The following is a 461373-nucleotide window of genomic DNA, read 5'->3' as shown; positions in this document are numbered from 1 at the left end:
TCTTAATCTCGGGCTATCGACAGAGCAGATCGCCGGCTTTCTCCACTGCGTCATGAAGAATAAAGAAGCGTTCTGTAAGGAGGTCGTCCCGGTGTACCGTGAAAAGCTGGCCGAGATCGAGGAACAAATCGCTCTGTTGTCGGCGGTGAAGTCCAACCTGGAGGAACGCATCCGGTCCATTATGGAAGAAGATCCGCCAAATCAACCGCTGGGAGGAGAATGAGCAATGAGCCTGCAAACCGTCAGTACATCAGCATTTCGCAGCGCGGTGCGCCAGAAGGATGTAGTTTTGGTTAGTTTTAGTACGAAATGGTGCCCGCCCTGCAAAGTGCTTCGCCCGATCCTTGAGGAGCTGGGGAATGAAAAGGGGAATCGCCTGTCGGTGCTGCAAGTCGACTGTGATGCGTCGCCGGAGCTTGCTGCACGTTATGGAATCATGTCCACGCCGACCGTCATCGTGTTCCATCAAGGCGAACCGGTCAATAAACTCGTCGGCTTGAGACCGAAGAAGGCCTATGAGGCGGCGCTTGCGCGCTATGCCTAACGGCGGCGAAAAGACGGGGAACAAGGGCGTGTGCCGGAACGTACAAATGGATTTTGCGCGATGAGGTATAACTGTGGTTAAGGGGAGCTGAATGCTCCTCTTTTTTTATCCAGCGACGGGAACTAAGGGATATAGCCGCTTTGGTAAAGAATGATTTACACTGAAAATCCCCTGGGGGTCGCCCGGGTACCTATGCTATACTATGGGTGTTTTTGATTTCGTTAAAGGAGGCTTGTCCTTAGCATGTGTTGCATCGCATACATTCGGATTCGGTAATGAGGGTACAGAGCATTTAGATCCTGCCGTTTTTTGATCAATGACGGCAAGGTTTATTTGAGCTGTGCCTTTTTCATTACTAAACGAATGAATGAGGTGCATATTTGTGTCTAAAAACAATCGACATTGTCATCATAAATCGAAGAACAATCCTAACAATTTCTCCGCGCAGCATCGGTTGATCAACAAACGGCTCGTGCTTGATATGATTGACCTCGCGCGCATCCAACGCCACGAAACCGTTCTGGATCTCGGTGCCGGGACAGGAGCGATCACCTTTCCGCTCGCGGAAAGAGCGGCTAACGTCATCGCCGTCGAGACCGATCCGGAGTACGTCAGCAAGCTGAGGAGCCGCGCAGAGGCTGGGCACATGCAGAATGTCCGCGTGGTGCCGGCAGATATATTACAGATTCAGCTTCCGCGCCGGGAGTTTGTCGTGGTCGCGAATATTCCCTACTCGATCACAACACCGATTCTGGGAAGGCTGCTGGATCATCCGGCCGTCCCCCTTCAAAGAGCCGTGCTGCTGGTGGAGCTTGGGGCGGCCAAACGTTTTACCGGACGGCTCGCGCGGAATCCGCGGATGTTAGGCTGGAGAATGAGCTATGAGTTCCAGCTTGTCCGAGCGGTCGCGCCCTCGAATTTTTCACCGCCGCCGAAGGTGGATTCAGGCATCCTTACCATTCGCAGAAGGAAAGATCCTCTGGTTCCTCCAAAGCATCATGCCAGGTTTATGGCGCTGGCAGCTTATACCTTGCGATATCCGGATCTCCCACTGCCAGAGGCATTGTCCGGGGTATTCACCCCGCCGCAAATGACTCGGTTGATCCGGCAGCTTGGGGTCGATCGAGGATTTCCGGTCAGCCGGTTGGACGAAGCGGGGTGGGGACAGCTATTCTCCGCGATGCTGAAGCATGTTCCGCCGGAGCGGTGGCCGAGAACGCCGCTGCCTGGATTCGGTAAACCGAAAAAGCGGAGGTAGTCCAAGAAAGCGTATGAATCGATCAAGCTGGCAAATAACCAAGAGAGGCGAAAGAGAGGCGACACGCCTCTCTTTTTTGCTTTTTGCTTATGTTCTCCTCATTAATATAGGTAGTCCGCCTCTTCACCAGCTGCCGGTATGTTATGATAGAAGAAGTTTGAACCTTTTATTGGAAATGATGCTAAAGGAGTTTCATATCTATGAAATCCAGAACGAAAGCCTGGTCCTTAATCGCGATCATTCTCGTAAGCTGTATCGTGATGGCCTATGTGGATGCTGTCATAAGGCCGAATTATGCGGTCAAATCGGTCATCAAAATGCTGCTGTTCCTTACGCTGCCGATCGGCTATGCGCTGATGGGCGGAGGGGTTCCGTTTCGGAAGCTGTTCAACTTCGAGAAAAAAGGTCTGCTGGCCTCGCTCCTGCTCGGAGCCGGCGTATTTGCATTCATCCTTGCCAGTTATGCTCTCATCGGGCCGCTCTTTGATTTTTCACGGGTGACCGGAGCCCTTCAGCAGCATATCGGCGTCAACGCCGGCAACTTCGTGTTCGTCGCGATTTACATATCGTTTGTGAACTCGCTGCTGGAGGAATTCTTCTTCCGGGGCTTTGCCTTCTTCACCTTGAAGGATCAAGTCGGCCGCACATTCGCTTATCTGTTCAGTGCGGGAGCATTTGCCGTCTATCATATTGCGATGATGACCAGCTGGTTTACGCTGCCGCTGTTCCTGCTCCTGATCGCGAGCCTGTTCATCGCGGGCCTGCTGTTTAACTGGCTGAACGAGCGAAACGGCAACATTTACGCTTCCTGGATGGTTCATTTGTGTGCGAATCTCGCTATTAATACAATTGGATTTATATTGTTTGACATCATATAGAGACAGGTCTAGAGACAGGCCGAAGACACAGCTGGTCAAGATTGCTCTTGGCCGGCTTTTTTGGCATTGACCTTCACATGATGTGATGGTTTACAATGCGAATACATCGAAACGAAAAAGGAGCTGCTGCATGTGCATATCAGCGAATTATCGGATAAAACCGGGGTGAGTCTCCGATCGCTTCGTTATTATGAGGAAAAGGAGCTGCTGCGCCCTGATCGATCGGCCAATGGCTACCGTCAATATGCGGAATCCGATATCGAGCGGGTCCGCCTGATTCAAATGTATTTCGGCTTAGGCTTAACGGTAAAGGAGATTGTGAGCTTTTTTGAATGCGCCTTTGACGACAGCCCCAAACAGGAGTGCCTGCCGAGCGCTATCGAAGTGGGCAGAAAGAAGCTGGATGAAATCACGCGCCGGATGGAGCAGCTGCAGCAGGCAAAGACTCATTTGGAGCAGAGCATTGCGAGATGGGAACGCATTTTACGTAAAGGAGATGGGAGCCGTGAGTAGAAACTTTGATCCGTCCAGGGATCGGGTAGCCGTCGTTACCGGAGGGAATCGGGGCATTGGCAAGGAAATCGCCCGCCAGCTGGGGGCCCAAGGAATCGTTGTTATCATGACATCGCGGGATGAGGAGAAAGGGCGCCAGGCAGTGCAAGACCTGCATGCAGAGGGGCACCGGGCGGCACTGCATGTGCTGGATATCGATCAAGCGGATGAGGCAGAACGGCTGATGGCGTTTGTTCGGACGGAATATGGACGGCTGGATGTGCTTGTGAACAATGCGGGGGTCATTTTGGATCAAGGAATCTCGATCCTGGATGTCGAAGAACGTCTGATACGGGCTACTTTCGAAACGAACTTCTTCGGCGCGCTGCGGATGACCCAGGCTGCAATTCCTTTGATGAAGCTGCATGACTATGGTCGAATCGTCAACATATCTTCAGGCCTCGGTGCATTCGAAATCATGGATGGCAGCTTGGATCCGGGCTTCAAGCTAGGGGGAGCATCGTCCGCCTACCGGATGTCCAAGACGATGCTGAATGCGATGACCTGTCTTGTTTCCCAAGAGGTGGCAGGTACCGGAATCAAGGTAAATGCGGTATGCCCGGGACGGGTTCGGACTGATATGGGAGGAGCGGATGCCCCGCTCTCCGTCGCGGAGGGTGCGGATACGGCCGTATGGCTCGCTACCCTTGATGATGCCGGCCCAAGCGGAGGATACTTTCGAGAGCGGAGAAGGATTGCCTGGTGAACCACTATAAAGCAATTGGAGGGTATCGCATTGAATGATAGGGGAGATTACGGTAAGTATGCCGTTCCTGAGACGATTAAGGAGCTGCTGAAGTTTGAAGAGGAACTGAAAGACAACGGCTTGTCACTGGATTTTCATTTGGGGCTGATTATGGAAGGCCGTCGTTTCAGATATATCTCAACGCCGCCGGATGTCATTCCATTTGCCTCAGCGGGCGTTGACGGCATTCACTATGGGTTTCTAACGGACTTCGGGACGGTATCCGATTTGGAGCAGGCCTATATTGTTTGCGTATCCCCGATGGATATTGGTGATGAAGTATGGCTAGTTGCCCCAAGCATCCGTGACTTTTTACGTGTGGTATATACAGACAACATCATCCTGTACAACCATTTTCGGGCTGCGGATGATTTACGCGAGCATATGCAGCAGCGGGAGACCGAATACGACAGTGAGGAGAGATTGCAGGCTAAGCGGATGCTGCGGGAGCGATTTGCGATAGAGCCGATCCCCGACATGCCCCGGTATATTGCGGAGCTGAGTCGAAAGCGGGCGGAGGAGATTGCCTTATCGACCAAATCCCCCTTGGGAGTTGTGCGATGGTCTCCGGATGATTCCGTGGAGGGAGTCCGGCTGCTACCGGATGAAACTACGGATTTGGAATCGGTTCGCCTTTTTTTTCTGAAAGCACCGAGGCTGCCGAAACTGGCGTTTATCCGTGACGCTCAAACCTCTCAGCTGCTGTACGATGACCCGGAGATACGGAAACTGGTGACAAATGAGCTTATCGATATGGGGCTGGAAGAGGAGGCTGTTCAGCTCAACATTCCCTTTGAGGAAGTGGAGTCATATAGTGAACAGATGGCGCCGCAGTACGGGGAGAGTACCCTTTTGAACTTAACGTGGATTGATGAAGAAACTTTTGAATGAGATTCATAGAAAAAAACCTCCAAATTAAAAGACTTATTCTTTGTCTGCTGATGTATAATATTCGGTATTAGGAGGTGCCGAGTATGAGTGAAGCTAACATTTTTGGTCATCAAGCGTTGTTTGAGCATGTATACAAGAGTGCTCCGATTGGCATTGCCCTAGTTACGATCGAAGGAAATTGGATCAGTGTTAACCCGGCAGCATGCAAAATGTTCGGATTTACCGAGAAAGAATTGATGCAGCAGCCGGCTACGGATTATATATATTCCGATAACGTCGATAGTCCGGAGAAGCTGGTTCAGTCCTTAAGCGAGAAGGTCCCGACGGTCGCCTTGGAAAAACAATTTATGCATAAAGACGGCAGACGGATTTGGACTTCTGTTCACGTATCCCTCGTGCGCGATGAGAAGGACAAGACCCCGCTGTTTTTTATTTCGCAAATGGTCGATATTACCGACAGCAAGGTGGCCGAACAGAAGCTTCAGGAAAGTATCGAACGATATACCTCATTAAAAAAATATAATCACGACGCCATCATTTCCTTTAATCTCCAAGGGGAAATTATGAACGGGAATCAGATGGCCGAGCAGCTTACGGGATATACGATTCCCGAATTGGCCGGAAAGCGTATATCTCTTCTGATGGGAGAACACAACTTGAGACGGGTGCTCTCCGATTCAGCCGACTATACCTCCGCCGAGAAATCGATCAACGGGATCAGGCACAAGGACGGGCATATGGTCGAGGTGCTCGCCACCTTGGCGCCGATCGTTATTCATAACAAGAATGTCGGTTTCTACATTATCGCGAAGGACATGACCGAGCAGAAGAAGCTTATCATCGAGAAGGAGGCTGCCGAGAAAACCAACAAGGCCAAGAGTGAGTTCCTGGCCATGATGAGCCATGAAATCAGAACCCCGATGAATGGCGTAATCGGCATGACGGATTTGATATTGGATACCGATCTGGATGAGGAGCAGCGGGAATATGTCCAGATCATCAAGAAGAGCGGCACCACACTGCTGAATATTATTAACGATATTCTGGACTTCTCTAAGATCGAGTCCGGCCGAACCGAGCTGTCCGAAGAAACCTTCAGTCTTCGAAACACGCTGTCGGAAACCATGAACCTGATGCTCCCGAAGGCGCTTGAGAAAAATATTGAGGTGACCACCTCGGTAGCTCCCGATGTTCAGGATCAAGTGTACGGTGACATGACAAAGCTGCGGCAGGTGCTGATGAATCTGCTTAGCAATGCCGTGAAATTTACGCCGACCGGCTCTGTCTCCGTCTCGGTGTCATGTATTCAGAGCATCCATGGATCGGGGCTGATCCAATTCTCCGTAACCGATACGGGGATTGGGGTACCAAGCGAGAAGGTCCCCCAATTGTTCGAGCCGTTCTATCAGGTGGATCATTACATGACCCGCCAAGTGGAAGGTACCGGTCTCGGTCTGGCGATCTGCAAGAAGCTTGTGGAGCTGATGGGCGGCGAAATCTGGTATGAACCGAATCCGAAGCAGACCGGATCCGTCTTTACGTTTACCGTTCAATTGAAGTACCCTTTGGTTGCGGTGAATGAAGGAGAGGAGAATCCGGTTCAGGAGCTCGATGATGCAGACGGCAATTCCTTCAAAATTTTGATTGTGGAAGACAATGAAGTGAATCAGCTGGTGCTAAAGAAAATCATCGAGAAGCTCGGTTATTCATCGGAGACTGTCCCCAATGGGCTGGAAGCGGTTGAGGCTTATAAGAAGTATCCGTATGACTTGATATTCATGGATATTCAGATGCCGTTCATGGACGGGATGGAAGCTGCTAGAATCATTAAGCAAAGTGCTCCTGCGGATAAGCGCCCTTATGTTGTCGCCGTCACGGCTCACGCGATCAAGGGCGATCGCGAGAAGTATTTGGCGATGGGCATGGATGAATATGTGAGCAAGCCTGTCAGTATGCAGGCGGTATCGGATGTTATCGACATTTTCCGTAGTATCCGAGTGAACAGTTCCACGGACGGCTCGACGGCTTAACCGATGCAACGAGCCTTTTGGCCATGAGGATAAAACGTCCGGTATTTTGGCGAGCTTATAAGATCATTAAAGGAGCTGTCTCCTGCGGTTTTTCAACCGCGGGGGACAGCTCCTTCTTGCTTACGATATTAATCGCATAAGCCTCATGTGGAGGCTTAAGGTGTTGTAGTTGTTTTCTTGATAACAAAGGCTTTGGACGGTGCCGACAATGCCGGAGCCTGGGTAGCCGTAGCCGAGAGCGGCTTCTTCGTGTCCTTTGCTGCTGACAGAACGAATACAACGTATTCGGTGTCCGGCTTGATGGCTTCTCCCTTGGCATCTTTGAGATCATCGATCTTGGTTGTCAATTCTTCAGCGATGTCTTTGCCGGTTACGGCAATGCTTCCGGAGACGTGATTCTTCGCATCGTCAGCTTTGAATTTATTCACTTCGCTTTTGGCTACGATGAAGACGCGGTACTCGCCAATATTGCGCTCATCCGCTGCCTTCTTAAAGCTCACCTTCACTTTATCTCCCGTGCCGTTCAGCTCGGCCTTTACATCGGTCACCTGAGTCGGGGAGGGAATCGTAAAGGGCTGTGAAGATGACGACAGCTTATTCTTGGTCGAGACGGTTCCGTCAGCGACAACAAGGATGAAGACTCTGTAAGTGCTGCCGGCTTTGACTGGGTTGCCGTCGACATCCTTCGTTTCAGCAGGCAAAAGGCTGTCGTATTGTCCTTGCGGCGGCGCGACTGGTGTGTAGTTTCCTTGTTTAACCAGGCTGGCCTCAGCTTCCCCGAACGCTTTCGCATCAGGTACGACCATGATGCGGTATTCACTTATAGTGCCCGCATTATTTGCTGGGGTAAATCTCACTTTGATATCGCTGGCGTTGCCGTTGTTGCCCTCAATTCCTGCATACACGTCGGCAGGAACGGCGACTTCGGTTCCCTCAAGCACGATCGGACCGTATGGCTGGGACAGTGCATTGGTGCTTCCGCCATCGTTACTAACGGATAAGACGAACACATGGTAAGGCACCTTGTTGCGGATGTCTTTGCCGTTTACGTCCTTCGTCCCTGGTCTTAAAGTGTTATCAAAAGAATTACCTACAGGCACGAAATCGTATCGATCTTGATTTTGTACCGCGTTAGCTTGCTCTAATTTGAAATTTTGGGCATCCCCAGCCTCAACGATCAAGATGCGATATCCGTAAATATTGGTTTCGTTGGTTGCTTTGTCGAATTTGACCTTGATGTCGCTGGCGTCGCCTTTATTCCCAACATCCTCAACGGATCTGATGGTTGCCGTGCCGACCTGCGTTTTGCCCTGAAGCTTGATCTCGTTCGATCTCGGGGAAATGGCGTTGACGCCATAGGTGCCGACCGACAGCACGTATACGCGGTAGCCCGTGCCGTTCTTAATCAATTCTCCATCTGTATCTCGAGCGTTCGAATCCAGACGGACGGAATAGCCCGAATTTTTGTTCACTCTTGTGAAATATTGATTATACGTAGCATCGTTTAATGACAGTGACTTGGAAGACTTCACGACAAATACTCTGTAGTGGTCGATGTAATACTCGTCGGAAGGACGATTGAACGAAATTCTCAAGTCGCTGCCGTTGCCATTGTCGCCGATGTCTTCCACTACAGGCGTCGAAACCGGGCTGACATTTTGATTGTTACCGCTGAGCGTAATCGCCGATGAAGCAGAGGACAGGGCGTGATTGCTGCCCGAATATGCGTAGGACATAACATATACGCGGTAGCTTACGCCGTTGCGAATCAATGCGCCGTCAGCATCGCGGCTGTCGGATGACAGATTGAGCCTGTAATTGTTGTAGCCGGTTTTGTTTACTTGCGTGTAATAAGAGTTGTTTTCCGCTCTGCTTAAATCAAAATAGTTATAATCCGAGGATTTTACGACAAACACCCGGTAATGGCTAATATTGCTTTCGTCCGAAGCCCGATTAAATGAAATTTCCAGATCCCGGCCGTTTCCGTAATTGCCTACATCACTGACGTACAGGCTGGAGATCGTTCCTACACGATAGCTGTTGTTCGTCAGGATGATGGAACTCGAAGCGGAGGAAAGAACATTGTTGCTCTGACTATGATTATCGAGGGCCATTACGAACACCCGGTAATATACGCCGTTACGAATCAAGGCGCCGTCTACGTCCCGAGCTCCCGAGCCGAGCGTGAGAGTATTGTTGCTTGATTTGCTGACATTCGTGTAGTAGGAGCTCGAATTGATGGCATTCGCCCGGCTCACGCTGAAGTTATGATAGTCGCTCTCCTTGACCACGAAGATCCGGTAGCCGCTGATGGAAGACTCATTGGATACCCGGTTGAAGCTGACGCGAAGGTCGCGCCCGTCGCCGTAATCGCTCACGTCGGTCACCTGCGAGATGCTTGGAACCGTCGTGGTGCCTGTGCTGAGCGTAATCGAAGACGAACCGGAAGACAGCTTGCTTGCGATTGCGCTCTCGTTGCTGCTGACGGACAGAACAAATACCGTATAAGCGACGCCGCTGCGGATATATTCGCCCGACGTGTCTCTTGACGTGGAGCTGAAGCCCGTTGTCAGGGTCGTATTGCTTGAACTGGACTTATTGACGGTTGTGTAGTTCGTGCTAGCTACCGCCTTCGCTGCTGCCAGGTCGAATTTTGCTGCGTCTTTGGATTTCACGACAAACACCTGGTAATTCGAAATGTTGCTTTCACTCTGAGCGCGGGTAAAGCTAACCGACAGATCGCGGCCATCGCCGTAATTGCTGACGTCGCTGGCCTTCACATTTGTCGCCGCAGCGACTGCATTCGAATTCGTCAGCGTCAGTGACGGGGAAGCAGGGGACAACGCATAGTTGCCGCTAGTATTCCCTACGGTCAGCACATACGCCTTATACGGCTGATTATTTCGGATCAAATCTCCATTCGTATCCGTCGTACTGGCTGAGAGGGTTCGGGTGAGATCCGAGCCGGTCGGAAGCACTGACGTGTAGGCCGTCGAAGGCAGGCGCTGTGCTTCGGCAAGGCTGAGTGACTGGGATTGCTTCACGATAAACACGCGATAATGCGAAACCTGCGACTCCGTAGAGGATTTGGAGAAGCTGACCGACAGATCGCGTCCGTCTCCGGCGTTGCCGATATCCCGGAGGGTTACGTGGTTAACTCCCGTAAATCCGATATCCGGTTCCGAAGACGTGGTAATGGTAACCGTTTTGGTTCTGGAGTTCCAGCCGATCTTCTCGCCGAGCGATTCACTGACGAAGCGGACCGGAACCATCGTGTTGCCCTTCAGGTTTTTCGCCGGAACGTCTAAAGATACGGTCTTGCCATTAATCGTAGCCGTTTTGGAGTTGATCTTCAGCACGATGGTGGTGCCGTCTTTCACGGCCGTGACCGTTTTCGTCTTCTGATTCCATTTCACGGATGCATCCAGCGCTTCGAAGATCACCCGCATCGGCAGCATGACCCGCCCTTGAATCATGACCGGCGCTTGCGGCGTTTTCAAGCGGACGCCGTCGATCACGACGCTGATATTAACTGCCGCCTGTGCCTGTGACTGGAATAGGAATGGAACAATGAGTATAGCTGCTAGCAAGGCAGTCCATATTCTTTTCACACACTCAACCTCCTGAATTCAATCTTGTTATTATTTTCCTCTACAATATGACGCATTCGCCCGGAATAAAGTTTCATGGTTAACGTCGGCAGCGTAAATATTTTTTTGCACCTGGCAGCGCTCAAAGGGGGAAAGCCCTTGTATCGTAAGGCATCTCCCTTCCTGAAGCATGGTTCAGCAGGCCGTCACTTGCTTACTCCACGGTGTATCATTTTCGCCCGCGGCTCGTCCAGACCGTTCATGGACTCCCGGAATAACCGGATCCGAATGACCGTGCCTTCCGCGTCCGGATCCAGCCATATCCTTCCGCCATGCCGCTCAACCACGCTCTTCGCGATGGATAATCCGAGTCCGCTGCCTCCGTCGCTTTTCCGGGCACGATCTCCGCGAACGAACGGCTCGAACACCGAGTGTCTCACGTTCTCGGAAATTCCCGGGCCATTGTCGCCTACGGTCAGCAGCGCGCCGTCAGGCATCGCCTCGAGCTCCAGCCAGACGCTCGCGCCTGGCGGATTGTATTTCAGAGCATTCGCCAATGTATTCGTGAGCGCCCGGCGCATGAGATCATCCTGATAGGACAGTTTGACCGGCTTATCGGCAATGCGGATGTCGAAGCCGATTCCCTTCCGCTCGAACGAATCGTACAGATCGGCGGCCGTCGTGCGGCACAGCTCGGCAAAATCCCCTGGCTGAGGCTCAAAAGGCATATCCGCGCTCTCCAGCTTCGTCAGTTCAAACAGGTCGTTCACGAGGGAGGCGATCAGTTTCGACTTGGCATGAATCCGGCCGGCATATTTCCGGCGCTGCTCCGGATCCTCTTCCATGCCGAGTTGCAGCACCTCCGCATATCCCTGGATCGTGGATATCGGCGTTTTCAAGTCATGCGAAATGTCCATCATCAGCCGCATCCGTTCTTGTTCCAGCTTTCGCTTATCCGACTCCGCCTGCTCAAGCCTGTCCGCCATCCGGTTGAAATGATGCCGAAGCTGCATCAGCTCCTTGCTGGCGTTATAACGGAGCCGCTCCCCGCCCCCTCCTTCGGCGATCCGTTCAAGACCCCGGGACACGTCCGCTAACGGATTCGTAAACTTCCGCGCGGTCAACCGTCCGTACAGCCATAAACTAAACAGAAATGCAGCGGCGAACCACAGCAGGCCGCGCAGCAATATTCCCGTAAACGCATCGGTGATGTCCGCGGTCGTCTTCACCAGGCGGCTTTCCTTCTTGACCGCCCCGTCCGGTATCGTTACAAGCAGCCGATATTCTTCGCCCGATGATTGGAAAGGGGCGAGGGAATGGTAGTCCGACCGGTTTCCTTCGTAGAACAAGGCGTAGAGTTCTTCCTCCGAATAGGAGGTTTGGGCTTCCCCGGCCCCTTTGCCCCTCGCAAAAACGACATTCAAGCGCTGATCCAGCACCTGGATGTACCCTCCGAAAGACTCCACGGTCTCGTAAGGGATGCTCTCCCAATCCTCCCGGACCAGACGGTCCGCTTCCACCATGGGCAGCGTTCGGTTTACATAGGCGTCGCGGGCATCATACATGCCGTCATACACCAGAAATCCGATAATCCCGAGGATGACGGAGAACAGCGCATAATTGATCATCAGGCTCGCATGTACGCTTCGGCGCTTCGTCATCATAGAGCATCCTCTGCGCTCAGCTTATAGCCGAGCCCTTTAACCGTGATCAAAAACTGCGGCTCCCGCGGATCGTCCTCCAGCTTATCCCTCAGCCTGCTGATCTGGACCATGACCGTATTGCTGTCTTCCAGATACGGCTCGTTCCATACGCTCTCATATATTTGACGCTTCGTGAATATCCGGCCCGGCGCCTCCATCAACAGCTTGAGCAGCTTGTACTCCAGCGGCCCGAGCGTAATCGTCACGCCTCGTTTGTACAACACGCAGGCTTCATGGTCCAGAACCAGCGGTCCGTTCAGGGTCCGAAGCGGTTCAGCCGCCCGAAGCGGCTCCGCCCCCTTAAGATCGTAAAACCGCCTTAGCTGCGCCTTGATTCTCGCCACGACTTCGATCGGGCTGAACGGCTTGGAGATGAAATCGTCCGCCCCGAGCCCAAGCCCGGTAACTTTATCGACATCTCCGCTCCTGGCCGACAAAATAATGACGGGCAGCCTGAGCTTCTCGCGGATGCGCGCGATCAACTGATAACCGTCCAGCTCCGGCATCATGATGTCGATCACTGCAAGGTCGATCCGCTCTCGCTGCAGCAGATTCCACGCTTCCCGGCCGCTGGATGCTTCCAGTACGCGATAGTGCTCGCGCTCAAGGAACAGCCGCAGCAGCTCGGTGATGTCCGCTTCGTCATCGGCGATTAAGATTGTACGTTCTTCGCTTGGTTTCGCATAAGGTTCCACTTGGTTTCTTCCTTTCAATCATCGACGGCCTGGCCGCTTGCTCTATATAGAACTATACACCGTAACGATCGGTTCAGGCATCGGCTTGGAGGAAATGTAAGGATAATGTAAGGTTCCCGACAGTCAGGCTACAGGCCGGAATGATACGCTGAGGACATGACAACGATTGGAGGATGTTTATGCGTACACTCGAAACGGCACTGTGGATCACGAATCTCGCTATCGTCATCGGATGCGTCATGCTATCGCGAAAACGCCGCCGCCCGGTTAGCTTCTGCTCCTGGGCGGCGGCCTTGAGCGCAGCATTAAGCATCGCGCAAATATTCACGGAAGGATACCGCTGGCAGATGCTGCCGGTTTATGCCGCCAGCCTGGCTGCAGGGGGAATGGCGTTGTATCATGCCGGGACTTCGCGCAAGAAGACAAGGAACGCCGCCTCGGACATGAGCGATAATCCGCGCCCACGGCTTCGCGGATTCAAGCGTTTGATGATCGCTTTGGTATTATGCCTGTATGCCATCCTGTCGGCTGCCCTGCCGTCGCTTCTGCCGGTGTTCACGTTTGCCGAACCGCAAGGAACGTACAAGGTCGGAACAACGACATTGATGCTGGAGGATAAACGAAGGGAAGAGCCGGCTACGGAGGATCGGGCGGATCGGCGCAGGCTCATGATTCAAATCTGGTATCCGGCGGAAGCCGGCACAGGCAGCGGCAAGGCGCCATACATCGAGCATCTGCCGATTGTTCTGGAAGGCCTGCGCCAGTCGATTTCAATGCCTCCGTTCCTGCTGAGCCAGCTAAAGTATGTGCAGCCTTATGCCATGCAGGATGCGGAAGTATCCCGGGATCAGGAGCGATATCCCGTGCTGCTCTTCTCTCACGGGCTTTCCGGCTTTCGGAACCAGAACACGTTTCAGGTAACGGAGCTTGCCAGCCGGGGATATATCGTGGTCGGCATCGACCATGCCTATGACGCCGCCGCCGTCGTGTTCCCGGACCGGACCGCCATGCTCAAGCTTGGCAATTTATCGGGCTTTGATGCCTACGAGGAGAAGAGCCGGCTCTGGGTGGAGGATGCGAAATTTGTCCTGGACGAGCTGGAGCGGATGAGCGGGCCTGCCGCTTCAGGGTTCTTGTCCGGGCGGCTCGACATGGACAAGATCGGCATGTTCGGCCACTCGTTCGGCGGGGCGACCGCGGCGCAAATGCTGCTGGCGGACAGCCGGGTGAAGGCCGCACTGAATATGGACGGAACCCTATACGGACAGCCGGTGCCGGAAGGCGGCTTTGGCAAGCCGTATATGCAGATGAATGCTGAGCTAAGCATCGACCGTGCCGTATTTGAACAATCGCTGGACCGGGCGATGGCGTCTTCCGGCCGCAGCCGGGAGGATTACGAGCAGTTCTGGGCCGAGTCGGTCGAACGCCGAAGCCGCGCGGAGTCGGGTGAAGCGCATACGATCATATTTGCCCATGCGAACCATATGAGCTTTACGGATTTTTACCTGTTCTCCCCGCTGCTTCCGCCCAAGGGTGCGGAGCCAAGGCAGATGCACAGCTCGATCAACGCGCTGTCCGCGGCCTTTTTCGATCAATATGTGAAAGGCGATCCGGGCGCCTCGGTTGAAAAGACCGCGCTCAGCCTGCCGGGACTGATCCGACCGTAAATTTTCAACTCCAGCCAAGCATGGTGACATGCCGGGCTGGAGTTTTTGATAGTAAGAATGAACCCCATTCATCTATAATGGGATTAGGATTTTATTTCCAAATGGAATGTGACAAGGGGGATTGAAATGTCGGAGTATCACGTCCGCATTTTGCAGCTTCGGGAGGATGCCCGTGCCAACGGATACAGCTTGGGCCGCAGCCTGCAAGGACATTCGATTGTGCAAGCGTTCGAAGCGATGACCAAGCCGGAGATTGATACAGACCGGATGCGCGGCATTTACCGCACGTTTGCTCCGGTGCTGCTGGAAGAGCTTGAGGGGCTGGCGGAGGGGCTGAAGCTTCCGTTCGGCAGGGCAGCCGCTTTATTCAGCGGATACGATGTGCCGAAGATTGCTGCGATGGGCTGCTCTGCCCTGATGACCCGCGGGTTTTACGCCAGAAATTATGATTTTGCCCCTGAGTTCTATGACGGACTGTTTACGCTGTCCCAAACAGGCCAAGGCTATGCGACGGCCGGCTACAATTTGCAAGGGATCGGCAGGCATGACGGCGTCAATGAGAAGGGACTCGCCGCCGGCTTGCATTTTGTCAGCTTCGAAGGATACCGGACGGGCGTGTCCCCTTGGATCAGCGTGCGGATGGTTCTCGAGTCCTGCGCGACCGTAGAGGAGGCCGCCGACATGCTGCGGAGCATTCCGCATGTGGCGTGTTACAACTTTTCGATCGGGGATGCGCATGGCAGCATGGCGGTTGCCGAAGCAAGCCCGGATCAAGTGCTCATCCGTACCGGCGAGGAGGCGATGGCTTGCGTGAACCATTATGAAACGCTAACGGGCCGTAACCGCCCGTCCATTGAGCATTCCCTTCGCCGGAAACGCTACCTTGAAAGTTTGGATCCGGAGCGGTTAACTGCCGCGGAAGCCTTCGACATATTTAAGAACCGGCAATCCCCGCTATTCTTCACGGATTACGACCAGCTCTTCGGAACGCTTCACACCTTCGCGTATTCGTATGAGGACTGCGTCGTATTAACTTCCCTGGCGCAAGGCCGTCCGCTCGAGTTTTCCTTCCGGGAATGGGTTCAGGGTAAAGATATCGAGGCTCGGGAGCTTACGGGGCGTATCGACGGTCAAAAGGAATAAAGCGATGCGAGAGAGGTCAAGCTCATGGATCCTTACTTTACGGTATTGTCAGGCAGTGACCCGGATAAGGGGACCAGTGAGCATCGTCACCGGGATGAAGGCCTGCTACGGCCGCATACGCGATGGTGGAGGGACGGTGGATCGTTCAATCGGTCAGCTATACGGAACGGGCCCCGTCGGCATTAGTCTCGAAACTGACGCCGGAGGATAGAGCGGCTTTCATGGAACCATGAAGGGAAGCGGGAACCATGCGGTAACCGGCGGTTATCATAGTGAAATTAAAGCGCTTCTTTTCTATAAAGAGAAGAGCGCTTTTTTTCGTTGTTCGTCTCATGATTTGACTGCTGGCTCCTGTCGCCAAAGAAATGAATGCCATATTTTTTCGTTCAGCGGGCTAGTTCCGGGTGAAATTATATTATAATGTACATATTCGAGCTCTGATACGAAACAAAATTTGCGACTACAGGAAGACCCTGGTGGGAACATCATCATGAATCGAACATCCCGGTCTTCGGCTTCGGAGGAATTGCTTATGGGTATGGTCTTCTCGATTTTGAAAAAATACCGCGTTGCCGCGATTGCCGCACTCGTCATGATGCTGATCGAGCTCACCGTCGAGCTGATCCAGCCGCTGCTCATCTCCAAAATTATCGACGACGGCATTCAGAAAGGGGATCTCCCGGTCGTATGGATGTGGGGAGGCGTTCTGCTGGGCAGTGCTGGCATCGCTTTCATTGCCGGCATAGCGAGCTCCTTCTTTGCCGCGCATACGAGCCAGGGGCTGGGCTATGATCTTCGGGACAAGCTGTATGACAAGGTTCAATCTTTCTCCTATTCGTTGTTTAACCGGTTCGCCACCTCCTCGCTTATAACCAGGCTGACAGGAGATGTTACCCAAATCCAGGAGACCGTGTTCATGGCGCTGCGGTTCATGAGCCGCGTGCCGCTTCTGGTGACGGGAAGCATCATCATGGCGCTGGTCGTCAATGTAAAGCTGGGTGTGCTGCTGGTGCTGACGGTCCCGGCATTGTTCATCTTTATCGCCTGGATGATGAGACGGGCAGCCGATGCGTTCCGCAGCGTGCAGCAGAAGCTGGACGCCGTCAACGGCGTCATCCAGGAGAATCTGACCGGCATCCGCCTGATTCGCGTGTTCGTTCGCATGGGGCACGAGATTCATCGCTTTGCCCGGACGTCGGGTGAGCTGATGAGCACCACCGTGTCCACACTCCGGCTTACGGAGATCACGATGCCCTTCATCCTGCTTGTGATGAACGCCGGAATTATGGCCGTGCTGTGGTTCGGACGCAGCGATATCGCGGCCGGAAGCGCAAGCGTCGGCGAAGTGGTTGCCGTCATCAACTACTCTCTTCGCTGCATCGGAGCGATGTCGGCGCTGTCCTGGATCGTGGTCGCGTTCTCCCGCGGACGAGCCTCCGCGCAGCGGGCGCAGGAGGTTCTGCAGACGGAAGACCGGGAAGCCGATCAGAAGAACGGCCAACGATCCGCAAAGAAGCGGATCGAAGGGAGCGTAGAGTTTGAGCAAGTCAGCTTCAGCTATCCCGGGAGCGATATCGATGTGCTGACGGATATATCCTTCCGGGCCCGGGCAGGTGAGCGCATTGCGATCATGGGGGCGACCGGCTCCGGTAAATCCTCCCTCGTTCAGCTCATTCCGCGGCTGTATGAGCCGGATAAGGGCACGGTTAAGGTGGACGGCATGGATGTCGGCTCGATCTTGGCCGATCATCTTCGCGGCAGCATCGGTTATGTTCCGCAGGAGGTCCTGCTCTTCTCGGGCACGGTACGGGAGAATATCGCCTGGGGCCGTGAAGGCGCCACACTGGAGGAGATTCAGGAGGCGGCCCGGCGCGCGCAAATTCACGATACGATCGAACGCCTGCCGAGCGGATATGACACGATGCTCGGCCAGCGCGGGGTCAATCTGTCGGGCGGCCAGAAGCAGCGGCTGTCCATTGCCAGGGCGCTTGTCCGCAAGCCGGCAATTCTCATCCTGGACGATAGCACGAGCGCGCTGGATGTGCGTACCGAAGCGGCGCTGCTGGATGCGTTGAAGGATCTATCCTGCACGACGTTTATCATTACGCAGAAGATCAGCTCCACGACTTCGGCCGATCTCATTCTGCTGCTCGACGATGGGCGCCTAATCGGAAAAGGGAACCATGAAGCCTTGATGGAAAGCTCTCCGCTGTATCGTCGCATCTATGAATCCCAATATGGAGAGGAGGCCGGGAAGCATGCTCAAGGCATTCATTGAACCGTTCCGCCATCCGAGACCTGAGCTGGATTTGGGGAAAGGAACGGACGGCGCGTCAGGCCGCAAACCGAAGGCAAAGGCCAAAAACATGTCGGGCACGCTGGCCAGAATCTGGTCCTATCTTGCCAGGCGCAAGGGCAAGCTGGCTTTGGTGCTGCTGATGGTCATGCTGAGCTCGGGACTGTCCCTCCTGGGCCCTTATCTGCTTGGGATCGGCGTGGATGAGTTCTTGGTCAGTCTGAAAGGGCCGGAGGAGGCCCCCTACGATTCGGGCTGGATTTACTTCCTGATCGGCTTGGCAGCCGTCTATATTTTGCAGGCCCTGACGACCTGGCTTCATAACGTCTGGATGATCGGGATCGCCCAGGAGACCGTATACCGGATGCGCATGGAATTGTTCACGCATCTGCACCGGCTGCCGATTCCGTTCTACGGCAAAAGGCAGCAGGGCGAAATTATGAGCCGTCTGACCAATGATATCGAGAATGTCAGCTCGACGCTGAACAGCTCGGCCATTCAAATCTTCTCGAGCGTGCTGACGCTGGTCGGAACGCTGACCGTCATGCTGTGGCTCAGTCCTCTGCTGACGCTGCTGACATTCCTGGTCGTTCCGCTCATGGTGCTGGGGATGCGCTGGATCACCCGGCGGACGGGGCCGCTGTTCAAGGAGCGCCAGCGCAATCTCGGCGATCTGAACGGCTATATCGAGGAAACGCTGTCCGGCCAGCGGGTGATCAAGGCGTTCTCCCAGGAAGAGCGGGTAATCCGGGAGTTTAATGAGCGGAACAAGCGGATTCGTTTATCCGGCTTCTGGGCGCAGAGCATCTCCGGCTTCATTCCGAAGCTGATGAACGGATTGAACAACCTCAGCTTTGCGATCGTAGCGGGAATCGGCGGCATTATGGCCATCAAGGGCTATATTTCGATCGGCACGATCATTATCTTCGAAAGCTATGCCAGACAGTTCACAAGGCCGCTGAATGATTTGGCAAACCAGTGGAATACGCTGCTGTCGGCGATTGCAGGTGCAGAGCGGGTATTCGAAGTGCTGGACGAGGAGGTCGAGGCGAAGGATGAAGGGGCGGCCGTTACGTTAACGCATGTCGACGGGGCCGTAGCCTTCGAGAATGTTTCGTTCTCTTATGAAAAAGGGGGGGACACGCTGGAAGGCATCAGCTTCGAGGCCAAGCCCGGCGAGATGATCGCCCTTGTCGGCCCGACAGGCGCCGGCAAGACGACCCTGATCCAGCTGCTGTCCCGCTTCTATGATCCGGACAGCGGCCGGATCACGCTGGACGGCCGGGACCTGTCCACCATACGCAGGGAGAGTCTGCGTTCGCAAATGGCCTTCGTGCTTCAGGATTCGTTCCTTTTCCAGGGAACCATCCGGGAGAATATCCGCTTCGGGCGGCTGGATGCGACCGACGAAGAGGTCGAAGAGGCGGCCAAGCTGGCGAATGCGCATTCCTTTATTATGCGGATGAAGGACGGCTACGACAAAATGCTTAAGCCGGACGGAAGCGGAATCAGCCAGGGGCAGAAGCAGCTGCTTGCGATCGCGCGTGCGATCTTGGCCAACCCCTCGATGCTGGTGCTGGATGAAGCGACGAGCAGCATCGATACCGTCACGGAGATCAAAATCCAGGAGGGCTTGCAGCGCTTGATGAAGGGGAGAACAAGCTTTGTCATTGCGCACCGTCTTAACACGATCCGCTCGGCAGACCGGATTCTCGTGCTGAAGGACGGGCGCCTGCTGGAGCAGGGCTCCCATGACGAGCTGCTGAAGCAGGGCGGCTTCTACAGCGAGCTGTATCACAGCCAATTGAAGCGGGCGGCAATGTAAAGGCTCTGCGTTCAGTCTGCGAACGATGCGAATACAGGTTCGAAAAGCACACAGCAACAGCAACAGCAACAGCAACAGCAACAGCAAAAGCAAAAGCAAAAGCAAAAGCAAAAGCAAAAGCAGTACCACCGGACGTTAAAGGGCGAAGTAGTATATTCGCTCTAAGCATCCGGTGGTATTTTTTAATGCTTATTGACGGTTACATTAGCCCTATCCTGCGCTGTCCGTTTGCAATCGAAGGAACAATCCGAGCAGCGTATTTGGCGTGGCCGGCTGCCCCAGAGCTTCGCCGTTATCCCTTGGATCCTGTTGCCTGAAGCTCCGGAGTACGCCGGGCGTTCCGTCCGAACTGTACGGCGTACAGCAGCAGGATGCCGAGCTGCACAGCCGCCAGAATGACATAGATGTTACTGTAGGTGGAAGCGCCTTGGTCTGTATTGAGCGGATTCCAGGCATGCGTGGCTCCTACATCAACAGCTTTCCCATAGATCCCCGTGGCGATCGCTCCCGATAAAAAGTTCAGCAGGGAGAACAGTCCCATGCCGACCCCGGTCTGCTCTTTCGGCAAGGACAGTGAGATCGTCTTCGACAGCGAAATTTGCATGAACATTTGTCCGACATTGCCGAGAATCAGAATCAGCGAGATCCCAATCGGGGACACCCAGGCGAAGGAGGACAGCAGCACAAACCCGGCGATAAGCAGCGATGAAGCGGCATAGAACAGGTAAGAGGTCCCTTTCGTATCCGCCAGCTTGCCTCCGGTTCGCCCAAGAATTGCCGTAACGACGGCACCGGGTACCATAATGAATCCGATCCAGCCGGGCTCAAGCCGATGAACGTCGGCGAGCAGCTGAGGCGTCAAAAACGGAAGGGCGTAGCCGATGCTCACAATGAATACGCCGAGCGTTAAGCCGACGGAGTAGCCGGCGTTGCGGAACAGGCGGGGCTGGACGAATGGCGCCTTAGCCGCTTTGATGCGAATCATGAATAGAATGAACAGGATGAGGCTGCCTGTGGCATAGATCCAGCCGCCTTGGGTAACGGCCAGCAGCAGCAGGGCAACCGTTCCGGCGAGCAGACCGCCGCCAAGCCAGTCAATCTTGCCGCCCTGCCCCTGTTCATCGCCCAAATATTTACGGTACAACGGGAGCGTAAACAAGATGACTAGCGGGATGAAGAACAGCCAACGCCAATGGAACACGCTTACCATGAGCGCCGATACGATCGGGCCGATGGCACTGCCGATTGCGAGTCCCGTAGCCGTAATCCCGAGCGCCCGCCCGCGGGTCTCCGCCGGAAAGTAACGGACCGGAATAATCATCGCGGTGGCGGGGATGACCGCAGCGCCGGAGGCTTGCAGGATGCGGCCGAGCAGCACCATCCAGTAAGCCTGCGATGCCAAACCGACCATGGAGCCGACGAAGAACAGCAGCAAGCCGAACGTAAGCAGATTTTTCAATTTATACGTATCGGCAAGCTTGCCGTATATGACGGAGCCGATGGCATAGATGAGCATATAAATCGAAGACACCCAGCTTACCTGCGCAAAGGATAACTGAAAGTCCTTGCTCATTTCAGGCAGCACGATGTTAAACATCGTTGCGCTCATGGATGAGAGAACCATCGTAAACGCCAAAATGCGTATCAATTGATTAGCATGGGGTCTTACGGGATCGACGTGCATATCGATTCCCCCTTTCCTTTGATTACGATTTATTTTACAATCGATAGTTAATAAATAAAAATATATGTTAAGTTATGCATTCATATACTTTAGGTTATGGAAAGAGGGGTTGACTCATCATGGAACTGCTTCAGCTTCAATATTTTCAGACCGTGGCCCGGATGGAGCATATGACCAACGCCGCCAAGGAGCTGCGAATCGCCCAGCCTGCGCTGAGTAAGACGATTGCCCGCCTGGAAGAGGATCTGGGCGTTCCGCTCTTCGACCGGCAGAATCGGCAGATTAAGCTTAATTCGTTCGGTAAAGCATTTCTGAAAAGCGTGGATACCGCCTTGTCGGCGCTGGAGGAGGGGCGGCGCGAGGTGACGGACCTTGCGGGAATGGAGCGCGGGAGCATTCGCTTGGCGACAACGGCCTTAAACCGGCTTTCGAAGGCGCTGGGCGCGTTCCGTACCGCTTATCCGGAGGTGAACTTTCGAGTCGTCCAAATTCCCCCGAATGCCATGTTGGATATGGCCCTGATGCTGGAGAACGGCGAGGTGGATTTATGCTTTATAGCAGCATCGCTGGAGGAAGCTAAAATCCGGGAAATGCCTGTCCTGCAAGCAGAGGTGTATCTGGCTGTACCGGCAGGACACCGGCTGGAAGGACGCGAGTGCATCTCGCTCCAGGAGCTCTCGGGCGAAGCCTTCATCGAGTACAAGGAGGGACATCCGTTCCGTAAAATGAATGACGAGTTTTGCGAGTCGGCGGGGATCCGCCGAGAGGTCGTCTGCGAAGTGGATGAACCGGCAGCCCTGAACAGCCTGGTGTCAGCCGGCCTGGGGCTCGCATTTGTGCCCGGATGCAAAGGGGATGACAAGCCGCCGTATTCCATGCTGCGCATCGAATCTCCCTCCTGCCACCGAACCTTCTCCATAGCTTGGCTGGAACAGCGGTATTTGTCCAAGGCCGCGCTGCGGTTTCGGCAATTTCTGGTCGACTATTTTAATGAGCTGCAGGAGCCGGTGGAGCAAGAGCGGATGGAGCAAACGCAGGCGTTCGGGCAGCTGCAATAAATGGAGCAGCCCCAGCCGTGCCGGCAACTGCAATATTTGATTAATCCCAATATAAGCAGCGAGGCAGAGGCAGGATTGGGCCCAGGCGCTGAAAAAACGGAGCCGCAATCGGAACGCAAAGCGAAAGATGATTAGGCCTAGAGCGGATGTGGATGCATTTCCCGGCTGCTGCGCAAGCCGCAAGATTTGAAGCGACAGCATAAAATGATAGACCCCCTATCTCTTGTTCCGGCTGCAAACCGGTAAGAGGGACGGGGGCTTTTTTGTCGTGTTTACGTAGTTTGTGAAATAGAAGATTCATAGAGGGAGGCGGCAGCCGGAAGCTGCCATAGGACCAGGCTTAAAACCGCAGAAGCCGTTAAACAAAGAGATGCTGTGCGCTTAGAAGCATGGTAAGGATACTGATTCCGATCAAGGTAATGCCGGCAAGCTTCATGAGCCAGATTCTGGGTTCGATATCTTCGCCATCTTCCCCGCGTCGTTTGAACCATCGGGATTCGGGGCGAAGCAGCGCATACAGGCCGCTTGCAATACCCGCACCGCCAAGAACAAGGGAAGCGATGAATGCTTGGAGAGGTGATTTTTCTGAGTAATAGGATAGCCCGGATAAGATCATAATCACGCCCATAAAGATAGCGATTATACCGACGATTTGCGATTTAAATAAATCGACATCGTCTTGTTCCACGTCCTCCGGAATGCGTGCGAGCATCCTCATCCAATCGGAATCCGGATTGCGGAACGCATACCATCCGAATGCGATTTGCATGATACCAAGCAGTATCAAAAACATAAGATTAGCCCCCTTCACTTACTTATTTATTACGCACCCTCTCCTAACTTGTTCCAAGATATGTATGGCTAAATCCACTTTCTCTGCAGCGCTTACATCCTTTACGCTTCTAACCCAAATTAACGGTTGCCATCTATGGAATGATCTGGTATGATGGTGTCCTTCTCTCATTTTCGCCTTGTCTGAAGTGGACGGATCCGCCGTCTAATATGCTTATCGGAGGTGCTGCATGCTTTATTTCACTTTGGCTTCCAAAGCCTATGCCCGCAATTTGCAATACCGCGGGGCCCACATGGTGCACAATATCGCAAGCGCGATGTTCGGCTTCATGTACGCGTGTATCTGGATCGGTCTCGGTGCGGATCATGCGCTTGGAGAGTACGGAACGCAAGGGATGGTCGGCTATATCGCCTTTACCCAAGCCGCACTCTGGATCTCCAGCTTCATCACCAATGGCCTCGGCATTCCCCAAGCCGTTAGAACCGGCCATATTTCCCTGGATTTGATGCGTCCCGTCCATTTGTTCAGCCACCTGATGGCCAAGGAATGGGGCCAAATCGCTTATCAATTCATTTACAAATCGATTCCGATCTACCTGGTGTACTATTTCGCATTTTCCTTGGAGCTTCCCGGAAAAGCATCGGATCTTCTATTTGTAGCCCTTGCGCTGGCTGGTGCAGCTTATTTATCGATCTGCATCAATTATCTCATCGGCGCATCCGCGTTGTGGACGACGGAATCCTCTTGGTTGTATTGGGGCAACCATGCGATGATCAACCTCCTCGCAGGCTTCTTTATTCCTATCGAATGGCTGCCTGGCTGGCTGCAAACGGCAGCTTGGTGGTCTCCGTACCCTTATCTGCTGTATGTTCCGACTCGACTGTATTTAGGTTTTGGCAACGTCTCTAATTTGTGGGGAACGTTATTTTGGTGCGTGCTGCTTACGCTGGCTTGCTTGCTGGCGACCGGCTTCTTGAGGCGCAAGGTGGAGGTGCAGGGAGGATGACCGCAAAATCCTGGTTGTCGCTGTATGCGCTGCTGATACGTACAAGCATCAAAAGCCGCATGCAATACAAATTCAATTTTGTGCTGGCTTCCATCCTGGCCGCATTGATTCAGATCTCCGAATTTCTGATGGTCGCGATCGTGCTCTATAAATTCGGCGCCATTCAGGGGTGGTCGATGCACGAAATCGGCTATCTGTTCGCAGTGATGACCTTATCGAAGACGCTGTACCGGACGTTCGCTGACGAGGTCCACCATCTGGAAAAGTATTTGGTGAACGGCGAGCTGGACCAGCTGCTCACGCGGCCGATGCCGGTGCTGCTTGCGCTGATGCCGCAGAAATTCCGCATCATGCTTGGTGAAGTGCTGCAAGGAGGCTTTCTGCTCTGGTGGTCGCTGGGCGGCATGATGGGGAGCGGGCAGGTGGGATGGAGCGCTGTACCGCAGACGTTATACATCATCCTGACCGGGGCTGTCATCCTGTTCTCGATCGGACTTGCTACCGCGACCTTCGGCTTCTGGACGACCCGAATCACGGAGCTGCAGAATCTGACGGAGGACGCCGCAAGGACCGCAGCCCAATACCCGCTGACGCTGTACCCGAAATGGATGTCGTCCATTCTTCTGATCCTCGTTCCGGTCGGACTCGTTAATTATGTCCCGTCCCTATACATACTTCGCGGCGAGCTGGGATGGTGGGTGCTGCCGGCTTTGGCGGGAGCCGCGCTGCTCTGTCTCGCGCTCAGCTTGAAATTCTGGCAGTTCGGTTTGACCAAATACCAAAGCACGGGCAGTTAAGGAAGGAGGCAAACAGCATGATCGAAGTTCAAGATATTCGCAAGTCATTCAAAACCCCCGTTGTCAAGGAAGGGCGCTTCTCTGGAATCCGGACCCTGTTCTCGAGGGAATACCGGATCAAGGAGGCGGTTCGGGGGATCAGCTTCAAGGTGGACCGGGGCGAGTTCGTCGGATACATCGGACCGAACGGAGCCGGTAAATCAACGACCATCAAGATGCTGTCCGGCATTCTGCACCCCACTTCCGGGGAGGTGATCATCGGGGGGATGAATCCGCATCGGGAGCGGCGAGCCGTCGTCAAGCGCCTGGGCGTGGTGTTCGGCCAGCGGAGTCAGCTGTGGTGGGATCTGCCGGTTCGGGATTCATTTGATATCTTGGCCAAAATGTATGCCGTCGATGAGGCGGACAAAGTGCGGAGACTCGAACAGTTTACGGAGCTGCTCGATCTGCAGGCGTTCTGGGAAACGCCCGTGCGCAAGCTGTCGCTCGGACAGCGCATGCGCGCCGATCTGGCCGCTGCCATGCTGCACGATCCGGATGTGCTTTTCCTAGACGAGCCGACCATCGGCCTCGACGTTAATGCCAAGCGCAATATTCGCCATTTTCTGAAGCTGATCAACGAGAAATTCGGGAAGACGATTCTGCTTACGACCCATGACATGGATGATATCGAGCAGCTGTGCAGCCGGGTGATGGTGATTAACGAAGGAAGGCTGTCTTATGACGGAACGGTTCGCTCGCTTCGCGATTCCATCGGGTTGCCTACCCTCATTACGGTCACCTTCCGGGGACCGTTCCAAATCCCGGAGTCATTTATGGCGACTGGCGATAGCTCGACCCAGGCCCGAATCCGAGTGACCCGCGTTCTGGACCAGAGCGTAACGATCGAGGCGAACCGGCGCGAAATGAATACGCTGGAAATTGTCAAGGAGCTGGGGAAATGGGGGGAGCTGGATGACATCGATATGCAGGATCCGGATTTCGAGGATGTCATTCACAAGGTTTACTAGCTGTCTTTCATATCGCTTTTCATTTTAACCCAATCTTAAACTTGAGGTCGCTTTACTTTTCATAACGGCATGTAGACTGTTAGTTGAACGAAAGGCTGGACTACGATTGCCGGGATGGAGAGTATGATTATACCGCCGATCACCTACGCCTGTTCAAACAACTAATAGAGGTGATAGAGATGATGGAGAAGAATCGTTCACGAGCGAGAATGGCCGGGTACATCGCCGGTATGGCTGCGCTCATGTATGCACTCCCCCATTTTTGGTGGGGATTAGGGATTGGGCTGGCTTTCCCAGGCGACTTCGAGGGGGCGCCGGGTGAATTTTGGAGCGTCTTGATCGGATATTGGGGAATGGGAGTTTTAGCGGTTTTTGGCGCTTTGTTCGCGCTTGCCTTTGCCATGCCATGGGGAGAGAGGCTGCCGAAGCTGCTGCTTCTCATCCCGGCCTGGATCGGTTCAGCAGGTCTAACGTTATGGGGATTCTCATACTTTGTCCTGAAATTTCAGCTTGCGATTGGCCGCGTGCAATCGGCTCCCGCCTTTGCGGTCCAGGATGCAAGCCCGATGGCGGTGTGGGGCTACTTCTGGTATGGACTCTTTCTCGTATGGGGAATATCGCTGGGGACGGCTGCATTGTATACCGCAAAGATCCGCAAGGAGAAGACCGAGCCGTTGCGGGTCACCGGCTGAGGGATCCCGTCGACCGGCCGGATACGACCGGAATCGAAGGTTGCAAAATTCTAATGGATGAAAGAGTGGACATTTCCGGAAACATTGTACAATATAATAGATATCATATCGGGGGACCTCCGGGGTCCTCTTTGCATTTTATTGCAAACCGTCATACAGTAGGAGTAAGATCAGAGATTTGAACTTGTATTTACATATATAGAGGGTGAACCGGCATGAAGTTAATGAAGCGGATCTGGCTGCGCATCGGAAACTATTATCGCAAGAAACAGGATTTTGAACAGGCATTGAAGTATATGAGAAAAGGCGAGGGAGGGATTACGAGCTTTAATGATAAGCTCCTCTACGCCGAGCTGCTGCATAACGGTGGCTATTCGGATGAGGCTGTCGACTATTTGGGCCGCGTGATCGAGACCACCGGCAGCCATCGTGCTTATGAACGGCGGGCTCATATTTTGCGTGAGATGGACCGGGAGCTGGAGGCTATCGCGGACCTGGACCAGGCGATTGCATTAAATGCGGACAACTATATGAATTGGTATACCCGCGGGATCGCCTATAAAGACCTTAACCGGTACGAGGAGGCCATCCGCGATCTTAAGGAATCGATCAAGCGGGAAGATCCGAGCACGGTCATTTCCACGTATTATGAGCTTGGGATGACGTATTATGAGAGCCGGAATCCGGCGGAGGCCGCGAACTGCTTCCGTGTCAGCATCAAGGAGCCTTCCCGAGCCATTCCGATGTATTATTACATGCTGTCGGTTTGCCTGGACCTGATGGATGAACTGAAGGAAGCGGTGAGCGTCCTGCAGGAAGGGATCCAGCTAGCAGACCGGTATGAAGCGGAAGCCGACCAGGGTTATGCCCTGTTTGCTTCCAGCACGAATTACAGCTACGGCGCGTTTCTGTCGTTTCAGCGGCAGATGCGGGAAGCGTATTCGTTCCGGAAACATATGGCGGATCTGCACCTGCAGCTTGGGGCCTTCGATCAGGCGCTGGCGTATATATCGGAAGCGATCGAGCGTTACCCGGAAGCCTATGAGCTGTACTTGAAGCGGGCGGATATCCACAAAAAATCCGGCAGCATGCAATCCGCCAAGGCTGATCTGGAGCGTGCGATCGAAGCGGCTCCCGATGATTACCGCGGCTACTTCGAGCTGGCGCGGCTCTATCGCGAGGACGGGCTGGAGGAGCCGGCCTTCGAGCTGATCTCGAAGCTGTATGCCAGAATGCCCGAGTCGCCGCTCGTCTGCTACTGGATGGCGGACAGCTATTACCGGCTCGGACGCAACGAGGAGGCGCTGAAGCTGAACGATAAGCTGCTCCGGCTGGAGCCGGACGATGCGCCGAATTTCGTACAGCGCGCCGATATTCATATGGAGATGCATGATTTGCCCGCTGCCGAGAAGGCGCTGAAGAGCGCGATCGAAATTCAGGATGCCTCCGAGATCAGAAACAAGCTCAGTTATGCGTTGTACCTGCAGGGGCGCAATGAGGAAGCGCTGCTGGAGCTGCAGGAGGCGGTCAAGCTGGACGAGGACTTTTCCACCCATCCGACCTATCTGGCGGCCAGCGGGCATATCTACAAGGAGATGGGCTTGTGGGATCTTGCGATCGATGCTTATTCCAACGCGATACAGGCGGTTCCGGGCAATCCGCGATTCTATGAATTCCGGGCAATCTGCTTCGTGGAGACCGGCCAGCTGGAGCGGGGGCTTGCCGATTGCTCGCAGGGTCTGGAGCTCGATCCGGAGTTCGGTAATCTGTACAGTTTGAGAAGCGGAATCTATTATTCCATGCTGGATTACAGCCGCGCCAAGGAAGATACGATGAAATTTCTGGAGCTTGTGCCGGGGCATCCGGGCGCTTATTTCCGGCTGGGTCAGATTCACTACAAGGACCATGACGAGGATGCCGCCTTGTATGCATTTGATCAGGTGCTCGAAGCCGTCCCGAATCATGCGGACAGCTATCTGTATAAAGCGCATATTTATTACGGCCAATTTGAGACGGAGGAGGCTGTTAACGCCATCGTCAATTGGAGCCTTCACCTGGATAAGGAGATGTCTCCGGGAGACAAGATCCAGGCGATCCAAGGTTTGGAGGGCTTCGAGGAGGATGTCTTGGAGCGGGCGGTTGAACGATTGACGGGGATGTACGGTCACCAGCTGTACTTGTCTTAGTTTCCAGGTAAAAAATGCCTGGCCTAAAAGCACCGCAAGATGGCTCACACTTTATCCGAACTTATGGTATGATTCTAATGTTATTGTTGCAGCTCGTTGCTCGCAGGCTGATCCAGCCGCGCGGGCTTTCTTCATGTGAGGGAGCAAGACAGGCAAGGGGGGATGTATTCTGATCTCGCTGCAGAAGGTGAATAAGAGCTTTGTTGATGGTAATGACCATTATCAAGTGATAAACAATGTATCCCTCGACATCGCTGAGGGAACGATTCATGGAATCATCGGTCCAAGCGGAGCCGGAAAGTCGACGCTGCTGCGTTTGATGAATGTGCTGGAGAGCCCCGATTCGGGCAGCGTGCAGGTGAACGGCCTCGAGCTTACCGCGCTCGGAAGCCGGGCTCTTAGGGAAGCGAGAAGGTCGATCGGCATGATCTTTCAGCATTTTCAGCTGGTCGGCAACCGGACGGCTTATGGAAATGTGGCTTTGCCGCTCGAGCTGGCAAAGACTCCGAGGGCAATCAGGGAGCAGCGCGTACTTGAAGTGATGAGATACGTCGGGCTGGAGGACAAGATGAGGCAGTATCCGGCGCAGCTCAGCGGGGGCAGAAGCAGCGTGTCGCCATTGCGCGAGCGCTGGCGAATTCCCCTTCCGTTCTGCTCTGTGATGAGCCGACCTCATCGCTTGACCCGAAGACGACATCCGGCATCCTGGATGTGCTGCGGAAAATTAACCGGGAGCTTGGCGTTACCATCGTCATCGTGTCTCATGAGATGGATGCGGTGCACGCGATTTGCGATCGGGTGTCCGTCATGGAGAAGGGGCGGTTAACGAGAACTTACGACGTAAAATCATCGTCCGGGCTCTCTCAAACCGGGCTGGCGGCAGAAGCATCAAGGGAAGCGGAGGAACCGGACCATGGACGCGCCTAGCATTATTCAATATTTGAACGATTACTTCACATATGTGCAGCAGTATGACACGGAAATATGGCGCGCCATCGGCGAAACCTTCGTCATGGTCGGCATTTCGATTGCTGCGGCCGTATTTCTGGGTCTTCCGGTCGGAACAGTGTTATTTCTATGCCGAAAGGGACAGCTGTACGAGAACCGCCCGCTGTTCTCCGTCATGAACGGCTTGGTCAATATCATCCGTTCCTTCCCCCTCCTGCTGCTGGTGGTCATCATGATCCCGCTCACCCGTCTCATTGTCGGAACATCCATCGGTACGCTGGCGGCTGCCGTTCCGCTGTCGGTTGTCGCCATCGCATCCTACTCGAGACTGGTTGAGCAGTCGCTGCTGGAGGTGCCCAAGGAAGTGCTGGAGGCGGCCTCTTCGATGGGTGCGTCGACGCTGCAGATCATCTTCAAGTTTCTGTATGTCGAAGCCAGATCTGGCCTTACGCTCGGCCTTACGACATCGACCATCAGCTTCATTTCCTACTCGACGGTCATGGGGATCGTCGGCGGTGGCGGGGTCGGCGATTTTGCCATCCGTTACGGGTACCAGCGCTTTGAGACCGAAATCATGGTGTTTACCATCATCATTATGGTGATCTTGGTGCAATCGATTCAATTTGCGGGCAGTCTGGCTGCAAGATTGCTCGACAAACGGAAAGTCTGAGCGTCCGCGGGCATTTGCACTACACATGCAGCACATTTTACACAAATTATTTTACATGGGGGTAACAAAGACGATGAATAAAAAAATGGCGTTAATGATGCTGGCTCTGATCCTTCTTCTTGCCGGCTGCGGACAGAATCAGAATGGTAAAGAAGATCAAGAGAGCGGCCAATCCGGAGCTGGCGAGGAGGTTACCCTAAAGGTGGCTGCGCTTATCCCGCCGATGACGGATGTGCTCGAAATGGCGAAGCCCAAGCTGAAAGAGGAAGGCATCAACCTGGAAATCGTCATCCTGTCCGACAATGTGCAGCCGAACAATGCGCTGGCGAATAAGGAAGTGGATGCGAACTTCTTCCAGCACGTGCCGTACATGGAAGAATACAATGCCAATAACGGCTCGGAGCTCGTACCGGTGGTGCCGATCTATAACGCGGTGTTCGGGGCTTACTCCAAGCGTTACGACAAGATCGAGGACCTTCCCGAAGGTGCGACGATTGCGATTCCGAATGATCCTTCCAACATCGGACGTTCCTTGGTCATGTTCGAGAAGAACGGCTTGATTAAGCTGAAGGAAGGCGTCGGCATTAAAGCGACGCAGGCGGATATTATCGACAATCCGAAAAACTACAAGTTCAAGGAAGTCGATCTGCTCATGCTGGCGCGTACGCTGGATGATGTGGACATGGTTGCGATGACTCCGGCTTATGCCAAGCCGCTTGGCCTGACGCCGAAGAACGATGCGTTGATTACGGAAGGCAAAGATTCCGAGTTCACGATTACGCTGATTGCGCGCAAAGACAATGTCGATTCCGAGCCGATCCAGAAGCTGGCGAAGGCGATGACGAGCCAGGAAGTGAAGAAGTTTTTCGAGGATAACTACTCCGAGATCGCACTGCCTGCATTCTAAATTAAGCTATAGGTATAGCTGAATTTTTCATACTTGTTCTTTGAAGCCGCTCCGAGAGGGGCGGTTTTTTACGATTAGGAAGTCATTTAAGGTTCAGATTGATGGATCATTTCAAGGGTTGAAAAAAGCTGAATCACGCGTTAGTATTATTTATCAAAATTTTTTGGCTATTGTGGGGGAGCAATCATGAATGACATCCTGACGTTTCTCGTATTGATTATCTTTCTAATCATGTCACCGGGGGTCGATTTCGCATTAATCACGAAACGGACGCTCTCGGACGGCAGGAAAGAGGGGCTAAAAATTGCGCTGGGTATTTCATCCGGCGTGTTGGTTCACACAACAGCAGCCGCACTCGGTCTATCCTTGATCTTAATGAAATCTGCGCTCGCTTTCGAGGTCATTAAATATGTCGGTGCCATCTATTTAATTTACATAGGGGTATCATCCTTGGTCAGCCGGAAGCAGGCGCAAACTCATGCTCAACCTGTCGCATCCAAGCAATCGGCGTTTATGCAAGGGCTAATAACCAACACCTTGAATCCGAAAGTTGCGATTTTTTTCCTGACGTTTCTACCGCAATTCGTATCGCCGGACTACAATTCTAGCATGCAGTTTGCAATGATGGGACTCTGTTATGTCGTGCTTTCCATGGTTTGGTTTACGGCCATCGTTCTTATGTTAAGTTATATTCGACAATGGCTCATGTCCCCGAGAATTCAGAGCCTGATCGATAAAGCCACAGGGGTTGTTTTAATCGGATTCGGACTGAATATGATCTTTAGGGTCCAAAGAACAGGGCAATAAATATTTTAAAGGATAGGTACGCATAGGCCTGTCCTTATTTTCGTTTAGGGAGGTGGAGAGCTGAATGTGAGCTCATTGTTATCTCTGTATTAAGTTTGGCCCCAAATAATATGCAAAAAATTTACGGTCAATTTACAAAAAACTCTTTGACACCAACCGAAAACGGCTGTTATCATGACGTTAGCGGCAGTTCGCGTTTGGGCCAAAGTGCCAAAATAATTCATTGTTTTGGGTACATAGTTTTGGGTACATATATTGTCTTGAATTGCTTTTTTGATCGCGGATTGAGAGAAAGGAGAGTTCCATTATTGCTACTTTAAAGGATATAGCAAACCATGTTGGAGTATCGATCTCCACCGTATCACGAGTCATCAATAACGATACGAGCCGGCACATCAGCCAGGCCACCCGCACCAAAATTGTCGAGGCGGCCAAAGAGCTTGGCTATGCCCTCAACGAATCCGCCCGGCCGTCTCTAAAGAAGAATCATCCTCCGCAGACAACGGGGTATCGCCAGATTGGGTGCATCGTATCCGTTACGCAAAACAAGTATAATCATCCTTATTTCTCGCCGATTTTGCAGGGGATTGAGAAAAAGCTGTCCGAGCTGAACAGCGTGCTCACTTATGTGCTCACGATGGATGAAATCAAGGGTGAAGGGGCGATGAACAAGCTAGCACAGGATGCCCAGCTCGACGGCATGATTATCATCGAGGGAATTGACCCGAATGTGTATGAATTTATCAAACAATCTGTTCCTGCGGTTGTAGGCATCGATATATCGGATTCGACCGTGCCCGTGATTCTTTATGACCGCGTGGCTGCGGCGAAATCGGCCGTACAGCATTTGATCGAACGGGGGCATCGCCGGATCGGCTTTATCGGCGGGGCGGGACTGACCGGGGATCTCGAGCGGGAGAAGCGGTATCGCGGTTACCGTTATGCGATGGAGGAAGCCGGGCTGGATATGGATCCGCGGCTGGTCCTGAACACAGGCTGGGATGTGAATAACAGCTATACCCTTATGTACGAGCTCTTAAGCCTCCCGGACAATGAACGGCCGACCGCCATGTTCGCTGCGAGCGATATGATGGCGATATCCGCGATGCGGGCGGCGGCGGAGCATGGGCTTCAGGTTCCTCAGGATGTCGCCTTTGTGGGCCTGGATAATATCGAGGTATCGCAGTATACTTCTCCTCCGCTATCCACCGTTCATATTCCCAAGGAGGAGATCGGCATGATGGCCGCCAAGGTGCTGATCGATCAAATTGAAGGCAAGAATCCTTTGCCATTCAAGCTGTTTGTGCCTTATCAGCTGATGCTGCGGCAGTCTTCGGATTATTTTCGGGAGTAGAAAGAGTGTACACATAAATCATCGAGGTGCTAGTACGGTACCTCCTCTCTTTCTATACCCTTATTGGAAAATTGGATAGGAGTTTGGGGCCAAAAAAAATTGGCGGAGGAAGAAGGAAATGAATCAAATTCGACTAGGTATCATTGGACTCGGCTGGAGATCGGGTTTTACGAAGTATTGGCATCAGCCAAACGGGAGATCTGTGGTCGTTGCAGGTGCGGATATCGATCCCCTCAGACTAACCAAATTTCAACAAAATATAAACCCCGAAGCGGAGGTTACCCTGGATTACAGAGAGCTGCTGCAGCGGGAAGATATTGATGCGATTGTGATTACAACCCCTGATGACAGCCATGATGAAATCGCGGTTGCAGCGCTGCAGGCCGGAAAGCATGTGTACTGCGAGAAACCGTTATCCATTACGGTAGAAGGCTGTGACCGGATATTGACGGCTTGGGCTCAGTCAGGGAAACATTTCATGATCGGTTTTAATATGCGCTATATGAACATGTACCGCACGATGAAGGAGATTATCGCCAGCGGGGAGATCGGGGAGGTGAAATCGGTATGGGTCAGACACTTCGTAGGCTTGGGAAGCGATTACTACTATCACAGCTGGCACGGAAGCTCAAGGAATACAACCTCACTTCTGCTGCAGAAGGCTTCCCACGATATGGACCTGATTCACTGGCTGACCGGGCGATATACGAAGAAAGTGGCCGCTTTTGGCGGAGTTGATTACTTTGGTGGAACGAAGCCGAATGAGCTCACGTGCCCGGAATGCAGCGAGAAAGCGACATGTCCCGAATATCGTTCCGGCCCGCTTGTGCGATGTGCTTTCCGCGAGGAAATCGACGTGGAGGACAACAGCATGGTGTTAATGGAGCTGGACGGGGGGATCAAAGCCTCGTATATGCAGTGTCATTTCACGCCTGACTATCAGCGGAACTACACCATTATCGGCACCGAGGGCCGCATCGAGAATGATGAGATCGCACAGCGGGTTTACGTCAAAACGCGCAAGTCCCAAACCTGGCGTGATCTATCGGATAAGATTTACGAGATTAAGAAAGCCGAGGGTTCGCATAACGGAGCCGATCCGATCATTTGCGAGGATTTTCTGGATATGATTCTGCAAAATAAGGAGCCCATCGCCGAACCGATCGCAGGCCGCATGAGCGTAGCGGTCGGCGTAGCCGCAACGGAATCGATGAGAAAGGGGGGGCAGTTAGTTTATGTAAAGGAGCCGGAGCCCTGGATGCTTGGACAGAAGAGCAGCCTATCCGGGACTTGATCGACATGCCGATAGAACCACACGCTCCAACGATGCGAAGGAGGGGGATTCTTAGTGAATACAGCACCTGCCAGGCGAACGGAAGCCCGAGAAGCCGTGCCCGCGAAGTGGAGGGCGTTTCGCCGAACATTCCGTAAAAATTGGGAATTATATTTGCTCATTACTCCCGTTGTTCTTTATTTCTTTATCTTTGATTACCTGCCGATGTACGGCATACAAATCGCGTTCAAAAACTTTGTAGCGGCCAAGGGGATATGGGCCAGCGAATGGATCGGGTTTGATCATTTCGAGCGTTTTTTTAACAGCTTTTATTTCGACCGATTGATTCTGAATACGCTCGGGATCAGCTTGTATCAGCTGGCCATCGGATTTCCGATTCCGCTTATCCTGGCACTCTTGCTCAATGAAGTAGGCAACCGGCATTTCAAGCGTTTTGTCCAAACGGTTACATACGCTCCCCATTTCCTATCAACGGTCGTCATGGTAGGACTCATCATCATTTTTCTCTCACCTCAGAACGGCATCATTAACCACCTTATCGCCTTTTTTGGCGGTGAACGCATCTCATTCATGACGGAGCCTGAATGGTTCAAATCGATTTATGTATTTTCGGGTGTATGGCAGGGCATGGGATGGAGCTCCATCATTTATCTTGCGGCGCTCGCCGGAATCGACCCGACGCTGCACGAAGCGGCCAAAGTGGATGGAGCGAGCAGGCTCCAGCGGATATGGAAGATCAACCTGCCGGGCATTATGCCAACCGTCGTCATTCTGCTTATTTTAAATGTCGGGCAGATCATGGGCATCGGCTTTGAAAAAATTTATCTGATGCAGAACGATCTGAATATCGAGAGCTCCGAAGTGATCTCCACCTATGTGTATACACAGGGGATTCTGGGAGCACAGTACAGCTTCTCCGCCGCGGTCGGCTTGTTTAACTCCTTGGTTAATCTGGTGCTGCTCGTGCTTGTGAACCGAATCGCCAAAAAAGTCAATGAAACCAGCTTATGGTAAGGAGGGGATCAGGGTGAAAGAATCCATCCAGGATCGTATGACACTCATCGTAATTTATATCTTGCTGTCCATTATCCTGCTGCTTGTCCTGTATCCGCTGATTTTTGTCGTCAGCGCCTCGATCAGCGACCCGCTCACCGTATCGAGAGGAGAAATGTGGCTGTTTCCGAAGGATTTGTCCTTTATCGGCTACGAGCTGGTTTTTGCGAATAAGGAAATATGGACCGGCTATGCGAACACGCTGCTGTACACATTGGTGGGCACCGCAATCAATCTGGTTATGACCATATTTGCAGCCTATCCGTTATCGCGCAAAGATTTCGCGGGTCGGAATGTCATCACGGCTTACATCGTATTCACGATGTTTTTCAGCGGCGGCCTCATCCCAACGTATTTGCTCGTAAAAAACCTCGGGATGATCAACACGATGTGGGCGCTGATCATTCCGGGCGCGGTATCGGTGTGGAACATCATCATCATGCGCACCTTCTTCCAGACCTCCATTCCGAATGAGATTCAGGAATCGGCCTCGATCGACGGCTGCTCCAATATGCAGACGCTGTGGAGAATCGTGCTCCCGCTCTCCATGCCGATCATCGCGGTTATGATTTTGTTTTACAGCGTGGGGCACTGGAATTCCTACTTCAACGCACTCATCTATCTGAATGATCGGGATAAATACCCGCTGCAGCTGTTCTTAAGGGAAATCCTGATCAAATCCCAAGTGGACCAGATGGCCGGAAGCATGGATTTATCGGTGCAGAAGCATCTGATGGAGGCCGAGGCGATTAAATACGCCATCGTCATAGTGGCCAATTTACCTGTACTGCTGCTGTACCCGTTCCTTCAGAAGTATTTTGTCAAGGGTATGATGATCGGCGCTCTCAAGGGTTAGAAAACGGCTCTTGTTTCGCAATATATTTCGAAAAGTGGAGGTCTGAGAAAAGATGGGGAATCATTTCAAGCGGTTCACTAAAGTCCTGCTCACAGGCGTGTTGACCGCAAGTCTGGCAACCGCCTGCGGCAGCGGAGGAAAGCCGGCGGCGGAGGAGGAGCCTAAGGAGCAAACGGCTGTAAATCCTACAGGGTTTCCGATCGTGGAGGAGCCTATCAAGCTTACGTTCTTCGCAGGGAAAGCCGCTTCGGCTCCAGCGGACTGGAACTCGCTCCCGGTATGGAAGGAATATGCCAAGCAGACGAACATCGAAGTCGATTTTCAATTGACGCCTGCAGAGAGTCTGGCGGAGAAGCGGAATCTGGTGCTCTCCGGCGGCGATTATCCGGATGCCTTCCACACGGCGCGGCTGTCTGCGAATGATTTGATGAATTATGGAGGCCAGGGCATTTTTATTCCGCTTAATGATTTGATCGACCAGTATGCGCCGAATTTCAAGAAGCTCCTGGAGGAGCATCCGGAGGTCAAGAAAGGAATGACGATGCCTGACGGCAACATCTATTCCTTCCCGACGTTTTATGACCCGAACTTTAAATCGGTGCTTATTGGAACCAAGCTGTGGTACAACCAAGCGTTTCTGGACGCGCTCGGCATGAAGGAGCCCGAAACGACGGACGAATATTACGAATACTTGAAGGCGGTCAAGACCCAGGACCCGAACAAGAACGGCAAGGCGGACGAAATTCCGTATGCCGCAAGCGGCATTGGATCCTTGCTCGATGAACTGAAGGGAGCGTGGGGGCTCGGCAACCGGGGGAATATTCATGGACGGGTGGATATGGATCCGCAGTCCGGTAAACTTCGGTTCATCCCTACCGATCCGAGATACAAAGAAGTGCTGGAATACTTGAATAAGCTGTACAAGGAAGGCCTCATGGTTCAGGATATCATGACCATCGAAGGTCCACAGGTGAACGCTCTGATGGATGAAGGGCTTGTCGGCTCCGCGGAAACCAACAGTCCGCATGCGATTGGCGGGGTAACGATCGAGCATTTTGTAGGGGCTCCGACGCTTAAGGGACCTTACGGCGACCAGATTTTCTCAAGAGCGCGTTCTCCGCTGATCGATGTCGGGGCTTTTGTCATCACCGATAAAAATCAGCATCCGGAAGCGACGGTCCGCTGGATTGACCACTTCTACAGCGAGGAGGGCAGCAAGCTGTTCTTCATGGGCGTGAAGGATGTCAGTTATGTAGAGAACCCTGACGGTTCGATTGAATATACCGAGGAAGCGCTGAAGGAGCAGTCAAAATTCGTCTCATGGGCAGGCGGGTTCTACCCGGCGATGCTGACGGACAAAACCTTCAAGGCCGGTGAAGCGACAGAGCCAAGCCTCGCAGCCGCGGCGAAAGTTGAAGGCCAGTGGCCGGAGGAGGTATGGCCGCAGTTTACGTATACCCAGGAGGAGCTTACCCAGTTCACGCCGCTTCATACGGACATCAATAAGTATGTTGATGAAATGACGGCCAAATTTGTTGTAGGCGATGTACCGTTCAGCGAATGGGATAAATATGTAAGCACCATTGAGAGAATGGGATTGTCGCAGTATCTCGAAATCTATACAGCTGCATATAATCGGTACAAGGCCGAGTAGGAGGGCGATAGGATGTGGAAAAAGGCTTGCTTGTCTCTGCTGTCGGTGATGCTGCTGTTGACGTCTTTCCTGCCCGGTTCGGCCGCGGCTAGCCAGGGCGACCTGTTCGATGTTTGGGTGCCGACCAATACGGAGAAGGTGATGCGGGATCAGGCTTTTCCGGGCGAAACCAATTCCAGCATTCGGATCGGAGCCGCACGCAATGAATATGAGAGCGGCCAGGTCATCGTGAAAGCCAATCAACCACTACGCAAGCTGCAGGTATCCATGAGCGATCTGAAGCTTACGGACGGAAGCGCCAAAATCGGCCGAGAGCATATTCAATTGTTCAAACAGCATTACATTGAAGTAAAGACTTCCACAACGCCGGCTTATCCGAAAGGCTGGTATCCGGATGCCTTGATCCCGTTGAATCAGCAATTGGAAGTAGCCGAAGGACATAATCAAGGGATCTGGTTCAAAGTCTATGTGCCCAAAGGGCAGCATCCCGGTACGTATACTGGAGAAATGACACTGCACGAAACAGGAAATCCGGTCCGAATCCCAATCGAACTCACCGTATGGGATTTCGAGCTTACCGATGAGAGCCACGCCAAAACCAATTTCGGGGTCTGGGGCGGACCGGTTCAGGAAGCGCACGGCAATGTCGTGGGCGAGGAGGCATGGAAGTACATCGAGAAGTACTACTACGCATCCGTTGAGCACCGCCTGACGCCGGGATACTTGCCGATTCCGGACTCCGACATCGACAGCTACGTTGAACGGGCGCCAAAGTATGTAAACGATCCGAGAATATCCGCCTACCGCTTGCCGTATTATCGGACGGCTGACGGGCAGCCGGATATACAGCGGAACAAGCAGCTGGTGGATCGTTTAAGGGAGGCAGGCCTGCTGTCTAAAGCGTATTATTATGTGTCCGAGATCGATGAACCGACACGCGATAAATATGCCCGTGTGAAGCAGATCAACGATGCTCTCGAACAGGCGGCTCCCGATGTTCCGCATCTCGTTACGATTCAGCCGGTCGATGAATTAGTCGGGGATGTGGATATTTGGGTAGCGGATATTGAAAAGTTCGACGAGGCTTTCGCCAAGGAGCGGCAGGCCGCCGGCGATTCGGTCTGGTGGTACACCTATGTGAAGCCGAAGCATCCGTTCCCTTCCTATCATCTGGATGATGACTTGGTCGGAACGCGGCTGTTAACCTGGATGCAGCGCGATTACGGCGTGGAGGGCACGTTATATTGGGCGACGACCCAGTTCCAGAAGTATGATGCCGCCCAGAAGAAATACGTCAGCCGTGATGTATGGACCGATCCGCTGGCATTCCCCGGGGCGAACGGCGATGGATATTTGTTTTATCCCGGAACGGAAGTAGGCGTCGACGGCCCGATTGGCACGATCCGTCTGGAAGTGCTCCGCGAGAGCATGGAGGATTACGAGTATCTGTGGCTGTATGAGCAGAAGCTGCGTGAAGCTGCCTCGAAGCTGGGCATAGCGGACGCCTTCCCGTATCGGGATGCGATGCGCCCATTCTATGACCGATTGTATGAGAACATCAAAACTTTCGAAGAGAACCCCGAGAAGGTGATGCAGGTACGAAGCGAGATTGCACAGGAGATCGTTACCGCTTCGGAGGGTGCGCCGGTATTGGTTACGGTCGGCAGCCCAGCGGACGGAAGCCGCGAGGTTTCGATCTATGCGGAGAAAGGCTCGGAGGTAACGGTGAACGGACAGCAAGCGCCGATAACCGCTGAGGGAGCAGAGCACGATCAATTTTCGCTGGTGCTAAGCCTGGATCCCGGAGCCCAAGAGCTGGATATCGTCGTGAGCAAGGACGGATCGTCCAAAACCGTGAATCGGACCCTTGTCGTTTATGAAACCCATGCTCCGTATACGGTCGCTTTAAACGATGCCGAAACCGATGAAGCGATCAACCGCTTCACATCCCAGACGGTGGATACCGATCTCGCCAAGGTGAATGTCACCGAGGGGACCTACTCCATGAAGGCTGTGTTTTCGGCAAACGTGAATTTTCCGAATTTGCGGTTGTTTGATGCAGGGAAAGGATTCCGCAGCAGCGACTGGTCGGCATTCGAGACGCTGGAGTTCGACGTGTTCAATCCTGGCGAGACGGTACAATTCTACGTCAAGTTCCATCAGCTGGACGGGAAAAGCGATGATACCTTCATGCAGTATATTCGCGCAGGCAGCGGCGAAACCGTTAGCATTCCGCTTCGGCAGGTGAATTTGGACCTCAGCCGGATCAAGGGCATTGAGATCTGGATGTGGCGCCAGTCGGCTCCGCAGACCCTGTATTTCGACAACTTCCGGTTTACTTCTGCCGCGCCTCAGGATCCGATGACACCGTGAGGCAGGTGTGGCGGAGCAGCTTATCAATCGGGTACCTAGCAACTCCATTTTGATAAAAAGAGGGGAACGCATGAAGCTGACTTTTCTGGGAACGGGGGCTGTGGAAGGAATTCCTTCCCCGTTCTGTGACTGCCTGACGTGCGAGCATGCCAGAGAAAACGGCGGACATAACAACCGGCGGCGGCAGAGCGTCTTAATCAATGATAATCTGCTCATCGATTTTGGGCCGGATATTTTCGCCTCCTGTGCCGGGCTGGGCATTGCCCTGCGCGACCTGGACTGCTTATTGATCACCCATAGCCACCTCGATCATTTCGATTCCGTTAATCTGATGCTCCGGGGCAAAGCGTTTCGTTTGGCAACCGAGCTGCCGGAGCTGACGATGCTTGCGGGACCTTCGGTTTGGACGAAATGGGAGGACACCGGCGGGAATGACCAGGGGGCCGGGATTCTAAGGCGTATCATTCATCCGGGGCAAACGGTTCGGCTGAAGGAATATTCGGTTACGGCCATTGCAGCCTGCCATCACTTGCGGATCGGCGATGCGATGAATTACCTGATCGACGATGGGAAGGCTTCGCTCCTATATGCATCGGATAGCGGGTATTACGAGGAAGACGTATGGGAATCGCTGCAGGGGCGCCGATTTGACGCCGTTGTGCTGGAGGGGACGATCTGGAACCGTCCTCCCGGAAAAGAGCACCTCAATCGATCGGACTTTGGCCGGATGGTGGAACGGCTGAAGCGCATCGGGGCCATTACCGATCAGACACAGCTCATTGCGACTCATTTCTCCCACCAATCCGTCGGTCCGCACCATGAATTGGCGGAAGAGGTCGGTCAATTCGGCGCCCAGTGCGCCTTCGATGGACTGACGGTTCATATCCTCCCTGAATCATAAGGGGGCAGGAGTTCTATTGTATTCGAGGGAGCTGATGCAATAGTAGGTTTATTCACTCGACAGATTGTTTTTTAGATCAAAAACGTATCAAATGAAGAAATGGCGGTGCTAAGGATGTGATCCTTGCACCGCCATTTCGCATCTTCTTTCATCCGCATGAACGAGGCGCCATGGTCCGATTTGCTGTAGCTGTTCCGGTCTCCGAGTCTTTCTTGGTGCTGTTCGTAAGTTTGAGGCCGAAATTTGGGGGCAGCAGCGATGGAAGGAACGATTCGTAAACGGAGCGCCTCCTAACAGAAAAAGAAGGCATCCCACCAGATCTAAGATCTTTTGGGTCATCCCCTCTCCTCTGGTGAAATTGACCTGAGCGGCGGCAACTGGATATAATGATGGATGATTAAGGAAGGGATGGCTGGCTAGCCTGACACTTTATAGTGAAGAATATCGATATAGATACAAAGAGCCGGGTATCCAATCCACAGCAAGTCCAATTGCTACGATATGACAGTACAAAATCGAAATACGTATGACGGGAGTTGAGAATGATGAAAAAAGAAGTGATCGACAGACTGATTCGATATGCGCAAATCGATACCCAGTCGGATGAAACCAGCAACACCTGCCCCTCGACCCCGGGCCAGCTGACACTGGGCCGTCTGCTTGTAGACGAGCTGAAGGAGATCGGCATGGAGGACGTGACGATGGATGAGAACGGTTATGTCATGGCTACCCTGCCGGCGAATACGGACAAGGATATCCCGACGATTGGCTTCCTGGCGCATGTGGATACGGCAACGGATTTCACGGGCGCAGGCGTAAAGCCGCAGATCGTTGAAGACTATGACGGAGGAGATATCGTACTTAACGCGAATCAGAACGTGGTGCTCTCTCCGCGAGATTTTCCGGAACTGGCTAACTACAAGGGCCACACGCTCATTACGACGGATGGGACAACGCTGCTTGGCGCCGACGATAAAGCCGGGATTGCCGAAATTATGACTGCCATGTCGTATCTGATTCAGCATCCGGAGCTGAAGCACGGGAAGATCCGGGTTGCGTTCACGCCGGATGAGGAGATCGGCCGGGGACCGCATAAATTCGATGTCGAGGCTTTCGGAGCGAAATATGCGTATACGATGGATGGCGGACCGGTCGGAGAGCTTCAATATGAAAGCTTCAATGCGGCAGCGGCGCTGGTGACATGCAAAGGAAAGAATGTACACCCCGGAACGGCCAAAGCTAAAATGGTGAATGCTGCCAAAATTGCGATGGAAGTGCACGGCATGCTGCCGGCGGAGGAAGCGCCGGAGTTCACGGAGGGCTACGAGGGCTTCTTTCATCTCACCTCCATTGAGGGCGATGTCGAGCTGACCGAGCTCCGATATATTATTCGCGATCATGACCGGGAGCGCTTCGAGGAAAGAAAAGCGAAGCTGGCTTCCATTGTGGAGGAGCTTCAGCAGAAGTACGGAGCCGAACGGATCGTGCTGCAAATGCGGGATCAATATTACAATATGCGCGAGAAAATCGAGCCGGTGATCGAAGTGGTGGAGATTGTGAAGGCTGCGATGGAGAACCTGGGCATTCGGCCGATCATCGAGCCGATTCGCGGCGGTACCGACGGCTCCCAGCTGTCCTACATGGGACTGCCGACGCCGAATATATTTACGGGCGGGGAGAACTATCACGGGCGGTACGAATACGTGTCCGCAGACACGATGATGCAGGCGGTCCAAACGATCGTCGAGATTGTCCAGCTCTATGAGGCAAGAGCATAGGCCAGGTTTGCAATCACAGGCTGACAATGACAACAAAGCCGGAAGCTGCAGAGCTGACAATGACAACAAGGTGGAAGTTTCAGTGCTGACCAATGACAACAAGCTGGAAGTTTCAGTGCTGACAAATGACAGCAAAGCGGCAAAGCTGAACATGACAAGGCTATCAAAGGCCAAAGCTGCCGGGAGCAACGTCCCGGCGGCTTTTTTGCGTTTGCCGGGGACCCAGGGCTGGACAGGCCATTGCCGGTCCTCCTGCCACTCCCGCCCCCGCTCCGCTTATCCAGACAATCCTTTACCCGGGCCGCTGCGGTATTCGCTGGGAGTCATGCCCGTCCATTTGCGGAACAGCTTGGAGAAGTAGAGGGCATCATTGAAGCCGACCGAAGAGGCGATCTCTTGAATCGAAAAGGATGTCCTCAGCAGGGATTTCGCCTTCTCCATTCGCACCTTCATCAGATACTGCATCGGGGATAACCCGGTATGCTGCTTGAAGGCCTTCGAGAGATGGGCGCGGTGGTAACCGAGCGTGCTCGCCAGCTGCCCGATCGACAGCTGCTGGTGATATTGCGTCGAGATGAGGCGCTCCGCCTGCCTTACACCGCGTTCAATATCAGCTACATCCCGCTCCCTTGAAGGCAGATGCTGCTGATTCAGCATGGCAAGCTTGTATAGCAGCAATCGGAGCCAGGCCGAGCCCTGCAGATCCTCAAGCCGCGGATAATCCGACTGATTGAAGCCGAGGCGAATGCGGCTGTACATGGATTTAAGCTCCTTCAGCTCCTCCGGGTCTTTGCAGCGGATGACCGGTCTTGCGGCGGTAATCCCCATATCCGCAAGCAGCAAGGGAGCCCCTTTCTCCTGAAAGGCGACCCAATGATAGTGCCATGGATTCCGGTCGTCCGCCTGATAACTGAACAGAACGCCCGGAAGAATGATGAACGTATCACCCGCCTTGCAGGGATATACCTTGCCGGCGCATTCGAATATGCCTTCGCCGTCGGTCACCGTATGAATTAAGCAGTAGTCGTGGATGGCCGGTCCGATTTTGTGCCTTGGTACCGGAATGCCTTCTCCGCTGAACAGCATGGTTAGGTCATGGGCGCCCGGGGAAGGGTTCATGCCGATCGCGTACAGGGAGTGGTCAGGCAGGATGGACATCGTGTATCAGCCCCCTTTGGAGGATTCCTTGTTCAATAATCTTAAGCCCTGAATGCATCTTTAAGAGTCACCCATAGATTAATGGATGAAACGACAAATGTCCATATCGCCCTTGTTTTGCTCCATATTCAAGGATGCAGGAATCACATATAGTTATTCATGTGAAAGCGCATGAATACATTGGGTTTAAGGAGGGCGTTATTATGTCCAAGATTACATTTATCGGAGCGGGAAGCAGTGTTTTTGCCAAAAACGTACTGGGAGACTGCATGCAGACTCCGGCGCTGCAGGGGTTCGAGCTTGCCTTGTTTGACATTGATCCCGTAAGACTGAAAGACTCCGAGAACATGCTGAATAATATAAAGAAGACGAGCGGCAGCACCTGCGTCATCAAATCCTACAGCGACCGCAAGGAAGCGCTCCGGGGCGCGAAGTACGTGATCAATGCGATTCAGGTCGGCGGTTATGACCCATGCACGATTACCGATTTTGAGGTTCCGAAGAAATACGGGCTGAGACAGACGATTGCCGACACCGTCGGGATCGGGGGGATATTCCGCAACCTGCGCACGATTCCGGTCATGCTGGATTTTGCGGCCGACATCCGGGAGGTATGTCCGAATGCCCTGTTCCTGAACTATACGAACCCGATGGCGGTATTGACCAATGCGATGAACACGCTCGGCGGTGTTCAGACGGTAGGTCTGTGCCACAGCGTGCAGGCATGCATTCCGCATCTGTTCGATAATCTCGGGATGGACAAGGAAGGCGTGCAGGCCAAGATTGCAGGCATCAACCATATGGCCTGGCTGCTCGAGGTTACGAAGGACGGCGTTGACCTCTATCCGGAAATCAAGCGGCGGGCTGCCGAGAAGCAGAAGGAGAAGCATCACGATATGGTACGCCTGGAGATGATGCTGAACTTCGGCTACTATATTACCGAGTCCTCGGAGCATAACGCCGAGTATCATCCGTATTTCATTAAGCGGAATTATCCGGAGCTGATCGAGCGCTTCAACATTCCGCTGGACGAGTACCCGCGCCGCTGCGTGAATCAGATCGAGGGCTGGAAGCAGATGCGCGAAGAGCTGGTGAACAATAAAGATTTGACGCACAAGCGCTCCCATGAGTATGCGTCTTATATTTTGGAAGCGATGGAGACGAATGTTCCTTTCAAAATCGGGGGGAATGTGATGAACACCGGCTTGATCACAAATCTGCCGAAGGAAGCGTGCGTCGAGGTGCCGTGCCTGGTGGATGCGAGCGGCGTGACGCCTACCTACGTGGGCGATCTTCCACCGCAGTGCGCTGCGCTGAATCGCACGAATATCAACACCCAGCTGCTTACGCTGGAAGCGGCTGCGACCGGCAAGAAGGAGCATATCTATCATGCGGCGATGCTGGATCCGCATACGGCGGCAGAGCTGTCCATGGACGACATCAAGAGCCTGTGCGACGATCTGATCGAGGCGCACGGCGATTGGCTGCCGAAATTCCACTAAACGAAATCACAGGCTTCTTGAATAGAAATAGCAAGCGAGGCGGGAGGTATTCCCGCCTTTTTTGCGTGGGCAGACGGGAGTTTGGCTGCTCATTCTATATTGACGGGGCGGGCTCGGAATAGAAGGCGGTATCTTTTTTACTGATGGAGTATAGCACCGGCATTGTAGTACCAAATATTGGATCAACAGCATTGCAGCACCAGCACAGCAGCACCGAAAGGTGCACCGGCCTCCATCAGCCTTTCACCCCCTCTGCAATCGGCAGCCGGATTAGAAATGTCGTACCGGACAGCGGCTCGCTGCTGACGGATACGCTTCCGTTCATCGCGCGGATGGCCTGGTAGGAGAAGGTTAATCCGAGTCCGGTTCCGTTCATTTTGGTGGAATAGTAAATGGAGCCCAGCCGGTTTAACTGCTCCTCGGTCATGCCGATTCCGTTGTCCTCGATTTGGATGACGACATGAGGCGGCTCCTCCCGAATCGAAATCTCCACCGTACCTTTGGTGACGTCCTTGCTGGCTTCGATGGCATTCTTAATGAAATTGACCAGCAGCTGCTTCAGCTCCGCTGTGCTGCCGGATATGAAGATCGGCGTCTGGGGGCAGCGGACGTGAAGTGCGACATTATTCATATTCGCATAAGAGGTCATAACCTCGACAACGGCCTGCATTTGGGAAATAAGCTCAAGTCGCTGCTGGAGCGAAGCGGCCGGCTTGCTGATGGACAAATATTCGGACAAAATCTGCTCGGTTCGCCGGATTTCCTCCATGCTGATTTCGAGAAACCGGTTCATTTTTTCGGGAGAGAAGGTTCCGCTCTTCATTAATTGCAGGAAGCCCAGGACGGTGGTTAACGGGTTGCGGACTTCATGGGCGAGCGAGGCGGCGACATGATTGACGGCCTCCGCTTTCTCGTTCTGGATATATTTCAAGGACAGCTCTTTGTCGGTTACCGATTTGTTGAACAGTGTGATCAGCAGCCAGATGCCAAGGGAATTTTGAACAGGGATGGCCAGAATGTTAAATACCAATTGGTTCATAATGTAATCAGGCTTCGTGATGTAGAGTACGGTAAGCGGGATGAAGGAGAAGCTGATTCCGGCCGTAAAAACGATCCATAGCCGATGCCGCGTTCTCTGATACACCGATGCGAGCATGACCGATAGCGGAAACGTAATCACAAGAATAATGATGGCGTCGATCACCCCGGTGCCGCCGATGTATAGCCGGTAGATCATAAATTCGACGAGTAATATCCAGCCCGTTGTCAGCCCTCCGAACAGGATGCCGAAGAACATAATGACATAGCGGATATCGAAGATCAGCCCAGCCTGCACCGATGAAGCGAAGGTCATGGACAGGATCAGGCAAAGCGAACAGATCATGATGATGAAGCTGCGGGAATAGTTGACGGTCAGATTCCTGTAATAGATGTTGTAGACAACGGAAGGCATTAACGCAAATAAGAGCTGCAGTAGAGTATCCTTAATCACAGTCAGCAGACAACACTCCTTTACTTGCTTCGCTAGGATAATTAGATTCCATTCCTCCACGTTTGCTCATGATCAACGCCCTCCAAAAATTCGACGCCTACCTTTCAAAATCCTTGGGGTTCATATTTCGGATTCAAAATTTATCTGTACTAAAGAAGAAATGAAGGGACATATAAATTCATCGAGAAAACGCTTCCGGCGAAGCGGCAGCACAATTCCGGCATTTTTGCCGGAGGAACGAGCACGATGAGCACATTATTTGTGAATGGAGGGTTCACGAGTGAAGCTGAAAATCGTTATGAGACCCGTCTTCATTCTGTTGTTAGCCATTTCCTTCTTTATTGCCGGATGCCAGGGCGTTACGCCGCCATCGGCAACCGAGCCTCCGCCGTCCGGGGGAGAAACGCCGCCGTCCGGAGGAGAGACACCGGCCCCGGGGGGCAAGGATGAGCCGGCACCGCAAGGAGATCCGAAGGCGACGCCTAGAAACGAAACGCTGTATGTGAACGGCCTGCAGTGGGGGGCACCGACGAATTTCAACCTGCTCAGCGGGAACGCCGCGTTTCCGATCAACTATGGGAACTCCCGGGAATTGGTCTACGAAACGCTGTTCATGGTCAACCAGCTGACAGGGGAGCTGGAGCCGCTCCTCGGCACCAAGTACGAATGGACGGACGATCTGAACATGAAGGTTGAGCTTCATCCGGAGGCCAAGTGGAGCGACGGAAAGCCGTTCACTTCGGAGGACGTTGTTTATACGTATCAGCTCGGCAAAAAATACGACATCAATTGGAGCAGCTTCTGGACGTATATTGCGGACGTAAAGGCCGATGGCCCCCATGCCGTAATTATTACGTTGAATGAAAAAAATCCCAACAAGCTGACCGTGCTGGACAGCATTGAGCTGATTCCGATGCTGCCGAAGCATGTCTGGGAAGAAATCGAGAAGAAGGCGGGCAATGATCTTGCGACGATCCGTAAGGAAGTGAACGCCGACCCGATCGGAACGGGACCGTATAAGATGTATTTTTACAATGACCAGAAGATCACGATCGTCCGGGACGACAACTACTGGGGGCAGGTGCTGTTCGGCAAGCTGCCGGCACCGAAATACATTACCCACGTCATCTACAAGGATAACGCCGCGGGCGACTTGGCATTCAAGAGCGGTCAGGTCGACGTATCCCAGCAGTTCATTCCGCAGGTATGGAAAATGTGGGAGGACGGCGCCCCTGTCCGAACATACCTGAAGGATGCGCCGTACTATTTGCCGGGCTCCATGCCGTCCATCTTCTTCAATATGTCGAAGCCGGGGCTTGATAACCCTGATGTCCGGAGGGCGATCGCCATGGCGATTGATTACGGGAAAATCTCGGAGCTTGCCATCAGCGGCTACTCTGCGCCAATGGAGCCTTCCTTAACGCTGAACACCGATGCCGAGTCGAAATACGTGGATCAGGAGGCCATCAAGCCGCTGCAATGGACGACCGACGTGGAGGGCGCAAACGCCTTGCTGGATTCGATCGGAGCCAAGAAGGGCAAGGACGGCATCCGCGTTTTGAACGGCACGCGGCTGGGTCCGTTTGAAATCGAATGCCCGTACGGATGGTCGGACTGGAACGCAGCGCTGGAGATCGTTGCCCAGAACGCCAAGGCCATCGGCATCGAGATCCGCACGAAATTCCCGGAGGCGCCGGTATGGACCAACGATCTGCAGACCGGCAAATTCGACATCATCATGAACACGCCGGCCGGCGGCGTCAACCCAAGCCAGCCTTGGGACCGCGCCAGAACGATCATGTATTCCAAGGGCGTTGCTCCGATCGGCGAGATGGCGTTCTGGAACTGGGGCCGTTACAAGAATGACCAGGCGGATGCCATCATCGAGAAAATTCCGGCGACGACGGACGAGGCGGAATTGAAAGCGCTATATACCGAGCTCACCCAAATCTGGCTGAAGGACATTCCGTCCATTCCGCTCATGTACCGCCCTTGGGTGTTCGATACCGTCAATGAATCGGTTTGGAAGGGCTTCCCGAGAGAAGGCGACGGCAGCAATATCCCGCCTCAAATCTCGATGGATGGAGCAGGCATCAAGGCGCTGTATCAGATTCATAACTGATTGTTAAATCAAACGCGCGTGAAAGACCTATATTAGCGGACGAATGAGGCCCTGATATAGGTCTCTTTTCCAGCGAAACATGTCGCGACAACTTACAGGCCATGGGGGTGAGCTGCTTGAGCGTTTACGGAAAATACATCGTCAAGAAGTTCTTCTGGTATTTCCTTACGCTGGTCATTGCGGTCGGGCTTAATTTCCTGCTGCCGCGCATGATCGAAGGCAATCCGGTGAGCATGATCGTCTCGGAGATGACGCAGGGCATGACGGACAGCGACACCATTAAGCGGGTGTACGAGACGTTCCTTATTGAGTTTGGCATCGACAAGCCCTTGGGCGAACAGTTTTTGATCTATGTGAAAAATCTGCTCAGCGGCAATCTGGGCACGTCCTTCGGGCTGTATCCGAAGCCCGTCACGGAAATTCTGGCCTCCGCCGTCCCGTGGACGATCGGCCTTCAGCTGCCGGCCATCCTGGTCGGATGGCTGCTTGGCAATATCCTCGGCGCCGTTGCCGCATACCGCAAAGGCGTGTTCGATAAAGTGATTTTTCCGGTCGCCTTGTTCGTGAATTCCATCCCGTTCTTTACGCTGGCGATCATTATGCTGTACGTGTTCGCCCTGTCCCTGAATTGGTTCCCGCTGCACGGCGGCTATGACTACCAGCTGGTGCCTTCCTTAAGCTGGGAATTTTTCGCTTCGGTCATCCGCCATCACACGCTGCCCTTCCTGTCGATCGTACTCGTCACGATCGGGGGCCAAGCGATCGGCATGCGGGAAATGTCCATCTACGAGCTGAACTCGGATTATGTGCTCTACAGCAAGCTGCTCGGCATCCGGGATTCCCGGATTGCAAGATATGTGTTCCGCAACGCCATGCTGCCGCAGATTACAGGGCTTGCCCTGTCCATCGGCACCATGGTCGGCGGCTCCCTGATCTGCGAGATCGTATTCAGCTATCCGGGCATCGGCACCTGGATGTTCACCGCCATCCGGCAGCTGGATTATCCGCTGATTTCGGGCTGCACGCTGCTCATCGCGATTGCCGTGCTGCTCGCCAACTTCACGATCGATATCATATACGGCTGGATCGATCCGAGAATCAAGGCCGCGCAGATGGAGGATCAGTGATATGAACAGTTCATTCCGCATCTTGATCAAGTCGCCGAAGTTCATGTTCGGGGCGTGCACGCTGCTGGCCATGATCGGTCTTGTGCTGATCTATCCGCTGTTTAACCGCAGCGACCCGCTGGAGATGATCGCGCTTGCGTACCAGCCGCCCGATGCCAAGCTGCTGCTGGGCTCCGACAACTTCGGCAGGGATTTGTTTCTGGAATTGATCTACGGTATCCGCACATCGCTCCAGGTGGGGCTTATTGCCGGCGTGTTCGCTACCGCGATCGGGCTCGTGATCGGACTGACCTCGGGATATATCGGCGGCATGATCGATAACCTGCTGACCGCGGTCACGAATATTTTCATCGTCATTCCGTCCTTTGTCATTCTCATTCTGATCTCGGTCAGCATCGATTCACGGAGCTCCTTCGTGACGGCGGTCATCATCGGGGTGACCAGCTGGCCGTGGACGGCGCGGGCCGTGCGGGCCCAGACCTCCTCGCTTCGGAACCGGGATCACGTGAATATCGCCAAAATATCCGGATACAGCACGCCGCGGATCATCGTGTCTGAAATTCTTCCGTATATTGCTTCCTATGTCGTCATGGCCTTCGTGCTGCAGACCGCGTCGGGAATCCTGTCTGAGGCTTCCATCTCCATGCTTGGACTCGGCCCGTACAATACGATTTCGCTCGGCATCATCATGAACTGGGCGCTCGTGTTTGAAGCCCCGGTAGCCGGCGCATGGTGGGCGTTCATTCCGGCGGCGATTTCGATCGCCATGATCACGTTCTCCTTGTACATGATGAATACGGGCATGGACGAAATATTCAATCCGAAGATTAGGAGCTGATGGATGACGTGAGTACGCATATTCTGGAAGTCAACGAATTGAAGACGTATTACCGGACCCGGCTCAAGGAGCATGTCTATGCGGTGGATGGCGTCACGTTCGCGCTAGAGGAGGGAAAGACGCTCGGCATCGCCGGCGAATCGGGCTGCGGCAAATCGACGCTGGCCTTAAGCCTGATGGGATTTTACTTTCCCCCGCTTCATTTCGGAGGCGGCTCCATTATCGTCGGCGGAAGGGATATCATGAAGCTCGGGAAGGAGCAGCTGCGCTCCCAAGTGTCGGGCAGGGAGATCTCCTACATTCCGCAGGCGGCAATGAATGCGTTGAATCCGACGCTGCGGATCATTCGTTTCATCGAGGACATCATGAAGGAGCATCGGCCCGAGCTGACCAAGAAGCAGGTATGGGATATGGCCGCCGAGCGGTTCGAGACGCTGAACCTGTCGCCGAGGGTGCTGAATGCGTATCCGAATGAGCTGTCGGGCGGCATGAAGCAGCGGACCGTCATTGCGATCTCCACCATTTTGAACCCGAAAGTGCTGATCGCGGACGAACCGACCTCCGCCCTGGACGTTACGTCGCAAAAGGCGGTGATCAAGCTGCTGAAGAGCTTGCTGGACAAAGGCTTTATCCGGTCGCTCGTCTTCATAACGCACGAGCTGCCGCTCTTGTACCATGTCACGGATGACATTATGGTCATGTACGCGGGCGAGATCGTGGAGCGGGGAACCGCCGAGCAGATGATCTTTGATCCGATCCATCCATATACGAAGAAGCTGATGGGCTCCATCATCGTGCCGGAGGAAGGCATGAAGGGCCATAAGCTGGCGGCCATTCCGGGAACGCCGCCGAACCTGAAGAACGTCCCGGAGGGCTGCCGGTTCGCGGATCGCTGCAAGTATGCCCAGGAAGCGTGCCGCCAGGGAAAGATTGCGAACAAAACCTTGGGGGACCGGACGTACCGATGCATCGTCGAGCCTGAAACGCTTAGGGAGTGGTATGCGAATGAAGGGGAATAACGTGCTGATCGAAGGAAAGAATCTGACGAAGGTATTCGGCTTCGGCGGCAACAAGACGACCGCGGTTGACAATGTCAGCTTCGCTTTTCATGAAGGCGAGATTATATCGATCGTCGGAGAGAGCGGAAGCGGCAAGACGACGCTGGCCAAACTGATTATGGGATTGCTGAAGGAAAGCGCCGGAACGATCGAATATATGGGCAAGCCGAGGCGACTGAAGCGGCATTCGGACCGGAGAAAATATTGGAAGCATATTCAGGCGATCTTTCAGGACCCGTTCTCTTCCTTCAATCAGTTCTATAGAGTCGAGAAGCTTCTCCTCGATTGCATCAAGCTGCAGGGGGAGAAGCTGACGAAGGAGGAGCAGCTGCGCCGCATGAAGGAGGCCTGCTCCTTCGTCAATCTGAAATACGAGGAGCTGCACAATAAGTACCCGTTCGAGCTGTCCGGCGGACAGATGCAGCGGCTTATGATCGCGAGAATTTTTATTCTCCATCCGAAGCTGCTTATCGCCGATGAACCGACCTCCATGGTCGACGCCTGCTCCAGATCGACCATCCTGGATATGCTCCTTAAGCTGCGGGAGGAGAACAATATGACGATTATTTTCATTACCCATGACGTCGGCCTGGCCTATTATGTGAGCGATACGCTTTACATCATGGAGCAGGGGAAAGTGGTTGAGAAGGGGCCGGCCGAGGAAGTCATCCTGAATCCGAAGCACCCGTATACCCGCCAGCTGATTTCCGATGTTCCGAAAATCCATTCGGAGTGGGATCTCGCCTGATTGCTTATCACGCCGGCTGTTGCATGTCAGCACAGAGCTGCCCGTAAACGGAAACGAACCGTTTACGGGCATTTGTTTTTTCGGAGGTGAGAAGCAGCAGGCGGTCAAGGACGTCCCGCTTATTCTATTGGGGCAGATGCAATACTGCAGTCTGTGTGCAAAGATTTTTTTCGTTCGATATTCGCATTTGTGCAAAATTTGCCGATATATCATTTGGCTGCCCTTCGATTCATTCCATGGAGGTAGTGAGACTGGATCGGGCATGGCATCGACAGAATGGATGACGAAGAAGGGATGAACCGCTTATTGAGACACGAAAACTTCTGGACGGCGTTTGCTATCCTCGCCATATACGCGTTGATGATCGGCATGATCATGGTGAGGAGACATAAGCAACGAAATTCGATAAAAGACGACAAAAAAAGACTCGCGGAGGCGGAAAGCAGATTTCGAATGCTGGACGATCTGCTGCATACGCTCGATGTCGGCATCTGGTCTTATGACTGCGGAGCGGGGCGGATTGTTAACGCCTCCCTGGCCTTTCATGAAATGAGCGGCTATTTGGCGGAGCATTTCGAGAACGGCATCTCATGGAGAGCCCTGATTCACCCGGAGGATCTGCCATTGCTTGAATCATGCGTTCTACAGCTGCGGCAGGGAGAAGCTGTCCATACGCAATATCGGATCGTCCATGCCGCGGGCGATGTGCGTTGGGTCCAGGTGAAGATGATCCCGACCATGGATCAGCTGAAGCGGATGGTCCGGGTGGATGGAATCGCGATCGACGTTACTTCCCGCTATAAGATGGAAGAGGCGCTTCATGACATTACGGAGGGCAAAAAGATGGAGCAGGCGCTAAAAGAAAGCATGGAGCGATACCGCAGGCTCGTCGAATCTTCGCCGGTGGCCATTGCCGTATGCAGGCAGCACAAGCTGGTCTATGTCAATCCCGCCGGACTGCGGATTGTGGGTGCCGGCGGCCCGGAGGATTTCCTCGGGACCGATCCTTGGGACTGGCTGTACGAGCCCTGGGAACAGAGCAAGCAGGGCAGGGTCATCGAGCGCATTCGCAAGGGGAATGTCGTCCCTGAAGAGCTGTCGATCCGGAGAATGGACGGGGCCAAGGTGGACGTCATCGTTACGGCATTGCCCGACGACGAAACGGATGCGGTCCGAATTTTCTTCGAGGATGTGACGGCCCGCAAAGCGGCCGAGCGGGCCCTGATCGACAGCGAACGGATCAACCGCCATATTTTGGATATCGCTCCGGTCGCGATGGTGCTTCATTCGAATTTTGAATGTATTTATATGAATCCGGCAGGCATGCGCCTGCTTGGCGTCTCGGATCTCGCTCAGCTTGAAGGGAGGGGGTATGAGCAATTCGTTCCCCCTGATCAGATTGATCTGGTTCGAAGGGAGGTCAAGGGAGTCTATGAGCAAGGGGCCACTGCAACGCTGGTGGAGAGCCAGATTATCCAAATCGACGGCACGGTCATCGATATCGAGGTCGTTACCGCTCCAATCCCTTATATCGGGGACAATACAGCACTGACGATTATCCGGGATATTACGGAGGAGAAGAGGGCGGAGCGGGAGCGGAATGCGGCGGAGAAGCTGATCCGGGAGAGCGAGGAGCGATATTTCCAGCTGCAGATGAGCCTTGACCGGTTCTCCTCGGACCTGTTCGGGATGGTGAAGATCAGTGAACTGAATACAAGGATCGTCGAGGAAATCCAAAAAGTGCTTAAAACCGAGAAGGTCAGCCTCGTCACCTTGAACTGCGGCAGCTCAGAGTTCTGCGTCTCAGGAGGTGTCGGGGAATTCTCCAAAGACGCTCTGTATGCGATTTGCGATCGCCATCCCGAGCAGCTTCCGCTCTGCAAGCTGCACGAGACGTCAGGCGGATATTTCGTGAAGATCGGCGAGATCAACGGGGATCACAGCATGATTTACATCAGCGAGAAAGTGGCGTTGCTTCAGTACGAAGCGATAAAAATATGGCTGGAGACAATCTCGCGTTATGGGAGCGTGCTGTATGATAATTTCCGCGTGATCGAGGATTTGACCGCAGAGCTGGAGAAGCTGGGGCCCTCCCGGCAGCCCGTATGGCTGCTGCGCCTTATGCTTCACCTCTCGGAGAACGAGCGGAAGCGCCTCTCCCAGGATCTCCATGATGCGGCTCTTCAAGAGCAGATTATATGGTACAGAAAGCTGAACCAGATCGTCACGGATACGGAGCTGCCTCCAAAGCTTCTGGGTCAGCTTGAGGAGATTGAGCAGGGACTGCTCGACGTCATCTATCAAATCCGGATTACGTGCAATGAGCTCCGGCCGCCGCTTCTGAAGGAAGAGGGACTTGAACGGTCGCTGGAGGCGCTGTTTGAATTCACGCAGCTGCGTACCAATTATTCCATTTCGTTCGATTGCTCGGCATTCGAAGATGATCTCAGCGACGACAGACTTATCGGACTTTACCGGATCGTGCAGGAGCTTCTTGCAAACGCGACCAAGCATTCCAATGCAACGGAGGTAAAGCTGGGCTTGTCCACCCGATCAGGCCAGGTCATTCTGAATTACGAGGACAACGGCATCGGCATGGAGCTGGAAGATCTGGAGAAGCAGAGGGATCAATTCAGCAGCATGGGCATACACGGGATGAAGGAGCGCGTGCGCTGCATGAACGGGACCATCGCGTTCGCTTCAGCCGCAGGCGGCGGACTGGCTGTATATATTTCGGTAACGGCAAGATAAGCCTGGACCTGGGATGCAGGCTGTAGATCGAGGGGGTTAAGGGATGATTGAAATTTTATTGGTGGACGACCATCCCTCCGTAATGGAGGGAACGAAGATGCTGCTTGAGCAGGAGGAGGATATGAGGGTCATGCTTGCATACACGCCGGAGCAGGCGCTCCAGCTCGTTACATCGCGGCATTTCGATGTGATGCTGATCGATATGCATATGCCGGGCATGAACGGCATTGATTTGGCGAAGAAGATTCTTGGGCTGATGCCGGATGCGATCATGCTTATCTATACCGGCTTTGAAGTGAGCTATCACTTCAATCTGATCATGGATGCCGGGTTGTCAGGCTTTGTACTGAAGACGGCGGGAAAGGAGCAGCTTGTCACGGCAGTCCGGTGCGCCCTTCGGGGGGAGGTCGTTCTTCCGCTCGGGCTGGTGAAGCAGCTTCGCCGGACAACGGGTACCATGCTGGAACGCGCCCCGGGCAACCAAGCCCAGTCGATCACGAACAAGGAATACGACATTCTAAAGGAAATAGCGCGGGGGAAGAGCAATAAAGAAATTGCGGGAACGATCATGATGAGCCAGCGTTCGCTTGAGTACTGTCTAACGAGCCTGTTCCAGAAGCTGAGTGTCAAATCCCGAATCGAGGCTGCCATCAAGGCGAAACAGCTCGGAATCCTGTCTGATACCGATTTTGTGCAAATGCAATAATAATGTAGCGAAGAATCGCATGGCTTTATTCTATCGATCTTCGTTTCTCTCTGATTGAGCTTTTAAAGGCTCATACCAAGGCAATTTACGATAAAGCAGCATTGTGAATAGGTACCCCGCAAAAAAAATGCGTGATCACGCAATAAAATTTCGGTTACGAACCGTAAGCGAGTGTATATGCTTAAGTTACTAGATGAATATAGTCTTAACGTAGGAAGGGAAGGGGCTCGTGGCATGACAAAAGACCTAGAGTTTGCTTCGGACGATCTCTTGTCGCCCGAAGAGATTGATGTCATCCTAGCTCAGCTAGAAGAGGAAATCATGAAGGCTGCAACCAGAAGAGGCGGGGGGAACGATTGATGGGATTACGGGAGAGGTTGAGATCATTATTTGCCATGAAGCTTCGGACGCGAATGATGTGGGTCATTCTAGGGTCGATTACGATTTTGCTGGGAGGAATGATTACATATATCAGCTTTACGACGAAACATGAAGCGCTGGATTCCGCCAGAACACTGGCATTTACGCAAAGCGAGAAGATTGGCGCCCTTGTACAGCGGGAGCTTGATGATGTGATGAACAGCGCAAGAACCTTGTCCGCCAGCTTTATCGGGATGAAACAGACCGGCTCGGCTGACCGTGAGGTGGTAAGTGAAATGCTGCGGATGAATTTGGAGGGCAATCCGTCCTGGGAAGGAATTTGGACCATTTGGGAGCCTAATGCCTTCGACAGCCGGGATGCGGAATTCCGGAACAAGCTGGGGAGCGATGCTTCCGGACGGATGATCTCTTATTGGGCCAGAACGAAATCCGGTCTTGAGCACACGCCGATTACGGATGATTACACCGCGGAAGGAGAAGGAGATTTCTACCTGCTTGCGAAGAACAGCGGCAAAGAGGTTATTATGGATCCTTACCTCTTCAAAGTCGGCGGTGAAGAGATGATGATGACATCGCTTGTCGTGCCGATTATCGAGAACGGAAAGACGATCGGAGTCGTTGGCGTGGATGTTTCGCTGGAGGCGCTGCAAACCGTGATGGAGCAATTCAAATTGTTCGAAACCGGGTTTGCCCATATCTACTCCAATACCGGGGTGATCGTGACCTCTCCGGAGGATGGAAGGATGGGACAGCGGCTTGAAGATGCCTATCCGGGCGAGACGGCCGGCGATATTTTGAGTGCTATTGCAAAGGGCGAGGCATATTCGGAACAGGATGACGAGCTGTTCAAGCTCTACACCCCGGTCCGGACAGGGCATACGGAGACGCCGTGGTCTGTCGCAATCATTGTTCCGACCGATGAGATTACGGCCCAGTCGGACAGGTTGCTGCAGTTGATTATCATCGCTGGCGTTGTGACGCTGCTTGAAATGGCGATTGTCGTTACGCTTCTGACAAGGTCCATCGTGAAGCCGCTTGGTCAAGCGGTTGCGATCGGCGAATCCATGTCGCGCGGAGACTTTACGCAAGAAATCCCGGAAGCCTATTTGGCCAAAGCCGATGAGATCGGAACGCTGTCCCGGGTATTTAAGCAGCTGGGCGAGAGCATGCGGACGATGATCGGGCGGGTGAACGGCAATGCCCTCTCGGTTGCGGAGGCTTCCCAGCAGCTGTCGGCAGGGGCAGAGGAGCTGGCGGTTGGCAGCAGCACGCAAGCCGAGTCCGTACAGACGATGAGCGAGCTGTTCCAGGAGTGGTCGACGGCCATTACATCGGTGGCAAGCAGCGCTTCGTCGGCATCCGAGCTCGTCAATCAGACAGCCGAGGTGGCGTCCGAAGGCGGAGCGGTGGTCCACCAATCGGTTGAAGGGATGAATCGCGTTCGCGAGCATATGGCGAGATTGGAGCAGGATTCGCAGCGGATCGGTGAGATTACGCTGGTGATCGATGACATTGCGAGACAGACGAATCTGCTTGCCCTGAACGCGGCGATTGAAGCCGCACGTGCCGGAGATCACGGCAGAGGCTTCGCGGTTGTGGCTCATGAAGTGCGCCAGCTGGCCGTGCGAAGCGGAGAAGCGACGAAGCAGATCGCCGACATTATAAAGGGCATGCAGCAAAATACAACCGACAGCGCGGAGGCGGTGCACGAAGGGGTCAGGTACACCGAGCAGGCCGGTGAAGCCTTTGAGCGCATCGTCAGCATGGTGAATGAGTCTGCCGCGAAAGTGATGGATATCGCTGCTGCGAGTGAGGAGCAGGCGGCTCAGGCCGTATCCGTGGGATCCGCGATTGAGAATATCTCATCCTCAACGCAGGAAACCGCTGCGACGAGCGAAGAAACTGCGGCTACCGCGCAATCTCTCGCCGAGCTGGCCGATGAGCTGAACCATACCGTTTCGGCGTTTAAAATCTGATGGCAAGTCCTTGAAAATGGTGATAAGCTTGGCCCTAAGGCCAGGCTTTTTTGCTTGGGAAGAGATTGGAGGATAGCGGCATGTTTGGCAGCCTGTTTCAGCGGCAGTTGTTGAGCGGCAATTTTATTCCCCGGTTTTATGCGTATTACTATAAGCAGTGGACGGATTATACGATGCCGTTTCATCACCATGATTCAACGGAAATTATGTACATGATTTCAGGGACCTGCCGCATCGAAGTGAAGGACGGAAATGAGGAGAAGGGGATCAAGCTGAGAAAAGGGGAGTTCATTATTTTGGATGCCAAGGTTCCCCACCGGCTGATCGTAGACAAGGCGGCTTCATGCCGCATGCTTAACGTGGAATTCGGTTTTGCGGAACGTGAGAGCAGTTCACCCTCCTTGCGCCATATCGCAGATGAGGAAGCGGCGGTGTACTCCTTGATCGGACAGACCTCTCCTTTTGTGGTGTTAGCTGATCGGGAAGAGGTATATCCGGTGCTGAAGAGCCTGGTGCTGGAGCTTGACCAGCGGGGAACGGAAGGAACGCTCATGACGCATCTGATGTTTATCCAGCTGCTTGTGTGTGTTGCCCGGCTGTATAAGGAGCGTGAGAGCAGCGACGTTCCTTCCAGCGAATTCTATATCAAACGGTGCGTTGATTTTCTGCATCATAATTATGACCGGAACATCCAGGTGAAGGATGTTGCGGCTGAAGTCAATCTGCACCCGGGGTACCTTCACCGCGTGTTCAAGAAGGGGACCGGGAGAACAATCACGGATTATTTGACGATGATCCGCATGGAAAAAGCCAAGCTGCTGCTGGAGCAGACCGATATCCCCATCCATGAAATTTCCGATTACGTCGGCGTTTCCAGCAGGCAGTATTTCCACCTGCTGTTTAAGAAATATACGGGGAGCACGCCGGTGGAATACCGGCATTCGAAGGACCGGAATTCCTGGAAACAGGACGAGATCAGCAATCACTCCTAGAGCAGGTTAGAATATTTGACTCGGATGAAAGCAAAGAAGTCATGATATTGATAACGCTTACCGCGGGTTCGTTGCTACAATAGCTTCAACCGATATTGAAGCTGGGAGTGAAGAACGAATGTCGTTTAAGGTAACGTTTATCGGAGCTGGAAGCATAGGGTTTACCCGCGGACTGCTGCGGGATCTCTTGATTGTACCGGAATTCCGGAATATTCAGATTGCCTTCACGGATATCAGCGAGCGCAATCTCTCGATGGTCACCGAACTCTGCCAGAGGGACATCAACGAGAACGGATTGCCGATCACCATCCAATCGACGACGGACCGGCGAGAAGCGCTGGCGGGTGCCAAGTACGTATTTTGCACGATTCGCGTTGGAGGGCTTGAAGCTTTTCAGACGGATGTGGATATACCGCTTAAATATGGCATTGATCAGTGCGTAGGCGATACGCTATGCGCGGGCGGCATTATGTACGGTCAGCGCGGAATCCCCGAAATGCTTCGCATATGCAAGGATATTCGGGAGGTTTGCCTGCCGGATGTGCTGCTTCTCAACTATTCCAACCCGATGGCGATGCTGACATGGGCTTGCAATAAGTACGGCGGCGTTCGCACGATCGGCTTGTGTCACGGGGTTCAACACGGCCATCATCAGATTGCCGAGGTCTACGGGCTGGACAAGAAGGACGTGGACATTGTCTGCGCGGGCATCAATCATCAGACTTGGTATATAAAAGCATCGCATCAGGGAAGGGATTTGACCGAGGGGCTGCTGGAGGCGTTCGAGCGCCATCCGGAATACAGCCGTACCGAGAAGGTCCGGATCGATATGCTTCGGCGCTTCGGCTATTACAGCACGGAGTCCAACGGCCATTTGAGCGAATACGTGCCGTGGTACCGCAAGCGTCCGGAGGAGATCCCGGATTGGATCGACCTGGGCAGCTGGATCAACGGAGAAACCGGCGGCTATCTTCGTGTCTGCACGGAGGGAAGGAATTGGTTCGAGACGGATTTCCCGAACTGGATGAAGGATCCGGCTGTCAGCTACACCCAAGAGAACCGTGGGGAAGAGCACGGCTCCTATATCATTGAAGGCTTGGAGACCGGGCGGGTCTATCGAGGGCATTTCAACGTCGTCAACCAGGGAGTTATCTCTAATCTGCCGGACGATGCCGTCATCGAAGCGCCGGGATATGTCGACCGGAACGGGATCTCCATGCCGCTCGTAGGAGAGCTGCCGCTTGGTCCCGCAGCCGTATGCAATGCGAGCATTTCGGTACAGCGGTTAGCGGTGGAAGCGGCCGTACATGGCGACGATCAGCTGCTTCGGCAAGCATTCATGATGGATCCGCTCGTCGGGGCGGTGTGCAATCCGAAGGAAATCTGGCAGCTGGTTGACGAGATGCTTGTAGCCGGGGAAGCTTGGCTGCCCCAATACAAGGACGCCATAGCCGAAGCGAAGCAGCGGCTGGCCGCTGGCAGCCTTCTTCCGACCCGAAGCTATGAAGGCGCCGCCCGGCTGAAGGTGAAGACGATCGAGGAGATGCGTCAGGACCGGGATCAGGCTAATCGGAATGCGGGTGAATCCGACAAGGGGAAAGACCGCGAGAAAATATCGCCCGGTCTGGAGTGAATGGAAGAAAATGGAGTCCATGAGTTAATGGAGTTAATAGAGTTAACGGAGTTAATGGAATCGTTGGAAGCAATGAGTCAATGGAAGCGATCGATGTAATGAAAGCCATAAAAGTCGATGAATCATTGAATCTAAGCAGCATTAATCATGAATCATGGATCAAGGGTGCTCGAGATCGCCGCAATGGTAGACCTCCGGCCGTTTTATGCGGCCGGAGGTCTTTTTTGGCCGCACTTGCCCAAGCAAAAGCGCGTATCTTGCGAAAAGTTGTACTAAAGGGGAGCAAAGGCCCCATTTCACAAATTTGACGAATATTTCAAAAAATGAGACTGCTAAATCCATGCCCTCAGAAATTTTGTACAAAAAGTCGTGCAAAAGCCATTGCGAAAGCGTCAACCCTCATGCATTTATACGAAAAATCATACAAACGCGAACACGTAGCGTCCCGTTGCAAACATCTTCTCTTTCAAAATTATGAATGGATAAACTTGACTTTAAAACAGGTAAGCGTGCACAATGGAAATGGTTTACAATGCATGCAAGTGGAGAGTCAAGTTTTAATGAAGAAGGAGGCCATAGGATGATCATTGGGGTTCCTAAGGAAATTAAAAATAATGAGCATCGTGTCGGCATGACGCCGGGCACTGTCGTCAGCTATGCAAAGGCCGGGCACGAAGTGCTGGTGCAATCCGGTGCCGGTCTCGGCGTCGGCTTCACCGACGAGGATTACATCGCGGCAGGGGCGAAAGTGGTAGGAACTGCCGCAGATGCATGGAAGGCCGAAATGGTCGTCAAAGTAAAGGAACCCCTGCAGGAGGAATACGATTACTTCCAAGAAGATATGATTCTCTACACCTACCTGCATTTGGCTCCCGAGCCGGAGCTGACAAAAGCATTGGTAGACCGCAAGGTATGCGCGGTGGCATATGAGACGATTCAGCTTCCGGATGGCAGTTTGCCGCTCTTGACGCCGATGAGCGAAGTGGCCGGCAGAATGTCCATTCAGATCGGCGCCCATTTCCTGGAGAAGGCGCACGGCGGCAAAGGAGTGCTGCTCAGCGGCGTTCCCGGCGTAGCTCCGGGCAAGGTGGCAGTCATCGGAGGAGGCATCGTCGGTACGAATGCCGCCAGGGTTGCCCTCGGTCTTGGCGCGGATGTCAGCATTCTGGATATCAATCCGGTCCGACTTCGTCAGCTGGACGATTTATTCCAGGGGAGAGTTAAAACCATTATGTCGGACCCGTATCATATTGCGGAAACGGTGAAAACGGCAGACCTCGTCGTTGGAGCCGTCCTTATCCCGGGTGCCCGAGCCCCTCGGCTCGTTACCGAGGAGATGGTCAAGGAGATGAGCCCCGGATCCGTCATCGTGGATGTGGCGATTGACCAAGGCGGCTCTATCGAGACGATTGACCGGATTACCACCCACGATCATCCGACCTACGAGAAGCACGGCGTCATCCATTACGCCGTTGCTAACATGCCGGGTGCCGTAGCGCGCACCTCGACGCTGGCGTTGACAAACGTTACGGCTCCGTATGGACTGAAGATCGCGAACAAAGGCATACGATCCGCCGCCCGGCAGGATCAGGCGCTGGCCAAGGGCATTAACGTGATCGGCGGCAAAGTAACGTATGAAGCGGTCGCAGCTGCACACGGATATGCTTATACCAGCATAGACGATTACTTGCTGTCTTAAGGCTGCAGCAGATGTGTTTTACATATAAAAAAAGCTCTTTTTCGAAATTACGAAAAAAAGAGCTCTTTTATAACGGTCATCGCCTTGGCACAAGCGGCGAATCAGAAGTCACGGTTCATGCTCTCTTCATCGGCAACCGATTGAATTTCTTCCGATCCGATGCTGAGGACCTGGTATCCGTCCTTCGCTTGCTTGTTTAATGCGCGTTCCTTTATGAATTTCGGGCTCGCTTCGCCTGCGTCTTCATCATAAACGAGGAGGATGCCGTCGGTTTTGCGAAGAAGGAGATCATCCCTGGCCGTGAATTGCCATGGGCCACGATAGGGCTCCTTGCTGACAGCGGCATAAAAGTCGACCCCCTTCATGAGCTGCTGGAAATAGGACTTCTTGTCATCGTTCCACTGCTCCTCAGGATTCAAGTAGGCGGTAAGAATGGAGCACCTCAGCTGGGGATACGTTGTCTTCAGCTCGATGGCGGCCTCGATCGCCCATAAGTCGACTCCGTATTGTCCGGGGGTGATGACCCATTGCAATCCTTCCTCAAGCAGCGGAATGAGCCGGTTCGCTATCGCTTTGCGGATATAGGGGATGCCTTGATGCTTGTTGCTGTAGATACCGAGCTCATGGGCCCGATATCCGGTGACCAGAATGTTTTCCATCTGCGTACACTCCTTGATGGGATGTAGGATCAGTGTATAGTTTTCAGAAACATCTAGCAACATCGTTTCACAAAGTTTCGGTTTGGGTAAGTAAGCGAGAATACATATTTTAGGAGGACATTCTTTTGAAGAAATGGACAGCGGTACTACTTGGAACAATTTTGGTTATGGGATTGGCTGCATGCGGCAATGACAAAGAGGCTAAAGAAGAGCCGGTAACCCCGGCTGCCGGACAGGAAGCGACGACGCCGGAAACGCCGCCGGCTGAGGACGCTAAAGAGGAGCCGAAGGAGGAAGCTGCACCGACGGCTGACGAGCTTCTGGAAAAATCGGTGGAAGCTTCCCAAAGCATGAAGAGCTTTGCCATGCAAGCCGATATTAAACAAAATATCGTTGTGGAAGGCACGGAGAATGCCGAGCAGAACATCGACATGGTGCTGGATTCGGAAGTAACGCTTGAGCCGATGGAAATGATGCAGAACATGACGATGGAATCGCCGGAAGGCAAAGTCGAGATGAAGCAATATATTACAGAGGAAGGCATCTATATGTTGATGGATGGACAATGGATGAAAATTCCTCAAGAATCGGAGCAGGAAATCCGCAGCAGCTTGGATATGGCCGCAGCCGGCCCTAAGCAGCAGATTGAGCAGTTCAAGTCGATCGCCAAGGATATGAAGGTAGCCGATGAAGGTGACAAGTACGTCTTGACGGCGGAGGTTTCCGGCGATAATTTGAAAGAGCTCGCAACGTCCATGATGAATCAGGCAGGCGGTGACCCGCAAACGGCTGCAATGATGGAGCAGATGGACATCAAGAGCATCAACATCGTGTACGGCATACAGAAGGATACCTACTTGCCAACCGCGACCGATCTGGACATGGTGATGGAAATGGAAGCCGAAGGTCAGAAAGTGACGCTCGACATGAAGATGAAGAGCACGTATTCCAAGCATAATGAGGTAAGCAAGATCGAAGTACCGAAGGAAGCGTTGAGTGCGGAATAATCGGATATTATATATTAATTAAGGAAACAGCTGTCCCGCCGGATGCGGGACAGCTGTTTTTTTAGATGTGTGTGCTCGTCGGGCCGTATATCAGCGGGCATTGTCGAAATCATGGATCAGCTCGGGCAGGCCTATCGAACCTCTACAACCACGCTGCCAAACAGCTGTCCGTCAATCGAAGCCATAATCCGCCATAATCCCGGTGAAGGCAGCATCATCATAGACGGGAGCATCGCATCTGCGCCGTACATCGGGGAGGGGCGGATTTCCGTCTGAAATACATCGATCAGCTCATTGGAATGCTGTTTAACGGCGGTAAACGTCAAGTCGCCGGTCAGCTCCTCGTCCTTTCCCCAGAAATGCCACATATACTTATTGGGTTTGCCTGCAGCAAAATCCATGCCGAGGAAAGCGAGCCGCCCCTCCACGCCCGTTACGCTTCTCGGAGGGGCGCCCTTGGAAGCGGCGATCTTCGCTTCTTCTTCTGAACGATCGGTAACGAAGGAGGGGCTCGGCACCCAGCTTCCGTCAGGCACATCGAAGACGATATCGCCGTATTTTTTTCCGTCGATCAGCAGATCGAACTTCCATAGCCCTGCGAGCGGCAGTCCAAAGCGGGAAACAATACGCGTCGCGTCCTTGAAGGACGAATCCGGTCCGCCTTCGTATGCCATGTCCGCCGTAATTTCCGTCTCGGCCAGCTCCTCCAGGATCGTGCCGGAATCCCGATGAACGGCCGTAATGCGGACATGCTTGCCCTCAAGCTCCTCGATCGGCGACATAAGGAACCATGCCGCTCCCGCAGGAGCGCCAGCAGCGTAGTCTCCACCGGCAAACACTTGAAGCTTTGGCTCCCCGTTCTCCGTATACAGCGTATGCGGTGTCCATTCGGAGGCCGAGCCGGGGCCCTTAAGAGGCACAAGCTGTCGAAGGGCGGGAAACGCTTGCCATCCCCATACTGCGGTTAGCAGAAGGAGCGCACATATTCCGGCCGTCAGGACAGGGACGCGGCGCCTCCAAGAAGACGCCAAGCCTTGCGAATGCTGCAAGTCAGCGGATTTCCGGCGATTCAGAATATCGGCCTTCATCTCCTCCGTGAACATTGGCTCCCGGAACGGGGAAGCTGCAAGCTCCCGGGCCCATTCCGGCCGATCCGGCTTCGATTCCTTATTCATTAGGCATCCTCTCCTCTCAGCAAATTTTCCATTCTTACGCGGGCGCGGTGGAGCCTGGATTTGATCGTCCCCTCCGAGATGCCTAGCAGCTCGGCCATTTCCTTGCGGGTCAGCTGAAAATGAAATTCCAGCAGGAGCACCTCCCGGTATGCCTGGGGCAGCTGCATGACATGCTTCCAGATCTGCGATACCGCTTCCGTATCCAAAAACTCCATTTCGGCGGAAGGGCCGGCCTGTCTGGTTGTGAGCCATCCCACAAGCGAGACTTTGGATATGAAGGAGGATTTGAGATAATTCAGGGACAGATTGCGGGTGATGGTCAGAAGCCAGGTCTTGACGGAGCTGCGGCCTTGGAAATCCTTCAAATGCCGGAAGGCTCTTAGGAAGACGTCCTGGCTGATATCATCGGCAGCATCGCGGCGCTTCGTAAGGAAATAGGCATAATTCCATACATCCTGGCCAAAAGACTCCATAAGCTCTTTCAGGACTGAGCCGGCATCGTCTGCGGCTACCATCGTCTTTAGGTACTCCAATATTCGTCACCTCATGAATTAGACAAATGAAGACATCATCGGTTCCCGGCTTGTTGTCATTTATGCGAAACGAAATCAGGCGGTTAAACGTTATATAATTATCGGCATCCGAACAAGGCGCGAGGGGAGGAAAGGGTATGGATCTGTATTTTAAGGATAACTTTTTTAGCGCGGGCTGGACAGATATTATGAATGTGAATGGGGAAAGCATCGGCACACTGGATTTGAAAAGCGCCTTCAGCTCTTCACTGGATGTATACGATGCCTCAAGGACCAAGGTATGCAGCGGCTCCTTCCGTTTCTTCTCGAACAAATGGAATGTCGTTGACGCGGAGGACAGGGAGCTTGGCGTGCTGCGTATGCGAATGAGCTTTGTAACCAAGAAATTCGAATATGATGCGGGAGATCGGGGCATTTATGAAATTGTATCTCCGGCTTTTTCCAATGAATATGAGATAAGCGATGGCAGGGGAAGCCTTGTCGCACGGTTTTCGAGGATCAGCGGATGGCTGCAGCCAGGCGCTTACCGGCTGCACAACAGCAGCGGGGTTCTCGGCGATTATGAGCTGATTGCCGTCGTGATGGGAATCCATGAAATCCGCAAGCGCAATAACAGTGCGGCGGCAAGCGCATCCCATTAACGCCGTCTTACGGGCAGGAGGGAATAGGGCAGCATGAATACAGTCAGCGATCATTTGGATTATGGCTTGACGATTATTTTTATCGGATTTAATCCGAGCTTGCGATCCGGGGAGGTTGGGCATCATTATGCGAATCCTCGCAACAATTTTTGGAGGATCTTGCATCAATCGGGCTTGACGCCCCGGCTTTATGACGCTTCCGAGGACGGGGAGCTACTTAAATTGGGCTACGGCTTCACCAATATCGTGGCAAGGCCGACCAGGGGGGCGGAGGATATTACGCGCGAGGAATACCGGGCAGGACGGGAGACGCTTAGGGAAAAGCTGCAGAAATACAGACCTCAAGTCGCCTGCTATGTCGGCAAAGGCGTATACACCGAATTCAGCGGCAGGACGAAGGCGCAATGGGGCTTGCAGTCCGATTCCGTTGTTGACGGGGTCCGCGATTTTGTGGCTCCCTCTTCCAGCGGACTGGTCCGCATGCCCATGGGGGAGATTGTGTCAATATACCGGGAGCTGTACGAGCTGGTTTCCGAAAGCCCGGAGATGTAAGCCAGCTTTACGCTTTACATGTCCTTTAAATGAGTGATAGATTTCCCTAAAAAAGAGGAACGCCTCATAAGACACCGATATCCGGTTCTTGAGCGTTCCTCTTGTTGTGCTGCAATTTTTATGGGCTGTGCCGGCTTACAGCCGCAGCAGCGAAGGGTCGATCCGCGGGACAAGCCCTTCGTCAGCCGCGCGATCCAGCAGGGACGTAATAGCATTGTAACCGTCCGAACCAAGATCGGCCGTGAACGGGTTGACGTACAGGTTAATGTGAGCCTCCGCTACCTTCGGATCCATCTCCTGCGCATGCTCCAGTACATAGGATCGGGATTCCTCCGGATGCTTCCACGCATATTCGACCGAGGCGCGGGTCCATTCGGCAATGCGGCCAAGGTCAAGCGAACGGCGGGCAACGATGGCGCCGAGCGGGATCGGCAGGCCCGTATCCTCTTCCCACCAGCTTCCGAGATCCGTCATTAGCTTGAGGCCGTAGGAAGGATAGGTGAACCGCGCTTCATGAATGACAAGACCGGCGTCGATTTCGCCGTCCCGTACGGCAGGCATGATCCGGTCAAACGGCATGACGACAATTTCGCCAAGCCCGCCGGGTACATGCTTTGCGGCCCATAAACGGAACAGCAGGTAGGCTGTGGACCGATCGCTCGGAACAGCCACGCGGCGACCGGACAGAGATGCAGGGCTGGCCGGGGTTTGGCCGTCCGTGAGCTTGTCCGCCGTCAGCACGAGCGGGCCGCAGCCGCGGCCAAGTGCGCCGCCGCACGGAAGCAGGGCATACTCATCGAGTACCCACGGCAAGGCTGCATAAGATATTTTCAGAATGTCATGTGTCCGGTCCTCCGCAGCCCAGCGGTTCGTAATATCGATATCGGCATAGGATACATCAAGCTCTGGGGCACCCGGTATCCGTCCGTGCACCCAGGCGTGGAATACAAAGGTATCGTTCGGACAAGGGGAAAACGCAATTTTCATGACAGCACCTCCGGAAGTAGTGAACTGGCGGTCTCAAGCTGGCGCAGCGCTTCGGGAATCCGCCATGCGCTGCGATCCCTCGGACCGACCTTATTGGATATTGCGCGGATTTCCATGACCGGTACGCAGGCCATAGCGGCAGCCGTCGCCACGCCGAAGCCCTCCATTCCTTCAGCGGCAGCGCCGGGCACCTGCCCGGCTAACCCTGCCGCGCGTTCTGCACTGCCCGTTGTCGTGGAGACGGTCAGGATCGGACCAAGACTTACGGGCAAGCCGGCGCGCTTCAGCGCTTCGACAAGCCGAATGGATGCGTTAGTCTCGGCTTCAATCCGGTCGGTTCCGAAACCGAGCTCCCGAACGCTGGCAAAGCCGTCCGCCGTTTCCGATCCCAAATCCGCGGCGACGATCGAATCGGCGATAACAACGCCGCCCACTTCCGCTCTTCCGTCGAAACCGCCGGCGATGCCGGCGCTGATGACGAGGCGATATGCCGAACGGACCAGACGGGTTGCGGCAGCAGCAGCCGCGGCAGCAGGGCCAACGCCCGCTGCAATGACATCGAAGCCGTCCGCATTCCTTAATCCCCGCATGACGGCATCCCGTTCCGCCTCTACCGCGGTAACGATCAGCACGCGACGGGCGGACGGATCCTGCGTGTTATGATTCCCGGCTCTTGCCGGGTCTGATTGAGAATGATCTTGCATGTTCTGCTCTCCTTCATGGCTGAATTCCAGCGACCTACCCTTTAACGTTATCTCGTTACGGCTCTTGTGTAAAGTCTTAGGGCTTTCGTCTTGCCTCAGTTTTTGTAGCAGGAGCTTCCCTGCATAGAGTATAATGGACAAAAACTACGTACATCGGGATGAGATTCGGAGGTTGGATATCTTTGCGCAAGAAGGGTGCGAACGGACAAGAGAGCAGGGCGAAACTGCTGATGATCGCTGCTAATGAATTCGCGAGATCAGGGTATCATCATACGAAGATCAGCACCATCGTATCCCGGGCAGGGTTAACCCAGCCGTCGTTTTACCTGTATTTTGAGAGTAAAGAAGCGATCTTTCGGGAATTGGTCGGGAATTTCCGGTCCGGGCTGAAGGAGCTGATCGAAGGCAGCAGGCTGGAGGGCGGCATAAGGGAGGATGATGTTCCCGATCGGCTGCTGACTGTCTTAACAAGCTTATTTGAGTATTTGGGCAAGGATCCTGATTCAACCCAGATCGGATTTTACATAAGCGAGGAATCTGCAGCCATCAAGTCGGAAATGGCCGCAATGATCGCGAATAATTTAAGGGCCGAGCAGCAGGAAGGTTATTTCCGGGCCGAAGCGGATATGGCGGTCATTTCGGAAAGTCTGGTCGGGGTCATCGAAAGGCTGACGCTGCAGGAGCTACTTAACGGCAAGCGGCCTTCCGGGGATTTGGCGCGTCATGTCGTGAATCTCTTCATGCACGGCATCTGCGAACACCCGTATGGCCGAGTGTCAGGCGATAAGTTCCAGGGAGTATGACATCGATAATCTGCATTATGGATACGAATACGACTGCATCCTTCGCTTCATGCGCCGATTGCAGTCTGTTTTTGCTGTCTTTCGCGCTGCAGCATCGTTTGAAATATGGCGGGAAAGTGGAGTATATTCGTAATACACATGTATGTAACCGATTCCATCAGGAGAGTCAGAGGAGAATGATCGGAGGATCCGCTAATGAAGAAGATGATGCTGGTTTACGGTGCGCTGATTGTCGCATTTCTCCTTTATGTATTCATGTACCGTCTTGAGGACAAGCGGACATCCAGCTGGGAGGAAGGCGGGCTTCACGGCAGCATCGGCGAGAGCTACGTTATGGTCACCTTTCAATCAGGCATGGAATATTGGAAAAATATTTTGAAGGGCTTCGAGGACGGCGGAGACGCGCTTGGCGTTACCGTCGATTACCGCGGCGCTACGCAATATGACGTCAAGGAGCAGATTACCGTCCTGGAGCAGGTTATCGCCAAGCGGCCGGCAGGGATTGCTTTATCGGCCATCGATTCGAAGGCGCTCACGCCAACGATCAATAAAGCCGTTGATGCGGGAATTCCGGTCGTCCTGTTTGATGCGGACGCTCCTGACAGCAAAGCCTACTCCTTCCTGGCGACCAACAATTACAATGCCGGGGCGGCAGCTGCAGATAAGATGGCTGAGCTTCTTGGACGGGAAGGGGAGGTCGGCATCATTACCCAAACCGGCCAGCAGAACCACGATGACCGGACGGCGGGCTTCCGGGAAACGTTAGAGAAAAGCTATCCGGCCATGTCGGTGGTGGAGATTAGGGAAGGCAAAGGAGATATTATCGCCTCCAAGGAAGCTGCCGCCCGCATGATGGAGAAGTTCCCCGAGCTGAAGGGCATCTTTGCGACGGAGGCGAACGGGGGAGCCGGCGCCGCCGATGCCGCCATTGCCGCGGGCAGGGCCGAAGACGTCCGAATTATCGGGTTCGATACGAATAAAGTGACGCTCGACCGGATATCGGACGGATCGATTTCGGCCACGATCGCGCAGGGAACCTGGAATATGGGGTATTGGTCGCTGCAATATTTGTTCCATCTCCATCATGGCCTTACCGTTCCTGCGCCGACGCTCGGCAATGATGTCGCTCCTCTGCCGCCCCGGGTCGATACCGGCATTACGATCGTGACCCAAGAGAATGTGAAGGATTACTATGCGAAGTAACGGATTGGGCGCATGGCGGCAGGGGCTGAAGCGGTGGCTGCATTTTGGGGATCTGCCGCTTCGTTACAAGCTGGTCATTCTGTTTCTGATGATCGGCATTCTCCCCTCGATCGGGCTCGGGGTGCTGGTGAACTGGACGGTTAATCGGATTGTGGATCAGCAGGTGACAAGTCATACCATACAATTGATCGGGAAGGTTAATCAGACGCTCGACAACGAGATGGAGAACCTTCAGAACATCACCTATCTTATCGGCTTCGATCCCCGCACGGAGCGGTTTATGAAAGGACATATCCAGGGGGATATGCCTCCGGCCCAGGCGGGGAACAGCGTACAGGCAAATGCCGGATACGCCTCGGACCGCCGCCTGATGCAGCAGGATGATGCGGACAATTACGAGATCCACCAGTATCTTCAAGGCTTTACGACGCTGTATCCGGAGATTGCCGCTATTCTGGTGGTCAATCGTGAAGGGGCCTATATCAGCAACGAAATGTATGCCCGAGGCAGCGGGAAGCTGACGGATGAGGCTTGGTACCGGGAAGCCATTAAGAATGAAGGAATCTTTACCGTGCTCGGGCATCCGTCGGATCGCAATGTGACAACGCACGTGCATTATGCCGATGAGGAGCTGGTTTCGGTTGTCCGTTCCTTTGTCGATCCGGATACCCGAGAGGTCACCGGGGCGGTCCTTATTGATTTGAAGCTTCGGACCGTAGCACGTGCGGCCCGGGATGTGACGCTGGGCAAGAACGGGTACCTGATGGTGACGGAGGCTGGGGGATCCAGCATCTATAAGCCGGACGACTCCCTGCTTCCAAGCATACCGCCGTCATGGTTTCCGGAGCAGGACAGCGGCACGTTCATACGCGAGGTGAACGGCGAGCGGGTGCAGCTGATTTACGGTACGTCATCCTTCACCGGATGGCGGACCATCGGCGTGTTCCCAACGAACGAAACGGTTTACGAAGTGAAGGAAATCCGATTCTATTTAATCTGCTTCCTGTTTATGGTCTGCCTCTTCGGCGTTACTGCCTCGTATACATTGTCGCAATCGATTTCGCGGCCGATCTGGCAGCTGATGTCGTTCATGCAAAAGGCGGAGTCCGGCGATCTTGCGATCCGCTACTGGGGGAACCGGCAGGATGAAGTCGGCATGCTTGGCCGGAGCTTCAACCGCATGCTGCTTCAGATTCGCAAGCTGATGAAGCTGAGCGAGCTGCGCGAGCGGCAGAAGCGGGAAGCGGAGCTGCGCAGCCTTCAGGCGCATATTAAGCCGCATTTTCTGTACAACACGCTCGATACGATTCATTGGATGGCCCGCAAAAAAGGGGCGGATGAGGTGTCCGAGCTGGTGGAATCCTTGTCGACCCTGTTCAGGATCGGTCTCAGCAAGGGGGATGACATCATTCCGATGCAGGATGAATGGACGCATATCAGCAGCTACTTGCAAATTCAGAAGACCCGGTACCGGGACAGGCTGCAGACGCAGCTGGAGCTTGCGCCCGAGGCCGAAAGGCTGTATGTCCTTAAGCTGCTTCTGCAGCCGATCGTGGAAAATGCGATTTACCACGGCATCAAAGCGCGCCGGGGACCCGGGCGAATATCGATCAGGGCGTATACCGAGAATCATGCCCTGGTTCTGAACGTTCAAGACAATGGCGCGGGCATGCCGCAAGACAGGCTCGACGAGCTTCGCCGAAAGCTTCGGGACCCGATCTCCGCCATGGATGAGGATGCGGGCGGGACATCTGCGGGTAGCCGCAGCTACGGCATGCTGAATGTTCAAGCCCGGATACAGCTAACGTTCGGCGAGGCTTACGGAATCACCATAGAAAGTACGGAAGGCGAAGGAACTTCGGTGACGATCCGTCACCCGCTGCTCGCTGCGATTCCTCCGCCGCCGGATAACGATAGGGGAGATAGGCTATGAATAAGGCTAACCAGGTGCTTTACCAAGTGCTGATCGCCGATGATGAGCCGATCATCCGCGAGGGGATTCGGGATGCGGTGGATTGGGCTGCGCTCGGCATGGAAGTGGCAGCCGAAGCGGAAGACGGCGAAGAGGCGCTTGAGCTTGCGCTCAGCCGCGTTATCGATATCGCGCTTGTGGATATGAACATGCCGTTCATGGACGGCATCGCGCTGATGAAGAGGCTGAGAGAAGAACGCCCTGATTGCCGTTTCGTGATCATCACGGGCCATGACGAATTCGCATATGCGCAGGAAGCGATCCGGCTTGGCGTAAAGGATTATATTTTGAAGCCGGTGAATGCGGAGCATCTCGTATCGGTGCTGCGCAGCGTAAGGGAAGAGCTGGATGAGCGCCATATTCAGAGCAACTATTTGAAGAAGGCATCGGAACAGATCGAGAAGAATATCCCGCTCCTTCGCGAGCGCTTCTGCCAAGAATGGATTGACGGACAGCTTGAAGAGTCTGAAGCCGTGGAGCAGCTGGAATTCCTCGGCCTGCCGCCAAAGCTGCCCCTTCAGGCAGGCATCGCGAGATGGCCCGAGCTGACCGTCCCCCAGCCGCTCATGAAGGAGAGCGACCGGCAGCTGTATCTGTTCGCTATGGAGAACATGATTGGCGAGCTGCTGCAGCCGGCTGCCCATGTGCTGTTCCGCGACCGAACGGGCCATATCGGCATGCTGCTGTGGGATGAAATCCCTGCGAAGACGTGTGCGGATGCCGAGCAGGCGGTTCAGAAATACTTGAAGCTTTCGATCCAAATGCATGTCGAGCCGGTACGGGACGACAGTGGAGGAATATCGGCCGCGTACGAAGCCTGCCGGGAGGCGGTGCTCCGTGACGCCCAGCTGTCTCCGCTGGTTCGCCGGGCCAGGCAGCTGATTCAGGAGCAGTATGCCGATCCGGAGCTGACGCTGGAGTCTTTGGCTGCGGAGCTTCAGGTGTCGCCGGTTTACCTCAGCCGTACCCTCAAGAAGGAGCTGGGCACGTCGTTTGTCGTTTTCATCACCCAGACCCGCATCCGGAAGGCGATCCAGCTTCTGAATGGCACCGATCTGTCTATTCTTGAAATCGCGGAGCGGACCGGCTATGACAGCCAGCACTACTTCAGCACAGCATTCAAGAAGGTGATGGGCGTATCGCCGAACGGCTATCGCAAGGGCCTCGCTTTTCAGGAAGAGAAGGGCGGTTGACGTATATTAACAAGCAGTCCCTGTTTGGTTGGAGCTCCCAACGAAGCAGGGACTTTTTCTTTTCGGGATTCATCGCTGGGATCGATTCCGGGAAGCCGGTGAAGGTTTACCATTCACACTCCTCCATTCATCCACTCACTCGTTCATCCATTCATCCATCCATTCATTTAACCATCCAATCAGGCCACAAAAGTATGAAAATTATAAAAAAGGTTGTATCTGTCGAAAGACCCTTTCCATCCGCGGGTGTATGCTGATTCATACAGAGAGGCTTTTACGGATGGTAAGGATGTAAGCGCTCTCGATCCAACTTTTCGGAAAGGGGAACAACCGATGAAGAGAGGAATGCTGGGTGTTCTTATTGCGGTCATGCTGGTTGCCCTGACGGCCTGTAACCTGGCCGAAACGGATGCCGGCGATGCGAATAAAGGCTATGTCGGGCTTGCGATGCCAACCAAGTCATCGGAGCGCTGGGTGGCCGACGGTAAAAACATGGAGCGGCTGTTTCAGGAAAAAGGCTATAAGACCGATCTTCAGTTTGCGGAGGACGTGATTGAGAACCAGATCGCCCAGATCGAGAACATGATCACCAAGGGCGTGGATGTCATCGTGATTGCATCGATCGACGGCAATACGCTGACGGATGTTATCAAGAAGGCCCATGATCAAGGGATCAAGGTCATCGCGTATGACCGTCTGATCCGCAATACCGAGCATTTGAGCTACTACGCGACCTTCGACAACTTCAAGGTCGGGGTGCTGCAGGCTTCCTATATCGAAGAAAAGCTCGGCTTGAAGGAAGGAAAGGGGCCGTTCAATATCGAGCTGTTCGGCGGCTCGCCGGACGATAACAATGCGTACTTCTTCTATGACGGGGCGATGTCGGTGCTGAAGCCGTATATCGATTCCGGCAAGCTCGTGGTGCGCAGCAAGCAGACGACCATGGCGCAGATCGCGACACTCCGTTGGGACGGCGCGCTGGCCCAGTCCCGGATGGATAATCTGATCAGTGCGAATTATTCGAACGCTCATTTGGATGCGGTCCTTTCCCCTTATGACGGCATCAGCATCGGGATCATCTCCTCGCTTAAGGGTGTAGGGTACGGTACGCCGGATAAGCCGCTGCCGATTATTACGGGGCAGGACGGGGAGCTTGCTTCGATCAAATCGATCGTGGCCGGCGAGCAGACGCAGACGGTGTTCAAGGATACGCGCCAGCTGGCGGAACAGGCAGTAAAGATGGCCGAAAGCGTAATAAAAGGTGAAGAGGCCGAGGTGAACGATACCGAGTCCTACGATAACGGAGTCAAGGTCGTGCCGGCATACCTCCTTCCACCGGTGTCAGTGGACGCTAGCAATGTCGAGAAGGAGCTTGTGGATACGGGCTACTACACGAAGGAAGAAATCGGTTTGAAGTAAATAACGGCCTTATGGATACGAAACAGAAGGGAAGGTGCAGCCCGAATGTCGGAATACATTCTTGAAATGCGGAACATAACGAAAGCGTTCCCAGGCGTGAAGGCGCTGGATAGCGTGAATCTGAAGATTCGCGAAGGCGAAATCCATTCCTTGTGCGGGGAGAACGGCGCCGGCAAATCTACGCTGATGAAGGTGCTGAGCGGCGTGTATCCGCACGGTACTTATGATGGTGATATTTTGTTCAAGGGGAAGGTATGCGAATTCAAAAGCATTAAGGACAGCGAGGACCTCGGCATCGTCATCATCCACCAGGAGCTGGCGCTGATTCCTTACTTGTCGATTGCGGAGAATATTTATCTCGGCAATGAGCGCGCCCACAAAGGCATCGTGGACTGGAACGAGACGATCCGCGGAGCGAAGGAGCTGCTGGGCAAGGTCGGGCTTACGGAAAATCCGAACACGCCAGTGGGCACCATCGGGGTCGGCAAGCAGCAGCTGGTCGAAATTGCGAAAGCGCTCTCGAAGAAGGTAAAGCTGTTGATTTTGGATGAACCGACGGCAGCCTTGAACGAGGATGACAGCGAGAACCTGCTGCAGCTGATGCTGGAATTCAAGAAGCAGGGCATCTCATGCATTCTGATCTCCCATAAGCTGAACGAGGTTTCCAAGGTGTCGGATTCCATTACGATTTTGCGGGACGGCAAAACCATCGAAACGCTGGATATGCACGGCAAAGAGGTCAATGAGGACCGCATCATCCGCGGGATGGTCGGACGGGACTTGACGAGCCGTTATCCGGAGCGTACTCCGAAGGTCGGTGAAGTCATCCTGGAGATCAAGGATTGGACGGTATATCACGAGCTGCAGGCGGACCGCAAGGTGATTGATGGCGCGAACCTCCATATTCGGCGCGGGGAAATCGTCGGCATTGCCGGACTGATGGGATCGGGCCGGACCGAGCTTGCGATGAGCGTGTTCGGCAGGGCATATGGCCGGAATATCAGCGGCGAGCTGTATAAGAACGGGCAGGTCATTCAGAACCGGACGGTGACCGAGGCGATTGCGAACGGCTTTGCCTATGTGACGGAGGACCGGAAGGATTACGGCCTGATTCTGATCGATGACATTAAGCGGAATATCTCCCTTACGGGGCTGCCGAAGCTGGCGAGGAACATGGTGATCGATGAAAGGGAGGAAATCCTCGTTGCCGAGGAGATGCGCAGGAAGCTGAAGATCAAGACGCCGAACATCTTGCAAAAGACCGGCAATCTGAGCGGAGGCAACCAGCAGAAAGTAGTCTTGAGCAAATGGATCTATTCCGAGCCGGACATCCTCATCCTCGATGAGCCGACCCGCGGCATCGATGTGGGAGCCAAGTTCGAGATTTACTCGATTATCAATCAGCTTGCGGACGAAGGCAAAGGGGTGCTGGTCATTTCCTCCGAGCTGCCGGAAATCCTCGGCATTTGCGACCGGATCTATGTCATGAATGCCGGCCGGATCACCGGTGAAGTGAGCAAGGAAGAGGCTTCGCAGGAAACGCTGATGAGATATATGACCAAGAACGGAGGGGCTTAAGCATGGAAACGCTCATGAAATTATTCAAAAACAATATTCGGCAGTACGGAATGATCATCGCCTTGGTCCTGATTATGATCTTCTTCCAGATCATTACGGGCGGGCTGCTGCTTGAGCCGATCAATATTACGAACCTGATCCTGCAAAACAGCTACATTCTCATCCTGGCCATTGGGATGGTGCTGGTCATCATTACGGGACATATTGACTTGTCCGTCGGCTCGGTGGCGGCTTTCGTTGGTGCTGTCGCAGCCGTGATGATGGTCGATATGCAGCTGCATCCGGTGATCGCCGTCATCGCCTCCTTGATCGTCGGGGGATTGATCGGCGCCTGGCAGGGCTTCTGGGTGGCGTATGTGAGAATCCCGGCCTTTATCGTAACCCTTGCCGGTATGCTGCTGTTCCGGGGCCTTACCATGATCGTCCTGGATGGGCAATCGATCTCGCCGTTTCCGGGCGGATTTCAGAAGCTCAGCTCGGGCTTCGTTCCGGATTTCGGCAACACCGGCACCAATCTGGTTGCGATTCTCGTCGGCATCGCGTTTACGGTGATTTATGTCATCAATGAGCTAAGAGACCGTAAATCCCAGAAAAAGTATAACTTCGACGTGCTTCCAGGCGGCCTGTTCCTGCTTAAGCTCGTTCTGATGGCTGCCGTTATAAATGCCTTTACGTTTATGCTGGCAAGCTATGCAGGCCTGCCGAATATTCTGATTTTGCTGCTTGTACTGATCATCATCTATTCCTTTGTCATGAACAAAACCGTGATGGGACGGCATATTTATGCCCTTGGCGGCAATGAGAAGGCCGCTGCGTTGTCCGGCGTGAAGACGAAAAAGGTAACATTCTGGGTATTTGTCAACATGGGCGTCATGGCGGCAATTTCCGGCCTGATGTTTGCCGCCCGTCTGAACGCGGCAACGCCTCGTGCGGGTACGAACTTCGAGCTGGACGCCATTGCGGCAAGCTTTATCGGCGGTGCATCCGCCACAGGCGGTATCGGTACGGTGTTCGGCGCAATCATCGGCGGCCTCGTCATGGGTGTCCTGAATAACGGCATGTCCCTCGTCGGACTCGGCATCGACTGGCAGCAGGGCATCAAGGGCCTTGTCCTTCTGGCAGCCGTCGCTTTCGATATTTATAACAAGAAGAAGAGCAGCGCCTCGTAATTGCATTTTGGCGAATATACAAAAAGCACGGCCGGCTCCGCGCAGATATTTAATGTCTGCGGGAGCCGGCCGTGCTTTTTTGCGATAAACGACTAAGCTCTTAGGTGGGGTTCAATACTAGCTTATCTCAGCTTAATCGTCACTTTGCGTGTCAACAAGCGGATCAACACCAGCCCAAGAAGCATGATGACGGCCGACCCGGCAAGCGAAACGTACAGCGGCACGTCAAGGGTGAAGGCAGGCATCCAGCGATCCCATAGCGAGGCCAGTTCGAATTGCCACAGCGCATCCATGAAGCCGACAAGGACGATCGCTATGGCGATGAAGCCTAAACCTCGAATCCAGTCGTGACGGTAGAAGCCGGAGCCGATCATCCATCCCATCAGGTAGTAAACGAAGATTTGGATGCCAAAGGACGCCAGGGCAAGGAACCAGTTGTGCTCGAATGCCTGCAGTACCGGAGAGTTCCCGGTGTCCGAGAAGTTCATCGCTGAGAGCAGCAGGCTGACGGGGCCGACGACGAGCGGAAAGGCAATGGACAGCAGCAGGGCGGCCAAGGCGGCTCCTTTAAAAAAGTCCCTTCTGGTGAAGCCGTGGCGCACATAGAAGCTCAGGAAGCCGAAGGAGGATATAATGCCGATGACCAGCATGAAGCCCTTGGTCGAGCGGTAGATGATGGAGAAGAAATCGTCCTGGGCGATGTTGCTGCTGCTGCCGGTAATCCCAAGCGCGAGGTTAAGGAGGAACACGATAACCAGATATCCTATGGCCCATGAGCCTTGGTGCCAAAACATCTCCATCATTATTCTCGAAGCGGCTGACGTTGGTTGTTTCATGTTCCCTGCTCCTCCCCTGTGATATGGATAAACAAGTCCTGCAGCGAGATCGGACCCAGCTCAAGCCCCGCACGTCTAGCTGCATGCTTGGATTCCTCTCTCAGCTCTCCGTAGACGATGGCCGATTTGGTGGAGCCCAGCTGTTGAACATTCAGCACCTTCAGTCCCGGCGTGAATTCGTCCACCTTCTGCGCTGGTCCCGTAATCGAAACGCCGCGGGAGGTTAACGATTCGTAATCGTCTTGGAGGACGAACCGGCCTTTATGGATGATAATGACCTCCTCGAACAAATAATCCATCTCCGACACGAGATGCGTGGACAGGATGAACGTCCTTGGGTGCCGCTCCTGATCCTCGAGGAGCTCCCGGTAGAAAATTTCCCGGGTGGGTGCATCCATGCCCAGGTACACCTCGTCCAGAATCGTAACGGGCGAGCGGCTGGCAAGCCCGATAGTCACGTTGAAAGCCGACTGCATGCCTTTCGAGAGCTCCTTAAGCGGTTTATCCAGCGGCAGGTTGAAATTACGGGCAAGCCTAAGGGCATATTCCCTATCGAATCGGGGCCGATATCCGGCTACCGTCTCAATCGCCGTTTTGACTTTGTCCGACTCGTCCTTGTAGTCGATGTCATAGAGGAAGGAGACCTCCCGCATGATTTTTGCATTTTCAAACGGCTGCTCCCCGCCTACCTTCACCGTGCCTGATGACGGCTCGCGAAACGAAGCCAGCGCGGACAGCAGCGAGGTTTTGCCTGCGCCGTTCCGTCCGAGAAGGCCGTAAATCTTCCCGCCGTCCAATCGGAAGGACATATCCTTCACGGCCTCAACGTCCCCGTAGCGAATGGAGACCCGGTCGAATTCGATATCAAGATTCATGGGCGTCACGCTCCTTTACTTGGGTGATGATCTCAAACAAATCTTCCGTGGACAGGCCGAGCTTGTCGGCCTCCTGCACCATAGGCACCACATAATCATCTGCAAATGCATTTTTCCGGGTCCGAAGCAGCTGCTCCTTCGCCCCTTCCGCAACAAACATGCCGACACCCCGCTTTTTAAAAATGAGGCCGGATTCAACGAGCAGGTTGATCCCCTTCAAGACCGTAATGTGATTGATTTTGTAAAAGCTTGACAGCTGCGTCGTGGAAGGCACCTGCTCCCCTTCGAGCAGCTGGTCGTTCACGATCTGATCTTCGATCTTCTCCTTGATCTGGAGGAACAAGGGCTTGTTATCCGGATATACCGAGCTGCTAATTCGAATCACCGCCTTGCCGTTGATGTTTCTGTAAAGGTTATATGCTTATATATATGACTATATAACCAAAACGTGCCGAGCATGTCAAGGTCATTTTGGGAAAATTTGCACCAAAGGCTGCTAACCGATTAATCTTAAAGTGAGTAGACGTAATAAAGGGAAGGCTCCAGTCATTGATTGTAGGCTAGCAAGCTGCTGATCTGCTTTCCGACGAATGCTTTACGTTTGTATGTTTGGGCTGGAATGAAGAGGACGTTGCCGAGAGCACGACGCTCATAAAGCTAGCGAAATATTTTGAGAGAATTTATGTGGTCTCAACTCAGAATAGATTCCGTTCCCAACTTCTTGCTATTTATAAAAAATAATCGTCAAGCGTCGTCGTATAACTGCATGAATCTCCCAAAACTCTGTACTTCCTAAACTGCAAAAAGACACATGCGCACACAAGCGCATGTGTCTTTTTGCAGTTCAAAACCTTGAGAAAACAGGCCGGTCCGTGCGTTCACGGCAAATCGTTATTTCGATTTCGCTCCCTCCGAATACTCATGGATATCCGCATCCGGCAGCTTGCCGCGCTGAAGTTCGCGGATCGTCAGCCCGAAATCCATCTGCAAATGCGGATAGTCAGGGAATTTGTCCCAATCGCCGCCCCATTCGAACCCGAGCTCTTTGGCGATGGCCACCACTTCCATCCAGTCGGATTTGCCATTGCTGTTACCGTCGTATTCCATGTCCCAGATGACGCTTCCATCTTCGAGCCTCAAAGCAAAATCGATAGCGAGCCCGTAGTTGTGGAGAGATTGGCCGGCTTTGGCGTTCGTAACGATATCCCCCTCGGTTGTCCGGCCCTGATTGTAGATCCGGGTCTGTTCTTCATGGCTCCGGTATCCGTCGGTGATGACGATCGTGATGCCCCGCTGCTTGGTGAGGCGGACCAGCTCGTTTTTTTGCTTCAACACATAAGGGTGTAGGCCGGTGATCGCCGGCGTTTCTTTTTTACCAAGATCAAAATCCATGTCGTTGATGATGCCGGGAATTGCGGTTTGCATCTGCATATAAAATATGGCGAGCAGCAAGGCGGCCAGGAGGACAAGGGTCTTTCTTCTACGTTTAATCATCGGAGTTTCGTTTCTACCTACTTTCACAAGAATCACTTACGATCAATCTTCTCTCAATCTATTATATCGGCAACCGGGCCCAGGTTCCAACAGCGCCGGACTCCTGACCATAAGCAGGAATGAATAGCAATCCCTGGTTCTTCGCATGCTAAGCAACAAGATGGAAAATGCTTGTCCCAAAACGATGGCGGCGAAATCGTCGCCGGGAAAGCCGGGGCAGGGAAAGGAGAATCGTAATGAGCAGCATTCAACAGTTGCAAGGTACACTGAGTCAGCTGTCCGGCCAATTGGCGGCAGCGGAGCAGAGCGGCAGTATGGAGGAGGTCGGGGCGATAGCGGGCCAGCTGGGGCAGCTTCAGACTGCGCTTCAAAGCGCACAAGCGGGGCTTACGTCGGAAGCCTCCGAGTCAGCTAGGCAGGAGCTTGTCAATTGCCGCATGCTTCTGCATGGCATGATGAACGCCGTGGAGGCCATTCAAGCCCGGGCGGCCGAGCAGTACCGCCAGGTTCTTGGCGAGAACAAGGCCGCATTTGAACAGCTGGCTGATGCAGCCAAGCAAAGCGGTTACCCGGAAGCCTACCAGTACAGGCAAATATTCCAGCAAATGGCGGAGGTCAGCCAGCAGCTGCGTCAATTGGACGGCTCCATGCTGGATATGGGTTATCAAATGGAGCGGGGGGCGCAGACCGGGGGCAGCTTGAACGGAGCGATCCCGATTGAAGAGACGACCATGGATACTCATGACGGCTGGACGATTTAACCGGGAGCATGCTTAAAAGGCCAATGAGGGCGGACCCTGCCTTTGTAGCAGGAGGTAAGCTGCTGCGCGGACCATCCATCCCTGTTATACCGAAGCTTCAGACCCATTTTAGCGAGGGTTCTGCAGGCTTCTTTTTTGTGATTGAAAGAAATATCTTTTTTAATATATAATCAAGGAGAAAATATCCATAAATCAATAGGGAAATGGACTAGATAAAAGCCATTTGGAAAAGAGGGAGTTGCGATGGCGAGAGTAGGACCCAAACTGAATCAATCCAATACGCTGCTGATGATATCCAGCATCTATTCGTCACTGACCAAGACGGAGAAGAAGGTGGCCGATTACGTCAAGAGTTATCCGGAGGAGACGGTGCTGGCCACCGTTACGGACCTATCGGAAAAGGCGGGTGTCGGCGAAACCTCCGTCATCCGTTTCTGCAGAAAGCTGGGGTTTCGCGGGTTTCATGAGTTCAAGCTGTCCGTAGCTCAGGATTTGGTGGATCGTCCCCAGTCTGTGGTCGATACGGCCATCGATGAGCAGGATGACCTCATGACGGTAGCCCGCAAGCTTACGATGCAGCATGAAATTTTACTGAAAAACACGCTGGATCTCGTAAATGCCGATCATCTGAAAATGGCGGTCGATAAGCTGCTAGCCGCGAGTAAAGTGTATGTTTATGGGGTCGGATCTTCGGGCATTACGGCGCTGGACCTGCATTACCAGCTGATGCGTCTTGGCCTGAACGTCGAAGCGCACCGGGATGCTCATATCATCGCGATGTCGGCAGCTCTGTTGAAGAAGGGGGATCTGGTATTTGCCATCTCCACCTCCGGCAGCACACGCGATCTCGTGGATCCGGTGAAGGAAGCGAAGAAGAACGGGGCGGACGTCATTTGCCTGACAGGACACCTGAGATCGCCGATCGCAACCTATGCGGACACGGTGCTGCTTGTCTCTTCGCGGGAGATGCCGACTGAAGGCGGGGCGCTGGCAACCAAATTCATGCAGACGTATATGCTCAACCTCCTTACGACACTGCTGTCAATGAAGAAGGAGGACGCAATCGAATCACTCGAGAAAACGGCGAGATCGGTAGCCGATAAGCTGTACTAACATCTATCTGTACTAACGTTACTGTACTAACGGTCGTTCCCTTATTCCTAGACAGCAGGCAGCGAGGCGAATCGATTTTTGGATTATGAAAAGGGAGGTCTTTGCATCATGGAGTATGCAATTGGCGTTGATATCGGAGGAACTAAGGTGCAATTTGCGGTAGTCAACCGGCAGGGGGAAATCGTCAGCCGGTATCTTGTGCCTACCGAAGCGGATAAGGGAGCCGGGCAGCTGATGGATAAACTGCTGTCCGGCATCGACCGTATGATGAATGCTGCGCAGCAGCATGGGGAAGTCTGCGGCATCGGCATTGGCAGTGCAGGTCAGATCGATTACCAGGAAGGCGTTGTTTTGTATGCCGGCGATACCTTGCCCGGATGGACCGGTGTTCCGATTAAGCAGCTCGTGTCGAACCGGTTCGGCCATAAGGTGTATGTTGATAATGACGTGAATGTGATCGCTTTTGCCGAGAAGAGGTATGGTGCCGGCATCGGCTACAGCAATTTTGTTTGTTTGGCGCTGGGGACGGGAATCGGGGGAGCGGTTATGGAATCCGGCCGTCTTCTTCGAGGCGTCTTCGGAGGCGCAGGAGAGCTGGGGCATGTCTGCGTCGATGTGAACGGTCCACGCTGCAGCTGCGGCAATAACGGATGCATTGAGCTGTATGCCTCCGGCAGCGGAATTGCGAGGATAGGTCGGGAGATGCAGGAAAATGGAAGCGCTTTATATTCGTGGAAGCCTCAGTCGAGGGAAATTATTCATGCCTGGCTGCACAACGATGAGGGAGCTGCGCTCGTCATGACGAAGGTGATCCGCGCCCTTGGCGCAGCGATTGCGGGATATATCCATACCTTTAATCCTGAGGCAATTCTTATTGGCGGGTGGGTTGCGGAAGCGGGACCGCGCTTTTTCGCGGAGCTGGAACAGGAAGTGGACGTTCGGACTTCTTCGTATATGCGCAAGTGCTGCCGGATTATTCCTGCGGGTCTGGGAGTTGATGCAGGCGTGATAGGGGCAGCGGCTCTGGTATGGAATCATAACGATGAAGGGGAATTAATTTACGTAATTTAGGAGAATAATTCCTCCATTATTAAAATAATTTAAGGAATACATTTTATTTCTATTACATCAAAAGATACGAAAAACCATTGGATACACAAGGATTTTCTCCGAAATCTTGCTGGGTCAATGAGTTAAAGCGCATACAATGCTCAGAAAATAAGGATTGACTAAAGAAAATATATCCATTATTTTTCTTTTAGGAGGATATTTCCTCCAAAAATTATTTTTCTGGAATCCAGAACATGTTGGAGGGTGAGTCATTTGAAGAAGAACTATAGAAAGAGGTTGTTTCACGCCACGCTGCTGCTGGTACTGGCCTTTTCGGTTGTGCTATGCGCTTGTTCCGGTTCGAAGGAAGGTGGTCCGGGCAAGGGCGGAAAGGTTGAAATCCAGCTGTGGAGCTCGGCAACCGGAGACGGTGCGAAGCCGATTGAAGCGGCTATAGCCAAATTCAATGAAAGCCAGGACGACATCGTTGTAAAGACACTCAGCAATCAGGATCACCAGAAGCAGTTGACCGCGATTTCAGGCGGCAATGCCCCCGACATCATCATTACGCAGTGGAACAACATCGGCCCGTGGTCGGAAGCCGGAGCCGTTAAATCATTGGAGGAATTCATTAAACGGGACGGTTACGACACCGGCCAGATTATCCCGGCTGCGCTGGAGCGCATGAAGGTTGACGATGAAATTTATGGGCTTCCGATCTCCATGAGTATGGCGAATAAATTGTTCTATAACAAAGAAGTGTTTGAGGAGGCAGGCCTTACCTCGCCGCCTGAAACGCTGGAGGAATTGTTCGAATACTCGAAGCGGCTGACCAAGAAGGACGACAAAGGCAATATTACGCAAATGGGCTTTATTCCGGATTATCCTTGGATCGATAACGTGTTCTGGCCCATCATATTTAATGGCTCCTGGGTGGACGAAAGCGGGAAGCTGACCGCTAACCAGGAAGCAAACGTTAATGCGATCGACTACCAGATGAGTTACTACAAGGAATTTGGGCAGGAAAGCATCGATAAATTCAAATCGGGCATGGGCGGACTCCAAACCCCGCAGGATCCGATTCTGACCGGCAAGCTGGCCATGATCATCGGCTGGGAGAACTGGTATGTGGACGACCGGGGTGAAGGCAAGGATGTCGGTGTCGCACCGTTCCCTTATCCGGCGGCCAACCCTGAGCTTAAAGGCTCCGGAATGGTAAGCCCGATTGCGATGTTCATTCCTTCCAAAGCGAAGCATCAGGAGGAAGCGTGGAAGGTGCTGCAGTATTTGCTCAGCGAGGACGTGCAGATTCAATACAGCATCGATTTCGGCTCGATCCCGGTTTTGACCAAGGCGCTGGATAATCCGAAGCTGACGCAGAATGAAGAGACGAAGGTGCTGTGGGAATATTATGAAAGCGCTAAAAGTCCGAATTTGAAAGGCTTCCCGAACAGCATTTACATTAATGAATACCTGCAAACCTTGAATGAAGAGACGGAGAAGGCGCTGAAGGGCCAACTTACCGCCCAGGAAGCCATGGATAATGTTGTGAACAAGATGCAGCCGATTGCGGACAAATACAAAAAATAACATGGCAATTTGCCTGCAGGATACCGGGGGAGAAGGATGGTAGATGGAACCTTAGCTCCCGGCATTCCCGGCATGCTTTGCAAGGGTTATTAGGAGGTGAACCCCCGCATGGATCGTTTAAAGCTCCATAGCGGTATCAAGAGCAGGGAGAGAAAGCGGCTGTTCATCGGCCTCATGTTTCTGAGTCCATGGATTTTCGGCTTCCTGGTATTCCAGCTCTATCCCATCATCATGTCGCTATATTACAGCTTTACGGAATATAACATGTTTAACCCGCCGCAATGGATCGGTCTGGACAATTACAACGAGATGTTCCGGGACGATAAAATGTTCTCTTCGCTGTACAATACGGTATTCATGGCATTGTTCGGTTTTTTTTCCGCAGCTGGTGTACGCGCTTGTAATCGCACTGCTGCTGAACCAAAGCGTAAAAGGGCTGTCTTTATACCGCACCGTTTATTTTCTCCCGACACTGGTTCCGGCCGTCGCAGGTTCTCTTCTGTGGATATGGCTGCTGAACGCGCAGTACGGTCTGGTGAATCAAATGCTCGGCGCCATTGGGCTGCCTGAACCGAACTGGCTCATGGACGAGAATTGGACGAAGCCTTCCCTGATATTAATGGGCTTCTGGGGAACGGGGACGATTACGATCATGTATCTGGCCGCCCTTCAAGAGGTGCCGAAAATGTACTATGAAGCCGCTTCGATCGACGGAGCGAACAAGTGGCACAAGTTTTGGCACATTACGCTGCCGGCAATATCTCCGATGACCTTTTTCCAGCTCATTATGGGACTTATCGGCTCATTTCAATATTTTTCACAAGGATATGTGTTCGCGGATTCCAGCAGCCAAGCCATCGGCGGCCCGGGGAATTCGATTCTGTTCTATGCGATTTATCTGTTCCAGAATGCGTTCATGTACCTGAAAATGGGCTATGCCTCCGCAATGGCGTGGATTCTGTTCATCATCGTGCTGCTGCTGACCCTGCTGATCTTCAAATCATCGAGCAAATGGGTCTTCTATGGAGGTGAAAAATAATGAATGCGTCGATCCTGGGCAGAAGGCTTCTCACCCATCTGATCCTGATTTTGGTCGGCTTGATGTTCCTGGCGCCATTCGCCTGGCTGCTGCTGACAACGTTCAAGACGGAGGATGAGATCTTTGTCATCCCTGTGCAATGGTTCCCTTCGGAATGGATCTGGGATAACTACCGCAATGCGGTTCAGATGATCCCGTTCATTAAATACACCTGGAACACTATCGTTATTGCCCTGTTGAGCGTTGCGGGCGTGGTCATCCTTTCGCCGCTCGTCGCTTACGGCTTCTCGAGAATCGATTTCAAGGGACGGAACGTACTGTTCATCATTATGCTCAGTACGCTGATGCTTCCGATGCAGGTGACGATGATTCCGCTGTATGTCGTGTTTAACAAGGCGAACCTGCTGAATTCCAACTGGCCGCTCGTCCTTAGCGCATGGTTTGGAACGGGGATGGCATTTAACGTGTTTTTGATTCGGCAGTTTTTTAACGGGATTCCGATCGAGCTGACGGAATCGGCCAAGATCGATGGCGCATCGGAATTTCGCATCTATTCCCAAATTATTCTGCCGCTGGCGAAGCCGGCGCTGCTCACGATTGGTTTGTTTACGTTTTTGGGAGCATGGGGCGATTTTCAAGGCGCGCTGATTTATTTGAACGACCAGGAGACATGGACGCTCTCCATCGGACTGAAGCAGTTCATCCGGGAAAATTCAGTGGCATGGGGGCCTCTGATGGCGGCAGCAACGCTGTTCACGGTCCCGATCATCATCCTCTACTTCTTCGTGCAGAAGAAATTCATCGAGGGGATTACGATTACAGGCATGAAATAACCGAAAAATAGGCTGCGGAGGGCTGTCATACTAAAACAGATTTAGGAGCTAACTTATGAGGCGGATGATTACAGAAAGAGGATTAGTCGTATCTTGTCAGGCTTATGAAGGTGAGCCGCTCTTCGGTCCCCATCATATGGCGGAGATGGCCAAAGCGGCCGTGCTGGGAGGGGCCATCGGCATTCGGGCGAACGGAACGGCCGACATCGCGGCGATCAAGGCTGTCGTGAATGTGCCGGTGATCGGTTTGTTGAAACGGCGGGTGGGAGACTGCCCCGTATATATTACGCCGACATTGGAGGATGCATGCGCCGTCCATGCCGCGGGTGCGGACATTGTGGCCATTGACGGGACGCGCAGGCTGCGGCCGGACGGGACAACGATTCGGCAGGTCGTAGAGGAACTGACTCGCCTTGGGGTGTGCGTCATGGCGGATGTATCTACCTTGGAGGAGGGGCTGCATGCGGCAGAGCTTGGTGTTCAATATATTTCGACGACGCTGTCGGGTTATACCCCGTACAGCCCCGGAACGAATAAACCGGACATCGAGCTTGTTCGGTGTCTCGCACAGGAAACCAGGCTGCCGGTCGTTGCCGAAGGAAGGTTCACGAGCTCGGAGCAGATGATTCAGGCATTGAACGCAGGAGCTCAATTCGTGGTGGTGGGCAGCGCGATCACCCGCCCGCAGGATATTACCGAGCGCTATCGGAAAGCGATTGAGGACAAGGTTGTATTGAATAGCTAGAAGGGGGTGATCAACGAAGAGGGGATGTGCATTTATTCCGGAAGAACAATACATGTTGAAGGGGTGAGATCATGAAACGGCTCGGATACGGGAGCAGCGAGTTCTGAGCAAGCTGGCGATCCTAGAGCAGGTTCCACCAAGAAATGGGTGGATAGGCAGCAGCTGCAGTATCTTATGAAGTTGGTCGCAAGCTTAGAAGGAAGAAAGATGACTAATAAGGAGGATGATGATATGAAATCGTCTAGAAAACGGATATCCTTGGTTCTGGCACTCCTGATGATGTTTTCGCTCGTCCCGGCCGCCTATGCGGATGAAGCGAAAGCGGAGGCGCGGAATTTGGCCAGGGATGCGGTCTACATGTGGTCGGAAGCGCCGGAGAGCGCTTATCCCGACCCAGGGAACAAGCTGAATGACGGCGTCTTCGGGACGCGTAACGTGCTGGATCCGGCCTGGGTCGGGCATTTACGGAAGAAGACGCGGGAGGTCGTATTTGATCTCGGCGAGCCGAAATCCATCTCCGGCATTAAAGCGCATTTTCTGCAGGATTGGCCCGGGTCTGCCGTCCTGTTCCCGCTGACCGTTTCGATGTACGTATCGGATGATAATGTTCATTGGGCAACCTTGACCCATAAAGCGACCCAAACGCTATGGATCGACGGACCTCCGGTCGACGAAACCTATGCCTGGGATGCAGGCGCGGACGGCGTGCCTGGCGCGGAGGATGCAAGTCACGCCTACGCACGTTATGTTAAGGTAACGTTCACGATGCATACGAGAGCATGGACCTTCATCGACGAGATCGAAATTACAGGCACCGACGGCCAGTCGAAAGGCGCGGTCCGGGTTCCGCCGGAGGAATTCAAGATGCTGGCGCCGGGCGAAGCCACGGCGGGCATACGGGATTTGTCCCTGCTGTATAACGGGCATTACGCCAATGGAGACGGAGACTGGAGCAAAGAGGACATCATTCCGCAGATCAGTTATGTGAATCAGGATGGCGAGCCGGTCGACTGGTTCTTCGACGGCGTTCTGGTTCTCGGATTGCTGTCGCCGGACGGCAGAGATTTCGGAGGCGGCTCGAATCTGAAGGATTGGAACTGGTATCTTGATAAAACATTTGCTGCGGACGGCGATATGTTCCAGCTCAATGAGGCTACCAAGGAAGCGGGCACCAAGCTCGGCGATCCGGACCACAAAACGAAGGTCGTCGTCATGATTCCCGACCCGGGCGAATACGTAACGGACTTCGGCGATGTGGACGGGGACGGCAAATCCGAGAATTTCAATGCCGGCAGCGTGGGCGAGCAGCAGGCCATGGCCAACAGGCAGAAGGCTGTCCGGTGGTGGATGGATGAAGTGCTTAAGCGTTGGGAGAGCAGCGGATATAGCCACCTGGAGCTTGCCGGGTTGTATTGGCTGTCCGAACAGGTAAGCACGAGCGCTTCGGGACCGGATATGCTGAAATACGTTAACGGCGAAATCCATGCCGAAGGCTTGAAGTCGTTCTGGATTCCTCACTTTCTGGCTTACAAAAGCTATATGTGGAAAGAAGTCGGGTTTGATGCGGTGGCATTCCAGCCGAACTACTTCTTCGAAGAGATGAGCAGCGAACGTCTGGACGATGCGGCCTATACGGCCGAACGGTTCGGAATGGGCGTCGAGATCGAATTCGATGGGCGGATGCTCACGGATCCGGTATTCCGCCAGCGTTACAAGGAGTATCTGGATGGCGGCGTGAAATACGGGTACATGACGGATACGTTCAAAGCCTACTACAAAGGCTCCGGACCGGTGTTGGGCACAGCCGCGGCCAGCGAGGATCCTGAGATCCGGATTATGTACGATTGGTTGTATCAATTCGTGAAGGGAACATATCAGTTGGATAATACCGGCACCGTTCATATGAAAGAGCTGGTGAATCAGCTGGAAAAGGGCGGACAATTCAAAAGCCACGGGGCGGCCCGCTCTCTGACGGCGCATTGGGATTCGGTCGTTCGTTTTGAGGAGCAAGGGAACAAGGAACAGGCCTCCGGCCATTTGGACCGTTTCCTTGAGCTGCTGGAGCAGCATAAGCAGAATGGGCTGGTATCCGGCAAAGCCTATCCGTTGTTGAAAGCAAACGCCGATTATGTGGCTAAACGGCTGCGGTAAGCGCATATAAGGATACTGACAGGGGAACCCGAGGGATTTCAAATTCCAAGGGTTCCTTTTTTTGTTCAATGGAAATGATTTATTTAAAAAAGCACCGTTGGATTTAGCGGACGAACCGGCGGGACCAATACTTCTAATTCTGAAGCAGGCTCGTTTGCAGCAGGTCGAGATACTTCTCGACAGCCTCGCGGTTCATTCGATAGTAGATGCGGTTCGCTTGCTTCTCGATTTGCACGAAGCCTTGCTGGATTAAGGCGTTCATATGGTGGGAGATCGTTGCGGTCGACAGGCCCAACTGCTCGGCAAGCTCCGAGCCGTAAGCCGGCTGACGCCGAATGTACTTTAGAATGGCGAATTTGCTCGGGTCGCTGAGCATTTTCAGCGTTCGGCAAATCTCCTCGTCGGATACCGACTGCCGGACGATCTCCTCCAGCGTTTCAAACAGGACGCCGATGTACAGCGTTTCGGCCTCTGCTGTACCGGTATGGCTGAGGTATGTAACCATATTAAAGCCGATGACTTGCGGAACGATATGGACCTGTTTATCATCCAGCAGTTTGATTTGAAGCTTGCTGTTCAAGCGCTCGATGGGCTTCGAGGCGACCAGTTCCCGGTAACGGGCCTCAAAGCCTTCAAGCAGCGGCGAAACGATGTCCAGCTTTTCGCGGTATAACGAAGCCGCCCGATTCAAGATGGGAAGCAGCTCTTGCATGTACGCGTCGTAATTTTGGTAGAGCAGGCTCAGGAGCCATTTCTCCTGCACGTCCACATCGAATGAATCGATCCAATTGATAAGGTCGGCATCGTTTTGCACAACGAGGTCGGTGGAGCCGTCCAACTCGCCCGCAAACCAATGCTTGAGGTGTTGGGTATATTGCTGGAGCCGTTGTTCCTTCGGCATGGGTACGAGCGGCTTGAAGTCCGCGTCGGGGGCCTCGGGATGAGGCATATACGCATGCAGCGAGGAATGCAGGAGCATTCGGGCGCAGCACCACTTCTCATGACCCTGGCTCCTGAAGAAGAAGGCCAGACGTTCCTCATCGGCGTTAACGCCGTTATACACGTATTCGCCAAGCTCAATGATAGGTTCGAAGGCTTGCAGCAGTTCAGGGGTATCCAGGCGGTATTTATCCTGAAGCCCGCACAAGACCGCTCTCGTGTCTTCGTTATTCGCATATCGGCAGAGCAATTCTAAGCATTCGAAGAGAATATTCGGCTGTGAATATACCGCGACTTTCATAGGGAAATACTCCTTTACAGCTGTCGTAATGTCTTTATGAAGAGCATACCAACAAACAGCAGGATTGTAAAAATCCCTGTAATCCCGAAGAGCTGTAGCAGGTTCAATTCCGTCATGACGGCCGCAATCAGCATGGATCCGAGCGGGATCGTTACGCTTGCGATCGCGTTGAAAATCGCGCCGACGCGCGATAAATACGCCTCTTCGATATGCTCCATAAAGGATACGCCGATCACCGTTTCGACGAAGGAAGCGAAAAAGCCGAATACAAGCATGGTAATGATGAGTAAGGTATAGACGAACACGCGCTGGTCCGCATATGCAGCGATCCAGACCCAAATGAGATAACAGGCCCCGATTACGACTCCACCCGAGATGAACAGGATGCGGGACGACAATGTTTTACGCAGATAAGGGAACAGAATCGCGCCCAAACCAAGGCCGATCGTCGAAGAGATGCCGGCTGTGGACATTCCGTTCGCGGATAAACCGAGGGAGTCGGTCGTATAGGGAGCCATCATGGAATTGATCGGGATCAAGAAAATGCCGATGGCGCCTCCCAGCAGGCATATCGTAAATACGGTGCGGGTCTTGCTCAGGTAATCGAAGCCTTCTTTGAGCGTATGCATATAACCTATCATATCCAGCTTGAGCCTGCCGCTAATCGATGTTTCTTTACTGTCGATTCCCAGGATGAGAGCAGCCGAAATGATGAAGGTGGCAGCGTCGATCAGAATGGCGGTCCCAAGGCCGAACATTCCGATGATCGCGGCAGCGGAGCCGAGGCCGATCAGCTCCATCATTTTTTTGAGCGTCGTATTGAAGGCGATGCCGTGCGGGTACATGGATTTCTGAAGCAGCCGGGGGATGATGGCGAGCCCTGCCGGGATGCGCAGGGATTCCAGAGTCGAATTCATGAAGGTGAGCAGGAGGAGAAGCCAGGGCTGCAGCAGACCAAGCATGAACAGGATGGCCGTCGCTGCCACTGCAAGGCCGCGCCCGATGTCGGCAGCCGCCATGACATACCGCTTGTTCATTCCCTCGACGATCGCACCGGCAAAGGGCTGGAACAGAATGGACGGCAGTGCGTTGACTCCGAAGATGACAGCAACCCAGGAAGCGGAGCCCGTAAGCTGATAGACCATGAGGGAAAATGCGATCATGTCGATGGAGTCGCCGTAACGGTTGACGGCATTGGCGGCCATTAGCTTCATGTACTCTCTTTGGGTTAGTAAATCCCGGTACCGATGTGCTTTTGCTCTTCTTTGCTCTTGTAAGACCATGATCTAACCTCCTTTATAGATATAAATAAAACATAATGGTTAGATGATCGTCAATATAAATGTTAGACAAAAATAAAACCTTCGACTTCGATGCATATAAAAAAGAGAAGCCGTGCACATGGGCACGGCTCCTCTTATATAGGGACGATCTCTCGCCTATTTCCGCATTTCCCGCCATTGTCGTATCGCATTATGCAAACGTGACATGGCTTCCTCAACCGTAGCCCGGGTGCAGGCTACATTCATACGCATGAAGCCCTCGCCATCCTTGCCGAAGGTCGCCCCGCTGTTTAATCCCAGCTTCGCCTCTTCGACGAGGAAGCGGTTCAGCTTGTCATGCTCTATCCCGAGCGAACGGAAGTCGATCCACAGGAGGTATGTAGCTTCGGGCAGGGTCACACTCAGCTCCGGCAGATGCTCGCGGATATAATTCGCAACGAGCTCCATGTTCCCGCGAATATAAACCAGCAGCTCGTCCAGCCATGGCCCTCCTTCGCGGTATGCAGCTTCCGTGGCCACTGCTCCGAGCGGCGTAATGGAGCCGATGTGATACCGGTTCAGCACTTTCCGGAAGGTCCGGCGAAGCTGCTCATTAGGAATGATCATGTTGGCTGTGTTCATCCCTGCGATATTGAAGGTTTTGCTCGGCGCAGTACAAATGATCGAGCGAGATGCCGCGTCGTCGGACAAGGCGGCGAACGGCGTATGGCTGCCCTGCTCAAAGATGAGGTCGGCGTGAATTTCGTCGGATACGACAAGCACGTCGTACTGCCGGCACAGATCGGCCAGACGCTCAAGCTCTTCGCGTCTCCACACCCGTCCGACCGGGTTGTGCGGACTGCACAGAATCAGCATTTTTACACGGCCGCCGGCAAGGCTCTTCTCCAGATCCTCGAAATCCATTGCATAGTCCCCGTCCTCCCCGCGAATAAGCGGGTTAAGCACAAGCTCCCGCTCTTGGTCCTTGACCACGCTATGAAACGGAGGATATACCGGCGTCTGAATGACAACCTGATCTCCCGGCTCCGTAAATGCGTCCACGATCAGGCTCAGCGCGGGCACCACGCCGGGGCAGAACTGGATCCAATCCTTTTGAATGCTCCAGCCGTGACGGCTTTGCATCCATTCCGCAATAGCCTCCTGGTACGACTCCGTCGGGAAGGTGTAACCGAACACCCCATGCTCTACCCGGCGGTGAAGAGCCTCCAGCACGGCAGGCGGGGCTGCAAAATCCATATCCGCAACCCACATCGGAAGAGCGTCAGGCACGCCGAATACAGCGGGAACGTTATCCCACTTGTGACAAGCGGTGCAGCTTCGGTCAATGGTCAAATCAAAATTCATATGTCATTTCCTCCTAAGCAAAAATGGAATTAGGCTATCGTTTTGGCCAGGGATATCAAGCCAGTAATGGTAATTACATTTAGTATGGTCGAGATGAGCACCGTTTGTGCAGCAAAGTCCGGCTCGTTCTGATATTCTTCCGCGAGAATGGACGAATTGACGCCGACCGGCATCCCCGAGGCGATGATGAGCGCCTGGGCCGGAATTCCCTTAAGTCCGAGCAGGAGGACAAGCGCAATCCCGATGGCGGGTGCAACGAGCAGGCGAAGCAGGACGCTCAAATAGACGTCGAGCCGGCGCAGCCGGAGCGGATATTTGATAATTTGCGCACCGAGCGTCAGCAGGGCGATGGCGACCATCGATTGGTCGGCATAGATCAGCGGCTGCGAGATAAATACGGGCAGCGGCAGGTCCAGCGCATGCAGCGCAATCCCGAGAACAAGCGCGTAAGGGACGGGCATTTTCAGAAATCCGATAATGGCTTGCTTATAGAGGCCGTTCGTCTTGGCGCCCTGAATGGAAATGACGCCGTAGGTGAACGTCAGCAGACTCTGAAAGGACATGATCAGCGCCTGGACCGAGGTTGCCATCGGATCGCCCTTGAAGGCCAAGTTGTTGATCGGAAGGCCATAGTTGCCGGAGTTGTCGAGAATTAGGCTGTTGGTGAACGCGGCCTTCATGCCGCGGTTGAACTTCCGCTGCCGAGCAACCAGCATGCTGATCCCATACAGGACGGCGATATAGAGGGCGTAGAACAAGGCGACCGTCCCCAGGAGCTGGGGCGACATCTCGGACTCGTACATGCTCATGAACACGGCAGCGGGCGTGATGTAATAAAAATTGATTTTGGCGAGTGTGTACAAATCCAGCTTGAATGCATACTGCATCGTTACGCCGAAGCCGATCAGCACGAAGATCGGGAGTACCACTTCCAATAAAATGTCGGCGATCATGCTGTTGTCATCTTCTTTCCCCGTAAATGTAGCTGAAGGTGAATGCCCTCATTGAATGATAAATGCCTTGTCATTATATCATGGCATCGCGAGGTTGACACGAGAGAACCGCGAAGAGGGCTGCATAACCGGGCGTACTTCGGGAAAAGGCCCGTCCTGGTATGTATCGGTATCGAGGGAAACTTGGATCAGGGCAATACTGGATGCTTCATTTATCGTCGTTGTGTCGCGGTAGAACACGCAACGGATGGTACCGTTGCCATGCCCAGGCATGGTCCGACAAAAAAACCTCGGTGTGGATCACAGACGCGAGCTGATCGTCCAAGACGAGATGAAGGAAAGGCCGACTGACCGAAGCCAGGGCAGCTGCGTTTGAGCGCAAACAAAGGGTACCGCTGGTTAGTGCATTCGCGCGGTTAAAGCACAACAAAACGGGTGCCCCGCTGCAGGCGGGCACCCGTTTGGATGAGCTTCGTGAGAGAAGCGGCTTTTTACTGCGGATTCGTTGTCCAGATGCCGGCGGTTTTGACAAACACGCGCTGCGGCAGCTTCAATGCGGCCAGTACAAGCTCGGCCACATCCTCCGGCTGCAGCATACGGTCCTCATCGCCGATCTTCAGCCCGGCATTGACCGCAAGCTCCGTGTTGACGGTGCTTGGCGTCAGGGCGGTGACGCGGATGTTATGCTTTCGTACCTCCTGCAGTACGGCCTCCGTCAGGCCCATGACGGCGAATTTGGAGGCGTTATAGGCCGAGCCGGTCGCAAAGCCCCGCTCTCCGGCCGTGGAAGAGATGTTGATTACGTCTCCCTGACTGCGCTCGATCATGCCTGGAAGCGCGGCGCGGAGCATATGGTAGGTTCCCATCAGATTGACGTCCACGATCCGCTTCCATGCCTCCGGCTCCATCTCCAGCAGGTTGCCGAACTGGGCAATGCCCGCGTTGTTAATCAGAATGTCGACGGAGCCAAGCTCCATGCTTACCGCTGCAAACGCCGCTTCCGCTTCCTCTTGCACCGAAATGTCGGCGACGGCAGCGACAGCTTTTACGCCATACTGCTCTGCGATCAGCGCGCTCAGCGATTCCAGATCCGAGGCGGTGCGGGCTACAAGTCCGACATGTACGCCTTCCTTCGCGAGGGCGATGGCCAGCGCGCGGCCGATGCCTTTGCCTGCGCCGGTAATCAAGGCTGTTTTATTTTTCAGGGTCATGAAACACTCACTCCTTTATTTTGAATAACTTCATATGGTTTCGTTGATCAGTATACCTCGTCAGGCCCTCCTGCGCCAAATGCCGGCAGGTCCATTTGTCCGCACAAGTCCCTTTTAGGGACGTGCACGGCTGCCGGCAGCTCCATATCGCCCGCACAAGTCCCTTTTGGGGACTTGCTCGGGCACTGGAGCTCCATATCGCCGGCACAAGTCCCTTTTAGGGACTTGCTTGGCGCTCGGAGCTCCATATCGCCGGCATAAGTCCCTTTTAGGGACGTGCACGGCTGCCGGAGCTCCATATCGCCGGCACAAGTCCCTTTTAGGGACGTGCACGGCTGCCGGAGCTCCATTTCACCGGCACAAGTCCCTTTTGGGGACTTGCTCGGGCACTGGGGCTCCATATCGCCGGCACAAGTCCCTTTTAGGGACGTGCACGGCTGCCGGAGCTCCATATCGCCGGCACAAGTCCCTTTTAGGGACGTGCACGGCTGCCGGAGCTCCATATCGCCCGCACAAGTCCCTTTTAGGGACGTGCACGGCCCCCGGAGCTCCAATTCACCCGCACAAGTCCCTTTTAGAGACTTGCACGGCTGCCGGAGCTCCATATCGCCCGCACAAGTCCCTTTTGGGGACGTGCACGGCTGCCGGAGCTCCATATCGCCCGCACAAGTCCCTTTTGGGGACTTGCTCGGGCACTGGAGCTCCATTTCACCGGCACAAGTCCTTTTTAGGGACTTGCTTGGCGCTCGGAGCTCCAATTCGCCGGCACAAGTCCCTTTTAGGGACGTGCACGGCCCCCGGAGCTCCATTTCACTCGCACAAGTCCCTTTTAGAGACTTGCTGCGATCGCTTAAAGAAGGATCTGATATAATCATAACCAGACTACGGGAGGGATAACTCCATCCTGTCCATAACCTAGGAAAGCGGAGGATGAATTTATGCTGGAATCGCTGGAGATGATCAAGGCCTTTCGCGGCGGGGACGAGTCGGTATGCAGGACGCCTCCCTGGCTGTTCATGCTGGTTTCGGCTGAAGAGCGAATCGTGAACCTGGAGCGGATCTCGTCCATCGGGGAATTAGCCCATGCCAATCCTGTATTGGATTATGTAGAAAGGACGTTAACGATCCTCGACAGCTTGCCGCTGTCCTACTGGATCAAGGAGCTGCTGGAGGAGGTGCTGGCATGGGCCGAAACCGCCAAGGGCGGGACGTTACGGGAGCGGCTCCATTGGACCCAATCCGGCGTCAATCTGTTCCTCCACCATATCGGATCGGCCCAGTTGTACGAACGGCATGTCCTGGAGCGCCGGGGGAGCATGACGCCGCATGAACAAATGGTACATACGCTGATCCGGACCCACGGGCTCATCGGCCAGCATATTCGGGGTGAGGTCGCCCTTGAGGAGAACGCCCCGCTGTCCGAACTGGTTCAAGGCGGGCAGCTGACGGCAGAGGAGCTAAGCCGGCTGCTGGTTCCGCTAAACCAATGCATCATCGGCGCGGTGTCCGAGCCATTGTGGCATGCCGTCAAAGAGGAGACCGCCCAGCTGGTGGTCCGCATAGCCGAAGGCGCCTTTGATGAGGAATGGAGCCTGCATGACCGGCTGCGCCGTCTCCGCGCGGGCTCGATCCAAAGCGGCGAAGATTTCGAATCGGAGCTTAAGCGAATCGGGGAGCGGGTCGATCTGACGATTGCCTTAAACGATTTGCGGAACATGACGCTATGGTATGTGGAAGCCGCGCTGCAGGATTTTTCGCTCGAGGAATTCGTGAAGGTGATGCTCTTGTCTCTTCGGGCCGAGGGCGAAGGTTCAGCGGAAGGCAGGAAGGGGACCGAGGATACGAGCGGGCTTGCCATACATCCGGAGATGCCGAAGCCGATCCGTCATTTAAGCTTCGAGACGCTGATGAATGACATGTATTACGACTACAAAGGGGCCAAGAAGCTGAATGTCTATAAAAAGCGCATGATCGAGCAGTATTTGCGCCAAGCGGACTGGGAAGCCTGCCTTCAAGGAGCTGTCAGCGCAAACCCGCATCTCCGTCACCGCATCGTGCGAAAGCCGGGTCTTCCGGACACCGTGTTCTTCACGTTCGAATTTTCCAAGGCGGCGGAAAAATTGATCGAATTCTGCATCGAGGCCGAGAAGTCTCCGCTATATGAGAAAGCCGTACTGCTGCTGTTCGATCTGTTCGGCCTCCGCCGGGACGCTTACGACCGGTTTCATAACGAGGAGAGCTATCTGGAGGATATGAACAGCACGGGGGACTACAAGCAAGTCATCCTTGAGTACGTAACGGGAACGGTGGTGCTGGACATCGGGCCCGGCGGCGGCGTGCTGCTTGATCTCATGGAGGAGCGGCTGCCGCATGTTCGCCCCATCGGCATCGATATTTCATCGAACGTGATCGAAGCGCTGGAGAAGCGGAAGCGACTTGAGCAAAGGTCATGGGAGGTAATGAAGGGGGATGCGCTGCGGCTCAAACAGTATGTTGAGCCGGGCAAGGTCGATACCGTCATCTTCTCATCCATATTGCATGAGCTGTACTCTTACATCGAAACGGACGGGAGACGGTTCAATACCGCGACCGTCGAAGCCGCACTCAGGAGCGCGTACGAGGTGCTTTCACCCGGTGGACGTATCATTATCCGGGACGGCATCATGACCGAAGGGGACGCATGGCGGCGAATTCGTTTTCTCGAGGAGGACGGGATGACGTGGCTGGCCCGTTATGCCGCGGACTTTCAAGGAAGAGCAATCCGGTATGAGCCCTTGTCTGCAAATGAGGTGCGCATGCCGGTCAATGATGCGATGGAATTTTTGTACACCTATACCTGGGGGGCGGAAGCGTACGTACACGAAGTCCAGGAGCAGTTCGGCGTCTTTACGCCTTCCGGGTATGCCGCATGCATACGGAAGACGCTTGGCCCCGAGGCCCGTATTCTTGTACAGCGGCATTATTTGCAGGAGGGGTATGCCGAAGCGCTGGCAGGCCGGATTGAACTGACCGATGATGCAGGCCGGGTGACGGCCCTGCCGGACAGTACATGCCTGTTCGTTATCGAAAAACCGGCCGAGCCGGTGAAATAAAATACAAAAGGCGGTGCAGCATTCATGGCTGCACCGCCTTTTGTTGAAAATATCAGGAAGCAGAATCTCAGGGGATCCGGTCCTGATATCGCAAGGAAATTATGATTGCTTCTCAGGCTCCGGATAATCCTTGCCGAGGGTGTCGACCGTCACTTTTTTCATGATTGGCATTTTGACAGGCGTTTCGCCATTCGTTTCTACATTCACGATCCCCATTGCCACGTCCATGCCTTCAATCACCTTGCCGAACGACGCATACAGCTGATCCAGATGAGGCGCATCCGCCACCATAATGAAGAATTGGGAGCCCGCGCTGTTCGGATCCTCCCCCCGGGCCATGGATAAGACGCCCGTCGTATGCTTCAGGTCGTTCTGGAACCCGTTGGCGGTAAATTCGCCGGGAATGCTGTAGCCGGGTCCGCCGGTACCGTTCCCGTCCGGGTCGCCGCCCTGGATCATGAAGCCGGGAATAACGCGATGAAAGCCGGTTCCGTCATAGAAGCCCTGCTTGATCAGGGAAATAAAATTGTTGACGGTATTCGGCGCCACCTCCGGATACAGCTCGGCCTTGATCACGCCTCCGTCTTCCATTTCAATCGTCACGATCGGATGGCTTGCATCCGGATCGGGTACATTAGCCTCCGTTTCGGTTGTTTCAGGGGTTTTCTCCTCAGGTGCGGCCCCGTTCTCAGATCCGCTTGAGGACCCGGTCGTGGAATCGCCTGTCGAGCCTGTAGAGCCGCTTGCGGATTCACTGGCAGTTCCGCTGCCGTTTGCGCTGCCGGTTCCTTTGTCATTGTTGCCGCATGCGGAGAGGACCAGCAGCACGGCAAAGACGATACCGAGAACAGGCATCCAGCGCATTCTCTGTTTCAGCATTTCATTCTCCTCCTGTAACTAGCTATTCAGGTTAGATCGTATACCGTAACCCATTTTAACACAGGTAGGACAAGTACTGAAAACAACATTCGCAGCGTAAACATAAGTAATAGCCCCCGGAGCTTGGCGGCAAGTCCGGAGGCTACAGGCTGCAGGATGTACGTTGATAAGGCCAAAGAAAGCTTCGAGTCTTTATTTCACTTGATAGATGCCCTCCACTTTGTTCAGCGGGAGCAGGATCCGGGAGTGGTTCTTATCCTTGGCGAGCAGCTCAATGAAATCCGTGCCGATCCGGACAAGCCGGATCCGGCTAAAGGCGCCGCCCGTGGAAAAGGTGGTACGCACGCCGACATGAATCGTCCGTTTCGGCGGCTTAACATCAAATACCCGGATCGACTCGAGGCTAGCGGGCACGAACAGCTCACCCTTCACCACGATAAACTGGCTCTTCAGCACCCGCTGCAGCCGGCCGGGTTCGAGCCCCATATTCGGGCCGTTAATTTCTGCAAGATGCCCGACTAAAGAGGCCAGCCGCTGCTGCAGGGAGATATTTTGCATCAAGCGGGTCAATCGAGGTCCGCTCATCTTCACATCATCCTTCCGAATTCATATGGTGTAGTGTATGTGGGAAGGCATCCTATGGGTGAAAGATGTGAAGGACTCAGCACAGCTTTTGTATCTATATCTTTGTAGTGGATGCAAGGCTTCAGCCGTTTGAAGACTCGTTTCCACGATGGCTGGTATCGCTGCCATCCGGCTTTTCTCGCTTGACGCTGTCGGGAATGGGAACGCTGTCTGGATAGGACCCTTCTACGAAAAGACCAAATTTCTCGTCAATGTCACGCTCGGTGACAAGAGGGGTGTCACGGTCGGAAGGTTGTTTCATGGCGAATCCTCCTACTCCTAGGTTATGGTACATCGTAGATTACAAGATAAAGAGCTTGGCCGGTATAAGAAATAGTGGCTTGACCCATACTGAATTACTATAAAAGACAGAATATGGGAGGCTCGGTATGGAACGAAAGGGCAATATACTAACAGCACTCATATGGGGAACCCTGATCGGTATCCTGCTATGGATGTCATTGCTTGGCTGGCTGGACATATTGTTCGGAAAATAGATTCATATAACAGGACCCGCTTTCACTGTGACGAAGAGAAAGCGGGTCTTGATCATTCATAGGCTCAAAACGAGCAGCTGGAATCCGGATTAATCCTCTTCACCGTTGCTGCCGTTCAAAAGATCCGTTCCATGCATTAGATCGGTCTGCGGGGCAGCGGGGTCAACCGGGCTGTCCGCTGCAATGGCGTCGGCATCCGGGACGTCCTGAAGCGGCGTGTAATCCTCATCATCACCGGCTGAATCGGTGATGAATAGATCCTGTCCCTGTCCCAGAAAAGCCGTGCCGCTTCCGGAAAAGGCAGCATCCGCTGTCACGCGGCGTTCAGCATCGCCTGCGTATTCCGCGATCACCTCATCTCCTGGCCGCGTCGGCGGCTCACCTTCCATATCCAACCATTCTCTTGCCTCACGCTCATCCCCATGGACGAAGGCGGCATTTGCCGATGCCTGGTCCAGTGGGAGCCGGCCCTCCGCTTTGAGCTCCTGCCCATCGATGGCATCTGCCGAGGACCCGGATGCCGGCTCCCCGGCGATCGTCCGGTTATCAGGCTCAGCGCCTGCCGCTTCCCAAGCATCAAGAGCGCTATGGTCCGGATTTATCACTGCTGCGGGCGGCTTCGCGTCCGCGGGGGCGGACTCATTCTGGTCGTATCCGCTGTGGTCGGCCTCCTCACTGCTAAGGCTCTGGGTTGTGTAGGTGTTTACATCCCGAATGTCATCCTCCGGAATCATATCCGTCTCGTCGATCTTCCGCTTGGTCTCATATTCCAGGTATATCAACTCAGGCAGCGTATTCCGATTGTTCTCGTCGCGCATCGGTTGATAACTCCTTTCCATACCATCCCACTTCGGGATGTTTTATATATTCCGACTTTACCCGCTGGATCAGGAATGAATCGCTTTTCAAAGGCCGTGAGGGAAGTCGTAAGTCTTTTGGTAGCATTCCCGGCCGCAAGAATCATTATGAAATTCTTGAAAATGGGATATCGATGCGTGATCATTTGAATTTAAGAGGAATTGAGAGATAAACCGAAATGAATGCGCTTTATTAATATCTGAAAACAGGGACCGGCTTGATATATAATCGGAAAAGTGATTATCGGACCCGGGCAAACCTGAGAGTGGGGCGCCAACCATAAGATACGAACAGGATGTGATTTTCTCTTTGTTTGCATGGATTAAACAAGGCTTCTTTGGCAATACGCGCAAAGATATTTTGTCGGGACTTACCGTAGCATTTGCACTAATCCCCGAGGCGATCGCCTTCTCGATCATGGCCGGCGTCGACCCGATGGTCGGCTTATATGCTTCCTTTGTCATCGCGGTCAGCATTTCATTCTTCGGCGGCCGGCCGGGCATGATATCCGCGGCGACCGGGGCGATGGCTTCCCTGATGGGACCGCTCGTAGCCAAGCACGGCATTGAGTATTTATACGCAGCGACGGTTCTCACGGGACTTCTGCAATGGCTGATGGGGGCATTGAAATTCGGACGGTTTATTTCTTTCGTGCCGCAGCCGGTCATTACCGGCTTTGTGAACTCGCTTGCCATCATTATCTTTTTGGCCCAGCTTCCGAACTTTGTCGGGGAGTCATGGCCGATGTTTCTGATGGTGGCCGGGACGCTCGTGATCATCTATGTTCTGCCGCTGCTCACGAAAGCTGTTCCTTCAGCGCTTGTGGCGATCATTGTCATGACGATCATTGCGGTATGGACAGGGGCTCCCGTGCGCACGGTCGGAGATATGGGCAACATAACGCAGACGCTTCCGTTCTTCCATATTCCCGATGTGTATATCAGTCTGGAGATGATCATGACCATACTTCCAATCTCCTTGGCGCTTGCGGTCGTGGGGATGACCGAATCGCTGCTGACGGCTTCGCTCGTGGATGAATTGACCGAGACCGACAGTGACAAGAACCGAGAGATCCGGGGACAGGGAATCGCGAATATCATTACCGGATTTTTCGGGGGGATGGCCGGCTGCGCGATGATCGGACAGACGGTCATCAACGTTAAATCCGGCGGCCGCACGCGGCTCTCTACGCTCGTTGCCGGCGTGTTCCTGCTGTTTCTGATCATCGTCCTTGGTGATGTCGTCAAGCAGATTCCGATGGCTGCCCTGGTCGGCGTCATGTTCATGGTGTCCATAGGCACCTTTGAATGGAACTCGCTTCGGACGCTCCACCGGATTCCGCTCGGAGATACGGTGGTTATGCTCACGACGGTCATCATCGTTGTTGCAACCCATAACCTGGCCATCGGCGTCATGATCGGCATCGTGCTCAGCGCGCTGAATTTCGGTTGGAAGATGGCGAGAATTTATGCCAATCCGCATATCGAGGCCAATGGAGTCAAGGTATATGAAATTCGGGGACAGTTGTTTTTCGGGACCGCGATGTATTTCATCAAACTGTTCGATGCTCATAACGATCCGGACCATGTCACGATTGATTTCTCCAAGTCGCATGTGTGGGATCAGTCCGGAACGGACGCAATTTCCAAAATATTTAATAAGTACAAGGAGGCAGGCAAGCATATGACCATCGTCGGCTTGAATGAGGAAAGCAAGCGGATGGTTGAAAGAATGGGGCTTGCTTCCAGTTCTTCACACTAACCTTAAGGGATTGCTGCTTGCCACTGTGATGGCAGACCAGCAGTCCCTTTTCATTTTCTTAACAACTAAAATTTTTCTGACAACGGGTGTTGCTTTTCATGGTATATTGGTTGTAAATCAAGACGAAGTTTGTCGAATCGACATGACGCATAAACGCAGTAAAACCCTACATTATGAACGAAGGACGGTTAGAGGTGCGCACAAAATGAAGGATGTACCTAAATACTTACTCCTGCTGCTGATGATGCTGCCGCTCATGTCATTCTGGGGCGCGCCCGCTCATGCGCAAGCTGCTCCCGCCGTAATCTCCGATTGGCAGGTGTTGTGGGAGTTCGAGGATCGGGAAGGGGACGTGAATCCTGCAAGCATCAGGAGCCGCAGTCAATGGATCGATGCAAAGAAGGGGATGGCATCCCCCCCTCGGCCGGATGGGGCTGTTTCGTCATGGAACCGGTTCACGCTGCCGAAGCTGCCGCCGGGACAATCGGCTGTACTGATCGAGCGGGTCAAGGGGCAGGATGTGTCGGCTTTTCTGGAAGAGCTGCCATTATACGAAGTAAAGCGGAATTTTGTATATATGAACCATACGCTGCTGCTGCCCGTTACCGGGGAGGATGCCGGCAAAACCGTCTATATATGGTCGAAGGGAACGGATACTGCACTAGGAATCCAAGGGGACATCGTGCTCGGAGAGTATGAACATATGCGGGGCGTATTCATCAAGAAGGATCTGGAGGATTTCATACTTGGCGGCTCCTTATTGTTCATCGCGGCGGTCATGACGGTATGCTGCCTGTTTCTTCCGCGGCATACGGTACCCAGCTGGCTTGCCCTGTGCGTCGTTATTTTTGCGTTCGGTGCGCTGCTGATTGCCTATTCGCCTTTCCTCTACACGTTCTATGGCGATCTGGGAAGCGTATGGGTAACCTTGTTTGATACGGCTTTGTTCGCAATCATGCCTGCCATGTTTTTTTATTTTGAAAAAATATACGGTCCGGGTCCTTACCGGATCATCCGCTATGGCCGAAGATTCCAGATGGGCTATTCCGGGCTGTGCCTGATTTTGCTTATCGTTCAGCTGGTCGGCACGCATCCGTTTCCTCAGCTCTACTATTTATTTACAGTGAAGATCCTCGGTATTCTGATTATTCTGGAGCTGTCGCTGCTTATCGGAATTACGATCCTGTATGCATCCAAACGTAATAAAGACGCTTATATTTTCTCGTTCGGATTCGGCATAATGGCCCTGCTGACGCTGGGTGACCTGATAAGCTTCTATATGAAAGACAGCAACTATGAATTCTATTTATGGAAATGGGGCGTTATTGCGCTCGTCGTATCGCTGATCGTCATGCTGGGGCGAAAATTCGTCCGGAGTCATCAGCAGGTGCTCGAGTACTCCCGGGAGCTGGAGCTGTTCAATAATGAACTGCAGCGCTCCGAGAAGATGGAGATTATTAGCGAATTGGCCGCTTCGGTTGCGCATGAGGTCCGAAATCCGTTGCAGGTGACGCGCGGCTTTATGCAGCTGCTCTCGCAGAGCGCCAAGCCGGAGGAGAAGGAATATTTCGCTTTGGCCTTAAAGGAGATGGACCGGGCGTCGGGGATCATTACGGATTTTCTGACGTTTGCCAAGCCGCAAGTCGAACAGATTGTGCCTCTGAACGTGTACGAGGAGCTAAAGCATGTTACCGGCATTCTGCTTCCGCTAGCCAACCTTGCAGGCGGCACGATTGAGCTGGAAGAAGCGGAGGATTTATGTATTACCGGTAATTCCTCCAAGCTGAAGCAGGCGATGATTAATATCGTGAAGAACGGTATTGAAGCTCTCGACGGGGAAGGCACTGTCCGCATTTGGGCTTATGCTCAATCGAACGAGGTCATTATCCATATCCAAGACAATGGGGTCGGGATGGATGCTCTTGAGCTGTCCAGGCTCGGAGAGCCGTATTTCTCGAATAAATCCAAGGGAACGGGCCTCGGTCTGATGGTTACCTACCGGATCATCAAGTCGATGAACGGCACCATACACTTCAACAGCAGGAAAGGGGTCGGCACCGAAGCGATTATCCGCTTCCCTGCCTGTGCATCGAACCATCAAGGAAACCCAACTTAAACGCGTTTTTAGGAGATACCGGATCGGTATCTCCTGTTATTTTAGCAAAAGAATAGAAAAATTTTTCATAATTATGAATTTTAGAAGGGGGAATGTTTTAACGCATCGAATACTTTTAGGAGATATTCATTATAATGTTTGAGGTGCGTGCATGAGATCTGGATGGAGAATCGGTATGTCCCTGATCATCACAATTGGTATTACCCTCGGCATTCCGGGGTTATCCTCCGGCGCTGCCAGTGCGCCAGCGTCAGCTGTGATTAAGGAGTGGCGAATTCTATGGTCGGATGCAGGGGAAGTGCCGGATCGTGCGCCGCCAGAGGGAGAGATTTGGGTGGAAGGCTCCGCCCGGATTTCCGAACACCCGAAGCCGCAGAGCAAGACGTCGGCATGGATTCATATGAAACTTCCGGATATCTCCTCCTCCTCGCAAGGCATACTAATAGACAAGCTTCACGGACAGCAGGTAGCGGTGTTTGCCGGCGAACGGAAAATCTATGAATCCGCGAGAACCTACAATTATGAGCTGAACCATATCTTGCTCCCGCTGCATGAGGATTTATCCGGCCAGGACCTGTATGTATGGCTGGAAACGGCAAGAGATCATATTATGGTCGACGGAAAAATCGTGATCGGCCCATACCACGAGCTTCTGAACCGGTTTGTCCGATCGAATCTGGGCGATATCATTTTAGGCAGCGCCTTCTTATTCATTGCCTTCGTGATGCTCATATGTGCTGTCTTTTTGAACAATAAATATCTGGTCGCCGTCCTTTCTTTGGCCTTTACCATCCTATCTGTCGGCATCCTGGTGTTTACTTACTCCCCTTTCCTTTACACCGTTTTTGAAGAATACGGAAACATCTTTACACACATGTATGATATTTCATTACTCGTCCTTCTGCCTTCGTTCAGCCTGTTTTTCGAAAAAATATTCGGTGATGGCTGGAAGGGCATGCTTCACAAACTGCGCAATTTCCAAGTGTTTTACTCCTTGTTTTGTATTCTGTTCCTGATCGCCAATCAACTGGCCGCAAACCAGTGGTTTGGGCTGTACTACTTCTTTTCCGTGCAGGTGCTCGGCGTTGTTATGATCCTGCAATTCACGCTGCTGATCGGAAGCTCGATGTATTTTGCCATCAAAGGAAACAGGGATGCCGTCATTTTCAATGCAGGCTTTGCCGCGTTTGCCGTTATCGGATTGGGCGAGCTGCTGCAGTTTTTCCTCAGCCGGGGAAGCTATAATCTGTTTTTATGGAAATGGGGCGTTGTCGTCTTTATCGTATCGCTCATTGTCATTCTGGGGCGCCATTTTGCCAAAAATCATGAACGGATTCTCCAATACTCCAAGGAGCTGGAGATGTTCAACAATGAGCTGCAGCGCTCCGAGAAGATGGAGATCATCAGCGAGCTTGCAGCCTCGGTAGCCCATGAAGTCCGCAACCCGCTTCAAGTAACACGAGGATTTCTACAGCTGCTCATGGGCAAGGCCAAGGCGGCTGAACGCGAGTATCTGGATTTGGCGCTGGTGGAGCTGGATCGGGCGTCGGGCATTATTACGGACTTCCTGACCTTTGCCAAGCCGGAGTTCGGCAAGGACACCGTGCTTCAGATCTCCGACGAATTCAAGCATATCGAGGGGATTCTTGCGCCGCTTGCGCATCTGCATGGCGGAAAGATCACCGTGGACATTCCAGAGGACCTTGCCGTACGCGGCAATTCCTCCAAGTTCAAGCAGGCGTTCATTAACATTATCAAGAACAGCATTGAAGCTTTGCAAGAGGAGGGGGTCATCCAGATCCGCTGCTATCAGAAGCAGGGGCGGGTATACATACACGTCGTGGATAACGGCGAAGGAATGGGGGAGGATGTGCTGGCCCGGTTAGGCGAGCCGTACTTCTCCAACAAGACGAAAGGGACGGGACTCGGGCTTATGGTCACGTTTCGAATTATCGAGGCCATGGATGGCAGCATTCAATTTACAAGTAAAAAAGGAGTGGGGACGGATGCCGTTATCACGCTGCCCGCAGCTTACGAATAAAATCGTAGGCTGCGGACTTGGCGGAAGGCTTCCAGTCCCCACTCTTTGCTTCGTGTTCTTCCATGTATGAGTAAATCCCGGGCTGTTATGTAGTCTTTACCAGATGGCTCTTTCTTTGGCTTCGGACTTGATCACGCCTGCCGGATTCGGAGGGATGACCAGGTACAGCTCATTGGGCTGCTCTTCGAGCGTTCTTACTTCAATGTGGTCGGGGATTCGCACGCCAAGTACTTCCTTGATCGCTGATTTCGGATCGCTGACCAGCTTTGCTTTAAAGCTAGGATCCTCCCATGCTTTTTGAATCAGTTGCGTTTGAAAGATGGCTTCTGTTGTCATTAGAATCACCCTTTCAAATAAATGGTTATAATTTACTCTTTAAGGATACCATGGAATAAATTTAAAATCTATTATTTTTTGGTTGATATAGACAAATAATAATTCAAACCGCCTAAAGCCAGAGTTTGCTTGCTGTTTTCGATATGATTTGCATCCGAAATGAGCTCGTCCACCATCGTATAATGGAAGGATATCAGATTCGGCGAGTCAAGCCCGGTCTCTGTCAGGCGGGTATGCGTCTCGGCTGCAATCGCTGCATAAGGCTTCAAGAGGTTGCGGATATAAATCGCCTCTTGAGCTTCCGCTTCGGTTAGCGCTGCATCCCAGGGACGCCCTAGCCTTGCTTTAATCATAGCGAGCAGGCAGTTGTAGCTGCCGTCTGCAAGATCCTGCTTCCAGTCCATCCAATCGTCCATCATCTGCAAGGTCAGCAGCACGTGGTTCATCATGTCATTCGCGGCAGGAATCAGCTCAGGGCGTTCCGCCAGAAGGAGGACGGCAGTGCTGCCGAGTTTAACCGGAGCGGCCTTCTTGGCGACTCCAATCGGCACGTTCACGAAATAATCAGCGCTGCTCTCGTGAATGACGCCATCCGACCATTCTTGATTATAAACTTTGAAAAATTGCCAGAATGCGGAGTCAGGCGGGAAGTAAGCTTGGTACATCGCAAGGAATTCCGAATATAAAAGGGTCGCGAGTGCAAGATGCTGTTTCACATGGAGCGGGGATGGACTCTCCCGAACAGAGTCCATGATGTCGTCTTGAATGAAATAGTAGAGCATGCCGATGATGTTGGCTGCTGCCAGGTGGCGGTAACTTTCTGCTGGGAGTGTGGTAAGTTCTTTCATCCAGAAGGGAAGTAGATAACAGATGTAGTTTTTGGAGCTGTCTTGCTCGAAGACGTCGAAAGCGCGCAAATACGAAATTCCGAGTTCATTCAACGGAGGGGGCAGGTCCGACAATCGAGCTTCGCATTGCGCAAATACGGCAGCAAGATCGTCCTCGAATGGCTTAAACCAATTCATCGAATCACCAGCCTATTTCTATTTTATTGGGAATTACTTACTTTTAATTCTAGCATGAATAACTTAATAGTTAAATATTACCATTCAAATTCAGGGGAGATTCTTCCGCTCGGTATGGAAATCGATGGAACGATGCCTTTTGGCCGGGATCTGTTGTTTGATCAAGTCCTCAGACGTTTAAGAATGAAGTGTACACCGATAACTGAAATGACCATAAGGAGGTAACTCATATGACTCAGAAGATTGTTGGTGCTTTTCGTTCGGAAGAGGAAGCAACTCGCGCTATAGAGGAACTGAAGTCGCAAGGGTTCAGAGCAGATGAAATCTCTGTCATTGCAAAGGATCGCGGTGAAACGTCGGCGATTGAGGAAGAGACAGGGACGAAGGCGCCGGAAGGCCTGGCGTCCGGGGCAGCAACAGGCGGCGTCCTGGGCGGCGTAACCGGACTGCTTGCCGGGCTCGGCGCGCTTGCTATACCGGGCATCGGCCCGATTGTCGCTGCAGGTCCCATCGCTGCCACTCTTACGGGAGCTGCCGTCGGAGCAGGCGCAGGCGGGCTGGTTGGAGGATTGATCGGACTCGGCATACCGGAAGATCAGGCGAAGGAATACGGAAGCTATGTGGATGAAGGGCATATTCTCGTCATGGTGGATGCGGATGAGAGCCGCGGCGGAAAGGTATATGATATCTTCCGCAGCAACAGCGCGCTTAATGAGCATCATTACCGTCAAGGAACAACGTACAACGGCACGGGCTCCCCAATCGATTCCCGCACGGAAGCGGCGGCGGCTACCGAGGATGCCGTTCCGGATCCGAATTTGTATCACGGCTATGGCAACGGGGACGGAGGCGCGGTGAGACCTGATGGTGTAAGCACGGGCCGCGAAGGGTCATCTAAGAGACTTTAAGATACTATATATTACTCTATAAAATGAGGGGCTGTCCCACAAGATCATCGATCTGGGGCAGCCCCTCTTCCTGCTGTCAAGCCACTTCAGTAACCGTTATGGATTTCCTTTCGCAGTTACGGTTTGCCATCAATCACTTTATGCCTATTAAATCTGGAAAAGCGGCTCATCTCTAGGATAAAAAATTTACTATCAGGCCAAACCTCGGTGAACCTTCGGTTCGATGAGTATTCGGTATCCGTTGGCTTATTTAAATATACTGCAGCCCGGAGGTATATGGCAGCGGAATCGGGTCGAACGCTGCTGTCCCTTGAATCCGGTACGGAGACAAAGGGTCGAACAGGAGCGACAGCAGTCCTTCGTCATCCAGGACAACAGTCTCCCCCGAGAGCGTAATGCGATAAGGTCCATGCTCCCCATCGGCTTGGATGGCGCCTTCCGGCAGCAGCGGAGCCAGCTGATCCAGAAGCCGGATTCCGTTCACCAGGTAAACCGTCCCGTCATTCTGGATCGATTCCGGCATGGCACCGGCGGATTGAAGCAGCGCGGCGAGCTCTCGGTCCTGCCAGGCCAGTGGAATGATCAGCTCCGGCAGGTTAAAACCGGCGATTGCTTCAGCAATGACCAGCGCGGCGGCTTCCGGGCTGCCGCCCCATTCCACAAGCGTGGATGCGCGGGAAGGCGTCATCACGGTTCCGGGCACGGCAATGATTGCGAATGCCGACAATTCCCCGTTCTGCTCGGCGACAAGCACTTGCTGCTCAAGCCGGATCACGTTGGAATAGGCGCTTGCGTCAAGCAGCTTGCCAAGCTCGGTAGGCGTCGACATATACCCAGCTTCCCGATCTTCCATAAGCGCGTGCACTTGCAACAGATCCTCCGGCTTCATGGCCCGGATCTGAACCTGCTTTGCGGTGGAGGACCGAAGGGGCTCGACCATGGAAGGGGTCACCTGAAAGCGCTGGGCCCGGCCGAACAAACGGCTGCCGGCACGGGTGTACAGGGATCTCCCTCCGGAGATGAAGATCAGGGATGCGCCTGAAGCTTCGCCATGCTTGATGCATGCTTGAAGCAGCGAACCGGCAAGCCGCTGTCCCCGATAGTCTGGGTCCGTACATACGGATCCGATCGAGAATACGTTCAGCCTTGCTCCGTGGATCTTCATCATAAACGGGACAAATCCCATGAACGAGACAAGCTTCTCTTGATCCCATGCTCCGTATGAATGGCTGATACCCGGAGAGAAGATAAGCGGGAAGGATACGCCCATGGAGGGCTGCTCGGGCTGCTTAAGAAAAATACGATCGGATAATTCAATCGCTTGGGTCAGTTGATCGGAATTCATGATAGAAATATGCACTGGGGTATTTCACCTCCCTATGATTGTCACTTAACACCAGTATAAGGTGACAGACCTCGGGATTTCCAGTAAACGTTTACAAATTAATAGATTTTTATGGATAAAACGCTCTCAGCACCCATCACCTGAAGAACAACATGATTCAATTCACAGCCGGCTCGGCAAAGAGCACTTATGATAGGGTATAAAAACAGAGAAAAATCTTCATCCTAACTTCATCTAAGAAATCGTGAATTGCTTTGCAAATAAGATGAAAATCTGATATTATAAAGACAAGGATTTAGAATAAGTCTAAATACAATATCAACTAAAGGAGACGATATAGATGATGAATACAAATACGAACGCGAATGTAAATTTGACTCAAAACCTGCAGGGTGAAAACGAGCTCCACAGCATCCTTAATCTCCAAGTTGCGAACTGGAGCCTGCTGGGCGTAAAGCTGCACCATTACCACTGGTATGTGAAAGGGCCACAGTTTTACGTGCTGCATGAGAAGTTTGAGGAGCTGTATAACGTGGCAGCCGATTACGTGGACGAGCTGGCTGAGCGGCTGCTGGCCATCGGTGGCAAACCGGCAGCAAGCATGGCCCAGTATCTGCAGCTGACGACGCTTCAAGAAGCGAACGGTGAGAACAGCGCTGAAGAGATGGTGAGCCAGCTTATCGCTGATTATGAAACGATCGCAGCCGAGCTTAAGCAGGGGATCGCGGCAGCCGATGCAGCAGGTGACGATGCGACAGCCGACTTGTTCACGGGCATGATGACCGATATTCAGAAGCATGCCTGGATGTTGAACGCATTTTTGGGCAAATAAGCGGCGTATACAGGTTGCTTGATGTTCATTACATTTCGAAAAACATCGTAAAATGGCCATCCCAGATGGGATGGCTTTTTCGTATGATTAGCTGGCTATAATGGGGCTGCTCGATTTGGGCGATATCGTGCTGAGGCATCAGTTTTGAAAAATACTGCGCCGTTTTTACGTTTGATGCGTATATACTCCATAGTTAACGCTGAATTGAAGAGGAGATTGTGAACATGGCAGAAATGGAATCACGGCAAGTGTTGGAGTCACAGCTTCAAGAGATATTGGTCTGGGAAAAAGAACAGAAAGACGTGATGTTCTGGGAAAAGCTCGGCAGAATCCCCTTCATGCTTCTGGATCGGCTGACACCGAAGGCCGTGCGGAATAAAATCGGCGAGGCGCTTAACGATGTTGGCAGCTTTATCCAGACCGGAGGCCAGTATCTGGTGCGCGAGCAGTCCGTAATGAATCTGTTGGCCAAAACGGCGGGAGCTGAGGGGACCGCTTCCAAGGAAGCCGAAGCGTGGGAGATCGAAGAAGAAACCGATCCTTCCCGTACAGGTGGCAACGCGGCGGATGGCTCAGGCGATCAGAAGCTGACCTTGACCGAGGCTTCTCGTTTGCCGCTGCAGGTGATGGATGCCGCGGCGGATATTTTGACAGCTAAACGTGTCAAATTTGCCGCCGCCCAAGGGGCAGCCACCGGGATCGGCGGCGTCTTTACGATTGCAGTCGATATTCCGATGGTGCTCGGACAGTCACTAAAGGTGCTTCAAGAGATGGCGCTATGCTACGGCTATGATCCGAACGATACCAGGGAGCGGGTGTTTATCGTGAAGTGCCTGCAGTTCGCTTCCGCCGATATAGTGGGCAAGAAGGCGGTGCTGGAGGAGCTCGCCAGCTTTGATGACGAGAAGGGGACGGATCAGGTATTCTCCCAGCTGCAGGGCTGGAGGGAAGTGATCCAGTCGTACACGGACAGCTTCGGAATGAAGAAGCTGTTCCAGCTTATTCCGATTGCCGGGATTGTATTCGGCTCGATCAACAACAAGGGCACCATCGGGGACGTGGCGGAAGCCGGAAAGATGCTCTACAAAAAACGTCGCCTGAACCACCGACTGCGCAATATGGAATATCCGCTGTAAGTTTTCAGCTAAGCCAGAAGAATGGGTGCAGATTGAGACTAAAAAGAGGGCCGCTCCGTAAATGGAGCGGCCCTTATGGATATGAATGCCTAGAGGAAAGCATCGTATAAGAAGTGATAGATTGCTTGTAAATCTAACTTGTACCTGTACTTGTTACCAGTACAGGTAACTTGTATTTAACGGTTATCCACTTTTTCCGGATACAGATCATGATTCATGAGACGCTGTGCAGCCATTTCCTCGTATTTGGTTCCGGGACGGCCGTAGTTGCAGTACGGATCGATGGATATCCCGCCGCGCGGAGTGAATTTGCCCCACACTTCAATATATCTCGGATCCATCAGCTTAATCAAATCGTTCATGATGATGTTGACGCAGTCTTCATGGAAATCGCCATGATTGCGGAAGCTGAACAGATACAGCTTCAGGGACTTGCTCTCCACCATTTTAATATCCGGAATGTAGCTGATGTAAATGGTGGCAAAGTCCGGTTGGCCCGTAATCGGACACAGGCTTGTAAACTCGGGGCAGTTGAATTTTACGAAGTAATCCCGATATGGATGCTTATTGTCGAAGCTTTCCAGGATGCCGGGATCATACTCGAAGGTATATTTCGTGCCTTGGTTGCCCAGCAGGGTAACCTCTTGCATTTCCTCTCTTTGTCTTCCAGCCATGAATGCATAACTCCTCTATATTATAATCGTTTTCTGTTCAGGTTCATTAGGCCATCAAGCGGTATGCCGGACAGCTGTCTAGACGCCGCGCTTATTGCCCCATACGAGCGTATGCAGCTGGGGAAGGACGCGCACATCGTTGAGCCGATCGGATTGCATAACCGCATTCACCAGCCACTCGTATCGCTCCAGCAGGTAGCTGACATGGGAGGACGTATCACTTGTGCTGACATCCGGGTTGCCGGTTTGCAGGTAAAACGGGACATTCGGATATCGCTCATGCACCGTTTCGGCGTAAGCCAGATCGGCATCGTCGAATACGACCACCTTCAAGCTGAAGGAGCGGCCGGGCTGGCGCGCGGACAAGCGGGAGATCATGATGTCAAGCTTCTCCCAATCCGTCTCCATACCGGAGCTCGGCGGCTTCGGCGATATGGTGACTTCATCGATGTCGTTCAGCCAATCCTGCCAGCGGGAGCCTTGCGTCTCTACCGCAACGGTAATGCCGTGCCGGTGCAGCTCATCCACAAGGGAGCCTAATTGGGACAGCAGGGCGGGGTTGCCGCCCGAAAGGGTGACGTGGTCGAACCGTTCTCCCCCAAGACGATACAGCTCCTGCCATATTTCATCAGTGCTCATCTTGCGGATCGAATCTGCCGCCGATCCGTCCCACGTAAACGCGGAATCGCACCAGGCGCAGCGGTAATCACAGCCCGCCGTGCGGACGAACATCGTTTTTCGGCCAACGACCATCCCTTCGCCTTGTACGGTAGGGCCGAAAATTTCCATTACCGGAATGGGGCGGTCGACGGTTGCCGCAGCGAATGCGCCTCCGCTTGTGCCGGTCTCTGCCTTACTATGCTGATTATTCACCTAGCATCCACTCCCGTCTGACCTCGGCATAGCTGGTCGGTGTTTCGAACAAACGCACGAATTCGGTGCGCGTTCCCTGCTGCTCATGGGATGGCTTGGCGCTGAGGGCGGCTTCCATTTTCTCAAACAGCCATACGACCATATTCTCCGCCGTGGTGTTCATCGGAGGCAGCGTTTCGTTCAGATATCGATGGTCGAGATAAGGCTCGATCTCCGATTTCCATATGTCCTTAATTTCACCGAAATCAACGGTAATTCCGACTTCATCCGGAATGCCGCTGATGCCGAATACGACTTTATAGGTATGCCCGTGGAGGTTCTTGCATTTTCCTTCATAAGCATGCAGATGATGTGCTGCATCGAACGTAAATTCCTTGGAGACGAGCACGCGCTTCCGGTGGTAGCGCAGGCTGCCGGCATCGATATCCTCGCCGAGCTTCTGCAGCCGTTCAACGATCCGAAATGCTCCAGGCTCTCGGCTCATACCGTGCGCCCCCCTTCAACGCTCGCGTTCCTGCGGCTCAAATATTTATCCAATCCGGCTTTTCTCAGCTTGCAGGCAGGGCATTCCCCGCAGCCGTCGCCTTTAATGCCGTTATAGCAGGTCAGCGTATGATCACGGATATATTCCAGGGCGTTCATCTGGTCTGCGAGCTCCCATGTTTCCGCTTTGTCCAGCCACATGAGCGGGGTATGAATGACAAAAGGATAGTCCATGGCCAGATTCAGCGTCACATTGAGCGATTTGATAAAGCTGTCGCGGCAATCGGGATAGCCGCTGAAGTCCGTCTCGCATACGCCGGTTACGAGATGCTTGGCTCCGATTCCTTTCGCAAGGACGGCAGCGAAGCTAAGAAAGAGGAGGTTCCGACCCTCCACGAACGTGGTTGGCAAGCCTTGGTCGCCTTCCTTGATTTCAATATCGGTGCGTGTCAACGCATTGGGAGCCAGCTGGTTCAACAGGCTCATATCGAGCACGGTTTGCTTCACGCCTTGTTCTTTGGCGATCTGGGCGGCGCATTCGATCTCAAGCTTGTGGCGCTGGCCGTAATCGAAGGTGACCGTCTCCACCTGGGCAAAGCGTTCCTTCGCCCAGAACAGACAGGTGGTGCTGTCTTGGCCGCCGCTGAACACGACGACCGCTTTTTCATGTTTAAGCATAAAAAAACCTCTCATTCTTCATAGTTTTAGGGGAGCCCGAAGGCCGATCCCGTAGAAGAATAGAGAAGTTCTTGAACTGAATCCGCAAAAAAACAAGCCTTATTTTCACGGCAGCTTAAAAAAGATAATTCGATGCCGAATAAGACAATGTAGTTTTTTATAGAGGGAGTTCGCGAACCTCTCCCATACGCTTTGCAGCGTATGGACTTGTCTTCTGTTGTCACTAGCGGCCGCTAGCGGCTCTTGCGCTGCAGCCGGGTACTTATGCCCTACATTATAACACGGGGACATTATTTGATAAACACTCCGCCAAAGGGAATTGCTTCCCGTAAGAAGCGCTTGATAATCCCTTCATCGTTGAATTCGTCGACCAGCCGCTGGTTCTGCCGCCCGGCCTGAAACAGGACATATCCTTCTCCGGTAAGCTTCCAATGGTAATTCATATGCTGGCTTGCCAGGTGGTTACCGTATACGGTCAAATCCAGTTTGGCTCCTTCCGGATAGGCAATGATGCTGCCTGCATCGACGTATAGCGGCTCCGTAGGGTGCAGCTTCACCTTGCAGACCGGACCTTGGGTCAGGATGCCGATGCTGCCGCTGCCGGAAAACTTCATTTTAATGGCGTCCCGCGTAACGAGCATATTTTTAAATTTCAAAATACGGGTCTGCATTGTTACATTACTGGTATAGAAGAATACATGCCTGAAATCGTAGAGCATGTCCTCCCCGCCTTCCAGCCGGATCTCATGCATGTTGAAGCCCGGAGGGAGGGCCGCCGTAAACTGGCTGGGACCGCTGATGTCGGCGCGGATCAGCTTCTTCTTCCGGTATATCCCTTTCACGTTCATCAGACGGTCGCTTCGCCCGGTCGAGGGACCCCGGTACGCTACAATCTGATCGGGATGCAGCACATGTGCAATGTCGCCGTCGGCCAAGGAAAAGGTAACCGCTTGTCCAGCCCCGCCGCCGGACGTATCTTCCATTCGGATAATCACACGCCCACCTCCTTTATCAGTCTGACTGGCTGCTTATTTAAAAGCGGTTCGTTCGGCGCATGCCGAATCGAAGGGCGCGTATCAGCAAAAAATATCCTGCAGCTAGCGCGGCCGCCGTAATCGCCAGGTTCTTCAGCCGTTCCGCTCCCCGCTTTCGGGCGGCTTCCGCTTCCTGCAGCTGGTTCACCATTTGCGTCAATTGCCGATTTTGCTCCGCTAGCTCCGCATTTTGCTGCTGGAGCTTTTCCGTATTCATCCGAGCCCGATCCAGCTCTTGCAAGGTTTGATTATAGCTGTCCTTCAGCTCGGTAACCTCTTGCGGCAATTCACGAAATTGCTGTATATTGTCGTACAAATTACTGATGTAGCCGGCGCTGGCCGTGCGGCCTCCGAGGGGAAGCGCGATCCCTGTCGCCAGTAATATCAAAGAAAGTCGGATCAGCTTAGATCGTGCAGACTTGTCCATGAGGGATCACCGTCCTTTGATATATAATAGTACATACGAAATGATAGAGGAACAAGTTTCCATAGTATCATTTACCCACTGGAGAGGCGGCGTTTCATCTCGGGCCGCCAGGATGTTTAATAGGCGGTTGAATCGGGTAAATAGATGTTGGCAAGCAGCGGCCAAGCATGCTCAGGCATGAAAGGCAGAATCCGACAAGGAATAATAGACACGCTTTTGAACAAGATGACAAACTAATAGAATTTTCGAAATAAGGAGATTATGCATATGAATAACAATAACGTGAAAAAAATCATGATTACCGTAAACGGCAAACCGGTTGGAAACGGCCTGGTTATTGATAAAGTCACCTACGCGCCCGGCGGGCGTGCAGAGGAGGCCCGCAGTGAAGCGAGCAGGGCTGCGAGCACGGTGATTGGTTAAGCAGGTCATACAGCGACTACTTTTTTTAGAAGGAGCTTTGGGTTCCCTGGGAGGAATGACAAGGCGGTTGCCGGTTATCTAATCGGCTCTGACAGAATCCATGACAAAGACTGCAGCGATAGAGGCTGCGGTCTTTTTTTGTCGAAAACATTTATCGAACATATGTTCCATGACAGTAAGATGTCCATCTCTATTGGTACATTATTAGAAGAAGAGGAAAGAGGTGGATGTATTGCAGTCAGGGTTGTATTCGGATTTTTTATGGAGCCATAACCAGGTAGCAGCTAGCGGCTGTAATCAAGTCTTTCTGCTGATCGAGTGGAGGGGTGGAGTCTTAGGGCCGAAATTGCCGGCAAAAGGTTCCAAACAGCTGCTCGCGGATCAAGTTCAACTGCATCTCCAATTGGGTGAGCGCGTGCAGCTTGGTGGTATGTACGGATGCGAAGGCGAAATGCTGAATGACCGGAATCTCTCATTATCGCTGGGCACATTGTCCGAAGGAAAGGTAAGGCGGCTGGTGCTCGATCTGTCGGTCGGCCCCCGGCCGTCAGGTGTTTACCCCATTGTCACGATGCTGTGGACTTATCTGGATGTGATCAAACAAAAGATGGTGCTGCAGCCGTCTCGAACAATCCCCCTCCAGTTCAGCAACAGTACGGCATTAATAAAGCGGGGCGCCGATCATCGTGTGGAAAAGGCACTCAAATTGCTGCAGAATCCGATGATCGTGGAGCAAGCCAGACAGGAAATGCAGCGTGGAAAACTGGCCGAAGGGGAAGCGATTATTCTTAGACGGGCCGATGAAATGCTGCTGTACGCCGCACGTTTAGAGGATGCCGATTATTTAAAAGAAGCGGAGGCTTTGTATAGGTTAAGCACTTTGTATATGGATACATACCGTAAGTTCCGTTCCCGCATTGCGAAAAGACAAGGACTTAAGGCTTATTCTGATGCTAGTTATTAAGAATCTTTGTCCAAAAAAGGAAAAATGATATCAGGGTCGAATGTACTATTTTATAGTCATAAAATATACGTCTAATTTACTAGAGAGATAGGGAGAATGCATATGACAGACAGACTGATCCGACTAATGAGAATCATTACCCTTGTACAAGCAAGACCCGGAATTTTGGCGAGAGAGCTTGCGGAACGCTGCGGAACGAGTGAAAGAACCATCTATCGTGATATGGATGCGCTCAGCGCGATGCATATCCCCATCACCCACCAGGGGCGCGGGCGCGGATATACGTTTATCGGCCATTTTGCCATGTATCCGCTTGGTTTGACGGAAGAAGAGGTGCAGGCACTATTCAAGCTGATGCCCGTAATGGACAAAATCAAACCGCTGCTGCCCATAGAATTTGAAAGCGCTTATGAAAAAGTGCTGGCTGCCGTATATAAACAAAGTGCGGAAAAGGCCGAAATCCAGGCGGGGGACCGTGATGATTCCTCTGTCCAAGCCTAATTTTCGCAGACGAAATCGCACATCGTAAATGTGAAGCCCCGAATGAAGCACATGGAATTGGCATGTGACAGTCATTCGGGGTTTTTGTTGTTTAGGACTATAAACTCATTCTTCTTCAATGCGAATAGTGTCTTAAAGACTATGAAAATATAGGGATAATATACCAAATTATATGAATATATGATAAAATGACTACAATTTATCTCTAGGGATCAGAATCTGTCAATTGCTGATCCGGATGGGGGTATAGCGGCACAACGTCCCTAAGCAAGGGCGTAGAAAGGAGATCCGTGCAAGGGATGCACGACATGCATAACTAGTTTATGAGAAATGGAGAGGGGAGCATGAAGATCGATGAAAAAAATCATTCTGACGATGTTGTTGAGTATGGTGGCATTATCCGTAGTGGGGACCTATGGAGCAGAGGCCTCGAGCCCAAGTCAGGTTGAAGTCCTATTGAACGCTAACAAGCTGAGCTTTCCGGATGCCAAGCCGTTCCAAGATAGCCAAGGCAGCGTCATGGTACCGATCCGGTTCGTCTCCGAAGCGCTCGGCGGGAAGATCAGCTACAGCAAGTCTGGCGGCAAGACGATCGTTGAAATTCGAAAGGGCGATGACCTTGTAAAAATGACCGTGGGCCAAACGAGCGCCCAGGTGAACGAGAAAGCGAAAGACTACGGGACGAAGGTGATCTTGAAACAAAACCGTACCTTTGTGCCGCTGCGGCTTGTCAGTGAAGGGCTGGGCGAAAAGGTGGAGTGGGATAAGGTTGGCCGGTGGGTCTGGATTGGTGAGAAAACATTCCGGAATACCGATGATGCGGAGTTTAAGCTGCGGCCGTTGAGTGATTTTAAGGCGTATATGAAAAATCCGTATTTATTTGAAAAGACTACTGATGTTGGTCAATTATTCAAAGGGATAAAGGTTATTACGACGAAACAGTTGCCAATCAAGCTAGGTAATGGTGAGATTATTTATGACATCAAGTTAGTGAAAAGAAAAGGTTATGAATACATTGCCATACGCAGTTCAGAGAGGGGAACACCAATTTTCTTTATGGTTAAAAATGATTATGCAAAATATCGTACCGGGGTAGATAATGCATTCGAGAATAACAGGGATGGTACTGCAACAAATTATTATCCGGTCGTAAACGGTACGGATAAATTCCAAACAGGAAAATACATTCAGACCCATGACTACACCAAATTTAAATTAAATAAAGCTGATTACATTGCCTTCAGCACGTACAAAGTTGATGACTATATCGTGGCACTCATTAATCCATTTAAATAAGGGAGTCACGGTATGTTGAGTGCGAAATTAAAAAAGTTTGCTCAGATTACGTTTTCCTTCCTAGTGCTAGTCACTACTGTACTTATTATAAATCCCGGTAAAGCAGAAGCCATCGGAGTCAATCGGATGTTTCAAGATCCCAACAACCATGATAAATTTTATTTTGTTGGAATGGTATACTATGAAACTTGGAGCAATGCTGCTGGGCAATGGGTTAATACACCACCTGGCGGTAAGACAGATGTAGATGGCTTTGATTACATGTTTGAATTTAACTCCTCTCGTAAAATAAAGGATATTCGGGTAAGCAAATTTGATTATAATCGGCAGTATGGAGATAAAATCTTTGAAGCTTCACGTTCCGTTGAAATGGCTCAGAATCCTAGAGATTATTACATACGAGCTACGTCACCTTCATATTTTTTTTCTGGAAGACAATGGACAGGGAAAGGTACTAACATTGCCAACGTTCCTGTGTATGTTACTGATGCTCTCCTAGTAGCTCCAATGGCTATTGACCGGAGACAAGAGGAGATGGATAAAAACGGAAAACACTTTGAACCGCTCGTCGAAGGCTGGCGCTACTACTTCCCTACCTTATTCGAAATCGAGCTTGAACCGGCGGAAGGAAATGCGATTATTAAACACTACACCACTACAGGGAAACCGCTACATGGAGTCCCCGGTTTTTCAGACCGGGAGGAGAAGCTGGAGAAGGATAAGCCCTATGCTTTTACGCACACACCGGGCAATGCGGATTATACATACAAGGGGCATAAGAAGAGCACAATAGCTGCTCCGAGCGGCGGCCCAATTACGCCGGGGGATCCGTATCCGTTTACCTATGACGGGTCTTTCCCTACCTATTACCTGTACTTTTACTACGAACCAACCAGGGACACACCGCCCCCGCCTGACCCGTCAACCGGAGCCTGTACGGAGCCCGCTCCAGGGCAGACGATCAACGGACGGTATATGGACCCGGTGGTGACGGCGAAGATCCTGGCCGATCAGCGTGGCAGCGAACGCTTTGACGTGCTGCAGGGAATTCCGACCTCCGAGAGCTTATACGGCAACATTCTGGCTCGCAGCTATCTTGTTCAGAACACGTTTGTCAAAATGACCGGGGTATGCACATTTGAAGTGAATGTGGAGAAGAGCTGGACACTGCACTGGGATCCCGGCAAGCCCGGACCAAAAGGACCGGACGGTAAGCCGACCACGGTACCGGATCCCCAGCAAGCGGAAGAGAAAGTGACGGAGCGATATACGGTTAAGCGTCCCTACTCCTATTGGGTGATCGACAACCTGGAAGTATACAGAATCAACCAAGGCCTGCTCCGAAATTATGCGCTCCCCGGCAATGAAATCCGCCTTGATCCGCAAGGCTATCAGCCGCCGCAGTATTCAACCAGCCAAACGGGTGCTTTCTATCCGCCTTCCCCGCCGGATCCGATCATAGCGCCGTCCGGCTCCTACGGAGGCAGCTCTTACAAGAGCAAGCCATCCCCGCCTAGCGAAAATCTGCAAAGCATCGCAGAGGCCGGCGTGGATCAAGTGGAGGTCGCCAATGACTCCCTCATTTTTAACGGAGCAACGATTATGGACAGCCGCCGGACTGTGGAGAGCGGTCCCACGCCGGGAAGCATTCCCGAGCCGCCTCAGATCCGCGAGAACGTGCTGTACAAGCCCGGCAACATGATTAGCAGCGATAAGGCCAATCGGGCGAATACAACAAGCGCCGGTACAATCGCGTATGGCCTGCTGCCGGGGAGCATAAATGGAGGCAGCGACAAGGAGTTCCCGATTTACGGTATCAATACGGTCACCGTTCATACTCCCGTGGTCAACTATTCCTCCGTAACGGATGATCGGGCTCATAATCAAAAGACGGTGCCGAATCCGGACCGGTCTGCCTTTATTTTGGACAGACCGTTTACGGTACGCATCCCGACGTCCGGACAGCATCGCAATATTCCGGGTTACGGAAATCGGGATTATGCCAAGTATGTAAGAGCGAAGCAGGTCTATTTTCCGTTTGATGTGTACAGCGGTGATAAGCGGACGTTCTACCCGAAAAATACGTGGATCACGATCCCGACAGCCCAGCTCGATACGGAATTTTTCCTGCCGGTCTGGGTTGATGAAGGGGATTATCAGGTGTATTTCCGTACGATTGCTGAGAATGCGCCGCCCGATTATACGACGCAGTCGGGCGCAAATGTGGATTTGATCCACCATGCAGCCACAGACATCGAGCCTGTAGAGGTGATCGGGCGGATGTATGATTTTCATATTACCGATATCGCGGATTATAACTGGGAGGGGGTCTTCCGCAAACAGAAGGGGAGCGCCGTTCCAAGCGGTGTCTCCTATTGGACGGGACTTCGGGATATCGATGGGGGAGTCCGGGGGAATACCGCTCCATACATGCTCCCAATCGCGCCAGGGAAGCATCCGGCTAAAGGGTATAACAATGCCGCCGTGAAGACGGGCTACCATTTCAAATTCGATTTGAAGACCAAGGGCAATATGTTCGGTGCCGCAGACGGGATCGCGATCACGCCTAGCTTTTATTTTGTGGGCAAGGATGGAACGGGACGGCAGGAGGTGGATCTGTACTACCACAGCGGAGACCGAAAGTTTATACGAATCGGCTCCCCTGAGGACACGGAGAAGCGATATGTCATTCTGAACGAGCGGCTTCGAAATGTTCCGATAGCAGAGCTTCGGGATACAGCCGACTATCTGTACCGTCAAGGCGGGGCCTCAGCCGGCATGCCTGCTGAAGCGTTCACCAAGCAGTATATCGAGAAGCTTAGCAAATCCAAGACCTGGGTTGGCCGGTATGACTGGCTTATGCTTCCGTCAGGGGTGCGTACGTTGATCGGGCCGAAAGCAGGACTGCCGGCAACGGTGGATGCCGGGCGAGCCAACGCAGCAATCCAGCGATGGTATGGGGAGTACAGCATTCCCTCTGATGTATATGTCGTCAAGAAAGGAACGAATATTGCAGAGCACGGTCGAACCCGGCGATTGGACGAAAAGTCCGATATTTTTCTGAAAAAAGGATATATCATCGTTCGGTTTAACCTCGAATCGATCCGGGATGGCAACACGGCAAGGCCGCATCTGCAGTATATTCATGCTCCGCTGATGAACCAATGGAGGCTGGAGGGGTACGCAAGTTCTTATACCGATCCCTACGGGCACCGATTCAGCCTGCTCGATGGCGATGTCGTATTCTATCATGGCGACAAATCCAGTAAGGGGGACTTCCTTTCCAGGGTACCGCATTAATGTCTTTACGGCTGTTTTGCTGCAACCTGGCTTGGAGCGTCATTCAAAGACGGGCCAATCAAGCTTCGAAATGCTTGATTGGCCCGTTTTTTCCTTTGTGCCTGCGGTCCATCTAATCGCAGCAGACTTGATCTCAAAAGTGTTCGACTAGTAATCGGGCCATGCCTGGTGATCATATAGATAACGGGCGAAGGCCATCGGATTGCGGTAAGCGGTTCTCCACGCTTCCTCCATCCCTGCCTCCAAAAATCCGTAGCGCTGATCACATCCGTTGCATTCGATGAAATATAGCTTCCCATCCGCAGTAATTCCGATGTCGAGACCGAAGTCCGCTGCATACGGTATAAACAGGGACAGCACGCGGGCGATATGAAGGGAAAATTCCGTGATTCGTTTCATCATGAGCGGAACCGGCAGGTCTGGCAGGCTGTTCTGCAGGATATACGGGACCTGGTAAGCCGATCCGCCCTGGGCGATGTTCGAGACAAATGTGCGCGGCGGCGAGGTCTTGGCGAACATGCCCGCTACCTCCCAGGCTCCGCTGCCTCCCCGCTGAACGGTGACGCGGATGTCGAAAGGGCGTCCCTTATACTCGGCCAGCGGAATGCGTTCCTGGGCAAGAAAGGGAGCCCGCCGGATTCGCTGAAAGATCAGCGGATGCAGATTTCCGGCTGCAAGCTTCACGGTTCGCCAGCCCTTCGCTGAAGGAGAGGAGCGGGAGTAGGTGAGCAAGCTGCCCCCCGGCGGACTGCTTCGCAACCGCATGATCCCTACGCCTACGCTGCCGCTGCAGGGCTTCAGGACCAGGTCGCCATACTCGTGAAGCATCGTTCGAATGGAGGCAGCGGTAGCTTTTACCGTATGCGGCAGGGCAGGTGTGACCTCTGGGTCCTGCTCCAGCATACGATGTATAGCATCCTTGCCGTACCGGGTGCGGCCGTTGTATACGAAGAATCCGCGCTGGATAAGATCTTCGATCTGGGATCGTTCCCGCCGATGGGAATAAATGGCCCGCATATGAATCGCCCGTGGAATCGGAATACGCACGCGTGTATATCCGTACGGCCGCTTCGGCATAAATCCGGTGACCTCTCCGGTTTCAAGCGAAATATGGCGGATGGTAAAAAAACAAGGAACCAGTCCGTATATGGCAGCTGCTTCTTCATAGTTGCTCAGTGATTCGGTACCGATTCTCCCGCTGGAAATTCTGCGATACGTGCTGTTGTTAAGCAGAATGCCGACAAATTCCGGATGCATGGTCATCCTCCTTGCTGCCACAAATCTTTGTAGTTTTTTCGTATCTCATCGTATGCATAGGAAAGTTTGTCCCGGATGGACGGGTGTCGTGCATGGTTGGCCTATTCTTTCAGGTGAGCATGTTCGCTTCCCTATGGGACGGGGGAGACGGCACATCGGATACGGTGAAAATCAGGCACCGGAGGAGAGCATGGCCGGAATATTGATTTATGAATCGTATCAAATTCTATACACCGAACGGGTTGCCGCGAAATTATGAATTTCGGGAATCCAATGGGGTGGATATGGAAATTTTTAATAGATATGCTGCGAGAAGGATGTGAAGATATGAGTTTACGGAAGGTGGCGGTCGTGACGCCGGGGTCTTTTGTCATTCCATCAGGAAGGAGCAGTTCCGTGGAGCGGGTCGTCGAACAGATCATTCCTTTAGCTCAAGAGGCGATGGACGTCCGAATCTATGGTGTGGTGGGCAAAGGACTGCCTGTTAAAGACACGATTGGAGGAGTGCCGTGCTACCGCCTGCCGGCCGGTGCCAGCTACTATTCCTCCCTGCTGCGAAGACTTCAGAAGTGGAGACCCGACATCATTGAAGTGCACAATCGTCCGCTTCTGGCCCAGCGTCTGAAGATGCATCTTCCGGATATCAAAATCGTGCTGAATCTTCATTCGAATACCTTCATCTCCCCGCCTTATATAAGCCGGCAGCGATTTGGGAGCATCGCCCGCTGGATGGACGGAATTGTCGTCAACAGCCGGTTTTTGCTGGAGGAAATAACCTCGCTATACCCATGGCTCCATGAGAAAATGACGATCAATCATCTCGGTGTCCGCCTCGAGCATTTCACTCCGCCGTTCAGTCCGGCGGCCAAAGCGCTGAAAGAAGGGAGGCTGGCGCACTTTGGCTGGAGCGGACGTCGTATTGTTATGTTTGCCGGACGGCTCATTCCGGACAAAGGCGTTCACCATCTCATCGCAGCATTGCCCCAATTGGTCGAAAGACATCCGAATGTCCTGCTTCTTATTGTCGGAAGCGCGGCTTATGGATCCGACCGGGAAACCGCTTATGTCCGGGAGCTGAAGCAAGCGGCAAGGCCATATCAGAAGTGGGTGCATTTTCGCCCCTTTGTTCCGTATCCGGCTATCGCGGACTGGTACTCGCTGGCGGATGTCGTTGTCGTCCCGTCCGCTCCAAGGGAGGCGTTCGGACTCGTGAACGTAGAAGCGATGGCAGCCGGTGTGCCGGTCATTGCCGCAAGTGCAGGAGGTATACCGGAAATCGTTGAAAACGGCGTTACGGGATATTTGGTCAAAGGGGATGAGCTGCAGACCGGACTCGTTGAACAGATTGACCGTCTGCTGAAGAACGAGGAGCTGCGCATTCGGCTCGGGATGGCTGGCCGTGAAGCGGTCCGCCAGCGCTTTAGATGGGACCATACCGCGGAGCGCTGGGTGCGGCTGATGCAGACGATCTGAGTCCGACCATCTGAAACAAACGGGACAAAAGAAATACGCAATCTTAACGGTTTATATTTATACGATCTACAATCGATCATGGATGCCTGCCCTTTTTACGGAATCCTCATAATCGGGCCGGCTCGGAATGGATACTAGTACACCGGCTGCAAGTAAGCCGGGGTGCTCTAGCTTATAGCCCGGGAAATAACATGTCTGCATGCAAAACCCGGGTGCAGTGGCAGGAGCCCTCCTTCCCGAATAGGATGAATGTAACGATTAGAGCAGAGGAGAGAGCCGACAGTGAACAAAGCCAGAAGGATTACGAGAGGGAGAGGGATACGCCCTTGCCGGCGATATTCCGGACGTCTCCGGACATCCGCCTTCAGGGGAAAAACAACGGCCGGAGCCGATCGGGAAGACGGCGACTCGGAGTATGCTTTGGCCGAGGATACGATCAGCGCTTCCCATCTTAAGCATCGGAGTGTGCGAAGCGAAGCCATCGAAGATTATTCCGTGTACAGCATTCATCTGTCTCCTGAATCGATTACATCCTCCAAGATCGCGTTAAACTCCGTGGAATTAGAGCATCTGAATTTTAATCCTGTGCAGGGAGCGGCGGAACGGCCGGTGATGCAGCAGTTCGGTCAAATACCGTTCATATTCCCGGAAGGCGCCACGGAAATGGATGTATCCGTAACACTGCAGGCCTTTTACCCGGATGGAAATTATGTGATGGTCGTTTCATGCAATGACCCGGCATTCCAGGCGGGCGTTCGCGCAAAAAATGAACTGCAGGCGGTTGTAGGAATTACAAGACCCCAAGACAGCCTCGCAGGTGAAGGGTGGCTGTCCTGGATTGCCATCGGCTTGAAGTAGGCAGAGCATAACGGTCAGCAGGGCTGGAGGCGACTCCAGCCCTTTTGTATGCATCCAGGATTCACGAGGTAAGTCAAGCAGAGATGACTGTACATATGCCGTTACGGTGCCGGATGTCTTACATACAATAGCATAGATTGCCGAGGAGAAAAGAGACCCCTTTGCGGAGGAGGAATACGATCATGCGTCACGTGCAGCGGTTAAGACCAAGAAGATCAAGGGTCCGGCGCCCTTCCGCGCCGCAGGTCCCGGAGACGGCGCCGATAGGGCTGACCTACCGTTTCTTTGAACCGCTGATCCCCAAGCAGAACCATCCGGAACCGTTGGTATCGGTCATTATCCCGGCTATGAATGAAGCCGGCAAGATTGCCGCCGTGATCGCCGAAGCGAGGGCCGTCCATCCGGCAACGGAGGTTATCGTTGTCGCGAATGGTTGCAGGGACCATACGGAAATGGCAGCGGAGCGTATGGGAGCGAAGGTTTTGGCTTTTGCCGACCCGCTGGGCAACGATGTGGGAAGAAGCGTGGGCGCACAGGCGGCCAAGGGCCAAATCTTACTGTTTACGGATAGCGATATGGTGATTCCTTCTAGCGAATTGAAGCCATTTGTGCATGCGGTGCAATCCGGAGTCGATGTGGCGTTAAACGATTATACGGGTCCTACTGACCGATCGCTGGTGCACCGGGTCATTCTTGCGAAGTATACATTAAATTCCATGCTGGGCAGGCCCGATCTGCGGGGAGCATCCATGACCGCTGTTCCGCATGCCATAAGCCGACGTGCCCTGCAGACGATCGGAGCCGAGATCCTGTCCGTGCCGCCGAAGGCCCAGGCTGCGGCGGTGTGCAGGGAATTGCGCGTCGAGGCAGTGCATCGGGTAGAGGTCGGCCGATTGAACCCGGGTCGGGCTGCCGGAGGAGATCCGCTCGAGAAGCTTGTGCTGGGCGATCATCTGGAGGCATTGGCTGCATTGGTGGCGGAGCGCGGTGTGCGCGGAGGATTTCATGATGGAGAACGAAGACGGAGCATGGTGAGGTGACGAGTGTGAAAAGGCACGGCCCCAAAGCATCAGCGCTAATCCGCCGGCGCAGCCGGAGGCGTCCGGGAAGAAGCTTAGTACGGAACGCAGGCTTACGTTTCCTGCGGAACGGCAGGTGGGGGAGGATGGCAGTGACGGCCGGCCGCTTGGCGGGAAGAAGGGGAGGCGCCGCAGCCGCCGCGTTCGGGCAGTGGCTGGCATCGGCCGCATTGCCTGCCGGACAGCTGTTTCGCCTGCTGCCCGGCGTTGCGGAATCCTTCCGCCGCGGCTTCGTCCGAAGCTCCGGCAGCCAGATTCCCTCCCCTCTAATGCCGCCTCTGGCAGGACGTCCTTCGGTGGTTGTATCCGCCTGCAACGAGGCGAGTTCGCTGCCGGCGGTATTGCGGGAGCTCAAGCGGCTTCCCTTCCATGAAATCATTGTGGTGGTGAACGGAAGCCAAGACGGCAGCTTTGCTGCAGCGCGTTCCTTCGACGGTGTGATCGTCGTTCATATCGCCGAGCGGCTTGGGCATGATGTGGCGCGTGGAATCGGAGCGAAGCTGAGTACGGGAGATTTCGTTTTGTTTATAGATGGAGATATGCCGGTGTCCGCTCATTTACTCTCCGCCTTTTTGGTGGCGGCAGATCGGGGCGTGGACGTGGCACTCAATGATATTATGCCTCTCTTGCCTGCGTTTGACCGGCAGGATGAGGTCACCCGCTGCAAGACCTTTCTTAACCGGATGATGGGACGTGATGATCTGGAGGCGAATTCGATGACCGCTGTCCCCCATGCCCTGTCAAGAAGGGCGATCGAGATGATCGGATACGATAATCTTGCCGTACCGCCGAAAGCGCAGACGCTTGCCATCCGGGCAGGGCTTCGAATCCAGGCGGTTCAAACGGTAGATGTGCTCAGCGTCAACCGTAGACGAACGATGAACCGAGGCAGGGATAATCCGGTAGCCCGGCTGATCATTGGGGATCATATCGAGGCCCTGATGGAAGCCATGAAGAGTGCCGGCACCCGCCTGCAATGGGGACAGGTGTCCCGGGACGAATTCGCAATACGGAGGAACGGCATATGAGCGGACTGACGAGCATTATTATTCCAACGTATAACGGGCTTCATCTTCTTCGGACATGTGTGGAGCATATCCGCGCTTATACCAACGTGCCCTACGAAATAATCGTGGTGGATAACGGTTCCCGTGACGGCACAGCTGCATATTGTATTCGTGAGAAGCTGCTGCTTGTATCCCTGCCGGATAACGCCGGGTTTCCCATCGCCTGCAATCGCGGTTTGCGGATCGCCTCCGGCGACAATTTGCTCTTGCTGAATAACGATTGCTTTGCCTCGCCGCGCTGGCTGTCCTATATGCTGGATGCGCTGTACAGCAGGGAGGACATCGGGATTGTGGGACCAGTAACGAATTACGCCAGCGGCATCCAACAGGTGAAGGTCGGATACAGCGATTTAGCGGGCTTTATTCGTGAGGCCGAGTCCTGGAATGTGCCGGACCCCGCAAAGTGGAAGGAAGTCCACCGCATCGTCGGGTTATGTTACTTGTTTAAACGTACGGTGATGGAGCGTATCGGCCTGTTGGATGAGATGTATTCCCCGGGACATTACGAGGATGATGATTACTGCTACCGTGCTCGCCTGGCTGGCTTCAAGCTGCTGGTAGCCGGTAATGTGCTGGTCCATCATGAAGGAAGCGCGAGCTTCCGAAACCGGTACCCCGGAGGGTTCCAAGAGTTGGTGGAGCGGAACCGCAAGCGGTTTGTAGATAAATGGAAAGTGGATCCGTTACAGTTCATCGAGGAGAGAGGTGACGCATCATGAAGGGGGTATTGCTGGCGGGAGGAAACGGAACCCGTCTTCTTCCGTTAACGAAATATATGAATAAGCACCTGCTTCCGGTAGGCAGGCATCCGATGATCGCATACGGCATTCACAAGCTCCATCAAGCCGGTATCGAGGATATCATGCTGATTACCGGCTCCAAATCGGTTGGATTATATGCAGAGTATTTGGAGAACGGCCGGGATTTTGGCGTGAACCTGACCTACCGAGTCCAGGAGCAGGCTGGCGGGATTGCGGAAGCACTGGAGCTGGCGCGAGGTTATATCCTGCCTGGGGAAAAGTTTGTCGTTCTGCTGGGCGATAATCTGTTTCAAGATGAGTTGAAGCCGTTCATCCAGAAATATATGGGGCAGCCGCCGGGCACGGCGATGGTGCTGCTTAGCCCGACGGATCGCCCGCATAGATATGGCGTGCCCGTATTTGCCGAGGACGGGAGCGGAAAGCTGCTCTTCATCGAGGAGAAACCGATTAATCCCCGCAGCCGCCAAGCGGTGACCGGAATCTATATGTATGATGATGCGGTGTTTGACATCATTCGCCGGATCCATCCTTCGGAGAGAGGCGAATTGGAGATCACGGATGTCAACAACCTGTACGCAGCAGACGGCAAGCTGATGTATGACATCCTGCAGCAGTGGTGGTGTGATGCCGGCACCTTTGAGTCATTACAGGAGGCGGCGGCTCATATGAAGGATGTTCTGCCATGAACAGACGCCGAACTGCACGCATAGCATTCCACCCTGTGGAGGAGAGAGGGGCGGCTTCCGGCGATTACCGCGCCGGTTATCAGGCGGGATATGCACTAGGGTATCAGCTCGGCCGGGAAGACAGCGGAACGGTATTCGAGGGACCGAGCATCATTATTCCCGCCCGTCCCCACGACGATGCGGTGATCCGCATCATCCAGCAAATCGAGGCGGCAACGCCCCACCCTTACGAGGTGCTTATTGCAGATGCCGGTGCGTCGGTTGCCAGCAGGCGGTATTTTCACGACCGAAGCGGAGCGCTCCGGCATATTAAAGGCAGTCAGGGGGAGAACCTGGTTCAAGTGGTCAATCGGGCGATGAAGGTATCGCTCGGCGAGTACATTGCCGTGTTGACCGATTCTGCCCCCGTCTGCGACAACTGGATCGGTGAAATGCTCTTTGAGCTTGAGCATCATCCGGAAGCGAAGGTCGTATGTGCTGCATCCCGAGCCTTGAGTCCCCCGTTTGACCAGGCTCAAGAGCAGTCCGCATTTCTAGAGGAACAGACGGTTAGGGACAGGATCGGCTGCGTGCTGTTCCGGAGGAAGCTGCCGGCCGAAATCGGATGGTGGGACGCGGGCACAATGACGGTGGAGGAGCATCTGCAGAAGTGGCTTGATCGGCTAGAAAAGACGCAGCGCATCTTCCGATCCGATATTTTCAATGAGAACAAAACGGCCGCTACGTGATTCCGGCGGCTTTTTTGTGTTCCGGCAAGCTGTAGCACGTGCCCGAAAAGGATGAGGGGGATGAAGGGGTCTGGCACAGGGAATCTCTTCTCCGCATATGCTGGAGGGTAGATGAGAGTGAAGGAGTGTACTGACATGGAAAGCCGGATCGATGATATGCTTGCGCATCTCTCGCATTCTCAGCAGCAGTTGGCTCGGATTCTGGAGGCGCAGCGCCATTCTGCTGTTCGCATGGCTCAAATTATACATGCATTGCCTGAATATGAATTTCGAGTGGCCGATGGAGCGCGGTCTTCCGGCGGTCAGGCGGAGCAAATCAACCGCAGCATCGTAGCCTACCTGAACGCGATGGCTGATTTGCAGCAGACTGCAGCGGATAACCTGGAGATCGTGCTGAAAGAGCTTCGTGAGCAAGAGGAAGAATAACCGGTCCTATACCGGATGACAAGGGCGGGAAAATAAAGTGAGCAAAGAAGAGTCTTTGATGCGTATGCTGGATGCAGCTGTCGCTATTCAGCGGGAGACCTCTTTGATACTGGAGGGGAAGGCCGTTGAAGCGGAAAAAGTCCGTGAATGGGTCGTTTCGCAGGAGCCCTCTGCCATGAATGGCTTGAAGGAAACCCTGACCATTCACGAGCAAATCGTGGAGCAGATTGAGGGGCTGACACGGATCGGATCCGGACTATGCCGGAATTTGCGGATCGCCATCGGTACGGAGGAGCGGAGTGCCGGCGGAGGGTTTGATGAATTTGAATTTGGAGATTCCGATTAATGAATACGCGCACTCACCGTGAACATGCGGCGAGGGTTGCGATTGTCTCGTCGATTGCGAGAAGCCAGGAGGCCCTTGCCGGTATATTGGAGAGCATTGCCGATATTTCTGCCCATTCCGATCTGACTGCGCGAACGCTAGCGGAGAATATCAGGCTTCTGACCGCCTACCAATCGGTGATGACAGAGATGCTGACCGGCATATCGCTGAACCGGACGAAGACGGGAAATCCGACGTCGCCCTGGCTTGCGGACGGATGCTCGGCAAGCCCGAATGAGAACATCGCAAGAATGAATTGAAGCGGGACAGGAGGCTATTGAAATGAAAATAAAGATTTCCGCCGTGCGAAAGAGAGGGAGAATTCGGCCGGCCGGCAGCAGAAGGTCATTTCCCGGCATGCATCGTCTGAAGGTGGTTCAAGGCCCAAGGCGCCGTCGCCGGGCCAAATCCGGACTATCCAGACGCCGGGGAGCTCGTGGAGGCTACCGTTTGAGAAGGGTAGGACGTGTATTTCCGGCTTCTTCCCAAGCCTATAATCAAGGCTACAGCCAAGCCTATGATGAAGGCTTCAAAGCCGGATTCGCGAAAGGCTATGAAGACGGTCTGGCAGCCCCTCCTCCAATCTCATGAAGGAGCTGCTCCAAGCGGTTCTCATGGAACATACCCATCCATGAGAACCGCTTTTTGGTTGGGACAAGCTTGATGCATTACGGGCATGCGCCAATTTCTTGGCATTAGTGGACAATCGTCCATGATGCATCCGTCCTCCCGGCATATAGTTATATGAACCTGAGCAAATCTCACAAAAGACAGGGTGAAAAGCCGTGAGTTTAGCGATGCGTAAAGGTCAGAAGGAAGGCTATCAGGCCGGCTATAACGAAGGCTACCGCGTTGGAGGATATCGCGCGCTTATAGAGCGCATTCCGCCTGCGGCGCCGCCATTTTTCGATGCAAGAATTTTGTATATTCCCCAAGGGTTTGAATCGATTGACGAAGGGATCACGAAGGCGCTTGGCGGCATGGTCCGTGAATGCATCGTCGGGCGCCCCGAAACCTTGCTGGAGACGACGCTGTCGGTAAAACCGGACTTGATTCTGGTCATGAACGGCCTGCATGTATTTCCGGAGCATTTCCGTGAATCGTTGGACCAAGTGCGTCAGCAGGGCTTTCGAACAGCGATCTGGTTCGTGGATGACCCCTACTTCACGGATGAAACGCCCGAACTGTCCCGGCACTTTGACGTCGTGTTCACGCATGAGCTCAGCTGCGTTCAACTGTATCAAAGCGTTGGAGCGCAGGAGGTGCATTATATGCCGCTCGCCGTTCACCCGGAGCTGTTTGCCCCGACCATGGCAGGACCCGCCTATCAGTCGGATATTTGCTTTATCGGCAACGCCTTCCGCAACCGCGCCGCCTTATTCGATGAGCTGGCTCCGTTTTTGGCCGGTAAGCGTGTGCGCATTATCGGCGGTTTTTGGGAGAGGCTGGCCCGTTACAAGGAGCTGTCGCCTTTTGTGTACAGCGGATTCATTCCGGCAGCCGAAACCGTTAAATTCTACAACGGGGCGAAGATCGTGATCAATCTGCACCGCCCAAGCGAAAGAGGGAGCGACAATCGCAACATTATGAATCTGCAAGGACGTTCGATCAACCCGCGGACGTTTGAAATCAATGCTTGCGGAACACTGCAGCTGACGGACATCCGCGAGGATTTAACCATGTACTATACACCCGGCGTCGACATTGAAACCTTCGGTTCTGTCGAGGAGCTGAAGCAGAAGATTTCCTATTATCTTGCCAACGAGGATCACCGCCGGAGCATAGCCATGCGTGCGGTTGCCTCTACGATGTCTAAGCATACCTATGCGCACAGGCTTCCCGAGCTGCTGGGAAAAATCCCGTTATGAACGGTCGCGTGTGTCGGAAAACACAAAAACGTTAGGAGTGAAGCGGATGCCCAGAATGTTTGCCGCAGGCCCGAAACGGGCTGCTGCCGATGCCTACGAGCAAGGGCGCAGCTCCGGCTTGCAACAGGGTTATATGGATGGATATTTCCGTGGAAAGTCGCAAGGAATCGTGAATCGGGTGTTGTACGCCCCTACGCTGCGGAATCTGCATGTATTATTTGTCAGCTCGGGTAAAGGCTTCCCGTACTCTCCGATCGATGAGGCGATTATTGCAACTCTGCATACGATGGTTTCGCAAGTGACCGTATCGGATGCGAAGCAGGATGTGGCGGCCGAGGCTAGCCGGACCCGACCGGACCTCGTGCTGGTGCTGGACGGGATGTATATGCCTGTGGAGCAGATGGACGCCATCCGGTCGATGGGGCTGCGGACCGCCGTTTGGATGACGGATGATCCGTACTACACGGATATATCGGTCGGCTGGATTCATCACTATGATTATATATTTACGCTGGAGCTGAACTGCGTAGCACATTATCAGAATTTGGGGTGTGCACAGGTTCACTATTTGCCGTTCGGCGCCTTCCCGCTCCATTACCGCCCCATCGCCATGCCGGCGGCAGCGAGCCGGGACATCGGATTCGTCGGCACGGCTTATCCGAAGCGGATCCGTTTTTTCGAGCCGATCATGGATCAGCTGATGCGGCATCGTACCTTCATCAGCGGCAACTGGTGGGAACGGCTCCCGGGTTACGCCAGATTCAGCAACCGGATCGAGGTCAATAAATGGATGGGCCCTGCGGAGACCGCAGACGTCTACAACAGCGCCAAAATCATCATTAACCTGCACCGGGCTGTCGATGACGATGATATCAATCAGAACAGTGGCCGAATTCCTGCCGCATCGCCGAATCCGCGCACGTTCGAGATCAACGCTTGCGGAACGCTGCAGCTAGTCGACGAGCGAGAGGACTTGGCGCGTTTTTATACGCCGGGCATCGAGATTGAGACGTACCGTTCGCAAAGTGAGCTGCTGGAGAAGATCGAATATTATCTTGCGAACGATCAGCATCGAAAAGACATTGCGCACCGCGCGTTGGAGAGAACGTATGGGGAGCATACCTATGCGCACCGTCTGAATACGCTGCTCTCGGTCATCTTTCCTTAAGGGCATGAAGCCATAAATAGTTGAATGCTGGAGGAACAAGTGTCGTTACGGTATCTTTGTCTCTCTAATATATTGTACCAACTGGGTGAAAAGGAGGTGGATCGCATCCGGTACTGCGCTCAAACCACGGTTACTGGAGATGCGGACAATGCCGATGGTCCTTAAACCGAAGATGTTGATATTCTCGCACGTTTGTAATCCGACAAGCATAACGGGAGCGGAAAAACTGCTCCTGTTCTTCTGCCAGCAAATCTCCCCTTATTTCGAATGCGTTCTGGTTGCCCCAAATGAAGGCAGGCTGACAACACTCGCCAGAGCGTCGGGGCATGATGTCAGAATCTACAAGGTCCCTCTGCTGCACAGTATATACACCCCTGGTCCGGGTCTGCTTGCCGAGGCTGACAGGCTGGTATCCACTTCGGTATTCCGCTCCTTCGTCCAGTGGATCGCTGGCGAGTCGCCGAGCGTCATCGTTACCAACACCTGCGTGCATTTGCTTCCGGCTGTTGCAGGGAAGAAGCTTGGTATCCCGGTTCTATGGCAGCTGACCGAGATGATTACGAATAACGGGTACGCCCACCTGTCGGCTAGTCTGATACACCAATACAGCAGCTGGATCATCAGTATCTCCGAATCCGTGGCCCAGTATTTTCCTGTGGATGTCAGGCAGTCCAAGATGACGATTCTTCCTCCGTCCTGGAACGATCTCGACATTCATCCCGAAATATGGCCCGCACTTAGGGAATCCTTTCGGAGCAGACTCGGCATCGGCCCGGACATTCCGGTTATCGGCATGATCTCCTCGTTTCTCATCGAAACGAAGGGCGTGCACCATTTTATTGACATGGCCCTCTCCCTTAAGGACACATTCGCTAAAGCGCTGTTTCTAATCGTAGGCAGTGTGATGGATCCAGGCTATGAGAAGCAATGCAGGGAACGCATCGAAGCTGCCGGCGCGCAAAGCCGGTTCATATTTTCCGGATCCAAGGAGGATATGGAGCAAGTGTACCCTGCACTGGATATTGTGGTAGTGCCGAGTTTGGTTCCGGAAGGATTTGGCCTTACGGCCCTTGAGGGACTGCTCTATGGGAAACCGGTCGTTGCCTATGCTGCCGGCGGGCTTGCGGAAATGCTTACGGCTGTAGGATGCCCGCAGATGCTGGCAGAACCTTCGAGCCCGGCCTCTTTAGCGGAAAAAGTGGCGGCCGTTTTGGAGCAATCCGATCACGGGGAGGCATTGGGGCAGCAAAACAGGGCACAGGTGGTGTCCGTCTATGGTCCTGAACTCTACAGAGCACGCGTCAACGGCATGGTTACTCGCTGGATGACGGAGCAGCCTTCATGGTTCCAAATTAATAAGGCGATCAACTTCCGGCATTTGCTGCCTTCATCACGTCATAAAAGCCGGGGACGGAACCGGAAGAAGAGAGGCTTCTCGTTTCCGCATCTACGCACTGCCCGAAAGAGCAGAAGATTTGAGCTTAGAAAAGCAAGACGCCGGGCGACAAAAATAAGAATACGCAGAACGTCCGTGAGGCGAAGAAAGGCATAGCACAACGAACTAGCAGAGCAAAGGACCAGACCAGACAGCTGCTGTCTCCGCTTAAAGCAGAAGAATGATCGTGCTGCGTCAATGATCGCCCTCGGATCTGTGATTAAGTTGGCAAGGGAGAATCCAATATGAAAGTCATGACGATCTTGGGTACAAGGCCTGAAATTATTCGGCTAAGCTTGATCATTCCTCTTCTGGATCGGTATGCGAAGCGGCATGTGCTTGTTCATACGGGGCAAAACTTCACGGAAACGCTAAGCGGAATATTTTTTTCGGAGATGGGTCTCCGTGCCCCGGATTATGTGCTTCAGGATCGGCAGGCCACTTTGGGTGGACAGCTATCCGTCATGTTTAGCCGCATCGAGGAAATTTTGCAGAAGGAGCAGCCGGACACTGTACTGCTCCTTGGCGATACGAACAGTGCGTTATGCGCCATACTGGCCGAGCGGTTGGGATATCCCGTCGTGCATATGGAGGCGGGGAATCGCTGTTTTGACCTGGAGGTGCCCGAGGAGAAGAACCGCCGAATCATCGACGCGGTTTCCACCATCAATATGCCATATACAAGCTACAGCAAAAATCATCTGCTCCGGGAAGGATTTCCCAGTCAGCGCATTGTCCTAACCGGTAATCCGATCTATGAAGTTTTGAAGCATTATGATGCCAAGGTCAGTGAAAGCATGATTATGGAAAAGCTGTCCTTAACCAGCCGGCAGTACTTTCTGGTAACGATTCACCGGTCGGAAAATGTCGATCGGCCTGAGCATTTGAGAGAAATCTTCAGAGGGCTGAATGCCGTCGCGGAAAGCTTCGGCCACCGTTTGATCACCAGCCTGCATCCTCGGACGGCTTCGCGTTTGCAAGAGGTGGCGGACGTTCCGCTTCATCCGCTAATCGAATTTCATGAGCCGTTCGGCTTTTTTGATTTTGTAAGGCTGGAGAAAGAGGCACTATGCGCTATTACGGACAGCGGTACCGTACAAGAAGAATGCTGCATTATGCATGTGCCCACGGTAACGGTTCGACGGACGACGGAGCGGCCCGAAACGGTGGACTGCGGCAGCAATATCGTTTCCGGCCTTGATGCCGAGCGAATTCACGGGGCGGTTAAGCTCATGACGCAGCTGAGCCGTGACTGGAAGTGCCCGAAGGGCTATCTGGCGGACAATGTGTCGCATACCGTCGTAAAATTTGTGCTTGGGGGGAAAATGAATGTTCACTAATCAACGGATTTTGGTGACCGGCGGCACAGGCTCTTGGGGACATGAATTGATCAGCCAGCTGCTGCCGATGGATCCGAAGCAGGTTATCGTTTATTCCAGAAGCGAGGCGACGCAGGTAGCGATGGACCGTGAGTTCGAGGATCCGCGGTTGACGTTCCGGATCGGAGATATTCGCGATAAGGAGGCGCTTACCGCGGCTTGTCAGGGCGTCGATTACGTATTTCATCTGGCGGCGCTGAAGCATGTTCCCGTGTGCGAGGAGCATCCCTACGAGGCGCTGAAGACCAATGTGGTCGGCACGCAGCATGTGATCGAGGCCGCCATTGAGAACAATGTGAAAAAGGTCATTTATATATCGACCGACAAGGCGGCCAACCCGTCCAATTTCTACGGCATGACCAAAGCGATCGGCGAGAAGCTGATCGTCTACGCGAACCTGCTGAGCCCGACGACGAAGTTCGTCTGTGTCCGGGGCGGCAACGTGCTGGGAACCAACGGAAGCGTCGTGCATGTATTCAACAGCCAAATTAGGCAGAAGGGTCAGATCAGTATCACCGATAAAAATATGACGCGCTTTTTCCTTACGCTGAAGGATGCCATCTCCCTGCTGTTCAAAGCATCCGTTGAAAGCGTAGGCGGCGAAATCTTCGTGATGATGATGCCGACCTGCCGGATCGTCGATTTGGCGGACGTGCTGATCGAGGCATCCGGAAGAAGCGAGGTCAGCCTGGTTGAAACCGGCACACGGCCCGGCGAGAAAATCCATGAAATTCTGATGAGTGATTTCGAAAGCTTGACGACCGTCGTCTATGACGACGAGTACCTGGTTATTCTTCCGACCCTCGACATTCCGAATCTGAAAGAGCGGTATCAAGGCCTGCCGAAGGTATCGTTCAGCAGTTTCAGCTCCGAGCATAATTTAATGAATAAAGACGAAATTCGCGAGATCCTGCGGCGCGGAGGCTTCTTGTCATGAAAATGCTCATTCTCGGGGGAAACGGAATGGCTGGGCATATCCTTGTTCAGTACTTTCAGCAATCAGGCAAGCACCATGTCTTTTATACCACCCGAGACAGTTGCGATTCCAAAAGCCTGGTGCTGGATGTTACCGATATGAGCGCAGTGGAGCATGTCGTTCGGGCGGTAAGGCCGGATATTATCATTAACGCCGTCGGGGTCTTGAATCAACGGGCTGAGGATGACAAAATAAATGCATATCATATCAACGGCTTCCTGCCGCACCGTCTGCGTTATTTGGCGGACGCCATCTCGGCACGTCTTATCCACATCAGCACGGATTGTGTGTTTCTTGGGAACAAAGGAGGCTATCGGGAAGATGATCTTCCCGATGGAATCTCCGCCTACGCGCTTACGAAGGCGCTGGGTGAGGTGCGTGAGCCCGATCATTTAACGATACGGACTTCTATTATCGGTCCGGAGATCCGCCCGAGCGGAATCGGCTTGTTCAACTGGTTCATGAAGCAGCGGGGGGAGGTTACGGGATACCGTGCCGTCAAATGGAATGGAGTCACGACCCTGGAACTGGCGAAAGCCATCGATTTCTTCATGAATAAGGATGTCGGAGGATTGATACATCTCGGTCATCCCAATCCGGTTAGCAAATACGATTTGCTGCTGTTGTTCAAGGACATATGGGGAAAGCAAGACGTCGATGTTGTGCCGTCCGATGAGTTCGTTCAGGACCGTACGCTCCGGAATACACGGCTGGATGCCGTGTATCCGTTCCCCGACTATGTTCGCATGTTAAAGGAGATGTATGAATGGCAGCAGGCACATTAAATAAGAAAAAGCTTCTCATTACAGGAGCCTCCGGGTTTACCGGCCTTCATGCCTGTGCGTATTTTATCCGCCAGGGCTGTACGGTTATCGCTGCTGGACGGGATTTGACACGGCTTAAGGCCATCCCGGAAGTGCTTCCGCGGGAATGCCATTTGGAGGATCGGGAGCAAACCGAACGATTGGTGAAGGAGAGTCTTCCTGATTATGTTCTGCATTTGGCCGGAAAAAATTCAGCTTCCGAGTCGTGGGAGCATCCTGATCAATATATGGAGAGCAATGCGATGGCTCCCGTCTATTTGTTTGAGGCGCTGCGCCGCCATCGTCCGGATAGCGTCATCCTCATGGTGGGCTCGCGTCTCAGCATCGATCCGGCCAAAGGGCCGGCCGCCGTGCCGCATCCATATAGTCTCAGCAAAACCTTTGGCACATGGGCCGCTGCCGCCTGGCACAGTCTGTATAACCAGCCGATTATTTTAGCGGAGCCATCCAATCTAATCGGCCCGGGAGAATCCAGAGGCTTTTGCACGCTGCTGGCTCGCTATATCGCCGACTTCGAAGCCGGAAGACCGCGTCCGGTATTTAAAATAAGCTCGCGTCACGAATCCAGGGATTTCCTGGACGTGCGGGATGCGGTGTGTGCATACGGATATCTCTTAAGCCACGGTACGCCAGGCGTAACCTACCCGATCGAATCCGGAGAAAATCATACGCTCGAAGAGCTGACCCAGGCGCTGCTTGGTTTGACGCAGGAAGCGGTGCCTATCGATTGGGGCCCTGAATCGAGTCCTTTGTCGGCCGATTCACTTAATAAAGGAAGTGGTGATGGGCAAGGAGCCGCTCTTCTGAAGTCGCTAGGCTGGATGCCAAGGTATAGGCTGGCGGAATCGGTCGCCGATATTATGGAGTATGCGCGAAGCCGAGCCCGCTAAGTACGTAAGCTGATCCATATCAAATGCCGATGGAATTCCATCGGCATTTTTTATATGGCAGCGGACCGAAAAGCGGGTGTTTCGCATACAGGAGTGCCGTTGAACCGAGGATACACTTATATTCCATGTTAAAACCTTTCAGCATACCGCTACTGCCGCAAAGCCATCCTAACGGTGTTACTACACTTATTATAGAGATGGAGGATGAACATGATTAAATCGAAAGCCCTCAACCTGACCGTCTCCGCGGCCCTGCTTCTCAGCATGACCGCAGTTGCAGGATGCGGCAATGCGAACAACGGCAAAGCGAACAACGGCAATACGACGCGCACGAATAATGTCGACGGCGGCCGTGTCGGGGTAAATTCCATTCGGAACAACCAAACTCCAACAGGCACGCAGCACGACCTTACAAATCTGAAATACAGCCGGGAGCTTTCCGCTAAAGTGTCCCGCATCAGCGGCGTAGGCTCTGCGCATGTGTTTGTAACCAACCGTAACGCTTATGTCTCGCTGGCTCTGGACAACCAGAACGGCGGAGCACAAACCAACAGCATCAACGGACGTACGACGGGAATTAGTCCCGGTACCGGCAGAACGATGACGACTAGAACCCGCAGCAATGCGATGGACGGCACGTATAACACAAGCACCGGCAGTGTCGGTCTTCTTCGCGATATGACCGACAATACCAGACGTACCGTAGATAACAATACCGGATTTGGTACAGGCCTTGGCGGCAATGCGGATACGCGCGGTTTCGGGGTTCGCGGTACGACGCGGAACAACGGCTTCGCTGACGGCGGCTTCAATACGATGAACACCCCGCGTACCAACACGATGACAGGTACGAGAGGCACTGACGGCAACATGAACGACACCCGAATCGGAACAGGCATTAACGGCGTGCCTTATGGAACTTATAACGGTAACAATATGGGAATGATGAACACAAATAATAACGCTAATGATGTTCCGCAGCATATCCGTATGGAAATCAGCAGCAAAATTCGCAAGACGGCTCCGCATATCCAGCAGGTTTATGTTTCCTCGGATCAGGATTTTTATCAACAAGCAAACGGATTTGCTACCAACGGCAATGCCGGCAACACGTTCGGTACGCTTTCCCGTGATTTCGGTTCATGGATCAACCGCATCTTCCCGCTTAACCTTGGCGGACGTGACGGCATGAATGATACCCGCGGCAATCTCATGAGAAACGATACGGATGATGGATGGTTCGGCGGGAACCGGAACAGCCGGTAAAACCGAAACATTCGCTGTAGCTAAAGGAGCTGCCCGTTAGGATGAGTACATCCTTAACATGGCAGCTCCTTTGCATGTTCCTTCATACTTCAATCGCTGTTACAGCTTAATGTTTGCGCGTTCCTTGAATCCATACGCCCTGCAGCTCAAGCTTATGATCAAGCAGCAGCGCATCGGCGAGCTTGCCGGCTTCAAGCGAACCGGTGCGGTCGTCGATGCCGATCTTCCTGGCCGGGTTCGTGCTGGCGGCAAGCGAAGCCTGCTCCAGGCTTAACCCAACCTCGCGAACGAGAAGCTGGAAGCCCTTGATCATGGTCAAGGTACTGCCTGCCAGACTGTTGCGGTTGCTCTTGAGCGTAGCGATGCCATCCTCTACGACGACAGGCAAATCGCCTATGGTGTATTCGCCGTCAGGCATCCCTGCTGCGGACATCGCATCCGTAATAAGGATGAGCTTATCTTGAGGCTTCACGCGAGCCAGAATTCGCATCGCTGCCGGATGAACATGGATGCCGTCGGCAATGATCTCGCAGCTCAGACGGTCATCGCTCAGCATGGCTCCGACGACGCCGGGTTTGCGGTGATGCAGACCCGTCATGGCATTGAATGTATGCACGCCATGGCTCAGACCGGCCTCAACGGCCGCCTCGACTTCTTCATAGGTTGCATCGGTATGACCCAGCGCAGCGACAATACCATGGCTGCTAAGCCATTTCACGGCTTCCAGTGCGCCTTCGCGCTCAGGGGCAAGGGTGACCTGCCGAACAAGGCCAGGATACGTCGATACCCATTCCTCGAGCCACTCGATGTTCGCCAGGACGATATGCTCGGGGTTTTGAGCTCCAGGCCATTTTGGGCTGATGAATGGCCCCTCGAGATGTACGCCTTCAAGCCGGGTATAAGGCATCTCTTGATTACGGTAATTCTGTACCTCATTCAGAACCCGGTCGATATCTGCCTTCGGCGCGGTCATCGTCGTCGCCAGCATTGCCGTCGTGCCTTGGGAGCTGTGGAACGATGTGATTTTATCCAAAACTTCCTTGCTCGAATCCATGAAGTCTTCGCGGTTGCCGCCATGGACATGAATATCGATGAAGCCGGGAATGATGTAACCATCCGGGTGCTTGAGCACTTGAGCATTATTTTGCTGAAGCTCGGCCGGCAATCCGGCAGCTTCACCGGCATAAACAATCTTCTCTCCTGCGATGGCGAGCACGCCTTCCTGGATCAGACCTGTTGGTGTCAGCACGTTTCCATACAGCAGTTGCATTTGAGCTAAGGTGTCGTTTTTCATACGAACAGTCTCCCTGCGCCTTGGTCGAGAAGAACGACCACATTGGAGTGGCACTGAAGAAGGGATGCAGGACATTCCGTTGTAATTGGCCCCTTCAGTGCGCGATGCACGATTTCGGCTTTATCCTCGCCCCGAACGAGAAGAAGGATCTGACGGGCCTTTAGAATGCTGGCCACTCCCATCGTGATGGCATGGGTAGGGACATCGTCCAAGGAAGGGAAGAATCTTGCATTCGCCGTGCGAGTCTTCTCCTGAAGCTCAACCAAATGGGTTCCCCCGGTAAGGGATTCGCCAGGCTCGTTGAAGCCGATGTGACCGTTATGGCCGATGCCGAGAAGCTGAAGGTCGACCGGGCCGTGCTCTTCGAGCATCCGGTCGTAATTCAGGCACTCTTCTTCGAGATTTGCTGCATTGCCGTTTGGCACATGCGTCCGCTCGATCTGAATATCGATATGGTTGAAGAACTTTTCGTTCATGAAGGTCCGGTAGCTTTCCGGATGGTTCTCAGGCAGACCGACATACTCGTCCAGATTGTAAGTCGTAGCCTGCGCGAAGCTGACCAGCCCTTGCTTGTTCATTTCAATCAGCTTGGCGTACAAACCGATCGGCGTGCTGCCCGTAGCCAGACCCAGGGTTGCCCGTGGATTCGTGTGCAGCAGTCCCGAGATCAGGCTGGCGCCTGTTTGTACAAATTGTTCTTCGTCACGCAGTATGAAAATATTCATCTTCAATGTCCTCCTCGGCTTTTGCGGTAGTTTTTAACATTCAGATAGGACTGTTCCAGCCTCGGTACATACGTGGAAAAGTCACGGCTGGCCATTCCCATGAACAGGATGTCGATAATGTGAAGCTGCGCGATCCGGGAAGCCATATCGCCCCGGCGCATGCCTTCCTCCAGCGAGGAAGAATACAGTGTGATATCCGCCAAGGCAGATATCGCGCTGCTTCGATAAGAAGTGATGCTGATCGTAAATGCGCCGGCATCCTTTGCGCAAGCAAGCGCATCAATCGTTTCGGGCGTTTCGCCCGAGTAGGAGACCGCTACGGCCACATCGCTTGACGTCAAGGTCGAAGCCGATGTGATCTGCATATGGGAGTCTGCGAAGGCCGTGCAGTTCTTGCCGATCCGGATCAGCTTCTGATAGAAGTCCTGGGCCACGATCGATGAAGTAGCAACGCCGTACAGATCGATCCGCTTGGCGCGGCACAGGGCATCCACTGCCCGTTCCAGCTGCCCGAGATCAAGGAGCTCCGTGGTGTCCCGAATCGAGGTCAGATGATTGGATTCGATCGCCTCGACAATGCCTGCGAGCGGATTCCCGGCCACGATATCCTGATAGCGGGTGTTGCCGGTCCGCGCTGCCATCTCGGCATGCGCAATCTCAGAGGCAAGCTTGAGCTTAAAATCAGGATACCCTTTGCATTGAAAATTTTTGCAAAAGCGGGTTACCGTCGCGGCGCTGACTTCGCACTGATCGGCAAGATCCTTAATGCCCATGTGCACGATCTCGGACGGGGCCGCCAAAATGAACTCTGCGAGCCGTCTTTCCTGCCGGGGCAGGCGGTCCTTTTCGACAGAGATAATATGCAGGATCGGTGTCATCGCAAGCCTCCTTTTTTCACTGATTCCCGGTAAGCTTATCGTGCGGCATCAGGTGCGAATTCATGAAAATAATTTTATTGAAAATGAAAATGAAAAGAAAATAATTTTTAACAACATCATCATAGAACAACGTGTGCGGATAAGCAAGGATAAAAATCACTAATCGTCGATAATACGCCCAAATGGCGGCAGCACGCGCACCATCCCCCCATTTTCAACATAATATGAGTTGACTGTATCCCTAAACCTTGTTAGACCACACATACCCGGGCAAGGAGGGGTGACACCATTGAAGGGGACCGACCATAACAGCAAGTTCTTGTTAACCCACCGTGAACGCGAAGTGTTTGAATTGCTCGTTCAAGACAAAACGACTCGCGACATCGCCGGGCAGTTGTTTATTAGCGAAAAGACGGTGCGTAACCACATTTCCAACGTCATGCAGAAGCTAAACGTCAAGGGCCGTTCGCAAGCTGTCGTTGAGTTGATAAAACTCGGTGAGTTAAAGATCTGACATCATGCCGGTTGTATGAACGAGAGCACAGCGAAAGCCTTCTTCCCCTGTAAGGGGAGCAAGAAGGCTTTTTTGTGTTGGAGGAAGGTGACTTCTCCCTGTATCCTTGCTGCTATGTTAGCGAAACAATACAAACCGAAGGCACACATGAAAACATGGCATATGATGAAGTAACGACCGGCGAGGTCCAAACCAGTCAAAAAAGGAGCGAACCATGTATGAGCAGTGCGTATGATGCTGCACCATTGCTTAACAAGCAATACAACAACGCTGGCGAAGCGATCAACCTGGCCGACAGCGATGACGGAGGTATGAAGGTAAAGATCAAAGCAGAATCGGCTGATGATACGCTGGGGGATGGGACGGCGTTTGCTCCTGCTAATGGCAATGCTGCAATGGCCATCAAAGAGAAGGCGGTGGCATCCGATGGACAAGCAAATCCGTGATCAACAATTCGATTTTGGAGTGAGCATTTCTCAATTTGGTGCGGCTGGTGATGGCTCCGATGATACTCAAGCTTTTTTGGACGCGATCGATAAATTGGGGGGCAAGGCTGGGACTATCATTCTTAATGGGACTAAAACTTACGGCATTAAGAATACAGTCAAAATCCCACATAATGTGAGCATTGAAGGGAATCTGGCCAAGATAATCCCTTTGAGCGGCGGGACGTTGACAGGTGGATTTTTGTTTTACGTGAACTCAACCCTCCAAAACTCGACCATCGTGAAATGGGGTGGGGAACAGGTTCCTACCATCCAAAACCTCAAATTCGAAAATCCTCATCAATTGTCGGACGCTAAGGCGTTCTACACCAGAGGGAAAACAAATTTTCGTAACATCACATTTAGAGGTGTGTACAAAGGGATTTTGAAAGAGGGGTTCAGTGACGGCGATTACTCCGATATGATGCATCTTGAGAAACTTTATTTTGTGAACTGTATGGGCACAGACCCGCTTATTGACATTAAATACAACGGCGACGGGCTCTTTATCGATCGGTGCCATACAGCAGGTGCCGCGGACAGCAATTTTAATCTGCTGAACCTGGAATATTGCAATGGCGGAAAAATCGCTGGATGCATAAATGGGGATATACGGATCAATAAATCCATGGGCGTTTCCATCGAGAATTTCCATTGCGAACACGGAAAGATTCATATCATCTCCAGCCAGGTAACGCTGAGGGACATATATCACTGGTACCACAAGGATTATCAGCCGATCCCATTAACGATAACCGGTGCAGCCAACGACAAACCGTCCATGCCGTGCATCATCGAAAACTATGCAGTTATACACTTAAGGGGCAGAACCGATCAGTCGAAGAATTACACGGATCCCGATTATTTTGATGCTTACTTCAAGAATACGAATGTCAAAATCACAAACTTCTTCCGGCGTCCGCAGTTCGCATTGGATCCTTCATTCGGAATGGCTACGGCGGCAAAAATAAGCTTTGACGGTACCAAAATTTCGGAACAGTGGGAGAACGCCAGCCCGCTCTACTCGAAAGACAGTTACATTTCGGATAATCGAATATTCACGAGTATCAATGAGGCAGAGTTCACAAGGAATTTCGTGCTGTTCGGGGTGCCCGTCACAAACCATACGAGCTTTGATGAAGCTGCTGGGACGTATTACTATCAGGCAGTGTACTACTTCGGCCCTGTAGATCGGGAGGTTGGAAGATGGGGCGGAGGGGAACAAAGTGCTCACGTGACCAATCCGGCAGCTCAAGTTCCATATCTCAATGTGTCGTATCGGCCTGAAATGCAATTGTCAAAAATCAGACTCTACCGAGGCAAAATGGCCGGGCAGTATACGCATTGGGTTGATATCCCTGTAGGCAATGGCGTGCACGTCTATGATCTCGGATATTTCCTCTCGACGGGCGAACGATGGAAAACGCGATCAGCAGGCCCTGTGGGTTCATTTAATTCAACGTATACCAAGATTAGAATGGAAGGCGACAACGTTGCTGTTACAGGCCCGGCCATCCCAACACAGGGTAGCTGGAAAAAGGGTGATCGTGTTGTGAACGAAAATAGGGCGGAGCTGGGCACGGTAGGAACCAAATATATTGTTGATGGTTGGGAGTGTATTACTGCGGGGGCACCGGGAGTTTGGGTCGAGAGGCGTTTTTTAACAGGAAATTAAGCTTTAGCCAGAAGCAAGGCGCACAAGGCGTATTCCGATCTTTCGCTTGTATTGCGGTCATTTATGGGCACCTCCATCGGAATGGGAATAGGGTTTAATAGGCTGCTTTCCGAACGGGCACCTCATTTGTTAGACTGTAAGAGACAGAAGGGAATCCGGAAGAGGGCATAGAAGCCGGAATCCAGACAGGGCCAAAAAGCGGGTTCTGGCGCCCTAAAGAGCGAGGAGGTGGGCCGGCGTGGAGGTGGCGGTCGGAATTGCGGTCATAATCATCGCAGTTTTCGTTCCCGTATTTTTCGCTCGATTAAGACGTACACGGCAAGCTGCGAAGGGCGGTAACGTGATCGATCTGAAATCGAGAAGCCGAAGAAGCGGAGGTGCGGGCAGAGGACAGATCTGCAGCCGATGCAAGCAGCGGCGCAAGCTGACGTTTTATGCCGATGCTTCGGGGGCTGTCAGAGGATTGTGCAAGGCGTGCCGAAGAGAATTGGAGCGGCATCAGGAGCTGTATCCCGTGTAGAGCTGAGCATGTGCGAATGAGGAAGGGCGAGAGAGTCATATTCTGCGCCCTTCCTCTTTTTTGCCTAACAGCGATTGAAGGAATACTCTACATACTTGCCCTAACTACATTCATTTGTTCAACTTACAAAGGATTTCCTTACGAGTATAAACATAGCCATAGACTTAAGCCGATATCGTTTGTTATAACTTTCTCATGAGGCGAAGCTTTCGCTTCGCTCACTCATGATGTGCACAGCGAATAACAGTCTGTTTATCCACGGGAAGGGGTGTGCTTGGAACATGAACCGATTCGGCAGGCTGAATACGCTGCGAAATCAAATATTTCTCGGGTTTATGCTGGTCATGGTGATCGTGCTTGCGCTGGTAGGCGCATTTGTATACGAGCAGGTATCCGTGCTGCTCCGCAACAGTGCAGAAAAGCATATTCAGCAGACCGCCGTTCAAGCCACGGGCAAGCTGGATGTGCTGCTTAAGCAGGTCGATACGCTGACCGCCCAAGTGTCCACGAATGCCACGGTCCAGCGATTCCTGACCCAGGAAACCGAAGGCAAACCGATTACGTTCGGCGAGCGGCAGTCTTTGCAGCAGGAGGTTCGCAAATATGAGGCCTACGCGACCGGTATTCGATCGCTGGAGCTGTATACGACCGATTATCGGCGATTGTTTCCGCTGGATGAGGGGAGCCTGGCGAGCCGGGTGAGGGGCGAATGGATCGCGATGGCGGACGAGGGAATGGGCAAGCTTGTATGGTTCGGGCAGGATCCCCGGGATCAGGATGTGGTCGTAGCCATGCGGCGGGTCCGCCTGGTTGACCAATCCTTCGCACATGGCGGGTACTTGCTCGTCCGGCTGGAGAAGAGCTATTTCGAGCTCGCCGACTCGGCGGGCGATACGGGGCAATCCCGGGAAGCGATGGGGCTGTTCGATCAAGCCGGCCATGAAATATCCTCCGATTTCGACGTGACGGTGGATTCCAAGGAGATTTTGCATCGCGAGGGCGAGACGGTCACCATAGGTAACGAGGATTATATCGCGGTGCAGAAGCAGTCGGAAGCCACGGGGTGGACGCTCGTGATTTTGACGCCGGTGGATTATACGACAGAGGGCATTTCGGTGCTGCGGACGGCGGTTATCGTATCCGGCGCGGTCGGCGCGCTGCTGTTCCTAATCCTTAGCTTCATCTTGACGACGATGATTATCCGCCCGATTCTCAAGATGATCAAGTCGATGCGAGGGGCAAGGTTCGGCACGCTGAAGCCGATATCGGTCACCTCGAAGACGATGGAGATCAACGAGCTTACCAATACGTATAACCAGATGGTCGATTCGCTTAACGAATTGATCGAGGTGGTGTATCAGAAGGAGCTTATCCAGAGCCGGACCGAGCTGAAGGCTCTGCAGGCGCAGATTAACCCGCATTTTCTGTTCAACACCCTGGAAGCGTTTTATTGGGCGCTCGATGATCAGGGCGAAGAAGAGCTGGCTCAAATCGTAGTGGCCATGTCGGGCTTGTTTCGTTACGTGATTAACCGGAAGGATGAGGATGAGTGGGTGATGATCGGCGATGAGCTGGATCATGCCGAGCGCTATTTGATCATTATGAAAATGCGGATGCTGGACCGCCTCTCTTGGAGGATTGAAGCGGACGAGGCGAGCAGGGCGGTTCCGATCCCGAAGTTGCTCATCCAGCCTATTGTGGAAAATGCGATTCTCCATGGCGTGGAGCAGCGGCTCGGACCGGGCACGGTCATCGTGCGGGCACAGCCATCCGAACGGCCGGGGCATACGGTGGTGTCCGTATCGGATGACGGACCCGGCATGGACGGGGAAACCCTCGCGTCCCTGTATGCCTCCATGGAAAAAGGGCATGTGCCGTCTTCCAAAAACAGCGGCGTCGGCCTGTCCAACGTCGAGCAGCGCTTGCGGTTGTACTATGATGCCGGACAAGCGGGCTTGTGCATTCAGAGCGAGGCAGGCGCAGGAACAACCATCTCATTTGAGATCCCGAACGTGTACCGTAGAAATCCCGGGGAGGAAGAGACGCATGAAGACGATATTGATCGTGGATGATGAACCGAGAACAAGAGAAGGCATTCGAAAAACACTGGAAGCATGGTCTTCCGGACGCAACCGGATCGAGACCGCTGCCAGCGGCGTTGAGGCGCTGGCATGGCTGCAGGAGCACGAGGCGCAGCTCATTGTGACCGATATCCGCATGCCGGAAATCGGCGGGCTGGAGCTGATCGAGCGACTGCAGGATCTGAGGCATCCTCCGGTGATTATCGTGATTTCCGGTTATTCGGAGTTCGACTATGCAAGGAAGGCGCTCCAATTCGGCGTGGTGGACTATTTGCTCAAGCCGATCGATAAGCGGAAGCTCGTGGAAGCGGTGGAGATGGCGCTTCAGCGCGGCGACCAGAAGGAGCGCGTAGCGCGGATGGAGAAGCTCGTTGATCCGAAGCTCCTGGAGGCAGCAGGGCAGGAGAAGGTGTACAGCGTCCAGGTGCAGGAGGCGATGCGGTATGTGGATGAGCATCTCCAGGCGCAGGTATCCCTGAAGGAGGTGGCTGAAGGGCTTCACTTGAATGCGAGCTATTTCAGCGTATTGTTCAAGGAACAGACCGGGCTGACCTTCAGCGAATATTTGACAAGACGGCGCGTGCAGCGGGCGAAGGAGCTGCTGGCGGCAACGCCCCTGTCCGTTGCTGAAATCGCGGAGCAGGTCGGCTACCAGACATCCAAATATTTTGTCAAAGTGTTCCGGGACATGGAGCAGGTAAGCCCGAGCCAATACCGGCAGAGCGTGACGGATGCAGGAGAGAAGATCCAATAATAGTGGAATTAGACCCAATCGTTATGACCTTATCCGTTCATCCCCTCATTGCTACAATTGAACTAAAGCGGTTTCATTACGCAAAAGACATCCTAAAAAAGGGGTTGGAAACGTGTTCAACAAAAAATGGACAGTTCTTCTTCTGACATTGTGCCTGGCTGTATTTGCGGCAGGCTGCGGATCGGGCGGCGGTACCGAAGGGGCCGGCGGCGATAAAAGCAGCGGCAGCGGCGAGGGAGAGAAAGTAACCGTAAACTTCATGCATCTGTGGCCGGCCGGCGTATCCGCGGGCCAGAACAAGATCGTTAACCAGATCATCGAGGATTATCAGAATGAGAATCCGAACGTGACGATCAAGCAGGAGGTTCTGGATAACGAGCAGTACAAGAACAAATTGAAAGTGCTTTCTGCATCGAATGAGCTGCCGGATGTCGGCGTAACATGGGCTGCCGGATTTTTAAAGCCTTATGTGGAAGGCAATCTGTTCGCGCCTGTCGATGATCTGCTCAGCGGCGAGCTGAACGGAAAATTCGTCTCGGGTACGACGGAGGCCTATGCGATCGATGGCAAGACCTATGCGCTGCCGCTGGAGTTCAACATCGCTCCGGTGTACTACAATAAAGCGATTTTTGAACAGTATAACCTGCAAGTGCCGCAGAGCTACGAGGAATTCAAGCAGATTGTGAAAACGCTCTCCGATAACGGAATCGCACCGATTGCGTTGGGTAATAAGGACCGCTGGACCGGCTCCCTGTGGTATATGTACCTCGCCGACCGGATCGGCGGACAGGACACGCTGGCGAGCGCGATTAGCGGCGACGTATCGTTTAAGGACGAATCTCTTGTGAAGGCTGCCGCAGAAATTCAGTCGCTGGTCGACGGCAATGCTTTTGTTAAAGGGTTCAACGGCTTGTCCAACGAAGAGGCCAAATCCGAATTCCTGAACGGCAAAGCCGCCATGTATATGATGGGAACCTGGGAGCTGCCGAACTTTACGACCAATGAAGAGATTCCGCAGGAGTTCCGCGACAGCGTCGGATTTTTCAAATTCCCGACGGTGGATGGCGGCAAAGGCGACATTAACAGCTGGGTTGGCGGTCCGGGCGTCGGACTGTTCATCTCCGAGGACTCCAAGGTGAAGGAGGAAGCGAAGAAATTCGTGGAGTACTTCGTCACGAAATGGGGCGAGCAATCGGTGACCGGCGCGGGCGTCATTCCGGCAACGAAGGTGGATACCGCATCGCTGGAGCTTCCGCAGCTGTATATCGACCTGTTCAACGAAATGAACCAGGCAAGCAGCATTACCTTGTTTGCGGATGTCCAGATGGAAGCGAATGCCGCCGAGACGCATTTGAATATGATTCAGGCCCTCTTCGGCAAAGCGGTCACGCCGGAGAACTTCTCGGACGAGCACGACAAGGCCGTATCCAAAGGGAAATAAGACGATCAGGCAACCAAGAGACTGGGAATCCCATTTATCCGGCAGCGATGCCGGATAAATGCTTCCTGGAGGACCGATTCGGGAAAGGAGTCGATAACTTTGGATAAAGTAATGTCCAATAAAAAAGTCATTGCCTTGTACGTGCTGCCGGCTTTGCTTGTGATCATGGCGATCGTGTATATTCCAATCGTGCTTACGGCGTTTTACGGCCTGAACGAGTGGAACGGCATCGGCGCGATGACGTTTATCGGGCTGGACAATTACCAGGCGCTGTTGTCCGACGGCAAGTTCTGGGACAGCGCATGGCACTCGCTGCTGCTTGCGGTATTCTCCGCGCTCAGCCTGATCGTTTACCTGGCTGTGGCGATGGTGCTGTCCTCAAAGATTAAAGGCGCCGGCCTGTTCCGCAAAATCTATCTGATTCCGATGCTGCTGTCTTCCGTAGCCATAGCGCAGCTGTGGCTTCGCATGTACCATCCGACGAACGGGATCGTGAACAGCTTCCTGGAGTTGATCGGGATCACGAACCCGCCGGCCTGGCTCGCCGAGCCTTCGCTGGTGCTGTATGCCCTGTTCATCCCGATTTTGTGGCAGTATGCGGGCTTTTACATTCTGATCTATTACGCCGCCCTCAAGAACATCCCGGCATCGCTGGTGGAAGCGGCGAAGATCGACGGGGCGACCTCGCTGCAAATTGCATTCCGGATCAAGCTGCCGCTTATCATGGAAGTCATCAAGGTAACGATTGTACTCGCCGTCGTCGGCTCCTTGAAATATTTCGACTTGATCTTTGTTATGACCGACGGAGGACCGAACGGCGCGAGCGAGGTTATGGCGTCCTATATGTACCATACGGCCTTCCGCGCTTATGATTTCGGTTACGGGAGCGCCATCGGCTTCTTCCTGCTGGTCATCTGTCTGCTGGTGACTTGGGTCATTCGGAAATTAACGGCAACCAAAGATACGATCCAATATTCATAAGGAGGGATGTTTCATGATTCAAGGAGCCGCAGGACAGCTCCGGAGCCGGCCATCCCGATCCGGCGGCGGGGGTGCGCGTAAGCTGGGGTACACCCTGCTGTATGTTGTGCTGATCGGAGTGGCGGTATTCCAGCTGTTTCCGCTCGTATGGCTGCTGCTGTTCTCGCTGAAGAACAACCAGGAAGTATTCGATCTGCCGCCATTGTCGCTGCCGATGAATCCGCGCTGGGAGAACTATGAAAAGGTATGGAGCGCGGGCAACATCAGCGTGTATTTTCTGAACAGCGTCTGGATTACCGTCGCCGCCACCGTATTGACGATTATGCTGGGCAGTCTCGTGACGTTTGCCATAACGAGAATGAAGTGGAAGGGCAGCTCCTTCGTTCTCGGCTTATTCATGGTTGCGATGATGATCCCGGTTCACTCCACGCTGATTCCGTTGTTCAGCCTGTTCAACAAAGCCGGGCTGACCGACCATCCGGTGTCGCTCATTCTTTCGTATGTGGCGTTCAATATGCCGATCACGATCATGATTCTGCTCGGATTTTACTATACGCTGCCGAGGGAAGTGGAGGAGGCCGCAGTCATGGATGGCTGCTCGGTTCACCGCGTATTCTTCCGGATTGTGCTTCCGATGACAGGCTCGGTATTGGCCACGACGGCAATCATCAACATGATCTATAACTGGAACGAGTTTATTTTCGTGAACACGTTCATCAGCTCGGATATGTTCAAGACGCTGACCGTGGGGGTCCAGAACTTTATCGGGCAGTATACGACCGATTGGGGAGCCATCGGCGCGACGCTGATGATCAGCATTTTGCCGATTCTGCTGATGTTCCTCTTCCTGAGCGACCGGATTGTGGAAGGCATTGCAGCCGGTTCGGTGAAGGGATAATTGCATGCGTTTTGTTAAAGGGTGACAAGTAGAGTCACATATTAAGCAGCCCGGTCTCAGAATGAGAGACCGGGCTGCGGCATTGATATCGTTGACCATGACAGATTTGGTGTATCAGACCCACCCGAGCGCTCGCGCGGCTTGGGCGACAATAAAGGTAACCAGAATCGCAATGGCCGTCGGAATGGCAAAGGACAGGAAGGTCCACTTAAAGCTTTTCGTTTCCTTCCAAATATTGAACAAGGTCGTGCCGCACGGATAGTGAAGCAGGGAGAACAGCATCATATTCAGCGCCGTCAGCCAGGTCCAGCCTTGATCCACGAAAATCTGCTTCAAAGCAAACATGTTCTCCACCTCGGTCAGCGACCCGGTTGCCAAGTACCCCATCAGGAGGATCGGCAGCACGATCTCGTTCGCGGGCAGTCCGATGATAAACGCCATCAGAATGAAGCCGTCCAATCCGAGCGCCTTGGCGAACGGATCCAGGAATTGGACGAAGTGAAGCAGAATGCTCGTATCCCCGATATAAATATTCGCCAGAATCCAGGTGAGCACGCCTGCCGGCGCGGCAACGATAACGGCTCGGCGCAGAACATAGATCGTCTTGTCGAGCGTTGCCCGCAGAATGGTATTCAGTATTTTCGGCTTCCTGTAGGGCGGTAGCTCCAGGGTATAGTGGGAAGGAACGCCTTTGAGCGCCGTTTTGGACAAGGTCCACGACACCGTCAGCGTAACAACGATCCCCAAGAGAACCATGCCCATAACAACCGATGCGGTTACGAGCGTCTGCACGCCCCCTGAAAAACCTGCAGCCATAAACAGGGAAGCCAGCAGAATGAGCGTCGGCCAGCGTCCGTTGCATGGCACGAAGTTATTGGTCAGGATGGCCAGCATCCGCTCGCGCGGCGATTCGATAATCCGGGTTGACATAATCGCTGCGGCGTTGCAGCCGAACCCCATAGCCATGGTGAGGGATTGCTTGCCGTGAGCGCCTGATTTTTTGAACAGGCGGTCGAGATTGAAGGCAACCCTAGGCAAATATCCGTAGTTCTCGAGCAGGGCAAACACCGGAAAGAAAATCGCCATCGGCGGCAGCATGACACTGATGACCCAGGCGGTGCCGCGGAACAATCCAAGGATCAATATCCCATGCAGCCAATCCGGAGCGTGAACCGCTTCGAATGCCGCCGTCAGATAGCCTTCAATCCAGCCGAAGAAGCTTGACAGCATGGAGGAGGGGACATTGGCTCCGGCAATCGTCAGGTAAAATATAACGCCGAGCATGGCCAGCATGATCGGGAACCCCCACAGCTTGGAGGTGAATATCCGGTCCAGGCGCTCCGAACGGTACAATCGTTCGCGATCCGTGACGGTGACCGCTTCGGCGCACAGCTCTCTGGATTTTTTGAACAATTCCCCGACGATCGACTCCCGGACGTCATCCACCTGGTCGGCAGGAATGCTACCGGTTAGTGCTTCCAAGCGCTTTAGCTGCTCCATAAATCATTCCCCCTCTATCCGAAGCGGCAAGTTTCTGTTTCAATGTGTCGATCAGCTTCCGGTCCCCGTCAAGAAAACGGATCGCCAGCCATCTTGCCGGATACTCATCGCCAACGATCAGCTTCAGCTCCGTCTCAAGTTTGGCGATTTCTTCCTCCAGCCGTTCGTTATACTTCATGCGGTAAGGAGTCGTCCGAATGCTTCCGGTGCACATGAGAAGCAGCTGCTCGGACAGCGTATCCAGGCCTTCATTGTTTCTGGCGGATATCGGGATAACCGGAACGCCGAGTTTTTGCGCAAGCTTGCCTGCATCAACCTTAATGCCTTTCTTCTTCGCCTCATCCATCAGATTGAGGCAGACGATCACCCGGTCCGTCATTTCAAGCACTTGAAGCGCCAAATTCAGGCTGCGTTCCAGCGCCGTCGAGTCCAGCACCAGCAGCGTCACGTCCGGTTTCTCAAAGACGATGTAATCGCGGGCTACCTCTTCGTCCGCAGAGTTGGAGAACAGGGAATACGTTCCCGGCAGATCGATGAACCGGAAACGGGAATTCTTGTATTCGTAATAGCCGCTGGCCAAGCTTACCGTCTTGCCCGACCAGTTGCCGGTATGCTGCTTGAGGCCGGTGAGAGCGTTGAACAGCGTGCTTTTTCCCGTATTCGGATTCCCGGCCAGCGCAATCGTATAAGTTCTCATGACGGCATCACCTTGCCCCAGATTAACTGACTCTCCTCTTGTCTCAATGCGATGACCGTACCAGCTACTCTATAAGAGATGGGATCTCCCAGCGGACTCGCCTTCAGCACTTCAATGACGGCCCCCGGAACAAAGCCCAGGTCCAGAAGCCTGCGTTTCAGCTCACCCTGTATATCGACTCGCTCAATCAGGAAACGTTCCCCGAGAGACGCCTGATGCAAATGCTGCAAAATATTAGTCTCGTCCATAAAGTTTAACCTCTCCCTATTAAATTGGTCCGAGCATATATTGTTTCCTTAAAGCAACTTTACGCCTATAGTATGACCGATTCGCTCCATTGTCAACTGGCAGAAGAAATTTTTTCTATTCAGATTCCATTCGGATATTACCGGGTCACCCTTCCTCTTTTGCTGGATCGTTGGTCGGTTGCCACGGAAGAGGACGGCTTGACGATTAGATTATATGACGTTTCTAATGCAGAATTGGGATCATGATGGATTGGCATCATGGTGGACCTGGCATTACGACGGACTGGCATTACGATGGACTGGAATTACGATGGACTGGTATTATGGTAGACCCGGCATTACGATGGACCTGGCGTCATGATGGACTCGTAATGGTGGATTGGGATTGCGGGGAATGGTGATCCATGATATATCTATATATGAGCAATTATTCATATAAATAATCATACGATCAAAATATGATTCCATTTTATCGATGAGGTGAACCGGACATGATTTATGATGCGATCGTTATAGGGGCAGGACAGGCTGGAATGGCGGCAGGGTATTGGCTGAAGCGGGAAGGGCAGCATTTTCTCATATTGGACCGGGGGAGGGAGGCGGGAGAAATGTGGAGCTCGCGTTACAAGTCGTTGAAGCTGTTCACCCCGCGAACCCACAGCGCTCTCCCCGGGTTGAAGCTTGAAGGGGATCCCATCGGCTTCCCGAACAAACAAGAGATGGCTGCTTATTTGAAAAAATACGCCGCGAAGTTCGAGCTGCCGATTCGGTTCGGGAGCGAAGTGGTCGCTGTCCGGAAGGAGGAAGGGACCTTCCTGATCCATACCGAGCGTGAAGTATTCCAATCACGTGCGCTGATTGTGGCGACGGGCCCGTTCCAGCAGCCGAGAATCCCCGATTTTGCTTCACATCTGCCGAGGGACATTATGCAGCTCCACTCCTCTGCCTATCAAGAGCCTTCACAGCTTCAAGACGGGCCGGTGCTCGTCGTTGGCGGCGGCAACAGCGGAGCCCAAATTGCGGCGGAGCTGGCCGATACCCGTGAAACTTACCTGGCACTGGCTGAGCAGCCGCGGTACTTGCCTATGTCGCTTTTCGGCCGCAGCCTGTTCTGGTGGCTGGATCTCGCGGGCATTTTGAGAGCCGATTCATCTTCTTGGGCAGGACAACGATTACGGCGTCAAAGAGATCCGATCTTCGGCTATGAATTGAAACAAGCGGTGAAGTGCGGTAAAGTGGTGTTAAAAACGAGAGCCGTCCATGCCGGGGCTGCCGGCATTCAATTCGCCGATGGCTCCCGGCTGACGGTCCGGAACATCGTTTGGGCGACAGGCTACGTTACATCATACGGCTGGCTGCAGGTGGATGGGGCGCTGGATGCAAACCGGAAGGTTGTCCATACGCGCGGCGTCAGTCCGATCGAGGGATTGTATTATGTCGGATTGCCTTGGCAAACGCACCGCGGCTCATCACTGCTGGCCGGCGTCGGCCGGGACGCCCGCGAGGTTGTGCGAGCGATGATGATTCAGAAAGAGGGGATAAGGAATGGAAAAGGAACACCATGAGCTTCTACATGAGGAGCAGGCGATGGAAGCGTCCCGGCTGCTTAAAGCGATATCGGATCCGACGCGGATCCGGATTCTGCATCTGCTGTCCCAAGAGGAATGCCCCGTGGGTCATATCGCCGAGGTGCTCGGCATGAGCCAGTCTGCGGTATCCCACCAGCTAAGCTATCTTCGAAGCTTGCGGCTGGTTAAATACCGGAGAGACGGCAACACGTATTACTATACATATGAGGATGAGCATGTCATCGGCATTCTGCGCCAGGTGCTGGACCATCTTGCTCATTAAGGAAGCTTGAACTGAAAGCTTAACCTGCTTGACATGACAGGCGACTTGGCTGTAATGTATTGGGAAATAAATGTTCGCGAAAATAACGATGACCAAGGACATAAGTCCGCAGGATCCGGCGAGACAGAGAAGAGGCCCACGGCTGAAAGGCTTCGCTCGCAAGGCTGCGTGCTTCCTACCTTGCAGTTGCCCTGGCCTTGTGCAAGCAAGCCGGTGCCGGCACGGCCCGTTACAGCCGAGGATAAGGATCTTTCCGAGACCGCTCTTTGGCTATTTCGGAAGGTTGAATTAGGGTGGTACCACGAGCACATTCGTCCCTTTGGGATGAATGTGCTTTTTTATATTTGCCCGCTCGATTCAGCCCCGGTTGCCGCTGTTGGTCGGGCCCTATCAGGCATTCGTTCACGAACGCTACGAAATAAAGGAGGATGATGGACATGCGGCAAAGCCAACTGCTCATGAACACGAAGCGCGACGTGCCGTCCGAGGCGGAGGCGCTGAGCCACCAATGGATGCTGCGCGGAGGTTATATCCGTCAAAACGCGGCAGGGATATATTCCCATCTGCCGCTTGGGCGGCGCGTGCTGCGCAACATTGAAGAGATCGTGCGCCAGGAGATGGATGCCTCCGGCGCGCAGGAGCTGCTGATGCCCGCGATGCAGCCGGCCGAGCTGTGGCGGGAATCGGGAAGATACGGTGTGTACGGGCCGGAGCTGATCCGGCTGCATGATCGCCATGAACGCGAGTTTGTACTCGGACCGACGCATGAGGAGGTCATCACCTCGATCGTGCGCCAGGAAATCGCTTCGTACCGCTCGCTTCCGGTGAATTTATACCAGATTCAGACGAAATACCGCGACGAGCGCCGGCCGCGATTCGGCCTGCTTCGGGGACGGGAATTCTTGATGAAGGACGCATATTCCTTCGACAAGGACTGGGAAGGCCTCGATCGATCGTACCGGATCATGTACGAAACGTATGAGCGCATCTTCAAGCGCTGCGGCCTGAAGTTCCGGGCGGTTGAAGCCGATACGGGGGCGATGGGCGGACAAGGGGAGACCCATGAATTTATGGCGCTTGCCGATATCGGGGAGGATACCATCGTCTCCTGCAGCGTATGCAGCTATGCCGCCAATCTGGAGCGGGCTGAGATGAAGTATCCCGCGAATGCCCCTGACGCGGAGATTGAGGGCCGGAACGCTTTGAAACCGGTGCTGGTTCGGACGCCGAACGTTCGGACGATCGCGGAGCTCTCCGCTTTTATGGGGATCGCCCCTGAACAGGTGATCAAGACGTTGATTTACCGAGCCGACGATGAACTGGTCGGGGTGCTCGTCCGAGGCGACAGGGAAGTGAATGAGCTAAAAGTGAAGGGATACCTAAAGGCCGAGAGCGTGGAGCTGGCAGGCGCAGAAGAGGTGGCGGAGGCTACGGGAGCTCCGATCGGATATGCCGGCCCTGCCGGGCTATCGATGAAGCTGTTGGTCGACCGTGACGTTGCCGCAATTTCCGAGGGAGTCACGGGTGCCAATCAAGCGGATGCCCATCTTACGGGCGTCCGTCCCGGCCGGGATTTTCCGCTTGCGCATACTGGCGATTTCCGCAATGCGACCGAGGGGGATGCGTGTCCCCGCTGCGGCGGACGGCTGCAGTTTCATCGCGGCATCGAGCTCGGGCATGTCTTCAAGCTTGGCACCAAATACAGCGAGTCCATGAACGCGATGTTCCTGGACGCGGACGGGAGACAGAAGCCGCTGATTATGGGCTGCTACGGAATCGGCGTGTCCCGCGTCATGGCAGCGGTCGCCGAGCAGCGCATTTCCGGCGTACGGCTCGTCTGGCCGATGGCGATCGCTCCGTTTAAGGTGCACATTATCCCGATAGCGGTCAAGGATGAAGCCCAGATGCGTCTCGCCGAACAGCTGTACCATGAGCTTGCAAACGCCGGTCTTGAACCGCTGCTGGATGACCGCGATGAGCGGGCCGGCGTCAAGTTCAAGGATGCCGATCTGGCAGGCGCGCCGCTGCGGTTGATCATTGGCCGCGGGGCCGCCTCCGGCGAGGTGGAGTGGATGGGCGAGGACGGGATTAAGCTTCCATTGAAGGCGGATGAGGCCGTTCGCCGGGCAAGGGAGACTGCTGCCTCCAGCAGGTAAAGCTGATCTCCAATCCCTGACAGCAAATAGATGTACATCAGATGATTCAAATTGCGTGGCTGCACATCGGCCCGTATCCTTCAGCGGGCCGAGACGATCAAGGGAAGCGCACCTTTAAATTGCTTGGGTTCATGCGATGGTAAGCCCAAGCTTGTGTCCATGTTGGGAACGGGCTTATGATGGTAGGGATAGGAGTCGAAGCGACAGACCGATGGAGGTTTTTTATCTGTATGAATAACAATCGCAAGGGAGACCATCCGGATATTTGCCGTTTGGATGAGCACGAGCTGATTCAAGTCAAAATTACGCTGGCCAATCCGCTTCGCTGGGTGAACAGCTACGTACTGCAGGGGGAAGAAGGGGTTACCATCCTGGACCCGGGCCCGCGTACGGCTGACTCGGAGCAGGAGTGGCTGAACGCCCTCTCCAGTCTGAGTATCGGCTTCGGGGACATCGCTAGCGTGGTGCTGACCCATCATCACCCCGATCATTACGGATTGGCCGGCTGGTTCCAAGAACGGTCCGGGGCTGACGTGTGGATGTCGCAGCGGGCCCATGAGGAGGCCGGGCTGATGTGGGGGACGAACTCGAGCATGGATCGGGTGCTCCCTGCGTATTTCCGCCGTCACGGCATGCCGGAGGCGAGGCTTGCGGAGCTGCCGGGGCATTTAAACAGCTTCTTTCCCCAGGTGACCCCCCAGCCGAAGGTGTCTTTTCTTCATAAAGGGGTGCCGCTGCGCATGGGAGGCCGCTTATGGCTGCCGATCGAGACGGCCGGTCATGCGCCGGGCCACCTCTCATTCTTCCACGAAGACAGCGGGTCCCTGTTATGCGGCGATGCCGTGCTCCCGCAAATATCGCCTAACGTGAGCCTGCTGCCGGGAAGCGATCCCCGGCCGCTGGCTTCGTTCCTTGCAGGGCTGCGCCGCCTGCGGGAACTGCATGTCCGGACGGCGTATCCCGGACACCGTCACCCGTTCACGCATTTCCGTGAACGGATTGATGCGCTCCTCCTCCACCATGAGGAGCGGCTGAGTGACATCGCCGGCATGCTTGGCGCTGCCGGGCGACTCACCGCCTTCGAGGTATGCACCGCCCTCTTCGGCGATAAGCTCGGCATCCATCAGCTGCGCTTCGCCATGTGCGAAGCGCTTGCCCATCTTGCCGAGCTCGTATCCCGCGGCCACGTGGAGCAGCTGGATGCAGGGGATGGCACAAGCTATTTCGCTGTGCGGAAGCGCCCCTGATCCAGAGCGATTAACGTGTCCGTTTGCCAAGACCGCCCGTTTACGACTGTTGCTCAAGCTGTCGTAGACAGGGCGGTTATTCATGTTCTGGCGGCAAATATTCCATTGCTCTGAAAATTCCCTTGCTCGCGGGGGTTATCAGTCAGAGTTAGGCTTACTCCGCGTATACACGCATATATATAGGTACGGTCGCCGCAATTGCATAAGCCTTCCGCATTGTATTGATTACGAATCCGTCAGGAGGATTTCATTTGTTTAACAACAAGGAAGCGTTCAAACAGGTCTTTACAGAGCTATTGGTAAGCCGTTTGGGAAAAGGGCTTGAAGAGGCTACAGCCGAGGATGCCTACAAAATTCTCGGCGGCATGATTCGCGAATTCGTCGGAAGCCAGTGGGCAGCTTCAAACCGGACGTACCGGGATACGAAGCAGAAGCAGGTGTATTATTTTTCGATGGAGTTTCTGATCGGCCGTCTGCTGGGCGCCAATCTGCTCAATCTCGGACTGCTGGACATCGTCCGCAGCGGGCTGAAGGAGCTCGGCTGGGAGCTTGAGGAGCTTGAGGAACAGGAGCCGGATGCCGGTCTCGGCAACGGGGGGCTCGGAAGGCTGGCCGCATGCTTCCTGGACTCGCTCGCCTCGTTAAGCTATGCGGGACACGGCTGCGGCATCCGGTACCGATACGGGCTGTTCGAGCAGCGTATTATGGACGGCGAGCAGGTGGAGCTGCCCGATAATTGGCTTCGGGATGGAAACGTGTGGGAGGAGCGGCGAGCGGATAAAGCGGTGGAGATTTCCTTCTGGGGTCGTGTGGAGATTTCGGAGCGTGATGGCAAAACGGTGTTTGATACCGTGGAGGATGAACGAATATTGGCTGTGCCGTACGATATGCCGGTGATCGGTTACGGCGAGTCGCAAGTGAATACATTGCGGCTGTGGAGCGCCGAAGCGACCGTCGATTCCGCAGCCATTCGCCTGAGCCATCAAAGCGGGTATTACCGGTATCTGGAATACGCCCGTCAGGTGGAGTCGATTTCGGAGTTTCTGTACCCGGACGATAAATCTTACGAGGGCAAGCTGCTGCGTTTGAAACAGCAGTATTTTCTATCCAGTGCAGGCGTTCAGAGCATTCTTCGAACATTTGATAAGCTTGGACTTCCGTACAGGGAGCTGCCGGAGCATGCCGCCATTCACATTAACGACACACACCCTACGCTCGTGATCCCCGAGCTTATCCGAATTCTCATCGACGACAAGGGACTTGGCTGGGATGAAGCCTGGGAAGTGGCCCATCGGACGGTATCTTACACGAACCATACGCTGATGAGCGAAGCTCTCGAGAAATGGCCGGCGGGGATGGTCCGGGAATTGCTGCCCCGCATTTATATGATCATTGAGGAGATGAACAAGCGCTTCTGCGGTATGCTGCTGGCCCGATATCCCCAGCAGATGGAGCGGATATCGGAGCTGGCGATCATCGAAGGGGATCAGATCCGAATGGCAAATTTAGCGGCTTGGGGCAGCTATCATATTAACGGCGTCGCCGGGCTGCATACCGAGCTGCTGAAGACGGATGTCATGAAGCATCACTACGAGCTGTACCCCGAGCGATTCAGCAATAAGACGAACGGCATTACTCATCGGCGCTGGCTGATTCACAGCAATCCGGGACTAACGCGGCTCATCAGCTCCGCGATCGGCACGGAGTGGATCAACGATCCCTTAGCCCTGCGGGAGCTGGAAGCCTATAAGCGGGATGCCGCCTTCCAGGAACGGCTCATGCGGATTAAGCAGGACAATAAACGGCGGCTCGCGGACTTTATTGCAGCCAGGCAAGGCGTCCGGGTGGATCCGGATTCCTTGTTCGATGTTCATGTCAAGCGGCTTCACGGTTACAAGAGGCAGCTGTTAAACATTTTGAGGGTGATTCATGATTACAATGAGATGAAGGAGCGGCCGACGGTTCCTCGTGTTCCGCGTACGGTTATATTCGGAGCGAAGGCTGCGCCGGGATACGATTTGGCGAAAAGCATTATCCAGCTGATCCATGCGGTGGCCGATGTCATCAATCGGGATCCGGAGGTGAATGATAAGCTGCGGGTGCTCTTTCTCGAAAATTATTCCGTTTCCCTTGCCGAGAAGATCATTCCGGCTGCCGATGTCAGTGAACAAATATCGACCGCGGGGAAAGAGGCCTCCGGTACGGGGAACATGAAGTTCATGATGAACGGGGCGTTGACGATTGGAACGCTGGACGGGGCCAATGTGGAGATGCACCGAATGATCGGGGAGGAGCATATGTTTCTGTTCGGGCTGCGAGCCGAGGAGGTGCTTGAGCTGTCCCGATCCGGCGGGTATTTTGCAAGAGCCTGTTATGAACAGGATGCCCGGATCGCCCGCGTGCTGGATCAACTGGCTTACCCGAGTCCCTTCAGCCGTCACGGCCGGCCATTTGGCCGCATTCTCCAGGCGCTGCTCGATCATAATGACGAATATTTCGTGCTGAAGGATTTTCATGCCTATGTCACGGCACAGGCAGCTGTTGAAAAAGCCTATGTCAATCCAAGAAGATGGGCTGAGAGCGCTATTGTCAATATCGCACATTCGGGCCGCTTCTCCAGTGACTGCACCATTGCCCGGTATGCCTCCGAGATATGGCGGGTGCTCCCAGTGAAGAAGGGATAGGACGTCCGGCTTCCGGAATGGAGCGGGATCGCACGGAGTAATAAATCTATAATCCTACGAAAAAAAGCCCCGTTACAGGATAACGGGGGGCAGCAACAGGTGCTCTATTGAATCGTTCTCATCATAGGATATGTTCGAGGTTTGAAGAATGACTAGATAGATTTACCGGTGTGGACGAAATTAAGGCCCGATTATTTCGGAATGTGCGAGACCCTATATTATAGAAGAAACCCGGCTGCAGAGGACGTTGCAGAGCTTCTGTGACCTATCCCATTCGTCTATAACTCTTTGAAATGAGGAACGTTTTGACGGTTCTTTTCTGTAAAGATTGTATTCTTGCAGCGTCTTTCGCGTTAAAAGCAGCAAGCAGGCTCGCTTTCAGAAGCGGGCCTGCTTGCTTTACTTCATATGTTGAAAGTAGCGTCCGCCAGAGGAGGTTTAATTGCACTAATCCTTCGGCAGTTCTTCGGTCGTCCCATACAATTCAAGCTCCCGTTCCGCCTGCTTGCGGTGGGCGATCCGGCTGCTGGCCGCCGCGGCAACAGCCCCGACGATATCGTCCAGGAAGGTATGGACGTCTCCGTCCGTTTTGTCGTTAAGCCGTTCAAGGACGCCGGGCTTCAGCTTGTCGATGTATCCGTAGTTCGTAAAGCCGATGCTGCCGTACACGTTAACAATGGAGAAGGCCAGAACCTCGTCTACGCCATACAGCCCTTCATCATTGGCCAGCATCTCCTGAAGGGGAGAAATAAGCTTCCCTTCCTCCGCCAGCTTGTCCAGCTGGATTCCGGTCAGCACCGCATTCTGGACCTCGCGCTTGCTTAGAACCGCGTCGACGTTCTGCATGCATTCCTCCATCGTCAAATTCGGATAATATTTCTTCTGAAGGATCATCACCAGCTCGGCGATTTCCTCCACCTTGACTCCTCGTTCCTTAAGCAGGCTTCGGGTTGCTTCCGCTACCTTTTTGCTGTTGAGACTATACGGGATGTTTGCATCCATTTCAGCCATGATGGATATCACCTCATTTTCGTAGTTTGGTAAAAGCTGCTTATAGAGGTTGTTCAAAAAGTCGTCTTTTGACTTTTTGATCTCGCGCTTAAAGACGATTGTACTTTTTAGGAACCCCTTTGTCCAGAAAGGGGAAACTGGACGGTATTTTTTTGGAAAGGGCTCGTATACATAGGAGTACAACCTGTACTAAAAATGTTAGGGGAGGAACAATACATGACCAGTAAACGTAATCTTCGCAGGCTTTCGGCCGCCGGGCTGCTTGCTGTTCCGATTATCATGTCCGGCTGCGGTCCGTTTGCGGGCAAACAGTCCGAAGCGATTGACCCGCCGCCTGCACAAGTGGAGAAGCAAATGTTGGAGAATGTGAATTCCTCGGCTGCCCAGGGTGAGATCGGCATGCAGACGACGGTATATCTTGCCGATGCCAGGGGAATGCTTGCGCCTGTGACGCTGGGCATACCGAAGGCGGAGGCCGGGAGTGAGCTAAAGGAGTCTTTGGAAGTACTCGTCAGCGGCGGACGCTATACCGGATATATTCCGCAGGGCTTCCAAGGCGTACTGCCGGCCGGAACGGTAATTAACAATGTGACCGTCGATGCGGAGAACAAAATGGCCGTTGTGGAATTCAATAAGGCATTTACCGAATACAAGCCTTCGGATGAACGGAAAATTTTGGAGGCGCTGACCTGGACGCTGACAGGGCATGAGGGTGTTGAACAGATGCAGGTATGGGTAGAGGGGACACGCTTGACCGAAATGCCGGTGAATAAAACGCCGCTGGACCGCCCGCTCTCCCGCTCGATGGGCATCAATCTGCAGAAGGCCGACGATGCGGTGTATTCCGCTTCTTCCCCGGTTACCGTATATTTCTCCTCGGTTACTCCGTCCGGGATCCAGTACTATGTCCCGGTTACAAGACTCGTGCCGAGCGGTCAAGATGCGGTAACAGCCGCGCTGAACGAGCTGATCCGCGGCCCGCAGTACGGTGACGGCCTGGCGGAGGTCATTCCGGACAATACGAAGGTAAAAGCTATCGAGAAAGGGGAGGACGGTTCGGTGACCGTATCCCTTGAAGACGGCATGTTTGTCGAAGGGGATGCGGTTCCGGTTGAGCTGCTTCAAGCCGTCGTATTGACGGTATCCGAAAACGCGAACGACGCGAAGGTCAAAATCCATATGAATGATCTGGCCGAGGTCATCGGGGAAGACAGCCGCAACTACAGCGAGCCTGTAAGCGCGCCGGAATTCATTAACGAAATATCGATTTAAGAGCCGGGCATTTGCTGACGATACGGGGACTGTCTCTCGTCCAAAAAGGTGCTTTTATGCCAACACTTTGGTAGAATAGGGGATGCTGATCAGGATTGCGATATGAAGTAGGAGGCAAACAAATGAGATCTAACGGACGTAAGAGCGATGAGCTTCGCCCGATGAATTTATCAACCCATGTGAATAAATATGCGGAAGGCTCTGTGTACATCGAGATGGGGGACACCAAGGTATTGATTACCGCTACCGTGGACGAGAAGGTTCCCCCGTTCCTGAAGGGACAGGGAAAAGGCTGGGTTACGGCCGAATATTCGATGCTGCCGCGCGCAACGCAGTCCCGCAATCAGCGGGAAGCGAACCGCGGCAAGCTGAGCGGACGGACGATGGAAATTCAGCGGCTGATCGGCCGTGCGCTCCGGTCCGTTGTAAATCTGAATGCGCTTGGCGAGCGGACGATTACCCTGGATTGCGATGTTATCCAGGCGGACGGCGGAACGCGGACGACTTCCATCACGGGTGCATTCGTTGCGCTGGCCATCGCGGTCAATAAAATTGCCGAGCAGCATAAGCTTGCGGTATTCCCGATTACCGATTACCTGGCATCCGTCAGCGTCGGCATTGCGGGCGGACAGGCGCTGCTTGACCTGAACTATGAGGAAGACTCCAAGGCGAAGGTGGATATGAACCTGGTTATGACGGGCAGCGGAACATTCGTCGAGGTTCAGGGAACCGGGGAAGAGAGCCCGTTCTCCCGACAGGAGCTGGACCAAATTTTGGAGCTTGGGCAAAAAGGAATCAACGAGCTGATCGCTAGACAACAGGAAGCGCTTGGACCGATCGCGGCAAAGATTGGATCGGTGAACGCGGGAAGCGGAGTGTAAGGCGATGGCATTCGTACTAGGAGATACACTTATCGTAGCGACGCGCAATGCGGGGAAAGTGAAGGAATTCGCCCATGCATTCGCAGCTTTCGGCACGGAAGTAAAAAGCATGTATGACTTTCCCGACCTGCCGGATGTCGTCGAGGACGGAGCAACGTTTGAAGAGAATGCCTTCAAGAAAGCCAAAGAGGTCGCCGAAGCGCTGGGGCTGCCCGTGCTTGCGGACGATTCCGGTTTGTGCGTCGATGCGCTCGGGGGAGCGCCCGGCGTGTACTCTGCCAGGTACGCCGGAACGCACGGCGCCGACGAGGATAACAACGCGAAGCTTCTTGCCGAGCTGGAGAAGCTGAAGCTCGGTGAGGACACGGAGCAGCCGCTGCTCAGTCCGGCCCGGTTCGTCTGCGTTCTGGTATTGTATGATCCGCAGTCGGGACGTAAGCTTACGGCTGAGGGAACGGTGGACGGCTGGATTACATCCGAGCCGGCCGGTGGGGGCGGCTTCGGCTATGATCCGCTCTTCTACCTGCCGAGCCATGAGAAGACGATGGCGGAATTGACCATGGAAGAGAAGCAGGCTATCAGCCATCGCGGCGAAGCGCTGTCGAAGCTTGTGGCCCAGCTGAAATCGGAAATGTAGGGAACGTAAGGAAACCATGCCCTGGCGAGACGGGCATGGTTCCTTTTTTTTATGCTGAAAGGCAATCGTCAGCGTATCGAGACATTGTACTCCTTAAGCCAGAAATGTACCTGTGCCAGGTATGCAAACAATTGCGGGCCGGACATCAGCTGCCCGAACCAAGGAAGGTTGGACGAAGCATCCGGTGAGGATGCCAGCTCGCGGATCCGCGTCTTGTCGATAAGCGGCAGCAGCGGTGAGGAGGCGTCGTCCAAAATGCGGAGCACCTGAGCCTTGACCGCCGCGAGATAGTTCGGGTTATGGGTTTTTGGATACGGACTTTTTTTCCGATAGAGCACATCGTCTGGAAGAACGCCTTCGAGCGCTTTTCGGAGAATGCCCTTTTCCCGGTTTCCGGTCGACTTGATGCTCCACGGAATATTCCATACATATTCAATCAGCCGGTGGTCCGTATAAGGAACCCGGACTTCCAATCCAACGCCCATGCTCATCCGGTCCTTCCGATCCAGCAGCGTTGGCATGAAGCGGGTGATATTAAGGTATGACATGACCCGCATCTTCGCCTGCTCCCCGGTTTCGCCGTCCAGCTTCGGAACCTCGGCCACCGCATCCGAATAACGATCCCCGAGGTATTCCAGCGGCCGGATCCATTCCCGGATTTCGGGAGACAAGAGACTTGCCCGCATATCCGGTGCAACCGACCAAGGAAAGGTGCCGGAATTGAGCATTTCTTCCCGGTGAAACCATGGATAGCCGCCGAATATTTCATCGGCAGCCTCGCCGGATATGGCGACCGTTGCGCCTTTTTTGATCTCGCGGCAGAAGAGGAATAAGGAAGCATCGACATCCGCCATTCCCGGCAGATCACGCGTCCTTGTTGAATCATCCAGCGCCTCGACCAGCTCGGGCGTGTCAAACTCGACCCAATGATGATGGGTCCCGAGCTCCTCATGCATGCGCTTGATCCACGGTCCATCGGCGCCAGGCTGGAAGGAGTGGGACTGGAAATGCTTGCTGTTGTCGACATAATCGACGGAGTAGGTATGCACTTGTCCTTGGCCTGTTCGCCGGTAATAGTCTACGGCCAGCGACGAGAGCGCGCTGGAATCCAGCCCTCCGGAGAGCAGCGAGCAGACCGGAACATCCGATACGAGCTGGCGTTCTACCGTATCGCGGAGAAGGCCCTGCAGGTAGCTTGCCGTGCGTAGGACATCATCCTCATGGGGCTTGCTTTCCAGCTTCCAGTACGTATACTTTCGCAGCCCTTCCCGGCTAAAGATCATGGCCATGCCAGGACGAAGCTCGGAAATATCCTTGTAAACGCCATGCCCAGGCGTTCTTGCAGGGCCGATAATGAACACTTCGGCAAGCCCTTCCGCCCCGACCACCGGCTCGACCTTGGGGTGCTGCAGCAGTGCCTTCGGCTCGGAGCCGAAGATTAGCGTTCCATCGATATAACTGTAGAACAAAGGTTTAACCCCGACCCGGTCACGCGCCAGAAATACCTGTTCACGCGCGCTGTCCCAAATGGCAAACGCAAAAATACCGTTAAGGCGCTCCAGGCAGTCGGGGCCCCATTCGATATAGGAGACCAGGAGAACCTCGGTATCGCATTTGGTGCTGAAACGGTGTCCGCGTCGTATGAGATCCTCTCGAAGCTCGACTGCATTATATAATTCCCCATTGTATACAATAGCGTAGACTTCATCTTCCTGATGAATGATCATCGGCTGTGCTCCATTTTCGGGGTCGATCACGCTGAGTCTGCGGTGACCGAATGCGCACGGGTTTGAAATCCAGGTGCCGGATCCGTCAGGTCCGCGGTGAGCCAAACTCTCTGTCATTTTTACCAGCAGCTGCGAATCCTGCGTCAAATCGCCGTTCCATTGTATAAAACCGGTTATTCCGCACATGACGGTTCATCCTCTCTTTGTCTTTGTCGTACGCTGTCCCATCTTTTTACTCCCTTAGTCGCCAAAGTGATACCAGATATATGCCGAAGCAGGGCATAAAATGTCTGTCCTTTTACGAAAACTAAGGAACGACGGCGAATTCAAAGCGAAGGAGAGAAGCGTCCATGGACAAGTCAACCTACTATGTGTCCGTGCAAAGCCGCTCGGTTCTAACCGAACAAGGGGCGAGTCCGTACGAATGGGAGATCGAGGCCACGCCCGAAGAGGCGGATCAGGTCCGGATTGAGCTGGACATGCTGCAGGAGAAAGAAGAGGAGGCGTTTCCGGGATATGTCTTCCCTTGGCCGGATACTCCGGAGCAAAGCACAAATACTTTATTTCAGACCTCGCTGGACAGAGTATACCGGACCATCTACCGTCTGGGCACGCCAGAAACGCGTCAACAGATGGAGGAGCTGCGGCTGCTATCCGAGCTGACTTGAAAAATATGAAGGATGCTGAGCATGGAAGCTGCGCATCCGGGTAAGGAGAATGGAACCATGTATGCAATTAGAGATGCTAAAATACGGCGAATTACGGAAGTGAACGGAGCGCCTTGCGCCGAGGTTGAGGTTTATCCGCAAGAGGAGGGAGAAAGCGCTTTGCTGGCCTATTTGACCCCATCGTCTCCTTTGGGAGGCTATGATCTGGTAAAAATCGTACGCAGCAATGCCAGCTTGGAGGTGGACTGGTATGATAACAGCATGCATGATGCTTTTGTGGATGCGACGGATGTGGCGTTCGAGAACAGCGCGGCGTCTACAGCAGAAGAAGACCGGGATGCCTTCAAGCAGCAGCTGCTCTCCACCGGACAGCTGTACGAACAGCTGAATCAACGGCTGAGCGAAGGTCCGCTTTATTTTTAGGCAAGTCACATAAAACAATAAAGCGCTTGTGTCAAAACCCTGTAAAAAAGCCTGGTCCGTTTGGACCAGGCTTTTTCATGTCACATGGCCCATGTAAAGGGGAAGCTGCCGCCGTAAGCACAACCTTTCTCGGATGCCTTTGCGTTTCATTACGCAGTTCTGCAAGCGAAAGGCCGTCTGAATATAGGATGCTGGTGGAGGAGCCCATCGCTCTGGGGAATAGGGACCAATGACGGCTGTGGATTACGCAAAATTAAGAAATAGGACTTATCCTCTATTTGATAACAGGGGAATCTTGCCTATAATGTTAGATTAGTGTAAGCATGATTCTAGCATATTTGACAAGGGGAGATTGGATTTGCGCAAAACAAACAGAAATTTGACGAAGCTGCTGGGCGCGGGACTGCTCGCTTTTTCGCTCATCTTCGGACCCGTTCAGGGAGCTGTGAAGGCAGAAGGCACTGAAGGAATTAGCATACTTGAATCATCCCATGAGCTTATTAATGGCAAAATGCGCGTTACTGCCGATGTTCGCAATGGCGGTTCCGGCAAAGAGGGCGGCTTTTATGTCGTAGGTTATGACGAGAACGGCAATGCGCTGGAAGTAGCCGGCAACTCGGAATATTTCATGAGCGATGAAATCAATACATATGAAGTGGATCTAGACGGCGGGAGCAGCATCAAGCGGGTAGAAGTGCTTCCAGCCGGTCCGGCAGGCAGTGAAGCCAAGCTGCTGGCATCCGGATCGAGGACGGATAACGGAGTGGTCAAGGTAACCGGCGTCGTTCAGAATGGAACCGAGGGCCGCAATGTGGGCATGTTGGCTGTTGGATACGACGCTTCCGGTAAAGCGGTTGAGGTTACGTCGGCAGACGGCTACTTCACCGGCAGCGAGGTTTCTACCTTCGAAGTCGAGTTGAAAGCAGCCAAATTGATTAAAACGGTTAAAGTTTCCGCGATTGATCCGGTAGAGGACGCTGTGAAGCTGCTTCAAACCGGAAGCCGTCTCGAGAACGGGAAGCTGATCGTAACCGGCTCGATCCAAAACCGTAAAGAAGGCGGACGGGTTGGCGTAATCGTCGTCGGCAGCAATGGCAGCGGCAAGGTGCTGGAAGTGAACACGACCACAGGTTACCTGAGCGGCAGCGAAATCGCGAATTTTGCGGCTGAGCTGGAAGCAGGCAAAGCGGCCAGCAATATCAAGGTGTTCCTGACCGGAAGCAGCCAAACGCCGAAAATTATCGCCGAAGGCCGGATGACCGTTAACAACAAGCTTGTCGTTACAATCGGGATCGAGAACGGGGATACGTCCCAGCGCATTACCGTCAAATCGACGGCGTACGATGCGAAAGGACGCTCCTTGGGATCGGAGTCCAACTCTACGTTCTTGTCGGCTCATGAGACCACAACGCTGCGGATCGACTATGATTCCCGTGTGAAGAGCGTGAAGCTGAAATACTACGATCAATCCGGAAGAGAAATCGGCCAAATGCCGATCCGCATCAAGCTGAACGGACAGCTGCAATCTTATGCACAGGCACCTGTTATGTCCGGCGGCAGCGTGCTGGTGCCGATGCGCGCGATTTTCGAATCGCTTGACGCTTCCGTGAAATGGGATCAGAAGACGCAGACCATAACCTCCGTCAAAGGCTCCTCCCAAATCAAGCTGAAGATGGGATCAAAGCAGGCCGTGGTGAACGGAAAGAACGTTACGCTTGATTCCGCACCGCGCATGGTAAAGGGCACTACGATGGTACCGCTTCGATTTGTCGCTACGGCTCTCGGCGCTGACGTCAAGTGGGACAGCAGCGAGAAAATGGTGCACATTACAACGAAATAATAAATAAAATGAACCATGCCGGACGATTGCGGCATGGTTCTTCTTTTAGGTCAGGATTTTGCGAAATCCCCAGATAAAAGCATCAGTAGCTCGGTTCGCGGAGAACCTGAATGCCCAGGACGATATTATACACGAAGCTGCCGAAATAAATGATGCCGAACAGAATCAGGTACCCGATCACGGAACCGAAGGAGCCTGAGGTTACCGCCATATAGATGAGCGGGATGGCTGCAAGAAGCGGGAAGAGATGAGAGAAAAGGGCGCGGCGCGCATGCTTCGCTACATAAGCATCTTGGGATAGAATCCACACCAGGATTGGGAGAATAAAGGGCGCAAAGAAAATGCTGAAGTACGATAATGAGGATAGCAGCTGTCTCACGGGTACCACCTCCTGAAAGGTTGTTTGATATTACAATACCCTGCGAGCGAACGGCTGATTCCCCGAATGATTCCTTTACAAAAAAATTCTTTGAAAAATGACGAAGTTGCGATATAATATATTTCGTTACTGTTTCAAAAAGATGTATACATATGTCCCAGTAGCTCAGCTGGATAGAGCAACGGCCTTCTAAGCCGTCGGTCAGGGGTTCGAATCCCTTCTGGGACGCTTTCTAAGAAATCGCCAAACGGCGATTTTTTGCGTATTCCAGAAGGTGAGAACCCCAGTTAGGGGGGCGTCGGAGCATCCGCTTCGGGAGGCTGACTTCGCAGTCGGCCTGAAAGGCCGCATCCCTTCTGGGACGTAAAGATAACACCGCCTTAATGGCGGTGTTTTTGCGTTCCATGAGGATGAGAACCCCAGTTAGGGGGGCGTCGGAGCATCCGCTTCGGGAGGTTGACTTCGCAGTCGGCCTGAAAGGCCGCATCCCTTCTGGGACGCTCTAGATGTTAAGATTAGTATAGGCATCTGAAGTCTGAACAACCGTGAAGGCTTGCAGGCATGAAGCGATACGTATGAGAGGGGAAGATAACCAATGATCCATTATCCGTTTTTGCAGGAAGGGGCGACCATCGGCATACCCGCTCCGTCATCTGGCGTAGAGGCCGAATTGCATGGTTTATTGAGGCAAGCGATCAACCGGATGGAGTCGAGGGGATTCCGTACGATCGTCGGAGATACTGTCTGGACACAGGAAAAGGCTAAGTCGGCTCCTGCGCGTATTCGGGCCCAAGAGCTGAATGCGATGCTTCAGAATGAAGCGATCGATCTCATCGTTCCTCCATGGGGCGGGGAGCTATTGATCGAAATCCTGGAGCATATCGAATTTGATCAAGTGAGCCCCAAGTGGATTCTTGGCTACTCGGACACGAGTGTGCTCCTATTGGCACTCACGTTGGTAAGAGGCATCGCCACTGCGCATGGCACGAATCTCATTGACCTGCGCGGGGAGCAAACCGACCCGACGACTTCACGATGGCAAACCGTGCTGTCAACGTCCAGGGGCGGATCCGTCGCCCAGCAATCTTCCGAAAGCTATCAGAAGGAATGGCAGCATGACAACCCGACTCCATGGATCTACCATTTAACGGAGCCGACGGAGTGGAAATCCGTCACAGGCGCTCCTGCCCAAATGAAGGGACGACTGCTTGGGGGCTGCATCGATGTGATCCGCCATCTGATCGGCACTCCCTACGGCGACGTGACGAGCTTCCAGCAGCAGTACATCGGAAATGAACCCATCCTCTGGTACTTCGAGAACTGCGAGCTATCCACGACCGATTTACGCAGATCGCTTGTTCAGATGAAGCTTGCCGGCTGGTTCGCGAACTGTTCCGGCATTCTGTTCGGCAGAAGCGCTGCCAATCATGCCATCGAGAATTACGAGGCGGAGGACGTATACCAAGACCTTACCCGGGAGCTTGGCGTTCCCATCGTTTATGATATGGACTGCGGACATGTTCCGCCGCAGATGACATTGATCAATGGGGCATATGCCGAGGTGGATGTAAAGGACGGCAAAGGGATGGTCGTGCAGACGTTTCGATGAGGATGCAGACGATCATAACCGCTTTGTTTAGACGGTACTGGGGGATCGGGGAAATGGCTTAACCTTTTCGCGGTAGGTATCAGTTCATTTTTGCAGAAAGCTGGGGTATTATGAGATTAAGTCCTTTAGCAAGTACATAAGCGATGGAACGTTTAGTTTATATCTTGCGAAGCTTCCCCGTCTCACATCATTGCGAGTCTTATAATAGTAGAAAATGATTTTTTTTCATCCTTGAGGAGGCCTTAATTTACTATGCAGCTTACGAAAATATCGCAAAACACCGCCATTCTATTGGAGCATGCCAAAAATTCAGGAATGTCATCCGCCGATCTCTTGGATGCCGTTCGTTCACGGGAGGTTGAACGGTTCGGGACGGCCCAAACCGGCCATTTCCATTACGATGAATTGTTCTCCTACGCCGAGGAGCATGGGGAGAATCTGGAGAAGGCTGTACAGGAAGGCTACAGAATTACATTTAATACGCGGAACGGCTTGAAAATATGGCTGGAGGAAGCGTTTGGCATCAGCTCCGAATCCGACTTTCGCGTAGGCGAAGGGATCATAGATCAGCTGCAGCTGACGGAGGATCAGCTGGGCCGTTTGAAGGATACGCTCGCTGTTAATTGGACCATTCAAGAAGAACCTCTGACAGGCGGGAAGATTCAGGTTAAGCTTACGGTTAGAGGGCTGCAATAGAAGGGGAAATAGCCGTCATCCATCGGGATGGCGGCTATTTTTTGAGGACTGATTCATGGTCCTTTAGAACCTAAAAGCCTAAGCGTTTACCAGGCAAGTTTCTAGGAAGAAGGAGAGCGGGCGGATGCTCTGCATGCGATTTTACATCCGGCTTGGCGTAGGCAGCCCGAGGACGTCCAGCGCATCGCCCAGCGTCTCTTTAAACACCGAGGTCAGCCATACACGGAATTGGAGGACCTCCTCCTCCGCCTTCAGGATCGGGCATGCCGAATAAAAATTGTTAAACCATGAGCACAGCTCGTAAGTGAAGTTGCAAATGGCGCTTGGAGACAGCTCGCGTCCGGCCGTGACGAGGGTGTCCTGCCAAGTGCTGATATGTCTCAGCAAGGCGTGCTCGGCTTTTTCCATGGCAGGAAAATGTACAGGTCTTACTGGCTCCACACCGGATGCCTTCGCTTTATTCAGTACACTCAGCGCTCGTGCATAAGAATAGAGCAGGTATACTCCCGTATTGCCGGATATTTCGGTAGCCTGCTTGAGATCAAATACGACCTCGGTCTGTAGTGCAAAGCGAAGCAGGTAGTAACGGATGGAGGCGATCGCGATTTCGCGGCTGGACAGTCCGTTTTTATCCGAGCGGGTCTCCTCAATGACCTTCTCCACCTGATCGATAAGCTCCGTAATTTTAATACCGATCCCTTGACGCCCGGACATCGCGTAGGAGGCCTTGCCGTCACTCGTATCAATCCCTAGGTCAGCAGCAGCCGACGGACTGAGGGAAACGACCCCGTAACTCACATGACGGAGCTTCTCCGCTTCCTTGACGAACCCCAGGCTTTCGAGCGCCTGCTTGACCATCGCCTGCGGATATTGCTGCCTGTAATCAATAACATTGATTACCATAGAGGCTTTGCCGAACGGCTGCTGCTCGCCGTCAGCGCTTGTTGTCCACACATGCTCCGTAAATTTTTTGTAGGCAAAATCCTTGGCCAAAACCCCGTATTTCCACAAGTGGTACGCGATGTCCTTGGCCGTGTAGGTCAAAATGCCGTTGGAGCGGACAAGCACCTTATCCATGCTGTGCTCGGCCTCCGGATTTCCCGCAGCGTCTTCGCCGCCGGATTGCTTCAGCACCCAGCATCCAGCCAGCCTGCCCTCGGTTTCCTGCTGGAACAGCGGCGTATTCTTCAGCAGCTCGAATGCATAATCCCAGAAGCCCTCTCTTACGATGCTGCTCTCCCACACCAACAGATCATACTCGATGCCGAACTGCTTCATCTCCTCCAAATGCTCTTTAACGATCCGCTCCGCCACGAGGAGTCCGATCCACGCCAAGTTCTGGTGTCCTTCCTCCAGAGCGTGAAGCACTTCGGTTCGATGCTGCACGAGCGAAGGATCCTGCGTATAAGCCCGATTGGTGGCAGAGTATACATCCCAGCAATAATCCCCGAACCGGGCATGCTCTTGTGTGAGCGGAGTATGAAGAAGACCGACGACCGTATCTGCCAGCTGATTCCCCAGATCGTCGATATAGTTATGGACCTCGACTTCATAACCGAGCCTTCTCATCAATCTGACCAGCGTGTCGCCGATACAAGAATTTCGCAGATGGCCGATGTGTGCCGATTTATTCGGGTTGATGGATGTGTGTTCAATGACGATTTTTTCATCCGGGGCAGCAGGCAGCTCGAAACGCTGTCCCGCCCACGCCTCCCAGCGGATGCGGAGATTCAGAAAGCCCGGTGCCGCGACTTCTACGGAAGCTATAAGCTCGAGGAATGGCTCATGCTGATGAAGCTCCTGCTGAATCAGCCCGGCGATTTCAATGGGTGCCTTGCGCAAAACTTTGGCAAGCTGCATGGCGATGTTGGTCGCATAATCTCCATGCTCCATGCTCGCAGGCTGCTCGATACGGACCTGCACGGAATCCGGCAGCTTCGTGCCGAAGCTTTGGCACACCTTGCTTACGGCTTGTTCCAGGCTTTCAATGATAAAGTGACTTAACATAATGGTGAAATCCCCCTTTTAACAGTGACAACCATGTCTGAAAAAATAAAAAAGTCCGCGTCTCCTAAGAGACGAGGACTTATGCTCGCGGTACCACTCTTGTTGTCAACCCCCGAAATTGGAAGGCTGACCCCTTTGCTACGATAACGGTGTAAGCCGGGTCACCCTACTGAAAGTTTCGGATAACCGTCTCCTGGGCCCGTTTCACTGGCGGCTTCGTACCGGTTCCCACCTGTCCCGGCTCGCTTGGACTGAAGCGCGTGCAGCTACTCTCCCAATCACAGAACATCAAAATGATCGAGTTTTCCATATTATAACCAATCTGCTTCGAAAAGCAATACGATTTTTATTTCACCGCAACCAGCAGCGCGCCGACAGCAATCAGAGCAACGCCGGCTGCGTTGATCCAGGAAATTTTTTCACCCAGAAAAACAAAAGCAAGAATGACCGCCATCACGACGCTCAATTTATCGATCGGCCCTACCTGCGATACTTTGCCGTACTTCAGTGCCAGGAAGTAGAACAGCCATGATAAGGCACCGGCAATTCCGCTGAGCACGATGAAGCTGAGCGCCTTTTTCTGCGTTAGAATGTCGCCGAGCTGCGAGAATTTTCCCTGAACCGCTATGACCCCGAGCAAGAACAAGCCATGATGACTGATCGTATAGCGGTTGCGGAATTCGCGTCGATGTTCTGCAGGCCGATCTTGCCGAAGATGGCCACGAGCGCAGCGGCTACGGCAGACAGCAGCGCGTATATAAGCCACAAAGGCATACGCATCCTCCTCTTTTATGTATGTAGCTTGGCATCACTTTCGAATCCGACAGGGATTCTTTTTTTATAGTATAGGGTTATTGGGAAAAAGCCATTATTTTTTAATTTGGGTATCCCATGGAACGCAAAAAGGATCCCAAGGAACGCAAAAACACCGCCCTAAGGCGGTGTTATTTTTACGTCCCAGAAGGGATTCGAACCCCTGACCGACGGCTTAGAAGGCCGTTGCTCTATCCAGCTGAGCTACTGGGACACATTTTTTTCAAGCAAAAAATATATTATCATATGCTCTGGAATATTTCAACTATATATTTTTGAGAATAGAAGATTTTTGATGCGATTAGATTATGACTAGGCAATCCGGGGTTATATTGATAAAATACGGTTGCTCTTTACTTGATCGGTGATCCCGATCCCTCTAAGTAAGAGAAGGAACCCATGGAACCCGCGCTTTTTTAATCTTGGCGGTACATATGCTATAATCAACGAATATTAAAAACAGGACTAGAAAGGAGGTGTCCTTATCAAGGACTCTTACTCCCCCGAACAAGAGGATAAGAACATCATCCTGTTTCCGAAGACGCTGGATTATTATCAGATTCAGCTAACGGTTATGCTCGAGAATGAACGGTACGGCGAAGCGATGGAGGTGCTGCGGTTTCTGCTGCAATGCAGCGGACAGAATGAGCGGAACTATGAGGAATGGCGGGCCCTTCTGGAATGGCTGGAGGCAGCCTTCCCCGAAGCAGCCGTGCCCCGTGAGAATGATGCCGATACCGAGGAGATCGACGATCCGGACGAAGCGGAAATGACCCGCCAGATGGTTAACGATAAGGTAGCACAGGATGCAGGATATGCGGATAAACTTCTCGCTTCGGTCATGAACGGACCTTTGACCGAGCAGACGATCCTTGCGCTTGAACAGCTGGCCTATCTGGACCGTCCGGAAATCGATGCGGCTCTAGCGGATTGGCTTAGCGAGACCCCGCTTCATCCTCTGCTCCAATTCCGCGTGCTGCAGACGCTGCGCAGACGTGGCATGGAAGGGAGCGTAACGCTTAAGAGAGGACAGGAGGCCGTCGAAATCGAGATTGACTCGGTACCGCTCGATCCATCGGAATTCCCGCCTGCAATAACGAAAATATTGGAACGCGTTGCCGATCAGACAGAGGTTCACGAGCCGACGCTGTTTTATTTCGCTCAGGAATTATGGTCGCAGTTCATTATGGCCATTTACGGAACCTTGGATTACGAGTCCATGCTCGACGAGGATGAGTCTACGCTCGATATTTGGGCCGCAGCATTGCACGACATCGTGTCGGAGAGTTTAAAAGGGTTCCGGAATGAGGACGAAATCCGGCCGTTGTACGGAATTACGGACACCATGCGTTTTCGCTATGAGGGAGCATACCGTTCGTTAAAGCAATTCGTAGCTGCCGGGGCGGAGGAATAGGCAGAGATGGAAAACGTTTACGGTATCGCTCCATAAGGGTACGCCCTTGAAAAAGCATGTAATGTTGTTTATACTATAGTGGTTATTCGGTACGTGATAGATTATTGCGCCGACCACGTGAACTATTTTGGAGGGGAAAGCATAAATGAAAGCAACTTGGGAAAAAATAGAGAAGAACCTTGGCGTTCTTGACGTTGAGGTTGATGCGGATCGCGTTGCGGCCGCCCTCGACAAAGCTTTTAATAAAGTAGCGAAACAAGTAAATGTACCTGGATTCCGTAAAGGTAAAGTACCGCGCCCGATCTTTGAAGCTCGTTACGGCGTAGAGAGCTTGTATCAGGATGCAATCGACATTCTGCTCCCTGAAGTATACAGCGAAGCTGTTGAGCAAGCGGATATTTTCCCGGTAGATCGTCCAGAAGTAGAAATCGAGCAGTTCGCTAAAGGCGAAACCTTCAAATTCAAAGCAAAAGTAACCGTGAAGCCAGAAGTTAAGCTTGGCGATTACAAAGGACTTGAAGTTGCTGCTGTAACAGCTGAGGTTTCGGATGAGGAGCTGAACCAAGAGCTTGAGCGCCTGCAACAGCGTCATGCTGAGCTGGCTGTCATCGATGAAGGTTCGGCTGAATCCGGCGACATCGTCGTGATCGATTTCGACGGTTCCGTGGACGGCGTTCCTTTCGAAGGCGGACAAGCCGAGCGTTATTCCCTGGAGCTTGGAAGCAACACCTTCATCCCAGGCTTTGAAGATCAAGTGATCGGCATGGCTACGGGTGACTTCAAAGACGTGGAAGTGACATTCCCTGAAACCTACCACGCGGAAGAGCTGGCCGGCAAACAAGCAGTCTTCAAAGTGAAAGTGCATGAAATCAAGCGCAAGCAGCTTCCTGAGCTGGACGACGAGTTCGCTAAAGACGTAAGCGAGTTCGATACGCTTGATGAGTACAAGGAAGATCTGAAGAAGCAGCTTCTGGCCCGCAAAGAGCAGGAAGCTCAAGGCGTCCGCGAGAATGAAGTTGTTGAAAAAGCGGCAGCTAACGCCGAAATCGATATTCCGGAAGCGATGATTCAATCCGAAGTTCAGAACATGATGCGCGATTTCGACAACCGTCTTCGCCAGCAAGGCATGAACCTCGAGATGTTCCTCAGCTTCTCCGGCCAAACCAATGCGGATTTGGAAGGTCAGATGAAGGACGATGCCGAGAAGCGCGTTCGCAACAACCTTGTGCTTGAAGCGATTGCGAAAGAAGAGAAGCTTGAAGTTTCCGAAGAGGAAATCAACAAGGAACTGGACAATATGGCTGAAACGTACAAGCGTTCCGCCGAAGAAATCCGCAGCATCCTGGCTGCCAACGGTTCCCTTGACAGCCTTAGCGAAGAGCTGCTTCTCCGCAAGACGATTGATTTCTTGCTGGAAAACAGCGTAGAAGGCGCTCCAGTGGAGAAGAAGGAAGAAGCTGCAGAAACTGCGACTGAAGAATAATAAGAACAGGCGGCTGCCGAAGCTGCCGTTACATGAGATAGGGCACGTACTTTATGCGTGCCTTATTTTTACCTAAGAATAGCCAATTTTCAACTAAATGTGACATGAATTGGTTATTTTTTCGACATACATAATGAGACAAGTTGGCTGGATATATTTCTAGCGAAGTTCATAGAATGTAATCAGGGTTAAAAAATGACATTGCGCTTTGAACATGTTAGAATAACTTTTGTAACGCATAAGTAAATTTTCAAGGAAATGAGGTTGGTCGCATGAGTCTTGTACCTATGGTGGTGGAGCAAACCAGTCGAGGCGAAAGATCCTACGATATCTACTCAAGATTACTGAAGGATCGCATTATATTCCTCAGCAATGCGATCGATGACGATGTAGCCAATCTCGTCATTGCCCAGCTGCTCTTCTTGGCTGCGGAAGATCCGGAGAAAGACATCTCTCTGTACATCAATTCTCCTGGCGGTTCGGTGACGGCCGGGATGGGTATATATGATACGATGCAGTTGATTAAGCCTGATGTGTCCACTATTTGCGTCGGCATGGCCGCCAGCATGGGCTCGCTGCTGCTCACCGCCGGAGCGCCCGGCAAACGGTATGCGCTTGAGAACAGCGAAGTCATGATCCATCAGCCGCTTGGCGGAATTCAAGGTCAGGCATCCGATATCCAAATCCATGCAGATTGGATCATCAAGACCAGACAGAAACTTAACCAAATCTATGTGGAGCGCACGGGTCAGCCCCTTGAAAAAATCGAACGCGATACAGACCGTGACTTTTTTATGAGCGCGGAGGAAGCGAAGGCGTACGGTATTATTGACGAAGTTCTGTCTTCACCGACCAAATCATAAGGGGTGGTTATTGCATGTTTAAATTTAACGACGACAAAGGGCAGCTGAAATGCTCCTTCTGCGGCAAATCGCAGGAGCAGGTTCGCAAGCTGGTTGCGGGGCCCGGTGTTTATATATGTGACGAGTGCATTGACTTGTGCTCGGAAATCGTAGAGGAAGAACTCGGCCATGAGGAAGAAGTGGATTTGAAGGATATTCCGAAGCCGCGTGAAATTCGGGATATTCTTGACCAATACGTCATCGGACAGGACCAAGCGAAGAAGTCCTTATCGGTTGCCGTATATAACCACTACAAACGGATCAATACGCAAAACAAGATTGATGACGTTGAATTGCAGAAGAGTAACATTTTGCTGCTGGGACCTACAGGTTCAGGTAAAACATTGCTTGCGCAAACGATGGCTAAAATCTTGAACGTTCCGTTTGCCATTGCCGATGCCACCTCGTTGACGGAGGCCGGTTACGTGGGCGAGGATGTCGAGAACATCCTGCTCAAGCTGATCCAAGCCGCCGACTATGACGTGGAGAAAGCGGAACGCGGCATTATCTATATTGATGAAATTGATAAAGTGGCCCGCAAATCCGAGAATCCGTCCATCACTCGTGACGTTTCCGGCGAAGGGGTTCAGCAGGCGCTTCTGAAAATTCTGGAGGGAACGGTCGCTTCCGTTCCGCCGCAAGGTGGGCGCAAGCACCCGCACCAGGAGTTTATTCAGATCGATACAACCAACATTCTGTTCATTTGCGGCGGCGCATTTGACGGGTTGGAGCAGTACATCAAACGCCGGATCGGCAAGAAGGTCATCGGCTTCAACGCTTCCGCTGAAGGCCAGAAAGATCTGAAGCCAGGCGAATATTTGACGATGGTGCTGCCTGAGGACCTGCTCAAGTTCGGTCTCATTCCGGAATTTGTCGGCCGTCTGCCGGTTGTTTCCACATTGGAACCACTGGATGAGGCGACGCTGGTACGGATTCTGTCCGAGCCGAAGAATGCCCTCACCAAACAGTACCAGAAGCTGCTTGAGCTTGATAATGTCAATCTCAAGTTCGAACGCGGCGCTCTCGAAGCCATTGCCCAGGAGGCAATCAAGCGCAATACGGGCGCGCGCGGACTGCGCTCCATCATTGAAGGCATCATGCTGGATGTAATGTATGAAGTGCCGTCCAGAGACGATATCAAGGATTGCGTCATCACCGAACAGGTCGTTCGTGACAGAGTGATCCCTGAGCTGATGCAAGGCAAGGGAACGGAAGATGACAAGAAACAGGAAGAAAGCGCCTGAGGCGTTCTAACGCTGCGGACGTGATATAAATTTACGCTGATCCTCTCCACTTCCAGTTATGGCCATGAGCCTAGGCTGGAGTGGAGCTTTGGCGTTATACGGGAGAGATCGTACCATGTTTTTGAGACAAGACACACGGCCCGTTAAGGTGGGGAACCTCACCATAGGGGGAAATAACCAAGTCATTATTCAAAGCATGTGCACCACCAAAACAGCGGATGTCGAGGCGACCGTCGCGGAAATTTTGCGTCTGGAGGAAGCCGGATGCCAAATCGTCCGGGTAACGGTCAACAATGAGGAAGCCGCCGCTGCCATTAAGGAAATCAAGAAACGCATTCATATCCCGCTTGTTGCGGATATTCATTTCAACTATAAGCTTGCCCTTCTCGCCATAGAGAACGGCATCGATAAAGTCCGGATTAATCCCGGCAACATCGGAAAACGCGAGAAGGTCGAAGCGGTCGTAAAAGCGTGCAAGGAGAAAGGCATTCCGATCCGGATCGGCGTAAACGCCGGCTCGCTGGAGAATCATCTTCTTGAAAAATACGGCTATCCGACGCCGGAAGCGATGGTGGAGAGCGCCCTGTACCATATCGGTATTCTGGAGGAGCTCGATTTTCATGACATCATCGTATCCTTGAAGGCATCGGATGTTCCGATGGCTATTGCGGCGTATACGAAGGCTGCCGAGGTGATTCCTTACCCGCTTCACCTGGGCATTACGGAAGCCGGTACGCTGTTCTCCGGAACGGTGAAAAGCGCGGCCGGACTCGGTGCGCTCCTGTCGATGGGCATCGGCAACACGATGCGGATTTCGCTCAGCGCCGATCCGGTAGAGGAGATTAAAGTCGGACGCGAGCTTCTCAAAACGTTCGGATTGATTTCCGATATGGCAACGCTCGTATCCTGCCCGACGTGCGGACGTCTCGATATCGATTTGTTCTCCATTGCCAATGAGGTCGAGGAGTATATCTCGAAACTGAGAGTGCCGATCAAGGTATCCGTTCTTGGCTGTGCCGTGAACGGACCGGGTGAAGCGAGAGAGGCCGACATTGGAATTGCCGGCGCTCGCGGAGAGGGACTGCTGTTCCGTTACGGCGAAATGATTCGCAAGGTTCCGGAAGCCACGATGGTGGAGGAGCTGAAGAAAGAGATCGATAACATTGTGAAGGTGTACGAGGAGACAGGCGAAATCCCTGGCCGCAAGCATAAGTCCACGGTCTGAGCTTGATGGTATGCAATGTCAGTCACACATGGCCTTGGCATCGGTGGTTGCGATGTAACTAGAAGCCACATACCGTACGCTAAGCATTGTGTCGTGATTCCAAACACCATGCAGGAGCTCCATACATCTTTGCTTGGTAATTCAATAGCGTTTGCCTTAAGCGGCAGCCTCTGATTCAGGAGGCTGCCGCTTTTTGTTATTCTTCATCGGGATCGTCCTCGGATTCAGCCGAATTGCGTTCCGTGGACTCAAGTTGGGGGAACGACACTTCTGGTGAGCCACGAGTCAATGCAAGTACTGGGAGAACGTGAGAGCCGTCGCAAAGTGACACGATTGCAGAAAAGGAGCAAGTAGGTCCCGAAAAGGGACTTGAAGAGGCAAGGTGGGCTCCAAAGGAGCAAGCAAGTCCCCAAAAGGGACTTGCCCACCAGGAAAGCTTCAGCGGAGCAGGCGGAATTGTTCAGAAGAAGCGAAGCGTTCTCCTTTGCCCTCGGATTTCCTCATAGGAACCCAAAAATTCAAAGAAATCCGAGGGCAACAGAGATCGTAAGAACAATCCGCATGCGGAGTGCTGATAAACTGACAACGGTCCTACTAGCTGTGAAGATGTCCCCAAAAGGAACTAGTAGAGCGAAAGTGGGCTTCAAAGGAGCAAGCAAGTCCCCAAAAGGAACTAGTAGAGCGAAAGTGGGCTTCAAAAGAGCAAGCAAGTCCCCGAAAGGAACTTGTAAAGCGAAAATGGGCTCCAAAGGAGCAAGGAAGTCCCCAAAAGGGACTTGCCCACCAGGAAAGCTTCAACGGAGCAGGCGGAATGGTTCTGAAGAAGCGAAGCGTTCTCCTTTGTTCTCGGATTTCATCATAGGAACTCAGAATTCAAAGAAATCCGAGGGCAACAGAGATCGTAAGAACAATCCGCAGGCGGAGTGCTGATTAAGCTCACAACGGTCCTACTGGCAGTGAAGATGTACCCAAAGGGAACCTGCAGAGCGAAAGTGGGCTCCAAAGGAGCAAGCAAATCCCCAAAAGGGATTTGCCTTGCCCGCCAGGAAAGCTTCAACGGAGCAGGTGGAATTGTTCAGAAGAAGCGAAGCGTTCTCCTTGCCCTCGGATTTCATCAATAGGAACATAGAATTCAAAGAAATCCGAGGACAACAGAGATCGTAAGAACAATCCGCATGCGGAGTGCTGATTAAGCTCACAAAGGTTCAACTGGCTGTGAAGATGTCTTTTAAGGGACTTGTTGTGAAAAAGCCCCTTTACAAATTGTTCCCGCATTGGCGTTTTACCTGCAAACGAATCGGCAATACTACCAAGTATTAACGTTGGATCTTGACATAATGGAGAAACAGGAGGAATGACTTGTGAATCTGAGTATCGTGATTATGCTGGTGCAGCTGTTTTTTGCAGTCATCATCGGCATTTATTTTTGGAACTTATTGCGTGGGCAAAAGACCAGCAAGACCGCAGTGGACCGGGAATCGCGCAAGGAGCTCGATAAGCTGCGCAAGCTTCGGTCGGTGTCGTTGACGAAGCCGCTTGCGGAGAAGACGAGACCTCAGACCATGGACGACATCGTCGGGCAAAAGGACGGACTGCGCGCCTTGAAGGCCGCCCTGTGCAGCGCCAATCCGCAGCACGTCATTATCTATGGCCCGCCGGGAGTGGGCAAGACGGCGGCAGCGCGCGTGGTGATGGAGGAAGCGAAGAAGAATCCGCAATCGCCGTTTAAATACGATGCAAAGTTTACGGAGATCGATGCGACCACCGCCCGTTTTGACGAGCGTGGTATTGCCGATCCGCTCATCGGGTCGGTGCACGATCCGATCTATCAGGGGGCTGGCGCGATGGGCGTAGCCGGCATTCCGCAGCCGAAGCCGGGCGCAGTGACGAAAGCGCACGGCGGCATTCTGTTCATTGACGAAATCGGCGAATTGCACCCGATTCAGATGAATAAGCTGCTAAAAGTACTGGAGGACCGCAAGGTCCTGCTTGAAAGTGCATATTATAATTCAGAGGATGCCAATACGCCAGCCTATATTCACGATATTTTTCAAAACGGACTTCCAGCCGATTTCCGCTTGGTTGGCGCGACCACGCGCTCGCCGGAAGAAGTTGCGCCCGCTCTTCGTTCACGCTGCATGGAGATCTTCTTCCGTCCGCTGCTCCCCGAGGAGATCGGTAAAATCGCGGAGGATGCCATTCAGAAGATAGGCCTTGGCGCAGCGCCGGAAGCGGTGGACGTCGTGAAGCAGTACTGCTCCAATGGACGCGAGGCCGTCAATATGATTCAACTCGCCGCAGGGCTTGCATTAACGGAAAAAAGAGACTCCATCCGCGCCTCGGATGTAGAGTGGGTAGCGAGCAGCAGTCAGCTGCAGCCCCGCCCGGACCGCAAGGTGCCGGAGAAGCCGCAGATCGGCGTTGTCAACGGGCTGGCCGTATACGGTCCGAATATGGGGGCGCTGCTCGAGATTGAAGTGTCAGCGGTGCCGGTCGAGAAGGGACAGGGCACCTACAATATTACCGGTGTCGTGGATGAAGAAGAGCTTGGCGGGGGATCGCGCAAGCTGCGGCGCAAGAGCATGGCCAAGGGATCGATTGAGAACGTCCTGACCGTGCTGGAAGCGATGGGCTTCTCGCCGAAGGATTATAATCTCCATATCAATTTCCCGGGGGGAACCCCGATTGACGGCCCGTCCGCCGGTATTGCGATGGCAACGGCGATCGTATCGGCGATTAAGGGAATTGAGGTCGATAATAAAATTGCGATGACCGGTGAGATGAGCATTCACGGCAAAGTGAAGCCGATCGGCGGGGTGATTGCCAAAGTGGAGGCAGCGTTCCAGGCCGGAGCAACCCGTGTCATCATCCCGAAGGATAACTGGCAATCGTTATTCCAGGATCTGAGCGGCGGCTTGCGGGTCATTCCGGTCGAAACGGTCGACGAGGTGTTCCGCCAAGTATTCGGCGGCTCGCTGGCGGCGGACATCGTGGAGCTTCCGAACACCGACATCTATCCGGCCTCCTCGGCATCGCTTCTGCAGGCCACGCCACCGCGCAATGGCAAAATGACCGATGCCGGCGGCGTTTAAGTTTCCCGTTGTTGGTTTTTTATACGCAGATTTGATAAAATAGGAATAGTGTCAACATTGAGAGCCATTGGAGGTGCGAAAGCGATGGGACCAAGTAAAACCAAAGGTCGTCGTTTTCCTTTATTGCCTTTAAGAGGTCTTCTTGTCTACCCGAGTATGGTGCTTCATTTGGATGTAGGCCGGGAGAAATCCGTAAAGGCTTTAGAAAAGGCGATGGTTGAAGACAATTTGATTCTCCTGTGTTCTCAATCGGAAGTGAACATTGAAGAACCGACGCAAGAGGATATTTTTCGAATTGGAACCGTTGCGAATGTACGCCAGATGCTTAAGCTTCCAAACGGTACCATACGCGTGCTTGTGGAAGGTATGGAACGGGCGGAAATTATTCAATATACGGATCAAGCGGATTACTACGAGGTCATCGCGCGCGAGCTTCCGGAGGAAGAGAACAATGACCCTGAAGTATCCGCTTTGATGCGGACGGTGCTGTCACAGTTTGAGAATTATATCAATTTGTCCAAGAAAGTTACGCCCGAGACGCTTGCGGCCGTCTCCGATATCGATGAGCCGGGGCGTCTGGCGGATGTCATTACAAGCCACTTATCGTTAAAGATCAAGGATAAACAGGAGATCCTTGAGACGATCGACGTCCGCAAACGGCTGGAAAAGCTGCTGGATATTTTAAACAACGAGCGCGAAGTGCTGGAGCTGGAGCGAAAGATCAACCAGCGGGTTAAGAAGCAGATGGAGAAGACCCAGAAGGAATACTATCTGCGCGAGCAGATGAAGGCCATCCAGAAAGAGCTTGGCGATAAGGAAGGCCGTGCCGGGGAAGTCGAGGAGCTGCGCAGTCAGCTGCAAGAGCTTCAGCTTCCGGAACGCGTCCACGAGAAAGTCGAGAAGGAAATTGACCGCCTCGAGAAGATGCCGGCCAGTTCGGCAGAAGGCGGCGTCATCCGGAATTACGTCGATTGGCTGCTTGCCTTGCCGTGGACGAACAAGACCGAAGACGATCTCGACATCGCAAAAGCCGAGCAGGTCCTGGATGAGGATCACTACGGGCTGGAGAAGCCGAAAGAGCGCGTGCTGGAATATTTGGCCGTGCAGAAGCTCGTAAAGAAGATGAAGGGGCCGATTCTGTGCTTGGTCGGACCGCCGGGCGTCGGCAAAACGTCGCTGGCCCGTTCCATCGCCCGCTCCCTGGAGCGCAAATTCGTCCGCATTTCCCTCGGCGGCGTGCGGGATGAAGCCGAAATTAGGGGACATCGCCGGACTTATGTCGGGGCCATGCCCGGCCGAATCATTCAAGGCATGAAGACCGCAGGCTCTTTAAATCCGGTATTCTTGCTCGACGAAATCGATAAAATGGCTTCGGATTTCCGCGGCGACCCGTCTTCGGCGCTGCTGGAGGTGCTCGATCCGGAACAGAACAATACGTTCAGCGATCACTTTATCGAAATTCCGTTTGATTTATCCCAGGTCATGTTCGTGACGACAGCCAACGCTCTTCATAACATTCCAAGACCGCTGCTCGATCGGATGGAGGTTCTCTATATTCCGGGTTACACGGAAATCGAAAAGCTCCAGATTGCGAACCGCTATCTGCTGCCGAAGCAGAAGAGCGAGCACGGGCTTGAGCCCGAGCAGCTCCAGGTAGACGAAGGGGCGCTCCTGAAGGTGATCCGTGAATATACGCGGGAGTCCGGCGTCCGGAACCTGGAGCAGCAGGTGGCGGCTCTGTGTCGGAAGGCCGCGAAGCGGATTGTTACGAACGAATCCGATTCCATTGTGATCGGTGCGGACGATATTAAGGATTATCTCGGCATTCCGAAGTTCCGCTACGGTATGGCCGAGCTGGAGGACCAAGTCGGAACCGTAACCGGTCTTGCGTGGACCGAGGTTGGCGGCGAGACGCTGACCATTGAGGTTACCGTCGTTCCCGGAACCGGCAAGCTGACGCTAACGGGCAAGCTGGGAGATGTAATGAAGGAGTCGGCTCAGGCAGCTTTCAGCTTTACCCGTTCGAAGGCCGCAGAGCTCGGCATCGACCCGGATTTCCACGAGAAGCTGGATGTCCACATCCATATCCCCGAAGGAGCCATTCCGAAGGATGGTCCGTCTGCAGGCATCACGATTGCTACGGCCCTTATTTCATCCTTAACGAAGCGCCATGTTGCCCGTGACGTGGCGATGACCGGCGAGATTACACTCCGCGGACGCGTGCTGCCGATCGGAGGGCTTAAGGAGAAGTCCTTGGCCGCTCATAGGGCCGGCTACAAAAAAATATTGCTCCCGAAAGATAACGAGAGGGATTTGCGCGACATTCCGGACAGTGTCAAGAATGACGTCGAATTCGTTCCGGTATCCCACATGGACCAAGTTCTCGAGCATGCGCTCGTAGAGCAGGCGGGAGTGCATTAGAGAGGAACCTTTAAAAATCATGAAAGTAACAAAAGCCGAATTCGTCATCAGTGCGGTCGGTCCTGCTCAATATCCTGAAGACGCCTTGCCGGAAATTGCTCTGGCAGGGCGTTCCAATGTGGGCAAGTCCTCACTGATCAACCGTATGATATCGAGAAAGAACTTGGCCCGTACGAGCGCAACGCCAGGCAAGACGCAGCAGCTCAATTATTACCGGGTCAACGAGGATTTGTATTTGGTCGACTTTCCGGGGTACGGATACGCCAAGGTATCCAAAAGCCAGCGCGCGGCGTTCGGCGAGATGGTCGAGAAATATTTGCTCAGCCGGGATGAGCTGAAGCTCGTTCTGCTGGTGGTCGATATGCGCCACCCGCCTACAAAGGACGATGTCAGCATGTATGAGTGGCTGCAGCATTACGACCGACCGGTGTGCGTCGTCGCGACCAAAGCGGACAAAATCCCGAAGACGCGCAGACAGAAACACGTCAAGATTGTAAAGGAAACGCTTGGCTTTCAGCCTCATCATTCATTCGTCATGTTCTCTTCGGAGTTAGGGCTTGGTAAAGAGGAGCTATGGGAAATCATCGAATCACATATCGGATACCGTCAAGAAAACGGCGAAGGGGACAAGGGCGATTTCCGGGATGCAGCCGTCGAAGAAGACGAATAAGCGTAATCGAGCGGATTTGCCTGATTTTTTGAGTAATAGAGGGAATCGGTGTATTCTTGACAGGAAAGTGAGCATGTTGAGGGAAATCTCAGTCTGATTCCGGCTAAAACCGTTTTTTTATGAAATATGATGAATAATCTCGTTCGGACGACAGGAAAGACCGCTGGGATGTACAGTATAATGGGAGTAAGTTAAAAGAATTGAGGGATTTTTATGGCTCAGCGGTTAGCCACAGAATATGTTAATGCCACAATGCAAATGACGGATGTTCAAATGGATCGATTTCTGCAAGGGACCCACGCTTTCCGGGTGAGCAGCCGAGTGAAAGTGATGGACGGCGGAGAGCATGAGTTCGTGCTTGAAGATGAAAGCGGGGAAGAAGTTCATTTGCCCTTTGAACGCAAGAATGGCCTGTACGTCTGTGAGCTGTCGTGCCGATTGGTAACTCCCCATCTGGCCGATGCCGTACGTAAGCTGTTTACGGCTTTTAAGGGGTCGGGGAAGGTAAATCGGATCTATCGCGGCTTTACAATGAGCTATGATTACCACGTCGGAACGGTTCACCGAATCACCCAGATGACCGGGAACGAGAGTATCGTCATATACGAGTACAAGAATACGGCCGGAGAGCTGCTGCGCCTGTTTAACAGCAAGGAAGCTGAGAAAGAGATCGAATCCATTCAGCGGAATATTAATCTTCTTCTGGACCAGCGGATTGCGGCAGGCAATGACATGTCTAAGATCCAATCGATCGATGAACAGCTCCGGAGCTACAATCAGCGGCTATTCGTTCTCGAAGCATAAGACTAGGTTAGGCTGCCCATAAATGGGCGGCTTTTTTATTTGCGGAAGGGGAGTAATCTTAGTCACAGCTTCGGAATTTGGCACATATATTGAGCTGTAAAATTATTTATTAGGTTATTTTTGAAAAAGGTGTTGCATTTCGCTGTCATAGATGTTATTTTTAATCTCGTTGAAAAGAATATAGGAACCAGGATTCACTCAGGACATGTAATGTTGCGAGAGATTATTCCCTCGGGAAGTGAATGACGTAGGTCCTAGCGGATGAAATTTTCAAACATTTTATTCCTAGGAAGGGGGAAACCGGAAGATGGAATACTCAACTTTCGGAAGACACGTTGCTGTTGATACTTGGGGAGTCGATTTTGAACTATTGAACAGTGCAGAATTTTTACAAGCTCAGATGGTCGAAGCCGCTGAAGCATGTGGAGCAACGGTATTGTCCGTCCAATCCAAGCAGTTCGAGCCACAAGGAGCTACGGTGCTTGTATTGCTGTCGGAAAGCCATCTCTCGATTCACACATACCCTGAGAGAGGTTTTGCTGCGATTGACTGTTACACCTGCGGGGAGACGGTAGATCCGCAATTGGCTATTGACTACCTGGTATCCGTACTGAAACCTGAAAAATGCTATGCTAAGAAACTCGTACGCGGACTTGGAGAAATGAAGGTCGAGACGCCCGAGATGAAACTGGCCGAACTCGTTTAACAGGCCAACTACAAATTGTGTATACCTATAACCATGGAGTCCTCCATGGTTATTTATTTTGAGACGACCTTTTCAAGGAAAATCATACGTATATCTCCAGTGCTGAATATCCACAATAGTAAGGTGTCGGTAAACAGGAAATGAGGGGGAGTCCCCATGAACAGAATATAACGAAACATGGGGATTTCATAAACATTTCATAAAATAGACAAGGGGATTTGGCTGACTGTGATATAATGAACAAGGTCAGGGCAGACCGCTTGATCGCGGTCATACTATCGGAGAAATAGGCAGGTGAACATGCAATGCACATCGTCGTTGTTGGGTTGAATTATCGCACGGCGCCCGTGGAGGTCAGGGAACGCTTTACGTTTTCGGAAGCTGAATTGCCGGAGGCGCTGCGGGAGCTGAAATCAACCAAGAGCGTATTGGAGGGCGTCATTGTCGCTACCTGCAACCGTACTGAGATTTATGTTGTGGTAGATCGCCTTCATATGTGCGGCTACTTTATCCGCAGTTTTATGGAGCAGTGGTTCGGCATTAACCGTGAGGAATTTACACAGCATCTATATATATATGAAGATGAACAGGCCATTTCCCATCTGTTCAAGGTCACCTGCGGCCTGGATTCCATGGTGATCGGAGAGACGCAGATCCTGGGACAGGTTCGCAATGCCTTTTTAACATCCCAGCAGCATCATGCTACCGGAACCTGGTTCAATATGCTGTTCAAGCAGGCGGTAACGCTCGGAAAACGCGCCCACTCGGAAACCTCGATCGGCGAGAGCGCCGTGTCGGTCAGCTATGCGGCGGTAGAGCTTGGCAAACGGATTTTCGGCACGTTCAACGATAAGAAGGTTATGATTCTCGGCGCAGGCAAGATGAGCGAGCTTACCGTCAAGCATCTTTATGCCAACGGCGCCGCAGAGGTAATTGTGGCTAACCGGACGCTGGGCCGCGCCCAGGAGCTTGCGAGCAAGTTCAAGGGCACGCCCTGCACGATGGAAGAAGGCATGGGGCTTCTTTATGACGTAGACATCATTATCAGCTCGACGGGCTCGAATGAATACGTGCTGAATGCCGACCGGGTAAGGGAGAGCATGAAGAAGCGCCAGTCGCGGCCGCTGTTCATGATTGATATTGCCGTTCCGCGGGATATCGATCCGGCTGTCGGCGAGCTGTCGAATGTATTTTTGTATGACATTGATGATTTGGAAGGTATTGTTGAGACGAATATGGAAATGCGCCGCGTCGAGGCCGCTAAGATCGAGGTTATGATTCAGGCGGAGATGGACGCATTCCACACTTGGCTGAAGACGCTTGGCGTCAGACCGGCGATTCGCGCTCTGCAGGAGAAATCCAATACCATCCACGAAGAGACGCTTGAAAGCTTATTTAATAAGCTTCCGGAATTGGACGAACGTCAGCGCAAGGTTATTCGCCGATTGACGAAGAGCATCGTTAACCAAATGATGCATGACCCGATCAATCGGATTAAAGAAATGACCGGCGGTAAGCACGGCAATGAAGCGCTCGACTATTTCACTCAAATTTTCGCGCTGGAAAGCCTGATTCATGAAAAAGAGCAGGGGACCCGCAGCCACACCAAGGACAAAGCAGCAACCAAAGCTGAAGCGATATCGAGCGCTGCCGATCGGCAGGCAGAGGAGAAGCCCATAAAGGTATCTCTTGCCCCAGCCACCCTATGAGGCGGGTGAATTCATTCCATGCTGCTAAACCTTATTTATAATACCGGCATTTGTATCTATGCCCTGAGCCTTCTGTTTTTTATCTCGGATTGCGTATCGCGCAATTCGGTGGCGAAGCGGATAGGCACAGGGCTTCTTGGCATAACGGCGCTGCTTCAGCTTGGGGGAATCGGGATCAGAGCGATGGAGGGCGGGCATTTTCATCTCCCCGTGTTTACGTTGTTTGATTTCTTGCTCCTCCTTACGTTCTGCATCACGATAACATCGATGGCACTAACGTATTTAAAGCGATCCGAGTATGCGGTGCTGCTGATCAACCTTGTCGGCTTCTGCGTCATGCTGGTCAACCAGCTTTGGTTCAAAGCCGGAGGAGATAACGCCCTATGCAGCTGGGAGACTGAGCATCGGCTCCTGCTGATTCACATCGCGCTGGCGAGCATAAGCTTTGCCGCACTGACGGTAGGGGCTGTTTTTGCCGCAATCTATATGTTTCTGCACCGAAAGCTTAAGCATAAACACTGGAATGATACGGTACGAAGATTGCCCAGCTTGGAGAAGCTGGACATTTACGCTTATAAAGCGTTGATGACGGGAACGGCGATTTTGGTGCTGTCCTTGATCGTGGCAATCATGTCGGTTGCCATGGCAGGGCGATGGCAGCTGCTCCTGGATATTAAGGTGCTGTCTACGCTCCTTGCGCTCAGTATGTATATTGTTTATTTCCTGAAACGCAGCCTGCTGAAACGCTCCGGCATGGAGGCCGCGGTTTGGGCGCTGATCGGGTACGGATTCATTATATTGAACTTTTATCTGAATACGTGGTCCGGATTTCACAGCTGGTCAGGAGTGTGACGGATGATGAAGGATTCTAAGTATGTGCCCGTGATGCTGAAATGCGACGGGCGTTTATGCTTGCTGGTCGGCGGCGGTGCCGTGGCTGAACGGAAGGCCGCGGCGCTTCTGGATGCCGGAGCAAGCGTACATATTGTAAGCCCCCAATTAAAGAGCGGCCTGCTTCGCAGGCTGGCAGATGAAGGAGCCGTGCAATGGACCAGCAGGGTCTATGAGCCGGGGGACCTGCAAGGAGCTTTCCTGGTTTACGCCGCAACGGACGATGATACGCTGAATAAAACGATCGCACTGGAGGCCGACCGGCTTGGAATATGGGTGAACGTGGCCAGCGACGGAGAGGCGGGCTCGTTCATCAGCCCGGCGGTCATGCGCCGGGGAAGATTGACCTTAGCGGTAGCTACGTCCGGGGCAGGGCCCGCTGCGGCCGTGCGAATTCGGCAGCAGCTCGAAGAGCAGTTCGGCCAGGAATACGAGGAATATCTCGATATATTATACAGCATGCGCTCGGCGATTAAGGCACAAGCGGCATCCGCTGAGGCGCGCAAACGGCTGTTGGACCGATTATACCGATTGGATATTCTCGGCGATATTCGCCGCGAAGGTTATGCGTCCTGGAATACGGATAAAATCAAGCTATGGATTGAGAACAATCAGGAGGAATGAATATGCGCACGATCGTGGTTGGCAGCAGGCAGAGTGCTCTTGCACTTACACAAACAGGACAAGTTATCGATGATTTGAAGCGGTTAGCGAAGGAACATGGATTAGAGTACGAGTTTACCGTCAAGAAAATCGTCACGAAAGGCGATCGCATTGTCGATGTTACCCTGTCCAAAGTTGGCGGGAAAGGACTGTTCGTAAAGGAAATCGAGCAAGCCATGCTGGACGGGGAAATCGATATGGCGGTGCACAGCATGAAGGATATGCCGTCCGTTCTTCCGGAAGGCCTGGTGTCCGGTGCCGTTCCTAAGCGGAAGGATCCCCGCGACTGCCTCATTTCCATGGAAGGCTCGACATTGGATGATCTTCCGCAAGGGGCGAAGGTGGGGACAAGCAGTCTGCGCCGCTCCAGCCAGCTGAAGGCGTACCGGCCGGATCTGAAGATTGACTGGATCCGCGGCAATATCGACTCCCGGATCCGGAAGCTGGAGAGCGGGGAATTCCAGGCTATTATTCTCGCAACGGCAGGTCTTCAGCGGATGGGCTGGGAGGATCGGATCACGTCCTATCTGCCAATCGATATCAGCTTGCCGGCCGTGGGACAAGGCGCGCTCGGAATCGAATGCCGCGAGAACGATGCGGAGCTTCTGCATCTGCTATCCCTCTACAACGATGAGGTGACAGCACGGACCGTATCGGCAGAACGCAGGTTCCTGAGCGAGCTGAACGGGGGCTGCCAAGTACCGATCGGAGCGTATGCTGTCATCAAGGAGGATTCAGGAGATTCCCGCGGAGCTCAAAACATTATACAATTAACAGGTATGGTAGGTTCTCCGGACGGCGAAATCATCCTTAAAGAAACCGCCGAGGGAACCGATCCTGAATCGCTCGGAATCGAAGTGGCCGAGAAGCTGAAGGCTAAGGGAGCAGAGAAGATTCTGGCACAAGTTAGGGGATGAGGGGATGGCAGGTAAGGTTTATCTCGTAGGAGCGGGTCCTGGCGACGCGCGCCTGATTACAATTAAAGGCAAGGAATGTATAGAGAAAGCCGATGCCATTGTATATGACCGGCTTGCGAGCCCAAGGCTGCTTAAGTGGGCAAAGCCGGGCGTCGAGAAGGTGTACGTCGGCAAGCTGCCCGACCGGCATACGATGAAGCAGGAGGAGATCAACCAGCTGCTCGTTGATTTGGCGCTGGAAGGCAAGGTGGTCGTTCGTTTGAAAGGCGGCGACCCGACCATATTCGGGAGGGTCGGGGAGGAAGCGGAGCTGCTTAGGCAAAACGGCATTTCATATGAGATCGTGCCGGGAATCACGTCGGCGATCAGCGTGCCGGCCTACGCGGGCATACCGGTCACCCATCGCGAGCATGCCTCTTCCTTGTCCATCGTGACCGGTCTTGAGAGTCCGGAGAAGCTCGATCGAATGATTCAATGGGATAAAGTGACCAACGCAACCGGGACGTTGATCTTCATGATGGGAGTGGCAAAGATCGGCTACATCAGCCGTCAATTGATCAAGCATGGCCGGTCTCCGGCAACCCCCGTAGCTCTGGTAAGATGGGGAACCCGCGCCGAGCAGGATACGCTGACCGGCACGCTGGCCGACATTGAGGAGAAGGTCCAAGCGGCCGACTTCCAGCCGCCTGCCGTTATTGTCGTTGGGGATGTCGTCCTGCAGCGGGAGCGGCTGAAGTGGGCCGAGAAGCTGCCCTTATTCGGCAAGCGAATTCTCGTAACGAGAACCCGGAGCCAGGCCAGCTCGCTTGTATCGAAAATCGAGGACCTTGGCGGAGAACCCTATGAATTTCCCGTCATCGAAACGATCTCGCCGACATCGGATGAGGCTGTTGCCGGCCTGCGGTCCGCGCTGGACAAGCTTCCGATCTATGATTGGGTCTTCTTCACGAGCACCAACGGGGTGGAATTCTTCTTCCGTCATTTAAAAGAGTACGGGCGGGACATCCGCTCGCTAGCCGGTGCACGGATCGTTGCAGTCGGCCCGGCTACGGCCGAAGCGCTTCGCGATTACGGCATAGCGCCTGAGGTGCTGAAGGAGCGGTTTCAGGCTGAAGGCTTGATCGATGCCTATGGCCCCGAGCTTGCTGCCGGCCAGAACGTACTGCTTCCCCGAGGGAATCTGGGCCGTTCATGGCTGCCAGAGAAACTGACCGAAATGGGGCTGTCCGTTACGGAAGCAACCATGTACGAGAACGTATTGTGCGGGGAGGATGACGAGGAGCTGATGAAGCTGTTTGCCGAAGGCGGAATTCATGCCGTTACGTTTACGAGCTCCTCAACCGTTACGAACCTGCTGAAGGTGCTTGAGCGGATGGGGGCCGAGAACCCTGTTGAGCTGCTGAAAGGCTCAGCTATCGCTTGCATCGGTCCCCTCACGGCCCAAACCGCGGCCGAGGCCGGACTGGACGTTACGATGATGGCGGAGGAGGCAACCATCGACAGTCTGGTGGAGGCTCTCTGCAGCTGGAATCAGCAGGAAGACGATCCTCGCACGCGATAGGGCTATCATTCATTCGTTTAATTTCCATATATCGCTTGTAATCTCCTAAAATTGCGAGTTCAAAAAGTCGGGTTTTCAAAGACGACTTTTTGAACAACCTCTAAAAAAGAAAGGTTGTCACAGCTATGAGTTTTCCAATCGTACGCCACCGCCGGCTGCGTCAAAATGCCGGCATCCGCAGCATGGTCCGCGAGACCGTGCTGCATCCCGAGGATTTGGTGCAGCCGATCTTCGTTACCTACGGCAGCGGCGTGAAATCCGAAATTTCGTCGATGCCTGGCGTCTTTCATTTTTCGCTCGATACGTTGAAGGACGAAGTGGATGAGATCGTTCAGCTGGGCATTCCTGCTGTGCTGCTGTTCGGGATACCGGAGACGAAGGACAGTATCGGCACCTCGGGGTTTGCCGACGACGGAATCGTTCAGGAAGCAACCCGGCTTATTAAATCGTGGTACCCGGATCTTCTCGTCATTGCGGATACCTGCCTGTGCGAATTTACGGATCACGGGCACTGCGGCATGGTCCATACGTATGAGCGTGACGGCCATGTGTGCGGCGACGTCCTGAACGACGAATCCCTGGAGCTGCTCGTCCGTACCGCCGTATCCCAAGCCAAGGCGGGCGCGGATATTATCGCGCCGTCCAACATGATGGACGGTTTCGTACAGGCTATCCGTTCGGGTCTTGACGATGCCGGTTTCCAGAACGTGCCGATCATGTCGTATTCTGTTAAATATGCGTCGGCGTTCTACGGCCCGTTCCGGGAGGCGGCCGACTCCGCGCCGCAGTTCGGCGACCGGAAAACGTACCAGATGGACCCGGCGAACGTGAGGGAAGCGCTGCGCGAGGCGGAATCCGACGTGCTGGAAGGTGCGGACATGCTGATGGTGAAGCCGGCGATGGCCTATCTTGACGTTGTAAGATTGCTGCGAGATCAGTTCGACTTGCCGATCGTGGCTTATAATGTCAGCGGGGAATATTCGATGATCAAAGCCGCCGCCCAGCAAGGCTGGATCAGTGAGAAGGCGATCGTTATGGAGCTGCTGACCGGAATGAAACGCGCCGGCGCCGATATTATCATTACGTATTTCTCCAAGGATGCGGCACGCTGGATGCGCTAACCCGTAACGATACGATTATACAGTTAGGAGTTGCTAATATGAGCCAAGGTTTGAGAAAAGAAGAATTGTCGCGCTCTGCCTTTGAGGAAGCCAAGAAGTATATTCCCGGCGGTGTCAACAGCCCTGTCCGCGCGTTCAAGTCGGTGGGACTGACGCCGATCTATATCGAGCGCGGGGAAGGAAGCCGCGTTTATGATATCGATGGCAACAGCTTTATCGATTATGTCGGATCCTGGGGCCCGCTGATTATGGGACATGCGCATCCGGAAGTGGTCGAAGCTCTCCAAGAGACTGCGAAGAAAGGGACCAGCTTCGGTGCTCCGACGCTTCTGGAGACGGAGATGGCCAAGCTGGTCTGTGAGCGCGTGCCGTCCATCGAGGTGGTGCGCATGGTGAACTCCGGCACGGAAGCGACGATGAGCGCGATCCGTCTTGCCAGAGGCGTTACCGGCCGCAGTAAGATCATCAAATTCGAAGGCTCCTATCACGGTCATGCGGACAGCCTTCTTATCAAAGCCGGTTCAGGTATCGCCACGCTCGGCCTGCCTGACAGCCCGGGCGTTCCGGAAAGCGTAGCTTCCAATACCATTGCGGTGCCGTATAATGATTTGGAATCCGTTCAGCTTGCCTTTGAACGGTTCGGCGAAGAGATTGCCGCCGTCATTGTAGAGCCGGTTGCCGGCAATATGGGCGTCGTGCCGCCGCAGGAAGGTTTCCTTGCGGGCCTCCGCAAGGTGACGGCCGATTATGGCAGCCTGCTTATTTTCGACGAAGTCATGACCGGATTCCGTGTCGGCCTGAACTGTGCGCAGGGTCGTTATGGCGTTACGCCGGATTTGACCTGCCTCGGCAAAGTGATCGGCGGCGGCCTGCCGGTTGGCGCTTATGGCGGCAAGCGGGAGCTGATGGAGCAAATTGCACCGGCGGGTCCGATCTATCAGGCGGGAACGCTCAGCGGAAATCCGCTGGCGATGGCGGCAGGCTATACGACGCTGAAGCTGCTCACGCCTGCGGTCTATGATCAGCTGGAGGAGCGCGGTGCGCGCCTGCAGGCCGGCTTTGAACGCAATGCGAAGGAATTCGGCATTCCGCTCACGATTAACCGGATCGGCTCCATGGTCTGCCCGTTCTTTACCGATGTGCCGGTCGTTAACTTCGACACCGCCAAAACAAGCGATTTGGCGCGGTTCAACCGTTATTTTGCCGCAATGGTGCAGGAGGGCGTCAGCGTGCCACCGTCCCAGTTCGAGGGCATGTTCATATCCGCGGCGCACACGACGGAGGATATCGACGCAACGATCGAGGCGAACTATAACGCCTTCAAGAGCTTATGAGCTATCAGGGAAGCTGGGTCCGGCGGGGCGAATGGCTTGAAATGACGCCGGGCAAAGCACTGACCGGACAAGCGGACCGGGAGGAAGCCGCCGGCCGGTGGCTGCTGGATACCGTGGGGATGCCCGAGAAGCTGTATCGCAAGCTCCGTCAGGAACAGGGAATACGATGGAGAGGGGACCGGCTGTCGCTGGTCCTTTTTCCTTACCGGGAATATGGGATCGAGCCGAGGTGGCATGAGCTTGACGTGCTGTACGAGGATGAATTTTGCCTCGTCGTGAACAAGCCTGCGGGGATGTCCGTTCATCCCGCAGACCCTGCCAGCCGGGAGATCACGCTCAATCACGCGGTTGCGGCTTATTATGAAACGGCTGGAATCCGCGCGGCCGTCCGGCATATCCACAGGCTGGATAAGGATACGACGGGGCCGGTATTGTACGCCAAGAATGAATACGCCCAGCTCAAGCTGGATGAAGCGATGCGGAAGAAGGAGATCGTCCGCATCTATGCCGCCATCGTTCAAGGCCGGGTAGGGGATGACTTGAAAACCATCGCCCTGCCGATCGGGAAGGATCGCCATCATTCGGGCCGCCGCCGGGTTTCGCTTACCGGACAGCCGGCCATTACCCATATTATTTCATCGGAGATCTACCCGGGCACGAGCTTGCTGCATGTAAGCCTTGAAACCGGGCGGACGCATCAAATCCGGGTTCACTTGAGCCATATGGGGCATCCGCTGCTCGGGGATACGATGTACGGGGGCCGCGCCATCGGCCTTGGCAGACAGGCGCTTCACGGGGAAAGACTGCATTTTTCCCATCCCTTCACCGGCGAAGAGCTGGAGATCCATGCGCCGTGGCCGGAGGATTTAACAGCGCTTCGGAGACAATTCGCGCACGAGTGAATCGAGCATGAAGGCATGTATACAAAGCTGTTGCTCTAGCGGCCAAGCAGCCCTGTCGACAACCCTTCAGGGCGCTGCAGATAAGGCTGCCTGCCGGTCGGATCCAGCACCAGGATTCAGCCCCAATCCGTAAAAAAGTCATGCACTCCTTTTTCCCGCATATAAATAAGTTGAGTGGCAAAAAAATGGCTCATGCCGTGAACGACAGATCACGGATAGTATATGCCGAAAGGAGGACATTCCCGTGTTTGACCAGTCCTACGGATTGCGGTTTGATATTTATGAGCGTATTAATTTGGCGGAAGAGCTGCCGGGAATCGAAGAATTAGAGGAAGCGGAACTGATCCCGCATATTCAAGTCATCAGTCAGCAGGATCAGGCTACGCTCCGGGGGCATCTGCTTCTGGCGGGCGTGTATAAAGGCGATACCGAGACCGGAGAATCGGAGCCGCTGGAGCACTGGATTCCGGTCGAAATCACCGTCCCGATGAACCGGGTATCGTCGCTGGATGACATTGCAGTCGAGATCGAAAACTTCGATATTGATCTGTTATCGAGGCGTAGTCTTAACATCACCGGCGTTCTGTCGCTCAGAGGCATTCAGGCAGCGGCCCCGGGAGTCCGGGATCAGGCTTGGGCGAATGAGGAATTCACGGTGGTACATGCTCCCGAGCCGTCCGGCACGCAAACGGCTGGAGAACCGGCGGCAGAGGCGGGGTACGAGCCGTTCCAAGCCAATGAGGAGCCTTCCGGGAGCAATGATGCTGCTGCCTCGCATCCAAGCGAAACAGCGCCTTTTGTCAACTTCCGGGCCAGCATCCAGGAGCAGGAGGAGCGGACGCAGCAGTATTTGGCATCATGGGCCCAGTACGAGAATCAAATCCGCCGCGAAGAAGAGCCGGCTTCGGACACCCGCATGGCGGCAGCAGCTGATGATGCCGATGCGCGTGATACGGTAGAATACGCCTTACATAATGATCCGGAGCCTGCCGCCCAGGAAGCGGAGCCTTCGGTTCCAAGTGTATGGCAATTTGAACGCAAGGCGGAGCCAGAGCCTGCTCCTGAAGCGCAAGCAGAGGAAGTGGCATCGGCGTTTCCGGGCGTAGTCGACCGCAAGGGGGACGGCGTGGAGGCTGTGCCGGACCTGCAAGCTGTTGATGCAGGGGTTCAGGAAACGTACGAAGCGCCGGAGCCTGCTGACAGCGCGGCAGAGGAGGCGGAAGTTGTCCTGAAGGCCGAGGAGCCGTCCGATCCGGGCAAGCCGGAGCTGAAGGTCGCATTTTCGACGAAGGGCAGCGATGCTGCAGCTTCTTCAGGCGTAGGATTTTCTTCACTGCTGCATTCCAGCCGGCTTGTGCAGGACCAGGAGATTGCCGCCCTGGATGAGGAAGAGAAGGCCGAGGAATTGGCGGAGCCCGCCTCAACCGAGGATGTCGAATGGAAGAGCTTGTTCCTGGGCAACCGTAGGGAGGAAACGCCGTTCCGGAAGGTGCGGATGTGCATCGTTCAGCGGGAAGAGACGCTGGATATTATTGCGGAGAGGTATCAGCTTTCGCCGCGCGAGCTCTTGCTGTACAATCGGATGTCCGAGCAGAATGTGGAGGAAGGGCAAGTCCTTTACATTCCTCAGTAAATCTGCAAAAACCCGATCGCAGGACAAAGCCTGCGCTGCATCAGAGCGTTCCCTTGCATGGCATTTGCAAGGGAACGCTCTTTTTTTATTTCGGCCATTTCCGAGCGCAAGCAGGTATGGAGCAGCAAAATGCCGGAAATACTCGATATATTGACTATATTGCACAACCGCGTTATATTTGAATAGAATATGTACAGGTATTTCTAAAGTGAACAACGTTGAACGGGAAGAGTAGGAAGATATGGCCTTCAGAGAGCGGAATTGCTGTAATAGGCGCTGTGAAATTCCGCAGGAACCAGCTTGCCCAATGTCGCCCGGGAGTTGCGTGCTTGAACCGGAGCATCCATGATGCTAAGCCGGTCAGAGCCCGCCGGCTGCAGCCGTTATCTGCGTAAAGTGTCGCGCTTCAAGCTCTTCAATGATACAGCACGGTAAGGAACGGAGTTCCTGACGGCTGCTAAGCGCGAAACAAAGGTGGTACCGCGAGAGAACAGTCTTTCGTCCTTTGAGGACGAAGGGCTTTTTTTGTTTTCACGCCGCCGATGTGATATTAACGCCCTGCTTGGGCGGCTAAAACATTTTGGGATGGCAAAACTGATTAACAGTGACGGAGGTACGAAAATATGGAAGAAAAGCAAACGCAATCTCAGACGCAAATGCCGACGACGTATGACCCGAAGGCTGCGGAGCAAAAATGGTACCCTTATTGGAAGGAAGGCGGCTATTTCGAAGCGGGCAAGCGTCCGGACGCGAAGCCCTATACGATCGTAATCCCGCCTCCGAACGTGACGGGAATGCTTCATATCGGCCATGCTCTTGATTTCACGCTGCAAGATATCCTGATCCGCTTCAAACGCATGCAGGGCTACGATGCGTTGTGGCTCCCCGGCTCCGACCATGCGGGAATTGCTACGCAGGCGAAGGTAGAGCAGAAGCTCCGTGAGGAAGGCGTTACCCGCTACGATCTCGGCCGCGAGAAATTCCTCGAGAAGGTATGGGAGTGGAAGGAGCTGTACGCCGGCACCATTCGCGATCAATGGTCGAAGATCGGTCTGTCCCTCGATTACTCCAGGGAACGCTTTACGATGGACGAAGGGCTGTCGGACGCGGTTCGCCAGGTGTTCGTCAAGCTTTATGAAAAAGGGCTGATTTACCGCGGCAAGCGGATCATCAATTGGGACCCGGCTGCCCGGACCGCTCTGTCCGATATTGAAGTAGAATATAAAGAAGTGAACGGGCATCTGTATCATCTGGAATATCCGCTCAAAGACGGCAGCGGCTCCATCACGGTCGCGACGACCCGTCCGGAGACGATGCTCGGCGATACGGCTGTCGCCGTTCATCCGGAGGATGAGCGCTATAAGGATATGATTGGCAAAACTTTGGTTCTGCCGATCGTGGGGCGTGAAATTCCGGTCATTGCCGATGAGTATGTGGAGAAGGAATTCGGCAGCGGCGCCGTGAAAATTACGCCGGCGCATGATCCGAACGATTTTGAGATGGGACTGCGGCATAATTTGCCTCAAATTACGGTGATGGACGAGTCGGGAACGATGAACGAGTTTGCCGGCCGGTATGAAGGTCTGGACCGCAGTGAATGCCGTAAGCAAATCGTCAATGATCTCAAGGAGTCCGGCGTTCTTATCCGGATCGAAGACCATGTTCACCAGGTTGGACACAGCGAGCGAAGCGGTGCGGTGGTAGAGCCTTATTTGTCAACGCAATGGTTTGTTAAAATGCAGCCGCTTGCCGAAGCGGCAATCGAGGCACAGAAGTCCGGCAATGGGGTAAACTTCGTTCCTGAACGGTTCGAGCGCACCTATCTGCACTGGATGGAGAACGTCCGCGACTGGTGCATTTCCCGGCAATTGTGGTGGGGGCATCGGATTCCGGCCTGGTATTCCGAATCCACCGGCGAAGTCGTTGTCGCAATGAACGAGGAAGAAGCGCGCGCGAAGCTCGGCAAGGATGATCTGAGACAGGATGAGGACGTGCTGGATACGTGGTTCAGCTCGGCATTATGGCCGTTCTCGACGATGGGATGGCCGAACGAGGACAGCGAGGACCTGAAGCGCTACTATCCGACCAGCGTACTCGTAACCGGATATGACATCATTCCGTTCTGGGTATCGCGGATGATTTTCCAAGGGCTTGAATTTACGGGGCAAATGCCGTTTAAGGATACGTTGATCCACGGCTTGGTTCGTGACAGCGAAGGCCGCAAAATGTCGAAATCGCTGGGCAACGGCATCGATCCGCTTGAGGTCATCGAGAAGTACGGCGCAGATGCGATGCGTTACATGATTTCGACAGGCAGCACACCGGGGCAGGATCTGCGGTTCCGCTGGGAGCGCGTCGAGCAGGCACGGAACTTCGCCAACAAAATTTGGAACGCATCCCGCTTTGCGCTCATGAATCTGGAGGGCTTCACCGCCGCCGATATTGATATTTCCGGGGAGCTCGGCACCGCCGATCGCTGGATTCTGCATCGACTCAACGAAACTTCCCGCGATATTACGCGTCTAATTGATGCCTACGAATTTGGCGAAACCGGTCGACTGCTCTACAATTTCATCTGGGATGATCTGTGCGATTGGTATATTGAATTTGCGAAGCTGTCCCTCTATGGCGAGGATCAGGCAGCCAAGAAAAAGACGCAATCGGTGCTTGCTTACGTGCTGGATCGCACGATGCGCCTGATTCATCCGTTCATGCCGTTCATCTCGGAGGAAATCTGGCAGCATCTGCCGCATGAGGGCGAGACCGTGATGCTGGCTTCCTGGCCGGTCTATGATCCGGCGTTCGAGAATCCGGAGTCGGTTGCGGAAATGAACCTGCTGATGGATGTCATTCGTGCGGTCCGCAACATCCGGGCCGAAGTGAATGTGCCGATGAGCAAAAAGGTCGAGCTCCTGCTCAAGCCGGTGAACGAGCAGATCGCGGGCATTATCGACCGCAACGCCGATTATATCCGCCGATTCTGCAATACGTCGGAATACCAGTCCTCGCTCGGGCTGGCAACGCCGGAGAAGGCCATGACTGCGGTTGTTACCGGTGTTGAATTATTCCTGCCGCTGGCGGGATTGATCGATATTGCGCAGGAGATCGCCCGTCTGGAGAAGGAGATTCAGCATCTGAACAGCGAGGTCGAACGGGTGGAGAAGAAGCTGAACAACCCCGGCTTCGTATCCAAGGCGCCTGAAAAAGTCATTGAAGAAGAACGCGCGAAGCTGGCAGATTATTCGGATAAACGCAGCAAGGTCATCGCGCGTATTGAAGAATTGAGAGGCTAAACAGCTTATGAATCTGGACCAGAAGGTGAAATCGATGGGGGATCATTCGGGAGCTGCCGTTGCAGCTCCATTCCAAACGTATGAGGAAGCGGTAGATTGGATCAACGGGTTAGTGGCATTCGGGATTCGTCCGGGCATGGAACGGATCCAGCAGCTGATGCAGCGGCTTGGTCATCCCGAGCGCCGCTTGAAATTTATCCATGTGGCCGGGACGAACGGCAAGGGGTCGACCTGTGCGTTTCTGACGAAGACGCTGCTCCAAGGCGGATTCTCCGTCGGAACGTATACGTCCCCTTATATCACGAAGTTTACAAACCGGTTCCAATATAACGGCGAAGACATTCCCGAGGAGACGCTGCTTGCGCTTGCTAACCGCTTGCAGCCGCTCGTTGAGGAAATCGCGCAATCAGGCCTTGGTTCACCGACCATGTTCGAGGTGTCTACGGCACTGGCCATCCTGTATTACGCCGAGGTGAGCTATCCCGACGTCGTGGTATGGGAGACCGGGCTGGGCGGCCGCCTCGATGTGACCAACATCGTGCATCCGATCGTATCGGTGATCACGAATATCGGGATGGATCACACCGACGTTCTGGGGGACACCATTGAGGAGATCGCAAGGGAAAAGGCCGGCATTATTAAGCCCGGCGTGCCGGTGGTAAGCACCGTCACGCAGCCGGAGGCCATAGCGATTCTGAAGGAGACGGTGGAGCGGAACCGGACGACGCTGTATCTGGCCGGTGAGCAATTCACCTATGAACGCCTTCGCAGCGATGAAGAAGGCCAGACCTTCCATTTCCAAGGACCGTTCCGGAGCATGGATATCAATATATCCATGCAGGGAGAGCATCAATGCGCGAATGCCGCGCTGTCGATGATGACTTTGGAAGTCCTTCGCCAGTACATGGCTTTTATCGTGGAGGATGATGATCTGCGCCAAGGCTTTAAGGAGACATTCTGGGCGGGAAGACTGGAGCTTGTGCAGAGCTCGCCGCGGATCGTTCTCGACGGGGCGCATAATCCGGAAGGGGCGGAGGCGCTGGCCAAAAGCCTGCCGCAGATCTATAAATACCGGAAGCTGAACTTGATGATGGGAATGCTGGCGAATAAGCATCATGATTCGTATTTGCAGCATATACTGCCAATAGTGGATACGCTTATCCTGACCGAACCGGATTTCCGGAAGAAATTGGACGCCAAGGCGTTAGGGGACATCGTAGAGCAGGTGAGGGAGCAATATGCGAAACGTACACTGCAAATCATCATAGAACCAAATTGGAAAAACGCACTTGAAGAGTTGAAGTCACGGACGGAAGCGGAGGATCTTGGGGTGGTGTCGGGCACGTTGTACCTGATTGCCGACGTGCGTTCCAGCCTCCTGGGCCTTTCCGATTCTGAAAAAGGTTGGTGATATCTGTTGAATACATCAGAACATGTTCATTTCATCGGAATTGGCGGCTATGGGATGAGCGCCATTGCACGAGTTATGCTGGAGATGGGTTATAAAGTCACGGGTTCTGACGTGGCATCTCAGGAATTGACAGAAAAGCTGGCGGCCAAAGGCGCCAAAATATATATCGGACATACGGCGGAGCAGGTGAAGGGAGCAGATCTCGTCGTCTACTCGACCGCATTGTCCAAGGATAATGTGGAGCGAGTCGAGGCGGAGAAGCTCAATATTCCTGTTCTTCACCGCGCCCAGATGCTGGCCCGCCTGCTGAATGAACGCAAGGGTGTGGCCGTTGCGGGGGCGCACGGCAAAACGACCACTTCATCGATGATCGCCCTCGTCATGGAAGAGTGCGGAGCGGATCCGACATTCATCATCGGCGGCGAAATCATGAACGTCGGCACGAATGCCAAAGCCGGCGAAGGCGAGCATGTCGTAGCGGAAGCGGACGAGAGCGACGGCTCATTCCTGCAATATCATCCATGGCTTGGCGTCGTGCTCAACATCGAAGCCGATCATCTTGAAAACTACGATGGCGACTTCAATCGTCTGAAAGCGGCCTATGTGCAGTTCCTCAGCCAGATCAAAGAGGACGGCACGGCGGTCGTATGTGCGGACGACGCGAATATCCAGGCCATTCTACCGGAGCTGCGCTGCAACGTGACGACGTACGGCATTCATTCGGATGCCGATTATACGGCGACCCAGCTTGTGCTGGGCGATCGTCATGTCAGCTTCAAGATGCTTCACCGTGGACAGGAGCTGGGAACGGTCGAATTGTCCGTGCCCGGCAAGCATAATGTTTATAATGCGATGGCAACGGTTATCAGCTGCCTGAAAGCCGGCATTTCATTCGAAGCGATCGCAAGAGCGATCGTGAAGTTCAACGGGGCGAAGCGCCGTTTCCAGGTGCTAGGGGAATCGAACGGCATCCTGGTGATCGACGATTACGCTCATCATCCGACGGAGATTGAAGCGACCATCAGCGCCGCCAAAGCGACGGGCAAGCGAATTATTGCCGTCTTCCAGCCGCAGCGGTATTCAAGAACCTTCTTCCTCCTGGATGCGTTCAGCCGAGCCTTCGGTGACGCGGATGAGGTGATCATTACAGACATTTATTCCCCGGCCGGCGAGAAGCAAATCGAGGGCATCAGCTCGGCAAAGCTGGTCGAATTGATCGTGCAGAACAGCAATCCGGGCGCGCGCTATTTGCCGACGAAGGAAGATGTCCTGAGCGACTTGAAGGACCGGGTCAAGGACGGAGACCTTGTCCTCACGATGGGGGCAGGCGACATCTGGAAGGTTGGAGCGGCACTCGCGGAATCCATAAAAGGCAAGTAAGATTACGATTAAACCATGCCGTCAGGCGCGAGCTTATGCACTTCAGAGCATAGCTCACCGGATCCTGACGCGTCAGGGCCCGTTTTCCTTTGTTCGGACACGAACACGGTGAAACGGGCCCTTATTTGTTCTTTTCTCAGCCGCACATAACTTGCCAAGCCCTATCATATAGCTAGGTATAGAGAGGACAAGTGAGGTGTGTGAATATGAACAAAGCGCGGATGACCATCCGTTTTGACCATGACCCTCCCAAACCGAATCATCGGAACGGCAGGGGCATGCAGGAAAAGCCCTGCACGAATGAACTGGGGGTTTCAAACTGGAATACGCCCAGCGATTGGGATTTCGAGAGACTGGGGATGGAGGATGATGGAGCACCCGGAAGCTGGAATTCAAACGGCTTCATCGACCATTCGGCTTCATCGGCCGATCCCAAACCAGAGCATCTGCGCGTTGTTCATCCCGAGGCAAAGACGGATCAGCCGGATGCGTTGGATGATCGGAGGCTGCGCAGCAGCCGGGACTCCACGCGAAGAGGACGGCTGGCCGAGGAGAGAAGGCGGCTTCAGGCTGCCAATGAGCAATTGGCAGGCAATGGCAATCCGGAGCACCCGGATCCATATCAGGATCTTCCTGAGGTATGGGATGGCGGCGCGATTGACTCCCACTCCCGTACGGGAAAATTCTCAGCAGTACCTCCGCAGCAAGATCCATGGGAAAGCGGACAACAGGACGGGGTTTTCTATGAGGGAACACAGGGAGATGATTACAGCTATTACCGGACGAAGCGGCCGACGTCCTTCTGGAAGATGGCGGCTGCGGTCAGTGCAGCGGTCATCACCGGGTTAATGTTCGGGTACATGGTTCTGACGATGTTTAACGGCGGCGCCGGCAGCAGTACCAATGGGGATATATCGGCGCCAGGGACGGGCAGTGAGACGGTGATTGAAAACGAAGAGGGAACGGGTGAAAGCACGGGGGCACCGGCACCTTCCGGACAACAGCCTGCCACGGCCGTGCAAATTCCGGGATCGACCTTCTATATGCTGCAGTACGGTGTTTTCAGCACGCCCGAGCGCGTGGAGCAGGCGAAGAGCGAGCTGCTGGCGGCAGGAATCGCGGCCGGAGGGGATCCGAATGAGGAAAATCGGGTCTATGCGGGCATATCGCCGAATCGGGAACAGGCCAAGCTGCTGAGCAATCAGCTCAAGGCCGAAGGGGTCGAGCTCTACGTGCGGGAAATTTCTTTGCCGCAGGCCGAGCCCCGGGTGTATTCCGGTGAAGCGAAGACGCTTACGGACTATTTTACGGTCAGCGGCCAGCTGGTCTCCGAGCTGAGCGCGCTGTCTGCTTCTCTATTGGGCCAACAGGAGGGGGGAGGGCCGGCAGCCGCGGAAGCGATGAAGAGCGTGACAAACCTCCATCAGCAGTGGATCCAATCGGTCAAGCAGCTGTCTGAAGGACTGGGACCGGAGTCTCTGGCCGTGCTCCCAATGATGGAACAATCCATGAATGGATCGGTTATGGCGCTCTCCGAATATATCAAAAATCAATCCAAGGGGCATTTGTGGGAGATTCAAACAGGCATGATGAACTATATCATGGGCCAGAAGAAGCTCCTGGACGGCCTATAATTTCAAATCATCGTAAAATCCGGCAAGGAATTGGAAATAGTTCCCCCTGCCGGATTTCTGTTTGTATTGCTTATCGATTCACCGTATAATAATTAGGGTGTCAAAAAATGGCGAGGGAAGAGGATGCATGAAGAAAAATAAAGGAATGCTCATCTTATTTTTGCTGTTAGGGTGGCTTGCCGGCACATGGATCGCGAAGGCGCTTGAGCCGGTTAAGGCGGTGTCGTTTCTAACGGCGTCTACGCCCATCAAGTGGTCCCCTTCAGCCGACCTTGACATCATCATTTACGACATTAACCTTGAACTTCATTTCAGCCTGCTTAGTCTGCTGGGCATCATTGCAGCGATCTGGCTATACCGCAGGCTCTAAGACATGACAAAGGAGACTATCCCCCTTGAAAGAGAAGAGAAATCGCCGTATAATACTGGCTTCGACCTCTCCTCGGCGCCAGGAGCTGATCGCCTCCCTTCGAATTCCATTCGATATCGTGCCGAGTGAAGCGAATGAGGATACGCCTGCAGAATGGTCCCCGGACCGGATTGTAGAATCGCTGGCTCTGCGTAAGGCGGAGGCGGTTCACCGCAAGCTGAATACGGACCAGGGCGGCGGGATTATCGTCGGAAGCGACACGGTTGTTGTACTGGAGGATCTCGTGCTGGGGAAACCGGTGGATCATGACGATGCGGTGCGAATGCTGACCATGCTTCAGGGACGCGCTCACCGGGTATTTACGGGAGTTGCATGCATCGATCTGGCATCGGGCGCGATCAAGGTGTCTCACCGCGAAACCAAAGTGAGCATGAAACGCTTGAGTCCGGATGCGGTTGAAGCTTATGTAAGGAGCGGCGAACCGATGGACAAGGCCGGTGCGTATGCGATTCAGGGCCTTGGAGCAACGCTTATCGAAGGTATTGAGGGCGACTATTTTAATGTCGTCGGCCTTCCGCTTTCTCTGCTGTCGGACATGCTGTCTGAGATGGGGATGGATGTACTACCGAATCGTAGATATAAAGGCTGATCGGTTCGCTGTCCTTGGGAGCACCCGGGGCAAGCTGAAACCGATTGATTTTATTCTTAGAAAGTAGGGGAATCTATGGAGTCGCCAACATTATTGCTGCGCGACATCCCCCATGACGAACGACCAAGAGAACGCATGATGCATTATGGGGCGAGCGCACTGAGCCATGCGGAATTGCTGGCGATATTGCTTCGAACAGGAACCCGCCAGGAATCTGCCGTACATATAGCGCAGCGGCTGCTTAAGGAAGCCGGAGGAATCCGGCAGCTCGTGGACCTCAGCATCGAAGAACTTACGCAAATTAAAGGAATTGGAACCGCCAAGGCCGTTCAGCTGAAGGCTGGCATAGAGCTTGGACGGCGATTGGCGGCATCCAGGCATGTGGAGCCTGTCATTATACGCAATCCGCATGATGCAGCGGAGCTGCTCAGTGAACAGATGCGATATTTGCAGAAAGAGCATTTTGTCTGCTTGTTTTTAAATACGAAGAATCACGTCATTGCCCAGGAAACGTTATCGATGGGGAGCCTCAACGCTTCCATCGTTCATCCCCGCGAGGTGTTCAGAGCGGCTATCAAATGCAGCAGTGCGTCGCTGGTATGCGCGCACAACCATCCAAGCGGAGATCCGACGCCCAGCCCGGAAGACATTTCCCTTACCTCCCGTCTGGTGGAGGCGGGACAGATTGTCGGGATCGACGTGCTGGATCATCTGATTATCGGGGACGGATCGTTCGTAAGTTTGAAGGAACGGGGCTTGATGTAATATAATAGTTCAGATTGAGGAAGAAAGGGAGATACATCATGTTGGGTGGTTTTACAAAAGATTTGGGAATCGATTTGGGGACGGCGAATACGCTGGTCTATGTCCGCGGTAAAGGAATTGTCGTGAGGGAGCCGTCTGTGGTTGCACTGCGTACGGATACAAAGACGATTGAGGCGGTCGGCGAGTCCGCAAAGAAAATGATCGGACGTACGCCGGGCAACATCCGTGCCATCCGTCCGATGAAGGACGGCGTCATTGCAGATTTTGATACGACGGCAACGATGATTAAGTATTTTATTCGCCAAGCGCAGAAGCAGCGCTCCGTTTTCCCGCGCCATCCGAATGTGATGGTCTGTGTTCCTTCGGGCATTACGGCGGTTGAACAGCGTGCGGTAGAGGATGCAACCAAGCAAGCCGGCGCACGCGAGGCGTATATCATTGAGGAGCCGTTCGCGGCCGCGATCGGCGCGGACCTGCCTGTATGGGAGCCGACCGGCAGCATGGTAGTCGATATCGGAGGCGGCACCACCGAGGTTGCGGTTATCTCGCTCGGCGGCATCGTAACGAGCCGTTCGGTTCGCGTTGCCGGCGATGAGATGGATGATTCTATTATTTCCTATATCAAACGACAATATAATCTGATGATCGGTGAGCGCACCGCCGAGCTGTTGAAGATGGAAGTCGGCTCCGCCATGCCGCTTGAAACGGTGGAAACGATGGAAATCCGCGGGCGCGACCTCGTAACCGGTCTGCCGAAGACCATTACGATTACGTCCGATGAGATTAGCGAAGCGCTGGCTGACACGATCAACGCCATCGTGGATGCGGTGAAGGTTACGCTGGAGAAATGTCCTCCGGAGCTTGCTGCGGATATTATGGACCGCGGTATCGTCCTGACCGGCGGCGGCGCGCTGCTGCGCAACCTGGACAAGCTGCTTGCCGAAGAGACCGGCATGCCGGTGATCGTTGCCGAGAATCCGCTGGACTGCGTGGCGATCGGTACGGGCAAGGCGCTCGAAAACATCCACCTGTTCAAATCCCGGAGCAGCTCTGCCGTCCGTTCCAAACGGTAGACCCAAGATGCGTGTAAACCCCTAATGTTGGGAGAGAAAAACAGTAAGGTTAGAGGGTGTTGCAACTGTTTAAGCTGCTAGGCAACAAGCGCTTGTTCATCATGCTCATCGGGCTCGTGGCGTTTATCGCGATCATGGGATTTACGCTCGGTCCGAGAGCTTCTTTATCTTGGCCTGAGAAATTCGTTAAAGATACGGTCGGTTTTGTGCAAAGCGTATTTTACAAGCCCGCTGCCTATATAGCGGGTTTCTTTGAAGACGTGCGGAATATGAAGGCGGTCTATGAGGAGAATGAAGAGCTTCGTAGGGCGGTTGCGCAGTATTCGCGAGAGAGTGCGAATTACAATACGATAAAAGCGAAGTACGAGAGGCTTCGGGATAATCTCCGATTTACGCAAAACCAGAAAAACCGGGATAAATATGATTACCGTACGGCAGAGGTGATCGCTGTCAATTCGGATCCGAACAACCGGACGCTTGTCGTCAATTTGGGCGAGCGCGACGGCATCCGGCCGAACATGTCGGTCACTACGGTTGACGGCATGGTGGGCATCGTAAGCAACGTGAGCAATTTCACCTCCACGGTGAAGCTGCTGACAACGATGGATGCCCAGGACCCGAATCCGCAGCCGATCTCGGTTACGGCGATCGGCAAGGAGGACAAAACCTTCGGCATCGTGGAAACTTACGACGAGAAGACCAACACGCTGCTCATGACACGGGTTGCGGAGGATGATCCGATTGCGGAAGGAGACAAGATTATTTCGTCCGGCGCGGGCGGCGTCATTCCGCCGGGCCTGATCATTGGAACCGTAGATAGCGTCCAGATCAGCCAATTCGGGCAGAGCAGAACCGCAACGATTACGCCTGCCGCCAAATTCGAGGACTGGAGATATGTCATTATCGTGGTTACCCCAGAGGAGCCGAAATGATGGCGCGCAAGCAGATTCTCATTCTCCTGTTGTTCGTTTTGTTCATCCTGCAAGGCACGGTGTTCTTCTGGTTAACGCCGAGCTCGCTGCAGCTGCAGATCTATCCTAATTTTGTTCTGGTCGCCATATTTTTCGTCTCGATCTATTATCACCGCCATACCGGCCTTGTGCTCGGACTTATATTCGGTATGCTTCATGACATCGTATACTACGGCGAAATGATCGGCACTTATTCTTTTGCTATGGGCATATCCGCATATTTGCTGGGACTTGTGTTCAAGGCGCCGCGTGCTCCGCTGCCGATGATGATGACGATCGTCATCTTGGGAAGCCTGCTGTTCGATAGCACGCTGTTTGGTATCTACAAGGTATTCCGGCTTAATCCGACCTCTTACAATTGGTCGCTGCTGCATCATATGCTGCCGAATCTCCTCGTTCACTTTGCCTTTGCTTTGGCGATTTATGTCCCGGTCCGCAAGCAGCTGGAGCTGATCGCGAAATATCAGCGAAGAAAGACTGCTTCCTAAGCCCACGCCAAGACATTTTACGAAGACTAGCAGGAACTTGAAGGTTTGAGCGCGAAATGTACTAGGATGGGAGGGACAGGTCTTATGGCTGTAAAATCCAATCATGTGACGATTAAGGGCATTAAGGATGGCCTGGTATTCCTGCTTGACGATCAATGTGAGCTCGACGAGCTGCTCCAGGAGCTTAGGTATAAGCTGGAGCACAGTCACCAGAATATTTTGACCGGACCGATCATTCATGTGGATGTAAAGCTGGGATCCCGTAAAGTATCCGAAGAAGAAAAACAGATGATTCTCGATATATTAAAGCAAAAAGGAAATCTTCTAATCCGCAATGTAGAGTCCCCGCCGATCGAGCCGGAGACCCCTCCCGGCAGCCAGCTGGAGCTGATGACGGGAATCGTGCGATCAGGGCAGGTGCTGCACCATGATGGAGATCTCCTATTCCTAGGAGACGTCAATCCCGGGGGCGTCATTACGTGCACCGGTGATATATACATACTGGGCGCGCTGCGCGGAACCGCGCATGCCGGTGTGGACGGCAACGAAGAAGCGATTATTGCCGCTTCGTATTTCGCTCCTACCCAGCTCCGGATTTCTCAAATGATCAGCCGGCCGCCGGACGAATGGGAGACGCGCGAGACGGTCATGGAATTTGCTTATTTGAAGAACGGAAGCATGGAGATCGACAAGATCAGCAACATCTCACGTTTGGGTCGGGATTTTAATGTGTTTAAAGGGGTGTAGTACATGGGAGAGGCAATCGTCGTAACTTCTGGTAAGGGCGGAGTCGGTAAAACGACGACATCGGCGAACATCGGCACAGCTTTAGCACTCTTGGGAAAAAAAGTGTGTTTGGTGGATACGGATATCGGTCTGCGCAATTTGGATGTCGTCATGGGCCTGGAGAACCGGATTATTTACGACATATGCGACGTTGCAGAAGGGCGATGCCGGCTCAATCAAGCGTTGATCAAGGACAAGCGCTTTGACGATCTGTATATGCTGCCTGCAGCCCAGACGAAGGATAAGAACGCGATTTCTCCGGATCAAGTGAAGGATATCGTTCTCGAACTCAAGAAAGAATTCGAATACATCATCATCGATTGCCCTGCAGGAATCGAACAGGGCTTCAAGAATGCAATTGCCGGCGCCGATAAAGCCATCGTCGTTACGACGCCGGAGAACGCAGCCGTTCGGGACGCAGACCGGGTTATCGGGCTTCTGGAGAGCTCCCATGTGGAATCGCCGAAGCTGATCGTGAACCGGATCCGTCCGAACATGGTGAAGACCGGCGACATGCTCGAGATTGAAGATGTGCTGCAGGTGCTGAACATCGATTTGATCGGCATCGTGCCCGATGACGAGAAGGTTATCAAGGCGGCCAATAGTGGGGAGCCGACCGTAATGAATCCGGATTCCCAGGCGGCGATCGCCTATCGGAACATCGCACGCCGAATTCTTGGTGATACCGTGCCTCTGATGCAGATTCATCAGAAAAAGGGCATGTTCACCAAGTTCAAGAAGTTTTTCGGAATGGGTTAAGCGAAGTTTCAGTTTCATATAGAGCAGCAGGGGTATCCCAACAGATCTTGGATCTGGCGGGATACCCCTTTTTTTCTGTTGGAAGCCGCTCGCGTAAGAGGTTCTCAAGAAGGCAACGGCATTTCTACCGGATCCGGCTCATCAAGATGAGCAGGGCTTGTTCTAAACGGCTTTCCCTCCCTCATATGATAGGACAAGAAGAGATCTGCCGAAGGATCTTGAGGCAGACAGACAAACAAGCCCCAAGGGGGAGAGCATATGGACGTTAAATCCTCAGTGAAACATCGTAGGGAAGCCCGAATCCGGGAGCTGCTCGAGGGCGGGCAGCATTCGCTCCCGCCGGACAAGTCGTGGCCGGCGCTGCCTGGACAAGCGGAGACGGTCAAGCCGGAGGCCAAAGAGCCCGAGCGGGCTCAGAATGCGAATGTCAGACCGGCATTGCCCGATCGGTCCTCGGCCGATATGGAGCCGGATCCCGAGCGGCTCTGGAAGCAGCAGGGATATCGCGGCTGGTACGACACTATAGATCCCGGCGACGCTCCGAATCCGCCGCGAAGGGGATCCTTTCTCCCCGGCCTTGTGCGACGCCTCGTCGTGAGCGCGCTGCTGTTCGGCATCGTGTGGGGGATATTTTCCATGCAGCAGCCATGGGCTCTGCGAACGCAGGCCTTTATCATCGAAGGGCTGAGCCGTGAGATGGATTTCCGCGCGGCCCAGGTATGGTACGAAGAGCATTTTGGAGAAGCGCCATCCTTTATTCCGATTTTCGGGCAAACCGATGAGCACTCCACCAAAGTGAATGCATCCACATCGCTCATTCCTCCGCTTGAAGGCAGGTTGGTGCAATCCTTTGCTGTAGATCTGAAGGGAATCGTGCTGGAAGCTGCAGGAGGATCGTTATCCCAGCGGGCGGTCAGAAGCATTGAGACCGGCCGGGTACTGGAGGTGACAGAGCATCCGGAGAACGGGATATCTGTCTTAATTCAGCATACGGGAAACCGGAAGGCGATTTACAGCAGACTGGCGGAGACCGGGCTGAAGGTCAACGATTGGGTGCAGGGCGGAGATCCGATCGGTACCCTCCAATCGACGGATTCGGGCAGCCCCCCGACGCTTTATTTTGTTCTCAAAGAGGGCAACCGGGACGTGGACCCTGCGGAAGTGATGCCGCTTGATTAATTTTAAGGGGACAGCCCTCTCGCTGCATCCGCTTTTTGTCATCGTCATGCTGGCTTCCGTCGTAACGGGACGCTTTCTCGAGCTGCTTACATTATTCATCATCGTCTTTATCCATGAATTAGGTCATGCCGCCGCCGCGGCAGCGATGGGGTTCAAGGTGAGAGCCATTCAGATGCTGCCGTTCGGCGGCGTTGCTGTTATAGAGGACGATGGGCGGATGACCGCATGGAAGGAAATCGTCATCGCGCTTTCAGGTCCGCTCCAAAATGCCATCATGATCGGACTTGCCCTGTGCTGCCGCTGGGCCGGCTGGGGAGACGAGGCGATGCTGGCTTATATTATCCAGGGAAATGTGATGATCGCTCTATTCAATCTCCTGCCGATTCTGCCTCTTGATGGAGGAAAGGTGCTCCAGGCGCTGATCAGTTTAATCGCTCCTTACCACGCAACGCTGGTATGGACTTCCCGGGCCGGCATATGCGGCAGTCTGCTGATGATCGCTTACGGACTTGCTCCCTTATCCTCCGGCGGCGGGATCCGCCTCAACCTGCTGATGATCGGGCTGTTTCTGGCATACTCCAACTTTGAGGATCACCGGAATGTACCTTACCGTTTTCTCCGATTTCTTGTGCAGCGCAGCGAGATTTATGAACGAAATTTGGAGCGGCTCGGACCTGCACAGCCGATCGTAGCCGATTCTGCGAAACCTTTGAGTGATATCATGCGTCTATTTAAAAGAGAGAAGTATCATTTGATATATGTGATGGGCGGACCGGGCCGTTTGCTCGCCGTTGTGCCTGAACAGCATGTCATCTCTTCGTACTTCGCATCAAATGGACCACCCTGATATGCGTAAAATCGTAAACATCATGAGGGAGACACAGGGTGGGCCGATTCTGTCTGCTTCATTCATCCAAATTGTGGTAGGATAGAATCATAGAGTTCGTCTTCCGTTTGTGAGGTGAAGCCATGAGGCAAATGATCGTTCATTGTGAACATGAGAACATTCAGATGGCTCTCATCGAGGATGGGAGATTAGCGGAATTCGCGGTTGAGCGAAATTCCGAGCAGAGCGTAGTCGGAAGCATTTACAAGGGAAAGGTTGTCAATGTGCTGCCCGGGATGCAGGCAGCCTTTGTCGATATCGGACTGAAGAAGAACGCATTTTTATATGTTGATGATGTGCTTCATCCGCATCTTGAGAAACAGCCGAAGCAGAAACCCTCGATCTCGCAGCTGCTGACCGTCGGCCAAGAGCTGATCGTTCAAGTGATGAAAGAGCCGAGAGGAGGCAAGGGAGCCAGGGTGACAACGCATTTCTCCCTTCCGGGCAGATGCATGGTATACATGCCGACAGCCGATTATGTCGCCGTCTCGAAGAAGATCGAGCGCGATGCGGAGCGCAGCCGGCTGAAGGGGATTGGAGAGCAGCTGCGGACCGGGGAAGAGGGCATCATTATCCGGACGGTTTCGGAGGATGAGCCCATCGATTTTATCCGCAGTGATCTTGAGTTTTTAAGGGAAGAATGGGCGAGAATAACGGAAAAGGCACGGAAGCTTCAAGCTCCCGCTTTGCTCCATCGGGATCTTGGCCTTTTGCAGCGCCTGATCAGGGATTCATTTGATCCTTATGAGGATGAGCTCGTGATTGACAGCCTGCCCAAAGCCGAGGAGACGATTAGCTACCTGAAGGACAGCGTCCCGGGCATCGAGCCAAAGGTTATCCATTATTCGGAGAGCGTCCCGCTCTTCCAGGCTTACGGGATTGATGATCAGCTGAAGACCGGCTTCGCAAGAAAGATTGCGCTGCCGGAAGGGGTTACGATCGTCATTGACCAGACGGAAGCGATGACCATTATCGATGTCAATACCGCGAAATATATCGGCGGGGATAATCTGGGCGAGACGATTCTCCAGACCAACCTGCTGGCCGCTCGCGAGATTGCACGCATATTGCGGCTGTGGGACATCGGAGGGATCATCATCGTCGACTTCATCGATATGGAGCGCGAGGAGCATCGGCATCAGGTAGCGGCGGCAATGGAGGAGGCGATCCGGAAGGATCGGAGCAAGACCTTTGTCGTAGGCTGGACCAAGCTGGATTTGCTGGAAATGACCCGTAAGAAAGCGAGAGAGAGCATGCCGCTGCCCTTTGCCAAGCCTTGCGGTGCCTGCGGAGGGAGAGGCTTTGTTCTTCCTTCTGGAGGTTGACGTTGAATAAGGATTATGATATTATCATTGGGTATGTGTGAAGTAATCTATTGCTGCACATGCTGTAACCGCTCCGGTTGGGTTTATAAGCGCTGTTCAGGTATGGACAGTCACCTTTTCCAGGCGAGTCTGAGACATAGGGAGGTGCAAGCAAATGTACGCTATTATCGAAACAGGCGGTAAGCAATACAAAGTTCAAGAGGGCGATGTATTGTTCATCGAGAAGCTGAATGCAGGTGACGGAGAGAGCGTGACTTTCGACCGTGTACTGGCCGTTTCCAAAGAGGACGGACTGGTAGCAGGTACTCCGGTTGTAGCCGGTGCAACTGTGACTGCGAAAGTGGAGAAGCACGGTAAAGGCCGCAAGGTCGTTGTATACAAATACAAGCCGAAGAAGAACTACCACAAGAAGCAAGGTCATCGTCAGCCTTATACGAAAGTAACCATCGAGAAGATCCAAGCGTAAGAGGGTGCGGTAAGTGATTACGGTACAGATCCTGCGCGGGGAAGATGGACGAATCCGTAGCTTTAAGGTTGAGGGACATGCGGGCTATGCCGATCCCGGACAAGATATCGTGTGTGCCGGAGTATCCAGCATCACGGTGGGGACGGTCAATTCCGTCGAGGCTCTTACCGGAATCGTTATGGAGACCCGGATGAAGGGCGGCTTTCTCAGCGCGAATCTTCCGAAGAGTGCAGACGAATCTGCATCGGGTCAAGTTCAGCTGCTTCTCGAGTCGATGGTTGTCATGTTGCAGGGAATTGCCGATTCATACGGCAAATATATACGAATACAAGAATTGACTACTTAAAGAAGGAGGTAGACAACATGTTGAAATTGGATCTTCAGTTATTCGCATCGAAAAAAGGTGTAGGTTCCACGAAGAACGGTCGTGACAGTGAAGCGAAGCGCCTTGGCGTGAAGCGTGCGGACGGTCAAGTTGTGACCGGCGGCAGCATCTTGGTTCGTCAACGTGGTACGAAAATTCACCCAGGCACGAACGTGGGTATCGGTAAAGACGATACTTTGTTTGCGAAAGTGGACGGCGTTGTGAAATTCGAACGTTGGGGCCGTGACCGCAAGAAAGTGAGCGTCTACCCGGTTGAAGTCGCTCCTGTAGCGGCTGCAGTGGAAGCTTAATCGTTTCTTATACTGCTTACAGAAGAAGCCTTTCGGCATCGTTGCCGGGGCTTCTTTTTTTAATTATAAGAAGGGGCTTGCTTCACTCCGTGGGCGGGGTATCCGGTCGTCGAGTTGGTTAGCATCTTCGAAGCCAAGGTGGAGTAACCGTTAGCCTGCAGCGCCTTCGATCGCTGGCCTTCCACCGTAATTCGTATTGAAATTTGCCAAGATCATCATCCAGGGGATGAACCATGCGGAAAGACTGTGATATACTGAGATCTGGTGAATGTAACCAATTGCTGTTGAAAGACGAGGAGAAGCGATGAAATCCTGGATATGGATAACGGCTGGGGCCGGTTTAACCTCAGTCTTGCCGGTAGCATGGATGGTATGGAAGCCTAGTCTCGCAGCGGGTGCCGTAACGGCGATCTGGGCTGCGGCTGCTTCGGTTGGCGCTGCATGGCTTGTGCTGCGGTCGGAGAAGCGCAGGCAGCAGGCGATCGTTCGGAATATGGAGCACGCGTCGATTCGGATGTTGAATCATCACCGACATGATTGGATGAATGAACTTCAAATTTTATACGGCTATATTCAATTAGGCAAGCTTGATAAATCCGTGGCTTGTGTGGAAAGAATAAAAGAGCGGATGGCGCTGGAGAGCAAAATATCCAAGCTGGGCATCCCTTCTCTGGTTTTTTATTTACATTCATACCGGACCTCCGGCAACAATCTGCAGCTGGAAGTTGACATTGTGGATCAAGTCCAGTTGGAAGGCAAGGTCTCGCCAGGAACGGCCGATCGGGTGGCCGAAACGATTATTCGGACGGTCAAGGCTTTCCAGATGAGCGGGAAGGCGTCATGGGGAGAAACCCGGGAGTTAGCGTTAACATTTATGCAGCAGGAGCATGAGCTGATTGTATGGGCACAGGGTGAAGGAGACTTCGGAGAACCCGACAGCTTAAGGCTTCAGATCGAACAAGCCGTACAGGACGAAGGCGTTCGGGTGGAACAGACGGAGCCGGGGGAACCCACGTACCGCTTATACCTGCCGTTAGTGACTTGAGGAAGGTGATATCATGTTTGTAGATAAAGCGAAAGTTTACGTAAAAGGCGGAGACGGAGGAGATGGCCTCATTGCATTCCGCCGTGAGAAGTATGTGCCTGAGGGCGGCCCTGCCGGCGGTGACGGCGGCAAAGGCGGCGATGTCATATTTCGAGTGGATGAAGGACTGCGTACGCTGATGGATTTCCGTTACCAGAAGCATTTTAAGGCCAAGCGCGGAGAAAAGGGACGGAACAAAAGCCAGCATGGCGCCAACGCTGAAAATTTGATTGTGCGCATACCGCCCGGCACGATCCTGATGGATGACGACACGGGCGAAGTGATCGGGGATCTGACCCGGCATGGGCAGCAGGTCGTTGTAGCCAGAGGCGGACGCGGGGGACGGGGAAATATCCGTTTCGCAACGCCAAACAATCCTGCGCCGGAGCTCGCCGAGAACGGTGAAGAGGGCGAAGAGCGATACGTCGTAATGGAGCTTAAGGTTATGGCCGATGTCGGCTTGGTCGGCTTCCCGAGCGTCGGCAAGTCTACGCTGTTATCGGTCGTTTCCGCCGCGCAGCCTAAGATTGGAGCCTATCATTTTACGACCATCACGCCAAATCTCGGTATGGTGGAAGTGGGCGATGGCCGAAACTTCGTCATGGCCGATCTGCCCGGATTGATCGAGGGCGCCCATGAGGGCGTCGGACTCGGACATGAGTTCCTCCGGCATGTAGAGCGGACGCGCGTCATTATTCATGTGGTAGATATGGCCGGTACGGAGGGCAGGGACCCGTTCGAGGATTGGGAGAAGATCAATGATGAGATCAGGCTCTACAATGCGGCTCTGATGGACCGCCCGCAAATTGTGGCTGCCAATAAGATGGATATGCCTGAAGCCGAAGAGAATCTGGCCGTCTTCACCGAGAAGGTAAAGGCGATCCGCCCGGACATTGAAGTTATGCCCATTTCTTCACTGACCCGTCAAGGGATCCAGGAGCTTCTGTACCGAACGATGGATATTCTTGAGAGCATGCCGGAAGAGCCAACGGTGGAAGAGGTGACCGAGGTTGCCGAGCGGAAGGTCTACAAGTTCAAAGCCCAGAATGACAACTCGTTCACGATTACCCGCGACAATGAAATGTATGTCGTGCACAGCGAACGGATCGAGCGGATGCTGAAGCGGATGCAGATGAATTCGCATGACGCGATTCTGAAGCTTGCCCGGACCATGCGCCATATGGGTGTGGACGAGGAGCTTCGCAAGCGCGGTGCAACGGAAGGAACAATTGTACGAATCGGCGATTTTGAATTCGAGTTTGTTGAAGGAAGCAGCTATTATTAAGAGCAGAACAGAAGGATGGAACATCCCCCAATCGGGGCCTTCGAGCGCCGCTGATTTTGTTTGATAAAGAGATACCGCTAAGTCTGTATGCAAGCAGGCTTGGCGGTTTTTTTGTACGCTAAAGAGCGCGAATATGCCCGCATTCCCAAATTTTTCATCCATTTACCAGTCAAATCGTATACAATAGTAGTACATTTGTACCTTTTTTTATTGATCATCAGATCGGACGAACCGTGCAAAAGGAGAGCAGAACTATGGCAATCATTGACGTTGTTAAATTTGAAGGCCCGCCGGATGTGTTTGCTTGGCGTTATCCGAACCAGGAACTGGGCACCTGGACCCAACTTATCGTTCATGAATCGCAGGAGGCGATTTTATATAAGGGCGGCCAAGCCTTGGATTCCTTCTCTGCAGGCAGGCATACGCTAAGCACTGCAAACATTCCGATTTTATCGAATATCATCAATCTTCCGTTCGGCGGCAAATCCCCGTTTACCGCTGAAGTATGGTTTATCAACAAAATGCGCTCACTGGATGTGAAGTGGGGGACGAGCGCGCCGATACAGCTCCAGGATCCCAAATATAATATTATCGTCTCCGTGCGGGCATTCGGACAGTTCGGGGTCCAGATCAGCGATCCGAGAAAATTTTTGGGGAAAATGGTCGGCACGCTGCCAACCTTTGATCAAAGCACCTTGGTCAAATATTACCGGGGGGTGCTTATGTCCAATATTAAGGATATCATCTCCTCGTACATCATTTTCAAAAAAATCAGCGTCGTCGAAATCAGCGCCTATATGACGGAAATATCAAAGCACATTATGGAAGCGATTGCTCCATCGTTCGATGAGATGGGGATTACGCTGCTCAATTTCTTTGTCGATTCCATCAACATACCGGAAGATGACCCCGCGGCTCTTCGAATTAAGGAAGCATTGGCGAAGAAAGCGGAAATGGACATTATCGGCTATACATATCATCAGGAGCGGACCTTCGATACGCTGGAAGGAGCCGCGAAGAATCCCGGGAGCCCGGCGGGAATCATCGGCAGCGGGCTGGGCGTAGGGATCGGCATGGCTGGTCCGGTATATGAGACGATGACCCGAGTGTTAAGGGACACTGAGGTACCGACTGCGGACGGCCCCGGACTGAAGCCAAGAGCCTGTACCGAGTGCGGAACGTTGATCGACGAGCATTCCCGGTTTTGTTCAGGCTGTGGTCAGCCGGCCCATGTGCAGAAGCCGGACAAGCCGGCTCGCGATATTTTGTGCACCGATTGCGGTCATGTGATCCCCCGTCATGCGAAGTTTTGCCTGAACTGCGGAGATCCGTACAGAGCCTGCCCATCCTGCGGCTATGATTATCCGGCGAATGCCAAGATATGCGCGGAATGCGGCGCCCAGCTGCCAATCCCTTGCCGGGAATGCAGCCACTTGCTGGACCCGGGGGCGAAATTCTGTCCGAACTGCGGAGCAAGCCATAGGCTTCAATGCACTAACTGCAATCATGAGGTACAGCCGGGGCAGAAGTTCTGCATGGAATGCGGGCATCGGTTAATGGAAAGTGAAAGCGGTGATCCATCATGACGTCAAGAGTCGCAACTCGAAACGGTTTCTGGTTGGCTGCCGCGATCGTGCCGGTGGCAACGATACTGCTATTCGGTTTTATTGGCGGGCTGACCGATATCAACGCGTGGATGTCCGGCATTGCCATTGGTTTCGCTGAGGCGTCTGTGCTTCTTTTTACCGGATCCTGCATCCATCAACGCAGACGCAAAGCTGCTGCCTCCAAGGCCCCTTTTACGATCGCCATGGGCTTCATTATCGGGGTGTATGCCGTATCCGTCATCCTTGAGGTGATTTTGCTGGGAAACCTGTTTAAGCTCTCAGGGCCGGCGTATCTCAAAATCCATGCGATGACGTTATTGGGATTTGCCGTTGTTTTGGCTTTAGTCTCTCTGATCGGCAGGTATGCATTCGCTCATGAGGAGAAGGAGGGGGAGCACACAGCAAGGAAGCGTGAAACGGTCGCTTGGGTTGGAGCGATCCGGGGAAAGCTGAACCTGCTGTCAGGCGAGGATATCCCCTTGCTGGATCGGGATTTGGCTGAACTGGAGGAGACGCTTCGCTACAGCGATCCCATTCCCCATGCCTCCCTCCATGAAATGGAGCATTTGATCCGGGAGAAAATCGCGGTATTGGAAGATCAGGTGACACTGATCGGTGAAGTCAGCGCCGAAGCCCGCCCGGAGGTGGCCGAGGAAACGGCACGCATGATCCGGGATATCCTCAGAACGGTGCAGGACCGTAATATGCAGCTTTTACATGCAAAAGCAGGTTCTACATAAAAGCAGATCAAGGAGATAACGTATGGGTATGCCTTTGAAACCTTATAAATTGAAATTTTCCACAACCGATGCCCTTATCCTCGTGGCTGCCGTTTTATTTTTTCCGCTAGCGATGGTGCTGGCCGCCATTCGATTGATTGCCACCCAGCGTCGAAACAGCTGCAAGGGGAGAAATTACAGGCTCTTGGGCTGGGTATTGCTAATTACGTTTATGGTCCTTGAGTTTTTGATGATCGTCGGCAGCACCGGCACCGGGGAGACCGGGAGTCTTTCGGAAGTCACGATCTTCTTGGGAATCGTTTTTCTGCTTCCGGCAGTCATTTTGTTCGTGATCGGACACAAGCGGGACCAAAGCTTCGGAATGCTGATCGAGGTTTATACGGATGCCATCGTGCGAAGGAGGCTGTTCCATATCCCGTATATCGCCCAGGCGGTTAGGCAGGGACCGGAGCAAGTGATCCGGGATTTGAATGATATGTTTCGCATGCATTTGCTCCCCCATGGACGGATCGAGAACGGGGTCGTGAAAATCCCGTCCTTGCGGAGCCGAGAAGACTTCAGCGAAACCAGTGGTGCACAGAGCCTTGATGAGCAGCTGAATTCGGTCCTGAATCAAGCAGCCGTGATTTTGACGGCAGAGCGGACGGAGACACCGGAAGAGGACGGCCCGTATTGGATAGAATGCCCCGGATGCGGTGCGAAATCGTCCGTGGCCCGCGGCGAGCACAAGGAGTGCGACTATTGCGGCACGCTGCTGAGGCACAGCAGGATCGGGTAGACGGAGGGTTCGAAAAAGGGGGATCTGCCCAAGCCCCTTCTAAAGCACTGGTCGCCTTGATCGAGTGGCCCCAAGCGTGTAAGGATAAAAGCCGGCCTGCGCGACAAGTCCCTTTTAGGGACTTGTTTGCTACTGCGGCGCTGGATTGGGCGCGACAAGTCCCTTTTAGGGACTTGTTTGCTACTGTGGCGCTGGATTGGGCGCGACAAGTCCCTTTTAGGGACTTGTTTGCTCCTGCAGCGCTGGATTGGGCACAACAAGTCCCTTTAAGGCATGAGCGTTGCATAAAACCTATCACAACTTTTGCTGAAGTTACTATTTCTGTAACTACCTGTATCTTTTTCATGGACAAAACAAAAAAAGGCTCCTAATTTAGAAGACGTAGCACGTTGTCCACGACCTCTAAAAAGGAGTCCAAACCATGGATAACGTAACCCAAAACACTGTCGTTCGTCAACTGCTTTCTTTACTGCCTTTGGATGTACACGATCGACTCCTTCATGCCGATCGCTACGCCAAGAAGCTCACCATCAACAAAAGCATTCTCATTTTCATTCTGGCTCAGCTCAACCATTGGCAAAGCTATATCGAGATGGAAGAACAAATTTATGCACACTCTGAAATTCGGTCCATCCTCGATCTGCCCAGCATCAGCGCAGCCCAATTGTCACGGAAACTCAGCGAAATCCCGACGGAAATCTTGCACATGCTTTTTCTCCATAGCGTTGCCCGTGTCCAGAAGCTGACGGCTCACCAGCAGGGCATTTCTTCAACCATTGGACCTCTGGCACTCATTGATTCGTCGAAAATCACACTCCCCTTGGTACTTGGGGATTGGGCCAGAGTTTCGCATACCTCCAGCGGGGTAAAGCTGCATGTGCGGCTCGTAGCCGCTTCACCCGAAGTGGTATATCCGGACGCTGTCATCCCATCGACTTTAAACGTAGGCGACCGAGCCGGGGCGGTCGAACTGGTCACCGAGCAGGCGGCAACTTATGTCATGGACCGTGGTTATGATAGCTACAAAAACATGGATAACTGGATGGAGCGCGGCATTCAATTTGTCATGCGAATGAGAGATCGCACCTCAATCCATGTTGTGGAGGAACGAGAAATCCCTCCAGGAAGTCCGATCACACGAGATGCTCTTGTGAACGTAGGTAGCGGTTGGCGCAAGATGAAGGAACGAGTCCGGCTCGTAGAGTTTTATGATGAGCAGGGGCGCTATTATCGCCTACTTACCTCTCGACAGGACATAACGGCCGAAGAAGTAGCTCATATCTACAAATGCCGATGGCTTATTGAACTTTTCTTTAAATGGATAAAGCAGCATCTGCGCCTAAAAAAACTGCACAGCTATAAGCCGCAAGCGATATGGAACCAGATTTACCTTGCGCTGATCGCTTACGTGCTGGCACAGTATATGCAGCTACGTCTAGAAACCAAGAAAAGCGTTTGGCGTGTCCTTGAATTGTTTCGAATTCACATGTATCATCCGTGGTCCCAGTTCTTGAACGCTCTGTTTCGAGCACCTACGCGAACAACTTCTGGAAAGCCACGCGGTGCACCAAGGAAGGTACCTGAATTACGAACGAGCGTTGGCATTTTTAAAACAAGCAAAGTGACTTAGGAAACGAAAATCTTGCACAAAATACATTTTATGGGAAAACGTAGCTACATTTAAGAAGTGTTGGATCTTTTAGTGTAATTCTCGAAAAAACAACTGTAAATTAATTGTTCTTATTCAGATTTCATCCAAGTGCTTGCAGATGTAAAGATTTATGCAACGCTCATGCCTTTAAGGGACTTGTTTGCTATTTCAGCGCTGGATTGGGCGTGACAAGTCCCTTTTAGGGACTTGTTTGCTCCTGCAGCGCTGCATTTGGCCCCACAAGTCCCTTTTAGGGACATGTTTGCTGTCGCGGGCCCGAGTACTTCATTCTCAACTTTAAGCGTAGTATGGGCGTTTTTTCTTCGCTAAATTTACATTTTTACAGGGTTAACGATGAGTTCCTATAAAATTTGCGATATAGTATAGGTTATAGCCTGGACATGAAGATGCTGCCAACGCGAAAAAAGGGACATTTATGTATTGCCCTTGCCCGATATATCCAGTATAATGTCCACTATACGAAAACAGTAGTCTTTGAGGAGAGGACGTTTTGTGAAGGAACGCTATTATTTGGTCCGGGAAGACATCCTTCCCGAAGCTGTGGTCAAAACGATGCAGGTGAAGAAGCTGCTGGCCTCCGGCGACGTCAAGACGGTCCATGAAGCTGTTGAGCAGGTAGGGCTTAGCCGCAGCGCCTTTTATAAGTATAAGGATGGCATCCATCCGATCAATCAGCTGGAGCGGGATGAAATTGTCACCATATCGATTGATATGGAGCACCGTTCGGGCATGCTGTCAGAGGTGCTTGGATTGGTTGCCGGTGAAGGCGGCAATGTGCTGACCATCCACCAGAGCATTCCTTTACAGGGGATCGCAAACGTGGTGATCTCTGTTGAGGTCTCCCGTTTGATTGAAGAGCTCGACGATTTGTTGGACGGTCTGCGCCGGATCACCGGCGTACGCAAAGTACAGATGATCGGGCAAGGATAATTCGTTTCATGGTTAAGTAAATCGCTTATTGTGATGGGATACGGGAGGTAATTGTAGGAATGAAGCCGGTGAAGATAGGGCTTTTAGGATTGGGAACAGTAGGAACTGGGGTTGTGCGAATTGTAGAAGGTCATCAGGAGGATCTGAGCAGCCAGGTCGGATCACCGATCGTGATCGAGCGGATTGCGGTGAAGCATCTGGAGAAATACCGCAGCGTCAGTGTGGATCAGAGCAAGCTGACGGAGGATCCGTGGGAAGTGATCCGGGATCCGGAGATTGATGTCATTGTGGAAGTTATGGGCGGCATCGATCAGACGAAGACGTACATTTTGGAAGCGCTGGACCGCGGCAAGCATATCGTGACGGCGAATAAGGATCTGATGGCTCTGCACGGCGCCGAGATTTTGGCAAAAGCGCAAGAGAAGCAGTGCGATGTATTCTATGAGGCAAGCGTAGCCGGCGGTATTCCGATTATCCGGACGCTGATTGAAGGCTTCTCATCGGACCGCATTATGAAGATTATGGGGATCGTGAACGGTACGACCAATTATATTTTGACGAAAATGAGCCAGGAGGGCGCATCCTTTGAGGACGTACTGGCTGAAGCGCAGGCGCTCGGCTATGCGGAGGCAGACCCGACCTCTGATGTGGAGGGCCTGGACGCGGCACGCAAGATGGCGATTCTCGGAACGCTTGGTTTCCGGACGAATGTCGAGCTGCAGGATGTATCGGTCAAGGGAATCTCTCAAGTAACCAAAGAAGACATTTCGTACGCCAAACGTCTGGGCTATGAGATGAAGCTGCTCGGCATCGCGGAGCGTCAGGACGACGAGGTCAGCATCAGCGTGCAGCCGACCATGGTACGCACGGGACATCCCATCGCAGCCGTTAACGGTGTTTTCAACGCCGTCTACGTCTATGGGGAAGCTGTAGGGGAGACAATGTTCTACGGTGCGGGTGCCGGCGAGATGCCGACGGCGACCTCCGTTGTGGCGGATCTGGTCGCGATCATCAAAAACTTGAAGCTTGGCGTGAACGGTCTGAAAGCGATCGTTCCGTATAAACCGAAGAAGCTTAAGACGGATGAGCAGATTTCGTATAAAAACTTCATTCTGCTGCATGTCGATGATAAAGCGGGTGTACTCGCCCAAATCACCCAAGTGTTTGCACAGCATGACGTAAGCCTGGAATCGGTCGTCCAGCAGCCGAATGACCAGAATCCGGATGCAGAGATCATCATCGTCACGCACCATGCGAGCAAGGCAAATATGGATAAGGTGCTGAATCATTTCGAGGGCCTGGAGGTTATTCGGCGGATCAAGAGCGTCTACCGCGTAGAAGGCTAACCCATAAGACCGCGAAGTGAGCATCAGAGCCGAGACTATATTTTTTCATAGAAAAGGAGATCATGAGAGATGCCGTACGAAGGACTGCTTCAAACTTATAAAGAATATTTACCCGTTAATGAACAAACCCCGCTGCTGACCCTTAAAGAGGGGAATACGCCCCTGATCCGCGCCGAAAACCTGTCGGAGGAGCTAGGAATCGATCTGCACTTTAAATTTGAAGGCCTGAATCCTACAGGCTCCTTTAAAGACCGGGGAATGGTGATGGCGGTAGCAAAGGCGATGGAGGAAGGCAGCCGCACCATTATGTGCGCCTCGACCGGCAATACCTCCGCTGCAGCGGCTGCTTATGCGGCGCGTGGCGGGTTGAACTGCATCGTTATTATCCCGAACAACAATATTGCCCTGGGCAAACTCGCACAGGCGATGATCTACGGCGCCAAAGTGATTGCCATCGACGGCAATTTTGACCGCGCACTGGAAATCGTCCGGGAGATCACGGCTAAGCATCCGATTACCCTCGTCAACTCCGTGAACCCGTACCGGATTGAAGGGCAGAAGACGGCTGCATTCGAAGTGGTTGATCAGTTGGGAAAAGCGCCGGACGTGCTGGCGATCCCGGTTGGGAATGCGGGCAATATCTCCGCATATTGGAAAGGCTTCAAGGAATACCATGCAGCCGGCAAAGCGGCTTCGCTTCCTAAAATGCTCGGCTTTGAGGCCGAAGGAGCCATGGCCATCGTGAAAGGCGAGCCGATTGCTAATCCGGAAACGGTCGCAACGGCAATCCGAATCGGCAATCCGGCCAGCTGGAAGACGGCGGTTGCTGCAGCCGAGGAGTCCCGCGGCCAGATTAACTATGTAACCGATGAGGAAATATTGGAAGCCTACCGCAAAATCGCGTCACGTGAAGGAATCTTTGCCGAGCCGGGATCCGCAGCTTCGATTGCAGGCGTATATAAAATGAAGCGGGAAGGATATTTTAAAGGCGGGGAATCCGTTGTCTGCGTTCTGACTGGACATGGATTGAAGGATCCGAACATCGCGATTTCAACCGTCAAATCGGAACCGCTGGTCGTATCCGATACGGAGTCCGCAGTCATGGAAGCCATCGCGAAGCTTGAAGGGGCTGCGCAGGTATGAGTTTGTCCCAAGGCGTAAGGGTGAAGGTTCCGGCCAGTACGGCCAACCTCGGTCCCGGATTTGATACGCTCGGCATGGCATTGTCACTATACTCCTGGATCGAGCTGAAGCCGGCTGATCGCACTGAATTTCATCTCTACGGGGACGAGATGAAGGGAGTGCCGGTCGACAAAAGCAATTTGATCTATAAAGTGGCGCAAATGGTGTTCGATGAAGCAGGAGAATCGGTTCCCGAGCTTGAAATATCGATGTATTCCGACATTCCGTTGGCCCGGGGACTCGGCAGCAGTGCTTCCGCCATCGTTGGCGCCTTATTCGCGGCCAATGCGTTGATCGGCTCTCCGTTGTCTGAGGCCAAGCTGTTCGATATGGCGACTGCCCTCGAGAAGCATCCGGACAACGTTGGCGCCTCGTTATTTGGCGGCATTATTACGGCGGTATGGGATGGAAAGCATGCGGATTATATCCGGATCGACCCGCCGGCCCGTCTCGGGACGGTGGTCGTCATTCCGGATTTCCACCTGGCCACGTCCAAAGCACGGGAGGCGCTGCCTGCCCAGGTCAATTTGGCCGATGCCGTATATAATATTAGTCGATCGTCCTTGATGACGGCTGCCCTGTCGGCAGGCCGCCTGGATCTTGTACGTGCAGCGATGCAGGACCGCATTCACCAGCCTTACCGGGCACCGCTCGTGCCCGGGATGCCGAGAATTCTGGCGGAAGCGCCTGATCAAGGCGCACTGGGGGTCGCGCTCAGCGGAGCAGGCCCGACGATCATCGCTTTCGTGGATCGTGACGATCGGCGTGTGGATGATCTCAAGGCTTACTTGGTGAAAGCGATGGAGGCCGAAGGCATTTCGGCCTCGTGCTTCTGTCTGGACCCGGCAGCCGAGGGCGTCCGGACGATGGACGACATCAACAACAGATCCTTTTTGGATATGATTAGAGGGGAAGTTACCGCATGAAAAAAATAGCCTTGTTGCCCTCAGGATCGGTATCTCATGAAGCGATACGATATCTTCTTGGCGATCAGCCTGTCGAGCTGGTCCACTACAAACTGATCTCTGATGTGTTCATGTCTACGGTCGAAGGCAAGAGTGATTATAGCGTCATTCCGATTGAGAATACGATTGAGGGCTCTGTAAGCCTCCATATGGATTGGCTTGTCAATGAGGTGGATATGCCGATGCAGGTGGAGTGGGTGTATCCGTCGATTCAAAATTTGATCGGCAATGCTTCGGAATTCCGCGGACCCGATGGAATGATGGATTTCAGCAAGATTACGAAAATCTGGTCCCATCAGGTTGCGACTGCCCAGTGCCGCCAATTCCTGGCCAAAGCAGCCCCTCAGGCGGAGCTTGAACAGGTTGGCAGCACGTCCGAAGGCGTTAAAATCGTAAAAGAAAATCCGGGCAAAGGGTGGGCGGCCATCGGAACATCCCTCGGTGCAGCGGAGCATGGATTGGATCTGCTCGCAGAGCGGATTACGGATCACGACAACAATTACACCCGGTTCGTGCTGATCGGCCATGAGCCGATCGCCATTGACCGTTCACCGGAGCATGTCAAGACGAGCATTCTGGTTACGCTGCCGGAAGATGTGCCGGGTGCGCTGCATCAGGTGCTTTCGGCATTTGCGTGGAGACGGCTGAACCTGACCCGAATCGAATCCAGGCCGACCAAGAAAAAGCTCGGCAACTATTATTTCTATATTGATGTAATGGCTCCGGCCGATTCCGTTCTGTTGACGGCCGCCATGGGAGAAATCGAAGCGCTCGGATGCCAAGTCCGCACGCTTGGATCGTATCCGGGTTACGCCTACGAAAGCGAGAAATTGGGGGTAAAGTAAATGTCTGAGCAATGGATCTATTTAGACGGAGAATTTGTCACGAAAGAGAATGCGAAAGTTTCGGTATTTGATCACGGCTTCCTGTACGGGGACGGCATTTTCGAAGGCATCCGGATTTATAACGGCAACATCTTCAAATGCAAAGAGCATTTGGACCGTTTATACGATTCGGCCAAGTCTATCGATCTAGTTATTCCATTGGCCTACGATGAGCTGCTGGAGGCAATGGCGGAGACGATTCGCCGCAACGATATGAGAGACGGCTACATCCGCCTCGTCGTGTCGCGCGGTGCCGGCAATCTGGGGCTTGATCCACGTCGCTGCCCGAAACCGACGGTGTTGATCATTGTCGAACAGTTGGCAATCTATTCTGAGGAAGCTTATTTGAACGGCTTGCGGGCGGTTTCTGTGGCCCAGCGCAGAAACATTCCGGATGCGCTCAATCCGAAGATCAAGTCGCTGAACTATTTGAACAACATCCTCGTTAAGATCCAGTCAAACTTCGCAGGGGCCGATGAAGCCATTATGATGAACGCTCAAGGGTATGTTACGGAGGGTTCGGGAGACAATATTTTTATCGTGAAAAATGGTGTCGTCACAACGCCGCCTTGTTACCTGGGCGCACTTGAAGGCATTACGCGCCAGGCGATTATCGAGCTGTGCGGCAAGCTTGACATTCCGCTTAAGGAAGAGCCTTTCAGCATGCATGATGTGTATATCGCCGACGAGGTATTTTTCACAGGTACGGCCGCCGAGGTCATCGCTGCACGCGAAATTGACGGGCGCACCATCGGAAAAGGGCAAGCGGGTCCGATTACGCTCCGATTGCTTGAAGAATTCCGGAAAATCGTTGAGATTGACGGGTATAAAGTTTGGGAATCCTAAAGATTACGGACAAGTAAATCAAGCTTATTGAACAATCCTTTCATGTCGATGAAAGGATTTTTTTTGTATCGAGGGATGTCAATCGCCCATTTCTTGCATAGGATGTAGTAACGAACACGGGCGAATAACCATGACGCCTAGAAGAGTGTAGGAGGTTTTAGCGGCGTGAAGATACACATCGTCAAGGAAGGCGACACCCTATATGAGCTGTCCAAAAAATTTGACGTACCGTTAACGAAGATCATCGTTGCCAACCCGCAGCTGGTCGATCCGAATAAGCTTGATGTCGGGGCTAAAATTAAAATTCCGACAGAGCCCGTTCCGGTACCTGGCGGCAGCCAGCCAATTATCCATAAGCACACGGTAAAGCAAGGGGATTCTCTATGGAAGCTGTCCAAAGCTTGGGGAGTGACCCTGAAAGAAATTATCGATGCCAACCCGCAGCTTAAAAATCCGAATGCCCTTTTGGTGGGAGAGATTGTGAACATCCCGTCATCTGGCATTTATACGGAGACGGGGGACAGCGATGGCGTAACGATGAGTGCTGAAATGGCTCCAGGCAAAAAGAAGCCGGGCAGCAAGGATTACACGGGCGTCAAAGAAGAAATTACCCAGCCCGTACCGCAGCCGCCGGTGGCCCCGCCACAGCCAATGCCAGAGCCGCCTGTGTTACCGAAGCTACCGGAGATTGCGCCTCTGCCGGAGGAGCCTAAAAAGGTAGAGCCGGAGTACAAACCGGAGATTAAGCCCGAGATTAAGCCCGAGTACAAACCTGAGATTAAACTCGAGTATAAACCGGAGATTAAACCCGAATTTAAACTAGAATACAAACCGGAGTATAAGCCAGAGTTCAAGCCAGAATTTAAACCGGAGTATAAACCGGAATACAAACCGGAATACAAACCTTTTGAGCCGGAGCAAATGTATCCGTTAAAGACAATGCCAATGCCGCATCCGGTTCTTCCGGTCGATGAACCATGCCCGAAGGTTGCTGATTTCCATGTCCAACCTTTCATGCATCCATGTCCGGAGTTTCCGATTCACCATGTTCCGGATCATCCATGTCTTGGTCCGTACCAACATCACCATCATCATGGATATCATGAGCCTCAGTTTACGATGCCGCAATACGGTTATCCGGAATCCCCATGCGGGTGCCATGAACCGGTAAAATGGCAAGGAGAGAGCGTTCATCCATACTACCACGTGCCACAGCCGGCCGTTCCGGCGTCCTATGGAGAAGCTTGGGGAAATGCAGCGGGAGGTTATCCGGGATTGTCCGGGGACTCGGTTGGGATGGAGTATTCCCAGGTATCCGTTTCCGAGTCCTATACGGCAGGAGTTACTTCTAACTATATGCCGTACTCGGAACATCACGGGATTTCGCCGCTTGGCTACGCCTCTTCACCTTGCGGCTGTCAGGGCGGAGAAGTTAGTCCTTTTTACGGTATGCCTCAAAGTTATCCATATGCTAACCAGGGCGCATCGGAGAATGCAATGCCTTATAATTGGCAGCATGGTGCCATGAATTCGTCGGGTGCCTACAGCGTTCCTTCGGCACCGATTGGAGGTTTCGGCGCAAATCCATCATTCATGAACCCTTATGAACAGATGTGGATAGACCGTCAAAATGAAGAACAAGGAGTAGGAATTGCTTCAAGCTTTACGGAAGATGCATCTCCAACGAATCATTCAGTTGAAGAGAGCGATCAGGAAGCTGAAATTCGTGACGCTGCAATTGAAGAGAATAGTAAGACGGCCAAGGCAAAGGTTCATCGTCAGACGGGGGGGAAAGCCTCCAGAACTGCAGCCAAGAAAACACGGAAGCCGCAGTCGGCAAAGAACAAACAGCAAAACCCATGGATAAAAGGATAAAGGTTTAGCGAAAAAATAAGGGGTAACAGCTTAGAGGTAAGTTGTGAGTGGTTTAGAGCCATGTTAGGATTTTTAGTAGAAGGGCGGCCGGTCACCGGCCGTCTTGTCTCATTATAGTAGGGATACAAAGCGTGGTAAAATATAGGGCGGAACGAGCTTTAAGTGCTTTGAAAGCCACTCTTTAATTAGTACAAGCTGCAATAATGGATTTGGAAAAAATTATGCATTGTTAAACAGTATTGATTCATGATATATTATAAATCCAGTCGCGAAACGAACGCCTTTGCGGCAGGGAAGAGGTCGATGAATAATTTTTGGTTTCGATTTTAAGTAATAAAAAAAACTTTAAAAAACCTCTTGCATTATCGAAATGAATATGATATATTATAAGAGTTGCTGATGCGAACGAGATTCGCCGGTAACGAAAAGGTTGATCTTTGAAAACTGAACAACGAGTGAGTAAAAACGAACCGCTTCGGCGGGGAGTTACAATAGAGAATTGAACAAATTCTCGTCAGTTTTTCTAATGAGCTTAATCGCTCTTTCAATCGATCGTCCTTCGGACGATCTTTATTGGAGAGTTTGATCCTGGCTCAGGACGAACGCTGGCGGCGTGCCTAATACATGCAAGTCGAGCGGAGCTGATGGAGTGCTTGCACTCCTGATGCTTAGCGGCGGACGGGTGAGTAACACGTAGGCAACCTGCCCTCAAGACTGGGATAACTACCGGAAACGGTAGCTAATACCGGATAATTAAATTCGCTGCATGGCGGAGTTATGAAAGGCGGAGCAATCTGTCACTTGAGGATGGGCCTGCGGCGCATTAGCTAGTTGGTGAGGTAACGGCTCACCAAGGCGACGATGCGTAGCCGACCTGAGAGGGTGAACGGCCACACTGGGACTGAGACACGGCCCAGACTCCTACGGGAGGCAGCAGTAGGGAATCTTCCGCAATGGGCGAAAGCCTGACGGAGCAACGCCGCGTGAGTGATGAAGGTTTTCGGATCGTAAAGCTCTGTTGCCAGGGAAGAACGTCTCATAGAGTAACTGCTATGAGAGTGACGGTACCTGAGAAGAAAGCCCCGGCTAACTACGTGCCAGCAGCCGCGGTAATACGTAGGGGGCAAGCGTTGTCCGGAATTATTGGGCGTAAAGCGCGCGCAGGCGGTTCTTTAAGTCTGGTGTTTAAACCCGAGGCTCAACTTCGGGACGCACTGGAAACTGGGGAACTTGAGTGCAGAAGAGGAGAGTGGAATTCCACGTGTAGCGGTGAAATGCGTAGATATGTGGAGGAACACCAGTGGCGAAGGCGACTCTCTGGGCTGTAACTGACGCTGAGGCGCGAAAGCGTGGGGAGCGAACAGGATTAGATACCCTGGTAGTCCACGCCGTAAACGATGAATGCTAGGTGTTAGGGGTTTCGATACCCTTGGTGCCGAAGTTAACACATTAAGCATTCCGCCTGGGGAGTACGGTCGCAAGACTGAAACTCAAAGGAATTGACGGGGACCCGCACAAGCAGTGGAGTATGTGGTTTAATTCGAAGCAACGCGAAGAACCTTACCAAGTCTTGACATCCCTCTGAATCCTCTAGAGATAGAGGCGGCCTTCGGGACAGAGGAGACAGGTGGTGCATGGTTGTCGTCAGCTCGTGTCGTGAGATGTTGGGTTAAGTCCCGCAACGAGCGCAACCCTTGATCTTAGTTGCCAGCACTTCGGGTGGGCACTCTAAGGTGACTGCCGGTGACAAACCGGAGGAAGGTGGGGATGACGTCAAATCATCATGCCCCTTATGACTTGGGCTACACACGTACTACAATGGCTGGTACAACGGGAAGCGAAGCCGCGAGGTGGAGCCAATCCTAAAAAGCCAGTCTCAGTTCGGATTGCAGGCTGCAACTCGCCTGCATGAAGTCGGAATTGCTAGTAATCGCGGATCAGCATGCCGCGGTGAATACGTTCCCGGGTCTTGTACACACCGCCCGTCACACCACGAGAGTTTACAACACCCGAAGTCGGTGGGGTAACCCTTACGGGAGCCAGCCGCCGAAGGTGGGGTAGATGATTGGGGTGAAGTCGTAACAAGGTAGCCGTATCGGAAGGTGCGGCTGGATCACCTCCTTTCTATGGAGTACCTCGCTTCCGTAGCGAAGCGGTACAAATACGGTCAGTGTAAGCTGCCGGAATAGACTTTACGAAGTAAAGTCAACCAACTCACTCGTTGGTCAGTTTTGAGAGTTTAACCTCTCATTTGATCCTTGAAAACTAGATAACGAAACGAATTTGCGTTTTAGAAATATCCTTCTCTAACGACTTGTGTCAAGTGATTGACCAAGAAGTGAAAGAGTAGCGTTAGAGCGAAAGATTCGTGACAGGTGATCCTTTGGAAGCTTGTTTCACCATTGAGTGGTTTTATCCAATCAGGAAACAAGCGGACAACAGAGCACATGGCACGAAACTGGAGCGACATGGTTAAGCTACTAAGAGCACACGGAGGATGCCTAGGCGCTAGGAGCCGATGAAGGACGTGGCGAACAACGATACTGCCTCGGGGAGCTGTAAGCAAGCTTCGATCCGGGGATGTCCGAATGGGGAAACCCAGCTGGTGTAATAGCCAGTTACCCGTATCTGAATACATAGGATGCGAGGAGGCATACCCAGGGAACTGAAACATCTAAGTACCTGGAGGAAGAGAAAACAAGAGTGATTCCGTCAGTAGCGGCGAGCGAACGCGGAACAGCCTAAACCAGAGAGCTTGCTCTCTGGGGTTGTGGGACGTCTCACATGGAGTTACAAAGGTTTAGATTAGACGAACAGGTCTGGAAAGGCCGGCCATAGAAGGTAAAAGCCCTGTAATCGAAAATGTGAACCCTCCGAGACGGATCCCGAGTAGTGCGGGGCACGTGAAACCCCGTATGAATCCAGCAGGACCATCTGCTAAGGCTAAATACTCCCTAGCGACCGATAGTGAAGCAGTACCGTGAGGGAAAGGTGAAAAGCACCCCGGAAGGGGAGTGAAATAGAACCTGAAACCGTGTGCTTACAAGAAGTCAGAGCCCGATCTATGGGTGATGGCGTGCCTTTTGTAGAATGAACCGGCGAGTTACGTTCCCATGCAAGGTTAAGGCGAGAAGCCGTAGCCGCAGCGAAAGCGAGTCTGAATAGGGCGCTTTAGTATGTGGACGTAGACCCGAAACCGTGTGATCTACCCCTGTCCAGGGTGAAGGTGCGGTAACACGCACTGGAGGCCCGAACCCACGTACGTTGAAAAGTGCGGGGATGAGGTGGGGGTAGCGGAGAAATTCCAATCGAACTCGGAGATAGCTGGTTCTCCCCGAAATAGCTTTAGGGCTAGCCTCGGAATTGAGAGTCGTGGAGGTAGAGCACTGATTGGGTGCGGGGCCCGCAAGGGTTACCAAGCTCAGTCAAACTCCGAATGCCATAGACTTATATCCGGGAGTCAGACAGTGAGTGCTAAGATCCATTGTCAAAAGGGAAACAGCCCAGACCATCAGCTAAGGTCCCCAAGTGTGTGTTAAGTGGGAAAGGATGTGGAGTTGCACAGACAACCAGGATGTTGGCTTAGAAGCAGCCACCATTTAAAGAGTGCGTAATAGCTCACTGGTCGAGTGACTCTGCGCCGAAAATGTAACGGGGCTAAACACACCACCGAAGCTATGGCTTGATGCTTGCATCAGGGGTAGGGGAGCGTTGTATGCAGGTTGAAGGTGTACCGTAAGGAGCGCTGGACAGCATACAAGTGAGAATGCCGGTATGAGTAACGAAAAGATCAGTGAGAATCTGATCCGCCGAAAGCCCAAGGTTTCCTGAGGAAGGCTCGTCCGCTCAGGGTAAGTCGGGACCTAAGGCGAGGCCGAAAGGCGTAGTCGAAGGACAACAGGTTGAAATTCCTGTACCACCGTAAACCGTTATGAACGATGGGGTGACGCAGGAGGGTAGTGACGCGGACTGATGGATGTCCGTCCAAGCAGTGAGGCTGATGTGTAGGCAAATCCGCACATCGTAAGGCTGGGCTGTGATGGGGAGTGAAAATTACAGTAGCGAAGGTCATGATCTCACACTGCCAAGAAAAGCCTCTAGTCAGGTGAAGGTGCCCGTACCGCAAACCGACACAGGTAGGCGAGAAGAGAATTCTAAGGCGCGCGGAAGAACTCTCGTTAAGGAACTCGGCAAAATGACCCCGTAACTTCGGGAGAAGGGGTGCCTCGGTAGGGTGAATAGCCCGAGGGGGCCGCAGTGAAAAGGCCCAAGCGACTGTTTAGCAAAAACACAGGTCTGTGCGAAGCCGCAAGGCGAAGTATACGGGCTGACGCCTGCCCGGTGCTGGAAGGTTAAGGGGAGCGGTTAGGGGTTAAACCCGAAGCTGTGAACCGAAGCCCCAGTAAACGGCGGCCGTAACTATAACGGTCCTAAGGTAGCGAAATTCCTTGTCAGGTAAATTCTGACCCGCACGAATGGCGTAACGACTTGGGCGCTGTCTCAACGAGAGATCCGGTGAAATTTTAATACCTGTGAAGATGCAGGTTACCCGCGACAAGACGGAAAGACCCCATGGAGCTTTACTGCAGCTTGATATTGGATTTGGGTACGATCTGTACAGGATAGGTGGGAGCCTTTGAAGCATGAGCGCCAGCTTGTGTGGAGGCGACGTTGGGATACCACCCTGATCGTATCTAGGTTCTAACCTGGTACCGTGATCCGGTACGGGGACAGTGTCAGGCGGGCAGTTTGACTGGGGCGGTCGCCTCCTAAAGAGTAACGGAGGCGCCCCAAGGTTCCCTCAGAATGGTTGGAAATCATTCGAAGAGTGCAAAGGCATAAGGGAGCTTGACTGCGAGACCTACAAGTCGAGCAGGGACGAAAGTCGGGCTTAGTGATCCGGTGGTACCGCATGGAAGGGCCATCGCTCAACGGATAAAAGCTACCCTGGGGATAACAGGCTTATCTCCCCCAAGAGTCCACATCGACGGGGAGGTTTGGCACCTCGATGTCGGCTCATCGCATCCTGGGGCTGAAGTAGGTCCCAAGGGTTGGGCTGTTCGCCCATTAAAGCGGTACGCGAGCTGGGTTCAGAACGTCGTGAGACAGTTCGGTCCCTATCTGTCGTGGGCGTAGGAAATTTGAGAGGAGCTGTCCTTAGTACGAGAGGACCGGGATGGACGTACCGCTGGTGCACCAGTTGTTCCGCCAGGAGCATGGCTGGGTAGCTACGTACGGACGGGATAAGCGCTGAAAGCATCTAAGCGTGAAGCCCCCCTCAAGATGAGATTTCCCAATTCGTAAGACCCCTTGAAGACGACGAGGTAGATAGGTTGGAGGTGGAAGTGCAGCAATGCATGGAGCTGACCAATACTAATCGGTCGAGGGCTTATCCTAAAAGCTTTCTGAAAGAAAGCTCGCTACGGAAGCATAAATAAACCCACCAAAGTGAAGAAGAGCTTCGAAGCTGATTCCGATTACTTTGGCGGGGCCCAGAAAGATCTGAGGATCTGAAGGGACAATGCTACGGATTCTAATCAATGCAAAGACGTTTCGTATCTAGTTTTCAGGTGATCAAACCCGATTTGCAGGTGTACAAGCTGCACATGCAATGAAGATGATTACGGCATTTGGCGATGCCGCATCCTGAATTTAACGTTTGGTGGCGATGGCGGAAGGGTTCCACGCGTTCCCATACCGAACACGACCGTTAAGCCTTCCAGCGCCGATGGTACTTGGACCGAAGGGTCCCGGGAGAGTAGGACGCCGCCAAGCGGTACATATTCCCTGATAGCTCAGTTGGTAGAGCACTCGACTGTTAATCGAGTTGTCACAGGTTCGAGTCCTGTTCGGGGAGCCACTTATGGAGAGGTGTCCGAGTTGGCCGAAGGAGCACGATTGGAAATCGTGTAGGCGTCAAAAGCGTCTCGAGGGTTCGAATCCCTCTCTCTCCGCCAGCAAGGACTTTATATACGGCCCGTTGGTCAAGGGGTTAAGACACCTCCCTTTCACGGAGGTAACAGGGGTTCGAATCCCCTACGGGTCACCAACATGGAGGCTTAGCTCAGCTGGGAGAGCATCTGCCTTACAAGCAGAGGGTCGGGGGTTCGATCCCCTCAGCCTCCACCATTAAATATCCCCAAAAGATAAAGCAAAGGCTTTACAGGTGGTTTTATTAGGGGAGCTTATACACAATGACGCGGGGTGGAGCAGTTCGGTAGCTCGTCGGGCTCATAACCCGAAGGTCGCAGGTTCAAATCCTGCCCCCGCAACCAATTATATCGCATTAGCGATCAAGCCTCATGGAACTGTGGTGTAGAGGCCTAACATGCCTGCCTGTCACGCAGGAGATCGCGGGTTCGAATCCCGTCAGTTCCGCCATTTTTAACAATGGGAGCCATTAGCTCAGTTGGTAGAGCACCTGACTTTTAATCAGGGTGTCGAAGGTTCGAGTCCTTCATGGCTCACCAGTGTTACATAAATCTTGATATTGCGGACGTGGCTCAGCGGTAGAGCATCGCCTTGCCAAGGCGAGGGTCGCGGGTTCGATTCCCGTCGTCCGCTCCATTTGCGCCCTTAGCTCAGCTGGATAGAGCGTTTGACTACGAATCAAAAGGTCGGGAGTTCGAATCTCTCAGGGCGTGCCATTGATTGATGTGCGCATTCATCATGAATTTACTTAATGATTATCCTTACGCCGGTGTGGCGGAATTGGCAGACGCGCGCGACTCAAAATCGTGAGGGAAACCGTGGGGGTTCGAGTCCCTTCACCGGCATTTTAAATAACGGGACGTAGCTCAGCTTGGTAGAGCACCTGGTTTGGGACCAGGGGGTCGCATGTTCAAATCGTGTCGTCCCGATTCAAGCAAGGACCATTTTCAGAATTTCTGAAGATGGTCCTTTTGTCGTTGCGCACTTTCGGTACAAGGGATGTCTGAATAATTTGGCAGCCTTGCGGTCACAATATGAAAAACATTGAATAGAAGGGGATAACCTTGAGTGTTTTTCAATTCCTAAGAAAAGTGTTCCGCAAACGACGGAGACGCTGGAGACGGGCCATCTGGTCCAGTTCGATCCTTGCAGCGGCCATGATCTTCATTTGGTCTGGCCAGACGCTGAAGGATCAAATGAATATGCTGCTCACCGATAGCCGCGGCGAAAAACCGCTCGCGCTCGAGACGATGCATTATTTGCAGATGGAAGAAGAGAAGCAAGAAGAGCGGACTTCCGAGCAGAGAAAGTTTATGCAGGAACTGAACGCATCAAAGGGGAAGAAGAAAGTACATCTGCGCACTACCTATGTATGCGGGGTTGAAGAGCAGAATATCGGGCGCCTGAATGCAGACGGCATCTATGAACTGATGAATAAAAACCCATTATGGCAGGGCCGCCTGGATGACAAAGGGGAAGTTTGGCTGGAGCAAACGGTATCCGATCTCTCCCCCAACTGCAAGAAGCAAGCGTACATGAGCGTGGATGCAAGCGGAAATTTAACTTTGTTTGAGGGACCTCCCGAAGAAGAGAAGGTTCTCCGCACCTTTTTCCAATTAGACATCGGTTCGATGGAGTCCTCCTTGCCAAAGGATGTCATCCAGCAGCTTCAGGAGGGGATCCGGATTCAGGATATGGATGAATACAACAGCGTCTTGTCGACGTTTAGTGATTATGCGCGGGATATGGCTGAAAATGTGATGAAGCCCAGCTCCTGAGCGAATCCGGGCGAACCGGGTCGACCGTTTTTCGACAATGCCACATTTTTGCTGCTCTATTGTTACACCGCAACACCGCAACTGTCTGGTGCTGATCTGCACCGGGCAGTTTTTCTTTTTCAGTTGCGCGCAGCAGGCCATGCGGTTAAGAACGGAGCGCAATTTATCCGCCCACAAGCCTAATAGAAGCCTCCCTTAAAAAAGGAATCATAAGCTTAGGGTAACAATGTGAAAATAGGCACAAGAAAAGGTTCAAAGTTTTTCCTCAACTAAAGGTCGATCTTTTGTTATAATGGGAGAACGATACATATGTTCGCTTCATCAGAGGAGAGGTTAGTATTGCGTATTTTAGGCATTGACCCGGGGATTGCCATCGTTGGCTTCGGGTTTATTGATAAGACGGGGAGCAAGGTGTCGCCGGTGCAGTACGGCTGTATCCAGACCGAAGCGCATACGCCCGAAGAGGAAAGACTTCATCAGGTTTATGAGGGCATGCTGCAGTTGATTGATAAATATGAGCCGGAAGCCGTGGCTTTCGAGAAGCTTTTTTTTAACCGGAATGTAACGACGGCGATGACGGTATCCCAAGCAAGAGGCGTGCTCATTCTCGCAGCCGTTCAGCGGGGACTTCCCATTGCCGAGTACACGCCTATGCAGGTTAAGCAGGCGATTGTAGGCTATGGGAAGGCGGAGAAGAAACAGGTACAGGAGATGGTAAGGATGTACCTGAAGCTTGCGAGCATACCGAAGCCCGACGACGTGGCTGATGCGCTTGCTGTCGCTATATGTCACGCCCATTCCTATACGTTAAATTCCAGATTAAACGAGGTATTGCGAAAATGATTGATTTTTTACGTGGACAAGTCGTCCATCTCGAGAGTGAATATATCGTGCTGGATGTGCATGATGTAGGGTATCGCATCTTCTGCCCGAACCCGTATGCCTTCGCCAAAATGGAAGGAGTCGTCACGGTGTATACCCACCATCATGTACGCGAGGATGCGATTCTGCTGTTCGGCTTCCCGACACGGGAAGAGCAGCGGTTATTCCGCAAGCTCATCGAAGTATCCGGCATCGGCCCGCGGGTGGCGCTCGGAATATTGGGCGGCGGCTCGCCGGATCATGTGGTATCGGCCATCTACCAAGAGAATATTTCATTTCTGATCAAGCTGCCGGGGATCGGGAAGAAGACCGCCCAGCGCATGATTTTGGATCTGAAGGACAAGCTGGACGGCTTCAGCGATGCCGCCATGGCGACAGGACTGTTCGCCCTGCAGCAGGAGCAGCCGGAAGAAAGCAGTTCGGCTTGGACAGAAGCCCGCGAGGGGCTGAAGGCGCTCGGGTACACGGACAGCGAACTGGATAAAGTATGGCTGAAGATTAAGGATTCCATAGGCAGCGGAGAATCGGTCGATGTATTGATGAAACGGGCACTGCAGCAGCTGTATGCCGGTTAATAGCGTCGTCTGCAGGAGAGGAGTTTAACTTAAGATGGACGATCGAATTATTACTGCGAATTTAATGATGGAGGACCAGGCGGTAGAGCTCAGCCTGCGTCCCCGGTATTTGGCCGAATATATCGGACAAAATCAGGTAAAAGAGAATTTGAAAATCTATATCGAGGCAGCGAAGATGCGCAAGGAAGCGCTGGACCATGTGCTGCTGTACGGTCCCCCGGGACTGGGCAAAACAACCCTTGCGAACATTATCGCCAATGAGCTTGGCGTAAATCTGCGTACGACCTCGGGACCCGCCATCGAGCGTCCCGGCGATTTGGCTGCCCTTCTTACGAATCTGCAGGAGGGCGATGTTCTTTTTATCGACGAAATCCATCGGTTGCATCGGACGGTCGAGGAGGTCATGTATCCGGCAATGGAGGATTTTGCGCTGGACATCATGATCGGCAAAGGGCCGAGCGCACGCTCGGTCCGGCTGGATTTGCCGCCCTTCACGCTCATAGGCGCCACCACGAGAGCGGGATTGCTCTCAGCCCCGCTGCGCGATCGCTTCGGGGTTGTCAGCCGGCTGGAATTTTATACGGTGGATGAGCTAAGTTATATCGTGTCCCGCGGCGCGGACATTTTAGGTATCGAAATATTAGGGGATGCCGCAGAGGAAATTGCCCTTCGTTCGCGGGGGACGCCGCGGATTGCAAACCGGCTGCTGAAGCGGGTCCGCGATTTCGCACAGGTACGAGGCGACGGGATGATTACGACCGACATTGCAAAGGAAGCGCTGAGAATGCTGCAGATCGACCCGATGGGGCTTGATCTGATCGATCATAAAATGCTTCATGCCATGATCAAGAGCTTCCGCGGCGGGCCGGTCGGCCTGGATACGATAGCGGCTACGATCGGCGAAGAGAGCCAGACCATCGAGGACGTGTACGAGCCGTATCTGCTGCAGATCGGGTTCCTGCAGCGTACACCGCGGGGGCGGGTCGTGACACCGAACGCATACCATCATTTAGGCATCCCGGTTCCGGAGGATCGCCGTTAGAAGTTTTTGGACAATAGCTTATCATTCTATCCTTACAGCTCCAGGAGGTTTGTAGACATGAATATAAAGGGGAAGAAGTCATTTCTCCGCAGAACTGCCGCAGGCATGGCGGCAGCTGCTCTTGCCGCAAGCATTTGGGCCGCACCTGCCGCGCACGCTGCCGCCCCGTCACTTGACACGATTCGGGTAGCGATGTTCCTGGATCTTGGAAGCCAGTACAGATCCACAGTGAATGCCGTTACCCTGCAATCCGAGGAGGCCCTGACGGTTGCATTAGACAATGCCGGAGCCCAGGACGCGATGACAAGCATACCGGCTAACCAACAAACGCGCATGAGCGTCGATTCTTACCGGGTGAAGGTACTGGAGACGACAGATTGGAAAACGGCTGCCGAAGCCGCCAAAAAGCTGCAGGCAACGAGCGATAAATCAATGCTGTTTGTGGACGGCAAGGTGTACAAGCTGTATACGGGCATGTATGCATCGGAGAAGGCTGCATCCGATGCGGCAGCGAGAACAGCCAAGACGGCGGCTGCCCATTTGAACGGTCAGACCCCTTCGGTACGGGGCGGACTCCATCTGTCCGCAGGCTCCTTCGCAACGGAAGCGCAGGCGGAAGCAGCGCGTGCAGCCTATGCTGCTGCCGGCGTTGACGCATTTAACGTCATGACCCAGGCAGGTTATGAGGTCTGGGTCGGGGAGGCTGCCAATGCATCGGATTTGGCCGCTGTCAAGCAGCAAGCCGCTGCTGCAGCGCCGAATCCCCTTGTTGAGACGAATACCAAGACCCCGGGATTGATCCTCCGCAGGGACGCCGGTCTGAACCTGGCGGCTGCTCAAGAAGTTCAGCACTTTATGCTGTCAGGTGAGCTGGCCACGCTCAAGGTGTCGGGGACAGCGGGCACCGGAATCCATGTGAAAGAACGTTCCGACCGAACTTACCGCGGAGCGATGGAGATCGGCAAGAAGAACGGGCAATTGTATTTGGTTAATGAGCTGCCGTTCCAGCAGTATCTATATTCGGTGGTAGGAGCCGAAGTGCCTTCCTCATGGGGGGCCGAGGCTTTGAAGGCACAAGCCGTTGCCGCAAGAACCTATGCGCTGTTCCAAGGAACCAAGTTTGAGGTCGCCAATGTCGTCGATACAACGCTGAGTCAGGCTTACTACGGTACGGCCTACGAGTATCCGAGCGTCGTGCAGGCGGTGGACGCCACTGAGGGAGAAGTCGTCATGAAGGACGGCAAGCTGGTCGAGACGGTGTTCTCCTCCAACGCGGGAGGCATGACCTCTGACCCTGCAGAGGTATGGGGCAATGCCAACAATGTATTCGCGGCAGTCGAGAGTCCGGGCGATACGTCGGCACAAGCCGCGTTGAAATCGTGGTACCACGTTCTTCTGCCCAGCGGGCTCACGGGCTATGTCCGGGAAGATAACGTGAAGGAGACAGGCAGCAAGACTGCTGCAGGCCTCCCTTATATGACCGTTACGTCTAAGGACACGAATGTGCGTCCGCTGCCCCTGATTCAATCCGATGCTAAGCCTGTAGCCCAAATGAGTCCGGGCGATACGGCGGTCGTTCTGGACAAGGTGGCGGAATCGAACAGCTATGCGTGGATTCGGGGCCCGTTCACGTCCGAGCAGCTGCTGGCTTCGCTGAAAGGGAAGACGTCTAGCGCCCTCCCTTCAGCCATAACGTCGCTGACGGTGACCGAGCGCGGTCCTTCAGGCCGGGTTTTGTCCGTCAACGCCAATGGCCAGCAGCTGGATGTGAAGTACCCGGATGTGTACCGTTCGGCATTTAACGGACTGCCCAGCACCTTGTTTGATATTGAACCGACCGGAAGTTATACTGTATTGAGCGCGAATGGTGCAGAATCAACGGTTTCGTCCGGAGAGAGCGTTACGGTTGTCTCAGGCAACGGAAGCGCCAGCGTAAAGGGCGCCGGTACCGTTATTTTGAGCGGTGAAGGACAAGCCAGAGCCGTTGACAGCAAGGCTGGCTTTAAATTTACGGGCAAAGGGAACGGCCACGGCCTGGGCATGTCCCAATGGGGCGCCAAAGGAATGGCGGATCAAGGGTATGATTATAAGCAGATCCTGCAACACTATTACCGCGACACGATTATTACGAAGGAATGACCGATCATGAATGTGGATTTATACGATTTTGAATTGCCGGAGCGTTTGATTGCGCAGACTCCCTTAAAGGAACGCAGCGCTTCCCGGCTTCTTGCCTTGAATAAAGAGGATGGAGCGATGTCCCACGGGACCTTTGCCGATATCGTTGGTTTTCTGAATCCGGGTGACACCCTCGTTCTTAACGATACCAAGGTCATCCCCGCCCGATTGTTCGGCGAGAAAGAGGAGACGGGTGCGAAAGCTGAGGTGCTGCTTCTGAAGAACCTTGGGGAAGACCGCTGGGAAGCGCTTGTCAAGCCGGGCAAGAAGCTGAGACGGGGAAGCACGATCTCCTTCGGAAACGGGAAGCTCAAAGCCGTTATTGAAGAAGAGGGGGAAATGGGCGCTCGGACGCTTCGATTCACCTATAAAGGAATTTTCCAGGAGATCCTGGATGAACTGGGCCAGATGCCGCTGCCTCCTTACATTAAGGAGAAGCTCGATGACCGTGACCGGTATCAAACCGTGTATGCCCGGAATGAAGGCTCCGCGGCTGCTCCGACGGCAGGACTTCATTTTACGGAAGCACTTCTCGACGAGATTAAGGCCAAAGGCGTGAATATCGCTTTTATTACGCTGCATGTCGGGCTTGGAACTTTCCGCCCGATGTCCGTTGAGCGGGTTGAGGATCATGTCATGCATGAAGAATACTATTCCCTCTCCAAGGAAACGGCTGAGCTCCTCAATGAGACCAAGCGTCGGGGAGGAAGAGTAATCGCGGTAGGAACGACGTCTTGCCGAACGCTCGAAACCGTGGGCCAAGCTCATAAGGGAGGCCCTCTCAGCGAGAGCAGCGGATGGACTAGCATATTTATCTATCCAGGATACTCATTTACCGTGGTGGATGCGCTCATTACGAATTTCCACCTTCCCAAATCGACGCTGGTCATGCTCGTAAGCGCGCTGGCCGGACGCGAGCATATTCTGGAAGCTTACCGTGAAGCAGTCCGGCAGGAATACCGCTTCTTCAGCTTTGGGGACGCAATGTTTATTTATTAACTTCGGAGGTTGGTTGGACATGGCAGCTGCTGTTACGTACGAACATATAAAAACCTGCAAGCAGTCGGGAGCGAGGCTGGGAAGGGTTCACACCCCCCACGGCGTGATCGATACGCCGACGTTTATGCCGGTCGGCACGCTTGCAACCGTCAAAACAATGAGCCCAGAAGAGCTGAAGGCGATGGATGCCCATATCATTCTGAGCAATACCTACCATCTTTTTCTTCGCCCCGGGCATGAGATCGTCAAGGAGGCAGGCGGGCTGCACAAATTCATGAATTGGGACCGGCCCATCCTGACCGACAGCGGCGGATTCCAGGTATTCAGCCTTGCGGAAATGAGAAAAATTTCGGAGGAAGGCGTGCATTTTCGATCCCATTTAAACGGAGACAAATTGTTCATCTCCCCGGAAGTAGCGATGGAGATTCAAAATGCGCTCGGCTCCGATATTATGATGGCATTTGATGAATGTCCGCCTTACCCGGCGGAATACGAATACGTGAAACAATCCACTGAACGGACCTCACGCTGGGCCGAGCGGTGCCTTCAAAGCCATGCCAGACCGAAGGATCAGGCGCTCTTCGGAATCGTCCAGGGAGGGATGTACGAAGATCTCCGCCGGCAAAGCGCCGCTGATTTGACTTCCATGGATTTCCCGGGTTATGCTATTGGTGGACTTAGTGTGGGAGAATCGAAGCAGCTGATGTATGAAGTGCTGGATTACACGGTGCCCCTGCTGCCGGACAATAAGCCGCGCTATTTGATGGGAGTCGGATCACCCGACGCTTTGATCGAGGGCTCGATTCGTGGCGTGGATATGTTCGATTGCGTGCTTCCGACACGGATTGCCCGTAACGGAACAACGATGACAAGTCAAGGCCGTCTTGTCGTTCGAAATGCTCAATACGCCAGGGATTTTGGACCGCTGGATCCGGAATGTGACTGCTACACTTGCCGTAACTACTCGCGTGCGTATCTGCGTCATCTGATCAAGAGTGACGAGACGTTCGGGCTTCGTTTAACGACGTATCACAATCTTCATTTCTTGCTCGATCTGATGCGGAAAGTGCGTCAAAGTATTATGGAAGACCGTCTGCTTGATTTCCGCGATGAGTTTTTTGACAAGTACGGCCTTCATGATAATGAAAAAGGTTTCTAAGTAAGCTAATGACCCATGGGGTTTGTCGTTGAAGGGGGGGAAAGAAATATGCTTGATCAACTCGCAGCAGCACCGAATCAAGGCGGCGGAGGTCTTCTTGGCTTGATTCTGCCGTTCGTTCTGATGTTCGTCATCTTCTATTTCTTGCTGATTCGTCCGCAACAGAAGAAGCAGAAGCAGAGAACTGCAATGCTGAGCGCTTTGCAGAAAGGCGATAAAGTGGTAACTATCGGTGGCCTTCACGGTACGATTGTGGAAATTACCGATGATATCGTCGTTTTGAAAGTGAATGATGTAACGAAGTTGACGTTCGATCGCAATTCGATCAGCCATAGTGTAAACAATACGTAATCCTCAAGGCATACATATGTCCTTCGAGGGACTTGATTTGCAAGCGAAAGGCCGACTCTATTCTGGAGCCGGCCTTTTTGCTTGCTTTTATTTTTTCAAGTTAACGCCGAACATGCCTCCGATCGCACCGGCGATAAAGACGGTGGCCAGCAGGGTCAGGTCTCCAAGCGCCAGCGAGCTGTCCAGCGCAAGGAATCCGATAGCAAGCAGCGTAACGCCGTACAGAAGCCCGGTTAAGCAGCCGTAATACCAGCCTCTGTTTCCTGCACGCTTTCCGCCAACACAGCCTCCGATAAACGCGGAAAGAGCATGTACGAGAAAGGTGTAGAACGATAAATCCTCTTCCGTCAAGCCGCTGCTCCACAGCAGGAGGGAGAGCGCCAGCGCGCCAAGAAACATCCAAAAAAATGAATACAAAAGACCTGAAAGAATGGGATTGGTAACGCGAAAGGTGAATACTCGCCGGATCGGTTCCATGGATCGTTCCCCCTTAACGAATATATTAGTGCGAGTTCAAAAAGTCGGTTTTTCAGCACCGAAGCTTATGCTTCCGAAGTGCGTTTTTCGATAAAGCTAGGGCCTGAGGAGCGGAGCTACACGTTTTCTCAGAAAACGCCTTCGAAAGCATCTGCTAGTTTTGGGTACGTGAGCATCGGAAGGCCCGGCCGAATTCAAGATTCGATGCCGGGGTACTTCTTGATTCACTGCGTGATCAAAAGACGACTTTTTGAACAACCTCTATTAGTAAATATTGTATGGCCAAGCCTGATCAGATAGTACAACGGAAACCGCCAAATTCGATATTTGTAAGATTGCCATTAATTAATCGTCAATCTTCGAATGGGAATGGATGCCGAAGGTCAGAATAGCTGTACATGAGAATGTTCGACCAGCTAGGAGGGATTGATTATGTCTCATATTACGATTCTGATACTGCGGACGATTCTGATGTATGCCGTTATTTTTGTGACGATGCGCATTATGGGAAAAAGAGAGATCGGAAAGCTGTCCATATTCGATCTTGCCATCTCGATTATGATTGCAGAGATTGCAGCGTTTGTTCTGGAGGATGTCAACAAGCCGATTTGGGAAGGTCTCGCCCCGATTATCGTCCTCGTTGGGATTCAAGTGGGGCTGGCCTATCTTGGATTAAAATTTCGAAATATCCGTCTGTTGGCTGACGGCAAGCCTAGCATCCTAGTATCCAAGGGGAAGCTTCACCGCAAGGAGATGGCGAGGCTCCGCTACAATCTGGATGATCTGATGCAGCAGCTTCGCGGCAAGGATATAGACAGCCTGGCCGATGTAGAGTTTGCAATATTGGAAACGACCGGTCAGCTAACCATTATTCCTAAAGACAAAGAGGATGCAGCAGGCTCCTCGGCCAGCTCCTCAGGCTCGGATGATCAGGGCGGGGTTGTCGTGTCCGGCAGCGAGCAGGACAGCTCTGGATCCAGCAGCACGGCTTCCAGGTCCGATGCGGAGGCTTCCGTAGGTGGCAGTCAGCAGGGCATTTCCGGATCCAACAGCAACCCTTCGAGTTCCGGCAGCGGCTCTTCCACCTCCACCGGTGGTGCTTCCTCTGGTAACGGCAACGGGCAAACCATGTCCACCCGCAGTGCTTCACAAGAGGCAATTATCGATATTCCTTACCATAAGGTTACCTATGAAGGGATGCCGATCCCGCTGATCATGGACGGAAAGGTGCAAGATGAAAACCTGAAGCTCATCGACAAAAACCGGCCATGGCTCCAAGGCGAAATCCGAAAGTATGGTTTTAACGATTTCGAGGATGTATTCCTCTGCTCCATTGATCATAAGGGACGGATCTACCTCGACGGGAAAGAGCAGGATTAACGGCGGCTGCTGCGGTTGAGCCAAGCTCCCACCACGGGAACGCGCTCCAGATCGCGCGGCGTCACCAGTCTGGTCATAAAGATGACGGCCAAATAGACGGCGAAGCCTACGGTAACGGACGTAAGAAATTGAAGCCATGGCTGTGTACTAAACGGCAGATGGTTATATCCATAGAGAATCGAAGCCCCCATGATCAGCATGACGGCCGCCGTTTTGATGTAATCGAGCCAACGGAAGCGAAATCCGATCAGCCGGGACAGACTGAAGCCGTGCAGCACGGTGACCGCAACGCTGTTCACGAGAATGGCTATGACCGCCCCCTTGATGCCGAAGGCCGGATTGGATGCCAGATAGACGATCAGGCTCATTTTAATCAGGGCTCCGATCAAAGTGTTGACAAGGGCTCTTCCTGGCCGATCCAGCGCCTGCAGCGCTGCTTGTAGCGGGGACTGCACGTAAAGAAACAGCGCGAAGGGAGCCATTATTTTAAGCATGGTTCCGACCTCCCGGTTATCGTACAGAAGCAGGCACAGCGGTTCGGCCAGGACATACATAACAACGGCAAAGGGGGCGCCTGATACGAGAGCCAGTCGAAGTGACTGGTTCATCCGTTTATGTATGGTCACCCGGTCATTACGCGCGGAGGCCTCCGAGAGAGAAGGAACCAGGGAGATGGCGAGTGATACCGTGAGCGCCCCCGGAAGCAGCAGCAGCGGTATGACCATCCCCTGAAGGGCGCCGTATTGGGCGGTCGCGACGGTTGTAGCGATGCCGGCCAGAGCAAGGCTGCGGTTCGTAAGAATGGTTTCAAGCAGGTAGGAGAAGGAGCCTACCATTCGGCCTCCGGTGACCGGAATCGCGATTCCTGCCAGCCGCTTCAGAATCCCTCGGGTTGTATCCGCTGATTCTTTTAACCCGGATGTGTCCGGAGGAGGCGATTTGGGCAGGAGCTTGCCGTTTCGGCGCTCTTCGCCGGCATACTGCAGCAGCAGGGCAACCATCCCGATCAGTTCGCCTACGGCAGTGCCAAGCATTGCTCCAGCCGCTCCGTACTCGATGCCTTTAGGCATGAAGAGATGGGCAAACCACAGCATGCATACGATTCGGACGATCGTCTCGATGACGGAGGAGCTCGCGGAGGGAATCATGTTTTGTTTGCCCTGGAAGTAGCCCCTGTATACGGAAGAGACCGCGATGATAATAAGCATGGGCGTCATGCTGATGAAGGTCTGGAACACCCGCTCGTCCGGCAGAAGGACCCCCGTGACCCAAGGAGCCAGCAGCAGGCTCAATGCCATAAAGAGCGTTCCGGCTGTCAGCGTCAGCATCAGGCTGACTTGGAGAATTTGCTTGGAAGCATCCCGCTTTCCGGCGCCTTCCGCTTCGGCGACCATTTTGGCAATGGCAAGCGGAATTCCGCCGGTAATGATCGTAACAAGAACGATAAAGAAGGGATAACCGAGCTGGTAAATGCCAACGCCTTCCGGACCGATGATTCGTGGCAGGGCGATGCGGGGAATGAAACCGAGGATACGGTTCAGTATGCCTGCAGCTAGTAAGATTAATGTTCCTTTGATAAACGATTGCTTGTTCACTGTCCATCCCACTCCCTGGTTGAGGCTGAATTTAAGGGCTTGTTTTCCTGTATGAACCGCCAAATTAACGTTATTCTTATGGATATGCCCTACCTGTCCCATATGATGACTTTACTTTTTGACGCGGTCATGGTACGAATAGAAGGAAACAGGCTTTAGGAGTCGAATCTATCAAAGGAGACGACAGGGAGGAGGCTATACGTCATGGAACAACTGACACCTATGACTGAGGACGAATTGATGAGCACCATCGAAATGGTATGCCAAAGCAAAGTCGAGGAGATGCACCTCATAGGCTACGAGCACGTGACGACGGATGATATCTGGAACTGCGTCAATAGCAAATATGAGAAGGAAGGCGTTCCGTCCCTCCATAAACTGGTCAACGATATCTTATCTTTAAAGGCAATGAGCTTAATGAATTATATGACAATATCAGCATATAAGGGATCGTCTTTCGATTAATGAAAGAGGTCCCTTTTTGACTTGCCGTATATATGATTGATCCTCATCCCGACAAATTTTGATAAATTGACTGGGTTTTATGACATCGCTATAATAGGAATATTGAGTAAAAAGGGGGAAAAAGGGACGGCATGAAAAGAATCATCAGTTTCATCGTTACCGTGCTCGGGCTTACCATTATAATGGCCGTTACAACTCCAGGCTTGCTGAAAGATGTCCGCCTAGGTCTAGATCTGAAGGGCGGCTTTGAAATACTTTATGAAGCGGAGCCGTTGATGGAAGGGCAGCAAGTCACGAAAGAAGCATTGCAGGAAACTGCGAAGAGCTTGCAAAAGCGCGCAGATGCGCTCGGCACAACAGAGCCGGAGGTTACACCGGAAGGAACCAACCGCATTCGTTTGAAAGTGGCCGGCGTGACGGATGAGGCCGAGGTTCGGAAGACGATGAAGGAACCTGCAAACCTTACATTCCGAAGCAATGACGGCTGTAAAGAAGGCGAGGAGTTCTGTAAAATCGAGCTTCGGGGCAATGATTTTGTGGAGAATGGCGCATCCATTGCCTATGACCAACTGAATCAGCCTATGATAGACATTAAGGTGAAAGACAAAGCAAAGTTTGCTGAAATTACGGAACGCCTGCTCGGTCAGGAATTGGCAATCTTTATGGATGACCAGCTGCTGTCCGCTCCGACGGTACAAGCCGTGCTGACGGATGGTTCCGCTCAAATTACAGGTAGTTATACGCTGGATGAGGCGAAGCAAATCCGCGATACGATCAACCTTGGCGCATTGCCGCTCAAGCTGGTTGAGAAGTATTCGCAGAGCGTTGGGGCTACCCTTGGCATGCAGTCTCTAACGAAGACGCTTCAGGCAGGTCTTTTGGCGTCGGTTGCAATCCTGCTGTTTATGATCATCCGATACCGCATTCCTGGCTTGCTGGCAAGCTTTGCACTCATTCTGCATACATGGCTGCTGATTCTCGTGTTTGTATGGGCAGACTTTACCTTGACCCTGCCGGGGATTGCAGCGTTCATTCTCGGGGTAGGTATGGCGGTTGACGCCAACATCATAACCTATGAACGGATCCGGGAAGAGATTAGAACAGGTAAGAGCGTCGCTTCTGCGGTAAAAGCCGGAGGCAAGTCTTCGCTGCGCGCGATCATGGACTCGAACGTGACGACGATTCTCGTTGCGGCTGTCATGTTCGCATTCGGTACGGGTGCCGTTAAAGGCTTCGCCATCGTATTGATTTTGGAGATCCTTATCAGTATCGCCACGAACGTTTATTTCTCCCGTTTCTTGCTCAATCTACTTGTGAGAATAGGTTGGGCCGGCAAACCGAGCCATTACGGTGTAAAGGAGCGTGACATTCGTGAGCTTTAAAAACTTCAATTATGTCGGCAAAAGTAAAATCTTCTTTATCTTCTCTATTGTCATAACCGTTCTGGGCTTGGTATTCCTGCTGATGCGGGGGCTGAACTACGGCGTTGATTTCCGCTCCGGTTCGAACGTAGACATATCTTTTAAGCAGCAGCTGACGAGCGAACAGGTTCAGCCGGTGCTGAATGAAATCGGGATCGGCGAGGATGCCAGCATCACGGAAGGGACAGACCGCATCAATATCCGGTTCAGCGACGTGCTGAGCGAGGATCAGGACAGCAAGCTGCGGACGGCGGTTCAAAAGCTGGACCCCTCGGCTACCTTTGAAGTCAACACGGTAGATCCCGAGATGGCTAAGGAGCTTGGACGCAACGCTATCTATGCGGTGCTGCTGTCCTGTATCGGGATTATCATTTATGTCAGCATTCGGTTCGAGTGGCGGTTCGCCCTTGCAGCCATCGTAGCATTGCTGCATGACGCCTTTGTCGTCGTCAGCATATTCTCGATTCTGGGGCTGGAGGTCGACCTTACCTTTATTATCGCGGTGCTGACCATTATCGGTTATTCGATCAATGATACGATTGTTATCTTTGACCGGATCCGGGAAAATCTGCGCTTTGCCAAAATTAAACGCCGTTCCGATTTGGTCGAGCTGGTCAACAAAAGCTTGTCCCAGACGATTGGGCGTTCGATCTATACCGCATTGTCGGTGTTTATCGCTGCATTGTTCATGCTTATACTCGGCGGTGAATCGATTCGGATGTTCTCCTTGGCGATCTGTATCGGTCTCTTGATCGGTGCGTACTCGTCGATCTTCATCGCAAGCCCGTTGTGGCTTGTGCTTAAAGGGAAAAATGTCAGCAACAAGCCGCAAAAAGCAGTGAAGCCGAACAAAGATAAAATCGAGATTTAATCACATCGATCCTATACACATGAAAGCCGCGTCGCAGGCGACGCGGCTTTCAAAAGTTAGCTGCCTTATAGCGTGCATGATTGGGGGGGACCTCAAGTGAGGAACGGACGATCGAACCAAACGGAAGCTGTCCTCTGGACAGGCATTGTGACAGATTTCGCCTTGGCAGTCTTCAAAGGCATTGCCGGCTATCTGTTAAACAGTAAGGCTTTGATGGCAGATGCCATGTATTCGTCAGCAAGCGCTGCGTCGCTGCTGGCGGACCGTTTGCCGCATCTCCGGGTATTCGGGAGAAGCAGCGCTGAACGAAATAAGCAAGGTCCATCCATGCAGTCTGAGTCTGTGATCTCCATCCTAATCGCTGTATTGATTATGATGGGCGGCCTTCAAATCGGAGTTTCCGCGATCCAAACGTTTGCTTCCGGAGTCCCGGAAGCACCGGATAAAACGGCGCTGCTTGCCGTGCTCATCTCATTGGCCATCAATGAAGCGGTATTTCAGTACCAGTATCATCATATGAAAAAGAACAGAGACCATCGACTGCAGTCGATATTGGAGAACCACCGCTTTGCGTTATATTGCTCGATCACGGTCATCATCGGCGTTTTCTTGTCATTCATATCGGGGGTGTATTTTGACGGGTACGGACTTATTTATATGGATTCCGTGGCGGCTCTGATTGTGGCGTGCCTCGTGATTCGCAAAGGGTATATCTCCATCATTCATTCCGTATACGGTACGCTGACGGAAGAGAAGCGGCATGAATTCGAGCCCGAATTTATGGATACGATCCAGCGCGTTCATGGCGTCATTACGGTCGAGAAACTTAAAGTTCAGGAGTACGGCCAGGTTCGCCAAGTCAATCTGGAGGTTATGGTCAGCGTCAACCCGCGCACGTCGGTGCTGGAGGCTCAAGAAATTGCCGAACGCATTCGCAAGCTTCTGACCCATCGGTTTATGCTCGTTTCGGATGTCAAGGTTTCCGTTGTTCCGTATGATCCCGGTTATCCGTATAAGTCGAATTTTGACCTGTTGGACAATGATTCGCCAACACTGCCGCAGTAATCAAGTGATCTATACTTAAGACAGCAGGAAAGCGGCAGGAGAGAGGAAGGTGATTATCCTGTGCTGTATTCCAAATATGAATGGCGGGTAAAAGCCCCGGATCACCATACGGCACAATGGCTCGCAAAGGAAATGTCGCTATCGCCTGTTGTGGCATCATTGCTGGCGACGCGGGGAGTCTTATCCTTGGAAGACGGGAACAGATTCCTGTACGGCTCTTTTGAGCTTACCCATGATCCTTATCTCATGCAGGGAATGCGTGAGGCCGTTCCGCGTATTCGAAAAGCGCTGGAGGATCGGGAGCATATTCTGATCTACGGCGATTATGATGCCGACGGGGTTTCCAGCACCTCGCTCATGATTCAGCTAATGCGTGAGCTGGGAGCCTCCTACGATATATACATTCCTCACCGTGCGAATGAAGGTTATGGTCTACATAATCATGCGCTCGATTGGGCGCACCAGCAAGGCGTGAGCCTGGTGATCACGGTCGATACAGGAATCAGCGCGGTCGATCAGATTGCATATGCGAATGAGCTCGGCATGGATGTGATTGTTACCGATCACCATGAACCGCCGGAGCGGCTGCCCGATGCTTATGCGCTGATCAATCCGAAAATCAAGGCATGCCCCTACCCGTTTAAGGGCTTGGCTGGCGTCGGCGTAGCCTACAAACTGGCACAGGCTCTCGTCGGAGAGCCGCCAAAGGAATGGCTCGAAATCGTTGCGATCGGGACGATTGCCGATTTGATGCCGTTGACAGGCGAGAATCGCGTGCTCGTTAAGCAAGGGATCGAATCGATGCGGTCAACCCGGTATGAAGGCATTCGTTGCCTGCTTGAGGTATCGGGGGTCCAGGTCGAGCAGGTGACGGCTGTCAACGTGGCGTTTGCCATGGCCCCGAGGATTAATGCCAGCGGCCGGCTGGATCATGCCGGCAGGGCGGTTACGCTCCTTACGACGGAGAGCCGGGAGGAAGCAGAGCGGCTGGCGTTTGAGCTGGACGCCTTGAACAAGGACCGGCAGCAGGTCGTAGAAACGATCGTACAGGAAGCGATTGAAATGGTTAACGTCAAATGGGGCGAGCGCTTGCCATCCGTCATTGTACTGGCTGGCGAAGGCTGGAATGTGGGGGTTGTCGGCATTGTAGCGTCCAAAGTGCTGGAGCGGTTCTACCGGCCGGTTGTCATTCTTGGTATCGATCCCGAGACAGGCAACTGCAAGGGCTCTGCTCGTTCCATACCGGGGCTGGACATCTATGAAGCTTTAAGCTCCTGCCGGGACGTCATGGATCATTTCGGCGGTCACCCTTCGGCTGCAGGCATGAGCCTGCACCGGGACCGGCTGGACGAATTTGAACATGCGCTCCAGCAATTCGCTGATGGAGTGCTGAGGGAAGAGCATTTTACCGCAGTTTGCGAAGCGGATATGGAGTGCAGCATGTCGGACGTCTCGCTTCCCGTCATTGAACAGCTGGAGCTGCTTGGACCGTTCGGGATGGCCAACGCCGTTCCCAAGATCATTTTTCGGGATGTTACCGTACAGGAAGTACGGAAAATCGGCAAGGAAGGCAAGCATCTGAAGCTGCGGATTGCGCAGAAGGGTCAGCAGATCGATGCTCTCTTCTTCGGGAGCGGCCATCTGGCCGATCTGCTGCCGGCTGGCACGGTCTTGGATGTTCTTGGGGAGCTGTCCGTGAATGAATGGAACGGCAGCCGCAGACTCCAGCTCTTGATTCAAGACCTTCGGGTGTCTTCCAGACAGGTGTTTGATTTCCGCGGGATTTCTGAGCCTCTAAGTGCCATCAAACGGTGGAGAGCGGAGCTTGCGCCATACCTGCAGTGCTCAGCCGACAGGTCCGCCGTCGTATATGCAAAAGATTCACATCCTGAAATAAAAAGTCAATTGTATGATATGTGCCTTTGGGTATATGATAGGAATGCTGGCATTATGCCGGATAACGATATTGCTGAGAGCAAACCTAAAGAAGACACTTCCGTTTTGTTCGTGCTGGACATACCGGAGAGCGCCGAACAGCTGGATGCGATGATGGAGGCCTTCCACAACGTTCCTAATATATTCATGCTGCATCCGACTCGGAATGAGCGTGAACGACTGCTGATCCCGAGCCGCGAACAGTTCAAGCAGCTATATGTTCTGCTTGCCGGCATGGCATCCTCGCCGGTACCGGAGCAGGAAGCGGTGGCGCAGCTGAAGCGGCGAACTTCGCTGTCCTCGCGCATGCTTGCCAAAGCGCTGGATGTATTTGAGGAATTGGTGTTCATCCAGCGGGCCAAGGGATGGATTACCTTTGTTCCGAAACCGGAGAAGAAACCGCTTGATGCTTCCCGGCATTTCCGGGAATTAAGCAATCTTGCGGACATGGAACAGCATTTGCTGCATGCCGGTACTGAACAATTAACCCAGTGGATGATGTCCCGTACTAAAGATGTTTCTTAGCCGTAATGATACAGGAGGAGATTAAGTTGGATTTTAAAGATTATATTCGCGTCGTTCCCGACTTTCCGCAGCCAGGAATCAGTTTTAAAGACATTACGACGCTTCTGAAAAATGGTGAGGTATACCGCAAAGCGATCGAAGAGCTGAAAACGATGGTATCCGACCTCAAAATTGACGTGATCGCGGGCCCGGAAGCGCGCGGCTTCGTTGTCGGCGCACCGCTGGCCTATGCGCTTGGCGTCGGCTTTACGCCGATTCGCAAGAGCGGAAAGCTCCCTTACGAAACGATTGAGGTAGGATATGACCTCGAGTATGGCAAAGATCGTCTGGCTATGCATACCGACGCCATCGAGAAAGGGCAGAATGTACTGATTGCGGATGATCTTCTCGCAACCGGCGGCACCATTTCCACATCGGTTAACTTGATTCGTCAGCTGGGCGGCAATGTGGTCGGCGCTGCATTTATGATCGAGCTTGCAGATCTGAACGGGCGTTCGAAGCTGGATGGAATCGACGTATTTACGCTTATGAAATACGAGTAAACGACAAATTTTCCCGGGAAATAAAAAGGTCCTGAGCGATGGCTCAGGACCTTTTTGTGTTGGTTCAGGAGGCTGAAGAATATGCAGCCGTTAGCTCTCTTTGATCTACATTGAGATATAGCTCTCCCGGAATAATAACCTTCGATGCCATTGAGAAGGCGGTACGGAGAAGGGGTTCAAGCCCTTGATTGAAATATACTTCATGTCCATCCGATCAATGTCTTTATAACAAGGGCACTAAAAGGCTATTGCAACAGAGAATCCCGCAATTGAATATAAAAAAACAGCCGCAGGTTTGCGGCTGTTTTTCATGATGCTCCTTAGACAGCTTTAGTCCGGCATTTTCTCGGTGATAGGCTGTTCGTTATTCTTTTCGTTAGAGAGGCCCGTTATTTCAAACAGTTTGAAGAGAATAGCGAGGCACATGCCCACGATCGTTGCCAAAGCCATACCTTTCAATTCTACCGTCCAGATCTTCAAGGAAACGCCGCTGATGCCGGTTACGAATACCAGCGTCGCCATAATCATGTTGCTTGCCTTGGAGAAATCGACCTTCTGCTCAACGAAAATTCGCAGGCCTGAAGCCGCGATTACACCGAACAGCAGCAAGGATACGCCGCCCATAACCGGCGTTGGAATATTGGCCACGACGGCCGAGAACGAGCCGGAGAACGAGAGCAGAATCGCAATGACGGCCGCTCCGGCAATGACGTATACCGAGTATACCTTCGTCAGCGCCATGACGCCGATGTTCTCCCCATAGGTCGTGTTCGGCGTCGAGCCGACGAAGCCGGACAAAATGGTGGAGACCCCGTTGCCGAGCAGGGAGCGGTGAAGCCCCGGGTCTTTCGCTAAATCCCTGCCTACAATATTGCTGGTTACGAGCAGGTGCCCGATGTGCTCCACGATCACGACGAGCGAGACCAGAATAATGCTGAAGATGGCTGTAGCGTCGAATACCGGCGTCGTAATTTCAGGCATGGAGAGGAAGCTGGCCTCGGCGATTTTTTCCGTCTCTACAACGCCAAGTGCAAAGGATAGCGCATAACCTACCACGATCCCGATCAGGATATGAATGATTTTGGGAAAGCCCCGGAACAGCACCGATCCGAACACGGTTACGCCGAGCGTTACGAGCGAGATCGTTACCGTTGTCGGATTGATGGACTCTCCTTCTGCAGGGAGTAAGCCGGCCATGTCTGCGGCGACCGGAACGAGCTCCAGACCGATCATGGCGATGATGGCGCCCATGACAGCCGGAGGGAACACAAAGTCGATCCACTTGGTTCCTGCGTACTTGACAATAAGGGCAACCAGGCAGAAGATGACCCCGGTTACGATGAACGCGCCGAGTGCTTTTCCGTAGTTGGCATCCGGGTTGCCATCCAGCACCATCAGAACCGGCGCAATGAAGGCGAAGCTTGAGCCGAGATATGCAGGAATTTTCCCTTTACAGAAAAAAATGTAGAGCAGCGTGCCGATCCCGTTCATCAGCAGGATCATGCCGGGATCCACACCGAACAAGTTAGGAACGAGCACCGTGCTTCCGAACATGGCGAACAAATGCTGAAGGCTCAGCAGGAAACCGGGGCCAAGCGGAAGCTTTTCATCAACCTGAATTTCGCGTTGCAAGTTATTCCACTCCTCTATAGGACTTTAAATATAGGACCGTTCGCGTACGATCTTTAATAGATTAAATACAATCGTTCGTTTTTTCAACAATATTTTTTGCAGTCCGTCAAAAAAGATGCAAGCCTTGTCGAATCCAAGATGTCTATCCGCCAGGAATAGGGCATAATGTATGTAACTGTTAGCGAAACGCTGTCCGTGATTGGAGAAACCCGCATACGGTTGACGTAAACCGCCACAAGCGTCATAATGAGAGGAAAACCATCAAGAGGGAACCTGCACGTTTTGACAAGGGCGGGTTCCATTTTATATAGAAAGGGAAGAGAAGGACTCCAAAATGGGCATAGAGCGATTACTCGAAAAGGCCAGCGCCTATATTAAAGAACCCGATCTTCTCCGCATCCGGGAAGCGTATGAATTTGCGGAACAAGCCCACCACGGACAAGTGCGGAAATCGGGAGAACCTTATATTCTTCATCCGCTCGCGGTTGCCGACATCGTGGTGAATATGCAGATGGATACGCTGTCGATCATCGCTGCGCTGCTGCATGATGTCGTTGAGGACACGACCGTATCCCTTGACGAGATTCGGGAGCGCTTCGGGGATACCTGCGCCATGCTGGTGGATGGGCTTACCAAGCTCGAGCGGATCCAGTTCAGATCCAAGGAAGAGCAGCAGAACGAAAATTACCGCAAAATGTTTATCGCCATGGCAAGGGATATCCGGGTCATCGTGATCAAACTGGCGGATCGACTTCATAATATGCGGACTCTGAAGTACCAGTCCGAGGAAAGCCAGCGTCGTATTTCCTATGAGACACTGGAGATTTTCTGTCCCATCGCCCACCGTCTCGGTATTTCCGCGATCAAGTGGGAGATGGAGGATATTGCGCTGCGCTACTTGAACCCGCAGCAGTATTACCGCATCGCGAATCTGATGCATAAGAAGCGGGCGGAGCGCGAGCAGTACATCGACAACGTTATCGTCTGCATCCGCGAGAAGCTGGATGAAATGGGCATTCAGGCGGATCTGTCTGGAAGACCGAAGCATATTTACAGCGTCTTTAAGAAGATGACGGTGAAGAACAAGCAATTTAATGAGATTTACGATTTGCTTGCCATTCGGATTATTGTCGACAATATTAAAGATTGTTATGCTACGCTGGGCATTATCCACACTCTGTGGAAGCCGATGCCCGGTCGATTCAAAGATTATATCGCTATGCCGAAGACGAATATGTACCAATCCTTGCATACGACCGTCGTCGGGCCTAACGGAGAGCCTACCGAGGTTCAGATCCGGACGTGGGAGATGCATCGCACGGCCGAATACGGTATCGCCGCCCACTGGGCGTATAAAGAAGGCTCTTCCGGTTCCAGCGGAAGCTTCGACAATCGGCTGACATTTTTCCGTGAAATCCTGGAGCTTCAGCATGAGACGAAGGATGCATCAGAGTTTGTTGAATCGTTAAAAATGGACTTTTTCTCGGATTTGGTATTTGTATTCACGCCGAAAGGCGAGGTTATCGAGCTGCCATCCGGTTCGGTGCCCCTGGATTTTGCGTATCGGATTCATACCGAGGTCGGCAACCGGACGATCGGGGCCAAGGTCAACGGACGGATTGTTCCGCTGGATCATCAGCTGAAAACGGGCGATATCGTCGAAATCCTAACCTCCAAGCATTCCTACGGGCCGAGTCAGGATTGGCTCAAGATCGCCCAGTCTTCCCATGCTCGGAGCAAAATCAAGCAGTGGTTCAAGAAGGAAAAGCGCGAAGAGAACGTGGAAAAGGGACGCGAAATGCTGGAGCGGGAGTTTAAGCGCCTCGGTCTTGACGTGTCCGAATGGACGACCGATGATAAGCTGATGGAAGCGGCGAAGAAATTCGCTTTCAATGATATCGAGGATATGCTGTCGGCCATCGGCTTCGGGGGCATTACCGCCGCCCAGATCTGTACCAAGGTAACGGAGAAGATGCGCAGGGAGCAGGAGGAAGCAGCCAATCAGCTGGAGATGACCTCCGAGATGAAGGAGATCAAGCCGGCCGAGAAGCGCAGCCGTCCGACGAACGGCGTTCGCGTCAAAGGGATCGATAATCTGCTGGTCCGTTTTGCCCGCTGCTGCAACCCGGTTCCGGGAGACGATATCGTCGGTTATGTTACACGGGGCCGCGGCGTCTCGGTCCATCGCTCGGACTGTCCGAACCTTCCGGCTACAGGCGAAGGCGAAGATGCCGCTCGGGTGATCGAGGTCGAATGGGAATCCTCGGTGGAGGCTAACTACAGTGTCGATATTGAGGTGACCGGGCATGATCGAAACGGGCTCTTGAATGAAGTGCTGCAGGCCGTTTCGGAGAGCAAGACGAATATATCCGCCGTCACGGGCCGCTCGGACAAGAACAAAATGGCGATGATTCATATGACGATTCTGATTCGGAATACCGATCATTTGCATTCGGTCGTCGAGCGCATTAAACGGGTAAAGGATGTATATACCGTTCACCGGATCATGCAGTGATTCTTATTTCGTGCGGGCTTCCGGTGCCTGATGCAATTCACGGTCTGCTGCCCTTCAGGGAGCAGGCCTTTTATTATTGTGGTAACTTATTTTTTGACAGAGGGAGCTAAGTGTTATGAGAGTTGTCATTCAGCGGTGCAAGCATGCGGAGGTTACGGTTGAAGGGGAGGTTGTGGGCCGGATCGGAGAGGGGCTTATGGTGCTCGTGGGCGTGACCCATGAAGATGACGAGAAGGATGTAAAATATATAGCCGACAAGGTGGCCGGACTCCGGATATTCGAGGATGAGGAAGGGAAAATGAACTTCAGCGTCCAGGATGTCGGCGGAGCCGTGCTGTCCGTCTCCCAGTTTACGCTTTACGGCGACACCCGCAAGGGTAAACGTCCGAACTTCATGGCTGCGGCGAAGCCGGACGCGGCCAAGGCGCTGTACGAGGCGTTCAACCAGGAGCTGGCGGCAAAAGGGTTAACCGTGGAAACCGGAAAATTTGGAGCGATGATGGACGTGTCGCTTACGAACTGGGGGCCCGTAACGATTATCATCGACAGCCGTGCCTCCTAGCTCTTATCGGTGCTGACCTTTCATGCATGATCCCGGAATTTTTGGGCAACCTGTGGGGGAATGGTTCTGCTTGCACAACCAAGCGAATGAAGGAGTGATGCGACCGATGCGTCAATCCCCCAAGTCTTCCCTTTGCAGCGGGTTGAAAGCATGTGAGCCGTCTAGCGGCATAAGAGAGAGTACGGGAGTGGAGCGGCTTTCGGCTTCGCCGGAGGATCCTGTGCTGGCGTTGAGAATGAAGGGGCAATACCGAAGGCTGCTGCCGAGATCGTAGCTTCTTTATGGAATAAGAATACATGAATGGATAGAAGGTCCGGGGGATGTCCTCCGGGCTTTTTTTGTTGAAGCGGGTTATATTCAATGCGAGTCTAAGCCGGCATCCCCCTTCATTCTTGCGGAAGTTCGTTGTTATAAAAGAAGCTCGGCAGGGTAATAACAAATCGAGGACCAATCGTGAAAGGAGACATGCCAGATGAGCAAGGTTGCATTTCTGCTAGCAGATCAGTTTGAGGATTCCGAGATGAAGACACCTTATGACGCCGTGAAGGAAGCGGGGCATGAGGCGGAGATTATCGGCTTGAAACAGGGTCAGGAAGTGAAGGGGAAACAAGGCAAGGCCTCGTACACGACCGATAAAGCGATTGCCGATGCAAATATAGAGGATTACGATGCGGTGGTTATTCCAGGCGGCTCCTCACCGGAGAATCTACGTCTGGATTCCCATATATTGCAGTTCATCACAGCGGCAGACCGTGCGGGCAAACCGATTGCCGCCATATGCCACGGACCGCAAATTCTGGCAAGCGCCGATTTACTGAAGGGTCGAACGATCACATCGTATCCGCCGCTTCAGGATGATATGGTGAATGCCGGAGCGCAGTTCAAGGATGAAGAGGTTGTAGTGGACCGGAATTTCATTACATCCCGCACGCCGAAGGATGAGCCGGCCTTTGTACGCGAGCTGCTGAAGGCTCTCTGATTCGGCAGTGGAGGCAGTTTGTCCATGCAAGACCAGTCTTTTCAAAACGATAGCTTTTGAAAAAAAGGAGGAATGGACATGTCGAAACAAATTCAAGCTTATTTCAGGACCGAAGATGAAGCAGAGGGTGCCAGAACGTCGCTGCTGACCTACCACACCGAGCAGCTTGAGGTGGGTCAACTGCAAGACCCGATCCGCAGCGGGGCAAATATTCTGGTGCCGCTAGTGCCTTGGAACAATTCGGGCACCGCTGGCGCGACGATGGGAGCCGGTACGGCGGCCGCGCCCGGCGGCGTCATTGGGGCACCCGGCGTCGTTATCGGAGGGGACAGGGCGCTGACCGGGGACCTCGCGGAGGACCGCGCGGACGGCGACCGTTCAGACGGATGGCGGGAAGCGGACGTGACGGACAGAGATTACGGAGAATTGAAGTATGCGTTGTCCGTTAAGGTAAGAGACGAGGATTACGACGCGATTGTCCATAAGCTTCGGGCGAACCATGCGTACGTGGAACGATTCGATTAATTACGAGACAATCAGGCTTATTCTGAAGCGATAGCGCAAGACCGGCTGATTGTGACGAGACCCGACAACCTTTTAAAGCGTTTTCTTGCTTGTAATATAACTGTAATGTTTGTTCAATCTTTCTTTAATATTAGATGCTTATAATAACAGCATGACCCCCTTTTTTATATAATATATGTTTTGGACCTACGGCATTCGGACAGTAGGTTTTTTTCTTTTTTCGGGTTATTTCTACAAAGCTGCTTGACTTTAGCTCGGCGGTTCATTAGAATCTAAAAATATAATGTTTCGGGTATACTGATAACATCATATCGGATTTGATGACGGGACCAAGTACTCCATCCCCACAAGAACAGAGAGGAATCCCTTTGGCTGTAAGGATTCTCTTGATGAATGGACGAATGACTTCCTCGAGAACAGACGGCGAACCTTCGCACCGGCAGCCCCGGTGGCAGGAACAGTAGCCGATCTGCGCGGCCGGGCGTTACGCGGTTGAAGCGGATGCAGGATTTGCACAGAGTACATGATGTACGCCTGGGCGGGGCCGATCCGGAATGTGGGTGGTACCACGGGTGATATACGTTTATGAACATCTCTCGTCCCAGTTGTCTTTGGACAGCCGGGGCGGGGGATTTTTTAATTTCAAGCGATGTTTGTAAAAGAAAAAAGCAGTAGGATGTGGAGGGATGAAGATGGCAAACGAAAAATTTGAGAAGCCGACCGGCACGCAGGACATTCTGCCCGGAACGGTCGAGAAATGGCAGCTGATCGAGGAGAAGGCCCGGGATTTGTGCCGGAGATATAATTACCGCGAGATCCGGACGCCGATCTTCGAGCAGACCGAATTATTCGAGCGCGGAGTCGGAGAGACGACCGATATCGTTGAGAAGGAAATGTATACCTTCAAGGACAAAGGCGATCGCAGCATGACCCTTCGTCCGGAGGGAACGGCAGGCGTCGTTCGGGCCTTCGTGCAGAACAAGCTCTATGGGGAGCCGGATATTACCAAATTGTATTATATCGGTCCGATGTTCCGTTATGAGCGGCCCCAAGCCGGGAGATACCGGCAGTTCCATCAGTTCGGCGTCGAAGTGTTCGGCACGGCGGATCCGGCTGTGGATGCGGAGGTTATCGCGCTTGGCTATACCTTTTATAAGGAGCTTGGACTTCAAGGCGTGAAGGCGGAGATTAACTCTGTCGGTACGCCGGAGGTACGGGCGGCTTACCGGAGCCGACTGCTTGCTTACCTGGAACCGATGAAGGACAATCTTTGTTCGGACTGCCAATCCCGTATGGAGCGCAACCCGCTTCGCGTGCTGGATTGCAAGAAGGACCAGGACAAATTCACGGATGCGCCTTCCATCCTGGACAGCTTGGACGAGGTATGCAGCGTTCACTTCGGTAAGGTGCAGAGCTATCTGGATGCAATGAACATCGAGTACGAGATTAATCCGAGGCTTGTTCGCGGCCTCGATTATTACACGCATACCGCTTTCGAATTCAAGGCGCAGGGGATCGGCGCTATCGATACGGTCGGCGGGGGCGGACGCTTTAACGGATTGGTGGACCAGATCGGCGGACCGGATCAGCCGGGCATCGGCTTCGGGATCGGCCTCGAGCGCATACAGCTTATTTTGGAGCACCAGGGCATAGACCTGGCGGGCGTAAAACCGCTGGATGTGTACTTGGTGGCCCTCGGCGAAGCAGCCGAGCGGGAAGTCGTAAAGATCATTTACGAGCTGCGCGGCAAAGGCATTTCCGCAGAACGGGACTATCTCGGGCGGAAAATGAAAGCTCAAATGAAATCCGCCGATCGTCTGAACGCGCGCTATACGGCCATATTGGGTGATGACGAGCTTGCCCGCGGGGAAATTTCGCTGAAATCCATGGAAAGCGGCGAGCAGCGCACGGTGAAGCTGGGACAGCTGTTTGAAGAACTTGTTTAACCACCCGCGATCAGCGGCTAATTATACTAAAGGGGAATGATAACAAGATGAAAAGGACGCATCAATGCGGTCTGCTGACGACCGCGAACATTGGAGAAACCGTAACGCTGAACGGCTGGGTACAGACCCGCCGCGACTTGGGTGGCGTATTGTTTATCGACCTGCGCGACCGCAGCGGCATTATGCAGGTTGTATTCAATCCGGATTTCTCCGGAGAAGCCTTGGCGGTTGCCGACAAAGTGCGCAGCGAATATGTTATTGCCGTATCCGGTAAAGTCGTTAAACGCGCGCCGGAGACGTTCAATCCAAATCTGCCGACCGGCGAAATCGAAGTTCAAGTGACTGAAATCGAGGTGCTGAACGCTGCCAAGACGCCGCCGTTCTTCATCGAGGACGGGGTTGAGGTTGATGAGCAGCTTCGCCTGAAATACCGATATTTGGACCTGCGTCGTCCGGAAATGCAGAAGACGCTGATGCTCCGCTCCAAAGCGGCCAAAGTATTCCGCGACTTCCTTGACGGCGAAGGCTTCGTCGATGTAGAGACGCCGATTCTGACCAAGAGCACGCCGGAAGGCGCGCGGGATTACCTCGTGCCGAGCCGCGTACATGCGGGCGAATTCTTCGCTCTGCCGCAATCTCCGCAAATCTACAAGCAGCTGCTGATGGTCAGCGGTCTCGAGCGCTATTACCAGATCGCGCGCTGCTTCCGGGACGAGGACCTGCGGGCGGACCGCCAGCCGGAATTCACTCAGGTCGACATTGAAACGTCGTTCATGGAGCGCGACGATCTCCTGAATATGATGGAGCAGCTCATGGTCAAATTATTCAAGGAAACGATCGGCGTAGAGCTTGCGACTCCGTTCCAACGCATCAGCTATGCCGAAGCGATGGGCAAATACGGCTCCGACAAGCCTGATCTTCGTTTCGGGCTCGAGCTGATCGAGATGAACGATATCGTCGCAAACAGCGGTGTCAAAGTATTCTCCTCCGTTATTGAAAAAGGCGGCGAAGTGAAGTGCTTGAATGCGAAGGGCTGCGGTACCTGGACCCGTAAAGAGATCGATGACCTGGGACCATATGCGGCTCGCTACGGCGCAAAGGGTCTGGCCTGGATTCAAGTGAAGGAAGGCGAATTCAAGGGACCGATCGTGAAATTCTTTACGGAGCAGGAGATCGAAGCGGTACGCGAGCGCACCGGCGCCGAGGAAGGCGACCTGCTGCTGTTCTCCGCCGACAACAAGAAGGTTGTGGCTGATGTGCTGGGGGCGCTCCGTCTGAAAATCGGACGTCAGCTCGGTCTCATCAACGACAATGAATACAAGTTTGCATGGGTGCTTGACTTCCCGCTGCTCAGTTATGACGAAGAGGCGAAGCGTTATGTTGCCGAGCACCATCCTTTCACCCGTCCGAAGGACGAGGATCTGGAACTGATGGACACCGATCCGCTTGCCGTGCGCGCTCAAGCGTACGACCTGGTGCTGAACGGCTATGAAGTCGGCGGCGGTTCGATGCGGATCTACAAGCGCGAAATTCAAGAAAAAATGTTCGCAGCGCTCGGCCTTTCGCCAGAAGAGGCGCATGAGAAATTCGGCTTCCTGCTGGATGCGTTCGAGTACGGTACGCCTCCGCACGGCGGGATCGCCTTTGGCTTCGACCGTCTGGTGATGCTGCTGGCCGGCCGCAACAACCTGCGGGAGACGATTGCGTTCCCTAAGACGGCAAGCGCAACGGATCTGCTCATGGACGCTCCTTCCCAAGTGGACGGCGGACAGCTTGAGCAGCTGCATATCAAGCTGGCCAAGAAGCCGGGCGACGAGAAGTAAGCCGTCTGTCGATAAAGGAGGATTTGCATACATGCTGCATCAATTTTCCCGGACGGAACTAGCCATTGGCCCTGAGGGCCTTGAAATCATGAAGAACAGCACGGTCGCGGTGCTCGGGATCGGGGGCGTCGGCTCCATAGCGGTAGAGGCTCTGGCCCGTACCGGTGTCGGCCGCATCATTCTGATCGATAAGGATGTCGTTGATATTACGAACATCAATCGTCAGATCCACGCGTTGACGACGACCATCGGTCAGAAGAAGGCGGATCTGATGGTCGAGCGCGTGAAGCTCATCAATCCCGAATGCGAAGCGATCGCACTGAACATGTTCTACACGGAGGAAACTTATGAAGAGCTCTTCAAGTATGAGCTCGATTATGTCATCGACGCCTCCGATACGATCATTTACAAGGTGCATCTGATCAAGGAATGTCTGAAACGAGGAATTCCGATCATCTCGAGCATGGGAGCTGCCAACAAAATGGATCCGACCAAGTTCCAGGTGGCCGACATCTCCAAAACCTCGATGGATCCGATTGCCCGCGTTGTCCGTACCAAGCTGCGCAAGGACGGCATCAAGAAAGGCGTCAAGGTGGTCTTCTCGCTCGAAGAGCCGATGAAGCCCCGCAAAGACGTCACGGAGAAGATCGTTCCGGAGAATGCGCCGGAAATCCGTAAGGCGAAGCAGCCGCCGGCAAGCAATGCTTTCGTGCCGCCGGTAGCCGGACTCATCATGGTGAGCGTGACCGTAAGAGAGCTGCTGGAAAAGGGCGGCGTCACCGTATAACCGAAAAAATGGATCAGGCAAAAGCAGCATCCCATGGCCGGGATGCTGCTTTTTTGGCAAACGCAACTCGTCGGCCGGATCACGCAGCACGTAACAGGGTGTAGTGTAAGCGGTATGATCTGGTATAACGGCTGGAGGTATGTTACAATAGAACTCCTTTTTGTGTCACGGCTCGCAAAGCCAGGCTTTTCGATGCGAAAAAATTAGAATTCTTAGGAGGTAACTGAAAGTGTCACAATCTTTTCAAAGTGCCTATCAAGAAGAGGAGTCAAGGCTTCGCGAGGTGATCGTCGAGATCGACCGGCAGCTTGAACGGCTGCGCAGCATCCCGGTGTATACCGGACATGATTTTACGGAGCAGGTGCTCGAGGCCGGGAGGGAAGAGAAGCGGCAGGCGCTGGCCAAGAGCTTGCCTGAGCCTTACTTCGGGAGGCTGGATTTTCAGGAGAACGGGACCGGAGAGAAGAAACCGCTGTATATCGGGAAGGTAGGCTTCGATAAGGAAGAGGCTGGGGATCATCCGATGGTGATCGATTGGCGCGCTCCTGTCGCAAGCCTGTTTTATTCGTTTACGGGCGGAACGGAGCCTGCATCCTTCGAGGCGCCGGAGGGGTTGATTGAAGGGCTGGTATATCTCAAACGCAATGTCGTCATCCGGAAGCAAATACTGGAGCGGGTATCAGATACGTACAATCGCGAGAGCGGCGGTCCGGCCGTAAATGACGAGTTTCTGGTCTACCGTCTAGGAGAGAACAAGGACAACCGCCTGCGGGATATCGTCTCGACGATACAGGCTGAGCAGGACAAGATTATTCGGGCGGCGAAAAACACGGCGCTGATCATCCAGGGGGTTGCGGGAAGCGGAAAAACCACGGTAGCGCTTCATCGGCTTGCTTATTTGCTGTATCAGTACAAGGAGCAGGTCCATGCGGAAAAAATGATTATTTTTGCACCGAACCTGATGTTTCTGGACTACATATCCGACGTCCTGCCGGAGCTGGGGGTTGGAGATATCCAGCAGCGCACCTTCGGAGACTGGGCAGCCGAGCTGCTTGGAATCGAGCTGTTCTCGGGAGACCACGCGCAGACGCTTCATCGGTGGTTCGAGAGCGAGCCGGGGCGCGGGACGCCGGATGTTAACGATGAGGTCAGCGGCCGTTACAAAGGCTCGTTGCGCCTTATGGGGCTGATCCGCCGCTTTGTCGAACGGATGGAGCGCAATGCGCTCCCGGACGAGGACTTCTCGCCTTGGGACGGGGCCGTTCTGAAGCGGGAGGCGATCGCCGAGTGGTTCGAGCAGGAATATAAGCCTTATCCGCTTGCCAAGCGGAAGGAACGGCTGCTTGCCCGGCTGCATCGCTGGATCGAAATGGAGCTGAAGAAATCGCCATCCGGGGCCGTCATGAAGGAACGGAAGAAGAAAGCGTCCCAGCGGGAAAAAGCGTACGCGAACCGGTGGCCGAAATTTGAGCCGCTTGCCCTGTATAAACAGCTGTTTGGGGCATCGAAGGCAGCTGGAGCATGGGTCGAGGAGCTGTCGGCGGAAATTCCGGCCGATGTGCTTAAGGCAACGCGGAAGGATCTGAAGCAAAATATCGTTCGGGAAGAGGATCTGCCGGCGCTGTTATATTTCCACTGCCTGCTCCATGATATTACGGGCGAGCAGCGCTTCGACCATATCGTCATCGACGAGGCGCAGGATTTCTCCCCATTTCAGGTAGCGGTACTGGATCTGTTCGTCAGGGGGCATTCCTTCACCATCCTCGGCGATCTGTCGCAGGGCATTCATGCCTATCGCGGCGTTCATGCCTGGGAGGAAATGAGCTCCTTATTCAAGGAGGAGGAGACCGCTTATTTTGCCCTGACGCGCAGCTACCGGTCGACGATGGAGATCATCGAATTTGCGAACGGTATTTTGAAAAAGGGTGTCGGCAGCGATCTGCTTGCGGTTCCGGTGTTCCGGAGCGGGGATGCGGTGCGTTTGATCCCATACGCTTCCGGAAGCTCAAGGACGAAGGATCTGAAGCGGGCGATGGAGTCTCTGATCGCGAAGGATTATCGTACGGTAGCGATTCTGACGCGGACGCTGCTTGAGGCGGAAGAGCTTCACGTAGAGCTGCGTGCGGCATGGCCGGAGCTGAACCTGATCGACGGCAGCGAAGGTACGTATCAGGGCGGATACTCGGTGCTGCCGGTCTATTTGTCCAAAGGCCTTGAATTCGATGCAGTCATCGTTGCGGATGCAGATGCGGGACATTACGCGGAGAAAGCTTGGGATGCCAAGCTGATGTATGTTGGCTGTACCCGGGCACTGCACGAGTTGTGGCTGCTGCATGGGGAAGCGCGTCCTTCTTACGTGACGGCGGAGGCATCGGATATTACAGCCATTGGCTGGCCGTGACGCCGTGATACAAGGATACATGGCCGGATATGGATCGATTGCATAGGGATTGACTACGAGCGGAAATAAAAATGCTAGACTAGGGATAGCCCCTGAAGTTAGCGGTTGCTGCATTGCACCGTTTCTTCAGGGGCTATTTCTTATGGCGGGGAATTCGTCCTTTGTCTATTCAATACAGCGCAATACACGCCAATAAACGCAAATAAACGCACGGAATAAGTATTCTATCCCAGCATCCGGTACGAATCACCGAGATGGCCAATATACCGAAGCAGCGTCCACACGATGAGGGCAGCAGCTGCCAGCAGCGTTCCCGAGAGAATCGCAATTTGCACTTTATTTCTTTTCATAACAACCTCCGTCGATGCCTATCGAATTACCGGAAGGATTGGCCCTCGCCCGGCGGATTTCCTGCTTGTATTCCCATATCCGAATAGCAGAGCGGATCAACACGTACAGGGAGTACAAAAGCTGGAGCGAAAGAATGATATAGATCATTCGAAAGGCGAGAAGATGCTCTGTCAGAGCTTCAGGCTCATAGATTTGGAAGAGCACTTGATTGTGCTGGGCATGAATGCACATTATGAGCAGACTCGCCCCGATTCCGATGGCCGCATGAACCATTTTCCGCTTGGCGTTCCGGATCTTCATGCCCGCTTCCACTCTCCCCTTAATAACGGCTTTATATACATTTAACGCTCACAAGTAGAAAAAAGTTAGGATAGATCTAAAATGAATCTAAAACGGGAGGATGAATCAAAAAGCAAATGCTCGACGTCAGCCCCGAATCGTGTGGGAACGAACCGGACCGACCATCTCTCTGGGAGTGAGAGAATGAACCGCCGCCGCCATCTCTCGGGGATGGGAATGAACCGCCGCTGTCCATCACTCGGGGCAGTGTAGGGAATGAACCGTCGCCGACCATCACTCGGGGCAGTGTAGAGAATGAACCGTCGCCGACCATCACTCGGAGCAGTGAGGGAACGAACGGCTGCCGTCCATCGTGCCGGCAGTGCGGGCACGCCCGCTGCATATATGATATGATAAGCTGTGATAGATTTTAAGGGGCCAGGGTCTGGCCGACGACTGATCTAGAGACAAGGAAGTGTAGCAAATGGATTTATTCAGTTACGGACGCGAAGCCGACCGGGATTCCAGGCTGCTGGCCGACCGAATGCGGCCGGTTTCGCTGGATGAATATATAGGACAAGAGCATATCATCGGGCCGGGGAAGCTGCTCCGGCGAGCCATCGAAGCGGACCAGGTATCATCTATTTTGCTGTACGGTCCTCCCGGATGCGGCAAAACGACGCTCGCCCATATTATTTCACAGCAGACCAAGGGCCATTTTGTCCGGCTTAATGCGGTTGAGGCCTCGGTTAAGGATGTGCGGGAAGTCATTGAACAGGCCCAGAGCAACCGCAGCTTGTACGGAACGAAGACGATTCTGTTCCTGGACGAGGTGCACCGATTCAATAGTTCCAGACAGGATGCGCTGCTGCCGGCGGTTGAGAACGGAACCATCATCTTCATCGGAGCGACAACGGAAAATCCGTTTCATTACGTGAACGGGGCCTTGATGAGCCGGTCCACGTTGTTTCAATTGCAGCCTTTAACCAAGGAGCATTCGCTGATTGCGATGCGGCGCGCGCTGACCGATTCCGACAAGGGACTTGGCTATATGGATTTGATCGCGGATGACGAGGCGCTTGAGCATATTGCCACGATGGCTAACGGCGACATTCGCCGGGCCTTGAACGCCCTTGAATTGGCGGCCATGACCACGCCCCCGGATGAAAACGGCACCGTTCATATTACGCTAGATGTGGCCGAGGAATCGATCCGCAAGCCGCTCGTGAAGGCGGATGAATCCACGCAGTACGACGTGCTCTCCGCCTTCCATAAGAGCATTCGGGGCTCGAGCGATGCGGCGGTGTTCTGGTTCCTGTACGCCGTCGAAAAGCTGGGGATGGACCCGATGGTGTTCATCCGGCGTCTTATCGCCGCAAGCAGCGAGGATATCGGCCTTGCCAACCCGCAGGCGATGGTTCAGGCTGTCAGCGCCTTGGAGGCTTACAGGAACAACGGCTGGCCCGAAGCGAAGCTGAACGTTGTCCAAGCGATTGTGTTCGCGGTAGAGAGTCCGAAGTCCAATGCGGTCGTCGAGGCCATTTCCCGCGCCATGGCAGCTATGGACGAGGTGAAGTCGGCGGAGGTTCCACTGCACTTGCGGGATGCCCATTATCAAGGGGCAATCAAGCTTGGACATGTCGGATATAAATACCCGCATGATTATCCAGGGCATTACGTGAAGCAGGAGTATCTGCCGAAGGAGCTATCCGGTCGGGTGTTTTATCAGGCGACGGAGCAGGGGAACGAGGCGAAGATTGCCCACAATCAGCGGCTGAGACGTGAACAATAGGCGTTTTTGGGATGCAGGGAAGAGAATGCAGGAATGCAGGGAAGCAGGAATGCAGGGATGCAGGTATGAGCAGCTCGTCCTGGGCGGGCACTAATGATTTTAGGGAGGATGAAGATGAGAATAGGGAAAAGAAGCTTTGTCATATTACTGTTATCGATTGGTGTTGTGCTGGGCGGTTGTTCAGCCAAGAGCGGCCAGGAGCAGGCGCCTGACGGACAGGTTGCGGAGTCTGCGCATGCCCATGGATACCAGACGCAGCTGGCCAACGGAGACCTTCAGGAAATGACAGCTTCGGCCGATGTGCTGCCTGAATTTTTGAAGGGCCAGACGAGCGAAATTCAGACCATTTATGCATTGTCCGCTCAGGTGAGCGACGTGCTGAAGCATATACCCTGCTATTGCGGGTGCGGGGAAAGTGCCGGGCATCAAAGCAATCTAAACTGCTTCATTGATGAAATTCGCGAAGACGGGAGCGTCGTATGGGATGATCACGGCACCCGTTGCGGTGTATGCCTTGACATTGCGGTGGAATCGGCAAAAATGAGCAGTGAGGGCAAGAGCTTAACGCATATTCGCCAGACGATCGACGATAAATATGGTACCGGCTATGCAAAACCGACCCCTACGCCGATGCCGCCAGCGGAGAGCTGATCGGCTGTCTGGTGTGCACCGTGCAAACTGAGATCTGTGTGTGATCTAATGGTTTGTATAAGGAGATGCTGGGCTGATTGACGACTATAACCCTTGAAGCGCTTATTCACGATCATACAGGATCGGAAGAGGCGCTTTTTTTTTGCATGATTACGGGTCCCGTTCAGCTTGACAGATCCCTTAATGGATTGATGGAACGGTCCTTCTCGAAGGAAGGATACCCTGCATTGTTAACCGATTTTTCAACGTACCGTGATCGAAGTCACAGCTTAATACTATATGTAGATTATAAATTATTATTCGTACACCATATATAGTATTCTAAGTGATAGATGGATAAGGAGCTGAGACGTCACATGAAGGTGATCAAGCGTGATGGAAGCGGGGCGCCCTTTGAGGCAGGCAGGATCGTGAATGCGGTGGACAAAGCTTTTGCAGCCGTTGAAGGCAACGCGCGGAAGGAGGCCTCCGTTCGGATCGCAGGATTCGTAGCCGAAGCGCTGCGGGGGAAGGAACGGATTACGGTCGAGGAGATTCAGGATCTGGTCATTCGGCATTTGCAGCAGGAGGGATTTCGGGAAGTGGCTGCGGCTTACCGGAAGTACCGGGAGTCCCGGGACTTGGAGCGGATTAGGCGGGGCGAGCTGTACAAAATCAGCAGCGACGTGCTCTTGTCGGCCAATCCCGATCTGCTGAGGGAGAATGCGAATTTGAACGGCGAATCGTTCAGTGGAAAAATGAGCCGGATCGGCTCGGAATACAGCAAGTGGATGGCTAGCCGCTTTGTGCTTCCCCCAGAGCTTGCGAATGCCGTACGGGAAGGATCCATTTACGTCCATGACCTGGATCAGTACGCGCTCGGCACGACCAACTGCATCTTCATCCCCTTTGACCGTCTGCTCGCCGGAGGCTTTAATACGGGTAACGGTTCGGTACGGCCGCCGAAAAGCATCATGACGGCGATGGCGCTCGTGGCGATCATTTTCCAATCCCAGCAGAACAGCCAGTACGGCGGCGTCTCCGCGAACAAAATCGATTGGGACCTCGCACCGTACGTTGGCCAAACGTTCCGGCGGCATTTCCGCAAGGGTGCGGCTTATCTCGGAGATGCCGAATCTTCACCAGGGACGGCCGATTGGAATGACGATGAGCTGTACATCGACAACCAGCAACTGAAGGAGAACGCTCGCCAAATTTACCGGTATGCCTATGAAGAAACGCTGAATGAGGTGAGGCAGGCCGCCGAATCGCTAATCCACAATTTGAACACGATGAGCAGCCGGGCCGGGGGGCAAATCCCGTTCACGTCGCTCAATTACGGCATGTGCACATCGACGGAAGGCCGCATGGTATCCCATGCGCTCCTGGATGCCACGATGAACGGACTCGGGCGGGGGGAGACGCCGATTTTTCCGCAGCATATTTTCCAGTGTAAGCGGGGAGTGAACCAGGCGGAGGGCGAGCCCAACTACGACCTGTTCCTGAAGGCGGTCGAATGCTCCAGCAGCAGGCTGTACCCGAATTTCGTCAATGTGGACGCTTCATTCAACCTGCCGTATTACAAGCCGGACGACCCGGATACCATCATTGCCACGATGGGATGCCGAACCCGGACGATCTCCGACCGCTTCGGGCGAAACCGATTGAGCGGCAAAGGCAATCTGTCCTTCAACACCGTCAATTTGGTCAAGTTGGGGATCGAGCATGGCATCGTCCTGCAGCAGCGGGGGAAGCCGGATCTCGAGGGCTTTTTGTCCAGGCTCGATGATTGCATAAGGATCGCTGTAGCCGGTCTGGTTCACCGCTTCGGGATCCAAGCCGAACAGCCGGCGAAGGCGTCCGATTTCATGATGAGGGAGGGCGTATGGGAAGGCGGAGAGAAGCTCGCGCCGGAGGATAGCGTAAGGGAACTCATCAAGCACGGCACCTTGGCGGTGGGCTTCATCGGGCTGGCCGAATGCCTGAAGGCGCTGACCGGATGCCATCACGGCGAGGATGATGCGGCCTTTCAGCTCGGCCTCGAGATTGTCCGCCATATGCGGCGGCGATGCGATGAAGCCAGCGAAACCCATAACCTGAACATCACCTTGTTTGCCACGCCGGCTGAAGGCTTGTCCGGGAAATTTACAAGGCTGGACCGTAAGCAGTACGGCGTAATTGAGGGTGTTACCGACCGGGAGTATTACACGAATTCTTTTCACATTCCCGTCTATTACAGCATGCCCGCTTACCGAAAAATTCGCTTGGAGGCTCCGTTTCATGGGCTGTGCAACGCCGGAGCGATCTCGTACGTGGAGCTGGACGGCAGCGCAAGGCTGAACACGAAGGCATTCCAAGACATCGTCCGCTTTGCCTTGGAGGCCGATATCGGCTATTTCTCCGTGAACCATCCGATCGACCGCTGTCTAAGCTGCGGGCATGAGGGGGTAATCGGCAGCATTTGCCCGCAGTGCGGGATCTCCGAAGGGGAGGCGCGCTTCCAGCGGCTGCGGAGGGTGACGGGATATTTAACCGGCAGCTATACCGAGCGTTTCAACTCCGCGAAGCAGGCGGAAGTGAGAGAACGGGTGAAGCATCTGTGAACCTGATCGGCTATGTTCCGGAAAGCATTAGCGAAGGCGAGGGACTCCGGGCAGTGCTCTTCATCAGCGGCTGCCGGCATGCCTGTCCGGGCTGCTTCAATCCGGCGTCTTGGGATTTTGAGGCAGGGGTTCCTTTCACGGAGGAAGTGTCCGCGCGGATCCTTCGGGATATCGCCTCCAATCCTCTGATCGATGGATTGACTTTATGCGGAGGCGACCCGTTCTTTTCGCCGGAGGAGTGCACTGCCTTTGTCGAGAGTTTCCGTTCACACTGTCAGGACAAAACCGTATGGGCTTATACAGGCTTTACATTCGAGGCACTCATGCGGCACCCGAAGCGGCGCGAGCTGGCGCTGCTGTGCGATGTCATTATCGACGGACGGTTCGTGCTTGAGCTGAAGGATTTGTCGCTGCCTTTTCGCGGCAGCTCTAACCAGCGGCTCATCGATGTGGCGGAGACCGTGTGCAGAGGGGTAATCACGGAGTATGCGTTGTGAGCATGTTCATTGAAGTGGCTTTACAAGTCCCGGTGCGCAATCACTCCGCATGTGGATCATGCAACAATGGGGATGAGTATCTTCACAAGTCCGGTTGTGTGGGATCACTCCGCGTGCGGATTATGCCTCCAAATGAGGCATGAATCGGCCTCACAAAGTCCCGGTGCGCAATCATCACTCCGCATGCGGATCATGCCTCTAATCTCTGTTGTCCACTAATTTTCTTGGAATTATCTCCAATGTCGTAAAAATTAGCGGACAAAGGAGAGCGCTGACGCTTTTCCGGCATGATTCCGCCTGCTCCGTTGAAGGCTTTGTTCGTGGGTGTTGGAGCATGCCCTTTGGGTTTCATTGCAGCTTGGATACGCTGCTGTAGGCCGTCGAACAAGACCCTTTTAGGGACTTGCTCGCTCCTGAGGGGCCCGAACCGTCGTCACAAGTCCCTTTTTAGGGACTTGTTCGCTCCTGAGGGGCCCGAACCGTCGTCACAAGACCCTTTTAGGGACTTGCTTACCCCGGCGCCCCCCAGTCGGTTGGGGCGGTGGTATAACCAACGTCATTGTTTTTGGGGTTTACGGACGTCCGTCGGCGGATCCCTACATCACTTGCTAGGTTTCAACGTACGCACATTCTCCCCTCGATGCACTGCTTCCCGTACGAACATGGTTCCTCTAAGTACATACTCTCTCTAAAGCACATACTCTCTCTAAAGCACATACTCTCTGTAAGCACATACTCTCTCTAAAGCACATACTCTCTGTAAGCACATACTCTCTCTAAAGCACATACTCTCTGTAAGCACATGCTTCCCGTAAGCACATTTCTCCTGTGCACGGTTCGGGTCCGGGGGATGGTTGATATGGCTACCGCACATAGAAATATGGTTGCAGGCCCTTAGAAATTTAGCTGCCGACTAAAGAAACGTGGCTGCCGCCCAAAGAATTTGGCTACTTATTAAAGAACATGCCATAGAATCACCCTGCCTACCATAGAATCTTCCTACTCACCTTAGAGACAGCTGGGCATTTCAGTCTCGTTCCGGCAGAAAAAATGCACCTCCGTTGGCACCTCACCACTTTCCAGTGAGGTATGACAGAGGTGCATTTTTATGTTGCATTGAGGTCGAATTAGCCGACAATCAAATGCTTCCTAATTTAGCCGCCAGATTAATACGGGATTTTATCCGCGGATTCGATCGTTCCGCCGCCAAGGCATTCTTCGCCTTGATAGAACACGACGGCTTGTCCCGGAGTAATGGCTTTTTGCGGCTTTGCAAACGCCACATGCACCGTGCCGTCTTCACGCGGCGTAAGCGTCACTTCCTGGTCTGGCTGACGGTAACGGAATTTGGCGGTGCAGGTGAAGGCGGCTTTGGGCATAGCGTCCGCGCCTGCAATCCAGTTGACTCCCGAGGCGATCAATCCTGTTGAATACAAGCTTGGATGATCTCCTTGCACAACGTAAAGAATATTGTTGTTCAGATCTTTGTCAGCCACAAACCAAGGTTCGCCCGAGCCGGATCCGCCAATGCCGAGACCTTGGCGCTGGCCGAGCGTATAGTACATGAGACCGTCATGACGGCCTTTCACCTCTCCGGTGACGATATCCACCATGTCGCCGGATTGGGCCGGCAAGTACTGGCTCAGGAATTCCTTGAAATTCCGTTCGCCGATAAAGCAAACGCCGGTGCTGTCTTTTTTCTTCGCGGTGTACAGACCGGCTTCCTCCGCGAGGCGGCGCACTTCCGGTTTAGGCAAATGCCCGATCGGGAACATGGCTTTAGACAGCTGCTCCTGGTTGAGTGCATTCAGGAAATAGGTTTGGTCCTTGTTGCCATCGACACCACGGAGAAGATGGAATTGCCCGTTCTCCTCGGTGACGCGCGCGTAATGGCCGGTTGCCACATAATCGGCTCCGAGATCGAGCGCTTTGTTCAGGAACTCGCCGAATTTGATTTCACGGTTGCACATGACATCAGGGTTCGGCGTTCTTCCGGCTTTATATTCATCAAGAAAATAGGAGAATACTTTATCGAAGTACTCCTTCTCGAAATTGACGGTGTAGTAGGGAATGTCCAGCTGTTCGCATACCCGGCGCACGTCTTCCGCATCCGCTTCGGCGGTGCAGTAGCCGAATTCGTCGGTATCGTCCCAGTTTTTCATAAAGATGCCGATTACTTCATAGCCCTGCTGCTTGAGCAGCAGCGCCGTTACGGAGGAATCGACTCCCCCTGACATGCCGACAACGATCCGAGTGTTCTTATTATCTGTAGACATCGTTATCACCATTTTCATCTTAAATTGTGCCCATGACGTATTTTAACATACTTTCGCCAAGGTTCCCATGCTTGGATATGTCCACTCAGGGTGAACAAATTTTTACGATTTGATCCGGATTATTAGCCATTGGCATTCAGGATATGGTACCATAAGCTGAGGGTAATGATCGGAATACGGAGAAAACTCAGAATTAGCAGGAATCGAGCATACGTGTACCGTATTTATCGTGTTATCCGATTCCCCTAACAGCATGTTCAAGTATGGACATCATATACAAATATTCGAAAGAGGTGTCACCTTTGAAGATATCAACTAAAGGAAGGTACGGATTGACGATTATGATGGAGCTGGCCGCCAAATTCGGCGAAGGCCCGACCTCGCTCAAAAGCATAGCGGAGAAGAATCAGCTCTCGGAGCATTACCTGGAGCAGCTGATCGCGCCGCTTCGGAACGCAGGTCTGGTCAAGAGCATTCGCGGCGCATACGGCGGCTACATCCTGTCCCGCGAGCCGGCTTCGATTACGGCGGGGGACGTCATCCGCGTGCTCGAAGGGCCGATCTCACCGGTGGATTTTACGGAAGAAGACGATCCGGCGAAACGGGATTTGTGGCTTCGTATCCGCGACAGCATCGCCGAGGTACTGGATTCCACGACGCTTGATAACCTCATCAATTTCCAGGAACAGTCCGCTGCGGACAATTACATGTTCTATATTTAATTCGAAGGCTGAAGCATTAACCGGCTAAGCCACATATAATCAAGGGGTATTGCGTCTCTCTGTGGTATCCCTTGATCTATAACATGATCCCACGTTTTCTACAGATCGCCTCCGCGTCAACTTGGAAGTTTGAACTCCTTTGTTATCTGATCTGATCGATCGCTCCATATGCCTTCCGAATGGGGTAATCTCATTCCATCTGTAGCTGTATCCGACATCTTCACCGTTTCATTGCTTTTTCGCTCCATGATTAGAACCCGCCTTCCCCGGACATGCCAGGTAGCTTTCTTATATGGCATGCGATGTGCCGGAGAAATCGAAATCACCAAAACTCGGTGAAGAAAAAAGATGAGTTAGCATAAGGGAACATCGGGACAAGCGGAACGAAATCCCAAGAACATAAGCTTGACAGCTCGTTGCTGAACAAAAAGGCTTTAAATGAAATAGAAGGGGTAACAATATGGGTTGGTCGGTGTCTAATGATGTAGGCAAGTGAACTTAGACTAAAAGGGGAGAAATTATGAGTAGAAGCTGGCAAGAGGATATGAATCTTTGCCATTCGGTTGATGAGGAAAGTAAATCTGCCGCGTTAAAATACTGGCTTGAGCAAGCAGCAGCAGAGAAACAAAGGGCGGATACGCTCAATAACGCAGTAAAAGAAGCCATCGACATTTGCGAAAGCATGACGGAGTCCGATGACCCCCTGGAGATTCTTGAGCAAGCGTTGATTAAATTGCAATTAGTCGTGTCTCTTCCATTGAATAAGGGAAGCTTGAATACTATGAGCAGCTGGAGCTTTGGAGAAACGAGTTTTAAGAAAGAAAGTTTATAGAAAACAGTTTATAGAGAATAGGCTCCTTGGTCGTTATTCTTGATCCGTTGACTTCTGTTTTTGTATGCCTGGAAGGGGGGGATAATTACAACCTTTTTGTTGTTGTTTTGTTTCAGAAATTTTTCATGAGAAGTTGCAGAGCTGGGGCTCATCGTATATGCTATTATCGGGTTGTGATAAAAAGAACTTCCACGAGCCAAAGGGATGAACAGCCCTCCTGAGCTTATTTAGAATCCATGACAGAAGCCAATGAGGTTTTCATCGATAAGCTGCGGATAAGAGACCACATTTTTGCTGTAAAGCTTCCTTAATGTTTTAGCATAAAAATCACATTCCGGCATATGGGCGCGATCACGATGAAATGACGAATCGCCTAACCGCCTAATCTCCTTAATCGCCGGAAATGTGAATACTCGACTAATATCAAGGTGCGTGAATAAACATGAAAACCGTGTATTTGGATCATGCGGCCTCGACACCGATGCATCCGGCCGTCGCGGAAGCAATGATGGACATCATGACGAACTGGCACGGCAATGCTTCGAGCGTCCATGCATATGGACGGGAAGCGAAGAAGATTGTGAACGGGGCGCGGGATCGAATCGCGTCCCTTTTGGGATGCCAATCGGATGAGCTGGTATTTACCTCCGGCGGCACCGAGAGCGATAACCTGGCTATCTTCGGCATCGTTGAGGCGGCTGGGGTAAGCGGCAAGCATGTCATTACCTCCGCGGTGGAGCATCATGCGGTGCTTCATGCCTGCCAAGAGCTGGAGAAGAGAGGCTGCGAGGTTACCTACATTCCGGTCGACCATACCGGTCGCGTCTCGGTAGAGGACATCGCCGGCGCCATCAAGGAGAACACCGTGCTTGTTACGATTATGTATGGGAATAACGAAGTAGGCACCATCCAGCCGATAGCCGAGATCGGCGAGCTGTGCGCAAGCCGTGGCGTCGTATTTCATACGGACGCCGTGCAGGCGCTGGGATCTGCTCGAATATCCTGCCGTGACCTCCCCGTCGATATGTGGAGCTTCTCCGCTCACAAAATTAACGGCCCGCAAGGTGTCGGCGCTTTGGTGGTCAAACGGGGATTGAGCTTGTCACCGCGTCTATTTGGCGGGCTGCAGGAGAAGAAGCGCCGTGCCGGAACCGAGAATATGGCGGGAATTGCCGGATTTGCGGCGGCAGCGGAGCTCGCCGTTAACGGGATTGAGCAGCGGCTTGCGCATTATCGGCTGCTGCGGAACACGCTGCTCGAGGAGCTTCGCCGATTGATCGGTGAGGAGGCTTTTGCGATCAACGGAAACCAGGAGTACTACCTCCCGCATGTGCTGAATCTCAGCTTTCCTGATGTGAGCACCGAGACGATGCTGATGAATCTGGATATGGAAGGCATAGCGGCTGCAAGCGGCTCGGCCTGCACCTCGGGCTCGCTGGAAATCTCTCATGTGCTTCAGGCCATGAAGCTTCCGGACCCGATTTTGCGATCTGCGATTCGATTTAGTTTCGGTTTGGGTAATACTACTCAAGAAATGGAGTTCACGGCCCAAAAAATTGAAACCATCCTTAAACGGCTGCGTAAATAAATGTTGAGGGATTTCTCTTTTCGCTAATAAAGGGGGTATGCGTTCATCCATTTCATCCTTAGAAGCCGAGGGGCTGGCTGCATGCCATGCTGGATTGCCGGTTTCAAACAAGCGGAGGATGAGGAGGTATCCATCTAGCAATGAAGCTTCAGGAAATGATCGGACTGGCTGTATTCGACGTGGAAAACGGTAAAGAAATCGGAAAAATCCACGATTTTATACTAGATGATAACTGGCTGATAACCGGATTGGAACTTGAAGGCAGAGCTTTGTTCTCCACACATGTGAAAAGCGTTGCATGGGAAGACATCGTAGCCTATGGAGAAGATGCCGTCATGATCCGGAGCCAAGAGGCCGTACGGAAGGTAGGAACGGGCGAAATTGGCTTAACTTACCTTACAGGCAAGCGTAAATTGAAAGAAATGCAGGTCCTGACGGAGGACGGAGTTCTGCTCGGACGTGTTTCGGATGTTTATTTTGAGCAGGAACAGGGCAATACAATATTAGGATTGGAAATATCCGACGGTTTTGTATCGGATTTGATCGAAGGCCGCAAATGGCTGCCTTGCACAGCGGAAATGGCTGTCGGTGAACATGCCGTAATGGTCCCCCCGATGAGCGAACAGCGTCTGGAAAAAGCCATTAATTCTGTGAACGGATAGGGTGAAGTAGGATGAAATGTCCAAACTGTAGTTCCAAAGATATCGGAAAAATCGGCTCCCACCAGTTTTACTGCTGGGGATGCTTTATTGAATTGACGGTGAACGGGGAGAAGATGTCCGTATACCAGGTTGAAGAGGACGGCACGCTCAGCTCGCTGGATGATTTATTCTTCGGCGATGAGATGCAGCCGGAGTTCCCGCATTTGCACGCCTCTTCCTAAAGAGCGCGTACATATTCTCAGAGAATAGGGCCTTCCCGCCGGATCCATGGAGATCTTCCGCGAGGGAGGTCCTTTTTCTATGAACCAGAGGAACTGAATGTTAGATTAAATCCGGAAGCTTGGACATATACTACAGGGTAAGCTTTTGCCGTAAAGGAGAGTGCCCTGTGGAACAGCTGACCGAGAGCAAGTGGTTTCGCTTTTTAATATGGCTGCTGCTTGGACTGATTACCCTTTATTTTGTATGGCTTCTTAGGCCTTTATTTCTCGATGTCTATCGTTTTGTCAAAGCGGTGCTTGCTCCGTTTCTGATAGCCATGATCATATCCTATGTCCTGAATCCGATTGTATGCATGCTGTCCGACCGTAAGGTCCCGCGAAGCGCTGCGGTGCTCCTGATCTATGCGGTGTTCTTGGCCGCACTTGCCGTCATTCTCATCAATTTGATTCCGATGCTGATACGGCAGCTGGAGGAATTAAACGAGCATCTGCCTGAGCTGACGATGAACGCGCAGTCGCTGATGACCAGTCTGGATAGCCGTCTGCTGCCGCCGGGCGTACGAACCGGGGTGAACAGCTGGTTTCTGACCATCGAATCGAGGCTGGCCGGAGGCATCTCGGACTTTATGGACAATATCGGCAATGCGATTAACATATTGTTCAATGTCATGATCGTGCCGTTCCTCATTTTTTACATATTAAAAGATTTCGAGGTGTTTCAGCGGACGACCGTTTCCTATCTGCCCCGAAGCCACCGCAAGTCGATCGTTATCCTGCTTAAGGACATTGATAATGCCCTTGGCAATTATGTCCGGGGGCAGTTTCTCGTTTGCCTCATTATCGGTATTCTCGCATACATCGGTTATATGATCGTAGGCATGCCGTATGCGCTGCTGCTTGCCAGCATCGTGGCCGTGTTCAACATCATTCCGTATTTGGGGCCTTTTCTGGGCGCCGCTCCGGCGCTTGTTATGGCTTCGACCCTTTCATGGAAAATGGTGCTGATGGTCGCGCTCGTCAATATGGTGTGCCAGACGCTCGAAAGCAATGTGATCTCTCCGCAGGTGGTTGGGAAGAAGCTGCATATGCATCCGCTTCTTATCATATTCGCCCTGCTTGTCGGAGGCCAGATCGCGGGAACTGTCGGCCTTATTCTCGCCGTACCTGTCTTTGCAGTGCTGAAGGTCCTCTTGCAGCATGTGTTCGCTTATTATGTAAGGCGGAAATCGGGCTGAGATCCGAGCAGACGTTGACGATCGGTGGCGACGGATTGACAATATGCCGTTTCCGTGGATATACTTGAAATATTAAACGAATATTCGTCCAAATCGATGAGAAAATCCCAGTAAGCTTCGTGCACCTTGCCCAGAGAACAGGTTCCTTTCGGCGGATCGATGCGATCCAATACGAATGGCTGCGAGAACCTGGAAGCGTCCAAGCTGAAATGCTAATTTTTGAGTGTGAACAAAATTCACCGGGTGGCTGCCGTTATCCAGCTGCAACGAGGCGATCGTCGCATGTCTTTTCGGTTAACCAACCGGACGGATTCTTGCACGATAACCAGGGTGGTACCGCGAGAACATCGTCCCTGAACTATTTCAGGGGCGTTTTTGTGTTCGGGTTAATTTGGCCCGGGCGTTATATTATGACTGGAGGATGCTAATGATGAAAGCAAGTGAAATTCGATCCAAATGGCTGGCGTTTTTCGCCGAGAAAGGCCATCACATTGAGCCAAGCGCTTCGCTTGTCCCGCACAACGACCCGTCGCTGCTGTGGATTAATGCAGGCATGGCGCCGCTGAAGCCGTACTTTGACGGCCGGGTGATCCCGGACAATCCGAGAATCGCCAACTCGCAGAAATGCATTCGCACCAATGATATCGAGAATGTCGGCAAGACTCGCCGTCACCACACGTTCTTCGAAATGCTCGGAAACTTTTCTATCGGAGACTACTTCAAGGAAGAAGTCATTACCTGGGCATGGGAGTTTCTGACCGACAAGAAGTGGATCGGGTTCGATCCGGAGCGCCTGTCCGTCACGGTATACCCGGAGGATGAGGAAGCGTTCAAGCTGTGGAACGAGAAGATCGGCCTGCCCGAGAGCCGGATTATCAAGCTGCAGGACAACTTCTGGGATATCGGGGAAGGGCCATGCGGACCATGTACCGAGATTTTCTACGACCGCGGGGAAGAGTATGGGCACGGAGCGCCGGAAGAAGAGCTGTTCCCGGGCGGCGAGAACGAGCGCTGGCTTGAGGTATGGAACCTCGTATTCTCGCAGTTCAACCATAACAAGGACGGCAGCTACACGCCGCTTCCGAACAAGAACATCGATACGGGTGCAGGACTTGAGCGTTTTGCCTCCATTTTGCAAAATGTCGATTCCAACTTCGATACCGACCTGTTCCAGCCGATCATTCAAAAGACCGCTGAGCTTGCCGGTGTGAAATACAAGGAGAAGGCGGAATACGACGTGGCTCTCAAGGTCATTGCGGATCATATCCGCACCGTCGCCTTTGCCGTTGCCGACGGCGTGCTGCCTTCTAATGAAGGACGGGGCTATGTCATCCGCCGTTTGCTCCGCCGTGCGGTTCGATACGGGAAGGTGCTCGGTCTTGACAAGCCGTTCATGTTCACGTTGACCGGCACGGTCGGCGACATTATGGGCGCCTACTATCCGGAGGTTGTGGAGAAACAGGCGTTCATCGAGAAGGTAATCGCAACGGAAGAAGAGCAGTTCCACAAGACGCTCTCCGACGGGCTGGCGATTCTGGCAGAGATGAGCGCGGAAGCGAAGAAGCAAGGCCAATCGGTCATTAGCGGCGCCGATGCGTTCAAACTGTACGATACCTATGGTTTCCCGTTCGATTTGACGGAGGATTATGCGGCTGAGCACGGCCTGAGCGTCGATCGCGAAGGCTTCGACGAGGCGATGAAGGAGCAGCGCGAGCGTGCGCGCAAAGCCCGCCACGAAACGGAAAGCATGAAGGTTCAAGGCGGGGTTCTGTCCGATTATACGGTTAAAAGCGAATTTGTTGGATATAATGACACCGTTCGCGATGCGAAGGTGCTGGCCATCATTACGGATGATCAATTTGCCGATGGAATCGGCGAAGGACAGTCCGCCCAGGTCATTCTGGATGCAACGCCGTTCTACGCCGAAAGCGGCGGCCAGGTCAGCGACCAAGGCGTGCTTGAGGGCGATACGGTACGCGCAAAAGTAGAAGGCCTGTTCAAAGCCCCTCACGGACAGCATGTGCATTTTGTAACCGTGGAGGCAGGCGAACTGAAGGTAGGCGACGTCGTAGCCGCCAAGGTGGATGCCAGCCTTCGAAATGATATCGTGAAGAACCATACGGCAACCCACTTGCTGCATAAAGCGCTGAAAGAAGTGCTTGGCGAGCATGTCAACCAGGCGGGCTCCCTTGTCGAGCCGCAGCGGCTGCGCTTTGACTTCTCACATTTCGGCAGCATTACCCAGGAGGAGCTGGCCGAAATCGAGCGCCGCGTCAATGAGCAAGTGTGGAAGAGCATCCCGGTGGTCATCGACCTCAAGCCGATTGATGAAGCGAAGGCTATGGGAGCGATGGCGCTGTTCGGGGAAAAATACGGGGATATCGTCCGCGTCGTCCAAGTCGGCGATTACAGCATCGAGCTGTGCGGAGGATGTCATGTGGACAATACGTCCCGAATCGGCATCTTCAAGCTGCTCGGAGAGAGCGGCATCGGCTCCGGCGTGCGGCGGATCGAAGCTGTGACCGGGCGCCATGCCTATGAGTACCTGGAAGGACAGCTTGATCTTCTCAAGCAGGCATCAAGCCTCTTGAAGAGCAACATCTCTGACGTGCCGAAGCGAATCGAGGGATTGAACCAACAGCTTAAGGAGCTGGCCCGCGAGAATGAATCGCTGCAAGGCAAGCTGGGAGCGATTGAGGCCAGTCAGCTGACGGATAAAGTGAAGCAAGTGGGTGAAGTCCAGCTGCTGGCGGCTGAAGTTCAGGCAGGCGGCATGGACGGACTCCGCAGCATTGCGGATGAGCTGAAGGGCAAGCTGCCGAATGCGATCATCGTACTCGGCTCCAAAGCGGGCGAGAAAGTGAACTTCGTCGTAGCCGTGCCGCAGGATCTGGTGAAGAAGGGCTATCATTCAGGCAAGCTGGTGAAGGAAGTCGCTTCGGTCTGCGGAGGCGGAGGCGGTGGCCGTCCGGATATGGCCCAGGCTGGCGGCAAGGATGCATCCAAGATGGCCCAGGCTCTCCAGCGGGCAGAGGAGCTTGTCGCCCAAGGCGTTTAATGCTTTGTCCTTCGGTGGTGTACAGCGGGCGGGGACGCATTCGCTGTACACTATCCTGAATTTTTTGGAGTACCCTCTAAATATTTCGCTTTGGATTTCCGTAGAGACGACGGAGTATGGTATGATATAACAAGATCAAGCTGGTAAATTTTCGACGAGGCATGGTTTACATGTTCTTTGAAGAAGCGAGGTGTGTCACACATGGACTCCATGGATAAGACAGTCAAGTTCAATGTAAAAGGTGATGAGAAGGAGGTTTCCGCTCAGGACATTTTACTTTCGGTATACGACTCGTTGGTCGAGAAGGAGTACAATCCGATTAACCAGATCGTGGGATATCTTTTGTCCGGGGACCCTGCTTATATACCTCGGCACAACAATGCCAGAAGTTTGATCCGGAAGAAAGAGCGAGATGAATTGATTGAAGAACTGGTCCGGTTCTACTTAGCCAGTCACCGTTAGGAGTATAGGGAATGCATAGAATCATGGGATTAGATTACGGGGACCGCAGAATCGGGATAGCCCTAAGCGACGTATTCGGATGGACGGCCCAAGGGCTCGAGGTCGTCGAACGCCGCCGGGACGGGAGCGAGCTGAACCGAATCGCCGAGCTTGTAAAAGAGCATGAGGTTGGTGAGATCGTGGTCGGCCTTCCGAAAAATATGAACGGCACGATTGGTCCCCGGGGTGAAATCTGCATGGAATTCGCAGGCACGCTGCGGGATTCCCTAGACTTACCCGTTCACCTTTGGGATGAACGGCTATCAACAGTATCCGCTGAGAGGACATTGCTGGAAGCCGATGTCAGCCGAAAAAAGCGAAAACAGGTCGTGGACAAAATGGCCGCAAGTTTGATATTACAAAACTACTTGGATTCTAAAAGGTGAGGGTGATTACGAATGGCGAATGAGCATATTGGCATGGAAGAAGAACCGGAAATTATTTATATTCCCGATGACGAGGGCAATGAGGAAGAGTTTGAAGTCATCATGAAATTCGAGGTGGACGGCTCCGACGCCAGATACATGATGGTCGTGCCGCGTGAAGCAGCCGATGAGGAGACCGATGAAGTGTACGCCTTCCGCTATGAGGAAGACGGAGATGATCTCAAGCTGTTCATGATCGAGGATGACGAGGAATGGGCGATCGTCGAAGAAACCTTCAATACGCTCGTGGATGAGCTGAATGGGAGCGACGAGTAATGGCGGATTTTTCGGTTGAGAATATCGTGTGGACCCAGGTGCTCAAGGAAGCATTCGGTGAAAGCATCGAGCTTGAGGACGAGAAGGGTCAAGTCGAGGTCTATGATATTGCCGCCGAATTTGAAGTAGATGGCCAAGGCTATGCCATTCTGGTGCAGCCGGACCGGATGGACGAGGAGTACGAGGTGCTCCGGATCGTGACGGACGCAGACGGCAGCTTGCAGCTGGCGACCATTGACGACGATGAAGAGTGGGAAAATGTGTCGGAGCTGTATGATGAGCTGACGTTTCCGGAGGAAGACGAGGATTAAGGGCAGCTGAATCGTTACTTACGCGGATTCTCTCGATTTGATTTCAAATGAGTTTATGGAAGGGGCGGACCTGTCCGCCCCTTTTGGTGTGAAGGGATGAGTAGATTGAAGAAACTGGCTATAGCAGCACTGGCGTTGATCCTCATTGCCGGCGGGGCTGCATTCTATGTGTGGAACGGCCTTCAGCCTGTTCAGAGCTCGGATGCCCCGGTAGAATTTACGGTGGAGCCGGGCATGAGCACATCATCCATTGCCGATCTGCTGGAGGACAAGGGATTAATTAAGAACGCCCTACTACTTAAAGGTTATTTGAAGCTTACGAATGAAGGGAGCCGGTTAATGGCCGGCACCTACGAGGCAACGCCCGGCACTCCCTTTCAGGAGCTGCTGACGATGATGAATAACGGCGAAGTCAAGCCGGAGGAGATGGTCCGCTTTACAATACCGGAAGGCTTCACGGTCGCCCAAATGGCGGAGAAGATATCCGAGGAAAGCGGGATCGATGAGAAAGAAATTCTGGACCTCGCTGACCAATCCTCCGGATGGGACATTCCGGTGGCGGCCGAAATTCCTGAGGATCCGGAGCTGAAGCATCATTTGGAGGGCTATCTGTTCCCGGCAACGTACGAGCTCCCGAAGAAGGAATTATCGGCCAAAGGAATCGTGGAGACCATGCTGAAGGAGACCGAAAAGCGTCTTGAAGAAATCCCGAATTGGGAGGAGCAGCTGAAGGCTCGCGGCGTGACGTTCCATGAACTGATGACGATCGCTTCGCTGGTCGAGCGCGAGGTGGTCGTCGATCATGAGCGTCCGCTTGTGGCCGGCGTGATCTATAACCGCCTGGAGCAGGACATGAAGCTGGAGATTGACGCTACGGTGCAGTACTTGCTGGATAAACCGAAGGAGCGGCTGCTTTATGCCGATCTGGAGGTCAAGAGCCCTTATAATACGTATCGCCAGAAAGGTCTCCCTCCAGGGCCGATCGCAAGCCCGAGTCTGGAATCGATCAAGGCGGCGCTGAACCCGGAGAAGTCCGATTACCTGTTCTATGTCACGAAGAAGGACGGGACCCAGGAGCATTTGTTTGCGAAGACGTATAAGGAGCATTTGAAGAACATCGAGACGAGCAAGAAGATGGGACAACAGGAATAGGAGGAATCCTAAAATGAGTAACAAACCCGAATTACTGGCTGCAGCCGGTTCGACGGCTGAAGTGCGAGCTTACCTGGATGCAGGGGCGAACGCTGTCGTCGTAGGCGAGGATCGCTTCGGCATGAGGCTGCCGGGGAGCATGACCTTAGAGGAAATCCGTGAGGCTGCCGAGCTGACGCACAGCCGCGGCAGCAGCATTTATGTGTGCGTGAACAATCTAATGACCAATGAGCTGTTGAATGATCTGCCGGATTATATCCGGTCGCTGGGAGAGATCGGGATCGATGCTGTTGAATTTAACGACCCATCGGTGTTGACCGCAGTCAAGGAGCATGCTCCGAAGGTCAAGCTTCATTGGAACGCCGAAATGACGGCGACCAATTACTCCACAGCCAACTATTGGGGAAACAAAGGCGCTTCACGCGTCATCCTTGCGCGTGAACTGAATATGGATGAGGTAACCGAAATGAAGCCCCGCCTCGAGCTTGAGGCCCAGGTGCAGATTCATGGCATGACGAATATTTACCACTCCAAACGCCGTCTGGTCAAGAGCTACATGGCTCATCAGGGAAGACCGGTGGAGGAAGGGAACCTCGGCAAAGAGCGGGGGCTGTTCCTCATTGAAGCGGAGCGGCAGGACGAGAAGTATCCGATCTATGAGGATATGAACGGCACGCATATTATGAGTTCCGAAGATATATGTATTCTTGAGGACCTGCATCTGCTGATGGCAGCAGGGGTGGACAGCTTCAAGGTAGAGACTTTGCTGAAACCCCGACACTACAATGAGATTGTCCTCCGTACGTATCGCAAGGCAATCGATACGTACGCAGCCGATCCGTCAAGCTATGCGTTTCAGGAGGAATGGCTTGATGCGATTCGTGAGGTGCAGGATCCGGAGCGGGAATTGTCGTTTGGATTCTTCTATAAGGAACAAGTTTATTAAGGAGTGGACAGCATGGAAGCTATGGCACAGCCAAAATACAAAGGCAAACGCTATCGCCTGGACAAGCCGGAGCTGCTCGCCCCGGCCGGAAATTTGGAGAAACTGAAATTTGCGGTGCACTACGGTGCAGACGCTGTATATATTGGCGGACAGAAATACGGCCTTCGTTCCAATGCGGATAATTTCAGCTTTGAGGAAATGAAGGAAGGCGTAGAGTTTGCGGCCAAGTATGGTGCAAAAGTGTTCGTTGCAACGAACATCTATGCCCATAATGAAGATATTGAAGGAATCGAGGAATACTTGCGGAGCTTGCAGGATGCGGGTATTGCCGCCATTATCGCCGCCGATCCTGCGATCATAGAGGTGGCTAAGCGAGCTGCACCGAAGCTGGAGGTTCATCTGAGCACCCAGCAATCAACGCTCAACTGGCAGGCAGTGAAATTCTGGAAGGATGAAGGGCTCCCCCGCGTCGTTCTGGGCCGGGAGACGAGCCTTGAAGAGATCGCGACGATCAAGGAGCATGTCGATATCGAAATCGAGGCCTTTATCCATGGCGCGATGTGTTCCTCGTTCTCCGGCCGCTGCGTGCTCTCGAACCATTTCACCGATCGGGATTCGAATCGCGGAGGCTGCTGCCAGTCCTGCCGCTGGAAATACGATCTGTTCGAAGACGGAAGAGAGGATGCGGCAGGCTGGGTATCCGAAGAAGACCAGCTCATGCAGCAGGCCGCTCCTGCGCCTGCCCCGTTCAAGCCGGGAGTGACCCAGATTCCGCTGTTTCAGCCGCAGGACAATCCGTTTACGATGGGATCGAAGGATCTGTGCATGCTGGAGCATATTCCGGATCTCATTGAAGTGGGGATCGACAGCTTTAAGATCGAGGGCCGGATGAAGTCCATTCACTATGTAGCCACGGTCGTGAACGTCTATCGGCAGGCAATCGACTCCTACATGGCCGATCCGGAGAATTATGTATTGAAGCCGGAATGGATCGAGGAGATTAATAAGGCGGCCAACCGCCCGCTCAATACCGGATTTTTCTACGATACGCCGGATCATGAGGATCATATCTACGAGCCGGAAGAAAAGGCCGTCCCTTACGATTTCGCCGGATTGGTCATGGAGTATGACGAGGAGACCGGAATTGCCGTGATCCAGCAGCGGAATCATTTCAAGCCGGGCGACGAAATCGAGTTTTTCGGTCCGGACGGAACGTTCTTTAAACAGGCTGTTGGCCGGATCGAAGACCAGCACGGTCAAGAACTGGATGCAGCCCGCCATCCGCTGCAGCTGGTGCGGATGAAAGTGGATCAGCCGGTGCGCTTCTTTGACATGATGCGAAAACGCAAAAATTAGAATTTTATGGTTCTATGGAACTACACAAAAAAGAATCCAAGGTCGTTAGACGGACCTTGGATTCTTTTTTATTAAAAATAATTAGGAAAAACAGATTATTTTTTTGCGAAAAGCCAAAGGAAAACACCCCCAATTGACGAAATATAAAGTAACGAATACGTTACGCGGATCCTTTTGATAACGTATCCAAGATTTAATACTATGATTGTGGTAGGTGAACAGCAAAATGTCAGGAGTAGAACAGCATGAACAGAAGCCGAAGAAAGATAAGAAACCCGGAGGGAAGCAGAAGAACGGGGATAAGACCAAGAAGAGCCCTTCGGTTTCACAAGGAATACATAATGCCAAGTCCATGTTTTCTTCCATGGGGGCAGCCGTAGCGCGGATGCCGGTCAATCCATCGAAATCCGTCGGGATCCGGCTGTTTTTGATCTTTTTTGCGGCCATCGTCTTCTTCGTTATCGTATTAGGCTGGTTGTCCTATGACAAGGCGAGAAGCACGATTGAGAAGAATGCGGCGAATGCCAACCAGCAGACCATCATTCAGACCTCGGAGAAGATCGACATCATCCTGGAGAAGTATGAGAGCGCAGGCCGGTCGATATTCTACGATGTTGAACTGCAGAAGCTGCTTGATGAAGTATCGGGCACGAATCTGAGCGATTATGATCGATTTACGATGGAGCGGGAAATCCGGGACAAGCTTTCCAATCAGATCAATTCGGATTCTTCAATCCGGGCGATGTATTTGATTCCAGCCCAAGGGGAGCGGATTTTCTCGGCAGGACAATCCTCGAAGGCATCGCAGACCGTCTTTGAGCAGGCATGGTACAAGGAGCTTATCGAGGGGACCAAGAAGGTCGTATGGCTGCCGTCGGCGGAGGACAGCGGAGCGCCGTACTTTACGGTGGCACGGGCATTAAGCTCCATGAACAACCTGAACTCCAAATATGTCGTGATGTTCGAGCTGAATTCGTCCATCCTCGATCAGCAATTGGAGGGCATCGATCTCGGAGACAACGGGGAGCTTCAGCTCGTAAGCCCGGACGGGACGGTTGTATCGTCCGCGAAGCCTGATCAGGTTGCCGCTCCGACCGAGTGGACCTTTACGAAGGAGCTTTCTGAGGAGTCGAAGACGGACAGTCTGAGAACTCAGGATGCGAACGGAAGAGAAGTTCTTGCGGTTTACAATACGCTGGGCATCAATGATTGGAGATTGATTGGCGCCGTACAGACCGGCGAATTGACGAAGGATGCCAACAGCATCTTGATGATTACGCTGATTGTCGCTGTTGTTGACGTGATCGTGGCGATCCTGATCGGATTATGGATGGTGCGGATGATCGCCCGTCCGCTGGGCAAGCTCAACCTTCTGATGAAGGAAGGGGCGAAGGGCAACTTGAACGTCCGCACCGATCATAAGAGCCAGGATGAGATCGGTCAGCTGTCCGCGAGCTTCAACGATATGATGGAGCAGATAACTTCGCTCGTACAGCAGACGAACAACACGGCTCAGGATGTATTGAAGACCGCTGCGGAGCTTAGCGATGCTTCCAAGAAGACGGCTCTTTCCGCGAAGGAGATCGCCATCGCCACGGAAGAAATCGCGAACGGAGCCAGCAGCTTGGCTGTGGAAGCGGAACGGGGCAGCGATCTGACGAACAATATTTCGAAGCAGATGGAGATCGTCGTGAATGCCAATGAGGAGATGGGCAAATCGGCCCGTCATGTTGAAAGCGCGAGTGAGCTCGGCACGAAGCATTTAAGCGACTTGCTTGATAAGACTCATCAGACCGAGAATATGACACGCTCCATGATGCATAAGGTGGATGGGCTCAAGGAGACGACTTCTTCGGTAGCTAAAGTGTTGGATGTATTGCAGAATATTACGAAGCAGACTAATATCCTGTCGTTGAATGCTACGATTGAAGCTGCCAGAGCCGGTGCCGCCGGACGCGGATTCATGGTCGTAGCCGATGAAATCAGGCAGCTTGCGGACCAGTCCAGACAATCGATCGACATGGTAAGTCAGATCACGGACCGCATCATGGCTGAAATGAACGAGACGGTCCAAGTGCTGCTTGATGCCAATCCGCTGTTCAAGGGCCAGATCGATGCCGTCAAGGAAACGAACGATATCTTCGTATCGGTCCAGCAGCAAATGGTCGAGTTTATCGAACGGCTGGATTCGGTCACGTATTCCATTGACGAGCTGAATCAATCCCAAAGCGTGCTGTCGGAAGCGATGACGAATGTGAGCGCCGTGGCCGAGGAATCCTCTGCAACATCGGAGGAGGTTGCTTCCCTCTCTACGGAGCAGCAGAGCGTCAGCAATCAGCTGGTGAATCTATCCACCAAGCTTGAAAATGTATCCAATGAGCTTAAAGAGACGCTATCGCGTTTTAGGCTGTAATCCGAAAAAACAGGGGCCCGCAGGTCGAAGCGACCGGGGCTCCTGTTTTTTCGCTCGGTATCCCGCTCGGTATCCCGCTCGGTATCCCGCTCCGTATCCCGCTCCGTATCCCGCTCGGTATCTCGCGTTTTCGCTCCGTATCCCGCTCGGTATCTCGCGTTTTCGCTCCGTATCCCGCTCGGTATCTCGCGTTTTCGATCCGTATCTCGCTCTGATTCGCTCCGAGCCGAAAGCAACCTATGCCCTTCATTCCGGCAGCAACCAAGGTTATGAAGCGATAGGACGGGCTTTAAGAAGAAAGCCATTAATTTAGGCGATTTGGTCAATACTAAGGGCTCACGCGAATCCTAAGTCTGTAAGCATGGTGGGATTGTTTCCCGATGCAAATGGAAATAATGGACATCAACGATTCGCGTGGAGGTAGAGAATTGATGAGGCTGGTCCGTAACCGAAGAATAAAATACGGATGGATCATATTGACCGTGCTCCTGATGATCGTGACGGTTCGCCTGGCATGGGTCCAGTTGGTGATGAAGCATCAGCGGGTGCCGGGGAGCCGGCATACGATGGTGGAAGCATCGCTTATTCAGCGCGAGAGAGGGATCGTGCTCGATTCCGGGCGAGGCCATTTTACCGACAGGCATGGACAAGCCCTGACAGGCGGACTCACATGGGCAGCCGTCTTGTTCCCTGTAACGGAGAAGGAGCTAAACGATTCAAAAACCCAGATCGATCGCCTTGCCAAGATCCTGCGAACGGATGCGAAGCATTTGAAGCAAGTGTGGGGGAAACAGAGGGAGCCCCAACTGTGGCATGGAAAAAATGCTGCCATTCCGCTTACCTTGTCCAAGGATCAGATCCGGCAAATTCAGGAGCTCCATCTGCCCAAGGTCAAAATTCTTCCTTACGAGCAGCGATATGGAAACCGGCAGTCGGGCATGCAGTGGCTGGGATTCGTGTCGGGTCAGCGAAAAGAAAGCCTGTTTTATCAAGATGAACCGGAGATTACGGGGACCAGCGGATTGGAAAAAACCTTGGATGCGCTGATCCGGGGCGATGGTTCAACGATTGTGTATTATCCCGTTAATAGCGGCAATGAAGTCATACAGGATCTGAAACCGATGGTCAAGGCGCCCAGCAATCCCTATTATCCGCTGCGCGTCGTCACCACCGTGGACGCTAAGATCCAGCAAGGGATCGAGCAATTGACCGAGACCGCAGGCATGAAGGAGGGGGCCGTCGTTGTTTTGGACACCCGTAACGCGGATATCGTAGCGATGGTATCGAGGCCTTTTTACAATCCGGAGTCGATTCAGCCTGAAGACGGGGCCTGGGAAAATCGCGGGATCAAGGCGAAGGCACCCGGATCCATCTTCAAGCTGGTCACGGCTGCGGCGGTTCTCGAGCACGGCTTGAGCACAGAGGACGAGGTGTTTCACTGTGATGGGGAGTACGGGAAGTTCGGGCTGTCCTGCTGGAAGGAAGGGGGACATGGGACGATCGGACTGCGCGAAGGCTTCGCGGAATCGTGCAATGTCGTCTTTGCTGCACTTTCAGAGCGGTTGACGGCGTCCCAAATGCAGTCGGCGGCAGCGGCCCTTGGCTTTGGTCAAACCGTCGGCTGGGAGGCCAGAGATTTTCTGGGGCTCCCCACCTTGCGGCCGCTGGATCTTGAACAGAAAGGGACCGTCTTCTCAGACAAGGCCGATGCGGGTGATGCCGGTGTGCGGGTACAAACGGGGATCGGACAGCGGGATGCGGCGGTTACGCCGCTCCAGGCTGCGAATGCGGTTGTGACGCTGCTTCACGGCGGGGTGAAGACGAGGCCCCGCATTCTGAAGCAGATCCATTATGCCAACGGACAGCTGCTTAAGGAGGCAAACCTGCTGGCAGAACGGCCGGCCAAGGGAGGGATTTCCCGAAGAACCTCATCCATTTTGCTGGAGTGGATGGAGGATGTTGTTCAGGATGGGACAGGCTCCTCCTTAAAAGACCGGAAATGGAAACTGGCAGGCAAATCGGGAACCGCCCAGGTAACGATAAAGGGCCGTCCCCGAAATAACCAGTGGTTTATCGGGTACGGCCCTGTGGAGCAACCTCGTTATGCGATCGCTGTGCTGGTCGAGAATCGGAGTCCGAACAGCCGCAATCAGGCAACCGACATCTTCGGTCAGGTTGCAGACTTGCTCGCTTCGTTGGAGTCCGGATCCAAATCGGGATCTGGATCGTCATCGGAATCGTGAACTGAATCGGGATCCGAATCGGAAGCGGGATCCGTTTCGGGCTTGTCCGGCGATGGAGTAAATTCCCATGGGGAGACATCGAATTCTTCGCTTGGCAGATGAATCCATTGCTGCAGATAACCTTGCGCAATCAGCTCTTTAATAAGAATGAGCAGAATCGGCGCCAGGATCAGCCCTGCGACCCCGAATATCGACAGGGAGATCATCATGAAGGACAGCATGAGAAATGCCGACGACACGCCGATGGAATTGCCCGTGATCTTCGGCTCCAGCAGCTGGCGGGAGATGACGACCACGGAAAGAAGAACGATCAAGCCGACCGCAAGCCCCGTGTTGCCGACGATGAACAAATAGATAATCCATGGAATAAGAATGACGGGAACGCCAAGCAGCGGCAACACGTCAAACACGGCGCAAATCAATGCGATGGACAAGGAATTCCCCGTTCCCAGAATGAGCAACCCGATATATACGATCACAAACGTGATGCTCACCAGCTTCAATTGTGCCTTCAAATAGGAACCGATCGCTTTGAAGACGTTATTCTTCAGGAACAGGAATGCGGTTTTGAAGGTTTTCGGGGTTTTATCTTTGGCAATTTTGCGCCAGCTCCCGATTTCCGTGCTCAAGAAGAAGGCGAGAATAATCGCGACCCCGAAATTAGCGATAAAAGCGGAGAACGAACCCATGAAGCCGACGATATAATGTAGGAACGATTGGGCCGCCTCGGTCGCGATGTTGGTGATGTCCTCAAAATATCCGTTCAAACGAAGCGTAAGATCCGGCGGCAGCGCCTCCAGCTTATTCTGCAGGAACAATACCGTTTCCGAGAAATGGCGCTGAAGGGTCCTCGTGTAGTCCGGCAGATTATCTTGAAGGTGCAGGAATTGGGATACAATGATTGCTCCCGCTCCGAACAAGATCCCGAGGATGATCAGCAGGAAGAGCAGAACCGATATCGCTGCGGCAAAGGGCTTTGGAAGGCCCCTTCGGTGAAGAAATCTGGAGAACGGTTCAATAATCAGAAATACCAGAAAGGACAGGAACACAGGGGCGGCTATCTGGTAAAGCTTACTGAATATGAACATAATCAGGTACACGGTGAGTACGATTAAACCAATATCGAATGCGGTTCTCCAATATTTTTTGTACAAGGGAAGCATAGTAGAGTATCGGCTCCTTTAAACTATAATAATTGATACCATTGTACACGATTTAAGAAAAAAAAGCCTATTTCTCAATGTGCTATGCTAAAATAATATAGGGGAGTTACTTAGAAATAGAAATAAAAAGCGGGGAGTTAGCATGCAGACACTACTGCTATGGTTGTTTTATCTTTCATCGTTTTATGCATTTATTCCCGGCATCCTGACCCGGATATTCGGTTTCCGCGTATTCCGCCGAGGCTCAGGCACGAATGAATTTGCCTTGACCTTTGACGACGGTCCAGATCCGTTATATACGCCAAGACTGCTTGATTTATTGAAGCGGTATGATATGAAGGCAACCTTCTTTGTTGTCGGTTCCCATGCCGAGAAGCATCCGGAGGTTGTCAGACGGATTCACCGAGAAGGCCATCTGATCGGGATCCACAATTATGTCCATAAGAGCAACTGGTTGATGAGACCGGTCACGGTCCGCAAGCAGGTGAAGCGGACGGATGATATCATTTACGAGATAACCGGTGAACGTTCGACCTATTATCGGCCGCCTTGGGGAATTGTGAATCTGTTCGATTTTGCCAAGAATACGGGATGTCGGATCATTTTGTGGTCCTCCATGTTCAGTGACTGGCGCAGCAAAATCGGTGCCGACCGGTTGACGGAGCGAATCCTGGCCAAGCTTCGCGGCGGGGAGGTCATGCTGCTGCACGATTGCGGCACAACCATGGGTGCCAATCCGGATGCGCCGGAGCAGATGCTCATCGCGCTGGAGCGGGTGCTGGAGGTCGCACAGCAGAAAGGAATGAGAAGTATCCGCGTGGACGAAATGATGGCCAAGGAAAGCAAGTCGAAGGTGAAGAAGGTGTCCCTCCTGAAGCGTATGCTCGTCTCTGTCTGGCTCTTGTGGGAAAAGGGATTTCACGCCCTGTTCTCGCTGGAAACCGTCACGCCTGACGATCCGATGCTTCATTTCCGCAAGCGTGCCTATACAGGCAAGCCGGTCGTGATGGAGGACGGCACCCGGTTGGATAAAGGAGATCAGGTGCTGGAGCTTCATTTTGACAATCGCAAGCTATACCAGATCGGCAGCCGCTCCCGTTCGGAGATGCAGCTGGCCATTCAGATGATCCGTGCGGTGCAGAAGGATTTGCCGACTCTGGCGAATATGGTGCTGGAACGGCCCGAATTTAAGGAAGTTCGCGGTCTGTACGGGGTCAGCATGATATCCCGCGGACCCGAGCAGTTCGGATTCCATGTGCTCGATCTTCCGTCCGGACTGTTTGCAAGCTCGACACGTCTGTACCTAAAGCTTCTGCTAAGCGTGATTCATCCGAAGGGCCAAGCAAGACTGAAGGAAGGAAGCCAGGTCATGGAGCCGAAAATGCTGATGATGCCTGTGGAGGTACTGATTGAGCGCTACGCGGAAAAGCGGACGCCTTCGGTTAAGCCGCCGACCGAAGAGCCTCATGAGCTGGCGCAAGAGCAGGTTGTGGACTTAACGATAGCGGGTGCCACTGCATCGAGAATGTAATGGTAACAGATTCATATCAGGGTACGAACCTATGCAATAATGACAGATTCATTTCAGAATTATTTTCGAAAAAATAAAGGGTTACTCCTACAGACCGCTATGATCTGAGGGAGTAACCCTTTTGTTGTATTAGATTTTCATGACGCCGCCGGAGCTTGCGTTCGTAACCAGCTTGGAGTAGCGGGCCAGATAACCTGTTTTCACTTTAGGCTGGAACTCGACCCATTTGCTGCGGCGCTCAGCCATTTCTTCTTCGCTTACGCCGAGCAGCTGAATCGTCCGGTTGTTCAGATCAAGCTCGATGATATCCCCGTCCTCGACGAATGCGATCGGGCCGCCCTCAGCCGCTTCCGGTGAAATATGGCCGATGCTGATGCCGCGGGATGCGCCGGAGAAGCGTCCGTCCGTAATCAGGCCGACCTTCGCTCCAAGGCCCATACCGGCGATTTGGGAGGTAGGCGCAAGCATTTCCGGCATGCCCGGTCCGCCCTTCGGACCCTCGTAGCGAATCACGACGACGTGGCCTTCCTTGACCTTCCCGTTCGCAATGCCTTCAAGTGCCTCTTCCTGCGAGTTAAAGCAGATGGCAGGACCCTTGTGGTAGCCGCCAACCGACGGGTCGACTGCGCCTACTTTAATGATCGAGCCTTCCGGAGCAAGGTTGCCGTACAGCACGGCCAGGCCGCCGCGTTCGGAATAAGGACGGTCGATCGGATGGATGACGTCGGTGTCCTGAATTTCGCATCCGGCCACGTTCTCGGCAAGCGTCTTGCCGGTTACCGTAATGCAGTCCCCGTGAAGCGCGCCCGGCTTCTTCAGCAGCTCATTCAGCACGGCGCTGACGCCGCCGGCCGTGTGCACGTCCTCGATGAAATAGTCCGAAGCCGGAGCCAGCTTGGAGATATGCGGCACGCGGTCAGCCACCTCGTTAATCCGCTCCAGCGGGTAATCCAGCCCAGCTTCATGCGCAAGGGCGAGTGTATGCAGAACGGTATTGGTCGAACCGCCCATAGCCATATCGAGCGCAAACGCATTGTCGATCGCTTCGATCGTTACGATGTCGCGCGGCTTCAAATCCATCTTCACGAGCTCCATCAGCTGCTTCGCCGATTGTCTTACGAACTCCTTGCGTTCCTCGGCAATGGCCAGAATCGTACCGTTCCCCGGGAGCGCCAGACCGAGAGCCTCGGCCAGACAGTTCATCGAGTTGGCGGTGAACATGCCGGAGCAGGAGCCGCAGGTAGGACAGCCGTACTGTTCGAGCTCGAGCAGCTCTTTATCGTCGATTTTGCCGACTTGGTGAGCGCCGACGCCTTCAAAGACGGAGGTCAGCGACAATCTGCGTCCCTTGCTGTCCACGCCAGCCTTCATCGGACCGCCGCTGACGAATACCGTCGGGATATTGACGCGCAGGGCGCCCATGAGCATTCCAGGCGTAATCTTGTCGCAGTTCGGGATGCAGACCATACCGTCAAACCAGTGTGCGGATACGACCGTTTCCAGGGAGTCCGCAATAATTTCGCGGCTTGGCAGGGAATAGCGCATTCCGATATGGCCCATTGCAATGCCGTCATCCACGCCGATCGTGTTGAATTCGAATGGAACACCGCCGGCTTCGCGGATGGCTTCCTTAACGATTTTGCCGAATTCCTGGAGATGCACGTGGCCTGGAACGATGTCGATATAAGAGTTGCACACCGCGATAAACGGTTTGCCGAAGTCTTCCTCTTTAACGCCTGCGGCACGCAGAAGGCTGCGGTGCGGCGCGCGGTCAAAGCCTTTTTTGATCATGTCTGAACGCATTTTTTTGGTTGTCATGATGTCTTGTTTCCCCCCAGATCTATTATGAATTGTTGCGCTTTAGCGCGGTCTTCCGGCAAAGCAGCCGGATACCTCTTAACACCGAAAATAGGTTTTAAATGAGTCTATCACAAAAAGGTAGGTTTTTCTACATGATATTAATAGGAAGCGATGGAGGGAGCGAGGGTCTGCGCGGCAAAAAAGAGCCTGCTCCCCAAATTGGGGAACAGGCCTCCCGGATTGCTTATTTATAGAGGTTGTTCAAATAGGTCGTTTCGTACTTATATTATTTTCGTCCGCCTTTGCGGCCGATTTCCTGATAAAACTCTCGGGAATGATTCCGGGAAGTAGCTTCGCCGCCCTTTTGCCCGATTTCCTGGTAAAACTCGCGGCTGTGGTTGCGTGACGTCGCCCGCCCGCCTTTTTTACCGATCTCCTGGTAAAATTCCCGGCTGTGATTTTTAGCCGTAGCTTCGCCGCCTAAACGGCCGGCTTCTTCTCTAGTCATCTTGCGGTTATTGTTCTGAGCCATCACCAATCCTCCTTATTTTGACATCATTGCTTTGCTGTATCTGTTACTTACCACGCCTCAATTGTCATGAATCACAATATTTGACTAAAGATTGGAAGTTTTTCGTTTGAACGGCACACTGGAAAATTCGGATGGATTTTAGCTTATATCCGCGTCCGATTCATGGTTTAATAATAGTAGAACTTGACGACCGGGGAGGGTCATCCATTGCCGAAACTGCAAATATCAGGAAAGGGACAATCGGTGCCTTGTGAAGGAATTCTGTTTGACAAAGACGGTACGCTGCTCCATTTCTTGACATTATGGGGAGGATGGGCGGAATATGTGCTGGACTCCATGGAGAAGCAGCTTGCGATGATGGGGGCCGGTTTTACTAGCCCCCGGGAGCAGGTGCTCGGGACGAAGCATGATGCGAAAGGGCAGATCTGCGGTTATGATGTTACCGGCCCGCTGGCCATGGGGACCGTGGAGGAAACGACGGGCATGCTCGCCTGGCAGCTATATGCCGCAGGCATGCCGTGGAACGAGGCGATTACTCAAGTCAAGCAAATGACGAAGAATGCCATGTATGAAATCCGCCGCCGCAAGCCGGCCTTTCCGATGACGGGTCTCGAGCAATTTTTGACGAAATGCACGCAGGCATCCGTGAAGCTGGCCGTCGTTACGTCGGACGACACCGCGGCCGCGATGGAGCATATCGAGTGGCTCGGCCTTAGCTCATTCTTTACGGCTATCATCGGCCGGGATCAGGTCCGAAACGGCAAACCTCATCCGGACATGGCGGAGATGGCGTGCAGGCTGCTCGGCATCAAGCCGGAGGAGGCGGTGGTCGTCGGAGACAGCAACGCGGATATGCAGATGGGCAAGCAGGCGGGGGCAGCCCTGGCGGTAGGCTTGTGCGACAATATCGAAGATGCGGCTCATTTGATAGATGCCGATGTTGTCATCTCCGATTATAATGAACTAGAGGTGTATAGATAGACGTGAGGATTTTGATAAAATCCAAAGAGCGGCTTTCAATCAGCAATTTATAGAGCGAATGGGTTTGGTTCGTCTCTAAATTGTACCGGGAGCGGCTTTAATCGAATTTAGCAAAATCCTGAAACGACAGCGATTATGGCTGTGTGGAGGTGTGAAGAGTGGAGAACAGGAAAAAGATCGAGCAGTTGGCAACATGGATTGAGGCAAGCGATTATATTGTTTTTTTCGGAGGGGCCGGCACGTCTACCGAGAGCGGAATACCTGATTTCCGTTCGGCAGCCGGTCTGTATCAGAGCGAGCATCAGTCTCCGTATCCGCCGGAGGTTATGCTCAGCCACTCATTTTTCATGAAGCACCCTGAGGTGTTCTATGATTTCTACCGGAGCAAAATGCTGCATCCCCATGCTCAGCCGAACGGCTGTCATCGCCTGCTGTCGAGACTTGCGCGCGAGGGCAAGCTGAAAGCAGTTATTACGCAAAATATCGATGGTCTCCATCAGAGCGCCGGCTGCACCGACGTGCTGGAGCTCCATGGCTCGGTGCATCGCAATTATTGCATGGAATGCTCCCGGTTTTTCAGCCTTCAGGACATTCTGGACATCAAGGAGACCGTTCCGCGTTGCCCGGACTGCGGCGGGGTGATCAGACCGGACGTTGTATTATATGAGGAAGAGCTTGACCAGAAGATCCTCATGCGCTCGATTCAGGAAATCTCGACGGCGGATCTGTTGATCATCGGTGGCACTTCATTGACCGTACATCCTGCAGCCGGCCTGGTTTCCTACTTTCAGGGAAGCAAAGTAGCCCTTCTGAATGCGGATCCTACGCCGTATGATCATCGGGCGGGACTCCTGATCGCGGATCGCATCGGCGAGGTCATGACGGAGGTTGACAAGCTGATCCATACCAAGCTGTAATCGTTTTCTTGTCAACGGGCGGCAAAACAGGATAAGATATTTCTTGCAACGGACGTAACCTTAATCGAGAGGCAGGGATATAAGTGACCTATGTGGCTAGCGAAGACCGCTATGAAGGCATGATCTATAACCGCTGCGGGCGATCCGGATTGAAGCTTCCGGCTATCTCGCTCGGCTTGTGGCATAATTTCGGCGGCATCGATACGTATGAGAACGGACGGAATATGATTACGCGCGCATTTGACCTTGGTATCACGCACTTTGACCTGGCGAACAATTACGGACCGCCTCCAGGCTCAGCGGAAGAAACGTTCGGAAAGATTCTATCCAGGGATCTGAAGGCGTACCGCGACGAGATCGTCATCTCTTCAAAGGCAGGCTATTATATGTGGCCGGGACCTTATGGCGATTGGGGCTCGCGCAAGTATCTGGTATCCAGTCTCGATCAGAGCCTCAAGCGGATGGGATTGGATTATGTTGATATTTTCTATCATCACCGGATGGATCCGGAGACGCCGCTCGAAGAGACGATGATGGCGCTCGATCACATTGTCCGGTCCGGGAAGGCCTTGTATATCGGAATATCCAACTATTCCCCTGAGAAGACGAGGGAAGCAATCGCGATTCTCAAGGATCTCGGCACGCCGCTGCTGATTCATCAGCCGAGCTATTCCATGCTGGACCGGTGGATAGAGAACGGCCTGCTGGATGTGCTCGAGGAGAACGGTGTGGGCAGCATTGCCTTTACGCCGCTCGCTCAGGGGCTTCTGACCAACAAATATTTGAATGGCGTTCCTGTCGATTCGCGCGCCGCCAGCGCGTCGGTCTTCTTGAACGAAAGCAACATCACGCCGGATGTTCTCCGCAAAATCCGGGCGCTGAACCAGATGGCGGCGGCACGCGGACAGAGCCTGGCTCAATTCGCGCTGGCCTGGGTGCTGCGGGGCGGAAGAGTAACCTCGGCCTTGATCGGTGCGAGCAAGGTGAGTCAGATCGAGGATAATGTAGCTGCCCTGAATCATCTGGAATTCTCCAAGGAGGAGCTCGACCGGATCGAAGCGATCCTGAAGACGGAGACCGAGGATAAGTCGTCCTAGACATCAGGCAGCAGCTTTTAATAGAGATGCTTTTTAAGAACAACGGTATAATCGATTGCTTTGGAAGAAGAGCGTCCCGGGTCAAGATGGTTGACCTTTCGGGATGCTTTTTTGTTGATCTTGAGCCGAGGTATCCTCGATATCCTTGCGATAGCGGGACGGGGATTTCCCGACCCTGCGCTTGAACTGGCGCGAGAAATAGAGCGGATCCGTCAGGCCCACCGAAGCGGCGACCTGTTCAATGGACAGATCAGGACGCTCGCGCAGCAGCCGCTTGGACTGATCGATTCGCAGGCGGAGCAAATAGGTGATGGGGGTCATCCCGGTTTCTTTCTTGAAGATGCGCGATAGATATGCGCGATTATAACCGAGACTCGCACACATCTGCTCGATCGAGACGGGGTGCGCATACTGGGCAGTCATATAATTGATCATTTGCTTTACCGTGCGCTGAACCTGCGGTTCGCCCAGCAGAACCTGTGCCGGGCGCCCGCCGAGCCGCATGATTTCGGCCCAAATGAGGTAGAGGTAGCCGACGGCGGCCACGTGGGAGCTTTCCTCCTTCGTCTGGAAGCCGGCCTGAATGCGCGAGATGTACCCGGGAATACGGCTCTCGCTAGGCATGTGGAGGACCGGACGCTCAGGCAGCAGGCCGGTGGCTTCCACCTCTACGGCGGCGGCGTCTCCGTCAAAGGCAACCCAGCGGTACCGCCACGGATCGTTGTGGTCGGAGACGTAGCTGACAAGCTGCCCCGGGTGAATGAGAAAGCAGTCTCCGGGCCCGAGCGGGTATGTATCAGCCTCGGTACGAAAGGTTCCGCGGCCTGATTCAATAACATGAAGCAGGAAATGATCGTATATTTTGGGCCCGAGCGCATGCCTGGGGAGCGTCTGGCTTTCGCCGGCAAACCGCACTCTCAGCCTGGAGGCTTCCGGCTGGGCCGGGTTCGATGCAACAGAATAGGTTGTCGGTTTCAATAAAATGACCTTCCTTAACATAGAGTCGAGCTTGCTTGCTACAAGGGATGGAGCTGTTGTCATGCTGTCCGCAATCCAACCTTATTGTATCCTGCAAGGTCACATAAATCCATATGTATCTCACAAGACTTCATTACCGCCAGACGTCAATTTCGCTATACTTGAATCAGTAAATCTACCATATGTACAGGATGGAGTGATTGGCAGTGGACACAAATCAACTTATGGAAGCATTTAAGAATAAGCACGGTGAAAGCAAGCATCAGGCCCGGATATTCAACGCGCCGGGGCGCGTCAATCTGATCGGCGAGCACTTGGATTATAACGGCGGATACGTTCTTCCGGCGGCGCTGGAATTCGGCACCACCTTGATCATCCGTCCGCGCGACGATGACAAGCTGTCGCTGGCTTCAACGAATCTGGCTCACACAGCGGATATCCGATTGCAGCATATCGGCACCAAGACGGAGGAATGGACGGATTATCCGGCGGGTGTCATCGTGGAGCTGAACAAGCTTGGCGTTACGCTCTCCAGCGGCTACGATCTGCTCTACCATGGCGATATTCCGAATGGTGCGGGTCTTTCCTCCTCAGCGTCGCTGGAGGTTGTGACCGCCTATGCCCTCCTGTCGATGGAAGGCAAGGAGACGGATACGGTGGAGATCGCGAAGCTGTCCCAGCGTGCCGAGAACCAGTTCGTCGGCGTCAACTCCGGCATCATGGACCAATTTGCCGTAGCCAACGGAAGAAAGGACCATGCGATTCTGCTCATGTGCGATACGCTGGAGTATGAGCTCGTTCCTTTCCAGACGGGGGCTTACAAGCTGGTCATTGCCAATACCAATAAGCGCCGCGGCCTTGTAGATTCCAAGTACAATGAACGCCGCAGCGAATGCGACAAGGCGCTTGAAATTTTACAGAAGGAAATTCCGGCGCTGTCGTACCTGGCTCAGCTTAACCCGCAGCAGTTCAAGGATGTTCAGGACTCCATCAAGGATGAAACGGTATCCAGACGGGCCCAGCATGTTGTTGAAGAGAACCAGCGCGTGCTCGACTCGGTGAAGGCTTTGAAGGATAACGATCTGGAAGCATTCGGACAATACATGAACCAATCGCATGACTCGCTTCGCTATCTGTATGAAGTGACCGGGGATGAGCTCGATGCCCTGGTTGAGGAAGCGCAGCGGATACCGGGCACGCTTGGCTCCAGAATGACCGGCGCCGGATTCGGAGGATGTACGGTATCGCTTGTTCATGAGGATGCGGTGGAGCGCTTTATCGAAGAGGTTGGCCGAAAGTATGAGGCAAGAACCGGACTGAAAGCCGATTTCTACGTATGCGGCGTTGGTCACGGCGTTCATGAAATAAAGGAGGGCAACTAAAATGGCTATATTGGTAACCGGCGGAGCAGGGTATATCGGCTCGCATACCGTTGCAGAGCTGCTTGAGAAGGGTGAAGATGTGGTTGTCATCGACAGCCTGGAGACGGGACACCGCGAGGCGCTGCTTGGCGGAAAGCTGTATGAGGGGGATCTGCGCGATAAGGCGCTGCTGAAGCAGCTGTTTTCGGAAAATGAAATCGATGCCGTCATCCACTTCGCAGCAAACTCGCTCGTTGGCGAGAGTATGAAGGACCCTGTCAAGTACTATGACAACAACGTCTATGGAACGCTGTGTCTGCTGGAAGCGATGAATGAAGCGAATGTCCGGAAGATCGTCTTCTCTTCAACGGCAGCGACATATGGCGAGCCTGAGAAGGTGCCGATTGAGGAAGCGGATCGGACGCAGCCGACGAATGTGTACGGCGAAACCAAGCTGATGATGGAGCGGATGATGGCCTGGTTCGATACGGTGCTCGGCATCAAATATGTCTCCCTTCGCTATTTCAATGCCGCCGGCTCGCATGAAAGCGGGAAGATCGGCGAGGATCACCGGCCGGAGAGCCATCTGATTCCGCTCGTGCTGCAGACGGCGCTGAAGCAGCGACCGCATATTTCGGTGTTCGGCAGCGATTATGCTACACCGGACGGCACCTGCGTCCGGGATTATATCCATGTCAGCGACCTGGCGGATGCTCATCTGCGGGCGGTTGAATATTTGCGGCGCGGGGAGCCCAGCAATGTGTTCAACCTTGGCAACGGGCTGGGCTTCTCGGTGAACGAAGTGATCGAAACGTCGAGAAAGGTGACCGGAGCCGACATTCCGGTTGTGATGGAAGCCAGACGGGCCGGGGATCCGGCGGTGCTGGTGGCCTCTTCCGATAAGGCACGCGCTGTGCTCGGATGGAAGCCGGCGCGTACGACGCTTGAGGAAATCATTGAAAGCGCCTGGAGATGGCACAGCAGCCATCCGGATGGTTACGGGAATCGATAAATCCAAGGGGGAGATCAACGATGGATATGACAACTGCAAGCACTCCCGAAGCAAAGCAGGCCCTGTACGCGATCGAAATGCTGGTGAAATATGCCCTGCAGAAAGGCCTGATCCGCGAGGCGGATGTCGACTACAGCCGGAATCTCCTGCTGGAGGATTTCGGGTTCAGCGAGCCGTACCTTGAAGAGGTCAAGGATGAAGTCCCTGAAGGACCCCAGTCCCTGCTCGATACGCTGATCGATTACGGGGCCGCTCATGGCCTCATCCCGGAAAATACGGATACGTACCGGGATTTGCTGGATGCCAAAATTATGGGTCGGCTGATGGCAAGGCCTTCGGAAGTGGAGCAGGCCTTTCAAATCTTGAAGGAGGAGCAGGGGATTGAGGCGGCTACAAGCTGGTTTTATAACCTCAGCATCGACTCCAATTACATCCGCATGGACCGTGTGGCCAAGAACGAGTATTGGAAGCATCCGAGCGAATACGGGGATATCGAGATCACGATCAATCTGTCCAAGCCGGAAAAAAGCCCGAAGGAAATCGCGATGGCAAAGCTCCTTCCTCCGCCGGTCTATCCCAAATGCCAGCTATGCCGCGAAAATGTCGGGTATGCAGGCAGGGTAAACCACCCCGCCCGCCAAAACTTGCGCATCCTGCCGCTTGAGCTGAACGGGGAGCCGTGGTTCTTCCAATACTCGCCATACGTTTATTACAACGAACACTGCATCGTGTTTCATCGGGAGCATGTTCCGATGAAGCTGACGACGGAGACGCTGTCCCGCCTCTTGAGCTTCGTGGATATATACCCGCACTATTTCCTTGGCTCGAATGCGGATTTGCCGATTGTCGGCGGCTCCATTCTGACGCATGACCATTTCCAGGGGGGACGGCACAACTTCCCGATCCAGAATGCCCCCCGCGTACTCGGGTTCGTCCACTCGCAGTTCCCGGGTGTATCGGTCGACATCGTGAAATGGCCAATGTCCGTAATCCGGCTCGCCTCGAAGGACCGGCAGCGGCTGCTGGATTGCGCGTCCCAAATTTACGAAGCCTGGAAATCCTACAGTGACCCGGAAGCGGATATTCTGGCTTTTAGCGAGACGGATGGAGCGCGTGTCCGACATAACACGGTGACTCCGATCGCGAGAAGACATGCGGACGGCGGGTATGAAATGGATTTGGTGCTGCGCAACAACCGGACGAGTGCAGCGTATCCGGAGGGGATTTTTCATCCGCACCGCGAGATGCACCATATCAAAAAGGAAAATATCGGTTTGATCGAGGTGATGGGACTTGCCATCCTCCCGGGCCGGCTTAAGGTGGAGCTTGACTTGATCGCCGATATATTAGCCGGCAACGAAGAGCTTTACGCCGCCAGTCGGCAGCCGGATCACCCGCTTGCCGTTCACGGCGAATGGATTCAGAGCCTGCGGGAGCGTCTGCCGGCCGCGTCGGACAAAGCGGAAGCCGCGGAGTGGATACGCCGGGAGGTAGGTCAGAAGTTCACCACGATTCTGGAGCATGCAGGCGTTTATAAACAAACAGCGGAAGGGCAGCAAGCCTTCAAGCGCTTCTTGAGCAGCATGGGCTTTGTGACGGACCAGGGATAAATGCCGGAGCCGAAGGCAAAACATCCGGAGTAAAGCATCTGCGCAGCGTCTTAAGAGAGCTTCATCTCCGTTTTGGCACCAGCCTTGAAGGATGAGCCCCTATAGCGGCCGTTCCTATGCAAATCGCAGGCAGGTTTTCGAACCTCCTTTTGCATAGGGACGGCTTTTTTCATGGCCAAACGATAGGGTACGGATGGCGCCAAACCTTGCATGCAATTGCTTCTCTTGCGCTCGGTCAGGTGTCTGTTTGTTATGTCCTACGGGAATGGGGTAAAATGATAGAGCAGCAAAGACACATTAGCACAATCCCATTACACTTATTGGAGGTACGCAACATGAGACCTTTTGTATTTCATAATCCGACCCGGCTGATATTCGGGAAAGGCAAGCTGAGCGCCCTGAAGGAGGAAGTGTCGAAATACGGCAAGAACGTACTGCTCGTATACGGCGGCGGGAGCATCAAACGAAGCGGCCTGTATGATCAGGTCCTCTCCTTGCTAAAGGAAGCGGGAGCATCCGTAACAGAACTGGCCGGCGTTGAGCCGAATCCGCGTCTGTCCACGGTCCACAAAGGCGTTTCGCTCTGCCGTGAGCACAGCATCGATCTGATCCTGGCCGTAGGCGGGGGGAGCGTCATTGACTGCTCCAAGGCGATTGCCGTCGGAGCCAAATACGACGGGGATATGTGGGATTTCGTCGAGCGCAAGGCTGCCCCGCAAGGAGCGCTTCCGCTTGGCACCGTACTGACCATGGCCGCAACGGGCTCCGAGATGAACGGGGGCTCGGTCATCACGAACGAAGCAACGAAGGAGAAAATGGGATGGGGAAGCCCGTGGGCGTATCCCGCGTTCTCGATTTTGGATCCCGTACATACGTTCACGCTTCCTCGCGATCAGACGGTATACGGCATCGTTGACATTATGTCCCATGTTCTCGAGCATTATTTCCATCAGGATACCAATACCCCGGTTCAGGACGGCTTCTGCGAGACGATTTTGCGCACGATGATCGATACGGCGCCGAAGCTGGTCGAAGACCTGGAAAACTACGAACTGCGCGAGACGGTGATGTACTGCGGCACGATGGCGCTCAACGGCATGATTAACATGGGGATGGCCGGCGACTGGGCAACCCATAATATCGAGCATGCGGTATCGGCTGTGTACGATATTCCGCACGGCGGCGGCCTGGCGATTTTGTTCCCGAACTGGATGAAGTATAATCTGCCAGCACAGCCCGCACGCTTCAAGTCGCTTGCGGTCAATGTGTTCGGGGTGGATTCTGCCGGCAAGACCGACGAAGAGGCCGGACTCGAAGGCATTGAGGCGCTCCGCCGTTTCTGGAGCTCGATTGGGGCTCCTAGTACGCTGGGAGACTACAACATAGACGACTCCGAAATTGAGGCCATGGCCGACAAGGCGATGCGCTTCGGTCCTTTCGGTAACTTCCGCAAGCTGCAGCGCGAGGATGTTGTCGAAATTTATAAAATGTCGCTGTAAGCTCAGCGGATTAGGAACAATGAAGCTAAAACATTAGTATTGGGGCTGCAAGCAGCCTTCCAAGAAGCTGTCCTTCACGTGGAAATATTCTACGGCTGGGCGGCTTTTTTTCATGTATAATGGGGTGATATGAAGGGATTTCCATACGATTACGGCAAATAATTGAAACTTTAGCAAACTTTTTGCCGTATTACTTGTTATACACAGTGAGGGATTCGAGAGGGGGCAATCATCATGGAAGCGTTATATTGGGGCTGTCTGATCGGAGGCATTCTGTTCGCCGTCGTCACCGTGCTGCTCGGAGATATTCTCAGCTCGGCGCTGGACGGTCTCCTGGACTTTTTGTCGGTTGATTTTTTTAATCCGGTTGTGATTGCAGGAGGAATCACCGTCTTCGGCGGAACCGGGATCATGCTGATGAAATATACGGACTTGGCGGCAGGAGCCCATATTACGCTGTCCATATTAGCGGCAATCGGGATCTCGATTATGGTCTACTTCGGCTATGTCAAGCCGATGGAGAACAGCGAGAATTCCACGGGCTTCTCCATAAAGGAGCTGGCAGGGCGAATTGGTGTCGTTACGGTACCGCTGCCGGCCGAAGGCTTTGGTGAAGTCATGATCAAGGTAGGCGCAGGCAATACGACGCATATTGCTTCAAGCTTTGACCGCAGCGTTCTGCCCGCCGGGATCCGGGTCGTGGTCATCGACGTCGTTGATGGTGTCCTCCGTGTGTCCGAACTGGAAGAACGAAAAGGAGATGAATGAGAACATGCCAGAGTATTTGGTTATTCCGTCGATTGTTGTAGGTGTCCTGATCGTGCTGGGCCTTGCATTCTGGGCTCGCTACAAGACGGTCAGCCCGGATGAGGCGATGATCGTGACAGGATCTTTCCTCGGCAGCAAAAATATTTCGGAGGACGAATCCGGCCGCAAGATCAAAATCGTTCGAGGCGGCGGAGCGTTTATTCTGCCGGTATTTCAGCGGTCCGAGTTCGTTTCGCTGTTATCCCATAAGCTTGACGTGATGACGCCGGAAGTGTACACAGAGCAGGGCGTTCCCGTCATGGCTGACGGGGTTGCGATCATCAAGGTCGGCAGCTCCATTGAGGACGTGGCTACAGCTGCCGAGCAATTCATGGGCAAGCCGATTGAGGCGCTGAAGGGCGAAGCGCAAGAGGTGCTGGAAGGTCATCTGCGCGCGATCCTCGGTTCAATGACGGTTGAGGAAGTATACCGGAATCGTGACAAGTTCGCCCAGGAGGTTCAAGGGGTCGCTGCGAGAGACTTGAAGAAGATGGGGCTGCAAATCGTTTCGTTCACGATCAAGGATGTGCGGGATAAGCACGGCTATCTGGAAGCGCTGGGTAAACCGCGGATCGCAACCGTAAAGCGGGATGCGGAGATCGCCGAAGCGGAAGCCGTCCGGGATGCTCGGATTCAGAAGGCCCGCGCCGAAGAAGAAGGACAGAAGGCCGAGCTTCTGCGCGACACCAATATCGCCGAAGCCGAGAAAGAGAAGGAACTGAAGGTCGCCTCCTTTAAGAAGGAGCAGGATACGGCCAAGGCGGAAGCCGACCAGGCCTACCATATCCAGGAAGCTCGGGCGAAGCAGACGATGGTTGAGGAGCAGATGAAGGTTGAGCTCGTCCGCAAAGAGCGGGAAATCGATCTGCAGGAAAAAGAAATCATGGTTCGTCAGAAGCAGTACGATGCCGAAGTGAAGAAGAAGGCGGACGCGGACCGCTATGCGGTAGAGCAGGCTGCGGAAGCGGAGAAGGCGCGCAAAATGCGGGAAGCGGATGCAATCCAATACTCGATCGAAACACAGGCAAAGGCTTCGGCCGAGCAAAAGCGTCTGGACGGTCTTGCTGTCGCCGATGCCGAGCGCGCGAAAGGTACTGCCGAAGCGGAGGTTATCCGGCTGCGCGGTATTGCCGAGGCGGATGCGAAGGAAAAGCTGGCCGAGGCGTTCCAGAAGTTCGGCGAGGCTGCGGTGCTCGATATTATCGTGAAGATGCTGCCTGAGCTTGCAGGTAAAATTGCCCAGCCGATCTCTTCTATCGATAAGCTGACGGTTGTCGACACAGGGAATGGCGAAGGCGCCGCTCGGGTGAGCAATTATGTAACGGAGCTGATGTCAACCGCGCCTGAAATGCTCAAGAGCGTATCGGGAATTGATGTGGAGGCGTTGATCCAAGGGCTGACGAAGAAGCCGGCCGAGGTCCAGAAGCCGGCTGCCATTGAACCAGAGCTTGTACCGGTTGAAGCGAGTGCAGCGAAGGAAGAGTAGAGCCGGACGGCTTGCCATTTGAAACGAATGCAGCATAGACCTTAGAGCTGTCAGCTGTCGGTTGAAGCGAATGCAGCATAGACAGTCAGCTTGCCGGTTAGAGCGAATGAACATAGAGCCGGCAGCCTGCCGCTGGAATCGTTCGAGATATGAAGGATGCTGGGTTCATCCAGCGGCAGCCTGCTGGCAAGCCAGTTCTCTTTTCCCTGAATTGAATGCCGCTTGAGCAGGACCGGAGAGCCGTGATTATGGAGGACATCGTATTCTTTTTTGCCGCAACCTCATATTTCTGATAAGATATCCGAGTATACGCGTTTGATCAAAAGAGGTGCGAATGTGAGCAGCTTACAAGTGGCTAAAGTTTTAAATAATAACGTAATCATAGCGATACATCCCCAGCATGGAGAGGTTGTCGTCATCGGCAAGGGAATCGGCTTCGGTCAGAAGAACAAGGACCGGATTCCGGTATCGGCCGTGGAGAAAATGTTCATTCTGACCAAGCCGGAGGAACAGGAGCAGTATAAGCAGCTGGTCCCGCATATCGATGAGAAGCTGATCGAGGCGATGAATGAGATTGTCACGCACGCCGAGAAAACGAGCGGTTCTTCCCTGAACGAGCATATTCACATTGCATTGACCGACCATATTGCTTTTGCAATCAAACGCCATGCCCAGGGACTGTATATTCATAATCCCTTTTTATATGAAACCCGTGAAATGTATCCGGAAGAATACAAAATGGCGGCGTATGCGGTTCGGACGATCCATGAGAAGCTTGGGGTCGATTTAGGGGAGGAAGAGATCGGATTCATTGCGCTGCATATTCACGGGGCGCTTACCAATCAGCATATATCGGAGGTTCGCAAGCATTCGGAGCTGATCGCCGATCTGGTACATACCGTGGAGCAGCAGCTCGATTATGTCATTCCGAAGGATTCGCTTGATTATTCCCGGCTGTTAACGCATCTTCGGTTCGCTTTGGAACGGGTCCGCAGAGGGGAAGCGGTTCAGGAGGCGAGTGCGCTTGACGGTCTGCTCAAACGGGAGTACCCTGAGATTTATTCCTTGGCCTGGAAGCTGACAAAGATCATGGAGCGGCGTCTGAAGAAGCCGGTTTACCCGGCCGAGGCCGGATATTTGACGATTCACCTTCAACGTCTGGTACAGCGAAAGCAGCAGGATGAGTAAAAGTGAAGATTTTATGAAGCCTTGGCAGTTGGTAGTTGCAACCGTGTACGAACGGTGATACAATACGAACAGTTCATAAGTAAAACAGCAAAATCGACGTGTAACTGATTCGATCAGGCATGAGGATTGCAGGAATTTGGTTGTTATTACCCATTTTCGGGTAATCTAATCCATAGGATTAGAGACCAACCGGTTCCCGTAATTGCTCATGCCTTTTTTTGTTGTTTTATGCTTGCAACACCATTTCACACATTTGTGACAACAACTAGATAGAGGGTGAGAATCGTCATGTTTAAACGACTTTTCGGCGTTTTGCAAAGAGTCGGTAAAGCGCTGATGCTGCCCGTAGCCATCCTTCCGGCTGCCGGTCTGCTGCTCGGACTGGGCAACATGCTCGTCAATGAGGATTTCCTCAAGTATGCGCCTTGGCTTGATGCCGCCTGGGTACAAGCAGCTGCGACCATCATGATGAACGCGGGACAGATCGTGTTTACGAATCTGCCGCTGCTGTTCGCGGTCGGGGTAGCCGTCGGCTTGGCCGGAGGCGAAGGTGTAGCGGGTCTTGCTGCGATTATCGGGTATCTGGTCATGAACGTAACGATGGGAAGCGTCATTGGCGTAACCCCTTCCATGATCGGCACCAATTACGAGTATGCCAGTGTGTTAGGCATCCCGACATTAGCCACCGGGGTGTTCGGCGGAATTATCGTCGGCATACTTGCTGCCAGCATGTACCGAAGATTTTTCAATATGGAGCTTCCATCCTACCTGGGCTTCTTCGCCGGGAAACGGTTTGTTCCGATTATGACGGCTGCGACTTCGCTATTGCTTGGTTTATTGATGGTCGTGATCTGGCCGCCGATCCAGTCTGCGCTTAACACCGCATCCCATTTCATGCTGGAACAAAATTTGACGCTGTCCGCATTCGTATTCGGCGTCGTGGAACGCGGATTGATTCCGTTCGGTCTGCACCACATCTTCTACTCCCCATTCTGGTTTGAATTTGGGGAATACTTTAATCAGGCAGGTCAAATGGTACGCGGTGATCAAAATATATTTATGGCCCAGCTGCGGGACGGCGTGGAATTTACGGCCGGTACGTTCATGACCGGTAAGTTCCCGTTCATGATGTTCGGTTTGCCCGCTGCCGCGCTGGCCATCTACCACGAGGCTAGACCGGAGCACAAGAAATATGTCGCCGGCATTATGGGTTCGGCTGCCCTGACCTCGTTCCTGACAGGAATCACGGAGCCGCTTGAGTTCTCCTTCCTGTTCGTGGCGCCGCTGCTGTTCGCAGTCCATGCGCTGTTCGCCGGACTGTCCTTCATGACGATGCATATTCTGGGCACGAAGATCGGCATGACCTTCTCCGGGGGGCTTATCGATTACATGATCTTCGGCGTCATCCCGAACCGGACACCGTGGTGGAATGTGCTGATCGTCGGCGCGATTCTGGCGGTCATCTACTATTTCGGCTTCCGGTTCGTCATCCGGAAGTTTAATCTGAAGACGCCTGGCCGCGAAGATGCCGCGGCTGCGACAGACTCGGGCTCGAAAGCTGCGGGAAGCAGCAAGGACGAGCTGCCGTCCAATATTCTGACCGCACTCGGCGGACAGACGAATATCGCTCATCTGGATGCTTGCATTACCCGTCTTCGGGTGGAAGTCAAAGACAAGGGCAATGTCGATAAAGCCAGATTGAAGCAGCTCGGAGCATCCGGAGTGCTTGAGGTCGGCAACAATATCCAGGCGATCTTCGGAACCCGTTCCGATACGATTAAATCGCAGATCCAGGATATTATTTCCGGGAAAGCAGCTCCAGCTGAAACAACCTCTGCCACGGCGGTTTCGCCTGGGGAGGACGCACCGGTTCAACCAGTCGTCTCGAATGAGCAGGCTTGTGATACGGATGCAGCGGAAGGGACGCTTGTCTCGGAGCAGATCGTGTCTCCGGTAGACGGCGAGCTGATGGATATATCCCATGTGCCGGATCCGGTCTTTTCGGAGCGCATGACAGGCGATGGATTCGCCGTTGTGCCTCATAACGGAACCATTGCTTCACCGGTCAACGGCAAAGTGTTCAACGTATTCCCAAGCAAGCACGCGGTCGGCATCATGTCGGACGGCGGCAAGGAAGTGCTCGTCCACATCGGCGTAAACACCGTGAAGCTGAAGGGACAAGGATTTACCGTGCTTGTCGAGGAAGGCGATGCTGTAACCGCAGGACAGCCGATCATGCAGGTCGATCTGGAGTATGTGAAGGAGAATGCGAAATCCATCATTTCTCCGATCATCTTCTCGAATCTGCCGGAAGGCGCAGCGGTTAAGCTGAACAAAACCGGTGATGTAAAGAGCGGCGAAGAGGCCATCATCACGATCACCAAGGGGTAAACTTCTTTGAATGAGCAGGCTTATGCTATGCTAGAAATAACTTAAATTATAAAAACCGAAGAAAGTAGGATGATGAACATGCAACAAACTTTCAGAATTATCGACGAAGACGGAATCCATGCACGCCCTGCAACAGCGCTGGTTAACACAGCCAACAAATTCCAGGACACGAATTCTTTCGCGGAATCCAACGGCAAGAAAGTGACGTTGAAATCCATTCTTGGCGTGCTGTCCCTCGGTCTTGAGCAAGGTGATACGCTGACGCTGATTACTGAAGGCGGCAACGAGAGCGAAGCGCTTCAAGCGCTCCAAGAAGTCATGATCAACGAAGGGCTAGGGGAACTTCATGAATAATCTGAAAGGAATCGCGGCATCGGCTGGTATTGCGATTGCCCGGGCTTTCATCCTCGAGCATCCTGATTATTCGATCAGCCAAAAGCAGGTAACGGACGTAGATGCCGAGCTTGCGAAGCTGGATGCCGCTCTGGCTCAGTCCCAAACTGAGCTGGAAGCGATCAAGGCACGGACGCTTCAGGAGCTTGGAGAGAAGAAGGCTGAGATTTTCGAATCTCACCTTCTCATTCTGAACGACCCGGAGCTGATCGATCCGGTTAAGGAGAAAATCAAGTCCGAATCGGTTAATGCAGAATATGCCTTAAACGAAACGGCAACTCAGTTCATCCAAATGTTCGAGAACATGAAGAGCGCTTATTTGCAGGAGCGGGCTGCCGACATGCGTGATGTTACGAAGCGCATCCTGAAGCATTTGCTTGGACTGAATTATGTCAGCCCTTCGGAAATCAGCGAGGAAGTGATTGTCGTTGCCGAGGATTTGACGCCTTCGGATACGGCGCAGCTGAACCGCAAGTACGTGAAGGGCTTTACGACGAACATCGGCGGCCGGACCTCGCATTCGGCCATCATGGCACGGTCGCTTGAAATCCCGGCCGTTGTCGGAACGAAGAATGTGCTCTCCTCGGTTCAGAGCGGCGACCTCATGATCGTTGACGGTCTGGAAGGCGATGTCATCATCAATCCGACCGAGGCGATCGTAACCCAATATCGCGCCAAGCAAGAAGCTTATGCCAAGCAGGTTGAGGAGTGGAAGAAGCTCCGTACCGAGCCAACCGTGTCGAAGGACGGCGTGCATGTCGAGCTGGCAGCCAATATCGGTACGCCTAACGACGTGGCCGGCGTATTGGATAACGGAGGCGAAGCGGTCGGCCTGTACCGTACAGAGTTTCTGTATATGGGCAGAGACAAGCTGCCTTCCGAAGAAATTCAATATGTCGCGTACAAGTCGGTCCTGGAGAAAATGGAAGGCAAGCCGGTTGTCGTCCGGACGCTGGATATCGGCGGCGACAAGGAGCTCCCTTACCTCGATTTGCCGAAGGAAATGAATCCGTTCCTCGGTTTCCGTGCGGTTCGTCTGTGCCTTGACCGCCAGGACATATTCAGAACGCAGCTGCGGGCGCTGCTTCGCGCCAGCGTTCATGGCAATCTGCGCATCATGTTCCCGATGATCGCTACACTCGGTGAATTCCGGGAAGCCAAAGCCGTTCTTGAAGAAGAGAAGGCGAAGCTGGAGGCCGAAGGAATCCAGGTTGCGAGCAATATCCAACTGGGGATTATGGTCGAAATTCCGTCAACGGCGGTTCTGGCTGACCAATTTGCCAAGGAAGTGGATTTCTTCAGCATCGGCACCAATGATCTGATTCAATACACGATGGCGGCGGATCGTATGAACGAACGCGTATCCTATCTGTATCAGCCGTACAATCCGGCGATTCTTCGCCTGATTAAAATGGTCATTGACGCTGCCCACCGCGAAGGCCGCTGGGTCGGCATGTGCGGCGAAATGGCCGGCGATTCAACGGCGATTCCGATTTTGCTCGGACTGGGGCTGGATGAGTTTAGCATGAGCGCAACCTCGATCCTTCCGGCACGCAGCCAGATCAGCAAGCTGTCCCGCGCCGAGATGCAGACGCTCGCAGCGAAAGCGCTGGAGATGGGAACCGCGGAGGAAGTGGTCGAGCTGGTTCGTGCGATCGACGCTGCGAACGCGTAATTCATCGAAGCTATTCGTTTTGCGCCATTAACTGGGTCATAACTTGATATTCCCAAGGGAATCTTGAACATCTTTTTCCAAGTAAATGATGAATTGACGGCATCTGTCCACCCGGACAGATGCTATTTTTTATCTCGTGGCAGAATTAAAAGATGCTATTGCTGACCTCTCCCAATAAGTTTATCAGCTTCGATTGATGACCGAAATTTTCATTTTCATTTGGTTCCGGCTGCATTCTCGCAGAAAAAAGAAAGACACCAGGCAAATTTGCTTGTATAATAGCCTAAAAAATATGGGGATTTGGCATGAACCCAAACCAAATGAAGGCTTTTGACATATATTGATATATGAAAGCGTTTTACATTCAAATGCTGGAGGTCTGTCTCATGATTCAGGTACCCATACTGGATGCGAATCTACTTTTAAAGCGACGGTGAGGATGAATATGGACATGATCAAGAGCTGCACGAGCGATCGACTGGGAGCGTTCTACAGCAAACAGGGAACTGCCTTTCAGGTTTGGGCTCCTGCTGCGAAGAGCGTTCGGCTGGCGCTGTATGAAAGTGCCGGCGATTACAATGATAATGGTCTTGTGACAAACCATGAGGGCGGAGAACGATATGTTATGGAACGCAGCCCGGATGGAACATGGAGTGTGCATGTCCATGGGGATTTGCACGGGAAATTTTATATGTATGAGATCCGATCCGAAGACGGTAAGTTATGCTACGGGGTGGATCCATATGCAAGAGCTGTCTCGGCCAACGGCTGCCGCGGAGCGATCATCGATCCGACCGTTACGAATCCGGAGGGCTGGGCGAATGATGTACGGCCGCCGCTGATTCAGCCGACCGATGCCGTGGTGTACGAGCTCCATGTACGCGATTTCTCGATTCATACCGATTCGGGGATGAAATATAGAGGGAAATTCAAGGCTTTCACCGAGCGGGGACTCAGGGACGAGGACGGCAATACGCTCGGGTTGGACCATCTGATTGAGCTTGGCGTCACGCATGTGCATCTGCTGCCGATCTTCGATTTTGCCACGGTCAATGAGCTTGACGGGTACGGCTCCGACTCGATCAGCAGCCAGTACAACTGGGGCTATGATCCGCTGCATTACAATGTCCCCGAAGGATCGTACGCAACCGACCCGGCGGACCCTGCCGTCCGGATCCGGGAGCTGAAGGAAATGATTCAGGCGCTGCATGCCTGCGGAATCCGTGTCGTCATGGACGTCGTATACAACCATACGTTTACGGTGGATGACGGGCCATTCGAGCGGTTTGTTCCGGGATATTTTTACCGCAGGGACTGCGGCGGAGCTTTATCCAACGGCTCCGGGGTCGGGAACGAGCTGGCAACGGAGAAGCCGATGGTGCGCAAATTCATCAAGGATTCGCTAAGGTATTGGGCAGAGGAATATCATATCGACGGATTTCGGTTCGATCTGATGGGGCTCATCGATACAACCACCATGAAGGAAGTGGTTCGGGAGCTTCGGGAGGAGGTTGATTCGTCGCTGCTGTTTTACGGCGAGCCGTGGACCGGAGGGCTTAGCCCGCTGGCGGAGCAGACCGTAAAGGGCACCCAGAGGGGCCAAGGCTTTGCGGTATTCAATGATCATTTCCGTTATGCCATCAAGGGCGATAATGACGGGCAAGGACGAGGTTTTGCTACCGGCGAGCCGTGGACGGAAGGGGCCATAGCGGAAGGAATGATGGGGTCCATCCACGATTTCGCACAGGATGCTAGCGAAACGATAAATTATGTCACGGTTCATGACAACTTGAATCTGTGGGATAAAATCCTGATAACATTGGGAATGGAACAGGAGGCGGGTCTGCTTCGGCTGCATGACGGCAGGCTGCAGAACGGGGGCAGCCTCTGGGAGGCAACGGCAGCTTCCCGGCCTTACGCCGGCGTCCAAGCGGATCAGGTCATGTCATCGGATCCCGTCCGCCGCAGCCTGCTTGCCAACGGGATCGTGCTGCTCTCCCAAGGGATTCCGCTGCTCCACGCTGGTGACGAGCTGCTCCGGACGAAATTTGGCGACCACAACAGCTACCGGAGCGGTGATGCCATAAACGCCATCCGCTGGTCCAACAAGAAGCTGTTCAAACCGGTGTTCGACTATTATAAAGGCCTGATCCATCTTCGCCGTTCGCAGCCGGCCTTTCGGTTGTCGAAGCGCGAGGAGATTGAGCGTCGAATGCAGGTGCTGCACGCCAGCGACCGATTGGTTGCCTGTCGTATTCAAGGCGGCTCCGGCAGCGGGGAATGGAGGCAAATCGTCGTCATTGCCAATGCAAATGAGCAGGATTTGAAGGTCGAACTGCCGCCTACCCCATACCGCTGGAACATCGTGGTCAACGAAGAACGAGCTGGCACCGAGCCGATCAGAACGACGGACCGGGCGTCCATCCGGGTACCAGGGGTATCCCTGATGGTGCTGTATGAAGACCGCAATGCGCTTAAGGACGGATTAGTAAAGATTGAGCTGGAATACGAACGCAAGGACGGCAAGTACGAGGGCTGGAACGCCTGGGTGTGGGGAACCGGCGTGCAGGACGGCAGCGTTCCGTTATCGCAAGGGGTGGACACCAAGGCCAGGGCGGTAATCTATGCGGCTGCGGGCGTTCGGCGAATCGGTTGCATCCTTCGGCTGCGCGAGTGGGAGAACCGGGAAGGCGATCAGGATTATTATATCGACATTCCGCCCGAACAGAAGACGGTCCGTTTCTCGATGCAAAGCGGCAGCGAGGGATGGTCCGTGACCCGGCGCAGCGGTGTTGCCAGTTAGGGAAGCTGCGAGTTATGTGTGGCATCAAAGAAGGAGCCATCCTTATCAACGAAAGGATGGCTCCTGTTTTATATTTCAAAAGGGGTAATGCTTATTACCCTGAGCGATTCGAAGTGAAACATTCTACGAAAAAATGATTAGCTAGCATAAAAAAAGGGTAATAATGAGATAGACTTTGTTTTCGATAAAGGAGGATTTTCACTCATGGCAAAAGGAAACAACGTTCAACTCACCGCACAAGTACGAAATGAATTTACAAGGGGTTCACGTCGAGCGCTTCGAGAGAGAGGCGGCGTTCCGGGTGTTGTATACGGCGGGGGCGACGAAAGCATTCCCGTAGCCGTTGATTTGAAGGAAACGGCCAAGCTGTTTCATACCGGACGCTCGGAAGTGTTCCATCTGGACATTCCAGGCTCTGGCCAGATTCCCGTATTGATTAAAGATATACAGAAGAGACGCGGAAACGTCGCTCATATTGATTTTCTTCGCATATCGATGAATAAGCCTGTACGTGTCAGCATTCCGGTCGAATACCATGGAACCGCACCCGGCACCAAAACGGGCGGCATCCTGCAAACGCAGGTAACAGAGCTTGAAGTCGAGGGACTGCCGGGCGAGCTGCCGTCAACGCTTGAAGCAGATGTATCCTCGCTCGAAATCGGCGATAAGCTCACCGTTGCCGACATTCAAGTGCCTAAGGGCATTACCCTGCATGCCTCGGACGAGGAAGTGCTTGCCACGGTTATCGTACCACGGGCCGTCGAGGCAGCCGAGACGGAGGAGCCTGCAGAGGCAGACGAAGCTGCGGCCGAAGAGAAGACAGAGGAATCCTAACGAGCGGATTATATAGAGGCGCCTGCATGAACTGGTATCAGCTCATGCAGGCGCCTCTTATTTTAGACTTGCCGGCCATGGAAAGGGGCTGCAGGGGCGTGACCGGGAAGCTCATCCCCGGGCACGGTTACGGCTTGTCCTTGAGGTCATGAATGCCTTTGTAGCTTTGCGGGGTATCCCCAAAGTATTTGTTCCAGATCGTTAAGTAGGTTCCATCCTGCTGCATGGTAGCCAGTGCATTGTTAACCGCAGCGAGCAGATCGGGGTTCCCTTTCACGAATGCGGCGGATACTTCGAATACCTCCCTGGATGAAGCGGCCGCTTGCACCGGCAGGTCCGGGAGCTGCTGCTTTAGATTGGTGACGGACAGCTGATCGGTGATCACCGCATCGATGCTTCCCTTGACCAGCATGTCAGCGGCTTCCCGGATATACTTGGCAGGCACGATCTTCGCTCCGTGCTTCTGGGCAATGCCTTGATAGGCTCCCGTCGGGTTCAGGCCGACCCGTTTGCCCTTCATATCTGAAAAAGACCGAATCCCCTCTTCACCCGTGCGGACCAGTAACACAGGTACGGTTGACAGATAGGCGATGGAGAAATCGTACAATTCCCGCCGGTCGGGCCGGTCTTCGATTTGATTAAATACGGCATCGTATTTACCTTCGGTTAATCCGGGGAGAAGACGATCCCAGGACTCTTCAGTAAATTCAGCCCGGAGATCCATATGGCGTGCGACCTCTTCGGCAATCTCCACATCAAACCCCGTAAGTCTTCCGCCGGTACCGCGATAGCTGAATGGAGGATAGTCCCGCTCGGTTCCGATCCGCAAAGTGCCGCGTTCGACAGCATTGCCAAGCAGGTTTCCTGTGTTGACCCGGTACGGATTGACTCCCATATTCGGCGTCGGCACCCGGTCCTGGCTGTCGAATGTACAACCGGGAAGCAGCAACGTGCTTGCAAGGGAGAGCAGCAAGAGCAGGCTGACAGATCGTTTCGCACGTGTTCCGCGCATGATTGATATCATCCTTTCTATGTTCAAAGCCCTATGACGGCCATACCGTAACGTTATCTTTTCCCAAAGGTTGACGGGGCTATTCGCGCTTTTTGATATAATGGGAGTTTAGAAGCCGCTGAAACGGGATCGCTGAAGCGGAAAGGATAAAGAGGATAGGTTAAAAAGGCAAAGCGTTCGATGAGTTCCCTTGCTTACGAAGGGATCCGAAATAATAAAAAGCCTTCAGGCTCACCGCGCTTTGCGGATCTGCCTGAAGGCTTCAAAGTCCATTGCCTTAACGGTCATTAACGGGCCATCCAGCCGCCGTCAACGCACAGAATATGACCGTTCATATAATCGGAAGCGGACGAGGCCAGGAATACGGCAGGACCACCAATATCTTCCGGCTTGCCCCAGCGTCCTGCCGGAATCCGTTCCGTAATGGATGCCCGGCGCTCCTTGTCTTGGCGAATCGCTTCGGTGTTATCGGTTTCGATATAACCCGGCGCGATGCCGTTTACCTGAATGCCGCTGGCTGCCCACTCATTCGCCAAGGCTTTGGTCAAGCCGGCAACGCCATGCTTGCTGGCCGTATATCCCGGCACATTAATCCCGCCTTGATAGGACAGCATGGAGCAGATATTGATCATTTTGCCGCTTCCGCGCTCAATCATATGCCTTCCCGCAAGCTGGGACAGCATAAAGACGGTGTTCAAATTCAGATCGATCACGTCAAGCCAGTCCTGCACCGGATGATCTTTGGCTGGGGTGCGCCGGATGATGCCGGCGTTGTTAACGAGGATGTCAACGCGTCCATTCAGCTCCAGCGCCTGATTGAACGTATCCTCCAGTTTGCTGTGATCGCTTAAGTCAACCCGAATTTCCGAGGCCTTCCTGCCGAAGGACTTTACGGCTTCAATCGTTTCCGCGCTTGTATTCATGGATACCGCAACGATATCGGCTCCCGCTTCAGCGAGAGCGATGGCGATTCCCTGACCCAAGCCGCGCGCCGATCCGGTGACCAGCGCGGTTTTGCCTGTTAAATCAAACCTGTTCATGTGCAGTTGAATCCCCTTTCCCGGTCTAATATTCTCCACTCTAGCCCTCACAGCTTGGCATTTGCCAAGAAAGCGAATGCGAAGCGATGCTATGCGATGTGTGCTATTCCAATTTAATGCCTGCGGCGATGTAGCGGCTGTACGTTTCTTCCGGCAAGCCTTGATCAGTAATGATCCCGGAAAGCTCATGCAGCGTGGAAAATGTTCTGAGCGCCGTTTGGCCGAATTTGTGATGGTCAACAACCGCGTATACCTCGAGCGAGGTGTCGATCAGAGCCCGTTTGAAGGCGATCAGATCGCCGGTATAAATCGATAACCCGTGATCGATATGGACACCGGTCGCAGAGATGAACGCCTTCTGTATGTTCAGCTGCTTCACATACGCTACGCCTTCGGGGCCGGCAAGCATGTTGCGCACGCGATACCCGCCCGGTACGACGAGACGAACGCTGCTCTTTGAAGCCAGCTCGCTGATAATATAGACATCATTGGTAATGACCGTCAGGTCCTTATCGCCCAGCTTGCGGGCGATTTCCAGTGTCGTGCTGCCTCCATCGAGTGCGATGATGTCGCCAGCCTGGATATGAGCCAGAGCCTTGTCCGCAATCTCGGATTTCTCATCGGCATGCTTGGCAAGGGGCTCCCTCGACGGCAAAATGCCGAATTGATCGCTCTGTGCCAGCACGGCTCCACCGTGCACGCGCACGATCAGACCCTGCTCCTCCAGCCTGGTCAGATCCTCGCGGATCGTTTTTCCGCTGACCTCAAGCTGGCGGCTCAAATCGGCCACGGTAACTTCCTTGTAGGTCAGAAGGTATTCCATGATTTTTTCATATCGCCGCAGCGGGTTCATAAAGCCTCAACTCTTCCGTCATAAAAATGGATATAAATATATCCTCTCTATTTTAAATCCTTCATGGACACAGGGTCCATATCATCGTATCTCTTATTGTCTCCCGCCATTCCCCAAATAAAGGTATAGTTGCTTGTGCCGACACCGCTGTGAATCGACCAGCTTGGCGAGATTACCGCTTGCTCGTTGCGCATGACGATATGTCTTGTTTCGGAAGGCTCTCCCATGAGATGAATGACGACCGCATCCTCCGGCAAATCGAAATACAAGTAAGCCTCCATGCGGCGCGGATGCGTATGGGCAGGCATCGTGTTCCACATATTGCCTTCCTTCAGCAAAGTCATGCCCATGACGAGCTGGGCGCTTTGAATGCCTTTCTGATGAATAAAACGGTAGATGACACGGTCGTTGGAATTTTTAATATCGCCAAGCGCGCTGGAATCGGCTTCCTCAAGCGTCGCTTTGGCAGTAGGGAATGTCTGGTGAGCCGGAGCCGAATTCAAGTAGAACTTAGCAGGGTTCCCCGGATCGGCGCTGGTAAAAATGACCTCCTCGGCCCCCATGCCGACATACAGGCATTCCTTGTTATTCAAGGAATACTCCGTCCCGTCAACGGCAACGCTTCCGGCTCCTCCGATATTGATAATGCCGAGCTCGCGGCGCTCGAGGAAGAAGGAAACGCCCAGCTCCTTCATGTCTGTATCAAGCTTTACCGGCTTGTGAACCGGGGCGGCGCCGCCGATAATCAAGCGATCCTCATGCGTAAGAACTAGCTCCAATTCATCCTGCTTGAATAATACCGGAATGTGAAACTCCTTCCGCAGCCGTTCGGTATCGAACTGTTTTACTTCATTCGGATGTGAGGCATATCGTCTTTCCATTACTTCATCTCTCCTCGTGATCATAGTTTTTTTAAAAAAAGTATGACGTTCATATATGTTCAACTTACTCCATTTACGTTCATTTTACAAGACATAAAATAGAAAATGCACATGATCTGCGATTCAGCTAGCGGAAAAGCGGCTTGCGAAAATACGATAGGGAAGAGGAGAAGAAGTCTATTTGGAAAATAACCGTGTCGGTCCGATTGAAACGTGAAACGGCAGGGAACTACTAATATCGAGGATATGGCAAGCATCCAAAGAGCAACTCTCAATCCGCAAATTCAAAGAGCCAAAAGGTTTAGTTCGTCCATAGCACCCGGAAGCGGCGGGAATGGAATGTGCAAAATCCTGATTATCAGGAAGACATTCTTAATTAAACATATAAGTACAAGGCCTTCGGACCGATCGGGGCAGAGGTGATTCAATCGATATGAAAAAGAGCATGGTAATTCTGGCCGTTATGCAGACGGTTATGCTGACCGTTAGCAGCTTGCGTCCGGCTGCGGCATCGCTGCAGGAGCCGCCGCCAACTCTGGCATCGGCGGATGTTCGGAGCGAATGGAGAGAAGAGCGAAGCGGTGACTGGGTCAACATTGCGCATCGTGGGGCTTCGGGATATGCTCCGGAGAACACGATGGCATCCTTTCAGAAGGCATTCGATATGGGGGCGGATATGCTGGAGCTGGACGTGCAGCTTAGTCGGGACGGACATGTAGTCGTCATCCATGACAGCAACGTGGAGCGGACCAGCAACAGCCAAGGCGAAGTGGGAGCATTAACCCTGCAGGAGCTGAAGTCGCTGGATGTCGGAGCCTGGTATCATTCGGATTTTTCGGGAGAGACGATTCCGACGCTGGAGGAAGTCATGGAGCGTTTCGGCGGGGAAATCGGATTGTTGATCGAGCTCAAGCTTCCTTCCCGGTATCCAGGAATTGAAGAGAAGGTTGCCGGTGTGTTGAAGCGGAAGGCACCGTCAGTAAACCGTGTGCGGGATGCCTCGCGGATGATTATGGTCCAATCGGCAGACACGGATTCGCTCCGCCGCTTTCACGAGCTGATGCCGGATATACCGCTTGGCATCGTCGCCACGAGTTCGAAGGAGTTGTCGAAGGAGCGGCTGCAGGAATTCAGCAGCTATGCCGACTACATTAATGTTTCTGTAAAGCTTGTGTCCGGGTCATTAATTAGGAAAATTCATGAAGCCGGAATGAAGACCTTCGTCTGGACGATTCGGGATGTGCTGCAAATCCCCTTCCTGATGGAGAGCGGGGTGGATGGGATTATAACGGATTACCCGGACAGGGTGCCGGTATCCTATCTGAATCATCGGGCAAGAAGCTAAGGTTTATACTTCGAAAACTAGCAAGAACGCCGCATAATTATTAGGAATAATCGTAGTGCCTTGGCTGCTAAAATAGATTAGAGCGAATATCTTGGAGGCTGAATCAGGCAATCGGAGTGAAATCTATGCCTGTTTCAGCCTATTTTTGTATAAATTCTGCTTGCTATTTATGATTAGCACGAGTAGAATGTGAGTAAATCAACTTGTACGTACAATTTTGTGTTAATGAATCGTTTGTGATCATAGGTATGTACAAGTTAGCTAGACAGCACTCATAACAGGAGGCGTTAATCATGAAGTTGAAACCGCATACTTTTTGGTTCGTTACCGGCAGCCAGCATTTATACGGACCGGAAACGCTAGAACAGGTTGCAGAGCATTCCCGCATCGTGGCCGCCGATTTTGACAAGGATCCGGTATTCCCGTTCCCTATCGTGTTCAAGCCGATCGTAACGACACCGGATGAGATATACCAATTGATTCTCGAAGCTAACAATGATGAGACCTGTGCAGGGATCATGACCTGGATGCACACGTTCTCCCCTGCGAAAATGTGGATCGCCGGCTTGTCCCAATTGCAGAAGCCGCTTCTTCATTTCCATACCCAATTCAACCGCGATATTCCTTGGGAAACCATCGACATGGATTTCATGAATCTGAACCAATCCGCGCACGGGGACCGTGAATACGGCCATATCGGAGCACGTCTCGGCATCGCCCGCAAGGTCGTTGTCGGCCACTGGGAGGACGGCGAGGTTCGCGGCGCGATCGCGGGCTGGATGCGAACGGCTGCCGCTTATGCCGAGAGCCGCAGACTGAAGGTTGCTCGCTTTGGCGATAACATGCGCCAGGTTGCCGTCACCGAGGGAGATAAGGTCGAAGCGCAAATTAAGCTTGGATGGTCCGTCAACGGCTATGGCATCGGCGATCTGGTTCATGCGATGAATCAAGTCGGCGATGATGAAGTGAAATCGCTGCTGAACGAATATGCGGAGCAGTACTCCATCACGAAGGAAGGACTATCTGACGGTCCGGTCCGCGATTCCATCGCTTATCAAGCCCGCATCGAGATCGGTTTGCGTCGCTTCCTCGAGGAGGGCGGATTTGGCGCATTCACGACGACATTCGAGGATTTGCACGGCATGGAGCAGCTTCCCGGCTTAGCCGTACAGAGACTGATGGAAGCAGGCTACGGATTCGGCGGCGAAGGCGACTGGAAGACGGCGGCGTTGACCCGAGTTCTGAAGGTCCTTGCCGGCAACAAGAGCACTTCCTTTATGGAGGACTACACCTATCATTTCGAGCCGGGTAACCATATGATTCTCGGATCGCACATGCTGGAGGTATGTCCAACGATCGCGCTCGATAAGCCATCGGTGGAGGTTCATCCGCTCGGCATCGGCGGAAAAGCCGACCCGGCACGTCTCGTATTCAACGGCCAGGACGGTCCTGCCGTGAATGCATCGCTCGTTGACCTCGGCCATCGCTTCCGTCTTCTGGTCAATGTGGTGGATGGCGTCAAAGTAGAGAAGCCGATGCCGAAGCTGCCTGTAGCCCGCGTATTGTGGAAGCCGCAGCCGTCGCTTCGGGAATCGGCAGAGGCTTGGATTTTGGCCGGCGGTGCGCATCATACGGTCCTTTCTTACGCGATTACGTCCGAGCAGCTGAGCGACTGGGCGGAGATGGCCGGTATTGAAGCGGTTATCATTGACAAAGACACAAGCCTTTCCCGGTTCAAAAATGAGCTGCGCTGGAGCGAAGCTGCCTATCGTCTTCGCTGATCGGGGGTTCGGGTATCTGTCAGTAATGCCCTGGCCTGTGTTACAATAACGAGATAGCTCCGGGATGATCGATGGATAATGGATCGATCCCGGTATCATGAGTGCGTAAGGCTAGAGGTGAACGATGAATAACAGACGGATACCCAAATATATGGTATTGAAGAACGAGCTGCTGTCCTGGTTCGAATCGGGCAGGCTGGAGCCGGGGAAGCAGGTGCCCTCGGAGCATGAAATCGCCGATCAGTTCGGCGTCAGCCGGCAGACGGTCCGCCAAACCTTCGGCGAGCTGGAGAAGGAAGGCTGGCTTGAGCGAATTCAAGGCAAGGGGACGTTCGCGAAAAATCCCAAGCGGCACGGAAGCGAGCAGGTGAAGACGATCGGCATCGTCACAACCTACATCTCCGATTATATCTTCCCGCATATTGTCCGCGGGGCGGAAGCCGAGCTTCGCAGCAAAGGCTACCGGCTTCTGCTGGCAAGCACGGACAACAACAAGGAGAAGGAGATGGAGAGCCTGCAGCTGATGACGAGCCAGCCGCTCAGCGGGCTCATCATTGAGCCGACCAAGAGTGCGGAGGGCAACCCGAACCTCAGTTATTTTTTGTCACTGCAGGAGAAGGGAATTCCGTTTCTGATGATCAACGAGAAGTATCAGGAGCTCGAATGCCCGTGCCTGAAAGTGGATGATGAGGCCGGGGGCTATAAGGCTGCCCGCCACCTGATCGAGAAGGGCCATACCCGGATTGCAGGCTTTTTTAAAAGGGATGACCTCCAGGGCGTAAACCGGCTGAAGGGCTTTCTGCGTGCCCACCGGGAATTCGGCATTCCGGTATCGCCCGATCGGGTGATCACCTATACGACCGAACAGCGGAATGTGTTCCCATATGAACAGGCGGTGCAGCTACTGAGTCTGCCGCATGACCAGCGCCCAACAGGGCTGGTATGCTACAACGACGAGTTAGCCGTTGCCCTGATCGAAGCTGCGGGACGATGCGGCCAGCATGTCCCAAGCGATGTATCGGTAATCGGCTTTGACGATTCGGCGCTCGCCTTGGCAGCGGGAGCGAAATTGACGACATTGACGCATCCGAAGACCGAGATGGGCGTGATGGCAGCCAGTCAGCTGATCAGCATGATTGAGGATGCCGCCGTCATTGAGGATACGATCTTTCAGCCGCAGCTGGTGGAGAGAGAGTCCGTAATGAAACCGGCAGGACAGATACTGAATAGTTGAGCATAAAATGAACAAAGGTCCGAGAAATCGGACCGTTGCTCGCCAACTTGTACGTACAACTATATTTTTCAAATATAGAGAGGAGCGGTTTGTTCATGTTAGAGGATTTAAAACAGCAGGTGCTGGAAGCGAATCTGGCGCTGCCCAAGCACGGGCTCGTCACATTTACGTGGGGTAACGTAAGCGGTATTGACCGTGAGCAAGGGCTGGTTGTCATCAAGCCGAGCGGTGTTCCTTATGAGGAGTTAAAGGCGGAGGATATGGTCGTGCTGGACCTGCAAGGCCAAATTGTCGAAGGCCATTTGCGGCCATCCTCCGATACACCGACCCATTTGGTGCTCTATCGGCATTTTACGGAGATCGGAGGGATCGTGCATACCCATTCCCCGTGGGGAACGAGCTGGGCTCAGGCTGGACGCGCATTGCCTGCTTATGGAACGACCCATGCCGATTACTTCTACGGAGAGATTCCCGTAACCCGCCCGATGACCCGCAGCGAGATTGAGGGTGATTACGAGCTTGAGACCGGCAACGTGATCGTCGAGCGCTTCGCGGATTTGGACCCGAACCGCATACCGGGTGTGCTGGTTCATTCCCATGCGCCGTTCGTCTGGGGAAAGGATGCGGATAACGCGGTTCACAATGCGGTCGTGCTCGAAGAGTGTGCCAAAATTGCCGCCAGAATGCAGCAGATCAATCCGGATACGCCTCCGATGGATCAGGCTCTGCTGGATCGCCATTATTTGCGAAAGCATGGCGTCAATGCCTATTACGGACAAAAATAGCGTGAAACCGGCCCTTATCTTAACATCTTGAACTTGGGTTAAAGGAAATGACCAGGGAAGCAAAAGCAGCACATCTATATCATCTTGCTTTGAGGAGGAAATCAAGTGGGGAAAAAGTATACCATCGGTGTCGATTACGGTACCCAATCGGGCCGTGCGGTTCTGGTCGATCTGGCGAACGGGCATGAAATCGCCGATCATGTTACGCCTTACCGGCATCACGTCATAGACGAGGTATTGCCTGGCTCGGGGAAGAAGCTGGAGCATGACTGGGCGCTTCAGCATCCCGGAGATTATCTCGAGGTTCTGCGCGAATCGGTGCCGGCCGTCATTCGTCAGTCGGGAATCGATCCGGCGGACGTGATCGGGATCGGGATTGATTTTACGGCGTGCACGATGCTGCCGGTGGATGAACGGGGCGAGCCGCTTTGCTTCGATCCCGGACTTGCCGACGAGCCGCACAGCTGGGTGAAGCTTTGGAAGCATCATGCGGCTCAGCCGGAAGCCGACAAGATTAATCGGATCGCGGCGGAGCGAGGCGAAGCCTTTCTTCCTCGCTATGGGGGCAAAATCTCATCCGAATGGATGATTGCTAAAATATGGCAAATCCTTGATGAAGCACCAGCCATCTATGAACGCGCGGATATGTTCCTTGAAGCGACGGACTGGGTCATCTCCCAAATGACGGGCAACATCGTCCGCAACAGCTGTACAGCAGGCTATAAAGCGATCTGGCACAAGCAGGACGGGTATCCGAGCAAGGAGTATTTTAAAGCGCTTGATCCAAGGCTCGAGCATTTAACGGATACGAAGCTGCGCGGCGACGTTATTCCGCTCGGAAGCAATGCAGGCGGACTGACGGAAGCGATGGCTGAAATGATGGGGCTTAAGCCGGGTATTGCCGTTGCGGTAGGCAACGTGGATGCCCATGCGGCCGTACCGGCTGTCGGCGTGGTCACGCCCGGAAAGCTGGTAATGGCGATGGGAACCTCGATCTGCCATATGCTGCTCGGAACGGAAGAGAAGCAGGTCGAAGGCATGTGCGGAGTTGTGGAGGATGGCATTATTCCGGGACTGTTCGGCTATGAGGCGGGACAATCAGCGGTCGGCGATATTTTCGAATGGTACGTGGAAGAAGCACTGCCTGCTTACGTTAAAGAGGCTGCTGCGCAGGAGGGCATCGGTGTCCATCAATGGCTGGAGCGGGAAGCCGCGGCCTACAAGCCGGGCCAGACCGGGCTGCTGGCACTCGATTGGTGGAACGGCAACCGCTCGGTGCTCGTGGATACGGATCTGACCGGGATGATTCTCGGAATGACCCTGCTGACGAAGCCGCAGGAAATCTACCGGGCTCTGCTTGAAGCAACGGCGTTTGGTACCCGTAAAATCGTAGATGCGTTCCATGATAACGGCGTAAATGTCGATGTACTGTATGCATGCGGAGGTTTGCCGCAGAAAAATCGTCTGCTGATGCAGATTTATGCGGATGTTACCAACCGCGAAATCATCGTGGCAGACTCCAAGCAAACACCGGCCCTCGGAGCCGCGATGTTTGCGGCTGTCGCGGCAGGCAAGGAGCAGGGCGGCTATGACACGATCATCGATGCCGCTAAATATATGGCGCGCGTGAAGGAAGAGACTTTCAAGCCGATCCCCGAGCATGTAGAAGTGTACGACTCTCTGTATCAGGAATACAGCAAGCTGCATGACTATTTCGGACGCGGCGAGAATGACGTGATGAAGAGATTGAAGCGGATCAAGCAATCCGCCGAATATCCAGTCGTAGTGTCTTAATCCATCATAACTTTACAATCCTTGTAACATAACGGATGTAGATAAGTTGAATTTGCGAATATGATGCAGGCAAGGGAGTAAAAGATTTTCGAAAAAGTCGAAAGCTTTCTGAAGGAAAGTTACATCGGAAGCATACACTTGAGGTCGCACTTGGTTTCAGATTTCTACTGTGATAGGTTCTATACACTCAAGAAATCTGGAACCAACAGTGACTGAAGCATCTTACGTACTCGCTCTGACATCCATTCATTTGTTCAACTGATCATAGACAAAAAGAGATATTGCAGATATACCGGAATGGAGAGGGGAGAAGCTGCAATGACGGATCATTTAAGCTATGCCAAGAGCCTGGTCAGCGAGATGAAGAAACGGAATCCCGGCTTTGACGGACTTTCGCATATGGTGCTTGAGGCGGGTGCCGTACTGCAAGTGTCCCGTTACGTTAAGGAAAACGGCCTCGGACCCTCCATCATTGTCGTTGATGCGAATACGTATGAGGCTTGCGGCAAAATTTTGGAGGAGCAGTTTGCGGCAGAGGGACTGGAGGCCAGGCTATGCCTCCTGAAGCCGGATAAACAGGGGGATGTGGTCGCGGACGAGCAGTCGATCATGCAGCTGTTCATTGAAGCGGAGCCGGCGCGCACGGGCAGCCTGATCGCAGCCGGTTCAGGCACGATTCATGACATTACCCGATTCGTGAGCCACCGGACCGGCAAGCCGTTCGTTTCCGTACCTACGGCCCCTTCCGTGGACGGATTCACTTCGCTCGGAGCCCCTGTCATTGTGCGCGGCGTAAAACAAACCTTCCCGGCTGCGGCTCCGATCGCCATCTTCGCGGATCTGGACATCCTTTCGAGCGCGCCGCAGCCGCTCGTTGCGGCGGGCTTTGGCGATATGCTCGGCAAATATACGTCGCTGTTCGATTGGAAATTTTCGGCGCTGGCCGGAGACGAGCCGTATAATGATCAAGTGGCCATGATTACAGAGCGCGCGCTTGAAGCCTGTGTCAGACATGTGGGGGCGATCGGCGAGCGGTCTGAAGAAGGGATCCGGATCTTAATGACGGCGCTGATCGAGTCCGGCATCGCCATGCTGCTGTTCGGACAGTCCCATCCGGCCTCAGGCGCAGAGCATCACTTGTCGCATTACTGGGAAATGGAATACTTGCGCCTCGGCCGTCGTGCGCTGCTGCATGGAGCCAAGGTGGGAGTCGCCTGCGGCGAGATATCCCAGCTGTATCATGATGCGGTCGACAAGGGAATCTTTCCAGGCGCAGAGCCGAAGGAATGGAGCGCGCTGCGGGATCGGGCACGGGAGTGGCTGGATCAGGTGCCGGCCAAAGAGGAAATTGCCCGTCTGTTGAAGCAGGCCGGAGGCCCATCCAGCATCAGCGAGCTCGGCGTTGACCAAGCTCTGCTGGAATCAAGTCTTCGGGAAGCCCACACACTGCGAAATCGCTGCACACTGTTAAGGATATTGAATGAAGCAAGGGCCCAGTAAAGATTCCGCATGAACAAAAATTTCACGCGGTTTCGCCTGAAAGCCGAAAATTTGAAATGTCCATAAAACCAAAAGAACTGTCCCCTATGTAGAAGGTCTACCGGGGACAGTTCTTTTGTTCATTCAATGAGATCCATCAATCGAAAAGTCTTCTCAGCATGGCCGTTCTGATTACATGTAGCATTGACCAGGCTTAGTAAACCCAGTAAATCAGATGCCGGAGAAGAGAAGATGTCACGCTCTTTAGCCCCATACCTGTTAGATCGTGCCGTAACCGATCCTCGAAATTGATCCACGCTCTATTCTTCCTTCACATCGTAGAGCACGCGCGCCAGCAGATCCTGGCTGTAATTGCCGAAGTGCTTGCCGTAAATCGTAAGTCCCCGCTTGTTGACGGAGCGCTCGTTTACCGCAATCCGGAACGTAATGTCGCTTTTGTAATTGAGCTGGATCTGGTCCAGGCTGACGTCCGAAATGCGGCAGCCATCAATGAAGCTGCCATCCTGATTGATCCGGATCAGCTTTAGCATGCCGTATTGATTCAGATGAGGAGGCCACCATTCCGGATTGAAGGTACCGCGGGTGTCTCCGAAATCGCCGGGGCTGGTCCAGCTGCCAAGCTCCACTCCGTTGATGTAGAAAAAAATGTCCGACGGATAATTGTCGCAATATCCCGGCGCTTCGGAGCCAAGCTCCAACGAGAACTGGATTTCGCGAAATGCCTGGTTAGGCTTTAAATAGTTCGGAATGCGGTACTCCAGAAATCCTTCTGTCAGCCAGATAATTTCAGCATCGATCCGCTGCGGATCGGCGAAGTAACGCGGGTCGTCGAAATCCCCGATGATGCTGTCCTTGGTAGCCAGACCGCAGGTAGGAATGGCCTGATAATCGCTGTAATGCCCGACCCGAATCTCGACCTCATACAAATTCTCGACATCCTTGCTGCGCAAATCCACCATCAGCTTATCCTTGTTCAGGTAGCAGATCTTCTGAATGCCGTGTTTGCCTCCGGTGGTGTGGATTTCAATCAGCCCGCTTTCCTCCAGCTTCTTGATGTGCATGGTGATGGCACCGTTGCTTAAGTTCAGCCGGTTCGCCAAATCGTTCAAATTGAGGCTTTGATTCTTGGCGAGCAGCTCAAGAATCTGGATGCGAATATCGGAGCTGAGCGCTTTGAAAATATCCAGCCCGCTCATTAAATCCTTAATATAGATCATGGTATTCAAAACCTTTCCAGTTAGGTGATAGGACCAATACATAGACTTCCCTTCTGTTTATTTCAAATAATTATAAATCAATATGTCGAGGAAATAAAGATGCCAGTTTTTCATGTCAAAACGGCTGCGGTCATTCAATAAAAAAGTCGAAAACAACCCATTTCTTAATATTTATCTAAATCAAAATCGCAGAAATTTCGAAGAAAATCCATGGAAATATGCGAAATAGCCATGAATCCGAATTTAATTCAAATAAATATAAATTATTTTATATTTTATTATTTACATCCAAATTGTCATATGCTATTTTATAACTGAAAACGGATTCATTCAAGATCATTTGAATTGTTTTATAATTTAATTAAATGGAAGGTGAACGATTTGACAGCTGAGAAGATGAAAGCACGCATGATCGTGGATAAATCATTTCGCATCGCCCAAGTCGATAACCGGATTTACGGATCCTTTATCGAGCATCTTGGCCGGGCCGTGTATGGGGGCATTTACGAACCCGGGCATGAGACAGCAGATGCAGGCGGGTTTCGGAACGATGTGAAAGCCTTGATCCAGGAGCTGAATGTTCCGATCATTCGTTATCCGGGCGGAAATTTTGTATCCGGCTATAACTGGGAGGATGGCGTTGGTCCGGTAGCCGAGCGTCCCAAACGGCTTGAGCTTGCCTGGAGAACTCTGGAGCCTAATGAGGTCGGCACGAACGAGTTTATTACCTGGGCCAAGGAGGCTGGCTCCGATGTGATGATGGCCGTTAACCTGGGCACACGGGGGATCGATGCCGCCAGAAATCTGCTGGAGTACACGAACCACCCGGGAGGCACCTACTGGAGCGATCTGCGCCGCAGTCACGGCTACGAGCAGCCGCACAAAATCAAGACCTGGTGTCTCGGCAACGAAATGGATGGTCCGTGGCAGATTGGTCATAAAACTTCCGCTGAATACGGCAGGCTGGCTGTCGAAACCGCGAGGGCCATGCGTCTTGTGGATCCGGATATCGAGCTGGTTGCTTGCGGAAGCTCCAGTTCCTCGATGCCGACGTTCCCTGAGTGGGAAGCCGTTACGCTCGACCATACGTATGAGGCCGTCGACTACATATCGCTGCATCAGTACTATGGCAACCGTGATAACGACACCGCCAACTATCTCGCGCTAACCCTTGATATGGATCATTTTATCCATACCGTGAAGTCCACCTGCGACTATATCAAAGCTAAGAAGCGCAGCAAGAAAACGATGTATCTCAGCTTTGACGAATGGAACGTCTGGTATCATTCCAATGATGCGGATCGAAAAATCGAGCCTTGGACTGTAGCTCCGCCCCAGCTGGAGGACGTCTACAACTTCGAGGACGCCCTGCTGGTCGGAAGCATGCTGATCACATTCCTGCGCCATGCGGACCGGCTCAAGATGGCATGTCTGGCACAGCTCGTGAACGTAATTGCGCCGATCATGACGGAAAACGGAGGACGCGCCTGGAAGCAGACGATCTTCTATCCGTATCTTCATGCTTCGAAATACGGCCGCGGCGTATCGCTGCTTCCGATCGTGGATTCGCCGGTATACGACTCCAAGGATTTCACGGACGTGCCGTATTTGGACAGCGCCGTCGTGCATAACGAAGAGGATGAGGAAATCACGATCTTTGCCGTCAACCGCCATCTTGAAGAAGCGCTGGAGCTGTCCTGCGACGTCCGCAGCTTCGAGGGCTACCGTCTTGTCGAGCATATCGTGCTGGAGCACGATGATCTGAAAGCGGTGAATACCGCCGCAGAAGAGAAGGTAAAGCCTCATAGCCGCGGTGAAGCCAAGCTTGATAGCGGAATTGTGACGGCAAGGCTTGCCAAGGCATCCTGGAATGTCATCCGTTTGAAAAAGGCCTAACAACATAAATACCAATAGAGCAGCTGCGCATCCACTGCGCGCTGCTCTCACTCCCAACTTTTATTCCACTGCACAAAGTGTAAGCGCTTCACTTCCGAGGCGAGAGTCTGAAGGATCAGATGTAATTCTGTTTAGAAGTGACGGTTGGTATCGAAGTGAATGAATATTTCGGGGAGGGTCTTGATGATGACAAAGAAATGGGCGATTGTAAGTCTCGTCATATCGATGGCGCTGTTTCTGTGGGGCTGCGGTAAGTCCGGCGGTACCGGCGGCGAAACCTCGGTTCTGGACGGAGGAGCCGGCGAGAACGCGACGGAGCTGTCCTATTGGACGTTCGTGGAGCTCCATGGACAGCATTTCGAGAAGATGCTTGGTAAATGGAATGCGGAGAATCCGGACAGGCAGATCAAGCTGAACGTTACCGTCATGCCGTATGACGATATGCATAACAAATTATCGATTGCCGTTCAGTCCGGCACCGGCGCGCCGGATATTGCCGATATCGAGCTTGGCAAGTTTCCGGACTTTCTGGCAGGCACGCCGCAGCTTGAACCGCTGAACGATGTTATTGATCCATACCGAGACACCCTCGTCCAGTCCCGAATCGACCTTTACAGCAAGGATGGCGTCAACTATGGCGCACCGACGCATGTCGGCGCTTCCGTAGCGTTTTACAACACCGAAATATTGAAGGAAGCCGGCGTGAATTACGAGGATATCGTCACCTGGGAAGATTTCAAGCAGGCGGGAATCCAAGTGTATGAAAAAACCGGAAAATATATGGGAACCGCCGATACGAGCGCTGCTTGGCAGGCTTCGATGTTACTTGCGCAGCAGGGTGCCGACCTGACCGATGAATCGGGCAATCCGATCGTAAATTCGGAGGAAATGGTGAAGGCGATGACGCTGCTGAAGGATTTGCAGGACAACAACGTCATCGCTACGATTGCCGGCGGGCAGCCGGATACGGAGGAGGCCTACGGCGAATTCAATGCCGGCAACTATGCGACGGCCTTTATGCCGCTGTGGCAGATGTCCAGATACACCAACTACATGCCTGACCTGTCGGGAAAAATTGCGATCGCTCCCATCCCTGTTATGGAGGAGGGCATGCCGAGGTCCGTCGGAGGCGGAGGAACCGGTACCGTCGTCACGAAGACCGCCAAGGACGTCAAGCTGGCGAAGGATTTCCTTGCTTTTGCCAAACTGTCGCTGGATGCCAACAAGGAAATTTGGAACACGCTCGGGTTCGATCCGGTCAATATGGATGTCTGGGAGATGAAGGATGTGACCCATAATCCCGAGAACCAGTTCGTGAAGTATTTCGTCAACAATCCGTTTGACGTGCTCAATGAACTCAAGGATGAAATCCGTCTGATTAAGTCAACCTCCGCATCGCCCACGATCAACAACGTCCTTTGTACAACGACCTTCAATGAAATATTCGAGGACGGGAAGGATATCGCCGAAGCTTTGAACGACGCGCAGAAGCAAATCGAGCAGGAATTGAAATAGCCTTGCCTTGATGGATATGCATTCAATCGAAAAAGGGCTGCCCCTATGACAGGGGCGGCTCTCTTCAAAAGGAGTAGGGTCCGATGATTAAAAAATTTCTATACTCCCAGAAGGTGGCTCCTTATGTTTTCGTCCTGCCGTTTATCCTCGTCTTTCTCGTGTTCTGGGTATACCCCCTCGGGAGCTCGCTCGGCATGAGCTTTCAGAAGATTCAGCTGGGCCAAGAGGCGTCATGGATCGGCCTTGACAACTACGAGAAGCTGGCGGGAGACGGCGTGTTTCTGAAGGCGGTGACGAACAGTGCGATCTATATGGTGCTTACGCTGCTTATCCTCATTCCGTTTCCGATGCTTTTTGCGGTGCTGATCAACAGCAAGCTGATGTGGGGAAGGGAGTTTTTCAAGTCGTCCTTCTTTTTCCCTGCGCTGACCTCCGTTGTCGTAGCCGGCACGATCTTCCGGTTAATGTTCGGCGAGATGGAAGGCTCGCTGATCAACAGCATATTAGGCTGGTTCGGCATCGACCCCGTCAAATTTTTGAAAGGTCAGGTGACCGGCTTTATCGCATTGCTGGCCTTGGCTACCTGGCGGTGGACCGGAGTCAATATGCTGTATTTTTTGTCGGGCTTGAAGAACATTCCGGATGAATATTACGAGGCGGCCTCGATCGACGGCGCGTCATCCTTTCAGAAATTCACGAAAATCACCATGCCATTGCTGAAGCCGACAACGATTTACGTGCTGACGATCAGCATCTATGCAGGCCTGGCCATGTTCATCGAGAGCATGATGCTGTGGAACGGCAACAATTCCCCTAAAAATATCGGCCTCACCATCGTCGGCTACTTGTACCGCCAAGGAATCGAGAAGAACAATCTGGGATATGCCGCCGCCGTCGGGATCGTGCTTCTTGCCATTACGATGATCATTAATCTGACGCAGCTCAAGCTGTCGGGCATGTTCAAGAAGGAGGATTGACCATGAGACGGGAAACGGTGATCAAGGTACTGCTCTTTCTTCTCTTCGCGGTTCTTTGCTTCCTGATTCTGGTGCCCTTTTATGCGGTGACGATTGCATCCTTCAAGCCTGGCGAGGATTTGATCCGTTATGGGCTGAATCTGAAATTCGATCTGTCTGTAATGAACTTCGATAATTTTGTCTATCTCTTTACCGGCGACCATTCCTATTTTATGTGGTTTTTCAACTCGCTGCTGTTGACGGTGGTTCAGGTAGCGTTAACTTTGATTGTCAGCGCGACGGTTGCCTATGGATTTGCCGCATATGATTTCGTTGGGAAAAACCTGCTGTTCGTTTGCGTGCTTCTGATCATGATGGTGCCGTTTGAAATTTTGCTGCTCCCTCTGTACACGCTGACGTATAACATCGGCCTCATGAATTCTTATTCGGCTATCGTGCTGCCCGGCATCGCCAGTGCGGCCACCATTTTCTTCTTCAGGCAGTACTTGCGCGGCGTCCCGAAAGAGATCATTGCCGCAGGCCGAGTCGACGGCGCTTCGGAGTACGGCATCTATATGCGGCTTATTCTCCCCGTCATGAAGCCTTCCTTCGCAGCAATGGCGATCCTGAACGGGATGAACAGCTGGAATAACTTCCTGTGGCCGTTCATGGTGCTCAGCGATGCGAATAAATATACGCTGCCAATCGGCTTGAAGACGCTGCTGACCCCATATGGCAACAATTATGACCTGCTGATTGTAGGCTCCTTTTTTTCCATCATCCCGATTTTTATTCTGTTTATTGCTTTCCAAAAATACTTCATCGACGGCATGACGGCGGGGGCGGTGAAGGGCTAAAGGGAGAGAAAAGACGGGGTTAAGTGCACATGGCCGTTGTCCAATTCGGCATACGTAGAGGGCACCCTTGCATCTGATCCGTCAAATCCTTTATGATACAAGGAAACCGAAGCTTACGCTTGCAGGTAGGATGAATGAGGTGATGGAAGATGCATCCGGTGACCCGGACACTGCTTTGGATTGGCGGCGCCTTGATCGTCATCGGGCTGCTGTGGCCGGTAATCGGCCGCTTTATCGGGCGGCTGCCTGGCGATATCGTCGTGGATAAGCCGAATGTCAAAATTTATTTTCCGATCGTTACATGCCTGGTGATCAGCGTCGTTGGATCCTTGATCCTGTTTCTGATCCAGCAATTTCGCAAATAGGCGGACTTTCGGCACACACATTGAAGATATCCAAGAATAAGGATGGAAATGGATAAAAGATGATCCCTGTATCGTACAGGAATCATCTTTTTTAGTGCCTTTTGGTATGGTATCGCTGAAGGTTGTAAATAGGTCTGTCCGCGTCCAGCAGCATACCAAAGAGGCTGCCTGGGGTCTATGGACCTTTCGGACAGCCTCTTTGACTGGAAAGATGGAATCTCATCCATGCCGAATCGTAATTTCCGCACGGGGATCGAGGCCCCATACGATCGATTTAAATCGGGGCATCTCCAGTACGTGAACCCAATAAACAAGCTCTTCGGCTTGACGGGGAACAGGTAAGCGGTTCTCCTCCACATCTTCGCCTAAGACCGAGGTTCTCGGGTCATATCCCATCATGGCTTTGATGCCCTGCGCAATCTCCGCCGAGCTGGTGCATCGGATACGAATTTCCCGCTTCAAGGGAAGACGGGACGTTGTTAGCCGCCCGGTTTCCAGCGCCAAGAGGCAGGCGACTGCGGAATACATCGCCCGCTCCCAGCCTAGAAGCATCCCCGCCAGCGTTAACACCAGGAGGTTAGCCAGGATCTGAATATAGGGCAGCTTCAGATGGGCAAGCAGATACGACAGCTGCTGGGGCAGTTTGGGCATCTGCAGCGTATCCAGCACGACACCGTATCGAAGGCCGATGCCGATGCCGAGTCCGAGGAAAATGCCGCCGATGCCGGCGCTGCCGATCTTGCTGTCGACCAGCGACGGAATGGGAAAGAACAGTATCGAACAGATGGAAAACGTCAGCAGGCCGGCCGTAGCGATCAGTGCCCGCTCCCGGTCAGGCTGACGGTAAACAAGCAGCAGCAGGGGCAAGTTCAGCGTAAACAGGAACATGCCGGTATGAAGCCCCGTCAGATGCGCCGCAAGCGCAGATATTCCCGATACGCCGCCTGCAATGATGCCGCTTGGCACAAGAAACAGATCCAGGCCGAAGGCGGCGATCAGCCCGCCGATGATCGCCATGGCCAGCCGCCTTCCCGTGCCCTCCTTTTTGATTGCGCCCTGCACTTTGTTCATGGCCCTGTTCGGGACTTGAACCATAGGAAGTAACCCCTCCTTTATCCGCTGGCACTTTCATCCTTTAGCTTCGGTTTAACCGGTTTCTTCTCCTTGTAGTCTTTAAATTTAAAAATCTTATTCAGGAAGTTATACACATGCTTGGATTCTTTCGTCAGCAATGGCCCGAGAATCGCCAGGATCAGCACGTATAATGCGGCGAATGGCTGTATAAAGGCCGCAAGACCGCCGGCTTTTCCCATATTGGCGAGAATAATCGAGAATTCTCCGCGGGATACGATGGTCAGGCCGATATTCGAGGATGCTTTGGTTGATAATCCTGCGCTGCGGCCTGCAAGCATGCCCGCGATGAAGTTGCCGAGCAGGGTGATGACAACGGCGATCAATGACAGCCATACGGCTCCGCCAAGCTCGGAAGGTACAATCGTTAAACCGAAACTAAAGAAGAATAACGCACCGAAGAAATCCCGGAACGGCAGAATTAAATGCTCAATCCGTTCGCGATGCTCAGTTTCCGCCAGGACAAGCCCGACGAGCAGCGCACCGATGGCTTCCGCCACGTGAATGGTCTCGGCAAAGCCTGCAAGCAGAAATAATGCTGCAAATATAACCAGGGCAAACAATTCATTCGACCTGATATTAAGGACCTTATTCAGCAGAGGAACGGCTTTTCTGCCGACAATGATGACGAGCAGCATAAAGCCAAGTGCAATGACGGCTGACAGCAGCACGCCTCCGAGCGAGGAAGAGCCGCTTAGAACAAGACCGGACAGAATCGAAATATAGACGGCGAGGAACACGTCCTCGAACATAATGATGCCAAGAATCATTTCCGTCTCGGGATTTGCGGTTCTTCTCAGGTCCACCAGTACCTTGGCGACGATTGCGCTGGAGGATATCGTGGTAATCCCTGCAACGATGAGCGTCTCGGCGACTGGAAAGCCGGAGAATATCCCGATCATGAGCCCGAGCGTAAAGTTGATGGCAATATAAATGCTGCCGCCGATTACGATCGATTTGCCGGATTTAATGAGACGGCCGACGGAAAATTCCAGGCCGAGGTAGAACAATAGAAACAGCACGCCGATTCGGCCCATGAATTCAATGAGCTCGGCGCTCTCGATAAAGCGAAAATCCAAGTTGCCCCAGTGAAACGCATGCGGTCCTACCGCCATCCCCACCAAAATATAGAAGGGGACGACGGAAAACCGGAGTTTAGCGGATAACAGCCCCGCAAGGGCAATCAGGGCGATCGCCAGTCCGACTTCTAAAACCATATGATCCATTCATCAACCACGTCCGTTCATCAAGATTTGCTTAAATAACCGCTGCTGCTGACGCTCACCCACGACAACAAGGGTTGAATCGGGGGTAATGATCACGTCAGGGCCGGGATTGATTTGTTTGCTGTTTTTATCGACTGCTGCAATGACCGTAGCACCGGAGTGTTGACGGACGCCGAGATCGCCGATCGATTTGCCTGCACCATAATAATGGGGCTCGATGCGGTACCACTCGATAATCAGCTCATCGAGCGCCATGTCAATCGTCTCCAGCGCCTTCGGTTTATAGGTAAGACCGCCTACGATGGCAGCAATTTGGCGGGCCTCGTCATCATCCAATGAAATCATGGAGATGCTTTCCTCCGGATCGTCATATTCGTAATGGTACATTTCGCGGCGGCCGTCATCGTGAATAATGATGACCAGCTTATCTCCTCCACGCGTATCAATGACGAATTTTTTACCGATTCCGGGTAAATCTGTTTCACGAACACGCATAGGCTAACATCCTCCTGAAAAAAAAATTCCGAATAATTTTTATACATTCATTTTGCTGTAGGAAATAAAAAACGACTAGATATGAACAATAGCAAGCTTTTATGCGCAGCATGAAATAAACCTAGGGATTGTTGAATTTTAAACAATAGGCTGATTTTGCTTTATAATTATGGGATTATGGCATGTTTAAAAGGAACGCGGTCCGTGTTAGACAGCGAATCGGGAAGGTTGGCTAACGTAAATCGATGTATACTTAATGGGGAGTAGAACCATAAGTCTGAGCCGACGCGGTATAATCGGCCGATAAGGCAGACGGATTTTGGGAATACGCTGCATCAGGGCGGCCGATATCATTAAGAACACCGGCATGGAGCTGCCAGCGGCCTTAAGCTTGGAGAGAATTTGCGAATGTTTCAGAGCAGCGGCTTTAGGATGCATGCTGTGCTTGTAGACATACTTCTCATCCACAGTTTCATCGGTGTAATACTCTTGAACGGGAATGTAGAGAGCAAATGCCGTAATCAGCACAAGAATAAGCATCCAAATCATTTTTGCCGACTTCAAGAAACGTTCCACGGGGATTCCCTCCTTTCGACCCAAACTTTCTATAAGTAATCATAACATAAAAATAATCGTTCTCAAAACGAGAACGATTATTTTTATTTCAACACTTTTACAGATCAATTGAAGTTTTGCCTGTATCTTTAATAATTGGAGGATATAGGCTTGGGACTGGCGGAAAGTAAGGACGCGGCCTTATTTCTCACGGAGTTTATTGTAATGATTCGTTTCAGGCTCCAAGTCCAAATCTTCCTCGTTTTCGTTTTCGAGCACGCCCAGGACGAGATCGTCCAGTTTGTCTGTAGCTGCTTGATCCGGACGGTCCGGTTCCGGAATCGGGTCCACGCCGGGAAATTTTCCGTCGTATTCAGGTTTCTCTTTGCTCATATCGGCCTCATTCCTTTCCGGCAATATTTTGGCACAAAGGGATCGGTTATATGTAACGATAAACCGCAAACCGGAAGGTGAAACGAAACTCATGATTATAATTCTTTTATATGAATCTTCTATATAGAATTATGCTAGAATGTTGAGGAATATTATCCCAGGAGGTCATTAAATTGAAGAAAAAAATTGGGTATGCCACGATAGCATTGATTCTGTTGTCCAGCACGGTTGCTTCCGCACATCCTGGAAGAACGGACGCCAGCGGCGGTCATCATTGCTGGACGAATTGCGAGCGCTGGGGGTTGTCGTATGGCGAATACCACTATCATAACGGAGGAGGCAGCTCCGGCAGCAAGTCTTCTTCCTCGAAGTCGACAACGCGCGCTTCGTCCAAACCGCAACCGAAACCGCAACCGAAACCAAAGGCTCCAACCTATGCAAAGGGGATATTAAGGTATACGTTAACGGGAGTCTCGTGAAATTCGGAAGCCATCCGCTGATTTATAATAATACCAATTTGGTGCCGCTTCGTGAAATTGCCGAGGGAATGGGAGCCAAGGTTAACTGGAACAAGGAAGCCGGAGCGATTGGCGTCCAACGGGGAACCCATAAAGTGACTTTGACCATCGGAAGCCGGACCGTATTCTATAACGGCAAGTCGGAATCCATAGCGGTCGCTCCCAAAGTTATCGATGGAGTGACTTATGTTCCGCTTCAGGTATTTGCCAGAGGTCTTGGTTCCAATGTATCTTACAGTGCCCGCGATGGGATTGTAAAAATCACCTATTAACCGCATTTCCACTTGAGTTCCTGTAATTTGATGCTCATGAAACGGCATAGCGGAGATAAGCTATAATACAATGGATGGAATATTGGTGAAAGGAGGGGATCGTTCGCTTGAGTTTTTTCGATAAATTCAAGGCCGGCGTGTCCGATGCCGGAAACAAAGCGAAGATTTTAGTCGAAGTGAATAAATTAAAGCTGCAGAACAGCGGCAAGAAGAGCGATATCAATGAGCAGCTTCTTGAAATCGGCAAGGTCGTATATGGGGTTGCCGAAGCGGGACAGTGGCCCCCCGACCGGGAGAGCATCCAAAGCTATGTGGCCAAAATCCAAGAGCTGAAATTCGAAATCGAGCAAAATCAGCTGCAGATTGCGAATCTTACGGATGAAAAAGTATGCCGAAGCTGCGGGAACAACTCGCCTATTAACGCCAAGTTCTGCTCTCACTGCGGCAAGACTTTCGAGGTGATTCAAGTCGGCGAGGATCAGTCCGCTGATCATCTCCCGCTGCTGGAGCAGCCCGGGAGCGAGGACGAAAGAAAATAAGGAAGCTTGCTCACTTTCGATGTTCTGTCGGAGAAGGGCCGGTAAGCTTCTAGAACGGCTTGTAAAAATAGCCAGGGTCCAAATATCAAGGCGGTCCTGGCTATTTGGCTTGTTTTCAGGTTCTTTCAGGTTGGACGTTTTTATTTGATACCCTCGATTGCCGTTCCTGACGATACGACTTGCGTATCGTCAGGAACGGCTTTTTCATAGATCAGGCTAACCAATAAGCTTGGGGTTACCTGTTTTTTGTCCGACGATCATCCTTCCAAAGAAACGAAAAAGGCCGCTGCAAAAAAATAACGATCTTACTCACAAAAAAATCGTTATATAGTAGTATTAGTTTACGAGATGAAGGGAGTGACAAGAACCTATGCCGATTAACAAGGCTTGTAAGAATGGGATTCAACGCGGCAAGGATAACGATCCAAGGCTGTTTGCTGGTAATGTTCTGTGGCTTCCTGTACTAGTCGTTCTGATCCTTCTCGTCACCGGCTGCATGGATACGGGCGGAGCTAAAAAGGAGCAGCCTTCGGGAAACCCGAAGGCGAAGACGATCAACATCGTCATTTCCAATCTTGGCATGACGTTTCCGGCCGGGATGGACGAGAACGACAACCGCTATTTGAATTACATCGAGCAGAACACCGGGCTGGATATCCAAGTCAATACCCCGCCGACGGAAGTGTACAACGAAAAGCTCGATGTCATTATGTCCTCCGGCAATCTGCCGGATATGCTCCACACCTATGAGCCGGTATGGTTTGACAACTATGTCAAGCAGGGGGCGTTCATGCCGCTGGATGAGCTGATCGACAAGTACGGTCCCCATCTCAAGGAGAAAATTCCGGCCGAGGTATGGGAACGGGTAAAATACGGCGGCAAAATCTATGCGATTCCGAGCCTGAACGAAGTGACAGGGGTAGAGCTGATGTACGCCAGAAAGGATTGGCTCGAGCGTCTCGGCCTAGAGCCGCCCGAGACGCTGGACGAATATTACGAGGTGATCCGTGCCTTCGCCCAGGACGATCCGGACGGCAATGGCATTCAGGATACGATCGGACTCATCTTTACTTCTGATCTGGGCAGGTCCTCTCCCTTCTTCGGCGCGTTCGGGACGCAGCTGAATGATACCTGGTTCGAACGAGACGGACAGTTGGTGTACGGCAGTACGCTGCCAGAAACAAAGGAAGCGCTTGCATTTTTCGCCAAGCTGTACAGGGAGAACCTTCTGGACCGGGAGTTCCCCCTCAATCTGCAAAACAATTTGTTCGAAAAAATCGAAGACGGCCAGGTCGGTCTGTTCTCGGCGACATGGTACGATACCCGGGGACCGATCGCAGCCAATATGAAAAAGGATCCGAACGCGGAATGGATTCCGCTAGAATATCCGATCGGGCCGGGAGGTCAGAAAGGGGTATACGGCAAGGATATTATTCGCGGATATAACGTCATCCCGGCGGAATCAAAGCATGCGGCTGAAGTTATTCAGCTTCTGGATTTCATTGCTGAAAACTACAAAACGCTGAAGCTTGGCTTCGAGAACGAAATCTGGTGGTGGCAGGATGGCAAGATTGTGACCGATTTTGCCCTGCATGACGAGCATTTGTACAGGGGGATTTATCAATCGCTTGTAGATGTGCCTGACGAGCTGCTGTTCAAGGAACGGCTGGATTCGCTCGGCGATTTCAATCTCTATGACAATTTGCAGCGGATCACCCCGAATATTATGCCAAGTGCCTTCTACGGGGTACCTACGCCGGCCATGGGCAAATACAGCAAGAAGCTGGGCACGATGGAAGACGTGTTCACGAAGATCATCATGGGCTTGGAGCCGCTCGACGCATTCGACGAGTACGTGAAGCAGTGGAAAGAGCAAGGAGGAGATGAAATTACGAAGGAAGTGAACGAGTGGTATGCGAAACAAAAGTAACAGGCCCGGTCAAAGGAGGCGAATCGGATGATCGCGATGATTCGCTGGATCCGGGACCGGTTCTCGCAAAATATTCAAGCCCGGCTGACCGGTTATTTTTTGCTGATATTGCTTCCGCTTGTCATCATCAGCCTCTTTGCGATCGAACGGTCAAGGGACATTCTGTATGAGCAGGCGGTGGAACGGACCGAAATGGCGCTGTCCTCCGCGATGAATCATTTCGATTTGGCGCTGCAGAACGTGGAGGAAATTTCGACACTGATTGCCGCCGATCCGACAATGAATGAAATGCTGAACAAGAACAGCATGGACTTTTCGCCCCAGTCCATCGTCGATTTCTCCGACATTCTGAAGCAGCTGTCTTATTTGGTATCCGTGAACCGGTATGTATCCCATATCGCGGTATATCACCAAGCCTCCAACATGTTTATCAGCACGCATTACGGAGGGAAAAAGCTGGCGGGCGAGCGGCAGCAGGAATGGCTCGTGGAGGCGGCGAGACGCAATGGGACCGGGATTTCCTACGTCATGTCCGAGTTCCCGGTGACGGAGGGGGTCACCTTCGGCCAAATGACCAACTCCGACAGCGTCTCCCTCATCCGGGCGATGGATCTGTACAACGGCGAGCGCAAGTCGAATCTACTCGTCGTATCCTTCAATAAAAGCAAGCTGCTCAACATTATCAAAACGCTGCTGCCTTCCGAGAACAGCAGGATTTCTCTGCTGAATGAGCGAGGCGAAGTCGTGGTGGAGACCGGGAGAGCACGAAGCCGGGATATCGCCGAGAAGGACATGACCGTTACGATCGATTCCGAATATTCCAACTGGCGCCTCGCCTTGGTGCAGCCGAAGAGCGAGCTGTACAAGGAGACGGACCAGCTGCGGTTGTTCACCGTGGCGATCATCGGGCTGAGCATCCTGCTTGCGATCATCATCTCCTGGGTTGTTTACAGCGGCATCGCTTCCCCGGTGCTGAAGCTTTCGCGGGGGATGAAGCGCCTTAGCAGCGGAGAGCTCAATATTCATGTGGATACGAAACGGAAGGATGAGTTCGGATTTCTGATACAGTCCTTCAACAAAATGGCGCTGGTTCAGAAGCATCTGATTGAGGATCACTACGAGCAGCAGCTGCGGTTAACGACAACCGAGCTCAAGTTTTTGCAGTCCCAGATCAACCCGCACTTTTTGTACAATACGCTCGACTCGATCTATTGGATGGCCAAAAACTATGACGCGGACGAAATCAGCGAAATGGTGATGAATCTGTCGAAGTTCTTCCGCCTAAGCCTCAACAAGGGCCGCGAGGTGTTCACCATGGAGGAAAGCATCGAGCATCTGCATTACTATTTGCGGATTCAGCAGCTTCGCTTCATGGATAATTTTACGGTCGAATACCGGATCTCCGAGGACAGCAAGCAGGTGCCGATCCTGAAGCTGCTGCTGCAGCCCCTGGTGGAGAATGCGATTATTCACGGCATGGAAGGCAAAACATCGGGGGGAAGCGTCGTCGTCTCCAGCTGGATTGAGAAGGGCCAGACCGTGATGATCCGGGTGGATGATAATGGTCCGGGGATCGAACCGGATCGTCTGCGTTACATCCAGCATGAGTTGGAGAAGATGGGCATGCGCAGCGTGCCCGCCTCCTCGCAGGATGAGGAGCATGTGAAGGATTTATTCGGTTTGCGCAACGTGCTGAGCCGGATGAAGCTGTATTACGGGAAGGAGGCGGAATTATCGGTTGCGAGCGTACGAGGCGAGGGTACGAGCGCGACGATCGCCATTCCATTGGACCGCTGCAGGGATGACATGTTGGGGAGAGCAATGCCCGAAAAGGAGAGGACATAAGCAATGAATCTTATCATCGTAGAGGATGAGCCAAGGCTGCGCAACGCGCTGGCGCATAATATCCCTTGGGAGAAGCATGACATTGAAGTCGTTGGATTGGCCGCGAACGGGCTGGAGGCGCTAGAGCTGACCGGCAGGAAGAAGCCGGATATCATGCTGATCGATGTGCAAATGCCCGAGATGGATGGGCTGACGCTGCTCCGGGAGCTGAAGGAGCGGCGGGAGATTGGCAGCTTGACCAAGCTGATTATTTTGAGCGGACACGATAACTTCGAATTTGCTCAGCTTGCGCTGGAGTACGGGGTGTCCAAATATTTGCTGAAGCCTGCCGGCGAGGAGGAGATCTTGGAGGCGGTGCTGGAGGCAAGACGCTCCCTTCGCAGCGACCTGGAGCAGTGGCAGCGCAAGGCGGCCCTCGAACAAAAGTGGAAGGATAACCTCCCGCATCTGCAAAACCTGTTCTTCATTCAATGGGTCGGCGGGAAATACACGAAGGAGGATGTCCTGAAACGGAGCCGGGAGCTCTACATTCCGCTGCGGGAGCAGGACCGGATCGCCGTTGCCGTCGTCGATCTCGATCCCCTTTCCGAAGAAGAGACCCGCTTTAAGCCGGGCGATATGGAGCTGCTGCAGTTCACGATGCTGTGCCTGGCCAAGGAGCTGCTTACGGATCCTTCCTGCTGGATCACCACCGACTCGAGCAATATGCTGCTGCTCGTGTTCGTCGTGGACGCGCAGCAGGACGTGAAGGACGCCATGCTGCGCATCAACGCGGAGGTATCGAGGCTTCTGTCCTCGACGAAGGAGGTGCTTAAGCTGACCGCAAGCGCCGGCATTAGCGCCGCCACCGGCGAGCTTGATGATATGGGGCTGCTATATGCGCAGGCCTGCCGGGCGCTGCAGGAGCGGGTGGTGTACGGCCATGACCTGGCCATCCCGTACCGGGAGCCGCGGCCGGACGACGGTCAGGGGCAGGGGGTCATCGTACAGCCGAACCTGGAGAAGTCGCTTGAAATCGCGCTGGACACGGCGGATGTGGAGAAGGCGATGGAGGCCCTGAAGGAATTGTGGGACGACCTATTTACAAAGCCGGAATCCTCCGACGACTTCCATGAAGCAGTCCTCTATATGAACAGCTTCTTTACCCGGCTCATCCAAAAGCAGGGCTGGACGGTCAAAAAGGTGGTGGGCGACGATATCGTCTTCTTCCAAAACGTCAAGCTGCTCAGTACCAAAATGCAAACCTGGTCGCTCCTGGAGCGAACCGTCAAGCATATCACCGCGTTCATGAGCGAGCAGCGAAAATCGACCAGCCACCAGGTCGTAAAGGACATCTTGAACCTGGTGGAGGCCGAGATGGATCAGGATATCACCCTGCATATGGTGGCTGACCGGCTGTATGTCAACTCTTCGTATTTGAGCCGCCTGTTTAAGCAGGAGATGGGCGTGGCCTTCTCGACCTATGTCCTCGAGCGCAAAATGGAGCGGGCCAAATCCCTGCTGCAGGAAGGGGCGAAGGTGTACGACTGCGCGCGTCTGGTCGGGTACCGGGATGTCAGTTATTTTACCAAGGTGTTTCGTAAGTATTGGGGGGTTAATCCGGGGGAATTCAAGGGGTAGGGCAATGTGGGGAGGATTGCTTTAATGCTTAAAGCGTCTGCTCCGCGTGCGTATCGCAGCTTAAAGTCCGCTCCGCGTACGTATGGCTGCTTAATCGCTGGATGTTGCATAGATGAAAAAGGTCCGCTCCGCGTACGTATCGTTCCTCCAATCGCTGTTGTGGCTGAATTTCTTGGAATTATTAGTGAGTGCGGGAGAAATTCAGCCCCAAAGGCGCCCGCTGCCGCTTTTCCGGAATCGATTCGTCCGCTCCGCTGGGCTGGTGCAATCGAGGTGGCCCTCCTCCCCACCTTGGTGGTGGGGGAGGGGAGAAGGCGTAGCGCAGCAGGGCCTGCTGCTGAACTTGTTAGTTGCTCCGCGTACGTATCGTTCCTCCAATCGCTGTTGTGGCTGAATTTCCTGGAATTATTAATGAGCGCGGGAGAAATTCAGCCCCAAAGGCGCCCGCTGCCGCTTTTCCGGAATCGATTCGTCCGCTCCGCTGGGCTGGTGCAATCGAGGTGGCCCTCCTCCCCACCTTGGTGGTGGGGGAGGGGAGAAGGCGTAGCGCAGCAGGGCCTGCTGCTGAACTTGTTAGTTGCTCCGCGTACGTATCGTTCCTCCAATCGCTGTTGTGGCTGAATTTCCAGGAATTATTAGTGAGCGCGGGAGAAATTCAGCCCCAAAGGCGCCCGCTGCCGCTTTTCCGGAATCGATTCGTCCGCTCCGCTGGGCTGGTTCAATCGAGGTGGCCCTCCTCCCCACCTTGGTGGTGGGGGAGGGGAGAAGGCGTAGCGCAGCAGGGCCTGCTGCTGAACTTGTTAGTTGCTCCTCGTACGTATCGTTCCTCCAATCGCTGTTGTGGCTGAATTTCCTGGAATTATTAGTGAGATGCGGGAGAAATTCAGCCCCAAAGGCGCTGTTGCAATCGAGGTGGCCCTCCTCCCCACCTTGGTGGTGGGGGAGGGGAGAAGGCGTAGCGCAGCAGGGCCTGCTGCTGAACTTGTTAGTTGCTCCGCGTACGTATCGTTCCTCCAATCGCTGTTGTGGCTGAATTTCCTGGAACTATTAGTGAGCGCGGGAGAAATTCAGCCCCAAAGGCGACCGCTGCCGCTTTTCCGGAATCGATTCGTTCGCTCCGATGGGCTGTTGCAATCGAGGAGGCCTTCCTCCCCACCTTGGTGGTGGGGGAAGGGGGGAAGGCGTAGCGCAGCAGGGCCTGCTGCTGAACAATTAAACCGCTCGGGGCGTGATTTACCTGAGCGGTTTTTACGTGTGCATTGTGTTGGCAGGTAAAATAAAAAACCGGCAGGAGAAGTCCTTCACCGGTTCATTACACAATATGTTACGTCCAAGCCCATAAAAAGCCGTCCCGATCCCAAGCGATCCGACCGCCGTGCAGCTTGCGGAACGCTTTTTTCACGTCTTTCGATAAGGATGGGTTTCCGTTTTCGTTAACAAAAACGAACTGTTCCCCGAAGTGCTCCTTTACGTACGCGATCGCGTCCTCCTGGCGCAACGTTCCGGTGAATCGAATTTCTTTTACCATCCACTCGGCGACTTCCTGTGCTGTTGTTTCCAAGTGAAATCACCTCCGTTCAGTTACATATCATACCAAATAAATCACACCCAATGATAGTTTTTCTCTTTCATTCGCAGTAGTTCGAATAGGTAAGGATTAAGGAGCATCCTTTTGTGAAAAACACTGAAGAAAATGTTGTACAAATTGTTAACCGTAATGGTTAAGCGCTCCCCTCCGATTGCTATGAGGGCTTAACCACTCCAACCAAGAGCCGCTCAAGGCGTAAAACCTGAGCGGCTCTCCCCCTCCCCCCAACCAGCAGGGGGGAGGGGCTTCACCAGCGAATCAACGACAGGCATCCGCGCTAGGAGAAAGCTTCAACGGAGCAGGCGGAATGGTGCTGTAGAAACGAAAGTGTTCGCCTTTGTACCTGGATTTCTACATTGGAAATATGAGTTCAAGAAATCCAGGCACAACAGCGATCGGAAGGGCCATCCGCAAGCGTAGTGCTGATTTACTCTCACTATCCGAAGGACCATCCACATGCGTAGTGATGAAGCACTACCCGAATATTCCCTACCTAAGAAGCCGCTCAGGACGTGAAACCTGAGTCGCTTTTCCCCTCCCCCAACCAGCAGGGGGAGGAGGGAATACCAGCGAATCAACCACAGGCATCCCCACAAGGACAAAGCTTCAACGGAGCAGGCGGAATGGTGCTGTAGAAACGAAGTGTTCGCCTTTGTGCCCGGATTTCTCCCATTAGAAATATGAGTTCAAGAAATCCAGGCACAACAGCGATCGGAAGCAGCATCCGCATGCGAAGTGTTGATTTACTCTCACTATCCGAAGGGCCATCCGCAAGCGAAGTGCTGATTTACTCTCACTATCCGAAGGGCCATCCGCAAGCGAAGTGCTGATTTACTCTCACTATCCGAAGGACCATCCACATGCGTAGTGATGAAGCACCACCCGAATATTCCCCACCTAAGAAGCCGCTCAGGACGTGAAACCTGAGTCGCTTTTCCCCTCCCCCCAACCAGCAGGGGGGCGGGGATTCCACCAGCGAATCAACGACAGGCATCCGCGCTAGGAGAAAGCTTCAACGGAGCAGGCGGAATGGTGCTGTAGAAACGAAGTGTTCGCCTTTGTGCCTGGATTTCTACATTGGAAATATGAGTTCAAGAAATCCAGGCACAACAGCGATCGGAAGCAGCATCCGCATGCGAAGTGTTGATTCCCCTCAGTAAGCATCATCCGCATGAAAGTGATGCCTTTCCCTCGTCACATCCAATGACCTCACACGATCATTACACTCCCCCCTGCTGAACACAACATCAGATTACCATAAATAGTAATGATCCTCGCCTACTCAGTCCCTCCGCCCGGAATTACAATGTGAAATAACCAAGGAGATTGAAAGACACAGAAAGGGGGAGACGATGACATGAAACCCGCAATCGAACCAACGAAGACGCCGGACGGTTCCGCAGCGCCGCGCATCCAGTCCAAACAGAGAAGAGGGTACTGGGGCAAGCTGGGGACCGATATTTGGAAAGAGTGGGATCTTTATTTGCTGCTTGTGCCGGGCATTTTGTTCCTGCTGCTGTTCAAGTACACGCCGATGTACGGCATTACGATCGCATTTAAAGATTTCAACATATTCACAGGATTTGCCGACAGCCCGTGGGTGGGATGGAAGCACTTCGAGAAGCTGTTTACGTCGCCGGATTTTGCCCAGGTATTCAAAAATACGGTCATTATCAGCTTCCTGAAAATCGTCATCCTGTTCCCCCTCCCCATCATCATCGCCCTGATGCTGAATGAGCTGAGGAATATGATGTTTAAGCGCACGGTGCAGACCGTGATCTACCTTCCGCACTTTTTGTCCTGGGTTATCGTTGGCGGATTGTTCATCGATTTGCTCTCGACGAATGGCGGGATCGTAAATAAATTGCTGGTCAGCATGGGCATGGAGCCGATCGCCTTTTTCTTGGACAACAGCGTATTTCGGAGCGTGCTCATTACGTCGGCGGGCTGGAAGGAAACGGGCTGGAGCACGATCGTCTATCTGGCTGCCTTCACCATGATTGATCCGATGCTGTACGAAGCGGCCAAAATCGATGGAGCCGGAAGATGGAAGCAGCTTTGGCATATCACGCTGCCCGGCATCGCGCCGATCATTATCCTGATGTTCATCCTCCGCCTTGGCAACGTGCTGGAGGCCGGAACCGAGCAGATTCTCGTCATGTACAACCCGGTCGTGTATCAGGTATCCGATGTCATCGGAACCTACGTTTACCGGATGGGTCTCGGCAACCAGGATTACAGCTTCTCCACAGCGGTCGGGCTGTTTGAAGCGGTGATCTCCTTCACGCTCGTGATCGTCGGGAACGCGATGAGCCGAAAATACTTGCAGCGCGGGATTTGGTAAAGAAAGGGTGGCATGAAATGGATCATAAACAAGCACTGGAAGGAACCAACACCACCCGGGGCGTCATTAAGATGTCTCTGTCGGAAAAATGCTTCAACGTCTTCAACTACGTCTTTTTCATCGTGATGGGATTGACGACACTGCTGCCGTTCGTGAACCTGATCGCCAAATCGCTGAGCAGCGAAGGGGCCGTCATTTCAGGCAAGGTGGGCTTGCTGCCGGTCGGCGTTCAGTTTGAAACGTATAAATATGTGCTGCAGGATTCGTTGTTTTTGAACTCGCTGAAAAATTCGATCCTGCTGACCATCGTCGGAACGGCCTGCAGCCTGCTGCTGACGACGATTACGGCTTACCCGCTATCCAAATACCGGCTGCGCGGACGGAAATGGCTGCTCTTGATGTTCGTGTTCACGATGCTGTTCAGCGGCGGTCTCATTCCGACGTACCTCTTGATGCAGAACTTGAACCTGGTCAATACGTTCCCGGTCTTGTTCCTGCCAGCGATGGTGAATGTGTACAACATGTTGATTATCAAAAACTATTTCGAAGGGCTGCCGGACTCGCTGGAGGAATCGGCCAAACTGGACGGCGCGGGCAATATCCGGATATTGGTCTCCGTTATCCTGCCGCTGTCCCTGCCGGTTATGGCAACGATTGGATTGTTCTTCGCGGTCGCTTTCTGGAACGATTACTTCGCGGCGATGATTTATATCACCGATCCGGGACTGAAGCCGATGCAGCTGTATTTGAAGGAACTGTTGGTATCCTCCAGCGGGGATTTTCTGAAGGATAACGTGGATGCGGCGATAAATACGACCCCGCAGTCCATTCAAGCCTCTTCGATTCTGCTCGCGACGATTCCGATTTTGCTCGTATATCCTTTCCTGCAAAAGTACTTCGTGAAGGGTGTGCTGGTCGGTTCGGTAAAAGGGTGATTTCAGAAAAGAATGTCATCAAAAAAGAGTTACTCCGGGGAATGGATGATTGCTGCACGATGATCAGCGTCGACGCTCGGACGACAAGCCATGTCAGGAAAAGAACGCCTTCAGGAAGAGGCCGATTCCTAGGACCGTAAAGGTGGTGATGCTTCAACTTGCTCTGGTGCTGGACCTGTTGAGTACTCAATTACAAGGAGGGTTATCCATGATTAAGAAGAAAAAATCCGCTGTGCTTACCGCGATTCTCGGCTTTACGCTAGCATTGTCCGCCTGCGGTGGGGGAGGCGGTACGGGGACGAACACGCCGTCGGCGACACCGTCCGATCCGCCGGCCACGACTCCTGCGGAGAACGGCGGCGATAAAGGAACTCAAGGGGGCGATAAGCCGGGACTGCGCATGATCATGCAGTACGGACTGTTTGACCCGAAGACCGAGTATGTAGCGAAATATATCGAGGAGCGAACCGGCTACAAGGTGGAGTATGAGCTGCTTCCGGCCGAGAACGCGGATGAGAAGCTGAACCTGCTCGTATCGAGCAAAGACAATTACGATCTGGTGAAGCTGAACGCTGCCCAGTTCTATAACCTGGCATCTGCCGGAGCATTGGAGCCGATTGACGAGCTGCTGGAGTCCCACGGCAATTATATTAAGCAATCGATCAAACCAGAGTCTTTTGGAAGCGCAACCATCGATGGGAAGATCTTTGGTATTCCTGAAACAGGCTCAGGGGTAAGCATTGGAGAGGAGCTCGTCGTGCGTCAGGATTGGCTGGATGAGCTGGGACTGTCCGTTCCGACCAACACCGATGAGCTCTATACGGTACTAAAGACGATTAAAGAGAAGAAAAATGTTATTCCGCTCACGATGAGCAAAGACTCGATCTACGGCGATATCGCCACGACCTTCGGGATATTGACCGATTGGAAGGAAGTGGACGGCAAGCTGATGCACCGTGCCGAGCTTCCTGAAATGAAGGAATACATTACCTACATGAACAAATTGTATAAAGAAGGTCTGCTGGATACTGAAACGCCGATTAATACAGCTCAGAAATCGATCGAGAAGTTTTCCGGTGGCAATGCGGCGATGTATAAGCTTGCCTGGTGGAATGCCGGAACGACGATTGCCGCGCTGGAGAAAAACTTCCCAGAGGCGAAAACGACCATCATCCCTTACTTGAAAGGGAAGGACGGTAAAGCGGTTGTCGGCGCGAAAGCCAATACAACCTGGTATATCGCGATTCTGAAATCGTCGAAGAATAAAGAAGCTGCGATGGATTTCCTGAATGCCAAGCTGGAGCCGGAGACGTTCAAGGGCATCGCGATCGGCGAGGAAGGCGTGCACCATGAAGTGAAGGACGACAAATATTTCCCGATCCTGCCTAAATTCAATGACGAGCTGAACAATGCCAGCGCCTTCCTGACCGGGGTGGACGAAGAGAAATACCCAATCTATTGGCAGGCGCGCGTCCGCAAAGATCCGATCCTTCAAGCGCATTTCGAAACCTTCCAGAAAAACGCCGAGGGCTTGATCGTTGTGGATCCGATGTCGACGGCGCCGCCGATCGAGGCGGTATCGAAAAACCTGCTGAAGCTGACGACGCTGCTGGATGACAATGTGCTGCAATTCATTTCGGGAGCGAAGCCGATTGATGCCTACGATCAATTCCTCGCGCAGTGGAGAGCGGAAGGCGGAGCCGATATGGTGGCCGCAGCCAATGAATGGTTTCAATCGACGAAGTAAATGATGGAGTGAAAAAGCAGTTGCATGCGCGGCTGCTTTTTCACAACTTTTAGAAAGGAGGTGTTGCTAAAAAAGTGGTGCTTGAACTAGCTGGAAATCCTAATATGCGATGAAAGGTGGTAACTGTTAATGAATCGTATGTTTCGGAGGAGGCTGTCTTTGCTGCTCGGCCTTTCGCTGATCTTCTCCTTGCTGGCTCCTGCGGCGATGCCGTTATACGCCGACACCGTACCGACCGATCAGGGAGGGAGCGGGGCGAATCCTGAGCCCGTCACGTTTGTGGCCGGAGATGGATCCGGAACCGAATTGGAGTTGACCGATATTAATGTCACCGGTGCTTCATTGGAAGGTAAAAGCGATTATTTGGCGCTGTATACCAGCGGCTCCGGGGTCACCAACGCGGTATATGACAAGGAAATCTGGGTGCCGTCGCTGCATGTCGCCGTCGCTGTGGATGCAAACGGAACGGTACAGCAGGTCGTAGGTCCGGATAACGATCCTCCCACTGGATGGGACCCGGATATGCGTCTGCCGGTACCCGAAGGCGGATATGTGGTCTTGACGGGGAAGACGGCAGACTGGGATACGTCCACGTACCAAAAAACGCTGTTCCAGCATTTCCGGAAAGGCGAGCAGGTGAAGCTCATGCGCGGGGAAACTGAGGTCAATGCCGGAGATTTCCTTCCGGATCAGCCAGGACCGGATCCAGATCCTTTGCCTCCGGAGCTGCATCTGATTACGGAGGACGGTAAGCTCGTCGATATCCCTGTCGTGGAGGTTGCGGGCTTTGTGGCTAACCTGGCGGCAGATCAGGATGCCGTCGTAACCGTGGACGGCGAGGAAGCCGAGCTGTCGGCGGAAGGGATGTTCCGGATGAACGTGTATCTGGAGCCTGGGGCCAACCCGATCACCGTAAAGCTGATCATCAATGGGAATGAAATGGCTTCCACGACGATAAACGTGGTTTACGAGCCAGTCGAAAATCAAGATTATATCGAGGTCGAAGCGGCCCCGAAAGATATCACGATCGACATTGAGGGTCCGCGCAAGAAACTGGACTATATCGATAAAGATGTTACCGGCATCCCGAACATCGTAGCTTTGTTTACGAGAGATTTCGGCACGTCCATCACGGTTCCGCAGACGAATGTCGCGGTTCAGGTGGATGCCAACAACCGGGTGCTGCAGGTCATCAACCCTTCCATAAACGGCAAGCCGCCGGTGTGGACGGGGCCGACGGAGCTTGAAATTCCCGAAGGCGGCTACGTGCTGATGGCACAGGACAACAGCTACACCGGCAACAACATCAAGCGTTATTTGGCCGAAAATTTCAAAGCCGGAGACGTTATCAAGCTGCGCAAGAACGGCGAGGTCGTTCAGGTGCGGGATCTGATGAGCGGCAACGGCGCCATTGCCCGGCTTAAGCTCGATAACGCACAGATGTATACCGTGACGGAGGGCAGTACGGTCATATCGGGCAAGATCGAAAACATAGACGACATCAACGCGATCAAGCTGCTCGTGAACGGGACCGAGGTTCCTTTTGGTGCGGACGGCACGTTTACTTACAACTATTCGCTCACCGCCGGCATCAATTATATCGAGGTTATGGTGCAGAAGAACGGGATCGAGCAGGATAAGCAGGAGGTTGCGGTGTTCGCAAGACCGGGCTTTTCGTCTGAGAAAGAAGTCATTCTCTGGGTTGACCAGGCATCGAATGTGCGGAAATTCCAAAGCAGCGAGCAAGTCCGTGAATTCCTGGAGAGAGCCAAGGATACGGGCGTTACTTCCATCGCTTTGGACGTGAAGGGCGTGGAGGGCTTTGTATCGTACAAAAAGAACGACCTGACGGGAAGGCCTTACGTCAGCGAGATCAAGGCGCCGGAGAAGGCCGGAGCAAGCCCGGATCTCGATCTGCTGCAGGAATTCATCGATCACGGCCATGCGCTGGGCTTGAAGATCCATGCGGCGATTAACGTATTTGCTGAGGGCTCGATCGCCCATAACGAATATGCCGTGCTCAACGATCATCTGGACTGGGAGGAGCGCGTCTACTTCGCGGAGAACAACGGGGAGATCAAGCGTCTTCGGGAAAGCAACAAGCAGGGGCTCGTCGCTTTTGTCAATCCGGCCAATGACGAGGTTCGCGATTATCAGCTGAAGACGTTTGAGGAAATCATCAAAAACTATGACGTGGACGGCATCGTTCATGACCGCAGCCGTTACGATAACGAGGGGGCGGATTTCAGCGAGGAAACTCGCGTGAAATTCGAGCAGTTTCTCCAGGCCCAAAACAAGCAGTTGACCAATTGGCCGAACGATATTTTTTACTATGAGAACAATGTGCGGGTATATGGTCCGCTGATTCAAGAATGGTGGGAATTCCGCTCCGGGACGATTCAAAGCTTTTTCCGGGAGGTAAAAGAGCTGGCGGATTCCTATGAGGCTACCAAGGGCAAGACGATCCAGGTGTCCTCTTACGTCGGCTCCTGGTATGAGACCTATTACTTAAACGGCGTGAACTGGGGCAGCAAAAACTTCAGGTACCATCCAGCGCTCGGCATGCCGGACGAATCGGTGTATACGCCGGATTATTATGAGACGGGATACATTGAGTATTTGGATTTTCTCATGATCGGGGCTTATCAAACGACTAGTCAGGAGATTCAGAAGTACATTACGCTCGGTAACATCGTGACGAACGGGGAGATTCCGCTGTATGCAGGGATCGCAATGAACAACGTGCAGGCCCCGGCGGTGCAGCGGGAAGTGTTCCAAGCCGGATTGAAAAATACGAACGGCCTGATGCTGTTCGACGCCTCCCAGGTCAACTGGCCGATCGCCAAGGCAGCGCTTCAGGACCGGGAATGGGTGAAGGACTACCAGCTCGGGATGAGCTTGCCGAATAGCCCGGATACGTTCCTGGAAGGCAATTATTATAATGTCAACCGCATCGAAGGGAACATCAACGTCATGACGGAGGCCTTCGGCTACTCCACGGGCACCAACCGCTTTGGCGTCGAGGTCGTTGTCGATAACACCGGTCAGGTTACGAAAGTCGTAAACCGCAATCAGGCCATCAAATGGAGCTGGGGATCACCGGAGGAGAATAACAGCGTCATCCCTCAGGGCGGCTTCGTCATTTCCACGCTGGACCCGTCCGGCACGAGAACGCTGCGTCAGCTCGTGGCGAACGCCTACAATACGGGCGATCAGGTGCGTTCCGCGGTATTAAGCGAACTGATGGATGATGAGGGGAAAGAGACGCGGGACAGCCAGCTTCAGCTCGAGGGGCAGGTTGAAGTTCTTGGACCCGGCAAGGCTACCGTAAACGTAAACGGCGGCGAAGCGTCGGTGGCCACGAACGGAAAATTTACGGCTGCAGTTCCGCTGGCAACCGGCGTCAACTCGGTTACGGTCGACGTGTACGTTGACAACTATAAAACCAATAGCAAAACATTCGAGGTGATTCGGACGTCAACAGGAGACGGGGGCTCGAACCCTGGCAACCCTGGAAATCCGGGAGGCGGATCCGGTGGTGAGCCTCCGATCCCGCCTAAGCCGGAAGAGCCTCGCCTAAACATTAAGAAAGAGACGGGCGCGGATGGACGGACCGTGGTGACAGCCGATGCGAATGAGAAGCGGATGCTGGCGGATATCGAACAGCTGCGCAAGCAGCCAGCACCGTCTCGTGTGCTTGGATATGCATTCGACGAAGCGGCGGATTCCATCGTGCTAAACTTGCCGGCTAAAGGCATAAGCACAGCTGCAGCAGAGCTGCAAGGCGGCTCTATCACAGTGGAATCGGCCTTCGGCAAGCTGGAGCTTCCAATTCAGGTGCTGCGAGAGATGCTGCAGCAGGGGAATGCCGATACGCTTCAGATTCGGGTCGGCAGCGCCGCGAAAGCGGAAGAAGACGCGATCAGCAAAGCCTTGCGGCAGGGAGCTTCCAAGCTTGGTGCATCCCTTGAGCTATCCTTTGCCTGGAAACAGGGGGATACGCTGAAGCCGATCACCGCTTGGAAGGGTGCACCGGCCAAATTCACCAAGCCGCTGCCGGGAAGTGTCAACGCATCTTCTACATCGGTGCTGAGATGGGATGCGGCTGCCGGTAAATTGTATTTCGTACCGGCGATCATCCGGGCGGCTCAAGCAGAGTTCAGATTCCGGGAAGGCGGCATTTATACGGCGGCCGCATATGAAAAGACGTTTGCGGATGTGAAGGATCATTGGTCCAATGAGGACGTATCGCTGCTTGCCTCCAAGCACGTCATTGAAGGGCTAAGCGAGAACCGGTTCGGTCCGAATGAGCAGGTAACGCGGGCCCAATTTACGGCAATGCTCGTGCGGGCGCTCGGGCTGAAGGAGCAGGCGGGCGACGCCAGCTTCCGGGACGTCGGGGCGGACGCTTGGTATGCTTCAGCTGTAGCGACGGCCGTAGAGCATGGATTGATTGAAGGCTTCAGCAGCGGCGAGTTCAGACCGAATGACCGAATTACGAGGGAGCAGATGAGCGTGCTGCTCGTCCGGGCAATGAAGCTTGCCGGAACCGAACTGGAGGCCGTTGATCCGGGCTCGGTGCTGGAGGGCTTCAAGGACCGGGACAGCATTGCGGGCTGGTCCGAGGAGGCGGTGTCGGCCATCGTGCATTCGGGCATTATGAAAGGTCGCGGGTCCGAACGCTTTGCACCGGATGCCCAGTCTACCCGTGCAGAGGGCGCTGCCGTCTTGGCCAGAATGCTGGAAATGGCAGGTTATATGAACCGCTAATTTTCTTCAGGAGTCTGCGAAGGTGAACGAAAAAAAGGTTGCCTTCGCCAGCTTCTCCATAGTAATGGGTACGAAAGGCAAGCTGGAACAGTAGGACAGTGCAATAGTCCAAGTGGCAGTCTGCGGCAACCCCAGTGCTGATTTAATACGGAGGCGTTGGCTTAGATGCGGCAATTCATGAGATCGAAGCGAATGCATCCGGTAAAGAAAATACACCCCCAGGTTTTGATAACCTGGGGGTGTATTTTTCGTGCCAACGCACAACGAGTGTGCCAACGCAGAACGTGTCAACACACAATGTGCCAACTCGCAAGTGTCAACGCGCAACGAGGCAACGCGCAATGTGCCAACGCACAAAGAGCCAAACGCACAATGGTGTGCCAACACACAACATCCCAAGTACATCGTGTGGTTGCTTCGTGTTACCCTGCGGAGTTACATTCACTGCATGGTACCCGTAACGCGATCTCTGGAACAAACCGTTAAAATTCTCCCTCTCTATCGATAGCGTCACAGGCCGTCACAGTGGTGTACCTGCAGTCTCAGCGCTCTAACCCTGTGGAGATCCGCCTTCGACGGCGAGGGTAATTTCGCCGAGCATGTACTCGGCGAAGCGGACAAGCCCGGCACTTTCGATCACAGAAGCGTCGTTTGCACCAGCGTATTCGCGGAGCGCATGCTCCAGGATGGGGCGGTACTCCGGGGGAAGCGTGTGCAAGCCCCATTCACCGCCTTCCTGTTTGGACGAGACGACGCCCTCTTGGAGGTAGTACAGCACCCGGCACAGATTGAGCGTATAGTACAGCGGAGATTTGTTAATTTCCTGTACGGCTTCGCGAACATCATGGAGGAGCGCTTGTACAACGTATGTCCGGTCGATCGGCCTGAACATCTCGCGAACCGGCGTGCCGTACAAGGTGCGTCCCCGATGGTATATCACCGTGTAATGAGCTGCCAGATCGGGGTCGCCGAATCCGCCGCAGAAGTAATTCTCGTCGGCGATATATTGCTCGCGGTGAAAGTCCGAGTAATGAAATTCAAATGGCGGCGGATAGACGAAGTTCCGGATGCTCGATGCAAGCACGGCGCTCAGCTCAAGCCCCCGCCCGCTCAGAAGATTGTCTTGAAAAGCGATGATTCGTTTGGCCAGCCGCTTCCATTGCTCCTTTGAACATGTTTGATGCACCACGAGCAGCAGGTCCACATCGCTTTTTGCCGGGTTGAAGCAGCCCATGGCCAAGGATCCATGCAAATAAACCCCGGCCAGATTGTCGCCCAGCTCATGGACAAATAATTCGACGGCTTGCTCCAATACGACTGTCATATCCATACGTGATCCCACCTTCGGGTATATAGTTGTATATTATTTTGTGGGATATCCCCCCGTCAATGGAATGAAAGCTTATAAGAATTCTGTGCGCCTTGAATAACTCGGGGCCCGGCAAGCAAGCTCCTCCGGCCGCCTCCGATCCGGCAAACGCTATTCGGAAATTTTACAAACCATTATGGTGGTCATTAAGCTAACGGGTGGAAAAGTTCAACCAATCCTGAATATGTCGGGAACAATTACCCTTGAGATTTCGTTATAAAGGGTAAGAAGTCGAAGGGGGGAAGATGATGAGAGTCGTCATTGTCCTTTTTGTATTTGTACTAATATTTGCAGGCTGCAGTCCAGATGAAACAAGTAAAATCATCACGGATTCCATAACCAAACCAACGATTATTACATTAACCAATCATGAGTTGGATTCCGGGCAGATCATCTATAATCATAACTATGACAACATGGATCGTGGGAATCATGATTTAGAAGGACAGGTTGTGATTGATTTGAAGTATTACAATGATCACTCGATTAGCCGTGGTGATATCGTATACTTCAGGAATCCTGAGACTAAAAAGAATCTTGGTGAGTACAGCATTTCCAGAGTTATCGGGCTGCCCGGCGAAAAAGTAAAGATTGAAAAAGGACAGATCTATATTAACGACAAATTGCTGGATGCTTTTTACGGAAGGGCACATCGACTGGGGGATGATCTCGAAAGTTTGAAAAAAGCTTTAGAGCGCGATAACATAGAAACTCATATACGAAAAAACATTGAAAACAATGTGGAATATTTTCAACAAATGAGCATGGAGGAAATCGAGATCCCCGAAGACCATGTTTATCTTGTAGGAGATGATTGGTCCCGCAGTAATGATAGCAGATTGTTCGGGCCATTACCCACAGACAAAATTGAGGGGAAAGTGGCGGGGGTAGTCGGCAGCCCGTAAGCAAAGAGAAACGTTAATCCATGAAAAAAGCGGCAGACTAAGACTCTACGTCGTATCTTAGTTTGCCGTTTTTGTTTACGCTGAAAACTCCACATCAACTCAATTCGCATTCAAAGGACTAAACAACCAGTCGCCGGTTCATAACCGGCAACTGTCTATTCAAATCTGTGCAGCTTGGATTCCTGTATTTTCACTACAGAATACCTTATACCGGGCGCAGCGCCGGCCATTTCAGCTCGATTCCTTCACTCGTGAGCCTTTGCTGGAAGTCGGCCAGCGTTTCCTCGTTGTTGCGTACGTTCGTAGGGAGGATGCCGTGATCCAGGCAATAGCTGACGCAGTAGCCGGCAGCTTCGCCGATGTTCCATTCCACAGGATGAAGGCGGTAGCACCCGTTCGTGATGTGGGTGACGCCGATGTTCTTGCTGGCGGCTAGCACATTGGTTACCCGTTTCGGGATCAGGCTGCCGAGCGGAATTTGAAACGGTAAGGACGAGATGTCGATATACGGGCGATTGCCCGTGCTTGGATGAAGGTCAATCCGGTAGCAGCCGATGCCAATGGAATCATAGAACTCTTCCGCCGTTCCGCTTGGCCTGGAATCGGTGGCCACATGCTGCTCCAGGACGGTAAATTCAGCCTGAATGCGTCTGGATTCCCGGATATACGGATACATCGCCATGCCATCCTCCGTTCCGACAACATCCGGACGTAGACGCAGCCCGGGATAGCCTTGACCTCCGTCCGGACGCGGTGCCTCCGTCTGAAGCCAGTACAGAAGGGACAGACTCAGCTGCTTTGCTTCGTTCAGATGGCGCGCAGCCTCTTCTTCGGGAACATCGATAATGGAACCAAGCCAGTAGTCATTCTGCGGCCAGTTGACAAGCGATACCGAGGTGTCGAAGGTTCCTTCCGCAAAGTGCCTCGGATCCAGGATCTGACGGTATTGATACAGCGGGAACTTGCCGTGGCCAGGAAATATTTCATAATCGAACGGCTCGTTCGTGGAGGGCTTTACTGCCGTCAGGCTGAGCAGGCGGTCCGGCCAGAAATCCGGCTTGTACTGGCGCCAGAAATCATACATTTGCGGTTTATCGATCGTGTGGTCTTCACCCTCCAAGTAATCCACGGCAAAGCAATAGGTGAAGCCTTGCATATCCTGCGGCAGCGGTTCTCCGCTCACCGCATGGGGCTCGCCGGTTTGCTCCACGGATTCGGCTCCGGTCACATACTCGATTCCGGCTAGCGGAAGCAGGTCCCCGAGCTCTGTTGCATCGATGAAATAAGGGGCTTGAAGGATGATGCGATCTCCGGTCTCAAGCAGCTTGACCGTTACGCTCTTCACCTGGTCGCCGTCAACCTCCGCCTGTTCGACTACCGATTTGTACAGAATCTTTATTTTGCCGCTGTGAACGTAAGGCGCCAGCATTTGGTGCAGCACGGCCAGGGCGGTCCGGGGTTCGTGGCACAGCCGGCTGACGATGCCGCTGCCCGGATTGAGATTCACCGTTGCCCTTGCCTTGGGGGTCATAGGGAAATGATCCCGGTAGTACTGCCGGACACCCTCACGAAACTGTCTATAGCTTCGGGTGCATCCGAATGACTCGATCCACGGATGTTCGTCCGGGGGGACGGCCTGGCTAGTCAGCTGCCCGCCGATCCAAGTGGTTTCCTCGGTCATGATGACGGTTTTTCCGGATTTGGCAGCGGCGAGGGCGGCGGCTGTACCGCCTGTTCCGCCCCCGAGAATAACGATATCGGCCTGCATTTCTCGGTTCATGGCATAGATCTCCTTTGGTTGGATGGACATCGTCCAGCTTTTAAAGAATACTATTTTCATTGTAGAAGCACAGGCGGCTGAAAAGTACCGGACGGAGGTGACCTTTTTTGGTAATCTGATGTGTTTTTAGGAATAATCATTAGATTTGGGCTCCGCGGCACAGGGGTTCATTTGAGTGTCAGGACATGGGCTTATCCAGGGATTGTATGCGGAATGCACGAATCTCTACTATGATATGGATATCGAAATAATTAGAATATCGATGATAACGATATCGAGATTTTCCCCCGAGAAACCATACAGGGAAGGGAATAACGGTTTGCGACGGAGGGATACGGTGAGTGAATATGTCAGGGGAGGGCAAGAGCATGAGGATATTGCCGGAACAAGAGAAGCAGCGCCTGATTACGGTAGCGCTCGATGGAAGCGGGGATTATCGCAGCATTCAGGAAGCGGTGGACCATGCGCCGGGCGGAACGGCTGAGCAACGAACCGTCATCCATATCCGCGATGGCGTATATAACGAGAAGCTCCATATTGAGAAGCCCTTTCTTCATCTCGTTGGGGAAAGTGCCGAAGGAACCATCATTGCATATGACGACTACGCCAGAAAAACGTTCCCCGACGGCAGTCCGTACCATACTTTTAACTCTTACACCGCTTTGTTTGGTGCGGACGATTTGACGGTCGAGAACCTGACGATAAGAAATGATGCCGGCCGGGGGGAGCTTGTCGGACAGGCGCTGGCCGCCTATGTGGACGGCGACCGCATCTGCTTCCGAAATTGCCGCTTTATCGGGCATCAGGATACGCTGTTCACCGGTCCGCTGCCGGATAAACCGCTGAAGCGGGGCAGCTTTGGGGGACCGCGAGACGGCCTGCATAAGGTAGCCGGACGCCAGTGGTACGACAGCTGTTATATCGAGGGGGATGTCGATTTTATCTTCGGTTCGGCGACAGCCGTGTTTACGGACTGCGAAATCTTCTCCCGAAACCGTCTGACCGCGGAAAACCTTCCTCATGTAGAGCGGCATCGGGAGATTAACGGCTGGATTACGGCCGCGTCCACGCCGGAAAGCAGCCCGTACGGCTATGTGTTTGTCCGCTGCAGGCTGACGGGCGATGCGCCCGAGGGCTCCGTGTATTTAGGCCGGCCATGGCGTAACCACGCAAAGGTGGCATGGATCGATTGCTGGATGGGAGCGCATATTCGAGCCGAAGGCTGGGACAACTGGGACAAGCCGGAGAGCGAAGCAACCGTGACCTATGTGGAATACCGTTGCGCCGGTCCCGGAGCAGATCGGCAGCACCGGGTATCCTGGTCCGGCACGCTGACGGATGAACAAGCCGATCAATATTCGCTTGGCTGCATCTTCGAAGGGGAGGTTCCTTGGAGTCCGTTTTCAGGCTCGTAAGACCGGGATCGAAGGGAAGAAGCTGGAATAAAGAAGCAGGGATGGAGCAGCCCGAAGGCCGTTCCGTTCATCCCTCCATTCCTTTGTATTTGGCCCGGTATTGACCTGGTGTCATCCCTTCCAGCTTGCGGAAGGAGCGGATAAAGTTCTGCGAATTGTTGTAGCTGAGCTTTTCAGCGATGTCCTTGATCGGCATGTCGGTCTCCACCAGCCATTTCTTGGACATCTTGAACCGGTACTGCGACAGATATTCGCTAAACGACATATTCGTTTCTTTCTTGAACACGCTGCTTAAGTAAAAATTGTTGTAATGCAAGCGGGAGGCGCATTCCTCCAGCGTAATGTTGCGGTCGAATTCATTGCGGATGATCTCGATGATCTGCTCGGACAGATTTTGATACTGGGAATCTTGGCGGTCCCGGAACACCTTCACCATCGGGCGAATGACGCGGGTTTTGAACCAGCCTTCGATTTCCGGACCGGTATACAGTGCCAGCAGCTCCTCAACCAGGGAGCTGTTACCAAAGTCGGGCTGCTCCAGCACGATGCCGTTCTCCTGCATTACGATCATCAGGTCATTCAGCAGGCGGATCAATGAGATCTGATACTCATGCGGCGTGCGGTCCTTCTGAAATACCTCGGCGAGCCACTGTTTGAGGAGCTCAAGCGCACGCTCTTCCTCCGCCAGCTTGATCGCGTCGATCAGCTCGTTCTCCACCTGCATCGGATAGAAGTAGACCCGGGTATGCTTGCCTGAATTCACGCTGAAATAAGGGATGATGACGCCGGTACCGAGCTTGATCCGGTGCTTTAAGGCTTCCATTCCTTCCTGGTAAGCGCGGGACGTCTTCGTCAACGACTTATACGGAAGGCTGATGCCGATGCTGACCTCCAGATCGAGGAAGCTGCGGGTCGTCCTCTGAATCTCCTCCGACAGCTTATAGATATAATCGTTGAATTCCTCCAGCGGGATTCCGCCCCGCCCGATCAGCGTGACCTGGGTCTGGTCAATAATGACAGGCGGAAACCGAAACATCGATGGAATCATCTCTTCCATCATGTTATTGATGGCAAACAGAAGCAGATCCGAATCCTTGCGTTCGTACCGGGTATCGTCGAGCGTATCGATCTGGAGCGTGAAGACCGCGAGATGCTCCCACTGCGCCACCTGCTCCTGGAAGCCGAACAGCGCGATCTGCTCCTCTGCTTCAGGCGGGCTGATTCTGCCGAGAAACAGCTTGTGCAGAAAGAAGGTTCGCACCTGCCGGCTGTTCTGGCGCAGCTCGTTCCGAAGCTGGGTGTTCGAATTGAACATATCCCGGATATGCTCATCGATAATTTGCAGCTCGTTCTTTTTATTAGCCTGTAGATCCGGGAGGCGCTCGGCGATGCCCTGCAGGATGCGGCGGATCGGCGAGTATACTCTGCGGGAACCGAGCCACACCAGCAGAATGCTGAGCCCGATCATCAGCAGGCAAATATACAGCGTGAACCAGCCGATGGAGCGGGATTCCTTGGTCACCGCCGACATTTCGGTAAAAGAAGCGTACAGCCAGCCGTTGAAATCCGATTTCACATAGGTAACGGAGATCGGCTTGTTATCAATTCGGGTCTCGAATTGCCCGCTTTTGCTGTCGAAGCGATCAAGCTCATCCTTGTTATATCCGGTCTCGGTCAAGGATTGGCCGACCTTTCCCTGATCGGGATGCACGACGATTCGGTAGTTGTGATCAAGCACCATGACCTCTCTGGAAGGAGAGGGGCTGTCCATCATAGCGGCAAGACTGCAACTCGGGATTGTGGCTAGGGCGATTCCCCGGGCGGACGAGGTAGACATGGGCATTTTTTTGACGAGAGCAATCGTGTACGGGCAGGCATAGCTGAGGGTATCGCTTGAGCCGAGCGATTCGGTGTCCAGCATGACCCAGTTGGAGCTGCCCTGCATATCCATGAGAGACAGCAGCGTATCTTTGGAAGCGTATTCATTAAATTCGTACATTCCCCGGTTATTGATCAGCCAGTTCGTGGTCGTATTAGCCAGGATGACATCGGTGACTCTCGTCTCCGGGGATTGGAGGAGGCTGAGCTCTTCCTTTAGCTTGTTATACAGCTGAAAGTCGTAATAGGACAGGGGACGGTAAAGGGCACCCTGCAAAATATTGGAGTTGATGACGTAATTCAGGGTATAGTCCACGGTCCTCAGCACCTGTTCCAGATTGCTGTTCGTCTGATTCATGAGCTGGATATTGCTCGTATTGACATGATTCTGTACCGATCCGGACGATTTCATAAACGAGAAGAACCCAAGGGCCAGGAGCGGAATGATACTGATGATGCAGCCGAACAGGACCATTTTAGAATAAAGACTATTTTTTGGATGCAATAGGTACACTCTCCTGTTTAACAAAGTGTATAATCATTGTATGGGTTCTATGGATTGCGTTCAATAATCATTTCCTAGGGAATAATCCTTGCATTTGATATTGGAAGCTTCACGTCTGAATACGACTGCATAAAAGAATCGGATTCGGTAATCTGTCTATAAGGAAGTCGGGAAACGGAGGTTGTCGTGCTGTGAGTATCCGTACCAAGCGTTATGTTTTGCTTCCCCTGATCATGCTGGCACTGATGGCTGCCTGCGTCGGCATATCAAGGGTTTGGACAAGCGGGTCGACCAATGCTTCGGAGAACCAGCAGCCCCATATTTCGATTATGGCCAATCTGCATACGGCTGAAGTTCCATCGGATACGATCGAGAAGATCATCGAGGAGAAGACGGGGACGCAGCTGAGCATTCAATGGGTACCGGACGGCAGCTATGATGAAAAAGTGTATGCCTCGATTGCGACAGGGACATTGCCGAAGGTGCTGTATTTGAAGAATGCGGCCTCTTTGTCCTATTTTAAGGATGAGATCCGCAGCGGTTTGTTTTGGGAGATTGGGCCTTATCTGGACAGCTATCCGAATTTGAGCGCATTGAAGCCGGAGGTGCTCAAGAACACATCGATTGACGGCAAATTATACAGCCTCTATCAAGAACGCGCACTGTCAAGGCAGGGGATCATTTATCGGAAGGACTGGGCGGACCGACTGGGGCTCTCCGCGCCGGATTCACTGGAAGAGCTGTACGAGATGTTGAAAAGGTTTACATTTGACGACCCGGACGGCAACGGGCTCGATGATACGATCGGGCTCACGGACCGCAATGACCTGATTTACGGTGCATTCAAGACCATCAGCTCTTATTTTGGAACGCCGAACAATTGGGGCTGGTATCAGGATTCCCTGCAGCCTGAATTCCGTTTCCCGAAATATATGGAGACGATGAAGTTTTTCCGTAAGCTGCATAAAGAGGGGCTGATCAATCGCGATTTTCCGATAACGAGCAAGAAGGACCAGCAGGAGCTCTTCATTACCGGTAAGGCGGGCGTGTATGTAGGGGCGATGAGCGACGTGCTGTCTCTGGAAGCGAAGCTGAAGGCCAATGACCCGGACGCGGTGCTGGATGTCCATAACCGGGTGCGGGGGCCGAACGGGTATGGTGTTTGGGCTACGCAGGGATACGGCACGGTTGTCCTGTTTCCCAAGTCCGCGATTCCGACCGAGACGGAAATGAAGGAAGTGCTGGCCTTCTACAATGAATTAATGAGCGCCGAGCTGGCCAATTACATGTATTGGGGAATCGAAGGCGAGCATTATACGGTTAAGGACGGTAAAGCCATGGCCGTGGATTCGTACAATCTAAGGGAAAAGGACGTAAAGCCGTATCAAGCGCTCATGATCGGGGGACCAAGCACCATCGACGGCATGCTTCAACCGGTAACCAGGAACGAGGCTAAAGACAAGGCGGAGCGCCTCATTCTCGACAATGAGAACTTCCTAATCAACGATCCGACCGTTCCGCTCGAATCCGCCCGATATAATGAGATCGGGGTTAGGCTGGAAGAGAACATGCGTGATGCGACCTATCAATTCATTCTTGGGATGATTGATGAGGCGGGGTATGAAGCGCAGGTCGAGCGCTGGCTGGAAGAGGGAGGGGCGCAGATCATCAAGGAGTTTAACGAATCGTACCGGAGCTCGACTTCGCTGTATAACTCGATTCCGCGATATAATCAGGAGAATTAGCGCTAGGGAGAGTAGATTCCCTGGCGTTTTTTTTTGCGTTTTTCTAGTAGGAGCGTCCAGACATGATGTGCAAATGCGGAAGTAATCACTGCTTACCTGTGAGCCCCTTGCATAGCCTTGCTCTTCGGGCATTCGCTCCGTCTCAATCGATGCAGGCGTTGACAGCATAATCATTAGATTTGATGACGATTCTGAAGCACCGTCCCAGCCGTGAGAGCCGCACACCCAATCCCGGGATTATATGCGTACCCGCCATCCCTCCGTTAAGCTGTTCATGCCAGCCCCAATTGAAATTTTAAAAATGGAGGTCAGAATGATGAAAAAGAAACAAGCCAGTACCATACTGGCAATTGTAACCGCTTTATCGGTATTGGCAGGCTGCGGCGGCGGCTCAACAGCAACGGGCAGTCAGAACGGCGAAGCGCCTGCAGGCGGCGAACAAGCGAAGGGTCCGGTATCCATCTCCATCATGGCAAACCTCCACACGCCGGAAGTTCCTTCGGACAAGATTGAAAAAATCATTGAGGAAAAAACGAACACGAACCTGGAGATCCAGTGGGTGCCGGACGGAACGTATGACGAAAAAGTAAATGCTTCTCTGGCGACAGGAACGCTGCCTCAGGTTACCTATCTAAAGAATGCGGCTTCCCTCGTCAATATGCGGGATGCAATCCGGAACGGCCAATTCTGGGAAATCGGACCACTGTTGGACCAATACCCGAATCTCAGCAGGCTGAAACCGGATGTCTTGAAGAATACGGCCGTGGACGGCAAAATATACGCGCTGTACCGCGAGGTTCCGCTCTCCCGGCAGGGCATTATCTACCGCAAGGACTGGGCTGATAAGCTCGGGCTCGGGACACCAACGACGATCGACGAATTTTACAATATGCTGAAGCAGTTCAAAGAGAATGATCCGGACGGCAACGGCAAGGACGATACGATTCCGCTGACGGATCGGAACGACCTCATTTACGGCGCCTTCAAAACGATCAGCTCCTGGTTCGGCACGCCGAACAACTGGGGAGAGAAGGACGGCAAGCTCGCACCTGAATTCATGTTTCCGGAGTATATGGAAACGATGAAATTTTTCAAGAAGCTTCATCAGGAAGGATTGATCAATCAGGACTTCCCGGTGACGAGCAAGACGGACCAGCAGAATCTGCTGATTACCGGCAAGGCCGGGGTATACATCGGTGCGATGGGCGATGTATCCAGCCTGCATCCGAAAGTGGTGGAGGTTAATCCGAATGCCGAGCTGGACGTGCAGAACAAGATCGAGGGCGGTCCTAACGGCTTCGGCATCTGGTCCGTTCCGGGATACGGCTCCGTTATCCTCTTCCCGAAAACCGCGATTAAATCCGAAGAGGAGCTGAAAGACGTGCTTGCATTCATGGATCAGCTGATGAGCACGGAGCTCGGAAATCTCATCTATTGGGGCATAGAGGGCGAGCATCATAAGATCGAAGACGGCAAGGTCATTCCTTCGGAGGACACGAAGCTGACCGACCGTGAAGTCAAGCCTTACCAGGCGATGCAGGTTGGAGGACCGTTAACGGTTGAAGGCTTCCTGGAAGCGAAGCACATCCTCCCGGTCAAGGCGAAATCGGAGGAATTGATCGTTGAGAATAACGATTACTTGATCGAGGATCCGTCAGCTGCGCTGGATTCCAAAACGTTTAATGAGAAGGGCGTGCAGCTGCAGGAGATGATTAAAGACGGAACTTACCAATTCATGCTGGGTGATATTGATGAAGCGGGCTTCCAGGCCGTTATCGATAATTGGCTAAAGAGCGGCGGACAGCAAATTATCGACGAATATAACGCATCGTATGAAGCATCCAAATAACGAAACATGCCACCATCCCGGAAGCAGGGAGACTGCAGATGATGCAGTCTCCCGTTAAACCGGGGACAGAAAGGAAGTCGAAGTCATGAGCGAAACCGCCGTGCAGGCCGGAATGGGCAAAGGCGCCAAGACGAAGCCGGATTCCGGACGAATGAGAAGGATATGGAAGAACCGGGCGATCTATCTCATGATTGTTCCCGGATTTTTATACTTTTTGATCTTCAAGTATATTCCGATGTCGGGATTGATTATCGCATTTCAGGATTATCAGGCCTATCTCGGCGTGATGGACAGCCCGTGGGTCGGGCTCAAGCATTTCGAGCGGCTGTTTACCGAGCCGATGTTCTTTACGATTTTGCGCAATACGTTACTGCTGTTTTTTATGAACCTGCTGTTCTATTTCCCGGTGCCGATCATTCTTGCCCTCATGCTGAATGAAGTGCGGCGCGAGGTGTTTAAACGGTTTATCCAAACCTTGGTCTACATTCCCCATTTCATGTCCTGGGTCATTATCGTATCCATATCGTTCGTTATGCTGTCCATGGACCGCGGGATCATTAACGAGCTGCTGGTCATGGCCGGCTTCGACAAAATTAACTTCTTGATGAGCAGCGATTGGTTCAGGCCGATGTATATCGTCCAGGTGATATGGCGGGAGGCCGGATGGGGGACGATCATCTATCTGGCTGCCATGGCCGCGATCGATCCCGGATTGTACGAGGCTTCCCGGATAGACGGTGCCAGCCGTTTCCGGCAAATGTGGCATATTACGCTCCCTTCGATCCGCAGCGTGATCGTCGTCCTGCTGATCCTGAAAATCGGGGACGTACTGGAGCTTGGGTTCGAACATATCTATCTCCTCCTGAACTCGATGAATCGGGATGTGGCGGAGATATTCGATACGTATGTGTATACGGCCGGTCTTAAGCAGGGACAATTCAGCTTCAGCACGGCGGTCGGATTTTTTAAATCGCTGATCGGCCTGATCCTGGTCATGCTGGCGAATTGGCTGGCCAAAAAGGCCGGAGAAGAAGGAATCTACTAATACGAGAAAGGTTGATCGCTATGGTCCAAGATAAAACGATCTCGAGCCGTATCTTCGATTTCGTCAACTATACGCTGCTGCTGATCATCGGGCTGGTTACGATTTTGCCTTTCCTTCACGTCATCGCCGGTTCGTTCACGACGGTGACGGAGCTGGCGCAGAAGCAGTTCGTCCTTTTTCCAACCGTATGGTCGCTTGATGCCTACAAATATATTTTTTCAACCAATACGGTCTTCAAATCGCTTGGCGTATCCGTGGGCGTCACATTCTTCGGCACGCTGTTCAGCATGCTGCTGACCTGCCTCATGGCTTACGGTTTATCCCGCAAGGATCTGGACGGCCGCAACTTCATCATGTTCATGGTGCTGTTCACGATGCTGTTCAGCGGCGGCATGATTCCGACGTTTCTTGTCGTTAAGGAGATGGGGTTGATCGATTCGTATGCCGCGCTGATCGTTCCGTCCGCCATCAATGCCTTTAACTTGATCATTATGCGGAATTTCTTTCAAAATTTGCCGGAGGGGCTGGAGGAATCCGCGAAGATTGACGGGGCGGGCGATTGGGGGATTCTGTTCCGGATCGTCATTCCTTTGTCGATGCCGGCCATTGCAACCATCTCGTTGTTTTATGCCGTTACGTATTGGAATACGTATATGCAGGCGATTTTGTATTTAAACGATGCGGCCAAATGGCCGGTGCAGGTCATCCTGCGGCAAATCGTCATCCTGGCCAGCGGCTTGGCCGCGGACACCTCCGGCATGGAGGACATCGTTCGTCCGCCGGAGCAAACGGTGAAGATGGCGGTCATCGTTGTGGCAACGCTGCCGATTTTATGCGTATATCCGTTCCTGCAGAAGCATTTTGCCAAAGGGGCGCTGCTTGGTTCCATCAAGGGATAAGAAGAGGTGTAGAAGCATGACGCATGCAGAAGCAGAATCACGCGGTGAGACGTATGGCCTTAACAGGCCGGCCCGTTCGGAGCTGGACGATGCATCCGGTCAGGATGCCGCGCTCCAGGACTCTGTACCCCAAGCTCCCGTTCACGAGGATGCCGTGCTCCAGGACTCGGATGCCGGGCTTTATGCTCCGATCATCGCGGGCAACTATGCCGACCCGTCGATCATCCGGGTCGGCGATGATTACTATATGACCCATTCATCATATAAGCTGACGCCGGGGCTCATCATCTGGCACTCGCGGGATCTGCGGAATTGGCGCCGCGTCGGTGCGGCCCTCACCCGGTATGCGGGGGATGTATGGGCGCCGGATTTCGTGATGCATAACGATAGATTCTATATCTATTATCCTGCAGGCGGAACCAATTGGGTCGTTACCGCCTCTAACCCGGCCGGGCCTTGGAGCGAGCCGGCATGCCTCGGGATTCGAGGGATCGATCCCGGACATACGGTGGGACCTGACGGCAAAAGGTATTTGCACATGTCCGGCGGAGCGTTCGCGGCATTGTCGGACGACGGGCTGTCGGTCATCGGCGAGGTCAAGCAAGTGTATGACGGCTGGAGGTATCCGCAGGATTGGGTTGTGGAGGCCTATAGTCTGGAGGGGCCGAAGGTGACCTATCATAACGGCTATTATTACTTGACGGTAGCGGTTGGCGGAACGGCAGGTCCGCCGACCAGCCACATGGCCGTTTCGTCGAGATCGAGAACGCCATGGGGACCATGGGAGCATTCCCCCTATAATCCGATTATCCGCACGTGGTCGAAGGAAGAGCCGTGGTGGTCCAAGGGGCACGCCTCTTTGATTGATACGCCGGACGGCGAATGGTGGATGGTCTATCATGCGTACAGGAACGGCTACCATACGCTGGGCCGCCAGACCCTGCTGGAGCGCGTCGAATGGTCCGCTGACGGCTGGTTTCGAGTGGCTGGCAGGGGCAGGGGCGTCAACTCGCCGCCGCAAGAGGTGCTTCTCGATTCGCTGAACGAGGCGGAGCTCGGGCTGCACTGGCAGTGCGAGGGTTGCGCGCCATCGTCCAGATTTCGCACCGGACCTAATGGCCTGACGGCAGAAGGAACGGCTGAGGGAGCGGAACGGTCGCCGCTCTTCTTCATGCCGGGACATGAGCGGTATACGGCTCAGGTGGAAATTGCCGTGGAAGGGGATGCCGAGGGCCGGCTGCTGCTATATTACAACGACTCGGCCTATCTGGGCATCGGGATCAGCGCCAAGGGGGTTCGGCATTTCCGGTCGTTCAAGAGCTATGCGGCCATCCCGACCGGAGGAGGACGTGCATTTCTGCGCATCGTCAATGACGAGCATATCGTGTCTTTCTACTTTAGCTCTGATGGTGCGGAATGGTTCCGATACGACAAGACGGTAGAAGTGTCGGGCATGCATCATAATACGCTCGGCGGCTTCCAAAGCCTGCGCATCGGGCTGGATGTCGCCGGGGCCGGCAAGGCAATCTTTCGAAACTTTTCGTATGAAGCAGAAGCATGGACAGCCGGACAATGAGGGGAGGAGGTGGCGGCATGCAGCGGTTACAGGACATTTTAGAGAGCGGGGACGGGCTCTTCGAAGGCTTCTTCGAATGGCTTGAGGGACAATATGATCCCGAGTCGGGCGGCTTCTATTATGCTCGGAGCTCCCGGAACTCGCCCCGGCTCACCCCGGATATCGAATCGACGGCTCAAGCGCTGGGCATTATCGAGCGCTGCGGCCTTGCAGCGGGTCTGACAGAGGAAGTGAAGGGGCGCATGATCCGCTTCTTTCAGTCGAAGCAGGATCCCGTTACGGGCTATTTCTATGATGCGAATCCGGATATGAGACGAGATGAGGTTATGGTGGGACGTGCACTCGGCTACAGCGCCGGTTCCCTCCGGAAGCTCGGGGCAGCCCCGTTATATCCGCTGCCGGGAGCCGGGGGCTCCGAAGAGGCGGCACCGGATTATTGCCGCAGCCCTGCGGCATATCACGATTGGCTGCGCTCAATCAGTCTGGTGAACAGCTGGCGCGGATGCGACAGGCTGTGCAACTCGGCGCCATACCTGCTGCAAATGCCTATGGAGAAGCGGGAGACGTATCTCCAAGTGGCGTTATCCTATTTTGCCGAAATTCAGGATCCGGACACAGGCTTATGGGGCGAAGGCGCCCCCTATGTCCGCATATCCGGTACGTTTAAGCTGCTGACGTTTTATAACCGGTTTGGGATCCCGCTGCCGCGCGTCCCCGAAATTTACCGCTCGCTTCTGCAAATCCTGAGAACCGAGAGGGCGGAGGATATGTGCTATATCCGGAATCCGATCAGTCTTCTGTCATCGATGAACATGGATATTGCTGAGGATGAAATGGTCGAAATCGCGGAAATTACGCTGTGGAATATGGCGAGGCTCAAGCGTGCGGACGGCGGCTTCTCTCGAGAGCTGCATCGCTCGCCGCCGGCGCCGAACGTCGCCCAGGTCAAGCCGGGGGAGAGCTATCCGGACATGCCGCCTCCGGTCCCTCTCGGCCGGGGGGAGGTCGAAGGAGACATGAATGCGGGAACCCAGGCCATCCTGATCCGCTACACGCTCCGGGAGCTAAGCGGGCTTCCTGCCTCAGGGCTTCAGGCCGCGAAATTCAGTCCCCGACTCCGTCAAATTGCCGCGGATGAATAGGACTCTGCAGCAGGGGAGCGCTCGGCGAGACAGCGAAAGAAGACGTCTTTCGAGCGAAGCGGGCGTTACTCTATTCAATCACGGCATTTATCAATTCGGCAATGCCCTTGCCGCGATTCTCGTCAACCTGTATTTGTGGCGGCTCACGAATGATCTATGGGTAAACGGCATGTTTAATCTGATTACGCTCGCTGCCGCCCCGGCAGCTTCCGTATTTATTGGCAAGCTGGCCAAGCTGAAAGATCGGCTGCTGGCATACCGGCTCGGAATCGGCTTGACGGCCTTGTTCTATCTTGGCATTCTGATCGCCGGCGAACGGATGGCGGATTATTATGTCGGGTTTGCCCTTCTGAAAGGCATATCGACTGCGTTTTACTGGCTGGGCCATTTTACGCTGATCAATGATGTAACCGATCATGACAACCGCCACCGCTACCTCGGGGTCAACCTGACCATTACCAACCTGTCCATGCTCGCTGGTCCTGCCGCAGCAGGCACGCTGGTGGAATGGTCCGGGGGAATGCAGGGGTACACCTACGTGTATTTGCTTGCATTCGCTATGTTTGTCTATGCATCGCTAAACACCCTTAGAATGAAGAAGCAAGCGACCCATCATAAAGCCTATTACCTCAAATACGCCTTCAGGATGATGCGCAAATATCCGGCTTTCGGCCGGTCACTGGCGGGCTGGTTTCTGTTCGGCCTTCCGCAGGGCATTCTTGGCTATATTCCGGCGATTCTGCTGTTTCAAGCCGTTCCTAGAGAATCCTTCGTCAACTATTTGAACGTGGCTTTTCTGGGGGTGACGATGCTGTCCGGTCTGGTGCTCGCCAGATGGGGCAGGGCCGAGTGGAACGATTTATACCTGGCCGCAGCTGCGATCGGGTTCATCGCAGGCGTCATCCCCTTGTTCTTGGGCGTGCAGCTGTGGACGGTCATCTTATTCATGGCGGTGTTCTCGCTCGTAAAGCCGCTGCAAAACAACGCCTATACCTCGCATTATTACAAGCTAAGCGGAGAGCTCCCGCTGAAGGAGCATTTTAAGGTGGAGTCGGTGGTGCTGCGTGAAATATTCACCAACGCCGGACGCGGAACCGGAGTCGCCATATACATGCTGATTCCCGGTTCCCTGACGGACAGCCCGATTGCCTGGATGCTGATGGCTATCGCGCTGCTGCAGCTTCTCATCGGCTGGCTTGCGTCGCCGGTATTTCCAGCGATGCGGATCACCCTATCCGGCCAGCGCAATCGAGATCTGTGACGGGCAAGGCGATGGATGTTGAAGTGTTCGGTTTTCAGAGGGGGATTGGGGGTGCAGCGGCTGCGGGGCAGTGAGGGGATATAAGGGCAGGAGACTGGCAAGAGGAGAGGCCTTAGGAGCGGACGTTCGAGATGGGATCCGATCCGGAAAAATTGGTTTTCTTCATAGGAATTCAGGCTTTCCCCGCCGAAGTAGGTACGATGCTGCATGCAGTGAAATGAGCGGTCCGAAACGGCGAGCGTTCGATAACAGGAAGACGTGATGGCGGATAAATGTTGTGCAGTCTAGTGTTGTTTATGGTGACAAGGCTGCTCATCTCCTGAGCGCATTGAAATTGTATCCATCACGACCCGAAAGGAGGAATGATCCATGGCAGTCATCGGCAGCTGGGAGCAGGCCGAGCCCGGCGTGAAACGGAAAGTGTTTCAGCCCGGGAAGGAGCTGATGATGATGGAGGTTCATTTTGAGAAGGGAGCCGAAGGAGCCCTGCACAGCCATCCGCATGAGCAGATGAGCTATTGTCTGAAAGGACGGATGGAATTTCGCATCGGCGGGGAGTCTTTCATCATCAGTCAGGGAGAGACCATCGTTATTCCAGGCGGCGTCGAGCATGGCGTTATCGCGCTGGAGCCGTCGGCGCTGCTAGACGCGTTCACCCCGCTGCGAACCGATCTTCTCGGGAAATCAACAGCTCCTCGGGTGTGAAGTCGGTCCAAGCATTGCATGCATGCAGTTAAAACGATTTGCATACCAAACATGGAAGGCTGAAAGGGGACATCCATCATGAAGCTGTGGGAAGAGGAAACACCGGGTTACGAGTCGGCAGAGGAACGGTTTGAACCTTATATGAAGCCATACTTGCTGGAAAGGAATAATCCTGGAGGAGCCGTGATTGTCCTGCCGGGCGGAGGCTATCAGGGACGGGCCGATCATGAAGGGGAGCCTGTCGCTTTGTGGCTGAATTCGATCGGCTTATCCGCTTTTGTCGTTCAATACCGGGTTGCTCCATACCGGCATCCATATCCGCTGCTCGATGCACAGCGGGCGATCCGGCTGGTGAGGCACCATGCCCAGGAGTGGAGCATCGACCCGGAACGGATTGGAATTTTGGGGTTTTCTGCTGGAGGGCATCTGGCGGCTTGGGCGAGCAATGACCACGATTCCGGAGATCCGGAGGCCCTGGATCCCGTTGAGCGGCAGAGCAGCCGTCCAAATGCGTCCATCCTGTGCTACCCGGTTATTTCGTTTAACGAGTTTAGCCATGAGGGCTCCGTACATAACCTGCTGGGCGAGCATCCGTCCGAAGCGATGAGACGAACCCTGTCCATGCAGCACGCAGTGAAGCCGGGAACACCCCCTGCATTTCTGTGGCATACGTCGGATGACGGTGCGGTCCCGGTGGAGAACAGCCTGTTGTATGCCGGGGCCCTAAGCAAGCATCAAATTCCGTTTGAGCTGCACGTTTTCCCTCACGGTCGCCATGGCCTCGGATTAGCCGAGGAGGAGCCGGATGCTTCGCGCTGGACGGAGCTGTGCGAGGGTTGGCTGCGCAGCATCGGATTCATGGCGCAAGCGGCGATTATGGGAAGGTAAGGCGGCTAAGGGCTTATTTGCTAGGTTATCTTCTTGGCCAACTGCAGGACTTTTATCCAATAAAAAGCTCACCCGATCGCTTGGTTCGGGTGAGCTTTTGAATATACGCCCAGCATGGGCGTCATCTTTTGGGGAAAAGTCCCGAGAGGGGCGCGAGCGCCCACCGTTAGCCAAGGGCAAGGCTGCCCATCGCGAGGTGGCGCGGCCCCGTATGGACGGTGGTGTGAGAGAACGGGGGTTAGCAACCCTCCTACTCGATTGTTCTATAAGGAAGCAATTCATAACACAGCTGCCGAATAGTAATTGAGAATGATTATCACCCCGATTATAATAGGATAAAACAACGTTACCGTCAGAAGGGGTGGCCGTCAGCATGGAAGACATGCAATATTCGCTGTTTGGAGTACGCTATATTAAGCTTGGTCATACCGAAGAGGCTGCCGGCGGATTCATGGAAACACATAGCATGCTTTTGGTAAGCAAAGGTTCAGGTGATTTGTATTTGAATGGAGTCAGGCATCGATTGAAAGCGAAGGCGGTCTGTTATTGTCCGCCGGGGACGATTGGCGATATACGCCGGACACCAAACTCGCCGGTTCCGCTCGAGCTTTATGAATTGCAATTCGATGTATGGGAGTCCAAGGATAGGACAACAAGTCGCATCGAATACAGTAAGCGAATCTCTGCATTGATGGACACCGGTAAGCTTCCCGTCGCCGCTACTCACGAGGCTCTTGTCCTTGTTCAAGAGCTGTACCGATTCAAGCAAAGTCCCGGACTCAGCGGGAGACTTGCTGCAAATCTTCGCATAGATGCGGTATTTAAACAACTGTTGGGCACGCTGCTGCAGTCAACCGACGATGAGGAGCGGGAACAGGATTGGATGGAGCGTATGAGACTTGCGGTGGATTATATGGAGAAGCATTTCGCCGAGATGATTACGCGTAACGACATGGCAAAGAGGGTAGGACTAACGCCGGAACACTTCTCCGTATCGTTCAAAAGAGCAACAGGATCCGGTTTCACGGAATACTTGACGAGGCTCCGCCTGGAGAAAGCCAGGGAGGAATTGCTTAGCGGCGACGATCGTAATCTCGATCGAATCGCACGGGAAATCGGCTACCAGGACGGCTTATATTTAAGCCGGAAATTCAAGCAATATTTCGGGTACTCTCCTCGCGATTATATTCAGCGTCCGAAACGTATCGTGGCCCTGCAATATGTGGGCCATTTGCTGGCGCTTGGACTTACGCCCGCAGGAACTTCGACCAATCTGCTGCGTGCCCGCCCCTATGCCGGAAGGCTGGGGGATGTAGCTGACGTCGGAGATGCTCGATCGCTCCAGAGGATATCATCGTTGCAGCCCGATCTGATCGTCACATCCGGACCGAACAGCGAGCCCTTATCACAGCTGGCTCCAACTATTTTACTTCCTTGGGGGCGGGAAGATACCTTGGACGAACTGCTTCGATTAGGCAGAGCACTCAATCGCGAACGCGAAGCGAAGAGCTGGATTGATGGATTTAGAGAGAAGGAAGAACTAGCTGCTGCTCAGGTAGCCAAAATGATCGGTTCACATGTTACGGCAGCCGTGTTTGAGTTTTGGGCGGATCGGATATGGGCGGTTAATATGGCGTACGGCAGAGGACTGCGCAATTTATACCGGACGTTTTCGTTTCGGCCACCGGGGCCGCTCGCAGAACATGTATTAGGTGAGGGGGTCGGCTTGGAGCTAACGCCGGACATGCTGGCAGCGTATGCCGCCGATTATATGTTCGTAACCATCTGGGAGAGTGGAGGCGGTACAGGCTATGCGGAACGAGTCATGAACAGCAAAGAATGGAGAAGATTGCCTGCCGTTCGAAACGGGAGGGTGTTCTTTCTCGATTTGGAGCTGTTTAAATATAATGATCCGCTTGCTTTGGAGCAGCAATTGACAATACTCACGGAACTTCTAACAAATGTCCATAGAACCGCTTACGGAACGCAATAGACTCGTGCAATCCTTGCCTTTATCATGATAATAATGATAATCATTATCAATAAGGTGGAGGGTTTAAAGATGCGGTTGCTTAAAGGATTGATGTTGTCTCTGGTCGGAAGTATGGTCATTGTGCTGGGAGCCTGCGGAAGCACGCAGCAGCAAAGCGAAATTGTCGAAGCCAATGGCGACCCTCAAGCAGCGGAAACACGTAAATATGAAACGGTCATGGGCGAGATCGAGATTCCGAAGGATCCGAAGCGAATTGTCGCGACGCAATATCTCGGCCATCTGCTAACCTTGGGAGTTAAGCCTGTAGGCGCAGGTACGGCCAGCCTGAATCAGTATTTTTTGCAGGATCTGACCGACGGAATCGAGGATATCGGTGACGATAAAGCGGCACTTGAGAAAATCGTATCCCTTGATCCCGATCTCATCATTAGACCTTCCGATAAAAACTATGAGGAGTTCGCTAAAATCGCACCAACGATTGTAATTCCCTGGGGAGCTAAAGATATATATGCCGAGCTGCGTGAATTCGGAGAAATCCTCGGGAAATCGGAGGAAGCGGAGGAAGCCATTCGGCGTTATGAGGAGAAGCTTGAAGAGGCTAGGGCGAAGCTTACCGGCGTTGTGAAGGAAGGAGAAACGGTTGGTGTCTATGAGATTTGGGCGAAAAATTTTTGGGTCGTAGGTGAGAGCTTTGGGCGAGGTACCCACAACCTCTATTCGGGGCTTGGCTATCAGCCGCCGGAAGCCGTGAAAGAGCATATCGTCAACGGAGGAACCGGCCGGGACATTTCCCTGGAAGCACTGCCGGAAATGGCCGCGGATTATATGTTCGTGACGGTTTACGATGCGGACGGAGGAGGAGAACGTGCCAAGGAGATTATGGAGAGTGCCATTTGGAAGTCACTTCCGGCTTACAAAAACAATCGCATTTTTACATTGTATATCAATCAGTTCTCGGCAGGCGATCTCATCTCGCTGCAGAAGCAATTGGAGATTCAGACGAATCTGCTGCTTGGCAATGGGAAGTAATGCATAGCGGCAAAGTGTCAATTGGATATTCATGGGACTATCGGAAATGTCCCGAAACATGAAGAATGCCCTTCCGACTTCCTACTGGGAAGCGAAAGGGCTGAAAAGCTTGCTTTCTCTTTAGTTGGAGGTTAGTTAACCTTATGCAACCGACGTATGCGGATCCCCATGATAGGCAGTGAGGATGGGGGTGCCGTCCCCTCCTATTTGATCATAAGGAGACGGCGGCCATTTGCCTGCTGCCTGCGGCTACGGCCTCCATGCTCGGTCGGCTTGGACTAGCCGGCCTTCCGATTATGAGCGTCCTCGAATCTCTTGACGGAGGAAGAGGACGTAGGACAGGGCGAAGCAGATCAAGGTAAGTGCCGTGAGACCCGTAATCTGCGGCCATACGAGCAGCAAGCTTTGCCCGAATGGCAAGGGGCTCGCGATGGCTCCGATCACCTGCTCGTTCGTCAGCGGTCCGAGATTTCGGACCGACGGGACAAGCAGCGTGGTGGTCGCTTCATTGAATAAGGTGTAAGGCGATATGCGGTTCAGCCACATCATCAGATTTTGGTAGTTGAGCACGTCCTGAACCGTGGTCGTAGGGGCGTTCGGCGCGATTCCCTTAGCGATCAGCTGCAGGATCATATCGTAGAAAAAGCTGAAGAACAGCCATACCGCAATACAGGACAGCGCCGATGTCGCCGGCTGGCGGAAGCGGACCGAGAACATAATGGACAAATTCAGCCAGAAACCGACATAGAAGATCGTCACAAGCAAAAAGCTGATGATTCGCAGAAATTCCTCGAAGGTCGGCGGAATGCCGATGATCAGGGTTCCCAGCGCCATGGTCAGGAACCCGAGGGTCAGGAACATGATGCTGATGACGATCAGGGATGCGACGAATTTAGCGTTCAGCAGGTCGTCACGGTGAATCGGCTGAGCCATGATCCGGCTGAGCGTACCTTTGTTCCGCTCGCTGTTTACCGCATCAAAGCCCATGCCGATTCCGAGCAGCGGCCCGAGAAACCCGACAAAGCCGATGAACGTCGGCAGGGTTCCGTCAGAGATGGTAAACAGCTTCAGCAGGACAAATTCCTGCACGCCATCCTCCGAACCGAGGGCATCCCGGATGCTGTTCAACGCCGTATATAGAGAGGCTACGCAGGTAAGAGCAATAATGCCCAGAAGCAAAATAAAGCGCCAGCTTCGGATATGGTCGGATACCTCCTTGCGTACAAGGACGCCGAAGGCACCGGGCATGGAGCGGGATCTGCGTCCGCCGTCCGCCGCGCCTTCGCCGGAGGCGCGCACCGGCTTTCTCAGCATGTCTCGGCGGCTATGAAGCCATGCCTTCGCTTGGCTGGCGTAGCCGTTCAGTTTAGCCGCTGCGTTTGGCGTCGTCTCCTTTGCCATGAGGCTCACCTCCTGCAAAATAACGATGGTAAATTTCATCAAGACCGTATTCCTGGCGGTGCAAAGCAAACAGGCGCGCACCGGAACCGACTATGGCGCCCGCAATGTCGGGACTGCAGTCGGAATCGCACCGGATCTGCAGCCTGCAGCGGCCATCCGCGGACAGGGCGCCCTGTTGACCCGCAGCCCCTTGTCCTACAGTCTCGATTTCCAGGCGATGCACGCCATCAATCCCGCGGATGCTCTCCTCCAGGGCAGGCGATAGACCTTCGATGTCCGCTGTAATCAGCAGCGGATCGTCGGCGAACAGCGTCCTCGACAGGCTGGGGACATCGCCTTCGGCGAGCAGCCGTCCCCGGACGAACAGGCCGACTCTGTCGCAAATCTGCTGAACCTGATGGAGCTGATGCGAGGACAGGAGCACCGTCAGATTCTGCTCACGGCTTAGCTTGCGAATCAGGCTGAGCAGCTCCTCCATCCCGGTCGGGTCGATGCCCAAGGTCGGCTCGTCAAGAATGATGATTTCCGGGGACTTGACGAGCACATCGGCAAGCCCCAGGCGCTGGCGCATGCCTCGGGAATAAGCGCCAGTCTTCTTATGGGCGGCGTTATCCAGCCCGACCTGCTCCAGCAGCAGCTTTGCCCTCTCGCGCGCGGCATCCTCCGGGATGCCGTTCAGCCTGGCGGTAAGCATCAAGTTCTCCAGTCCCGTGCGGTCCTCATAGAAACCGACGTCATCAGGGAGGTAGCCGACCCGCTGCTTAACCGGAATCGGCTCTCGGGTCGGATTCATGCCGAGCACGTTAATCGTTCCGGAATCGGGCTCGCTCAGTCCGAGCAGCATCAAGATCGTGGTCGACTTCCCCGCCCCGTTCGGACCGAGCAAGCCGAAGATTTCGCCGCGCGATATTCGCAGGGAGAGGCGGTCGACGGCTTTCGCCTTGCCGTAGCTCTTCGTCAGCTCGTGAATGTCTATGACCGTTTCCGTCACGGTTATCTCCTCCCGTATTTGCGAATCAGATAGTAGATGCCGCCAATAATGGCCAAGATGATCAGGACGCCGATCCAGCCCCACAGCATGGAGCCTTTCACCGAAACGCGGAATTGGGCATCCGAGCTGGCCTCAGCCGCGGAAGCCTTCATGTTGGTTACATAATCGCCGGCGATCGCTTTATCGCTTGCGGTCAGCTTCGCCTCCACGGTCGTGGACTGGCCGGCCGGCAGGTTCTCGATCGTCTTTGGATTGAAGGTCACCTCCCAATCCACCGGTGCTTCGGAGCTCAAATTGATGTCCGACAGATCGGCGGTTCCCGTATTCTTTACCTGCAGCTCGACCGTCTTGCTGCCACCGGCGCTCACGCTCGTGCTCAGGAGGCCGGTCGGCGTCGTCAGCTCAAGCCCATAGGAACCGGTAATGACGGCTTCCAGCGTCAACTCGGACGAGGTGGATTGGTTGGAGGCCCGGATCGGAATCTTGAAGGTTCCTTCCGTAACCTCAGCCGGCGGTTTGACATCAACCGTGATCGATTGGTTCGCGCCCGGTTCGATCTCTACGGAAGACACCTGGTTCCCCCCTGAGGTGAATTTTACGTCCCAGCCTGCCTGGGCATCGGCTTGCAGCGCGTAATTTTGCTTACTGGCCGTACGGTTCTGCAGATTCACTGTGTAGGTGAAGGTGGAATCGGCATGGCCTTCCAAATTCGCCTGGTCGGTGGTCAGCTCCGTCTGATACGTTCCCTGCTCTGTAATATCGACGGTGAGCGGAAGGCTGCCCATGGAGCCGGCCGATAACTGGAAGCTGTAGGAGCCCTTGTTCACCTTGAGCGGAACGGTCACCTCAAGCGTTACGGATTCAGCTTCTCCCGGCTTGACCGATACCTCCTTCAGCTGCCATCCACCCCCGCTCAGCTTGGCTGTCCAGCCGTCGGGAAGGTTGTTTAATTGAAGCGGCGCCGTAACAACGCCGCCGGTATTGTTCTTGACCTCAACCGGATAATTTATCGTCTCTCCCGGCGGAGCGGATATGGAGGTATAGGGTGTATACAGCGTAACTTCCCCGGCTGCAAACACCGGCCTGCCTCCCGTCAGCAAGCTTGCGCCCAGCATAATGAGGAGCAGCAAGCTCAGCGATTTTATTGACTTTCCAGCGATTCTCATGACAAAACCCCTCCTAGTGATTTCATTCATCCTTAGTACGAAGTAAAGGCGGGGATTGGATTTACGCGGAAGCTTAAAAACACATAAAAAATTCATTAAAGGAAGCTTAAAAAGCGAATGCTCCGTTCAAAACCCAAATCCGCTTTGCTACAATAATGAATCGAAAATAGCTGCATAGCGCGTTTATGGTCAGCTTCGGGTTCCTTCATGGACAATCGCCTGGTTCGGGCGAAGACGATAAAGTCATGTTAGGGGGAGAAGATGGTGGGCGAGCATCCTGCGGAATGGCTTGCAGAGATTGCGGACGGATCGGCTGCAGCATTCGGGCGGTTCTATGACAACTACGCCCAGATGGTATATCGGCTTGCGCTGACGATGACCAAGGATCCGGCCGATGCGGAGGATTTATGCCAGGATATCTTTATGGAAGTGCTGCATAAGGCGGATCAGTACGATCCCGACCGGGGGAGCGTGGAGGCGTGGCTTGCCGTACGAACGCGCAGCCGGGCGATGGACCGACTCCGCCGCAAGCAGCGCATGACGGTGTGTGATTGGAATGAGGAGGAGCTGCCGGAGCCGATTCTGTTCAGCGAACGGGAATCCGTCGAGATGGCCGCTCTGCGCCGCGTGGAGCTGGATCAAGTGAAGGAGGCGCTGCGGGCCATTCCGCCGCTGCAGCGCATGGCCGTATATGGCAGCTACGTCGAACAGCTGTCCCACAGAGAAATGGCAGAAATGATGAAGCGCCCTGTCGGGACGATCAAATCGCTGATCCGCTACGGAATTCACAACGTGAGGCGGCGCCTTGACGCCGCCGATCCGAAGGAAGGGGGAGAGCCGAAGCATGATGCATACAAAGCATAGTCATCACGAAGATGATGCTGTCGTAAGCTGTCCGTTATACCCGGAGGAGAAGCTGGCCGATTACGCGATGAATCGGCTGTCTGAAGCGGACCGTTCTGCAGTGGAACGCCATTTGCGGCATTGCGAAGCCTGCGCCCGGACGGCCGCCGAGTGGCAGGTGATCTTGGGCGAAGCCAGGGGCTTCAGCGGTGGCTTGGTTCAGGAAGCCAGCGAGGGGGAAATCCCCGGCGGTTTCGATGCGGAGCCTGCATTCAGCACCGGGAAGGCATCCGATCGGACCGAGCCCAAGCCCGAGCCGTCCCAGCGGCTGCGAAAGAGACTTATGCGCGCGGCTTATGCGCGATCCCTGCGCAAACGTGCAGCCGCCAATCGCCGTTATGCGCTGCAGGCGATCGCAGGGGCGGCCCTCCTCGCCCTGTTCGTCGGGCTGTTTGCCTCGAAGGGGGCCGCGGGCAAGGAAGAAACCTTTGATCATGCGGTGAATCAGCGGATCGCGCATATGCAGAGCGCCGATACCGAACGGTATGCCATCCAGCCGGTGGAGCCTTTCTATGGCAGCGGATCGGTCTGGTTAAAGCGGGGATCCGGGGAAATGCTGATTGTCGTTAACGGATTGTACTCTTTGAAGGAGAAGGATTACCAGGTATGGCTGCAGGATGAGGATCAGCTGTCGAGCGCAGGCTTTATGCTCGTTCAAGGGACGCAGGGCCGAAGCTATTATTACGGCTTTGGCGCTAAAAAAGCCAAGCGGATCGTCGTCAGCATGGAGCCTAAAGGAGGAAGCCTGCGGCCGACAGGTCCTGAGGCGGTGCTCGTCGATATTGAGAAGGAATAATACGAGCGCAAATCCGCAGCTGCGGGAGACGGCCGACCGGCGAAACAGCGGATTGCCGTTAGCAATCAACCGTATCGCCCGGTGCCGCAACGGCAAGATCGCCGTCTTGGTGAGAGCAAGACCAATGACCGTTACACACCGGTTCCCTTAAGGATTCCGTCTGGTCAAGCAACCCGGTATGCAGAGCGGCCATGCTTATGCCGGATGTCTAGCGTCTGTCTACAGAAAATAGAGCAATCGAAACACGGATCATATACGAATCATGTGATCCAATCTGAAATTTACTAAAAGGGCGGTGTAATAGCGGATGTGGCATGCGGACGAATATTTGGAGAAGCTGTACGACAGCAGCATGAAGCGTATAGAGACAGCGAAGGCGTCCGGTACGGCAGAGGAGCGAAAGCAGTACTTGAAGCATAAGCTGCGTGAGCTGCTCGGCGATTTTGATGCAAGCAAGGGTCAGGAGCCCGTACTGCTTGAACGAACGGTCTGTGACGGTTATATTCGGGAACGGATTCAGCTGTCGGCGATACCCGGACTGTCGTTTGCAGCATACGTGCTCGTTCCAGACAGCTACAGCCGCGACCCGCTGCCTGCTGTCGTAGCGCTTCACGGCCACGGATACGGAAGCAGGGAAATTATCGGATTGAAGCCGGACGGCTCTCCGGATATGGAGCCGCCTGGAGCCCACGGGCATTTTGCCATTCAATTGGCGAAGCGGGGGATGATTGTCATCGCCCCGGACGTTGCCGGCTTCGGAGAGCGGCGACTTCAGGCGGATGTGGCAGCTAACCCGGACGTGAACCACTCCTGCCTTCGCTTATCCACCCGGCTGATGATGCATGGCAAGACGCTGGCAGGTCTGCGCGTGACGGAAACGTTAAAGACGGTCGATTATGCCGCTGGCCGGGCAGAGGTACGCAGCGACCGAATCGGCATCATGGGTTTCTCCGGCGGGGGGATGATCTCGTTTTTGACCGCGGTGCTGGACCCGCGGATTCGGGCTGCCGTCATTGCCGGGTATCCGAATACGTTTAAGGACAGCATCTTGGCGGTGCAGCACTGCGTATGCAATTACATCCCCGGCATGCTGGCCCATGCCGAGCTCCCGGAGTGGCTGGGGCTGATCTCGCCGAGACCCTTGTTTGTGGAATCGGGCAGCGAGGATCGGATATTTCCCGAGCAGGGCTTTCGTGCCGCTGCTGATCAGCTCCGGGAAATCTATAGGCGCGACGGGGCGGAGGATCGGCTGATGGCCGATCTGTTCCCGGGAAGGCACCAAATCAGCGGCAGGTACTCGTACGATTGGCTGTTCGATCAGCTGAGCCAGCCGGGCGCGATAGAATGAGCAGGGATTCTGTAGCTCATTGGTGAGGTTCCTATTGCGAGACTCTCTGTTATGAAGCGCTGTATTGCGAAGCTCCCTACTATGAAGCTTTCTGTTGTGAAGCTCTCTAAGGAGCATCTCTTTTATTATGGACCTCCCCGGCATCACATGACGGCAAGACTGGAGCTCGCCTAGGCGAAGCCGAACGTCAGCTGGATGCAAATCGCGGTCCTTGCAGAACGCCAACAGACATGCCGAGCACCCGCTTCCTGATCGATTTTATTGGACGCATTTCCAAACGTACAGGCACTTCTGGGCCACAGCCTACATACAATGAGAAGACCGAGAACCGAGCGCGTATAGGGCCGGTTGCATTGTATTTTTCGCAGGAGGTGTCCTACAGTGCCTGGATTGTTTACCGCAATTGCTTTGTTCATTAAAGAGTTGACCCTGCTCGTTTCGTACGTGAAAAACAATGCGTTTCCCCAGCCCCTAACGGAGGATGAGGAAGCAAAGCATCTGCAGCGAATGGCCGAAGGCGACCCTCAATCGCGCAACAAACTGATTGAGCATAACCTCCGGCTGGTCGCGCATATCGTCAAAAAATTCGACAATACCGGCGAGGATTTGGAAGACTTGATTTCCATCGGGACGATTGGACTCATCAAGGCGATTGAAAGCTTTCGGCCGAATAAAGGCACGAAGCTGGCGACATTTGCTGCCCGTTGTATAGAAAATGAAATTTTGATGCATCTTCGTTCTTTGAAGAAAACGCGAAAAGACGTATCATTGCATGACCCGATAGGAACGGACAAAGAGGGAAATGAAATCACACTTATCGATATTCTCGGAAGCGAAGCGGATGATATCGTTGATGCGGTGCAGCTGAAGATTGAGAAGAGCAAAATTTACCGCAATCTTGATATTTTGGATGACCGGGAGAAGGAGGTCGTGATCGGGCGGTTTGGGCTCGAAGCTGGAGGCGAGGAGCGTACCCAGCGCGAAATCGCCAAGGAGCTCGGGATTTCCCGGAGCTATGTGTCCCGGATTGAGAAGCGGGCGCTAATGAAGCTGTATCATGAGTTTTATAAGAAAAAGTGATTTTAGGATCGGGCCATGCCCGGTCTTTTTTTGACTTTAAGTTTCATGCGGCGCTTTTTTTCCTGGTAGCAATCCGGCAGGATTCACTTTAAAATGTAAGACACGCAGCCAAGTATAAGCATCCCTTAATGACGGGATTATAACTTTGATCATTGGAACAAAAACAAGAAGAAGTGGTGAAACATATGGGGTAACCGTTAAAGATATACTGCAATTGCCTTCATTCCGGGGCGCCAAGGTGCTGACCGGACTGAACAGCCTTCATCGTACGGTCTCCTCATTATCCGTATTGGAGGTTTCCAACGCTGATTTTTCTTCTAAAATCGTCCGTTCCGTCCAAGAGGAGTGGTATGCGGAGGAAATTGTGATCAGCTCGTTATACTCCATCAAGGACAGTGTGGACAAGCAGTGCGAAGCGATTCAATACTTGATTAATCTCGGTGAAGTGGGACTGATTTTATATTATGTCGGAATTGTCATTCCGAAGGTGCCGGAGGAAGTGCTGCAATTAGCCGAGTCCCAAAATTTTATTATCATCTGCATGCCCGAGAACGATTCCTCCTTGCGTTACAATGAAGTGATTTATGAAGTGATGGAAGCGATCGTGCTGGACAATCAGACGATCAATGATAATTTTGTCAATGAATCGCTGGAGAAGGTGTCGTACCTTCCGGAGCATTCGCGCAGCGTGGAGATAATGCTGAAATTGTTAGCCGACCGGCTGAAAGCCAACATTGTACTGACCAATACGAAGCTTGAGATCGTGAATCAAGTCATGTGGCCGCGCAACTCTACGTTGGATGTGGTGAAAATCATTCAGGAGCACGCGCCTCAAATGGCGAACGGCAGTGCCGGAGCGATCAGCTCCGACATCTCCTGTTTTGTTGATCATAAGGTTCTCCGCCAAAAGAACGGGGAGGCGCTGAATCTTTTTTTAATCAAGGAAAATTCGAAGCTGCCGGGGAAGACCATCGATAAAATCAGCGAGGTCGTGCAGGTGGCTATCAATTTATGGGGAGACAAGCATAACGAGGTCAGCGAATATGCCTTGGTCAAGGCGATTATCAATGATGAAAGCGAAAAGATGCGGAGACTTGCCCATCTGCTGCATATCGATGTCGCGTCGATCCAAATGATGTGGCTCGTCTACATTCAGGATTTATCGGAGGAAAAACGCATCAGGGAGGAACTGTCGGAGCATCTCTCCAAATCCTATAAAACAGCGGTCATTCAAACGATCGATCATTGCATCATCGTGCTTCTGGGCAACTGCTCATATAAATACAATGAAGTTGAAGTGGCTGAAGAGTATATCGATACGACGAGCTTCCTGCCCTCCATATCCGAAATGGTGTACGCGCCGAGAATGAGGAATACGACGGATGTACGCAGGATGTATCAGCTCGTGAACCAAGTCGGGAAGAAAGTGCATCTTATATATCAAGAACGGAAAATGTTTACGGCCGCAGAAATTCGCTCCATGAAGCGGGCGATCGACTTGAGCGTGCAAGGAGAAGAAGTCATTGAGGAATGGATGGCGGTGATCGCTCCTATTCTGGATGACCCTGAATCGGTTAGAACATTAACGATATTTCTTCTGGATGCGAAGGGAAATTTTGATGTCTGTGCCAAGCTCCTCTTTGTCCACAAAAACACCGTAAAGTACCGCATCAAGAAAATCAGCGAGCTGCTGGGCTACGATATCACGATGAATTCCGAATTTTACGATGTGTATCTGGCCTGCATGATCTACCGGTTAATCCATAACTAAGTCCAAGAATCCGAGGGTTTGTCGAAAATGACAAAAATTCGGATTTTTATTTTTATTTCGGAAAAAGACGCGTTGTCCCACTTCTTTTACAATAAGAAAAATAGTTTTTGGTCACTCGATCAAGTGGAGGGAGCGGGATAGGATGAGCAATACAGAAAAAACGCAGTCTTGGTTCACGCTGGGGATCGTTTGGGCCGGCGCGATGATCAGCATACCGGGTCTCCTGGTAGGGAATACGCTCATCACTGGTATGAGCTTATCCCAAACCTTAGTGGTTACTTTGGTCGGGTATGCCATTATCGTAGCCATCATGATTTTACAGGGGATTCAAAGCACGGAGCTGGGCAAGTCGACCGTTCAGGTTGCGAGCCAGGTGTTTGGCAGCAAGGGATCCCGCACGATTCTTTCGATTATTTTGACGATTGCCTGCCTCGGTTGGTTTGGGATTCAGGCCAATGTGTGCGGCGCGGCGCTGGCAAATTTGTTGGCCGAGTTTGATATTGCGATTCCGGTCCCAATAGCCTCGCTGATCAGCGGTTTGGTGATGGTCGTTTCTGCAATGTACGGAATCAAAGTGCTGCGCGTGCTCAGTTATATTGCGGTACCATTGCTGGTCGTGCTCTGCGTGTATGGTTTGGTCAAGGCGCTGAATGGAGAGACGCTGCAGCTTATTTCGAACTACAGACCTGAGCAGGACATGAGCTTTATGGACGGGCTGGCGGTAACGATGGGCTCCTTTGCGCTCGGAGCGGTTATTGCCGGGGATTATTCGCAATTTTCCGCGAAGCGTTCCGATGTGTGGAAAGCCGCCCTATTTGGGATTATACCGGCAGGCGTTCTGATGATTAGCGTAGGGGCCGTCTTGACGCTGGCTTACCAAACGAATGACGTTACGGCCGTCTTTTTGAACATCGCCACTCCGTTGATCGGCGGCATCGTGCTGATCCTGGCGGCTTGGAAGACCAATATGGTGAATGCGATCTCGGGCGGGTTCGCGTTGATCAATGTCTTTAACGTTTCCAAGGAAAAAGAAAAATGGGCGGTAGGCGCCGCCGGACTGATCGGGACGGTGCTTGCCGTCGTGGGCATTCTGGATTACTTTACGCCGGTCATGTCCGTGTTGTCGGCCATGGTGCCTCCCGTAGCGGGCGTCATGATTGCCGCTTATTGGGTGATGAACAAAGGGGATAAAAGCCGCTGGAAGGAAACGGAGGGCGTTAATCGACTGGGCGTTTTATCGTGGCTGATCGGTTCGGTCATTGCCTGCCTACCCGTCGTGTTGTCGTTCTTCCCCAGTTTACCGCAGGTATCTAATCAGCCGTTGATCGGCATTGTCATTTCATTTGTCATTTATGTGGTAGGATATCGCTTTACCGTTACAAAGTCTGTCATATTGGAGGAACACTGATGAGATATTTAGATAAAGCCTCGATTGAAAATATTGCGATTGGCGCTGCTTTCCTGGGAACAGGCGGTGGCGGAGACCCGTATATCGGAAAATTGATGGCGATTTCGGCTGTTGAGAAGAACGGGCCCGTCAAATTGTATTCGGTCGATGAAATCGGTGATGAAGACTTTTTTATTCCGGCAGCCATGATGGGAGCCCCTTCCGTATCATCCGAGAAATTTCCGAACGGAAGCGAGTTTGTGAAGGTCTTTCAGAAGCTGGCCCGGTATTTGGGAGAGGACAAAATCGCAGGCACGTATCCCATGGAAGCGGGCGGCGTCAATTCCATGATCCCGATCGTCGTTGCGGCGCAGCTCGGTCTGCCGCTGATCGATTGCGACGGAATGGGCAGAGCCTTTCCCGAGCTGCAGATGGTGACATTTAACCTGGATGGAATCTCGGCAACGCCGATGGCGATTACGGACGAGAAAGGAAATATCGGCATTTTTGAAACGATCGATAACAAATGGACAGAACGCTTGGCCCGGGCAGCTACGGTCGAAATGGGGGCCAGCGCTTTGGTGAGCCTGTACCCGACGACCGGGGCTCAAATGAAGAGAAGCGGGGTCCATCATGTGGTTACGTTGTCTGAGCAAATCGGGGAGATTATTTCCTCGAACCATAGAGATGCGAAAGAAAAGCTGCATGAGCTTTTAAAGTTGGTGTCCGGCTACGAGCTGTTCCAAGGAAAAATCGTCGATGTGATCCGTGAAACCAAGGGAGGCTTTAATCTCGGCAAAATGAATCTGGAAGGCATCGAAGCCCACAAAGGCGGCAATATGAAGGTTCATTTTCAAAATGAGAATCTCGTTGCCGAAAGGGACGGTCAGGTTGTCGGCATGACCCCGGACTTGCTCTGTCTGGTTGATTATGAAACGTTAACGCCCGTCACGACCGAGAGTCTGAAGTATGGCAAGCGCGTGCGGGTAATCGGACTTCCGGCGCATGAAAAATGGAGAACGGATAAAGGAATCCAAACGGCGGGACCCCGGTACTTTGGATATGATTACGATTATGTTCCGATTGAAGAACTGGTGAAAAAGGCGGTGGCTGATCATGTATAGAATCGGAATCGATGTGGGCGGAACGAATACGGATGCCATTATTTTGGACGAGCTTCATCAGTTGGTTCACTCCGTAAAATCTCCAACCAGTCTGGACATCCAGACAGGGATCGAAGCATCGCTTAGGAAATTGCTGCAGGAATCAAGCATCGATAAAACTCAAATTACGCATGCCATGCTTGGCACGACGCAATGCACCAACGCGATTGTGGAACGTAAAAAGCTGGCCACGGTCGGCGTCATTCGCCTAGGCTATCCTGCAACGGCTTCCGTTCCTCCGTATACGGCTTGGCCGGATGATATGGTTGAGAAGCTGTCGGGAAATTACGCTCTAGTTCATGGGGGATATGAATACGATGGTCAAGTGCTCGGCGAAGTCGATGAGGATGAAATTCGCGAGCTGTTGGCAGCATGGCGTGGAACAGTCGAGTCCATCGCGGTCATCGGCGTATTTTCCTCCATCAAGAACGACCAGGAGCTAAGTGTCCGCGATCTTATCCACGAGGTATATGGAGAAGAATATCCGGTTTCCTGCTCTTCCCTGATCGGCTCCGTCGGACTCATTGAACGTGAGAATGCGACCATCTTGAATGCGGCGTTGTGCAAGGTGATCGAGACGACCACCCAAGGGTTCGTAAACGCCTTGGAGGAGGAAGGAATTACGGATGCGGCTGTGTATTTATGTCAAAATGACGGCACATTAATGTCTATTGATTACGCCAAACAGTTTCCGATCCTCACGATCGCCTGCGGCCCGACGAACAGCATTCGCGGTGCTTCTTATTTGGCGAAGATCAAAGACACGATGGTGCTGGACGTCGGGGGTACGACTTCGGATATCGGCGTTCTGCAGGATGGATTCCCGAGAGAGTCGTCGGTTGCCGTGGAAGTTGGCGATATCCGTACCAATTTCCGTATGCCGGACATTATCTCCGTTGGACTGGGCGGAGGCAGTATTGTCCGCGTGGACGAAAGCGGCAAGATCTCGGTCGGACCCGACAGTGTCGGGTACAGGATCGGCGAAGAAGCGCTTGTCTTTGGCGGCAGCACGCTGACAACCACCGATATCGCCGTCCGGCTGGGACTGGCCGATGTAGGCGACAAGCGATTAGTGTCCCATATAGAGGAGGCGTTTGCGAAAGCGGTGCAGGCCGAAATTTCTGCAATCGTCGAGCAAGCGATCGATAAAATGAAGACCTCCTCGGAAGACGTTCAGCTCGTTCTTGTCGGCGGCGGCAGCATTATTATCCCGGATTCGATTCGGGGAGTAGCCGGCATGATGAAAGTGGAGAACGGAAGTGTAGCCAACGCCATCGGGGCGTCCATTGCTCAAATCAGCGGGCAATATGAACAGATTTATATTTATGCGCGGAAACCGCGCGAGGCTTGTCTGAAGGATGCGGAGGCAAAAGCGGTCAAGCAGGCCAAACTGGCCGGTGCGGACTCGGATACGATCGAATTGGTCGAAGTGGAAGAAACCCCGCTCGCTTATCATCCGGAGAATGCGACAAGATTAAGAGTGAAAGTCGTCGGGAAAATGAAATAGATGAAAGATCTTTGGACAGAAATTGTCTCTTGGAAGTTCGCTCCTGCGAACTTCCAAGAGGCTTTTTTTGAGCATAAAAGTCGACATCTTCGGCAGCTCAGGAAAAATTAATTAGGCTGCCGGATACAGTATAATTGGCGTGTCTAATATATAGAGGAGGGAAATCAATTTACTCTCTGTTGCATTGAGAATGAGATACTAATTACAAACGTACTGCGCAAGAAAAATCCAGTTATCCTTCACAACAGCATACCCACTTCTAAATGTCCCAATTGCACGCCGCAACCAACATGTTGAGGGGCAAGGGACATCCGTGGAGTGGGGTGCGGCAACATGAAGAAACAAAAACGGGTAATTGAAATCATTGAAGGTTCTTCCGCCGAAAAGGTACGTGCAAAAGCATACGACTATATCAAGCAAATGTATAAGAACAAATTAATACGGGAAACGGGGAAGAAGCAAAATGACAACCGCAATTTACGCTAGGGTTTCAACGGAAGAACAAGCAAAGCACGGGTATTCATTGCAGGAGCAGGTTCGTCAGTGTAAGACGAAGGCAGGAGTTCCAAACGCTTTGGAATACGTGGATGAAGTATTTCGGGGGAATTCCTTGACCGACTTCACAAGGCTTCGGCAGGCTTACGTGACGGACTGATTACAAGGGTTGTCTGCCTTGACCCAGACCGTCTTTCACGTAAACTAATGAACCAGTTGATTGTGTCCGAAGAAATTGAACGCAATGCGGAACTGGTCTTCGTTAACGGTGACTATCAGAAGACACCGGAAGGCATGTTGTTCTATCAAATGCGTGGTGCTATTGCCGAATTTGAGAAGGCCAAGATAAACGAACGTATGTCACGCGGTAGACGTGAAAAAGCACGTCAAGGGAAAGTGGTCAAGGACTATCTCGTTTACAGATACGACTATGACCAAGAATCGAACCAACTGATTGTGAATGAGCAAGAAGCCCCGATTGTTCAGCTTATATTCGAGCTGTTCACCACGCCGAACAACGGCATTGTAAAGGGCATCAACGGTATAGCCCACTAATTGACCCGTCAAGGGATTCCGACCAATCGTAATGCTTCCCAATGAGCAAGACAGGTTGTCCGGCAGATACTTATGAATGAAACATACACGGGTACCTTCCATTAAAACAAGTGGAACACGGAAGGTATGTTAGGCAACAAGTTCAAAGACAAGGAAGACCGTGTTGCCATGAAGTTACGACCGGAAGACGAATGGATGGAATACCTTGTCCTTCTATTATAAGCAACGAGCAATTCTCATATGCACAAAACCTTATGGGCGAATCCAGAAGACGTTGGTCAGGCACTTCCAAGAACCAATACTTCTTATCGGGGCTTCTCCGGTGTGGGGGAATGTGGGAACACTATGACCGGACGTAAATCAACCAATTGGGCAAGGAAGTTTGGCAATACACGGACATTAAAAATACGGCAGGTGCAAAGCACCGTGGGTGTAAGCACACAATTGCTTGTGAAACGATAGACGGAGAAATTTGGGACACTATTCATAACTGGATGACGACGCCAAGTGAAATTACCGCAAGGCTTGAAGCAACCGAAGAAGCACCGCAAGCCACCTTTGAGCAAGCGGAACTGGAACGTCTGGACAAAGAACTTGGACGTGCAAGGAACGGCAAGGCAAGACTTCTGAACCTGTTGGCAGACAGTGACGACATGCTGATTGATGATGTTAAGGCAAAGCTTCTGAAACTGAAAGGAAGCACAGCTGCTTCCCATCGGTCTGAACTGGAACAGGTCATTCAAGCACAAGCCAACAGTCAGTTCTCGGTGAATCTGCTTCAAGACGCTATGGAATACTATTTGACTTTGAACCCCGAAGAAATCACCTTCGACCAGAAACGTGAACTGGTTCGGATGATTGTGAAGGAAATACGGGTGTATAAGGAAGACGGCAAAATTCAAATAATGACCTTCTAAAGGGGAGTGGTGCTATAATGCACACTTCCTTTTTTGATTGCTGAAAGGAAATTACTGGCGCATGTCGAACAAATAACCACTTACCTATATGAAGGAGGATTACCGTGGATATAAATAATGATGGTAAAAGTGTATATTTTCATCCGAAAAATGAAACAAAGCTTGCTTTTACCGATTACGAAGAAAAGTTATGGGAAAAGATTCAATCAACATCTTGGCATGTTAAAACTAATAAAAATAAGGACAAAGAGAAGAAATATATAAATTCCAGTAAATTAGGGCTTTTACACCGAGTAGTAATGTCTCATTGGTATGGTGAAGAAGCTTTAGCCCAAGCTGATAAAATGAAGTATGTAGTTGACCATATGGATAATGATGGATTTAATTGCTATTTGGAAAATCTATGCTTTATTCCAAAGGAGAAAAATACTGCAAAAGGACTTACTTACGATAAGAAAAGAGCGGAAGCTATAAATACGCTCGCAATAAATATATTTAAGGATTTTGAAACTCAATTGTTTCAAATTACGATTGGGTTCAACGCACCTACAGGTTATGAGGTCAATGGCCAAATTGTAGTGATTACTGCAATGAAACTAACTTATCAAAATGATTTTGAACGCACACTGGCTAATGCTGAGAAAATCTTACATGATTACATTACATATGGCTCTTTTGATGATAAGAAATTGGATTACATTGATATAGAAGTTATCCCTGCGATTCCCATAAATATATCTCCTGATGAAATGAATGCCCCCTTCATAGAAAGGGATGGTGAAGTCTTTTTGAACTTAGATAGTGAACATGTTAGGTTAGACAAGGTTGCCCCGAACAAAGAGTTGTATCAAAAGAGCAACAAGAAATGAATCAGTTTTCAGACCGTTAGGACACCTCTTGCCCCCCCAGTGTAGGGGTTATTTTGTTTTTATCATGGATAAATTGAAAGAATCCAAAGAATCATTGATTATATCTAAAATATCTGGTATGATTGTTTCAGATAAAACATGGAGGTGTTAAGATGAATTACGAGAAAATTGTATTGGAATTATTTGAACGCGTAAAGGGTTTGGAGGAACGGGTGCAGGTGTTGGAAAGTAGAGATGATGGTGATGAAGAATTAGATGATAATCGAGATATTCTAGATGAATTGAATTCTTCAGAAAAAATCACAAGAAGCATTTCACGAAAATATGTTATGGATGAATTGAAAAAACAAAATCCGGCATTCACAATTAGTAAGGGAAATCGAGCTGCGAAAGCCGACATACTTTTGGAATTTCAAGGGAAATCGTTGAAAGCAAAGTTCTATCACAGCAGAAGTTTCCGTGAGTTCCCGTCTGGCTGGCATACCGTGAACAAGGACGACTTGAACAATAATGTACACGTTGAAATGTACATTTTTACCGTTGAATATCAAAAGGAGTTTTACACGTTCCTGTTTTCCCGAAGCGAATTGATTGACTTTGTAAAGAATAAAACCACTGACCAAAACAATATGTACCACTTCTATTTTCACGTGAATAACGGAAAAGTTGTTGAAGTTCGTGATTCTGAACGTGATGCTACACCATTTTTGGACAACTGGAAACTTCCCTCAAAACTTCTGGGAATATAATTTCGAGCATCACACCTTCCCCTTCCCCTGCGGTTGGGGTATTTTATTTGAATCGTGATATGTTTTCATGTCACACAACACTCCAATCACATACTAAAAGTCACAACACTCCAATTACTATCGGGATATTGAATTCCGTACTATAATTTGGATATAAACAATTTCGGAGGCGATTCGGGTATGTTGTATGAGAACATGACGTTGAAAGAACAGATTCTGCGATTGCATAGCACCGGAATGAAACAAGTGGATATTGCGCGGCAGTTGAAGACTTACACGAACTATGTATGGAAAGTAGTAAATGAACAAAGAGGAAAGCGGTGATTGCTTTGGTTGAATACTTTTCCAACAGAGAACAAGAATACGAAGATTGGTGTAAAGAACATGTTGACGGTTATATCTTCAATCATGCAGGAGGAAAAACGGGTAACGTTTTACATAAGGTTGGTTGTTGGCATCTAAAGGTTCCAGCACGCATTGGCACTTATACGACCCGTTATCCGAAATACTGTTCAGATGATTTAACCGCAATTTCCGATAAGGCAGACGTAATCAGTAAGCCGTATGATTGGCGTCGGTGTAAGGCGTGCCCTTGACTTGAAGAAATAAAAAAGAAGCGGTTCCTACTATTCCGCTTCAACGTATATTTCCTTCTGTTTTTGGTCTAAGTTGCCTATATTTAGTTTCATATTGTTCGTCCTTTTCATTGAACCAGAAAGCGTAGGATTCAATATCAAACCAGTGGATGTGGTTCTGCAAGCTTTTACACATGCTGTTCAACGTAAACCAACGCTTCTTCTGGTAGTTCGTCTATAAGTTGGTGAAGCTTGTCCCGAAGGTTCTCCATGAGGTCACGTCCTTTCAAGTTGTACTTCCCATGATATAACACGTTTAGACAAACATGCCATCCTTTTACGACATATCGTAATTTGACGTGGGGGTTCAGTTCACGTTGACCCACGAATGTCTAAAATATTTTATGTATAATCTGAACCACTTTTGCAGGTGCAGCTGTACCCCTTCCCCCGTGTCCCCCCTTTACAAATTATTCCGCACACTAATGACATTGGTATCCTAATCCTAATCACTACATTTGAAATTGAATAAAAATGCAGGGATATACAATGAGTCTGTCAACGTGGTTCAGCGCGGCACCGCTTGCAATATAACGTGGGGAACTGTACGGAACAGGGGAACCAACGAACCAACGGTTAAGGGACTGTGACGCCGCTGTAAGCCCACCAAAAGCTCACAGAAGCGACGGTAAGTAAAACAGTAGGGTAACTGTGTAGAGTCGGTAACGGAAGCGGTCTGGAGCCATTGGACGAAGTGGTTAAAGCTGATTGGAACGGATACGTGAGTTACGTTATTCATCAGTTCAGCGCCGGCTTATGTGGGCTTACATTGGGAAACGGAAATGAACTTGGGGGTAAACGTTGAGGAATTGCATTATGTGGTCAAAGTTGAGATTTCGGCGGCAGGGAAGTATTGAGCACGTTCTGCGAATTTTTCATACAGTTGCCGAATCGCTTAATATCCTTAAAACCCTTGATATGCCTACGATTCTCTATCCACATACAGCCATTATCCAAAGTAAGCGAAGGAATTAAGTTACTTCTCATAGCTCTGCAAAAAACTATTGATTTTAGTTTTTTGAGAAGCGTGATTAGAATTGAAAATAAAGGGGTTTTTCATAACCTACGTCGAAACTAACCTATATTAGAGAGGATGTGTGTGCATGACAGTCGTAATAAATTACCTTTCCGATACTAATTCCGTAATTGCAACGGATAATCGTGTATCCATTGGGCGTGGTGGAGAATATGGTTTTGAAGATGGAGTCACAAAGCTTGTGAACGTCCCTCATTATGCTATGGGTTGGACAGCAGGTTCAGGCTACGGTGAATTTTTAGACAATTTCAAAAATGAATTGGTTCAAACTGAAATGAGTTTTAATGAAATATTGACTATGTATAATGATGTAAGAGAACGGGCAATCGTAGACAGTCTGTTGTTGCTCAACGACGACATAAGTCGTAAGGTATCTTCCTCATTTTAAGAGCGCAATTCAAGTTCCGATTTATGTCATAGGGATTGACTTATAAAATTATTTACAAATAAATACAGGTAAACTACTATGGGAACTAGCGGAAGCACCGCCAAATCGTGTTGATTTGAACTGTACCCGATTTGTGGACAGTTTGAAATAAACCGCCTAGAGCTTAGCTAGCAAGCAGATGACCTCTGAATTCATCGGGGGTCATCTTTTTTAATGTCCACTGGTATCGTTCTGAGTTGTAGTAGCTTATGTACTCCTTCACTCGCACCCTCACTTCATCAATAGTTTGGCAATCGCTAAAATCAACGTCGTCTTTCAAGTGACCGAAGAATGATTCCATCGGGGCGTTGTCCCAGCAATTGCCTTTGCGCGACATCGACTGCTTAAATCCTGCCTTAGCAATGAGAAGACGGGTTTTAGGATGCGTGTAGTGCATCCCTTGGTCGGAGTGCAGAATCGCTTCTGGATGAATGTTTCCATCTAATCGCTCTAAAAGACGCTGTAGCGTCCGCTCGACAATTGGAAGCTCGAGTGTTGCTGCCACGCTGTCGGCAAGGATCTGCCTGGTCGCCCCGTCCTTCACGCAGGAAAGGTATGCCCAGTGTCCGCTTCCATAGCGCAAATAAGTGATGTCAGTGAGAAACACTTTCTCAGGTTCGCCTTGGTCAAACTTTCGCTCCAGCAGGTTCGGACACGTCTTGTGCTCTTGAGTTGCCTTAGCCATCTTGCGGTAGGGGTTCGCCTGACGGATTACGGCCACCAAGCCTGCCTTTTTCATAAGCCGGCGAATCTTCTTGTGGTTCATGACAACGCCGCTTATCTGTTCCAGCCGCATCTTAATCACAAGCGCACCTGCTTTGCCGCGGAGCGCGTCAAAGTGCTGCTTGATGAGAAGGATGTCCTGCTCGTCGGCGGCAGCACGAAGTTGACGATCTTCTTCCGTCCCCAGCCACCTGTAATAGCCGCTTGGACTTACTTCCACGAGCTCGCATAGATAGCGTGTCATTCGTTTCAGGCCATATGCCCGAATGGTGCGATTTATGATCTCATAGCGCTCGGAGGGCGTCAGCGTTTCTTCTTCTGCCGATCGAGCGCTTCGAGCTTTTTTAGCATGTCCACTTGAGCTTCAAGCAGTTTGATCTGGGCCTTAGCCCGTTTCAATTCTTCTTCGGCTGACAACTGACCAGCTGGCTTGCGCCCTGTACTGCCCTTACCGCGCCGCTCTGTAGCCAAACCTTCCTCACCGTACAGTTCGAAGGTTTCACGCCACCGTTTTAAGCTGTCCTTGGGCTTCTTATGACCAATAACGTCCAGGTCGAAGCCGGCACGAATAAAGATTTCTGAAGGTGTCTGCCCCTGCTTGTAGGCTTTCAGCGCCTCCAGCTTGAATGCAGGTGTGTATGTAATGGCCGCCTCGGTCACATGGTGTACGTTTGGATTCTCCTCCAGCTTCCTCATTTGCTCCTCGGTAAAGAGCACCCGTTTCAACTTCCCCATTCTCGTATCACTCCTCGTCACATACCTTGATTAAAACACAAATGACCCACAAGAAGTCACTTTTTTCAAAGTGTCCATCTTATGGGTCACAGTTCAATTACACGTTTGTTGGTGTTTTTTTATTTTCCAAAATTGGAGGGAATGATGATGACGAAACCACTTTTTACTTATGCTGACTTGGACAACTGCATTTTCTTCCAGACCGTTGTCAAGTCAGCTTTGGTGAGGAAGTTGCTGATGTAAGACTTGCGCAGGACTACACACGGACGAATCAGTGAAAATCAACGGATGGCACTATTTAAGGTCTAACTGTACAATCATAAAATGCGGAGCCCGTTGACTTGTTATACATGGGTGGACACCGCTTTTACCCACGCTTATTTACCATATAATTCCGCTATACTTTTGACATTAGATTTGAGATATTGATACATCTTCGTTATCTAAAGAAGACAGGAAAAGTCGTATCCCAGCAGATTTCTACAGACAAAGAGGGGATAGAAATTATATTGATAGATATTCTGGGAGCTAAGCGGATGATATCGTCCATATTGCCGGTCCAACCCATCTCATAATATTGCCCATTCATGTGAAATAGCCGGACCCTTTCATGATTTACATCAAGTGGTCCGGCTATTTTGGCTTAGAGGCTGATCAGGATTCTTCCTGTTCGAATTCCGTCTGAATGATTTGATCCTCGGACGGATAGTCGCGTTTCAGCTCCTGATGAAGCTCCCGATTTTCATAGTCGAAGCGGTTCGGGGGCCGCTGATCGGCTCTCCATGGGCTGCTCTTGCCCAGCGATTCCGTCATTAGGCTTGAGCCGAAAGGACCTTCGGGAAACTCTTCCGCAGTCAGATCGTTGCGCTGGGACTCTACGGTTGACAAATCCGTATACTCATCCCGTTCTTCCTTCTTAAACCGGTTCATCGTGAAGCCCTCCTGTCGGGTACCTGATATACCCTCAGTGTCCCCTGTGATCCCGGAAATCATGCGGAAAAACCGCGGCCAATCTGAAACCAACAGCGATTGTAGGATCATTTTACGTACTTGCCCTAACATCCATTCATTGTTCACTTATATAGTGACGCTCGGGCATCCGGTGCTTTATTGCTGTATCAACCCTGCAGCCTGAAACACCCGATCAAACGCAGCGCGTGATCTGATGACAAGCTCTTCAGGCGAAGCCGTCGGCTGGGCAGCGGTCAATATCTCTTGGCTGACTGGCCCTGCATACCCGATATCGTTCAGCGCGCGAAGGAAGCCTGCCAAATCGATGACTCCCTCACCTGGATACTGCCGATCATTATCGAGGACGTCCTGCACCGGAATATCCTTGGCGTCATTAATATGAACATGAACAATCTGGTCCGCACGCAGCTGGCGGATGTCCGACACGCTCATTTCATTGGTGTACCAGTGGTAAGCATCATACAGAAGCCCGACATTCGGTTCGCCGATGGCATCGATCCAATCCAGCGTTTCCTGAACGGTCCAGATGAACGGATGCTTCCACTGCGTGCGCAGATGATGCGGCCCGACGAATTCCAGTCCCAGCCGAATGCCGTAAGCGCCCAGAATATTGGCGCAGCTGCGAAGGCGCTTGGTTGCCACAGCCATGAAATGCGCAGCCGGCGCATCCGTGGAAGGAAGAATGTATGTACAGCAGCGAGTGCAGCCCAAGGCAGCAGCCGCGGCTGCTGCGGACGGAAGCTTCTCCAGCCCTTCCAGGAACTGCTCATCCGTTCCTCTCCACTCCACAGGCAATCCGATGGCGCCGATTTGAATATTGCTCGCCTGCAGCAGCGCTGCCGCCTCTTCTGTTCCCAAACGGTCCACCAAACTTTTCGCATCTAAATCCACGCAATCAAAACCGTAGCGGGAAGCGAGTTCGATAAGCTGTAAATCGCTTTCAAGTTTTCCGATTCCTGCAGTTGTTAATCCTTGAAGCATTTCTATCGTCTCCAATCTCTTAAAGTTCATTTCTATTATAGTTATGTTTTCGCCCATAAATCTATCAAACCTTCTTATTAGGAGATTTAAAGTTGAGTTAAAGACATCGAATTTTATATCGGGCAGAGAGGGAATGCAAACCAAGGTGCCGAAATACTCTTGTTATAGAGACTCCCGAGGGTACGTATTATTACTGATTTCACTGGGGCGCATATCAATCGGGACGATCGTACAGTAAACGATGAATCGTGAAACAAGCGACGGTAAAGGAGACGAACAACCAAACCAATGAATACCATACAGATTCGCAAGAGGGAACTTAACAACTGCCGTCCCGAACCGACGATGAACGAGGACGAGCTGAATCGATTCTGGGATCATTATCTCCATGTATACGCAGGCTCGCCGCTTCAAATCGATAGTGAGCCGGAAGAAACGCCGTATCCCCATATGAAGGTGTCCAAGGTGACATACCGCGGCTTTGACCAGACACCGATCCATGCCTGGTACATAACGCCTGCGGATTCCAATGAATCGTCCAAACGGCCTTGCGTCATTACCTTTCCTGGATATTCCGGAGACCGAGGGCTTCCGGAGCGATATGCCCATTGGCTGATGCTCGGCTATTCCGTGCTGGCAGCTGATGTCCGGGGCCAGAGCGGAGAGACGGGAAATCTGCTGCCCCTGGATGGCGGCGTCGTGAAGGGCTGGGTATCCCAGGGCATTACCGACATTCATCGATCCTACTATATGGCGATGGCCATCGATACCGTAAGAGCCGTCGATGCTGCCCTGGCACAGCCTGGGGTAGATCCTGCCAAAATCGCCGTCGTCGGGGGAAGCCAGGGAGGCGGCCTTGCGCTCCTTGCCGGGGCATTGCATCCGAAGGTGGCGGCAATCGTGGCCGACATTCCGAATCTGTGCAGAATGGATTACGGGGTGCTGCACTCGGCCAGCTCATTGACGGAAATCGCCCAGTATATCAAGCGTTATCCGGATCTGCTGGATCCTATTCTGTATCATCTGGCTCATTTCGACATCCTGAATCTTGCCCCAAGAATCAAAGCGCCGGTCATGGTTTCTGTCGGCTGGAAGGATACGGTATGCATGCCGGAGACCATCTACGCAGCTTATAACCGGATTGAGGCACCTAAGGAAATACGGGATTATCCGTTCTCCGGGCATGAGGTGAATGAGTATCAAAAGAGGGAAGCGGTACTCTTTCTGGAGCGGGTCTTGGGGAAAGCTTAAGTCAACATATTTCTTAGCTAAAAGGGCTGGTACTGCTTAAACGTTACCAAAAAGTAATTACATCACTTCAAAGTGCGTACTTCTCAAGCAGAACCCTAACGTGCAAAATGACATTAATCAATACATGACGTTAGGAGATGCGCTTATATGAATACGGATCAACGTTCACATCATTCGCTAAAAACGGCTTTGGTTGTAGGGGCCAACGGGGTGATTGGCCGCAACCTCATCGAGTACCTTGCGACGCTTCCCGACTGGGATATCATCGGCGTATCGCGCCGAGGCGGGGAGTCCACGAACCGCGTTCGTTATGTATCGGCCGACCTGCTGGACCGGGAGGATACGGCCGCCAAATTAAGCGGCTTGACCGAAGTGACGCATATTTTCTATGCGGCATACCAGGATCGGCCGACGTGGGCCGAGCTCGTCGCGCCGAATTTGGCCATGCTCGTCCATGTCGTGGAAGCGATCGAGCCCGTTGCCGCTAACCTGCAGCATGTAAGCCTAATGCAGGGCTACAAAGTGTACGGCGCTCATCTCGGTCCATTCAAGACGCCGGCCCGGGAGACGGATGCGAACCATATGCCGCCGGAATTCAATATCGATCAGCAGAACTTCCTCGAGGAACGGCAGAAGGGCAAAGCTTGGACCTGGTCAGCGCTGCGTCCCTCCGTTGTCAGCGGTTTCGCTCTTGGAAACCCGATGAATCTGGCCATGGTCATTGCCGTATATGCGTCGATTTCGAAAGAGCTTGGCATTCCCCTGCGTTTTCCCGGTAAGCCGGGAGCCTATCACAGCCTGCTGGAGATGACCGATGCCGGTCTGCTTGCCAAGGCGACCGTTTGGGCGGCAACCGATGAACGCTGCGCCAATCAAGCCTTCAATATTGCGAACGGGGACCTGTTCCGGTGGAACGAGTTATGGCCGAAGATTGCGCAGTATTTCGAGATGGAAACCGCACCGCCTCTGCAGATGAATCTGGAAACGGTCATGGCAGATAAGGAGCCGGTCTGGAATCGCATGGTTGAGAAGCATGGGCTTGCGAAGCACTCTTACCAAGAGGTCTCATCCTGGAAATTCGGCGATTTCGTGTTCTCCTGGGACTATGATTTCTTTGCGGACGGCTCAAAGGCCCGCCGCTTCGGTTTTCATGAGTATGTCGATACGGAAGCCATGTTCCTGAATATCTTTGACGAGCTCCGGCGTCGCAAGGTCATTCCATAAACACCGGGCAGTAACTGAAGCTCCCGAAACAAGGCAGCCGAGAGCGCTTCTTCCGTTCACCTCGTCACAACCAGAACATGAACGGTAATTCCGTTTTCGGATTGCACAAGAGAGCCGGCTATATTAGCCGGCTCTGTTCTGCTTGTTAATGCGATTCCTCAAGCAGCGGCTTTTCCAGAACGGTTGCGGACTCGCCGTATTTTCGCTCGATATGAGCATCTCCCCATCGGCACATCAGATGCAGAATTTCCTTTAAGCTCCAGCCATACTCGCTCAGTTCATACTCCACCTTGGGCGGAACCTGATTATAAATTTTACGTACGATAATGCCCTCCTCTTCCAGCTCACGCAGATGCTGTGTCAGCATTTTCTGGGTGATTTGGGGAATCAGGCTTAACAATTCGCTATTGCGTCTTTTCCCGAAAGTAAGATGAAAAAGAATGACCGGTTTCCACTTTCCGCCGATGACCTCCAGCGTCGCTTCCACCGCGGTGTTGTACACTTTTTCCTTATGCTCCATGATAAGCCTCGCTCCCTTCGACCAAGATATGATATTTACCAGCGATTTCCGAACTCGCGCTTTACTTCCTCCACTATAACATGAACTCCTTCATCCATCTGATCCGATCTTGCTTTGGAAATGCTGATACATATGAACTTCTCCTGCACTCGGCAATGGACAGGAAGAACGGCTTGCCGACATTGGACTGTCACCGGTTCCATGGACCACTACGCCAACTCTCCAGGTCTTCCGCTTGTCTCCTATTTCGCATGTTCAATTGCCCCATGACTTCTCTTTCTCTCACTGTAATACCAGCCAGCCAGGCACATTTCAATGTTTCTTCCCAATTTCACCGGACAGCAGATTCTTGCCAACGCAAAAACACCTCCAAGATTGTCCCCATATCTTTCGACACGGATCCTTCTCTTGAAGGTGTTTAATTTGCCTTACGCTATGGGGTCAGTCCCGTTTAGTGGAGGCTGGCTTTATCCCTTTTGATTTAGTTAGTCCGTTTACGGTTAAGCCCGGTCCAGAATCGTTTGGAGGGTCGTCCGGTCGAGCCCTTTTACCAGCTTGATCAGAAGCTCCTTGGCTGCTTCGTAGTCATCCGTGTGGATGATGGACGACGAGGTATGGATATACCGGGAGCAAATGCCGATGATCGTAGATGGAACCCCGATGCCGCTTAAGTGAACTTGCCCGGCATCCGTTCCGCCCGGCGATACGAAGTACTGATATTTGATCTTATTCGTCTCTGCCGTATCCTGCACGTATTCCACCATGCCGCGATGCGTCAGCATCGTCGGATCGAAGATGCGGAGCAAGGCCCCTTGTCCGAGCTGGCCGAATTGGCTCTTGTCGCCCATCATATCGTTTGCCGCGCTTGCATCAAGGCCGAAGAAAATGTCGGGCTGGATCAAGTTGGCTGCAGTCCGCGCGCCGCGAAGTCCGAGCTCTTCTTGAACGGTGGCTCCGGCATAAACCGTATTCGGAAGCTTCTCTCCGTGAAGAGCTTGAACGAGCTCGATGGCCAGGCCGACGCCGTATCGGTTATCCCATGCCTTAGCCATGATTTTTTTTGGATTGGCCAGCGGAGTAAATTCGCAGATCGGCACGATCTGCTGCCCCGGACGGATGCCGAACGATTCCGCCTCCGCTTTGTTGTCCGCGCCGATGTCGATATACATGGATTTGATATCGACCGGCTTGCTGCGCTGTGCTTCGTCCAGCAGGTGGGTCGGGATGGAGCCGACGACCCCGATAATCGGCCCGTTGTCGGTAATAATCTGCAGGCGCTGAGCCAGAACGGCCTGGCTCCACCAGCCGCCCAGCGGCTGAAAGCGCACCATGCCCGCTTCCGTAATGCCGGTTACCATGAAGCCGACCTCATCCATATGCCCGGCGACCATGACTCTCGGACCTTCGTCGTTCCCGCGCAGTACAGCAAACAGGCTGCCGAGCCGATCCTGTACAAATTCTTCGGTATATGGGGAGAGTGCATTTTTTACCCAAGCGCGCAGCTCTCTTTCAAAGCCCGGCGCAGCCGGAAATTCAGTAAGCGTCCGAAACAATTCGCGTGTAGATTCATTCATAGGCTATTCGCTCCTTTGGAAAAAGGTATGTATGAGTTCATCCTATTTAGTATGCCCCTATATACCGCAAAAGTCTACATTACAAGCTATGAAACAATCGCGGCTTGCTCAGGAAAAATAGATCGTCCAAGCACCAAATGATTCCCGAAGAATACGCTGGAATAAAACATGTCAATGAGTCATGGACAGGGGAAGGGCGAAGAAATATGGGCGAATACGGGGTGGGATCGTACGGCCGGCAAGCTGAATTCGGCGAGTTTCTGCTCATTATCATTCTTTTCATACTGCTCGTCATATTGCTGAATTACTTTTTGATTTAATGGGCGAAATGGTTACGGTACATTTATGCTAAATTCAATCAAGCAACTACGATCGGCAGCTTTCCGGTTACGGAAGGCTGTCTTTTTGCATTTATGCTTGCCCATGAGAGCCGTACCACCGTGGCGGCCGTTTGCGCCCTGATGACGGAATCGTTCAAAACAGCATGACACCGCGCGGCTTTTGCATTAAGGATGATTTTCCAAACATAAAGGAAGTTCGTTCAAAGCATAATGATTATCGAGTGATATCCATAATGGCTTTCCGAGGCTGGTTGAAGAATCCATACTTAAATATTCAGCGGAGGTGTAACCAAATGTCCGGTTCCAACAACCAAAAGCCCAAGTCTGATATCAGTACCATGAGCTCGGCCGAATATCAGGCGATTGCGAAGAAGCATGAGCCTCCCCGCGCCGTATTTAAAAACTGTATACGCGCCTTTTTGGTCGGAGGCCTCATCTGTTTGATCGGTCAATGCATTCAGCGCTTTTTCATGACCGTGTTCGATATGAGCACGAAGGAAGCGAGCAACCCGACGGTGGCCGTTCTTATTATCATTTCCGTCATTTTGACCAGCTTTGGCGTATACGACAAAATTGCCCAATGGGCCGGTGCGGGAAGCGCGGTGCCGGTTACGGGTTTTGCCAACTCCATGTGTTCGGCCGCTTTGGAGCACCGGGCAGAGGGACTGGTCCTTGGAGTGGGAGCTAGCATGTTTAAGCTTGCCGGCTCCGTGATCGTGTTCGGTACCGTTGCGGCGTTTATTATCGGCATCATATACGCCGTGCTCGGCATCGGGGGGAGGTAACGCGAGATGAAGATCATCGGTCAAACGTGGCAGTTCGAGAACAAACCGGTCATTATCGGCACCGGTACGATTGTCGGACCTGAAGAGGGAGAGGGGCCGCTGGCGGAAGACTTCGATTATATATACGACAACATCGAGATCAATGAGAAAACATGGGAGAAGGCGGAACGTAAGCTGCTGGAGGACGCTTCACGGAAAGCTGCGGAGAAGGCCGGGATTAAGGAGGATCAGCTTCAGTTCTTTGTAGGCGGAGACCTAATGAACCAAATTATCAGCAGCTCCTTCGCAGCAAGGCAGCTTGGCGTTCCGTATCTCGGCGTTTTCGGCGCCTGCTCCACCTCCATGGAGAGCCTTGCGGTCGCTTCGATGATCGTGGATTCGGGCTCCGCGAAATATGTGATGGCAGGCACGGCGAGCCATAACTGTACGGTGGAGAAGCAGTTCCGTTATCCGACCGAATACGGCTCGCAAAAGCCTCCGTACGCCCAGTACACCATAACGGGAGCAGGCTGCTCCGTCGTCTCCAGCGAGGGGGACGGACCGCGCGTCACATACGCCACGATCGGGAAGGTCGTCGACCTGGGCATCAAGGATCCCTTCAATATGGGAGCCGCCATGGCCCCCGCTGCGGCCGATACGATTACGAAGCATTTTAAAGATACCGGCAGACAAGCCAAGGATTATGATTTGATCGTGACCGGCGACCTGGCATCCGTCGGCCTGCCGATTGCCAAGGATCTTCTGAAGCAGAACGATGTCATCATGGACGGCACGGTTTTTGCCGATTGCGGTCTGATGATTTACGATCTGGAAAAACAGAAGTACGTGAATGCCGGCGGCAGCGGCTGCGGCTGCTCAGCCGTTGTGACTTACGGCCATATCTTGAACCGGATGCGTAAAGGAGAACTGAACAAGGTGCTGGTCGTTGCTACGGGTGCCCTGTTGTCGCCGCTGTCATACCAACAAGGCGAGAGCATCCCGTGCATTGCTCATGCAGTAGCTATAGAGACGGGAGGAAGCAACTGATGCAGTTTTTATGGGCTTTTATCATTGGCGGTTTGATCTGCGTTATCGGACAAATCATGATGGATGTTATAAAGCTGACCCCTGCGCATACGATGAGCACCCTCGTCGTGGCCGGCGCAATTGCCGACGGGTTCGGCCTGTATGAACCGCTTGTCAAATTTGCCGGAGCCGGAGCCTCGGTTCCGATCACCAGCTTCGGCAACTCTCTGGTTCACGGAGCTTTGACAGAGCTGGAGCGGGACGGCTGGATCGGGGTCGTGACGGGGATATTCGAAGTAACGAGTGCAGGGATATCCTCGGCGATCATATTCTCTTTTCTTGCTGCGCTTTTGGTGAGGCCAAAAGGCTAATGTTATAGCTGTTCAGACATCTATGCTGCCCTGGTTAAACAACCAGGGTTTTTTGCTGTTTAAAGCAAGTCTGGCGTTGGTTAAGAAACAAAATATGGCTGCGAATGTACTCTGCGACCTCGATCATGTACAATAGTACTAAATTAAGTATTTATTCCCTTACAGGAGGTTAGTCATACATGCCCGTAAGCCAAGAATCCATGAAAATCATTTCCTCGGTGCGATCCAATCTGGAGTCGTGCCTGCTAGGCAAAGAATTCGAGATCCAATTGCTCCTTACGGCGCTGCTCGCTGGTGGACATGTTCTGATCGAGGACGTACCGGGAACGGGAAAAACGCAATTGATCAAAGCACTGGCTAAATCCATGCAGGGAGATTACCGGCGTATTCAATGCAATCCGGACATTCTTCCGAGTGATATAACAGGGGTATCCGTATTTCACCCCCGAGATGAAATGTTTTATTTCCGGCCGGGACCTGTCATGACCAATATTTTGCTCGCAGATGAGATTAACCGGGCCACGACGAAGACGCAGTCCGCTCTGCTTGAAGTCATGGAAGAGCGCAGCGTGACCGTGGACGGGGAGACGCATGAGCTTCCGCATCCGTTCATGCTGTGCGCCACCCAGAACCCGATTGATTTCGAGGGAACCTATATGCTTCCGGAGGCGCAGCTTGACCGTTTCATGCTGAAGCTAAGCCTGGGATATCCCGATGCGGCAACCGAGAAGCAGCTCATGTATGCCTCGAAGGACGGACAGCTGTCGGATAGGCTGAAGCCTGTGACGCATATGGATACCGTCTCCGCAATTCAGCGCGAGATTCGCGACATATTTATCGGCGAACCGGTTGCCGATTACTTGTTGAACATCACCCGCTCAACGCGGGAGCACCCTTCCGTCATGCTGGGCGCAAGCCCGCGGGCAACGCTGTCCTTCATGAATGCGGCCAAAGCCTTTGCCTTCCTTCAGCAGCGTGACTACGTGCTGCCTGATGATGTGAAGACGCTTGCCCCTTACGTCCTCTCACACCGGATTATGCTGCGTCCGGAAGCACGGCTCGATAATGCAACGCCCGAATCGGTGCTGGACTTTATTTTGCGACAGGTTAAAGTGCCTGTTCAAATGGGGAGATAAGCATGCGGCGCGCCGTTTCCGTATTTCTAAATGGCATGCAGCCGTCCAGACTGGCAGCGGTATTGACGGTTTGGTGCTTATGTCTTTTGTACGTGTTGTTTCAAGGAGGGAAAACCTCTCTCATGCTCTTTTCCATGGTCAGCCTCTTATCCGTATATGTCATCGGAGCGGGCTTTGGCGGGGTGAGGCGCGTAAAGGCGAAGCGCAACATTCTCGGTGACCGGGATCGCCGCGATCAGCTTCATGCCGGGGAGCAGGTGCGCGTTCGGCTCGATGTGAACGTCCCCGGGTTATTGCCGATGCCGTATTTGGTCGTCAAGGAAGTGCTGCAAAGACATAACGGCGATTCATGGTCATTCGAAGACAGCATTATCCCGAACATGCGCGGTGCCGGGGTGCTCGTATTCCAGACTCCGCCTCTCGAGCGGGGGCGGTATGCGTTCGCCGGGACGGAATGTATCAGCGAGGATATCTTCGGCATCATGGAGCATCGGGGACGGATCGAAGTGAACACGGAATTTAGGGTCCTCCCAAGGACGGTTTATATTCCGAAATGGAACCGGAATATCCATAGATCCCGGCTCGGCGGTACGCATACAACAGTATCTGCCTCAAGGCGGGAGACGACTCAAATTAATGGGGTGCGCGATTATGTTTATGGCGATCGGATTTCGCGGATTCACTGGAACGCGACGGCGAAGACCGGTTCGTGGAAATCCAAGGAGTTCGAGCATGAATCCTTTCCCAAGACGCTGATCGTCCTGGATGGAGCCCAGAATGCTTATGTGAGCGATCAGCAATTCGAGGTTGCCGTATCTGCTGCCGCTTCGCTGATTGAATATGGTGCGAAGGAGCATGCGGGAACGGGTTTGTTTACGGCCACAGAGGAAGGCAAGCTGTTTCCTCCGACGGAGCAGGCAGGGGAACGTATGCGCATGATTCAGCATTTGGTCGATGTGGATCACAACCGCAAGGGCAGCCTGATTGCAGAGCTAGAACGCTCCTACCGCCATTTCCCGCAGGGAGCCGTGCTCCTGCTCATCAGTCCGATGAGCGGCAGGGAGGCGTCCGAAGTCCTACGCTGGGTGGAAGCCAGGGGCATGAATCCATGCTTTCTGCAAATCATGAATCCCGGCGGCAAGCCGCTTCGCGATGAATCGATCTCGATCCTGAGGTCGCGGGGGATTTCATGTTACTCCGTCTCATCGCTTGAGGAGCTGCCTGCTGCGTTGGGAGGTGGAGTCGCTTGAAGCTGTGGCTTGATAAGCTGTCAACGACATTTTTTAATACGCTGACGGTGCTGTGGATTTGGATCATCGGCATGCAATGGGTATCCTTCACGGAATCCATCTGGCTGTCGGAGACGACGGCGATCGTAATCGCCGCCATCACCATTACGGCGGTGATTGAAGCGCTGATACCGCTTAAGATGGTGTTTAGGCTTGTATTGCAATTCCTATTGATTCTATACAGCGTGTTTAAGCTGCTGGAAGCCGGCGGCATGCCGGTGCCTTCATTCGGACCGGATACGGTATTATCCGATGAATTGATGTATTTATTCCCGTATTTATGGTTCGCTGTTGCAGCGTGGGTAATTTTCGTCTTTATATTTCTCTGGGCGAAGACCAAACGGCGCATTCTGTTTGTTGTCGGACTGAACGTGATCGGCCTTGCGGTTCTGGATTCGTTCACGAAGGTCACTCTATGGGATGAGACGGCATGGGTAGCCGGAGCAGGCATGGGCTGGCTCGTGACGAACCACTTCAACCGCTTTCGGAGACGGTTCCCGCAAGGATGGGTTAACTTATCGAGATCTCCGTTTAAAATCATTGCCAACATTCTCGTCATCTTCTCGCTCATTATCGTTGCCGGTGTCAATATGCCGCACATCAATCCGACGCTGACCGACCCTTATACGGCATGGAGGGAATGGAGCGGAGTGCCATTGTCCGGCGTCAGCACGAGCGGTACCGGTACCTTGATCGAAACTCCGGTAGAGAGCTCGTCCGGATACGGAAGAGGCGATAACGATCTGGGCAGCGGCTTCAACTTTGATTACTCCCCGGTGATGTCGGTTAGCTCGGAGGAGCGCAGTTATTGGCGCGGGGAGACAAGGGCCGTTTACTCCGGAACAGGCTGGGCCGACCGGAGCGGAAGACGCTCGGGGGCCGATGTAGGGATCGGGGAGAGCCTTCCCGATGAGGAGGCAAGCTCCATGCCGACCAAGACCGTGAAGCAAACGGTCACGATGCTGAACGATACCGAGTATCCGGTCCTATTCGGAGCTTATAAGATCCATGAGGTTCAAATGCTGGATGAGGTTATCGATCCGGAGCGTCTAAGCTGGGTATCTGAAGGGGCTGAGCTGCATCTGCAGGGGGGACGAAACGGCGATTACCCGAAAAGCTATACGCTGGTATCGGAGGTTCCCGTCATTCCACTTGAAGAGCTTAGGGGCAAAACCTACAGTCAACTGTACAACGGTTCCGTGGATGATGCCTATCTCCAGATCCCAAGAAACTTTCCCGACCGCGTAACCGATTTGGCCAAGCAAATCACGGAATCGGCAGAAACGCCGTATGATAAGGTCATTTTGCTGCAACAATACTTACAGAGCAACTACTCATATACCAATACGCCTGATCTGTCGCGCAAGCAAAGCGAGGATTTTGTGGACAGCTTCCTGTTTGAAGTCCGGGAGGGCTATTGCGATTACTTCTCCACCGCAATGGTGATGATGACCCGATCGCTGGATATCCCTGCACGCTGGGTAAAAGGCTATGCGCCCGGAAGCAGCTCAGTCAGCGAATACATCCCGATGGACGGGCAGAGTCCGGTCAGCAGCGGGACCTATACGGTAACGAATGCCGACGCGCACTCATGGGTCGAGGTCTACTTCGGCGAGTACGGCTGGATTCCGATTGAGGCGACACCTGGCTTTAGTATGCCGCTCCTTACAGGTCAGCCTGAAGCTGAGCCAGTGGTTCAAGAAGAGGTTGAAGAAGAGGAACAGGAAGAGGCGGAGACGACACCTGCCGCTGCATCGGATGATCAATCTTCCGGATGGTGGAAAGGCATCGGCATTGCGGCAGCTGTTGTGATTGCGCTGTGGATCTTTTACATTCTGTGGAGAATGCGCATTAATCTGCGCTTTGCCGGGGCGCGGCTCCGTGCAGGGAAGCCGCTGTCCGCTGCGGACAAGGTCATTGCGGAGACCGAGCGATGGCTGCGGTCGGTGCAGCGGAAAGGATTGGTCCGTCAGGACAGCGAGACGCTGCGCGAGTCGGTTCGCCGCTGGAGCGAGGCCAATCCATTGCTGGAGCCGCAGCTGAAGCCGCTGCTGCAGCAGTTCGAAACAGCCCGCTATAGTCCGGCAGAGGTATCGGAGGAGCAGTGGCGTCTTGTCCAAGCCGATGCGGAAGTCCTCAAGAAAATGATTCGGAAGGTTCGTCTGGCTTAAAGAGGAGCTCGGCAGTTCTTATCCATGTGAAGAGGGATGCCTGCCTTCAACGGGCTTGATCCCGGAAGACGGTCTTATTCTGATCTTAACCGGCAACGGTAAATGCATAGGCCGCCCGAGTCCTTTTTAGTGGGATGACGGTGGTCTTTTGCTGAACATTTCGGCATCAGCGATTCAAGTGCTTTTGTTCGTGATTATTTTTACTACGGAACCGGATTATGGTATAGTTTTTCGTATGAAATTGAGGTGACGAAATTGTTTGAAATGCTAATTCCGAAGCTCCGTGTCAATACGGTTTTCGATATTGATCTGGAAGAGCTGTACGAGCAAGGATATCGCGGAATCATTACGGATCTCGACAATACGCTCGTCGGTGCGAAAGCGCCGCTCGCCACGCCGGAGCTCGTGGACTGGTTTAAGAAAGTGAAGGAGATCGGCTTCCAGCTGATCATCGTTTCAAACAACCAGCTCGAACGGGTGTCGAAATTCGCAACACCGCTCGATATCCAATATGTGCATGAAGCCCGGAAGCCGAGCAATGCCCCGTTCCGCAAGGCGATGAAGATGATGGAGCTGACCGCGGACAAAACGATTGTCGTCGGCGATCAAATGCTGACCGACGTATACGGCGGAAACCGGCTCGGTCTATATACGGTTCTGGTGATGCCCATCGCCATTAACGACGAGGGCTGGTTTACGCGTATGGTGAACCGCCGGGTGGAGCGGATCGCGTTAACCCGGCTGCGCAAAAAAGGACTATGGCTTGAGGAGGAACCGAAATCATGACCTTGCCAACAGGCGAAGACATCAAGAAATGCAGCGGCTGCGGAATCCGGCTTCAAAGCGAGGCCCAGGATCAGCCGGGGTATTTGCCGGAGAAGGCATGGGAGCGCGATCCGGTCATCTGCCAGCGCTGCTTCCGAATCAAAAATTATAATGAAGCGTCCTCGGTTGCCGTCGATCAGGACGAATTTTTACGTTTGCTGGGGCAGATCGGCGGAAAGAATGCCCTTGTCATTCATATTGTGGACCTTTTTGATTTCGAAGGGAGCCTGATTTCGGGACTGCAGCGTTTTGTCGGAAATAATCCGGTTATACTGGCTGTCAATAAAACCGATCTTTTACCGAAGGTGACCAACTGGAATAAGGTTCTGAATTGGGTCCAGAAGCAATGTAAGGAACATGGGTTAAAGACGGAGGACATCGTTCTGTGCAGCGCAAAGAAAAATCAGGGCTTTGAACGGCTGCTTGAAACGGTTGCCTATCACAGAGGAGACCGGGACGTATATGTCGTCGGTGCCACCAATGTCGGAAAGTCCAGTCTGATCAACCGCTTAATACGCGACTACAGCGACTTGGAGCAGGAGCTGACAACCTCCCGCTACCCGGGGACCACGCTGGATATGGTCCATATTCCGCTGGATGACGGACGAGATATTATCGATACTCCGGGCATCGTGTACCCTTGGCGTTACAGTGAAATCGTGAGCCGGGAGGATCTGCGCGAGGTCATGCCGGAAAATCCGCTGAAGCCGGCCGTTTACCAGCTGAATGAAGGCCAAACCCTGTTCTTCGGCGGCTTTGCCCGCTTTGATTTCGTGCAGGGAGTCCATCAATCGTTCACGTGTTTTATCAGCGGAAGGCTCAACATTCACCGGACGAAGCTTGAACGGGCGGACACGTTGTTCGAAGAGCATGCGGGCGAGCTGCTCTCTCCGCCGACCCGCGAGAGGCTGGCCGAGCTGCCGGAATGGACAAGGCATGAAATCCGGATCCCGAAAGGCTCCCGGACCGATGTGTTCATTTCCGGCCTTGGCTGGATCAAGGTCAATGGCGACCAGGGAGCGCTAGTGGCCGTTCATGCGCCGAAGGGAGTCAAGGTGCTGGCTCGTCCTTCGCTGATTTAATTGCGTCGTCAACGCGTCTTCATGACTGAAGACGGTTTACTCACGGGAGAGACGGGGGAAATACAATGAAGGAAACTCAAGCCGGCACCGATTATTTGAAGCTCGGCGTCATGGGGGATCCCATCGGCCATTCCAAATCGCCGGCCATGCATAACGCGGCGCTTGCCGCATTAAACCTCCAAGGGGCGTACATTCCGCTCCATATTCGGCCTGAAAGATTGGGGGATGCGATCGAGTCGGTCAAGACGCTCGGATTTCGCGGAGTGAACGTAACGATTCCCCATAAGGTGGAAGTCATGCGGTATTTGGATGCCATCGACGAGGGCGCTGCCCGGATCGGCGCCGTAAACACGATCGTGAACGATAACGGCAGGCTGACGGGTTACAATACAGACGGAATCGGGTATGTGCGCTCCCTGAAGGAGGAGGCTTGCCCGGATCTTAAGGGCAAGCGCATCGCGGTGCTCGGCGCCGGCGGCGCTGCCCGAGGCATCATTTATGCCTTGATCGGCGAACAGCCGGAATCGATCTCCATCATTAACCGGACCGAAGACAAGGCCAAGGCGCTTGCGCAGGAATGGGGAACGATGGCCGAGCTTCACGGCTGCGGCGAAGAGCATGCGAAGGAAGTGCTTTCGCGAGCTGAGGTTATTATTAATACGACCTCAGTCGGCATGCACCCCCGAATTTCAGAAATGCCGGTTCATCCGGAATGGATTCCTGAGGGGGCGGTCGTCAGCGACCTGATCTATAATCCGCTGAAGACCGAGCTGCTGCTGCAGAGCGAGCAGAGGAATTGCACCGTGCACGGGGGACTGGGCATGTTCATTAATCAGGGGGCTTATGCCCTGGAATATTGGACCGGCCTCAGGGCGCCGGTGGAGGCGATGAAGGAAGCGGTACTCGCAAGCTTGCTATAAGGATTCATTCTTTTGTTTATTGATTAATGGGTAAGCTAAAGCTACAATATAGTTTTTAAACAAGCGATAGGCTTGTATAGATGATGATTAAGGGGTAATGACCAAGCATGTTAACAGGAAAGCAAAAACGACACTTACGTTCGCTTGCCCATCATTTGGACCCGCTGTTCCAGGTAGGCAAAGGCGGCAGCAATGAGCATTTGATCCGCCACATCGAAGAAGCGATTGAGAAGCGGGAGCTGCTGAAAATCTCGGTGCTCAACAATTGCCTGGAGGATCCTCGCGACATCGCTGAGGAGCTGGCCGAAGGTGCCGGGGCCGAATTGGTCCAAGTCATCGGAAAGACGATTGTTCTCTATAAGGAATCGAAGGATCATAAGACGATCGAACTGCCTTAAAGCAAGATCGGTGTTCAGAGTATCATAGTCCTCTGACTAGGGGAGGTGAGCCGAATGAAAGTGGGGATCATGGGGGGAACCTTCGACCCTGTTCATATCGGACATATGCTGGCGGCTGAGGCGGCGCGCGTCGCTTATGGCCTGGAGGAAGTGTGGTTCATGCCGAGCCATATTCCTCCGCATAAGGAGGATGCGGGCGTCACCGGGATGATGCGGCTGGAGATGACAGCCGAGGCGGTTGCCGGCCACCCGTCCTTCCGCACGCTGGACCTTGAAATCAAGCGCGGCGGCATTTCCTATACGGTCGATACGATCAAGGCCCTTCGCGAGATGTATCCCGAGCACGATTTTTCGTTTATCATCGGAGCGGATATGGTGGAGTATCTCCCGAAGTGGAACCGGATCGAGGAGCTAGCGGGAATGCTGACGTTCATCGGGGTCAACCGTCCGGGGACGAAGCTGAACGTAGAGTCGCTGCCGGATTTTCTTAGACGGGTGGTAAGGATCGCGGAAATGCCGCTGATCGAGATTTCATCCACGATGATCCGGGAGCGGGCGGCCGCCGGCGGATCCATCCGCTACATGGTGCCGGATCGCGTGTACGATTATATTGTTAGGAGCGGTATATATGGTGTACAGCCGTGAAGATTTGATCGAAGCCGTCTCCTCCCAGATGCCGGCCAAGCGCTGGGAGCATACGAAGGGCGTTATGGAGACGGCCGTTATTTTGGCGAACCGGTTCGGGGCCGATCCCCAGAAAGCGGATTTGGCAGCGATTTTACATGATGTAGCCAAGTACTGGCCGGTTGAGAAGCTTCGGGAGGTGCTCGAGGAGCAGGGAGAGTCCTCGGAGCTACTCCAATATGACAAGCAGCTGTGGCATGCCGAAGTGGGCGCGATCGTCGCAGAGCGGGATTATGGGGTAACGGACACCGAGGTGCTGGATGCTATCCGCTATCACACGTCGGGCCGAGTCGGGATGAGCCTGCTGGACAAGGTGGTGTGCCTGGCCGATTATGTGGAGCCGGGGAGGGATTTCCCCGGTGTGAATAATATTCGGGAACTGGCCAACCATAGCCTTGAAGAGGCGCTCGCAGCCGGGTTTGATTCGACGATTGGACATCTGCTGTCACGCAGACAGATTATTTTTCCGTTGACGGTGCTAGCCCGCAACGATCTCATTAAGCAATTGGAGGCGAATTCATGACGATAAAACCGGAAGAATTGTTAAATATAGCGGTTGAGGCCGCAGAGGATAAGAAAGCGAACGATTTGGTCGTTCTGGATCTGAGAGGCATCTCGCTTGTGGCGGATTATTTTGTTATTTGCCACGGGAATTCGGATACGCAGGTTCAGGCAATTGCAACGGAAATCCGCAAACGGATCCATGATAAAGGCGTAGCTCTTCGGGGACTGGAAGGCATGGATGCTGCCCGCTGGGTGCTGATGGACATCGGGGATGTTGTCGTCCATATCTTCCACCGGGACGAGCGCGAGTATTACAACATTGAGCGCTTGTGGTCGGATGCCAAAGTGGTGGAGAACGTATGAGCTTGATCGCGGGCACGATCGTCCAGCTTACGGTTTCCAGGGAGGTTTCGCCTTATGGCTACTTTCTTGATGGCGGCGACCGGGATGTCCTGCTGCACTATTCGGAAGTGACCGGGAGCATTGCTCCTGGGGATACCGTCGAGGTATTCATCTTCTTCGATACCGAAGACCGTTTGGCAGCAACGATGAAAAAGCCGCTGCTTACCCTTGGTGAAACGGCAAAGCTGGAGGTGGCGGACGTTCATCCCCGGCTCGGCTGTTTTCTGGAAATGGGACTCGGAAGGCAGCTGCTGCTACCGATCCGGGAGCTGCCCGAAATGAAAGAGCTGCATCCTCAGGTGGGTGATCATGTATTCGTAACGATGGAGCATGATAAGCAAGGCAGGCTGCGCGCCAAGCTGGCGGGTGAGCAGGAGCTCGCTCCACTCGCCTTCCACGCGCCGAAATCGTGGATGGGCGAATGGTTTACGGCGCTGGTATACAAGCCGCTGCAGATGGGAACCTTCGTGATCGTCGACGGAGGTGTGGTCGGCTTTGGAGCGATCGGCATGATCCACGCCTCAGAGCGGACGCGGCTTCTTCGTCTAGGTGAAGAGGTGCGCGTACGGGTGAGCCATATTCGCGAGGACGGCCGGGTGAATCTGTCGATGGTTCCGCGCAAAGAGATCGGACGAAACGATGATGCAGACCGGCTGCTGGCGTTCCTGAAGGAACGGCCGGGCGGCGCAATGCCCTATTCCGATGAAACACCGCCCGAAATTATCAAGCAGCGCTTTGGCATCAGCAAATCTGCATTTAAGCGTGCGCTCGGGAAATTGATGAAGGATGGCCTTGTCACACAGAAGGAAAGCTGGACGTATTTGGTGAAAAAAGAGGAGAATTCCGGTTCGGCTGAATAGCGACCGAAGAAGAAGCTTCTGGGAAAGTGGTGTCAGCATGTTGTCTTACCGAAAGTTTGCTTACGTATATGATCAGCTTATGGAAGATATGCCATACCCCGACTGGATCCGCTTTGCGAGAACGGCTTGGGACAAGCATGGCATGCCGAGAAGCATCGCGGAGCTCGGCTGCGGAACCGGAAGCATTACGATACCGCTGGTCAACTCCGGTTTTGAGGTGACGGGCATTGATTTGTCGGCCGATATGCTGTCTGTTGCCAGGCGGAAGCTGGAAGGATCGCCGCAGGGCAGCCGGCTGTTCCGCGAAGGGAGCGTCCGCTGGGTTCAGCAGGACATGCGTTCCTGGGAGCTGCCGGAGCCCGTTGATTCCGTGATCTCGTTTTGCGATTGCTTCAACTATTTGCTGGAGGAGAAGGATATTCGTTCCGCCTTTGTCCGCACGTACCAAGGGCTCAAGGAAGGCGGAACGTTTTTGTTTGACGTGCACCATCCGAACACGTTGATCCGGTATGATGCGGAGCAGCCATTCGTGTTGGATGAGCGGGAGGTCTCTTACATATGGACCTGCGATCTGGATGAGCCCCGATGTGAAATCGAGCATCATTTGACCATTTTTGCACGGGATCATCAGGACCCTGCCGTCTACCGCCGCTTTGAAGAAACGCATATCCAGCGAGGATATGATCCGGAATGGATGAAGGTAGAGCTTATCAAAGCAGGCTTCCGTGATGTCAAATGCTACGCCGATTTCGAATGGGTTGAAGCCGGCGACGATGCTGCCCGTCTGTTCTTTGTAGCCATAAAATAAGATTACGGGAAAACCTTATATCATGTTGAGACTGCCTCAAGGTCATTTGACTTTGGGGCAGTCTCTTTATGCATGAAGGACTTTTTTGCGTTTGCAAAGGCATCCGACTTGCCTCTCCCAGCACGCGGGGTAATGATGGCTGCTGCACGATGATCAGCGACGCTCGGACGACAAGCCAAATTGCTGCAGGGACCACTGACAGGCGGTCGGCGCACCCATTATAATCTGAAACGCTTTTTAGGCTAATTATTTGATTGTGGTTAAGGTACACAGACGGAGCTATAGGTTTGCAGATCGGACTATGCTACGATGGGTCATATCCGGCCATTGCAATAATGACAGCGCTGTCTACATAGATGTATCTAATGTTGTAACCTCTGGAAGGCGGGATTTCGAGAGTCCAATGATAGTTAAATTCCCCCGGTGATGATAGGGGACATGAGAGGATGAGCGTACCATGAAAATGTCTGTATTTACGGTTGCAACCCCCGACTTGCAGCCTGAACAGCTGGCCAAGGCCGCAGCCGATGCCGGTATCGAAGGGATTGAATGGCGTTTTAAGGAAATCCCGCCCGGCGCCGAGGAGGAGCAGCCTTCCTTTTGGAGGCATAATCAATGCTCCATGGATCCCGGCGGGACGGAGCAGGATTGGCTGCGATTCAAGCAGGCGGCGGAGCTGCACGGCAGACAGAGCATTGCGGTCGTTCCGTATCTAACCTGCGGCGATCTGGCGGAAACGGAGAAAGTGATGAGGGCAGCCAAGCTGGTAGGAGCCTCTTTCATCCGCGCCGGCATTCCGGCTTACAATCGCAGCGTCAACTACAATGAGCTGTACGAGCAAGCTGTAAAATACCTGCTGGAAGTGGAGGATTTGGCAGCCGCTTATGATGTGAAGGCATTGGTCGAGACGCACCATAACACCATTACGCCGAGCGCCGGGCTTACATACCGGCTCGTATCCCATTGCTCTCCTCAGCATGTCGGCGTATTGTACGATCCGGGAAATATGGTTCATGAAGGCTACGAAAATTATCGCATGGGACTGGAGCTGCTCGGTCCTTACTTGGCCCATGTTCATGTGAAAAATGGCGGTTATCGCAAGCATCCGTCGGAGGACGGGAGCGAGGCAACGTGGACCGGGGAATGGACGCCGCTTGCTCAAGGCGCCGTTCCGTGGCGTCAGGTTATCCAGGATTTGAAGTCTGTTGGTTATGACGGCTATTTCGGCATCGAGGATTTTAGCGGCACGTACGATTCGACCGAGATGCTGCTTCGCTTTGCCGAGCAGATGAAGCAGTGGAGCGAAGATAAACAATTCGCGTAACGAATAATTGGATTTATTTTTATAGATGCGTAACGGAAGATATGAAATGTATGAGGGAGGATTGCAGTATGGAACAAGTTCGTATAGGTGTAATCGGTCTCGGAATGGGCTTCTCGCATGCCAAGTCGCTCGCGGCTGGACGGATCGCGGGAGCACGTCTTAGCGCCGTATGCGATTTTAATCCGGCCAAGCAGGAGATAGCCAAAGAGACGCTGCCTTCGGATGTGCGGATCTTTAGCGACGTGGATGCGATGATGGCTTCAGGAGAGGTGGACGCGGTCATTATTGCAACTCCGCATTACGGGCATCCGCAGGAAGCGATTCAAGCGCTGAACCGGGGGCTGCATGTGCTGATCGAGAAACCGGCCGGCGTCTATACCAAGCAGGTCCGCGAGATGAATAACGCAGCGGCTGCAAGCGGCAAAGTGTTCTCCATCATGTACAATCAGCGCTGCAATCCGCTTTATAAGAAGCTGCGGGAGCTGATTGCGGATGGAGAGCTCGGCGAAATCCGGCGCATGAACTGGATCGTGACGAACTGGTACCGTTCCCAGAGCTATTACGATTCGGGAGGCTGGCGTGCGACCTGGTCCGGCGAAGGCGGCGGCGTGTTGATCAATCAATCTCCGCACCAGCTCGATTTATGGCAATGGACGACAGGCATGATGCCGAAGAGAATTCGGGCATTCTGCGCGTTCGGCAAGTATCGCAACATCGAGGTCGAGGACGACGTGACCGCTTACGCGGAATACGAAAACGGCGCAACCGCCGTATTCATCACGACCACCGGCGAAGCGCCGGGCACGAACCGGTTTGAAGTGACGGGAGACCGCGGGAAAATCGTCATCGAAAACGGCAATCTTACTTTTTGGAGACTTCGGGTGCCGGAGCCGGAATTCAACCGTCAGTATACCGGCGGCTTCGGCGAACCGGAATGCTGGAAGTGCGACGTTCCGATCGTGGGAGACAATCCGCAGCATAACGGCATTATTCAAAATTTTACGGATGCCATTCTGCACGGCACCCCGTTAATCGCTCCGGGCGAAGAGGGAATCCATGGACTTACCTTGTCGAATGCAATGCATCTGTCCACGTGGACGGATAACTGGGTGGATCTGCCGCTGGATGAGGATCTGTACTATAACCTTCTGCAGGAGCGGATCGCCGCCTCGACCGGAGAGAAGACGGTGCGGGAGATCGGCCCCGTCGATATGAGCAAAACATTCGGAACCTACTAAATACAAGAAATAGGGGAGGCAGCAATATGAACCGGAGTGATGGAATGCGATATGCGCCGGTAGGCAAAGCCCAGCCGGTCTGCAAGCCCGGGGAATTCACGATCGCGGCCATGTCATTGGAGCATGGACATATTTACGGCATGTGCAACGGTCTTATCGAAGCGGGGGCCACGCTGAAATGGGTGTACGACCCGGACCCTGGGAAGGTAAAAGCATTCTGCGAGGCATACCCCGGCGTACGGCCGGCTTCCTCCGAAGCGCAAATATTGGAGGATCCGGAGGTAAAGCTGGTCGCGGCTGCGGCGATCCCTTCGGAACGCTGCGGGCTTGGGCTCAAGGTGATGTCGCATGGCAAGGATTATTTTACCGACAAAACGCCGTTTACGACGCTGGAGCAGGTAGAGGCCGCCAGGGCGAAAGCGGCGGAAACCGGCAGAAAATACATGGTTTACTACAGCGAACGACTTCATGTGGAGAGCGCGGTTCATGCCGGACGCTTGATTCAGGATGGAGCGATCGGCAGGGTGGTTCAGGTGCTCGGCACAGGCCCGCATCGGTTGAATGCGGCATCGCGTCCCGATTGGTTTTTCCGCCATGAGCAGTACGGGGGCATTTTATGCGATATCGGCTCCCACCAGATCGAGCAGTTTTTATTTTATGCAGGCTGCAGGGATGCCCAGGTGCTGAGCAGCAAGGTCGGCAATTATGCGAATCCGATGTATCCGGAGCTCGAGGATTTCGGGGATGCCACGCTGCTTGGCGACAACGGGGCGACGAATTATTTCAGGGTCGACTGGCTGACGCCGGAGGGACTCGGGACATGGGGTGACGGCAGAACCTTCATCCTGGGCACGGACGGATATATTGAGCTTCGCAAGTATATCGACATTGCCAGACACCCGCATGGTGATCATCTGTACTTGGTGAACAAGGACGGGGAGTTCCATATGGAGCTGAAGGGGAAGGTCGGCTATCCGTTCTTCGGTGAGCTGATTCTCGATTGCCTGGAGCGGACGGAGCGCGCCATGACCCAGGAGCATGCCTTCAAAGCGGGAGAGCTGTGCGTCAAGGCCCAAAACTTAGCCGTGCGGATCGGATAAATCCATTATAATAAAGGGAGACCCCGCCAAAATTCCCGGGGAATTGATTCATAACCTCGATAAGGGGGATTCCCACATGTCTTCGCGGTTGACGACTCCACCATCCTGGATGCCGGGCTTTGACCGGATGCTGCTGAGGGAACCGATTGAACTCGGCTGCTATAATGACCGGCCTTTATCCGGCGGGACTTTCCACTCCCACGCTTTTTACGAAATTTATTATTTTCATGAAGGACGCTGCACGTATCTGATCGGAGACTCCGTTTTTGCGCTGAAGCCCGGGGACCTGCTCCTGATGAACGGGTTGACGCTGCATTGCCCGAATGTGGAGCCGGGTTCGCGCTATGTCCGGAGCATTATCCATTTCGATCCCGCCTGGGTGTGCAGGGAGCTGCCCGAATCGGCAAGATCGGTCCTGCTGGATCCCTTCGAAACGCTGCGCAATCACCGGATGACGCTGACTGGGCAGAGGAGGGAAGAGTTTGAGCGGCTGCTGGAGGATATGAACCGGCTGCGGGGGGCGGAAGCTGCTTTCAAGCAGGAGCGATTGAAGCTTCGGCTTCAGGAAATGCTGTACGTCATTGCGGGCTGGTGTCAAAGCGAAGTGCAGCAGCAGGATTCGATCTCTGATAAGGAGCGCCATGTACAGCACGTCGTCTCGTTTGTGGAAGAGCATTACATGGAGGATTTGACGCTGGACCGAATTGCCAGGGACATGCATCTTACGAAGCATTACTTGTCCTCTTTGTTCAAGGAGGTCACCGGAACGACCGTATTCAAATATGTATACCACCGAAGAATTAACCAGGCCAAAATCCTGCTGAGACTGCACCCCCATATGAGCATTACGGACGTCAGCCGGGCGGCCGGCTTCAAGCATTTGGCCCATTTCAGCCGGATGTTCAAGACGATGGTCGGAACGGCGCCGGAGCATTACCGCAAGTCCCAGGGCGAACTCCGTTGACTTGGCGCGGCTTTTTGGGTATAATAGCCACATTAAAATGGAAATCATAGTAATGCAATGAAGGGGACTAGTAGTTCCGTATGCGATCATGCAGAGAGCCGGTGCATTTGGTGGAAGCCGGTTGACGCAAGGGATGAACTCGCCTCTGAGCAGCGGCGCGAACCCGGCTTTCGGATCTTAAGAATGCTTATTTATCCGTCGGTCGATGAAACGTCGCCGTCTCATCCGCGATAAGGATGCAAAGGGAGTGAAAGGCAAAGCATGCCTTGCACTAACTAGGGTGGTACCACGGGAATCAAACCTCTCGTCCCTAGCGTCAGCGCTATGGATGATGAGGTTTTTTTTGTTTTCAGGACAGCGGCATTAACAGCCTTGTCCGTTCGACAGTGAAGGAGGAGCTATGTAGTATGACGGATCAACAATCAGCCGGCCACGGCTATAAGCCGCAGGTCATTGAACCGAAATGGCAGAAGTATTGGGAAGAGAACAAAACCTTTAAAACCGAGGACAACTCGTCCAAACCGAAATTTTATGCACTCGACATGTTCCCGTATCCTTCCGGAGCGGGTCTTCACGTCGGGCACCCGGAGGGCTACACGGCCACCGACATCATTTCCCGCTATAAGCGGATGCGCGGGTACAACGTGCTTCATCCGATGGGCTGGGACGCGTTTGGCCTTCCGGCAGAGCAATATGCGATGGATACAGGCAAGCATCCACGCGAATTCACCATCCAGAACATCAATAACTTCCGCCGCCAGATCAAGTCGCTCGGATTTTCTTACGATTGGGACCGGGAGATCAGTACGACGGATCCGGACTATTATAAATGGACGCAATGGATCTTCATCCAGCTGTACAAACGGGGCCTTGCTTATGTAGCCGAGGTGCCGGTGAACTGGTGCGAAGCGCTGGGTACGGTTCTTGCGAACGAGGAAGTCATTGACGGCAAGAGCGAGCGCGGCGGCCACCCGGTCGTCCGCAAGCCGATGCGGCAGTGGATTCTGAAAATTACCGAGTATGCGGACCGGCTGCTTGAGGATCTGGATGAGCTGGATTGGAGCGAAAGCCTGAAGGACATGCAGCGCAACTGGATCGGCAAATCGGTCGGCGCCGAGGTGCGGTTTGATATCGATGGGCATGACGCCAAGCTGGAAGTGTTCACGACCCGTCCGGACACCCTCTTCGGCGCAAGCTACTGCGTGCTGGCACCGGAGCATGAGCTGGTGGACAAAATTACGACCCCAGAGCAGCGGGAAGCGGTGAAGGCTTATCAGGATCAGGCAGCCCGCAAGAGCGACCTGGAGCGTACGGATCTGGCAAAAGACAAGACCGGGGTCTTTACCGGGGCTTATGCCATCAACCCTGCCAGCGGCGCCAAGCTGCCGATCTGGATCGCCGATTACGTCCTCGCCGGCTACGGAACCGGCGCGATCATGGCCGTTCCGGGCCACGATACCCGCGACTGGGAGTTTGCGAAGCAATTCGGGCTTCCGATCATTGAAGTGGTGAAGGGCGGCAACGTGGAGGAAGAAGCTTACACCGGAAGCGGCGAGCACGTCAATTCCGGCTTCCTCAACGGAATGGACAATGAGGCTGCTATTCAGGCCATGAACGAGTGGCTTGAGAAAGAAGGCAAGGGTAAGAAGAAGGTCACGTACCGGCTGCGCGACTGGCTGTTCAGCCGTCAGCGCTACTGGGGCGAGCCGATCCCGATTCTCCACCTGGAGGACGGAACGATGAAGACCGTTCCGGAAGACCAGCTGCCGCTGCTGCTGCCGGACGTGGATCAGATCAGACCGTCCGGCACCGGCGAATCTCCGCTGGCGAATGTGACGGAATGGGTGGAGACGGTTGATCCGGAGACGGGCATGAAAGCCCGCCGCGAGACCAACACGATGCCACAATGGGCAGGCAGCTGCTGGTACTATCTCCGTTACATCGATCCGCATAACCCGGATGAGCTGTGCTCGAAGGAGAAGCAGAAGGAATGGCTCCCGGTAGACCTGTATATCGGCGGCGTCGAGCATGCGGTGCTTCACCTGCTGTACGCAAGATTCTGGCATAAGGTGCTCTATGATCTCGGAGTCGTCGATACGAAGGAGCCGTTCCAGAAGCTCGTGAACCAAGGCATGATTCTCGGCAACAATAATGAGAAAATGAGCAAATCCCGCGGCAATGTCATCAACCCTGATGATATCGTGAACGAATATGGAGCCGATACGCTTCGGGTATACGAGATGTTCATGGGGCCGCTGGAAGCGACCAAGCCATGGAACACGAACGGTGTTGAAGGCACGCATCGTTTCCTCTCCCGCGTATGGCGTCTGTTCATTGGCGATGACGGCCAACTGAATCCAAAAATCGTGGACGGGGAAGGTTCCGACGAATGGAAACGGATCCTGCACAAAACGATTAAGAAGGTTACCGAGGATATCGAGCATATGCGCTTCAACACCGCAATCAGCCAGTTGATGATCTTCATCAACGAGGGCTACAAGGCGGATGAGCTCCCGCGGAAGGCGATGGAGAATTTCGTTCAAATGCTGTCCCCGCTCGCGCCTCATCTGGCTGAAGAGCTGTGGAGCCGTCTGGGACACACCGAGAGCATCACGTATGTTCCTTGGCCGGAATACGATGAGGCTTGGACCGTAGAAGCCGAGGTGGAAATCGTCGTCCAGGTGAACGGAAAAATCGTGGACCGCACCAAAATTGCTAAAGACTTCGATCAAGAAGCCATGCAGCAGCATAGCCTCTCCCTTCCAAATGTCAAGCAGGCGCTGGAAGGCAAGAGCATTCGCAAAGTCATTGCCGTTCCGGGAAAACTGGTCAATATCGTGGCCGGTTAACCGAGAAGCCGAATGCGGCGTCCAGTTTTGCCAGATCCTCCTCATACTTGTCGTGTGTGGTTTCGATCAATTGGTAGAACAAGCCGTTCAGGTGCGAGTTCAGTAAAATGAGCGCCTGAGCGGTGATGCCGCCGGGTACCGCGACCCTTTCCTGAAGCTGTTCGGGGGAGAAGCCCTCCTCCGTTAGCAGCTTCCCTGTGCCGACCAGCATTTCGCCGGCCAGGGCATTGAGCGTGCCGCGGTCGATCCCTGTCATTTCGACGGCAGCGTCAATCCATTTTTCCAAGAACAAACTTAAAAAAGCAGGCCCGCAGCTGGAGAAATCGGAAGTGATTCGCGTGTGCGATTCCAGAATCTCAACGGGCCTGCTGATATAAGACAGGAGGCTTTGAATAAGCTGCCTGTCTTCTTCTTTTATTCGGGAACCATACATACATAACGAAGCTCCGCCTCCGGTGATATTGGTAATGCTGGGTATGATTTTTGCCACCTTGCACGGCAGCGCCGATTCCAGGTGAATCAGCTGGACAGGGCTTGTAATCGATACCGCAATTTGGTGCTCCGAAAGCCGGTCCCTGATTTCACTGATGACGGATTTGAATTCGAGCGGCTTGACACAGATGAAGAACAGATCGCTTTCCGAAGCCGTTTCCTTATTGCAGCTGCACACGGTAAGACCGGGATGTCTCTTGGACAGCTGCTGGGCTTTCTCGGGCGTACGGTTGCTGACCCGAATTTGCTCGGGCAGGAGTGCGCCCGATCGAATGAAGGCATCGATCAATAGACTGCCCATACTGCCCGTACCGATAAAACCAACCTTCATGTGTACGTCCCCTCCTTTCGCGCTTTACGGCAGAAATGTACCGTTACTACGTTTAATGTATGCGGCAAGGATGGCGATTCATGACGGGTTCGGATACGAATTTGCGGTTTGAGATCGAAAAATCTTCACAGTCTGGATGAGCAAATCATGTTTATCATGAAAAGGAGGATTTAAGAGATGAGGCGTATTCCAGTGGGATGGAGTGTATCGGCCGCGGCCTTGGGCTGCGTACTGATCCTATTTGCCGGCGGTCCGGAGAAAGGAATTCAGGGCTGGCAGCCTCTAAATGATCAGCTTGAGCAGGCGATTGCCGCGAATCATCCGGAAGGGGAAGCCCCGCCGGCCGGAGGTGCTGGAACCCGTACTGAGGCGAGCCGAGGTGAAGCAGGGTCCGGCGGGCAAGCCCTTGAGGCGAAGGCGGCAACGGAGGGTGCGCCTGTCGCCGCCCAGTCCAGCAAGAATGAAGCTCATTCCGAAGGAGAAGCTCCTGCGCAAGCAGATGCGGACGCGGCGACGCCCCCCGCTGCAGCTTCCTCCGGTGCGCCTCCGGCAGGCTTGGGCACCGAGGCGGCAGCACCTCCCGCCGAGGCGGCAACTCCTACAGAAAGCTCATCTTCGCTGCCTGCGGCCGGCGCGAGGTCCGGCCTCATTAACGTGAATACGGCGGATGCCGCCGGGCTGATGGAGCTGCCCGGCATAGGGCAGGCTAAAGCAAAGGCCATTATCGATTACCGGAACCAGCACGGGGCGTTTCGCAGCGTGGCCGATTTAATGAACGTGAAGGGCATCGGTCCCAAAATGCTGGAGAAGATGAAGCCTTACGTTGAACTTTAGCTGTGTGCTACAATAAAGGAGACATTGATAAGGAACAGGTGAATGACGGATGAATACGGATCGACGGAAAGATTGGGACACATACTTCATGGATATTGCTTATATGGTATCCACCCGATCCCAATGCTCGCGGCGCCATGTCGGGGCCGTGCTCGTGCAGGGCAAGAAGCTTCTCGGAACCGCTTATAACGGAGCTCCGATGGGGGTTCCGGATTGCTCGGAGGCGGGCTGCATGATCGCCGAGGACTATGAGCTTGTTGTTCAGGACGGGAAGGAAACGGTAGTGAAGAAGCAGCGGTGCATTCGAACCATTCATGCAGAACAAAATTTGCTGCTGTTTACCGACCGGATCGACAGGGAAGGAAGCACGGTTTACGTAACCGACGAGCCTTGCTGGACCTGTGCCAACATGCTGGCCAACAGCGGAATCGTCGAGGTGGTATTCCACCGCCCGTATCCGAAGGATACGGAGAAAGTATCGAACATGATGAAGCAGAAGGGGATCCTGTTCCGGCAGCTATCGGGGTATGAGCCGCCGCGGGAGACGATGATGGCGGTGAAGGAATAGAGACGTTCTTGAACAAACGAATAATCGCGATGCGGGGAAGAACCTTTGTTTGCAGTGGATTGCAGGCAGGGGTTCTTTTTCTATTGTAATTAACGGGATGATGCATTCGGGAAAGGAAGGTCGGAATGATGAGGCGTAGGCCGCTGCTAGTCTTTACGGTGCTATGGGTAATCGGAAGCAGTATCGCCTGCCTGACCTCCGGATGGAGGATGGCGCTGGCTGCGGCCGGTATTCTGCTTCTGCTGCTTGTGGTTTGTCAATGGGAGCGGGTCGGAAAAATCTATACGATATGCATGATATTCTCCTTGTGTTGTTCCGCTGCTTACTGGGAGTGGCATGACGCGATGAACGTGTCCGATTTGCATGTCCCGGCCCTAGAACGCGGGGAAGCCGAGTCGATTCCGATTTCAGGAGTCGGTGTTATCTCTTCGGAGGTGGCGATTGACGGGGATCGCGCGGATTTTACGGTATCGCTGCGCCATGCGGAGATCGAAGGAATACTGCCGCCGGATGCAGTGAATCGGGATCCAGCTAAGCTGCCGGGCAATTCGATGGAGACGGCAGACACCGTCATGGTTCAGGTCCGGCTGCTGGAGCAGGCGGAACAGAATATCGCGGCAGGCTGGAAGCGCGGAGATTCCGTTCATGTGTCAGGCGAGCTGCAGCAGCCGGGGATCGCGCGTAATTTTGACGGCTTCGATTATCGCCGCTATTTGCGCACGCAGAAGATTCATTGGATCGTGAAGGTAAAAGGGGCTGACCAGGTAAAGGCTTCGGCACCGGACGGATGGCGCGCCTCCCATATCCTGCGCTGGAATGATTCCTTGCGCGGAGCGCTCGGGGATCGGCTGGAACAATTGTACGGCGGTGTTCATGCAGGGTATATGAAGGGACTTGTCATCGGCAATCGGGATGATTTGGATCCTGATACATTCTCGGAATTTTCAAGGCTCGGTCTGACGCATATCCTCGCGATCTCCGGCATGCATGTAGCCGTTATTGTAGGATGCCTGCTGTTTATTTGCTCTACGCTCCGGCTGACGCGCGAAGCCTCGCTTACGGTGGTGATGTGCCTACTCCCTGCGTACGTCCTCTTGACAGGGGCCAGTCCATCGATTGTCCGGGCGGGCATTATGGGAATGATCGGACTGTATGCGGCAAGGCGGGGTCTCCTTAAGGACGGCTTGCATATATTAAGCGCTGCCGCCTTGGCGATGCTGATGTACAATCCATATTTTCTGGTCGACGTCAGCTTTCAGTTATCCTTTATCGTCACGGCCGGGCTCATGATCTTTGTGCCAAAGATAATGCCGCTGTTGTCCTTTATGCCCCGCTGGCTGGCGGGGACGGCCGGCGTTACCCTCGTTGCCCAGTGGGTATCCTTTCCGCTGACCATCTATTACTTCAATCAATTCTCGCTCGTATCCGTCGCCGCGAACTTGTTGTTGGTGCCAGTTATCAGCTTGATCGTGCTCCCTTTGGGGATGACGTCTCTGCTGTTAAGCTGGGTCTGGATGCGGGGAGCAGGCTGGATCGCCGGTCTGACCGAATGGTTGAACGATTTGACGTTCCGGCTGGTCGGCTGGATGAACGGCTCGGCATTGATGACGATCTGGCCTTCGCCGGACTTGCTGTGGATCATTGTATATTTTGCGCTCTTGTACGGCCTGCTGCATATATTAAGCAAGAGAGCCGAGGCGATCCGCCAGTTCAGGGAACAGCCAACCGATGATACGGTGCCCCTGGATGGCGCACGGAAGGAAGCCTTGATAAGAGACCGCCTGAATCATGTTGAGGCGGCGGGGATATTTCCCCTGCTGGACCGGTTGTCCGGCGCGCTTCGGTGGAGAGGTTATTGGCGGATGAGCGATTATATCGTTCGATTCGGGGGAAGGACAGCTGCTGCGGTATTAGCGTTTGCGCTGTGCCTGCTTCTGTTCGATGGCTATCGCCCCTCGTCCCTGCACGGGGCGGGCTTGGTGCAGTTTTTGGATGTGGGACAGGGCGATTCGATCCTGGTCACAACGCCGGAAGGCAAGCATATCCTTATTGACGGCGGCGGGACACTCAGCTTCCGAAAGCCTTCGGATGCATGGAAGGAGCGAAAGTCTCCATACGAAGTCGGGGAGAAGGTCGTCGTTCCCTTGTTGAAAAAAAGGGGCGTGCACCGGCTGGACGCTGTAATCATGTCCCATGGAGACCAGGATCATATCGGCGGACTCCAAGCCGTGCTCCGTGAAATTCCTGTGGATTCCATCGTCTTTAATGGCAGCTTGACCGATTCGGACGCCTTTCGCCAAAGCATGGCGATCGCCCTTCGGAAGAATATTCCCGTATATCGCGCCGGAGCGGATCTTATGGAATGGAAGCTTGGCAAGGACACGGAAATCCGGTTTTTGTCCCCGGTCACGTCACCGTCCGGCGAGAGCGGCCAGGCATTATCCCTGGTCAAGGAGCAAAATCATGCCTCGCTCGTATTCGTGCTTCACATGAACGGATGCCGGTTTTTATTCACCGGCGATACGGACGAAGCGGCAGAGCAAAAAATATTGCTTCATATGGAAGAGCGTACGGATGGAGGCGGCCTGCCGTTATTAAATGAACCGATCGATGTGATGAAGGTTGCCCACCACGGGAGCAAAACCTCCACGTCAGTCCGGTGGATGGACGCCTGGCAGCCGAGGGCTGCAGTCATCTCCGCCGGCGTTAACAATAGGTACGGGCATCCCCACCCGGATGTGGTCGCCCGATTGGAGCAGTACCGATCGGTGATATACCAGACCAATCGGCATGGCGAAATTCAAATGATCGTAAAGGACGGAGCCATAAAAGTGCGATCCAGACTAAATCCTTAGAGGGTCTGTCCTGAATAGCCTGAATCGTAGTATGATCGATGTGGTATGAAATAACAGGCGGATGACGTTGCTCTATATATTTGGTATAGTTAGATGAAGTTTCTTAAAAATTCATAGGTTACATACTGCAACATTTTTGTCATCATTTCCGTCTGTATGTATGCAGGGAGAGGGGGATCCACTGTGGTGGAGCAGGGACTCATCAGAGCCGCTCAATCGGGCGATCGCGACGCTCTAATCACCCTATTGCGAGAAATCGAGCAACATGTTTACCGAACGGCCTATTATATTCTGAACAATGAACAGGATGCGATGGATGCTGCTCAGGAGGCATTGATCCGCGTGTACACCAAGATCAATTCCTATGAAGAGAAAGCGCAGTTCAAGACCTGGGTTCAGCGGATCGTAACCAACATTTGCATCGATAAATTCCGCAGGAACAAGCCGACGGTGTCCATTGACGAGCATGATCTGGTGTTTCAGGACAGCCAGGATGTCGAAAGAGAAGTCATGTCGGGCTACATTGCCCAGGATATTCAGCAGGCCATCAATCAGCTGCCGGATCATCACCGTACGGTCATCGTCCTTAGGTATTTGCAGGACTTATCCTACAACGAAATCGCAGACTGCCTGAATTTGCCGCTGAACACGGTCAAATCGTATTTGTTCAGGGCCAGGCAGCAGCTGCAGAACATGCTGCATGAGCATCAGAAAGGTGGTGTATCAGGATGAATTGCCAAGAGGTGGTGGAACGCATGCACCGGTATTTGGACCGGGATCTGACTCCGGAGGAGACGGCTGAGATGTTTCAGCATGTGGCTGTTTGCAAGGAGTGTGCGGAAACCTTTCAAATATTGAAAGCATTGAATCGTGAGCTTGAGGATCTGCCGGCCGTGTCTCCGCCTGTCAGTTTGGTGGATGCGATTATGCCCAAACTGGTTGCCATCGACCTTGAACGCGGCAGCCTCATGGATGAGCAGGCAGCGAAAAATGAGAAGTCTTCCGAGATGACGCCGGAGCTTGGCCGGACGAAGCGAGCCGGCAGCTGGTGGGGCACCATCGCAGGCAGAACCGCAATCGGCGCTGCCGCCGCGGCCGTTATCTTGGGAGTGGCGATATTCAACTATCAGCCGAAAATGCTGTCGGATGCCGAGCTTCCTTATAACGAGGAAGCAAGCACGACAAGTGCAGGGCTGCCGGATGCCGCACCTGAAGCGGAGCATCCATCCGAGGAGCCGAGAATCATGAACAAGGATGCCGGTTCGGGCTCGGCCGAAGGCTACGCTCCGATGAACGAGGCCACTCCTTCCGAAGACGAGCCTTCGAAGGAAACCGGAAGCGATGAGACGGCCAAGGAACAATCGGATCCGCCAAACGCGTCGGGTGAAGGAAACGGACAGCCGAAGGACTCCGGTGACCCGAACGCGAGCGAATCGAATCCGGCGGCTGGCATGAGAGCCCCGGTCGAATCGAATGATAAAACCTCAACCCATTCGGCCAACGCCAATTCGTATAATCCCGGATCGGCAGAACCGCCATCCGATCAAAGCGAGCCAGCCAACGGCGGCAGCTCGGACGCCGTGTCTCCGCCGCAGGAACCTGCCACTCCGAATGCGGATACGCAGCCGCCGGCCCAGGATCCGGCAGCGGATGAGGGCGGCAGCGCGGCAGCGCTGGAATCGACAGAGCCGGCGGATCAGATGATGGGCATCATGAGAGCTCCGGAACAATGGACATCGCCGAATGCGCGATACATGGCTTCCTCGGAGGGAGATCAGCTTGTGATCTATCGGGTTCCGGCTGCAAACAGCGAAGCTGAACAGCAGCAGTCGATGGAAGAGATCGGAAGGCTTCCACTGGGTGGAAGCTTGGTGTCCGGACAATGGTCCCCAGACAGCTTGACCTTCAAGTACAAAGTCAAAGTCAACGCTGAACTGATCGAATCGGTTTACACCGTGGAAGAAACGGCCCCGCCGCAGTCCGGGCAGCCGTCTTCCAAGGAACCGCCGGCTAAGCCATAAGCCGGGGCACCCGCATATTTTCCGATGTGAACTTATAGAAAAGAGCGTATTGCTCGCACAATTACCAGGAGATATGAATAAGATAAATTAGAGAGAGCATTATACCAACCACCGTCGTATGACCGGCGGCGGGATGTTTCTAGAGCATCCTGTCCGGCGTTTATATAGATGTGTTGGGACGAAGGGACCTTGCCGCTGTCATAGCCGAGGTCTCTTTGTTTTTGCAGCGGCTCTTCATTCGCTATCGCTTTCGGGTCGTCTTTTTTGGTATAGTGTACAGAGAGAAAGGGGGGGACGCCGATGGATGCCAAAGCGGCGGCCAAGGCGGTCAAGCAGGGGGATGTGTCTTCCGTATATTTGCTGTACGGCAGCGAAAAGTTTCAGATGAGGGAGTTTGCCGAATTTCTGGAGACCCAGCTGATTCCCAAGGAAGATCGCGACTTTGCCATCGTCCATATGGATTTGGGGGAGACTCCGATTCAGGCCGTGGTCGAAGAAGCCGAGACCGTTCCTTTTATGGTTCAGAAAAAGCTTGTTTTCGTACGAGATACATCGTTTTTTACTGCGGCCAAGGACAATGGGAAGGTAGAGCACAAACCGGAGGCCTTGCTTGAATATTTGAACAATCCAGCCGATTACAGCGTCATTGTGTTTATGGTGGGAGCGGAGAAGCTCGATGAACGCAAAAAGGTGGTCAAAGCGGTTAAAAAAGCAGGAGTCTCGCTTTCCTTTGCTCCGCTCGGCGGCGAGGATCTGCTTCGCTGGGTGGACAAGCAGGTGCGTAATAGGGGATGCTCCCTGCGCGAGGGAGCGGCTGAGGCCATCGTCCGCAATGCCGGGACGAGCCTTCAGACATTGGCCGGCGAGATCGAGAAGCTGTGCCTGTATGCAGGCGATGGGGGAACGATCGATACCTCCACGGTCGATATGCTGGTAGCCCGCAGTACGGAGCAGAATGTATTTGCCTTGGTGGAGGATATTGCCAACCTGAGGCTGGATAAGGCGCTCGGCATCTACTATGAGCTGCTGAAGCAGCGGGAGGAGCCGATCAAAATCGCGGCCCTGATCACCAGGCAGTTCCGGATTATTTTGCAGGTGAAGACGTTGTCGGCGCAGAGCTATTCGCAGCAGCAGATCGCTTCCCAGCTTGGGCTGCATCCCTATGCGGTGAAAATCGCGGGAGAGCAGGCGCGTAAATTCGAATCGGCCCGGCTTGAAGGCATTTTGAACCATCTGGCGAATCTGGATTATCAGATGAAGACCGGAGCGGTGGACAAGGTGCTGGGGATCGAGCTGTTTTTGCTGAGACTGGGCGCTTGATCACATAGCTGTGGCGACCAGGCAACAATTCAAAAAGCCCTGACCCGGTATAAACCGAAGGTCAGGGCTTTTTCCAATGTCTTATTCAACAAACGATTACGCTTGGGACGTAAGAGCGTTCAGTCTTTTCGCCAGACGGGATTTCTTGCGGGCAGCTGCATTCTTATGGATCAGGCCCTTTGTAACAGCTTTATCGAGCTTCTTGGAAGCGGCTTGGAAAGCAGCTTTAGCAGCCTCGATTTCTGTACCGTTCAACGCGACGTCAGCATTTTTAACTGCTGTGCGAAGCGCGGATTTTTGAGAAATGTTAAGCGCATGGCGTTTGTCGTTAGTCTTAACACGTTTAATCGCGGATTTGATGTTTGGCATTACATTCACCTCCTGTAAGGCATTTCAATAGAGCGAAATGGTTCACAACTTAAAATATTTTAGCATGGAGGTAGACAAAAAGCAATACTAAACAAGACTTCTGCATAATCTCTTCCCTCCTCTCACACACTAGTAGCAATATGAGGAGGAGTGTGAATTTAGATGGATCTGGATCTTCAGAAATATTCCGTCCGAACCGACCTTGCCGTGGAATCAAGGGAGCTTGCCGGAGGGGCCGGCAGCCCGCCCATTCCGGGCTTGATGGAGGATGTCGTTCAGGAGGACGGTATTAAAATTACAAGGCTCGATGTGGAGAACGACGCGGCCTCCCAGCAAATCGGAAGAGTGAAGGGGCACTACGTCACGCTCGAGGTTCCCGATCTTCGGAAGGGGGATACCGGGCTTCAGGAACAGGTATCCGTCGTATTCGCGCGTGAGTTCGAAGCGTTCATGGAGCGGATCGGCATAGGTCCGAAAGCGAGCGCGCTCATCGTCGGGCTCGGCAACTGGAATGTGACTCCGGATTCCCTGGGGCCGCTGGTGGTGGAAAATGTCATGGTTACGCGCCAATACTTTGAACTGATGCCGGACCGTGTAGCCCCCGGCTACCGCCAAGTGAGCGCCATAGCGCCGGGCGTCCTCGGCCTTACGGGAATAGAATCCAGCGAGACGGTTCAAGGGATCGTGGAGCGAACCCGTCCGGATTTCATCATCGCGATCGATGCGCTGGCATCCCGATCGCTGGAGCGGGTGAATACGACGATCCAAATTGCGGATATCGGCATTCATCCCGGCTCGGGCATCGGCAATAAACGGAAAGGCTTGACCAAGGAAGTGCTCGGGGTGCCCTGCATTGCGATTGGAGTGCCAACCGTTTGCTATGCGTCGACGATCGTCAACAATGCCATTGAGCTCATGAAATCCCATTTCGGCGAGAAGGCGCCGGAGACGGGCAAGATCATGGGGATGCTGCAAAATTTGTCCGAAGGCGAGCGGCTTGCCCTCGTTAAGGAAGTGCTCGAGCCTTTGGGGCATGATTTGATTGTCACCCCGAAAGAGATCGATGAATTTATCGAAGACATCGCTAATATCGTAGCGTCAGGTTTGAACGCAGCGCTGCACGAGGCGGTGGATCCCGGCAATACGGGCGCGTACACCCACTAGCAAGCGGGTTATACCGAATAAAGCTCCTAAGCTCCGAATCTATCGGAGCTTTTATATTTCTCCCCTATTCTTTTATTTGTATAAGTTGAATTAAGTATACGATGCTGGCAAGGAAGTGAAAGATTCGAAAAAATCGAAAGCTTTCTGAAGGAAAAAGCTGCATCGAAAGCATACGCTTGAGGCCGCCTTTGGCTTCGGATTTCTACTGTGCCAGGTTCTATAAATCATGAAGTCTGAAACCAACAGCGATTATAGGAACATTTTACATACTTGCCCTACCATCTTTTCAATGATTCAACTTTTCTAGTTCTATCGATTCCATCCGGTTCATAGATTGGGAGTATAAGAGATCACAGAGAGCGGGGACATGAGCTTCGAGTGTGCCGCTTCCCCGCTGAAGCCGAGGAGGACTCCGATATGAACAACCGTAAGTTTCGCATCTGGAATATTGCCAGACTGAGACGAAATGTGATGGAAGGTTTGAGCATGGGCAAAACGCTGATCGTTCTGATGCTGGGCTCTCTCATCTTTTTTATTTTGCTGGGGCTTGGGGGGATGGCCGAGCAGCGGCTGAACAGCTCGCCTGTGTCTTCGATGAAGGGGCTGGCCGCTTCCCTATCAAGTCACTTTTTTATTGATATGATCGGGATGGAGATGCCGCATATGGCCGCTTCCAAGGAAGATTCCAGCTTCTCCGGGGAGAAGATGTCGACCTTCGTGTTTCAGCTGTTGACGAGCGTGAATCCGAGAGATCCGAAGAGTCTGCTCGCCGGAGAGCTGCCGGGGATGAGAGCCAATCAGCCGGTTCAGCTGCATAGCGGCTCCGGCAATGAAGACGGGGAAGCGCCCGCGGATTATCGGCCGGACACCGCCGAGGGGGCGGCGGACCCGGGAGAGAACCCCGTAGGAAATCCGGGCGAGAATCCGGATAACGGCGAGCAGCCGCCAGAGGCGGGCGAGGATAACGGGCAGGAGCAGCAGAACGGCGAAGACGGACCGGGCGAAGGCGAGGGCCAAGGAACGGACAGCAAGAACGAGCCCGGAGGCACATCCAAGAACGGACAAACGACCGACGGCAAGAAGGCGGTGCTGATCTATCATTCCCATCCGCAGGAAGCCTACAATCCGCTCCTCACCCATCCTTCGGACAATCCCGGCGCCGTGTCGCCGAGCAAAAATGTCATGCTGGTCGGCAGCTTCATGGCAAAACGCCTCGAGGCCAACGGGATCGGGACCCTGCACGACAAAAGCGACTATCAATCGACCGTAGAAGGCTATAACTATAATTATTCCTATAAATATTCCAGGCAGACGGTGCTCGAAGCGATGGGCCGTCACGATGATTTGACCTATCTGATCGATATCCACCGGGATTCCCAGCGCTACAGCAAAACGACCGCTACCGTAAACGGGGTCAATTACGCCAAGGTGTACTTCATTATTGGACATGCCAACGAGAACTGGAGAAAAAACGAGGCGTTCGCCAGCAAAATCAATGCGAAGCTGGAAGCGTCGTACCCGGGCATTTCACGCGGCGTGTGGGGCAAATCGGCCGACCAGGGGAACGGGGAATATAATCAGTCCCTGTCGCCAAACAGCATCCTGATCGAGATCGGCGGAATCGACAATACGAAGGAAGAGCTGCAGCGAACGGCCGAGGTGCTGGCCGATATTATTGCCGAAGTGTACTGGCAAGAGCAGGAAGCGAAGAAAGCCAGCGTGAAGAAGGACGCCAAGGCCGATAAGCTGTCGGCCTCGGCAGGCCGGAAGGACGGTACGGAAGCTTCCCGGAACGACGAACGGAAAGCCGGGTAAATACTGGAGGAGGGGACTCTGATGTCAAGAACGGGGAAACGATTCGTGGCTCTGCTCATATGGACAGGCATCGGCATATTGATCGGCATGCAGCTCGGCGGGGAAAAAGCATCGCCCCCGGCTGGCGGCGTTCAAACGGTGCAGCAAGTGCAGCAGGAGCCTGCTGCCGGGCAGTCCGAAGCAGGAACGGCGGCTGAAGGCAGCGGCTGGGGCGGCGTACGGAAGTCGCCTCCGGCTTCCGGCCCGAACGAGGAGACGGAGATCCGGCCCGAGTTCGAACCGCTGCCGCGGGACATCCTCCTTCCTGAACGCTCAAGCCCGCCGGCCGATGTGCTGGCGGACAAAACGGCAGGTCTGCTCCAAGAGCTGTCGGACCAGAGCATCCGCTGGGTCGTATCGATGTTCGGATCCATCGTGGAATGATGCGCCATTTCGGCAGCCGAATCTCGGGCAGCCGCGCCTTAGCCATTGCTGTGCATCCCCTCAACTGGTATAATAAATTGATTCAAACATCTGGTGGTTGTTGGGGGTTAGCATGACGGACGTACAAGTAAGACAACAAAAAATTCGTAACTTTTGTATTATTGCACATATAGACCATGGTAAATCGACGCTTGCGGACCGCATTCTGGAGTTTACGGGCGCGCTGACCTCGCGCGAAATGCAGGAGCAGGTCCTTGATCAGATGGATCTGGAGAGAGAGCGCGGCATCACCATCAAGCTGCAGGCTGTACGCCTTACTTATAAGGCCGACGACGGCGAGGAGTACATCTTGAACCTGATTGATACTCCAGGACACGTCGACTTCACGTATGAGGTCTCCCGAAGCCTGGCTGCCTGCGAAGGCGCGCTGCTCGTCGTCGACGCTGCTCAAGGAATTGAAGCGCAGACACTGGCCAACGTATATTTGGCGCTGGATAACGATCTTGAAATTTTGCCGGTTATCAACAAAATCGATCTGCCTAGCGCCGACCCGGACCGGGTCAAGCAGGAGATCGAGGACGTGATCGGTCTGGACGCGAGCGAAGCGGTGCATGCTTCCGCCAAGGCCGGCATCGGAATCAAAGAGATTTTGGAGCAGGTCGTGCAGAAGGTTCCTGCACCTACGGGCAGTCCCGAGGAGCCGCTGAAGGCGTTGATCTTTGACTCGCATTACGACCCTTATCGGGGCGTCATCGTGTATGTCCGCGTCATCGACGGCAGCATCAAGGCCGGTTCGATGATCAAAATGATGGCGACAGGCAAGACCTTCGAGGTCATCGAGGTCGGCGCGTTCAAGCCGCGCATGAGCATCGTGGACGAGCTCAACGTCGGCGACGTAGGCTTCATCGTGGCCGGCATCAAGAGCGTGGGAGACACCCGCGTCGGCGATACGGTAACCGATGCAAAGCGTCCGACGGCCGAGCCTCTTCCGGGCTACCGGAAGATCAACCCGATGGTATTCTGCGGCCTGTATCCGATCGAAACGTCGGATTACAACGATTTGCGCGAAGCGCTGGAGAAGCTGCAGCTTAACGATGCGTCCTTGAGCTTCGAGCCTGAAACCTCGAGCGCGCTCGGCTTCGGCTTCCGATGCGGATTTTTAGGCCTGCTTCATATGGATGTCATCCAGGAGCGGATCGAGCGGGAATTCAACATTCCGCTGATTACGACGGCGCCGAGCGTTATCTACCGCGTGACGCTGACCAACGGCGATCAGATGCAGATCGATAACCCGTCCCACTATCCGGAGATCGGCAAGATCGATTATGTGGAAGAGCCGTATGTCAAGGCGGGCATTATCGTCCCGAATGATTATGTCGGAGCGATTATGGAGCTGTGCCAGGCGAAACGCGGGGAATTCATCAACATGGAGTATCTGGATACGACGCGCGTCACAATTACGTATGAAATTCCGCTGTCCGAGATCGTGTATGATTTCTTCGATCAACTGAAGTCCAGTACGAAGGGCTATGCTTCGTTTGACTACGAAATCTCCGGATACCGCAGATCCAATCTTGTTAAGATGGATATTCTGCTGAACGGCGAGCAGGTTGACGCCTTGTCCTTTATCGTGCATAAGGACCGCGCTTACCACCGGGGCCGTGCGATCTGCGAGAAGCTGCGCGAGCTCATTCCGCGCCAGATGTTCGAGGTGCCAATCCAGGCATCGGTCGGAACGAAGGTTGTTGCCCGCGAAACCGTCAAGGCGATGCGCAAGAACGTCCTGGCGAAATGCTACGGCGGCGATATTTCCCGTAAACGGAAGCTTCTGGAGAAGCAGAAGGAAGGGAAGAAGCGGATGAAGCAGGTCGGCAACGTCGAGGTGCCACAGGAAGCCTTCATGGCGGTGCTGAAAATCGACGACAAGTAATGATTTGAACAAGCGAGGCGGCAGGCCATGAACGACCAAGCTGCAGCCTGCCATTCAACCTCATAATGCCTGTTTTGGGAGTCAAATGATGGGAAAGCCGGTTTTATGGCTTTCCTTTTCTTTCATTGAACAGGTGCCAGGGGATATAGTAGAAGAAGTCTCCAGTCGGGCAAGCAAAGAAGGGGCGAATACGAAATGACGAATAATCAACGAACGGAAGCGGTGTATATCCATATTCCGTTCTGCACGAATAAATGCTTTTACTGCGATTTTAATTCCTACGTTTTGAAGGATCAGCCGGTTATGGACTATCTGCGGGCACTGGATCACGAAATGGAATTGACGGTCAAAGCCCATCCTCCGGGAGCAATCAAGAGCATCTTTGTCGGCGGGGGAACACCGACGGTTCTAAAGCCGGATGAAATGGAGTACTTTCTGCATAGCGTCAAGCGGCATTTTCCGGTGTGGTCGGACGATATCGAGTTCTCGATGGAGGCGAATCCCGGGACAACGGATCTGGAGAAGCTTAAGGTTATGCGCGAAGGCGGAGTGAACCGGATCAGCTTCGGCGTTCAGGCCTTCCAGAACAGCCTGTTGTCCGGAATCGGTCGCATCCATGATACGGATGATGTGTACCGCAGCCTGGATAACGCGAGAGCCGCAGGTTTTGACAACATGTCCATCGACCTGATGTTCGGCCTGCCGAATCAAACCTTGGAGATGCTGGCGGAAAGCGTGGATAAGGCGCTGGAGCTCAGGCTTCCCCATTACTCCATCTACAGCCTGAAGGTGGAGGAGAATACGTTGTTCCATACCATGTACCAGAAAAATCAGCTCCCGCTTCCAGATGAAGAGGATGAGCTGAACATGTATCTTCTATTAATGGAGCGCATGAAGGCGGCAGGCTATAAGCAGTATGAGATCAGTAACTTTGCGAAGCCTGGTTACGAGAGCCGCCACAATATGACGTACTGGCGCAATGAGGATTACTACGGGCTTGGCGCCGGAGCTCACGGTTATATCAACCGTCAGCGCCACGTAAATATTAAGGGAGTGAACCCTTATAATGAAGCGGCAAGAACCGGGCTGCCGCGGCTGGAAAGCTTCGAGGTATCAAGAGAGGAAGCGATGGAGGATTTCTTGATGGTCGGACTCCGCGTCCTGGACGGTATTTCCCGGACCCGATTCGAACAGCAGTTCGATGCTTCGTTGGACGAGGTATTCAAGCGTCCCCTGAGCAAAATGGTGAGCGCGGGCTTGCTTGAAACGACGGAGGATGGGTACAGGCTGAGCTCTAAAGGCATCCTGTTCGGCAATGAAGTGTTCGCCGAATTTATCGGCACCCTGTCGGCAAATTAATCTATTGAACTTTTATGCGCTCTGTTGTATATTTATCCAAGACATATGACGGAGCGTGCAAAGGGGAGACGAGGATTATGCCGGCGGTATGCAGAAAGGCCAGATTAGAGGATGTTGAGCCGCTGTATCAGATGATTCAAGGCTACGCCGAGAAAGGAATTATGCTTCCAAGATCCAGAGCGGTGCTCGAGAAGCAGATTGGGGAATTCGTCGTGGCTGAAGCGGAAGGGAAAGTCATCGGCTGCGGTTCACTGTGCCAGCTTGGGAACGATCTCGTAGAAATCCGTTCGCTGGGGATCTCGGAAGGCTACAAGGGGCAGGGCATCGGCTCCATGCTGGTGGATTCGCTGCTGGAGGAAGCCAAGCGCCGGGAAATCCCGAAAGTAATGGCCTTGACGTACGAAGTATCCTTTTTCATGAAAAACGGCTTTGCCGTCGTCGAGAAGGAGATTTTTCCCGAGAAGGTGTGGACCGATTGCATCCATTGCAAAAAGCAGCACGCCTGTGACGAAATAGCTGTGCTTAAAGTACTGAACTGACTTGACAATCCTCAGGTCGGTTTGGTATTTTTGTTATATCGGTTAGCACTCGATGGCGATGAGTGCTAACGATTGTAAGATAGGCAGTCTATAAGGAGGGGAGCGACATGTTAACTGATCGTCAGCGCTTGATTTTGAACGCTATTGTGGATGACTACATCCGTTCGGCGGAGCCGGTTGGTTCAAGAAGCATTTCTAAACGCGGGGATGTTGGCTACAGCCCGGCAACCATTCGCAATGAAATGGCTGATTTGGAGGAGCTCGGGTTTCTTGAGCAGCCCCATACGTCGGCAGGGCGAATTCCGTCTCATAAGGGATACCGTTATTATGTCGATCATCTCACCTCGTCGTTTTCCTTGAATCCTGAGGAACTGCATATGATGAAATCGTTTTTTGCGGAAAAACTGAACGTCATGGAGCAGATGATTCAGCATGCTGCAGGTATTTTGTCGCAGATGACCAATTACACTTCCATCCTGCTGGGACCGGAAGTTTTTCATACGTCCTTACGCCACTTCCAGCTTCTGCCTCTAAATGAAGGCCAGGCGGTTGCCATCATCGTGACCAGCACGGGCCAAGTGGAGAATAAGATCGTGTCGATTCCGCAAGGGGTTTCCGTTTCGGAATTGGAGCAGGTGGTAAATCTCCTTAACGAGAAGCTGGTCAACGTTCCTTTGTATAAGCTCAAGACCCGGCTCTACACGGAGCTCGGGGCAGAGATGCAGCGCCACATCGCGCATTACGAAGAGCTTATGAAGGTGCTGGACATTGCGCTCGAGAACGAGCCCGACCACCGCGACGTGTATCTCAGCGGTACGACCAATATGCTGAATCAGCCGGAATTCAAGGATGTCGACAAGGTTCGGGACATCTTCGAGCTTCTCGAGCAGACGCCGGCACTGATGAAGCTGATGGCACCGGCACCGGGAGAGCACGGTGTGCAAGTACGAATCGGCACGGAGAATACGCATGAAGCGATATCCAACTGTAGCCTGATTACGGCTACTTATTCTATAGATGGCAAGGCCGTCGGCTCCATCGGCATACTGGGGCCAACGCGAATGGAATACGCAAGGGTGATCGGCATCTTGAACGTGTTGTCCCATGACCTGACGAAGCTGCTGTCACACTGGTATAAATAAAGGAGCGAGCCTTATGAGCCAAGGACAACACAGCCATGTGGACGGCGATGAACGCTATTCAACGCTGCTGAACAACAGCAATGCCGTCCGGGCCGTCACATCCGCTGTGGAAGGGACGCTCGGGCCCAAGGGGCTCGATGTAATGCTTGTCGGCCCGCGCGGCGAAGTGGTCATTACGAACGACGGCGTGACGATATTGGACAAAATGGACGTAAGCCACCCGGCGGCCCGCCTGTTGATCCAGGTGGCCCGCGCGCAGCAGGAGAAGATCGGGGACGGCACCACGACGGCTACCATTCTTGCAGGGGCACTGGTTCAGGAAGGCGTCTCGCGCATTATCCGCGGCGTGCCGGCTTCCAAGGTTGTGGAAGGAATGCGCCAGGGGATCGATCGGGCGCTTGAACTGCTGTCCGGCCGCGTCCGTGTCATTGAAGGGTTGGACGACCCGCTTCTGGAACGCACGGTCTATGTAGCCGGGCGTGAGCGAAAGGATATCGTTGCGCTCGTTATGGAAGCGGCCCGCAAGGCCGGCATGCAGCGCCTTCATGATCCTTCTTATTCGCTTGCGGACAGTATAATTGCGCTGGAGAATGCCGACAATGAGGTGTTCGAAGGTGTCTTGCTTCGGCAGAAGCCGATCTTTACCCGCGACTACCTTCAGTACAGCGATGCGAAGGTGCTCGTGCTGCTGGATGCGCTTGAGCCTGACGAGCTGGATGAAGAAGTGCTGACAACCGAAGCGGGCTTCGCGCAGTATATGGATCTGCGGAATCGGTTCGCTGCCGATCTGGAGCGCTTGTCCGCATTGTCGGTGAAGCTGATCCTGCTGGAGAAAGGCATTCATCCTGATGCGGAGCAGTTCTGCCTCGATCACGGAATCATGGTCGTACCGCGCGTATCCCGCGCGGATTTGAAGCGAGTCTGTGACATGACGGGGGCGACACCTATACGCCGAAAGGCGTTACATAAAGATTCGGAGCAGCTTGCTGCTCTTCTCGGTGACAGCCCGCGCGTCTCTTATGATGAAACGATCGGCAAAATCAGGCTGGCCAGCGGCCGCAGGGAACGGATCGTGACGGTGATCGTAGGCGCGAGCACCTCCGAAGTGGTCGGCGAGTCCGCCAGAATAGCAGGTGATGCGGCTTCCGCCCTGCAGGCCGCCATTACCGGCGGCGTGCTTCCGGGCGGCGGAACGAGCGAGCTTGCCGTTTCCTATGCGCTCGAGCGGATCCGCGAGGCGCAGAAGGGGATGGAAGCGTTCGGATTCGAAGCCGTGTCTGCGGCGCTGCGCAAGCCGATGTCGCAGATCCTGCTGAATGCGGGCTACAACCCGCTGGAGAAGATGGAGGAGGTGCGTGCCGCGCAAATCCGTTCGGGCTCCGATTCCATGGGGCTTGACTGTGACACCGGCACCGTCGTCGACTATGAGGAGCTGGGGGTGCTGGATCCCGCGCCGGTGAAGCTTCACGGCCTGCGGGCTGCGGGAGAAGTGGCGGCGGCCGTCCTCCGGATTCATCATGTGATCAAAATGAAAGAAATCAACGAATAGGCATCTTAGAATCAGGGACCGGATGACCAGATACGATGGGAACACAGCCCGCGGGCATGCAACAGCAGGCTTACAATATGAAGGAGGTGGACGCGTCTTGAATAAAGAGCAGAAGGATGCCGTTCAAGATACAGTAACTGAAGAGATGGAACACAATATGGAGGAAACCCCGAGCACGGAGGAAGAGGTTGTTAACGAGGAGGCCGTTGCCGGCGCCGAGCAGGAGGGCGCTCCTGCGGATCAGCCAGAGGAAGGCGAGAGCGATGCCCATGCGGCCGAGATTGCGAAGCTTCAGGCTGAAGTTGCTGAGCATCAGCAGCGTGCGCTGCGTGCACAAGCGGATTTTGATAACTTCCGCAGACGTACGCAGAAGGAGAAGGAGGAGCTGGCGAAGTATGCTTCGTCGAAGCTCATTGTCGAGCTGCTGCCTGTTATCGACAACTTCGAGCGCGCCTTTCAGGCTGCCGAGGGCAGTCCGGAGTTCGAATCGTTCTCCAAGGGAATCAGCATGATTTTCCGTCAGCTGGAATCCGTTCTCGAAAATGAAGGCTTGAAGGCGATGAACAGCGTAGGCGAGCCGTTCAATCCCGAGTATCATCAGGCCATCATGCAGGTGGAGAGCGATGAGCATGAGGAAGGCATCGTTGTCGAGGAAGTGCAGAAGGGCTACATGCTGAAAGATAAAGTGCTTAGACCTGCTATGGTTAAAGTGAGCATGTAAGCGGCCACTCGCTTGGCCGTTTATCATATATAGCAAGCTTGTGAATCTCATACGGATTTCGTGTGAATAAATAAGGGAGGATTTTTTTCATGAGTAAAGTTATTGGTATTGACCTTGGAACCACAAACTCCTGCGTCGCTGTTATGGAGGGCGGGGAGGCTGTCGTTATTCCTAACCCGGAAGGCGGACGTACGACCCCTTCGGTCGTAGGCTTTAAAAAGGACGGGGAGCGCATTGTCGGCGACACGGCTAAGCGCCAAGCGATCACGAACCCGGACCGCACGATCATTTCGATCAAGCGTCATATGGGTACCAACCATAAAGAAACGATTGACGGCAAAGAGTATACGCCGCAAGAAATTTCCGCGATCATTCTGCAAAAGCTGAAATCCGACGCGGAAGCTTACCTGGGCCAACCCGTAACCCAAGCGGTTATCACGGTTCCTGCATACTTTAATGACAGCCAGCGTCAAGCAACCAAGGACGCAGGCAAGATTGCCGGTCTTGAAGTGCTTCGTATCGTTAACGAGCCGACAGCTGCAGCTTTGGCGTACGGTATGGAAAAAGCGGAAGATCAAACGATCCTCGTGTATGACCTCGGGGGCGGTACGTTCGACGTTTCCATCCTGGAACTCGGCGACGGCTTCTTCGAAGTAAAGGCAACCAGCGGTGACAACCAGCTGGGCGGCGACGACTTTGACCAAGTCATCATCGACTATCTGGTGGCTGAATTCAAGAAAGAGCAGGGCATCGATTTGAGCAAAGACAAAGCGGCGGTTCAACGTCTGAAGGACGCTGCGGAAAAAGCGAAAAAGGAACTGTCCGGCGTACTGACAACAACGATCTCCCTGCCGTTCATCACGGTTG

At 53.2% G+C, this 461373-nt stretch carries 387 protein-coding genes, 13 tRNA genes, 3 rRNA genes, 8 pseudogenes and 4 other annotated features (2 of these 415 only partly in view); of the genes and pseudogenes, 328 read left to right on the top strand and 83 right to left on the bottom strand.

Annotation, left to right across the window (positions count from 1 at the left end):
* From NSQ46_RS23325 to NSQ46_RS23290, 8 genes are all read left to right on the top strand, one after another.
* Positions 1 to 223 carry the 3' portion of a MerR family transcriptional regulator gene (locus NSQ46_RS23325; protein WP_007130916.1) on the top strand. It extends 155 nt beyond the left edge of the window, so 223 of the gene's 378 nt are visible here — the last part of the coding sequence; its start codon lies beyond the left edge, outside the window; its stop codon occupies positions 221 to 223.
* Positions 224 to 289: 66 nt separating this feature from the next.
* On the top strand, positions 290 to 544 hold the full coding sequence (locus NSQ46_RS23320; protein ID WP_232239267.1) for a thioredoxin family protein: 255 nt from the start codon (positions 290 to 292) through the stop codon (positions 542 to 544).
* A gap of 382 nt (positions 545 to 926) precedes the next feature.
* Positions 927 to 1802 (top strand): rRNA adenine N(6)-methyltransferase family protein, encoded by an 876-nt coding sequence (locus NSQ46_RS23315; RefSeq protein WP_342574859.1) that lies wholly within the window; start codon positions 927 to 929, stop codon positions 1800 to 1802.
* A gap of 200 nt (positions 1803 to 2002) precedes the next feature.
* Entirely contained in the window at positions 2003 to 2680 is a 678-nt protein-coding gene (locus NSQ46_RS23310) for a CPBP family intramembrane glutamic endopeptidase (RefSeq protein WP_007130913.1), read from the top strand.
* 132 nt (positions 2681 to 2812) lie between these two features.
* Positions 2813 to 3193, top strand: a complete 381-nt coding sequence (locus tag NSQ46_RS23305; protein WP_007130912.1) for a MerR family transcriptional regulator — start codon at positions 2813 to 2815, stop codon at positions 3191 to 3193.
* Positions 3186 to 3938, top strand: coding sequence for an SDR family oxidoreductase (locus NSQ46_RS23300; protein WP_144878429.1), 753 nt, complete (start codon positions 3186 to 3188; stop codon positions 3936 to 3938). The genes NSQ46_RS23305 and NSQ46_RS23300 overlap by 8 nt, the downstream gene beginning before the upstream one ends.
* A 30-nt stretch (positions 3939 to 3968) precedes the next feature.
* A complete protein-coding gene (locus NSQ46_RS23295) occupies positions 3969 to 4868 on the top strand; it encodes a hypothetical protein (RefSeq protein WP_007130910.1) in 900 nt (299 codons plus the stop codon).
* Between the two features lie 83 nt (positions 4869 to 4951).
* Positions 4952 to 6898 (top strand): PAS domain S-box protein, encoded by a 1947-nt coding sequence (locus NSQ46_RS23290; protein ID WP_251537111.1) that lies wholly within the window; start codon positions 4952 to 4954, stop codon positions 6896 to 6898.
* Between the two features lie 155 nt (positions 6899 to 7053).
* Here NSQ46_RS23290 and NSQ46_RS23285 read toward each other — a convergent pair whose 3' ends face one another.
* From NSQ46_RS23285 to NSQ46_RS23275, 3 genes are all read right to left on the bottom strand, one after another.
* Positions 7054 to 10509, bottom strand: a complete 3456-nt coding sequence (locus NSQ46_RS23285) for a copper amine oxidase N-terminal domain-containing protein (protein WP_251537110.1) — start codon at positions 10507 to 10509, stop codon at positions 7054 to 7056.
* Between the two features lie 185 nt (positions 10510 to 10694).
* Positions 10695 to 12152, bottom strand: a complete 1458-nt coding sequence (locus tag NSQ46_RS23280; RefSeq protein WP_028404514.1) for a HAMP domain-containing sensor histidine kinase — start codon at positions 12150 to 12152, stop codon at positions 10695 to 10697.
* Positions 12149 to 12886 carry a response regulator transcription factor gene (locus tag NSQ46_RS23275; RefSeq protein ID WP_007130906.1) on the bottom strand — a complete coding sequence of 246 codons (738 nt, stop codon included), beginning with the start codon at positions 12884 to 12886 and terminating at the stop codon, positions 12149 to 12151. Before NSQ46_RS23275 ends, NSQ46_RS23280 begins: the two co-directional genes overlap by 4 nt.
* Positions 12887 to 13065: 179 nt before the next feature.
* On the opposite strand from NSQ46_RS23275, the gene NSQ46_RS23270 reads away from it, so the two are divergent.
* The 4 genes from NSQ46_RS23270 to NSQ46_RS23255 all read left to right on the top strand — a co-directional run bounded on the left by NSQ46_RS23270 (position 13066) and on the right by NSQ46_RS23255 (position 19817).
* Positions 13066 to 14553 carry a platelet-activating factor acetylhydrolase plasma/intracellular isoform II gene (locus NSQ46_RS23270; protein WP_007130905.1) on the top strand — a complete coding sequence of 496 codons (1488 nt, stop codon included), beginning with the start codon at positions 13066 to 13068 and terminating at the stop codon, positions 14551 to 14553.
* Between the two features lie 126 nt (positions 14554 to 14679).
* Entirely contained in the window at positions 14680 to 15696 is a 1017-nt protein-coding gene (locus tag NSQ46_RS23265; RefSeq protein WP_007130904.1) for a C45 family peptidase, read from the top strand.
* 532 nt (positions 15697 to 16228) lie between these two features.
* Positions 16229 to 17974 (top strand): ABC transporter ATP-binding protein, encoded by a 1746-nt coding sequence (locus tag NSQ46_RS23260; protein WP_251537175.1) that lies wholly within the window; start codon positions 16229 to 16231, stop codon positions 17972 to 17974.
* Positions 17955 to 19817: an ABC transporter ATP-binding protein gene (locus tag NSQ46_RS23255; RefSeq protein ID WP_251537104.1), complete on the top strand. Its 1863-nt coding sequence runs from the start codon at positions 17955 to 17957 to the stop codon at positions 19815 to 19817. Before NSQ46_RS23260 ends, NSQ46_RS23255 begins: the two co-directional genes overlap by 20 nt.
* A 292-nt stretch (positions 19818 to 20109) precedes the next feature.
* Here NSQ46_RS23255 and NSQ46_RS23250 read toward each other — a convergent pair whose 3' ends face one another.
* The gene (locus tag NSQ46_RS23250) at positions 20110 to 21501 is read right to left on the bottom strand and encodes an MFS transporter (RefSeq protein ID WP_251537102.1); all 1392 of its coding nucleotides are present in this window, start codon (positions 21499 to 21501) and stop codon (positions 20110 to 20112) included.
* Between the two features lie 119 nt (positions 21502 to 21620).
* On the opposite strand from NSQ46_RS23250, the gene NSQ46_RS23245 reads away from it, so the two are divergent.
* A complete protein-coding gene (locus tag NSQ46_RS23245; protein ID WP_251537100.1) occupies positions 21621 to 22559 on the top strand; it encodes a LysR family transcriptional regulator in 939 nt (312 codons plus the stop codon).
* 358 nt (positions 22560 to 22917) lie between these two features.
* On the opposite strand, the gene NSQ46_RS23240 is transcribed toward NSQ46_RS23245, so the two are convergent.
* On the bottom strand, positions 22918 to 23352 hold the full coding sequence (locus tag NSQ46_RS23240; protein ID WP_342574847.1) for a hypothetical protein: 435 nt from the start codon (positions 23350 to 23352) through the stop codon (positions 22918 to 22920).
* Between the two features lie 229 nt (positions 23353 to 23581).
* On the opposite strand from NSQ46_RS23240, the gene NSQ46_RS23235 reads away from it, so the two are divergent.
* The 18 genes and pseudogenes from NSQ46_RS23235 to pepT all read left to right on the top strand — a co-directional run bounded on the left by NSQ46_RS23235 (position 23582) and on the right by pepT (position 43638).
* On the top strand, positions 23582 to 24358 hold the full coding sequence (locus NSQ46_RS23235) for an ABC-2 family transporter protein (protein WP_342574844.1): 777 nt from the start codon (positions 23582 to 23584) through the stop codon (positions 24356 to 24358).
* On the top strand, positions 24355 to 25155 hold the full coding sequence (locus NSQ46_RS23230; protein WP_341341623.1) for an ABC-2 family transporter protein: 801 nt from the start codon (positions 24355 to 24357) through the stop codon (positions 25153 to 25155). The genes NSQ46_RS23235 and NSQ46_RS23230 overlap by 4 nt, the downstream gene beginning before the upstream one ends.
* A gap of 17 nt (positions 25156 to 25172) precedes the next feature.
* A complete protein-coding gene (locus NSQ46_RS23225) occupies positions 25173 to 26165 on the top strand; it encodes an ATP-binding cassette domain-containing protein (protein WP_007130896.1) in 993 nt (330 codons plus the stop codon).
* 179 nt (positions 26166 to 26344) lie between these two features.
* Positions 26345 to 26857 carry a DUF3995 domain-containing protein gene (locus NSQ46_RS23220; RefSeq protein ID WP_341341625.1) on the top strand — a complete coding sequence of 171 codons (513 nt, stop codon included), beginning with the start codon at positions 26345 to 26347 and terminating at the stop codon, positions 26855 to 26857.
* 215 nt (positions 26858 to 27072) lie between these two features.
* Positions 27073 to 29043, top strand: a complete 1971-nt coding sequence (locus tag NSQ46_RS23215) for a tetratricopeptide repeat protein (RefSeq protein WP_210095181.1) — start codon at positions 27073 to 27075, stop codon at positions 29041 to 29043.
* 169 nt (positions 29044 to 29212) lie between these two features.
* Positions 29213 to 29970, top strand: a pseudogene (locus NSQ46_RS23210) (ATP-binding cassette domain-containing protein).
* Positions 29957 to 30661 (top strand): methionine ABC transporter permease, encoded by a 705-nt coding sequence (locus tag NSQ46_RS23205; protein ID WP_342574841.1) that lies wholly within the window; start codon positions 29957 to 29959, stop codon positions 30659 to 30661. Before NSQ46_RS23210 ends, NSQ46_RS23205 begins: the two are co-directional and overlap by 14 nt.
* A 73-nt stretch (positions 30662 to 30734) precedes the next feature.
* Positions 30735 to 31568, top strand: coding sequence for a MetQ/NlpA family ABC transporter substrate-binding protein (locus NSQ46_RS23200; protein ID WP_341034170.1), 834 nt, complete (start codon positions 30735 to 30737; stop codon positions 31566 to 31568).
* Between the two features lie 186 nt (positions 31569 to 31754).
* Positions 31755 to 32375, top strand: a complete 621-nt coding sequence (locus tag NSQ46_RS23195) for a LysE family translocator (RefSeq protein ID WP_007130890.1) — start codon at positions 31755 to 31757, stop codon at positions 32373 to 32375.
* A 283-nt stretch (positions 32376 to 32658) separates the two neighbouring features.
* Positions 32659 to 32772, top strand: a pseudogene (locus NSQ46_RS23190) (LacI family DNA-binding transcriptional regulator); the annotation flags it as partial.
* Positions 32773 to 32952: 180 nt separating this feature from the next.
* On the top strand, positions 32953 to 33729 hold the full coding sequence (locus NSQ46_RS23185; RefSeq protein ID WP_342574839.1) for a substrate-binding domain-containing protein: 777 nt from the start codon (positions 32953 to 32955) through the stop codon (positions 33727 to 33729).
* A 118-nt stretch (positions 33730 to 33847) separates the two neighbouring features.
* Positions 33848 to 35023 carry a Gfo/Idh/MocA family oxidoreductase gene (locus NSQ46_RS23180; RefSeq protein WP_342574837.1) on the top strand — a complete coding sequence of 392 codons (1176 nt, stop codon included), beginning with the start codon at positions 33848 to 33850 and terminating at the stop codon, positions 35021 to 35023.
* A 96-nt stretch (positions 35024 to 35119) separates the two neighbouring features.
* Positions 35120 to 36037, top strand: a complete 918-nt coding sequence (locus tag NSQ46_RS23175; RefSeq protein WP_050954053.1) for an ABC transporter permease subunit — start codon at positions 35120 to 35122, stop codon at positions 36035 to 36037.
* A gap of 13 nt (positions 36038 to 36050) precedes the next feature.
* Positions 36051 to 36932 carry a carbohydrate ABC transporter permease gene (locus NSQ46_RS23170; RefSeq protein ID WP_028404528.1) on the top strand — a complete coding sequence of 294 codons (882 nt, stop codon included), beginning with the start codon at positions 36051 to 36053 and terminating at the stop codon, positions 36930 to 36932.
* A 52-nt stretch (positions 36933 to 36984) separates the two neighbouring features.
* Positions 36985 to 38586, top strand: a complete 1602-nt coding sequence (locus NSQ46_RS23165) for an extracellular solute-binding protein (RefSeq protein WP_007130885.1) — start codon at positions 36985 to 36987, stop codon at positions 38584 to 38586.
* 12 nt (positions 38587 to 38598) lie between these two features.
* Complete coding sequence (locus NSQ46_RS23160; protein WP_342574834.1) at positions 38599 to 40959, top strand: glycoside hydrolase domain-containing protein; 2361 nt, start codon at positions 38599 to 38601, stop codon at positions 40957 to 40959.
* 70 nt (positions 40960 to 41029) lie between these two features.
* Positions 41030 to 41860: an MBL fold metallo-hydrolase gene (locus tag NSQ46_RS23155; RefSeq protein WP_007130883.1), complete on the top strand. Its 831-nt coding sequence runs from the start codon at positions 41030 to 41032 to the stop codon at positions 41858 to 41860.
* Positions 41861 to 42405: 545 nt separating this feature from the next.
* Positions 42406 to 43638, top strand: a complete 1233-nt coding sequence (pepT, locus tag NSQ46_RS23150) for a peptidase T (protein WP_040738909.1) — start codon at positions 42406 to 42408, stop codon at positions 43636 to 43638.
* 276 nt (positions 43639 to 43914) lie between these two features.
* Here pepT and NSQ46_RS23145 read toward each other — a convergent pair whose 3' ends face one another.
* Positions 43915 to 44796, bottom strand: a complete 882-nt coding sequence (locus tag NSQ46_RS23145) for a helix-turn-helix domain-containing protein (RefSeq protein ID WP_007130880.1) — start codon at positions 44794 to 44796, stop codon at positions 43915 to 43917.
* Between the two features lie 203 nt (positions 44797 to 44999).
* On the opposite strand from NSQ46_RS23145, the gene NSQ46_RS23140 reads away from it, so the two are divergent.
* Positions 45000 to 46298: an alpha-glucosidase/alpha-galactosidase gene (locus NSQ46_RS23140; RefSeq protein WP_007130879.1), complete on the top strand. Its 1299-nt coding sequence runs from the start codon at positions 45000 to 45002 to the stop codon at positions 46296 to 46298.
* A gap of 235 nt (positions 46299 to 46533) precedes the next feature.
* On the opposite strand, the gene NSQ46_RS23135 is transcribed toward NSQ46_RS23140, so the two are convergent.
* Positions 46534 to 47790, bottom strand: coding sequence for a HAMP domain-containing sensor histidine kinase (locus tag NSQ46_RS23135; RefSeq protein WP_312889664.1), 1257 nt, complete (start codon positions 47788 to 47790; stop codon positions 46534 to 46536).
* A gap of 280 nt (positions 47791 to 48070) precedes the next feature.
* Between NSQ46_RS23135 and NSQ46_RS23130 the strand changes: the two genes are divergently transcribed.
* The 13 genes from NSQ46_RS23130 to ald all read left to right on the top strand — a co-directional run bounded on the left by NSQ46_RS23130 (position 48071) and on the right by ald (position 63821).
* Positions 48071 to 49912: an ABC transporter substrate-binding protein gene (locus tag NSQ46_RS23130; RefSeq protein WP_007130876.1), complete on the top strand. Its 1842-nt coding sequence runs from the start codon at positions 48071 to 48073 to the stop codon at positions 49910 to 49912.
* A gap of 116 nt (positions 49913 to 50028) precedes the next feature.
* Entirely contained in the window at positions 50029 to 51039 is a 1011-nt protein-coding gene (locus tag NSQ46_RS23125; RefSeq protein WP_007130875.1) for an ABC transporter permease, read from the top strand.
* Between the two features lies 1 nt (position 51040).
* Complete coding sequence (locus NSQ46_RS23120) at positions 51041 to 51877, top strand: ABC transporter permease (protein WP_007130874.1); 837 nt, start codon at positions 51041 to 51043, stop codon at positions 51875 to 51877.
* 8 nt (positions 51878 to 51885) lie between these two features.
* Positions 51886 to 52896 (top strand): ABC transporter ATP-binding protein, encoded by a 1011-nt coding sequence (locus tag NSQ46_RS23115; RefSeq protein ID WP_007130873.1) that lies wholly within the window; start codon positions 51886 to 51888, stop codon positions 52894 to 52896.
* Positions 52883 to 53683 (top strand): ABC transporter ATP-binding protein, encoded by an 801-nt coding sequence (locus tag NSQ46_RS23110; RefSeq protein WP_007130872.1) that lies wholly within the window; start codon positions 52883 to 52885, stop codon positions 53681 to 53683. Before NSQ46_RS23115 ends, NSQ46_RS23110 begins: the two co-directional genes overlap by 14 nt.
* 306 nt (positions 53684 to 53989) lie before the next feature.
* Complete coding sequence (locus tag NSQ46_RS23105) at positions 53990 to 56434, top strand: PAS domain S-box protein (RefSeq protein ID WP_342574826.1); 2445 nt, start codon at positions 53990 to 53992, stop codon at positions 56432 to 56434.
* Positions 56435 to 56477: 43 nt separating this feature from the next.
* On the top strand, positions 56478 to 57140 hold the full coding sequence (locus tag NSQ46_RS23100; RefSeq protein ID WP_007130870.1) for a response regulator transcription factor: 663 nt from the start codon (positions 56478 to 56480) through the stop codon (positions 57138 to 57140).
* 234 nt (positions 57141 to 57374) lie between these two features.
* The gene (locus NSQ46_RS23095) at positions 57375 to 57500 is read left to right on the top strand and encodes a hypothetical protein (RefSeq protein ID WP_260842840.1); all 126 of its coding nucleotides are present in this window, start codon (positions 57375 to 57377) and stop codon (positions 57498 to 57500) included.
* Positions 57500 to 59497 (top strand): methyl-accepting chemotaxis protein, encoded by a 1998-nt coding sequence (locus tag NSQ46_RS23090; protein ID WP_007130869.1) that lies wholly within the window; start codon positions 57500 to 57502, stop codon positions 59495 to 59497. The genes NSQ46_RS23095 and NSQ46_RS23090 overlap by 1 nt, the downstream gene beginning before the upstream one ends.
* Positions 59498 to 59577: 80 nt before the next feature.
* The gene (locus NSQ46_RS23085; RefSeq protein ID WP_007130868.1) at positions 59578 to 60489 is read left to right on the top strand and encodes an AraC family transcriptional regulator; all 912 of its coding nucleotides are present in this window, start codon (positions 59578 to 59580) and stop codon (positions 60487 to 60489) included.
* A 118-nt stretch (positions 60490 to 60607) separates the two neighbouring features.
* Positions 60608 to 62122, top strand: coding sequence for an alpha-glucosidase/alpha-galactosidase (locus tag NSQ46_RS23080; RefSeq protein ID WP_007130867.1), 1515 nt, complete (start codon positions 60608 to 60610; stop codon positions 62120 to 62122).
* Positions 62123 to 62202: 80 nt separating this feature from the next.
* Positions 62203 to 62430 carry a hypothetical protein gene (locus NSQ46_RS23075; RefSeq protein WP_040738904.1) on the top strand — a complete coding sequence of 76 codons (228 nt, stop codon included), beginning with the start codon at positions 62203 to 62205 and terminating at the stop codon, positions 62428 to 62430.
* A gap of 272 nt (positions 62431 to 62702) precedes the next feature.
* Complete coding sequence (ald, locus tag NSQ46_RS23070) at positions 62703 to 63821, top strand: alanine dehydrogenase (protein WP_251537079.1); 1119 nt, start codon at positions 62703 to 62705, stop codon at positions 63819 to 63821.
* Positions 63822 to 63922: 101 nt separating this feature from the next.
* Here the strand turns inward: ald and NSQ46_RS23065 are convergent, their stop codons facing one another.
* Positions 63923 to 64480, bottom strand: a complete 558-nt coding sequence (locus NSQ46_RS23065; RefSeq protein ID WP_007130865.1) for a DUF1273 domain-containing protein — start codon at positions 64478 to 64480, stop codon at positions 63923 to 63925.
* A gap of 125 nt (positions 64481 to 64605) precedes the next feature.
* Here NSQ46_RS23065 and NSQ46_RS23060 point away from each other — a divergent pair, with 125 nt between their 5' ends.
* Positions 64606 to 65487 (top strand): DUF6612 family protein, encoded by an 882-nt coding sequence (locus tag NSQ46_RS23060; RefSeq protein ID WP_007130864.1) that lies wholly within the window; start codon positions 64606 to 64608, stop codon positions 65485 to 65487.
* 131 nt (positions 65488 to 65618) lie between these two features.
* Here NSQ46_RS23060 and NSQ46_RS23055 read toward each other — a convergent pair whose 3' ends face one another.
* Positions 65619 to 66662 (bottom strand): DUF4871 domain-containing protein, encoded by a 1044-nt coding sequence (locus NSQ46_RS23055; protein ID WP_251537074.1) that lies wholly within the window; start codon positions 66660 to 66662, stop codon positions 65619 to 65621.
* Positions 66662 to 67177: a sigma-70 family RNA polymerase sigma factor gene (locus NSQ46_RS23050; RefSeq protein ID WP_251537173.1), complete on the bottom strand. Its 516-nt coding sequence runs from the start codon at positions 67175 to 67177 to the stop codon at positions 66662 to 66664. The genes NSQ46_RS23055 and NSQ46_RS23050 overlap by 1 nt, the downstream gene beginning before the upstream one ends.
* Before the next feature lie 155 nt (positions 67178 to 67332).
* On the opposite strand from NSQ46_RS23050, the gene NSQ46_RS23045 reads away from it, so the two are divergent.
* Both NSQ46_RS23045 and NSQ46_RS23040 read left to right on the top strand, forming a co-directional pair.
* Complete coding sequence (locus tag NSQ46_RS23045) at positions 67333 to 67836, top strand: hypothetical protein (protein WP_342574815.1); 504 nt, start codon at positions 67333 to 67335, stop codon at positions 67834 to 67836.
* A gap of 33 nt (positions 67837 to 67869) precedes the next feature.
* Positions 67870 to 68388: a mismatch-specific DNA-glycosylase gene (locus NSQ46_RS23040; protein ID WP_007130860.1), complete on the top strand. Its 519-nt coding sequence runs from the start codon at positions 67870 to 67872 to the stop codon at positions 68386 to 68388.
* A 135-nt stretch (positions 68389 to 68523) separates the two neighbouring features.
* Here the strand turns inward: NSQ46_RS23040 and NSQ46_RS23035 are convergent, their stop codons facing one another.
* Positions 68524 to 69375, bottom strand: coding sequence for a 1,4-dihydroxy-6-naphthoate synthase (locus tag NSQ46_RS23035; RefSeq protein WP_210095176.1), 852 nt, complete (start codon positions 69373 to 69375; stop codon positions 68524 to 68526).
* On the bottom strand, positions 69372 to 70079 hold the full coding sequence (locus tag NSQ46_RS23030; protein WP_210095175.1) for a futalosine hydrolase: 708 nt from the start codon (positions 70077 to 70079) through the stop codon (positions 69372 to 69374). Before NSQ46_RS23030 ends, NSQ46_RS23035 begins: the two co-directional genes overlap by 4 nt.
* 182 nt (positions 70080 to 70261) lie before the next feature.
* Here NSQ46_RS23030 and NSQ46_RS23025 point away from each other — a divergent pair, with 182 nt between their 5' ends.
* The 7 genes from NSQ46_RS23025 to mmsB all read left to right on the top strand — a co-directional run bounded on the left by NSQ46_RS23025 (position 70262) and on the right by mmsB (position 79416).
* A complete protein-coding gene (locus NSQ46_RS23025) occupies positions 70262 to 70882 on the top strand; it encodes a TetR/AcrR family transcriptional regulator (RefSeq protein WP_342574811.1) in 621 nt (206 codons plus the stop codon).
* Positions 70883 to 71077: 195 nt separating this feature from the next.
* Positions 71078 to 72085, top strand: a complete 1008-nt coding sequence (locus tag NSQ46_RS23020; RefSeq protein WP_342574809.1) for a substrate-binding domain-containing protein — start codon at positions 71078 to 71080, stop codon at positions 72083 to 72085.
* Positions 72075 to 74018 (top strand): sensor histidine kinase, encoded by a 1944-nt coding sequence (locus NSQ46_RS23015; RefSeq protein ID WP_342574807.1) that lies wholly within the window; start codon positions 72075 to 72077, stop codon positions 74016 to 74018. The genes NSQ46_RS23020 and NSQ46_RS23015 overlap by 11 nt, the downstream gene beginning before the upstream one ends.
* Positions 74015 to 75250: a response regulator gene (locus NSQ46_RS23010; RefSeq protein WP_341034148.1), complete on the top strand. Its 1236-nt coding sequence runs from the start codon at positions 74015 to 74017 to the stop codon at positions 75248 to 75250. The genes NSQ46_RS23015 and NSQ46_RS23010 overlap by 4 nt, the downstream gene beginning before the upstream one ends.
* 333 nt (positions 75251 to 75583) lie before the next feature.
* Positions 75584 to 76669, top strand: coding sequence for a multiple monosaccharide ABC transporter substrate-binding protein (gene chvE, locus NSQ46_RS23005; RefSeq protein WP_007130853.1), 1086 nt, complete (start codon positions 75584 to 75586; stop codon positions 76667 to 76669).
* Positions 76670 to 76714: 45 nt separating this feature from the next.
* Entirely contained in the window at positions 76715 to 78247 is a 1533-nt protein-coding gene (gene mmsA / locus NSQ46_RS23000; protein ID WP_007130852.1) for a multiple monosaccharide ABC transporter ATP-binding protein, read from the top strand.
* Positions 78248 to 78249: 2 nt separating this feature from the next.
* Entirely contained in the window at positions 78250 to 79416 is a 1167-nt protein-coding gene (gene mmsB, locus NSQ46_RS22995) for a multiple monosaccharide ABC transporter permease (RefSeq protein WP_340901270.1), read from the top strand.
* A 122-nt stretch (positions 79417 to 79538) separates the two neighbouring features.
* Here the strand turns inward: mmsB and NSQ46_RS22990 are convergent, their stop codons facing one another.
* The 4 genes from NSQ46_RS22990 to NSQ46_RS22975 form a co-directional block, all read right to left on the bottom strand.
* Positions 79539 to 80252 (bottom strand): Tat pathway signal protein, encoded by a 714-nt coding sequence (locus NSQ46_RS22990; protein WP_340901269.1) that lies wholly within the window; start codon positions 80250 to 80252, stop codon positions 79539 to 79541.
* The gene (locus tag NSQ46_RS22985) at positions 80249 to 81127 is read right to left on the bottom strand and encodes an ABC transporter ATP-binding protein (protein ID WP_340901268.1); all 879 of its coding nucleotides are present in this window, start codon (positions 81125 to 81127) and stop codon (positions 80249 to 80251) included. Before NSQ46_RS22985 ends, NSQ46_RS22990 begins: the two co-directional genes overlap by 4 nt.
* Entirely contained in the window at positions 81117 to 81503 is a 387-nt protein-coding gene (locus tag NSQ46_RS22980; protein WP_040739034.1) for a GntR family transcriptional regulator, read from the bottom strand. The genes NSQ46_RS22985 and NSQ46_RS22980 overlap by 11 nt, the downstream gene beginning before the upstream one ends.
* Before the next feature lie 515 nt (positions 81504 to 82018).
* The gene (locus NSQ46_RS22975) at positions 82019 to 82621 is read right to left on the bottom strand and encodes a M15 family metallopeptidase (protein ID WP_213616009.1); all 603 of its coding nucleotides are present in this window, start codon (positions 82619 to 82621) and stop codon (positions 82019 to 82021) included.
* Positions 82622 to 82857: 236 nt separating this feature from the next.
* Here NSQ46_RS22975 and NSQ46_RS22970 point away from each other — a divergent pair, with 236 nt between their 5' ends.
* From NSQ46_RS22970 to NSQ46_RS22935, 8 genes and pseudogenes are all read left to right on the top strand, one after another.
* Positions 82858 to 83382, top strand: a complete 525-nt coding sequence (locus NSQ46_RS22970) for a hypothetical protein (RefSeq protein WP_213616011.1) — start codon at positions 82858 to 82860, stop codon at positions 83380 to 83382.
* 243 nt (positions 83383 to 83625) lie between these two features.
* Positions 83626 to 84495, top strand: coding sequence for a MurR/RpiR family transcriptional regulator (locus NSQ46_RS22965; protein ID WP_213616013.1), 870 nt, complete (start codon positions 83626 to 83628; stop codon positions 84493 to 84495).
* A gap of 108 nt (positions 84496 to 84603) precedes the next feature.
* Positions 84604 to 85566: an ROK family protein gene (locus NSQ46_RS22960; RefSeq protein WP_342574801.1), complete on the top strand. Its 963-nt coding sequence runs from the start codon at positions 84604 to 84606 to the stop codon at positions 85564 to 85566.
* A 252-nt stretch (positions 85567 to 85818) separates the two neighbouring features.
* Positions 85819 to 87135 carry an ABC transporter substrate-binding protein gene (locus NSQ46_RS22955; protein WP_342574799.1) on the top strand — a complete coding sequence of 439 codons (1317 nt, stop codon included), beginning with the start codon at positions 85819 to 85821 and terminating at the stop codon, positions 87133 to 87135.
* Positions 87136 to 87243: 108 nt separating this feature from the next.
* Positions 87244 to 88174: pseudogene (locus tag NSQ46_RS22950) on the top strand (sugar ABC transporter permease).
* The gene (locus NSQ46_RS22945; protein ID WP_007130841.1) at positions 88174 to 89007 is read left to right on the top strand and encodes a carbohydrate ABC transporter permease; all 834 of its coding nucleotides are present in this window, start codon (positions 88174 to 88176) and stop codon (positions 89005 to 89007) included. The pseudogene NSQ46_RS22950 and the gene NSQ46_RS22945 overlap by 1 nt, the downstream one beginning before the upstream one ends.
* A gap of 55 nt (positions 89008 to 89062) precedes the next feature.
* Positions 89063 to 89752: an N-acetylmannosamine-6-phosphate 2-epimerase gene (locus NSQ46_RS22940; RefSeq protein WP_007130840.1), complete on the top strand. Its 690-nt coding sequence runs from the start codon at positions 89063 to 89065 to the stop codon at positions 89750 to 89752.
* A 231-nt stretch (positions 89753 to 89983) separates the two neighbouring features.
* On the top strand, positions 89984 to 91903 hold the full coding sequence (locus NSQ46_RS22935) for a DUF4855 domain-containing protein (RefSeq protein WP_028406334.1): 1920 nt from the start codon (positions 89984 to 89986) through the stop codon (positions 91901 to 91903).
* Between the two features lie 133 nt (positions 91904 to 92036).
* Here the strand turns inward: NSQ46_RS22935 and NSQ46_RS22930 are convergent, their stop codons facing one another.
* From NSQ46_RS22930 to NSQ46_RS22905, 6 genes are all read right to left on the bottom strand, one after another.
* Positions 92037 to 93143, bottom strand: coding sequence for a metalloregulator ArsR/SmtB family transcription factor (locus tag NSQ46_RS22930; protein ID WP_341341638.1), 1107 nt, complete (start codon positions 93141 to 93143; stop codon positions 92037 to 92039).
* 14 nt (positions 93144 to 93157) lie between these two features.
* A complete protein-coding gene (locus NSQ46_RS22925; RefSeq protein WP_213616019.1) occupies positions 93158 to 94426 on the bottom strand; it encodes an MFS transporter in 1269 nt (422 codons plus the stop codon).
* 156 nt (positions 94427 to 94582) lie between these two features.
* Positions 94583 to 95770, bottom strand: a complete 1188-nt coding sequence (locus NSQ46_RS22920) for a PatB family C-S lyase (protein WP_213616021.1) — start codon at positions 95768 to 95770, stop codon at positions 94583 to 94585.
* 29 nt (positions 95771 to 95799) lie between these two features.
* On the bottom strand, positions 95800 to 96723 hold the full coding sequence (locus NSQ46_RS22915; protein ID WP_007130835.1) for an AEC family transporter: 924 nt from the start codon (positions 96721 to 96723) through the stop codon (positions 95800 to 95802).
* Positions 96724 to 97214: 491 nt separating this feature from the next.
* A complete protein-coding gene (locus NSQ46_RS22910; RefSeq protein ID WP_007130834.1) occupies positions 97215 to 97934 on the bottom strand; it encodes a 3-ketoacyl-ACP reductase in 720 nt (239 codons plus the stop codon).
* A gap of 47 nt (positions 97935 to 97981) precedes the next feature.
* Positions 97982 to 98809 (bottom strand): hypothetical protein, encoded by an 828-nt coding sequence (locus NSQ46_RS22905; protein WP_342574796.1) that lies wholly within the window; start codon positions 98807 to 98809, stop codon positions 97982 to 97984.
* Between the two features lie 63 nt (positions 98810 to 98872).
* On the opposite strand from NSQ46_RS22905, the gene NSQ46_RS22900 reads away from it, so the two are divergent.
* Complete coding sequence (locus NSQ46_RS22900) at positions 98873 to 101026, top strand: class I SAM-dependent methyltransferase (RefSeq protein WP_342574794.1); 2154 nt, start codon at positions 98873 to 98875, stop codon at positions 101024 to 101026.
* 99 nt (positions 101027 to 101125) lie between these two features.
* On the opposite strand, the gene NSQ46_RS22895 is transcribed toward NSQ46_RS22900, so the two are convergent.
* The 4 genes from NSQ46_RS22895 to NSQ46_RS22880 form a co-directional block, all read right to left on the bottom strand.
* A complete protein-coding gene (locus NSQ46_RS22895) occupies positions 101126 to 101905 on the bottom strand; it encodes a peptidylprolyl isomerase (protein ID WP_007130831.1) in 780 nt (259 codons plus the stop codon).
* A gap of 192 nt (positions 101906 to 102097) precedes the next feature.
* Entirely contained in the window at positions 102098 to 102490 is a 393-nt protein-coding gene (locus NSQ46_RS22890) for a hypothetical protein (RefSeq protein WP_342574792.1), read from the bottom strand.
* Positions 102491 to 102611: 121 nt separating this feature from the next.
* Entirely contained in the window at positions 102612 to 102791 is a 180-nt protein-coding gene (locus NSQ46_RS22885; protein ID WP_341341645.1) for a hypothetical protein, read from the bottom strand.
* Positions 102792 to 103115: 324 nt separating this feature from the next.
* Positions 103116 to 103844: a hypothetical protein gene (locus NSQ46_RS22880; protein WP_213616032.1), complete on the bottom strand. Its 729-nt coding sequence runs from the start codon at positions 103842 to 103844 to the stop codon at positions 103116 to 103118.
* A 349-nt stretch (positions 103845 to 104193) separates the two neighbouring features.
* Here NSQ46_RS22880 and NSQ46_RS22875 point away from each other — a divergent pair, with 349 nt between their 5' ends.
* The 3 genes from NSQ46_RS22875 to NSQ46_RS22865 all read left to right on the top strand — a co-directional run bounded on the left by NSQ46_RS22875 (position 104194) and on the right by NSQ46_RS22865 (position 109802).
* Positions 104194 to 105645 (top strand): SulP family inorganic anion transporter, encoded by a 1452-nt coding sequence (locus NSQ46_RS22875; RefSeq protein WP_007130826.1) that lies wholly within the window; start codon positions 104194 to 104196, stop codon positions 105643 to 105645.
* A gap of 205 nt (positions 105646 to 105850) precedes the next feature.
* Positions 105851 to 107761, top strand: a complete 1911-nt coding sequence (locus NSQ46_RS22870; RefSeq protein WP_213616034.1) for a HAMP domain-containing sensor histidine kinase — start codon at positions 105851 to 105853, stop codon at positions 107759 to 107761.
* A gap of 175 nt (positions 107762 to 107936) precedes the next feature.
* Positions 107937 to 109802, top strand: coding sequence for an ATP-binding protein (locus NSQ46_RS22865; protein WP_342574790.1), 1866 nt, complete (start codon positions 107937 to 107939; stop codon positions 109800 to 109802).
* Positions 109803 to 109898: 96 nt separating this feature from the next.
* On the opposite strand, the gene NSQ46_RS22860 is transcribed toward NSQ46_RS22865, so the two are convergent.
* Positions 109899 to 110138, bottom strand: coding sequence for an NHLP leader peptide family RiPP precursor (locus NSQ46_RS22860; RefSeq protein WP_007130823.1), 240 nt, complete (start codon positions 110136 to 110138; stop codon positions 109899 to 109901).
* Positions 110139 to 110209: 71 nt separating this feature from the next.
* Positions 110210 to 111163: a hypothetical protein gene (locus tag NSQ46_RS22855; protein WP_342574789.1), complete on the bottom strand. Its 954-nt coding sequence runs from the start codon at positions 111161 to 111163 to the stop codon at positions 110210 to 110212.
* A 230-nt stretch (positions 111164 to 111393) separates the two neighbouring features.
* Here NSQ46_RS22855 and NSQ46_RS22850 point away from each other — a divergent pair, with 230 nt between their 5' ends.
* Positions 111394 to 112071 carry a general stress protein gene (locus NSQ46_RS22850; protein WP_007130821.1) on the top strand — a complete coding sequence of 226 codons (678 nt, stop codon included), beginning with the start codon at positions 111394 to 111396 and terminating at the stop codon, positions 112069 to 112071.
* 250 nt (positions 112072 to 112321) lie between these two features.
* Here NSQ46_RS22850 and NSQ46_RS22845 read toward each other — a convergent pair whose 3' ends face one another.
* Positions 112322 to 113431, bottom strand: coding sequence for a GNAT family N-acetyltransferase (locus NSQ46_RS22845; protein WP_341034131.1), 1110 nt, complete (start codon positions 113429 to 113431; stop codon positions 112322 to 112324).
* Between the two features lie 328 nt (positions 113432 to 113759).
* Here NSQ46_RS22845 and NSQ46_RS22840 point away from each other — a divergent pair, with 328 nt between their 5' ends.
* Positions 113760 to 114248, top strand: coding sequence for a Dps family protein (locus NSQ46_RS22840; protein ID WP_341035049.1), 489 nt, complete (start codon positions 113760 to 113762; stop codon positions 114246 to 114248).
* 224 nt (positions 114249 to 114472) lie between these two features.
* The gene (locus tag NSQ46_RS22835; RefSeq protein WP_028406451.1) at positions 114473 to 115384 is read left to right on the top strand and encodes an EcsC family protein; all 912 of its coding nucleotides are present in this window, start codon (positions 114473 to 114475) and stop codon (positions 115382 to 115384) included.
* Positions 115385 to 115560: 176 nt separating this feature from the next.
* On the opposite strand, the gene queF is transcribed toward NSQ46_RS22835, so the two are convergent.
* The 6 genes from queF to NSQ46_RS22805 all read right to left on the bottom strand — a co-directional run bounded on the left by queF (position 115561) and on the right by NSQ46_RS22805 (position 119553).
* A complete protein-coding gene (queF, locus tag NSQ46_RS22830; RefSeq protein ID WP_007130817.1) occupies positions 115561 to 116058 on the bottom strand; it encodes a preQ(1) synthase in 498 nt (165 codons plus the stop codon).
* 78 nt (positions 116059 to 116136) lie between these two features.
* Positions 116137 to 116847 carry a 7-carboxy-7-deazaguanine synthase QueE gene (queE, locus tag NSQ46_RS22825; protein WP_341035048.1) on the bottom strand — a complete coding sequence of 237 codons (711 nt, stop codon included), beginning with the start codon at positions 116845 to 116847 and terminating at the stop codon, positions 116137 to 116139.
* Between the two features lie 76 nt (positions 116848 to 116923).
* Positions 116924 to 117415 (bottom strand): 6-carboxytetrahydropterin synthase QueD, encoded by a 492-nt coding sequence (gene queD, locus NSQ46_RS22820; protein ID WP_007130815.1) that lies wholly within the window; start codon positions 117413 to 117415, stop codon positions 116924 to 116926.
* Entirely contained in the window at positions 117412 to 118092 is a 681-nt protein-coding gene (gene queC, locus NSQ46_RS22815; RefSeq protein WP_341034130.1) for a 7-cyano-7-deazaguanine synthase QueC, read from the bottom strand. The genes queD and queC overlap by 4 nt, the downstream gene beginning before the upstream one ends.
* A gap of 290 nt (positions 118093 to 118382) precedes the next feature.
* A complete protein-coding gene (locus NSQ46_RS22810; protein ID WP_007130813.1) occupies positions 118383 to 119087 on the bottom strand; it encodes an AIM24 family protein in 705 nt (234 codons plus the stop codon).
* Between the two features lie 37 nt (positions 119088 to 119124).
* Entirely contained in the window at positions 119125 to 119553 is a 429-nt protein-coding gene (locus NSQ46_RS22805) for a hypothetical protein (RefSeq protein WP_341034129.1), read from the bottom strand.
* Positions 119554 to 119820: 267 nt separating this feature from the next.
* Between NSQ46_RS22805 and NSQ46_RS22800 the strand changes: the two genes are divergently transcribed.
* The 5 genes and pseudogenes from NSQ46_RS22800 (at position 119821) to NSQ46_RS22780 (ending at position 126037) form a co-directional block, all read left to right on the top strand.
* Positions 119821 to 119976 carry a hypothetical protein gene (locus NSQ46_RS22800; RefSeq protein ID WP_341034128.1) on the top strand — a complete coding sequence of 52 codons (156 nt, stop codon included), beginning with the start codon at positions 119821 to 119823 and terminating at the stop codon, positions 119974 to 119976.
* 223 nt (positions 119977 to 120199) lie between these two features.
* Entirely contained in the window at positions 120200 to 120940 is a 741-nt protein-coding gene (locus NSQ46_RS22795; RefSeq protein WP_341034127.1) for a hypothetical protein, read from the top strand.
* A 102-nt stretch (positions 120941 to 121042) separates the two neighbouring features.
* Positions 121043 to 121381 (top strand): annotated as a pseudogene (locus NSQ46_RS22790) (HTH domain-containing protein); the annotation flags it as partial.
* Between the two features lie 414 nt (positions 121382 to 121795).
* Entirely contained in the window at positions 121796 to 122737 is a 942-nt protein-coding gene (locus NSQ46_RS22785; protein ID WP_342574784.1) for a copper amine oxidase N-terminal domain-containing protein, read from the top strand.
* Between the two features lie 534 nt (positions 122738 to 123271).
* The gene (locus tag NSQ46_RS22780; protein WP_342574781.1) at positions 123272 to 126037 is read left to right on the top strand and encodes a DUF5704 domain-containing protein; all 2766 of its coding nucleotides are present in this window, start codon (positions 123272 to 123274) and stop codon (positions 126035 to 126037) included.
* Between the two features lie 147 nt (positions 126038 to 126184).
* On the opposite strand, the gene NSQ46_RS22775 is transcribed toward NSQ46_RS22780, so the two are convergent.
* Complete coding sequence (locus tag NSQ46_RS22775) at positions 126185 to 127294, bottom strand: YheC/YheD family protein (RefSeq protein ID WP_007130805.1); 1110 nt, start codon at positions 127292 to 127294, stop codon at positions 126185 to 126187.
* A gap of 327 nt (positions 127295 to 127621) precedes the next feature.
* On the opposite strand from NSQ46_RS22775, the gene NSQ46_RS22770 reads away from it, so the two are divergent.
* From NSQ46_RS22770 to NSQ46_RS22680, 19 genes are all read left to right on the top strand, one after another.
* Positions 127622 to 128767, top strand: coding sequence for a glycosyltransferase family 4 protein (locus NSQ46_RS22770; RefSeq protein ID WP_007130804.1), 1146 nt, complete (start codon positions 127622 to 127624; stop codon positions 128765 to 128767).
* Between the two features lie 282 nt (positions 128768 to 129049).
* The gene (locus NSQ46_RS22765; RefSeq protein ID WP_007130803.1) at positions 129050 to 129625 is read left to right on the top strand and encodes a WIAG-tail domain; all 576 of its coding nucleotides are present in this window, start codon (positions 129050 to 129052) and stop codon (positions 129623 to 129625) included.
* A 182-nt stretch (positions 129626 to 129807) separates the two neighbouring features.
* On the top strand, positions 129808 to 130665 hold the full coding sequence (locus tag NSQ46_RS22760; protein WP_007130802.1) for a glycosyltransferase: 858 nt from the start codon (positions 129808 to 129810) through the stop codon (positions 130663 to 130665).
* A 125-nt stretch (positions 130666 to 130790) separates the two neighbouring features.
* Positions 130791 to 131732: a glycosyltransferase family A protein gene (locus tag NSQ46_RS22755; protein WP_342574777.1), complete on the top strand. Its 942-nt coding sequence runs from the start codon at positions 130791 to 130793 to the stop codon at positions 131730 to 131732.
* Positions 131729 to 132490, top strand: a complete 762-nt coding sequence (locus NSQ46_RS22750) for a glycosyltransferase family 2 protein (RefSeq protein WP_007130800.1) — start codon at positions 131729 to 131731, stop codon at positions 132488 to 132490. Before NSQ46_RS22755 ends, NSQ46_RS22750 begins: the two co-directional genes overlap by 4 nt.
* Positions 132487 to 133218, top strand: a complete 732-nt coding sequence (locus NSQ46_RS22745; RefSeq protein ID WP_007130799.1) for a sugar phosphate nucleotidyltransferase — start codon at positions 132487 to 132489, stop codon at positions 133216 to 133218. The genes NSQ46_RS22750 and NSQ46_RS22745 overlap by 4 nt, the downstream gene beginning before the upstream one ends.
* Complete coding sequence (locus NSQ46_RS22740) at positions 133215 to 133946, top strand: glycosyltransferase family A protein (protein ID WP_007130798.1); 732 nt, start codon at positions 133215 to 133217, stop codon at positions 133944 to 133946. The genes NSQ46_RS22745 and NSQ46_RS22740 overlap by 4 nt, the downstream gene beginning before the upstream one ends.
* Before the next feature lie 135 nt (positions 133947 to 134081).
* Positions 134082 to 134372, top strand: a complete 291-nt coding sequence (locus NSQ46_RS22735; RefSeq protein WP_007130797.1) for a hypothetical protein — start codon at positions 134082 to 134084, stop codon at positions 134370 to 134372.
* Positions 134373 to 134409: 37 nt separating this feature from the next.
* The gene (locus NSQ46_RS22730; protein ID WP_007130796.1) at positions 134410 to 134718 is read left to right on the top strand and encodes a hypothetical protein; all 309 of its coding nucleotides are present in this window, start codon (positions 134410 to 134412) and stop codon (positions 134716 to 134718) included.
* Positions 134718 to 135017: a hypothetical protein gene (locus tag NSQ46_RS22725; protein ID WP_007130795.1), complete on the top strand. Its 300-nt coding sequence runs from the start codon at positions 134718 to 134720 to the stop codon at positions 135015 to 135017. The genes NSQ46_RS22730 and NSQ46_RS22725 overlap by 1 nt, the downstream gene beginning before the upstream one ends.
* 22 nt (positions 135018 to 135039) lie before the next feature.
* Positions 135040 to 135348 carry a hypothetical protein gene (locus NSQ46_RS22720; protein WP_007130794.1) on the top strand — a complete coding sequence of 103 codons (309 nt, stop codon included), beginning with the start codon at positions 135040 to 135042 and terminating at the stop codon, positions 135346 to 135348.
* A 206-nt stretch (positions 135349 to 135554) separates the two neighbouring features.
* Positions 135555 to 136625 carry a glycosyltransferase gene (locus NSQ46_RS22715; RefSeq protein ID WP_007130793.1) on the top strand — a complete coding sequence of 357 codons (1071 nt, stop codon included), beginning with the start codon at positions 135555 to 135557 and terminating at the stop codon, positions 136623 to 136625.
* Positions 136626 to 136671: 46 nt separating this feature from the next.
* Positions 136672 to 137793 carry a glycosyltransferase gene (locus tag NSQ46_RS22710; RefSeq protein WP_007130792.1) on the top strand — a complete coding sequence of 374 codons (1122 nt, stop codon included), beginning with the start codon at positions 136672 to 136674 and terminating at the stop codon, positions 137791 to 137793.
* A 148-nt stretch (positions 137794 to 137941) separates the two neighbouring features.
* Positions 137942 to 139345 (top strand): glycosyltransferase family 4 protein, encoded by a 1404-nt coding sequence (locus tag NSQ46_RS22705; RefSeq protein ID WP_007130791.1) that lies wholly within the window; start codon positions 137942 to 137944, stop codon positions 139343 to 139345.
* Between the two features lie 128 nt (positions 139346 to 139473).
* Positions 139474 to 140568, top strand: a complete 1095-nt coding sequence (gene wecB / locus NSQ46_RS22700; protein ID WP_342574769.1) for a UDP-N-acetylglucosamine 2-epimerase (non-hydrolyzing) — start codon at positions 139474 to 139476, stop codon at positions 140566 to 140568.
* Positions 140558 to 141544, top strand: coding sequence for a polysaccharide biosynthesis protein (locus tag NSQ46_RS22695; protein ID WP_007130789.1), 987 nt, complete (start codon positions 140558 to 140560; stop codon positions 141542 to 141544). Before wecB ends, NSQ46_RS22695 begins: the two co-directional genes overlap by 11 nt.
* Entirely contained in the window at positions 141541 to 142368 is an 828-nt protein-coding gene (locus NSQ46_RS22690) for an SDR family oxidoreductase (protein WP_007130788.1), read from the top strand. The genes NSQ46_RS22695 and NSQ46_RS22690 overlap by 4 nt, the downstream gene beginning before the upstream one ends.
* Positions 142350 to 143297: an NAD-dependent epimerase/dehydratase family protein gene (locus NSQ46_RS22685; protein ID WP_007130787.1), complete on the top strand. Its 948-nt coding sequence runs from the start codon at positions 142350 to 142352 to the stop codon at positions 143295 to 143297. Before NSQ46_RS22690 ends, NSQ46_RS22685 begins: the two co-directional genes overlap by 19 nt.
* A 210-nt stretch (positions 143298 to 143507) precedes the next feature.
* Complete coding sequence (locus tag NSQ46_RS22680; protein WP_007130786.1) at positions 143508 to 144563, top strand: YhcN/YlaJ family sporulation lipoprotein; 1056 nt, start codon at positions 143508 to 143510, stop codon at positions 144561 to 144563.
* Between the two features lie 106 nt (positions 144564 to 144669).
* Here the strand turns inward: NSQ46_RS22680 and nagA are convergent, their stop codons facing one another.
* From nagA to NSQ46_RS22665, 3 genes are read right to left on the bottom strand one after another with little or no spacing between them, the layout of a single operon-like run.
* Positions 144670 to 145857 (bottom strand): N-acetylglucosamine-6-phosphate deacetylase, encoded by a 1188-nt coding sequence (nagA, locus tag NSQ46_RS22675; RefSeq protein ID WP_210095155.1) that lies wholly within the window; start codon positions 145855 to 145857, stop codon positions 144670 to 144672.
* Complete coding sequence (gene nagB, locus NSQ46_RS22670) at positions 145854 to 146582, bottom strand: glucosamine-6-phosphate deaminase (protein WP_007130784.1); 729 nt, start codon at positions 146580 to 146582, stop codon at positions 145854 to 145856. Before nagB ends, nagA begins: the two co-directional genes overlap by 4 nt.
* 2 nt (positions 146583 to 146584) lie before the next feature.
* Positions 146585 to 147460 (bottom strand): MurR/RpiR family transcriptional regulator, encoded by an 876-nt coding sequence (locus NSQ46_RS22665; RefSeq protein WP_007130783.1) that lies wholly within the window; start codon positions 147458 to 147460, stop codon positions 146585 to 146587.
* A gap of 289 nt (positions 147461 to 147749) precedes the next feature.
* Here NSQ46_RS22665 and NSQ46_RS22660 point away from each other — a divergent pair, with 289 nt between their 5' ends.
* From NSQ46_RS22660 to NSQ46_RS22620, 9 genes are all read left to right on the top strand, one after another.
* Positions 147750 to 147974 (top strand): LuxR C-terminal-related transcriptional regulator, encoded by a 225-nt coding sequence (locus NSQ46_RS22660; protein ID WP_006208732.1) that lies wholly within the window; start codon positions 147750 to 147752, stop codon positions 147972 to 147974.
* Between the two features lie 74 nt (positions 147975 to 148048).
* On the top strand, positions 148049 to 148420 hold the full coding sequence (locus tag NSQ46_RS22655) for a hypothetical protein (RefSeq protein WP_342574746.1): 372 nt from the start codon (positions 148049 to 148051) through the stop codon (positions 148418 to 148420).
* On the top strand, positions 148401 to 150134 hold the full coding sequence (locus NSQ46_RS22650) for a hypothetical protein (RefSeq protein WP_342574744.1): 1734 nt from the start codon (positions 148401 to 148403) through the stop codon (positions 150132 to 150134). The genes NSQ46_RS22655 and NSQ46_RS22650 overlap by 20 nt, the downstream gene beginning before the upstream one ends.
* Before the next feature lie 238 nt (positions 150135 to 150372).
* Complete coding sequence (locus NSQ46_RS22645; protein ID WP_213616066.1) at positions 150373 to 150654, top strand: hypothetical protein; 282 nt, start codon at positions 150373 to 150375, stop codon at positions 150652 to 150654.
* A gap of 281 nt (positions 150655 to 150935) precedes the next feature.
* Complete coding sequence (locus NSQ46_RS22640) at positions 150936 to 152726, top strand: sensor histidine kinase (RefSeq protein ID WP_213616068.1); 1791 nt, start codon at positions 150936 to 150938, stop codon at positions 152724 to 152726.
* Positions 152701 to 153489, top strand: coding sequence for a response regulator (locus NSQ46_RS22635; protein WP_028406779.1), 789 nt, complete (start codon positions 152701 to 152703; stop codon positions 153487 to 153489). The genes NSQ46_RS22640 and NSQ46_RS22635 overlap by 26 nt, the downstream gene beginning before the upstream one ends.
* A gap of 112 nt (positions 153490 to 153601) precedes the next feature.
* On the top strand, positions 153602 to 154930 hold the full coding sequence (locus tag NSQ46_RS22630; protein ID WP_028406780.1) for an extracellular solute-binding protein: 1329 nt from the start codon (positions 153602 to 153604) through the stop codon (positions 154928 to 154930).
* Positions 154931 to 155029: 99 nt separating this feature from the next.
* The gene (locus tag NSQ46_RS22625; RefSeq protein WP_007130776.1) at positions 155030 to 155911 is read left to right on the top strand and encodes a sugar ABC transporter permease; all 882 of its coding nucleotides are present in this window, start codon (positions 155030 to 155032) and stop codon (positions 155909 to 155911) included.
* A gap of 13 nt (positions 155912 to 155924) precedes the next feature.
* Positions 155925 to 156809, top strand: coding sequence for a carbohydrate ABC transporter permease (locus NSQ46_RS22620; RefSeq protein WP_007130775.1), 885 nt, complete (start codon positions 155925 to 155927; stop codon positions 156807 to 156809).
* 114 nt (positions 156810 to 156923) lie between these two features.
* Here NSQ46_RS22620 and NSQ46_RS22615 read toward each other — a convergent pair whose 3' ends face one another.
* From NSQ46_RS22615 to NSQ46_RS22605, 3 genes are read right to left on the bottom strand one after another with little or no spacing between them, the layout of a single operon-like run.
* Positions 156924 to 158309: a nucleoside recognition domain-containing protein gene (locus NSQ46_RS22615; RefSeq protein WP_007130774.1), complete on the bottom strand. Its 1386-nt coding sequence runs from the start codon at positions 158307 to 158309 to the stop codon at positions 156924 to 156926.
* A complete protein-coding gene (locus NSQ46_RS22610) occupies positions 158272 to 159006 on the bottom strand; it encodes a FeoB small GTPase domain-containing protein (protein WP_340901230.1) in 735 nt (244 codons plus the stop codon). Before NSQ46_RS22610 ends, NSQ46_RS22615 begins: the two co-directional genes overlap by 38 nt.
* Complete coding sequence (locus NSQ46_RS22605; protein WP_007130772.1) at positions 159003 to 159254, bottom strand: FeoA family protein; 252 nt, start codon at positions 159252 to 159254, stop codon at positions 159003 to 159005. The genes NSQ46_RS22610 and NSQ46_RS22605 overlap by 4 nt, the downstream gene beginning before the upstream one ends.
* A gap of 494 nt (positions 159255 to 159748) precedes the next feature.
* Between NSQ46_RS22605 and NSQ46_RS22600 the strand changes: the two genes are divergently transcribed.
* From NSQ46_RS22600 to NSQ46_RS22580, 5 genes are all read left to right on the top strand, one after another.
* Positions 159749 to 160819, top strand: a complete 1071-nt coding sequence (locus NSQ46_RS22600; RefSeq protein WP_040739024.1) for an NAD(P)/FAD-dependent oxidoreductase — start codon at positions 159749 to 159751, stop codon at positions 160817 to 160819.
* Positions 160800 to 161105, top strand: coding sequence for a metalloregulator ArsR/SmtB family transcription factor (locus NSQ46_RS22595; protein WP_007130770.1), 306 nt, complete (start codon positions 160800 to 160802; stop codon positions 161103 to 161105). Before NSQ46_RS22600 ends, NSQ46_RS22595 begins: the two co-directional genes overlap by 20 nt.
* 437 nt (positions 161106 to 161542) lie before the next feature.
* The gene (locus NSQ46_RS22590; protein ID WP_007130769.1) at positions 161543 to 163261 is read left to right on the top strand and encodes a proline--tRNA ligase; all 1719 of its coding nucleotides are present in this window, start codon (positions 161543 to 161545) and stop codon (positions 163259 to 163261) included.
* A 230-nt stretch (positions 163262 to 163491) separates the two neighbouring features.
* The gene (locus tag NSQ46_RS22585; protein WP_007130768.1) at positions 163492 to 164508 is read left to right on the top strand and encodes an MBL fold metallo-hydrolase; all 1017 of its coding nucleotides are present in this window, start codon (positions 163492 to 163494) and stop codon (positions 164506 to 164508) included.
* A 251-nt stretch (positions 164509 to 164759) separates the two neighbouring features.
* Complete coding sequence (locus NSQ46_RS22580) at positions 164760 to 167192, top strand: glycogen/starch/alpha-glucan phosphorylase (protein WP_210095145.1); 2433 nt, start codon at positions 164760 to 164762, stop codon at positions 167190 to 167192.
* Between the two features lie 447 nt (positions 167193 to 167639).
* Here the strand turns inward: NSQ46_RS22580 and NSQ46_RS22575 are convergent, their stop codons facing one another.
* Entirely contained in the window at positions 167640 to 168203 is a 564-nt protein-coding gene (locus tag NSQ46_RS22575) for a phosphatidylglycerophosphatase A (RefSeq protein WP_007130766.1), read from the bottom strand.
* A gap of 216 nt (positions 168204 to 168419) precedes the next feature.
* Here NSQ46_RS22575 and NSQ46_RS22570 point away from each other — a divergent pair, with 216 nt between their 5' ends.
* The 3 genes from NSQ46_RS22570 to NSQ46_RS22560 all read left to right on the top strand — a co-directional run bounded on the left by NSQ46_RS22570 (position 168420) and on the right by NSQ46_RS22560 (position 170993).
* Entirely contained in the window at positions 168420 to 169475 is a 1056-nt protein-coding gene (locus NSQ46_RS22570; RefSeq protein WP_007130765.1) for a GerMN domain-containing protein, read from the top strand.
* Between the two features lie 122 nt (positions 169476 to 169597).
* A complete protein-coding gene (gene rph / locus NSQ46_RS22565; RefSeq protein WP_007130764.1) occupies positions 169598 to 170356 on the top strand; it encodes a ribonuclease PH in 759 nt (252 codons plus the stop codon).
* Between the two features lie 4 nt (positions 170357 to 170360).
* Positions 170361 to 170993, top strand: a complete 633-nt coding sequence (locus tag NSQ46_RS22560; RefSeq protein ID WP_007130763.1) for an XTP/dITP diphosphatase — start codon at positions 170361 to 170363, stop codon at positions 170991 to 170993.
* A gap of 68 nt (positions 170994 to 171061) precedes the next feature.
* Here NSQ46_RS22560 and asnB read toward each other — a convergent pair whose 3' ends face one another.
* Complete coding sequence (gene asnB, locus NSQ46_RS22555; protein ID WP_007130762.1) at positions 171062 to 172906, bottom strand: asparagine synthase (glutamine-hydrolyzing); 1845 nt, start codon at positions 172904 to 172906, stop codon at positions 171062 to 171064.
* Between the two features lie 164 nt (positions 172907 to 173070).
* Here asnB and NSQ46_RS22550 point away from each other — a divergent pair, with 164 nt between their 5' ends.
* The 3 genes from NSQ46_RS22550 to NSQ46_RS22540 all read left to right on the top strand — a co-directional run bounded on the left by NSQ46_RS22550 (position 173071) and on the right by NSQ46_RS22540 (position 175651).
* Entirely contained in the window at positions 173071 to 173388 is a 318-nt protein-coding gene (locus NSQ46_RS22550; protein ID WP_007130761.1) for a hypothetical protein, read from the top strand.
* 57 nt (positions 173389 to 173445) lie between these two features.
* Positions 173446 to 173811: a hypothetical protein gene (locus NSQ46_RS22545; RefSeq protein WP_007130760.1), complete on the top strand. Its 366-nt coding sequence runs from the start codon at positions 173446 to 173448 to the stop codon at positions 173809 to 173811.
* Positions 173812 to 174169: 358 nt separating this feature from the next.
* Complete coding sequence (locus tag NSQ46_RS22540) at positions 174170 to 175651, top strand: stalk domain-containing protein (RefSeq protein ID WP_007130759.1); 1482 nt, start codon at positions 174170 to 174172, stop codon at positions 175649 to 175651.
* A gap of 82 nt (positions 175652 to 175733) precedes the next feature.
* On the opposite strand, the gene NSQ46_RS22535 is transcribed toward NSQ46_RS22540, so the two are convergent.
* Entirely contained in the window at positions 175734 to 176030 is a 297-nt protein-coding gene (locus tag NSQ46_RS22535) for a DUF4870 domain-containing protein (protein WP_007130758.1), read from the bottom strand.
* 154 nt (positions 176031 to 176184) lie between these two features.
* Between NSQ46_RS22535 and NSQ46_RS22530 the strand changes: the two genes are divergently transcribed.
* The 3 genes from NSQ46_RS22530 (at position 176185) to NSQ46_RS22520 (ending at position 178335) form a co-directional block, all read left to right on the top strand.
* Positions 176185 to 176258, top strand: a tRNA-Arg gene (locus tag NSQ46_RS22530).
* A gap of 367 nt (positions 176259 to 176625) precedes the next feature.
* Positions 176626 to 177639: a S66 peptidase family protein gene (locus NSQ46_RS22525; protein WP_007130757.1), complete on the top strand. Its 1014-nt coding sequence runs from the start codon at positions 176626 to 176628 to the stop codon at positions 177637 to 177639.
* Positions 177640 to 177891: 252 nt separating this feature from the next.
* Positions 177892 to 178335, top strand: a complete 444-nt coding sequence (locus tag NSQ46_RS22520) for a hypothetical protein (RefSeq protein WP_007130756.1) — start codon at positions 177892 to 177894, stop codon at positions 178333 to 178335.
* A gap of 141 nt (positions 178336 to 178476) precedes the next feature.
* On the opposite strand, the gene argS is transcribed toward NSQ46_RS22520, so the two are convergent.
* The 3 genes and pseudogenes from argS to NSQ46_RS22505 form a co-directional block, all read right to left on the bottom strand.
* Positions 178477 to 180342, bottom strand: a complete 1866-nt coding sequence (gene argS, locus NSQ46_RS22515; RefSeq protein WP_341341661.1) for an arginine--tRNA ligase — start codon at positions 180340 to 180342, stop codon at positions 178477 to 178479.
* A gap of 64 nt (positions 180343 to 180406) precedes the next feature.
* Positions 180407 to 180633, bottom strand: a binding site (T-box leader).
* Positions 180634 to 180688: 55 nt separating this feature from the next.
* Positions 180689 to 181116 (bottom strand): annotated as a pseudogene (locus tag NSQ46_RS22510) (EamA family transporter).
* 179 nt (positions 181117 to 181295) lie between these two features.
* A tRNA-Arg gene (locus NSQ46_RS22505) sits at positions 181296 to 181369 on the bottom strand.
* A gap of 360 nt (positions 181370 to 181729) precedes the next feature.
* On the opposite strand from NSQ46_RS22505, the gene NSQ46_RS22500 reads away from it, so the two are divergent.
* The 72 genes from NSQ46_RS22500 to yajC all read left to right on the top strand — a co-directional run bounded on the left by NSQ46_RS22500 (position 181730) and on the right by yajC (position 254046).
* Complete coding sequence (locus NSQ46_RS22500) at positions 181730 to 182569, top strand: hypothetical protein (RefSeq protein WP_213616078.1); 840 nt, start codon at positions 181730 to 181732, stop codon at positions 182567 to 182569.
* Positions 182570 to 182714: 145 nt separating this feature from the next.
* Positions 182715 to 184052: a trigger factor gene (gene tig, locus NSQ46_RS22495; RefSeq protein ID WP_007130752.1), complete on the top strand. Its 1338-nt coding sequence runs from the start codon at positions 182715 to 182717 to the stop codon at positions 184050 to 184052.
* Between the two features lie 272 nt (positions 184053 to 184324).
* Complete coding sequence (gene clpP / locus NSQ46_RS22490; RefSeq protein WP_007130751.1) at positions 184325 to 184915, top strand: ATP-dependent Clp endopeptidase proteolytic subunit ClpP; 591 nt, start codon at positions 184325 to 184327, stop codon at positions 184913 to 184915.
* Between the two features lie 14 nt (positions 184916 to 184929).
* Positions 184930 to 186198 carry an ATP-dependent protease ATP-binding subunit ClpX gene (gene clpX, locus NSQ46_RS22485; protein WP_007130750.1) on the top strand — a complete coding sequence of 423 codons (1269 nt, stop codon included), beginning with the start codon at positions 184930 to 184932 and terminating at the stop codon, positions 186196 to 186198.
* Positions 186199 to 186313: 115 nt separating this feature from the next.
* A complete protein-coding gene (gene ispG / locus NSQ46_RS22480; protein ID WP_007130749.1) occupies positions 186314 to 187423 on the top strand; it encodes a flavodoxin-dependent (E)-4-hydroxy-3-methylbut-2-enyl-diphosphate synthase in 1110 nt (369 codons plus the stop codon).
* A gap of 1361 nt (positions 187424 to 188784) precedes the next feature.
* On the top strand, positions 188785 to 190515 hold the full coding sequence (lonB, locus tag NSQ46_RS22475) for an ATP-dependent protease LonB (RefSeq protein WP_213617196.1): 1731 nt from the start codon (positions 188785 to 188787) through the stop codon (positions 190513 to 190515).
* Between the two features lie 84 nt (positions 190516 to 190599).
* Complete coding sequence (gene lon, locus NSQ46_RS22470) at positions 190600 to 192936, top strand: endopeptidase La (protein ID WP_007130747.1); 2337 nt, start codon at positions 190600 to 190602, stop codon at positions 192934 to 192936.
* A 19-nt stretch (positions 192937 to 192955) separates the two neighbouring features.
* A complete protein-coding gene (gene yihA, locus NSQ46_RS22465; RefSeq protein WP_028406590.1) occupies positions 192956 to 193606 on the top strand; it encodes a ribosome biogenesis GTP-binding protein YihA/YsxC in 651 nt (216 codons plus the stop codon).
* 213 nt (positions 193607 to 193819) lie between these two features.
* Positions 193820 to 194410: a hypothetical protein gene (locus NSQ46_RS22460; RefSeq protein ID WP_007130745.1), complete on the top strand. Its 591-nt coding sequence runs from the start codon at positions 193820 to 193822 to the stop codon at positions 194408 to 194410.
* Positions 194411 to 194717: 307 nt separating this feature from the next.
* On the top strand, positions 194718 to 195116 hold the full coding sequence (gene speD, locus NSQ46_RS22455) for an adenosylmethionine decarboxylase (protein WP_007130744.1): 399 nt from the start codon (positions 194718 to 194720) through the stop codon (positions 195114 to 195116).
* A 305-nt stretch (positions 195117 to 195421) separates the two neighbouring features.
* Positions 195422 to 196825, top strand: a complete 1404-nt coding sequence (gene hemA, locus NSQ46_RS22450; protein ID WP_007130743.1) for a glutamyl-tRNA reductase — start codon at positions 195422 to 195424, stop codon at positions 196823 to 196825.
* A gap of 18 nt (positions 196826 to 196843) precedes the next feature.
* Positions 196844 to 197677, top strand: coding sequence for a cytochrome c biogenesis protein CcsA (ccsA, locus tag NSQ46_RS22445; protein ID WP_342574725.1), 834 nt, complete (start codon positions 196844 to 196846; stop codon positions 197675 to 197677).
* Positions 197678 to 197680: 3 nt separating this feature from the next.
* Positions 197681 to 198340, top strand: a complete 660-nt coding sequence (locus NSQ46_RS22440) for a bifunctional precorrin-2 dehydrogenase/sirohydrochlorin ferrochelatase (protein WP_342574724.1) — start codon at positions 197681 to 197683, stop codon at positions 198338 to 198340.
* Between the two features lie 2 nt (positions 198341 to 198342).
* Positions 198343 to 199296, top strand: coding sequence for a hydroxymethylbilane synthase (hemC, locus tag NSQ46_RS22435; protein WP_007130740.1), 954 nt, complete (start codon positions 198343 to 198345; stop codon positions 199294 to 199296).
* Between the two features lie 4 nt (positions 199297 to 199300).
* Positions 199301 to 200857 carry a uroporphyrinogen-III C-methyltransferase gene (gene cobA / locus NSQ46_RS22430; RefSeq protein WP_342574722.1) on the top strand — a complete coding sequence of 519 codons (1557 nt, stop codon included), beginning with the start codon at positions 199301 to 199303 and terminating at the stop codon, positions 200855 to 200857.
* A 125-nt stretch (positions 200858 to 200982) separates the two neighbouring features.
* Positions 200983 to 201978, top strand: a complete 996-nt coding sequence (gene hemB, locus NSQ46_RS22425) for a porphobilinogen synthase (protein WP_007130738.1) — start codon at positions 200983 to 200985, stop codon at positions 201976 to 201978.
* Positions 201979 to 202016: 38 nt separating this feature from the next.
* The gene (gene hemL / locus NSQ46_RS22420) at positions 202017 to 203312 is read left to right on the top strand and encodes a glutamate-1-semialdehyde 2,1-aminomutase (RefSeq protein WP_028406586.1); all 1296 of its coding nucleotides are present in this window, start codon (positions 202017 to 202019) and stop codon (positions 203310 to 203312) included.
* Entirely contained in the window at positions 203309 to 204214 is a 906-nt protein-coding gene (locus NSQ46_RS22415; protein ID WP_340901196.1) for an RluA family pseudouridine synthase, read from the top strand. The genes hemL and NSQ46_RS22415 overlap by 4 nt, the downstream gene beginning before the upstream one ends.
* A 244-nt stretch (positions 204215 to 204458) precedes the next feature.
* Entirely contained in the window at positions 204459 to 205847 is a 1389-nt protein-coding gene (locus NSQ46_RS22410; protein ID WP_340901194.1) for a LysM peptidoglycan-binding domain-containing protein, read from the top strand.
* Positions 205848 to 206056: 209 nt separating this feature from the next.
* Positions 206057 to 206356: a binding site (T-box leader), on the top strand.
* A gap of 114 nt (positions 206357 to 206470) precedes the next feature.
* Positions 206471 to 209140, top strand: a complete 2670-nt coding sequence (locus NSQ46_RS22405) for a valine--tRNA ligase (RefSeq protein WP_007130734.1) — start codon at positions 206471 to 206473, stop codon at positions 209138 to 209140.
* A gap of 7 nt (positions 209141 to 209147) precedes the next feature.
* The gene (locus tag NSQ46_RS22400; protein WP_245256068.1) at positions 209148 to 210551 is read left to right on the top strand and encodes a folylpolyglutamate synthase/dihydrofolate synthase family protein; all 1404 of its coding nucleotides are present in this window, start codon (positions 209148 to 209150) and stop codon (positions 210549 to 210551) included.
* A gap of 6 nt (positions 210552 to 210557) precedes the next feature.
* Positions 210558 to 211931 (top strand): UDP-N-acetylmuramate--L-alanine ligase, encoded by a 1374-nt coding sequence (gene murC / locus NSQ46_RS22395; protein WP_028406582.1) that lies wholly within the window; start codon positions 210558 to 210560, stop codon positions 211929 to 211931.
* A gap of 206 nt (positions 211932 to 212137) precedes the next feature.
* The gene (locus NSQ46_RS22390; RefSeq protein ID WP_251537038.1) at positions 212138 to 213565 is read left to right on the top strand and encodes an SPOR domain-containing protein; all 1428 of its coding nucleotides are present in this window, start codon (positions 212138 to 212140) and stop codon (positions 213563 to 213565) included.
* Positions 213566 to 213692: 127 nt separating this feature from the next.
* Complete coding sequence (locus tag NSQ46_RS22385; RefSeq protein WP_007130730.1) at positions 213693 to 213935, top strand: DUF4321 domain-containing protein; 243 nt, start codon at positions 213693 to 213695, stop codon at positions 213933 to 213935.
* 25 nt (positions 213936 to 213960) lie between these two features.
* Entirely contained in the window at positions 213961 to 214584 is a 624-nt protein-coding gene (locus NSQ46_RS22380; protein ID WP_251537036.1) for a Maf family protein, read from the top strand.
* 75 nt (positions 214585 to 214659) lie between these two features.
* Positions 214660 to 215349, top strand: a complete 690-nt coding sequence (gene radC, locus NSQ46_RS22375; RefSeq protein ID WP_007130728.1) for a DNA repair protein RadC — start codon at positions 214660 to 214662, stop codon at positions 215347 to 215349.
* A gap of 38 nt (positions 215350 to 215387) precedes the next feature.
* On the top strand, positions 215388 to 216422 hold the full coding sequence (locus NSQ46_RS22370) for a rod shape-determining protein (RefSeq protein WP_007130727.1): 1035 nt from the start codon (positions 215388 to 215390) through the stop codon (positions 216420 to 216422).
* Positions 216423 to 216478: 56 nt separating this feature from the next.
* Entirely contained in the window at positions 216479 to 217354 is an 876-nt protein-coding gene (gene mreC, locus NSQ46_RS22365) for a rod shape-determining protein MreC (protein WP_007130726.1), read from the top strand.
* Positions 217354 to 217881 carry a rod shape-determining protein MreD gene (gene mreD, locus NSQ46_RS22360; RefSeq protein WP_100085239.1) on the top strand — a complete coding sequence of 176 codons (528 nt, stop codon included), beginning with the start codon at positions 217354 to 217356 and terminating at the stop codon, positions 217879 to 217881. The genes mreC and mreD overlap by 1 nt, the downstream gene beginning before the upstream one ends.
* Positions 217882 to 217965: 84 nt before the next feature.
* Positions 217966 to 218628, top strand: a complete 663-nt coding sequence (minC, locus tag NSQ46_RS22355; protein WP_007130724.1) for a septum site-determining protein MinC — start codon at positions 217966 to 217968, stop codon at positions 218626 to 218628.
* A 3-nt stretch (positions 218629 to 218631) separates the two neighbouring features.
* On the top strand, positions 218632 to 219426 hold the full coding sequence (gene minD / locus NSQ46_RS22350; protein ID WP_007130723.1) for a septum site-determining protein MinD: 795 nt from the start codon (positions 218632 to 218634) through the stop codon (positions 219424 to 219426).
* A gap of 258 nt (positions 219427 to 219684) precedes the next feature.
* The gene (locus tag NSQ46_RS22345; protein WP_144870438.1) at positions 219685 to 220605 is read left to right on the top strand and encodes a M23 family metallopeptidase; all 921 of its coding nucleotides are present in this window, start codon (positions 219685 to 219687) and stop codon (positions 220603 to 220605) included.
* Positions 220598 to 221452: a M50 family metallopeptidase gene (locus NSQ46_RS22340; RefSeq protein WP_007130721.1), complete on the top strand. Its 855-nt coding sequence runs from the start codon at positions 220598 to 220600 to the stop codon at positions 221450 to 221452. The genes NSQ46_RS22345 and NSQ46_RS22340 overlap by 8 nt, the downstream gene beginning before the upstream one ends.
* 122 nt (positions 221453 to 221574) lie before the next feature.
* Positions 221575 to 222816 carry an Rne/Rng family ribonuclease gene (locus tag NSQ46_RS22335; protein ID WP_210095141.1) on the top strand — a complete coding sequence of 414 codons (1242 nt, stop codon included), beginning with the start codon at positions 221575 to 221577 and terminating at the stop codon, positions 222814 to 222816.
* Between the two features lie 56 nt (positions 222817 to 222872).
* Positions 222873 to 222957: a sequence feature (ribosomal protein L21 leader region), on the top strand.
* Positions 222958 to 222970: 13 nt separating this feature from the next.
* Complete coding sequence (gene rplU, locus NSQ46_RS22330) at positions 222971 to 223282, top strand: 50S ribosomal protein L21 (RefSeq protein WP_007130719.1); 312 nt, start codon at positions 222971 to 222973, stop codon at positions 223280 to 223282.
* A gap of 13 nt (positions 223283 to 223295) precedes the next feature.
* Complete coding sequence (locus NSQ46_RS22325) at positions 223296 to 223628, top strand: ribosomal-processing cysteine protease Prp (RefSeq protein WP_007130718.1); 333 nt, start codon at positions 223296 to 223298, stop codon at positions 223626 to 223628.
* 17 nt (positions 223629 to 223645) lie between these two features.
* The gene (gene rpmA, locus NSQ46_RS22320; protein ID WP_007130717.1) at positions 223646 to 223957 is read left to right on the top strand and encodes a 50S ribosomal protein L27; all 312 of its coding nucleotides are present in this window, start codon (positions 223646 to 223648) and stop codon (positions 223955 to 223957) included.
* A 304-nt stretch (positions 223958 to 224261) separates the two neighbouring features.
* The gene (locus NSQ46_RS22315) at positions 224262 to 225002 is read left to right on the top strand and encodes a Spo0B domain-containing protein (RefSeq protein WP_007130716.1); all 741 of its coding nucleotides are present in this window, start codon (positions 224262 to 224264) and stop codon (positions 225000 to 225002) included.
* A 13-nt stretch (positions 225003 to 225015) separates the two neighbouring features.
* The gene (gene obgE, locus NSQ46_RS22310; RefSeq protein ID WP_007130715.1) at positions 225016 to 226326 is read left to right on the top strand and encodes a GTPase ObgE; all 1311 of its coding nucleotides are present in this window, start codon (positions 225016 to 225018) and stop codon (positions 226324 to 226326) included.
* A gap of 254 nt (positions 226327 to 226580) precedes the next feature.
* Positions 226581 to 227912 carry an SPFH domain-containing protein gene (locus NSQ46_RS22305; protein WP_144879859.1) on the top strand — a complete coding sequence of 444 codons (1332 nt, stop codon included), beginning with the start codon at positions 226581 to 226583 and terminating at the stop codon, positions 227910 to 227912.
* Positions 227909 to 228673, top strand: coding sequence for a hypothetical protein (locus NSQ46_RS22300; protein ID WP_210095139.1), 765 nt, complete (start codon positions 227909 to 227911; stop codon positions 228671 to 228673). The genes NSQ46_RS22305 and NSQ46_RS22300 overlap by 4 nt, the downstream gene beginning before the upstream one ends.
* 28 nt (positions 228674 to 228701) lie before the next feature.
* Entirely contained in the window at positions 228702 to 229451 is a 750-nt protein-coding gene (locus NSQ46_RS22295) for a hypothetical protein (RefSeq protein WP_251537025.1), read from the top strand.
* A gap of 421 nt (positions 229452 to 229872) precedes the next feature.
* Positions 229873 to 231081 carry an IS4 family transposase gene (locus tag NSQ46_RS22290; protein ID WP_342574451.1) on the top strand — a complete coding sequence of 403 codons (1209 nt, stop codon included), beginning with the start codon at positions 229873 to 229875 and terminating at the stop codon, positions 231079 to 231081.
* Positions 231082 to 231615: 534 nt separating this feature from the next.
* The gene (locus NSQ46_RS22285; protein WP_077569210.1) at positions 231616 to 232053 is read left to right on the top strand and encodes an ACT domain-containing protein; all 438 of its coding nucleotides are present in this window, start codon (positions 231616 to 231618) and stop codon (positions 232051 to 232053) included.
* Between the two features lie 59 nt (positions 232054 to 232112).
* On the top strand, positions 232113 to 233399 hold the full coding sequence (locus tag NSQ46_RS22280) for a homoserine dehydrogenase (protein WP_213617297.1): 1287 nt from the start codon (positions 232113 to 232115) through the stop codon (positions 233397 to 233399).
* Between the two features lie 69 nt (positions 233400 to 233468).
* Positions 233469 to 234542 (top strand): threonine synthase, encoded by a 1074-nt coding sequence (thrC, locus tag NSQ46_RS22275; protein WP_028407032.1) that lies wholly within the window; start codon positions 233469 to 233471, stop codon positions 234540 to 234542.
* Positions 234539 to 235507: a homoserine kinase gene (thrB, locus tag NSQ46_RS22270; protein WP_028407031.1), complete on the top strand. Its 969-nt coding sequence runs from the start codon at positions 234539 to 234541 to the stop codon at positions 235505 to 235507. The genes thrC and thrB overlap by 4 nt, the downstream gene beginning before the upstream one ends.
* Positions 235504 to 236391, top strand: coding sequence for a prephenate dehydratase (gene pheA / locus NSQ46_RS22265; RefSeq protein ID WP_007130707.1), 888 nt, complete (start codon positions 235504 to 235506; stop codon positions 236389 to 236391). The genes thrB and pheA overlap by 4 nt, the downstream gene beginning before the upstream one ends.
* Positions 236392 to 237276, top strand: coding sequence for a branched-chain-amino-acid transaminase (gene ilvE / locus NSQ46_RS22260; RefSeq protein WP_007130706.1), 885 nt, complete (start codon positions 236392 to 236394; stop codon positions 237274 to 237276). It begins immediately after the preceding gene.
* 165 nt (positions 237277 to 237441) lie between these two features.
* Entirely contained in the window at positions 237442 to 239151 is a 1710-nt protein-coding gene (locus NSQ46_RS22255; protein WP_341341663.1) for a LysM peptidoglycan-binding domain-containing protein, read from the top strand.
* A 570-nt stretch (positions 239152 to 239721) separates the two neighbouring features.
* Positions 239722 to 241275 (top strand): 16S ribosomal RNA (locus NSQ46_RS22250).
* 346 nt (positions 241276 to 241621) lie between these two features.
* A 23S ribosomal RNA gene (locus tag NSQ46_RS22245) occupies positions 241622 to 244548 on the top strand.
* 261 nt (positions 244549 to 244809) lie between these two features.
* Positions 244810 to 244926 (top strand): 5S ribosomal RNA (gene rrf / locus NSQ46_RS22240).
* The 16S, 23S and 5S rRNA genes sit together here with 11 tRNA genes alongside, the layout of an rRNA operon.
* 9 nt (positions 244927 to 244935) lie before the next feature.
* Positions 244936 to 245011: transfer RNA gene (locus tag NSQ46_RS22235), tRNA-Asn, on the top strand.
* Between the two features lie 5 nt (positions 245012 to 245016).
* Positions 245017 to 245108 (top strand) — tRNA-Ser (locus NSQ46_RS22230).
* A 17-nt stretch (positions 245109 to 245125) separates the two neighbouring features.
* A tRNA-Glu gene (locus NSQ46_RS22225) sits at positions 245126 to 245200 on the top strand.
* Between the two features lie 4 nt (positions 245201 to 245204).
* Positions 245205 to 245280: transfer RNA gene (locus NSQ46_RS22220), tRNA-Val, on the top strand.
* 69 nt (positions 245281 to 245349) lie between these two features.
* Positions 245350 to 245426 (top strand) — tRNA-Met (locus NSQ46_RS22215).
* Between the two features lie 29 nt (positions 245427 to 245455).
* Positions 245456 to 245532, top strand: a tRNA-Asp gene (locus NSQ46_RS22210).
* Between the two features lie 13 nt (positions 245533 to 245545).
* Positions 245546 to 245621 (top strand) — tRNA-Lys (locus tag NSQ46_RS22205).
* Positions 245622 to 245643: 22 nt separating this feature from the next.
* Positions 245644 to 245718: transfer RNA gene (locus NSQ46_RS22200), tRNA-Gly, on the top strand.
* Positions 245719 to 245721: 3 nt separating this feature from the next.
* Positions 245722 to 245798 (top strand) — tRNA-Arg (locus NSQ46_RS22195).
* A 49-nt stretch (positions 245799 to 245847) separates the two neighbouring features.
* Positions 245848 to 245927, top strand: a tRNA-Leu gene (locus NSQ46_RS22190).
* A gap of 10 nt (positions 245928 to 245937) precedes the next feature.
* Positions 245938 to 246011: transfer RNA gene (locus NSQ46_RS22185), tRNA-Pro, on the top strand.
* 135 nt (positions 246012 to 246146) lie between these two features.
* Positions 246147 to 246860 carry a BofC C-terminal domain-containing protein gene (locus tag NSQ46_RS22180; RefSeq protein ID WP_007133158.1) on the top strand — a complete coding sequence of 238 codons (714 nt, stop codon included), beginning with the start codon at positions 246147 to 246149 and terminating at the stop codon, positions 246858 to 246860.
* A 339-nt stretch (positions 246861 to 247199) separates the two neighbouring features.
* A complete protein-coding gene (gene ruvC, locus NSQ46_RS22175; RefSeq protein WP_028404989.1) occupies positions 247200 to 247703 on the top strand; it encodes a crossover junction endodeoxyribonuclease RuvC in 504 nt (167 codons plus the stop codon).
* A complete protein-coding gene (ruvA, locus tag NSQ46_RS22170) occupies positions 247700 to 248317 on the top strand; it encodes a Holliday junction branch migration protein RuvA (protein ID WP_342574705.1) in 618 nt (205 codons plus the stop codon). Before ruvC ends, ruvA begins: the two co-directional genes overlap by 4 nt.
* Before the next feature lie 34 nt (positions 248318 to 248351).
* Positions 248352 to 249359: a Holliday junction branch migration DNA helicase RuvB gene (ruvB, locus tag NSQ46_RS22165; protein ID WP_077569201.1), complete on the top strand. Its 1008-nt coding sequence runs from the start codon at positions 248352 to 248354 to the stop codon at positions 249357 to 249359.
* 57 nt (positions 249360 to 249416) lie between these two features.
* Positions 249417 to 251498, top strand: a complete 2082-nt coding sequence (locus NSQ46_RS22160; RefSeq protein WP_342574703.1) for a SpoIID/LytB domain-containing protein — start codon at positions 249417 to 249419, stop codon at positions 251496 to 251498.
* Between the two features lie 6 nt (positions 251499 to 251504).
* Entirely contained in the window at positions 251505 to 252536 is a 1032-nt protein-coding gene (gene queA / locus NSQ46_RS22155; protein ID WP_007133164.1) for a tRNA preQ1(34) S-adenosylmethionine ribosyltransferase-isomerase QueA, read from the top strand.
* Positions 252537 to 252555: 19 nt separating this feature from the next.
* Entirely contained in the window at positions 252556 to 253695 is a 1140-nt protein-coding gene (gene tgt, locus NSQ46_RS22150) for a tRNA guanosine(34) transglycosylase Tgt (RefSeq protein WP_007133165.1), read from the top strand.
* 48 nt (positions 253696 to 253743) lie between these two features.
* Entirely contained in the window at positions 253744 to 254046 is a 303-nt protein-coding gene (gene yajC / locus NSQ46_RS22145; RefSeq protein WP_007133166.1) for a preprotein translocase subunit YajC, read from the top strand.
* An 87-nt stretch (positions 254047 to 254133) separates the two neighbouring features.
* Here the strand turns inward: yajC and NSQ46_RS22140 are convergent, their stop codons facing one another.
* On the bottom strand, positions 254134 to 254523 hold the full coding sequence (locus NSQ46_RS22140) for a TIGR04086 family membrane protein (RefSeq protein WP_007133167.1): 390 nt from the start codon (positions 254521 to 254523) through the stop codon (positions 254134 to 254136).
* A gap of 432 nt (positions 254524 to 254955) precedes the next feature.
* Between NSQ46_RS22140 and NSQ46_RS22135 the strand changes: the two genes are divergently transcribed.
* Positions 254956 to 255903, top strand: coding sequence for a DUF421 domain-containing protein (locus NSQ46_RS22135; RefSeq protein ID WP_007133168.1), 948 nt, complete (start codon positions 254956 to 254958; stop codon positions 255901 to 255903).
* Here NSQ46_RS22135 and spoVB read toward each other — a convergent pair.
* Positions 255900 to 257498, bottom strand: a complete 1599-nt coding sequence (gene spoVB / locus NSQ46_RS22130; protein ID WP_040740405.1) for a stage V sporulation protein B — start codon at positions 257496 to 257498, stop codon at positions 255900 to 255902. The two genes, NSQ46_RS22135 and spoVB, sit on opposite strands and share 4 nt — an antisense overlap.
* 204 nt (positions 257499 to 257702) lie before the next feature.
* Between spoVB and NSQ46_RS22125 the strand changes: the two genes are divergently transcribed.
* The 6 genes from NSQ46_RS22125 to NSQ46_RS22100 all read left to right on the top strand — a co-directional run bounded on the left by NSQ46_RS22125 (position 257703) and on the right by NSQ46_RS22100 (position 264322).
* Positions 257703 to 257963 carry a post-transcriptional regulator gene (locus tag NSQ46_RS22125; RefSeq protein WP_007133170.1) on the top strand — a complete coding sequence of 87 codons (261 nt, stop codon included), beginning with the start codon at positions 257703 to 257705 and terminating at the stop codon, positions 257961 to 257963.
* 131 nt (positions 257964 to 258094) lie between these two features.
* The gene (gene secD, locus NSQ46_RS22120; protein WP_007133171.1) at positions 258095 to 259345 is read left to right on the top strand and encodes a protein translocase subunit SecD; all 1251 of its coding nucleotides are present in this window, start codon (positions 258095 to 258097) and stop codon (positions 259343 to 259345) included.
* Positions 259335 to 260255 (top strand): protein translocase subunit SecF, encoded by a 921-nt coding sequence (secF, locus tag NSQ46_RS22115; protein ID WP_007133172.1) that lies wholly within the window; start codon positions 259335 to 259337, stop codon positions 260253 to 260255. Before secD ends, secF begins: the two co-directional genes overlap by 11 nt.
* 96 nt (positions 260256 to 260351) lie before the next feature.
* A complete protein-coding gene (locus tag NSQ46_RS22110) occupies positions 260352 to 261320 on the top strand; it encodes a cation diffusion facilitator family transporter (RefSeq protein WP_007133173.1) in 969 nt (322 codons plus the stop codon).
* Between the two features lie 60 nt (positions 261321 to 261380).
* Positions 261381 to 263780, top strand: coding sequence for a single-stranded-DNA-specific exonuclease RecJ (recJ, locus tag NSQ46_RS22105; RefSeq protein ID WP_007133174.1), 2400 nt, complete (start codon positions 261381 to 261383; stop codon positions 263778 to 263780).
* A 26-nt stretch (positions 263781 to 263806) separates the two neighbouring features.
* A complete protein-coding gene (locus tag NSQ46_RS22100; RefSeq protein ID WP_007133175.1) occupies positions 263807 to 264322 on the top strand; it encodes an adenine phosphoribosyltransferase in 516 nt (171 codons plus the stop codon).
* A 330-nt stretch (positions 264323 to 264652) separates the two neighbouring features.
* Here NSQ46_RS22100 and uraA read toward each other — a convergent pair whose 3' ends face one another.
* Entirely contained in the window at positions 264653 to 265954 is a 1302-nt protein-coding gene (gene uraA / locus NSQ46_RS22095; protein WP_342574695.1) for a uracil permease, read from the bottom strand.
* Positions 265955 to 266288: 334 nt separating this feature from the next.
* Between uraA and NSQ46_RS22090 the strand changes: the two genes are divergently transcribed.
* The 8 genes from NSQ46_RS22090 (at position 266289) to NSQ46_RS22055 (ending at position 277492) form a co-directional block, all read left to right on the top strand.
* On the top strand, positions 266289 to 268469 hold the full coding sequence (locus tag NSQ46_RS22090) for a bifunctional (p)ppGpp synthetase/guanosine-3',5'-bis(diphosphate) 3'-pyrophosphohydrolase (protein ID WP_007133177.1): 2181 nt from the start codon (positions 266289 to 266291) through the stop codon (positions 268467 to 268469).
* A gap of 115 nt (positions 268470 to 268584) precedes the next feature.
* A complete protein-coding gene (gene dtd, locus NSQ46_RS22085; RefSeq protein WP_007133178.1) occupies positions 268585 to 269031 on the top strand; it encodes a D-aminoacyl-tRNA deacylase in 447 nt (148 codons plus the stop codon).
* Between the two features lie 472 nt (positions 269032 to 269503).
* A complete protein-coding gene (locus NSQ46_RS22080; RefSeq protein WP_342574693.1) occupies positions 269504 to 270010 on the top strand; it encodes a type 1 glutamine amidotransferase domain-containing protein in 507 nt (168 codons plus the stop codon).
* A 78-nt stretch (positions 270011 to 270088) separates the two neighbouring features.
* On the top strand, positions 270089 to 270535 hold the full coding sequence (locus NSQ46_RS22075) for a hypothetical protein (RefSeq protein WP_007133182.1): 447 nt from the start codon (positions 270089 to 270091) through the stop codon (positions 270533 to 270535).
* A 692-nt stretch (positions 270536 to 271227) separates the two neighbouring features.
* The gene (gene hisS / locus NSQ46_RS22070) at positions 271228 to 272481 is read left to right on the top strand and encodes a histidine--tRNA ligase (protein WP_342574691.1); all 1254 of its coding nucleotides are present in this window, start codon (positions 271228 to 271230) and stop codon (positions 272479 to 272481) included.
* Positions 272482 to 272528: 47 nt separating this feature from the next.
* Positions 272529 to 274304, top strand: coding sequence for an aspartate--tRNA ligase (aspS, locus tag NSQ46_RS22065; protein WP_007133184.1), 1776 nt, complete (start codon positions 272529 to 272531; stop codon positions 274302 to 274304).
* Positions 274305 to 274335: 31 nt separating this feature from the next.
* Entirely contained in the window at positions 274336 to 275091 is a 756-nt protein-coding gene (locus NSQ46_RS22060; RefSeq protein ID WP_007133185.1) for a tRNA threonylcarbamoyladenosine dehydratase, read from the top strand.
* 229 nt (positions 275092 to 275320) lie between these two features.
* Positions 275321 to 277492: a UvrD-helicase domain-containing protein gene (locus NSQ46_RS22055; protein ID WP_342574688.1), complete on the top strand. Its 2172-nt coding sequence runs from the start codon at positions 275321 to 275323 to the stop codon at positions 277490 to 277492.
* A gap of 224 nt (positions 277493 to 277716) precedes the next feature.
* Here NSQ46_RS22055 and NSQ46_RS22050 read toward each other — a convergent pair whose 3' ends face one another.
* Together NSQ46_RS22050 and NSQ46_RS22045 are read right to left on the bottom strand one after the other, a co-directional pair.
* Positions 277717 to 277842 carry a hypothetical protein gene (locus NSQ46_RS22050; protein WP_342574687.1) on the bottom strand — a complete coding sequence of 42 codons (126 nt, stop codon included), beginning with the start codon at positions 277840 to 277842 and terminating at the stop codon, positions 277717 to 277719.
* Positions 277829 to 278143, bottom strand: coding sequence for a hypothetical protein (locus tag NSQ46_RS22045; RefSeq protein ID WP_342574686.1), 315 nt, complete (start codon positions 278141 to 278143; stop codon positions 277829 to 277831). The genes NSQ46_RS22050 and NSQ46_RS22045 overlap by 14 nt, the downstream gene beginning before the upstream one ends.
* A 463-nt stretch (positions 278144 to 278606) precedes the next feature.
* Here NSQ46_RS22045 and NSQ46_RS22040 point away from each other — a divergent pair, with 463 nt between their 5' ends.
* The 4 genes from NSQ46_RS22040 to nrdG all read left to right on the top strand — a co-directional run bounded on the left by NSQ46_RS22040 (position 278607) and on the right by nrdG (position 283644).
* Positions 278607 to 279914: a replication-associated recombination protein A gene (locus NSQ46_RS22040; RefSeq protein ID WP_007133189.1), complete on the top strand. Its 1308-nt coding sequence runs from the start codon at positions 278607 to 278609 to the stop codon at positions 279912 to 279914.
* A gap of 114 nt (positions 279915 to 280028) precedes the next feature.
* Positions 280029 to 280565 carry a PCYCGC domain-containing protein gene (locus NSQ46_RS22035; protein WP_251537945.1) on the top strand — a complete coding sequence of 179 codons (537 nt, stop codon included), beginning with the start codon at positions 280029 to 280031 and terminating at the stop codon, positions 280563 to 280565.
* 356 nt (positions 280566 to 280921) lie between these two features.
* Positions 280922 to 283147: an anaerobic ribonucleoside triphosphate reductase gene (locus NSQ46_RS22030; RefSeq protein WP_342574682.1), complete on the top strand. Its 2226-nt coding sequence runs from the start codon at positions 280922 to 280924 to the stop codon at positions 283145 to 283147.
* Positions 283144 to 283644, top strand: a complete 501-nt coding sequence (gene nrdG / locus NSQ46_RS22025) for an anaerobic ribonucleoside-triphosphate reductase activating protein (protein WP_342574680.1) — start codon at positions 283144 to 283146, stop codon at positions 283642 to 283644. Before NSQ46_RS22030 ends, nrdG begins: the two co-directional genes overlap by 4 nt.
* A gap of 1166 nt (positions 283645 to 284810) precedes the next feature.
* Here the strand turns inward: nrdG and mnmA are convergent.
* Positions 284811 to 285920, bottom strand: a complete 1110-nt coding sequence (mnmA, locus tag NSQ46_RS22020) for a tRNA 2-thiouridine(34) synthase MnmA (protein WP_208604290.1) — start codon at positions 285918 to 285920, stop codon at positions 284811 to 284813.
* A 302-nt stretch (positions 285921 to 286222) separates the two neighbouring features.
* Between mnmA and NSQ46_RS22015 the strand changes: the two genes are divergently transcribed.
* The 16 genes from NSQ46_RS22015 to NSQ46_RS21940 all read left to right on the top strand — a co-directional run bounded on the left by NSQ46_RS22015 (position 286223) and on the right by NSQ46_RS21940 (position 303861).
* A complete protein-coding gene (locus NSQ46_RS22015; protein ID WP_007129249.1) occupies positions 286223 to 286642 on the top strand; it encodes an Rrf2 family transcriptional regulator in 420 nt (139 codons plus the stop codon).
* 520 nt (positions 286643 to 287162) lie between these two features.
* A complete protein-coding gene (locus NSQ46_RS22010) occupies positions 287163 to 287474 on the top strand; it encodes a hypothetical protein (protein WP_028405002.1) in 312 nt (103 codons plus the stop codon).
* Between the two features lie 442 nt (positions 287475 to 287916).
* Entirely contained in the window at positions 287917 to 289062 is a 1146-nt protein-coding gene (locus tag NSQ46_RS22005; RefSeq protein WP_341034065.1) for a cysteine desulfurase family protein, read from the top strand.
* Positions 289063 to 289202: 140 nt separating this feature from the next.
* Positions 289203 to 289724 (top strand): PRC-barrel domain-containing protein, encoded by a 522-nt coding sequence (locus NSQ46_RS22000; RefSeq protein WP_007129252.1) that lies wholly within the window; start codon positions 289203 to 289205, stop codon positions 289722 to 289724.
* An 11-nt stretch (positions 289725 to 289735) separates the two neighbouring features.
* Positions 289736 to 289945 carry a hypothetical protein gene (locus NSQ46_RS21995; protein ID WP_007129253.1) on the top strand — a complete coding sequence of 70 codons (210 nt, stop codon included), beginning with the start codon at positions 289736 to 289738 and terminating at the stop codon, positions 289943 to 289945.
* A 167-nt stretch (positions 289946 to 290112) separates the two neighbouring features.
* Complete coding sequence (locus NSQ46_RS21990) at positions 290113 to 291180, top strand: AI-2E family transporter (protein ID WP_007129254.1); 1068 nt, start codon at positions 290113 to 290115, stop codon at positions 291178 to 291180.
* Between the two features lie 430 nt (positions 291181 to 291610).
* On the top strand, positions 291611 to 294238 hold the full coding sequence (alaS, locus tag NSQ46_RS21985; protein WP_210095613.1) for an alanine--tRNA ligase: 2628 nt from the start codon (positions 291611 to 291613) through the stop codon (positions 294236 to 294238).
* A gap of 201 nt (positions 294239 to 294439) precedes the next feature.
* Complete coding sequence (locus NSQ46_RS21980) at positions 294440 to 294700, top strand: IreB family regulatory phosphoprotein (RefSeq protein ID WP_007129256.1); 261 nt, start codon at positions 294440 to 294442, stop codon at positions 294698 to 294700.
* 11 nt (positions 294701 to 294711) lie between these two features.
* Complete coding sequence (ruvX, locus tag NSQ46_RS21975) at positions 294712 to 295125, top strand: Holliday junction resolvase RuvX (RefSeq protein WP_007129257.1); 414 nt, start codon at positions 294712 to 294714, stop codon at positions 295123 to 295125.
* Positions 295126 to 295137: 12 nt separating this feature from the next.
* The gene (locus NSQ46_RS21970) at positions 295138 to 295440 is read left to right on the top strand and encodes a DUF1292 domain-containing protein (RefSeq protein ID WP_007129258.1); all 303 of its coding nucleotides are present in this window, start codon (positions 295138 to 295140) and stop codon (positions 295438 to 295440) included.
* Positions 295440 to 295751, top strand: coding sequence for a DUF1292 domain-containing protein (locus NSQ46_RS21965; RefSeq protein ID WP_007129259.1), 312 nt, complete (start codon positions 295440 to 295442; stop codon positions 295749 to 295751). The genes NSQ46_RS21970 and NSQ46_RS21965 overlap by 1 nt, the downstream gene beginning before the upstream one ends.
* A 96-nt stretch (positions 295752 to 295847) precedes the next feature.
* Complete coding sequence (mltG, locus tag NSQ46_RS21960; protein ID WP_208604291.1) at positions 295848 to 296903, top strand: endolytic transglycosylase MltG; 1056 nt, start codon at positions 295848 to 295850, stop codon at positions 296901 to 296903.
* 13 nt (positions 296904 to 296916) lie between these two features.
* Positions 296917 to 297849 carry a peptidase U32 family protein gene (locus tag NSQ46_RS21955; protein ID WP_007129261.1) on the top strand — a complete coding sequence of 311 codons (933 nt, stop codon included), beginning with the start codon at positions 296917 to 296919 and terminating at the stop codon, positions 297847 to 297849.
* 12 nt (positions 297850 to 297861) lie between these two features.
* On the top strand, positions 297862 to 299205 hold the full coding sequence (locus NSQ46_RS21950; RefSeq protein ID WP_007129262.1) for a U32 family peptidase: 1344 nt from the start codon (positions 297862 to 297864) through the stop codon (positions 299203 to 299205).
* Positions 299206 to 299431: 226 nt separating this feature from the next.
* Positions 299432 to 301618 (top strand): methyl-accepting chemotaxis protein, encoded by a 2187-nt coding sequence (locus NSQ46_RS21945; RefSeq protein WP_007129263.1) that lies wholly within the window; start codon positions 299432 to 299434, stop codon positions 301616 to 301618.
* A gap of 431 nt (positions 301619 to 302049) precedes the next feature.
* On the top strand, positions 302050 to 303861 hold the full coding sequence (locus NSQ46_RS21940) for a penicillin-binding protein 2 (protein ID WP_342574673.1): 1812 nt from the start codon (positions 302050 to 302052) through the stop codon (positions 303859 to 303861).
* Here NSQ46_RS21940 and NSQ46_RS21935 read toward each other — a convergent pair.
* Positions 303789 to 305024, bottom strand: a complete 1236-nt coding sequence (locus NSQ46_RS21935) for an AI-2E family transporter (RefSeq protein WP_210095595.1) — start codon at positions 305022 to 305024, stop codon at positions 303789 to 303791. The genes NSQ46_RS21940 and NSQ46_RS21935 overlap by 73 nt on opposite strands.
* Positions 305025 to 305166: 142 nt before the next feature.
* Here NSQ46_RS21935 and NSQ46_RS21930 point away from each other — a divergent pair, with 142 nt between their 5' ends.
* Positions 305167 to 306555, top strand: a complete 1389-nt coding sequence (locus NSQ46_RS21930; protein WP_028405009.1) for a polysaccharide deacetylase family protein — start codon at positions 305167 to 305169, stop codon at positions 306553 to 306555.
* Between the two features lie 129 nt (positions 306556 to 306684).
* On the opposite strand, the gene ilvD is transcribed toward NSQ46_RS21930, so the two are convergent.
* Together ilvD and NSQ46_RS21920 are read right to left on the bottom strand one after the other, a co-directional pair.
* A complete protein-coding gene (ilvD, locus tag NSQ46_RS21925) occupies positions 306685 to 308373 on the bottom strand; it encodes a dihydroxy-acid dehydratase (RefSeq protein ID WP_007129267.1) in 1689 nt (562 codons plus the stop codon).
* A gap of 277 nt (positions 308374 to 308650) precedes the next feature.
* Positions 308651 to 308887: pseudogene (locus NSQ46_RS21920) on the bottom strand (general stress protein); the annotation flags it as partial.
* Between the two features lie 207 nt (positions 308888 to 309094).
* Between NSQ46_RS21920 and NSQ46_RS21915 the strand changes: the two are divergent.
* From NSQ46_RS21915 to mgrA, 3 genes are all read left to right on the top strand, one after another.
* A complete protein-coding gene (locus NSQ46_RS21915) occupies positions 309095 to 309868 on the top strand; it encodes an HAD family hydrolase (protein WP_007129269.1) in 774 nt (257 codons plus the stop codon).
* A gap of 158 nt (positions 309869 to 310026) precedes the next feature.
* Positions 310027 to 310785, top strand: coding sequence for an NAD-dependent protein deacylase (locus tag NSQ46_RS21910; RefSeq protein WP_210095596.1), 759 nt, complete (start codon positions 310027 to 310029; stop codon positions 310783 to 310785).
* A gap of 83 nt (positions 310786 to 310868) precedes the next feature.
* On the top strand, positions 310869 to 311882 hold the full coding sequence (gene mgrA, locus NSQ46_RS21905) for an L-glyceraldehyde 3-phosphate reductase (protein WP_007129271.1): 1014 nt from the start codon (positions 310869 to 310871) through the stop codon (positions 311880 to 311882).
* 81 nt (positions 311883 to 311963) lie between these two features.
* On the opposite strand, the gene NSQ46_RS21900 is transcribed toward mgrA, so the two are convergent.
* Positions 311964 to 312881 carry an AraC family transcriptional regulator gene (locus NSQ46_RS21900; RefSeq protein WP_342574671.1) on the bottom strand — a complete coding sequence of 306 codons (918 nt, stop codon included), beginning with the start codon at positions 312879 to 312881 and terminating at the stop codon, positions 311964 to 311966.
* Positions 312882 to 313066: 185 nt separating this feature from the next.
* Between NSQ46_RS21900 and NSQ46_RS21895 the strand changes: the two genes are divergently transcribed.
* The 12 genes from NSQ46_RS21895 to NSQ46_RS21840 all read left to right on the top strand — a co-directional run bounded on the left by NSQ46_RS21895 (position 313067) and on the right by NSQ46_RS21840 (position 329919).
* A complete protein-coding gene (locus tag NSQ46_RS21895; RefSeq protein ID WP_028405013.1) occupies positions 313067 to 314242 on the top strand; it encodes a galactokinase in 1176 nt (391 codons plus the stop codon).
* A gap of 1 nt (position 314243) precedes the next feature.
* The gene (gene galE, locus NSQ46_RS21890; RefSeq protein WP_144870983.1) at positions 314244 to 315233 is read left to right on the top strand and encodes a UDP-glucose 4-epimerase GalE; all 990 of its coding nucleotides are present in this window, start codon (positions 314244 to 314246) and stop codon (positions 315231 to 315233) included.
* A gap of 20 nt (positions 315234 to 315253) precedes the next feature.
* Entirely contained in the window at positions 315254 to 316843 is a 1590-nt protein-coding gene (locus NSQ46_RS21885) for a UDP-glucose--hexose-1-phosphate uridylyltransferase (RefSeq protein ID WP_341034055.1), read from the top strand.
* 335 nt (positions 316844 to 317178) lie between these two features.
* Positions 317179 to 318342, top strand: a complete 1164-nt coding sequence (locus NSQ46_RS21880) for an iron-containing alcohol dehydrogenase (RefSeq protein WP_007129276.1) — start codon at positions 317179 to 317181, stop codon at positions 318340 to 318342.
* A gap of 234 nt (positions 318343 to 318576) precedes the next feature.
* Entirely contained in the window at positions 318577 to 319110 is a 534-nt protein-coding gene (locus NSQ46_RS21875; RefSeq protein WP_007129277.1) for a hypothetical protein, read from the top strand.
* Positions 319111 to 319114: 4 nt separating this feature from the next.
* Positions 319115 to 320635, top strand: coding sequence for a flotillin family protein (locus NSQ46_RS21870; protein ID WP_341034053.1), 1521 nt, complete (start codon positions 319115 to 319117; stop codon positions 320633 to 320635).
* A 336-nt stretch (positions 320636 to 320971) separates the two neighbouring features.
* Positions 320972 to 321823, top strand: a complete 852-nt coding sequence (locus tag NSQ46_RS21865) for a PRD domain-containing protein (RefSeq protein WP_007129279.1) — start codon at positions 320972 to 320974, stop codon at positions 321821 to 321823.
* Positions 321824 to 322111: 288 nt separating this feature from the next.
* On the top strand, positions 322112 to 324214 hold the full coding sequence (gene ptsG, locus NSQ46_RS21860) for a glucose-specific PTS transporter subunit IIBC (RefSeq protein WP_341034052.1): 2103 nt from the start codon (positions 322112 to 322114) through the stop codon (positions 324212 to 324214).
* A 78-nt stretch (positions 324215 to 324292) separates the two neighbouring features.
* Positions 324293 to 324568: an HPr family phosphocarrier protein gene (locus NSQ46_RS21855; protein ID WP_007129281.1), complete on the top strand. Its 276-nt coding sequence runs from the start codon at positions 324293 to 324295 to the stop codon at positions 324566 to 324568.
* A complete protein-coding gene (gene ptsP, locus NSQ46_RS21850; protein ID WP_341034051.1) occupies positions 324561 to 326282 on the top strand; it encodes a phosphoenolpyruvate--protein phosphotransferase in 1722 nt (573 codons plus the stop codon). Before NSQ46_RS21855 ends, ptsP begins: the two co-directional genes overlap by 8 nt.
* Positions 326283 to 326733: 451 nt before the next feature.
* Complete coding sequence (gene pulA, locus NSQ46_RS21845; protein WP_342574662.1) at positions 326734 to 329085, top strand: type I pullulanase; 2352 nt, start codon at positions 326734 to 326736, stop codon at positions 329083 to 329085.
* A gap of 204 nt (positions 329086 to 329289) precedes the next feature.
* Positions 329290 to 329919 carry a 50S ribosomal protein L25 gene (locus tag NSQ46_RS21840; RefSeq protein WP_007129284.1) on the top strand — a complete coding sequence of 210 codons (630 nt, stop codon included), beginning with the start codon at positions 329290 to 329292 and terminating at the stop codon, positions 329917 to 329919.
* Positions 329920 to 330046: 127 nt separating this feature from the next.
* On the opposite strand, the gene NSQ46_RS21835 is transcribed toward NSQ46_RS21840, so the two are convergent.
* The 4 genes from NSQ46_RS21835 to kduI form a co-directional block, all read right to left on the bottom strand.
* Entirely contained in the window at positions 330047 to 330931 is an 885-nt protein-coding gene (locus tag NSQ46_RS21835; RefSeq protein WP_007129285.1) for a transporter substrate-binding domain-containing protein, read from the bottom strand.
* A 287-nt stretch (positions 330932 to 331218) separates the two neighbouring features.
* Entirely contained in the window at positions 331219 to 331971 is a 753-nt protein-coding gene (kduD, locus tag NSQ46_RS21830; protein WP_028405022.1) for a 2-dehydro-3-deoxy-D-gluconate 5-dehydrogenase KduD, read from the bottom strand.
* A 103-nt stretch (positions 331972 to 332074) separates the two neighbouring features.
* The gene (locus NSQ46_RS21825) at positions 332075 to 332824 is read right to left on the bottom strand and encodes a DeoR/GlpR family DNA-binding transcription regulator (RefSeq protein WP_340901157.1); all 750 of its coding nucleotides are present in this window, start codon (positions 332822 to 332824) and stop codon (positions 332075 to 332077) included.
* A 47-nt stretch (positions 332825 to 332871) separates the two neighbouring features.
* The gene (kduI, locus tag NSQ46_RS21820; RefSeq protein WP_210095602.1) at positions 332872 to 333705 is read right to left on the bottom strand and encodes a 5-dehydro-4-deoxy-D-glucuronate isomerase; all 834 of its coding nucleotides are present in this window, start codon (positions 333703 to 333705) and stop codon (positions 332872 to 332874) included.
* A 433-nt stretch (positions 333706 to 334138) separates the two neighbouring features.
* Between kduI and NSQ46_RS21815 the strand changes: the two genes are divergently transcribed.
* From NSQ46_RS21815 to NSQ46_RS21790, 6 genes are all read left to right on the top strand, one after another.
* Positions 334139 to 335050 (top strand): glycerophosphodiester phosphodiesterase family protein, encoded by a 912-nt coding sequence (locus NSQ46_RS21815; RefSeq protein WP_210095603.1) that lies wholly within the window; start codon positions 334139 to 334141, stop codon positions 335048 to 335050.
* A gap of 293 nt (positions 335051 to 335343) precedes the next feature.
* The gene (gene araA / locus NSQ46_RS21810; RefSeq protein WP_210095604.1) at positions 335344 to 336831 is read left to right on the top strand and encodes an L-arabinose isomerase; all 1488 of its coding nucleotides are present in this window, start codon (positions 335344 to 335346) and stop codon (positions 336829 to 336831) included.
* A 124-nt stretch (positions 336832 to 336955) separates the two neighbouring features.
* A complete protein-coding gene (locus NSQ46_RS21805) occupies positions 336956 to 338065 on the top strand; it encodes a GntR family transcriptional regulator (RefSeq protein ID WP_210095605.1) in 1110 nt (369 codons plus the stop codon).
* 95 nt (positions 338066 to 338160) lie between these two features.
* Positions 338161 to 338850, top strand: coding sequence for an L-ribulose-5-phosphate 4-epimerase (gene araD / locus NSQ46_RS21800; protein ID WP_028405028.1), 690 nt, complete (start codon positions 338161 to 338163; stop codon positions 338848 to 338850).
* 105 nt (positions 338851 to 338955) lie between these two features.
* Positions 338956 to 340644 carry a ribulokinase gene (locus NSQ46_RS21795; RefSeq protein ID WP_210095606.1) on the top strand — a complete coding sequence of 563 codons (1689 nt, stop codon included), beginning with the start codon at positions 338956 to 338958 and terminating at the stop codon, positions 340642 to 340644.
* A gap of 318 nt (positions 340645 to 340962) precedes the next feature.
* The gene (locus NSQ46_RS21790; RefSeq protein WP_210095607.1) at positions 340963 to 342144 is read left to right on the top strand and encodes a sn-glycerol-1-phosphate dehydrogenase; all 1182 of its coding nucleotides are present in this window, start codon (positions 340963 to 340965) and stop codon (positions 342142 to 342144) included.
* Positions 342145 to 342443: 299 nt separating this feature from the next.
* Here the strand turns inward: NSQ46_RS21790 and NSQ46_RS21785 are convergent, their stop codons facing one another.
* Entirely contained in the window at positions 342444 to 343361 is a 918-nt protein-coding gene (locus NSQ46_RS21785) for a winged helix-turn-helix transcriptional regulator (RefSeq protein WP_028405031.1), read from the bottom strand.
* Positions 343362 to 343757: 396 nt separating this feature from the next.
* On the opposite strand from NSQ46_RS21785, the gene NSQ46_RS21780 reads away from it, so the two are divergent.
* From NSQ46_RS21780 to NSQ46_RS21760, 5 genes are all read left to right on the top strand, one after another.
* Positions 343758 to 345257: an alpha-N-arabinofuranosidase gene (locus NSQ46_RS21780; protein ID WP_210095614.1), complete on the top strand. Its 1500-nt coding sequence runs from the start codon at positions 343758 to 343760 to the stop codon at positions 345255 to 345257.
* Positions 345258 to 345443: 186 nt separating this feature from the next.
* Positions 345444 to 346772 carry an extracellular solute-binding protein gene (locus NSQ46_RS21775; protein WP_341035044.1) on the top strand — a complete coding sequence of 443 codons (1329 nt, stop codon included), beginning with the start codon at positions 345444 to 345446 and terminating at the stop codon, positions 346770 to 346772.
* Positions 346773 to 346855: 83 nt separating this feature from the next.
* Positions 346856 to 347749 carry an ABC transporter permease subunit gene (locus tag NSQ46_RS21770; protein WP_007129298.1) on the top strand — a complete coding sequence of 298 codons (894 nt, stop codon included), beginning with the start codon at positions 346856 to 346858 and terminating at the stop codon, positions 347747 to 347749.
* Between the two features lie 2 nt (positions 347750 to 347751).
* Positions 347752 to 348585: a carbohydrate ABC transporter permease gene (locus tag NSQ46_RS21765; protein ID WP_213614291.1), complete on the top strand. Its 834-nt coding sequence runs from the start codon at positions 347752 to 347754 to the stop codon at positions 348583 to 348585.
* Between the two features lie 149 nt (positions 348586 to 348734).
* Positions 348735 to 348950, top strand: a complete 216-nt coding sequence (locus NSQ46_RS21760; RefSeq protein WP_028405035.1) for a DUF2905 domain-containing protein — start codon at positions 348735 to 348737, stop codon at positions 348948 to 348950.
* Between the two features lie 219 nt (positions 348951 to 349169).
* Here the strand turns inward: NSQ46_RS21760 and NSQ46_RS21755 are convergent, their stop codons facing one another.
* From NSQ46_RS21755 to NSQ46_RS21735, 5 genes are all read right to left on the bottom strand, one after another.
* Complete coding sequence (locus NSQ46_RS21755) at positions 349170 to 350045, bottom strand: YitT family protein (protein WP_210095608.1); 876 nt, start codon at positions 350043 to 350045, stop codon at positions 349170 to 349172.
* Between the two features lie 17 nt (positions 350046 to 350062).
* Positions 350063 to 351307 carry a cation:proton antiporter gene (locus NSQ46_RS21750; RefSeq protein ID WP_007129302.1) on the bottom strand — a complete coding sequence of 415 codons (1245 nt, stop codon included), beginning with the start codon at positions 351305 to 351307 and terminating at the stop codon, positions 350063 to 350065.
* Between the two features lie 3 nt (positions 351308 to 351310).
* Positions 351311 to 351802 (bottom strand): cation:proton antiporter regulatory subunit, encoded by a 492-nt coding sequence (locus NSQ46_RS21745; RefSeq protein WP_342574650.1) that lies wholly within the window; start codon positions 351800 to 351802, stop codon positions 351311 to 351313.
* Between the two features lie 207 nt (positions 351803 to 352009).
* Positions 352010 to 352378, bottom strand: a complete 369-nt coding sequence (locus NSQ46_RS21740; protein ID WP_342574649.1) for a hypothetical protein — start codon at positions 352376 to 352378, stop codon at positions 352010 to 352012.
* Between the two features lie 180 nt (positions 352379 to 352558).
* Positions 352559 to 352750, bottom strand: a complete 192-nt coding sequence (locus NSQ46_RS21735; RefSeq protein ID WP_028405038.1) for a hypothetical protein — start codon at positions 352748 to 352750, stop codon at positions 352559 to 352561.
* A gap of 173 nt (positions 352751 to 352923) precedes the next feature.
* Between NSQ46_RS21735 and NSQ46_RS21730 the strand changes: the two are divergent.
* From NSQ46_RS21730 to NSQ46_RS21710, 5 genes and pseudogenes are all read left to right on the top strand, one after another.
* Positions 352924 to 353540: pseudogene (locus NSQ46_RS21730) on the top strand (copper amine oxidase N-terminal domain-containing protein).
* Between the two features lie 107 nt (positions 353541 to 353647).
* Positions 353648 to 354079, top strand: coding sequence for a zinc ribbon domain-containing protein (locus NSQ46_RS21725; RefSeq protein WP_007129307.1), 432 nt, complete (start codon positions 353648 to 353650; stop codon positions 354077 to 354079).
* A 370-nt stretch (positions 354080 to 354449) separates the two neighbouring features.
* Positions 354450 to 356009, top strand: a complete 1560-nt coding sequence (locus NSQ46_RS21720; RefSeq protein WP_210095610.1) for an extracellular solute-binding protein — start codon at positions 354450 to 354452, stop codon at positions 356007 to 356009.
* A 27-nt stretch (positions 356010 to 356036) separates the two neighbouring features.
* The gene (locus NSQ46_RS21715; RefSeq protein ID WP_028407089.1) at positions 356037 to 357854 is read left to right on the top strand and encodes a sensor histidine kinase; all 1818 of its coding nucleotides are present in this window, start codon (positions 356037 to 356039) and stop codon (positions 357852 to 357854) included.
* 3 nt (positions 357855 to 357857) lie between these two features.
* The gene (locus NSQ46_RS21710) at positions 357858 to 359474 is read left to right on the top strand and encodes a response regulator (RefSeq protein ID WP_210095611.1); all 1617 of its coding nucleotides are present in this window, start codon (positions 357858 to 357860) and stop codon (positions 359472 to 359474) included.
* Between the two features lie 1324 nt (positions 359475 to 360798).
* Here NSQ46_RS21710 and NSQ46_RS21705 read toward each other — a convergent pair.
* Complete coding sequence (locus tag NSQ46_RS21705) at positions 360799 to 361035, bottom strand: hypothetical protein (protein WP_007129311.1); 237 nt, start codon at positions 361033 to 361035, stop codon at positions 360799 to 360801.
* A 1384-nt stretch (positions 361036 to 362419) separates the two neighbouring features.
* On the opposite strand from NSQ46_RS21705, the gene NSQ46_RS21700 reads away from it, so the two are divergent.
* The 4 genes from NSQ46_RS21700 to NSQ46_RS21685 all read left to right on the top strand — a co-directional run bounded on the left by NSQ46_RS21700 (position 362420) and on the right by NSQ46_RS21685 (position 370858).
* Positions 362420 to 363406 carry an ABC transporter permease subunit gene (locus NSQ46_RS21700; RefSeq protein ID WP_077564828.1) on the top strand — a complete coding sequence of 329 codons (987 nt, stop codon included), beginning with the start codon at positions 362420 to 362422 and terminating at the stop codon, positions 363404 to 363406.
* A 17-nt stretch (positions 363407 to 363423) separates the two neighbouring features.
* Positions 363424 to 364341 carry a carbohydrate ABC transporter permease gene (locus NSQ46_RS21695; protein WP_007129313.1) on the top strand — a complete coding sequence of 306 codons (918 nt, stop codon included), beginning with the start codon at positions 363424 to 363426 and terminating at the stop codon, positions 364339 to 364341.
* A gap of 208 nt (positions 364342 to 364549) precedes the next feature.
* Positions 364550 to 366088, top strand: coding sequence for an extracellular solute-binding protein (locus NSQ46_RS21690; RefSeq protein ID WP_007129314.1), 1539 nt, complete (start codon positions 364550 to 364552; stop codon positions 366086 to 366088).
* A 129-nt stretch (positions 366089 to 366217) separates the two neighbouring features.
* Complete coding sequence (locus tag NSQ46_RS21685) at positions 366218 to 370858, top strand: S-layer homology domain-containing protein (protein WP_342574643.1); 4641 nt, start codon at positions 366218 to 366220, stop codon at positions 370856 to 370858.
* Between the two features lie 550 nt (positions 370859 to 371408).
* On the opposite strand, the gene NSQ46_RS21680 is transcribed toward NSQ46_RS21685, so the two are convergent.
* Positions 371409 to 372188 carry an aminoglycoside adenylyltransferase domain-containing protein gene (locus NSQ46_RS21680; protein ID WP_341341678.1) on the bottom strand — a complete coding sequence of 260 codons (780 nt, stop codon included), beginning with the start codon at positions 372186 to 372188 and terminating at the stop codon, positions 371409 to 371411.
* A 284-nt stretch (positions 372189 to 372472) separates the two neighbouring features.
* Between NSQ46_RS21680 and lepB the strand changes: the two genes are divergently transcribed.
* A complete protein-coding gene (lepB, locus tag NSQ46_RS21675) occupies positions 372473 to 373132 on the top strand; it encodes a signal peptidase I (RefSeq protein WP_341341679.1) in 660 nt (219 codons plus the stop codon).
* A gap of 205 nt (positions 373133 to 373337) precedes the next feature.
* Here the strand turns inward: lepB and NSQ46_RS21670 are convergent, their stop codons facing one another.
* Positions 373338 to 374912, bottom strand: a complete 1575-nt coding sequence (locus tag NSQ46_RS21670; protein ID WP_341341680.1) for an FAD-dependent oxidoreductase — start codon at positions 374910 to 374912, stop codon at positions 373338 to 373340.
* Positions 374913 to 375280: 368 nt separating this feature from the next.
* Here NSQ46_RS21670 and NSQ46_RS21665 point away from each other — a divergent pair, with 368 nt between their 5' ends.
* Positions 375281 to 376327, top strand: coding sequence for a pectinesterase family protein (locus tag NSQ46_RS21665; RefSeq protein WP_342574642.1), 1047 nt, complete (start codon positions 375281 to 375283; stop codon positions 376325 to 376327).
* A 67-nt stretch (positions 376328 to 376394) separates the two neighbouring features.
* On the opposite strand, the gene NSQ46_RS21660 is transcribed toward NSQ46_RS21665, so the two are convergent.
* The gene (locus NSQ46_RS21660; RefSeq protein WP_342574640.1) at positions 376395 to 378710 is read right to left on the bottom strand and encodes an AraC family transcriptional regulator; all 2316 of its coding nucleotides are present in this window, start codon (positions 378708 to 378710) and stop codon (positions 376395 to 376397) included.
* A 233-nt stretch (positions 378711 to 378943) separates the two neighbouring features.
* Here NSQ46_RS21660 and NSQ46_RS21655 point away from each other — a divergent pair, with 233 nt between their 5' ends.
* The 12 genes and pseudogenes from NSQ46_RS21655 to NSQ46_RS21600 form a co-directional block, all read left to right on the top strand.
* Positions 378944 to 380455, top strand: coding sequence for an extracellular solute-binding protein (locus NSQ46_RS21655; RefSeq protein ID WP_341342619.1), 1512 nt, complete (start codon positions 378944 to 378946; stop codon positions 380453 to 380455).
* A 316-nt stretch (positions 380456 to 380771) separates the two neighbouring features.
* Positions 380772 to 382304, top strand: a complete 1533-nt coding sequence (locus NSQ46_RS21650; protein WP_341342620.1) for an extracellular solute-binding protein — start codon at positions 380772 to 380774, stop codon at positions 382302 to 382304.
* 85 nt (positions 382305 to 382389) lie between these two features.
* Positions 382390 to 383349, top strand: coding sequence for a sugar ABC transporter permease (locus NSQ46_RS21645; protein ID WP_007129323.1), 960 nt, complete (start codon positions 382390 to 382392; stop codon positions 383347 to 383349).
* A 20-nt stretch (positions 383350 to 383369) separates the two neighbouring features.
* Positions 383370 to 384248, top strand: coding sequence for a carbohydrate ABC transporter permease (locus tag NSQ46_RS21640; RefSeq protein WP_007129324.1), 879 nt, complete (start codon positions 383370 to 383372; stop codon positions 384246 to 384248).
* Positions 384249 to 384264: 16 nt separating this feature from the next.
* On the top strand, positions 384265 to 385824 hold the full coding sequence (locus NSQ46_RS21635; RefSeq protein WP_342574637.1) for a family 43 glycosylhydrolase: 1560 nt from the start codon (positions 384265 to 384267) through the stop codon (positions 385822 to 385824).
* A 17-nt stretch (positions 385825 to 385841) separates the two neighbouring features.
* Entirely contained in the window at positions 385842 to 386966 is a 1125-nt protein-coding gene (locus NSQ46_RS21630) for a hypothetical protein (RefSeq protein WP_007129326.1), read from the top strand.
* Positions 386959 to 388227: an MFS transporter gene (locus tag NSQ46_RS21625; RefSeq protein WP_007129327.1), complete on the top strand. Its 1269-nt coding sequence runs from the start codon at positions 386959 to 386961 to the stop codon at positions 388225 to 388227. Before NSQ46_RS21630 ends, NSQ46_RS21625 begins: the two co-directional genes overlap by 8 nt.
* A gap of 369 nt (positions 388228 to 388596) precedes the next feature.
* Positions 388597 to 388932, top strand: a complete 336-nt coding sequence (locus NSQ46_RS21620) for a cupin domain-containing protein (RefSeq protein ID WP_342574635.1) — start codon at positions 388597 to 388599, stop codon at positions 388930 to 388932.
* 78 nt (positions 388933 to 389010) lie between these two features.
* Positions 389011 to 389820 (top strand): alpha/beta hydrolase, encoded by an 810-nt coding sequence (locus tag NSQ46_RS21615; RefSeq protein ID WP_342574632.1) that lies wholly within the window; start codon positions 389011 to 389013, stop codon positions 389818 to 389820.
* Between the two features lie 373 nt (positions 389821 to 390193).
* Positions 390194 to 391813 carry a helix-turn-helix domain-containing protein gene (locus NSQ46_RS21610; protein ID WP_342574631.1) on the top strand — a complete coding sequence of 540 codons (1620 nt, stop codon included), beginning with the start codon at positions 390194 to 390196 and terminating at the stop codon, positions 391811 to 391813.
* Positions 391814 to 391882: 69 nt separating this feature from the next.
* Complete coding sequence (locus NSQ46_RS21605; RefSeq protein WP_342574629.1) at positions 391883 to 392842, top strand: ABC transporter substrate-binding protein; 960 nt, start codon at positions 391883 to 391885, stop codon at positions 392840 to 392842.
* Positions 392843 to 392885: 43 nt separating this feature from the next.
* A pseudogene (locus NSQ46_RS21600) lies at positions 392886 to 392966 on the top strand (transcription elongation factor GreAB); the annotation flags it as partial.
* Positions 392967 to 393136: 170 nt separating this feature from the next.
* Here NSQ46_RS21600 and NSQ46_RS21595 read toward each other — a convergent pair.
* The 3 genes from NSQ46_RS21595 to NSQ46_RS21585 are packed head-to-tail and all read right to left on the bottom strand — an operon-like array spanning position 393137 to position 396400.
* Positions 393137 to 394243, bottom strand: a complete 1107-nt coding sequence (locus tag NSQ46_RS21595) for an ABC transporter permease (RefSeq protein WP_342574628.1) — start codon at positions 394241 to 394243, stop codon at positions 393137 to 393139.
* Positions 394209 to 395234, bottom strand: coding sequence for an ABC transporter ATP-binding protein (locus NSQ46_RS21590; protein ID WP_007129333.1), 1026 nt, complete (start codon positions 395232 to 395234; stop codon positions 394209 to 394211). The genes NSQ46_RS21595 and NSQ46_RS21590 overlap by 35 nt, the downstream gene beginning before the upstream one ends.
* A 2-nt stretch (positions 395235 to 395236) precedes the next feature.
* Positions 395237 to 396400: an NEW3 domain-containing protein gene (locus tag NSQ46_RS21585; protein ID WP_007129334.1), complete on the bottom strand. Its 1164-nt coding sequence runs from the start codon at positions 396398 to 396400 to the stop codon at positions 395237 to 395239.
* A 261-nt stretch (positions 396401 to 396661) separates the two neighbouring features.
* Between NSQ46_RS21585 and NSQ46_RS21580 the strand changes: the two genes are divergently transcribed.
* The 16 genes from NSQ46_RS21580 to NSQ46_RS21505 all read left to right on the top strand — a co-directional run bounded on the left by NSQ46_RS21580 (position 396662) and on the right by NSQ46_RS21505 (position 411999).
* The gene (locus NSQ46_RS21580) at positions 396662 to 397264 is read left to right on the top strand and encodes a sigma-70 family RNA polymerase sigma factor (RefSeq protein ID WP_007129335.1); all 603 of its coding nucleotides are present in this window, start codon (positions 396662 to 396664) and stop codon (positions 397262 to 397264) included.
* Complete coding sequence (locus NSQ46_RS21575; protein ID WP_342574627.1) at positions 397245 to 398099, top strand: anti-sigma factor; 855 nt, start codon at positions 397245 to 397247, stop codon at positions 398097 to 398099. Before NSQ46_RS21580 ends, NSQ46_RS21575 begins: the two co-directional genes overlap by 20 nt.
* Positions 398086 to 398250, top strand: coding sequence for a hypothetical protein (locus NSQ46_RS21570; protein ID WP_342574626.1), 165 nt, complete (start codon positions 398086 to 398088; stop codon positions 398248 to 398250). The genes NSQ46_RS21575 and NSQ46_RS21570 overlap by 14 nt, the downstream gene beginning before the upstream one ends.
* A 156-nt stretch (positions 398251 to 398406) precedes the next feature.
* Positions 398407 to 399447, top strand: a complete 1041-nt coding sequence (locus tag NSQ46_RS21565) for an alpha/beta hydrolase family protein (protein ID WP_342574624.1) — start codon at positions 398407 to 398409, stop codon at positions 399445 to 399447.
* A gap of 381 nt (positions 399448 to 399828) precedes the next feature.
* A complete protein-coding gene (gene sigK / locus NSQ46_RS21560; RefSeq protein ID WP_007129338.1) occupies positions 399829 to 400527 on the top strand; it encodes an RNA polymerase sporulation sigma factor SigK in 699 nt (232 codons plus the stop codon).
* 214 nt (positions 400528 to 400741) lie between these two features.
* Complete coding sequence (locus tag NSQ46_RS21555; RefSeq protein WP_342574623.1) at positions 400742 to 402298, top strand: PucR family transcriptional regulator ligand-binding domain-containing protein; 1557 nt, start codon at positions 400742 to 400744, stop codon at positions 402296 to 402298.
* Between the two features lie 142 nt (positions 402299 to 402440).
* Positions 402441 to 403706 (top strand): cytosine permease, encoded by a 1266-nt coding sequence (locus NSQ46_RS21550; protein ID WP_028404363.1) that lies wholly within the window; start codon positions 402441 to 402443, stop codon positions 403704 to 403706.
* Positions 403706 to 404809, top strand: coding sequence for a DUF917 domain-containing protein (locus NSQ46_RS21545; RefSeq protein WP_007129342.1), 1104 nt, complete (start codon positions 403706 to 403708; stop codon positions 404807 to 404809). Before NSQ46_RS21550 ends, NSQ46_RS21545 begins: the two co-directional genes overlap by 1 nt.
* Entirely contained in the window at positions 404802 to 406355 is a 1554-nt protein-coding gene (locus NSQ46_RS21540) for a hydantoinase/oxoprolinase family protein (RefSeq protein WP_342574621.1), read from the top strand. Before NSQ46_RS21545 ends, NSQ46_RS21540 begins: the two co-directional genes overlap by 8 nt.
* Before the next feature lie 333 nt (positions 406356 to 406688).
* Positions 406689 to 406841 (top strand): hypothetical protein, encoded by a 153-nt coding sequence (locus tag NSQ46_RS21535; protein WP_342574619.1) that lies wholly within the window; start codon positions 406689 to 406691, stop codon positions 406839 to 406841.
* Positions 406819 to 407010, top strand: coding sequence for a recombinase family protein (locus tag NSQ46_RS21530; protein ID WP_342574617.1), 192 nt, complete (start codon positions 406819 to 406821; stop codon positions 407008 to 407010). The genes NSQ46_RS21535 and NSQ46_RS21530 overlap by 23 nt, the downstream gene beginning before the upstream one ends.
* On the top strand, positions 406950 to 407405 hold the full coding sequence (locus NSQ46_RS21525) for a recombinase family protein (RefSeq protein WP_342577013.1): 456 nt from the start codon (positions 406950 to 406952) through the stop codon (positions 407403 to 407405). Before NSQ46_RS21530 ends, NSQ46_RS21525 begins: the two co-directional genes overlap by 61 nt.
* 368 nt (positions 407406 to 407773) lie before the next feature.
* Complete coding sequence (locus NSQ46_RS21520) at positions 407774 to 408322, top strand: hypothetical protein (protein ID WP_342574615.1); 549 nt, start codon at positions 407774 to 407776, stop codon at positions 408320 to 408322.
* 104 nt (positions 408323 to 408426) lie between these two features.
* Positions 408427 to 409191, top strand: a complete 765-nt coding sequence (locus tag NSQ46_RS21515; protein WP_342574613.1) for a hypothetical protein — start codon at positions 408427 to 408429, stop codon at positions 409189 to 409191.
* Positions 409192 to 409343: 152 nt separating this feature from the next.
* Positions 409344 to 409940, top strand: coding sequence for a hypothetical protein (locus tag NSQ46_RS21510; RefSeq protein WP_342574612.1), 597 nt, complete (start codon positions 409344 to 409346; stop codon positions 409938 to 409940).
* Positions 409941 to 411678: 1738 nt separating this feature from the next.
* On the top strand, positions 411679 to 411999 hold the full coding sequence (locus NSQ46_RS21505; protein WP_342574611.1) for a hypothetical protein: 321 nt from the start codon (positions 411679 to 411681) through the stop codon (positions 411997 to 411999).
* Between the two features lie 163 nt (positions 412000 to 412162).
* On the opposite strand, the gene NSQ46_RS21500 is transcribed toward NSQ46_RS21505, so the two are convergent.
* The 4 genes from NSQ46_RS21500 to NSQ46_RS21485 all read right to left on the bottom strand — a co-directional run bounded on the left by NSQ46_RS21500 (position 412163) and on the right by NSQ46_RS21485 (position 415449).
* Positions 412163 to 413029: an IS3 family transposase gene (locus NSQ46_RS21500; RefSeq protein WP_244152659.1), complete on the bottom strand. Its 867-nt coding sequence runs from the start codon at positions 413027 to 413029 to the stop codon at positions 412163 to 412165.
* Positions 413030 to 413064: 35 nt separating this feature from the next.
* Positions 413065 to 413496, bottom strand: a complete 432-nt coding sequence (locus tag NSQ46_RS21495; protein WP_237086953.1) for an HTH domain-containing protein — start codon at positions 413494 to 413496, stop codon at positions 413065 to 413067.
* 654 nt (positions 413497 to 414150) lie between these two features.
* On the bottom strand, positions 414151 to 414426 hold the full coding sequence (locus tag NSQ46_RS21490; RefSeq protein ID WP_342574608.1) for a hypothetical protein: 276 nt from the start codon (positions 414424 to 414426) through the stop codon (positions 414151 to 414153).
* A gap of 177 nt (positions 414427 to 414603) precedes the next feature.
* The gene (locus NSQ46_RS21485) at positions 414604 to 415449 is read right to left on the bottom strand and encodes a sugar phosphate isomerase/epimerase family protein (RefSeq protein WP_342574607.1); all 846 of its coding nucleotides are present in this window, start codon (positions 415447 to 415449) and stop codon (positions 414604 to 414606) included.
* A gap of 288 nt (positions 415450 to 415737) precedes the next feature.
* On the opposite strand from NSQ46_RS21485, the gene NSQ46_RS21480 reads away from it, so the two are divergent.
* Both NSQ46_RS21480 and NSQ46_RS21475 read left to right on the top strand, forming a co-directional pair.
* Positions 415738 to 416700, top strand: coding sequence for an acetylxylan esterase (locus NSQ46_RS21480; RefSeq protein WP_007129346.1), 963 nt, complete (start codon positions 415738 to 415740; stop codon positions 416698 to 416700).
* A gap of 147 nt (positions 416701 to 416847) precedes the next feature.
* Complete coding sequence (locus NSQ46_RS21475; protein WP_210095242.1) at positions 416848 to 417924, top strand: SDR family oxidoreductase; 1077 nt, start codon at positions 416848 to 416850, stop codon at positions 417922 to 417924.
* A 145-nt stretch (positions 417925 to 418069) separates the two neighbouring features.
* Here NSQ46_RS21475 and NSQ46_RS21470 read toward each other — a convergent pair whose 3' ends face one another.
* A complete protein-coding gene (locus NSQ46_RS21470) occupies positions 418070 to 418444 on the bottom strand; it encodes a helix-turn-helix domain-containing protein (protein ID WP_028404356.1) in 375 nt (124 codons plus the stop codon).
* Between the two features lie 500 nt (positions 418445 to 418944).
* A complete protein-coding gene (locus tag NSQ46_RS21465; RefSeq protein ID WP_028404355.1) occupies positions 418945 to 420018 on the bottom strand; it encodes a M42 family metallopeptidase in 1074 nt (357 codons plus the stop codon).
* A 634-nt stretch (positions 420019 to 420652) separates the two neighbouring features.
* On the opposite strand from NSQ46_RS21465, the gene spoVAC reads away from it, so the two are divergent.
* From spoVAC to leuS, 20 genes are all read left to right on the top strand, one after another.
* Positions 420653 to 421144: a stage V sporulation protein AC gene (gene spoVAC / locus NSQ46_RS21460; protein WP_007129352.1), complete on the top strand. Its 492-nt coding sequence runs from the start codon at positions 420653 to 420655 to the stop codon at positions 421142 to 421144.
* A 6-nt stretch (positions 421145 to 421150) separates the two neighbouring features.
* On the top strand, positions 421151 to 422170 hold the full coding sequence (gene spoVAD / locus NSQ46_RS21455; RefSeq protein WP_007129353.1) for a stage V sporulation protein AD: 1020 nt from the start codon (positions 421151 to 421153) through the stop codon (positions 422168 to 422170).
* The gene (gene spoVAE, locus NSQ46_RS21450; RefSeq protein WP_007129354.1) at positions 422170 to 422520 is read left to right on the top strand and encodes a stage V sporulation protein AE; all 351 of its coding nucleotides are present in this window, start codon (positions 422170 to 422172) and stop codon (positions 422518 to 422520) included. The genes spoVAD and spoVAE overlap by 1 nt, the downstream gene beginning before the upstream one ends.
* Before the next feature lie 179 nt (positions 422521 to 422699).
* Positions 422700 to 423656: a MoxR family ATPase gene (locus NSQ46_RS21445; protein WP_007129355.1), complete on the top strand. Its 957-nt coding sequence runs from the start codon at positions 422700 to 422702 to the stop codon at positions 423654 to 423656.
* A 2-nt stretch (positions 423657 to 423658) separates the two neighbouring features.
* Complete coding sequence (locus tag NSQ46_RS21440; protein ID WP_210095243.1) at positions 423659 to 424906, top strand: DUF58 domain-containing protein; 1248 nt, start codon at positions 423659 to 423661, stop codon at positions 424904 to 424906.
* Complete coding sequence (locus NSQ46_RS21435) at positions 424903 to 427116, top strand: transglutaminase domain-containing protein (protein WP_210095244.1); 2214 nt, start codon at positions 424903 to 424905, stop codon at positions 427114 to 427116. Before NSQ46_RS21440 ends, NSQ46_RS21435 begins: the two co-directional genes overlap by 4 nt.
* Positions 427117 to 427371: 255 nt before the next feature.
* Positions 427372 to 427902: a YqeG family HAD IIIA-type phosphatase gene (locus tag NSQ46_RS21430; protein WP_007129358.1), complete on the top strand. Its 531-nt coding sequence runs from the start codon at positions 427372 to 427374 to the stop codon at positions 427900 to 427902.
* On the top strand, positions 427899 to 429023 hold the full coding sequence (yqeH, locus tag NSQ46_RS21425; protein ID WP_210095245.1) for a ribosome biogenesis GTPase YqeH: 1125 nt from the start codon (positions 427899 to 427901) through the stop codon (positions 429021 to 429023). The genes NSQ46_RS21430 and yqeH overlap by 4 nt, the downstream gene beginning before the upstream one ends.
* 65 nt (positions 429024 to 429088) lie before the next feature.
* Positions 429089 to 429943: a shikimate dehydrogenase gene (gene aroE / locus NSQ46_RS21420; RefSeq protein WP_007129360.1), complete on the top strand. Its 855-nt coding sequence runs from the start codon at positions 429089 to 429091 to the stop codon at positions 429941 to 429943.
* A gap of 107 nt (positions 429944 to 430050) precedes the next feature.
* Complete coding sequence (gene yhbY, locus NSQ46_RS21415) at positions 430051 to 430341, top strand: ribosome assembly RNA-binding protein YhbY (protein WP_007129361.1); 291 nt, start codon at positions 430051 to 430053, stop codon at positions 430339 to 430341.
* A gap of 54 nt (positions 430342 to 430395) precedes the next feature.
* Positions 430396 to 430986, top strand: coding sequence for a nicotinate-nucleotide adenylyltransferase (locus tag NSQ46_RS21410; protein WP_007129362.1), 591 nt, complete (start codon positions 430396 to 430398; stop codon positions 430984 to 430986).
* Positions 430970 to 431548 (top strand): bis(5'-nucleosyl)-tetraphosphatase (symmetrical) YqeK, encoded by a 579-nt coding sequence (yqeK, locus tag NSQ46_RS21405; protein WP_210095246.1) that lies wholly within the window; start codon positions 430970 to 430972, stop codon positions 431546 to 431548. Before NSQ46_RS21410 ends, yqeK begins: the two co-directional genes overlap by 17 nt.
* Positions 431545 to 431892: a ribosome silencing factor gene (gene rsfS / locus NSQ46_RS21400; RefSeq protein WP_007129364.1), complete on the top strand. Its 348-nt coding sequence runs from the start codon at positions 431545 to 431547 to the stop codon at positions 431890 to 431892. Before yqeK ends, rsfS begins: the two co-directional genes overlap by 4 nt.
* Positions 431889 to 432791, top strand: coding sequence for a S1-like domain-containing RNA-binding protein (locus NSQ46_RS21395; RefSeq protein ID WP_210095247.1), 903 nt, complete (start codon positions 431889 to 431891; stop codon positions 432789 to 432791). Before rsfS ends, NSQ46_RS21395 begins: the two co-directional genes overlap by 4 nt.
* A gap of 37 nt (positions 432792 to 432828) precedes the next feature.
* Positions 432829 to 433599, top strand: a complete 771-nt coding sequence (locus tag NSQ46_RS21390; RefSeq protein WP_007129366.1) for a class I SAM-dependent methyltransferase — start codon at positions 432829 to 432831, stop codon at positions 433597 to 433599.
* A 457-nt stretch (positions 433600 to 434056) separates the two neighbouring features.
* The gene (locus NSQ46_RS21385; protein ID WP_210095248.1) at positions 434057 to 434923 is read left to right on the top strand and encodes a sugar phosphate isomerase/epimerase; all 867 of its coding nucleotides are present in this window, start codon (positions 434057 to 434059) and stop codon (positions 434921 to 434923) included.
* Positions 434924 to 434991: 68 nt separating this feature from the next.
* Positions 434992 to 436161 (top strand): Gfo/Idh/MocA family oxidoreductase, encoded by a 1170-nt coding sequence (locus NSQ46_RS21380; RefSeq protein ID WP_007129368.1) that lies wholly within the window; start codon positions 434992 to 434994, stop codon positions 436159 to 436161.
* A gap of 26 nt (positions 436162 to 436187) precedes the next feature.
* Positions 436188 to 437261: a Gfo/Idh/MocA family oxidoreductase gene (locus NSQ46_RS21375; protein WP_007129369.1), complete on the top strand. Its 1074-nt coding sequence runs from the start codon at positions 436188 to 436190 to the stop codon at positions 437259 to 437261.
* Between the two features lie 76 nt (positions 437262 to 437337).
* Positions 437338 to 438225, top strand: a complete 888-nt coding sequence (locus NSQ46_RS21370) for an AraC family transcriptional regulator (protein WP_007129370.1) — start codon at positions 437338 to 437340, stop codon at positions 438223 to 438225.
* 48 nt (positions 438226 to 438273) lie between these two features.
* Positions 438274 to 438540, top strand: a binding site (T-box leader).
* 92 nt (positions 438541 to 438632) lie between these two features.
* Positions 438633 to 441074 carry a leucine--tRNA ligase gene (gene leuS / locus NSQ46_RS21365; RefSeq protein WP_007129371.1) on the top strand — a complete coding sequence of 814 codons (2442 nt, stop codon included), beginning with the start codon at positions 438633 to 438635 and terminating at the stop codon, positions 441072 to 441074.
* Here the strand turns inward: leuS and comER are convergent.
* Positions 441055 to 441897: a late competence protein ComER gene (gene comER, locus NSQ46_RS21360; protein ID WP_007129372.1), complete on the bottom strand. Its 843-nt coding sequence runs from the start codon at positions 441895 to 441897 to the stop codon at positions 441055 to 441057. The genes leuS and comER overlap by 20 nt on opposite strands.
* 177 nt (positions 441898 to 442074) lie before the next feature.
* Here comER and NSQ46_RS21355 point away from each other — a divergent pair, with 177 nt between their 5' ends.
* From NSQ46_RS21355 to holA, 6 genes are all read left to right on the top strand, one after another.
* On the top strand, positions 442075 to 442731 hold the full coding sequence (locus NSQ46_RS21355; RefSeq protein WP_251536978.1) for a helix-hairpin-helix domain-containing protein: 657 nt from the start codon (positions 442075 to 442077) through the stop codon (positions 442729 to 442731).
* A 49-nt stretch (positions 442732 to 442780) separates the two neighbouring features.
* Entirely contained in the window at positions 442781 to 443299 is a 519-nt protein-coding gene (locus NSQ46_RS21350) for a cytidine/deoxycytidylate deaminase family protein (protein ID WP_210095250.1), read from the top strand.
* Between the two features lie 125 nt (positions 443300 to 443424).
* Positions 443425 to 446154, top strand: a complete 2730-nt coding sequence (locus NSQ46_RS21345; protein ID WP_210095251.1) for a ComEC/Rec2 family competence protein — start codon at positions 443425 to 443427, stop codon at positions 446152 to 446154.
* A gap of 183 nt (positions 446155 to 446337) precedes the next feature.
* Positions 446338 to 446886, top strand: a complete 549-nt coding sequence (locus NSQ46_RS21340; protein WP_007129376.1) for a sigma-70 family RNA polymerase sigma factor — start codon at positions 446338 to 446340, stop codon at positions 446884 to 446886.
* On the top strand, positions 446883 to 448175 hold the full coding sequence (locus NSQ46_RS21335) for a zf-HC2 domain-containing protein (RefSeq protein WP_007129377.1): 1293 nt from the start codon (positions 446883 to 446885) through the stop codon (positions 448173 to 448175). Before NSQ46_RS21340 ends, NSQ46_RS21335 begins: the two co-directional genes overlap by 4 nt.
* 300 nt (positions 448176 to 448475) lie before the next feature.
* Positions 448476 to 449495 carry a DNA polymerase III subunit delta gene (gene holA, locus NSQ46_RS21330; protein WP_007129378.1) on the top strand — a complete coding sequence of 340 codons (1020 nt, stop codon included), beginning with the start codon at positions 448476 to 448478 and terminating at the stop codon, positions 449493 to 449495.
* A gap of 96 nt (positions 449496 to 449591) precedes the next feature.
* Here the strand turns inward: holA and rpsT are convergent, their stop codons facing one another.
* A complete protein-coding gene (gene rpsT, locus NSQ46_RS21325; protein ID WP_007129379.1) occupies positions 449592 to 449864 on the bottom strand; it encodes a 30S ribosomal protein S20 in 273 nt (90 codons plus the stop codon).
* A 162-nt stretch (positions 449865 to 450026) separates the two neighbouring features.
* Here rpsT and gpr point away from each other — a divergent pair, with 162 nt between their 5' ends.
* From gpr to dnaK, 10 genes are all read left to right on the top strand, one after another.
* The gene (gene gpr / locus NSQ46_RS21320) at positions 450027 to 451028 is read left to right on the top strand and encodes a GPR endopeptidase (RefSeq protein ID WP_007129380.1); all 1002 of its coding nucleotides are present in this window, start codon (positions 450027 to 450029) and stop codon (positions 451026 to 451028) included.
* 417 nt (positions 451029 to 451445) lie between these two features.
* The gene (locus NSQ46_RS21315; protein WP_007129381.1) at positions 451446 to 452843 is read left to right on the top strand and encodes a stage II sporulation protein P; all 1398 of its coding nucleotides are present in this window, start codon (positions 451446 to 451448) and stop codon (positions 452841 to 452843) included.
* A 21-nt stretch (positions 452844 to 452864) separates the two neighbouring features.
* Positions 452865 to 453266 carry a hypothetical protein gene (locus tag NSQ46_RS21310; RefSeq protein WP_007129382.1) on the top strand — a complete coding sequence of 134 codons (402 nt, stop codon included), beginning with the start codon at positions 452865 to 452867 and terminating at the stop codon, positions 453264 to 453266.
* A gap of 112 nt (positions 453267 to 453378) precedes the next feature.
* The gene (gene lepA / locus NSQ46_RS21305; RefSeq protein WP_007129383.1) at positions 453379 to 455196 is read left to right on the top strand and encodes a translation elongation factor 4; all 1818 of its coding nucleotides are present in this window, start codon (positions 453379 to 453381) and stop codon (positions 455194 to 455196) included.
* 195 nt (positions 455197 to 455391) lie between these two features.
* A complete protein-coding gene (gene hemW / locus NSQ46_RS21300) occupies positions 455392 to 456555 on the top strand; it encodes a radical SAM family heme chaperone HemW (RefSeq protein ID WP_007129384.1) in 1164 nt (387 codons plus the stop codon).
* 77 nt (positions 456556 to 456632) lie between these two features.
* Positions 456633 to 457094 carry an N-acetyltransferase gene (locus NSQ46_RS21295; RefSeq protein WP_007129385.1) on the top strand — a complete coding sequence of 154 codons (462 nt, stop codon included), beginning with the start codon at positions 456633 to 456635 and terminating at the stop codon, positions 457092 to 457094.
* Positions 457095 to 457201: 107 nt separating this feature from the next.
* On the top strand, positions 457202 to 458236 hold the full coding sequence (gene hrcA, locus NSQ46_RS21290; protein ID WP_007129386.1) for a heat-inducible transcriptional repressor HrcA: 1035 nt from the start codon (positions 457202 to 457204) through the stop codon (positions 458234 to 458236).
* 13 nt (positions 458237 to 458249) lie between these two features.
* The gene (locus NSQ46_RS21285; RefSeq protein WP_028404341.1) at positions 458250 to 459785 is read left to right on the top strand and encodes a TCP-1/cpn60 chaperonin family protein; all 1536 of its coding nucleotides are present in this window, start codon (positions 458250 to 458252) and stop codon (positions 459783 to 459785) included.
* Between the two features lie 157 nt (positions 459786 to 459942).
* On the top strand, positions 459943 to 460506 hold the full coding sequence (grpE, locus tag NSQ46_RS21280) for a nucleotide exchange factor GrpE (RefSeq protein WP_167324101.1): 564 nt from the start codon (positions 459943 to 459945) through the stop codon (positions 460504 to 460506).
* A gap of 89 nt (positions 460507 to 460595) precedes the next feature.
* Positions 460596 to 461373, top strand: the 5' portion of a protein-coding gene (gene dnaK, locus NSQ46_RS21275; protein WP_007129389.1) for a molecular chaperone DnaK. 1061 nt of this gene lie beyond the right edge of the window; 778 of the gene's 1839 nt are visible here — the first part of the coding sequence; it begins with the start codon at positions 460596 to 460598; its stop codon lies off the right edge, out of view.

Origin of the sequence: Paenibacillus sp. FSL M8-0142, assembly GCF_038597315.1 — a bacterium.
Taxonomy (GTDB): Bacteria; Bacillota; Bacilli; order Paenibacillales; family Paenibacillaceae; genus Paenibacillus_AQ; species Paenibacillus_AQ lactis.
This window is presented reverse-complemented; position numbering and strand designations above follow the sequence as displayed.

Bases quoted from the DNA above. Each gene is read 5' to 3' on its own strand.
- NSQ46_RS23310 (WP_007130913.1), top strand. From the start codon at position 2,003: ATGAAATCCAGAACGAAAGCCTGGTCCTTAATCGCGATCATTCTCGTA.
- NSQ46_RS23290 (WP_251537111.1), top strand. From the start codon at position 4,952: ATGAGTGAAGCTAACATTTTTGGTCATCAAGCGTTGTTTGAGCATGTA.
- NSQ46_RS23280 (WP_028404514.1), bottom strand. From the start codon at position 12,152: ATGATGACGAAGCGCCGAAGCGTACATGCGAGCCTGATGATCAATTAT.
- NSQ46_RS23270 (WP_007130905.1), top strand. From the start codon at position 13,066: ATGCGTACACTCGAAACGGCACTGTGGATCACGAATCTCGCTATCGTC.
- NSQ46_RS23265 (WP_007130904.1), top strand. From the start codon at position 14,680: ATGTCGGAGTATCACGTCCGCATTTTGCAGCTTCGGGAGGATGCCCGT.
- NSQ46_RS23260 (WP_251537175.1), top strand. From the start codon at position 16,229: ATGGGTATGGTCTTCTCGATTTTGAAAAAATACCGCGTTGCCGCGATT.
- NSQ46_RS23255 (WP_251537104.1), top strand. From the start codon at position 17,955: ATGCTCAAGGCATTCATTGAACCGTTCCGCCATCCGAGACCTGAGCTG.
- NSQ46_RS23250 (WP_251537102.1), bottom strand. From the start codon at position 21,501: ATGCACGTCGATCCCGTAAGACCCCATGCTAATCAATTGATACGCATT.
- NSQ46_RS23245 (WP_251537100.1), top strand. From the start codon at position 21,621: ATGGAACTGCTTCAGCTTCAATATTTTCAGACCGTGGCCCGGATGGAG.
- NSQ46_RS23240 (WP_342574847.1), bottom strand. From the start codon at position 23,352: ATGTTTTTGATACTGCTTGGTATCATGCAAATCGCATTCGGATGGTAT.
- NSQ46_RS23235 (WP_342574844.1), top strand. From the start codon at position 23,582: ATGCTTTATTTCACTTTGGCTTCCAAAGCCTATGCCCGCAATTTGCAA.
- NSQ46_RS23230 (WP_341341623.1), top strand. From the start codon at position 24,355: ATGACCGCAAAATCCTGGTTGTCGCTGTATGCGCTGCTGATACGTACA.
- NSQ46_RS23225 (WP_007130896.1), top strand. From the start codon at position 25,173: ATGATCGAAGTTCAAGATATTCGCAAGTCATTCAAAACCCCCGTTGTC.
- NSQ46_RS23220 (WP_341341625.1), top strand. From the start codon at position 26,345: ATGATGGAGAAGAATCGTTCACGAGCGAGAATGGCCGGGTACATCGCC.
- NSQ46_RS23215 (WP_210095181.1), top strand. From the start codon at position 27,073: ATGAAGTTAATGAAGCGGATCTGGCTGCGCATCGGAAACTATTATCGC.
- NSQ46_RS23205 (WP_342574841.1), top strand. From the start codon at position 29,957: ATGGACGCGCCTAGCATTATTCAATATTTGAACGATTACTTCACATAT.
- NSQ46_RS23200 (WP_341034170.1), top strand. From the start codon at position 30,735: ATGAATAAAAAAATGGCGTTAATGATGCTGGCTCTGATCCTTCTTCTT.
- NSQ46_RS23195 (WP_007130890.1), top strand. From the start codon at position 31,755: ATGAATGACATCCTGACGTTTCTCGTATTGATTATCTTTCTAATCATG.
- NSQ46_RS23180 (WP_342574837.1), top strand. From the start codon at position 33,848: ATGAATCAAATTCGACTAGGTATCATTGGACTCGGCTGGAGATCGGGT.
- NSQ46_RS23165 (WP_007130885.1), top strand. From the start codon at position 36,985: ATGGGGAATCATTTCAAGCGGTTCACTAAAGTCCTGCTCACAGGCGTG.
- NSQ46_RS23160 (WP_342574834.1), top strand. From the start codon at position 38,599: ATGTGGAAAAAGGCTTGCTTGTCTCTGCTGTCGGTGATGCTGCTGTTG.
- NSQ46_RS23155 (WP_007130883.1), top strand. From the start codon at position 41,030: ATGAAGCTGACTTTTCTGGGAACGGGGGCTGTGGAAGGAATTCCTTCC.
- pepT (WP_040738909.1), top strand. From the start codon at position 42,406: ATGAAAAAAGAAGTGATCGACAGACTGATTCGATATGCGCAAATCGAT.
- NSQ46_RS23145 (WP_007130880.1), bottom strand. From the start codon at position 44,796: ATGTCCATCCTGCCTGACCACTCCCTGTACGCGATCGGCATGAACCCT.
- NSQ46_RS23140 (WP_007130879.1), top strand. From the start codon at position 45,000: ATGTCCAAGATTACATTTATCGGAGCGGGAAGCAGTGTTTTTGCCAAA.
- NSQ46_RS23120 (WP_007130874.1), top strand. From the start codon at position 51,041: ATGAACAGTTCATTCCGCATCTTGATCAAGTCGCCGAAGTTCATGTTC.
- NSQ46_RS23110 (WP_007130872.1), top strand. From the start codon at position 52,883: ATGAAGGGGAATAACGTGCTGATCGAAGGAAAGAATCTGACGAAGGTA.
- NSQ46_RS23100 (WP_007130870.1), top strand. From the start codon at position 56,478: ATGATTGAAATTTTATTGGTGGACGACCATCCCTCCGTAATGGAGGGA.
- NSQ46_RS23095 (WP_260842840.1), top strand. From the start codon at position 57,375: ATGACAAAAGACCTAGAGTTTGCTTCGGACGATCTCTTGTCGCCCGAA.
- NSQ46_RS23090 (WP_007130869.1), top strand. From the start codon at position 57,500: ATGGGATTACGGGAGAGGTTGAGATCATTATTTGCCATGAAGCTTCGG.
- NSQ46_RS23085 (WP_007130868.1), top strand. From the start codon at position 59,578: ATGTTTGGCAGCCTGTTTCAGCGGCAGTTGTTGAGCGGCAATTTTATT.
- NSQ46_RS23080 (WP_007130867.1), top strand. From the start codon at position 60,608: ATGTCGTTTAAGGTAACGTTTATCGGAGCTGGAAGCATAGGGTTTACC.
- NSQ46_RS23075 (WP_040738904.1), top strand. From the start codon at position 62,203: ATGGAAGCGATCGATGTAATGAAAGCCATAAAAGTCGATGAATCATTG.
- ald (WP_251537079.1), top strand. From the start codon at position 62,703: ATGATCATTGGGGTTCCTAAGGAAATTAAAAATAATGAGCATCGTGTC.
- NSQ46_RS23065 (WP_007130865.1), bottom strand. From the start codon at position 64,480: ATGGAAAACATTCTGGTCACCGGATATCGGGCCCATGAGCTCGGTATC.
- NSQ46_RS23055 (WP_251537074.1), bottom strand. From the start codon at position 66,662: ATGAATAAGGAATCGAAGCCGGATCGGCCGGAATGGGCCCGGGAGCTT.
- NSQ46_RS23050 (WP_251537173.1), bottom strand. From the start codon at position 67,177: ATGGTAGCCGCAGACGATGCCGGCTCAGTCCTGAAAGAGCTTATGGAG.
- NSQ46_RS23045 (WP_342574815.1), top strand. From the start codon at position 67,333: ATGGATCTGTATTTTAAGGATAACTTTTTTAGCGCGGGCTGGACAGAT.
- NSQ46_RS23040 (WP_007130860.1), top strand. From the start codon at position 67,870: ATGAATACAGTCAGCGATCATTTGGATTATGGCTTGACGATTATTTTT.
- NSQ46_RS23035 (WP_210095176.1), bottom strand. From the start codon at position 69,375: ATGAAAATTGCGTTTTCCCCTTGTCCGAACGATACCTTTGTATTCCAC.
- NSQ46_RS23030 (WP_210095175.1), bottom strand. From the start codon at position 70,079: ATGCAAGATCATTCTCAATCAGACCCGGCAAGAGCCGGGAATCATAAC.
- NSQ46_RS23020 (WP_342574809.1), top strand. From the start codon at position 71,078: ATGAAGAAGATGATGCTGGTTTACGGTGCGCTGATTGTCGCATTTCTC.
- NSQ46_RS23015 (WP_342574807.1), top strand. From the start codon at position 72,075: ATGCGAAGTAACGGATTGGGCGCATGGCGGCAGGGGCTGAAGCGGTGG.
- NSQ46_RS23010 (WP_341034148.1), top strand. From the start codon at position 74,015: ATGAATAAGGCTAACCAGGTGCTTTACCAAGTGCTGATCGCCGATGAT.
- chvE (WP_007130853.1), top strand. From the start codon at position 75,584: ATGAAGAGAGGAATGCTGGGTGTTCTTATTGCGGTCATGCTGGTTGCC.
- mmsA (WP_007130852.1), top strand. From the start codon at position 76,715: ATGTCGGAATACATTCTTGAAATGCGGAACATAACGAAAGCGTTCCCA.
- mmsB (WP_340901270.1), top strand. From the start codon at position 78,250: ATGGAAACGCTCATGAAATTATTCAAAAACAATATTCGGCAGTACGGA.
- NSQ46_RS22990 (WP_340901269.1), bottom strand. From the start codon at position 80,252: ATGAAACAACCAACGTCAGCCGCTTCGAGAATAATGATGGAGATGTTT.
- NSQ46_RS22985 (WP_340901268.1), bottom strand. From the start codon at position 81,127: ATGAATCTTGATATCGAATTCGACCGGGTCTCCATTCGCTACGGGGAC.
- NSQ46_RS22975 (WP_213616009.1), bottom strand. From the start codon at position 82,621: ATGATTAAACGTAGAAGAAAGACCCTTGTCCTCCTGGCCGCCTTGCTG.
- NSQ46_RS22970 (WP_213616011.1), top strand. From the start codon at position 82,858: ATGAGCAGCATTCAACAGTTGCAAGGTACACTGAGTCAGCTGTCCGGC.
- NSQ46_RS22965 (WP_213616013.1), top strand. From the start codon at position 83,626: ATGGCGAGAGTAGGACCCAAACTGAATCAATCCAATACGCTGCTGATG.
- NSQ46_RS22960 (WP_342574801.1), top strand. From the start codon at position 84,604: ATGGAGTATGCAATTGGCGTTGATATCGGAGGAACTAAGGTGCAATTT.
- NSQ46_RS22945 (WP_007130841.1), top strand. From the start codon at position 88,174: ATGAATGCGTCGATCCTGGGCAGAAGGCTTCTCACCCATCTGATCCTG.
- NSQ46_RS22940 (WP_007130840.1), top strand. From the start codon at position 89,063: ATGAGGCGGATGATTACAGAAAGAGGATTAGTCGTATCTTGTCAGGCT.
- NSQ46_RS22935 (WP_028406334.1), top strand. From the start codon at position 89,984: ATGAAATCGTCTAGAAAACGGATATCCTTGGTTCTGGCACTCCTGATG.
- NSQ46_RS22930 (WP_341341638.1), bottom strand. From the start codon at position 93,143: ATGAAAGTCGCGGTATATTCACAGCCGAATATTCTCTTCGAATGCTTA.
- NSQ46_RS22925 (WP_213616019.1), bottom strand. From the start codon at position 94,426: ATGGTCTTACAAGAGCAAAGAAGAGCAAAAGCACATCGGTACCGGGAT.
- NSQ46_RS22920 (WP_213616021.1), bottom strand. From the start codon at position 95,770: ATGAATTTTGATTTGACCATTGACCGAAGCTGCACCGCTTGTCACAAG.
- NSQ46_RS22915 (WP_007130835.1), bottom strand. From the start codon at position 96,723: ATGATCGCCGACATTTTATTGGAAGTGGTACTCCCGATCTTCGTGCTG.
- NSQ46_RS22910 (WP_007130834.1), bottom strand. From the start codon at position 97,934: ATGACCCTGAAAAATAAAACAGCCTTGATTACCGGCGCAGGCAAAGGC.
- NSQ46_RS22905 (WP_342574796.1), bottom strand. From the start codon at position 98,809: ATGATTATATCAGATCCTTCTTTAAGCGATCGCAGCAAGTCTCTAAAA.
- NSQ46_RS22900 (WP_342574794.1), top strand. From the start codon at position 98,873: ATGCTGGAATCGCTGGAGATGATCAAGGCCTTTCGCGGCGGGGACGAG.
- NSQ46_RS22895 (WP_007130831.1), bottom strand. From the start codon at position 101,905: ATGCTGAAACAGAGAATGCGCTGGATGCCTGTTCTCGGTATCGTCTTT.
- NSQ46_RS22890 (WP_342574792.1), bottom strand. From the start codon at position 102,490: ATGAGCGGACCTCGATTGACCCGCTTGATGCAAAATATCTCCCTGCAG.
- NSQ46_RS22885 (WP_341341645.1), bottom strand. From the start codon at position 102,791: ATGAAACAACCTTCCGACCGTGACACCCCTCTTGTCACCGAGCGTGAC.
- NSQ46_RS22880 (WP_213616032.1), bottom strand. From the start codon at position 103,844: ATGCGCGACGAGAACAATCGGAATACGCTGCCTGAGTTGATATACCTG.
- NSQ46_RS22870 (WP_213616034.1), top strand. From the start codon at position 105,851: ATGAAGGATGTACCTAAATACTTACTCCTGCTGCTGATGATGCTGCCG.
- NSQ46_RS22865 (WP_342574790.1), top strand. From the start codon at position 107,937: ATGTCCCTGATCATCACAATTGGTATTACCCTCGGCATTCCGGGGTTA.
- NSQ46_RS22860 (WP_007130823.1), bottom strand. From the start codon at position 110,138: ATGACAACAGAAGCCATCTTTCAAACGCAACTGATTCAAAAAGCATGG.
- NSQ46_RS22855 (WP_342574789.1), bottom strand. From the start codon at position 111,163: ATGAATTGGTTTAAGCCATTCGAGGACGATCTTGCTGCCGTATTTGCG.
- NSQ46_RS22850 (WP_007130821.1), top strand. From the start codon at position 111,394: ATGACTCAGAAGATTGTTGGTGCTTTTCGTTCGGAAGAGGAAGCAACT.
- NSQ46_RS22840 (WP_341035049.1), top strand. From the start codon at position 113,760: ATGAATACAAATACGAACGCGAATGTAAATTTGACTCAAAACCTGCAG.
- NSQ46_RS22835 (WP_028406451.1), top strand. From the start codon at position 114,473: ATGGCAGAAATGGAATCACGGCAAGTGTTGGAGTCACAGCTTCAAGAG.
- queF (WP_007130817.1), bottom strand. From the start codon at position 116,058: ATGGCTGGAAGACAAAGAGAGGAAATGCAAGAGGTTACCCTGCTGGGC.
- queE (WP_341035048.1), bottom strand. From the start codon at position 116,847: ATGGAAATTTTCGGCCCTACCGTACAAGGCGAAGGGATGGTCGTTGGC.
- queD (WP_007130815.1), bottom strand. From the start codon at position 117,415: ATGAGCCGAGAGCCTGGAGCATTTCGGATCGTTGAACGGCTGCAGAAG.
- queC (WP_341034130.1), bottom strand. From the start codon at position 118,092: ATGCTTAAACATGAAAAAGCGGTCGTCGTGTTCAGCGGCGGCCAAGAC.
- NSQ46_RS22805 (WP_341034129.1), bottom strand. From the start codon at position 119,553: ATGGACAAGTCTGCACGATCTAAGCTGATCCGACTTTCTTTGATATTA.
- NSQ46_RS22800 (WP_341034128.1), top strand. From the start codon at position 119,821: ATGAATAACAATAACGTGAAAAAAATCATGATTACCGTAAACGGCAAA.
- NSQ46_RS22785 (WP_342574784.1), top strand. From the start codon at position 121,796: ATGAAAAAAATCATTCTGACGATGTTGTTGAGTATGGTGGCATTATCC.
- NSQ46_RS22780 (WP_342574781.1), top strand. From the start codon at position 123,272: ATGGATAAAAACGGAAAACACTTTGAACCGCTCGTCGAAGGCTGGCGC.
- NSQ46_RS22775 (WP_007130805.1), bottom strand. From the start codon at position 127,294: ATGCATCCGGAATTTGTCGGCATTCTGCTTAACAACAGCACGTATCGC.
- NSQ46_RS22770 (WP_007130804.1), top strand. From the start codon at position 127,622: ATGAGTTTACGGAAGGTGGCGGTCGTGACGCCGGGGTCTTTTGTCATT.
- NSQ46_RS22760 (WP_007130802.1), top strand. From the start codon at position 129,808: ATGCGTCACGTGCAGCGGTTAAGACCAAGAAGATCAAGGGTCCGGCGC.
- NSQ46_RS22755 (WP_342574777.1), top strand. From the start codon at position 130,791: ATGGCAGTGACGGCCGGCCGCTTGGCGGGAAGAAGGGGAGGCGCCGCA.
- NSQ46_RS22750 (WP_007130800.1), top strand. From the start codon at position 131,729: ATGAGCGGACTGACGAGCATTATTATTCCAACGTATAACGGGCTTCAT.
- NSQ46_RS22745 (WP_007130799.1), top strand. From the start codon at position 132,487: ATGAAGGGGGTATTGCTGGCGGGAGGAAACGGAACCCGTCTTCTTCCG.
- NSQ46_RS22740 (WP_007130798.1), top strand. From the start codon at position 133,215: ATGAACAGACGCCGAACTGCACGCATAGCATTCCACCCTGTGGAGGAG.
- NSQ46_RS22735 (WP_007130797.1), top strand. From the start codon at position 134,082: ATGGAAAGCCGGATCGATGATATGCTTGCGCATCTCTCGCATTCTCAG.
- NSQ46_RS22725 (WP_007130795.1), top strand. From the start codon at position 134,718: ATGAATACGCGCACTCACCGTGAACATGCGGCGAGGGTTGCGATTGTC.
- NSQ46_RS22720 (WP_007130794.1), top strand. From the start codon at position 135,040: ATGAAAATAAAGATTTCCGCCGTGCGAAAGAGAGGGAGAATTCGGCCG.
- NSQ46_RS22715 (WP_007130793.1), top strand. From the start codon at position 135,555: ATGCGTAAAGGTCAGAAGGAAGGCTATCAGGCCGGCTATAACGAAGGC.
- NSQ46_RS22710 (WP_007130792.1), top strand. From the start codon at position 136,672: ATGCCCAGAATGTTTGCCGCAGGCCCGAAACGGGCTGCTGCCGATGCC.
- NSQ46_RS22705 (WP_007130791.1), top strand. From the start codon at position 137,942: ATGCCGATGGTCCTTAAACCGAAGATGTTGATATTCTCGCACGTTTGT.
- wecB (WP_342574769.1), top strand. From the start codon at position 139,474: ATGAAAGTCATGACGATCTTGGGTACAAGGCCTGAAATTATTCGGCTA.
- NSQ46_RS22695 (WP_007130789.1), top strand. From the start codon at position 140,558: ATGTTCACTAATCAACGGATTTTGGTGACCGGCGGCACAGGCTCTTGG.
- NSQ46_RS22690 (WP_007130788.1), top strand. From the start codon at position 141,541: ATGAAAATGCTCATTCTCGGGGGAAACGGAATGGCTGGGCATATCCTT.
- NSQ46_RS22685 (WP_007130787.1), top strand. From the start codon at position 142,350: ATGGCAGCAGGCACATTAAATAAGAAAAAGCTTCTCATTACAGGAGCC.
- NSQ46_RS22680 (WP_007130786.1), top strand. From the start codon at position 143,508: ATGATTAAATCGAAAGCCCTCAACCTGACCGTCTCCGCGGCCCTGCTT.
- nagA (WP_210095155.1), bottom strand. From the start codon at position 145,857: ATGAAAAACGACACCTTAGCTCAAATGCAACTGCTGTATGGAAACGTG.
- nagB (WP_007130784.1), bottom strand. From the start codon at position 146,582: ATGAATATTTTCATACTGCGTGACGAAGAACAATTTGTACAAACAGGC.
- NSQ46_RS22665 (WP_007130783.1), bottom strand. From the start codon at position 147,460: ATGACACCGATCCTGCATATTATCTCTGTCGAAAAGGACCGCCTGCCC.
- NSQ46_RS22650 (WP_342574744.1), top strand. From the start codon at position 148,401: ATGGACAAGCAAATCCGTGATCAACAATTCGATTTTGGAGTGAGCATT.
- NSQ46_RS22640 (WP_213616068.1), top strand. From the start codon at position 150,936: ATGAACCGATTCGGCAGGCTGAATACGCTGCGAAATCAAATATTTCTC.
- NSQ46_RS22635 (WP_028406779.1), top strand. From the start codon at position 152,701: ATGAAGACGATATTGATCGTGGATGATGAACCGAGAACAAGAGAAGGC.
- NSQ46_RS22620 (WP_007130775.1), top strand. From the start codon at position 155,925: ATGATTCAAGGAGCCGCAGGACAGCTCCGGAGCCGGCCATCCCGATCC.
- NSQ46_RS22615 (WP_007130774.1), bottom strand. From the start codon at position 158,309: ATGGAGCAGCTAAAGCGCTTGGAAGCACTAACCGGTAGCATTCCTGCC.
- NSQ46_RS22610 (WP_340901230.1), bottom strand. From the start codon at position 159,006: ATGAGAACTTATACGATTGCGCTGGCCGGGAATCCGAATACGGGAAAA.
- NSQ46_RS22605 (WP_007130772.1), bottom strand. From the start codon at position 159,254: ATGGACGAGACTAATATTTTGCAGCATTTGCATCAGGCGTCTCTCGGG.
- NSQ46_RS22595 (WP_007130770.1), top strand. From the start codon at position 160,800: ATGGAAAAGGAACACCATGAGCTTCTACATGAGGAGCAGGCGATGGAA.
- NSQ46_RS22590 (WP_007130769.1), top strand. From the start codon at position 161,543: ATGCGGCAAAGCCAACTGCTCATGAACACGAAGCGCGACGTGCCGTCC.
- NSQ46_RS22585 (WP_007130768.1), top strand. From the start codon at position 163,492: ATGAATAACAATCGCAAGGGAGACCATCCGGATATTTGCCGTTTGGAT.
- NSQ46_RS22575 (WP_007130766.1), bottom strand. From the start codon at position 168,203: ATGGCTGAAATGGATGCAAACATCCCGTATAGTCTCAACAGCAAAAAG.
- NSQ46_RS22570 (WP_007130765.1), top strand. From the start codon at position 168,420: ATGACCAGTAAACGTAATCTTCGCAGGCTTTCGGCCGCCGGGCTGCTT.
- rph (WP_007130764.1), top strand. From the start codon at position 169,598: ATGAGATCTAACGGACGTAAGAGCGATGAGCTTCGCCCGATGAATTTA.
- NSQ46_RS22560 (WP_007130763.1), top strand. From the start codon at position 170,361: ATGGCATTCGTACTAGGAGATACACTTATCGTAGCGACGCGCAATGCG.
- asnB (WP_007130762.1), bottom strand. From the start codon at position 172,906: ATGTGCGGAATAACCGGTTTTATACAATGGAACGGCGATTTGACGCAG.
- NSQ46_RS22550 (WP_007130761.1), top strand. From the start codon at position 173,071: ATGGACAAGTCAACCTACTATGTGTCCGTGCAAAGCCGCTCGGTTCTA.
- NSQ46_RS22545 (WP_007130760.1), top strand. From the start codon at position 173,446: ATGTATGCAATTAGAGATGCTAAAATACGGCGAATTACGGAAGTGAAC.
- NSQ46_RS22525 (WP_007130757.1), top strand. From the start codon at position 176,626: ATGATCCATTATCCGTTTTTGCAGGAAGGGGCGACCATCGGCATACCC.
- NSQ46_RS22520 (WP_007130756.1), top strand. From the start codon at position 177,892: ATGCAGCTTACGAAAATATCGCAAAACACCGCCATTCTATTGGAGCAT.
- argS (WP_341341661.1), bottom strand. From the start codon at position 180,342: ATGTTAAGTCACTTTATCATTGAAAGCCTGGAACAAGCCGTAAGCAAG.
- NSQ46_RS22500 (WP_213616078.1), top strand. From the start codon at position 181,730: ATGCTCGAGAATGAACGGTACGGCGAAGCGATGGAGGTGCTGCGGTTT.
- tig (WP_007130752.1), top strand. From the start codon at position 182,715: ATGAAAGCAACTTGGGAAAAAATAGAGAAGAACCTTGGCGTTCTTGAC.
- clpP (WP_007130751.1), top strand. From the start codon at position 184,325: ATGAGTCTTGTACCTATGGTGGTGGAGCAAACCAGTCGAGGCGAAAGA.
- clpX (WP_007130750.1), top strand. From the start codon at position 184,930: ATGTTTAAATTTAACGACGACAAAGGGCAGCTGAAATGCTCCTTCTGC.
- ispG (WP_007130749.1), top strand. From the start codon at position 186,314: ATGTTTTTGAGACAAGACACACGGCCCGTTAAGGTGGGGAACCTCACC.
- lon (WP_007130747.1), top strand. From the start codon at position 190,600: ATGGGACCAAGTAAAACCAAAGGTCGTCGTTTTCCTTTATTGCCTTTA.
- yihA (WP_028406590.1), top strand. From the start codon at position 192,956: ATGAAAGTAACAAAAGCCGAATTCGTCATCAGTGCGGTCGGTCCTGCT.
- NSQ46_RS22460 (WP_007130745.1), top strand. From the start codon at position 193,820: ATGGCTCAGCGGTTAGCCACAGAATATGTTAATGCCACAATGCAAATG.
- speD (WP_007130744.1), top strand. From the start codon at position 194,718: ATGGAATACTCAACTTTCGGAAGACACGTTGCTGTTGATACTTGGGGA.
- hemA (WP_007130743.1), top strand. From the start codon at position 195,422: ATGCACATCGTCGTTGTTGGGTTGAATTATCGCACGGCGCCCGTGGAG.
- ccsA (WP_342574725.1), top strand. From the start codon at position 196,844: ATGCTGCTAAACCTTATTTATAATACCGGCATTTGTATCTATGCCCTG.
- NSQ46_RS22440 (WP_342574724.1), top strand. From the start codon at position 197,681: ATGATGAAGGATTCTAAGTATGTGCCCGTGATGCTGAAATGCGACGGG.
- hemC (WP_007130740.1), top strand. From the start codon at position 198,343: ATGCGCACGATCGTGGTTGGCAGCAGGCAGAGTGCTCTTGCACTTACA.
- cobA (WP_342574722.1), top strand. From the start codon at position 199,301: ATGGCAGGTAAGGTTTATCTCGTAGGAGCGGGTCCTGGCGACGCGCGC.
- hemB (WP_007130738.1), top strand. From the start codon at position 200,983: ATGAGTTTTCCAATCGTACGCCACCGCCGGCTGCGTCAAAATGCCGGC.
- hemL (WP_028406586.1), top strand. From the start codon at position 202,017: ATGAGCCAAGGTTTGAGAAAAGAAGAATTGTCGCGCTCTGCCTTTGAG.
- NSQ46_RS22415 (WP_340901196.1), top strand. From the start codon at position 203,309: ATGAGCTATCAGGGAAGCTGGGTCCGGCGGGGCGAATGGCTTGAAATG.
- NSQ46_RS22405 (WP_007130734.1), top strand. From the start codon at position 206,471: ATGGAAGAAAAGCAAACGCAATCTCAGACGCAAATGCCGACGACGTAT.
- NSQ46_RS22400 (WP_245256068.1), top strand. From the start codon at position 209,148: ATGAATCTGGACCAGAAGGTGAAATCGATGGGGGATCATTCGGGAGCT.
- NSQ46_RS22390 (WP_251537038.1), top strand. From the start codon at position 212,138: ATGAACAAAGCGCGGATGACCATCCGTTTTGACCATGACCCTCCCAAA.
- NSQ46_RS22385 (WP_007130730.1), top strand. From the start codon at position 213,693: ATGAAGAAAAATAAAGGAATGCTCATCTTATTTTTGCTGTTAGGGTGG.
- radC (WP_007130728.1), top strand. From the start codon at position 214,660: ATGGAGTCGCCAACATTATTGCTGCGCGACATCCCCCATGACGAACGA.
- NSQ46_RS22370 (WP_007130727.1), top strand. From the start codon at position 215,388: ATGTTGGGTGGTTTTACAAAAGATTTGGGAATCGATTTGGGGACGGCG.
- mreD (WP_100085239.1), top strand. From the start codon at position 217,354: ATGGCGCGCAAGCAGATTCTCATTCTCCTGTTGTTCGTTTTGTTCATC.
- minC (WP_007130724.1), top strand. From the start codon at position 217,966: ATGGCTGTAAAATCCAATCATGTGACGATTAAGGGCATTAAGGATGGC.
- minD (WP_007130723.1), top strand. From the start codon at position 218,632: ATGGGAGAGGCAATCGTCGTAACTTCTGGTAAGGGCGGAGTCGGTAAA.
- NSQ46_RS22345 (WP_144870438.1), top strand. From the start codon at position 219,685: ATGGACGTTAAATCCTCAGTGAAACATCGTAGGGAAGCCCGAATCCGG.
- NSQ46_RS22335 (WP_210095141.1), top strand. From the start codon at position 221,575: ATGAGGCAAATGATCGTTCATTGTGAACATGAGAACATTCAGATGGCT.
- rplU (WP_007130719.1), top strand. From the start codon at position 222,971: ATGTACGCTATTATCGAAACAGGCGGTAAGCAATACAAAGTTCAAGAG.
- rpmA (WP_007130717.1), top strand. From the start codon at position 223,646: ATGTTGAAATTGGATCTTCAGTTATTCGCATCGAAAAAAGGTGTAGGT.
- NSQ46_RS22315 (WP_007130716.1), top strand. From the start codon at position 224,262: ATGAAATCCTGGATATGGATAACGGCTGGGGCCGGTTTAACCTCAGTC.
- obgE (WP_007130715.1), top strand. From the start codon at position 225,016: ATGTTTGTAGATAAAGCGAAAGTTTACGTAAAAGGCGGAGACGGAGGA.
- NSQ46_RS22305 (WP_144879859.1), top strand. From the start codon at position 226,581: ATGGCAATCATTGACGTTGTTAAATTTGAAGGCCCGCCGGATGTGTTT.
- NSQ46_RS22300 (WP_210095139.1), top strand. From the start codon at position 227,909: ATGACGTCAAGAGTCGCAACTCGAAACGGTTTCTGGTTGGCTGCCGCG.
- NSQ46_RS22295 (WP_251537025.1), top strand. From the start codon at position 228,702: ATGCCTTTGAAACCTTATAAATTGAAATTTTCCACAACCGATGCCCTT.
- NSQ46_RS22290 (WP_342574451.1), top strand. From the start codon at position 229,873: ATGGATAACGTAACCCAAAACACTGTCGTTCGTCAACTGCTTTCTTTA.
- NSQ46_RS22280 (WP_213617297.1), top strand. From the start codon at position 232,113: ATGAAGCCGGTGAAGATAGGGCTTTTAGGATTGGGAACAGTAGGAACT.
- thrC (WP_028407032.1), top strand. From the start codon at position 233,469: ATGCCGTACGAAGGACTGCTTCAAACTTATAAAGAATATTTACCCGTT.
- thrB (WP_028407031.1), top strand. From the start codon at position 234,539: ATGAGTTTGTCCCAAGGCGTAAGGGTGAAGGTTCCGGCCAGTACGGCC.
- pheA (WP_007130707.1), top strand. From the start codon at position 235,504: ATGAAAAAAATAGCCTTGTTGCCCTCAGGATCGGTATCTCATGAAGCG.
- ilvE (WP_007130706.1), top strand. From the start codon at position 236,392: ATGTCTGAGCAATGGATCTATTTAGACGGAGAATTTGTCACGAAAGAG.
- ruvA (WP_342574705.1), top strand. From the start codon at position 247,700: ATGATTGATTTTTTACGTGGACAAGTCGTCCATCTCGAGAGTGAATAT.
- ruvB (WP_077569201.1), top strand. From the start codon at position 248,352: ATGGACGATCGAATTATTACTGCGAATTTAATGATGGAGGACCAGGCG.
- NSQ46_RS22160 (WP_342574703.1), top strand. From the start codon at position 249,417: ATGAATATAAAGGGGAAGAAGTCATTTCTCCGCAGAACTGCCGCAGGC.
- queA (WP_007133164.1), top strand. From the start codon at position 251,505: ATGAATGTGGATTTATACGATTTTGAATTGCCGGAGCGTTTGATTGCG.
- tgt (WP_007133165.1), top strand. From the start codon at position 252,556: ATGGCAGCTGCTGTTACGTACGAACATATAAAAACCTGCAAGCAGTCG.
- yajC (WP_007133166.1), top strand. From the start codon at position 253,744: ATGCTTGATCAACTCGCAGCAGCACCGAATCAAGGCGGCGGAGGTCTT.
- NSQ46_RS22140 (WP_007133167.1), bottom strand. From the start codon at position 254,523: ATGGAACCGATCCGGCGAGTATTCACCTTTCGCGTTACCAATCCCATT.
- NSQ46_RS22135 (WP_007133168.1), top strand. From the start codon at position 254,956: ATGTCTCATATTACGATTCTGATACTGCGGACGATTCTGATGTATGCC.
- NSQ46_RS22125 (WP_007133170.1), top strand. From the start codon at position 257,703: ATGGAACAACTGACACCTATGACTGAGGACGAATTGATGAGCACCATC.
- secD (WP_007133171.1), top strand. From the start codon at position 258,095: ATGAAAAGAATCATCAGTTTCATCGTTACCGTGCTCGGGCTTACCATT.
- NSQ46_RS22090 (WP_007133177.1), top strand. From the start codon at position 266,289: ATGGGCATAGAGCGATTACTCGAAAAGGCCAGCGCCTATATTAAAGAA.
- dtd (WP_007133178.1), top strand. From the start codon at position 268,585: ATGAGAGTTGTCATTCAGCGGTGCAAGCATGCGGAGGTTACGGTTGAA.
- NSQ46_RS22080 (WP_342574693.1), top strand. From the start codon at position 269,504: ATGAGCAAGGTTGCATTTCTGCTAGCAGATCAGTTTGAGGATTCCGAG.
- NSQ46_RS22075 (WP_007133182.1), top strand. From the start codon at position 270,089: ATGTCGAAACAAATTCAAGCTTATTTCAGGACCGAAGATGAAGCAGAG.
- hisS (WP_342574691.1), top strand. From the start codon at position 271,228: ATGGCAAACGAAAAATTTGAGAAGCCGACCGGCACGCAGGACATTCTG.
- aspS (WP_007133184.1), top strand. From the start codon at position 272,529: ATGAAAAGGACGCATCAATGCGGTCTGCTGACGACCGCGAACATTGGA.
- NSQ46_RS22060 (WP_007133185.1), top strand. From the start codon at position 274,336: ATGCTGCATCAATTTTCCCGGACGGAACTAGCCATTGGCCCTGAGGGC.
- NSQ46_RS22050 (WP_342574687.1), bottom strand. From the start codon at position 277,842: ATGAAAAGAAATAAAGTGCAAATTGCGATTCTCTCGGGAACGCTGCTG.
- NSQ46_RS22045 (WP_342574686.1), bottom strand. From the start codon at position 278,143: ATGAAGATCCGGAACGCCAAGCGGAAAATGGTTCATGCGGCCATCGGA.
- NSQ46_RS22040 (WP_007133189.1), top strand. From the start codon at position 278,607: ATGGATTTATTCAGTTACGGACGCGAAGCCGACCGGGATTCCAGGCTG.
- NSQ46_RS22035 (WP_251537945.1), top strand. From the start codon at position 280,029: ATGAGAATAGGGAAAAGAAGCTTTGTCATATTACTGTTATCGATTGGT.
- NSQ46_RS22030 (WP_342574682.1), top strand. From the start codon at position 280,922: ATGAAGGTGATCAAGCGTGATGGAAGCGGGGCGCCCTTTGAGGCAGGC.
- mnmA (WP_208604290.1), bottom strand. From the start codon at position 285,920: ATGTCTACAGATAATAAGAACACTCGGATCGTTGTCGGCATGTCAGGG.
- NSQ46_RS22010 (WP_028405002.1), top strand. From the start codon at position 287,163: ATGAGTAGAAGCTGGCAAGAGGATATGAATCTTTGCCATTCGGTTGAT.
- NSQ46_RS22005 (WP_341034065.1), top strand. From the start codon at position 287,917: ATGAAAACCGTGTATTTGGATCATGCGGCCTCGACACCGATGCATCCG.
- NSQ46_RS22000 (WP_007129252.1), top strand. From the start codon at position 289,203: ATGAAGCTTCAGGAAATGATCGGACTGGCTGTATTCGACGTGGAAAAC.
- NSQ46_RS21995 (WP_007129253.1), top strand. From the start codon at position 289,736: ATGAAATGTCCAAACTGTAGTTCCAAAGATATCGGAAAAATCGGCTCC.
- alaS (WP_210095613.1), top strand. From the start codon at position 291,611: ATGAAAGCAAGTGAAATTCGATCCAAATGGCTGGCGTTTTTCGCCGAG.
- NSQ46_RS21980 (WP_007129256.1), top strand. From the start codon at position 294,440: ATGGACTCCATGGATAAGACAGTCAAGTTCAATGTAAAAGGTGATGAG.
- ruvX (WP_007129257.1), top strand. From the start codon at position 294,712: ATGCATAGAATCATGGGATTAGATTACGGGGACCGCAGAATCGGGATA.
- NSQ46_RS21970 (WP_007129258.1), top strand. From the start codon at position 295,138: ATGGCGAATGAGCATATTGGCATGGAAGAAGAACCGGAAATTATTTAT.
- NSQ46_RS21965 (WP_007129259.1), top strand. From the start codon at position 295,440: ATGGCGGATTTTTCGGTTGAGAATATCGTGTGGACCCAGGTGCTCAAG.
- mltG (WP_208604291.1), top strand. From the start codon at position 295,848: ATGAGTAGATTGAAGAAACTGGCTATAGCAGCACTGGCGTTGATCCTC.
- NSQ46_RS21955 (WP_007129261.1), top strand. From the start codon at position 296,917: ATGAGTAACAAACCCGAATTACTGGCTGCAGCCGGTTCGACGGCTGAA.
- NSQ46_RS21950 (WP_007129262.1), top strand. From the start codon at position 297,862: ATGGAAGCTATGGCACAGCCAAAATACAAAGGCAAACGCTATCGCCTG.
- NSQ46_RS21945 (WP_007129263.1), top strand. From the start codon at position 299,432: ATGTCAGGAGTAGAACAGCATGAACAGAAGCCGAAGAAAGATAAGAAA.
- NSQ46_RS21940 (WP_342574673.1), top strand. From the start codon at position 302,050: ATGAGGCTGGTCCGTAACCGAAGAATAAAATACGGATGGATCATATTG.
- NSQ46_RS21935 (WP_210095595.1), bottom strand. From the start codon at position 305,024: ATGCTTCCCTTGTACAAAAAATATTGGAGAACCGCATTCGATATTGGT.
- NSQ46_RS21930 (WP_028405009.1), top strand. From the start codon at position 305,167: ATGCAGACACTACTGCTATGGTTGTTTTATCTTTCATCGTTTTATGCA.
- ilvD (WP_007129267.1), bottom strand. From the start codon at position 308,373: ATGACAACCAAAAAAATGCGTTCAGACATGATCAAAAAAGGCTTTGAC.
- NSQ46_RS21900 (WP_342574671.1), bottom strand. From the start codon at position 312,881: ATGTTAAGGAAGGTCATTTTATTGAAACCGACAACCTATTCTGTTGCA.
- galE (WP_144870983.1), top strand. From the start codon at position 314,244: ATGGCTATATTGGTAACCGGCGGAGCAGGGTATATCGGCTCGCATACC.
- NSQ46_RS21885 (WP_341034055.1), top strand. From the start codon at position 315,254: ATGGATATGACAACTGCAAGCACTCCCGAAGCAAAGCAGGCCCTGTAC.
- NSQ46_RS21880 (WP_007129276.1), top strand. From the start codon at position 317,179: ATGAGACCTTTTGTATTTCATAATCCGACCCGGCTGATATTCGGGAAA.
- NSQ46_RS21875 (WP_007129277.1), top strand. From the start codon at position 318,577: ATGGAAGCGTTATATTGGGGCTGTCTGATCGGAGGCATTCTGTTCGCC.
- NSQ46_RS21870 (WP_341034053.1), top strand. From the start codon at position 319,115: ATGCCAGAGTATTTGGTTATTCCGTCGATTGTTGTAGGTGTCCTGATC.
- ptsG (WP_341034052.1), top strand. From the start codon at position 322,112: ATGTTTAAACGACTTTTCGGCGTTTTGCAAAGAGTCGGTAAAGCGCTG.
- NSQ46_RS21855 (WP_007129281.1), top strand. From the start codon at position 324,293: ATGCAACAAACTTTCAGAATTATCGACGAAGACGGAATCCATGCACGC.
- ptsP (WP_341034051.1), top strand. From the start codon at position 324,561: ATGAATAATCTGAAAGGAATCGCGGCATCGGCTGGTATTGCGATTGCC.
- pulA (WP_342574662.1), top strand. From the start codon at position 326,734: ATGATCAAGAGCTGCACGAGCGATCGACTGGGAGCGTTCTACAGCAAA.
- NSQ46_RS21840 (WP_007129284.1), top strand. From the start codon at position 329,290: ATGGCAAAAGGAAACAACGTTCAACTCACCGCACAAGTACGAAATGAA.
- NSQ46_RS21835 (WP_007129285.1), bottom strand. From the start codon at position 330,931: ATGCGCGGAACACGTGCGAAACGATCTGTCAGCCTGCTCTTGCTGCTC.
- kduD (WP_028405022.1), bottom strand. From the start codon at position 331,971: ATGAACAGGTTTGATTTAACAGGCAAAACCGCGCTGGTCACCGGATCG.
- NSQ46_RS21825 (WP_340901157.1), bottom strand. From the start codon at position 332,824: ATGAACCCGCTGCGGCGATATGAAAAAATCATGGAATACCTTCTGACC.
- kduI (WP_210095602.1), bottom strand. From the start codon at position 333,705: ATGGAAAGACGATATGCCTCACATCCGAATGAAGTAAAACAGTTCGAT.
- NSQ46_RS21815 (WP_210095603.1), top strand. From the start codon at position 334,139: ATGAAAAAGAGCATGGTAATTCTGGCCGTTATGCAGACGGTTATGCTG.
- araA (WP_210095604.1), top strand. From the start codon at position 335,344: ATGAAGTTGAAACCGCATACTTTTTGGTTCGTTACCGGCAGCCAGCAT.
- NSQ46_RS21805 (WP_210095605.1), top strand. From the start codon at position 336,956: ATGAATAACAGACGGATACCCAAATATATGGTATTGAAGAACGAGCTG.
- araD (WP_028405028.1), top strand. From the start codon at position 338,161: ATGTTAGAGGATTTAAAACAGCAGGTGCTGGAAGCGAATCTGGCGCTG.
- NSQ46_RS21790 (WP_210095607.1), top strand. From the start codon at position 340,963: ATGACGGATCATTTAAGCTATGCCAAGAGCCTGGTCAGCGAGATGAAG.
- NSQ46_RS21785 (WP_028405031.1), bottom strand. From the start codon at position 343,361: ATGATCTATATTAAGGATTTAATGAGCGGGCTGGATATTTTCAAAGCG.
- NSQ46_RS21780 (WP_210095614.1), top strand. From the start codon at position 343,758: ATGAAAGCACGCATGATCGTGGATAAATCATTTCGCATCGCCCAAGTC.
- NSQ46_RS21775 (WP_341035044.1), top strand. From the start codon at position 345,444: ATGACAAAGAAATGGGCGATTGTAAGTCTCGTCATATCGATGGCGCTG.
- NSQ46_RS21770 (WP_007129298.1), top strand. From the start codon at position 346,856: ATGATTAAAAAATTTCTATACTCCCAGAAGGTGGCTCCTTATGTTTTC.
- NSQ46_RS21765 (WP_213614291.1), top strand. From the start codon at position 347,752: ATGAGACGGGAAACGGTGATCAAGGTACTGCTCTTTCTTCTCTTCGCG.
- NSQ46_RS21760 (WP_028405035.1), top strand. From the start codon at position 348,735: ATGCATCCGGTGACCCGGACACTGCTTTGGATTGGCGGCGCCTTGATC.
- NSQ46_RS21755 (WP_210095608.1), bottom strand. From the start codon at position 350,045: ATGGTTCAAGTCCCGAACAGGGCCATGAACAAAGTGCAGGGCGCAATC.
- NSQ46_RS21750 (WP_007129302.1), bottom strand. From the start codon at position 351,307: ATGGATCATATGGTTTTAGAAGTCGGACTGGCGATCGCCCTGATTGCC.
- NSQ46_RS21745 (WP_342574650.1), bottom strand. From the start codon at position 351,802: ATGCGTGTTCGTGAAACAGATTTACCCGGAATCGGTAAAAAATTCGTC.
- NSQ46_RS21735 (WP_028405038.1), bottom strand. From the start codon at position 352,750: ATGAGCAAAGAGAAACCTGAATACGACGGAAAATTTCCCGGCGTGGAC.
- NSQ46_RS21720 (WP_210095610.1), top strand. From the start codon at position 354,450: ATGCCGATTAACAAGGCTTGTAAGAATGGGATTCAACGCGGCAAGGAT.
- NSQ46_RS21715 (WP_028407089.1), top strand. From the start codon at position 356,037: ATGATCGCGATGATTCGCTGGATCCGGGACCGGTTCTCGCAAAATATT.
- NSQ46_RS21710 (WP_210095611.1), top strand. From the start codon at position 357,858: ATGAATCTTATCATCGTAGAGGATGAGCCAAGGCTGCGCAACGCGCTG.
- NSQ46_RS21700 (WP_077564828.1), top strand. From the start codon at position 362,420: ATGAAACCCGCAATCGAACCAACGAAGACGCCGGACGGTTCCGCAGCG.
- NSQ46_RS21695 (WP_007129313.1), top strand. From the start codon at position 363,424: ATGGATCATAAACAAGCACTGGAAGGAACCAACACCACCCGGGGCGTC.
- NSQ46_RS21690 (WP_007129314.1), top strand. From the start codon at position 364,550: ATGATTAAGAAGAAAAAATCCGCTGTGCTTACCGCGATTCTCGGCTTT.
- NSQ46_RS21685 (WP_342574643.1), top strand. From the start codon at position 366,218: ATGAATCGTATGTTTCGGAGGAGGCTGTCTTTGCTGCTCGGCCTTTCG.
- NSQ46_RS21680 (WP_341341678.1), bottom strand. From the start codon at position 372,188: ATGGATATGACAGTCGTATTGGAGCAAGCCGTCGAATTATTTGTCCAT.
- lepB (WP_341341679.1), top strand. From the start codon at position 372,473: ATGATGAGAGTCGTCATTGTCCTTTTTGTATTTGTACTAATATTTGCA.
- NSQ46_RS21670 (WP_341341680.1), bottom strand. From the start codon at position 374,912: ATGAACCGAGAAATGCAGGCCGATATCGTTATTCTCGGGGGCGGAACA.
- NSQ46_RS21665 (WP_342574642.1), top strand. From the start codon at position 375,281: ATGAGGATATTGCCGGAACAAGAGAAGCAGCGCCTGATTACGGTAGCG.
- NSQ46_RS21655 (WP_341342619.1), top strand. From the start codon at position 378,944: ATGCTGGCACTGATGGCTGCCTGCGTCGGCATATCAAGGGTTTGGACA.
- NSQ46_RS21650 (WP_341342620.1), top strand. From the start codon at position 380,772: ATGAAAAAGAAACAAGCCAGTACCATACTGGCAATTGTAACCGCTTTA.
- NSQ46_RS21645 (WP_007129323.1), top strand. From the start codon at position 382,390: ATGAGCGAAACCGCCGTGCAGGCCGGAATGGGCAAAGGCGCCAAGACG.
- NSQ46_RS21640 (WP_007129324.1), top strand. From the start codon at position 383,370: ATGGTCCAAGATAAAACGATCTCGAGCCGTATCTTCGATTTCGTCAAC.
- NSQ46_RS21635 (WP_342574637.1), top strand. From the start codon at position 384,265: ATGACGCATGCAGAAGCAGAATCACGCGGTGAGACGTATGGCCTTAAC.
- NSQ46_RS21630 (WP_007129326.1), top strand. From the start codon at position 385,842: ATGCAGCGGTTACAGGACATTTTAGAGAGCGGGGACGGGCTCTTCGAA.
- NSQ46_RS21625 (WP_007129327.1), top strand. From the start codon at position 386,959: ATGAATAGGACTCTGCAGCAGGGGAGCGCTCGGCGAGACAGCGAAAGA.
- NSQ46_RS21620 (WP_342574635.1), top strand. From the start codon at position 388,597: ATGGCAGTCATCGGCAGCTGGGAGCAGGCCGAGCCCGGCGTGAAACGG.
- NSQ46_RS21615 (WP_342574632.1), top strand. From the start codon at position 389,011: ATGAAGCTGTGGGAAGAGGAAACACCGGGTTACGAGTCGGCAGAGGAA.
- NSQ46_RS21610 (WP_342574631.1), top strand. From the start codon at position 390,194: ATGGAAGACATGCAATATTCGCTGTTTGGAGTACGCTATATTAAGCTT.
- NSQ46_RS21605 (WP_342574629.1), top strand. From the start codon at position 391,883: ATGCGGTTGCTTAAAGGATTGATGTTGTCTCTGGTCGGAAGTATGGTC.
- NSQ46_RS21595 (WP_342574628.1), bottom strand. From the start codon at position 394,243: ATGGCAAAGGAGACGACGCCAAACGCAGCGGCTAAACTGAACGGCTAC.
- NSQ46_RS21585 (WP_007129334.1), bottom strand. From the start codon at position 396,400: ATGAGAATCGCTGGAAAGTCAATAAAATCGCTGAGCTTGCTGCTCCTC.
- NSQ46_RS21580 (WP_007129335.1), top strand. From the start codon at position 396,662: ATGGTGGGCGAGCATCCTGCGGAATGGCTTGCAGAGATTGCGGACGGA.
- NSQ46_RS21575 (WP_342574627.1), top strand. From the start codon at position 397,245: ATGATGCATACAAAGCATAGTCATCACGAAGATGATGCTGTCGTAAGC.
- NSQ46_RS21565 (WP_342574624.1), top strand. From the start codon at position 398,407: ATGTGGCATGCGGACGAATATTTGGAGAAGCTGTACGACAGCAGCATG.
- NSQ46_RS21550 (WP_028404363.1), top strand. From the start codon at position 402,441: ATGAGCAATACAGAAAAAACGCAGTCTTGGTTCACGCTGGGGATCGTT.
- NSQ46_RS21545 (WP_007129342.1), top strand. From the start codon at position 403,706: ATGAGATATTTAGATAAAGCCTCGATTGAAAATATTGCGATTGGCGCT.
- NSQ46_RS21540 (WP_342574621.1), top strand. From the start codon at position 404,802: ATGTATAGAATCGGAATCGATGTGGGCGGAACGAATACGGATGCCATT.
- NSQ46_RS21535 (WP_342574619.1), top strand. From the start codon at position 406,689: ATGAAGAAACAAAAACGGGTAATTGAAATCATTGAAGGTTCTTCCGCC.
- NSQ46_RS21530 (WP_342574617.1), top strand. From the start codon at position 406,819: ATGACAACCGCAATTTACGCTAGGGTTTCAACGGAAGAACAAGCAAAG.
- NSQ46_RS21510 (WP_342574612.1), top strand. From the start codon at position 409,344: ATGAATTACGAGAAAATTGTATTGGAATTATTTGAACGCGTAAAGGGT.
- NSQ46_RS21505 (WP_342574611.1), top strand. From the start codon at position 411,679: ATGACAGTCGTAATAAATTACCTTTCCGATACTAATTCCGTAATTGCA.
- NSQ46_RS21495 (WP_237086953.1), bottom strand. From the start codon at position 413,496: ATGGGGAAGTTGAAACGGGTGCTCTTTACCGAGGAGCAAATGAGGAAG.
- NSQ46_RS21490 (WP_342574608.1), bottom strand. From the start codon at position 414,426: ATGAACCGGTTTAAGAAGGAAGAACGGGATGAGTATACGGATTTGTCA.
- NSQ46_RS21485 (WP_342574607.1), bottom strand. From the start codon at position 415,449: ATGCTTCAAGGATTAACAACTGCAGGAATCGGAAAACTTGAAAGCGAT.
- NSQ46_RS21480 (WP_007129346.1), top strand. From the start codon at position 415,738: ATGAATACCATACAGATTCGCAAGAGGGAACTTAACAACTGCCGTCCC.
- NSQ46_RS21475 (WP_210095242.1), top strand. From the start codon at position 416,848: ATGAATACGGATCAACGTTCACATCATTCGCTAAAAACGGCTTTGGTT.
- NSQ46_RS21470 (WP_028404356.1), bottom strand. From the start codon at position 418,444: ATGGAGCATAAGGAAAAAGTGTACAACACCGCGGTGGAAGCGACGCTG.
- NSQ46_RS21465 (WP_028404355.1), bottom strand. From the start codon at position 420,018: ATGAATGAATCTACACGCGAATTGTTTCGGACGCTTACTGAATTTCCG.
- spoVAC (WP_007129352.1), top strand. From the start codon at position 420,653: ATGTCCGGTTCCAACAACCAAAAGCCCAAGTCTGATATCAGTACCATG.
- spoVAD (WP_007129353.1), top strand. From the start codon at position 421,151: ATGAAGATCATCGGTCAAACGTGGCAGTTCGAGAACAAACCGGTCATT.
- spoVAE (WP_007129354.1), top strand. From the start codon at position 422,170: ATGCAGTTTTTATGGGCTTTTATCATTGGCGGTTTGATCTGCGTTATC.
- NSQ46_RS21445 (WP_007129355.1), top strand. From the start codon at position 422,700: ATGCCCGTAAGCCAAGAATCCATGAAAATCATTTCCTCGGTGCGATCC.
- NSQ46_RS21440 (WP_210095243.1), top strand. From the start codon at position 423,659: ATGCGGCGCGCCGTTTCCGTATTTCTAAATGGCATGCAGCCGTCCAGA.
- yqeH (WP_210095245.1), top strand. From the start codon at position 427,899: ATGACCTTGCCAACAGGCGAAGACATCAAGAAATGCAGCGGCTGCGGA.
- aroE (WP_007129360.1), top strand. From the start codon at position 429,089: ATGAAGGAAACTCAAGCCGGCACCGATTATTTGAAGCTCGGCGTCATG.
- yhbY (WP_007129361.1), top strand. From the start codon at position 430,051: ATGTTAACAGGAAAGCAAAAACGACACTTACGTTCGCTTGCCCATCAT.
- NSQ46_RS21410 (WP_007129362.1), top strand. From the start codon at position 430,396: ATGAAAGTGGGGATCATGGGGGGAACCTTCGACCCTGTTCATATCGGA.
- yqeK (WP_210095246.1), top strand. From the start codon at position 430,970: ATGGTGTACAGCCGTGAAGATTTGATCGAAGCCGTCTCCTCCCAGATG.
- rsfS (WP_007129364.1), top strand. From the start codon at position 431,545: ATGACGATAAAACCGGAAGAATTGTTAAATATAGCGGTTGAGGCCGCA.
- NSQ46_RS21395 (WP_210095247.1), top strand. From the start codon at position 431,889: ATGAGCTTGATCGCGGGCACGATCGTCCAGCTTACGGTTTCCAGGGAG.
- NSQ46_RS21390 (WP_007129366.1), top strand. From the start codon at position 432,829: ATGTTGTCTTACCGAAAGTTTGCTTACGTATATGATCAGCTTATGGAA.
- NSQ46_RS21385 (WP_210095248.1), top strand. From the start codon at position 434,057: ATGAAAATGTCTGTATTTACGGTTGCAACCCCCGACTTGCAGCCTGAA.
- NSQ46_RS21380 (WP_007129368.1), top strand. From the start codon at position 434,992: ATGGAACAAGTTCGTATAGGTGTAATCGGTCTCGGAATGGGCTTCTCG.
- NSQ46_RS21375 (WP_007129369.1), top strand. From the start codon at position 436,188: ATGAACCGGAGTGATGGAATGCGATATGCGCCGGTAGGCAAAGCCCAG.
- NSQ46_RS21370 (WP_007129370.1), top strand. From the start codon at position 437,338: ATGTCTTCGCGGTTGACGACTCCACCATCCTGGATGCCGGGCTTTGAC.
- leuS (WP_007129371.1), top strand. From the start codon at position 438,633: ATGACGGATCAACAATCAGCCGGCCACGGCTATAAGCCGCAGGTCATT.
- comER (WP_007129372.1), bottom strand. From the start codon at position 441,897: ATGAAGGTTGGTTTTATCGGTACGGGCAGTATGGGCAGTCTATTGATC.
- NSQ46_RS21355 (WP_251536978.1), top strand. From the start codon at position 442,075: ATGAGGCGTATTCCAGTGGGATGGAGTGTATCGGCCGCGGCCTTGGGC.
- NSQ46_RS21350 (WP_210095250.1), top strand. From the start codon at position 442,781: ATGAATACGGATCGACGGAAAGATTGGGACACATACTTCATGGATATT.
- NSQ46_RS21345 (WP_210095251.1), top strand. From the start codon at position 443,425: ATGATGAGGCGTAGGCCGCTGCTAGTCTTTACGGTGCTATGGGTAATC.
- NSQ46_RS21335 (WP_007129377.1), top strand. From the start codon at position 446,883: ATGAATTGCCAAGAGGTGGTGGAACGCATGCACCGGTATTTGGACCGG.
- holA (WP_007129378.1), top strand. From the start codon at position 448,476: ATGGATGCCAAAGCGGCGGCCAAGGCGGTCAAGCAGGGGGATGTGTCT.
- rpsT (WP_007129379.1), bottom strand. From the start codon at position 449,864: ATGCCAAACATCAAATCCGCGATTAAACGTGTTAAGACTAACGACAAA.
- gpr (WP_007129380.1), top strand. From the start codon at position 450,027: ATGGATCTGGATCTTCAGAAATATTCCGTCCGAACCGACCTTGCCGTG.
- NSQ46_RS21315 (WP_007129381.1), top strand. From the start codon at position 451,446: ATGAACAACCGTAAGTTTCGCATCTGGAATATTGCCAGACTGAGACGA.
- NSQ46_RS21310 (WP_007129382.1), top strand. From the start codon at position 452,865: ATGTCAAGAACGGGGAAACGATTCGTGGCTCTGCTCATATGGACAGGC.
- lepA (WP_007129383.1), top strand. From the start codon at position 453,379: ATGACGGACGTACAAGTAAGACAACAAAAAATTCGTAACTTTTGTATT.
- hemW (WP_007129384.1), top strand. From the start codon at position 455,392: ATGACGAATAATCAACGAACGGAAGCGGTGTATATCCATATTCCGTTC.
- NSQ46_RS21295 (WP_007129385.1), top strand. From the start codon at position 456,633: ATGCCGGCGGTATGCAGAAAGGCCAGATTAGAGGATGTTGAGCCGCTG.
- hrcA (WP_007129386.1), top strand. From the start codon at position 457,202: ATGTTAACTGATCGTCAGCGCTTGATTTTGAACGCTATTGTGGATGAC.
- NSQ46_RS21285 (WP_028404341.1), top strand. From the start codon at position 458,250: ATGAGCCAAGGACAACACAGCCATGTGGACGGCGATGAACGCTATTCA.
- grpE (WP_167324101.1), top strand. From the start codon at position 459,943: ATGGAGGAAACCCCGAGCACGGAGGAAGAGGTTGTTAACGAGGAGGCC.